The 461,373-nt window shown below is 31.5% G+C and carries 406 protein-coding genes, 5 tRNA genes, 1 pseudogene and 1 riboswitch (2 of these 413 running past the window's edge); of the genes and pseudogenes, 210 read left to right on the top strand and 202 right to left on the bottom strand.

The genetic code is table 11. The features are described from left to right. The 11 genes from C7H52_RS09340 to C7H52_RS09290 form a co-directional block, all read right to left on the bottom strand. Window positions 1–136 carry the 5' portion of a sulfatase family protein gene (locus tag C7H52_RS09340; protein ID WP_106463634.1) on the bottom strand. It extends 1,562 nt beyond the left edge of the window, so the window shows 136 of its 1,698 coding nt (coding positions 1–136); it begins with the start codon at window positions 134–136; its stop codon lies off the left edge, out of view. Between the two features lie 7 nt (window positions 137–143). Next, window positions 144–1,892, bottom strand: coding sequence for an endo-1,4-beta-xylanase (locus tag C7H52_RS09335; protein WP_106463633.1), 1,749 nt, complete (start codon window positions 1,890–1,892; stop codon window positions 144–146). Window positions 1,893–1,910: 18 nt separating this feature from the next. Continuing rightward, entirely contained in the window at window positions 1,911–3,338 is a 1,428-nt protein-coding gene (locus C7H52_RS09330) for a sulfatase (protein WP_106463632.1), read from the bottom strand. 26 nt (window positions 3,339–3,364) lie between these two features. After that, entirely contained in the window at window positions 3,365–4,471 is a 1,107-nt protein-coding gene (locus C7H52_RS09325) for an endo-1,4-beta-xylanase (protein ID WP_106463631.1), read from the bottom strand. A gap of 4 nt (window positions 4,472–4,475) precedes the next feature. Then, window positions 4,476–5,915: a sulfatase gene (locus C7H52_RS09320; protein WP_106463630.1), complete on the bottom strand. Its 1,440-nt coding sequence runs from the start codon at window positions 5,913–5,915 to the stop codon at window positions 4,476–4,478. Window positions 5,916–6,019: 104 nt separating this feature from the next. Beyond that, on the bottom strand, window positions 6,020–7,603 hold the full coding sequence (locus C7H52_RS09315) for a sulfatase (RefSeq protein WP_106463629.1): 1,584 nt from the start codon (window positions 7,601–7,603) through the stop codon (window positions 6,020–6,022). A 3-nt stretch (window positions 7,604–7,606) separates the two neighbouring features. Next, window positions 7,607–9,247 (bottom strand): sulfatase family protein, encoded by a 1,641-nt coding sequence (locus tag C7H52_RS09310; protein WP_106463628.1) that lies wholly within the window; start codon window positions 9,245–9,247, stop codon window positions 7,607–7,609. A gap of 1 nt (window position 9,248) precedes the next feature. Next, window positions 9,249–11,627, bottom strand: a complete 2,379-nt coding sequence (locus C7H52_RS09305) for a glycoside hydrolase family 3 N-terminal domain-containing protein (RefSeq protein WP_221405034.1) — start codon at window positions 11,625–11,627, stop codon at window positions 9,249–9,251. 26 nt (window positions 11,628–11,653) lie between these two features. After that, entirely contained in the window at window positions 11,654–13,189 is a 1,536-nt protein-coding gene (locus tag C7H52_RS09300) for a RagB/SusD family nutrient uptake outer membrane protein (protein WP_146130030.1), read from the bottom strand. 11 nt (window positions 13,190–13,200) lie between these two features. Then, entirely contained in the window at window positions 13,201–16,365 is a 3,165-nt protein-coding gene (locus tag C7H52_RS09295; protein ID WP_106463626.1) for a SusC/RagA family TonB-linked outer membrane protein, read from the bottom strand. Between the two features lie 212 nt (window positions 16,366–16,577). Continuing rightward, entirely contained in the window at window positions 16,578–20,477 is a 3,900-nt protein-coding gene (locus C7H52_RS09290; protein ID WP_146130029.1) for a hybrid sensor histidine kinase/response regulator transcription factor, read from the bottom strand. A 75-nt stretch (window positions 20,478–20,552) separates the two neighbouring features. On the opposite strand from C7H52_RS09290, the gene C7H52_RS09285 reads away from it, so the two are divergent. After that, window positions 20,553–21,641, top strand: a complete 1,089-nt coding sequence (locus C7H52_RS09285; protein ID WP_106463624.1) for a formylglycine-generating enzyme family protein — start codon at window positions 20,553–20,555, stop codon at window positions 21,639–21,641. A gap of 5 nt (window positions 21,642–21,646) precedes the next feature. On the opposite strand, the gene C7H52_RS09280 is transcribed toward C7H52_RS09285, so the two are convergent. From C7H52_RS09280 to C7H52_RS09265, 4 genes are read right to left on the bottom strand one after another with little or no spacing between them, the layout of a single operon-like run. Continuing rightward, on the bottom strand, window positions 21,647–23,074 hold the full coding sequence (locus tag C7H52_RS09280; protein ID WP_146130028.1) for a sulfatase: 1,428 nt from the start codon (window positions 23,072–23,074) through the stop codon (window positions 21,647–21,649). Beyond that, the gene (locus tag C7H52_RS09275; protein WP_106463622.1) at window positions 23,074–24,660 is read right to left on the bottom strand and encodes a sulfatase family protein; all 1,587 of its coding nucleotides are present in this window, start codon (window positions 24,658–24,660) and stop codon (window positions 23,074–23,076) included. Before C7H52_RS09275 ends, C7H52_RS09280 begins: the two co-directional genes overlap by 1 nt. 2 nt (window positions 24,661–24,662) lie before the next feature. Continuing rightward, window positions 24,663–25,958, bottom strand: a complete 1,296-nt coding sequence (locus tag C7H52_RS09270; protein ID WP_106463621.1) for a purple acid phosphatase family protein — start codon at window positions 25,956–25,958, stop codon at window positions 24,663–24,665. Continuing rightward, a complete protein-coding gene (locus C7H52_RS09265) occupies window positions 25,951–27,741 on the bottom strand; it encodes an alpha-L-fucosidase (protein ID WP_106463620.1) in 1,791 nt (596 codons plus the stop codon). The genes C7H52_RS09270 and C7H52_RS09265 overlap by 8 nt, the downstream gene beginning before the upstream one ends. A gap of 209 nt (window positions 27,742–27,950) precedes the next feature. Here C7H52_RS09265 and C7H52_RS09260 point away from each other — a divergent pair, with 209 nt between their 5' ends. Next, window positions 27,951–28,685, top strand: coding sequence for a heavy-metal-associated domain-containing protein (locus C7H52_RS09260; protein WP_106463619.1), 735 nt, complete (start codon window positions 27,951–27,953; stop codon window positions 28,683–28,685). An 18-nt stretch (window positions 28,686–28,703) separates the two neighbouring features. On the opposite strand, the gene C7H52_RS09255 is transcribed toward C7H52_RS09260, so the two are convergent. The 3 genes from C7H52_RS09255 to C7H52_RS09245 all read right to left on the bottom strand — a co-directional run bounded on the left by C7H52_RS09255 (window position 28,704) and on the right by C7H52_RS09245 (window position 31,228). Continuing rightward, window positions 28,704–30,032 (bottom strand): exonuclease domain-containing protein, encoded by a 1,329-nt coding sequence (locus C7H52_RS09255; protein WP_106463618.1) that lies wholly within the window; start codon window positions 30,030–30,032, stop codon window positions 28,704–28,706. An 8-nt stretch (window positions 30,033–30,040) separates the two neighbouring features. Then, window positions 30,041–31,042, bottom strand: coding sequence for a LacI family DNA-binding transcriptional regulator (locus C7H52_RS09250; protein ID WP_106463617.1), 1,002 nt, complete (start codon window positions 31,040–31,042; stop codon window positions 30,041–30,043). 101 nt (window positions 31,043–31,143) lie between these two features. Continuing rightward, a tRNA-Ser gene (locus C7H52_RS09245) sits at window positions 31,144–31,228 on the bottom strand. Between the two features lie 166 nt (window positions 31,229–31,394). Here C7H52_RS09245 and C7H52_RS09240 point away from each other — a divergent pair. Beyond that, entirely contained in the window at window positions 31,395–32,027 is a 633-nt protein-coding gene (locus C7H52_RS09240; RefSeq protein WP_106463616.1) for an NAD(P)H-dependent oxidoreductase, read from the top strand. A 6-nt stretch (window positions 32,028–32,033) separates the two neighbouring features. After that, complete coding sequence (locus C7H52_RS09235) at window positions 32,034–33,224, top strand: DegT/DnrJ/EryC1/StrS family aminotransferase (protein ID WP_106463615.1); 1,191 nt, start codon at window positions 32,034–32,036, stop codon at window positions 33,222–33,224. 75 nt (window positions 33,225–33,299) lie between these two features. On the opposite strand, the gene ribB is transcribed toward C7H52_RS09235, so the two are convergent. The 6 genes from ribB to tpx form a co-directional block, all read right to left on the bottom strand. Next, window positions 33,300–34,445, bottom strand: coding sequence for a 3,4-dihydroxy-2-butanone-4-phosphate synthase (gene ribB, locus C7H52_RS09230; protein ID WP_106463614.1), 1,146 nt, complete (start codon window positions 34,443–34,445; stop codon window positions 33,300–33,302). A 19-nt stretch (window positions 34,446–34,464) separates the two neighbouring features. Next, complete coding sequence (locus tag C7H52_RS13570) at window positions 34,465–36,657, bottom strand: LptF/LptG family permease (protein WP_106463613.1); 2,193 nt, start codon at window positions 36,655–36,657, stop codon at window positions 34,465–34,467. A 7-nt stretch (window positions 36,658–36,664) separates the two neighbouring features. After that, entirely contained in the window at window positions 36,665–37,309 is a 645-nt protein-coding gene (locus tag C7H52_RS09220) for a LolA family protein (RefSeq protein WP_106463612.1), read from the bottom strand. 8 nt (window positions 37,310–37,317) lie between these two features. Further along, window positions 37,318–39,765: a DNA translocase FtsK gene (locus C7H52_RS09215; protein WP_106463611.1), complete on the bottom strand. Its 2,448-nt coding sequence runs from the start codon at window positions 39,763–39,765 to the stop codon at window positions 37,318–37,320. Window positions 39,766–39,836: 71 nt separating this feature from the next. Then, window positions 39,837–40,208: a diacylglycerol kinase family protein gene (locus C7H52_RS09210; RefSeq protein WP_106463610.1), complete on the bottom strand. Its 372-nt coding sequence runs from the start codon at window positions 40,206–40,208 to the stop codon at window positions 39,837–39,839. A 141-nt stretch (window positions 40,209–40,349) separates the two neighbouring features. After that, window positions 40,350–40,856: a thiol peroxidase gene (gene tpx / locus C7H52_RS09205; protein ID WP_106463609.1), complete on the bottom strand. Its 507-nt coding sequence runs from the start codon at window positions 40,854–40,856 to the stop codon at window positions 40,350–40,352. A gap of 258 nt (window positions 40,857–41,114) precedes the next feature. On the opposite strand from tpx, the gene C7H52_RS09200 reads away from it, so the two are divergent. From C7H52_RS09200 to C7H52_RS09190, 3 genes are all read left to right on the top strand, one after another. Further along, complete coding sequence (locus tag C7H52_RS09200; protein ID WP_106463921.1) at window positions 41,115–41,612, top strand: fasciclin domain-containing protein; 498 nt, start codon at window positions 41,115–41,117, stop codon at window positions 41,610–41,612. Between the two features lie 184 nt (window positions 41,613–41,796). Further along, a complete protein-coding gene (katG, locus tag C7H52_RS09195) occupies window positions 41,797–44,022 on the top strand; it encodes a catalase/peroxidase HPI (protein ID WP_106463608.1) in 2,226 nt (741 codons plus the stop codon). A gap of 71 nt (window positions 44,023–44,093) precedes the next feature. Continuing rightward, the gene (locus tag C7H52_RS09190) at window positions 44,094–44,564 is read left to right on the top strand and encodes an ankyrin repeat domain-containing protein (protein ID WP_106463607.1); all 471 of its coding nucleotides are present in this window, start codon (window positions 44,094–44,096) and stop codon (window positions 44,562–44,564) included. Between the two features lie 49 nt (window positions 44,565–44,613). Here the strand turns inward: C7H52_RS09190 and C7H52_RS09185 are convergent, their stop codons facing one another. The 5 genes from C7H52_RS09185 to C7H52_RS09165 form a co-directional block, all read right to left on the bottom strand. Continuing rightward, a complete protein-coding gene (locus C7H52_RS09185) occupies window positions 44,614–44,871 on the bottom strand; it encodes a DUF6952 family protein (protein ID WP_106463606.1) in 258 nt (85 codons plus the stop codon). 19 nt (window positions 44,872–44,890) lie between these two features. Next, window positions 44,891–45,199 (bottom strand): thioredoxin family protein, encoded by a 309-nt coding sequence (locus C7H52_RS09180; protein ID WP_106463605.1) that lies wholly within the window; start codon window positions 45,197–45,199, stop codon window positions 44,891–44,893. 73 nt (window positions 45,200–45,272) lie between these two features. Beyond that, window positions 45,273–45,917 (bottom strand): peroxiredoxin, encoded by a 645-nt coding sequence (locus C7H52_RS09175; RefSeq protein WP_106463604.1) that lies wholly within the window; start codon window positions 45,915–45,917, stop codon window positions 45,273–45,275. A gap of 118 nt (window positions 45,918–46,035) precedes the next feature. Beyond that, window positions 46,036–47,517 carry a Na+/H+ antiporter NhaC gene (gene nhaC, locus C7H52_RS09170; protein WP_106463603.1) on the bottom strand — a complete coding sequence of 494 codons (1,482 nt, stop codon included), beginning with the start codon at window positions 47,515–47,517 and terminating at the stop codon, window positions 46,036–46,038. 104 nt (window positions 47,518–47,621) lie between these two features. Next, window positions 47,622–48,821, bottom strand: a complete 1,200-nt coding sequence (locus C7H52_RS09165; RefSeq protein WP_106463602.1) for an aminotransferase class I/II-fold pyridoxal phosphate-dependent enzyme — start codon at window positions 48,819–48,821, stop codon at window positions 47,622–47,624. A 160-nt stretch (window positions 48,822–48,981) separates the two neighbouring features. Between C7H52_RS09165 and C7H52_RS09160 the strand changes: the two genes are divergently transcribed. The 3 genes from C7H52_RS09160 (at window position 48,982) to C7H52_RS09150 (ending at window position 51,398) form a co-directional block, all read left to right on the top strand. After that, a complete protein-coding gene (locus C7H52_RS09160) occupies window positions 48,982–49,443 on the top strand; it encodes an Lrp/AsnC family transcriptional regulator (protein ID WP_106463601.1) in 462 nt (153 codons plus the stop codon). Window positions 49,444–49,524: 81 nt separating this feature from the next. Then, window positions 49,525–50,925 (top strand): dihydrolipoyl dehydrogenase, encoded by a 1,401-nt coding sequence (gene lpdA, locus C7H52_RS09155; RefSeq protein ID WP_106463600.1) that lies wholly within the window; start codon window positions 49,525–49,527, stop codon window positions 50,923–50,925. A 65-nt stretch (window positions 50,926–50,990) separates the two neighbouring features. Continuing rightward, window positions 50,991–51,398, top strand: coding sequence for a DUF2721 domain-containing protein (locus tag C7H52_RS09150; protein ID WP_106463599.1), 408 nt, complete (start codon window positions 50,991–50,993; stop codon window positions 51,396–51,398). Window positions 51,399–51,593: 195 nt separating this feature from the next. Here C7H52_RS09150 and C7H52_RS09145 read toward each other — a convergent pair whose 3' ends face one another. The 5 genes from C7H52_RS09145 to C7H52_RS09125 are packed head-to-tail and all read right to left on the bottom strand — an operon-like array spanning window position 51,594 to window position 55,161. Beyond that, window positions 51,594–52,208: an IMPACT family protein gene (locus tag C7H52_RS09145; RefSeq protein WP_106463598.1), complete on the bottom strand. Its 615-nt coding sequence runs from the start codon at window positions 52,206–52,208 to the stop codon at window positions 51,594–51,596. A 1-nt stretch (window position 52,209) separates the two neighbouring features. Next, entirely contained in the window at window positions 52,210–53,073 is an 864-nt protein-coding gene (locus tag C7H52_RS09140; protein ID WP_106463597.1) for a hypothetical protein, read from the bottom strand. Further along, window positions 53,073–53,684: an HAD family hydrolase gene (locus C7H52_RS09135; RefSeq protein ID WP_106463596.1), complete on the bottom strand. Its 612-nt coding sequence runs from the start codon at window positions 53,682–53,684 to the stop codon at window positions 53,073–53,075. Before C7H52_RS09135 ends, C7H52_RS09140 begins: the two co-directional genes overlap by 1 nt. 2 nt (window positions 53,685–53,686) lie before the next feature. Beyond that, window positions 53,687–54,703 (bottom strand): bifunctional diaminohydroxyphosphoribosylaminopyrimidine deaminase/5-amino-6-(5-phosphoribosylamino)uracil reductase RibD, encoded by a 1,017-nt coding sequence (gene ribD / locus C7H52_RS09130; RefSeq protein ID WP_106463595.1) that lies wholly within the window; start codon window positions 54,701–54,703, stop codon window positions 53,687–53,689. A gap of 2 nt (window positions 54,704–54,705) precedes the next feature. After that, entirely contained in the window at window positions 54,706–55,161 is a 456-nt protein-coding gene (locus C7H52_RS09125) for an LEA type 2 family protein (RefSeq protein ID WP_106463594.1), read from the bottom strand. Window positions 55,162–55,213: 52 nt separating this feature from the next. Here C7H52_RS09125 and C7H52_RS09120 point away from each other — a divergent pair, with 52 nt between their 5' ends. The 14 genes from C7H52_RS09120 to C7H52_RS09055 all read left to right on the top strand — a co-directional run bounded on the left by C7H52_RS09120 (window position 55,214) and on the right by C7H52_RS09055 (window position 68,711). Next, on the top strand, window positions 55,214–55,702 hold the full coding sequence (locus C7H52_RS09120; RefSeq protein WP_106463593.1) for a GNAT family N-acetyltransferase: 489 nt from the start codon (window positions 55,214–55,216) through the stop codon (window positions 55,700–55,702). Between the two features lie 5 nt (window positions 55,703–55,707). Continuing rightward, window positions 55,708–56,595, top strand: coding sequence for a peptide chain release factor N(5)-glutamine methyltransferase (gene prmC / locus C7H52_RS09115; RefSeq protein WP_106463592.1), 888 nt, complete (start codon window positions 55,708–55,710; stop codon window positions 56,593–56,595). A gap of 240 nt (window positions 56,596–56,835) precedes the next feature. Beyond that, on the top strand, window positions 56,836–57,417 hold the full coding sequence (locus C7H52_RS09110; RefSeq protein WP_106463591.1) for an LOG family protein: 582 nt from the start codon (window positions 56,836–56,838) through the stop codon (window positions 57,415–57,417). A 34-nt stretch (window positions 57,418–57,451) separates the two neighbouring features. Beyond that, window positions 57,452–59,446, top strand: a complete 1,995-nt coding sequence (gene ligA / locus C7H52_RS09105; protein ID WP_106463590.1) for an NAD-dependent DNA ligase LigA — start codon at window positions 57,452–57,454, stop codon at window positions 59,444–59,446. 27 nt (window positions 59,447–59,473) lie between these two features. Further along, complete coding sequence (locus tag C7H52_RS09100) at window positions 59,474–60,190, top strand: hypothetical protein (protein ID WP_106463589.1); 717 nt, start codon at window positions 59,474–59,476, stop codon at window positions 60,188–60,190. A gap of 53 nt (window positions 60,191–60,243) precedes the next feature. Then, window positions 60,244–60,339, top strand: a riboswitch (TPP riboswitch). A gap of 81 nt (window positions 60,340–60,420) precedes the next feature. Further along, window positions 60,421–60,624, top strand: a complete 204-nt coding sequence (gene thiS, locus C7H52_RS09095; RefSeq protein WP_106463588.1) for a sulfur carrier protein ThiS — start codon at window positions 60,421–60,423, stop codon at window positions 60,622–60,624. Between the two features lie 85 nt (window positions 60,625–60,709). Further along, a complete protein-coding gene (gene thiC, locus C7H52_RS09090; protein ID WP_106463587.1) occupies window positions 60,710–62,572 on the top strand; it encodes a phosphomethylpyrimidine synthase ThiC in 1,863 nt (620 codons plus the stop codon). 327 nt (window positions 62,573–62,899) lie between these two features. Further along, entirely contained in the window at window positions 62,900–63,178 is a 279-nt protein-coding gene (locus tag C7H52_RS09085) for a GIY-YIG nuclease family protein (RefSeq protein WP_106463586.1), read from the top strand. A gap of 227 nt (window positions 63,179–63,405) precedes the next feature. Next, entirely contained in the window at window positions 63,406–64,005 is a 600-nt protein-coding gene (locus tag C7H52_RS09080; RefSeq protein ID WP_106463585.1) for a thiamine phosphate synthase, read from the top strand. 147 nt (window positions 64,006–64,152) lie between these two features. Further along, complete coding sequence (locus C7H52_RS09075) at window positions 64,153–64,935, top strand: hydroxymethylpyrimidine/phosphomethylpyrimidine kinase (RefSeq protein WP_106463584.1); 783 nt, start codon at window positions 64,153–64,155, stop codon at window positions 64,933–64,935. Window positions 64,936–64,953: 18 nt separating this feature from the next. Further along, window positions 64,954–65,604, top strand: a complete 651-nt coding sequence (gene thiE, locus C7H52_RS09070; RefSeq protein ID WP_106463583.1) for a thiamine phosphate synthase — start codon at window positions 64,954–64,956, stop codon at window positions 65,602–65,604. Between the two features lie 45 nt (window positions 65,605–65,649). Beyond that, complete coding sequence (locus C7H52_RS09065) at window positions 65,650–66,426, top strand: thiazole synthase (protein WP_106463582.1); 777 nt, start codon at window positions 65,650–65,652, stop codon at window positions 66,424–66,426. 86 nt (window positions 66,427–66,512) lie between these two features. Continuing rightward, complete coding sequence (gene thiH, locus C7H52_RS09060; RefSeq protein WP_394336018.1) at window positions 66,513–67,625, top strand: 2-iminoacetate synthase ThiH; 1,113 nt, start codon at window positions 66,513–66,515, stop codon at window positions 67,623–67,625. Between the two features lie 18 nt (window positions 67,626–67,643). Beyond that, the gene (locus tag C7H52_RS09055) at window positions 67,644–68,711 is read left to right on the top strand and encodes a ThiF family adenylyltransferase (RefSeq protein ID WP_106463580.1); all 1,068 of its coding nucleotides are present in this window, start codon (window positions 67,644–67,646) and stop codon (window positions 68,709–68,711) included. A gap of 1 nt (window position 68,712) precedes the next feature. Here the strand turns inward: C7H52_RS09055 and C7H52_RS09050 are convergent, their stop codons facing one another. Both C7H52_RS09050 and C7H52_RS09045 read right to left on the bottom strand, forming a co-directional pair. Then, window positions 68,713–69,633: a bifunctional metallophosphatase/5'-nucleotidase gene (locus tag C7H52_RS09050; protein WP_106463579.1), complete on the bottom strand. Its 921-nt coding sequence runs from the start codon at window positions 69,631–69,633 to the stop codon at window positions 68,713–68,715. Between the two features lie 2 nt (window positions 69,634–69,635). Beyond that, window positions 69,636–70,388, bottom strand: coding sequence for a 5'-nucleotidase C-terminal domain-containing protein (locus tag C7H52_RS09045; RefSeq protein WP_106463578.1), 753 nt, complete (start codon window positions 70,386–70,388; stop codon window positions 69,636–69,638). Window positions 70,389–70,452: 64 nt separating this feature from the next. Here C7H52_RS09045 and C7H52_RS09040 point away from each other — a divergent pair, with 64 nt between their 5' ends. The 9 genes from C7H52_RS09040 (at window position 70,453) to C7H52_RS09000 (ending at window position 78,678) form a co-directional block, all read left to right on the top strand. Next, window positions 70,453–70,962: a DUF6913 domain-containing protein gene (locus C7H52_RS09040; RefSeq protein WP_106463577.1), complete on the top strand. Its 510-nt coding sequence runs from the start codon at window positions 70,453–70,455 to the stop codon at window positions 70,960–70,962. Window positions 70,963–70,965: 3 nt separating this feature from the next. Beyond that, the gene (gene dapA / locus C7H52_RS09035; protein ID WP_106463576.1) at window positions 70,966–71,844 is read left to right on the top strand and encodes a 4-hydroxy-tetrahydrodipicolinate synthase; all 879 of its coding nucleotides are present in this window, start codon (window positions 70,966–70,968) and stop codon (window positions 71,842–71,844) included. Between the two features lie 2 nt (window positions 71,845–71,846). After that, window positions 71,847–72,773, top strand: coding sequence for an ion channel (locus C7H52_RS09030; protein WP_106463575.1), 927 nt, complete (start codon window positions 71,847–71,849; stop codon window positions 72,771–72,773). Window positions 72,774–72,877: 104 nt separating this feature from the next. Then, window positions 72,878–73,684: an outer membrane protein assembly factor BamD gene (locus C7H52_RS09025; RefSeq protein ID WP_106463574.1), complete on the top strand. Its 807-nt coding sequence runs from the start codon at window positions 72,878–72,880 to the stop codon at window positions 73,682–73,684. Window positions 73,685–73,689: 5 nt separating this feature from the next. Further along, on the top strand, window positions 73,690–74,016 hold the full coding sequence (locus C7H52_RS09020) for a DNA-directed RNA polymerase subunit omega (RefSeq protein WP_106463573.1): 327 nt from the start codon (window positions 73,690–73,692) through the stop codon (window positions 74,014–74,016). Between the two features lie 3 nt (window positions 74,017–74,019). Beyond that, the gene (gene coaBC / locus C7H52_RS09015) at window positions 74,020–75,231 is read left to right on the top strand and encodes a bifunctional phosphopantothenoylcysteine decarboxylase/phosphopantothenate--cysteine ligase CoaBC (RefSeq protein ID WP_106463572.1); all 1,212 of its coding nucleotides are present in this window, start codon (window positions 74,020–74,022) and stop codon (window positions 75,229–75,231) included. Then, window positions 75,224–76,120 (top strand): type IX secretion system protein PorD, encoded by an 897-nt coding sequence (porD, locus tag C7H52_RS09010; RefSeq protein ID WP_106463571.1) that lies wholly within the window; start codon window positions 75,224–75,226, stop codon window positions 76,118–76,120. The genes coaBC and porD overlap by 8 nt, the downstream gene beginning before the upstream one ends. A 9-nt stretch (window positions 76,121–76,129) precedes the next feature. Continuing rightward, window positions 76,130–77,782, top strand: a complete 1,653-nt coding sequence (gene recN, locus C7H52_RS09005; protein WP_106463570.1) for a DNA repair protein RecN — start codon at window positions 76,130–76,132, stop codon at window positions 77,780–77,782. Between the two features lie 68 nt (window positions 77,783–77,850). Next, complete coding sequence (locus tag C7H52_RS09000) at window positions 77,851–78,678, top strand: enoyl-ACP reductase FabI (RefSeq protein WP_106463569.1); 828 nt, start codon at window positions 77,851–77,853, stop codon at window positions 78,676–78,678. Window positions 78,679–78,843: 165 nt separating this feature from the next. On the opposite strand, the gene C7H52_RS08995 is transcribed toward C7H52_RS09000, so the two are convergent. The 8 genes from C7H52_RS08995 to C7H52_RS08960 form a co-directional block, all read right to left on the bottom strand. Beyond that, complete coding sequence (locus C7H52_RS08995; protein WP_106463568.1) at window positions 78,844–81,285, bottom strand: outer membrane beta-barrel family protein; 2,442 nt, start codon at window positions 81,283–81,285, stop codon at window positions 78,844–78,846. 77 nt (window positions 81,286–81,362) lie between these two features. Continuing rightward, on the bottom strand, window positions 81,363–81,704 hold the full coding sequence (gene arsC, locus C7H52_RS08990) for an arsenate reductase (glutaredoxin) (protein ID WP_106463567.1): 342 nt from the start codon (window positions 81,702–81,704) through the stop codon (window positions 81,363–81,365). Window positions 81,705–81,708: 4 nt separating this feature from the next. Next, window positions 81,709–83,958 (bottom strand): transglycosylase domain-containing protein, encoded by a 2,250-nt coding sequence (locus tag C7H52_RS08985; RefSeq protein ID WP_106463566.1) that lies wholly within the window; start codon window positions 83,956–83,958, stop codon window positions 81,709–81,711. Between the two features lie 70 nt (window positions 83,959–84,028). After that, a complete protein-coding gene (locus C7H52_RS08980) occupies window positions 84,029–84,619 on the bottom strand; it encodes a hypothetical protein (RefSeq protein ID WP_106463565.1) in 591 nt (196 codons plus the stop codon). Window positions 84,620–84,742: 123 nt separating this feature from the next. Continuing rightward, window positions 84,743–85,615: an aldo/keto reductase gene (locus C7H52_RS08975; RefSeq protein WP_106463564.1), complete on the bottom strand. Its 873-nt coding sequence runs from the start codon at window positions 85,613–85,615 to the stop codon at window positions 84,743–84,745. A gap of 126 nt (window positions 85,616–85,741) precedes the next feature. Further along, window positions 85,742–87,106 (bottom strand): DEAD/DEAH box helicase, encoded by a 1,365-nt coding sequence (locus tag C7H52_RS08970; RefSeq protein WP_106463563.1) that lies wholly within the window; start codon window positions 87,104–87,106, stop codon window positions 85,742–85,744. 42 nt (window positions 87,107–87,148) lie between these two features. Continuing rightward, window positions 87,149–88,039, bottom strand: coding sequence for an aldose 1-epimerase family protein (locus C7H52_RS08965; RefSeq protein WP_106463562.1), 891 nt, complete (start codon window positions 88,037–88,039; stop codon window positions 87,149–87,151). Next, window positions 88,032–91,550 (bottom strand): TraB/GumN family protein, encoded by a 3,519-nt coding sequence (locus C7H52_RS08960; RefSeq protein WP_106463561.1) that lies wholly within the window; start codon window positions 91,548–91,550, stop codon window positions 88,032–88,034. Before C7H52_RS08960 ends, C7H52_RS08965 begins: the two co-directional genes overlap by 8 nt. An 80-nt stretch (window positions 91,551–91,630) precedes the next feature. On the opposite strand from C7H52_RS08960, the gene pabB reads away from it, so the two are divergent. From pabB to C7H52_RS08945, 3 genes are read left to right on the top strand one after another with little or no spacing between them, the layout of a single operon-like run. After that, entirely contained in the window at window positions 91,631–92,926 is a 1,296-nt protein-coding gene (gene pabB, locus C7H52_RS08955; RefSeq protein WP_106463560.1) for an aminodeoxychorismate synthase component I, read from the top strand. A gap of 3 nt (window positions 92,927–92,929) precedes the next feature. After that, a complete protein-coding gene (gene tilS / locus C7H52_RS08950; protein WP_106463559.1) occupies window positions 92,930–94,255 on the top strand; it encodes a tRNA lysidine(34) synthetase TilS in 1,326 nt (441 codons plus the stop codon). Next, entirely contained in the window at window positions 94,252–96,255 is a 2,004-nt protein-coding gene (locus C7H52_RS08945; RefSeq protein ID WP_106463558.1) for a protein-disulfide reductase DsbD family protein, read from the top strand. The genes tilS and C7H52_RS08945 overlap by 4 nt, the downstream gene beginning before the upstream one ends. Before the next feature lie 36 nt (window positions 96,256–96,291). On the opposite strand, the gene C7H52_RS08940 is transcribed toward C7H52_RS08945, so the two are convergent. Next, a complete protein-coding gene (locus tag C7H52_RS08940; protein ID WP_106463557.1) occupies window positions 96,292–98,073 on the bottom strand; it encodes a tetratricopeptide repeat protein in 1,782 nt (593 codons plus the stop codon). A gap of 152 nt (window positions 98,074–98,225) precedes the next feature. Between C7H52_RS08940 and C7H52_RS08935 the strand changes: the two genes are divergently transcribed. Both C7H52_RS08935 and C7H52_RS08930 read left to right on the top strand, forming a co-directional pair. Beyond that, window positions 98,226–101,252 (top strand): beta strand repeat-containing protein, encoded by a 3,027-nt coding sequence (locus C7H52_RS08935; protein WP_106463556.1) that lies wholly within the window; start codon window positions 98,226–98,228, stop codon window positions 101,250–101,252. A gap of 105 nt (window positions 101,253–101,357) precedes the next feature. Beyond that, window positions 101,358–102,893 (top strand): YifB family Mg chelatase-like AAA ATPase, encoded by a 1,536-nt coding sequence (locus tag C7H52_RS08930; protein ID WP_106463555.1) that lies wholly within the window; start codon window positions 101,358–101,360, stop codon window positions 102,891–102,893. A 70-nt stretch (window positions 102,894–102,963) separates the two neighbouring features. Here C7H52_RS08930 and C7H52_RS08925 read toward each other — a convergent pair whose 3' ends face one another. The 4 genes from C7H52_RS08925 to panB all read right to left on the bottom strand — a co-directional run bounded on the left by C7H52_RS08925 (window position 102,964) and on the right by panB (window position 106,621). Next, window positions 102,964–104,334 (bottom strand): aldehyde dehydrogenase, encoded by a 1,371-nt coding sequence (locus tag C7H52_RS08925; protein ID WP_106463554.1) that lies wholly within the window; start codon window positions 104,332–104,334, stop codon window positions 102,964–102,966. 71 nt (window positions 104,335–104,405) lie between these two features. Next, window positions 104,406–104,987, bottom strand: a complete 582-nt coding sequence (locus tag C7H52_RS08920; protein WP_106463553.1) for a DUF1287 domain-containing protein — start codon at window positions 104,985–104,987, stop codon at window positions 104,406–104,408. A gap of 51 nt (window positions 104,988–105,038) precedes the next feature. After that, on the bottom strand, window positions 105,039–105,740 hold the full coding sequence (locus C7H52_RS08915) for an RluA family pseudouridine synthase (protein WP_106463552.1): 702 nt from the start codon (window positions 105,738–105,740) through the stop codon (window positions 105,039–105,041). Window positions 105,741–105,802: 62 nt separating this feature from the next. Further along, on the bottom strand, window positions 105,803–106,621 hold the full coding sequence (gene panB / locus C7H52_RS08910) for a 3-methyl-2-oxobutanoate hydroxymethyltransferase (RefSeq protein ID WP_106463551.1): 819 nt from the start codon (window positions 106,619–106,621) through the stop codon (window positions 105,803–105,805). Between the two features lie 117 nt (window positions 106,622–106,738). Here panB and C7H52_RS08905 point away from each other — a divergent pair, with 117 nt between their 5' ends. Next, window positions 106,739–107,197 carry a nuclear transport factor 2 family protein gene (locus tag C7H52_RS08905; RefSeq protein WP_106463550.1) on the top strand — a complete coding sequence of 153 codons (459 nt, stop codon included), beginning with the start codon at window positions 106,739–106,741 and terminating at the stop codon, window positions 107,195–107,197. Here the strand turns inward: C7H52_RS08905 and C7H52_RS08900 are convergent. The 4 genes from C7H52_RS08900 to C7H52_RS08885 all read right to left on the bottom strand — a co-directional run bounded on the left by C7H52_RS08900 (window position 107,194) and on the right by C7H52_RS08885 (window position 113,142). Further along, window positions 107,194–108,852, bottom strand: a complete 1,659-nt coding sequence (locus tag C7H52_RS08900; protein WP_106463549.1) for an MBOAT family O-acyltransferase — start codon at window positions 108,850–108,852, stop codon at window positions 107,194–107,196. The two genes, C7H52_RS08905 and C7H52_RS08900, sit on opposite strands and share 4 nt — an antisense overlap. Continuing rightward, complete coding sequence (locus C7H52_RS08895) at window positions 108,845–110,143, bottom strand: GDSL-type esterase/lipase family protein (RefSeq protein WP_106463548.1); 1,299 nt, start codon at window positions 110,141–110,143, stop codon at window positions 108,845–108,847. The genes C7H52_RS08900 and C7H52_RS08895 overlap by 8 nt, the downstream gene beginning before the upstream one ends. Next, complete coding sequence (locus C7H52_RS08890) at window positions 110,143–111,630, bottom strand: SGNH/GDSL hydrolase family protein (RefSeq protein ID WP_106463547.1); 1,488 nt, start codon at window positions 111,628–111,630, stop codon at window positions 110,143–110,145. Before C7H52_RS08890 ends, C7H52_RS08895 begins: the two co-directional genes overlap by 1 nt. A gap of 87 nt (window positions 111,631–111,717) precedes the next feature. Further along, complete coding sequence (locus C7H52_RS08885) at window positions 111,718–113,142, bottom strand: L-serine ammonia-lyase (protein ID WP_106463546.1); 1,425 nt, start codon at window positions 113,140–113,142, stop codon at window positions 111,718–111,720. A gap of 190 nt (window positions 113,143–113,332) precedes the next feature. Here C7H52_RS08885 and dnaK point away from each other — a divergent pair, with 190 nt between their 5' ends. Next, a complete protein-coding gene (gene dnaK / locus C7H52_RS08880; RefSeq protein WP_106463545.1) occupies window positions 113,333–115,246 on the top strand; it encodes a molecular chaperone DnaK in 1,914 nt (637 codons plus the stop codon). Window positions 115,247–115,360: 114 nt separating this feature from the next. Here the strand turns inward: dnaK and C7H52_RS08875 are convergent, their stop codons facing one another. After that, complete coding sequence (locus C7H52_RS08875; protein WP_106463544.1) at window positions 115,361–116,059, bottom strand: hypothetical protein; 699 nt, start codon at window positions 116,057–116,059, stop codon at window positions 115,361–115,363. Between the two features lie 90 nt (window positions 116,060–116,149). Between C7H52_RS08875 and C7H52_RS08870 the strand changes: the two genes are divergently transcribed. The 3 genes from C7H52_RS08870 to C7H52_RS08860 all read left to right on the top strand — a co-directional run bounded on the left by C7H52_RS08870 (window position 116,150) and on the right by C7H52_RS08860 (window position 119,404). Beyond that, entirely contained in the window at window positions 116,150–117,379 is a 1,230-nt protein-coding gene (locus C7H52_RS08870) for a class I SAM-dependent rRNA methyltransferase (RefSeq protein WP_106463543.1), read from the top strand. A 191-nt stretch (window positions 117,380–117,570) separates the two neighbouring features. Further along, window positions 117,571–118,407 (top strand): hypothetical protein, encoded by an 837-nt coding sequence (locus C7H52_RS08865; RefSeq protein WP_106463542.1) that lies wholly within the window; start codon window positions 117,571–117,573, stop codon window positions 118,405–118,407. 49 nt (window positions 118,408–118,456) lie between these two features. Then, entirely contained in the window at window positions 118,457–119,404 is a 948-nt protein-coding gene (locus C7H52_RS08860; protein WP_106463541.1) for an NAD(P)H-dependent flavin oxidoreductase, read from the top strand. Between the two features lie 3 nt (window positions 119,405–119,407). Here C7H52_RS08860 and C7H52_RS08855 read toward each other — a convergent pair whose 3' ends face one another. Beyond that, window positions 119,408–120,052: an alpha/beta hydrolase gene (locus tag C7H52_RS08855; RefSeq protein ID WP_106463540.1), complete on the bottom strand. Its 645-nt coding sequence runs from the start codon at window positions 120,050–120,052 to the stop codon at window positions 119,408–119,410. Window positions 120,053–120,095: 43 nt separating this feature from the next. On the opposite strand from C7H52_RS08855, the gene C7H52_RS08850 reads away from it, so the two are divergent. Together C7H52_RS08850 and C7H52_RS08845 are read left to right on the top strand one after the other, a co-directional pair. After that, window positions 120,096–120,521: a PaaI family thioesterase gene (locus tag C7H52_RS08850; RefSeq protein ID WP_106463539.1), complete on the top strand. Its 426-nt coding sequence runs from the start codon at window positions 120,096–120,098 to the stop codon at window positions 120,519–120,521. Next, window positions 120,522–121,634 (top strand): chorismate-binding protein, encoded by a 1,113-nt coding sequence (locus C7H52_RS08845; RefSeq protein ID WP_106463538.1) that lies wholly within the window; start codon window positions 120,522–120,524, stop codon window positions 121,632–121,634. Window positions 121,635–121,701: 67 nt separating this feature from the next. Here C7H52_RS08845 and C7H52_RS08840 read toward each other — a convergent pair whose 3' ends face one another. The 3 genes from C7H52_RS08840 to C7H52_RS08830 form a co-directional block, all read right to left on the bottom strand. Beyond that, the gene (locus tag C7H52_RS08840) at window positions 121,702–122,778 is read right to left on the bottom strand and encodes a hypothetical protein (RefSeq protein ID WP_106463537.1); all 1,077 of its coding nucleotides are present in this window, start codon (window positions 122,776–122,778) and stop codon (window positions 121,702–121,704) included. A gap of 253 nt (window positions 122,779–123,031) precedes the next feature. Then, window positions 123,032–123,472, bottom strand: coding sequence for a hypothetical protein (locus C7H52_RS08835; RefSeq protein WP_106463536.1), 441 nt, complete (start codon window positions 123,470–123,472; stop codon window positions 123,032–123,034). Between the two features lie 153 nt (window positions 123,473–123,625). After that, window positions 123,626–124,438 carry a hypothetical protein gene (locus C7H52_RS08830; RefSeq protein ID WP_146130027.1) on the bottom strand — a complete coding sequence of 271 codons (813 nt, stop codon included), beginning with the start codon at window positions 124,436–124,438 and terminating at the stop codon, window positions 123,626–123,628. Window positions 124,439–124,673: 235 nt separating this feature from the next. Here C7H52_RS08830 and menD point away from each other — a divergent pair, with 235 nt between their 5' ends. The 3 genes from menD to C7H52_RS08815 all read left to right on the top strand — a co-directional run bounded on the left by menD (window position 124,674) and on the right by C7H52_RS08815 (window position 127,779). After that, window positions 124,674–126,428 (top strand): 2-succinyl-5-enolpyruvyl-6-hydroxy-3-cyclohexene-1-carboxylate synthase, encoded by a 1,755-nt coding sequence (gene menD / locus C7H52_RS08825; protein WP_106463534.1) that lies wholly within the window; start codon window positions 124,674–124,676, stop codon window positions 126,426–126,428. Between the two features lie 83 nt (window positions 126,429–126,511). Further along, entirely contained in the window at window positions 126,512–126,853 is a 342-nt protein-coding gene (locus C7H52_RS08820) for a DUF2853 family protein (RefSeq protein ID WP_106463533.1), read from the top strand. An 89-nt stretch (window positions 126,854–126,942) separates the two neighbouring features. Then, the gene (locus tag C7H52_RS08815) at window positions 126,943–127,779 is read left to right on the top strand and encodes a CvfB family protein (RefSeq protein ID WP_106463532.1); all 837 of its coding nucleotides are present in this window, start codon (window positions 126,943–126,945) and stop codon (window positions 127,777–127,779) included. Here the strand turns inward: C7H52_RS08815 and C7H52_RS08810 are convergent. After that, window positions 127,776–128,189 carry a hypothetical protein gene (locus C7H52_RS08810; RefSeq protein WP_106463531.1) on the bottom strand — a complete coding sequence of 138 codons (414 nt, stop codon included), beginning with the start codon at window positions 128,187–128,189 and terminating at the stop codon, window positions 127,776–127,778. The genes C7H52_RS08815 and C7H52_RS08810 overlap by 4 nt on opposite strands. A gap of 129 nt (window positions 128,190–128,318) precedes the next feature. Continuing rightward, on the bottom strand, window positions 128,319–129,413 hold the full coding sequence (locus C7H52_RS08805) for a C1 family peptidase (protein WP_106463530.1): 1,095 nt from the start codon (window positions 129,411–129,413) through the stop codon (window positions 128,319–128,321). Between the two features lie 52 nt (window positions 129,414–129,465). Between C7H52_RS08805 and C7H52_RS08800 the strand changes: the two genes are divergently transcribed. The 6 genes from C7H52_RS08800 to C7H52_RS08775 all read left to right on the top strand — a co-directional run bounded on the left by C7H52_RS08800 (window position 129,466) and on the right by C7H52_RS08775 (window position 136,014). Further along, window positions 129,466–130,308, top strand: coding sequence for a 1,4-dihydroxy-2-naphthoyl-CoA synthase (locus C7H52_RS08800; protein ID WP_106463529.1), 843 nt, complete (start codon window positions 129,466–129,468; stop codon window positions 130,306–130,308). A 196-nt stretch (window positions 130,309–130,504) separates the two neighbouring features. Next, window positions 130,505–131,410, top strand: a complete 906-nt coding sequence (gene menA, locus C7H52_RS08795) for a 1,4-dihydroxy-2-naphthoate octaprenyltransferase (RefSeq protein WP_106463528.1) — start codon at window positions 130,505–130,507, stop codon at window positions 131,408–131,410. Between the two features lie 5 nt (window positions 131,411–131,415). After that, the gene (locus C7H52_RS08790; RefSeq protein WP_106463920.1) at window positions 131,416–132,453 is read left to right on the top strand and encodes an o-succinylbenzoate synthase; all 1,038 of its coding nucleotides are present in this window, start codon (window positions 131,416–131,418) and stop codon (window positions 132,451–132,453) included. Between the two features lie 3 nt (window positions 132,454–132,456). Then, window positions 132,457–133,410, top strand: a complete 954-nt coding sequence (locus tag C7H52_RS08785; protein WP_106463527.1) for a CPBP family intramembrane glutamic endopeptidase — start codon at window positions 132,457–132,459, stop codon at window positions 133,408–133,410. A gap of 4 nt (window positions 133,411–133,414) precedes the next feature. Continuing rightward, on the top strand, window positions 133,415–134,464 hold the full coding sequence (locus C7H52_RS08780) for an AMP-binding protein (protein ID WP_106463526.1): 1,050 nt from the start codon (window positions 133,415–133,417) through the stop codon (window positions 134,462–134,464). 95 nt (window positions 134,465–134,559) lie between these two features. Beyond that, window positions 134,560–136,014: a vWA domain-containing protein gene (locus C7H52_RS08775; protein WP_106463525.1), complete on the top strand. Its 1,455-nt coding sequence runs from the start codon at window positions 134,560–134,562 to the stop codon at window positions 136,012–136,014. Between the two features lie 2 nt (window positions 136,015–136,016). Here the strand turns inward: C7H52_RS08775 and hutI are convergent, their stop codons facing one another. After that, on the bottom strand, window positions 136,017–137,255 hold the full coding sequence (gene hutI / locus C7H52_RS08770; protein ID WP_106463524.1) for an imidazolonepropionase: 1,239 nt from the start codon (window positions 137,253–137,255) through the stop codon (window positions 136,017–136,019). Window positions 137,256–137,332: 77 nt separating this feature from the next. Continuing rightward, window positions 137,333–138,730 carry a class II fumarate hydratase gene (fumC, locus tag C7H52_RS08765; protein ID WP_106463523.1) on the bottom strand — a complete coding sequence of 466 codons (1,398 nt, stop codon included), beginning with the start codon at window positions 138,728–138,730 and terminating at the stop codon, window positions 137,333–137,335. A gap of 155 nt (window positions 138,731–138,885) precedes the next feature. Between fumC and C7H52_RS08760 the strand changes: the two genes are divergently transcribed. Then, entirely contained in the window at window positions 138,886–139,902 is a 1,017-nt protein-coding gene (locus C7H52_RS08760) for a helix-turn-helix domain-containing protein (RefSeq protein WP_106463522.1), read from the top strand. Here C7H52_RS08760 and C7H52_RS08755 read toward each other — a convergent pair. Further along, window positions 139,899–140,345 (bottom strand): hypothetical protein, encoded by a 447-nt coding sequence (locus C7H52_RS08755; protein ID WP_106463521.1) that lies wholly within the window; start codon window positions 140,343–140,345, stop codon window positions 139,899–139,901. The genes C7H52_RS08760 and C7H52_RS08755 overlap by 4 nt on opposite strands. A 192-nt stretch (window positions 140,346–140,537) precedes the next feature. Between C7H52_RS08755 and C7H52_RS08750 the strand changes: the two genes are divergently transcribed. The 4 genes from C7H52_RS08750 to C7H52_RS13455 all read left to right on the top strand — a co-directional run bounded on the left by C7H52_RS08750 (window position 140,538) and on the right by C7H52_RS13455 (window position 144,414). Beyond that, on the top strand, window positions 140,538–141,983 hold the full coding sequence (locus C7H52_RS08750; RefSeq protein WP_106463520.1) for a BLUF domain-containing protein: 1,446 nt from the start codon (window positions 140,538–140,540) through the stop codon (window positions 141,981–141,983). A 134-nt stretch (window positions 141,984–142,117) separates the two neighbouring features. Next, a complete protein-coding gene (gene proC, locus C7H52_RS08745) occupies window positions 142,118–142,921 on the top strand; it encodes a pyrroline-5-carboxylate reductase (RefSeq protein ID WP_106463519.1) in 804 nt (267 codons plus the stop codon). Window positions 142,922–142,983: 62 nt separating this feature from the next. Further along, window positions 142,984–144,168, top strand: a complete 1,185-nt coding sequence (locus C7H52_RS08740; RefSeq protein WP_106463518.1) for a porin family protein — start codon at window positions 142,984–142,986, stop codon at window positions 144,166–144,168. Window positions 144,169–144,237: 69 nt separating this feature from the next. Beyond that, window positions 144,238–144,414 (top strand): hypothetical protein, encoded by a 177-nt coding sequence (locus tag C7H52_RS13455; protein WP_181256226.1) that lies wholly within the window; start codon window positions 144,238–144,240, stop codon window positions 144,412–144,414. A 109-nt stretch (window positions 144,415–144,523) separates the two neighbouring features. Here C7H52_RS13455 and C7H52_RS08735 read toward each other — a convergent pair whose 3' ends face one another. The 7 genes from C7H52_RS08735 to gcvT all read right to left on the bottom strand — a co-directional run bounded on the left by C7H52_RS08735 (window position 144,524) and on the right by gcvT (window position 151,518). After that, the gene (locus C7H52_RS08735; protein WP_106463517.1) at window positions 144,524–145,234 is read right to left on the bottom strand and encodes a YebC/PmpR family DNA-binding transcriptional regulator; all 711 of its coding nucleotides are present in this window, start codon (window positions 145,232–145,234) and stop codon (window positions 144,524–144,526) included. A gap of 77 nt (window positions 145,235–145,311) precedes the next feature. Continuing rightward, complete coding sequence (locus tag C7H52_RS08730) at window positions 145,312–146,346, bottom strand: LIC11966 family surface protein (protein ID WP_106463516.1); 1,035 nt, start codon at window positions 146,344–146,346, stop codon at window positions 145,312–145,314. 2 nt (window positions 146,347–146,348) lie between these two features. Next, window positions 146,349–148,388, bottom strand: coding sequence for a carboxy terminal-processing peptidase (locus tag C7H52_RS08725; protein ID WP_106463515.1), 2,040 nt, complete (start codon window positions 148,386–148,388; stop codon window positions 146,349–146,351). A gap of 9 nt (window positions 148,389–148,397) precedes the next feature. Further along, complete coding sequence (locus tag C7H52_RS08720) at window positions 148,398–148,685, bottom strand: 4a-hydroxytetrahydrobiopterin dehydratase (RefSeq protein ID WP_106463514.1); 288 nt, start codon at window positions 148,683–148,685, stop codon at window positions 148,398–148,400. After that, the gene (locus C7H52_RS08715) at window positions 148,682–149,515 is read right to left on the bottom strand and encodes a sugar nucleotide-binding protein (protein WP_106463513.1); all 834 of its coding nucleotides are present in this window, start codon (window positions 149,513–149,515) and stop codon (window positions 148,682–148,684) included. The genes C7H52_RS08720 and C7H52_RS08715 overlap by 4 nt, the downstream gene beginning before the upstream one ends. Before the next feature lie 14 nt (window positions 149,516–149,529). Beyond that, window positions 149,530–150,444 carry a glutaminase gene (locus C7H52_RS08710; RefSeq protein WP_106463512.1) on the bottom strand — a complete coding sequence of 305 codons (915 nt, stop codon included), beginning with the start codon at window positions 150,442–150,444 and terminating at the stop codon, window positions 149,530–149,532. 3 nt (window positions 150,445–150,447) lie between these two features. Then, window positions 150,448–151,518 (bottom strand): glycine cleavage system aminomethyltransferase GcvT, encoded by a 1,071-nt coding sequence (gcvT, locus tag C7H52_RS08705; protein ID WP_106463511.1) that lies wholly within the window; start codon window positions 151,516–151,518, stop codon window positions 150,448–150,450. Window positions 151,519–151,630: 112 nt separating this feature from the next. Between gcvT and C7H52_RS08700 the strand changes: the two genes are divergently transcribed. The 3 genes from C7H52_RS08700 (at window position 151,631) to C7H52_RS08690 (ending at window position 156,742) form a co-directional block, all read left to right on the top strand. After that, window positions 151,631–153,247, top strand: coding sequence for an aminopeptidase P N-terminal domain-containing protein (locus C7H52_RS08700; RefSeq protein ID WP_106463510.1), 1,617 nt, complete (start codon window positions 151,631–151,633; stop codon window positions 153,245–153,247). Window positions 153,248–153,477: 230 nt separating this feature from the next. Then, window positions 153,478–154,953 (top strand): alkaline phosphatase PhoX, encoded by a 1,476-nt coding sequence (locus tag C7H52_RS08695; RefSeq protein WP_106463509.1) that lies wholly within the window; start codon window positions 153,478–153,480, stop codon window positions 154,951–154,953. A gap of 1 nt (window position 154,954) precedes the next feature. After that, window positions 154,955–156,742, top strand: coding sequence for a cytochrome-c peroxidase (locus C7H52_RS08690; protein ID WP_106463508.1), 1,788 nt, complete (start codon window positions 154,955–154,957; stop codon window positions 156,740–156,742). Window positions 156,743–156,779: 37 nt separating this feature from the next. Here the strand turns inward: C7H52_RS08690 and C7H52_RS08685 are convergent, their stop codons facing one another. From C7H52_RS08685 to C7H52_RS08645, 8 genes are all read right to left on the bottom strand, one after another. Continuing rightward, entirely contained in the window at window positions 156,780–157,529 is a 750-nt protein-coding gene (locus C7H52_RS08685) for a hypothetical protein (RefSeq protein WP_106463507.1), read from the bottom strand. A 1-nt stretch (window position 157,530) separates the two neighbouring features. Beyond that, complete coding sequence (locus tag C7H52_RS08680) at window positions 157,531–159,282, bottom strand: sodium:solute symporter (protein WP_106463506.1); 1,752 nt, start codon at window positions 159,280–159,282, stop codon at window positions 157,531–157,533. A gap of 251 nt (window positions 159,283–159,533) precedes the next feature. Beyond that, entirely contained in the window at window positions 159,534–162,026 is a 2,493-nt protein-coding gene (locus tag C7H52_RS08675) for a PIG-L family deacetylase (RefSeq protein ID WP_106463505.1), read from the bottom strand. 272 nt (window positions 162,027–162,298) lie between these two features. Beyond that, the gene (gene trmD, locus C7H52_RS08670; RefSeq protein WP_106463504.1) at window positions 162,299–162,976 is read right to left on the bottom strand and encodes a tRNA (guanosine(37)-N1)-methyltransferase TrmD; all 678 of its coding nucleotides are present in this window, start codon (window positions 162,974–162,976) and stop codon (window positions 162,299–162,301) included. A gap of 221 nt (window positions 162,977–163,197) precedes the next feature. Further along, window positions 163,198–164,031: an alpha/beta hydrolase gene (locus C7H52_RS08665; RefSeq protein WP_106463503.1), complete on the bottom strand. Its 834-nt coding sequence runs from the start codon at window positions 164,029–164,031 to the stop codon at window positions 163,198–163,200. Between the two features lie 63 nt (window positions 164,032–164,094). Continuing rightward, complete coding sequence (locus C7H52_RS08660) at window positions 164,095–164,346, bottom strand: peptide methionine sulfoxide reductase (RefSeq protein WP_106463502.1); 252 nt, start codon at window positions 164,344–164,346, stop codon at window positions 164,095–164,097. Window positions 164,347–164,362: 16 nt separating this feature from the next. Further along, window positions 164,363–164,851 (bottom strand): peptide-methionine (S)-S-oxide reductase, encoded by a 489-nt coding sequence (locus tag C7H52_RS08655; RefSeq protein ID WP_106463501.1) that lies wholly within the window; start codon window positions 164,849–164,851, stop codon window positions 164,363–164,365. 535 nt (window positions 164,852–165,386) lie between these two features. Beyond that, window positions 165,387–165,460, bottom strand: a tRNA-Met gene (locus C7H52_RS08645). Between the two features lie 126 nt (window positions 165,461–165,586). Between C7H52_RS08645 and C7H52_RS08640 the strand changes: the two genes are divergently transcribed. Further along, a complete protein-coding gene (locus tag C7H52_RS08640) occupies window positions 165,587–165,973 on the top strand; it encodes an START-like domain-containing protein (protein WP_106463499.1) in 387 nt (128 codons plus the stop codon). 52 nt (window positions 165,974–166,025) lie between these two features. Further along, entirely contained in the window at window positions 166,026–166,868 is an 843-nt protein-coding gene (locus tag C7H52_RS08635; RefSeq protein WP_106463498.1) for an aminotransferase class IV, read from the top strand. Here the strand turns inward: C7H52_RS08635 and C7H52_RS08630 are convergent. From C7H52_RS08630 to C7H52_RS08610, 5 genes are all read right to left on the bottom strand, one after another. Beyond that, window positions 166,865–167,425: a YqgE/AlgH family protein gene (locus C7H52_RS08630; protein ID WP_106463497.1), complete on the bottom strand. Its 561-nt coding sequence runs from the start codon at window positions 167,423–167,425 to the stop codon at window positions 166,865–166,867. The two genes, C7H52_RS08635 and C7H52_RS08630, sit on opposite strands and share 4 nt — an antisense overlap. A 128-nt stretch (window positions 167,426–167,553) precedes the next feature. After that, entirely contained in the window at window positions 167,554–167,826 is a 273-nt protein-coding gene (locus C7H52_RS08625; protein ID WP_106463496.1) for an HU family DNA-binding protein, read from the bottom strand. Between the two features lie 191 nt (window positions 167,827–168,017). After that, on the bottom strand, window positions 168,018–168,965 hold the full coding sequence (gene fmt, locus C7H52_RS08620; protein ID WP_106463495.1) for a methionyl-tRNA formyltransferase: 948 nt from the start codon (window positions 168,963–168,965) through the stop codon (window positions 168,018–168,020). Continuing rightward, window positions 168,962–170,860, bottom strand: a complete 1,899-nt coding sequence (locus C7H52_RS08615) for a RecQ family ATP-dependent DNA helicase (protein ID WP_106463494.1) — start codon at window positions 170,858–170,860, stop codon at window positions 168,962–168,964. Before C7H52_RS08615 ends, fmt begins: the two co-directional genes overlap by 4 nt. Then, window positions 170,861–171,403: an AAA family ATPase gene (locus tag C7H52_RS08610; RefSeq protein WP_106463493.1), complete on the bottom strand. Its 543-nt coding sequence runs from the start codon at window positions 171,401–171,403 to the stop codon at window positions 170,861–170,863. Between the two features lie 103 nt (window positions 171,404–171,506). On the opposite strand from C7H52_RS08610, the gene C7H52_RS08605 reads away from it, so the two are divergent. The 3 genes from C7H52_RS08605 (at window position 171,507) to murA (ending at window position 173,859) form a co-directional block, all read left to right on the top strand. Continuing rightward, window positions 171,507–171,800: a DUF493 family protein gene (locus C7H52_RS08605; protein WP_106463492.1), complete on the top strand. Its 294-nt coding sequence runs from the start codon at window positions 171,507–171,509 to the stop codon at window positions 171,798–171,800. Window positions 171,801–171,867: 67 nt separating this feature from the next. Further along, a complete protein-coding gene (locus C7H52_RS08600) occupies window positions 171,868–172,536 on the top strand; it encodes a DUF4290 domain-containing protein (protein ID WP_106463491.1) in 669 nt (222 codons plus the stop codon). A 6-nt stretch (window positions 172,537–172,542) separates the two neighbouring features. After that, window positions 172,543–173,859 carry a UDP-N-acetylglucosamine 1-carboxyvinyltransferase gene (gene murA, locus C7H52_RS08595; protein ID WP_106463490.1) on the top strand — a complete coding sequence of 439 codons (1,317 nt, stop codon included), beginning with the start codon at window positions 172,543–172,545 and terminating at the stop codon, window positions 173,857–173,859. 97 nt (window positions 173,860–173,956) lie between these two features. Here the strand turns inward: murA and C7H52_RS08590 are convergent, their stop codons facing one another. From C7H52_RS08590 to C7H52_RS08485, 22 genes are all read right to left on the bottom strand, one after another. Beyond that, a complete protein-coding gene (locus C7H52_RS08590) occupies window positions 173,957–174,319 on the bottom strand; it encodes a nuclear transport factor 2 family protein (protein ID WP_106463489.1) in 363 nt (120 codons plus the stop codon). Between the two features lie 69 nt (window positions 174,320–174,388). After that, window positions 174,389–175,693 (bottom strand): cryptochrome/photolyase family protein, encoded by a 1,305-nt coding sequence (locus C7H52_RS08585; RefSeq protein WP_106463488.1) that lies wholly within the window; start codon window positions 175,691–175,693, stop codon window positions 174,389–174,391. A gap of 39 nt (window positions 175,694–175,732) precedes the next feature. After that, a complete protein-coding gene (locus C7H52_RS08580) occupies window positions 175,733–176,194 on the bottom strand; it encodes an SRPBCC family protein (protein ID WP_106463487.1) in 462 nt (153 codons plus the stop codon). An 11-nt stretch (window positions 176,195–176,205) separates the two neighbouring features. Next, window positions 176,206–176,667, bottom strand: a complete 462-nt coding sequence (locus tag C7H52_RS08575) for a TspO/MBR family protein (protein WP_106463486.1) — start codon at window positions 176,665–176,667, stop codon at window positions 176,206–176,208. Continuing rightward, the gene (locus C7H52_RS08570; protein ID WP_106463485.1) at window positions 176,664–177,200 is read right to left on the bottom strand and encodes a glutathione peroxidase; all 537 of its coding nucleotides are present in this window, start codon (window positions 177,198–177,200) and stop codon (window positions 176,664–176,666) included. The genes C7H52_RS08575 and C7H52_RS08570 overlap by 4 nt, the downstream gene beginning before the upstream one ends. A gap of 4 nt (window positions 177,201–177,204) precedes the next feature. Further along, complete coding sequence (locus tag C7H52_RS08565; RefSeq protein ID WP_106463484.1) at window positions 177,205–177,888, bottom strand: SDR family NAD(P)-dependent oxidoreductase; 684 nt, start codon at window positions 177,886–177,888, stop codon at window positions 177,205–177,207. Between the two features lie 44 nt (window positions 177,889–177,932). Continuing rightward, window positions 177,933–178,169: a hypothetical protein gene (locus tag C7H52_RS08560; protein WP_106463483.1), complete on the bottom strand. Its 237-nt coding sequence runs from the start codon at window positions 178,167–178,169 to the stop codon at window positions 177,933–177,935. Next, complete coding sequence (folE, locus tag C7H52_RS08555) at window positions 178,162–178,851, bottom strand: GTP cyclohydrolase I FolE (protein WP_106463482.1); 690 nt, start codon at window positions 178,849–178,851, stop codon at window positions 178,162–178,164. Before folE ends, C7H52_RS08560 begins: the two co-directional genes overlap by 8 nt. A 56-nt stretch (window positions 178,852–178,907) precedes the next feature. Further along, the gene (locus tag C7H52_RS08550) at window positions 178,908–179,213 is read right to left on the bottom strand and encodes a TIGR03643 family protein (protein WP_262494504.1); all 306 of its coding nucleotides are present in this window, start codon (window positions 179,211–179,213) and stop codon (window positions 178,908–178,910) included. Then, window positions 179,179–179,610 (bottom strand): hypothetical protein, encoded by a 432-nt coding sequence (locus C7H52_RS08545; protein WP_106463480.1) that lies wholly within the window; start codon window positions 179,608–179,610, stop codon window positions 179,179–179,181. Before C7H52_RS08545 ends, C7H52_RS08550 begins: the two co-directional genes overlap by 35 nt. Window positions 179,611–179,730: 120 nt before the next feature. After that, window positions 179,731–181,188, bottom strand: coding sequence for a cryptochrome/deoxyribodipyrimidine photo-lyase family protein (locus tag C7H52_RS08540; protein WP_317045574.1), 1,458 nt, complete (start codon window positions 181,186–181,188; stop codon window positions 179,731–179,733). Window positions 181,189–181,232: 44 nt separating this feature from the next. Further along, window positions 181,233–182,765, bottom strand: coding sequence for a cryptochrome/photolyase family protein (locus C7H52_RS08535; protein WP_106463478.1), 1,533 nt, complete (start codon window positions 182,763–182,765; stop codon window positions 181,233–181,235). Between the two features lie 28 nt (window positions 182,766–182,793). Next, window positions 182,794–184,107 (bottom strand): DASH family cryptochrome, encoded by a 1,314-nt coding sequence (locus C7H52_RS08530; protein ID WP_106463477.1) that lies wholly within the window; start codon window positions 184,105–184,107, stop codon window positions 182,794–182,796. Beyond that, window positions 184,083–184,217: a DUF2256 domain-containing protein gene (locus C7H52_RS08525; RefSeq protein ID WP_221405036.1), complete on the bottom strand. Its 135-nt coding sequence runs from the start codon at window positions 184,215–184,217 to the stop codon at window positions 184,083–184,085. Before C7H52_RS08525 ends, C7H52_RS08530 begins: the two co-directional genes overlap by 25 nt. Window position 184,218: 1 nt before the next feature. Further along, a complete protein-coding gene (locus tag C7H52_RS08520) occupies window positions 184,219–185,646 on the bottom strand; it encodes an SDR family oxidoreductase (RefSeq protein WP_106463475.1) in 1,428 nt (475 codons plus the stop codon). A 6-nt stretch (window positions 185,647–185,652) separates the two neighbouring features. Next, window positions 185,653–186,270, bottom strand: a complete 618-nt coding sequence (locus C7H52_RS08515; protein ID WP_106463474.1) for a flavin reductase family protein — start codon at window positions 186,268–186,270, stop codon at window positions 185,653–185,655. Then, the gene (locus C7H52_RS08510; protein ID WP_106463473.1) at window positions 186,270–187,580 is read right to left on the bottom strand and encodes an ABC1 kinase family protein; all 1,311 of its coding nucleotides are present in this window, start codon (window positions 187,578–187,580) and stop codon (window positions 186,270–186,272) included. Before C7H52_RS08510 ends, C7H52_RS08515 begins: the two co-directional genes overlap by 1 nt. Window positions 187,581–187,667: 87 nt before the next feature. Next, window positions 187,668–188,324, bottom strand: a complete 657-nt coding sequence (locus C7H52_RS08505) for a TetR family transcriptional regulator C-terminal domain-containing protein (RefSeq protein WP_106463472.1) — start codon at window positions 188,322–188,324, stop codon at window positions 187,668–187,670. A gap of 141 nt (window positions 188,325–188,465) precedes the next feature. Continuing rightward, window positions 188,466–189,140, bottom strand: coding sequence for an MIP/aquaporin family protein (locus C7H52_RS08500; RefSeq protein ID WP_181256225.1), 675 nt, complete (start codon window positions 189,138–189,140; stop codon window positions 188,466–188,468). 6 nt (window positions 189,141–189,146) lie between these two features. Next, a complete protein-coding gene (locus tag C7H52_RS08495) occupies window positions 189,147–189,758 on the bottom strand; it encodes an arsenate-mycothiol transferase ArsC (protein ID WP_106463470.1) in 612 nt (203 codons plus the stop codon). Window positions 189,759–189,770: 12 nt separating this feature from the next. Next, window positions 189,771–190,238 carry a DUF6428 family protein gene (locus C7H52_RS08490; RefSeq protein WP_106463469.1) on the bottom strand — a complete coding sequence of 156 codons (468 nt, stop codon included), beginning with the start codon at window positions 190,236–190,238 and terminating at the stop codon, window positions 189,771–189,773. Window positions 190,239–190,248: 10 nt separating this feature from the next. Further along, entirely contained in the window at window positions 190,249–190,578 is a 330-nt protein-coding gene (locus tag C7H52_RS08485; protein ID WP_106463468.1) for an ArsR/SmtB family transcription factor, read from the bottom strand. 126 nt (window positions 190,579–190,704) lie between these two features. Here C7H52_RS08485 and C7H52_RS08480 point away from each other — a divergent pair, with 126 nt between their 5' ends. Both C7H52_RS08480 and C7H52_RS08475 read left to right on the top strand, forming a co-directional pair. Then, a complete protein-coding gene (locus C7H52_RS08480) occupies window positions 190,705–191,556 on the top strand; it encodes a DUF2911 domain-containing protein (RefSeq protein ID WP_106463467.1) in 852 nt (283 codons plus the stop codon). Between the two features lie 108 nt (window positions 191,557–191,664). Next, complete coding sequence (locus C7H52_RS08475; RefSeq protein ID WP_106463466.1) at window positions 191,665–193,215, top strand: NAD(P)H-hydrate dehydratase; 1,551 nt, start codon at window positions 191,665–191,667, stop codon at window positions 193,213–193,215. 57 nt (window positions 193,216–193,272) lie between these two features. On the opposite strand, the gene C7H52_RS08470 is transcribed toward C7H52_RS08475, so the two are convergent. Further along, entirely contained in the window at window positions 193,273–194,325 is a 1,053-nt protein-coding gene (locus C7H52_RS08470; protein WP_106463465.1) for a TlpA family protein disulfide reductase, read from the bottom strand. Window positions 194,326–194,460: 135 nt separating this feature from the next. On the opposite strand from C7H52_RS08470, the gene hutH reads away from it, so the two are divergent. Next, entirely contained in the window at window positions 194,461–195,951 is a 1,491-nt protein-coding gene (hutH, locus tag C7H52_RS08465) for a histidine ammonia-lyase (RefSeq protein WP_106463464.1), read from the top strand. A gap of 42 nt (window positions 195,952–195,993) precedes the next feature. Here hutH and C7H52_RS08460 read toward each other — a convergent pair whose 3' ends face one another. Then, entirely contained in the window at window positions 195,994–198,552 is a 2,559-nt protein-coding gene (locus C7H52_RS08460) for an ATP-dependent Clp protease ATP-binding subunit (RefSeq protein ID WP_106463463.1), read from the bottom strand. Between the two features lie 259 nt (window positions 198,553–198,811). Between C7H52_RS08460 and gyrA the strand changes: the two genes are divergently transcribed. Continuing rightward, window positions 198,812–201,364: a DNA gyrase subunit A gene (gene gyrA / locus C7H52_RS08455; protein WP_106463462.1), complete on the top strand. Its 2,553-nt coding sequence runs from the start codon at window positions 198,812–198,814 to the stop codon at window positions 201,362–201,364. A gap of 27 nt (window positions 201,365–201,391) precedes the next feature. Further along, window positions 201,392–202,648, top strand: coding sequence for a tetratricopeptide repeat protein (locus C7H52_RS08450; protein WP_106463461.1), 1,257 nt, complete (start codon window positions 201,392–201,394; stop codon window positions 202,646–202,648). A gap of 53 nt (window positions 202,649–202,701) precedes the next feature. Here the strand turns inward: C7H52_RS08450 and C7H52_RS08445 are convergent, their stop codons facing one another. After that, complete coding sequence (locus C7H52_RS08445) at window positions 202,702–203,451, bottom strand: C40 family peptidase (protein ID WP_106463460.1); 750 nt, start codon at window positions 203,449–203,451, stop codon at window positions 202,702–202,704. 94 nt (window positions 203,452–203,545) lie between these two features. Continuing rightward, entirely contained in the window at window positions 203,546–204,724 is a 1,179-nt protein-coding gene (locus C7H52_RS08440) for an acetyl-CoA C-acyltransferase (RefSeq protein ID WP_106463459.1), read from the bottom strand. Between the two features lie 125 nt (window positions 204,725–204,849). Here C7H52_RS08440 and C7H52_RS08435 point away from each other — a divergent pair, with 125 nt between their 5' ends. The 9 genes from C7H52_RS08435 (at window position 204,850) to C7H52_RS08400 (ending at window position 213,763) form a co-directional block, all read left to right on the top strand. After that, on the top strand, window positions 204,850–206,898 hold the full coding sequence (locus C7H52_RS08435) for an HD family phosphohydrolase (protein ID WP_106463458.1): 2,049 nt from the start codon (window positions 204,850–204,852) through the stop codon (window positions 206,896–206,898). Window positions 206,899–206,988: 90 nt separating this feature from the next. Continuing rightward, window positions 206,989–207,072: transfer RNA gene (locus C7H52_RS08430), tRNA-Ser, on the top strand. A 23-nt stretch (window positions 207,073–207,095) separates the two neighbouring features. After that, a tRNA-Pro gene (locus C7H52_RS08425) sits at window positions 207,096–207,170 on the top strand. Between the two features lie 15 nt (window positions 207,171–207,185). Next, a tRNA-Arg gene (locus C7H52_RS08420) sits at window positions 207,186–207,259 on the top strand. Window positions 207,260–207,448: 189 nt separating this feature from the next. Continuing rightward, entirely contained in the window at window positions 207,449–207,871 is a 423-nt protein-coding gene (locus C7H52_RS08415) for an Arm DNA-binding domain-containing protein (protein ID WP_106463457.1), read from the top strand. Between the two features lie 86 nt (window positions 207,872–207,957). Then, window positions 207,958–208,200 carry a hypothetical protein gene (locus tag C7H52_RS13590; RefSeq protein WP_394336014.1) on the top strand — a complete coding sequence of 81 codons (243 nt, stop codon included), beginning with the start codon at window positions 207,958–207,960 and terminating at the stop codon, window positions 208,198–208,200. 322 nt (window positions 208,201–208,522) lie between these two features. Then, on the top strand, window positions 208,523–209,422 hold the full coding sequence (locus C7H52_RS08410) for a DUF4007 family protein (RefSeq protein WP_106463456.1): 900 nt from the start codon (window positions 208,523–208,525) through the stop codon (window positions 209,420–209,422). Then, entirely contained in the window at window positions 209,409–212,633 is a 3,225-nt protein-coding gene (locus tag C7H52_RS08405) for a P-loop NTPase family protein (protein ID WP_106463455.1), read from the top strand. The genes C7H52_RS08410 and C7H52_RS08405 overlap by 14 nt, the downstream gene beginning before the upstream one ends. Before the next feature lie 2 nt (window positions 212,634–212,635). Beyond that, on the top strand, window positions 212,636–213,763 hold the full coding sequence (locus C7H52_RS08400) for a phosphoadenosine phosphosulfate reductase domain-containing protein (RefSeq protein WP_106463454.1): 1,128 nt from the start codon (window positions 212,636–212,638) through the stop codon (window positions 213,761–213,763). Between the two features lie 185 nt (window positions 213,764–213,948). Here the strand turns inward: C7H52_RS08400 and C7H52_RS08395 are convergent, their stop codons facing one another. From C7H52_RS08395 to C7H52_RS08380, 4 genes are read right to left on the bottom strand one after another with little or no spacing between them, the layout of a single operon-like run. After that, window positions 213,949–214,899, bottom strand: a complete 951-nt coding sequence (locus tag C7H52_RS08395) for a phospholipase D-like domain-containing protein (protein WP_106463453.1) — start codon at window positions 214,897–214,899, stop codon at window positions 213,949–213,951. 13 nt (window positions 214,900–214,912) lie between these two features. Continuing rightward, window positions 214,913–216,748, bottom strand: coding sequence for an ATP-binding protein (locus C7H52_RS08390; protein ID WP_106463452.1), 1,836 nt, complete (start codon window positions 216,746–216,748; stop codon window positions 214,913–214,915). Window positions 216,749–216,767: 19 nt separating this feature from the next. After that, window positions 216,768–218,384: a DEAD/DEAH box helicase gene (locus tag C7H52_RS08385; protein ID WP_106463451.1), complete on the bottom strand. Its 1,617-nt coding sequence runs from the start codon at window positions 218,382–218,384 to the stop codon at window positions 216,768–216,770. A 13-nt stretch (window positions 218,385–218,397) separates the two neighbouring features. After that, complete coding sequence (locus C7H52_RS08380) at window positions 218,398–219,459, bottom strand: cysteine desulfurase family protein (protein ID WP_106463450.1); 1,062 nt, start codon at window positions 219,457–219,459, stop codon at window positions 218,398–218,400. Window positions 219,460–219,772: 313 nt separating this feature from the next. On the opposite strand from C7H52_RS08380, the gene C7H52_RS08375 reads away from it, so the two are divergent. The 6 genes from C7H52_RS08375 (at window position 219,773) to pdeM (ending at window position 227,383) form a co-directional block, all read left to right on the top strand. Then, window positions 219,773–220,180, top strand: a complete 408-nt coding sequence (locus C7H52_RS08375; RefSeq protein ID WP_106463449.1) for an RHS repeat domain-containing protein — start codon at window positions 219,773–219,775, stop codon at window positions 220,178–220,180. Between the two features lie 142 nt (window positions 220,181–220,322). Next, entirely contained in the window at window positions 220,323–220,994 is a 672-nt protein-coding gene (locus tag C7H52_RS08370) for a hypothetical protein (protein WP_106463448.1), read from the top strand. A 399-nt stretch (window positions 220,995–221,393) separates the two neighbouring features. Next, window positions 221,394–222,425 (top strand): ligase-associated DNA damage response exonuclease, encoded by a 1,032-nt coding sequence (locus tag C7H52_RS08365; RefSeq protein WP_106463447.1) that lies wholly within the window; start codon window positions 221,394–221,396, stop codon window positions 222,423–222,425. Next, window positions 222,422–224,023 carry an ATP-dependent DNA ligase gene (locus C7H52_RS08360; protein ID WP_106463446.1) on the top strand — a complete coding sequence of 534 codons (1,602 nt, stop codon included), beginning with the start codon at window positions 222,422–222,424 and terminating at the stop codon, window positions 224,021–224,023. Before C7H52_RS08365 ends, C7H52_RS08360 begins: the two co-directional genes overlap by 4 nt. 250 nt (window positions 224,024–224,273) lie before the next feature. After that, window positions 224,274–226,733, top strand: coding sequence for a ligase-associated DNA damage response DEXH box helicase (locus C7H52_RS08355; protein ID WP_106463445.1), 2,460 nt, complete (start codon window positions 224,274–224,276; stop codon window positions 226,731–226,733). Then, entirely contained in the window at window positions 226,730–227,383 is a 654-nt protein-coding gene (gene pdeM / locus C7H52_RS08350; protein WP_106463444.1) for a ligase-associated DNA damage response endonuclease PdeM, read from the top strand. The genes C7H52_RS08355 and pdeM overlap by 4 nt, the downstream gene beginning before the upstream one ends. Here the strand turns inward: pdeM and C7H52_RS08345 are convergent, their stop codons facing one another. Then, window positions 227,384–228,115 carry a hypothetical protein gene (locus C7H52_RS08345; protein WP_106463443.1) on the bottom strand — a complete coding sequence of 244 codons (732 nt, stop codon included), beginning with the start codon at window positions 228,113–228,115 and terminating at the stop codon, window positions 227,384–227,386. Continuing rightward, a complete protein-coding gene (locus C7H52_RS08340; RefSeq protein ID WP_106463442.1) occupies window positions 228,112–228,633 on the bottom strand; it encodes a DUF421 domain-containing protein in 522 nt (173 codons plus the stop codon). The genes C7H52_RS08345 and C7H52_RS08340 overlap by 4 nt, the downstream gene beginning before the upstream one ends. Window positions 228,634–228,749: 116 nt before the next feature. On the opposite strand from C7H52_RS08340, the gene C7H52_RS13450 reads away from it, so the two are divergent. After that, a complete protein-coding gene (locus tag C7H52_RS13450; RefSeq protein WP_181256224.1) occupies window positions 228,750–228,887 on the top strand; it encodes a hypothetical protein in 138 nt (45 codons plus the stop codon). On the opposite strand, the gene C7H52_RS08335 is transcribed toward C7H52_RS13450, so the two are convergent. The 4 genes from C7H52_RS08335 to C7H52_RS08320 form a co-directional block, all read right to left on the bottom strand. Further along, window positions 228,884–230,083 (bottom strand): THUMP-like domain-containing protein, encoded by a 1,200-nt coding sequence (locus C7H52_RS08335; protein ID WP_106463441.1) that lies wholly within the window; start codon window positions 230,081–230,083, stop codon window positions 228,884–228,886. The two genes, C7H52_RS13450 and C7H52_RS08335, sit on opposite strands and share 4 nt — an antisense overlap. Continuing rightward, entirely contained in the window at window positions 230,076–231,170 is a 1,095-nt protein-coding gene (locus C7H52_RS08330) for an AI-2E family transporter (RefSeq protein WP_106463440.1), read from the bottom strand. Before C7H52_RS08330 ends, C7H52_RS08335 begins: the two co-directional genes overlap by 8 nt. Window positions 231,171–231,246: 76 nt before the next feature. Beyond that, window positions 231,247–231,744: a TrmH family RNA methyltransferase gene (locus C7H52_RS08325; RefSeq protein ID WP_106463439.1), complete on the bottom strand. Its 498-nt coding sequence runs from the start codon at window positions 231,742–231,744 to the stop codon at window positions 231,247–231,249. A 188-nt stretch (window positions 231,745–231,932) separates the two neighbouring features. Next, complete coding sequence (locus C7H52_RS08320; RefSeq protein ID WP_106463919.1) at window positions 231,933–232,598, bottom strand: DUF4159 domain-containing protein; 666 nt, start codon at window positions 232,596–232,598, stop codon at window positions 231,933–231,935. A gap of 19 nt (window positions 232,599–232,617) precedes the next feature. Between C7H52_RS08320 and C7H52_RS08315 the strand changes: the two genes are divergently transcribed. Beyond that, a complete protein-coding gene (locus tag C7H52_RS08315) occupies window positions 232,618–233,349 on the top strand; it encodes a DUF1223 domain-containing protein (RefSeq protein ID WP_106463438.1) in 732 nt (243 codons plus the stop codon). On the opposite strand, the gene C7H52_RS08310 is transcribed toward C7H52_RS08315, so the two are convergent. From C7H52_RS08310 to tsaD, 3 genes are read right to left on the bottom strand one after another with little or no spacing between them, the layout of a single operon-like run. After that, on the bottom strand, window positions 233,344–234,051 hold the full coding sequence (locus C7H52_RS08310) for a 16S rRNA (uracil(1498)-N(3))-methyltransferase (protein ID WP_106463437.1): 708 nt from the start codon (window positions 234,049–234,051) through the stop codon (window positions 233,344–233,346). The two genes, C7H52_RS08315 and C7H52_RS08310, sit on opposite strands and share 6 nt — an antisense overlap. After that, on the bottom strand, window positions 234,051–234,683 hold the full coding sequence (locus C7H52_RS08305) for a peptidylprolyl isomerase (RefSeq protein WP_106463436.1): 633 nt from the start codon (window positions 234,681–234,683) through the stop codon (window positions 234,051–234,053). The genes C7H52_RS08310 and C7H52_RS08305 overlap by 1 nt, the downstream gene beginning before the upstream one ends. Window positions 234,684–234,693: 10 nt before the next feature. Next, the gene (gene tsaD / locus C7H52_RS08300; RefSeq protein WP_106463435.1) at window positions 234,694–235,716 is read right to left on the bottom strand and encodes a tRNA (adenosine(37)-N6)-threonylcarbamoyltransferase complex transferase subunit TsaD; all 1,023 of its coding nucleotides are present in this window, start codon (window positions 235,714–235,716) and stop codon (window positions 234,694–234,696) included. A gap of 154 nt (window positions 235,717–235,870) precedes the next feature. Here tsaD and C7H52_RS08295 point away from each other — a divergent pair, with 154 nt between their 5' ends. The 4 genes from C7H52_RS08295 (at window position 235,871) to C7H52_RS08280 (ending at window position 243,388) form a co-directional block, all read left to right on the top strand. Continuing rightward, window positions 235,871–240,271, top strand: coding sequence for a translocation/assembly module TamB domain-containing protein (locus C7H52_RS08295; protein ID WP_245918586.1), 4,401 nt, complete (start codon window positions 235,871–235,873; stop codon window positions 240,269–240,271). 167 nt (window positions 240,272–240,438) lie between these two features. Further along, window positions 240,439–241,425 carry a 6-phosphofructokinase gene (gene pfkA / locus C7H52_RS08290; protein ID WP_106463434.1) on the top strand — a complete coding sequence of 329 codons (987 nt, stop codon included), beginning with the start codon at window positions 240,439–240,441 and terminating at the stop codon, window positions 241,423–241,425. Window positions 241,426–241,455: 30 nt separating this feature from the next. Continuing rightward, entirely contained in the window at window positions 241,456–242,460 is a 1,005-nt protein-coding gene (gene gap, locus C7H52_RS08285; protein WP_106463433.1) for a type I glyceraldehyde-3-phosphate dehydrogenase, read from the top strand. Window positions 242,461–242,524: 64 nt separating this feature from the next. Next, window positions 242,525–243,388: an N-acetylglucosamine kinase gene (locus C7H52_RS08280; RefSeq protein WP_106463432.1), complete on the top strand. Its 864-nt coding sequence runs from the start codon at window positions 242,525–242,527 to the stop codon at window positions 243,386–243,388. Between the two features lie 76 nt (window positions 243,389–243,464). Here the strand turns inward: C7H52_RS08280 and C7H52_RS08275 are convergent, their stop codons facing one another. After that, complete coding sequence (locus tag C7H52_RS08275; protein ID WP_106463431.1) at window positions 243,465–243,848, bottom strand: Rid family detoxifying hydrolase; 384 nt, start codon at window positions 243,846–243,848, stop codon at window positions 243,465–243,467. 20 nt (window positions 243,849–243,868) lie between these two features. Then, window positions 243,869–246,658, bottom strand: coding sequence for a putative LPS assembly protein LptD (locus C7H52_RS08270; RefSeq protein WP_106463430.1), 2,790 nt, complete (start codon window positions 246,656–246,658; stop codon window positions 243,869–243,871). A gap of 85 nt (window positions 246,659–246,743) precedes the next feature. On the opposite strand from C7H52_RS08270, the gene C7H52_RS08265 reads away from it, so the two are divergent. From C7H52_RS08265 to bshA, 9 genes are all read left to right on the top strand, one after another. Further along, entirely contained in the window at window positions 246,744–247,856 is a 1,113-nt protein-coding gene (locus tag C7H52_RS08265) for an N-acetylmuramoyl-L-alanine amidase family protein (protein ID WP_106463429.1), read from the top strand. A 61-nt stretch (window positions 247,857–247,917) separates the two neighbouring features. Then, window positions 247,918–248,871, top strand: a complete 954-nt coding sequence (locus C7H52_RS08260; RefSeq protein WP_106463428.1) for an MlaD family protein — start codon at window positions 247,918–247,920, stop codon at window positions 248,869–248,871. An 11-nt stretch (window positions 248,872–248,882) separates the two neighbouring features. After that, a complete protein-coding gene (locus C7H52_RS08255) occupies window positions 248,883–250,199 on the top strand; it encodes a 4Fe-4S dicluster domain-containing protein (RefSeq protein WP_106463427.1) in 1,317 nt (438 codons plus the stop codon). A 209-nt stretch (window positions 250,200–250,408) separates the two neighbouring features. Further along, window positions 250,409–251,194 (top strand): (Fe-S)-binding protein, encoded by a 786-nt coding sequence (locus C7H52_RS08250; protein ID WP_106463426.1) that lies wholly within the window; start codon window positions 250,409–250,411, stop codon window positions 251,192–251,194. A gap of 22 nt (window positions 251,195–251,216) precedes the next feature. After that, entirely contained in the window at window positions 251,217–251,423 is a 207-nt protein-coding gene (locus C7H52_RS08245; protein WP_106463425.1) for a hypothetical protein, read from the top strand. A gap of 6 nt (window positions 251,424–251,429) precedes the next feature. Continuing rightward, complete coding sequence (locus tag C7H52_RS08240; protein WP_106463424.1) at window positions 251,430–251,912, top strand: ABC transporter ATPase; 483 nt, start codon at window positions 251,430–251,432, stop codon at window positions 251,910–251,912. Window positions 251,913–251,991: 79 nt separating this feature from the next. Beyond that, window positions 251,992–253,215 (top strand): phosphoserine phosphatase SerB, encoded by a 1,224-nt coding sequence (gene serB / locus C7H52_RS08235; RefSeq protein WP_106463423.1) that lies wholly within the window; start codon window positions 251,992–251,994, stop codon window positions 253,213–253,215. A gap of 158 nt (window positions 253,216–253,373) precedes the next feature. Continuing rightward, window positions 253,374–256,289, top strand: coding sequence for a glycoside hydrolase family 3 N-terminal domain-containing protein (locus C7H52_RS08230; RefSeq protein WP_106463422.1), 2,916 nt, complete (start codon window positions 253,374–253,376; stop codon window positions 256,287–256,289). 57 nt (window positions 256,290–256,346) lie between these two features. Then, entirely contained in the window at window positions 256,347–257,471 is a 1,125-nt protein-coding gene (gene bshA, locus C7H52_RS08225; RefSeq protein WP_106463421.1) for an N-acetyl-alpha-D-glucosaminyl L-malate synthase BshA, read from the top strand. On the opposite strand, the gene C7H52_RS08220 is transcribed toward bshA, so the two are convergent. Further along, on the bottom strand, window positions 257,468–258,526 hold the full coding sequence (locus C7H52_RS08220; protein WP_106463420.1) for an endonuclease/exonuclease/phosphatase family protein: 1,059 nt from the start codon (window positions 258,524–258,526) through the stop codon (window positions 257,468–257,470). The genes bshA and C7H52_RS08220 overlap by 4 nt on opposite strands. 143 nt (window positions 258,527–258,669) lie before the next feature. Here C7H52_RS08220 and C7H52_RS08215 point away from each other — a divergent pair, with 143 nt between their 5' ends. Next, the gene (locus C7H52_RS08215; RefSeq protein ID WP_106463419.1) at window positions 258,670–260,202 is read left to right on the top strand and encodes a GH3 family domain-containing protein; all 1,533 of its coding nucleotides are present in this window, start codon (window positions 258,670–258,672) and stop codon (window positions 260,200–260,202) included. Here the strand turns inward: C7H52_RS08215 and C7H52_RS08210 are convergent. Beyond that, a complete protein-coding gene (locus C7H52_RS08210) occupies window positions 260,195–260,797 on the bottom strand; it encodes a hypothetical protein (protein ID WP_106463418.1) in 603 nt (200 codons plus the stop codon). The genes C7H52_RS08215 and C7H52_RS08210 overlap by 8 nt on opposite strands. A 148-nt stretch (window positions 260,798–260,945) precedes the next feature. On the opposite strand from C7H52_RS08210, the gene C7H52_RS08205 reads away from it, so the two are divergent. Then, complete coding sequence (locus tag C7H52_RS08205; protein ID WP_106463417.1) at window positions 260,946–262,205, top strand: putative DNA modification/repair radical SAM protein; 1,260 nt, start codon at window positions 260,946–260,948, stop codon at window positions 262,203–262,205. After that, a complete protein-coding gene (locus C7H52_RS08200; RefSeq protein WP_106463416.1) occupies window positions 262,206–262,976 on the top strand; it encodes a TIGR03915 family putative DNA repair protein in 771 nt (256 codons plus the stop codon). Window positions 262,977–263,050: 74 nt separating this feature from the next. Here C7H52_RS08200 and C7H52_RS08195 read toward each other — a convergent pair whose 3' ends face one another. Continuing rightward, complete coding sequence (locus C7H52_RS08195; RefSeq protein ID WP_106463415.1) at window positions 263,051–263,548, bottom strand: hypothetical protein; 498 nt, start codon at window positions 263,546–263,548, stop codon at window positions 263,051–263,053. 135 nt (window positions 263,549–263,683) lie between these two features. On the opposite strand from C7H52_RS08195, the gene C7H52_RS08190 reads away from it, so the two are divergent. Beyond that, window positions 263,684–266,599, top strand: coding sequence for an FAD-binding and (Fe-S)-binding domain-containing protein (locus C7H52_RS08190; RefSeq protein ID WP_106463917.1), 2,916 nt, complete (start codon window positions 263,684–263,686; stop codon window positions 266,597–266,599). On the opposite strand, the gene C7H52_RS08185 is transcribed toward C7H52_RS08190, so the two are convergent. Together C7H52_RS08185 and C7H52_RS08180 are read right to left on the bottom strand one after the other, a co-directional pair. After that, window positions 266,600–267,457, bottom strand: coding sequence for a hypothetical protein (locus C7H52_RS08185; RefSeq protein ID WP_106463414.1), 858 nt, complete (start codon window positions 267,455–267,457; stop codon window positions 266,600–266,602). A gap of 67 nt (window positions 267,458–267,524) precedes the next feature. Continuing rightward, complete coding sequence (locus C7H52_RS08180; protein WP_106463916.1) at window positions 267,525–268,373, bottom strand: UDP-2,3-diacylglucosamine diphosphatase; 849 nt, start codon at window positions 268,371–268,373, stop codon at window positions 267,525–267,527. A gap of 175 nt (window positions 268,374–268,548) precedes the next feature. Between C7H52_RS08180 and aroC the strand changes: the two genes are divergently transcribed. The 7 genes from aroC (at window position 268,549) to C7H52_RS08145 (ending at window position 276,168) form a co-directional block, all read left to right on the top strand. After that, a complete protein-coding gene (gene aroC / locus C7H52_RS08175) occupies window positions 268,549–269,610 on the top strand; it encodes a chorismate synthase (protein WP_106463413.1) in 1,062 nt (353 codons plus the stop codon). A gap of 129 nt (window positions 269,611–269,739) precedes the next feature. Further along, entirely contained in the window at window positions 269,740–271,059 is a 1,320-nt protein-coding gene (locus C7H52_RS08170; protein WP_106463412.1) for a dicarboxylate/amino acid:cation symporter, read from the top strand. Window positions 271,060–271,109: 50 nt separating this feature from the next. Continuing rightward, complete coding sequence (locus C7H52_RS08165; RefSeq protein ID WP_106463411.1) at window positions 271,110–271,925, top strand: sulfurtransferase; 816 nt, start codon at window positions 271,110–271,112, stop codon at window positions 271,923–271,925. Between the two features lie 226 nt (window positions 271,926–272,151). Beyond that, window positions 272,152–273,171 carry a T9SS type A sorting domain-containing protein gene (locus C7H52_RS08160; protein ID WP_106463410.1) on the top strand — a complete coding sequence of 340 codons (1,020 nt, stop codon included), beginning with the start codon at window positions 272,152–272,154 and terminating at the stop codon, window positions 273,169–273,171. A gap of 215 nt (window positions 273,172–273,386) precedes the next feature. Next, window positions 273,387–274,541 carry an ergothioneine biosynthesis protein EgtB gene (egtB, locus tag C7H52_RS08155; protein ID WP_106463409.1) on the top strand — a complete coding sequence of 385 codons (1,155 nt, stop codon included), beginning with the start codon at window positions 273,387–273,389 and terminating at the stop codon, window positions 274,539–274,541. Next, window positions 274,542–275,492: an L-histidine N(alpha)-methyltransferase gene (egtD, locus tag C7H52_RS08150; protein WP_106463408.1), complete on the top strand. Its 951-nt coding sequence runs from the start codon at window positions 274,542–274,544 to the stop codon at window positions 275,490–275,492. It abuts the gene before it with no gap. Window positions 275,493–275,499: 7 nt separating this feature from the next. Then, the gene (locus C7H52_RS08145; protein WP_106463407.1) at window positions 275,500–276,168 is read left to right on the top strand and encodes an aspartate/glutamate racemase family protein; all 669 of its coding nucleotides are present in this window, start codon (window positions 275,500–275,502) and stop codon (window positions 276,166–276,168) included. On the opposite strand, the gene C7H52_RS08140 is transcribed toward C7H52_RS08145, so the two are convergent. Then, window positions 276,165–276,581, bottom strand: a complete 417-nt coding sequence (locus C7H52_RS08140) for a thiol-disulfide oxidoreductase DCC family protein (RefSeq protein WP_106463406.1) — start codon at window positions 276,579–276,581, stop codon at window positions 276,165–276,167. The two genes, C7H52_RS08145 and C7H52_RS08140, sit on opposite strands and share 4 nt — an antisense overlap. A gap of 43 nt (window positions 276,582–276,624) precedes the next feature. Between C7H52_RS08140 and C7H52_RS08135 the strand changes: the two genes are divergently transcribed. Continuing rightward, window positions 276,625–277,080, top strand: a complete 456-nt coding sequence (locus C7H52_RS08135) for an Mpo1 family 2-hydroxy fatty acid dioxygenase (protein ID WP_106463405.1) — start codon at window positions 276,625–276,627, stop codon at window positions 277,078–277,080. 10 nt (window positions 277,081–277,090) lie between these two features. On the opposite strand, the gene C7H52_RS08130 is transcribed toward C7H52_RS08135, so the two are convergent. From C7H52_RS08130 to C7H52_RS08115, 4 genes are read right to left on the bottom strand one after another with little or no spacing between them, the layout of a single operon-like run. Then, window positions 277,091–279,256: an endonuclease MutS2 gene (locus C7H52_RS08130; RefSeq protein WP_106463404.1), complete on the bottom strand. Its 2,166-nt coding sequence runs from the start codon at window positions 279,254–279,256 to the stop codon at window positions 277,091–277,093. 27 nt (window positions 279,257–279,283) lie between these two features. Beyond that, entirely contained in the window at window positions 279,284–280,174 is an 891-nt protein-coding gene (locus tag C7H52_RS08125) for a bestrophin family protein (RefSeq protein WP_106463403.1), read from the bottom strand. A 1-nt stretch (window position 280,175) separates the two neighbouring features. Then, window positions 280,176–281,306: an FAD-dependent monooxygenase gene (locus tag C7H52_RS08120; protein ID WP_106463402.1), complete on the bottom strand. Its 1,131-nt coding sequence runs from the start codon at window positions 281,304–281,306 to the stop codon at window positions 280,176–280,178. A gap of 9 nt (window positions 281,307–281,315) precedes the next feature. Further along, a complete protein-coding gene (locus C7H52_RS08115) occupies window positions 281,316–282,809 on the bottom strand; it encodes a YfcC family protein (RefSeq protein ID WP_106463401.1) in 1,494 nt (497 codons plus the stop codon). Between the two features lie 96 nt (window positions 282,810–282,905). Here C7H52_RS08115 and ung point away from each other — a divergent pair, with 96 nt between their 5' ends. After that, entirely contained in the window at window positions 282,906–283,571 is a 666-nt protein-coding gene (gene ung, locus C7H52_RS08110; protein ID WP_106463915.1) for a uracil-DNA glycosylase, read from the top strand. A gap of 111 nt (window positions 283,572–283,682) precedes the next feature. On the opposite strand, the gene C7H52_RS08105 is transcribed toward ung, so the two are convergent. The 6 genes from C7H52_RS08105 to C7H52_RS08080 form a co-directional block, all read right to left on the bottom strand. Beyond that, window positions 283,683–284,663 (bottom strand): hypothetical protein, encoded by a 981-nt coding sequence (locus tag C7H52_RS08105; RefSeq protein ID WP_106463400.1) that lies wholly within the window; start codon window positions 284,661–284,663, stop codon window positions 283,683–283,685. Window positions 284,664–284,812: 149 nt separating this feature from the next. Continuing rightward, window positions 284,813–285,667 carry a substrate-binding domain-containing protein gene (locus C7H52_RS08100; RefSeq protein WP_106463399.1) on the bottom strand — a complete coding sequence of 285 codons (855 nt, stop codon included), beginning with the start codon at window positions 285,665–285,667 and terminating at the stop codon, window positions 284,813–284,815. A 9-nt stretch (window positions 285,668–285,676) separates the two neighbouring features. Continuing rightward, complete coding sequence (locus C7H52_RS08095; protein WP_106463398.1) at window positions 285,677–286,543, bottom strand: nucleoside phosphorylase; 867 nt, start codon at window positions 286,541–286,543, stop codon at window positions 285,677–285,679. Continuing rightward, window positions 286,544–287,473 carry a DUF1835 domain-containing protein gene (locus tag C7H52_RS08090; protein ID WP_106463397.1) on the bottom strand — a complete coding sequence of 310 codons (930 nt, stop codon included), beginning with the start codon at window positions 287,471–287,473 and terminating at the stop codon, window positions 286,544–286,546. Then, window positions 287,474–287,797: a translation initiation factor gene (locus C7H52_RS08085; protein ID WP_106463396.1), complete on the bottom strand. Its 324-nt coding sequence runs from the start codon at window positions 287,795–287,797 to the stop codon at window positions 287,474–287,476. 142 nt (window positions 287,798–287,939) lie between these two features. Then, the gene (locus C7H52_RS08080; RefSeq protein ID WP_106463395.1) at window positions 287,940–288,887 is read right to left on the bottom strand and encodes an isopenicillin N synthase family dioxygenase; all 948 of its coding nucleotides are present in this window, start codon (window positions 288,885–288,887) and stop codon (window positions 287,940–287,942) included. A gap of 206 nt (window positions 288,888–289,093) precedes the next feature. Between C7H52_RS08080 and C7H52_RS08075 the strand changes: the two genes are divergently transcribed. The 3 genes from C7H52_RS08075 (at window position 289,094) to C7H52_RS08065 (ending at window position 292,376) form a co-directional block, all read left to right on the top strand. Further along, on the top strand, window positions 289,094–291,013 hold the full coding sequence (locus C7H52_RS08075; protein WP_106463914.1) for an alpha-ketoacid dehydrogenase subunit alpha/beta: 1,920 nt from the start codon (window positions 289,094–289,096) through the stop codon (window positions 291,011–291,013). 116 nt (window positions 291,014–291,129) lie between these two features. Continuing rightward, complete coding sequence (locus C7H52_RS08070; protein WP_106463394.1) at window positions 291,130–291,837, top strand: hypothetical protein; 708 nt, start codon at window positions 291,130–291,132, stop codon at window positions 291,835–291,837. A gap of 89 nt (window positions 291,838–291,926) precedes the next feature. After that, the gene (locus C7H52_RS08065; protein WP_106463393.1) at window positions 291,927–292,376 is read left to right on the top strand and encodes a cold-shock protein; all 450 of its coding nucleotides are present in this window, start codon (window positions 291,927–291,929) and stop codon (window positions 292,374–292,376) included. Here C7H52_RS08065 and C7H52_RS08060 read toward each other — a convergent pair. Genes C7H52_RS08060 through porX form a run of 4 tightly spaced genes read right to left on the bottom strand, consistent with a single transcriptional unit; the run spans window position 292,373 to window position 295,974 of the window. Further along, on the bottom strand, window positions 292,373–292,747 hold the full coding sequence (locus C7H52_RS08060; protein WP_106463392.1) for a hypothetical protein: 375 nt from the start codon (window positions 292,745–292,747) through the stop codon (window positions 292,373–292,375). The two genes, C7H52_RS08065 and C7H52_RS08060, sit on opposite strands and share 4 nt — an antisense overlap. Before the next feature lie 22 nt (window positions 292,748–292,769). Beyond that, complete coding sequence (locus C7H52_RS08055) at window positions 292,770–293,969, bottom strand: alanine dehydrogenase (protein ID WP_106463391.1); 1,200 nt, start codon at window positions 293,967–293,969, stop codon at window positions 292,770–292,772. Between the two features lie 39 nt (window positions 293,970–294,008). Continuing rightward, window positions 294,009–294,419 (bottom strand): tRNA (adenosine(37)-N6)-threonylcarbamoyltransferase complex ATPase subunit type 1 TsaE, encoded by a 411-nt coding sequence (gene tsaE, locus C7H52_RS08050; RefSeq protein ID WP_106463390.1) that lies wholly within the window; start codon window positions 294,417–294,419, stop codon window positions 294,009–294,011. 1 nt (window position 294,420) lies between these two features. Next, the gene (gene porX, locus C7H52_RS08045) at window positions 294,421–295,974 is read right to left on the bottom strand and encodes a T9SS response regulator signal transducer PorX (RefSeq protein WP_106463389.1); all 1,554 of its coding nucleotides are present in this window, start codon (window positions 295,972–295,974) and stop codon (window positions 294,421–294,423) included. 35 nt (window positions 295,975–296,009) lie between these two features. Between porX and C7H52_RS08040 the strand changes: the two genes are divergently transcribed. From C7H52_RS08040 to hisIE, 24 genes are all read left to right on the top strand, one after another. Beyond that, window positions 296,010–297,239, top strand: coding sequence for an HD domain-containing protein (locus C7H52_RS08040; RefSeq protein WP_106463388.1), 1,230 nt, complete (start codon window positions 296,010–296,012; stop codon window positions 297,237–297,239). A gap of 24 nt (window positions 297,240–297,263) precedes the next feature. Continuing rightward, a complete protein-coding gene (lpxD, locus tag C7H52_RS08035) occupies window positions 297,264–298,292 on the top strand; it encodes a UDP-3-O-(3-hydroxymyristoyl)glucosamine N-acyltransferase (protein ID WP_106463387.1) in 1,029 nt (342 codons plus the stop codon). Beyond that, window positions 298,279–299,685, top strand: a complete 1,407-nt coding sequence (locus C7H52_RS08030; RefSeq protein ID WP_106463386.1) for a bifunctional UDP-3-O-[3-hydroxymyristoyl] N-acetylglucosamine deacetylase/3-hydroxyacyl-ACP dehydratase — start codon at window positions 298,279–298,281, stop codon at window positions 299,683–299,685. Before lpxD ends, C7H52_RS08030 begins: the two co-directional genes overlap by 14 nt. A gap of 41 nt (window positions 299,686–299,726) precedes the next feature. Then, entirely contained in the window at window positions 299,727–300,512 is a 786-nt protein-coding gene (gene lpxA / locus C7H52_RS08025; protein WP_106463385.1) for an acyl-ACP--UDP-N-acetylglucosamine O-acyltransferase, read from the top strand. Between the two features lie 28 nt (window positions 300,513–300,540). After that, window positions 300,541–301,107, top strand: a complete 567-nt coding sequence (efp, locus tag C7H52_RS08020; protein ID WP_106463384.1) for an elongation factor P — start codon at window positions 300,541–300,543, stop codon at window positions 301,105–301,107. Window positions 301,108–301,179: 72 nt separating this feature from the next. Further along, window positions 301,180–302,115 (top strand): UDP-3-O-(3-hydroxymyristoyl)glucosamine N-acyltransferase, encoded by a 936-nt coding sequence (locus tag C7H52_RS08015; protein WP_106463383.1) that lies wholly within the window; start codon window positions 301,180–301,182, stop codon window positions 302,113–302,115. Next, window positions 302,116–302,481: a nuclear transport factor 2 family protein gene (locus tag C7H52_RS08010; RefSeq protein ID WP_106463382.1), complete on the top strand. Its 366-nt coding sequence runs from the start codon at window positions 302,116–302,118 to the stop codon at window positions 302,479–302,481. Between the two features lie 100 nt (window positions 302,482–302,581). Continuing rightward, on the top strand, window positions 302,582–303,454 hold the full coding sequence (gene sucD, locus C7H52_RS08005) for a succinate--CoA ligase subunit alpha (RefSeq protein WP_106463381.1): 873 nt from the start codon (window positions 302,582–302,584) through the stop codon (window positions 303,452–303,454). An 86-nt stretch (window positions 303,455–303,540) separates the two neighbouring features. Next, the gene (locus C7H52_RS08000; RefSeq protein WP_106463380.1) at window positions 303,541–306,519 is read left to right on the top strand and encodes a M16 family metallopeptidase; all 2,979 of its coding nucleotides are present in this window, start codon (window positions 303,541–303,543) and stop codon (window positions 306,517–306,519) included. Between the two features lie 143 nt (window positions 306,520–306,662). Further along, complete coding sequence (gene fabG, locus C7H52_RS07995; protein ID WP_106463379.1) at window positions 306,663–307,409, top strand: 3-oxoacyl-[acyl-carrier-protein] reductase; 747 nt, start codon at window positions 306,663–306,665, stop codon at window positions 307,407–307,409. 28 nt (window positions 307,410–307,437) lie between these two features. After that, window positions 307,438–307,503: a lipoprotein gene (locus C7H52_RS13585; RefSeq protein WP_181256236.1), complete on the top strand. Its 66-nt coding sequence runs from the start codon at window positions 307,438–307,440 to the stop codon at window positions 307,501–307,503. Between the two features lie 44 nt (window positions 307,504–307,547). Next, window positions 307,548–308,561 (top strand): hypothetical protein, encoded by a 1,014-nt coding sequence (locus C7H52_RS07990; RefSeq protein ID WP_106463378.1) that lies wholly within the window; start codon window positions 307,548–307,550, stop codon window positions 308,559–308,561. Then, on the top strand, window positions 308,562–310,595 hold the full coding sequence (locus C7H52_RS07985) for a hypothetical protein (protein WP_106463377.1): 2,034 nt from the start codon (window positions 308,562–308,564) through the stop codon (window positions 310,593–310,595). 15 nt (window positions 310,596–310,610) lie between these two features. After that, window positions 310,611–311,426 carry a prohibitin family protein gene (locus tag C7H52_RS07980; protein ID WP_106463376.1) on the top strand — a complete coding sequence of 272 codons (816 nt, stop codon included), beginning with the start codon at window positions 310,611–310,613 and terminating at the stop codon, window positions 311,424–311,426. A 126-nt stretch (window positions 311,427–311,552) separates the two neighbouring features. Then, window positions 311,553–313,322, top strand: coding sequence for a T9SS type A sorting domain-containing protein (locus tag C7H52_RS07975; protein WP_146130026.1), 1,770 nt, complete (start codon window positions 311,553–311,555; stop codon window positions 313,320–313,322). Between the two features lie 298 nt (window positions 313,323–313,620). After that, window positions 313,621–314,478, top strand: coding sequence for an ATP phosphoribosyltransferase (hisG, locus tag C7H52_RS07970; RefSeq protein ID WP_106463374.1), 858 nt, complete (start codon window positions 313,621–313,623; stop codon window positions 314,476–314,478). 49 nt (window positions 314,479–314,527) lie between these two features. Beyond that, the gene (gene hisD / locus C7H52_RS07965; protein WP_106463373.1) at window positions 314,528–315,811 is read left to right on the top strand and encodes a histidinol dehydrogenase; all 1,284 of its coding nucleotides are present in this window, start codon (window positions 314,528–314,530) and stop codon (window positions 315,809–315,811) included. Between the two features lie 27 nt (window positions 315,812–315,838). Continuing rightward, entirely contained in the window at window positions 315,839–316,885 is a 1,047-nt protein-coding gene (gene hisC / locus C7H52_RS07960) for a histidinol-phosphate transaminase (RefSeq protein WP_106463372.1), read from the top strand. A 1-nt stretch (window position 316,886) separates the two neighbouring features. After that, window positions 316,887–318,026, top strand: coding sequence for a bifunctional histidinol-phosphatase/imidazoleglycerol-phosphate dehydratase HisB (hisB, locus tag C7H52_RS07955; protein ID WP_106463371.1), 1,140 nt, complete (start codon window positions 316,887–316,889; stop codon window positions 318,024–318,026). Between the two features lie 53 nt (window positions 318,027–318,079). After that, window positions 318,080–318,661 carry an imidazole glycerol phosphate synthase subunit HisH gene (gene hisH, locus C7H52_RS07950; protein WP_106463370.1) on the top strand — a complete coding sequence of 194 codons (582 nt, stop codon included), beginning with the start codon at window positions 318,080–318,082 and terminating at the stop codon, window positions 318,659–318,661. A 1-nt stretch (window position 318,662) separates the two neighbouring features. Then, the gene (locus tag C7H52_RS07945; RefSeq protein ID WP_106463369.1) at window positions 318,663–318,926 is read left to right on the top strand and encodes a hypothetical protein; all 264 of its coding nucleotides are present in this window, start codon (window positions 318,663–318,665) and stop codon (window positions 318,924–318,926) included. A 108-nt stretch (window positions 318,927–319,034) separates the two neighbouring features. Next, window positions 319,035–319,760 carry a 1-(5-phosphoribosyl)-5-[(5-phosphoribosylamino)methylideneamino]imidazole-4-carboxamide isomerase gene (gene hisA, locus C7H52_RS07940; protein ID WP_106463913.1) on the top strand — a complete coding sequence of 242 codons (726 nt, stop codon included), beginning with the start codon at window positions 319,035–319,037 and terminating at the stop codon, window positions 319,758–319,760. Window positions 319,761–319,841: 81 nt separating this feature from the next. Next, window positions 319,842–320,597 (top strand): imidazole glycerol phosphate synthase subunit HisF, encoded by a 756-nt coding sequence (hisF, locus tag C7H52_RS07935; RefSeq protein ID WP_106463368.1) that lies wholly within the window; start codon window positions 319,842–319,844, stop codon window positions 320,595–320,597. A gap of 105 nt (window positions 320,598–320,702) precedes the next feature. Next, window positions 320,703–321,305 (top strand): bifunctional phosphoribosyl-AMP cyclohydrolase/phosphoribosyl-ATP diphosphatase HisIE, encoded by a 603-nt coding sequence (gene hisIE / locus C7H52_RS07930; protein WP_106463367.1) that lies wholly within the window; start codon window positions 320,703–320,705, stop codon window positions 321,303–321,305. An 8-nt stretch (window positions 321,306–321,313) separates the two neighbouring features. Here the strand turns inward: hisIE and C7H52_RS07925 are convergent, their stop codons facing one another. Genes C7H52_RS07925 through C7H52_RS07915 form a run of 3 tightly spaced genes read right to left on the bottom strand, consistent with a single transcriptional unit; the run spans window position 321,314 to window position 324,018 of the window. Then, window positions 321,314–321,802, bottom strand: a complete 489-nt coding sequence (locus C7H52_RS07925) for a hypothetical protein (RefSeq protein WP_106463366.1) — start codon at window positions 321,800–321,802, stop codon at window positions 321,314–321,316. Window positions 321,803–321,819: 17 nt separating this feature from the next. Next, the gene (locus tag C7H52_RS07920) at window positions 321,820–323,538 is read right to left on the bottom strand and encodes a sodium:solute symporter family protein (protein ID WP_106463365.1); all 1,719 of its coding nucleotides are present in this window, start codon (window positions 323,536–323,538) and stop codon (window positions 321,820–321,822) included. A 39-nt stretch (window positions 323,539–323,577) separates the two neighbouring features. After that, the gene (locus C7H52_RS07915) at window positions 323,578–324,018 is read right to left on the bottom strand and encodes a hypothetical protein (RefSeq protein ID WP_106463364.1); all 441 of its coding nucleotides are present in this window, start codon (window positions 324,016–324,018) and stop codon (window positions 323,578–323,580) included. Window positions 324,019–324,103: 85 nt separating this feature from the next. Here C7H52_RS07915 and C7H52_RS07910 point away from each other — a divergent pair, with 85 nt between their 5' ends. The 4 genes from C7H52_RS07910 (at window position 324,104) to C7H52_RS07895 (ending at window position 326,842) form a co-directional block, all read left to right on the top strand. Beyond that, window positions 324,104–324,889, top strand: coding sequence for a tRNA pseudouridine synthase A (locus tag C7H52_RS07910; protein ID WP_106463363.1), 786 nt, complete (start codon window positions 324,104–324,106; stop codon window positions 324,887–324,889). Between the two features lie 124 nt (window positions 324,890–325,013). Further along, entirely contained in the window at window positions 325,014–325,520 is a 507-nt protein-coding gene (locus tag C7H52_RS07905; RefSeq protein WP_106463362.1) for a Dps family protein, read from the top strand. 31 nt (window positions 325,521–325,551) lie between these two features. Further along, entirely contained in the window at window positions 325,552–326,109 is a 558-nt protein-coding gene (locus C7H52_RS07900) for a hypothetical protein (protein WP_106463361.1), read from the top strand. Window positions 326,110–326,179: 70 nt separating this feature from the next. Continuing rightward, window positions 326,180–326,842 carry a DUF2461 domain-containing protein gene (locus C7H52_RS07895; protein ID WP_106463360.1) on the top strand — a complete coding sequence of 221 codons (663 nt, stop codon included), beginning with the start codon at window positions 326,180–326,182 and terminating at the stop codon, window positions 326,840–326,842. A 39-nt stretch (window positions 326,843–326,881) separates the two neighbouring features. Here C7H52_RS07895 and C7H52_RS07890 read toward each other — a convergent pair whose 3' ends face one another. Both C7H52_RS07890 and C7H52_RS07885 read right to left on the bottom strand, forming a co-directional pair. Next, the gene (locus C7H52_RS07890) at window positions 326,882–327,628 is read right to left on the bottom strand and encodes an SDR family NAD(P)-dependent oxidoreductase (RefSeq protein WP_106463359.1); all 747 of its coding nucleotides are present in this window, start codon (window positions 327,626–327,628) and stop codon (window positions 326,882–326,884) included. A gap of 50 nt (window positions 327,629–327,678) precedes the next feature. Then, complete coding sequence (locus tag C7H52_RS07885) at window positions 327,679–328,284, bottom strand: TetR/AcrR family transcriptional regulator (protein WP_146130025.1); 606 nt, start codon at window positions 328,282–328,284, stop codon at window positions 327,679–327,681. 182 nt (window positions 328,285–328,466) lie between these two features. Between C7H52_RS07885 and C7H52_RS07880 the strand changes: the two genes are divergently transcribed. Next, window positions 328,467–331,232, top strand: coding sequence for a M16 family metallopeptidase (locus C7H52_RS07880; protein WP_245918583.1), 2,766 nt, complete (start codon window positions 328,467–328,469; stop codon window positions 331,230–331,232). Between the two features lie 52 nt (window positions 331,233–331,284). On the opposite strand, the gene C7H52_RS07875 is transcribed toward C7H52_RS07880, so the two are convergent. Next, a complete protein-coding gene (locus C7H52_RS07875; protein ID WP_106463356.1) occupies window positions 331,285–331,695 on the bottom strand; it encodes a glyoxalase in 411 nt (136 codons plus the stop codon). Window positions 331,696–331,816: 121 nt separating this feature from the next. Here C7H52_RS07875 and C7H52_RS07870 point away from each other — a divergent pair, with 121 nt between their 5' ends. Then, window positions 331,817–332,212, top strand: coding sequence for an acyl-CoA thioesterase (locus C7H52_RS07870; RefSeq protein WP_106463355.1), 396 nt, complete (start codon window positions 331,817–331,819; stop codon window positions 332,210–332,212). A 142-nt stretch (window positions 332,213–332,354) separates the two neighbouring features. On the opposite strand, the gene C7H52_RS07865 is transcribed toward C7H52_RS07870, so the two are convergent. Beyond that, window positions 332,355–332,621, bottom strand: a complete 267-nt coding sequence (locus C7H52_RS07865; protein ID WP_106463354.1) for a DUF3817 domain-containing protein — start codon at window positions 332,619–332,621, stop codon at window positions 332,355–332,357. A gap of 40 nt (window positions 332,622–332,661) precedes the next feature. Between C7H52_RS07865 and C7H52_RS07860 the strand changes: the two genes are divergently transcribed. Both C7H52_RS07860 and C7H52_RS07855 read left to right on the top strand, forming a co-directional pair. Beyond that, complete coding sequence (locus C7H52_RS07860; protein ID WP_106463353.1) at window positions 332,662–333,576, top strand: serine hydrolase; 915 nt, start codon at window positions 332,662–332,664, stop codon at window positions 333,574–333,576. A gap of 15 nt (window positions 333,577–333,591) precedes the next feature. Then, on the top strand, window positions 333,592–336,429 hold the full coding sequence (locus C7H52_RS07855; protein ID WP_106463352.1) for an NTP/NDP exchange transporter: 2,838 nt from the start codon (window positions 333,592–333,594) through the stop codon (window positions 336,427–336,429). On the opposite strand, the gene C7H52_RS07850 is transcribed toward C7H52_RS07855, so the two are convergent. Then, on the bottom strand, window positions 336,426–337,736 hold the full coding sequence (locus C7H52_RS07850; protein WP_106463351.1) for a serine hydrolase: 1,311 nt from the start codon (window positions 337,734–337,736) through the stop codon (window positions 336,426–336,428). The two genes, C7H52_RS07855 and C7H52_RS07850, sit on opposite strands and share 4 nt — an antisense overlap. After that, window positions 337,736–340,624, bottom strand: a complete 2,889-nt coding sequence (locus tag C7H52_RS07845; RefSeq protein WP_106463350.1) for a PEP/pyruvate-binding domain-containing protein — start codon at window positions 340,622–340,624, stop codon at window positions 337,736–337,738. Before C7H52_RS07845 ends, C7H52_RS07850 begins: the two co-directional genes overlap by 1 nt. A 177-nt stretch (window positions 340,625–340,801) precedes the next feature. On the opposite strand from C7H52_RS07845, the gene C7H52_RS07840 reads away from it, so the two are divergent. Both C7H52_RS07840 and C7H52_RS07835 read left to right on the top strand, forming a co-directional pair. Then, on the top strand, window positions 340,802–341,905 hold the full coding sequence (locus C7H52_RS07840; RefSeq protein WP_106463349.1) for an alkene reductase: 1,104 nt from the start codon (window positions 340,802–340,804) through the stop codon (window positions 341,903–341,905). Next, window positions 341,892–342,320: a PepSY-like domain-containing protein gene (locus C7H52_RS07835; protein ID WP_106463348.1), complete on the top strand. Its 429-nt coding sequence runs from the start codon at window positions 341,892–341,894 to the stop codon at window positions 342,318–342,320. The genes C7H52_RS07840 and C7H52_RS07835 overlap by 14 nt, the downstream gene beginning before the upstream one ends. A gap of 64 nt (window positions 342,321–342,384) precedes the next feature. On the opposite strand, the gene C7H52_RS07830 is transcribed toward C7H52_RS07835, so the two are convergent. The 3 genes from C7H52_RS07830 to C7H52_RS07820 all read right to left on the bottom strand — a co-directional run bounded on the left by C7H52_RS07830 (window position 342,385) and on the right by C7H52_RS07820 (window position 347,980). Continuing rightward, window positions 342,385–346,782, bottom strand: coding sequence for a fibronectin type III domain-containing protein (locus C7H52_RS07830; RefSeq protein WP_106463347.1), 4,398 nt, complete (start codon window positions 346,780–346,782; stop codon window positions 342,385–342,387). 7 nt (window positions 346,783–346,789) lie between these two features. After that, a complete protein-coding gene (locus C7H52_RS07825; RefSeq protein WP_106463346.1) occupies window positions 346,790–347,233 on the bottom strand; it encodes a hypothetical protein in 444 nt (147 codons plus the stop codon). A 117-nt stretch (window positions 347,234–347,350) separates the two neighbouring features. Continuing rightward, window positions 347,351–347,980 carry a hypothetical protein gene (locus C7H52_RS07820; RefSeq protein ID WP_106463345.1) on the bottom strand — a complete coding sequence of 210 codons (630 nt, stop codon included), beginning with the start codon at window positions 347,978–347,980 and terminating at the stop codon, window positions 347,351–347,353. Between the two features lie 121 nt (window positions 347,981–348,101). Between C7H52_RS07820 and C7H52_RS07815 the strand changes: the two genes are divergently transcribed. Further along, a complete protein-coding gene (locus C7H52_RS07815; protein WP_106463344.1) occupies window positions 348,102–349,904 on the top strand; it encodes an SLC13 family permease in 1,803 nt (600 codons plus the stop codon). A 7-nt stretch (window positions 349,905–349,911) separates the two neighbouring features. Continuing rightward, entirely contained in the window at window positions 349,912–350,805 is an 894-nt protein-coding gene (locus tag C7H52_RS07810; protein WP_106463343.1) for a mechanosensitive ion channel family protein, read from the top strand. 58 nt (window positions 350,806–350,863) lie between these two features. On the opposite strand, the gene C7H52_RS07805 is transcribed toward C7H52_RS07810, so the two are convergent. The 15 genes and pseudogenes from C7H52_RS07805 to C7H52_RS07750 form a co-directional block, all read right to left on the bottom strand. After that, a complete protein-coding gene (locus C7H52_RS07805) occupies window positions 350,864–354,895 on the bottom strand; it encodes a DUF2194 domain-containing protein (protein WP_106463342.1) in 4,032 nt (1,343 codons plus the stop codon). A gap of 3 nt (window positions 354,896–354,898) precedes the next feature. Then, on the bottom strand, window positions 354,899–356,893 hold the full coding sequence (locus C7H52_RS07800) for a hypothetical protein (protein ID WP_146130024.1): 1,995 nt from the start codon (window positions 356,891–356,893) through the stop codon (window positions 354,899–354,901). Continuing rightward, window positions 356,890–357,666: an endo alpha-1,4 polygalactosaminidase gene (locus tag C7H52_RS07795; RefSeq protein WP_181256223.1), complete on the bottom strand. Its 777-nt coding sequence runs from the start codon at window positions 357,664–357,666 to the stop codon at window positions 356,890–356,892. Before C7H52_RS07795 ends, C7H52_RS07800 begins: the two co-directional genes overlap by 4 nt. Before the next feature lie 16 nt (window positions 357,667–357,682). Further along, a complete protein-coding gene (gene pelG / locus C7H52_RS07790; RefSeq protein ID WP_106463339.1) occupies window positions 357,683–359,296 on the bottom strand; it encodes an exopolysaccharide Pel transporter PelG in 1,614 nt (537 codons plus the stop codon). Then, window positions 359,296–360,825: a GT4 family glycosyltransferase PelF gene (gene pelF, locus C7H52_RS07785; protein WP_106463338.1), complete on the bottom strand. Its 1,530-nt coding sequence runs from the start codon at window positions 360,823–360,825 to the stop codon at window positions 359,296–359,298. Before pelF ends, pelG begins: the two co-directional genes overlap by 1 nt. Before the next feature lie 1,072 nt (window positions 360,826–361,897). Further along, window positions 361,898–362,308 carry a hypothetical protein gene (locus C7H52_RS07780; RefSeq protein WP_106463337.1) on the bottom strand — a complete coding sequence of 137 codons (411 nt, stop codon included), beginning with the start codon at window positions 362,306–362,308 and terminating at the stop codon, window positions 361,898–361,900. Between the two features lie 2 nt (window positions 362,309–362,310). Then, window positions 362,311–363,828: a nucleotidyltransferase domain-containing protein gene (locus C7H52_RS07775; RefSeq protein ID WP_106463336.1), complete on the bottom strand. Its 1,518-nt coding sequence runs from the start codon at window positions 363,826–363,828 to the stop codon at window positions 362,311–362,313. A 14-nt stretch (window positions 363,829–363,842) separates the two neighbouring features. Further along, complete coding sequence (locus C7H52_RS07770; RefSeq protein WP_106463335.1) at window positions 363,843–364,859, bottom strand: CBASS cGAMP-activated phospholipase; 1,017 nt, start codon at window positions 364,857–364,859, stop codon at window positions 363,843–363,845. Then, window positions 364,860–364,991 (bottom strand): hypothetical protein, encoded by a 132-nt coding sequence (locus C7H52_RS13555; protein ID WP_262494503.1) that lies wholly within the window; start codon window positions 364,989–364,991, stop codon window positions 364,860–364,862. Between the two features lie 11 nt (window positions 364,992–365,002). Beyond that, window positions 365,003–365,485, bottom strand: a complete 483-nt coding sequence (lexA, locus tag C7H52_RS07765; RefSeq protein WP_245918606.1) for a transcriptional repressor LexA — start codon at window positions 365,483–365,485, stop codon at window positions 365,003–365,005. Then, a pseudogene (locus C7H52_RS13540) lies at window positions 365,468–365,656 on the bottom strand (helix-turn-helix domain-containing protein); the annotation flags it as partial. The pseudogene C7H52_RS13540 and the gene lexA, both read right to left, overlap by 18 nt. Window positions 365,657–366,595: 939 nt before the next feature. Then, on the bottom strand, window positions 366,596–366,736 hold the full coding sequence (locus C7H52_RS13440) for a hypothetical protein (RefSeq protein WP_181256222.1): 141 nt from the start codon (window positions 366,734–366,736) through the stop codon (window positions 366,596–366,598). Window positions 366,737–366,749: 13 nt separating this feature from the next. Further along, window positions 366,750–367,160, bottom strand: coding sequence for a DUF6527 family protein (locus C7H52_RS07760; RefSeq protein ID WP_106463333.1), 411 nt, complete (start codon window positions 367,158–367,160; stop codon window positions 366,750–366,752). Further along, window positions 367,153–368,322, bottom strand: coding sequence for a ThiF family adenylyltransferase (locus tag C7H52_RS07755; protein ID WP_106463332.1), 1,170 nt, complete (start codon window positions 368,320–368,322; stop codon window positions 367,153–367,155). The genes C7H52_RS07760 and C7H52_RS07755 overlap by 8 nt, the downstream gene beginning before the upstream one ends. A 6-nt stretch (window positions 368,323–368,328) precedes the next feature. After that, window positions 368,329–368,589 (bottom strand): multiubiquitin domain-containing protein, encoded by a 261-nt coding sequence (locus C7H52_RS07750; protein WP_106463331.1) that lies wholly within the window; start codon window positions 368,587–368,589, stop codon window positions 368,329–368,331. Between the two features lie 135 nt (window positions 368,590–368,724). Here C7H52_RS07750 and C7H52_RS07745 point away from each other — a divergent pair, with 135 nt between their 5' ends. The 3 genes from C7H52_RS07745 to C7H52_RS07735 are packed head-to-tail and all read left to right on the top strand — an operon-like array spanning window position 368,725 to window position 370,881. After that, on the top strand, window positions 368,725–369,060 hold the full coding sequence (locus C7H52_RS07745; protein WP_106463330.1) for a helix-turn-helix domain-containing protein: 336 nt from the start codon (window positions 368,725–368,727) through the stop codon (window positions 369,058–369,060). Between the two features lies 1 nt (window position 369,061). Further along, window positions 369,062–369,649 carry an ImmA/IrrE family metallo-endopeptidase gene (locus tag C7H52_RS07740; protein ID WP_106463329.1) on the top strand — a complete coding sequence of 196 codons (588 nt, stop codon included), beginning with the start codon at window positions 369,062–369,064 and terminating at the stop codon, window positions 369,647–369,649. A gap of 2 nt (window positions 369,650–369,651) precedes the next feature. Then, a complete protein-coding gene (locus C7H52_RS07735; protein ID WP_106463328.1) occupies window positions 369,652–370,881 on the top strand; it encodes a reverse transcriptase domain-containing protein in 1,230 nt (409 codons plus the stop codon). A gap of 311 nt (window positions 370,882–371,192) precedes the next feature. Here C7H52_RS07735 and C7H52_RS07730 read toward each other — a convergent pair whose 3' ends face one another. Then, window positions 371,193–372,350: a BamA/TamA family outer membrane protein gene (locus C7H52_RS07730; RefSeq protein ID WP_106463327.1), complete on the bottom strand. Its 1,158-nt coding sequence runs from the start codon at window positions 372,348–372,350 to the stop codon at window positions 371,193–371,195. A gap of 160 nt (window positions 372,351–372,510) precedes the next feature. On the opposite strand from C7H52_RS07730, the gene C7H52_RS07725 reads away from it, so the two are divergent. From C7H52_RS07725 to C7H52_RS07695, 7 genes are all read left to right on the top strand, one after another. Then, window positions 372,511–373,416, top strand: a complete 906-nt coding sequence (locus tag C7H52_RS07725; protein ID WP_106463326.1) for an EamA family transporter — start codon at window positions 372,511–372,513, stop codon at window positions 373,414–373,416. A gap of 103 nt (window positions 373,417–373,519) precedes the next feature. Next, entirely contained in the window at window positions 373,520–374,101 is a 582-nt protein-coding gene (locus C7H52_RS07720; RefSeq protein ID WP_106463325.1) for a TetR/AcrR family transcriptional regulator, read from the top strand. 4 nt (window positions 374,102–374,105) lie between these two features. Beyond that, on the top strand, window positions 374,106–374,774 hold the full coding sequence (locus tag C7H52_RS07715) for an NAD(P)H-binding protein (protein WP_106463324.1): 669 nt from the start codon (window positions 374,106–374,108) through the stop codon (window positions 374,772–374,774). 4 nt (window positions 374,775–374,778) lie between these two features. Continuing rightward, window positions 374,779–375,411 carry a nitroreductase family protein gene (locus tag C7H52_RS07710; protein ID WP_106463323.1) on the top strand — a complete coding sequence of 211 codons (633 nt, stop codon included), beginning with the start codon at window positions 374,779–374,781 and terminating at the stop codon, window positions 375,409–375,411. Between the two features lie 12 nt (window positions 375,412–375,423). Then, window positions 375,424–376,224: a type 1 glutamine amidotransferase domain-containing protein gene (locus tag C7H52_RS07705; protein WP_106463322.1), complete on the top strand. Its 801-nt coding sequence runs from the start codon at window positions 375,424–375,426 to the stop codon at window positions 376,222–376,224. A gap of 213 nt (window positions 376,225–376,437) precedes the next feature. Then, on the top strand, window positions 376,438–377,016 hold the full coding sequence (locus C7H52_RS07700) for a Crp/Fnr family transcriptional regulator (protein ID WP_106463321.1): 579 nt from the start codon (window positions 376,438–376,440) through the stop codon (window positions 377,014–377,016). 49 nt (window positions 377,017–377,065) lie between these two features. Then, window positions 377,066–377,791, top strand: a complete 726-nt coding sequence (locus tag C7H52_RS07695; RefSeq protein WP_106463320.1) for an acyl-CoA desaturase — start codon at window positions 377,066–377,068, stop codon at window positions 377,789–377,791. Between the two features lie 174 nt (window positions 377,792–377,965). On the opposite strand, the gene C7H52_RS07690 is transcribed toward C7H52_RS07695, so the two are convergent. From C7H52_RS07690 to C7H52_RS07670, 5 genes are all read right to left on the bottom strand, one after another. Then, window positions 377,966–378,157 (bottom strand): cold-shock protein, encoded by a 192-nt coding sequence (locus C7H52_RS07690; RefSeq protein WP_106463912.1) that lies wholly within the window; start codon window positions 378,155–378,157, stop codon window positions 377,966–377,968. 74 nt (window positions 378,158–378,231) lie between these two features. Further along, the gene (locus tag C7H52_RS07685) at window positions 378,232–379,662 is read right to left on the bottom strand and encodes a hypothetical protein (RefSeq protein ID WP_106463319.1); all 1,431 of its coding nucleotides are present in this window, start codon (window positions 379,660–379,662) and stop codon (window positions 378,232–378,234) included. A gap of 13 nt (window positions 379,663–379,675) precedes the next feature. Beyond that, complete coding sequence (locus C7H52_RS07680; RefSeq protein WP_106463318.1) at window positions 379,676–380,986, bottom strand: DEAD/DEAH box helicase; 1,311 nt, start codon at window positions 380,984–380,986, stop codon at window positions 379,676–379,678. Window positions 380,987–380,998: 12 nt separating this feature from the next. Beyond that, complete coding sequence (locus C7H52_RS07675) at window positions 380,999–382,312, bottom strand: DEAD/DEAH box helicase (RefSeq protein WP_106463317.1); 1,314 nt, start codon at window positions 382,310–382,312, stop codon at window positions 380,999–381,001. Window positions 382,313–382,327: 15 nt separating this feature from the next. Further along, window positions 382,328–383,242, bottom strand: a complete 915-nt coding sequence (locus C7H52_RS07670; RefSeq protein WP_106463316.1) for an EamA family transporter — start codon at window positions 383,240–383,242, stop codon at window positions 382,328–382,330. A gap of 167 nt (window positions 383,243–383,409) precedes the next feature. Between C7H52_RS07670 and C7H52_RS07665 the strand changes: the two genes are divergently transcribed. Continuing rightward, window positions 383,410–383,838: a hypothetical protein gene (locus tag C7H52_RS07665; RefSeq protein ID WP_245918604.1), complete on the top strand. Its 429-nt coding sequence runs from the start codon at window positions 383,410–383,412 to the stop codon at window positions 383,836–383,838. 71 nt (window positions 383,839–383,909) lie between these two features. On the opposite strand, the gene C7H52_RS07660 is transcribed toward C7H52_RS07665, so the two are convergent. From C7H52_RS07660 to C7H52_RS07640, 5 genes are all read right to left on the bottom strand, one after another. After that, window positions 383,910–384,956 (bottom strand): NAD(P)-dependent alcohol dehydrogenase, encoded by a 1,047-nt coding sequence (locus tag C7H52_RS07660; RefSeq protein WP_106463314.1) that lies wholly within the window; start codon window positions 384,954–384,956, stop codon window positions 383,910–383,912. A gap of 100 nt (window positions 384,957–385,056) precedes the next feature. Next, complete coding sequence (locus C7H52_RS07655) at window positions 385,057–386,631, bottom strand: protein adenylyltransferase SelO (RefSeq protein WP_106463313.1); 1,575 nt, start codon at window positions 386,629–386,631, stop codon at window positions 385,057–385,059. A gap of 23 nt (window positions 386,632–386,654) precedes the next feature. Further along, window positions 386,655–387,161: a peroxiredoxin-like family protein gene (locus tag C7H52_RS07650; protein ID WP_106463312.1), complete on the bottom strand. Its 507-nt coding sequence runs from the start codon at window positions 387,159–387,161 to the stop codon at window positions 386,655–386,657. A 101-nt stretch (window positions 387,162–387,262) separates the two neighbouring features. Then, the gene (locus tag C7H52_RS07645; protein ID WP_106463311.1) at window positions 387,263–388,180 is read right to left on the bottom strand and encodes a YihY/virulence factor BrkB family protein; all 918 of its coding nucleotides are present in this window, start codon (window positions 388,178–388,180) and stop codon (window positions 387,263–387,265) included. Between the two features lie 72 nt (window positions 388,181–388,252). Then, on the bottom strand, window positions 388,253–388,615 hold the full coding sequence (locus tag C7H52_RS07640) for a hypothetical protein (protein ID WP_106463310.1): 363 nt from the start codon (window positions 388,613–388,615) through the stop codon (window positions 388,253–388,255). Between the two features lie 203 nt (window positions 388,616–388,818). On the opposite strand from C7H52_RS07640, the gene hpf reads away from it, so the two are divergent. Continuing rightward, window positions 388,819–389,124, top strand: coding sequence for a ribosome hibernation-promoting factor, HPF/YfiA family (hpf, locus tag C7H52_RS07635; protein ID WP_106463309.1), 306 nt, complete (start codon window positions 388,819–388,821; stop codon window positions 389,122–389,124). Between the two features lie 58 nt (window positions 389,125–389,182). On the opposite strand, the gene C7H52_RS07630 is transcribed toward hpf, so the two are convergent. Both C7H52_RS07630 and C7H52_RS07625 read right to left on the bottom strand, forming a co-directional pair. Further along, window positions 389,183–390,301, bottom strand: coding sequence for a DEAD/DEAH box helicase (locus C7H52_RS07630; protein WP_106463308.1), 1,119 nt, complete (start codon window positions 390,299–390,301; stop codon window positions 389,183–389,185). Window positions 390,302–390,321: 20 nt separating this feature from the next. Beyond that, window positions 390,322–391,875, bottom strand: a complete 1,554-nt coding sequence (locus C7H52_RS07625) for a DEAD/DEAH box helicase (protein ID WP_106463307.1) — start codon at window positions 391,873–391,875, stop codon at window positions 390,322–390,324. A 109-nt stretch (window positions 391,876–391,984) separates the two neighbouring features. Between C7H52_RS07625 and C7H52_RS07620 the strand changes: the two genes are divergently transcribed. From C7H52_RS07620 to C7H52_RS07580, 9 genes are all read left to right on the top strand, one after another. After that, on the top strand, window positions 391,985–392,788 hold the full coding sequence (locus C7H52_RS07620; RefSeq protein WP_106463306.1) for a DUF1853 family protein: 804 nt from the start codon (window positions 391,985–391,987) through the stop codon (window positions 392,786–392,788). Between the two features lie 65 nt (window positions 392,789–392,853). After that, complete coding sequence (recQ, locus tag C7H52_RS07615) at window positions 392,854–394,971, top strand: DNA helicase RecQ (RefSeq protein WP_106463305.1); 2,118 nt, start codon at window positions 392,854–392,856, stop codon at window positions 394,969–394,971. Between the two features lie 82 nt (window positions 394,972–395,053). Then, window positions 395,054–397,372 carry a type IA DNA topoisomerase gene (locus C7H52_RS07610; RefSeq protein ID WP_106463304.1) on the top strand — a complete coding sequence of 773 codons (2,319 nt, stop codon included), beginning with the start codon at window positions 395,054–395,056 and terminating at the stop codon, window positions 397,370–397,372. Between the two features lie 51 nt (window positions 397,373–397,423). Further along, window positions 397,424–397,966, top strand: a complete 543-nt coding sequence (locus C7H52_RS07605) for a pseudouridine synthase (RefSeq protein ID WP_106463303.1) — start codon at window positions 397,424–397,426, stop codon at window positions 397,964–397,966. A gap of 69 nt (window positions 397,967–398,035) precedes the next feature. Beyond that, window positions 398,036–399,280, top strand: coding sequence for a mechanosensitive ion channel family protein (locus C7H52_RS07600; protein ID WP_106463302.1), 1,245 nt, complete (start codon window positions 398,036–398,038; stop codon window positions 399,278–399,280). Window positions 399,281–399,361: 81 nt separating this feature from the next. Beyond that, a complete protein-coding gene (locus C7H52_RS07595) occupies window positions 399,362–400,039 on the top strand; it encodes a TetR/AcrR family transcriptional regulator (protein WP_106463301.1) in 678 nt (225 codons plus the stop codon). A 4-nt stretch (window positions 400,040–400,043) separates the two neighbouring features. Then, window positions 400,044–401,696 carry a peptidase domain-containing ABC transporter gene (locus tag C7H52_RS07590; protein ID WP_106463300.1) on the top strand — a complete coding sequence of 551 codons (1,653 nt, stop codon included), beginning with the start codon at window positions 400,044–400,046 and terminating at the stop codon, window positions 401,694–401,696. A gap of 4 nt (window positions 401,697–401,700) precedes the next feature. Further along, window positions 401,701–403,008: an HlyD family secretion protein gene (locus C7H52_RS07585; protein WP_106463299.1), complete on the top strand. Its 1,308-nt coding sequence runs from the start codon at window positions 401,701–401,703 to the stop codon at window positions 403,006–403,008. Between the two features lies 1 nt (window position 403,009). Beyond that, window positions 403,010–404,398 carry a TolC family protein gene (locus tag C7H52_RS07580; protein ID WP_106463298.1) on the top strand — a complete coding sequence of 463 codons (1,389 nt, stop codon included), beginning with the start codon at window positions 403,010–403,012 and terminating at the stop codon, window positions 404,396–404,398. Window positions 404,399–404,403: 5 nt separating this feature from the next. Here the strand turns inward: C7H52_RS07580 and C7H52_RS07575 are convergent, their stop codons facing one another. The 7 genes from C7H52_RS07575 to C7H52_RS07545 all read right to left on the bottom strand — a co-directional run bounded on the left by C7H52_RS07575 (window position 404,404) and on the right by C7H52_RS07545 (window position 413,476). Continuing rightward, complete coding sequence (locus tag C7H52_RS07575; protein WP_106463297.1) at window positions 404,404–404,799, bottom strand: lysozyme inhibitor LprI family protein; 396 nt, start codon at window positions 404,797–404,799, stop codon at window positions 404,404–404,406. Beyond that, the gene (locus C7H52_RS07570) at window positions 404,796–405,458 is read right to left on the bottom strand and encodes a hypothetical protein (protein ID WP_106463296.1); all 663 of its coding nucleotides are present in this window, start codon (window positions 405,456–405,458) and stop codon (window positions 404,796–404,798) included. Before C7H52_RS07570 ends, C7H52_RS07575 begins: the two co-directional genes overlap by 4 nt. Before the next feature lie 27 nt (window positions 405,459–405,485). After that, window positions 405,486–406,163, bottom strand: coding sequence for a hypothetical protein (locus C7H52_RS07565; protein WP_146130023.1), 678 nt, complete (start codon window positions 406,161–406,163; stop codon window positions 405,486–405,488). A 154-nt stretch (window positions 406,164–406,317) separates the two neighbouring features. After that, window positions 406,318–407,811 (bottom strand): alpha/beta hydrolase family protein, encoded by a 1,494-nt coding sequence (locus C7H52_RS07560; RefSeq protein WP_106463294.1) that lies wholly within the window; start codon window positions 407,809–407,811, stop codon window positions 406,318–406,320. A gap of 196 nt (window positions 407,812–408,007) precedes the next feature. Further along, on the bottom strand, window positions 408,008–408,475 hold the full coding sequence (locus C7H52_RS07555) for a DUF6584 family protein (RefSeq protein ID WP_317045573.1): 468 nt from the start codon (window positions 408,473–408,475) through the stop codon (window positions 408,008–408,010). Between the two features lie 105 nt (window positions 408,476–408,580). Further along, window positions 408,581–411,256 (bottom strand): DNA gyrase/topoisomerase IV subunit A, encoded by a 2,676-nt coding sequence (locus C7H52_RS07550; RefSeq protein WP_106463292.1) that lies wholly within the window; start codon window positions 411,254–411,256, stop codon window positions 408,581–408,583. Window positions 411,257–411,616: 360 nt separating this feature from the next. After that, window positions 411,617–413,476: a DNA topoisomerase IV subunit B gene (locus C7H52_RS07545; protein WP_106463291.1), complete on the bottom strand. Its 1,860-nt coding sequence runs from the start codon at window positions 413,474–413,476 to the stop codon at window positions 411,617–411,619. A gap of 156 nt (window positions 413,477–413,632) precedes the next feature. Here C7H52_RS07545 and C7H52_RS07540 point away from each other — a divergent pair, with 156 nt between their 5' ends. Beyond that, window positions 413,633–414,457: a phosphatase PAP2 family protein gene (locus tag C7H52_RS07540; protein WP_106463290.1), complete on the top strand. Its 825-nt coding sequence runs from the start codon at window positions 413,633–413,635 to the stop codon at window positions 414,455–414,457. 111 nt (window positions 414,458–414,568) lie between these two features. On the opposite strand, the gene ychF is transcribed toward C7H52_RS07540, so the two are convergent. Together ychF and C7H52_RS07530 are read right to left on the bottom strand one after the other, a co-directional pair. Beyond that, the gene (ychF, locus tag C7H52_RS07535) at window positions 414,569–415,663 is read right to left on the bottom strand and encodes a redox-regulated ATPase YchF (RefSeq protein WP_106463289.1); all 1,095 of its coding nucleotides are present in this window, start codon (window positions 415,661–415,663) and stop codon (window positions 414,569–414,571) included. Window positions 415,664–415,799: 136 nt separating this feature from the next. After that, window positions 415,800–416,153 (bottom strand): 4Fe-4S dicluster domain-containing protein, encoded by a 354-nt coding sequence (locus tag C7H52_RS07530; protein WP_106463288.1) that lies wholly within the window; start codon window positions 416,151–416,153, stop codon window positions 415,800–415,802. Between the two features lie 140 nt (window positions 416,154–416,293). On the opposite strand from C7H52_RS07530, the gene C7H52_RS07525 reads away from it, so the two are divergent. The 12 genes from C7H52_RS07525 to C7H52_RS07470 all read left to right on the top strand — a co-directional run bounded on the left by C7H52_RS07525 (window position 416,294) and on the right by C7H52_RS07470 (window position 427,134). After that, entirely contained in the window at window positions 416,294–417,352 is a 1,059-nt protein-coding gene (locus tag C7H52_RS07525; RefSeq protein WP_106463287.1) for an acyl-CoA reductase, read from the top strand. A 74-nt stretch (window positions 417,353–417,426) separates the two neighbouring features. Next, window positions 417,427–418,491, top strand: a complete 1,065-nt coding sequence (serC, locus tag C7H52_RS07520; protein ID WP_106463286.1) for a 3-phosphoserine/phosphohydroxythreonine transaminase — start codon at window positions 417,427–417,429, stop codon at window positions 418,489–418,491. A 63-nt stretch (window positions 418,492–418,554) separates the two neighbouring features. Beyond that, window positions 418,555–419,517: a D-2-hydroxyacid dehydrogenase gene (locus C7H52_RS07515; RefSeq protein ID WP_106463285.1), complete on the top strand. Its 963-nt coding sequence runs from the start codon at window positions 418,555–418,557 to the stop codon at window positions 419,515–419,517. Between the two features lie 98 nt (window positions 419,518–419,615). Beyond that, on the top strand, window positions 419,616–420,251 hold the full coding sequence (locus tag C7H52_RS07510; RefSeq protein WP_106463284.1) for a DUF937 domain-containing protein: 636 nt from the start codon (window positions 419,616–419,618) through the stop codon (window positions 420,249–420,251). A 79-nt stretch (window positions 420,252–420,330) separates the two neighbouring features. Beyond that, window positions 420,331–420,777, top strand: a complete 447-nt coding sequence (locus C7H52_RS07505; RefSeq protein WP_106463283.1) for a DUF6146 family protein — start codon at window positions 420,331–420,333, stop codon at window positions 420,775–420,777. A 33-nt stretch (window positions 420,778–420,810) separates the two neighbouring features. Next, on the top strand, window positions 420,811–421,305 hold the full coding sequence (locus tag C7H52_RS07500) for a DUF6787 family protein (protein WP_106463282.1): 495 nt from the start codon (window positions 420,811–420,813) through the stop codon (window positions 421,303–421,305). Further along, window positions 421,306–421,647, top strand: a complete 342-nt coding sequence (locus C7H52_RS07495; protein WP_106463281.1) for a hypothetical protein — start codon at window positions 421,306–421,308, stop codon at window positions 421,645–421,647. 33 nt (window positions 421,648–421,680) lie between these two features. After that, entirely contained in the window at window positions 421,681–424,083 is a 2,403-nt protein-coding gene (locus tag C7H52_RS07490) for a TonB-dependent receptor (protein ID WP_106463280.1), read from the top strand. Between the two features lie 12 nt (window positions 424,084–424,095). Continuing rightward, complete coding sequence (locus C7H52_RS07485; protein WP_106463279.1) at window positions 424,096–424,665, top strand: type 1 periplasmic binding fold superfamily protein; 570 nt, start codon at window positions 424,096–424,098, stop codon at window positions 424,663–424,665. Window positions 424,666–424,780: 115 nt separating this feature from the next. Continuing rightward, a complete protein-coding gene (locus tag C7H52_RS07480) occupies window positions 424,781–425,779 on the top strand; it encodes a metal-dependent hydrolase (protein ID WP_106463278.1) in 999 nt (332 codons plus the stop codon). A gap of 1 nt (window position 425,780) precedes the next feature. Further along, window positions 425,781–426,248 (top strand): DMP19 family protein, encoded by a 468-nt coding sequence (locus C7H52_RS07475; protein WP_106463277.1) that lies wholly within the window; start codon window positions 425,781–425,783, stop codon window positions 426,246–426,248. 112 nt (window positions 426,249–426,360) lie between these two features. Continuing rightward, window positions 426,361–427,134 carry a CDP-alcohol phosphatidyltransferase family protein gene (locus C7H52_RS07470; RefSeq protein ID WP_106463276.1) on the top strand — a complete coding sequence of 258 codons (774 nt, stop codon included), beginning with the start codon at window positions 426,361–426,363 and terminating at the stop codon, window positions 427,132–427,134. 20 nt (window positions 427,135–427,154) lie between these two features. Here C7H52_RS07470 and C7H52_RS07465 read toward each other — a convergent pair whose 3' ends face one another. Both C7H52_RS07465 and msrA read right to left on the bottom strand, forming a co-directional pair. After that, window positions 427,155–427,454 carry a hypothetical protein gene (locus tag C7H52_RS07465; RefSeq protein WP_106463275.1) on the bottom strand — a complete coding sequence of 100 codons (300 nt, stop codon included), beginning with the start codon at window positions 427,452–427,454 and terminating at the stop codon, window positions 427,155–427,157. Between the two features lie 52 nt (window positions 427,455–427,506). Then, window positions 427,507–428,052, bottom strand: a complete 546-nt coding sequence (gene msrA / locus C7H52_RS07460; protein ID WP_106463274.1) for a peptide-methionine (S)-S-oxide reductase MsrA — start codon at window positions 428,050–428,052, stop codon at window positions 427,507–427,509. 122 nt (window positions 428,053–428,174) lie between these two features. Here msrA and C7H52_RS07455 point away from each other — a divergent pair, with 122 nt between their 5' ends. From C7H52_RS07455 to C7H52_RS07435, 5 genes are all read left to right on the top strand, one after another. Then, window positions 428,175–430,664, top strand: coding sequence for a DUF5916 domain-containing protein (locus C7H52_RS07455; protein WP_106463273.1), 2,490 nt, complete (start codon window positions 428,175–428,177; stop codon window positions 430,662–430,664). Between the two features lie 26 nt (window positions 430,665–430,690). Beyond that, window positions 430,691–431,353, top strand: coding sequence for an ABC transporter ATP-binding protein (locus C7H52_RS07450; protein ID WP_106463272.1), 663 nt, complete (start codon window positions 430,691–430,693; stop codon window positions 431,351–431,353). A gap of 104 nt (window positions 431,354–431,457) precedes the next feature. Further along, window positions 431,458–432,660, top strand: coding sequence for a sensor histidine kinase (locus C7H52_RS07445; protein WP_106463271.1), 1,203 nt, complete (start codon window positions 431,458–431,460; stop codon window positions 432,658–432,660). Window positions 432,661–432,666: 6 nt separating this feature from the next. Then, on the top strand, window positions 432,667–433,872 hold the full coding sequence (locus C7H52_RS07440) for a GAF domain-containing sensor histidine kinase (RefSeq protein ID WP_106463270.1): 1,206 nt from the start codon (window positions 432,667–432,669) through the stop codon (window positions 433,870–433,872). Window positions 433,873–433,882: 10 nt separating this feature from the next. Continuing rightward, window positions 433,883–434,647, top strand: coding sequence for a TIGR02757 family protein (locus C7H52_RS07435; RefSeq protein WP_106463911.1), 765 nt, complete (start codon window positions 433,883–433,885; stop codon window positions 434,645–434,647). A gap of 57 nt (window positions 434,648–434,704) precedes the next feature. On the opposite strand, the gene glyA is transcribed toward C7H52_RS07435, so the two are convergent. Then, entirely contained in the window at window positions 434,705–435,979 is a 1,275-nt protein-coding gene (gene glyA, locus C7H52_RS07430) for a serine hydroxymethyltransferase (protein ID WP_106463269.1), read from the bottom strand. Window positions 435,980–436,177: 198 nt separating this feature from the next. Between glyA and fahA the strand changes: the two genes are divergently transcribed. The 3 genes from fahA to C7H52_RS07415 all read left to right on the top strand — a co-directional run bounded on the left by fahA (window position 436,178) and on the right by C7H52_RS07415 (window position 441,115). After that, on the top strand, window positions 436,178–437,467 hold the full coding sequence (gene fahA / locus C7H52_RS07425; protein WP_106463268.1) for a fumarylacetoacetase: 1,290 nt from the start codon (window positions 436,178–436,180) through the stop codon (window positions 437,465–437,467). A 5-nt stretch (window positions 437,468–437,472) separates the two neighbouring features. Then, window positions 437,473–439,863 carry a hypothetical protein gene (locus C7H52_RS07420; RefSeq protein ID WP_106463267.1) on the top strand — a complete coding sequence of 797 codons (2,391 nt, stop codon included), beginning with the start codon at window positions 437,473–437,475 and terminating at the stop codon, window positions 439,861–439,863. A gap of 82 nt (window positions 439,864–439,945) precedes the next feature. Further along, the gene (locus C7H52_RS07415; RefSeq protein ID WP_106463266.1) at window positions 439,946–441,115 is read left to right on the top strand and encodes a hypothetical protein; all 1,170 of its coding nucleotides are present in this window, start codon (window positions 439,946–439,948) and stop codon (window positions 441,113–441,115) included. A 31-nt stretch (window positions 441,116–441,146) separates the two neighbouring features. Here C7H52_RS07415 and C7H52_RS07410 read toward each other — a convergent pair whose 3' ends face one another. Next, the gene (locus C7H52_RS07410; protein WP_106463265.1) at window positions 441,147–442,325 is read right to left on the bottom strand and encodes a proline dehydrogenase family protein; all 1,179 of its coding nucleotides are present in this window, start codon (window positions 442,323–442,325) and stop codon (window positions 441,147–441,149) included. Between the two features lie 85 nt (window positions 442,326–442,410). Here C7H52_RS07410 and aroB point away from each other — a divergent pair, with 85 nt between their 5' ends. After that, window positions 442,411–443,478, top strand: coding sequence for a 3-dehydroquinate synthase (aroB, locus tag C7H52_RS07405; protein WP_106463264.1), 1,068 nt, complete (start codon window positions 442,411–442,413; stop codon window positions 443,476–443,478). Window positions 443,479–443,482: 4 nt separating this feature from the next. On the opposite strand, the gene C7H52_RS07400 is transcribed toward aroB, so the two are convergent. The 3 genes from C7H52_RS07400 to C7H52_RS07390 all read right to left on the bottom strand — a co-directional run bounded on the left by C7H52_RS07400 (window position 443,483) and on the right by C7H52_RS07390 (window position 445,754). Then, the gene (locus C7H52_RS07400) at window positions 443,483–444,001 is read right to left on the bottom strand and encodes a DinB family protein (RefSeq protein WP_106463263.1); all 519 of its coding nucleotides are present in this window, start codon (window positions 443,999–444,001) and stop codon (window positions 443,483–443,485) included. A 71-nt stretch (window positions 444,002–444,072) separates the two neighbouring features. Then, window positions 444,073–444,552, bottom strand: a complete 480-nt coding sequence (locus C7H52_RS07395) for an Lrp/AsnC family transcriptional regulator (protein WP_106463262.1) — start codon at window positions 444,550–444,552, stop codon at window positions 444,073–444,075. 71 nt (window positions 444,553–444,623) lie between these two features. Then, window positions 444,624–445,754 (bottom strand): M14 family zinc carboxypeptidase, encoded by a 1,131-nt coding sequence (locus tag C7H52_RS07390; RefSeq protein ID WP_106463261.1) that lies wholly within the window; start codon window positions 445,752–445,754, stop codon window positions 444,624–444,626. Between the two features lie 305 nt (window positions 445,755–446,059). Between C7H52_RS07390 and C7H52_RS07385 the strand changes: the two genes are divergently transcribed. The 3 genes from C7H52_RS07385 (at window position 446,060) to C7H52_RS07375 (ending at window position 447,812) form a co-directional block, all read left to right on the top strand. Further along, window positions 446,060–446,518, top strand: coding sequence for a helix-turn-helix domain-containing protein (locus C7H52_RS07385; protein ID WP_106463260.1), 459 nt, complete (start codon window positions 446,060–446,062; stop codon window positions 446,516–446,518). A 120-nt stretch (window positions 446,519–446,638) separates the two neighbouring features. Beyond that, window positions 446,639–447,013, top strand: a complete 375-nt coding sequence (locus C7H52_RS07380; protein ID WP_106463259.1) for a DNA topoisomerase IV — start codon at window positions 446,639–446,641, stop codon at window positions 447,011–447,013. A 1-nt stretch (window position 447,014) separates the two neighbouring features. Continuing rightward, window positions 447,015–447,812, top strand: coding sequence for a TerC family protein (locus C7H52_RS07375; protein WP_106463258.1), 798 nt, complete (start codon window positions 447,015–447,017; stop codon window positions 447,810–447,812). On the opposite strand, the gene ytxJ is transcribed toward C7H52_RS07375, so the two are convergent. Further along, a complete protein-coding gene (ytxJ, locus tag C7H52_RS07370; protein WP_106463257.1) occupies window positions 447,809–448,195 on the bottom strand; it encodes a bacillithiol system redox-active protein YtxJ in 387 nt (128 codons plus the stop codon). The genes C7H52_RS07375 and ytxJ overlap by 4 nt on opposite strands. A gap of 192 nt (window positions 448,196–448,387) precedes the next feature. On the opposite strand from ytxJ, the gene clpB reads away from it, so the two are divergent. From clpB to C7H52_RS07345, 5 genes are all read left to right on the top strand, one after another. Then, the gene (gene clpB / locus C7H52_RS07365; RefSeq protein WP_106463256.1) at window positions 448,388–450,994 is read left to right on the top strand and encodes an ATP-dependent chaperone ClpB; all 2,607 of its coding nucleotides are present in this window, start codon (window positions 448,388–448,390) and stop codon (window positions 450,992–450,994) included. 331 nt (window positions 450,995–451,325) lie between these two features. Beyond that, window positions 451,326–451,859: a phosphoglycerate mutase family protein gene (locus tag C7H52_RS07360; RefSeq protein ID WP_106463255.1), complete on the top strand. Its 534-nt coding sequence runs from the start codon at window positions 451,326–451,328 to the stop codon at window positions 451,857–451,859. Window positions 451,860–451,892: 33 nt separating this feature from the next. Continuing rightward, on the top strand, window positions 451,893–452,351 hold the full coding sequence (gene smpB / locus C7H52_RS07355) for an SsrA-binding protein SmpB (protein WP_106463254.1): 459 nt from the start codon (window positions 451,893–451,895) through the stop codon (window positions 452,349–452,351). 56 nt (window positions 452,352–452,407) lie between these two features. Then, entirely contained in the window at window positions 452,408–454,873 is a 2,466-nt protein-coding gene (locus tag C7H52_RS07350) for a DUF5686 and carboxypeptidase regulatory-like domain-containing protein (RefSeq protein ID WP_106463253.1), read from the top strand. Between the two features lie 13 nt (window positions 454,874–454,886). Further along, a complete protein-coding gene (locus C7H52_RS07345) occupies window positions 454,887–455,393 on the top strand; it encodes a DUF1648 domain-containing protein (protein ID WP_106463252.1) in 507 nt (168 codons plus the stop codon). On the opposite strand, the gene C7H52_RS07340 is transcribed toward C7H52_RS07345, so the two are convergent. Next, on the bottom strand, window positions 455,390–456,031 hold the full coding sequence (locus C7H52_RS07340; protein ID WP_106463251.1) for a protein-L-isoaspartate(D-aspartate) O-methyltransferase: 642 nt from the start codon (window positions 456,029–456,031) through the stop codon (window positions 455,390–455,392). The genes C7H52_RS07345 and C7H52_RS07340 overlap by 4 nt on opposite strands. Before the next feature lie 149 nt (window positions 456,032–456,180). On the opposite strand from C7H52_RS07340, the gene C7H52_RS07335 reads away from it, so the two are divergent. The 5 genes from C7H52_RS07335 to C7H52_RS07315 all read left to right on the top strand — a co-directional run. Next, the gene (locus C7H52_RS07335; protein ID WP_106463250.1) at window positions 456,181–457,140 is read left to right on the top strand and encodes a Gfo/Idh/MocA family protein; all 960 of its coding nucleotides are present in this window, start codon (window positions 456,181–456,183) and stop codon (window positions 457,138–457,140) included. 79 nt (window positions 457,141–457,219) lie between these two features. Further along, a complete protein-coding gene (locus C7H52_RS07330; RefSeq protein WP_106463249.1) occupies window positions 457,220–458,107 on the top strand; it encodes a 3-hydroxyacyl-CoA dehydrogenase family protein in 888 nt (295 codons plus the stop codon). Window positions 458,108–458,204: 97 nt separating this feature from the next. Next, window positions 458,205–459,443, top strand: coding sequence for a DUF1015 domain-containing protein (locus C7H52_RS07325; RefSeq protein WP_106463248.1), 1,239 nt, complete (start codon window positions 458,205–458,207; stop codon window positions 459,441–459,443). A 64-nt stretch (window positions 459,444–459,507) separates the two neighbouring features. Beyond that, window positions 459,508–460,167, top strand: coding sequence for a YggS family pyridoxal phosphate-dependent enzyme (locus tag C7H52_RS07320; protein ID WP_106463247.1), 660 nt, complete (start codon window positions 459,508–459,510; stop codon window positions 460,165–460,167). 47 nt (window positions 460,168–460,214) lie between these two features. Beyond that, window positions 460,215–461,373, top strand: partial view of an exonuclease domain-containing protein gene (locus C7H52_RS07315; RefSeq protein WP_106463246.1) — the 5' portion only. It continues 215 nt past the right edge of the window; only the first 1,159 of its 1,374 coding nucleotides appear in the window; the start codon lies at window positions 460,215–460,217; its stop codon lies beyond the right edge, outside the window.

Here is a 461,373-nt window from a genome sequence, read left to right as displayed (position 1 = left end):
TAATATCTTCTGTAACAATCCAAACAATGTTAGGTTGTTCCGATGGTTTATTTATATTTTGATTTTTAGAGGTATTCTGAGCATTACAGCCAAATAGTAGAATTGCTAATAAAGTTATAAGACCTAAGTGTTTCATTGTAAACTTATTTTTTTAATTCGATTTTTATAATGCCTCGTTGTCTTGGTTTTAAATTGAATTGACCTTTTACAAGCTCACCATTATGCACGAAAGAATATTCATAATCGCCATAAAAACCTGCACCTTTAGCAAAACCTTCAGCATCTGTTTGACCGTTTAAATTGGTTTTCCATTCGCCATGAACCAAATCGAAATAGGCTTTGCCCATAACACCTAGCTCTCCATTAGGTTTAAAAATATCGACTTTCTTTTTTTCATTTTCAGTATAACCCCAAAATAGGAATTCAACCACACTCGGGTGACTAAAGGCTGCAATTAAAAAATCTCGAGTATATTGCTCACGAATTTCTGGGTCTTGTATGTCCATTGTAAACTCAGAAATACTAATTTGTTTACCCAAGGTGGCGTAGAAAGCTAAAATTTCTAGCACACGCTCTGGAGAGGTTAAATCGCTACCTATATGGCTCTGTATACCAATCCCTTGAACCAATCCTCCAGTGTTTTCATCTATACGCTTTATAAAATCATAATACCATTGTTGTTTTTTGGTATCTAGACCGCCTTTACTTATTATTCCATATTCGTTAATAAATCTATAGGTGTTTGGCTGCATTTCTTTAGCCATTCTAAACCCTTCATATAAAATATCTTCCGAGCCAGTTATATTTTGAAGGTCTTTATTGGTATAACATTCATTCACGACATCCCAATGAGAGACTTTTCCTTTAGTAGCATCTAAAATACCTGAAACATGCGATTTTACAAGTTCTTTGACTTTTTCCGGATTATCTTGATTGGCTTTAACTTCTGCTGTTAAATATCTAAAACCTGGCCAAATAAGAACATGACCTTTGGTTTGAATGTTGTCCTTTTTTAGAATATCCATTGCCTCCAAAGTACGTTGCCTATTTTTTTCACGACTCCAAGATTTTATTTTTAAATCATTTTCAAATACAGCAAGACTAAAGGCTTTTTTAAAGTTTTTATACTTAAAATTATCTTCCACAACATCATCTGCGTTAACGGCAGCACCAAAAGGAAATAAATGTTTATTAAGTTTTATATTAATCTCTTTATTTGCTACGGGTTTCCCATTTTCAGTAAGTTGAATAATAAAATTTCCTTTTCTAATGGTTTCGATACGCTTTTTGGCTTCCTGGCGCCATAAGGCATCAGGTTCCATACCTTGATAGGTTATTTTTGTTTTTGGTAAGTCTGAAGTGTTTGTGCTCTCTGGAAAAACCTCGAAAGCAATGTCTTTTATTAAGAACGATTGTTCTCTAAAACCAAATTGCATCACTAAGGCTAAATCATCTTTTTTAATATATTGGTTGGCTTCAAAAGGAATATAATAGGTTTGCCACTCTGATGAGATACTTTGTGTGGATTCTATATTTCCTTTATAATCTTCTGTTTGTTTTAGTATCCACAGCATTTTTGCTTCTCCTGTTTCTAAACTTGCAGTTTCCGTTTTCGCCTTATAAGAGAGTAAAAACACAGTGCCTTTTCTGTAATTAGATTTTAGCAAAGGAATGTTTGCTGATAAGTTATAAATGAATTTTGGTTCTTGTTTAGTTTCAAATAAAAATTGAAACTCATTATTTTCTAACTCTATTTTTGAAACTTCGCCATCTTCTTTTTTTAGACTTAAATAACCAATTTTATTGGTATTGATTATATTTTCTCCAACAGGCCTATTTTGAGCTTGACTATAACTGTAACTAAATAATATAAGGTAAATAAGGTATTTCATTTTTTTAATAAGGTGCTTTTAAAATTTAGCTTTCCAAGCGTTTAAAGATTTTAATAGTGTTGCGGTTTTTTCTGGTAATTGTGTGGCTAAATTATTAGTTTCTGAAGGATCTTCAGTTATGTTATAAAGTTCCACACGATTTTCTTTATACCAATGAATAAGTTTAAAATCGCCTTCCCGAATGGCAGAAGATTTGGTGTCTCCTGTATTTGTTGGTCTTGCTTTGCTTGAATGCCAATAAACAGTACGGTCGTTCCAGTTTTCTTTATTATTTAATACAGGTAAGAAACTTTTACCATTAGTATCTAAATTTTTATTAGCAGTAATGTCAAGTAGAGTAGGGAACACATCCATAAGCATGACTAATGATTTTTTCTCTTCTCTTGGAGCAAAATGTTTATTCCATTTAACTAGTAAGGGTACTTTTATACCACCATCGTATAACCAGCCTTTTCCAGCACGTAGTGGATAATTTGAGGTGGCTAGATGACGCTGATTAGTTCCGTCATTAGATAATCCGCCATGATCGGAAGAAAATATAACAATGGTGTTGTCTTCAATCTCTAAATCCTTTAATAGCTGCATCAGTTTCCCTACATTTTCGTCCATAGTTTCCACCATTGCAGCATAAGTAGCATTATCTTGACGCATTTTGGTTCTACCTGTACCTTCTTCAATATATTCAGGCTGATTCCCAAAATCAAAATTTTTAATTTCAGATTTATTACGGGCTATATCTTCGTCTTTGGCTTCTAACGGTTGGTGTACGGCATAAAATGAAAACATAGCCATAAAAGGTTTGTTTTTATCTGTGTTTTTAATGTATTTAGCCACATTATCGGTCATGACATCCATTAAATAATCACCTTCCTTACTCACATTATCGACATCTGGAACGTCTTCTTTTTTATTTTCTCCATTGCCTTTCTTTTCATTAAAAGGATATAAAAAACTTATTGGAGAACCTGCATGTCCTGCGGCGAAACTAAAATCATACCCAAAATCTTTTAGACTTTGCTCGTTTCCTAAATGCCATTTTCCAAAGTAAGCGGTTTGGTAGCCTGAAGCTTTAATGTTTTTTACAAAGTTTTTATTATCTGTAACGTTGTTCATTTCAAAACCATCATCTGGAACATCGCCATTTTGTACTGGATAATTTCCTGTCATCATAGCGTAACGTGACGGGACACAGCGCGGATAATTGGCATAAGCATTTTGAAATACAACAGATTCTTTTGCAAGATTATCAATATTAGGGGTTTGATAAATTTTAGAACCATTCATACTTAAATCATGATAACCTAAATCGTCCACATGAATAATTAAAATGTTTGGTTTTTTTGTTTCATCATTATTTTGAGATGAAGAAAGTGCAGATTTTTGTTGATTACAAGAACCAAGGAATATACTTAATGCGAAAAGAGGTAGTAGACTATTTAATTTCATAATAACATTTAAACGTTCTGAAAAAATTAATGTAATAGTGACTTGATGACTTCGTAAGCAGGTGTAGGGTTCATTTTAGCATCGTAAATAGAATGAAACATACCAGTTCCTTTTTTATAACGTTCGCCAACATCCCAAAGATTTAAGGTTACTTCACCGTTTTTACTTTTTTCAATTAAAACATCAGTGATAGCTTTATACACCCGTTTTTGTATTTGAAGTTCTGCTTCTGTTTGGTCTTTTAAGTTATCTTTTACCAGATAATCTAATTCTGTTACATGAAAAGCCAAGTCGTTGTTGTGAGCCCAATCTATTAAATGGGCTAATTTTTGCATGGTTTGCTCTGTGTTTTCAACAAAATCTTCTCGTTTTGCTCCTAAAAGTAAATGAGCTTGCCAACCAATACCATCTACACGGTAGCCTTTAGATCTTAGGTAAAGAACAGTTTCCTTTAATTTGTCCCACAGCACATCGTCTAATCCTGAATTCTGATTATAAACCAGTTTAATATTTGTGGCGTGTTGTGTAGCAACTTCAAAAGCTTTTAAAATATAAAGCGGATAACCATTTTTGTCTAAACCCATTTTTAACCATGGGTTTTCCCATTGGTCGGTTCCGGGTTTAGGACCAAACCATTCGCCATTTGCTAAAATGGTTTCATTTACGACATCCATCCAGACTACACTAGGCTCGTTATTAAATCGTTTAGCGAATGCAGTTGTAAATTCTATAAGATTTTTTTCTAGTTCTTGAGCTGTTCTTTTATCTGTTTTAGCCCATTTTGAAGCTTGTGGACTTATAGGTCCGTGTAATCTTAAAACTAGATTGTTTGTATTTGCAAAATTTATAAAATCATCTATTTCATCCCAGTTCCAGCTATTTGGTTTTGGATGAATTCGGCTTTGTTTAGCCGCATTTGCAGGTGTTAAGTATTTGAAATTTTGTAGAAATTTAGCTTCTTTATCGGTATTTAGCTCATGATGATTTAAAGTAGCTCCAACTAGAACACCATTAGTGATATAAGGTTTAAAATCTCTTTTTTCTTTAGCAACAGTAGTGTTGTAAACTTCCTTCTTGGATGTACAAGACGTACATGCTATAAGTCCAATAAAAAAAAGAGATTTTAAACGCATAGAATTATTTTTTTGATTTTTTATTAGTTTTCCCTTTATCCTTTGGCTTAAATATTTTAGTTTTTTCTGGAACTAAATATTCCTTTTTCCAGTCTTTTAATAACTGTAACAGTTGCGCTGTTTTAGCAGGTTCTTTTTCCGCAAGATTATTTTCTTCACCAACATCTTCTTTTAAGTTGTAAAGTTCTATTGCTTTAGTTTCTAAAAATTGGATTAATTTATAATCACCAGAACGTACCACAGCAGCTTTACTATCTCCTGTACTATGTGGTCTTGCCTTTTTAGAAATCCAAAATACGGTTCTGTCTCCCCAAGTTTCTTTACCCTTTAAAACTTGAGCATAACTTTTACCATCTACACCGGTTACATTTTGACCGGTAGTTAAATCTAAAAGTGTAGGGAAGATGTCCATACCTAGTACAATAGAAGAATTATCTACATGCGGTTTTAGGTGTTTATTCCATTTAATAAATAAAGGAACCCTTATTCCTCCTTCATATAAATGTCCTTTACCTGCTTTTAGCGGTAGATTTGTAGTTGCTAAATGTCTTTCTCCCTTATGACCATCGTTAGATAATCCTCCATGATCTGAAGAAAATACAATAATGGTATTATCATCTATATTCATTGATTTTAGTAAGTCTAAAAGGCGACCAACGTTTTCATCGACATTTTCTACCATTCCTGCGTAAGCAGCATCATCTTGACGCATTTTGCGGCGACCTTCACCTTCTTTAATGTATTCAGGTGTATTACCAAAGTCAATCTTTTTTAGCTGCTCTTTATTTCTCGCTTCATCTTCTGGTTTCGCTTCAATTGGAGTATGTACAGCATAATAGGCTAAAATGGCTAAAAAAGGTTCGTTTTTTGGATTATTTTTAATGAAATCCATAGTTGCGTTGGTAAGTAAATCCGATGCATAATCACCTTCTTTTCCGTCTTGTTCTAAATCTTCAACAGGTTCTTTAGCGGGTTTGCCGTTAGCTTGAGTGTTAAATGGGAAAAATCTTGAACCAATACCTCCAGATCTTCCTGCAGCATATGAATGCTTAAATCCGAATTTTTTAGGAGCACTATCACCTTCACCTAAATGCCATTTACCAACATACGACGTGTTGTAACCTGCAATGTTAAATTGTTTGATAAAGTTCTTCTCTTCCGGAATGCCACCGAGCCAACCTTTGTTTTCATTTACAGGGTAAGTACCAGTCATCATACCGTAACGTGATGGTGTACAGCGAGGATAACTACTGTAAGCATTTGTAAAATCTACAGACTCCTTAGCAAGCTGATCGATATTATTGGTGTTATACAACTGAGAACCTTTAATACTTAAATCATGATACCCTAAATCATCGGTATGAATAATTAAAATATTCGGTTTGGTTTGTGCATATAAATTTATAGCAAGCAAAAACAAGGTAAAAACAAATACTTTTTTCATAATTATAGTGTGTAAAATATTTTTTATTTAGACTCTTAATTGAGTTAAACGTTTAAGTTTATAAAAAAGAAAAGCGATAATTATTATTATCGCTTTTAATTATTTTATTGGGTTAAATGCGATTTTAATTTGGCTTTTAACTCATTTAAAACCTTTGTATATTTAGGGTCCTTGTTAAAATTTTTGGTTTCTAAAGGATCATTAACATAATCGTAAAGTTCTGTACCAACAATATTAGAACTGTTATAAGCTTGTGTGCTTCTGTATTCATTATCATGCCATTCTGTATAGCGGTAGTTTTCCGTTCTTACAGAATACCCCATACGTTTACCACGTGCGTATTGGTGATAAGCATAATCCATATTTACAGTTGTGTTTTTATCATTATCTAATAACGCAACTAAAGATTTTCCATCGGTTTGTGTACTTTGTTTTACACCTGCTAATTCAAAAACAGTAGGGAACAGGTCTACCAGATTAACTGGGTGACTACTTTTCTGATTCTTTTCAACACCAGGTCCAGCAAACATGAATGGAATACGTGTAGCTTGTTCAAAATTTGAATGTTTACACCATTCTGTATGATCTCCTAAATGGAATCCATGATCTCCCCATAATACAATTACAGTATTTTCTAAACTATTCGTTTTTTCCAGCTGATCTAATAATTTACCTAATTGTGCATCTATGTAAGATACACAAGCCATATAACCATGAATTAATTCTCTTTGTTTCGCTTCTGGTAACTTATCTCCAATGTTTAATTTATTATCGATATCACTAAAAGCTCTTAACTCACCAAACGAATGGTATGCAAATTCAGGAGTACCGTCTCCTAATTGTTGAAATTTAGCTAAATCGATTTTATCTCGGTCGTATAAATCCCAGTATTTCTTTGGAGCAACAAACGGTAAATGAGGTTTTTGGTAACCAACACCTAAAAACCAAGGTTTAGAACCTTTTTGTAATTGAGCTAATTTTTTCAAAGCGGTTTGTGTATATAAACCATCTTGGTAAGCTTCATCGCTCACATCTGTATTTTCAGTACTTGGCTTTAATCTTTTAAAAGCATAAGCTCTAAGTTTTCCGTTTTTATCAATACCTTTTTTCTTAGCTTCTTCTAATAATTCATCAAATTTAGCTTTAGTTTGCGGGTTTTGATAATATGAAAAAGCAGGTTCTCCGTATTTAGGATCATAATTGTCAGGTAATTTATGTGGGATACTCCAGCTTTTTCCATCATGTCCAGGAGCAGAAGAGCCTTTATGGTAAATTTTACCAACAGCAGTAGTCTCATATCCCTGAGAAATTAAATATTCTGGCATAGATACTAGGTCTGGAGCAGATTCTCTAAAGTCCGTATGTAAGTCCCAAACTTTGGTTTTATCGGGATTAGTTCCTGTCATTACACTTGCTCTAGATGGACCACAAACTGCATATTGTACATGTGCATTTGTAAACGTCATTCCCATTTTTGCTAAACGATCAAAATTAGGTGTCACCATTTGGGTTTCTCCATAATTTGATAATAATGGCTTTAAATCGTCAATTGCAATAAATAAAATATTCTTTTGAGATGTTGTTGAAGTCATTTTAACTTCTTCACTTGCATTTGAGGTTTTTTGGGCGTTACAGCTTATAAAAATACTTAATGCTAAGAGTGCTACTATTTGATTTATTCTTTTCATAGTTTATTCTTGTGTTAATACATCTCTTACCGATGTTTCATCATCTTTTTGATCAACAATAGAGCCAAAGTCTTTATCGGTAATCATTCTAAAATCTGCTAACGATTTATCGTTACCATTTTTAGCCATTAATGCCTTTAATTCATTTTTAAGTCTTGCAACCGTTTGCGCATAAGCTGGGTCTGCATAAACATTATGTAATTGCTCTGGGTCTTTATTTAAATCATATAATTCCCAAACATCAATATTATAGTAAAAATGAGCTAAAGTAAAGTCCTGAGTTCTAATCCCGTAATGTGGTTGTACGTGGTGCCAATAAGGAAATTCATAATAATGGTAATACATTCCTGTTTGCCAATCTGCAGGAGTCTCACCTTTTAAAACAGATTTAAAACTCTGACCATGCATTTTCTGGTCTGTTTTAATACCAGCAACATCTAATAGAGTAGGAGCAAAGTCTACATTAGTAATAATATCATTATTTACAGAACCTGGCTTAACCATTTTTGGATATTGAACTATAAATGGCATACGGATAGATTCTTCATAGATAAAACGCTTATCGAAAAAACCATGATCTCCAAGGTAGAAACCTTGATCTGACGTTAATACAATTATAGTATTATCTGTTAAATCGTTATCATCTAAATATTTAAGAACTCGACCAATATTATCGTCTACAGACTTAACACAAGCTAAATAATCTTTAATATAATTCTGGTAACGCCATTTTTTACCTTCTTCAGCAGTCATGCCATCAGGCTGAACAATTTCTCCAGGTTTAGCACCGTAGAAAGCCCATTTAATTCTATCAACACCTTTTAATCCTTCTGGTTCTTCTAGTTTCATATCTCTGCGCGAGAAATAATCCATAGTCATTTCAGTATCACCAGCAGTTAATTCACGACCTTTATAATCATCATTAAAAGTAGATGGATAAGGCATTTCGATATCATCCCAAAGCTTTTCATATTTTGTATCTGGTTCCCAAGGTCTGTGTGGAGCCTTATATTGTAACACCATTAAAAATGGGTCATTCTGCTTACGTCCGTTTTGTAGCCAGTCCATAGCAAAATCTGTACTTAAATTGGTAGAGTATCCTTTTTCTTTAACATCTTTACCATTTTCATTAAATACGGGATCCCAGTAGTGACCTTGTTGTCCTGCAGAATTATGATATTTAAATACATCAAAACCTTGAGGCTCGGTTCCTAAATGCCATTTCCCAAATAAACTAGTCTGATAGCCATTTTTTTGAAACTCTTGTGGAAAGGTCCATTTGGTTTCATCAAATTTCCCGCCACCTTCATTTTTATAGTAGCCATTTTCATTACTGTAATTTCCAGTAAGAATTGCAGCTCTAGAAGGTCCGCAAATAGCATTTGTACAAAGCACGTCGTTAAATAACATACCTTGTTTAGCCAAACGATCTATATTTGGAGTAGGAGCAATGTCTTTGTAAATTCCACCATAAGCACTAATGGCCTGCGTGGTTAAATCGTCTGCCATAATATAAATAATATTTGGCTTCTGCTGTGTTGTTACAGTCTCTTTTATTTCTTGCTTTTGAGCATCTACTTTTGCCTGCCCGCAAGCAGTTAAAAGTGTGGCGCTCAATATTAAAGCACTTATGTGTTTAATCATATTATTTTGCTTTTTCTAACATTAATAATGAAGGTGCAGAAATGGTGATTTTCTTTAAATCCTTATCTGCAGAAGAACTTCCAGTCATTATGGTAAAGTCTCCAGGTTCCACAACAAAGTTGTAATCTTTATCGTAAAAGGCTAAACTTTCAGCATTAATGGTAATAGTTACCGCTTTAGTCTCACCAGCTTTAATAGCGACTCTCTTATAACCTTTTAATTCTTTAACTGGTCTTGTGTATGAACTGATTTGATCATTAATGTATAATTGAACCACTTCTTCACCATCTACATTACTCTTATTAGTTACATTAACAGTAACATCTACCGTATCTTCTAAATTACTCAACGTATTTTTAGAAACTTTAGGCGCACTGTATTCAAATTTTGAAAAACTTAAACCGTATCCAAAAGGATGTAATGGTGTTTTTTTCTCGGTATTGTATTTATGAATGTATGCAGTAGGTTTGTGGTTATAGACCATTTGTAATTGGCCAACACTTCTAGGAATAGTTAATGGTAATTTTCCAGAAGGATTTGTTAATCCAAACATAATTTCTGCATTAGCCTGTCCTGCAAAAGCTCCACTTTCCCAAGTATTAATTACTGCAGCTGCGCGCTGCTCTAACCAAGGCTCTGCAATTGGACTACCAGAAACATAAACTACTATAACAGGTTTATTTAATTCAAACATTTTATCGGCAAGTTTCATCTGGTTTCCAGATAACTTAAGTGTTGCTCTATCAATATTTTCTCCAGTTGTTTTACGCTTCCAATCATGTCTGAAAGAGTTTTCTCCTAAAACCAATACAACCATGTCAGATGCTTGTGCTTTAGTGTAGGCTGCATCAATCTGCTCATCTGTAATTTCTTTAGAACGATCTCCAGAGTCGAAATAGTTAATTTTGTAGCCATTAGCTTCTCCTATAGACTTTAAACCTTCCACCATAGTGATTACATTTTCTTCAGGTTGAGGCGAAACCCAGTCACCTAAAGTGGTTTGATTATCACTATTAGGACCAGTAACAAATATGGTTTTACCTGTACCACTTTTAGATAACGGTAAGATATTTTTATCATTTTTTAATAGAACGATAGAACGTCTTGCTTGTTCTAATGCGTTTTGCTGGTGCGTTTTACTAAAATTAACTTTTTGAGCTTCTTTTTCTTTAACGAAAGGATTTTCGAATAAACCTAAACGAAACTTTGTTTCTAAAATCTTCGCACAAGCATAGTTAACACGTTCTTCACTTACTTTTCCTTCTTTAACCAATTCGATTAAGTGGTTGTCAAAAATAGGACCATGCATATTCATATCCATCCCTGCGTTTATAGAAAACTCGATAGATTGTTTAAAATCTTTAGCAACATGGTGCCAGATATCTATTCTAGAAATATCGTTCCAGTCACTTACATAAAACCCTTCAAAACCCCAACGATCTCTCATTAAGTCATTCATCATAAATTTATCCATGTGTCCTGGTAAACCAGCAACTTCATTGTGAGCAGCCATGATAGAAAATACATTAGCTTCTTTTACTGCACGACGATATGGTGGTAAGAATATTTCAAATAGAGTACGTTTAGAAACGTCTGTTGGCGATGCATTTAAGCCATTAATAGAAGAACTTCCTGCAATTAAGTGTTTAGCACAAGCAATAACTGTTTCATTACCACCAAAGTTTTTAGATTGCAAACCTAAAATGGTAGCAACACCCATATTACCAACTAAGAAAGGATCTTCTCCATAAGTTTCTCCGGTACGCCCCCAACGCGGGTCACGTAAAACATCAATATTTGGTGTAAAACTCCAGTGCATTCCATTAGCACGCATTTCTAAAGCAGTTTGACGAGAACCTTCTTTAATTAAATCGTCTGCAAATGTTGCTGCTTGAGAAATAGGGGATGGGTAAATAGTAGAACCACTAACCAATCCATTACCATGAATAGCATCAATACCTATTAATAACGGGATTTTTAATCTTGATTTTTGTGCTAAATGCTGTAGCTCGTTTGCCTCTTTAGCAGTAACAACATGTAAAAATGAACCCACTTTACCTTGTTCAGCTAATTTTCCAATATCACCAGAACGCATACCAGGATAAAAACCTAAAGCATCGTTTTTCTCTAATTCTTCTGGAGAAATTTTTGCTTCAGCCTCTTTCATGTGTTCCAAGCCTACGTATTGGCACATTTGATAGACCTTTTCTTCCAAAGTCATGCGAGACATTAAATCTTTTACACGATTATCAATACTTGCAGTAGGGTCTAAATAAGTTATAACTTCATTAGACGCTTTTTTTTGATTTAATCCGTTATTAGTTGTTCCACACATTAAAACAAGTGCGAAAAAAACAGCGGTAGTGATGTATTTTATCATTTAATTTCTTTTTTTATACGTTCTAATTAGTAGCCAGGGTTTTGATCTGCTTGAGATATTTGTGTGTTATTTGACAATTCTGTTGAAGGAATTGGCATTAACATATTTTTTACAGAAACCGGATAGATGTAGTCTTTACTATTATTTCCTCCAACATCTAACGTTGGATGGTTATTATGAGTATAGATTACTTCCTCCAAGAAATATTGGTATCCTCTACGTCTGGTATCAAACCATTCGTGATTTTCACCTAACATTTCATATTGTCTTTCTCTTAAAATACGAGTTCTGAATTCACTTTGTGTTAATCCTGCAAAGTCTGCTGGTTCTGCAGAAACTCCAGTAGCTGTAGTTCTTGCTCTGGCCAGTACTTCATTAACATAACCATAAGCTTCAGTTGTTGGCCCATTTAACTCATTTGTAATTTCAGCTAACATCAATAAGACATCAGCATAACGAAGCTTATAAAAGTTTCTTGATGTTGTAGATCCATTAAAATTAGGATCTAAATATTTTTTTAAAGCGGTAAAAGCATTTCCTCCTCCAGATTGTGTAGGGTAGATGTTTTGATTAGCACCATTAAATTTTGTATACGAATTAGCAAAAAATGTAGCCTCAATTCTAGGATCGTTAGGATATTGATTTACATGTTGATCGTAAACTTCCTTATTTGGACGAATTCTTCCAAAAGTATCATAGTCGTATAAATCTTTTAAAGTATAAGCTCTTATGACATCTGAATTTCTTTCTGCACCATTAGGACCATATTGGATTTCAAATATAGATTCTGAGTTATTCTCATTGCTTAAGTCAAATAATTCTGCATAAGTAGTGGTAAGTGAATACTCTCCAACTACCTGAATAGCTTCGTCGTAAGCTTGTTGCCATAATGCTAAGTCTCCAGATTCACTAGCTAAAGTTAAATATACTTTAGCTAAAAATGCATTCGCAGCAGTTTTTACTGGACGACCTTCTAAATATTCCCCAGGTCCTGGTAATAATGTTTTCGCTTTTTCAAAATCAGCAATTATTAACTCATACACTTCTTCTTTAGGACTTCTTGGAGTATTTAAATTATTAATATCCGAAGGAATCGTTTTTATAGGAACATCTCCGAAGTAACGAACCAAATCAAAATAGGTTGCAGCACGAATTAAATAAGCTTGTCCAAGAGCGAAATCTCGGTTAGGAAGCGTAGACGTTTCCATGTTTAAAATAATCGTATTTGCAACGTTAACGGTAGCATACATTTGTGGCCACATACGAGTTAACCAAGTATTGTTTGGTAAACAGTTTAGACTTGTAGCATCTTCACTTGCACCTTGATTGGAATAAAATTTTCCAGAAAGTGTAGTCGCAAGGTGATGTATAGAAGAACCATGGTAACCAGGAGCTGCAAAACTTTGATATAATCCTGTAACTGCAGTTTCTAAACCAGCTTCTGTAGCAAAAATTTGATCTTCTGTGTAAAATGTCTCTATGTCTTCATCTAAAAAATCGCTACAGCTTACTATAAATGAAGTTATTGTACATAAACCTAAAACTAATAAATATTTTTTCATAATCTTTTTTTTTAGAAACCAATGTTTAATGATACTGAAAATGATTTTTGATTTGGAAATGAATTCCAATCTAAACCAACTCTTCCTGGATCGAAAGCAAAACTATTTACTTCAGGATCAAATCCGCTGTAATCTGTAAAAAGTAATAAATTTTGTCCCGTTACAGAAACGTAAGCACTGTTGATAAATGATTTTTTATCTACTGGAATATTGTAACCTAAAGTCACATTAGATAGTCTTAAAAAACTACCATCTTCAATTAAACGATCTGTAAAACCTGTCTCATCAGCTAAATCGTAACCAACTCTTGGATATGATCCTTCTGGATTTGAAGGCGACCACGCATCATAATACGCTTCTCTTCTAACATTTGCAGATGAATTATCTGCATATGCTTCTCTAAGCAAGTTACCATTAGCTATATCATTTCCTTTAATACCATTAAATAGGGCACTTAGTGAGAAATTTTTATATTCAAAACTTGTACCAAAACCATAGTTATAGTCTGGGTTTGGATCTCCTATAATTGTTAAATCTGAATTATTTATTAAGCCATCACCATTTTGATCTATTAAATTAACGTCTCCTAATTGAGGTGCGTTTCCATTAAAACTACCTGCAGCAGCTAACTGTTCTGGAGTAGTAATAATTCCATCTGTTTCAAATCCGTAAAATAATCCAGGTGCTTCACCTTCAATAAATATGTTAGCTTCAGTTTTAAAATAGTTGCCACCAGAGACTTGAGAACCTAAGTAAGCACTATAGGTTTCAGTTCCAAAAGTTGATGGGTCAAAACCAATGTCACCTACTTTATTTCTATTAAATGAAATATTACCGTAGACATTCCATTTAAAATTATCGTTACTAATAATATCAGCATTTAAAGAAATTTCAATACCTCTATTGGTGATATCACCACGATTTACAAAGTAGTTTTCGTAACCGTTAGATGGTGCAATTTGTGCATTTAATAATAAATCTGAAATTTCTTTGTAATATACGTCTACAGTTCCCGTAATTCTATCGTTTGCTAATCCAAAATCAATTCCTGCATTATATTGACTCGTTGTTTCCCACGTTAGCGTTGGATTTTTAAGATTTTGAGGTACAATAGCTATTTGCGGATTATTCTCATCATCTGAATATGGTGTTTGTGTTAAATTAAATCGCGTAAGAGTACTGTACGGATCAATAGCTTGATTTCCTGTAAGTCCCCAACCTAATCTTAGTTTAGCATCAGAAATGAAGTTAGAGTTTTTTAAGAAACTTTCTTGTTTAGCCTTCCAAGCAAATGCAAATGCTGGAAAATAACCCCATTTATTTCCATCTGTAAATTTAGAACTTCCATCGGCTCTAAAAGTTGCGGTGAATAAATAGCGATTTTTAAATGTATAGTTAAATCGACCTAGGTAAGATAATAAAGACTCAGGCTCTGTATAATAAAATACTGGTTGTTGCACTTGTCCGGTTGTGATACCATCTGCTCTTAAGTCAGTTAACGGAAAGTCTGTAGCAGATGCAGTTGTAAATGTAGATTTACGTTGGTCTATAACAAAACCTACTGTACCATCAATTCTATGATTTCTATTAAAGCGGTGCTTAAACATTAATGTATTATCAATATTATATCTAAAACGATCTAAAGTACTTAAACCTGCTTCACCATTACTTAAAGATCCACGTCTTAATGCTGTACCATACCATATTTGTCTTTCTTTATGTCTGTAATCTGTACCTAAAGTAAATTTATAGGTAAATATTTTTGAAAGTTTATAGTTTAATTTTAAAGCTCCAAGTAAACGAGATTCTTTAGAAATATCGTCGTAATCGCTAATCCATGCTCTTGGGCCATCTAAACTGATATCGAAAAGGTCACCTTCAAAATTATCTACTTGACCTAAAAAAGGTGCTCCAGAAACTACCTGACGAATTAAGTTGTTATTAGTACCTCCTAAATTTTCTGTTCCTTTAGAAGAAGAGTTTTTTGTGTGAGCAGCAGAAACTTTTGCAGAAAGTGTCAATTTGCTAGTTAAATCATTATTAAAATTAGCATTAAAATCGGCTGCGTTAGAGAATGCGTTAGGCACGATACCCTCATTATTTAAGTATCCTGCGGCTATATAGTAATTTCCATTATCAGTTCCTCCAGATGCAGAGATTCTAAAATTTCTAGTAATTGCAGTTTTATAGGTGTCTTCAGACCAATCTACTTCCTCTAATCTTTCAATAGAATCTGCATTGTCAATCATAAACTGTTCACTATTTTCAAATCTTGCGATACTGCCATCAGGATATGTATAATATGAAGGAGAAAAACCTTGATTTGCTCGACCATCATTTTGATAATTAACATAACCATCTAAATCTAATACATCAATGTTATTTGTAATGTAACCTAATGTTGTTGTGTGTGAAAAATTAAATTTAGTTTCTCCCGCTTTTCCTTTTTTCGTCGTTATTAATACGACACCATTAGCACCTCTAGAACCATAAATTGCAGTTGCAGATGCATCTTTTAAGATCTCTATACTTTCAACATCTCTTGGGTTAATACCAGTAATACCACCTTGTGGTGCTAAATAACTATTTCCGCCAGATAATGGGTCTAAAGTGTCTTCTGTAGCAGAATCTACAATAATACCATCAATTACATATAAAGGTTCTGTATTTCCTGTTAAACTGTTTAAACCTCTAATTTTTATACTTGTAGGAGATCCAGGAGCTGTGTTTTGTTGAACTAACACACCTGCAGCTCTACCTTGTAATAAGGTTTCTACATTTTGAGAGGTTGCAACAATATCTTGTTTAGGTTTTACACTCGTAACGGCACCAGTTAAGTCACCTTTTTCTACTTGTCCGTATCCAATTACTACTATTTCATTTAATTGTTCTTCGTTAGGAGCTAAAACAATATTTAATTGTGTTTGTTTATCTACAACGATTTCTTGATTTTTGAAACCTAAGTAGCTTACAACAATAGTGCTAGGTCTATTTGACAATTCCAGTTCAAATTCCCCATCAATATTAGTAACTACGCCTTTAGTAGTCCCTTTAATAATTACTGAAGCTCCTGGTAATGGAAAGTTTGTGTCGTCAACCACTTTACCTTTTAAAGCTTGCTGAGAAAATATTACCATTGGAGCAATTAGTAATAACAGACAAATGTATTTTTTCATGTTGAGTTTATTAATTTATGCTAAACTATGTTTTTAGCACTATATAGTAGTTTTGAAAAGCATCAAAAAAGGTTTATTTATTGTCATAATTTATGAAATCATTAACAAAACACTATGATATTAACGACTTTAAGATTTTTAAAGACCTAAATATTAAGAATCCTAAAAAGGATTTATATTTTTAACAAAAGAAGTTTATCTTAAAGTTAAGCTTATTTTTTTAAACTACTTATGTATTGACTAGGAGTAATATTGTAGATTTTTTTAAAAGAAGTACTAAAGTATTTTGGATTTGAAAAACCAGATCTGTAGGCAACTTCCTTAATACTTAAATCGCCCTGAATTAATAAACTTTTAGCGTGTTTAAGTTTTGTGTGTATAATAAAGTCTTGAGGCGATAAATTAACTAAGTTTTTAAGCTTCATATATAATGAAGTTCTACTCATTCCAAAACTTTTAGATAAGTCGTGAACTGAAAATGAATTATTTTCGATATTGTCTAAAACAGTTTTTTCTAAGTTGTCTAAAAATTCCTTGTCTTGGTCGTTTTTAAATAACTCTGCATTATTAGATTCGTTATCATGAACATATTTTTGACGCAGTGTTTGCTGCCATTTGAATGTGTTTACAATTTTAAATAGTAAGAAATTTAAATCAATTGGCTTTTCTATGTATTCTGAAATTCCTGTTTTAATACTTTCTATCTTTTGAGATGAATTTTGCAAAACAGTTAACATGAATACAGGAATGTGGTTTAAATTGATGTCATCCTTTATATGTTTAGACATTTGCATACCATCCATTTCTGGCATAATTAAATCGGTAAGAATAAGATTAGGGAAAATAACAGATGCTTTTTCTAAACCTTCTTTACCATTTTTTGCTTCGTGTACTTGGAAATATTCACCAAGCGTATTGACTAAAAGTTCTCTTAATTCATCATTATCTTCTACAATCAATATCTGGTTATCACTAAAAGAATCAATACCATCTATATCTGCATGATTGCTTACAAAGGTTTGGATGGTTTGCGATTTAATATCTTCCTTATGTTTTAATTCTTGTTTTAAGTTTTTTAAAGTGATGTTAAAGACAGTTCCTTTATTTTCTTCACTTTTAAATTTAATACTACCTCCAGATTTTTCTAAAATACGCTTAACCATAACCAGACCCAAACCAGTTCCAGGTCTTTGGCTATTTATGACATTTCGGGCACGGTAATAGCGTTTTAAAATATATTTTTGCTGATCTTTAGGGATACCAATACCATCGTCGGATATTTCCAATTCAAGTTCATCTTGTTTATTTTTAAAAGAATGGATGGTAATCTGACCGTTTTCGTTACTGTATTTTATTGCATTAGAGATAATGTTAAGCAGGACTTTGTCTAACAGGTCTTTATCGTTGATAAAAAAGCCATCTTTCCAATCATTAGTGTAACTAATTTTAATATTTTTTTCCTTCGTAAGTGGTTCAAAATCATTAATAACCTGATCTATATGACTTTTTATATCAATCTCACTAATATGGTTGGATATATTCTCTTGAGAGGTAATTTTATGAAAATTAAGTAACTGCTCGAATAAAGAATTAATACGTTTAACGGTTGTTTTTACTCGTGTTTTTGATTCTTCGTTAGAATTTGACTGGTCTGTTATATTGTCTAAAGAAGATATTAAAATGGTAAGAGGTGTTTTTATTTCGTGGGTAATGTTGTTAAAAAACTCAATTTGCTCCTCGGCATTACGTTTATTAATTAAAAAACGTGCCAGATAAAAAGCAAGAATCACTAAAAGAATAAATGTAATAGTGTAAATGGCATAAGCTAAATTAGATTTCCAAAATGGAGTGGATATAATAATCTCTATGCGTCGTTCTTTTCCAAAATTACCATATTTGTTAACCGTTTTAACCTTAAACGTATAAGTTCCAGAGTTAAGATTAGTGTAAGTTGCTAAATTCGCTTCACTTGGAGCAGACCATTGGTTATTAAAGCCTTCTAATTTATAAGTGTATTTTAATTTGGAATTAATGCTGTGTGATACGCCTGTAAATTCAAATTGTATGGAATTTTCTTTGTGATTCAGATTAATTTTTTCGGTCTCGTTAATATGCTGATCTAAAATTCCAGATTTCGGATCTAAATTTTTATTAAATAATTTCAGATTTGTAAAAACAATATCTGGTGTATAATTAAATTCTTTTATTTTTTTAGGGTTAAAAATACTTACACCATCAATACCACCAAACGCAAATTTATTTGGCGCCAGTTTATTAAAACTTCCATAATTATATTCTGTACTGGCTAAACCATCATTTTTATCGTAAGTAGTTACTAAGGTGTCTTTGGTGCTAAGTTTTATATTTGCAAGACCTTTTGTAGTACTAATCCAATAGTTATTATAATTTTCTGCTAAAAAACCTTGTACAATGTCAGACGGTAAACCATCTTTCATTTTTAATTTTTTAAACGTTTTGTTGTCGGGTTTATAAAAAATTAAACCTTCACCGTTAGTTCCTAAAAGTAAATTGTTATTTTGATCTTCATAGACCACATTAATTGTAGAGTAGGCGAGTGTAGAGTTATTTGGAGCTATTTCAGAAATTCTGCTAATTTCACTTTTTTCATCATTTATAGCAAATAAACCTAGACGTCCGGCTACATAAATGAGTCCGTTTTTAGTCTGGGTAATATATCTAACTGCTCCTGTACTGTATTTCTTTAAGCTATTATCTGCTCTTATTACTGTTAAGTCTCCTTCAATACCACCAAACCAGAGGTTATTGTTGTCGTCTTTAAAAACCGCATAAACTTTTTTAAGAATGTTCTCGTTAGGGTATTTAGAATTTATGCTTTCACTGGATAAGCTGTTGATGTTTATTTTAAATACACCACTATTATATGTACCCACATACATATCGTCTTGGTCTGGCTGAATGGCCAATACAATATCGCTTAATGTCGTATTTTGATACTTAAAATTTGTAATATGTTTCCAGTTCTTAGTTTCTGGATAATAGATACTTATCCCTTGTTTAGTTCCAAACCATATATTTTTATTACGGTCTGTTGCAATTGCTCTGGTGAAATTAGAAGCAATGCTGTTAGGATTGTTTATTTTATGGGTAATTTGCTCGAATTGGCGTTGCTTTAAGTCGATGTAATTTAAGCCACCACCATAGGTTGCAATCCAAATAATATTTTCCTTACCAAGTTCAATATCATATACACCATTACTGTTAAGGGCTTTTGGATTATTGACATCTTCCACTAAATGATTAATTAATTCATTCCTTCTGTTAAGATGAATAATACCATTCCCGTCTGTTGCAATGTAGATGTTTTTACTGTCGTCTTCTATAATATCATAAATAGGATAAGAATTAGGAATTGGCAGATTAACTTTTTTAAGTTCGGCATTCTTTAGCTTAAATAAATCTCCGTTTTTAAAGCCCACATAAATTTGTTTTTTAAGCTCTTTAATAAAAAACACAGGAGACTTATAATCCTCAGATAAATTTTTAATGTTATTATTGGTTGTAGAATATCTTATTAATCCTTGATCTGTACCTAAATAAACCAAGTCGTTTTTTATAAAAACAGCATTTATATTATAGTTGTCTACAAGCTTTTTACTGGTATATGTGTCTTTATTTTTAATGAGCTGAAACAAACCGTTATAAGCACCAACCCAAATGCGATGTTCAGAATCTTCAGTAATAGACTTAACACTACCTATAGTATTTATACCTGTTGTGGTTAAACTTTCAAAAACATCTGTTTTCTTATTGTACAAACCAATTCCATTTTCATGACCAATCCACACATTTTGTTTAGAGTCCACAATAATTTTTGTGATTCGGTTTTTAGAAAAATTTACTAAACCATTATAAGTATTGTATTTTTGGTAGTTAGAAGAGTTATTTTTTAATACGCCTTCTTCAGTCGCCATCCATAAGTTACCTACGCTGTCTTGGGCAATACTGTAAATAATACTTTGGGAGTTGTTATAATCGTTTTCTAGTTGAAGAACATCAAACGAATTTTGGGCAAAACAAGTCATTGCGTTAATGCAAAAGAATAAAAGAATAAAATGTTTAATTGAACTCAAAATAATATCTTTGACTTATTCGTTTTTATATAAAGCGGAAAATTAATTAAATTAAAACAATCAAACCAATTGTTTATGAAAAATCCCCAAATAAAAATTAGTGTTCTATTTTTTTTAATTTTTTTTAGTAGTTGTAAAAATGAAGAAAACACTAACAAAGCTATTGATAACAATACGATTACAGAAACAGATGTTAAGTTAGATACACCTGAAGGCATGGTTTGGGTTGAAGCAAAATCTTTTTTAAGAGGCGCAAAAACAGGCGATAAATATGCTATGCCTAGAGAAAAACCTGCTCATCAAGTGACTGTGGATGGTTTTTTTATAGATATTACAGAAGTTACTAATGCAGAATACAAAAAATTTGTAAATGAAACGGGTTACGTTACAGTTGCAGAACGTGATATTGATTGGGAGGAGATGAAAAAAGAATTACCTCCAAACACACCAAAACCACATGATTCTATTTTGCAGCCTGGTAGTTTAATTTTTAATAAAAATGTAAAAGCTGTTGTTAGTATGGCTAACTTTTGGCAATGGTGGACTTGGAAAATAGGAGCCAACTGGAAACATCCATCTGGGCCCGATAGTTCTATTGAAGGAAAAGATAATTACCCAGTAGTTCATATTGCTTATGAAGATGCTATGGCGTACTGTAAATGGGCAAATAGACGTTTGCCAACCGAAGCAGAGTGGGAAAGTGCCGCACAAGGTTTAAATACCAATGCGATATTTACTTGGGGTAACAATCCGCAATTATTAAACGCTAATGCAAATACTTGGCAAGGTAAATTTCCAACTCAAAATATTAATGCAGATGGTTTTGAATACATTGCGCCAGTTAAAAGTTATCCGCCAAATAGTATTGGACTATATGATATGGCAGGAAATGTGTGGGAATTGACTAGTGATTATTTTAATGTCAATTATTATAACACGATAACTAATACGTCTAATATAAAGAACCCAAAAGGTGCAGAAAAATCTTTTTCGCCAGATAACCCTTATCAAACTGAATATGTTATGAAAGGTGGTTCTTTTTTATGTCACGACTCTTATTGTGCAAGTTTTAGAATTTCTGCACGTATGGGTAATGCGGTAGATTCTGGTTCAGACCATTTAGGGTTTAGAACCGTTGCTACACCAGAAATGTTAAAAAAATAAATAGGTTATTTTTTATAATCGGGATTAGGCTTTGGGGCTTCGTAACCTGTTTCAGTTTTCCACAATTCTAATCTTGATTTTAATTTGTTTACTATTTCTTGATTTTCTTTTGAAATCTCTTTGGTTTCATAAGGATCTTCATTTAGGTTATATAAAATGTATGTAGACGTTTCAACATCTTCAGTCATTTTATAACCATCCATTTGAATGACATTCACCCATTTTGAAGTAAATTCTTCACGTTTAATATTATAATTAGCATAATTGGTATATTCCCAAATTAAAGCGTCACGTTTAGTTTGAGAAGCTGTATTTAGTAGAATAGGAGTTAGGTCCTCGCCATCTAAAATATAATCTTCAGGCTTTACGGTTTGAGTTAAACCTAAAAGTGTAGGATAAATATCTACATGAATTATGGGTTCTTTAGATACTGATCCGGCTTTAATCTTATTTTTCCACTTAAAAATGTAAGGCACTCTAATGCCTCCTTCTAATGTTTGCCCTTTTACACCTTGATAGGGCTTATTAAATAAATTACTTTCGGTTTTATAATGTCCATTATCACTAGTAAATACAATAATGGTATCATCATCCAAATTTAAGTCGGTTAAGGTTTTTAGAAGCTGCCCAACACTGTCATCCAAACTTTTTATCATGGCTAATACCTTGATTTCATCCTTTCCAACCTCTGGATTTCCTTTTAATTTTTGTTTAAAGTGTGTCAAATATTCTGCTTTAGGCTCTAAAGGTTTATGTACTAAATAATAGGGTACATAAGCAAAAAATGGTTTGTTTTCGAAAGCTGATTTTTTTATGAAATTAATGGTGTTTTCTGTAATCACATCTGCCGAATACTGTGAGTTGTCTACATCATTTTGCTGTGGTGAGGTTTTAAAATTATAATGTCCAGTAATCTCATAACCTTCATCAAAACCTTGATTTTGAATTTGTAATTCATTTTTTCCTAAATGCCATTTTCCATAGGCTGCAGTGGTGTAATTATTGGCTTTTAGAGCTTCAGCAATAGTAATTTTATCTAAATTTAATCCAGCACCAGAGCCTTTAACTTTATTAATTTCTGGTGGTAAAAAGCGCATGGCTTCCAATGTTTTTTTATCGCTCTTGTAGCGGTCTGTTACTCTGTAAACTCTATGTCTTGGTACATATTGACCAGATAGTATTGAAGCTCGAGATGGCGCACAAGTAGGATCGTTAGAATAGCCATTTGTAAAATGCATGCCTTCACGATATAGTTGATCTATATGTGGTGACTCTACTAATGGGTTGCCATAACAGTTCAAAGCGTTTATGCCTAAATCGTCAGCCAGAATAAACAATACATTAGGTTGTTTTTGACTGGTTTTAACTAATTTTTGTTGTGCTTTACAATTAAACACCGCAAAGCATATAAAAAGACACAGTAAATTTCTCATTATTTTTTGTTTTTTAACCAAAATAGATTGTTCCAGATTTTAGGACCTTTATTTTTTAATGGTTCGCCTGGCGTGCTTCTGCCATCAAGAATCACTTTATTTAATGCAGTTGTTAATTCTTGAACTTTAGCCGAATAAGCTTCATTGTAAAACAGATTATTTTTTTCTGATGGGTCTTCGGCAATATTGATAAGATAACTGCTTCCTTTTTTAGGATTTAAATCCATTTTCCAGTCACCTTTTCTAATAGAAAAACGTCCTGCAAAATTGCTATATACTGAAGATTCTCTATTATATTTATTATTTCCTTTTAATAGAGGTAATATACTGTAACTATCTACACCTTGGTTTTTGTCAGTTTCAGCATGTAGTAAATCGGCGCAAGTAGCATATAAATCGCCCAATGAAATGGTCGTGTTATTTTTTGAATTAGGTTTTACGACGTTTTTCCATTGTACAATAAATGGTACTGTGTGTCCACCTTGGTGTAGCGATGCTTTTCTTCCTTTCAAATGTGCACTTGGTCTATGCTTATAAGTGTCTTCAAACTCCTCTGGAAAAGATGTTTTAGAAGCACCATTATCGGCTGTAAAAATAATTATAGTATTCTCTTCAATCCCTTTTTCCTTTAGAGCGGAAACAATTTGTCCAACAGTCCAATCTAATTCCTGTATAAAATCGCCATAAATACCTGCTTTACTTGTTCCAACAAACTCTTCTCTTGGGTAGACAGGTGTATGTGGTGCAGTTAAAGGTAGGTATAAAAAGAAGGGTTTTTCTTCTTTATAATTAGCAATATAATCAACCGATTTGTTGGTTAGATCCAACATAACTTGTTCTGCTTTAAAGTCTGGTGCTTTATCGCCTTTTCGTTTTAGTTTTTGTCCTCCAACCAAATCTTTTTTTCGTCCTCCAGGAAAATTTTTATCTTTTCCATCTGGTTTCATGGTTGCTGTAGGAATTGTGATAAGTTTATTATTTTCTGAATACACATAAGGCGGAAAATCGAGAGATGCATTTAATCCGAAAAAATAATCGAAACCACAATCTGTTGGTCCACCAGTAAATGGTTTGCTGTAATCTACTTTATCGCTAATGTCCTCTTTAAACTGGTAAGGATTTTTTGGATCCATTTCAAAAGTTTCTTCTGTTTTAAACTGCCAGTTCCAGCCTAAATGCCATTTACCAATCATAGCGGTTTCATAACCATTACGTTGTAATAATTTAGGTGCGGTATCTTTATCTTCTTCAATTAAAGCTTTAGAATAACCATCCAAAACTCGTCCTTTTAACTTGGTGCGCCAAGAATATTCTCCGGTCATAATACTATATCTGGAAGGCGTACATACTGAAGACGTTGTATGTGCATCTGTAAAAGTCATTCCATTATGGATTAACTTTTCTATATTTGGTGTATTCACTTTTGCTTCCGGATTTAAGCCAGAAACATCACCAATACCTAAGTCATCAGCAAGAATATAAACAATGTTTGGTTTTATGACGTGAGAGTTGGAGAGTGGCATATTTTCCTGTGCCATGCTTATAGAGCAGGATAAACTAAGCAGTAAAATTATAAATCCCTTCATATTTATTTTTTAATTATAAATTCATCAAATGCATCACCTGTAAAAGAGTTAATTCCTTTAAAAGACAAAGTTTTTTTATCTATAGAAATTAATCCAAAACTAGCCACATGTTCTGAATGAGCTACTATTGTACCATCATCACAATTTTTATTATTATTTGGATTAGGCTCCCATTTTTTATTAATTTTTCCACCAGCACCAATTGTAATAGAAATAAATTGGTTTTCTAAGTTTTCATAAATAGAATGATTATTTTGAGAGCTATCAATATTTCCATTAGCATCGTAAGGTTTTAAACGCTCATAGGTATGAGCATGACCATTTAATACCAAATCTACATTGTAAGAAGCAAAGACATCATAAAGACTAATAACATGCTCATAGTCCTGTTTATAAGTGCAGCTTTTACCGTTATGATGTAAATACACCACAATCCAATCGAATTTTCCTTTATTTTCAGACAGTGTTTTTTTTAACCAGACGGTTTGATGTTCATAATCATAAAAATTCCCATCTCGAGAATCTAAGCCTATAAATAAAGTATTAGCATAAGAGAACGTATAATAATATTCTTTGTTTGGTAAATTCCATTCCTTTTTAAAATTTTCGTCATGATTTACACTCAGCCAATCATGATTTCCTGCTACTGGATAAAAAGGAATGTTTTTAAATACGTCTTTGAAAGGTTTAAATAAATGGTTGTCATAATTTTTACTTTCTCCTTTGGGATACACAATATCACCTAAACCTAATCCAAAATCTGGTTTAATAGCTAACTCGGTAATTCTGTTAGCAGGTTCCATAGCAAAACTACCTTGTTCTTTAGCGCCAATATCTCCTAAGGCATAAAAACTAAAAGGAGAATTTTTGTCTTTAGGAGCAGTTTTAAAGTAATAATCTGTTCCACCAGCTAAAAGATGTCCGTTAGAATAAATAGAATAATTATAAATGGTATTTGGTTTTAAACCTGAAATAGCTACTTCATTAAACATAAACCCCTCATGAGGCGTTAAATAGCCTTTTATAATTGAATTGCTTTTTGTTGCTCTCTCGGTAATAGAAACATAACAGTTTTTTGCAATACCATTAGTTTTCCATGTAATGATGGTAGAATCTTTTCTTACTTTTTGCAAATAAGGCTCTCGTATCAAATCTGGCTTAATACCAATTACTTCTGTTATTGTAGTTTTTTCGGAATTTTTTTTTAATTGATTTGTAGAGTTGCAAGCCAAAAACAGAAGCGATAGAGTTCCAATAGAAATGGCAAATCTTTTTAAAATTGTAATATTGTTATTCATAAGCGTTAAATGCCGTGATTTGGATGTTTTTAGTCTTCTTTGTGGGGTTTAATCTCATTCCATAAATAGGTGTTCCGTTTAATTTAATTCTTAAACCTTCACCAATAGTTTCTCCTTGAAAAGCTGTACTCCATTGTCCTTTTGCATTTTTAGTTTCAATGGTAAACTCTCGTACACAATGAGATCGCATATTTTCACTCAATAGGATGGTTTTAACTTTTTTTGGAGATTTAAAGTCTAATGTTAAACTAGGTTCTTTATCGTCTCTTGCAGGTTCCCACCATTTTTTAAGATGAATTCCTTCGCTAAATACATTTCCTTTAGCATCGTAAATAACATCTCCTTTTTTATTTTCGTTAGAAAATGAAGATTCAGACACATTAAATTCTGTGTTTTCTAAAGGAATAGCTTTCCAAGTTTCGATACGCTCAAAATTTGATGGATCTTCAGCTAAAGTTAATTCAACAATATTATCCAAATTATTATTGAATTGAGTTTTATCAAAATGAAGGATTAATTTCCCATTTTTTATTTCATGATTTTTGAATCCATTTGTAATTCCTTTTGCAGTTAAGATTTTTGTAGGGAGAACAGGTAATTCAATAGCTGCTTCTGTAGTATTTCCTAATTTTTGTAAAACGTGAATATATAATTTGTTACCAATTTGAGTTGAAGAACCATAGTCGCCACCAATATAAATGCCTCGACGTGTATTTTTAATGGTATGGCCGTATGTTTTTATCCACTCACCAACTTTAAGAGCTTGCTTAGCTTCTTTTTCTACGAACTCACCTTTAGCATCTGGACCTAAATTCAATAATAAATTCCCACCATTTCCAGCAACTTGAATTAACATACTTAATACAGTTTCGTATGGTTTTACAGGTCCGTTTTTATGATATAACCATTTGTCTGTCATGGTTAAACAAGCTTCCCAATATCTGTGATGATCTACTGGACCTAAACTTTGTTCAGGAGTGTCATAATCACCTCGATCTTCTAGAGGCCATCCAAAACCAACACGTGCATTGCTTATAATACCGGGCTGCCATTTTTTTAAATCTTTTAAAATGTGGTATGAATCCCATTGCCAATATTTAGTAGCTAAATGGTCCCAAAACACGCCATCAATTCGACCATAATCTGTAAATAATTGCTTAACATGTTGTTTCATGTAAGGTAAATAATTCTCGTAATGCTTTTCACGAAGATTATCTGGGTGAACCCAATCGGGTTGAGAATAATACCAAAAAAGCTTTACATTTGCTTTATACGCAGCTTCTGCCAACTCTTTGCAAATATCTCTTGCAAAAGGTGTATTCATTATAGTATAATCGGAATTTTTAGCATCAAAAAAAGCGAAACCATCATGATGTTTTGCTGTAAATACAATATACTCTGCACCCCAATCTTTGACCTGCTGCATCCATTTATCGGCATCAAAATTTACAGGATCAAACTTTTTATATAAATTATCATAAACTTCTGGATTAACACCTTTGGTTGCTGGTTTTCCAGCTCCAGGACGTTCTCCATTTCGACCCCAACTTAATGCATCAGTCTCAAATAGAGCAGGACCCCAGTGTACAAAAACACCTAATTTAGCATCTTTAAACCACTGCATTTCTGCTTCCGTTGCATATAATTCTTTTTGCTGTTCTGCGGTAACATACATTGTAGAATCTTTAGCTGGAAATTCCCATTGTTTTTTATAGTTTTTATTTTGGGCAAATAGGCCTGTAGTTATTAGAATAATTGCTACTTTAAGAATTATGTGTTTCATTTAAACTTTTTTCTGTAGATATGACTTAAAAATAACTTAAAGGTTTATTACTCTAAGATTTTTTTTTGAAATTTGGATATAAAAGTAAACCTACTAATTTATTTGATTTGATGGGTTTGATTAGAGTTAAAAAAAGTAGATTTTAAGTGATAATTGTTTCATCTAGGGTTTAAATCGAATGCAAATAAATTTATTTTTAATTAGATTTTATGACACATACATATAAAGTAACCGGAATGACATGTAATGGATGTAAAGCTTCTGTGATAAAACATTTGAATGAACTTGAACAAGTCACTAGTGTTGACGTTAATTTAAAAGCCCAAGAAGCTAAAATAACCATGTCCTCACATATACCAACTAAAACACTTAAACAAGCATTACCAGAAAAATATACACTTTCAGAAAATCCTTCCGAAGAAAAAAATGTATTAAACAAAAGCGCATCACCTGTAGACATTTCCGAAGAAAAGTCGAAATTAGAACAGCTAAAACCTTTGTTACTTATCTTATTTTATATTGCAACAGCAAGTAATCTTATGCATTATAAAGCGTGGAATTTAAGCGATGTCATGCTGGATTTTATGGGGTTATTCTTTATCGTATTCAGTTTTTTTAAACTTTTAGATTTAAAAGGTTTTCCAGAATCTTTTAAAATGTACGATCCCTTAGCTAAAAAAATACCGGTATATGGTTGGATTTATCCGTTTCTAGAAACCGCTTTAGGAATCATGTTTTTAATGCGATTTCAAATAGATATAGCGCTTATAATTACATTAATCATATTAAGTATTACTACTATAGGCGTAACAAAAACACTATTAAACAAAAAATATATTCAATGTGCTTGTCTTGGAACTGCGCTAAAATTACCCATGACAGAAGCTACTTTTATAGAAAACGCCATTATGATAATTATGGCAATTATGATGTTAGTTTTTTAAATTGAATTGTTTCTAAATTTATGCCAAATATGGTCTTAAAATATTTTTAATATCTGAATTGTCGTTTTGTTTAATCAGGTAATCTTCAAGCTCATCTTCATGGTTAATTTGGCAGTCATTAGGAATAAAGCCATAACCTAAATAAACATTTTTTTTAATCCACACAAAAGCAGTTTCATCTGGATGACGTCCTTTTTCTTTAATGACTAGATCTTTAGTGCTGGTGGTTAATTCACAAATGGCATTAGAGACTTTATCATTGTAAGATTTTATGGACTCATTGTTTCTACAAATACCTTCACATGTAATTGCAAAATGAGAACACTGCGTAACATTTTCTTGTAAATGACAAAATTTTGGACATAATTTAAAACTACTACAAATCTTTTCTAATTCTAGTCTGGCTTCAGTTAAATTCTGAAATTTCAGAATGGGATTTGCAAACAGTTTACTATTATTTAATGCTAAATGAATGACACCATTTCTATCTACATAATTAAATAACGAAATTGTCTGTAATCTTTTTTTTGCAACGACATTAAATTTTGGAAAGTGTTTTTTAATAGCAAAATCTTCCATTAAAGAAGCAATTAATTCACTTCCAGAAGTTTCAAAATCTATAGCACCAGTATCACGACACATATCTAAACTTTTTTGTGCTTTACTGTAAAAATGACTAGTGACGCGTTTTTTTATATCTTTAGATTTACCAATATAGATTATTTCATTCTTTTTATTTCTGAAATAATAAATGCCTGGGGCATTAGGTAATTTATCATAATCTGTTTTAGGTAGATAAGATGGTAATGTTGCTTCCTTGGAGTTTTTATTTAAAAATTTAGTAAAAACTTCTTGAGCATTTTTTTGAATAAGTAATTTTTTAAATAAAATTACAGTCGCTTCGGCATCGCCACGAGCTCGATGTCTGTCCACTAAATTTATATCTAAAGATTTACATAATTTACCTAAACTGTAGGATTGAAAACCAGGCAGTAAAGTACGTGATAAACGCACGGTACAAAGTTTTTTCTTATTGAAAGGAATATTTAAAATATCAAACTCCTTCTTAATAACATTATAATCGAAATTTACATTATGCGCCACGAAGATACTGTCTTCTGTAATGTCTAGTATGTTTTGTGCAATGTCTTCAAAAATAGGCGCATCTGCTACAAGTTCATTATCTATACCTGTTAGCGCCGTAATATGATCTGGAATAAAAGTTAGAGGATTTACTAAAGAGGTAAATTCATCGACAATCTCTTCGCCATTAAATTTAAAAATTGAAATTTCTGTTATTTTATTACTTCTACCAGTAGTTTCAACATCAATAATGGTATAATTCATGTAACTTATTAATTTGTTGTCGCTTTTTTATTTATTGTAGATTTAATAATAATTTCCTGCGGTTCTAAAGCTTTATTTTCTAATCTATCTATAAGCGTTTTTGCAGCAATTTCTCCAATTTGAACTCCATTTTGGTCTATTGTAGAAAATTCTGGAGTAAGATAAGTCGCAACTTTCTCATCCATATATCCAATTAATGCAATTTCAGACGGAATAGAAAAATTGTTTTGTTTTACGGTTTTCAAAACTGCTAAAGAAGCAAATTCGTCTAAAGAGATAATAGCATCTATTTTTTTTGCTTTAAGGATGTTTGTTAGTTTATCGCTAATTAGATGTAATGGCTCCTCAACTATTAAGTCAAATTCTACTTGATTTAAGTGCGCTGAAAGTGCTTTTTTATAACCTTCAATTCTGTGTTTTATGACACTTAGATTGTTAATAGTAGTGGCAATAGCAATGTTTTTACGGTTGTTTTTAATTAAATCTACAGTAGCTTCATAGACGGAATCAAAATCGTTAACCATGACTTTGTCGCAAGTCATATTTTTAACAACACGATCAAACATTACAATAGGCTTATTAGTGTTTTTGAAGTGATTAAACTCTTGCTTTATTTGTGTTTCTTCAGCAACAGATAAAATAAATCCATCGACAATTCCATTAGACAATTTTTGTAAATTCTCTTTTTCATCTTCATAAGACTCATTTGTAATTCCAATAATAATATTATAAGGAGATTTAGCCACAACACTTTCAATTCCTAACAGTACTTTGGCAAAAAAATAGTTTTGTATGCTTGGTATTAAAACTGCAATTGTTTTTGTTTTTCCAGATTTTAAGTTAATGGCCAATTTATTAGGTTGGTAATTATGAAGTTTGGCTAATTCCTTAATTTTTGTTTTAGTAGCTTCACTAATCTCATGACTATCATTTAAGGCTTTAGAAATGGTAGAAATAGATACATCTAATATTTTAGCTAATTCTTTTAAGGTAATGTTGTTTTGACTCATAGGTTATAAGACTAAAATATAAATTTGAATTATAAAAATAAGGAAATTTTAAAGAAGTTGAGTTAAAAAAAAACCTCGAAAAGTAAATTTCGAGGTTTTAGCGGAGAAAGAGGGATTCGAACCCCCGGAGGTGTGACCCTCAACAGTTTTCAAGACTGCCGCATTCGACCACTCTGCCATTTCTCCTTGAGTGTCTCATTAGGTATTCCCTAAATGCGAGTGCAAATATAATATCCTTTTTTGATGTAATCAAACAAAAAATAGATTTTTTTAAAAATAATAATTTCTCAATTTTATGTGAATGCTTATGTTTAATCTATAGCGTTCATTATTTTTACAAAAAAAATAAATAATGAGTATCATTGATGCATTAAAAGTTAGATACGCTACTAAAAAGTTTAATTCTAGTAAAATTATTTCAGAAGAATTAATTTATCAACTTAAGGAAGCGTTTAATTTAACAGCAACTTCTTATGGATTACAACCTGTTAAGATGTTGGTTATAAAAAACAAGATTATTCAGGATCAGTTGGTTGCAGATTCAATGAATCAGTTGCAAGTTTCTCAAGCATCGCATGTTTTGGTCTTTTGTATAGAGACTAAAATTGATAAAGACTATATTAAAAATTATTTTGAACGTGTAAAATTAATTAGAGATACGCCAGATAGCATATTAAAAGGTTTTAGGGATTTTTTGATTGCAGACTTTAATACAAAGACACAAGAAGATATAGAGCAGTGGGCAACCAAGCAAGCCTATATTGCAATGGGAAATCTATTAACGGTTTGTGCAAGTTTAGGAATAGATGCTTGTCCTATGGAAGGTTTTTCCGCAGAAGCTTATGATAAACGATTTAACTTAGCTCAGAAAAATTTAAAATCGGTACTAGTTATGCCTATAGGTTTTAGAGCAGAAGATGATATGTTTGCTCATTTTAAGAAAGTGAGAAAGTCATTAAACGAAGTAATTATAGATATTAAATAATGTACAATGCCAGGATTTGAAAAGTTTAGCGATTTAGAGCGTAAGGAAGTAAATGATGTACTGGAAACAGGTATATTAATGCGTTATGGTTTTGATGGTATGCGTAATAATGTATTTAAAGCTAGAGACTTAGAAGCTGAAATACAAGAAAAATTTAATGTACAACACGCACAATTGGTTTCTAGTGGTACTGCAGCAGTTTCTGTAGCTATGGCATTGGCTGGCGTAGGAGCAGGAGACGAGGTTATTATGCCAACATTTACTTTTGTTGCTAGTTTTGAAGCTGTTTTGATGTTAGGAGCAACACCAGTTTTAGTGGATATAGACGATACATTAACACTTTGCCCCGATGCTGTTAAGAAGGCTATTACATCTAAAACTAAAGCAATTATGCCTGTGCATATGTGTGGTAGTATGGCTAATTTAAATGTATTACAAGAAATTTGTGAGTCAAATAATTTAACTCTAATTGAAGACGCATGTCAGGCAATTGGCGGCACCTACAATGGTAAGTATTTGGGCACTATTGGTGATGTTGGCTGTTTTTCATTTGACTTTGTGAAGACCGTAACTTGCGGAGAAGGCGGAGCAATTATTACAAATACTAAGGACTTAGCTATTAAAGCAGATTTATATCAGGACCATGGTCATGACCATATAGGAAATGATAGAGGCGCAGAAACACATCCCTATTTAGGCTATAATTTTAGAATTTCCGAATTGAATGCTGCGGTAGGTTTAGCTCAGTTTAAGCGTTTAGATGAATTTTTAGCACTTCAAAAGAAACATTATACTGTTTTAAGAGAGGAACTTAAACCCTTAAGTAACGTTCAATTTAGAACAGTTCCTGAAGGAGGCGAAGAAAGTTATGCTTTTTTAAACTTTTTTTTACCAACCTTAGATATCGCAAGAAGCGTAATGTCCGATTTTAAAGCTGAAGGTATTGATGCGTGTTTTCATTATTACGATAACAACTGGCATTATGTGCGTAAATGGGAACATTTAAAAGAAGCAAAAAGTTTATTTCCTTTATCAGATGCTGTAACAGAAGGATTATCTAAAATTTCGACTCAAGATTTTTCTAAATCCGACCACTTTATTGGTAGAAATATCTCCTGTTTAATAAAAATTGGTTGGACAGAAGAAGAAGTGAAGCTAAGAGCTCAGAAAATGAAAGCTATTATTGAAAAATTTTAATGATATATTTAAAGCAAATAATTTTTAATAAAAAAGGCAGATATTTAACTGCCTTTTTTATTCATCTATAACATCTTAATAGCCAACGTACTCTACAATTTCTAAACCATAGCCAATCATGCCAACACGTTTGGTTTGTTGTGAATTTGAGATAAGTTTTAATTTATGAATGTTCAAATCGTGTAAAATTTGAGCACCAATACCAAAATCTTTAGCATCCATAATAATTTCTGGCGCCTTCACGACTTCATTTGGTTTTTGTAATGCTTTAAGCTCTGTAATGCGTTGTAGTAAATTTATATTTTGAGATTCTTGGTTGATAAATAAAATAGCTCCTTTGCCAGCTTCATTAATAACCTTAAACATACTGTCTAATTTTTTATCGGCATTATTGGTTAAGGTTCCTAGAATGTCGTTATTAATTAAATTAGAATTTACTCGGGTTAAAATAGTTTCATTTGCCGTCCATTCGCCTTTAGTTAAAGCAATATGAACTTGATTATTAGTGGTTTGTTGGTAGGCACGAAGTCTAAATTGGCCAAATCGTGTTTCAATATTAAAGTCTTCCTTTTTTGTAATTAAAGAATCATGGTCCATTCTATAAGCTACTAAATCTTCGATAGAAACTATTTTTAAATCAAAGCGTTTGGCAACTTCCAGAAGTTGTGGTAAACGTGCCATAGTACCATCTTCATTCATGATTTCCACAATTACTCCAGCGGGTTGTAAACCAGCAAGACGCGCAAAATCTATAGCTGCTTCAGTGTGTCCTGTACGTCTTAAAACACCACCTTCTTTGGCTATTAATGGAAAAATATGTCCCGGACGTGCTAAATCAAAAGGTTTTGTCTCTGGATTAATTAAAGATTGAATAGTTAATGCTCTATCTCCAGCCGAAATACCTGTGGTTACTCCTTTACCTTTTAAATCTACAGAAACCGTAAAAGCCGTCTCCATATGATCGGTATTGTTGGTTACCATGGCATGTAAATCTAATTCTTTACAGCGTTTTTCTGTAAGCGGCGTGCAAATTAAACCTCGACCATGAGTTGCCATAAAGTTCACCATCTCTGGAGTCACCATTTCTGCAGCAGCTAAAAAATCGCCTTCATTTTCTCTATCTTCATCATCCACCACAATAATCACTTTACCTGCCTTAATGTCGTTTATAGCTTCTTGTATAGTATTTAATTGTGTTTTTTTCTCTGTAATTGTACTCATGATTTTCATATTTGTTGAACTATTTCTGAGAATTTTCAACGATTTTATTATTTACTTTATAAAAATAAGGATATGCTATTAAAGCTAAAATAATTTCAAAACTTGTTATTTCTTTTAATCCAATATATTTAAAATACTTATTTATATATTGAATCGATTTTAATGCAAAAATAATATAGACTATTAATGCGAAGAGGCTTAGCTGTAATCCCGAAAACCCTAAGGCTTCCAATTTGTTATTTTTTAAAATAAAATATGCCGGAACAACTATTATCGGGATAAAATAACTTACTAATGCTATCGTAGCGCTTATATTGTAGGCTTTAAATAATTTTATTGCCTTAGTAGTCTTTATCAATTCTTTATTAAATACTAATGTTTCTTTGTGTTCTCGCAACTCACTAATTTGATACTTTGTGTATCTAAGTTTTAAATAGGCTAATGGAAAAATTAAATATCCAAATAGTAGTGTAATAATTGATATAGAGGTTTCCTTTGATAGTTTTACATATTGATTTCTAAAAACTAAACTTTTTACAAAAGTTATAGTGTATATAATGAATGTAAGAGCGCTTAATTGTATACTAGATAGTGATAAAGCAGGTAATTCATTATTCTTAAATATAAAATAAAGAAGTAATAAAATAAGACTAGAACTATAACTAATAAGAGCAATTTTACAATTTACAGTGCTGTTACTATATTTTGATTTTGCCTTTATATAGGCCTCTTTGTCTAATTCATTTTTTAATAATGGCTTAGAGATATTATTTTTTTTAAATGAAATACCGAGCTTTTTCTTAATAGGCTCTATAATATGATCAAACTCAAAAATACCTCTATCTGCTGTTGCTCTTCGAGTTAAGAAAATACTTAAAGGAAACATAATTAATGTAGAAAACCACGCAGCAAGAACAGGATTTAAAGAGCCAGATTTAGCACTGTTTTCGGCAAATAGACCTATAAAATGATAGGTTAAAAATAAAACTATAGCAATTACAAGTGGCAAACCCATGCCGCCTTTTCTAATTAATGCGCCTAATGGAGCGCCAACAAAAAATAAAATGATACAAGCTGCAGCCAAAGCAAATTTTTTGTGCAAAGCAAGACCATGTTTATTTAAGTAATTCTGTTCTCCGGTATTAAATAATTTTTTATTTTCAATTATAGATGTTGTACTAGTTAAGGTGTTTATTGCATAATCTAAAATTTGAACTTGTTTTTTTGGTTCAAATACAGACAAGAGGTTTGAGGGCTTTTTTATGTTTAGATTATTAAGACTATCAATAGAAATATTTTGATTTAGACTTTCAACATTTGTACGTTTAAATACTGTTTGAGAAAATTCTTCATTATGCTTAATACGTTGTTTTTTTAATGAATCTATAGCATAATTTAAATCTAAAATATTAAGCATACTATATTTATCTGTAGTTTGTTTATCATCTAAATCAATATTATTTAGCTGTGATAAATCGATATTAGTAACGTACTTTTTAAAATAGGTTTTTGTAAATGGATATTTTCTTCGCTCCATTGGATTTTTTGGAGGTGTGTCGTCATAATAGTAACCATCAAAAAGAACTAGTTTTAGAATATTGGAATCTTCTGCACTTAATAATTCACCATTTTTAGCAATGGTGGTTTTATGGTTTGTAGAGCGATTAGAAGTTTTTTGATGGATAATAATATTTTTTAAAAACTGTCCGTTTTCTCCAGATTTCTCTTCAACCTTTATATTGAAATCATCTCCAATATTATTAAATTGACCTTCTGCAATAACCATTGCAGGTTTTAATTTGGCTATATTTTTTCTAAGATTATAACTTTCATACTCAGCCCAAGGAATTACATTATTACTAAAAAAGAATGTAATTAACGCCAGAAACCCTATAAATATACTTAAACTCATCATGGCTCTTTGCAACGAAATCCCTGTCGATTTCATAGCAGCAAACTCATAGTTTTCTGCAAAAGAACCAAACACCATTATAGATGATAATAGAATGGTAAGTGGTAAAATAAGTGGTATTAGAGTAGGAGTAATGTAAAACAAGAATTTTAGAACAGTTGCGATGTCTAAATCTTTTCCAGCCAACTCTTTAATATAAAGCCAAATAGCTTGTAATACAAAAATCAGCATGAGAATTACAAACACGCTGATAAAAGTTTTTAAGAAGGTTTTTAATATGTACCTGTCTAATATTTTCACTTAATGGTTAATCCAATTTATTAATATAGTAATCTGTGTACTTTGAACTGTCAAAGGTAAATAAGGATTTTGATAAAGCTTCGTTAGTTTTAAAAGAATTTACGGTTAAAGTGGTTTTTGTTCCATTTTTTCCAACTTCAATTAAATTATAGATGTGTTTTGTTTCATTATCTATTCCTAAAAGCACATATTTTATTTCTGATGAAGATTTTATTGGAGTTAATTTTACGTATTGGACCTTACGACCTTTGATATTTTGAATAATATCCATTTTATAAGTAAATCCTTTTTCGTAGAAAGAAAGCATTTTACTTGGGGTTATTGTATTTTCATCACTACTGTCTTCTGTAGAAATGGTAATTTCTTCATCTTCGGGAGAAATAGTGTATAATTTTTTTCCATCAAATATTCTGGTAATCCCTAAGATATTTAATTTGTACTTATTGCCTTCCATAACAACATCCCCACGGGTTTCCTGGTTTATGTTTTCTTTCAGGTTTTCAAGAACGTATTTAAAGTCTATACTAATATTTTTATAGCTTTTTGCTTTATTAGACACCTCGGTTAATAGTCCTTTTGCTTTGGCATCATTCTGTGCAAATAAAGCGGTTGTACTTAATAAGACTGTTAAAATTAAAATGATTTTTTTCATCTTTAAACTTAATTTTTTTCGTTTTCTAATAATTGATCTAATGCGACTAAATCCGGAACTAATACTTGTCTTGCTTTACTACCTTCAAATCCACCAACAATACCTGCTGCTTCTAGCTGGTCTATAATTCGTCCAGCTCTATTATAACCTAATTTTAATTTACGTTGTAATAAAGAGGCCGAACCTTGTTGTGCGGTTACAATAATTTCGCAAGCTTCTCTAAATAGTTTGTCTCGGTCTTCTATATCTATATCAATACCTGTGCCACTTTCTTCTCCAACATATTCTGGAAGTAGGTATGCATCCGGATAGGCTTTTTGATTACCAATGTAATCTACAATACTTTCAACTTCAGGAGTATCTACAAATGCACACTGTATACGAATCATATCATTACCTTGCGTATATAGCATATCTCCACGACCAATTAATTGGTCGGCACCACCAGCATCTAAAATAGTTCTAGAATCTATCTTACTGGATACTCTAAAGGCAATACGAGCTGGGAAATTGGCTTTTATAATACCTGTTATTACGTTTACAGACGGACGTTGGGTTGCAATAATTAAGTGTATACCAATAGCACGAGCTAATTGTGCTAAACGGGCAACAGGAGTTTCTACTTCTTTACCAGCAGTCATAATTAAATCAGCAAACTCATCGACTACCAACACTATGTATGGTAAATACTGATGACCTTCATTTGGATTTAATTTACGGTCTTTAAATTTCTTATTATACTCTGTTATGTTCCGACATAATGCATTTTTAAGCATTTCGTAACGGTTATCCATTTCTATACAAAGCGAATTAAGTGTATGGATCACTTTAGTGTTATCTGTAATAATTGCTTCGGCTTCATCTGGAAGTTTAGCTAAATAATGACGCTCAATTTTATTAAATAAGGTAAGCTCTACTTTTTTAGGATCTACCAGAACAAACTTTACTTCCGCGGGATGTTTTTTATAAAGTAATGAGGTTAAGACCGCATTTAAACCAACCGATTTACCTTGTCCTGTAGCTCCTGCCATTAGTAAGTGAGGCATTTTAGCTAAATCTATAACAAGAGTTTCATTACTAATGGTTTTACCAATAGCAATAGGTAATTGCATATCACTTTTTTGAAATTTTTGTGATGCAATTACAGATCGCATAGAAACTATTGTAGCATTTTTATTAGGCACTTCAATACCTATGGTCCCTTTTCCTGGAATTGGTGCTATAATTCGTATTCCTAAAGCTGATAGTGATAAGGCAATATCATCCTCCAGATTTTTTATTTTTGAAATTCTAATACCAGCTTCAGGTACAATTTCATAAAGAGTAACTGTAGGACCAATGGTAGCTTTAATGCTTGAAATCCCGATTTTATAGTTGTTTAAGGTTTCTACAATTCGGTTTTTATTATCTTCTAATTCTTCCTGATTAATTGTAACACCTTCATTATCATATTTTTTTAATAAGTCGAGTGGTGGAAATTTAAAATTACTTAATTCTAATTTCGGATCAAATTCGCCAAAATCGGCTACTAGTTTATCAGCAAGATTATTTGTTTCAGATTTCTCCTCCTGAATTTTTTCAACTTCTATATCTAATAAAGCTTCTTCATCTTCATTTTTAGGAATTTCTATTTCAAATTCGTCGGTAGAAGTGATGACTTGTTCAACTTTTGGACTTTCTTCAGATATCTGCTCTTCTTCAATTTGAAGTTTTTCAGCATCTTCAAGTTTACTTTCTAATATTTCATTTTCTTTAATATTGAAAGCCTCTTTTATCGCATCAGCTTCGTCTGTTAAAGTATTATCTACAGGAATAATATCGTCTTTTGCAGCGTCAAATTCTGAAGAGATATTGCTTTTAGCACGTTTAAATAAAGCAGCAATACTTTGTGGAGTTACTTTAAATCGAATGGCTAGATATGTAATTAATGCAAAAACTAGAAGCAATATGATGCCAACTTTGCCAATGTAAATTTGGAGATAATCGTTAATTTCATAACCAACAATACCACTCAAAATATCTTTTTTTGAGGTAAAAAAACCAAATAATATAGAAAACCAAAAAACAATGATAGTACCCCAGAACCATTGGTTTACGATACGTTGTTTTGGTGCATTAGTAAGTACAAAAACACCAGTTAAAAACATAAGCCAACAAAACATAAAAGAAGCTATACCAAACCCTTTAGCAATAAACAAATCACTTAACCAAGCGCCAGATTTGCTTAGCCAATTTTGTGATTCAATAGTTTTATTTCCAAATTCGTTAATAGTACTTTGATCTGCCTGACCTGTAAATAGAAAAGACACAAACGCTATAAAAAACAACAGACCTAAAATAACAAACAAACTACCTAAAATAAGTCTTTGCTGATTGTTTAATTTTAAACTTGGACGCTTAAATTTAAACTTAGGTGTTTTAGCCACTTTTGGTTTTTTTGTGCTTTTTTTAGGCATTAATGAAGTTTATTTTTTGATGAGTTGAAAATACTAAATAATAATTTAATTTTTTTTGATGGGTTTTTAAGTTAGATAATTTTAGGCAGGTATATAATTAAACCAATTATTACAGCAAAAACAGAAGCTATAAAAACGGCACCTGCAGCGACATCTTTTATTAAACCAATAGAGATATTAAAATTTGGATGTATAAAGTCTGCTATTTTCTCAATAGCCGTGTTTATGCCTTCAATACTTATAACTAAACTAATGGTTAATAATTGCAAAATCCATTCTGTAGAAGAGATATTAAAATAAAATCCTAAGCCACACATTACTATAGCTATTATAACTTGAACCTGTATGCTAGGCTCAAATCTTACTAATAAATACGCACCTTTTAAGGCATATTTAACACTTTTAATTCTATTTATTATAAAATTTCCTTCTCTGTTTTGCATGAGATATATTAATCTGGTAAAAATATAAATTTTAACTTGGCTTTACTTAAGTTTGCTGTCTAAATTTTAATGTTTATTTGGAATAAAACATAAAAAAAAGACCAAAATTGGTCTTTTTTTAAAACTTTAGACTCCAGTAAACTATAAGTTCGCAACAGCTTCTAAAGCAGCTTTATAGTTTGGTTCTTGAGCAATTTCTGGAACTTGTTCAGTATATACCACGTTTCCATCTTTATTAATTACCACAACAGCCCTAGATAATAATTCAGAAAAAGGAGTGTCTGCCATAGTAACGCCATAGTCTTTACCAAATTGTCCAGTTTTAAAATCTGATAAGGTTTCAACGTTATTTAAACCTTCTGCAGCACAGAAACGTGAAAATGCAAAAGGTAAATCTTTAGAAACACACAATACTTTTGTGTTTTCTAATTCACTAGCCTCTTTATTAAAATTTCTTACCGAAGTTGCACAAATGCCAGTATCTACACTCGGGAAAATATTTAGAATAACATGTTGTCCTTTATAATCTTTCAAACTTTTTTCAGATAAATCTGAATTGACCAATTTAAAGTCTGGTGCTTTAGAATTGTTTTTTGGTAATTCTCCAACTGTGTGTGCTGGTTCTCCTTTAAATGTTATAGTCGCCATAGATATATGAGTATTAAAATTCAAAGTAAAGTTAAGTCTAAAACCACCATTAAATCAAAAGTAAATCTTAAAAAAAATGTTGTTCGTGTTAATATCGTGTTAAAGAACGTATTAAAAAAAACCAACAGTCAAGCGTAAACGTTTATAGGGCATATTAACAACTTAAAATAAACTATTATGAACACATTAAAAGTATTAAAACAAGGATTATTAGTAGTGGCATTATCTACAGCAACTTTCGGTTTTGCACAAGATAAAATGATGGAAGAAAAAACTGTTATGGTTGGTGGAGCAGCCATGTATCCTTCTAAAAACATCGTTGAAAATGCTGTAAATTCTAAAGATCACACCACTTTAGTAGCAGCAGTTAAGGCAGCAGACTTAGTAGAGGTTTTATCAAGTAAAGGACCTTTTACTGTATTTGCTCCTACAAATGATGCCTTTGCAAAACTACCTGAAGGAACCGTAGAAACATTATTAAAGCCAGAGAACAAGACAACATTACAAGCTGTCTTAAAATATCATGTTGTTGCAGGAGATTATAAAGCTGCAGATTTAGTAAAAATGATTAAGAAAATGGATGGTAAAGCTGAATTGAAAACAGTTGCCGGAGGAACTTTAACGGCTTGGATGAAAGGTAAAGACGTTTATATTAATGATGAAAACGGAAATACTGCGAAAGTAACTATAGCGAATGTAAACCAGTCTAATGGTGTTATACATGTTATTGATAAGGTTGTTTTGCCGAAATCATAAATCTTAAAGAGTAACAATAGATATAGAAACACATGCTTTTTAGTATGTGTTTTTTTTATGAATAAATGTTATAGTATTAGTTCTATTGATAGTTTGATAATAATTTTCAATCTTTTTAAAAATATACAAGATGTGAAATGTGATAATTTTATATCTTATAAAATCTTACTAAAAATCAATTAAAATGGAAAATACATCTAATTCTAACACACCACACGGAAAAAACTTTGACATCAACGAAAGTTCAAAATGTCCCTTTTTAAGTGGAACCACAAATCAAACTGCTGGTGGAGGAACAAGTAATCGAGACTGGTGGCCAAATGAGTTAAAACTAAATACACTTAGACAGCATGCCTCAAAATCTAATCCTATGGGCGAAGATTTCAATTATGCTGAAGCCTTTAAGAGTTTAGATTATGAAGCTTTGAAAAAGGATTTAGTAGATTTTATGACAAATTCTCAAGAGTGGTGGCCTGCAGATTATGGACATTACGGGGGACTTATGATTCGTATGGCTTGGCATAGTGCTGGTACGTATAGAGTTGGAGATGGTAGAGGTGGAGCAGGTTCTGGAAACCAAAGATTTGCTCCTATTAATTCATGGCCAGATAATGGAAATTTAGATAAAGCAAGATTATTATTATGGCCAATTAAACAAAAATATGGTAATAAAATTTCATGGGCAGATTTAATGATTTTAGCAGGAAATTGCGCGTTAGAATCTATGGGCTTTCCAACATTTGGTTTTGCCGGAGGTCGTGAAGACGTTTGGGAACCTGAACAAGATATATATTGGGGTAGTGAAACAGAATGGGGCGCTAACGATAAAAGATATGAAAATGGAGATTTAGAAGATCCTTTAGCAGCCGTAATGATGGGATGGATTTATGTAAATCCAGAAGGTCCAAATGGTGTTCCAGATCCTATGGGTTCTGCTAAAAACGTAAGAGAAACTTTTGGTAGAATGGCAATGAACGACGAAGAAACCGTAGCACTTGTAGCAGGAGGACATACGTTTGGTAAAGCGCATGGTGCGGCAGATCCAAATAAATATGTAGGTAAAGAACCTCATGGAGCTTCTATTGAAGAAATGAGTACAGGTTGGAAAAATTCATTCCAAACCGGTAAATTAGAAGATACAATTACTAGTGGTATAGAAGGTGCATGGACACCAAACCCAACACAATGGGATGCCGATTATTTTGATGTGCTCTTAAACTACGATTGGGAATTAACTAAGAGTCCAGCAGGTGCGCACCAGTGGAAACCTACAGCTGCATCTAATGCCAAAATGGCTCCACGAGCAGGAAATCCAAATGCAACCCAGGAATTAATGATGACTACTGCAGATATTGCTTTAAAAACAGATCCGGCGTATTTAGAAATTTCAAAACGTTTTCATAAAGATCATAAAGCATTTGAAGACGCGTTTGCACGTGCTTGGTATAAATTAACTCATAGAGATTTAGGACCAATTTCTAGATATTTAGGACCAGAAGTCCCAAATGAAGAGCTGTTATGGCAAGATCCTATTCCTACAATGCATTATGCGTTAAGTGATGCGGAATTAGAATCACTTAAAGAGCGTATCTCAAATTCAGGTTTAAGTATTTCTCAGCTGGTTACTACGGCTTGGGCTTCTGCTTCAACATTTAGAGGTTCGGACAACAGAGGTGGAGCTAATGGTGCAAGAATTAGATTAGAGCCAGAACGAAGCTGGGAAGTTAACAATCCCAAGGAGTTAGATAAAGTTTTAAAAACTTTAGAAGAGATTAGAAGCGAATTTGAAGCTCGAATAACTATGGCAGATCTTATTGTGTTAGCGGGAAATGTAGGTGTAGAAAAAGCTTTAAAAAATAGTGGTTACCATATTGATGTTACATTTACACCAGGTAGAGGAGACGCTACACAAGAACAAACCGATGTGGAAGGTTTTGGCTATTTAGAACCTCTTGCAGATGGGTTTAGAAATTATATAAAACCTAATATGTCTATTGCTGCGGAAGAATTATTAATAGATAAAGCAAATTTACTAACACTTTCTATTCCAGAAATGACTGTTTTAGTTGGAGGTTTACGTGTGTTAGGGGCTAATTATGATGGTTCAAATCACGGAGTTTTTACAGACAACGTAGGTTATTTAACTAATGATTTCTTTAAGAATATTTTAGATTTCACTTATACATGGAAATCAACCTCTGATGATGATCATTATTTTGAAGGTAAAAACCGAAATACTGGAGAAGTTAAATTTAAAGGTACTCGTGCCGATTTAATATTTGGTTCTAATACTGAATTAAGAGCAGTAGCGGAAGTATATGGTGCTAACGATGGACAAGACCGTTTTGTAAAAGATTTTGTAGCGGCTTGGACTAAAGTAATGCATCTGGATCGATTCGATTTAAAATAATAAATTATTAAATGTTAAAATGGAACTTATAAGTTATATTATAGTTCCTTTTTTTATTTAAATGAAAGTTTATGAATACTGTTGAAAATTTATTTGAACGTATAAAAATAGGAAACACAACGCAATTAGAAGCGTTATTAGTAGCAAATACTGAATTAGTCAATGCTAAAGATGCAAGGGGTTTTACTCCTTTAATTTTTGCGACTTATTTTGATAATTTGGATGCTACGCAATGCTTGTTAAGGTTTAATGCGCCTATAAATGAAAGGGATGCCTCAGGGAATACCGCATTAATTGGAGTAAGTTTTAAGGGGAATTTAGAACTTGTAAAATTATTGCTTCAACACAATGCAGAAGTAAACCAAATAAACAACAATGGAACAACTGCCTTATCTTTTGCCGCACAGTATAATCAAATTGAAGTGGTGAAAACCTTATTAAATCATAAGGCAGATCAATCCATAAAAGACCATAATCATAAAACGGCTTTAGATTACGCCAGAGAAAAGAAATTTGAAGCTTTAGTTAATTTATTAAACTAAAAAAAAGTCACTTTGTAAAAAGTGACTTTTTTATTTATATTCAGGTTTACTATTTATCGATAGAGCCTAACACACGCTTCATAAAAGTGTTTAAGGCTTCTTTTTGCGGCGTACCTTCTTTAGTCATTTTTCTAACTTCTAAAGCACCATACATATTAGAAATTAATTCACCTATTACATCTAACTCTTCATCTTTTAAAGAAGATACTTCGGTTAAAGCTTCTAAGGTTTCAATGGTTTCTACAACATAATCTTCGTCATTATCTTCAATAAATTGCGTCAAATGTTTTATAACAGGTAATTTCATAGGTTTGTAACTTAAAAAATTAAATAACTTCGTTTACAAGGTCTTTTAAAACGTCAAATTTGTTGGTTTGTGTCTGATTTACAAATGCTCCATTTTTAAATGTAGCAAATGTAGGTAGATTGTCTACGTTAGCTAATTTTCTTGACTCAGGAAATTTTTCAGCATCAGCAATTACGAATGCAACAGATTCATTTTCCGTAGCTAATTTTTTAAACTTTGGTTTCATGATACGGCAGTTTCCACACCAAGTAGCAGAGTATTGAACCACTACAGTTTCGTTATCTTTAATAATTTGATCAAGGTGATCATTTTCTAATTCTTGTAACATAATAAATGGGTTTAAATTATAAATCCTCCCAAAAAGGAAAATTTGGAAGGATTTAAAACTATATATTAGTTATTTAGTTTAAGTGTTTTGCTAAATACTCAGCAGTACCTTTTGCGTTAGCTTGCATAGCCTCTTTTCCTTCTTCCCAGTTAGCAGGACATACTTCTCCTTTTTCCTGTACGTGAGTTAAAGCATCTACTATTCTTAAGTATTCGTTTACATTTCTACCTAAAGGCATGTTGTTAATACTTTCATGCTGAACAGTACCTTCTTCATCTATAATATAAGTCGCTCTGAAAGTTACATTGTCACCATCTACAGTTACAACACCAGTTTCTTCGTTATACTGCTCATTAGAAATATCTAAAATACCTAATGTAGAAGCTAAGTTACGGTTAGAATCTGCTAATAAAGGGTAAGTTATACCTTCAATACCTCCATTATCTTTTGATGCGCTTAACCACGCGAAGTGTACTTCAGCAGTATCACAAGATGCGCCAATTACAATAGTATTTCTTTTTTCAAATTCAGGTAAAGCTGCTTGGAAAGCATGTAATTCAGTTGGACAAACAAATGTAAAATCTTTAGGATACCAGAATAAAACTACTTTCTTCTTATTATTAATTGCTTCTTCAAGAACGTTTACTTTAAAAGTATCGCCCATTTCATTCATTGCGTTAACGCTTAAATTCGGGAATTTTTTTCCTACAAATGCCATAAATATGTGTTTAAATAATTAAAATTAAATTCAGTGCAAATATACAGTCCTTTTGGGGCTTTGCCTGTTAATAAAATTTTAAATATTTATGCAAGAATAAGTTTTGTTTATAGCAAATTTAGACCGCTACTTTTTTTGTGGTTAACTGTCTGATTTTGATGTTTAAAGCAGCAAATAGTAAGGTTGTAAATGGGCTTAACCAATTAAATACAGCATACACAAAATAGTCTGCTACACTTACACCTAAAACACCACTTTGATAGGCTCCACAAGTGTTCCATGGGATTAATACAGAAGTTACAGTACCAGAATCTTCTAATGTTCTACTTAAGTTCTCTGGAGCTAGGCCTTTATCTTGATAGGCTTTTTTAAACATTTTACCAGGAATTACAATAGCTAAGTACTGGTCACTAGCTATAGCGTTTAAACCTAAACAACTAATAACTGTACTTGCAAATAAACCGAATACAGAAGATGCTAATTTAAGCAACTCTTTAGTGATTTTGGCTAATGCACCAATTGCATCCATAATACCTCCAAAAACCATTGCACACAAAATAAGGTAAATGGTCCAAAGCATTCCATTCATCCCACCAGAACTAAAAAGTTCATTTAACTTTTCATTTTCTGTAGTAATATTTGTGTCTGTTAATATCGCATTAGAGATAGCAGTAAATTGACTATCAGCTAACTGTTCTAATACATCTGCCTGGAAAATCACACTAAATACTGCCGCTAAAACTACACCAGATAATAATGCTATAAGAGGTTTAGTTTTAAACAGAATTAAAATAATTACTACAGCAGGGACAATAAAAAGATAAGGACTAATATTAAAAGTAGTATCTATGGTTTGTAACAAACCAGTTATATCTGCATTACCTGTAGTGTCTATAGTCGCACTTAAAACAGAAAATACAATAAGAGTAACTATTAAAGTAGGCACCGTTGTAAAAGTCATGTATTTAATATGCGTAAACAAATCCGTTCCAGCCATAGCAGGAGCAAGATTTGTAGTATCACTTAAAGGAGACATTTTATCTCCAAAATAAGCTCCAGAAATAACTGCTCCAGCAATCATCCCAGGTGAAATCCCTAAAGCTGTACCTATTCCTATTAAGGCAATACCAACTGTTGCAGATGTAGTCCAAGAACTACCGGTAGCAATAGAGATGATGGCGGCTATAATAACTGATGCTGGTAAAAATATATCTGGATTTAAAACTTGTAAGCCATAATACACCATTGCAGGAATAATACCACTTATTAACCAGGTTCCAGCCAATGCACCAACTAAAAATAAAATCATGATGGGTACAAAAACACTGCGTAAATTTTCCCACACTTCTTTTAGCATATTTACAACAGTCACTTTATTAAAGAAGCCAACAGTTGCAGCTACTAAACCGCCTACTAATAATATAATTTGATTGGTATAATCTCCAAACCATAACTGATCTTCTACAAAGAAAATATTATAAGCTAATAAGCCCATTAAAATAACAACAGGAATTAAAGCTTCTAATAGATTTAATTCTTTATTGTTTATAATTTTCTGGTCTTGAATTTCTGTTTCAGAAAGGTTAGATTGGTCTTGCATGTAGTTAATTAATTGAAATGTAATGTTACGATTTTAAGCTAAGTTTTGCAAATAGAAAAGCCAGAATACAATTCTGGCATTTCTAACTCTTTTCTAATCAGTGTTTATAAAACACCAACAGATTTCATACACTCTTGCATCATCTTAAAGGTACGTTCAATATCGGCATCTAAACCAATACTAAAACGAATTAACCCATCACTTAAGCCCATTTCTTTTTGTTCGTTTTCAGGAATTTCAGAACTGGTAGAACTTCCTGGTGCGCTAAATAAAGTTTTATAAAATCCTAAACTAACTGCTAAGTAACCTAGATTTTTTTCTTGCATTAACTCCATTAAAGCATTGGCTTTGTCCAAAGAACCTACATCTATAGTTAGCATCCCGCCAAAGCCATACTTATCATTCATCATACTTTTAAACTGGTTATGTGATGGGTGCGATTTTAAACCAGGATAAACCGTTTTTAATCCTAAACCTTCAAATTTTTCAGCTAAAAAATGCGCATTTAGACTATGTTGCTGCATTCTAATATGTAATGTTCTTAAGTTTTTTAAAATTGAAGCAGCTCTAAGACTATCCATTGTAGAGCCTAAAAGCATACACGCGCCATCATTTACACTTCTTAATGCATTAATAAAGTCCTGTGTACCACAAATAACACCACCAACAGTATCACTAGATCCATTAATAAACTTTGTAAGGCTGTGTATAACCACATCTGCTCCTAATTTTGCAGGAGAAATACTTAATGGTGAAAAGGTATTATCTACAATTAATTTAAGATTGTGTTTTTTTGCTAATTCCGCTAATGCTTTAATATCTGCAACTTCTAACAATGGATTACTTACACTTTCGCAGTATAAAACTTTGGTGTTTTTAGTAATTGCAGCTTCTACAGCATCTAATTTAGTAATATCCACAAAAGAAGTCGATACATTAAAGCGTGGCATAAAGTTTTTAAGATAAGCATAGGTTCCACCATAAATCGTTCTGCTGGATACAATATGGTCTCCAGAACCGCATAATTGCATTAATACAGGTGTAATTGCACCCATACCAGAAGCGGTGACATTTGCAGTTTCTGTACCTTCCATAGCAGCTAAAGCTTCACCTAAATAAAGGTTAGAAGGTGTAGAATGTCTGGAATATAAATAACAACCATCTGCGTTCCCTTCAAAGGTATCGAACATGGTTTTAGCCGATAAAAAGGTATAGGTAGAGGAGTCTGAAATAGATGGGTTAACACCACCAAATTCTCCAAAGTATTGTAAATCTTGTATTTCGTTTGCAGGTTTAAATGCCATAATTAAAAAACTTTTAAGTATCAAATATCTGTTTTTGCAGAAGTATTTACAATGGTATATGTGAATTTTAGTTTTTATATCTATTAATATAATGTATATTAGATTAAAATTTAAACAATGAATAATAATTACGTTTTATTAACGAAAAATTTTCATACACATGGTATTGGATGCAATAGATAAAAATATTTTAAATCTGCTTCAGGAAGATAGCAAGCAAACCACGAAAGCACTTTCTAATCAGCTCAACCTTTCGGTTACTGCGGTATATGAGAGAATTCGAAAATTAGAATCAAATGGCTTTATCACAAATTATGTGGCGCTCATTTCAAAAGAAAAAATTAATAGGGGTTTTGTTACATTTTGTCATGTTAAATTAATTCAGCATACGCAGGATTATGTTATGAAATTTGAAAAGGAAATTGCTCAATTACCTGAAATTTTAGAATGTTATCATGTTAGTGGCGATTATGATTATTTAATTAAAGTCATTGTAAAAGATATGAAAGCTTTTAGAAAATTTATGGTTGAAAAATTAACCACTATTAACCACATAGGTAGTACACATAGTATGTTTGTTATAAATGAAGTAAAACAAACCCATGCCATTAATCTGGATTAAATTTTACAAATCTTTATATGCTATCAAATTACAAAATCGTACTTTTGTAATCGTTTAAAAAATTCAACAAAACACAATTTTATGAATTCATACGATGTTGCCATTATTGGCTCGGGACCTGGAGGATATGTAGCAGCTATTCGTTGCGCACAATTAGGCATGAAAACTGCCATTATAGAGAAATACAATACCCTTGGTGGTACTTGCCTTAATGTTGGTTGTATTCCTAGTAAAGCCTTACTAAGTTCTTCGCACCATTATGAAGAAGCAACAAAGCATTTTGAAGAGCATGGTATTGAAATACCAGGTGATGTTAAAGTGAACCTAGAAAAAATGATTGGTCGTAAACAAGCTGTAGTAGATCAAACTACAGGTGGGATTGATTATTTAATGAAAAAAAATAATATAGACGTTTATCAAGGATTAGGTAGCTTTAAAGACGCTACTCATATTACAATTAAGGGCGAAGATACTACAGAAATTGAAGCTAAAAAAACCATTATAGCAACAGGTTCTAAGCCTTCAAACTTACCATTTATCAATTTAGATAAAGAGCGTATTATTACCTCTACAGAAGCCTTAAAATTAAAAGAAATTCCAAAACATTTAATCATTATTGGTGGTGGTGTTATTGGTTTAGAATTAGGACAGGTTTACAGACGTTTAGGAGCAGAAGTTACTGTGGTAGAGTACATGGATCGTATTATCCCTACAATGGATGCAGGCTTATCTAAAGAGCTTAATAAAGTATTTAAGAAAGCAAAATGCACTATGAATGTGTCACATAAAGTGAAATCTGTAGAGCGTCAAGGTGATAAGGTTATAGTAAAAGCCGATAACAAAAAGGGTGAAGAAGTCGTTATGGAAGGTGATTATTGCCTAGTATCTGTTGGTCGTCGTCCTTACACAGATGGTTTAAATGCTGAAGCTGCTGGCGTTAAAATTAACGATCGCGGACAAATTGAAGTAAACGACCATTTACAAACTTCGGCTTCTAACATTTACGCTATTGGAGATGTGATTAAAGGAGCTATGTTAGCGCATAAAGCTGAGGAAGAAGGTGTATTTGTAGCCGAAACTATGGCGGGACAAAAACCACATATCGATTACAACTTAATTCCAGGTGTGGTTTACACATGGCCGGAAGTAGCAGCTGTTGGTAAAACCGAAGAAGAATTAAAAGAAAATAAAGTAGAGTATAAAGTAGGGCAGTTTCCATTTAGAGCTTTAGGACGCGCAAGAGCATCTGGAGATATTGATGGATTTGTTAAGATTTTAGCCGACAAGAAAACCGATGAGGTTTTAGGAGTGCATATGATTGGTGCACGTTGTGCCGATTTAATTGCTGAAGCTGTTGTTGCGATGGAGTACAAAGCATCTGCTGAAGATATTTCTAGAATGTCCCATGCACATCCAACATTTGCAGAAGCTGTTAAAGAAGCTGCTTTAGCGGCTACAGAAGATAGAGCATTACACGTTTAAACAAGATATTTACTATAGGTTAAAAGCGAGCTCTAAGGAGTTCGCTTTTTTTTATTTTTGCAGTTATGGAACAACTTACACTTACCACTCCAGCTTTATTATTTTCTGCTATTTCATTAATTATGCTGGCTTATACCAATCGCTTTTTGGCTTATGCAGCGATAGTTAGAGGCTTAAGAGATAAATATATAGAAAGTAAGGACGAGTCGCTTATTTTTCAAATTAAAAACATCAAGCAACGTTTAAATTTAACGCGTTGGATGCAAATTTTTGGAATTACAAGTTTATTGTTTTGTGTGTTAACCATGTTTTTAATTTACATAGAATTAAAGCTACTTGCAGTCTGGTGTTTTGGTTTTGGACTCGTGTTATTAATTGTGTCTCTGGCAATTTTAATTAAGGAAATTCAAATTTCTACACATGCTTTAAATGTACATTTAAGCGATATTGAAGCCTATCTTAAAAATAAATAAACTTAATTTAAGTTTACCTATTTTTCTATTTGCTATTAAATGTAAAATATAAAAACAACATTACTTAATAGGCCATGTAGATGTACTAATCAAAACATCTGTAAATGCACCCGATTATTTTTTGGAGGTTTTGGAAAACTGGAAAAATTTAGAAGATTAATTAATATGAAGTAGAGGAGATAAAAAGTCTAGAGCTTATAAGTCAACCTGATTAATTTCTACTTCATAGATTGAATTGAAAGCTTCAAAAACAGTTTCGGCCTCTTTTTTCCTAACAGATATATATACTTTACAATCCAATTCCAAAACTTGATTGGTGATATTAAGATTTCTTTCTTTAATAACCCGCATTACTTTATTCATGTTCTTGTAATCAAAAGCAATTTCGTAATCTACGTTTATGGTTTTTTTTACAATTTTTGAAGCATCTAAAGCCATTTGAGCGCCGGTTTTGTAGGCATTAATTAATCCGCCAACACCTAATTTAGTGCCTCCAAAATAACGAACTACGACAACCAAAATATTAGTAACCTCGTAAGATTGTATTTGTCCATAAATAGGCATTCCTGCAGAGTTGTTAGGCTCGCCATCATCATTAGCACGATAAGAAATATCTTCAGTACCTATCTGGTAAGCATAACAAAAGTGTCCGGCATTTTTATGCTGAAGTTTTAACTCTTCAAGATGAAGTTTAACTTCTTCTTCATTAGAAACGGGAAAAGCATAATTAAAAAATTTTGAACTTCGATCTTTAAAAAGTGTTTCTTCCGAAGCTTTTACAATAGTTTTATATACATCGCTTTCTTCCATACTAAGCAAAAGTAACTAATATGATAGACACTATAGCAACAGCAATACCAATCCAATTTTTAATTAAAAGTTTTTCTTTAAATAAAAGTAAGCCTACAAGTGTAGAGAGCATAACAATTGCTACATTATTAACGGTAAATATAGTCGAGCTTTCAAAGTTCTCAACATTTAAAGCTTTTAATACTGTGTAGATAGAGTAGTAGTTAACTATTCCTAAAATAATACCACCAATAACAGGTTTATAACTTAGTTCTATTTTATTGTTAAAAGATTTATAAGCTAAAAGTAATATACCAGTTATAGCTGCATATACAAACACAGTTGCCGAGAATACAGGAATCCCATTATCGGCTAAATAGGTGGTTTCTACATAACTAATGGACGTATCTATAACCCCAGATCCTAAAAATAAAATAAGTGGTAAAGTCAAATTTTTTAGCTGAAAATCCTCTTTATCTTTTGCTTTTACCGAAGCTAAAAATACGGCAACTAATGCCAGTATAATTCCAGCTCCTTTTTGGAAGTTTAAAGTTTCATTATACACAAAAAGTCCAAATACGACAGGGATAATGACACTCATTTTACTGGCAACAGAAGCTACCGACAGACCGTTTTTTTGAGCAGTAAGCGCCATAACATTAAAAATGCTAATAAATAAAACGCCTAAAATAATGGCGCCAATAAACCATTTACTAGACGTAATTTCTGTTACAGAAATAGGTTCCGAATAATTTAAAAAGCCAAAAATGCTAGCGGTAATATAATTAACTACAAGTGCTTGTAGCGTATTGATCTTAAAAAGCCCAAAACATTTAAAGATGATAAAAATAACTGTAGAGCATAAAATGCTAAGAAGTAAAAACATTAAAACAAATGAGTTTTAAGTTCAAATAAATTAATGACATCCTGGGTTTTTGGATCATTATTCCAAGTGAAAAAACCAAGATCTGCAGCTGCAGTAGTATTTTCTAGAGTATCATCTATAAATACACATTCTTCGGGATTTAAATTGTTTTCGGCTAAAACAAACTCAAAAATAGTAGCTTCAGGTTTTCTTAAATTTATTTCATGAGATAAATAAAAGTTATCAAAACATGATTTGAATTCTTCATAAAAAGACACATGCTCTTTTATAAAGTTAATATGAAGTTCGTTGGTATTGCTTAATAAAATAAGTTTGTACTTACCTTCAGCTTTAAGTTGTTTTATAAAGTCCAATCGGTATTTCGGAAAATCTTGAATCATAATATTCCAAGCATCGATAATTTGTTGTCTAGTGACGCCTTCAAAATTATCTTCGTAGAAATCGATAAACTCTTCAGTTTCAATAAGTCCTTGTTCGTAAAGTGTGTTTATAGCAATTAATTCTTCAGGAAATTCATCTAAACCAAACAACTGTAAAGCATGTTGGTTTGCGCCTACTTTATCTAAATTGATAAATACATCGCCAAAATCGAATATGATGGTTTTAATCATTTCTATAAGTTTTTATTGTTATAAATTTCTAAAGTGTCTTCTAAAATAACTTCTTTTGAAGCAATTTCTTCGTTAAAAACTGGTGCTTTTGTTCCTTTTTTAAAAGTAATAGTTCCCTTAAAAATGCGCGCTTCATCCCAAAGATTTTCATCTATAAAGGTTTGCAAGGTTTTTGTGCCACCTTCTATAATGATAGATGTTATATTTTTTTGATGTAACACCTCACAGATTTGTTGTGCAATAGCATTGGTTTTTGTCCAATCTATAGTATGTTTCGAAATGACAAGTGTTTCCGCTTCAGCATTAAAAACCGCTAAAGAGAGATCTAATTTTAAGTATTTATCTATTACCACACGAATGGGGTTTTGACCCGCATAATTTCTTGTGGTTAAACTAGGATTGTCTTGTAAAACTGTATTTGTACCAACTAAAATAGCTTGCTCTTCTCCGCGCCACTTATGTACTAAAGCTCGCGAGGTTTTATTTGTAATCCAAACGGGTTTTTGATCATCCTTGGTTTCGGGACTTAAAAATCCGTCACTACTTTGTGCCCATTTTAATATAATAAACGGTCGTTTTTTATTATGAAAGGTAAAAAAACGTTTGTGGTGTACTTTACATTCAGATTCTAAAATACCAACGGTTACCTTACAATTGGCTTCCAATAATTTTTTTATACCTTTTCCTGCCACTTGAGGATTATCGTCTACACAACCAATCACCACATTTTTAATGCCTTTAGCGATAATTAAATCGCTGCATGGTGGCGTTTTTCCGTAATGACTGCACGGTTCTAGAGTAACATATATGGTGCTTTCTGCTAATAAATCGTGGTTTTTAACACTGTTAATAGCGTTAACTTCAGCGTGATTGCCTCCATAAGTACTTGTAAATCCTTCACCTATAATCTTGTTTTGGTGTACAATAACAGCACCAACCATAGGATTTGGTCTGGTAAAGCCCAATCCATTCTTTGCGATTTGTAACGCACGGTTCATATAGGTTTGGTGAGTATTCATACTTAGAAATCTATTGTGATTTGTTCAGATTTATCGATAGTATAGGAATGCGAAAAACCAAAAACTTTATAATAAATGTCACCTTTATACTGTACTTTAATTTTTTTAGTAAGTAAACTACCTAAAAGACCACTTAAGTTTTTGTCACTATATAAACTGTCGGTAGGTATTTTTGCAGTAAGTGGAATAGAAAATTCTTGATTGGCAGGAACTTTAAAAGATTTTGAGGAAACGTGAGCTAATTCGTTATCGTTTACAAAAACCACCAAATCGTCAGTTTTAAGTTCGCCTTTTATATCGTTTGGGTTATTAAATCTGGCATTGGCAACTACGGTAATTTGTTTAGAGGTTGACTCGGTCACCCTAACATTTTCAATAGCAATAAATTGAGGTTTTTCATTAACGCTACAGCTTAGTATCGTTAAAAAGAGTGTTAATAATAAACCGATGTGTTTCATTTTAAAGCTGCTTAATAAGTGTATCTTCACGCTGTAAAATTAGTATTTATAAGTGAAGAATACCACCATAATAAGAGAAATTACAGCAGAAGACAATACTCAAATTGAAAAAGTGATTAGAGATTGTTTTCCAGAATTTGGTTTGCCTTTAGAGGGAACCGCTTATGCCGATCCTGAAACAAAGCAAATGTTTGAAAGTTACAGTGGAGCAAATGAAACCTATTTTGTAGTGGTTAAAGATGAAGATGTTTTAGGTGGAGCAGGGATAAAACCATTGGCAGGTTTAGAAGAATCGGTATGCGAATTACAAAAAATGTATTTCTCGCCAAAAGTGAGAGGTTTAGGTTTTGGTAAGTTGTTATTTCAAAAATGTTTGGATGAAGCAAAACGTTTAGGATATAAACAGGTTTATATAGAAACCATTCCGCAATTAGAAGCAGCCATTCATGTGTATAAGTCTTTCGGATTTAAACATTTAGAAGGACCAATGGGAAATACTGGTCATTACTCTTGTGGTATCTGGATGCTAAAAACACTTTAAACTCCATGAAGGTAAAAGAAATTGAACAACTGTTTCATAAAGAATTGGATGCTATTTATGGTAAAGATGAAGTACACCAGTTTTTCTACATGTGTATAGAATCGTTTTATAATTTATCGCGATTAGATTTAGCTTTAGACACAAATTTATCCATAACGACAGAAGAGCAACCACAAATAATGGAGGCATTAAATCATTTAAAAGCGGAAAAACCAATTCAGTATTTATTAGGTGAAACCGAGTTTTATGGGTTAACATTTAAGGTGACTGAAGATACTCTAATCCCAAGACCAGAAACCGAAGAATTAGTCGAGCTAATTTTAAACACCGCGAATTCTGAGTTTTCAAATCTAGATAAATTAAACTTTTTAGATATTGGAACAGGAACTGGCTGTGTAGCCATTTCATTAGCAAAACATATAGCTAAAGCTAAAGTTAATGCAATTGATGTATCTGAAGAAGCATTAAAAATTGCAAAATTAAACGCTATAAAGAATGAAGTTGAAGTCAACTTTATTCAGCAAAATATTTTAGATCACGTTGAAGCGTTATCTCACATAAATAAGCTTGGGAAATTAGATGTTATAGTTTCTAATCCGCCTTATGTACGTGAATTAGAAAAACAAGAAATTAAACCAAATGTTTTGGAAAACGAACCACATTTAGCCTTGTTTGTTTCTGATGAAGATCCGTTAGTTTTCTATAAAACCATTACAGAAATAGCCGAAAAACAATTAAAGCCAAATGGATTTTTGTTTTTTGAAATCAATCAATATCTTGGAAAAGAAATGAAGGCTTTAGTAGAAAGCTACGCTTTTAAAAATGTTGAGATTATTAAAGATGGCTTTGGAAATGATCGTATGCTGAAAGCTCAAAAAATAGATAAAACATAAATTTTAAAATTTTAAAAAAAATAGATTTATTGTTTCGTTTAAGTTTAAATCTAATTAATACAGTTAATTGTTTTTTTTGAAATTTAAATAAAAATTTAGAATTTTTCATAGCTTTTAATTATAAATTAAATATTATTAATAGATAATAACTATACAAATATAATATTAATCTATGATTATTTGATTAGTAATAGTTAAAATTTATAAACATTTTGTTGATAACTAAATTTTATTGAAAAAATGAAAAACATCGCCGTATTTTGTGGTTCAAGTTTAGGAACCGACAAAACCCTTATAGAAAACACCTATAATTTGGGTAAAACCTTAGCTAAAAACGATTATACCTTAGTTTATGGTGGTGCCAAAATTGGCTTAATGGGAACCGTAGCGCAAGCTTGTTTAGATCATAAAGGTAAAGTGATTGGTGTTATTCCTGAATTTTTACAAACCAGGGAAATTGTATCTCATGATTTAACCGAACTTATCACAACCAAAAACATGCACGATAGAAAAGTGATCATGTACGAAAAAAGCGATGGTTTTATTATCATTCCTGGCGGATTTGGTACCATGGATGAGTTTTTCGAGATTTCTACATGGGGGCAATTAGGCCTACATTCTAAACCCATTGGCATTTTAAACACCAATGGTTTTTACGATGATTTATTAAATCAAGGTCAGAAAATGGCAGATAAAGGTTTTTTAGCTCAAGCTAATTTTGATGCCATTTTGGTAAGTGATAATATTAGTGATTTACTTCAAAAAATGACTAATTTTAAGCCACTACCAAAACCAGAATGGTTAAATTTAGAACGATTATAAAAAAAATAATTTAAGAGTATCACAATATATTATAATGAAACCACAACAACAGATACAATCACTTCGCGAAGAATTACGTCAACATAACTACAATTATTACGTTTTAGATAATCCTACAATTGAAGATTATGAGTTTGATATAAAACTAAAACAACTTCAAGAATTGGAAGCGAAGCATCCAGAATTTTATGATGCACAATCGCCAACGTTACGTGTTGGAGGAGAAGTGACCAAAAATTTTGAAACCGTAATTCATGAGCATAGAATGTATTCCTTAGATAATTCGTATTCTTTAGAAGATTTACAAGATTGGGAAACACGAATTAGGAAAATGGTAGATGGAGACATTAGCTATACCTGCGAGCTTAAATATGATGGAGCTTCAATAAGTTTAACTTATGAAGATGGAAAGCTATTAAAAGCAGTAACGCGTGGCGATGGATTTCAAGGCGATAATGTAACCACTAATATAAAAACCATAAGATCTGTACCACTTAAACTTAAAGGCAATTATCCGCCAAAGTTTGATATTCGTGGCGAAATTGTATTGCCTTTCGATGGATTTCATAAAATGAATGAGGAACGCTTAGAAGCTGGCGAAGAACCGTACAGAAACCCTAGAAATACAGCTTCTGGAAGCTTAAAACTGCAAGATAGTGCAGAAGTAGCAAAACGTCCTTTAGAATGTTTATTATATAATCTTACAGGAAATAATTTAGGAATATCCACACAATTTGAAAGTTTAGAATTGGCAAGACAAATGGGTTTTAAAGTACCAGAAGCTTCAATTTTGGTAAACTCTATAGATGAGGTGTTTCAATTTATTTCAAAATGGGATAAAGAACGACATAACTTACCCTACGAAACCGATGGTGTTGTGGTTAAAGTGAATAGTCTTCAGCAACAAGAAGAATTAGGCTTTACAGCAAAAGCACCGCGCTGGGCTATGGCTTATAAGTTTAAAGCCGAGCAGGTGTCTACTAAATTAGAAAGTATATCATATCAAGTAGGAAGAACTGGTGCTATTACGCCAGTCGCTAATTTGCAACCTGTAGAATTAGCAGGAACTACGGTTAAACGTGCCAGTTTACATAATGCCGATCAAATTGAAAAATTAGATATTAGAGTAAACGACGAAGTTTTTGTAGAAAAAGGAGGCGAAATTATTCCAAAAATTATTGCAGTAGATTTGTCTCAAAGACCCCAAGACTCTCAACCAACACAATATATTTCACATTGCCCAGAATGTAATACCGAATTAGTAAGAATAGAAGGTGAAGCCAAACATTTTTGCCCTAATACCAATGGTTGTAACCCACAAATAATTGGTCGCATTCAACATTTTATTTCCAGAAAAGCAATGGATATAGATGGCTTAGGTGGCGAAACGGTAGCGTTATTGGTAAATAAAGGTTTAATTACAAGTTATGCCGACTTATACGATTTAAACGTAGAACATGTATTGCCTTTAGAGCGTATGGCTGAAAAAAGTGCAGAAAACTTAATAAATGGTATAGAAGCGTCAAAACAAATTCCGTTTGAGCGTGTCTTATTTGCTATAGGTATTCGTTATGTAGGTGAAACGGTCGCTAAAAAATTAGCAAAACATTATAAAACAATAAGTGCTATTAGTAATGCAAGTTTAGAAGATTTAGTTGCTGTAGATGAAATTGGTGTTAAAATAGCCGAAAGTGTTAAGTTGTTTTTTGAAGATTATGCTAATAAAGACATCATATCACGATTAATTTTATCTGGTGTGCAATTAGAAGTTTCAGCCGATGTGTTGGCCAATCAAACCGAAAAATTAAAAGGTGATATTGTAGTGGTTTCAGGTGTGTTTACACAAGTAACTAGAACAGAACTTAAAAAACTGATTGAAGATAATGGCGGCAAAGTATCGTCCTCAATTTCAGCTAAAACAAGTTATATCGTGGCAGGAGATAAAATGGGTCCAAGTAAATTAGAAAAAGCAGAAAAATTAGGTGTATTAGTCTTAAGTGAACAAGACTTTTTAGATAAATTAAAATAAGCTATTTTCGCAGTCGTATTATTGATTATGAAAAATAGAAGCTTAATAGCGTATAAATACATCATTCTCCTTTTAGGTTTAGCTTATGCGATAGGTTTTTATATGAAATGGGATTATATGGAAGCTTGTGCGAAAGCAACCTGTATCTTAGTATTTGCCTTATTTTATTTTAAACACTCTAAGCGTAAGCATATATTATTTGGTGGCGCCTTAGCCTTTTTTTCTATAACTGAAGTTCTTAAAATTTATTTTAAGTTTGATTATATTAAATTTTCAGTTTATACTAATATCACTGCAATTTTAGGCTACACTATGCTTATTTCTTATATATTTAGTCATCTAGAAGTTTATAAACTAATTAAAAAGTTTTGGCTTCATACTTTATTTCTAAGCATTATTAGTATATACATTATCTATAATTTAAATAGTATTATTTTTAATGGTCAGCAAATCTCTAAATTTAGTATTCATTATATTTCAGAAACAGTTTATAATGTTTGTATTCTAACTTTAATGAGCTTGTCTTTTTTAAACTTTTTATATCATGATAATAAGCGAAGTTTTTTGCTATTTATAATAAGTGTTTTCTTTTGTTTAGCAGAAATTATTCAGGTACCATTTCTGTTTTTGGCAGACCAATCTGCTTTACGTTTTGCTTATACACTATTTTATGTGGCAGGTTATTATTTTGTCTATTTATATATTACAACACGTTACAACAAACAGTTTAAAGTATTACATTAAAAGTTTAGGACTTCAAACCGAGAATTGTAAAAAGATTTCCGTAAATTTGAGACTTAGAACTTTAGGAGTAACTAATTGATTTAGTTTGAGAAACATCCTTAGAACCTGATAAAGTTAACACTTTCGTAGGGAAAAGTTATTTTTATGGAAATTATCCCATAAACCCATCTTTTCAGACTTAAATGGTTATCTCTTAAACTTAAAGTTCTTTATAAGTTTAAATTTTTGAAATGATAACAGTAACAGTCAACAATCAAAAAAAGGAAATTGATACAAATCACACACTAAATTCACTTTTAGAGTTGCTAAATCACGACTATAATGGTATTGCGGTTGCGATTAATCAATCTATAATTTCTAAACCAAATTGGGGAACTCATCAGGTTTTAGATGGCGACGACATACTTATTATTCAAGCAACACAAGGCGGATAATTAACACCATGTTTTTTATTCAATTTAAAATATAATTATAACATAACTGCTGTAAGCCAAGAGCGAATAGCCAATAGCAATTTATATGAAGAGCAAAGACACTGCACCAAAACAAGACGGAATTACGAGACAGCCGTTTCCTAATTCAAAAAAGATTTATGTAGAAGGTAAAATTCACCCACAAATTAAAGTGGCCATGCGTGAAATTTCTTTAAGTGACACGATAGATTCGATGACGAAAAAGAAAACACCTAACGAACCTGTAACTGTTTACGATACTTCAGGACCTTATACAGATCCTAATAAAAAAATCGATATTCACGCAGGAATTGAAAGAATTCGTGAACAATGGATTTTAGATCGTGGCGATGTAGAAGAATTAGATAGTTTTTCATCTAAATACTGTAACGAACGTTTAAACGATTCTAGTTTAGACCATATGCGTTTTAACTTAAAGCACAAACCTAAACGTGCCAAAAAAGGTCAAAATGTAACGCAATTACATTACGCTAAAAAAGGAATTATTACTCCAGAAATGGAATATATTGCGATTCGAGAAAATCAGCGAATCGACGAAATGACCGAGATTAGAAAGCAACACAAAGGAGAACACTTTGGAGCAGCTATTCCAGAAAAAATTACGGCAGAATTTGTCCGTTCGGAAGTTGCCAGAGGTCGCGCTGTTATCCCTTCTAATATTAATCACCCAGAAGCAGAACCTATGATTTTAGGTCGTAACTTCTTAGTAAAGATTAACGCAAATATTGGAAACTCTGCAGTAACTTCTTCAATAGAAGAAGAGGTAGAGAAAGCTGTATGGGCTTGTCGTTGGGGAGCCGATAATATTATGGACTTATCTACGGGAGAAAATATTCACGAAACACGTGAATGGATTATCCGTAACTCACCAGTACCAATTGGAACTGTGCCAATTTACCAAGCTTTAGAAAAAGTAAATGGAGTTGCAGAAGATTTAACTTGGGAAATTTTCCGTGATACATTAATAGAACAAGCCGAACAAGGTGTAGATTATTTTACTATTCACGCAGGAGTTTTACTGCGTTACGTGCCAATGACGGCTAACCGTGTCACAGGAATTGTATCTCGTGGAGGATCAATCATGGCTAAATGGTGTTTAGCACATCATAAAGAAAGTTTCTTATACACGCATTTCGAAGAAATCTGTGAGATTTTAAAATCTTACGACGTTGCGTTCTCTTTAGGAGATGGTTTACGTCCAGGATCTATTGCAGATGCAAACGATGAAGCGCAATTTGCCGAATTAGAGACGTTAGGAGAATTAACTCAAATTGCTCGTAAGCACGAAGTGCAATGTTTTATTGAAGGTCCAGGTCACGTGCCAATGCACATGATTAAAGAAAATATGGAAAAGCAAATTGAAGTTTGTGACGAAGCGCCATTTTACACATTAGGTCCTTTAACAACAGATATCGCACCAGGATACGACCATATTACTTCAGGAATTGGAGCAGCCATGATTGGTTGGTTTGGTTGTGCTATGCTTTGTTATGTTACACCAAAAGAACATTTAGGATTACCTAATAAAGAAGATGTACGTGTAGGAGTTGTGACTTATAAATTAGCGGCACATGCTGCTGATTTAGCCAAAGGTCATCCAGGAGCACAACATAGAGATAACGCCTTAAGTATGGCGCGTTTCGAATTTAGATGGTACGACCAGTTTAACTTAGGATTAGATCCAGAACGCGCGTTAGAATATCATGATGAAACATTACCAGCAGATGGCGCTAAAATTGCCCACTTCTGTTCAATGTGCGGACCAAAATTCTGTTCAATGAAAATTTCACAAGAAGTTCGTGATTTTGCAGCGGATAATAAAATTTCAGATGATAACGAAGTTCTTAAAAAAGGAATGGAAGAGAAGTCTGAAGAGTTTAAGAAAAAAGGTTCAGAAATTTATCTTTAAAATAATTTGGGAGTTCCCACGCTTTTCTTAGGAAAAGCGTGGTCGGGCTTTCCGTTACAATCTTTTGCGTATTCTCGATACAAATTTATATCGTTACCACGGCATGAATTTACTCGAATTGACAGCAAAAGGATTTTCACTGCAATCCCTAACTCAAACAACCAATCGTCATGCTGAATTCATTTCAGTATCATATAAAGAGAGTAAAGAAAAGGAAAGGTTAGTGAGAATCTGAAACAAGTTCAGATTGACGAAAGGAAGAAAAATTTCATAACCAATTGTCATGCTGAATTTATTTCAGCATCACATCCAAAAGTTTAATAGATTATGCAGTTAAGTTATATCTATATTTTAACAAATAAGTACAGAACTACATTTTATGTTGGTGTAACTTCTAATTTATTAAATAGAATAACAGAGCATCAAAATGGAACAGGTTCAGTTTTTACTAAGAAGTATAATTTAAAAGACTTAATTTATTTTGAAGAGTTTACAGATATTAATCAGGCAATTGCAAGAGAAAAACAAATTAAGAACTGGCGAAAAGACTGGAAATTTAATTTAATTAAGGAAACAAATCCAAAATTAGAGACTATAATCTTGTAGAATAGTGAGAATCTGAAACAAGTTCAGGTTGACGTAAGGAAGATAAATTTTACAATTAATCGTCATGCTGAATTTATTTCAGCATCACATAAAGAGAGGAAGTAATAATTATGAGTAATGAGAACCTGAAACAAGTTCAGGTTGACGTAAGGAAGGTAAATTTTACAATCAATCGTCATGCTGAATTTATTTCAGCATCGCATAAAGTAAAGGAAATAAAACGATAAATGATAGTACTAATATCACCAGAAACCGATATCCCAAACGAAATTGAAATACTTACAAAGTTATTTCAGGAAGGCTTGGACTATTATCATTTAAGAAAACCACAAAAAGATATTGTGGCTTATCGTACCTATTTAGATTCAATTGAAGCTTGTTATCATAATCGAATTGTCCTGCATCAGCATCACGAATTAATAAATGAATACAATTTAAAAGGCATCCATTTTCAAGAACAAAAGCGAATAGATCATATCGATAATCCTGGTCAGTATTTTAAAGGATTAAATATGTTTGGAAAAACAATTAGCTCTTCATTCCATGAAGCTAAAGATATAGAAGATTGCGAATTTGAGTTTGATTATCATTTGTTAAGTCCGGTATTTACATCAATCTCAAAACAATGCTATGAAGGACGCGGATTTAATGTTAATCACATCGATAAAACCATCATAGGAATGGGTGGAGTTACAGCGTTTAATCTAAACAAAATTGAACACCTTGGATTTAAAGGTGCAGGTATTTTAGGAGGAATTTGGAATAATGAACATCCAGTTGCTGTTTTTAAAAAAATGAAAGCATTTTACAACCAACCGTCATGCTGAATTTATTTCAGCATCGCATAAAGAGAATAAATAAGAGTTAAGAATATTGAGAATTTGAAACAAGTTTAGATTGACCTAAAGAAGATAAATTTTATAAACAATCGTCATGCTGAATTTATTTCAGCATCACACTTAAAAAAATATTAATTGAAGAAACATCAATACATACTATCTGTTGCAGGGTTCGATCCATCTAGTGGAGCTGGAATAACTTCAGACATAAAAACCTTTGAGGCGCATGGGCTTTATGGCTTATCGGTATGTACTGCGGTGACTGTTCAAAATGATATTCAATTTACAGAGTGTAAATGGATTGAGGCAGACTTCATTTTAAAACAAATCACTTCACTTTTCGAACGTTTTGAGATACCTACCGTAAAAATAGGTATTGTTCAATCCTGGAAGGTGTTAAAACAAATTGTATTCCTTTTAAAAGAATTGAATCCTAAAATAACTATTGTATTGGATCCAATAATTAAAGCAAGTGCAGGTTATGGTTTTCATACCAAAGAATCTCAAAGCGAGTTAGATGATATTTGGAGGTTTTGTACGGTAATTACACCAAATTACGATGAAATACAGCAGTTATATCCAGAAAAATCTGTAGAAAAAACAGTACAGCATATTTCTCGTTTAACCAACGTTTATTTAAAAGGTGGACATAGACCCGATAAAAAAGGTTTTGACGAATTATTTACAAATCAAGAGGTGTTTGAAATTCCACCAATTGCCGACAGTATTTTTGAAAAACACGGAAGCGGTTGTGTGTTATCTTCAACATTAGCCTTATATCTCGCAAAAGGAGAAACGTTAGTTAATGCTTCAATTAAAACAAAAACTTATGTGGAAGATTTTTTAAATAGTAACAAATCCCTATTAGGAACCCATAGTCTTCTAGCAGACCTAAATTCATTAAAGTCGAATACCTAGAAACTAACAACTTATAAAATGATACCAAAATTACATTACATATCACAAGGTAGTTCACCAAAAGCCCACATTGAGCATATTCAAAAGGCTTGTCAGAGTGGGGCAGAGTTAGTGCAATTGCGATTAAAAGATATTTCAGAAAAGAAAATTTTAAAAATAGCAGAAGAAGTTAGAGAAATTACGTCGCATTTTCAAACACGTCTAATTATAAACGATCACTATAAAATAGCAGTAAAAGTTAAAGCTGATGGTGTACATTTGGGTAAAACAGATACATGTCCGCTAATTGTTAGAAAGGCATTAACATCTTGGCAAATTATAGGAGGAACTGCTAACACTTTAGAAGATTGTCATACACTTTTAGATAAGCAAGTAAATTATATTGGTTTAGGTCCTTTAAGATATACAAGTACCAAACAAAACTTAAGTCCCGTATTAGGATTTGAAGGTTTTAAAAACATTTTTGAAAATTTAGTAACACCAACTCCAATTATAGCTATAGGAGGTATTGTTTTAGAAGATGTAAAACCACTGTTAGAAATAGGCTTAAGTGGTATTGCAGTTTCTGGCGAGATTACTAAAGATTTTAATAGTATAGCACAATTTCATAAAGCGTTAAATACAGGGAGCAATCATGCACAACGTTATGAATTTAAAACAGAAGAATAATTATAAAAAACAATACGTGTTTTTTAATACATAGTTTATAAAAAAATGAATATAAAAGATCATTTACAAATAGCAGATAAAACATTTACCTCACGTTTATTTACAGGTACAGGTAAGTTTAGCTCTAACGATGTCATGGCAGAAGCTATTTTAGCTTCTAAAAGTGAATTGGTTACTGTAGCATTAAAACGTGTAGATGTAGACAATGAGCAAGATAAAATGTTACAAAGCATAAAGCAGCCTCATATTAATTTGTTACCAAATACGTCAGGAGTTCGTGATGCTAAAGAAGCCATTTTTGCAGCTCAATTAGCTAGAGAAGCTTTAGAAACTAATTGGATTAAATTAGAAATTCATCCAGACCCTAAATATTTGTTACCAGATCCTATAGAAACTTTAAAAGCAGCGGAAGAATTAGTAAAATTAGGTTTTGTAGTAATGCCATATATACATGCAGATCCTGTTTTATGTAAACGTTTAGAAGATGTAGGAACGCAATGTGTTATGCCATTAGGAGCTCCAATAGGAACAAATAAAGGTTTAAAAACAGCAGACTTTTTAGAAATTATTATAGAGCAGAGTAACGTGCCTGTTATTGTAGATGCTGGTATTGGAAGTCCATCGCATGCGGCTTACGCAATGGAACTAGGAGCCGATGCTGTTTTAGTAAATACTGCAATAGCCGTATCGCAAAATCCAGTACAAATGGCACAAGCTTTTAAAATGGCTGTAGAAGCAGGAAGAATGGCTTTTAACGCCAAGTTAGGTTCGGTTAAAAAACATGCCGAAGCAAGTAGTCCGTTAACTTCTTTTTTAAATTAAAGAATCAACGGTTTAAAATTAATTAGTAATGAAATCGTTTAAATTAAAATAATTTAAATGATAGTAATTACGGAATAAGACATATGATGAATCATACTTTTCAAGATGTATTCGATACTTATAATTGGGACGAAACTTTAGCGAGTATTCAAAACAAAACAGCACAAGATGTTGAGCATGCTTTAGGTAAATCTAAACGAGATTTAGAAGATTTTAAAGCATTACTATCGCCAGCAGCTCAACCTTATTTAGAGCAAATGGCAGGTTTAAGTCAGGCAGCGACTAAAAAACGTTTTGGAAATACCATACAAATGTATGCGCCAATGTATTTGTCTAATGAGTGTCAGAATATTTGTACCTATTGCGGATTTAGTATGACCAATAAAATTCCACGTCGAACACTTAATGATGAAGAAATATTAAAAGAAGTTGCTTTTTTAAAAGCAAAAGGATTCGATCATATATTGTTAGTCACAGGTGAAGCTAATAGAACTGTTGGTGTTTCCTATTTAAAGAATGCTATCAAACTTATTAAGCAACATTTCTCTAATGTTACAATAGAGGTGCAACCTTTAGATCAAGAGGAATACGAATTGTTAATTGAAGAAGGTTTGTATGCGGTATTGGTATATCAGGAGACCTACCATAGAGACGAGTATAAAAAACATCATCCCAAAGGAAAAAAATCGAATTTTAATTACCGATTAGATACTGCCGATCGCTTAGGGAAAGCAGGGATTCATAAAATTGGTATTGGTGCTTTATTCGGGCTAGAAGACTGGAGAGCAGATGCTTTTTTTACAGCTTTACATTTACGTTATCTAGAAAAAAAGTATTGGAAAACTAAATATTCCATTTCATTTCCTCGTTTACGACCATTTAGCGGTGGTTTAGAGCCTAAAGTAGAAATGACCGATAAAGACTTGGTGCAAACCATTTGTGCATTTCGTTTATTAGACGAAGATGTCGAGTTATCTTTATCTACTAGAGAAAGCGAAGTGTTTAGAAACAATATTGTACACTTAGGCATAACGTCTATGAGTTCGGAATCTAAGACCAATCCTGGCGGTTATACTGTAGATCCTCAAACATTGGAACAATTTGAAACTTCTGATGAACGTTCGACCGAACAAGTGACCGATATGCTTAAAACTAACGGACTAGAGCCTGTGTGGAAAGATTGGGAAAGTTTTTCATAACCATATAGCCATTTATTGATGTCTCAATTATCTCAATTAGAAAAAGAATATTATAACCGACATATCATTTTAGATAACATTGGTTTAAAAGGTCAGGAGCAGTTAAAGCAAGCTAAAGTATTAGTAGTTGGAGCTGGTGGTTTAGGTTGTCCTGTCTTGCAGTATTTAGCAGCTGCGGGCATAGGAACAATTGGTATATTAGATGGAGATACAGTTTCGGTATCTAATTTACATCGTCAGATTTTATATACCATAAAAGATGTTGGCCAATCTAAAGCCGAAACTTCAGCAAAAAGATTACGGGAATTAAATCCTTACATAAAAATAAATGTTGAACATCAGTTTTTAGCTCCTAAAAATGCGATTGACTTATTTCAGCACTACGATATTATTGTCGATGGAACCGATAACTTCCAAACGCGATATTTAGCAAATGATGCTTCAGTAATAACTCGTAAACCCTTAGTGCTTGGTTCAATTTTTAAATTTGAAGGACAAGTAACTGTCTTTAACTACAACAATGGACCTACGTATAGATGTTTATATCCTAATCCACCAAAACCAGATGCTGTACCCAATTGTTCTCAAATTGGTGTTTTAGGTGTTTTACCTGGAATTATAGGCACTTATATGGCAAATGAAGTGTTAAAAATAGTATTAGGATTAGATGGTATTTTATCAGGAAAATTAATGTTATTTCATGCCGAACATTTAGGAACTCAAATTCTAGGTTATACTAAAACGGAAGCTTCTCAAGTCAACAGTTTATTAAATAATTATGATGCTTTTTGTGGGATTGAAACTGATAGCGCTGAGGTTCAAGTAAAGACATTGTCTTATGAAGAGATTCAAAAGTTACCTGAAGAGGTATTTTTTTTAGATGTAAAAACCGAAGAAGAACACAAATTAGAAACCATTTCTTCCATAAATATACCTCTACAAGATTTAGAACAGCATTTTGAAGGTTTACCAAAGGATAAAACTATTGTTGTATTCTGCAAATCTGGTATTAGGAGCAAGGAAGCTATTTCTAAATTAAAATCGCTTGGTTTAACTAATTCGTTTATTCGCTTAAAACAAGATTAAATTAAGTAACCCTAATGGTTTTTTGTTCTTTAATTACTTTCTTGTTATTAGAAAATACGAAATCAACTCGACCAACATTAACACCATAACAACCAACTTGGTTCACTAAAGTTTCTGTTCCGCCTGCATTTAAAACTTTAGTAGGTTCATCTAAAAACGTGTGGGTATGTCCTCCAATAATTAAATCGATATCTTTTGTTTTTTCTGCTAGAGTAATGTCACAAATTTTCTCGGGATTTTTAGAGTATTTATAACCTAAGTGAGATAAACAAATAATTAAATCACACTTTAAATCGTCTTTTAAAATGCGGGTTTGTTCCTGAGCAACTTCAACAGGATCTAAATACACAGTTTCTTTATAAAGTGTTTTATCAACCAAACCATCTAATTCAACACCAAGCCCAAAAACACCAATTTTAATATCATTTTTAATAAATACTTTATGCGGAAGTGTTTTACCATCCATAATGGTATTTTTAAAATCGTAGTTGGCCGAAATAAAATCGAAACTTGCATGTGGTAATTGAGCAAATAAGCCATCTATACCATTATCAAAATCATGATTGCCTATAGTTGCAGCATCATATTTAAGTTTACTCATTAATTTAAATTCCAATTCGCCACCATAATAATTAAAATATGGGGTACCTTGAAAAATATCTCCAGCATCTAATAATAAAGTATTCGGGTTTTCTTTTCTAATTTCGTCAATTAAAGTTGCACGTCTGGCAACACCACCAAGATTTGGATATTTTCCATCATCTGCAGGAAACGTATCGATATGACTATGAGTATCGTTGGTATGTAAAATGGTAATCTTTTTTTCTGAAACTGTATTAACGCAAGATTGTAATCCAAAACTACCAAAGGTAAGTAGGGAAGATGCGACTGCGGATTGTTTTATAAATTGTCTGCGTTTCATACTTAATTTATTTTAATAAATCGGTTATCAATTTTAGGTGAAATGGTATCGACTTTATTAAAATAGTCTATAAGTGCATTTCGTATTTTATAATCTGTGTTGTAAATAGTATCTGCTTTTTTAAAGAAATCCATTCGGTCTCCGCCCGAAGCCAGATAATCGCTAGTAGCTATGTAATACACTCTGTTTTCTAAAGGCTTTTTATTTATGAAAAGACTTTTTATTTTATTTGATTGATCTAATTGAATTTCAAAGTTTGATACAGGATGCGGCGTTTGTTCTGTTTTTAAATAATTTATTAAGGCATCCATTTGTGTTTTGTTAAGAGCTGCAACTACAATACTATTTTCAAAAGGCATCACTTCAAAAGCAGTTCTTGCCGATATGTTTCCTTTGGAAATGACAGACCTAATACCTCCATGGTTTAGTAAAACGCCGTCAATATTTTTTCCGGTTCTTGCTTTAAAAATAGGGTTACCTTCACTTAAGACCACGTCTGCCATAAAGTTACCTATGGCGGTATTCAGCTCACCATCTTTTTTAGAATAGGTTTCTGGAGCATAAGCTAAAGTACTATCCAGCGTTGTGTTTAAATGTGTTCTATAAGGTAAAATAAATGCTTCAATAGAATCGTTTTTTACTATAGAATCATTTATTGAAATGATTTCATAAGTTGCTTCGGTTTTCTCAAAAGCTTCTTTTTTGCAAGAAGTGTTAAATAATACACATAATAATAGAATATAGTTAAGTTTCATTAGTATAATTTAGGCTTTAATTAATGATGGTTTTATTACATTTGTGTTTAAGCACTAAAGGTAAATGATTTTAAAAGGTTTAAAAACTAAATCTATAGAAAAAGCAACTAAAAAAAGCATTTCAGATCGACAATTTCAGTCAGATTCTGGTGTTATTAAATCGGTTGGTGTAATTATTTCACAAAATGAATTTCAACTTACTGAAGTTGAGGTAAAAGCTTTATTTTCCTATTTACAAGTTCGAGATTTTAACCTTGTAAGCTATTCAAAAAAGGTAGAGAAAAACTCTAGAAATTCTTTAGTATCTCCAAAAAACTTTGGTTGGAATGGAGTTTTAAAAACCAAAGAATTAAAATCATTTTCAACTACTAATTTCGATGTTTTACTTGCTTTAACAGAAACAGTAGATCCTTTTTTTAAAGCTTTATTTGCTTTAACTGAAGCAAAATTTAAAATTTCTAATACAAATAAGCTAGAAGCAGTTGCCGATTTAACTATACAAACAACTGCGCAAAATCTAAACGTTTTAAAAACGGAATTACATAAATACTTAACTATTTTAAATAAAATATAGATCATGACAACACCATTTTTAGGAACAGGAATTGCAATAGTAACGCCATTTAACAAAGATAAATCGGTCGATTTTAAGGCGTTAGAACGTGTGGTTGAATTTAATATTAAGAATGGTGTAAATTATATAGTTATTTCTGGTACTACGGGAGAAAGTGGCACGATTACAGCTGCCGAGAAAAAAGATATAACAGCCTGCATAGTAAAAGCTACCAGTGGTCGTGTACCTTTAGTTTTGGGCATAGGCGGAAATAACACTACAAACGTAATAGAAGAAATAAAATCGACAGATTTTACTGGTATTAGCGCTATTTTATCTGTAGCTCCATATTACTCAAAGCCTACTCAGGAAGGTTTTTATCAGCATTTTAAGGCTATTTCAGATGTATCTCCAGTCGATATTATTCTTTATAATGTTCCAGGTAGAACTGCTAAAAATATGGACGCTCAAACCACTTTACGATTGGCAAGAGACTTTAAAAATGTGGTTGCAGTTAAGGAAGCTGGAAATAATATGGCTCAATATTATGAGTTGTTAAGAGATAAACCAGAAGATTTTGCTATAATTTCTGGGGACGACGATCTAGCTTTAGGTGTAACTCTGGCTGGTGGAGCAGGAGTGATATCTGTTATAGGTCAGGCTATGACTAAAGATTTTTGTGATATGATACAATTGGGTTTACAAGGAAAATCTAAAGAAGCCTACCAGTTACATTATAATTTAATGGAAATTATAAGTTTAATTTTTGCCGAGAACAATCCGTCTGGTATTAAAGCAGTATTAGAAGCAATGGATTTATGTAGTGATGAGGTTAGACTACCATTAGTTCCTGCAACTTCAAGTCTTAAAACACAAATAAATCAATTTTTAGAGAATTACTAATTTTGGGCAAAGTAGTAAAAGATCCAGGTTTTGGAAACAATTCAACCAGCTTTGCTGGTCGGATGATTAATAATGACGGAACGTTTAATATTAAAAGAGTAGGAACCAAAACCAGTATTTTACAAACCTATCATTATTTAATTCAAATTAAATGGACCTGGTTTTTTGTTCTGGCATTTTCAATGTTTATAGCAATAAATTTGGTTTTTGCTGCTATCTACCTACTTATTGGTGTAGAAAGTATAAGTGTAGCTCCAAGTAGTTTTTTCAGAAACTTAGCAAATGCTTTCTTTTTTTCAGTACAAACCTTTACCTCTTTAGGTTATGGTGCTTTTGCTCCTAATACTATTTCTAGTGGTTTTGTTTCTTCTTTAGAAGCTTTTGTTGGTTTAGCCATGTTTGCATTTTTAACAGGATTAATATATGGTCGGTTTTCAAAGCCTACACCAAATATTAGATTTTCAAAAAACATTGTGTTAAGAGAATTTAATCACACCAAAGCCATAATGTTTAGAGTCGTTAACAATCGAGCGTCGGTTATGATTAAGCCCAAAGTTACGGTAACATTGGCTTTAACTCGTTTAGATAATAATGCTCATTTTAAACGTGAATTTTTCGCTTTAAATTTAGAACGAGACGAAATTAGTTACTTACCTACAACATGGACTATTGTACATGAAATTAACGCTGAAAGTCCATTAAGTAAATTCTCATCTAAAGAACTGTTAGATCAAGATGGTGAGTTATTGGTTCTTATGACTTATTACGATGAATCTTTTAATCAGGAACTTCATCAAATGTATTCATACCAGTTGGAAGAGCTCTTATTAGACCATAAATTTACACAAGCTTATTATTATGATGATGATGGAAAAATGGTTTTAGATTTTAACTTATTTGATGAAGTAGAAAATTTAAACGTTAAATAAAATCTAATCCTTTATGAAGTTAGACCGTTTCGATTAGATTAGCACGAAATATTTATTTTTAAAATCCATAATAAAGGTGTATTTTTGCACCTTGTATTTTTTTTATGAAAAACATTTTTTACATAGCCTGTCTATTTTTAGTTTTAAGTTCTTGTAGCCAATACCAAAAAGCTCTAAAGTCTGAAGATGCTTCGGTTAAATACGATTTAGGAGTTAAGCTTTATGAAGAAGGAAAATATAAAAAAGCCAATAGACTTTTTGAACAAATTATTCCTAAGTATAGAGGGAAACCTCAAGCAGAAAAGTTAATGTATTTACATGCTAGTGCTTTTTATGAATTAGAGGATCACTATTTGGCGGCTTATCAATTTGAAACTTTTGCAACTGCTTATCCAAACAGTGAAAAGGCAGAAGAAGCTTCATATAAATCTGCAGAAAGCTATTATCAATTATCTCCAGTATTTTCTAAGGATCAAACAGAAACTTATAACGCTTTAGAAAAACTACAGTTGTTTGCAAATATATATCCAGAGTCTCAATATTTACCAAAAGTAAATGAATTGGTAAAAGAGTTGGATTTTAAATTAGAAAAAAAGGCGTTTGAGATTGCTAAGCAATACAATCATATATCAGACTACAAAGCCTCTATAAAGTCGTTTAATAATTTTTTAACGGATTTCCCAGGATCATCATTTAGAAATGATGCTATGCGTATAAGAGCAGAAGCAGCTTTTAGTCTTGCTGAAAAAAGTGTAGTTTGGAAACAGGAAGAACGTTTTATAGACGCACAGAAATATTACAATTTATATAAAAGTGCATATCCAAAATCTGAAAGTTCAGAAGAAACAGATATGAAACTGACTATAATAGAAGAGAATTTACAACAAATTAATAGCAATAAGCTAAAATAATAATTATGGATTTAAAGAAAATAGACGCGCCATTATCTACGACTACTTACGATAGAAATAAAGTAGACGCTAAAACAGATAATATTTACGAAGCTATATCTATAATTGCAAAGCGTTCTGAGCAAATTAATTCTGAAATAAAAAAGGAATTAATTGAAAAATTAGAAGAGTTTGCAACTTATAACGATAGCTTAGAAGAAGTTTTCGAAAATAAGGAACAAATTGAAGTTTCTAAATTTTATGAAAAATTACCTAAACCACATGCATTAGCTGTGCAAGAATGGTTAGATGGTAAAATTTACTACAGAAACACAGAAGAAAACCAAGACTAATCTATGTCAATTTTAAGCGGCAAAAATATATTACTTGGCGTAAGTGCTGGTATAGCTGCTTATAAATCGGCTTTTTTAGTTAGAGAACTTATAAAAGCAGGCGCAAACGTAAAAGTTGTTATGACGCCTGCTTCTAAAGATTTTGTTACACCTCTAACATTATCTACCTTATCAAAACATCCTGTAGAATCTCACTTCTACGAAAAAGAAAACGACAACGAACTTTGGAATAATCATGTCGAGCTTGGGCTTTGGGCAGATTTATTTGTAATAGCTCCTGCTACAGCAAACACCATGTCTAAAATGGCAAACGGTACTTGCGACAATTTGTTATTAGCCACCTACCTTTCTGCTAAATGTCCAGTTTATATTGCACCAGCAATGGATTTGGATATGTATAAACACCAAAGTACAACACAAACATTTAATACCTTAAAATCTTTTGGTAACACCATAATTGACTCAACATCTGGTGAGTTGGCAAGTGGTTTAGTAGGTAAAGGTCGTATGGCAGAGCCCGAAGATATTGTAGCGTTTATAGAGCAAGATATTTTAGCCCAATTACCATTAAAAGGAAAGGAAGTTTTAATAACAGCGGGTCCAACTTACGAGGCTATAGATCCAGTACGATTTATAGGAAACCATTCTAGTGGTAAAATGGGATTTGAGTTGGCTATTGCTGCTGCAAATTTAGGAGCAAACGTTACTCTGGTTACTGGACCAACCCATTTGACTATAGACCACAGTTTAATTAATGTTGTACCTGTCGTTTCAGCCCAAGATATGTTTGAAGCGGCTCATAGTTATTTTAAAACATCTCACATTGTTATTTGCGCTGCAGCAGTAGCCGACTATAAACCAAAATATGTTGCAGAAAATAAAATAAAAAAGAACGATGCGACGTTAACTTTAGAACTGGAGAAAACCAAAGATGTTTTAGCTTCATTAGGAGAAATTAAACAGCAACAATTTTTAGTAGGATTTGCTTTAGAAACTAATAATGAAGTTGAAAATGCAAAATCTAAATTAAAGCGAAAGAATTTAGACTTAATTGTATTAAATTCGTTAAACGATAAAGGTGCAGGATTTAAATTGGAAACTAATAAAATAAGTCTCATATTTAAAAATGAACGACTTAAAAATTTTCCTCTAAAATCTAAAACTGAAGTCGCAATAGATATTTTAAACGAAATAATTCCTTTTATTCATGCGTAATTTATGTCTTGTTATAATGTATTGTTTAGCATTTACTGTTGTTAAAGCACAAGATTTAAATGCCAACGTGGTTGTAAACGCACAACTTACGGGAAATGAAAATTTTCAAGTCTTTAAAACATTAGAAAAGCAGCTTACCGAATTTATAAATAATTCTAATTGGACAAGTAGAGAAACTAAACCTAATGAGCGTGTCAATTGTAATTTTGTAATTAATATTACAGAATACAGTAATAACTTTTATACAGCAACTTTACAAGTGCAATCCTCTCGACCTGTTTTTGGATCTACTTATACAACGTCATTATATAATGTAAATGATAAAGATTTTGCTTTTAGTTATAACGAATTTCAACAACTTATTTTTACACCAAACCAATACCAGTCTAATTTAGTCTCTGTTTTAGCTTTTCATATATATATGGTATTAGGTTTAGATGCCGATTCTTTTGCATCAAATGGAGGAGAGCCATACTTTAAGCAGGCACAAACTATTGTTAACTATTCTCAACAAGAAAATTTTGCAGGTTGGAAGCTGTCCGATGGATTACAAAGTCGTTTTATTCTTATAGACCATTTGTTGTCTCCTGCATTTTCAGACTTTAGAACAATTAATTACAACTATCACCGCTTAGGTTTGGACTTAATGAATGAAAACGTAAAAGAAGGTAAAGCACAAATAGCTAAAGCTCTTTTAGGTTTTAATTCTATAGCCAAAAACAGACCAAATTCATATTTAACCCGTGTGTTTTTCGATACGAAAGCAGAAGAAATTCAGCAGGTATTTAGTGAAGGTCCGACTGTAGAAATCGATGAGTTAACTACGGTTTTAAATCGCATTGCGCCAATGTATGCTAACAAATGGCGAAACATTCAATTTCAAAAATAAACAACGTTAATGTTACAAGCGCTAAGTATTAAAAATTACGCGTTAATTGAAACTTTACAGGTTAATTTTAATAGCGGTTTCACAACAATAACAGGAGAAACAGGAGCAGGTAAATCTATTTTACTTGGAGGTTTGTCTTTAATTTTAGGTAAACGAGCAGATTTAAGCAGTTTACGTGATAAAGAAAAGAAATGCGTCATAGAGGCCACTTTTAATATAGAAAACTACAATCTAAATCAATTTTTTAAAAAGGAAGATTTAGACTACGAATCCCAAACCATTATTAGACGAGAAATTTTACCATCGGGTAAAAGTCGTGCGTTTGTAAACGATTCTCCCGTTAATCTTTCAGTTTTACAAGAATTAGGAGATTTTTTAATAGATATACATTCGCAAAATGAAACACGTCAGCTTATTGACGAGTCTTTTCAATTTGGTGTTATTGATGCGTTAGCTAAAAATGCTTCAGAATTATTAAATTATAAATCGCTTCTAAAAAGCTATAAATCTCAGACCAATAGTCTTAAAGCATTAGAAGATAAAAAAGCTCAAGCCCTTAAGGATTACGATTATAATTTGTTTTTATTCAATGAATTAAATGAAATTAAATTAGAACACCTCAATCTTGAAGATTTAGAAGCTGAGTATGAAATGTTGAACAACGTAGAAGTTTTATTAGAGAAAGCTAAAGAGGTTAATGATTTAATTTCAGAAGATCAAATTGGCATTCAAAATAGTTTAACCCAATTAAAAAATGCGGTTAATAAGATAGCACAATTATCTACAAACTATAATACTGTATCTAAGCGAGTGGAAAGTGTTTTTATAGAATTTGATGATATTGTAAAAGAATTAGACCAGCTGCACGAAACTCTGGAAGTAGATCCAGAACGTTTAGATGTTATTAATAACCAACTTACTATAATTAATAATTTATTAAAAAAACATCAAGTAAATACCATTCAGGAACTTATAGAGATAAGAAATACTTTAGATGATAAAGTAGTTGAAACAGATGGACTAGAGCAAGAAATCAATAAACTTCAAAGTGCTATAGAAACTAATAAGGCTGAATTAAAAAGTAGTGCTAAAGTAGTTCATAACAATAGACAGAAAGCTATTCCTGTATTAGAGGAAAAATTAGTGAAAATTTTAGCAGACTTAGGAATGCCAAATGCCTCTTTTAATATTAAAGTTGCAGCTACAGAGCAATTTTACGCGAATGGGACAGATGAGTTACAATTTTTATTTTCTGCCAATAAAGGGATGGATTATAATGAGCTTAAAAAAGCAGCATCAGGTGGAGAATTAAGCCGTATTATGTTGGCAATAAAGGCTATAATGTCTCAGTATATAAAATTGCCTACCATTATGTTTGATGAGATTGATACCGGTGTTTCCGGAGAAATAGCTCATAAAATGGGAGATATTATGACTAAAATGAGTATTAATATGCAGGTATTTAGTATTACACATTTACCTCAAATAGCTTCCAAAGGAAAAGCGCATTTTAAAGTGTATAAAGAAACTGTTAGCGATACAACCATTACGAATTTAGTAGCTCTAAATCAAGAGCAGCGTGTAAATGAAATAGCTTTAATGTTAGGCGGAAATGATTTACAGGCTTCTGCAATTGCACATGCTAAGCAGTTATTAAATTAGAATTGCTTTACAATTCTTTATTAAATACTATATTTGTGATATTATCCAATTAAACTAAAAAATACTATATGTCTTATAACTTACTTAAAGGAAAAAAAGGAATCATTTTTGGCGCTTTAGATGCGAATTCTATAGCTTGGAAAACTGCAGAACGTGTGCATGAAGAAGGTGGAGAATTTGTATTAACTAATGCACCTATAGCAATGCGAATGGGACAAATTGATGAATTGGCTAAGAAAACTGGTTCTCAAATTATACCTGCGGATGCAACTTCATTAGAAGATTTAGAAAAGTTAGTCACAGAATCTATGGAAATCTTAGGCGGAAAAATAGATTTCGTTCTTCATTCTATCGGTATGTCTGTTAACGTAAGAAAAGGAAAAGCATATACAGATCAAAATTACGACTGGACACAAAAAGGAACCGATGTTTCTGCCATGTCTTTTCATAAAGTAATGCAAACCTTATATAAGCATGATGCTATGAACGAATGGGGAAGTATTGTTGCTTTATCTTATATGGCTGCACAACGTGTTTTTCCAGACTATAATGATATGGCCGATAATAAAGCGTATTTGGAGAGTATTGCTCGTAGTTTTGGATATTTTATGGGTAGAGATAAAAAAGTGAGAGTAAACACTATTTCTCAATCTCCTACACCAACTACAGCAGGGCAAGGCGTTAAGGGTTTTGACGGATTTATAGCTTATGCAGATAAAATGAGCCCATTAGGGAATGCAACTGCTTTAGATTGTGCTAATTATACGGTAAGTATGTTTAGTGATTTAACCAAGCGTGTGACCTTACAAAACTTATATAATGACGGCGGATTTAGTAATATGGGCGTAAGTGACTATATTATGGAGTCATTTATTGAAAATGAAGAGAAAAAATAAGGTTTAATAAATTTATACTAAAATGCCAAAACAACAGTTTTGGCATTTTTTTTGTATTTATAGGTATACCTGCTTCATTGAAACATAAAGTAAACAAGTAATTGTCCCTAAAAAGAAACAATAAGCAAAAAAAATCCGATTTAAATAAAATCGGATTTTTCTTGTTTAGCCTTCAAAACCATCATCGTCATCACGATTATTAGTTCTGGTTTGTTTTTTCTTCTGATTAAATCTGTAGGTAAAAGCTAAATTAAAACTTCGTTCTCTCCATTGGAACTCACTATCGCTTTCAAAAGTGGGTGTCGTTGTAAATTGTCTTCTAATTCGGCTATTAAAAACATCATTTATATTAAATGTTAATGATGCTTTCTCATTAAATAAATCCTTGCTAAAAGCTAAAGTTGCACTCAATAAACCTTCCGTTTTAGTTTGAGCATCTTCTCGTGGTCCACTATAAAAAACATTCGTTTGCCAATCTATACCATATGGTAACGTATATTTATTGTTTAAACGTGCAAACCAACTGTTATTTGTGTTTCCTAAGTTTAGTCCATTAGGTGTAATTCCTTCAGTTTTAGATTGAAAATAATTATAGTTTCCATTAATACGCCATTTTTTAGATGGACTATACGTTAACGTAAATTCAAATCCTAAACGATCTTCTGTAGCTAAGTTTATTGGAGTTCTTTGTATAACGGGTAAATCTTGCCCATTAACATTTACAACTTCGCCACTGTCAAAGCTCACAAATTCAAATCCATCGGTAGCGCGAGAGAAGTAAGTTGATCCATTTAAAGTAAATTTACCTAGTCGTTTTAAAAATCCTAAATCGAATTGACCAGAATAACTTGGATCTAAATCTGGATTACCTAAAAATACATTAGTAACACTGGAACGCGATGGAAATGGATTTATAAATCGGGATCTTGGACGTCTCAAACGTCTAGCATAACCTAAGGTTAGATTTGCTGTGTCATCAAACTCATAACTTAAATTTACGGTAGGGAATAATCCCGTATAATTCTTTTTTGCAAAATCGCCACTTGTCTTTTGGTCTATAGTAAACTGCGTGTTTTCTACTCTTAAACCTAAAAGGTAAGAGAATTTACCTAATTTACTTCCAAATTGCGTATATGCAGCATATAAATACTCTCTAAAATCTAAAATATTAGTAAGATTAGTTTGTAATTCGAAATTATTGGTGTCTTCATCTAAAAAACGGACTTGATAATCGGTTAAGGTGTTATTAAAATCGAATCTAAATCCTGCTTCAAACTGATGGTTGTCACCAATAGGTAAAACATAATCACTTTGTAGCAATATTTCAGTAGCGTCTTCGAACGTATTAACCTTTTCTTGTAAAATGTTGTTGACTAATACTTGAGAATCTTCATCTTCTGTATTGTCTTCATATTGAAAATCGAATGTTAACTTATGTCCAGACGTGTTAAAATCTTTAGTAAAATTTACACTGTATTGTATCAATTCATCATCCTCAAATTCTGGATCAAAACGTGTTGTTGTGTTTGTAAGAACGTTATTGCTATCAAATAGATTTAATACGTTAGTGTTATTGTCGTTACTGTTATTGTCTCTATAGAAAATTGATGTTGTTAAAGAGGCAGAATCTGTAATATACCACTCCACACCAAAATTAGCATTAATGCCTTTTCTAACGCGATCAAATGTTTCACGCTCTTTTAGAAAAGTATCTGGATTATCGGCTATTAAAACACCATTATCATCAAAATCCTGATTAAAATATCGGGTATCTGCACTGGTATTACCAGGACTTTCTCTGTAACTATATCCAGAATTAGTGAAAATATTAACATCACCAGTTCGGTAATTTAAATTTCCTGAAATACCTGCACTTGGGTTGTATCCAACATTTGTATTTATAGCACCATTTAAACCTTGTAGCTTGCTACGACGTAAAATAATATTTAAAATGCCTCCAGTGCCTTCAGAATTATATCTTGCAGAAGGTGATGTAATTACTTCAACACGCTCTATAGATTCTGCAGGTAATTGTCTTAAAGCATCTGTAGAGTTTAAACCAACTAAGCCTGAAGGTTTTCCGTTTATTAAAATAGTAACGTTCTCATTTCCTCTTAGTGCCACATTACCTTCAACATCTACTGAAACAGATGGGACATTATCTAAAACATCACTAACAGTTCCGCCTTTTACGGCTAAGTCTTTACCAACATTATAGATTTTTTTGTCTAATTTAATTTCAACAGTTGTTTTTTCGGCAATAATGCTTACTTCTTCTAAGCTTTCAAAATCTTCAGACAGTGTTTGATTTGGAAGTGTCTTAGACTCATTTAGAACTACATTATTAAGCGTTACGGTTTTGAAACCTATATATTCATACCTAATGTTATAAGTTCCGCTTTTTAAATCTATAGAATACTCACCATTTTCATTGGTTATACCTCCATTTATTTTAGAGGTATCTGAGGCATCTGTAAATACAATGGTTGCATATTCAAGAGGTGTTTTAGTATCCTTTTCTAGAATCTGACCTTTAATGGTGATGGTTTGAGCGCTAACAATAGCAGTAAATAAGAGTATTGCTACAGTAATAAATGTTTTAATCATGAGTTTTATTTTGCCTTAAGACGGCAAAACTAACCTATGGTTTAAGCGAAAGTCGTTAAAGCTTTGTTAATTAACTATTAAAGAATTTCATCAATTCGCTCAGTAGGTCTAGCAACCACAGCTTTACTACCATTAACAACAATAGGACGCTCTATAAGCTTAGGATTTTTTACCATAGCCTCGATAAGTTCTGCATCAGATAACGTTTTACTCTTAAAGTCGCTTTTCCAAATGGCTTCATTTTTACGAATGACTTCAATAGGTGCTATGTTTAATTTTGATAATACGTTTGTCAATTCATCAATTGTAAATGGATTGTCTAAGTATTTTATAATTTCAAATTCTGCATTTTTATCTTCTAAATAAGCAACGCCTAAACGGGACTTACTGCATCGGGGATTGTGGTATATTTTTATCATTTTTTTAATCATTATCTCTTCTTGCTTTTCTCCGTTCTTTGCGTTCTGCTTTTCTTTGAATGCGCTCTTGTTGTTTTTCAAAAGAGGTTTCTTTCTTTTTGAAAAAATCTAGAATTTTATCAAATCCGGTATCTTCTTTAAAATCTTCACAAGCTAATAAAAGCTCTTCGTTTTCAGTTAATTCTAAAAATTGTTCAGAATACAATTTTTTTAGAGTTTGGTCTTGTTCTAAAAAACGAAGTGTCCTCGCGATTAATGGTAATGCTAAGCTGCTACCAGCACCTAAACCCGAAGTAAAATGAAGTTTGGGAGAATCACATCCTACACGACTTACCATCACTAAACTAGGATTGTAGCCTACAAACCACGCATCTGTATAATCTTGTGATGTTCCTGTTTTGCCGGCTAAAGGCATTGTTACTTGATATTTGGTTCTTAAACTAGTACCTGTACCACGATTTATTGCATTTTGTAAAATTTCGTTTATCTGTTTCGCGGTGGTTTCATTTAAAACCGTTTTTGGTTCAACTTCTTTATGTTCGTATATAATTTCACCTTTAGCGGTTTCAATTTTTGTTATAGCGTAAGGAGTAACACTTTTACCATAATTTGCAAAACTACTGTAAGCACGAGCCACTTCGTAAATACTGGCATTGGCAGTTCCTAAAGCTAAGGATGGCTTATTCTCTAATTTCGAATTAAATTGAAGTCGGTTCCAAATGGTATCCAGCTGTACAAAACTAGTTTGCATAAATAAGTTTACGGTTGGTACATTTTTAGAATTTAGTAAAGCGCCTTGAAGAGAATATTTCCCTCCAAAAGTATTATCGGCGTTGGTTGGGCTCCAATTTTTATAATCTGATAGGGTTATTTTATCATTATCTAAATAATCGCAAGGTTGTTTTCCGTATTCTAAAGCTGTGGCATATAAAATAGGTTTAAAAGTTGAAGCGAGTTGGCGCTGAGCAAAAATCTGGTCGTATGCGTAGCGCTGGTGATTTATGCCACCCAAATACGTTTTTATAGCTCCTGTTTTTGGAGATAAAGCAATAAGTCCCGCATGTAATAATTTGTTTTCTAACAACAAGCTATCCTTAACAGAAATAGAATCTTGTTCTAGGCCACTCCATTTAAATATGGTTTGCTTGTGTTTTATCTGAGCAGAATCTAATGAAATCTTCATTTTCTTTAAATGTTGTTCTGCTATGTTATTTGATTGGTTTTGAAGAGTTCTACTGTTAGCCATTTGCTTATCAAACAGCTCCTGCATTATACTTAAATGCTCATAAAATGAGGTGTTGGCGTGCTCTTGTAACTTACTGTTTAAAGTTGTGGTTATTACAAGACCATCTTTTAACACATCATATGCTGTATTATTTGCAGTGTTTAAAGAATCTAAAATCTGTTTACTTTCTTTTTCTACAAATGCTATAAAGTGCCCGGACTTATTGTTGCTCTTTAAATTATTATAATTTAATTTTAATGGAAGTTTTATAAGAGAATCCGATTCTTTACGGGTTAGGTAACCATAATTAGCCATTTGATTTAAAATAACTCGACGTCTGCTTAAAGAATGATCTGGATTGAGATGCGGATTGTAATAGGTATTCGCTTTTAGAATACCAACTAAAGTTGCCGATTCTTCTACCGTTAAATCTTTGGTTTTTTTATTAAAATAACGAAGTGCAGCACTTTCAATGCCATAAATATTTTCTCCAAAAGAAACCGTATTTAAATATAGGGTTAAAATATCTTCTTTACTATAAATGCTTTCAATACGTTGCGCGATAATAATTTCCTTCGTTTTATTAACTGGCATACTCATAAAACCATATTCACTTCTGCCGGTCATATTTTTAGCCAACTGTTGCGAAATAGTACTTCCGCCACCAGAACGTTTGTTACCTAATAAAATAGATTTTATAAAAACACGAAACATACTTCTGGAATCTACACCAGAATGTTCAAAAAAACGGGCATCTTCGGTAGCTACTAAAGCATTAATTAAATGTTTAGGTAACTCCTTGTAAGTTGTGTTAGTTCGGTTTTTATTAAAAAATTTACCAATAATAACATCGTCCTCAGACTTTATAATGGAAGCAGTTTCATTTTTATAATTTAATAAATCCTGAGTGGTATATACTGGGCCAAACACATTATTTTTTACAGAAAAGTAAAAACCAGTAATCCCAATTACTACCAATAATAAAAGAATTGACGCGTATTTTAAGAATTTTATAAGCTTGGTTTTCATAATAAAAGTAAAGGCACAAAACTATATAAATTAAAAGTATAATTTATAAGCTTAACAAAGGTTTAGCATGTCAAAACGCCTTTAGTAAATCGCGGATGCGAAGTTTTTTAGAATAGTCGTATTCGTTAACATCTCTAACAAAACAATGTTCGCTTATGCTTTTATTTTTTACTTTCTCAGCTAAAATTTCAACTTTAAATGGACCGTATTCTTTGGCTTTTTTTATGTAGTAAAATTCGTGCTCATAAATTAGTTCTGTAGCTTTTTGAGCATATTTTTGATGAAGAAATTTTTGTACATCGTCGAAACTATTTAATTCATCAGAATAACTATTTTCATTAATAAAAAAAGCGCAATTATTGGTGTTATGATGATTTAATACTAAAATGTCATCATCTTTAAAATAGGCTTTTACAGTAATTATGCCATCTTCAGTAGTTATGGAAAATGTATTTTCGGTATCTATTTGCCATGAAGTTTTGCTGACGGCTTCATTTTCTGTAATAGTTAAAGTGTTTTCATCTTTAAAAACATAAACGGCTTTTTTATTAGCAATACCATTTACTAAAACCCACTGCTGATTTAAAAAAAGTTGATCATAATGCAATTGATAATCGAACGCTTGTAAATCTGGAAAAATGTCGAAAATGTATGACTGCATATTAATTTTTACAACTGTTTTTATTAGTAACGGTTTTTATTTTAAAATGTTATGATTATTTTTTATTAAAAATTTAAAATAGATTTTAAAGAACAACAGAAACAATATATAATTTAAATTAATTTATGGCACCTTATGACCTTGACATTCTACTAAAAGTGAAAACCAATCTTCTAATTCTAATGGTGTTTTTAGTGCGTCCTTTGCATTTAAAATACGCTGTTTATTTGTCGTGCCAATAACGGGAGAAACATTTGCTGGGTGCTTTAAAATCCATTTTAAAAGAATGCTATCTTCAGAGCTGTTATACTTATGAGTTAATTGTTTTAAAACAAGCTTTATTCGCTGAGTTTGTTCATTATCTTCTTTAAAAACAAATCCTAACGGACTCCAGCTCATTACATTAATGTTTTTTTGTAACATGTAATCTAATGTACCATCATGCATGGCTGTATGCTGCGTTAGAGAGAATTCAATCTGGTTAGATTCTAATGTAATTCTATTAGATAATAATTCCATTTGAGATGTAGTAAAATTGGAAACTCCAAACGCCTTAATTTTACCAGAATTTTTTAGAGCTGTTACTGCTTCGGCAATTTCATCGGGATGCATTAAAGGACTAGGTCTATGCAATAAAAAAGTATCTAAGTAATCTGTTTTTAAATTTTTTAGAGTTTGCTCTGCACTCCAAACGATATAATCTTTTGAATAGTTGTAATGTTTTATTGTATTATTTCTTGTTTGACCAACATATTGAATCCCACATTTTGAAATAAGGTGAAGTTTTTCACGAGGGATACCAGAAACAGCTAGAGCGCTTCCAAAACCTGCTTCTGTGGTGTAATCTCCATATATATCGGCGTGATCAAAGGTAGTTAGGTCGTTATCTACACAAAACTGTATGAGGTTACTTTGTTCCTTTAAAGAGAATTTTTTACCCCAATCTCCCCAAGACATGCAGCCTATAATTATTTTACTTGTTTCTTTAAAACTCATTGTTAATTTAGATTTAAACCAAAATAAGTTTATTTATCGAAACTATCAAACGTAATCTTAAACAAAAAAAAATCGTCCAATCATGTTTATAATTGAACGATTAAGTAAAAAATTAAAGCTAAACTATTAACGCTTTTTATTTTTATTTTTTTTGTTATAGTTTTTATCGCCTCGTGTTTTTGGTTTTTTATACTTGGCGGCAATTTTAAATTTGTAAGAACCTCCTAAGTTTTCTTTAGAGTTTTTAGCTTTCTTCTCATGGAAAGCAGGACCTGGAGCATCTTCATCTTTTTTTCTTTTGGTTGGATTATTATGTTCTTTTATTTGTGGTCGTTCTTCCTCAATTAATTCTGTAGAAATAGTTACTTCTTCAGGTATTTGAAGTTCGGGAATAACCATATTCATAAGGGTTTCAATTTTTTCTAAATGTTCCTGTTCTTTTTCAGTAGAAAAAATAATGGCTTCTCCTTTACGCTCTGCACGACCTGTACGACCAATTCTGTGCGTATAATTTTCTGGATAATCTGGTGTGTCAAAATTAATTACATGGCTCACATTATCAATATCTAAACCACGAGCCATTACATCTGTTGCTATTAAAACACGATTAAAACCTTCTCTAAATTGTTCTATACTTCTTAATCTATAATTTTGAGTTTTATTAGAATGGATTACACAAATTTCATCATTTAAAGTTTCTGCTAAATGATCAAATAAGCGATCTGCCATTTTTTTATGAGCTACAAAAACCAGTACTTTATTAAACACTTCTGTATCATTAAGTAAATGTTTTAATAGATTAAATTTGGTGTAATAATTAGGAACACTATACTTCGTTTGAGAAATATTTTCAAGAGGCGTTCCAGAAACAGCAATAGATATTTTTTCTGGGTTAATAAAGAAATCAGTAATTAGTGCATCCACATCTTCCGTCATGGTAGCCGAAAACATAATGTTTTGTCGACGTTCTGGAAGTATATCAAATATATTTAATAATTGATGTCTAAAACCAAGGTCAAGCATAACATCAACTTCATCTATAACTAATTTTTGTAAAGATTTTAATTGAAGTACGCGGCTTACAGCCAAATCGTACAATCGTCCTGGTGTGGCCACAATAATATCTTGTCCTTGTGCAACTGCCTGTTTTTGGGTATTTATATTTGTGCCTCCATAGACTCCTAATACACGAACATTTATGTACGCAGCCAATTTTTCAATTTCATTTACAACCTGAACTACTAATTCTCTAGTTGGTACTAAAATTAAAACTCGAGGGTTTTCTTGAGTAGAAAACTTTAAGTTTTTTAAAATAGGTAACATGTAGGCAAACGTTTTACCGGTACCAGTTTGTGCAATACCAACCATATCTTTACCGGAAGCTATAACACTAAAGGCTTCTGATTGTATAGGTGTTGGTGTATTGAAACCTAAATCGGATAAAGCGTTGTATAATGGGGTATTTAAATTTAAATCTAGAAAACTATTCACGTTGTAACGGTTTAAGCCACAAAATTACTATTATTAATTGGTTTAGACTAAATGGTTCATGTCTATTTCTATAACGTAACTTGCTGAGAAACTTTTATTTGATTCTAAAGTTAAAATACCTTCTTTAGTTTTAAACTCTTGATTAGTATTTACGCCATCTGCAATACCTAACCAAGGTTCAAGACATACATAGTTGGCTCCTGGTTTTGCCCAAATACCAAAATAATTAAAATCTGGAAAACTCATACTTAATACGTTTCCGTTCTTATGGTGTTTTAAACTTATTTTTTTTGAATTCAAGTTTTTAAATATTAAGGCATCTTTATTAAATAGAGCTTTGTTTAACTGTATAGTTTGTGGTGTTGTTAAAACAGCTTCAGTTTTTGTACTTACAAGTCCGTTAGTTAAATCTAGTAGATGAGTTTCTTCGGTTTCTGGTTGTTCAAATTCTAGAGAATAGTCTTCGTAAGTTTCATTTTTGTATAAGGGACATTTAAACGCTGGATGTCCACCAAGCGAAAAATAGAGTTGTTTTGAGTCTGAATTTTCAACCGTATAAGTTACCTTAAGTTGATTCTCATTTAGTGTATAAATAACTCGGTATTTAAAATGAAAAGGAAAGTGTTCTAAAGTCTTTGGATTGGACACAAGTTCATAAGTCAATTCATGTTCACTTTGTTGCGCCAGTTTTATATCTGAACTATGACGGATAAATCCATGTTTAGGAAGTGTATATTTTTTTCCTTCTAGAATATAGGTGTCATTTTTTAAGGCACCAACAATAGGGAAAAGGTTAGGGGCAAAATTTGGCCAAACCTTTGGGTTGGCATCCCACATAAACTCGGTGTTTTTATGTGTAGAACGTATACTACATAATTCTGCACCAATGGGATTAACTGTTATATTTAAAAGATTGTTTTTTAGATTATTCAAAATTCTCACTGTTTTTTACAAGATTTAAACTTTTCTCTTTATAAGTCTCATCAAATGTATCCCAAATGGTATCACATGGAAAAGCTTCAATTTTTCCTTCTTTATTATATATAGAATCTTTTAGTTGGACTATTAAAATATATTTTTCATCATAATTAGGGTAAGTCAAGATAACTGGTTGGTACATTTGGTTTTTAAATTGAAATGGTGTTTCAAAAATATAATCATCAGTAAACTCATCATTATCATATAAATATTGTTTGACTGATAGTTTTGTAAACTCAGTAGTTAAATAAGCTTCCGGAATTTCGTTAATTTCATTTCTGCTTTCGTACAGTTTTAGTATGCTTAATGGATTAGAAACACTATCTAATACTGCTTTTTTAATTGTATCCGAAACTTCTAAATTATGATTAATTTTTAACTTAAGCGCTGCTGATTTTATCCATGGATACGATTTTGAATTCAAAATTTTATTAAAAAAAGAATCAAATTCAGTGAGATTTACTTTTGTTGGTGGTAGTGCGGAAAAATAATTTAAATAAGTAGATGTTAGTTCTGTTTCTGGATAATCACTCTTATTAAGTTCTTCAAAATAGTTTTGAGCATCTTCTTCAAGGAATTTCAGTGGATTTTTATGATTTTGGGATATCACATTGTTTTTTAAACTATCGGTATTTAATGCTTCGGTAAATAAATCAAGGACGCTTGACCTATAAGGCTTGTGGTTTGCTAATTCCACTAATTTATCAAAATTTAAAAAAATTAATTTTGTAGAATCTCTGTATGGTGTTAATAGAGCGTAACTATAGGTCTCTTCAGAAATTGGAGTATGATTAAATAATAAATTATTATAGGTTTCTATATATTTATCTGGCTTATAGGATTGTATAGTATATAATATGTCCTGCTTATTCATAGCAGATGTAGTTTTATGTAAATACGTTTGATTTAGGTTTAATAAAGTTTCTTTATTATTAATTGTACTAAACTCATTGTTAACTTTACTTATTACTTCATTTTGAAATAGGGAATCTTTGTAGTTATATTTTAAAATTTTATGAAGTGTTTGAATTTCACTTTTATCGAAATAATAATAATCAAAAGCATTTAAAGCACTATATCTTTTTAAAGAGTCTTTATGTTTTAAATTTTTAAATATCTTTTTAGCTTTTAGATCATAAATAGAGTTGTGTTTTAATTTTTTTAAAGGTTTGTAACCACTTAAGAAATTATTGATGTTTTTATTTTCAATGGTTTCTTCACTGGGGTATACGGAGGCTAAAAAGTAGTAACCTTGGTCCAACCATAAGCGATGTTTACTCATTATACTGTCTTTAACAGTTGTTAATTCAAAATCTATAGCATTAATACCTTTAAATTTTGTGTGTTTTTTATGAGTTATTATTTCATCTGTAGACTCATATTCTTTTATTGTTTTCTCATAAAATACAGATAAAGTATCTGTTTTAAAATAAGGTTTTAGTTTTGAGTAATTTAAGAAATAAGCATTTCCTGTTAGTGTATCTATTGATGCGATTTCATTAGAACTTGATAAATACGAGTCTACAGCAGTTTCAGAGCTCTCTTTTTTAAATTTAGTGTAATTCTTATATTCAAAAAAATCTTCTTTTAAAGTTGTTAATTCTGCATTTTCAAAAGGAAGAAATTTAAAACTATTGAAAAACTTATGGTTAGCATCTGCTTTTTGATTGGAGTCAAGTTTTTGATGCATTAACAAGTACATTCGGTTTCCTCTAAAAACTACTTTAACTATGGCATGATATTTTTCTTTAATTAATAATTCGTATTCCTTTCCTGGTAAACCATTTATAAGTACATTTTTTGGCACAGATAAATGCGAGGCAGTTTGCAATAAAGTATTTTCCATTTCGTCATAGGCTACATTTAAATTTTCTAATCGGTACCCTAGGGGCAAATCATTATAGCGAAATAAAAAATTATCGTTACTCTCTTTGTCCGTAGACATAAATAATTTTAAATCATACACAAGAATTTCACCATCTTGGTTGAGTTCAGATTTTCTAGAAAAATCGGTATAATCACCAGGAACATTAACTGTAAAAGCACCTTCTTTACTAATAAATTTTTTCCAGTTATTATAATTGTCACGTTTTATTAAAGGATATGTTTTTAAAATATTAAATGAGTCGAAAAACTTTTTTGTATTAACATCTTCTAGAATAGATTCTTTGCCAAAAGCCCCGTAGAAATAAGTAATACCATTATTTGTTAGTATTCTTAAGATATAATATTCATGAGTTTCATTTTGTTCTGGTAATGTTTTTAATTGTAGCTTATAACCTTTAAGGTCTTTGTATTTAAAATCTATAATGGTATCATGAACAACATTATGTTTAGATTTAAAATTTTTTAAATAGTTAGTATAGAATTTTTCTTTATTTTCTGGGTCATAATTTTCACGGTCATCTACCGCAAAAAACATATATGAATGTCCACTTGCAATATTAATAGCGTAATTATAATCTAAACCTTTGGAAGTAGACGCTAAGTATCCAGGTACTTTAATGCTAAAAGCTAATGAGTCGTTTTTATAACTATTCCAATTAGCTAAGTTTTTATCTACTTTATAAGTTTTTGCTACACCTGTGAATTCTGCATTGACTTTAGTGACTTTATAGCCCATGTCACTTAATAATTTAATAATTCCTGTTTTACCAGGAAGATGCGCAACACCAACAGCAGCAAATAAAGTACTGTTTTTACTTATTAAAGCTATATTATTAGCCATCTCAGTATTACGTCTTGTAAGCTCTTTATTATAGCCTTTATTTTTTTCTAAATAGTTATTTACAGCTTCTAGATCTCCAGAAATATAGATTTTTTTTAATTTTTCTAAATATTCGTTATAAGATTTGGTATCATATTTTAAGTAGCTAAGAATATATTTTCGCTGTTTTTTAGCAGATAAACTGTCAAAACTCAAGTAATTGTTTTGATTCTCTAATCCTACAATAGTTTTTGACATTGTCCTTGCTTGAGACAATAAATGTAAATCTACAAAAACCTGATTATCATCTTTTTTTTTGTTCTCTTTTAATAATTGACTAATTAATGTTTCAACATCTGTAATATTAGAGTTTTCTATAGAGTCATTATTAACTTCAAAATATCTTTTTGCAACTTTTTTATATTCTTTGTCTTTTAAGACCGATTTAATTTTTAAATACCCAGGCGTTTTTCCATTTGTCATAGTTTTCACAAAACTCATTATTGAGTCTGGATGAATTTCTAATGCAAATTTCTCGCTTTGCTCTATTGCAGGAAGGACTTGATCACTAAAGTTAAATGCGCGTTTGTCTTCCACATGCATAGTACCAAAAAGATAGGAAGGCTCAGTTAGTCCATTTCCTTCTATTTTCCAAAGTAAAGAATAATCGTTAGTGTTTTGACTAAAAATAAGTTGAGCAAAAAATAAAATAAATAAGCTTGTATTTATAAAAAATTTTGAAGAAGAATTAGATGACATTTAAAATGGAATAAAAGTGAATTATTTGGCTAAAATAGTTAGATTCTTAATAAATTTGATGAAATAATTATTTCAGTTTATTGAGAACCCAAAAAACATATCAATTAAATAGTGTAAAAAACTTTAAAACTAGTTTACTAGCTTGGGCTCAACAATTTGAAACTGCACTTTGGTTAGATTCTAATCAATACCATCAAAAATATTCAAGTTTTGACGCTGTTTTGGCGGTAGAGGAGTTTACTAGTTTAAAAACCGATTACACTAATTCATTTGAGCAGTTAAAAGAGTATCAAAGCATTACAAATGATTGGATTTTTGGATATTTAAGTTACGATTTAAAAAATGATGTGGAATCATTACAATCTAAAAATACATCGGTTTTAGATTTTGCTGATTTATATTTTTTTCAACCCCAGAAACTTTTTTTAATTAAAGAAGACCTAGTCGAATTACATTATTTAAAAATGGTTGATGATGAGATTGATTCCGATTTTGAGGCTATCTTAAATTTTAACACAGATATTAAATCTTCTTTTGAAACCGATACGGTAAAAATTAAATTAACTTTAAGTAAAGACGATTATTTACAGCGGGTACAACAAATATTAAATCATATTCATCGAGGAGATATTTACGAAGCTAACTTTTGTCAGGAATTTTTTGCTGAAGACGTGCGAATTAACCCTTACGAAGTTTATAAAAAGTTAAATGCCATTTCAAATCCGCCATTTGCAGCTTTTTTTAAGCATCAGGATCAGTATGCGTTATGTGCATCTCCAGAGCGGTACTTAAAAAAAGATGGCGAAAAGTTAATATCTCAACCCATAAAAGGAACCGCAAAACGATCTAAAGACAAAACTAAAGACGACGCATTAAAACAACATTTAGAGGAAGATGTAAAAGAGCGAAGTGAAAATATTATGATTGTAGATTTGGTTCGTAACGACTTGTCATTAACCGCTCAAAAAAATAGTGTGCAGGTGGAAGAGTTATGTAAAATTTACACGTTTGACCAAGTCCACCAAATGGTTTCCACCGTGGTGTCAAAATTAAAACCAGATATTCACCCTATAGATGCTATAAAAACGACTTTTCCTATGGGAAGTATGACGGGTGCACCAAAAATATCTGCCATGCAAATTATAGAAGATCAAGAAGTGTCAAAACGTGGTTTGTATAGTGGCGCAATAGGTTATATTACACCAGAAAATAACTTCGATTTTAATGTCGTAATTCGCTCAATACTTTATAAGGCTTCAAAGCAGTATGTGTCCTATTCTGTAGGAAGTGCCATAACCGCAAAAAGTAATCCTGTTAAAGAATATGAGGAGTGTTTACTAAAGGCAAAAGCGATGCGACAAGCTTTAGAAAATTAATATATGTTTCAAGATTTTAAAACACATCTGTCTGAAAATTTTCCAATGGTATTTGGAAAACAGCTTTTAATTGCCATTTCTGGCGGTTTGGACAGTGTGGTGCTGGCAAAACTTTGCAAACAAGCAGATTTAAATTTTAGTTTGGTGCATTGTAATTTTTTATTACGTGGTGAAGAAAGCGATATGGACGAAGAATTTGTCAAACAATTAGCAGCCAATTTAAATGTCGAGATATTTACAAAAACATTTCATACCGATGTCTATGCGAAAAAACATAGAACTTCTATTCAGTTAGCAGCTAGAACTTTGCGTTACGATTGGTTTAAAGACTTATTGGCTGAAAAAAAATATGATTATGTGTTAACCGCTCATCATGCAGACGATAATTTAGAAACCCTGCTAATTAATTTATCCAGAGGTACTGGAATAGAAGGTTTAACAGGTATTCCGCCAGTTAATGACCAAATATTAAGACCATTACTACCATTTTCAAGACATCTTATTAAAAATTATGCAGAACAGCATTTCATTTCTTGGAGAGAAGATAGCAGTAATGCATCTAAAAAATATTTAAGAAATAAATTTCGACACGATGTTGTACCATTACTAAAGGAAATTAATCCAGATATACTTTACAGCTTAAACACTACCATTTCACATTTAAACGAAACTAAATCCATTGTAGAAGAAAGTGTAAAGGCGGTTTTAAAACGTGCTATTATTTCTGAAACAATCCACGAAACAGTTTACGCTATTTCAGAATTTAAAAAATTAGAGAACCCAAAAGCTTATCTATATGAAATTTTTAAAGCGTATGGATTTACAACAGTTACAGACATTCTAAATTTACTTGACACCATTTCTGGTAAAGTGGTTTACTCTAAGACGCATCAACTTTTAAAACATAAAGACACCTTAATTCTAAGTAAAATTGAAAAGCACTATTTTGAAACAGTTGAAGCTTCAGTAGATGCAGATAAAATCGCTACTCAACAAGGACTATTTAAATTAGAGTTGGTAAAAAATATTCCTGAAAATTTAGCTGAAATTCCTAATCATTCAATCTTTGTAGACAAAGACAAAATTGGGACAACATTAACTGTAAGGAAAAAAATAGAGGGCGACTACTTTTATCCTGCAGGAATGTTGGGTAAGAAAAAAGTAAGTAAATATTTTAAAGACCAAAAACTATCTTTGATAGACAAAGAAAAAACCTTAATATTGTGCAGTGACGATAAAATAGTCTGGGTTGTATGCCATAGATTAGACGACCGATTTAAGGTTTCAAAAGAAACAAAACACATTTTAAAAATAACCTATACACCATGAAGCAATTTATAGCTTTAATTATATTATTACTCGCTTTTACTTTTAGTAATGCCCAAGTTTTAAACCCTGTAAAGTGGAGTAGTAGTGTCGAAAAAATTTCAGAAACCGAGTATAACTTAGTATTTAAAGCCGATATAAAGGAACATTGGCATTTATACACGCAAAAAGAAATTGAAGGTGGTAATTTACCAACAGAATTTGTTTACGACTCTCTAGCCTCTATAAAAGATTTTAAACTTATTGGCAAAGCAACGGAAAGTGAATCTATTACCAGTTTTGATAAAGTTTTTGCTTTAGACTTGAATTTCTTTGAAGATAAAGCGGTTTTTAAACAAAAAATTGAAGTTTTAAACCAAGATTTAAAAACCATTGAAGCTGAAATTTTATACCAAGCGTGCGATGATGTAAGTTGTATTTATCCTTCAAAGCAATTTACCTTCACTCTTTCAGAAGCGACTGCGGTTAAAGAAGATGCTTCTCAGGCAGAAGTTTCAGAAGAAAAGGTAAAAGAGGACAAAACAAGTTTTGAAAACCAAACCACTACCGATGGTAGAAGTTTATGGAGTACCTTTTTTATAGCCTTTATTTTAGGGTTTGGAGTTTTATTAACACCTTGTGTTTTTCCTATGATTCCTATGACGGTTAGCTTTTTTACCAAGCAAAGTAAAGACAGATCTACAGGTATTAAAAATGCATTTTTATATGGTTTTTTCATTATTGTTATATACACGGCTTTAGGAACTATTGTATCAACTGTGTTTGGTAGTAATGCTATGTACGAATTTAGTACAGGCGTTATATTTAATACCATTATGTTTATAGTTTTGGTGCTATTTGCGTTCTCTTTTATGGGGGCTTTCGAAATTATGCTACCTAATAGTTTTATGAATAAAGTAGATTCTCAATCTAATCGTGGTGGTATTATAGGCATCTTTTTTATGGCATTAGCCTTAGCGGTAGTATCTTTTTCTTGTACATTTCCTATTGCAGGAACAGCATTGTTAGAAGCTGTTACGGTTGGTGGTATTGCTCCAATAATTAGTATGTTAGGTTTTTCTACAGCTATAGCCATTCCATTTGTTTTATTTGCTGTTTTTCCAGGATGGTTAAATGGATTGCCAAAATCTGGAGGTTGGTTAAATACGGTTAAAGTGGTTTTAGGTTTTCTAGAATTAGCTTTTGCATTCAAATTTTTATCCATGATAGATTTGGTTTTGGACTGGCACTTCTTAGAAAGAGAAGTATTTATAGCCATATGGATTGCCATTTTTGGAACTTTAGGTTTGTATTTATTAGGTAAAATAAAATTACCACACGATTCGCCTCTTGCCCATATTTCGGTAGGAAGATTAAGTTTAGCAATAATCGTTTTAGCATTCACGTTTTACATGATTCCTGGTCTTTGGGGAGCACCATTAAAATTAATCAGCGGATTTCCACCACCAATGAGCACTCATAGTGAATCGCCTTATGGAGTAGGCTTTACTAAAAAACAATTAGGTGTACCATTAACGACTACTAATACAAATTCTAAAACTTTACCAGAGCATGCTCATTATGGTCCAAACGATATTGTAGCTTTTCATGATTATGATAAAGGTATGGCTTACGCTAAAGAAATTGGTAAACCAGTCATGTTAGATTTTACAGGTTTAACCTGTGTAAATTGTCGTAAAATGGAAGAGCAAGTTTGGGTTGACGATAAAATTTTTAATATTTTAAATAATGATATTGTATTAATTTCCTTGTATGTGGACGATAGAACAAAGTTACCTCAATCGGAACAATATGAATCTGATTTAACAGGTAATACGATTAAAACTTACGGTCAAAAATGGTTAGAATATCAGCAGAAACGCTATAATACTAATGCTCAGCCTTTATATATTATTCAGGATTTGGAAGGAAACGACCTAAATGATCCAGTAGGCTATACACCAGATGCCAACCAATATCTAAAGTGGCTGGAAAGTGGTATTAATGCGTTTCAAAAAGACTAAAAATTTAAAAAAGCGAAACATAATAATTTCATTTTTTTAAATACTATTTAAAAATTCTTCAAGCTGAGTATTTTTATTTAAGCTACATTTTTTTCTAATATTGTAGCGGTAATTATGGATAGAATGTTCAGCTATCCCTAGTTGACTGGCTATTTGTTTCGTATTATAATTTAAACGAATTAATGTACAAACTTTAATTTCTTTCTCACTTAAATTTGGATAATTCTGTTTTAAATGAAGTAAAAACTGCTCAGAAGATTCGTTAACATCTGTATTTAGTTGAATTTTCTCATTGTTAAGAGAAATTTTAGAGTTGATATCAAAAGACAAGTCTTTAATTTCTTGGCTAATATCTTTTGAAATATCATTGTTATTACTGTTAAGTATAGAATTTAGACTATTTTTTAGTTTCATAAGTACAGTATTTTGATCTTGTATCTGAATAGCAAAATCAGTAACCTGACGACTTTTAAACTCTACTTCTTTTTTTAACTGGTCTTCCTTTAAAACATTTATTTCCCGCTCAAATGACTCGTTTTTTTTCTTCAATTTTAAAGTGTTGTATTGTCTTAAAGCCAAGAGAAGTAACAAGAGAATAGAAATGCCTAATAGCACAAACACAAAGGTCGATTTCTCAGATTGTAATTCTAGGAAATCAATTTTCTGATTTTGTAACTGTAAATCTTTTTTATATTGAGAAATGTCTAGCTTAGCTTGTAATGCAATTAAATCGTTACTTTTTATACGTTTCCCAATAGAGTCACTTAATTGTTTGTAGTCTTTATAATGTGTTAAGGCGAGGTCATGCTTATTCAACTTCTCGTAAACCTCAGAAAGCCTTAAATTGATTTCAGAAGACAGATCTTCATTTTTAGTAGCTATACTTTCTCTTAAAGCTTTTTTTAAAAATTGAACACTTTCTGGATAGTTGTTTTTTTTATCATAAATTTCTGCTATGGCCACTAAACAATAAGGGTAGAGGCGTGGCTGATTTGTTTCTTGAGTAAAAATAATAATCTCCTCCAATATGGTTTGTGCAATATCCAAATTATTTAATGCTATGTGCACACTGGCAATATTATAGTCTACAGATTTTCTGGTAAGCTCATCGGTATTAGTTTTTGTTATAAGCGCTTTACTTTCTAAAAGTTTGGCAAGAGCACTTTCATAATCTTCGTTTTGTATTTCTATAGTGGTAATATTATTATAAGCCGCACTTATAGCTCGATAGCTATTTGTTTTTTTACTATAGTCAAGAGAAGTATTGTAATACTCCAAAGCTTTGTTATAGTTTTTTAATTTGTTACTTAAATCACCTAGATTAAGATACACTGTAATAAGCGCAGTGCTGTCATTTTTCTTTAGACCACCTTCTAAAGCAGCATTATAATATTTTAAGGCATTTTCATAATCGTTAATGTCACTATATAATTCTCCAATTTTATTGTAATTGCTAATGCTAATCTCATTGTAGTCTATATTTTCTAAATATTTATAGGTTTCTTTAAAATCGTTTTTATTTAAATACAATTCCGCAAGTTGTATGTTTATAACAGTTTTTAGATTTGAATTTTTAGTTGTATTTAAAATCCTAATAGAATATTGAATTGCGGCATCAGTTTTATTTAGTTGTAAATAGTTAGAAACTTGTTTTTGATAGGACTCAATATTAATTTCATTTTGCAATAAGGTATTTGGGGTTATCACAATAGAGCATATTAAACTGTAATTTGCAACTGTACCTTCACTTTTTGAAAAAGCAAATACAATATTTAAAGTTACAACACTCAATATTGAGAACAAGAATCTTAAATTCATTTAAATACTAATTTTACCGATGAAATGCTAAAATAGGAATAAAAAAGGAGTTTTTTTATTGTAAATAGGATATAAAAAGGATTTGTAAATTGTATTTTTTTTAACAAATAAGATAGTTTTGGTTCATCCTAACTTAAACACATTATTGAAAGATGAAAAAAATTACTTACATCCTTTGTTTTTTAGGATTTGTTACTTCTTATGCTCAAGTAGGTATAGGTACGACAGATCCAAAAGCAACCTTAGATATTGTAGCTTCAGATCAAGCCAATCCAGCATCAGATGATGGTATTCTTGTTCCTCGAATCGATGCATTTCCTGCTACCAATCCAATTGTAGATCAAGATGCTATGATTGTTTACCTAACAACTTTGGATGGTACTAATACACCTGGATTTTACTACTGGAATAATGCAACAACAACTTGGTTACCATTTGGAGGCTCTAAAGATGCATGGGAGTTATTAGGTAATGCTGGAACAGACGACACTGTTAATTTTTTAGGGACAATTGATAATGAAGAATTAGTCTTTAAAACAAATAATACGGAGTTTGCTAGGTTAACCACTAAAGGTCAGTTTGAATTATCGGACGCCAATTCTAATATTTTTATTGGAAAACAAGCAGGTGAAAATGTAACTATTGGGAGAAGAAATATTTATTTAGGTAATAATGCAGGACTTTCAAGCGTATTTAATAGAGACAATATTGCAATAGGAGATGGTGCTGCCTCCACAAATATTTTAGGAAATAACTCTATCGCTATTGGTACAGATGCTCTTGAAAATTCTGATGAAAGTGATTTTTCTATTGCTATTGGTAGTGGTGCTTTAAATAACAGGTCTAAATCTTTTTATAATGTAGGAGTAGGACATAGAACACTAAGCTTAAGAGCTACAGGTGATAGAAATACAGCGATAGGTGCGGATGCAGGAAGAACGACTTCAGGAAGTAATAGTGTTTTTATTGGTTATTCTGCAGACGAAGAAAATGATGGAGGAAATAACGTAGTTATTGGAGCAGAAGCTGGTATACAAAGCCTTACAGCTTTTGAGCCAACAGGTAGAGTTTTAATTGGGCATCAAGTTTGGCAAAGCCAACCAGGTAATAATGTTTTGGCAATTGAAAATTCATCGAGTATAACACCTTTACTTTACGGAGAGTTTGATAATGATATTTTAAGAATTGGTGGTCAATTACAAATTGGTTCAAGTGATGATACAACACCAGGTTCAGTTTACGCATTCCCTACAACAGATGGAACAAGTGGACAAGTTCTTACAACAGATGGTGCTGGCGCTGTAACATGGCAAAATGGAGGAGCAGCATCTGCAGATGCGGACTGGTATGAAGAAGGTACTACCACAGCTCCAGATGATATAAATGATAATATGTTTACCCAAGGTAATGTAGGTATTGGTAATGTAACTCCAACAACAAATTTACACGTAACGGGAACAACAGTCCCAGCTGTAACAGGTGGAGTATTTACATTAGTCTCTCAAAATTTTGAAGCTTCAGCTGTAGGTGATGTAAGTGACACTTCTGGAAGTTTCCCTTATGAAAATAATGCAAGTTCTGGATGTTTAAGTGAAGATGGTTGGAGAATTAGTACTACAGACGCAAGTACTGCTGTGGCTAATTCTTGTACAACGTGTTCAGGAAATAGAGCTATTATAGATTTTTCAACTACTAATACAACTGGATGTCAGCAAGATAATACACTAGTAGTAGGTGTGTTTTCACCTACACAAACGGCTGTAGATGTTCAATTTAATTATGGTTACGATCAATTTAGAGCTGGTGACATTTTTAATGTGACACTTTATAATACGAGTAACCCTGCAAATTCAGTACAAGTGCTAAATTTAGCTCCTGGTGCAGATACTTTCAATGCAACATCTTCAACTACACAAACGGTTATTCCTGGTGATAATTACGAAATTAGAGTACGTTATAGAGCTAATTACAGTTATGGAGTAAGTGTTGATAATTTTTTAATTACTGAAACAGTTACTGCATCAGCAGGAAGTTATGTGTTTAGATTAGAAGATGGACAACAGCAAGATGGTTACGTATTGACTTCAGATGCAAATGGAAATGCGACTTGGGAAGCTCCAACTGGTTCAGGAGGAGGCACAGATGATCAAAATTTAACTTTAACCGGAAATACGTTATCAATCGAAAATGGTAATTCTGTAACCCTATCGGATGATTGGAAAACAACAGGTAATACAGGAACAAATTCAGCTACTAATTTTTTAGGAACAAACGATAATCAACCATTAGTCATAAGAACAAATAATATTGAAAGAACACGTATTACAACTAAAGGTCAAATAGAAGTTTTAAATACAGGTAAAAACACTTTTATAGGTCAAAATGCTGGTAATTTAACTCCGATAGCTACAAATCAATTTTCTGTATTCATAGGAGATAATGCCGGACAAAACCATACAGGTGGTAGCTTTAATAATTTTAATACTGCTGTAGGTAGTGAGGCTATGAGTACTAGTACAAATGGAGGTTTTAATACGGCACTAGGAGCTAGAACATTACAGCGAACAACTACAGGAAGTTATAATACTGTAGTAGGACAAATTGCAGGTCAAGCTATTACAACTGGATTTAACAACACAGCGATAGGACAAAGATCATTATATATAAATACAACTGGTAACGATAATACTGCAGTTGGTCAAGATGCTTTGGCTATTTTAAATGGTGGAAATGGAAATGTTGGATTAGGTCAAGCTGCTTTAGCTCAATTATCAGGTGGAAGTAATAATGTCGCTATTGGATTTGAAGCAGGGAATTCAACAACAGGTGTAAATAACAGTAGTAACTCGATTTACTTAGGAACTAATGCTGGTTATGATGTAAGATTAAGTAATGCATTATTTATAAATAATTCGAATTTACAAACTGCTCCAGATACCGAAACACCTTTAATTGGTGGAGATTTTACGGCTAAAAGAGTTGGTATAAATGTAGATATTTCTCCATTAACTAATTTAACTCATACACTTACCGTTAATGGTAGTGTTAAAGTTGAGACATTAATGAATTTAAAACCTAGTAATGAGCCAGCAGCTCCAGAAGAAGGAGATGTATATTATGACTCCGCTTTAAAGAAAGTTAGAGTTTGGACCGGTGCTACTTGGGAAAATTTAAATTAACCAAAACCCCTACTTACTTAGTTAATTTAAAAAGCGAGAATTTTGTTCTCGCTTTTTTTTGTGTCTATTTTTTAGTTACATTTAATCTACACTAATTCATATTTAATGCTTAAAAAAGTTTTTGGAAGTGCTGTGTTTGGAGTAGAAGCTACCACCATAATGGTCGAAGTTAATGTGGACAAAGGTATAGGCTATCATTTAGTCGGTTTACCCGATAATGCCATAAAAGAAAGTAATTTTAGAATAGCAGCAGCATTTCAAAATAATGGATATAAAATTCCAGGGAAAAAACTAATCATTAATATGTCTCCTGCCGATTTACGTAAAGAAGGCTCAGCATACGACCTAACCCTGGCATTGGGAATTTTAGCAGCATCAGACCAAATAAAATCTGAAGAGCTAGATAAGTATATTATTATGGGCGAGTTGTCTTTAGATGGTACATTGCAGCCCATAAAAGGAGCATTACCCATAGCAATTAAAGCAAAAGAAGAAGGATTTAAAGGTTTTATTTTACCAAGTCAAAATGCTAAGGAAGCAGCAATAGTGGATGGCTTGGAAGTTTATGGGATTGATAACATTAAACAGGTCATTGATTTTTTTAATACTGGTGATGTTTTAGAACAAACTATTATTAATACGAAAGAAGAATTTGAAAAAAACCTGAATTTTCCTGAATTCGATTTTAGCGATGTAAAAGGACAGGAAAGTATTAAACGCTGTATGGAAATTGCAGCAGCAGGCGGACATAATATTATTTTAATTGGTCCTCCAGGAGCAGGAAAAACCATGTTGGCAAAACGTTTACCAAGTATTTTGCCTCCTATGACTTTAAACGAAGCTTTAGAAACTACAAAAATACATTCCGTTGTTGGTCGTGTTAAAAACTCTGGATTATTATCTCAAAGACCTTTTAGGAGCCCACATCATACGATATCTAACGTCGCATTAGTTGGTGGCGGAAGTTATCCGCAGCCCGGTGAAATTTCCTTATCTCATAATGGTGTTTTGTTTTTAGATGAATTGCCTGAGTTTAAACGTGAAGTTTTGGAAGTTATGCGTCAACCTTTGGAAGACAGAGAAGTCACAATTTCCCGTGCAAAATTTACTGTAACCTATCCAAGTAGTTTTATGCTGGTAGCTAGTATGAATCCTAGTCCAAGTGGTTATTTTAACGATCCAGATGCGCCCGTAACTTCAAGTCCTGCTGAAATGCAGCGCTATTTAAGTAAAGTTTCTGGTCCCTTATTAGATCGAATTGATATTCATATCGAAGTAACGCCTGTACCTTTTGAAAAATTATCAAGTGAGCAAAAAGCAGAATCTTCTGTAGAAATTAGAAAACGGGTTACTAAAGCTAGAATGATTCAAACAAAACGTTTTGAAACTTCAGAACATGTGCATTATAATGCTCAAATGAGTGTAAAACAAATACGAGAATATTGTAAGTTAGACGATACGTCTCTAAATTTACTTAAAACCGCAATGGAACGTTTAAATCTTTCCGCAAGAGCTTACGACCGTATTTTAAAAGTTTCTAGAACTATTGCCGATTTAGATGAAAGTGAATCTATAACTGGAGCTCACATTAGTGAAGCTATTCAATATAGAAGTTTAGATAGAGAAGGTTGGTTGGGGTAAATTCATTTATCACTTAACAATAGTCAATTATAGGAATAAATAATTCTCCTTTTAAGAATCTAATAATCCATTATAACCACTTCAAAACTTTCTTCAACGTTTTTAACTTATCACCATAAGGTGCGTATCTAAAAGGTAAATCTAGCCAGGTTGCTTTTTTCACTACCGCTTTTTGATGCGAAAACGTGGTAAAGGAATGTTTCCCATGGTATGCGCCAATCCCACTTTCTCCAACGCCACCAAAAGGTAATCTATGGTTGGTAAATTGAATAATGGTATCGTTAATTACACCACCACCAAAAGAAAATTCATCCATCAGTTTTTTAGCTTTATCCATATTGCTTGAAAACACATAAAAAGCTAAAGGTTTGGCATAGGAATTTATAATTGATTGTAACTCATTTTCAGAAGTGTAAGAAATAACAGGTAAAATAGGACCAAAAATTTCATCTTGCATCACATCACTTTCTAAACTGCATTCGTCTAAAACCGTTGGTGCCAAATAATTGTCATTAATATTTTGTTGTCCACCAGTAATAATAGTTTCATTTTTTATTAAACCCGTAAGTCTTTCATAATGATCTTTATTAATAATTCGTGTATAATCTGGTGAGGTTTCAGGAGTTATTCCAAACGCAGCTTCAATTTCAGTTTTTATGGCTTTATAAAAAGCCTCTTTTTTACTGTGATGAATTAAGATATAATCTGGTGCAATACAAGTTTGTCCTGCATTTAAAAATTTACCCCAAACAATGCGTTTTGCAGTAAGTTGAATTTTTGCAGATTCGTCAATAATACAAGGGTTTTTTCCACCTAATTCTAAAGTCACTGGTGTTAAATGTGGTGCTGCTGCTTTTGCTACAATTTTGCCCACTTTTACACTACCCGTAAAAAAGATATAATCCCATTTCAAATCGAGTAGTTTTGAAGCTACATCTGCGTCACCTTCAACCACTATGGCATGTTCAGGTTGAAATACTTCAGAGACAATTCGTTTTAATAGAGCACTTGTTTTTGGGGTTAATTCACTTGGCTTTAAAATAACGGTATTTCCTGTAGCAATAGCATCAATTAGTGGAGCCATAGCCAATTGAAATGGATAATTCCACGGTGCTATAATTAGACAATTCCCATAGGGTTCGTTATAAATATATTCCGTAGATGGAAAATTCATAAGTGCAGGACGTATTTTTTCGGGTTTGCTCCATGATGCGATGTTTTTAATCATCAAATCCAGTTCCGATAGGACTACAGAAATTTCCGTAATATAAGTTTCAAAAACAGGCTTTTTAAAATCTTCTAATAAAGCAGTGGTAATTTCATTTTCGTTATTTAAAATGACTTCTTTTAGTTTTTTTAATGAAGTCAGCCTAAAATCGATATGTTTAGTTTGATGCGATTTAAAAAACTCCTTTTGATTTTGTAGTAATTCTTGAAACATAACTTTTTTTAATAAAGTTATGTAATTGAAATGAAAGCTTTACAGATTTAATATAAGTTTAGCTTTATAAATCAATAACTGTAATGCCCACTTATTTGAAAGTCGAAAAGACAGTCTTCTAAAACCTGACCCGCGCCAATATTATGCACAATTAGATAGCGTTTATTGTCTTTAGATTTTACAGGACTTACAATCCCAATGTGGGTTAAACCATTTCCAAGATTCCAGGATACGACATCTCCTGGTTGATAATCGGCTCCATTATTAGTTATAGATTTAGTAATTCCTTTTCTGGAAAAGAAGGTCATTAAATTTGGAACACGTCTATGGTCTATATTTTTATCTGTGCTTTTTAAGCCCCATAGTTTTGGGTAAAGTTTAAAATTTGCTTTCATGTCTTCATGAACTTCTTTTTGCAAATCTATACCAGTTTTTCTATATGCTCTAATAACCACATCGGTGCAAACGCCTTTATTTTCTGGAACATCGCCATTTGGATATGGAATAGAAAAATAACTTGGGTCGTAAACTACTTTTTGATGGGTTAATTCTAAAGCACAATTTGCTAAATCTAATTTACTTGAATCTTCTTGAGAAATACAATAATTAAAAATGAATAAAGCAGAAAATAGGACTAAAAAATTTTTCAAAATGACTAGGTGTTAAATGAATATAACTTACTAACGTATTATTACATATAAAAATTATAAACAAGCATTCCAGGTTGGGTCATTGGGTAAATCGGCAGTTATTTTAATAGCTTCGTTAGAAACTGGATGTATAAACTCTATATATCTGGCATGTAAACTAATGCTGGCATCTTTATTACTGCGGTCAAAACCATATTTTAAATCGCCTTTTATGGGACAGCCAATGTTAGATAATTGAACGCGAATTTGGTGGTGACGACCAGTTTCTAAATTAATTTCTAATAGAAAATAATTATCTAATTTTTTTAATATTTCGTAATGTAAAATAGCTTTTTTACTTTGAGAAACTTCTTTTGGGTAAGCGGCAGATTTATTGTTCTTCGGATTTTTTTTTAGCCAGTTTACAAGCGTGTCTTTTGTTTTTGGTGGTTGTTCTTTAACTAGTGCCCAATAGGTTTTTGAAATGTCTTTAGTTAAAAATAACTTATTTAGCCTAGGTAAAACTTTACTGGTCTTTGCAAAAATGACTAAACCAGTAGTTGGTCTGTCTAAGCGGTGTACAGTGCCCAAATACACATTACCAGGTTTGTTGTATTTATCTTTAATGTAATCTTTTACGACATCACTAAGTGGTTTATCACCGGTTTTATCACCTTGAACAATATCTCCTGCACGTTTGTTAACGGCAATAATGTGATTGTCTTCGTATATAACTTGAAGATTATCTTTAGTTGATAAGGTTTTTGAAGTCTTGATACTAGTATTTTATTTTTGCTTACTGCTTACTGCTTACTGCTTACTGCTTACTGCTTACTGCTTTAATACTGTTCCTCATCATTTGGAAAATCAACCGCTTTTACGTCGCTCACGTAATTTGAAATAGCATTGGTCATATCTTCATATAAATTCATATAACGTCTTAAAAAACGAGGATTAAATTCATGTGTCATACCAACCATATCATGTAATACTAAAACCTGACCATCAACTCCTGCACCTGCACCAATACCAATTACAGGAATAGATACACTTTGCGCCACTTCTTCAGCTAACTTTGCAGGAATTTTTTCAACAACTATAGCAAAACAACCCGCACGTTCTAGCATTAAAGCATCTTCCTTTAATTTCTCGGCTTCTTCATCTTCTTTTGCTCTTACGGTATAAGTTCCAAATTTATAGATGGATTGAGGCGTTAAACCTAAATGTCCCATAACAGGAATTCCAGCATTTAAAATACGTTTTATACTTTCTTTAATTTCTTTTCCGCCTTCTAATTTTACAGCGTGGCCACCAGATTCTTTCATTATACGAATGGCACTTCGTAATGCTTCTTTAGGATCACTTTGATAACTACCAAATGGTAGATCTACCACAACCAACGCACGTTCTACAGCTCTTACTACAGAAGCCGCATGGTAAATCATTTGATCCAGCGTTATAGGTAAGGTGGTTTCATGTCCCGCCATCACATTACTGGCAGAATCACCCACAAGAATGACATCTGTACCTGCGCCATCTACAATTTTTGCCATAGTATAGTCATAAGCGGTTAACATCGAAATTTTTTCGTTGTTTGCTTTCATATCGACTAAAGATTTGACAGTGATTCTTTTATATTGTTTTTTTGCTACAGACATGTATGGAGGTTTAATGATTTGATGTAAAAGTAACAAAACTTCAATAATACTTAAAAATATTTAGGCTTTTCACGTCATATTTTAAATTTCTGTTAACTTTGAGTAAATTCTATACCGATGAAATCACTTATTACCGTCTTTTTTTTAATGCTGAGTTTAGCAGGGTTTTCTCAAAACACTGAAGAAACTGAAATTAAACAAACCATCACTGCTTTTTTTGAAGCCTTTCATAAACAGGACTCTGTCGCTTTAAAAAAGTATGTAAGTAAAGAGATGACGCTGCAAAGTGTAATTAGTGATGCCCAAGGAGATGCAAAAATTAAAACGACCGAATTTTCGGCATTTTTAAAGTCTATTGTCGCAATACCAAAAGAAGTAAAATTTGATGAGCGCATTTTATCTGTAGCCGTTCAATCCGATGGATTAATGGCTAATGCTTGGACAGATTACGAGTTCTATATAAATGATAAGTTTTCTCATTGTGGCGTAAATTCATTTCAACTTGTAAAGGAAAACAAGGTTTGGAAAATATTTTACATCGTAGACACCAGACGCGCCGATTGTAAAAAATCTTAAAACTGAAAATAAATAAATGCTTGAAAGTCGCTAGAGTAGGACTGGTAACACACTACACTTACTATAACTGCATACGCTATTTTTAAATATACAGGACTTTTAAAATAGAATTGCTCTATACGTTCTTTTGTCTGTTCTGGTAGCCAATGTGCCAAATAACCTAAGCCCATTACAATAAAAACCAGTTTATAATGTACTAGTATAGCCCAAGCGTTCTGTAGATCCATATTTGTGGCGACTTGATTATACCAACGCTCAATATGGCTCATACTTTCGCCTCTAAAATAGATGCGTGTAAAGGTGATAAATATAAAGGTGACTAAAATTTTCCACCAGTCAAAATACCAAGCTTTTTTCTGTTCGTAAGGGCTAATTTTTCGCCATAATTTATAAACTACAATTCCCATTCCGTTTAAACCACCCCAGATTACAAATTTCCAAGATGCACCATGCCATAAACCACCAATTAGCATAGTTAAAAGTAAGTTGATATTTGTGTTGATGTAATTTTTAAAAGTTGAAATGTACTGACTTAAAATAAAAATTATAAGTACAATACTAGTTATAGTAATAAGTACAACAAAATTTTTAAATGCAATAACAACACCTATTAATATGATGCTTAAAATGATGTAAGACGCCATGCTTCCTCTTTTATTTCCTCCTAAAGGAATATATAAGTAGTCTTTTAACCAGGTAGATAATGAAATGTGCCAACGTTTCCAGAAATCGGCAGCGTTTATAGCTTTATAAGGTGAATTAAAGTTTTTAGGTAAGGTAAAGCCCATTAACAAAGCAAGTCCAATAGCAATGTCTGTATAGCCTGAAAAATCACCATAAATTTGAAGCGAATAACCAATCATTGCCATAACGTTTTCAAAGCCCGAATGCATTTCGGGAGCATCAAACACACGATCTAAAAATTGTCGGGCAATATAATCGGCAAAAATCATTTTTTTGACCAAACCTTTTAAAATTAGTAAGGTGCCCATATTAAAATGTGTGGCAGTTACGGCTCTTACTTTAGAAATTTGTGGCACAAAATGTTCTGCTCTTACAATAGGCCCAGCCACTAATTGCGGGAAGAAACTTACAAAAAAACCAAAGTCTAAAATAGACTTTAATGGTTTTAGTTTACCTCTATAAATATCTACACTATAGCTTATAGTTTGAAAGGTATAAAATGATATTCCTACCGGTAATATAATTTTATCTACGGTAAAATAATTTTGCTGGGAATAGGTGTTAGACCATTGTGCCAACCAGTTAATAACCTGATAATCGGTTTGAAATAGGTAATTAAAACTATCTGTAAAGAAGTAAGCATATTTAAAGTAACATAACACACTTAAATTAATAATGACACTGGTAGTTACCAATGCCAGCCTGATGTTCTTTTTAGTTTGTTTGTAAATAAGTCCACCTATTGCATAATCTACACAGGTACTAAATATTAAAATGCCAACAAATGCTCCACTGGTTTTATAATAGAATAACAGAGATATTAAAAGTAAATAGACATTTCTTAGCGCTATTTTTTTATAAATAAATGCGAAGATGAGATAGACACAAACAAAGAAAATCCAAAAATTGGCTTGTGTGAAAATTAACGGCGAATCTTCAGCAAATCTAAATATGTCGTAAATTCTATTCATTTAAAGTTTTAAAATGATGAAGTAGATCTTCAGGATTTCTATTAACCGATTTTGCCCAAGCATTCACTATAGCCGAAAATAATAAATCGGCTTTAATATAATAACCTTCATAAGTAAAATGCACTTTGTCACGTTGCATTAATTTTTGTCTGTACCATTTGTAAGAAGAACCGTAGCCACCCATAATATCATACAAATCCCAAACTGCCATATTATACTTTTTTGCTAAGTCTTTTATGACTTCTTGCTGTAATGCGGTATTAGGATTTTTATAGCGACGTTTGTAATAATCGTCATTAGGTACCGTTAACAAAATGGCACAATCCGGATTAACGCGTTGTATCATTTTAATAAAAGATTCAAAATAATAGCGGTAATCTTCTGAATCGAATTGGTCTTTAGGCATATAGGCATCATTTGTGCCAACTGAAATAATAAATAAGTCCGGACAATAAAGTTCTAATTGTTGTTCAAAATAATTTCCGCGGTCGTACAATTTGAAGCTTGCACCGTTTACACCAATAGAGGTGTATTCTATTCCCGAATTATCATTTAAAAACTCCATTCCCATCAGTAAAAATTCAGGATTTACAATGCTGGTATCTTTAATTTGAAGTTTTAATTCGGTTTCTGTTAAGGGTTTTTTAAATCGGAATTCCTTATACATCGCAACCGTGTTATAAGCTTCAGATAATAAAGATGAGGAGTCAACAACTTTAAGATTATAATCGTCTTTACTACAGTCGTAAAAAACTCTTAATTTATTAAACGTATATGGTTTTTTAGTTAAATTTCTATAGTTAGCTTTTACGCTAATCGTATCTGTAAAACTTCTAAAAGCAGCACTTATACCAGATAAACCCCAAGTAACGGTATCTTTTTTTATGGCGCAGCGGTAGCCTTGCCATTTTTCTTTATCTCGAGACTCAATCCTATAATTACTAGGGTTATTCGTATGTGCGATATGATATGGAAAAACAAATCCGCGTTGTCCCATAGACACTTCATTCATATTATGGAAATAGGTTCGGATTTTATTAGAATAAATATCAGCCTGAATATGCGAACCACCAATATGGAAAATATGTAATTTTTGTTTTTCGCCTTTATATACTCGATCTAACTTTTCGAAAAATTTATGAAAGGTTTTAGAGCTGTCGGCGTATTGTAGCGTATTGGCTTCAAAATTGATGAGACTTTTTTGCTTAGAGGTTAAGCTATCTAAAAGATAAGTCTGGCTAAAGGCAAAACTTGAGATAAATAAAAATATATAGTGTAGGTTAAATTTCATTAATTAGATTTTAAATCCATATACAAGGCCATAAAAAATAATTCTGAGATGACTTTTGTACCAGAATGAGTAAAATGGGTATAATCGCTACCTGCCAGTTTTTGGTCTACCCAGTGTTGCATAGAATTTTCCCCACCCATAGCATCAAACATGCTCCAATAAGCTATATTATTTTCATGACAGGTGCTTTCTAAAACAATGTTAAGATAGGGTAAGAGGTCGTAGGTTTTCATCTCACCATTTTCCATAGTGGTCATGTCCGACGGACCAATAAAAATTACAGAGGCATTATTGGTTTTACGTTTTACCCAATTGATATGATTTTTTAAATAACGGGCATAATTGGTAACAGACAATGAATCTTTTAAATAAGGAACCGTATTACCGCCATATTGAAAAATTAAAACTTTTGGATCCAAAGTTTTATACATTGCTGAAAAGTTTTCACTGTTAGCACTTGCAAATATAGTTCCCGAAGAACCTCTCATAGCTACGTTGTCTAACTGTATACCGCTTGTTCCATCTAAAGTAATCCCATAAACGTCAGGACTAATTTTTCCTTTAAATACAATGTTTAAATCATTTGGTGTAGTTCCAAATTTCAGTTTTAATTGGTGATATTTTCCGTCTTTGATTAAAGAGTCTTTTTTTATTAGAGCACCATCACTATAAACATCTACACCAACAGAAGTCAATAAATTACCATAATGTAGTGTTACGTAGGAATATGCTTTTAGCAATCGATAAGATTTACTACTTGGTTTAATCTTTATAGTTGCCGTACTTACACTCAAACTATCCAAGCTTTCTTTGTCGGTTGCATAATCTGGTGTAAAACGAGCCAAAGATGTAAATGCACCATATTTTTTATGATCAAATTTTTTCTTTATAGGGTCAAAACTAGCAAAACGCTCCCAATTTTCTGATGGTGTAATATCTACACTAATTTGTTGATAGGTTTGCACTACAGGAATAAATCCTAAGCCAGACCCACCATATAATTGTTGTAATCGGTTTCTAAGATATCCAGAAATACGGTCGCCTTCCAACTGCGAATCTCCATAATGTATAATTCGGCAATTTTCGCTTGTAAGTTGTGATTTTAAATTGCTAATAAACTCCTGCTTATTGGATGGATAGCTTATACGCCTCACTTTAGAGGTGTCAATCTTGGAAAAGTCGGGAATTATTGGTTTGAAATTTTCTTTTGAATCCTTCGGAATGGTATCTATGTCTACTACAACATCTCCAACATCGACTACAATAGATTCTATATTATTTACAATACTATCTATAGATTTTTTAGTTTCTTTAGAATTATTTTCTTCAGAAAAAAAGGACTGTGCTGTAGGATATTTAAGAGTATAGCTAAATACTTGAAAACCTTCTTTTTTAGAATCATTAGCATTACTCAAGAATAATAATCCTAAAAGGATTAATAGCGTAATGATAAAGTAAACACTAATTTTTAGTGGGTTAATATTCATTTTTTAGATGAAGGAATTTATATTCAAAAATAACTTTTTTAATTAATTAAAATAGAAATTTTATAAGTATTTCAAAGGGAAATTGATTTAACAATCCGACATAAATACGCCAATAGCCAAGCCACCTTCACTGGTTTCTTTGTATTTATTACTCATGTCTTTAGCGGTCTCCCACATAGTGGAAACGACTTTGTCTAAAGGCACTTTTACATTGTTATGATCTGTATCTAGAGCAAGCTCTGCAGCATTAATAGCTTTTATGGCTCCCATAGAGTTACGTTCTATACAAGGTATTTGTACCAAACCACCAATAGGGTCGCAGGTCATTCCTAAATGGTGTTCCATAGCAATTTCTGCAGCAATCATAACCTGTTCCGGTGTTCCACCTAAAAGTTCACATAAAGCTCCTGCTGCCATAGCAGAGGACACACCAATTTCTGCTTGGCAACCGCCCATAGCAGCACTAATAGTTGCTCCTTTTTTAAATATAGAGCCAATTTCACTTGCTACTAATAAAAACTGTTTGATATGTTTAAAATCGGCTTGATGATTTTCAATGGTTAAATAATACATTAGTACTGCAGGAATAACCCCAGCACTACCATTTGTAGGAGCGGTAACCACGCGTCCTAATGAAGCATTAACTTCATTAACACTTAGAGCATAGCAGCTAACCCATTTTAAAATTTGTCTAAACTTGACTTCTGTTTTTCTAATGGCAAATAACCATTCCTCTGGTGTATTATATGAAATACGATCTATTAATTTAGCGTGTGTATCAAATGCACGTCTACGAACATTGAGTCCGCCTGGTAAAAAACCTTCAGTATGACAACCTAAATACATGCATTCCAGCATAGTTTGCCAAATACGGTTAAGTTCAAAATCTATGGTGTCATCATCTCTTAAAGAACGTTCATTTTCAAGGACAATTTCCGAAATCAGTTTGTTTTCAGCATTACAAAAGGCCAAAAGTTCGGTTGCTTTATTTACAGGATAAGGGAATTCTTTTTTTAGCTCTACATTTTCTTTGTGTACAATACGTTCTTCTTTAACCACAAAACCACCACCAATAGAATAGAACGTAGAGTCATGAATTATACAATCATCTTTATAGGCTGTAAATTGAATTCCGTTAGAGTGAAAGTCCAAAAAGGTTTTATTAAATATAATGTCATTATCAAAACTGAATTTTATACGTTTTTCATTATTTAAAACCAGTTCATTATTGTTTTTTATGGCACTAATAGTTATGTCTATAATATCTGTTGGGATAGTCTCTGGGTTTTCTCCACATAAGCCAAGCACAGTGGCAATATCTGTAGCATGACCTTTACCAGTAAGCGACAACGAGCCGTATAAATTTACTTTAATCCGATCTACTTTTTTAAAGATATTTTCGGATTTAAGTTCGTGTAGCCAACGTTCGGCAGCACGCCAAGGTCCCAAAGTGTGAGAACTCGATGGGCCAACACCAATTTTAAGCATATCAAAAACAGAAATACATTCCATAATTTAAGAAAACGTTTTAGTAGGGCAAATATAACTTTTTTGATTGCATTAAACCGATTTTAAAGTTAAACTAAAAGTGACAAGGTGTCATACTTTTTTGAGTGGCATAATGATTGACAAATAGATAAGTGTAAAAATATTAATAACATCAATAATCTGTGAAAGCAGATTTTTTAAAACAAATAAAATTATGAGTAAGATTATTGGAATCGATTTAGGGACCACAAACTCTTGCGTTTCTGTAATGGAAGGTAACGAGCCAGTTGTAATCCCAAATGCAGAAGGTAAACGTACAACACCTTCAGTAATCGCTTTTGTAGAAGGCGGAGAAATTAAGGTTGGAGATCCTGCAAAGCGTCAGGCTGTAACTAACCCTACAAAAACAGTTTATTCTATTAAACGTTTTATGGGTAACAAATATTCTGAGTCTAAAAATGAAGCAGAACGCGTACCTTATAAAGTAGTTAAGGGAGATAATGATACACCTCGTGTAGATATTGATGGTCGTTTATATACGCCACAAGAGCTAAGTGCTATGATTCTTCAAAAAATGAAGAAAACAGCAGAGGATTACTTAGGACAAGATGTATCTGAAGCTGTAATTACAGTACCAGCATACTTTAACGATGCACAACGTCAAGCAACTAAAGAAGCTGGAGAAATTGCAGGTTTAAAAGTACGTCGTATTATTAATGAGCCAACAGCAGCAGCTTTAGCTTATGGTATGGACAAAAAAGGAACAGACCAAAAAATTGTTGTTTTTGACTTTGGAGGTGGAACACATGACGTGTCTATCTTAGAGTTAGGAGATGGTGTTTTTGAAGTATTAGCTACAGATGGAGACACGCACTTAGGAGGTGATGATGTAGATGATAAAATCATTAACTGGTTAGCAGACGAGTTTAAGGCTGAAGAGTCTATGGATTTACGTCAGGACCCAATGTCTTTACAACGTTTAAAGGAAGCTGCAGAGAAAGCGAAGATTGAATTATCATCATCTGAATCTACAGAAATTAATTTACCATATATTACGGCTACTGCAAGTGGGCCAAAACACTTGGTAAGAACTTTAACACGTTCTAAGTTTGAGCAGTTAATAGACGACTTAGTAAAACGTACTATCGAGCCTTGCCAATCGGCATTAAAAGCAGCAGGATTAACAAAGTCGGATATTGACCAAGTTATTTTAGTAGGTGGATCTACACGTATCCCAGCGGTACAAAAAGCAGTAGAGGCATTTTTTGGAAAAGCACCAAGTAAAGGTGTTAACCCAGACGAGGTAGTGTCTTTAGGAGCAGGAATTCAAGGTGGTGTATTAACAGGAGATGTTAAGGATGTATTATTATTAGACGTAACGCCATTATCTTTAGGTATTGAAACTATGGGTAATGTTATGACGAAGCTAATTGAAGCAAATACCACGATTCCTACTAAGAAATCTCAGGTATTCTCTACAGCAGCAGACAACCAACCATCGGTAGAGATTCACGTATTACAAGGTGAACGTGCTATGGCGGGAGATAATAAAACCATTGGTCGTTTCCATTTAGATGGATTACCACCAGCACAAAGAGGCGTACCTCAAATTGAAGTTACTTTCGATATTGATGCGAATGGTATTATTAAAGTATCGGCTACAGATAAAGCAACAGGAAAATCTCAAGATATTCGTATTGAAGCATCTTCAGGATTAACAGAAGAAGAAATCCAAAGGATGAAAGCTGATGCGGAAGCTAATGCTGAAGCAGATGCTAAAGCAGCAGAAAACGCTAAGAAATTAAATGAAGCAGATTCTATGATTTTCCAAACTGAAAATCAGTTAAAAGAATTTGGTGATAAATTATCTGAAGATAAGAAAGCGCCAATTGAAGAAGCTTTAGCAGAATTAAAAGCAGCTTACGAAACTAGAGATGTAGCGACTATAGAGCCAGCTTTAGAGAAAATTAATGAAGCTTGGAAAGTAGCTAGCGAGGAAATGTACAAAGCGCAAGCAGAAGCTCAAGGAGCAGGACAAGCTGGACCAACAGATGCTGGTGCAGGAGCTAAAGGTCAAGCAGCAAGCGATAGCGATGTTGAAGACGTAGATTTCGAAGAAGTGAAGTAAGCAGAGAACCAAAATTTCTTTAGAAGTTTTGTGTGAATCTCTCATGCTCACGCATGTGAGTATCATTTAAATATAAATTAAAAAACGCCATCAAGTAATTTGATGGCGTTTTTTTTAGTCAAATTGATAATGAACATGATTAAAAATAAATGTTTTTGTCAAACTATCAAATTGACTATCACTGTGCTTGAAATAAAGATTTCCTTCAAGTAATTTTTTATTTTCTTTTTTTAAATGCTCATACCTTTCTGTTGTCTTAAATTTTTTAAAATAGTTAGATTTTGCAGATAGATATTTTTTACGGCTAATTATTTTAAAACGACAAAGAATACCATCTTTAATCTCAAAAGCAGCATAAAAAGGATAGATATAATCTCCTAATTGTCTATCATAATTTAGTCTTTTTCCTTTAGGCAGAAGTTGTGTTATTGTTAAGTTTTCAATAAATTGAGGCTCACAAGTATTAAATACATCATTAAAAACAGATAAATAAATTATAGGCGCTTTACTATTATCTTTATAATCGAAAAATGATTCTATAAATATATCTATAACAAAAACTTTGCTATTTATAATTTCAAATTTTGCTAAATAACCTCTCCAAAGCGCTGTAGATGTAAATTCCGATTTAGGACGTAATTCAGGTTGTCTTAAAAATAAATCTTCTAAAGGATTCGTTTCTATTCGATATTCTACATTGTTATATATTAGTATATCTTTGGTTTGAATAGTATATATACTTGCATTTGAACTAATTGCAAATGAATTTCCTATTAGCACAAATAATATGATTTTAAAAGTTGTTGTTTTCAAAATTACTTTCTTGCGTTTAAATTAATTTTTCGGTTTGTAATTAGTTTGTCAAATGTAAAATAAATTATATTAGCCAACTAACAACTTTTTATGCCTTTTTCCATTTCCATTAAACCTAATTACCAACCCAAACGTTTAGCCGTAAAACTAAATGCAAAAGGCGAACAATTTGTAGTAAAAGGACATCCTTGGGTATTTTCGGACAATATTGTAAAAATTAATGACAATGCGCAGTCGGGAGATTTAGCGATTATTTTCGGGAAGAATAAAAACAGAGTCATTGGTTTAGGGTTGTACGATGCAAATTCTCCTATCCGTATAAAAATGCTTCATAGCAGCACGGAAAAAGCAGAGATAAATGCAGATTTTTTTCAACAAAAAATAGAGATTGCTTTTAAAAAGCGAGCAGATTTATTAAAAACGAATACCAATAGTTACCGCTTATTATTTGGAGAAAATGATGGTTTTCCGGGTTTAATCGCCGATGTGTATGCTGAGGTTTTGGTGGTTAAAATTTATTCTGAAATCTGGCTGCCTTATTTGCAATCTATCCTGCCAAGTTTACAAACGACATCAAATGTTAAAACAGTAGTTATTAGACTAAGCCGAAGTTTAGAGCAATCGAAAGCTCACGACTTAAAAAATGGTGAAGTAGTTTTTGGAACACTTGAGAATGAAGTGGTTAATTTTGTGGAACATGATGTCAACTTTTCTGCTAATGTGATTAAAGGTCATAAAACAGGCTATTTTTTAGACCATAGAGCTAATAGAAAGCAGGTAGGCGAGTGGAGTAAAGGCAAGACGGTTTTAGATGTCTTTTCATATGCTGGCGGATTTTCAGTACACGCCTTGTATAATGATGCTAAAGAAGTGACGAGCTTAGATATAAGCAAGCAAGCCTTAGAAATTGCGGTTGAAAACGGAAAGTTAAATACTTATAAAGGGATACATAAAACTATAGCAGGCGATGCGTTTGAAGAACTTAAAAAATTGATTAAAAACAAGGTGACTTTTGACGTGGTTGTGATAGATCCGCCAAGTTTTGCTAAGCAAGCTAGTGAAATTGATTTAGCAAAAAAGAAATATGCTCAATTAGCTGAGTTAGGTGAAAAATTAACCGCTAAAAATGGACTTTTAGTTTTAGCATCATGTTCGTCGCGAGTATTAAGTCAGGCATTTTTAGATATTAATAGTCAAACCTTAGCTAAAGTAAACAGACCTTATAAAGTAGAATTAAAAACACAACATGATTTAGATCATCCTATAGGTTTCCCAGAAGGAGCTTATCTTAAATGTGCTTATTACAGATTTCTGAATTAATTTTTTCCTTTTTACAGTAAAATACCAATCATTTTCCTATTTATCATATTAGCAAATTAAACGTTAAAATATTGAGAATTTAATTTTGCTATATTGTTTTAACGAGTAAATATGTTATTTATCGGCTTTTTTATTATGAATATTGTTTTATTGAGTGCATTTAGATGTATTCATTGTAAAACATATAAATTATGAAAAAAATTATTTTAATTGCTTTTATATTTGGTCTTTATAATGTAAAAGCGCAGGTAGGTATTGGAACTGTAGATATTCACGAATCTGCAATATTAGAAATTGTTTCTAACAATTCTGGTGTCTTATTCCCCAAAGTAGAATTAGCGTCTAAAGATGATATTTCAACAATACCTAATCCGGCAAACGGTTTAATGGTATATAATATGCAAAATAGCGGAACAGGTAAAATGACCGTTTTAAAAAACTGCATGTATATTTTTAATGGAGACACACAACTGTGGGAAGGATTTAATAATATGTCGGCTCATGAAATAGGCGATTTAAAACATAGTTTAGTAGTAAGTGATCATAATGGTTGGGTAAAACTAGATGGCAGAAGTTTGTCTGGATTATCTGCACAACAAATAACAGCAGCAAATTCCTTAGGCTTTACTACAAATCTACCAGACTTAACAGATAAACTTTTAAAGCAGAAAGGAGCTTTAGCTTCTACGGGAGGATCTAATACTACTGCAATTACTATTTCTCAAGCTAATTTACCAAACGTAAATTTTACGGGTGCCACAACAGATAATGGTATTCACAATCACGAAATTGCAGATATGGAAATAAGAACCTTAGATGTTGTTACAGGACTTTTAAGTGGATTGGGATTAACTTTTACAAATTTTAGTTTTTTTGGATATGACCCTAGTGAGACTATGTTTACTGAAGATGCAGGTTTGCATAACCACGCTGTTACTGTAAATTCTGGCGGTATAAATGAAGCTATTAATGTTAATACTGAAAATGCTTATTTCTCGGCAAATACTTTTGTTTATTTAGGTGAATAATTGTTATGCGTGCATAATATTTTTTATATTTGAATAAATAAAGAGTAGTATGCAAACCAGATTAACCCAACTATTAGACATTACTTATCCAGTCATTATGGCTCCTATGTTTTTGGTGTCTAATGTCGCTATGGTAAAAGAAGCTATGCAAGCAGGTATTGCAGGCTGTATCCCTGCCTTAAACTATAGAACTATAGATGAATTAAAGCTTGCTATAAAAGATCTTAAGGCAGCTAAGGTTAAAGGTGGTTCTTTTGGGTTTAATCTTATTGTAAATAAATCTAACATAAAATATAAAGAACAACTTCGCGTGTTGTGTGAAGAAGGTTGTGACTTTATTATTACTTCATTAGGTAGTCCAGAAGAAACTATTAAGCAGGCGCATAAAGCAGGAATAAAGGTTTTTTGTGATGTTACTGATTTACGTTTTGCTAAAAAGGTAGAACAACTTGGTGCGGACGCTGCTATTGCTGTAAATAACGAAGCTGGTGGGCATAGAGGTAATTTATCTCCACAAGAATTAACCAATCAATTGAGCGAAGCCTTAAGTATCCCTGTAATTTCTGCAGGCGGTGTAGGTTGTAAAGCAGATATTGATAAAATGATAAGTTATGGAGCAGAAGGTGCCTCAGTAGGAAGTCCATTTATTGCTTCAGTAGAAGCTAATGTAACCAATGAGTATAAACAAGCTTGTGTAGATTATGGTGCAAAAGATATTATCATGACAGAGCGTATTTCTGGAACACCTTGTACAGTTATTAATACACCTTACGTACAAAAAATTGGTACTAAAGCGACTTGGATAGAAAACCTTTTAAATAAAAGTAAAACTTTAAAAAAATGGGTTAAAATGATTCGTTTTTCTATAGGTATGAAAGCCACAGAAAACGCAGCAAAAAAAGCTACTTATAAAACAGTTTGGGTTGCAGGACCAAGTATTGAGCATACCAAAGCCATTTTACCTGTAAAAGAGATTGTAAAACATTTGGTAGATTAATTACTACAAGCTAAGTGCTATTTCTCTAATAAAACTAGTGTTTACCACATGCTTTCCTTCAAAAGCTGTAATTTTTAAGTGTTTACCAAAAAGCATTTCAGCTCTGTCTTTTTCGTAAGCAATACGCTCATCATTTAAATACTCGTCTTGTTTACCATACAAATGATGCACTGTCGCATCTAAAAAATTAAAATCATCTGGAACTAATTCTTTGGGTATGCCTCCAGATTGAATGATAACTTTCTTACATTTTAATTGCGCATATGCTAAATAACGCAATGCCACACTAACACCTTGTGAATACCCGAAAAGTACTAAGTTCTTATCTCTTGGTATGTTTTCTTCAGCTAAAACCGCATCGATATAGCTACACACATTATTAATTTCTGTATGTGTGTTGTTTTTAGTAAACCAACAAGCTCCAACATGTTTAAACGTTTTGTCTTGATAATATTTGTTTGGAGCTTGAAATGCAATGATGTAATTTTCTGTAGTATTTAAGTTTTTAAAATAATTTATAAAATACTGACTTAAATAGCCTAAACCATGACAAACCAGCCATACATTTTTAGTCTCTTTTGTTAATTTATTTAAATTCGTATACGAGTTGGTAGAAGTATAGGAGATTTCTTTTTCAGTAGAATTCATTTATGGTTTGTGTTTCGTATTTTTGTTTAAAAGTCAAAGATAAATGAAGTACAGCAAAGAAGAAACCCTTGCTATAGCAAATAAAGCTAGTAAAAATACCTTAATGGAAACTTTACAGATAGAAATGATTGATTATGGTGAAGATTTTTTATTAGCACGTATGCCTGTAACTCCAAGAGTACATCAACCTGATGGAGTTTTACATGGAGGTGCTACTGCAGCTCTGGCGGAAAGTGTTGGTAGTTTTGCGTCTCATATTTTTTTAGACTCAGAAAATTTAATGATTCGTGGTTTGGAAATAACAGCTAACCATCTTAAAAGTGTTCGTGAAGGATATATTTATGCTAAAGCAACTTTTATTCATAAAGGTAGAACTACCCAACTGTTAGATATTCGTGTAACTAATGATAAGGAAGAATTAATTTCAGTGTGTAAATTGTCAACCATTTCTTTACCAAAGCGTTCTTAAATGAGCACAGACGATTTTTTTAAAGTTGCAGAGAATCAATTTAAGGTTGCATTACCATTTGTAATCTATAGAACACCTTATACTAATACTATAAAAGGAATTTTTCAGGAAAATGATTTAGTCTACAATTCACAACATTTAGAGGAAAGTGGCTTTGTTTTTTCGCCTTTTAATTCTGAAAACAATACGGTCTTATTGCCTTTAGAACATTCAGAAATCCTTACTCTTGAAAATCCGGAAATTGTTTCACGCGTTACGACACCTAATAATAAAAAAGATACGTTTACAACAGAAGCAAAAACAGCACATATTAATTTGGTGTCAAAAGCACTTGAGGCTATTAAAAAAGATACTTTTAAAAAGGTTGTACTTTCTAGGAAAGAAACGGTTAGTCTAACGGAAACAAATCCTATCGTATTATTTCAGCGTTTATTAGCAAATTATTCATCTGCATTTGTGTATTGCTGGTATCACCCAAAAATAGGCTTATGGTTAGGAGCAACCCCAGAAACCTTGTTAAATGTTACTGGCAATAGATTTACAACCATGTCTTTAGCCGGTACTCAATCTTTTACAGAACAACCTGTATGGAAAGGCAAAGAAACTGAAGAACAACAGTTAGTTACCGATTTTATTATAGATAGTTTACAACCTCATGTGGAATCATTATCTGTAGGAAATACTGAAACGTTGCGAGCAGGACATTTGCTGCACTTGAGAACTAAAATTTCAGGAATACTTAAAACTAAACTTTCAACCATAGTTAAAGCATTACATCCAACTCCAGCGGTTTGTGGTTTGCCAAAGGAAATTACCAAACAGTTTATTTTAAATCATGAAAATTATAAACGGGAATTTTATACAGGTTTTTTGGGTGAATTAAATATTAAAGAAGATAAAAAACGGAATCCTAATCGTAGGAATGTTGAAAATAATGCGTACCACACTATAAAATCTATAACTCGTCTATATGTAAATTTAAGATGTATGCAATTAACAGATACTAAGGCTCATTTGTACGTTGGTGGTGGTATAACTAAAGATTCTAATCCAGAACATGAATTCCAGGAAACAGTTACAAAAGCAGAGACGATGAAAAAAGTTATTTTTTAAAGACTACTTATTTCCATAACTAAGTTTTGAGTTTACAGCAATAAATCTATAATTTTAAATGGAAAAGTTAGTAAGGACCATCATTACATTTTTCAGTGATGGTATCAAACAAACCTGTAAATATTTCGTATCTGGACGTAAAGGTTTTATAAAGTGTTTTCTCTATATGTTCCTGAAATATTATTTTTTTCATTGAAGATATAGAGTTTGACTTATTTTTGTTTTTAAAAGACTTTAAAAAATAAGCTTTAATATTTATATCATTACTATTTAATACTTCGGCAGCTGTTTTTACAAATCTATATAATTCAGAATCTAATAAATATTTAGGGTTGTTATAGGATTTTATTAGCGTCTTTTGGACATTTAATTTCATATCTATAGAGGTTAAGTTATCTCTAATAAATCGCTTCCAGTTTTCGCTTTTGTTGCTTAACTCCAACTTTAGATAGTTGTTTTTTAAATTTAAGTAATAGAATTCTAATTGCTCTATAAACTCTTGAGTTGTTTTGTTTTTGTTAATATGATTTTGATACGAAAATACCTTTTGCCTTTCAGATTCATAAATGTCAATAAGTTCTAAAACTTCTTCTAATTGATCTGTTTTTAATTCTGAATTTTTAAACAGGCCAGTAAAATCACAAGTTCCGATATTCCATGAGAAGGCTTTATTTTGTTGATAATAATTTTTTGAAAAATATGCAGCATTTTTGGTTAATGGTACTTTTTCACCATTTCCGAGGTAAAAGAATTTTGGAGATGTATGAGATACTCTTGTAAAAGTACGATTTAAATGCGCTGCTCCACAAGGTGTATTTTCAAAAGTTGTGACTTTATTGTCTTGAAATTGAAATACTATTGAACATTCATTTAGTTTTTCAGAAAGATATTTAGAAGTGAGGTCTGCAAGCTTAAGTTCTGTTAACAAACTTGTAATACTGTAAGATGGAGCAGCTTTACTAACACTAATATAAATAAGTAAAGAATCTATTGACTTTTGAATAATTAAAAGCTCTCCAACATCATGATTTTCTAAATCATTTCCAAAAACATACCTACCTGAAAGATCTAAAGATTTTTGAGCATTACTAATTTGTGTACTAAAAAATAGTAAAATAGCAGCAAAAAATAGTTTAAACTTCATTTGTTTTATAGGTTTATTATATCATCTAAGATGGAGTCAAATGTAGTTAATACAAACCAAATTGAAAATCCGCGAGGATTTTAGTAAGCAAGCTTGTACGAGCCATTAATTATACACGAAGTTACCACACGTTTTTTTAATTACATTCACTTTAGTAAGGACTAAAATTATCGTTATTACAATTACGAGTGGATTCGGACGTAGTCGAATCCGCCGTAATTGCGGTTATACATTGTTGTCCGCTGGCTTTTTTTCATTCCGCTACTAATTTCGTTTTGTTATTTTCCTTTTTAATTAAATATAATATTCTGCCGAAATATATTAAAAATGGAATTCCGCTTCCCAGTGTAATTGCAAATAGGAAATTATCATATTCCCAAGCTCCATAACAAACAAAAAGGAATGAAATAAGCATTAAAGACAGTCCGATATAAATCCAGTTCTTTTTGTTCAAAATATTCTTTGAAAACAATAGTGAAATTAAAATCAGTTTTCCAATTAAGGTAACCAAAGCAATTAAAATCAGACTGCTTTCAAAAGGGTATTCTTTCTGAAAATCAAATCCGTTTTTAATCAGAGTCGGAATACTTATAAATTCAAACATTACCATTATTCCATAACCGTGACCAGCAGGAACACTAATCAGAATTATTGAGTTCAGAATTATGGTTATTATTATTGCTCTTTTTATCAATTATAGTTCGGTTTTCAGCTTGCGTACAACGTGTTCGTGTATGATTAGTTGCGTTGGATAGAACTAAATTAGTAAAAGAAAACGAACTAAGGGTTAATCATTAATTTTCATAGTAAGTGATTGGTTAGCAATTAATTACACACGTTGTTATACCTAGTTTTGGTATTTAATTGTTCTATAGGTTTTATGAAATGGTTTTAAAGTGCCATCAGGACTTTTAACATTAACAATCAATTTTATCCAATTGCCTTTGTCATCATACGTATATTCAAATTCATGTATGAAAGGTTCTTTTTTATCTGTCAAAATCCAATACATCTTTGCGATATCTCCATTTTTATTTTTTGCAATTATATAATCTCTATTAAAGTTACCATTGACCTCTTCTTCAAGTTTGCCTTGATAATTAAAGTCCATTAAAATGAATTTACTGTTTGCATAATCATAGTTCACAGTTTGAAGTTTAGTGTAATCAGGTCCGACAATAGTATGCTCAATTGCTAATGGATTTTTTAAACTATCATATTTCACAATGTATCTCATATATGTTTCTCCAGATCCATTTATTTTTTCCTTTATCTTTTTAAAGTCTTCGTATGTATATTTTACTTTTGTTACATACCATTTTCCTCCATTATATTTTAAATTCCCTTCATAGTTAAGAATTCTATTCATTGAATCTAATTCGATAATTTCGTCAGCAATCAATTCACTATTTCTGTGTTTTTTCACAAGCATTTGATGATTAGCTTTAAATGTGAAAATACTTTTTTCAATCCATGTTTCTGAATCTGCGTAGGTTATGGTATCGTTTACAATTATTTCAGTTGGAGTTCCAAATTTTACATCATAAAGATTTCTATTTAAAACTCGTTCGTTTATTTCTGAATAGAATGTTGGTTCAGATTCTTGATGTTGTGAATATCCTATCGTGGAAATCAAAAGTAAGATTAGGAATTTGTTCATTTCTTAAATTAGGTACAACTCGTTACATCATAACTTTTATTAACGATATCCCGTAAATAGATCAGGATATCGTAATATTATTTTTACTGTTATCCCGTAAAGATAATTTTTTATTTCAGTAATAATTGTAGTCATAATTAATTTTATAATAAGTTGTAAAAACAAAAATTAAAATCATTAAACTTATTTTAAAAATTAATTAATAATGTAAAGGTTTTGTATTTTTACAACAGCTATGATATACTCTAAAATTCCTTTAGCACAAACAGTGGTGCAACTTTGTAAAGCCAAACAGATACAGCATATTGTATTGTCGCCAGGTAGCCGTAATGCACCATTAACTATTGGTTTTACACATGACCCTTACTTTAAATGTTATAGTATTGTAGACGAGCGCTGTGCTGCTTTTTTTGCACTTGGTATTGCCCAGCAACTGCAAGCACCTGTAGCGGTCGTTTGTACTTCAGGTAGTGCTCTTTTAAATTATTTTCCAGCTGTAGCAGAAGCTTTTTATAGTAACATCCCTTTAATAGTTTTAAGTGCAGATCGCCCAAAATACAAAGTAGGTATTGGTGATGGTCAAACCATTAACCAGAAAGATGTTTATGGCACTCATGTAGCTTATGCAGCGAATTTGAAAGACGACATCTCAACTAACAAAACATTTATAGAAGCAGAAAAAGAGCTTCCACTATATAAAAACTTAGAGCATAAATTAGAAAAAGCCCTGGGCTTACAGCAATCGGTTCAAGATTATAATGAACAGGAAATTAACAAGGCATTAAATACTGCTTTGATAGAAAAATTACCCATTCATATTAATTGTCCTTTTAACGAACCCTTATATGAAAGAGTACATAGCTTATCTTTAAAGGTTAATACTTTACAAACTCCAATTATAAATCCAGACTTCTCCCATTTTGATCAATTTAAAACGGATTGGCAGCTGTCATCAAAAAAAATAGTTCTGGTAGGTGTACTAGAACCTAATAGCATAGAAGAAGAGTATTTAAATGTTTTGGCAAACGACCCAAGTGTTCTTATTTTAACCGAAAGTACATCTAATATTTATCATGAAAAGACCATTCCTAGTATAGATAAATTAATTGGTGCTTTAACAGAGGCAGAATTTAAAATCTTACAGCCCGATTTACTAATTACATTTGGTGGATTAGTGGTTTCTAAAAAGATAAAACAATTTTTAAGAAGCTTCCCACCAAAGCAACATTACCATTTAGGTTTACATCAGGCTAATAACACGTTTTATATTTTAAACCACTGGTTTAAAATGCCGCTTTCGACGTTTTTTTCAACATGGAAACCTGATTATAAACCTTTAGAAAGCAATTACCAATCCTTTTGGCTTGAACAAATGGCTTCTAGACGCAAACACCATGCAGCTTACATGGCTAAAATTCCATTTACAGATTTTAAAGTTTTTAATAGCATTTTAAAAGCTCTGCCAAAAAATATTCAAATCCAATCTGCTAACAGTAGTATTATTAGATATTTACAACTTTTCGACTTTAAAAAAACACAACATATTTATTGTAATCGTGGTACAAGTGGTATAGATGGAAGTACCAGTACCGCTATTGGTGCGGCAATAACCACAAAAACGCCTACGCTTTGTATAACAGGAGATTTAAGTTTTTTATACGACAGCAATGCTTTATGGAATAATTACATCCCTAAAAATTTTAAAATTATTATAATAAATAATGGTGGTGGCGGAATTTTCAGAATTTTACCAGGTCATAAAAACACCGAAAATTTCGATACATATTTTGAAACCAAACATCAATTAGATGCACAACATCTGGCTAAAATGTTTCATTTTAATTATAATAAAGTAAGTAATGAAAACGAGTTAGAACAAAAATTGACTGTTTTTTTTAAGACTAATAATGAGCCTCAACTATTAGAAATATTTACACCAAGCCATTTAAATGATGATGTATTATTAAATTATTTTAAAGCTATCAAATAAAATTTTTTACACAAATCTTAAAGCCTTCAACTAAATAAATTTGTATCTTTAAGTTTCAATAATTAAAATAAAAAACAACTATTATGAGTAAACGCGACGAATTAATCACTAAATACGCTGCAGATTTAAAAGAAAAATGTGGCGTAAATCCAGACATGGACTTTTTAACTAAAGTGACAGTAGGATGTGGGCCATCTATTTACAATAAAGATTCTTCAACAGTTTCTGGGTCTGATGAAAAAGAATTGGCTACTGTAAAGAATAATTTTTTAATTAAGAAATTAGGACTTAAAGATAGTGCCGACTTAGATAAGGCGATTGATTCTGTAATGGAAACTTATGGACGTTCTAATAAGAATAAATACAGAGCTGTAGTTTATTATTTATTAGCAAAACACTTTAAAAAAGAAGCAGTTTACAAATAAAATAAACTGTTTAAACATATTTACTTTTAAGCGTTACATTTATGTAGCGCTTTTTTAGTTTAAAAATTTTAATGTAGTATTTTTGCATTATGATAAAAATAGGCGAATTCCAGAAGTTAGAAATATTAAGAGATACCGAGCCAGGTTTATACCTTGGTAATGGAGAAGGCGATGAAGTATTGTTACCTAACCGCTATGTGCCTGAAACCTTTAATATTGGTGACCTTATAGAGGTGTTTATCTATTTAGATAATGAAGAACGTTTAGTTGCAACGACCGATGAACCTTACATTATAAAGGGAGAGTTTGAAATGTTACGTTGTAATGAAGTAACTAAACATGGGGCTTTTTTAGATATGGGATTAGTTAAGGAATTGTTCTGCCCCTTTAAAGAACAAGCTTTTCCTATGAAAAAAGGCGGCTGGTATTTAGTGTATTGCTATTTAGATGAACAAAGTGAACGTTTAGTAGCTTCTAGTAAAACCAAAAGATTTTTAAATAATGTTGAGCTTACGGTTGAAGAATTTGAAGAAGTCGAAATTTTAGTATCTCACCCAAGTGATTTGGGAATGAATGTTATTATAAACGATAAACATTCTGGACTAATTTTTAAGGACGATTTATTCAAAGAAGTTCATGTTGGAGACCGATTAAAAGGTATTGTTAAGAAAATTAGACCAGGAAATAAAATAGATATCTCTTTAGATCAAATAGGTTATAGAAAAATTGAGCCTAATGCCCAAAAGGTATTAGATTATTTAAATGATAACTCTGGTTTTTCTCCTTTAAACGATAAATCTTCTCCTGAAGCTATAAAAGATGCTTTAGAAATGAGTAAAAAAACATTTAAAAAGGCAATTGGAGCTTTATATAAGGATAAAAAGATTTCGATTGACGAGAAAGGAATTAAACTAATAACGGTTTAATTCGCCTTCTTTAAAATATAACTTTTGGTATAATTATATGCGTCAATTAAACTTGTAAAACTAGGTATAGGATTATTTAAAAATCGTTTTTCTAATTCTAAATTATAAGCAGCTTTTAAACTATAATAGCATACCGTAAATATCATAATATTTGGTAAAGCTTGAGCAAATTTTGGATAATCTATCGCTTCTATAGAATAGGTATTAATCCGATTAGAGATAAACCCAATTTTTCGGTCTCCATAGAACGAATTAATTTTATTAATGATAACCTTTAGTTTTTTATAGGTAACATGCACGCCTTCTAATACTTCAAGAATCACTAAATCATTATAGAGATAGAGCTTTCCTATTTGCGAAGGATATACTTCCAAAACATCGTCTAATATATGTAGTTCTCGTAGTTTCATAAAAAAAGTCCTTACAAACATAAGTAAGGACTTTTCTAAGACTCTTGTAAAAATGTTAAATCTTAAAATTTTTCGATTACAGGTAGGTTTCTTCGGCTAAACTGAAGATTACTTGTAATTTTTCTTAATTTATTTCATATTAAGCTTTTTTGCAACTGTTTTAGGAATACCATCTTTGTGCAATAAAATAGAGATAGTTTTCATTCTAAAATAAGCTTCACTCATATAAATATAACCATTGTTTCCTGCATAGGTTGTTCCCCAAGAGTTTTTTACTTTAAAAAACAGTTGACCGTTCTGGTCTTTTAAAAACCCAGTAATATGCATTAAATGGTCGTCTGTTGTATTGTAATTTTCAAACTCTTGCTGTCTTAAATCTTGTGTAACATTAATCTCGGTTGTTAATGTCATTAGATCTTTTGTTGGCTCTGTTGGTAAAATAGCAATACCATCTTTAGAAGAGAAGGTTTTTTCGCTTACGTCGCAATCCAATTCTATAGTATAGCCATTTTTTAAGGCTTCAAGAGTAGTTTCAACTAACTCGTCTAAAGTGACGTTATAAAAACTACCATTAGAAAAATTATCAGGAATATTAAGTACAAAACTAGTGTAGTAGGGCGCATGATTAAAAGAGGTTAAACTTACATAGTGTTCTGGCTGTATTTTAAGTGAAGCCATAAAACTTTGCGGGGTATAAGTTTTGCCTTCATATAAGAAACTGGTTGTAGGCTCTCCTAATTTATCATTTAAAACTTTAGTTACAGGAGTTTTCCAATCTTTAATGTCTTTAGCAATATATTGGTCTAATATAGGTTTTAAAGAATCAACTAAATCGGCATGATTATGCTTAAATTCATTTTCCTTTAGTCCGGTATAAAATGTATTTGGAACAAAACCATTTTTGGCAACACTATTAATAACATCATGTCCTAATCCACCTTGACTAAACTGTAACTTGCCTTGTCTCATTACATAATTCCAGGCTTTATCGTCATAAGTGTGGCGTACATTAAACATTTCAGATAAATCTACCTTTTTTTTATTAATTCTCATAATTTCACTTTCTAAAAAAGATGATGCAGAGAAACTCCAGCAGGTACCAGTATTACCTTGACTAATAACGTCTGTAGTTTCTAAATCTACTATTGGTGTAAAAGTTCTTGTCTGTGAGAATGCAAACACTGTAACAAGACTAAAGGCAACAATTAAGCTATATTTTTTCATATTGAAAGAGCTATTTATTTAAAATGATTTATTTTTGATAAAAATACTAAAAATGGAACAACCAGACTGGAAAACAGCAAAAGAATACAAAGATATTACCTATAAAAAATCTAATGGAGTGGCTAGAATTGCATTTAATAGACCAGAAGTTAGAAATGCTTTTAGACCTCAAACCACTTCAGAAATTATTGACGCATTACAAGATGCTACTGTAGATGTTAGTATTGGAGTGGTATTAATTTCTGCAGAAGGACCAAGCCCAAAAGATGGTGTGTACAGTTTCTGTTCTGGTGGCGACCAGAATGCTCGTGGAGAGAAAGGTTATGTAGGAAATGATGGTTACCATAGATTAAATATTTTAGAGGCTCAACGATTAATTCGTTTTATGCCAAAAGCTGTTATTGCAGTAGTTCCAGGTTGGGCAGTTGGAGGCGGACATAGCTTGCATGTGGTTTGCGATTTAACCTTGGCGAGTAAAGAACACGCTATTTTTAAGCAAACGGATGCTGATGTTACCAGTTTTGACGGTGGTTATGGCTCGGCTTATTTAGCAAAAATGGTTGGGCAAAAGAAGGCACGAGAAATCTTTTTCTTAGGAAGAAACTATTCGGCACAAGAAGCTTTTGATATGGGTATGGTTAATGCGGTTATACCTCATGAAGAGTTAGAACAAACGGCTTATGAGTGGGCTCAGGAAATTTTAGCCAAATCGCCAACAAGTATAAAAATGTTAAAATATGCCATGAACTTAACAGATGATGGTATGGTAGGACAACAGGTTTTTGCTGGTGAAGCCACACGCTTAGCTTACATGACCGATGAAGCTAAAGAAGGACGAAATGCCTTTTTAGAAAAAAGAGCTCCTAATTTCGAAAAAAAATGGATTCCTAATTAGTGGTTAGTTTTTAGTGTTTAGGCTTTAACTTATGGGGGTTTTTCTCAGTTCAAGCCTTTTCAAAAACTAATTATTTATTTTAAAGAACCCAGAACCCAGAACCCAGAACCCAGAACCCAGAACCCAGAACCCAGAACCCAGAACCAAGAGCCAAAAGCCAAAAGCCAAAAGCCAAAAGCCAAAAGCATTAAAACAAATGACCAGAACCCAAACTTATATTAAAGCCGCAAGACCGCGAACCTTACCATTGTCGGTATCCGGGATTATTTTAGGAAGTTTTCTAGCGCACTTTATGGTCGATGGAGAAAAAAACTATCTTATTTTTATTTTGGCATTTTTAACTACGGTTGCCTTCCAAATTTTATCAAATTTTGCAAACGATTATGGAGATGGTATTAAGGGTACCGATGCCAACAGGATAGGAGAGCAGCGTATGGTTAGTTCTGGTTTAATTTCGTACAAGAACATGAAATTAGCCGTAATTATAACTAGTATTATTAGTTTAGTATTAGCTAGCATATTAATTTATGTCGCTTTTGGCGCAAGTAATTTTATATACTCGTTTTTCTTTTTCAGTTTAGGAATTTTAGCGGTATTAGCCGCTATTAAATACACAGTAGGTCGCAATGCCTATGGTTATTCTGGTTTTGGAGATGTATTTGTGTTTATTTTTTTTGGACTTGTAAGTGTTTGCGGCACGTATTTTCTATATACAAAATCTTTAAACTGGTTAATATTATTACCCGCAATTTCTATTGGCTTATTAAGTACAGCGGTTTTAAACTTAAATAACATGAGAGATATAAGGACCGATGCTGCAACCCATAAAAATACTTTAGCGCTTAAGTTGGGAGCTAAAAAGTCAAAACGTTATCACTATGCGTTAATAAGTATAGCACTTAAAACGGCTCTATTATTTATGGTAATTAGTTTTAACTCGTGGTATAGTCTATTAGGCTTGGTAGCTTTCATACCTTTAGTACTTCATCTTAAAACCGTTAAAACAATACTACAGCCTGAACATTTTGATCCAGAATTAAAAAAACTGGCCTTATCTACGGTGTTATTAGCACTATTAATTGGAGTAGGATATATATTGTAAAAATGATTAAAGCCAGCTATAAAAAACATATTCTAGAATTTAAACAACCAAGCGGGACTTCTCGCGGGGTTCTAAAAACAAAAGAAACCTGGTTTATCATTTTAGAAGATGAATCTGGACAAAAAGGTATTGGAGAATGTGGAATTTTAAGAGGCTTAAGTGTAGATGATAGACCAGATTTTGAACATCAGTTAAAACAAACTTGCGAAGCCATTAATAAAGGTTTTGAGGTATTATATAATGAAAACGAAGAATTTCCAAGTATACAAATAGGATTGGAAACTGCTTTTAAATCTTTACATAGCAAAAATCCATTTGAAATTTTTCCATCCAAATTTTCTCGTGGAGAGGCTCATATTCCTATAAATGGTTTAATATGGATGGGAACCGAAGCCTTCATGAAGCAACAAGTTCAGGATAAAATTGAAGCAGGTTTTAAGTGCATAAAAATGAAAATTGGAGCTATAGATTTTCATACAGAATTAAATTTACTTCAATCTATACGTAAAAACTTCAGCAAAAAAGATATTGAATTAAGGGTTGATGCGAATGGCGCATTTTTACCAAAAGACGCTTTGGAAAAACTTAAACGTTTATCAGACTTAGAGTTACATTCTATAGAACAACCCATAAAACAAGGTCAAATAGAAGATATGGCAAAATTGTGCGAGCAAACGCCATTACCAATAGCTTTAGATGAAGAATTAATTGGGGTTTTTGGTGTAACAAATCAGCAAAAACTACTACAAACCATTAAACCACAATATATTATTTTAAAACCAAGTTTTATAGGTGGTTTTAAAGGTAGCGACCAGTGGATTGATTTAGCAAAGGATAATAATTGCGGGTGGTGGATTACTAGTGCATTAGAGAGCAACGTTGGGCTAAATGCGATTTCGCAATATACCTTTACCAAAAATGTAAGCATGCCACAAGGTTTAGGCACTGGAAGTTTGTATACTAATAATATTACTTCACCTTTAGAAATTGTAAAAGGTGATATAACTTATGACCCTAAAATAAAATGGGATTTTAATTTTTAAAAAATGAATTACATTCAACAAGCTTATAAAGGTGATAATACATGGTGGAAAGTTTGGTTTACAACCTTACTAACCACAGGTATTTTTATATTAAATTTTGTGTTTTATCTTTTTACAACTGCAGAAGATTTAGAAGAAGCATATGATTTAATGAAACAAATGCCCACAAATATTTCTTTAATTGTAAACTTATTACCTTTTGCGGTTTTACTAGCATTGTTGTTTTTATGCGTTAAATTTTTACATGAACGTAGTCTGTTATCTTTAACCACAGTACGTAAAAAAGTAGATGTGAAGCGGATTTTAGTCTCTTTCTCGCTTATTGTTGTGTTTACTTTAGTAACCTTTTTAATTTCTTACAGTATAGATTCTTCAGAAATTGTATTTCAATTTCAACCAGTTAAATTTCTTATATTATTTATTATAAGTGTTTTGCTTTTTCCATTTCAAATTGGATTTGAAGAATATGTGTTTAGAGGTTACCTAATGCAGCAAATCGGGATTTTTGTAAAAAATAAATGGATGCCTTTAATTATAACCTCAGTACTTTTTGGTTTAGCACATAGCGCAAATCCAGAAGTTGCAGAGCTAGGGTTTGTGACAATGATTTTTTATATAGGTACAGGGTTACTTTTAGGTATTATGACTTTAATGGACGATGGTTTAGAACTTGCGTTAGGTTTTCATTTAGGAAATAATTTAATGGCTGCTTTACTTGTAACATCAGACTGGTCTGCTTTACAAACCGATGCAGTTTTTAGATATACTAGTGAGCAAGCCACTCAAACGTTAATGGAAATTTTAATACCAATTTTAGTATTTTATCCTGTGTTTTTAATCATTTTAGGTAAAATATATAAATGGTCGAACTGGAAAGAACGTTTATTTGGTAAGGTCACTAAACCACTCGTTTTAGAAGAAGATATACCTTTACAAGACCATACAAAAGAACTTTAAATTAGTGAAAGCAAATAGCTTACATAAGGCTTTTAAATTAGATAACGTTTCTTATACCAAGCAAAGTCTATTACAAAAAGCACAAAGCTTTATAGATAAATCTAACGATTTTGAAGCTGAAATTGGCCGATTTTTAATTGACTGGCTAGATGATAATGATACTCTAAAAGTGCAGACTTCTGGTTCTACCGGAGACCCCAAGAGCATTCATTTAAGCAAAGAAGCCATGAAAGCTTCTGCATTAGCAACCGGTACATATTTTAATTTAATTCCAGGACAAACAGCGTTGTTATGTTTGCCAGTTAGCTACATAGCTGGAAAAATGATGCTGGTTCGTGCGATGGTTTTAGGTTTGGAAATAGATACCATATTACCTAAAATAGATTTAGATTTAAGTTCTAAAGGATATGATTTTGTAGCAATGATTCCTTCTCAGGTCGATAAAAATAAAGATATTTTAAATCAGTTTTCTATCGTAATTGTTGGCGGTGGAAGTATTCCCCATAGCTTAAAACACGAATTACAGCAAATTAAAGCTTCTGTTTATGAAACATATGGAATGACAGAAACCATTACCCATATTGCTATTAAACCTTTAAATAAAGTAGATTACAAACCTTATTTTAAAATTTTACCAGACATAACCATTTCTCAAGATGAAAGAAATTGTTTGGTAATAGATGCTCCTAACATATCCAAGGAAACTATTATTACTAATGACGTTGTAAATTTATATTCTGACACCGAATTTGAATGGTTAGGTCGAGTAGATCATGTTATTAATTCTGGCGGTTTAAAACTTTTTCCTGAAAATATTGAAGCAAAATTAGAGCCTTATTTAGACGTGCCTTTTTTTATAGCCTCACAACCTAATTCTACTTTTGGAGAAGAAGTTATTTTAATTATAGAAGGAGAAACATTTCCAATAGATTCTCATGTATATAAAGACCTTAATAAAGCAGAAATTCCAAAACACGTTTATTTTGTACCAGGATTTGTAGAAACTGCTTCCGGTAAAATTCAACGCCAACAAACCTTAAACTTATTGTCTTAGATCGTTTACTTGCCATTTAAGCAGCTACACTCATTTCTTATTTTATAACAACAGCTTTGGTTATAGTTTTACCGTAAACTTAAAAACCAAAGCATATGAAAACACTAGCATTACTTACAATAATATCTCTTTTTGGGATTTCAACTTCTTTAGCTCAAGAAATTACAGTTAATGGTATCGTTTCAGATGAAAGAAATATTCCATTACCATCTGCAACCATTATTATTAAAGGAACTACAATTGGTATAAGTACTGATTTTGATGGTGTTTTTGAAATTAAAGCTTCCGTAGGTGATACACTTCAATTTAATTATGTGGGTTATAAAAGTGTAGAAAAAATAGTGACTTCTAATCCTCAAATGAATGTCTCTTTACATCCCGATGTGCATTTAGAGGAAGTTGTTGTAACAGCATTAGGTATTAAGCGTAGTAAAACTTCCGTAGTAGAAGCGCTATCTGGTAAAGCTTCAGGGTTGGCAGTTTCGAGTGATGATACCTTTAAAAAAATAAGTAAATCTGTTTATAATGCTCAAATAAATCATAGTCAGTTAACTGCAGGAGAAATAAATGATTTAAAAAAATGGAATGAATGGAAAGACCTACTTAAAGAAGAACAGTTTTTTAATTTAAAAACTAAATGGGGTTTTGGTTTAACTGATAAGATTGAAGTACATGTTTTAAATGAAATAAAACAACCAGTATCTAATGTTTTAGTTAAGTTATTTAATGACGATTTACAGCTTATAATGGCAGCACGAACAGATATAAATGGTAAAACAGTCCTGTTTAAAGATGTATTTGAAGAAGAAGCTAACACCTGTTATACCATACAAATGATAGAAAACGGACGTGTTATAGGCAAACGATTACTAGGAGACGAAACTAAAATAGAGTTTACCAGTAAAACTCAAAACAATGCCAATGCAGTAGATATTATGTTTACAATTGACGCTACAGGTTCTATGGGAGATGAAATAAATTATTTAAAAGCAGAATTAGCAAATATTATAAATAGAGTAGATGCTTCAATTAAACAAAAACGATTGGCACTTACATTTTATAGAGATTTTGGAGATGCTTATGTAACTAAAGCTTTTAATTTTTCTGTAGATATCTCAAAAATCCAAAAGAATTTAATGATGCAGAATGCAGGTGGAGGCGGAGATTATGAAGAAGCGGTAGAGGAAGCTTTAAAAGTTTCTTTAAATCAGGATTGGAATACAAACTCTAATGCTAAACTTCTTTTTTTATTGCTGGACGCACCACCACATTTTACACAAGAAAATGTCGTGTTAATAAAAAAAGAAATTCAATTGGCTCAAGAAAAAGGTATTAAAATTATACCTATTGTAGCTAGTGGAGCTAATAAAGATGTTGAGTTTTTAATGCGTTTCTTTAGCGTTTCAACCAATGGAACGTATGTATTTCTAACAGATGATAGCGGGATTGGAAACAAGCACTTAAAAGCTAGTACAAAAGACTTTAAAGTTGAAAAGTTAAATGATTTAATTGTACGACTTATTGAAACCTATAGTGTCGTAAAAGTTTAATTTTAACTAATAAACTCACCATTTATCATCACCTTATCAATACAGTTTTCACCAAAAGCGTAAGGTAAATAATGGAAACTCGGGATGGCTTTGGTAAGTATAATGTTGGCTTTTTTTCCAATTGTTATACTTCCTAAGTCATTACTATAGTCCATAGCATACGCCCCATTTAATGTTGCGGCATTAATAGCTTCTTCAGGTGTTAATTTCATTTTTATGCAAGCTGTACTAACTACAAAATTCATATTTCCACTTGGTGTTGAGCCGGGATTAAAGTCGGTAGCCAAAGCTAATGGTAAACCAGCATCAATTAGTGCTCTTCCAGGTGTGTATGGAATACTTAAAAAATAAGAGCATGAAGGCAAAGCAACAGGCATGGTATTAGAATTTTTTAAAGCTTCAATATCATTTTCATTTAATTCTTCTAAATGATCGACACTTAAAGCCTTGTGTTTTACTGCTAATGCAACGCCACCAAACGCATTAAATTGATTAACATGTATTTTTGGTGTTAATCCGTATTTTTTTCCTTCAGTTAAAATGAAGTCGGTATCGTCCAAATCAAAATAGCCTTTTTCACAAAAAATATCGATATAATCTGCAAGTTGTTCATCTTTAATTTTTGGAAGCATTTTAGTAGCGATTTCATTTAAATAGCCTTGTTTATTGTCTTTAAAGTGTTTTGGTACCGCATGCGCCCCAAGAAACGTGGCTTTAATAGCTATTTTTAAATCGGTTTTTAGTCGCTTAATTACACGAAGCATTTTCAGTTCGGCGTTTACCGTTAAGCCATAACCAGACTTTATTTCTATAGCACCCGTACCTAAAGCCATCAATTGTTTAACACGTGCCAAAGATTGTTTGTATAAATCGTCTTCCGTCGTATTTTGAAGTTGTTCCGCAGAATTTAAAATACCACCACCACGATTAGCAATTTCCTCATAACTTAAGCCATTTATGCGATCTACAAATTCTTGTACGCGATTACCAGCATATACCACATGAGTATGAGAATCGCACCAAGTAGGCATAACTATTTTTCCTGTGGCATCTATAATAGTATCGGCTTTTGTAGAGCGACAGTCTGCCATAGGCCCAAAATCTTTTATACTATCATTTTCAATGAGTAAATAGGCATTTTCTATAAATGGTAAGGTTTTCATGTCCTTACCAGAAACTTTTAAAAGTCCTTTTTCTCTTACTTGTATAAGTTGTTTGATATGTATAAATAGTGTTGTCATAGTTTCAAAAATACAGAAAAAATCCTGTAAGGTTAAGTGAACTTTACAGGATTTTTTAGTTGATATTATTGGTTAGGTTAGTTTAAACTTCCAACCATGTCTTCAGGTTTCACCCATTCATCATAGTCTTCAGCTGTAACATAGCCTAAGTTTATAGCTTCTTCTTTAAGAGTAGTGCCATTAGCGTGAGCTGTATTTGCTATTTCAGCAGCTTTATAATAACCTATTTTAGTATTTAGAGCAGTAACAAGCATTAAAGAATTGTTTAATAATTGTTTAATGACTTGATGGTTTGGTTCGATACCTGCAGCACAGTGCTCCTCAAAGCTTAAACAAGCATCACCAATAAGTTGAGCCGATTGTAAAATATTAGCTGCCATCATAGGTTTAAATACATTTAACTCATAATGTCCTTGGGTTCCACCAACAGTAATGGCTACATCGTTACCCATAACCTGAGCACAAACCATAGTTAAAGCTTCACATTGCGTTGGGTTTACTTTTCCTGGCATAATAGAACTTCCTGGCTCGTTTGCAGGAATAATAATTTCTCCAATACCACTTCTAGGTCCAGAAGCCATCATTCTAATATCGTTAGCTATTTTATTTAAAGAAACAGCCAGTTGTTTTAATGCACCATGAGATTCTACAATAGCATCATGAGCAGCTAAAGCTTCAAATTTATTAGGAGCTGTTATAAATGGTAAATTTGTAAATTTCGCTATATATTCTGCAACTAAAACATCGTATCCTTTAGGCGTGTTTAATCCTGTTCCAACCGCAGTTCCGCCTAAAGCCAATTCACTTAAATGACTTAAGGTATTTTCTAAAGCTTTAAGTCCGTGATCCAATTGGGACACATATCCAGAAAACTCTTGTCCTAAAGTAAGTGGAGTAGCATCCATTAAGTGAGTCCTTCCAATTTTTACTACATTCTTAAATTCTTGTGCTTTATCATTAAGCGTATTTCTTAATTTTATAACGCCAGGAATCGTAGTTTCTACTATTTTTTTATAAGCTGCAATATGCATTCCTGTAGGAAAGGTATCGTTAGACGATTGTGATTTGTTCACATCATCATTTGGAGCAATTACTTTTTCTCCTTCACCAACCACACGTCCTGCTAATTGCTGCGCTCTGTTGGCAATGACTTCGTTTACATTCATGTTACTTTGTGTACCAGAACCGGTTTGCCAAATCACTAAAGGAAATTCGTTATCATGTTTGCCATCTAAAATTTCGTCACAAGCTTTCGATATTAAATCTCTTTTTTCTTCATCTAAAACACCTAATTCACAATTGGTATACGCTGCTGCTTTTTTTAAATAAGCAAAGCCATAAACCACTTCTAATGGCATAGAAGCTGCTCCGCCAATTTTAAAATTATTTCTTGAGCGTTCAGTTTGTGCGCCCCAAAGCTTATCTGCAGGTACTTTTACATCACCCATTGTATCTTTTTCAATTCTAAATGCCATAGTATTATTTGTGTATATTTATAGCTACGAATTTAAGAAATTTAGATAAATTGACACCTAAATATTAACTTAATTGTTATATATCCTTACAGTTTACTTGAATGAGGTAAAGTGTTGAAAAATTATTGATTAAGTTCGCAAAATAAACTAACCACATGAGTTCAAATCAAGAAATTGTTAAGGTAAGTTCGTTACCATTTAAAGACGTTATAAAAGATTTTTCTGAAGCATTTAATGTAGAATTAAAACAGGTTTGTAGTGAATATTACATTAACCTACCAGATTCTGTTGGAGAGGGCGAAATTAGAGGGATAAATTTTAGCAATGGTTTAGGATTAATTATTTATAGATGCACGTTTAATAAGGATTGTGAAATTCGTTTTACAAAAGATGATATTCACCCAATAAAATATTTATATACAGTTGATGGTCCTATAGAGCACGAGTTTTCATCAGAAAGCAATACTCATATTTTAAAGAAAAACAAATGTGCTATGGTTGCCAGTAGTAATAATGGCGGACATGTATTAAGGTTTAAAAAAGATGAACCTTCTTATTTGGTGAGCTTAGAAATAGACAGAAAGAAATTTATTGAAAGTAGTTTATGTGAATTGGAAGACCTATCTCCAATGCTAAAAGATTTAATTATAGACCAGAAAGCCTTAAAATCGTTTTATCATGAAGGTTATTATGGATTGGCTTTTTTAAATCTTTTTAATTCTATTGATTTATTTACCGATAAAAAACTGGTTAGAAAACTATTTTTAGAAAGTAAAGCTTTAGATATTTTTGTAAATCAGATTGAATTATTTGAAGACGATTTTTTATCTAATGAACAAAGTAGAATATTTAGAACCAACGAAATTGAAATTATTGAGAAAACAGGAGAATATATTATAAATAATCTTTCTGAAGATTTAAAAGTTAGTGATCTTGCTCAAAAATTTGGCTTAAACAAAAATAAGCTTCAGCAAGGATTTAGATATTTTTATAGTATGTCTGTAAAAGAATATGTCATTCACCACAGGTTGGTAGAAGCATCTAAATTGATAAGAAAAACGGAATTATCTATCTCTGAAATAGCAGATAAAGTAGGCTTCTCTAATAAAAGCCACTTTAGTAAATCGTTTAAAAACTTTTTTAAACTATCACCAAACGAACTTCGTGACTAAGCAGATTGGTTAACCAAATGAAAGTTTAAACGATTTGAACTTGTCATAAGGTTATTTTTTTGTAGCAGCAGTAAATTAAATAACTCTTGGTTTTGATTAGATTGAGAAATTAACTCATCGTAATCTTTAATAGCTTTAGCATATGAGTTATTAATATATGTTATAGTGTCTCCTAGAGTACTTTTATTATGTAAATCCGTTAGATTAATCCAGAAAATTGGCTCTATAGAAATTTTTTCTTCTTCAAAAGTTAGATGAGAAATTTTTAAATTTAAATAGGCGTCTTCAAGTTCTGTTATAGCAGCAATTTTCCCTTGAATTTGCTCTCTTAAATCATTCTTTAAAATAGGATATTTATCGCCTTCAGCAAAAGCACTTATAACATCTTTAAAATTAATATTCTGTAAAATTAAATTTTCTAGTAATTCGCTATTAGACTTCATAAGACTCAACTTTTTTTCAAAGTTATTTTAATACTTAGCATTTTTTGAGCTCAATCGGGTATATAATTAACACAAAATATTTGATGAGAATAATAGTTAATTATTCAAAAGTGTTAAATTAATTTTTGAAATTGTTATACACTTTCATAAAAAGTAGATAATTTTATCCTTCGATAAGTATGAAACTAATTGATGCAGACAACAGATACCTTTAATATTCTTAGAACATTATCCCTTCAATTTAATTCTCCTTTAAGCGAAACTAAAGAGGGATGTTTTTTAAACGTTGATAATCAGGAGCTTAACGGAAGTTTTAAAGCAGTAAAGCTTTTTCCTGGTTTAGAAATTTTAACTATTGATGCGCACATCAAAAATGGATTTAAAATTGATAATTTTTTTAATTTAACAGAAGCATTACATTTTGTGTTTTGTTTTGAAGGAAGTATTTCTCATAAATTTTCATCAGAAAATGAAAAGAAGGAAATTCATAGATTACAAAATGTTATTTTAGGTGGTAATGACTACTATTCAAGTCAATTTTACTTTAAGGATCAATCCATGGTTAGAATGAGTATTATCTCAATTACCAGTCAAATTATTGACTATACCAATTTTGTAAAAACAAGCCGTTTATCTCATTTACTTAAAGATTTAATTGCTAATGTAGACCGTAGTAAAAGCTATGCTTATTTTGGAGAAATTAGTTTAGATTGTAGTAAGTATTTTAAGCAAATTATAAATAACGATTTAATAGGTCTGGCAAACAGACTTGTATTTGAAGCTTCTGTTTTTAAAATGCTATCTGCTCAATTTAAAAGTTATAATTCTAGCGAATTTAATACTGATTCTAAAGAGTCTAAGCTTAATCAAACGGAACGTTCAAAAATTATAGCTTTAAGTGAATATATTACCAACAATTTATCATCAACATTAACTATATCAGAGTTAGAAAAAGTAAGTGGTTTAAATCAAAAGAAAATACAATTAGGATTTAGATTGTTTTTTGATGAAAGTGTAAATAAATTTATAACCAATTTAAGAATATTAAAATCCAAAGAACTTATTGAAACGACCGACTTATCAATGTCCGAAATTGTTTACAATATTGGTTTTAATAGTCGCAGTTATTTTTCAAAGATTTTTGCCAAGCGGTATGGTTTATTGCCCACAGAATACAAGAAACACCACCATTTAACACATCCAACGTTTGAATATTGTTATTATTCTAAAGCAAGTTCAAAAATTAATGCAGAAGATATTTCTGATATTATTGAAGTATCTCGTATTAATAATTTAAAAAAGGGAATTAATGGCTGTTTAATTTATCATGATTCTTATTTCTTTCAAATATTAGAGGGACCAAAAGATGATATTTTAAAATTAATGAAAAAAATTTCTAAAGATGACAGGCATAAAAATGTGATAAAACTTTATGAAGGTGTTAAGGCTGGCCGATATTTTAAAGAATGGAGTATGGCACTTATAGATAATAGTCCTTCATTTTTTAAAGACCAAAAAGCAATTAAATTTTTAAATCCAGAAATTTCTTTAGACTTATTAAAACACAAAGGATTGAGTGCCTCTCATTTTTGGGAGAAAACAAGAAATCATTTGTTGGTTGAGCAAGTCAATAAATAGCAACAATCTCTAGTATAATAAAACCGTCTAAAACATATTGTTTTAGACGGTTTTGCATTATAACAATATTATAACATCCTATTTTTGATAAAAACCAACAATAGACATAGTTTTGCAGTAAATAAAAATATATTATGAAAGTTTTAGTAATTGGCGGAGGAAACATGGGATATACTTATGCCAAAGGTATGAGTAAATCTAGTTTAATTGATGGAGAAATTTTAATTTATGATGCATCTGAAGTGCAAACCATTAAATTAAAAAAGAAAAAATTATTTAAGGTTTGTAACAATTTACAAAAAGCAGTAGAAGAAGTAGACGTTATTTTTTTAGTGGTTAAACCTTATCATGCAATGGATTTGTTTGACACTATGAAAAGTTCTGTAAACCAAAGCCAGATTGTTGTGTCATTAATGGCAGGTGTATCTATAGAAGCTATCCAAAGCGGTTTAGGAATAAATAAAGTGGTAAGAGCAATGCCTAATTTACCAGCAAAAGTAGGTTTGGGAATGACGTCTTATACTCCAAGTGAAGAGGTAAGCCGAATAGAACTATTAACCATCTCTAAGTTATTAGATACGACTGGTGAAGCTATTTATGTTGAAAATGAAATGTTTATAGATAAAAGCACAGGAATTAGCGGTAGTGGACCAGCTTATGTATTTTATTTTATGGAAAGCATGATGCAAGCCGCTTTAAAAATGGGGTTTTCACAAAATGACAGTAAAGTCCTAGTTACTCAAACTTTTGAAGGAGCGGTAAAATTATTTAAAGAAAGCGATTTAAGCCCAACGGGTTGGATGAATCGTGTGGCGAGTAAAGGAGGAACAACAAGAGCAGCTTTGGACTCTATGAAAGAAAACAAAGTGGAAGAGTTAATTAAAGATGCTGCATTTGCTGCTTTTGATAGAGCAGTAGAGATGAGTGGGAAATATTAAAATAAAAAATCGTTGGAACTTTTACCAATATTATATATTTGCTGGAAAATTAAAAACCAATCATGAAGCAACTATTATTCTTTTTATTTTTTCCGATAATTCTAATATCTCAAAATACTTTTGAACCAGGATACTTTATTAATGCAGAAGGTGTTAAAAATGTAGGTTTAATTAAAAATTTAGATTGGAAATATAACCCAACCGAAATTAGATTTAAATCTGATTTAAATTCAGATAATGAGATAATTAGCTTTGAAAATATTCAATCGTTCACTATAGGTAATTTAACTTTTAAAAAAGCGGAAGTGCTCATAGACCATTCATCTGAGCTAGTCAATAATCTAACCAAAAATAAGGAGCCTAATTTTAAAAAAGAGACTGTTTTATTAAAATTAATTTCTAAGGGCAATATAAACTTGTATCAATTTAAAGATTCTAAAAAAAATAGATTTTTTTATGATAAAAATGACTCTATAGAACAGTTAGTTTTTAAACCTTATTTAAATGCTGAAAATCAAATTTTAAAAAATGATTACTACAAATCACAATTGCTAACTCTTTTAAATTGTGACAAAATTAAGACAGAAGATATCCAAACTTTAAAATATGAATTATACAGTTTTAAAAAAATATTTAATACGTATAATAACTGTGACAATGAGAATTTTGTAGATGTAGAAAAAGAGTCTAACAAAGGAAAAATATCATTATCTCCAAAAATCGCTTTAAACAAATCAAACTTTTCTATTTCTACAGAAGAAGTTTCAATTTTAAATTTAGACACTGATAATGAAATTTATCTAAGTTATGGAATTGAATTTGAATATGTTTTTGGTTTTAATAATGATAAATGGTCGTTTTATATCTTTCCATATTATGAGAAACTTGAAGAAAATGTAAGCAATGAAAGATTTGAGAATATAAAAATAAATTACAGTGCTATTGTTTCAAGAATTGGGTTTAAACATTATATGTTTTTAAATGTTAATTCAAAAATATCGCTTAATGCCGCACTAAATTTTACTTTTACCAATAATTCTGATTCTAAAATAATTTATTCCGAATCACTAACACAACAATTATTTATTGATCCAGGAAATTTTTATAGTCTTGGTGCAGGATATACATTTAATAATAAGTTTACGGTTGAGCTAAACTATGAACTTGGTAAAAAATTAATTCAAGCTAGAAGTGTTAATTCAAAATTTAATAATCTATCTCTAGGATTAAGTTATAATTTATTTTAGTAGAATATTGTATTAAAAAAAGCAATGTTTTATATTTGCAGAGTTATCAATTAATAAGACACACGAATTATGTTCGAATTTGACCAATATTTAGGATTTTTAGCATTTTTAACCATTTTAACCATTGGTTTTTGGTTATTAATCTTTTTAGCAACTTTTGTAGTGCCATATTGGATTGGCGGTTCTTTAATTGAACGTGTAAAAGAAATCATGGAAGAACGTAAGGCTAAGCAGAATAAAGCTTAATACGTCACTAATAATAAATTTAAAAGGAATGCATAAGCATTCCTTTTTTTATGTGTAAAAAAACGCTTCAGGTAATTTGAAGCGTTTTTGTGTTTTATAGCGAAGAAAATTATTCTTTCATATTATGGTAAACGTTTTGTACATCATCATCTTCTTCCAATCGTTCTAATAATTTTTCAACATCTGCTTGTTGCTCTTCAGTTAACTCGGTTAAAACTTGTGGAATACGTTCAAAACCGGAAGATAAAATTTCTATTTCACGACGCTCTAATTCAGATTGTAATGCTCCAAAACTTTCGAAAGGTGCATAAATAATAATGCCATCTTCATCGTTAAAGACTTCTTCAGCACCAAAATCTATAAGTTCTAATTCTAATTCTTCAGGATCTAAGCCTTCAGCATTTACTCTAAAATTACAGGTATGATCAAACATGAAAACCACAGAACCCGAAGTTCCAAGACTTCCATCACATTTATTAAAACAAGCTCTTACATTAGCTACAGTTCTGGTATTATTATCTGTTGCTGTTTCTACAAGTATGGCTATTCCATGAGGTGCATAACCTTCAAAAATTACTTCTTTATAATCACCCTGACCTTTTTCGCTAGCTTTCTTAATAGCACGTTCTACATTGTCTTTAGGCATATTTACAGCCTTAGCATTTTGTATAACCGCTCTTAATCTGGAGTTAGAATCTGGATCTGGTCCACCTTCTTTAACAGCCATAACAATATCTTTTCCAATACGAGTAAATGCTTTACTCATAGCAGACCAACGTTTCATTTTACGTGCTTTTCTAAACTCAAAAGCTCTTCCCATAGTGATGTGTTTTATCGCCTAAGCGTGTGTTTTCTTATTACTAGTTCAAAATTATGTTTTTTTGTTTAAATAGCAAATTAATCGTTAGGGATATGGCGACTTAAAAAAGATTGTTTAGAGTCCTCGTAATCGTTAAAAATACGTTGCTTATTATTATTTAAGTTCTGATTGGTTTTATTAAAGGTGGCAACTCCATTATTAAATGCTTTCACTTTTTTATTATAAGTATCTATTTGCTCTTTTGTTCTTTTCTTTGCAGGCGTTTGTTCTATCGAATTTGTTAAGGTTTTAAACTCTTCTTCCAAAATATGAAAATCAATAAGCTTAGGTATATCGTTAGTGGTCATAGAAACATAAAAGTCAAAAACCTCTTTTGTAGCTATTAATAAAGCTTTATCAGATCCATAGGCTTCCATAGTTTCCAATTGTTCTAAACCATTTTTTGCAGCTATATTTAAAGCATTTGAATTTTGTTGAATACCACTTAAATCTTTAGTGTTTATGGCTTCATTTAAATAGACATCGTTTATATAAACTTTAAAAAATAGTAGGTAAAGTTTGTTATTATAGCTAAATACTTCATTGGATTTTGCCATTTTTTTAGATAAATCGCTATCGTTTTCTACGATATTTATCTTGTGTTTACCAGCAAATTCTAATAATTGTTTTTCATAAGTGGCTTGAGATTCTTCCATTTTTTTGTCTGCAAGTTCTTGTGCTAAAATATAAGCCTCCATTAAATCATAAGATTGCTCTGCAACTTCTTTCATGTCTATAATTTGAGCATAGTCTTGTTTTAAGATACTTTCGTTTACTCTTATAAGTTCTAATACATTATTTTTAAAATCATTACCATCAAAACCGTTAGCTTTAGTTATATTTTTTTTTGAAGTTGCAATTTGATCTAATAATTGTTCTCGTCTTTTACTAATTTTAGAATCTCTTTTGCTGTGTGCAACTGCTTTGGTGTATTTCCACATACTTTTGGTAACTTCGGTTTGTTCTTTACCTATAAAATTTAAATAATCTATAGCACTGTCAAAAGTTTGTGCATAGCTTAGTGGTACAAAAAATAAAAGTGTAATTAATGAAAGGAAATGGTTAGTCTTCATGGTTATAAGTTTAAATAATCTAATAAAATATTAAAGGTTTCGTTTATATAAATGTCTTTAGATAAATTGTTTATTATAAAATCATTTTCATTTTTGTCGTCGGTATTATATATAATAAATTCTTCTGTAGCTTTTGTATTTGTAACTGGAGTTAGTACAATGTCATTTTCTGAAAATATAGTGTCATAAGCTTTTTTACGTTTTTCTATACGTTCGTTAATACCATTAATACTTAAAGCATATTTTGCTGTGGGTACATTTACAAGTTTATAAAGCATTTCACCTTTATTTTCAATACTATTAAAATAGGAGTTATTTGAGGTTCTCTTAGAACTATTTTCTTTAAGTTCCTTTAAATTTTTGATTATAAAAGCTTTGTAATATTCTCTATTATCTAGACGATCATTTGGAATTACAAATGCTTTTGATGCTTCACTAACATTCATTTTTTTATATAATGAAGGTAGCTCAATGTCTGGTGTAATTCCAATCGCTTGATGACTATTTCCACTAACTCTAAAAAACATTTCAACCGTAATTTTACAAAAGCCTAAATCGCTTCCTTCTTTTAAAGGTACGATGTTTTGTGCCGTACTTTTTCCAAATGTTTTAGAGCCTACTACTAAAGCTCTATTATAATCCTGCATGGCAGCTGTAAAAAATTCGGATGCAGATGCCGAATAATCGTTGACTAAAATAGCTATTGGTTTATTAAAAAAAGTTCCTCTTCTAGGATCTCTAATGGTATAAGTGCTTTGGTCTTTAAATTTTAAAATGGCTAATGGCCCTTTATCGATAAACATCCCAGATAAGTTTATAGCTTCCTGCATAGAACCTCCGCCATTAAATTGTAGGTCTAAAACTAAAGCTTCAATACCTTCTTTTTGAAGTTTATAGAGTTCTTTTGCTATATCTGCAGAAACACCTCGTCCATTTTTTGAATCGAAGTCTGTATAAAATGAAGGGATTTTGATATAACCTATTTTAGTTTTATCTCCTAAAATAAAACCTCTAACGGCATTCTCTGTGACTTTAATTTCAGATTTTGTTAAAGTAACTTCTTTGATGTTGTTGTTCTTATCTTTTATTAAGAATTGAGTCGTGGTATGATTTTCTTTATTTAGAAAAACAGATAATTCTTCTAAAGATAGACAGGTCACAACTAATTGGTCTTCATCACTTGTTAGTTCTAAAATGATATCATCTTCATTTAAAGTCCCATTTTTATAAGCTGAACTACCTGGTATTATATAATCTATGGCAATTTCACCATTTTTTGTTTTCTTAGGAATGATGCCAAATGATTCTTGATTGGTTGAAAGACTTCCTTCATAATCTTCTTTTTCATTAGCACTAAAATATTCTGAATTCGGATCCTGATAATTAAAATATGCGCTTAGAAATTGGTTGTTTACAAAATTTATAACACCATTAGATTGATTTAAAAAAGTATTAAGTTGACACAATTCTCTGTTTATAACGATATGTCTGGCTTTTATTTCTAAGTCAGTAAAATTTTTATCTTGAGTTGAAATAGAGTCGTTTTGAGAAAGTAACTCTCTTAGTGTATTGTAAGCTATTTTTTTTGAAAGATAAGATGTGAATTTTTTTTCTGAAGAAAAATATTTGTAATCTTTCTTTGCAACAGGAGTTAAGGTTACTTTACCAGAATAGTCGAAAATAGTATCTTTTAATTTTTCAAGAATATGATAGGCTTGACGGTATCTATTTTCTAATATTTTTGCATATACAGCCGAAAAACTGCAATTATTTTCATTAATATAATTGTCTAACTCAAATTCATCTGCTTTGAATACATCGATGTCTTCTTGAAAAAAAAAGTCTTTTTCCTCATCTAACTTGTTTAAAAACAAATAAAATACACCTTTAGATAAGCTATCATCTATAGCTTTTGAAGCGTAATGTTGTGTTAAAATGACATCTTTAGAAGCCTGAAGCTGCTGACAAAATACAGGCTGATCTTGCGCAAAATGACTTATACACCAGAATAGTGTAATTGCGCAGGTTATAAAATGCTTCATTAAAATTGTTTAGTCTTCTTCTACAATATTTTCTATAGCTTGAGCTAAATCGAAATCTTTTTGTGTAACGCCACCAGCATCATGAGTAGATAATGAAATAGATAACACATTGTAGGTGTTAGACCAATCTGGATGATGGTTTAATGCTTCACACTCAAAAGCAATACGGCTCATAGCGCTAAAACAATCTTTAAAATTGCCAAATTCAATTTCGGTATGAATGGCATCATCATAAAATTCCCATTCTGGAAAATTTTTAAGTTTTTCGGTAATTTCTTTTTCAGTAAATGCTTTCATAAGTTTGGTTTTAATTCGTCTAAAATATATTGACTTGTAAATTGTAAATGTTTAGGTAAGATATTGTCTTTTGGTAACACAGCCAAATACCTATCGTTATTTGTTGTATAAACACGCTTAAAAATAGGATTTTCGAATCCTAAAAGCTTAGTGATTTCTTTTATAAAGTCCTCGTGATGCACTAAATCTGTACTACCAATATGATAGATACCGGTTTTATTTCGGTTAATCATATAATGTATTTGTTGGGTTATTTTACTATCGGTAGCCACATTCATGATTAAGTTAGGAAAAGTTTCAATAGGAAGCTTTTCCTTATAAAATGTTTTAATTTCCTTTATTCTTGGAGATTGTTTTCCAAATACCATGGGTAACCTAATAATTACATACTTTTTTTTAGGTAGTCGTAATAGTTTATTTTCAATTTTAATTTTGAAATAGCCGTATTTACTTAAACTTAAAGTTTTATCGTTTTCATGACTAGGAAACTGGCTGTAAGCATCAAACACATTGGCAGAAGACAGGAATATAAGTTTACAATCATTCTCTTTTACATAATCTATCATATGTAAATGGGCTACAATTTGAGCTCCAAATTCACCACGCATAGCGGAAATAATAATACTCGGTTTTACCACTTCAATAATTTCTAGCGCATCATCTTCTTCAACATTAAAATGAAATAAATGCTGGTTTTTTTGAAGTGCACGGGTTTCCATACGATAGGTTCCAAACGTTTTATAATAGGCGTTTAATTCCTTGTAAATGGCATCGCCTAAAAAACCTGTGGCACCAAATATTAAGATGCGATGTTTAGTATTGTTTTGCATTATAACCGAAACGCTTAAAAAATAGAAAGATTGGTTTTGGTTGTAAAAAGTTCTAAAGCAGACATGCCAATTTTAGAGTTTCCTTTAGGATTTAAACCTGGAGACCACACAGAAATAATAAATTTGTTAGGCAACAATGCTACAATACCGCCGCCAACACCACTTTTTCCAGGTAATCCCACTTCAAAAGCAAATTCTCCGGCTTCATCATAAAATCCGCAGGTTAACATAATGGCATTAATACGTTTAGCTTGACTTGCTGATATATGCAACTTATTAGACAAGCATCTACCATGATTAGCAAATAAGAAAAAAGCGTTTGTTAATTGCTCACAAGACATGTAAAGCGAACATTGGTGAAAGTAGAAGTCTAATACAACATCTACATCATTATTTAGATTATCAAAAGACTTTAGCAGGTTCGCAATTGCATAATTTTTAAAACCTGTATTTTTTTCAGATTGAGCAACTTTTGTGTCGTAATGAATGTCATTATCATTAGCCAGAAGTCTTACAAATTCTAAAAAGTCTTGTTTAGGATTTTTTAAAGAAGACACCAAAATATCCGCAATAACTATAGCTCCAGAATTTATAAACGGGTTTCTAGGAAAACCGTTTTCTACTTCTAAAAGTGAAATATGATTAAAAGGGTTCCCAGAAGGTTCTACATCGACACGTTTCCAGACTTCATCGGCATTTTTAGATACAGCCAAAGCTAATGAAAGTACTTTAGTAATACTTTGAGCAGAAAATTTAGTTTGGGATTGACCAATTTCAAAATCTTCGCTGCCAATAACATTTAAATAGATTCCAAAAGCGTTTTTATCGACATGCTGTAACTCTGGGATATAGTTAGCGACTTCGCCTTTATCTTCAATTTGAGTTACAGTATGTTGTATGTCTTTTAAAACGCTTTTAAAATCTATCATTCATTATTTTTTATAAAAAGGTAACTTAATTACCGTTGCTGGAACAGCATTTTTTCTAATTTGAATATGTATTTTGCTTCCTATGCTAGATAATACGGTTGGAACATAGCCTAAACCAATGCCTTTTCCTAAACTAGGCGACATAGTTCCAGATGTAACTACCCCAATTTTTTTTCCATTTCCATCTACAATATCATAGTCGTGACGTGGGATTCCACGTTCATCTAACTCAAAAGCAACTAATTTGCGATCTACACCTTGTTCTTTTTGTTTTTTAAATACATCTGAACTTGTAAAATCTTTTGTGAATTTTGTAATCCAGCCTAAACCAGCTTCAATAGGAGATGTTTCATCATTAATATCATTTCCATATAAGCAGTACCCCATTTCTAAACGTAACGTATCTCTTGCTGCTAGACCAATTGGTTTTGCACCAGCTTTAGTTACAGCATCCCAAATTTGTTTGACTTCACTGTTTTTACAATAAATTTCAAATCCGCCACTACCAGTATAACCAGTTGCAGAAATAATGACATGCTCAATACCTGCAAAATCGCCAATAATAAAATTATAAAATTCAATTTGAGATAAATCGTGAGAGCTTAAACTTTGCATGGCACTTACCGCTTGAGGACCTTGTATGGCTAAAAGTGAATAATTTTCACTTAAATCACGCATTTCAGCATCAACATCATTTTTAGATTGCAACCAATTCCAGTCCTTTTCAATATTACTAGCATTAACTACAAGAAGGTAAGTTTCTTCTTTTATTCTGTAAATAATTAAATCGTCTACAATACCACCATTATCATTAGGCATACAGCTATACTGAGCTTTACCAATAGTTAATTTTGAAGCATCATTAGTACAGGTTTTTTGTATTAAAGCTAATGCATTCGGACCTTCCACTAAAAATTCTCCCATGTGAGAAACATCAAAAACACCAACACTATTTCTAACGGCTTCATGTTCTACCGTAACACCATCATATTGTACGGGCATATTGTAACCTGCAAAAGGCACCATTTTTGCACCAAGTGCTTCGTGAGTGGCAGTAAGAGCTGTATTTTTCATTTTTTAAATTTATGGTTTCAACAAAAGTATTGAAAAATAATGTGAATTCAGCCTATTTAATAAGTCACATTTAATAAAAAAATACTAATTTTCACACTTAAAATGACCTCTTATGAAAATATACTGTTTTACTTTATTATTTATTTTATCGACGTTTGTAAAGGCACAAAATTTGCCAAAGGATTATTTGTCTAAAGAGTTTCATAAAGAACGAAGAGAAGCTTTAAGAGCTAAAATGCCTGCTAATACTGTGGCTGTTTTCTTTTCTAATCCCGTAAGAAACAGAGCTAATGATGTAGATTATGTGTATCATCAAGATCCGGATTTTTATTACTTAACGGGTTTAAAAGAACCAAATTCGGTATTAGTCATTTTTTCTGAAAAACAAACCAATGCAAAAGGTTTGTCTTATAATGATATTTTATATGTACAAGAAAAAGATCCTAGAGCAGAAATGTGGAATGGAAGTCGTTTAGGTGAAGAAAAAGCAAAAACTGAATTAGGATTTGATTATGTTCTTAATACTGGAGCATTTATAACGTCTGATGTAAACTATAATTCTTTTAACACAATTCTATTTCATAATTTTAAAGATGATTATAGAGATGGCAGAAGCAGTACAGACCTATATAATTTAATTTCTACATTTAAAAAGAAAGTTGGATTTTCTAAAAGTGACGTCTCTCCAATAGAAGAGCAAGTTTACAAAGTTATTAAAGCGACACCAATAGAGAATAGCGCAAACGTAGCACAAAATATAGGAAGTTATACAGTAACGTATCCAGAGTTAAATAACAACGACCAAATAAAAAAATATATAAATGCTAAAGACGACAGTGAGCGTAGTGATGTAAAAACCTACATCTTAAATTTAGAAGCAGAACAACCAAAATATAACACTAAAATGTTAGGCGGTTTTATGGCAGAACTTAGAGAGATTAAAACGGCTGAAGAATTAAAGTTATTAACCAAAGCTGTGAAAATTTCGGCTCAAGGTCAAATAGAAATTATGAAAGCTATGCATCCGGGAATGTCGGAAACGGAAATACAAGGTGTACATGAGTTTGTTTACAAAAAATATGGTGTAGAATATGAAGGTTACCCAAGTATTGTTGGAGCTGGTGCTAATGGTTGTGTCTTGCATTACACAGAAAATAATAAAACTAAAGTAGATAATGATTTGGTATTAATGGATTTAGGCGCAGAGTATCATGGGTATACGGCAGACGTAACTAGAACTATTCCTGCAAATGGCACATTTACCAAAGAGCAACGTGCTATATATGATATTGTGTATAAAGCTCAGGAAGCTGGAATAGCTGCTTGTAAAGTTGGTGCAGCATTTTGGGAAAGTAATGCGGCTTGCCAAGCCGAAATTAATAAAGGCTTGTTAGAACTTGGGATAATTAAATCTTTAAATGAAAAACACAATTATTTACCCCATGGTGTTTCGCATTACATAGGTTTAGATGTTCACGACACAGGAACTTATGGGCCATTAAAAGCCAATAGTGTAATTACTGTAGAACCAGGAATTTATATTCCCGAAGGTAGTCCTTGCGACGAAAAATGGTGGACTATTGCCGTGCGTATAGAAGACGATATATTAATTACTAAAAACGGTCCGGTAAACTTAAGTGCAGATGCACCTCGTAAAGCCGATGAGATTGAAGCCTTAATGAAAAAATCGAGTCCGTTAGATAAGTTTGTGTTACCTAAAATAGATTAATAATAGCTTATAAAAAAGTTGTTATAAGCCTCTAAAAATTAAATTTTTAGAGGCTTTTTTTATAGCTATAAATTATAGAAATAAAGCTTAAACCTTCTTATTTAGATTAATTATAAGTATTAAACATTTGGTAATATTCATAACAATTTATTCATAAGTTCTTAAGTTTTAGATAATATTCTACTCATATTTTGATTGTTACTTAGCAAAAAAATTAATAATCAAAAATTATGAAACCAAATTATCGTATCGCATTAATAGCATTACCACTATTAAGTATTTTGGCTTGTAAGTCCGACGACGACAACGCTGTAACAAATCAACCTGTAGGAGAGCAAAATTTAGTAAAATTTGAAGCTTTATCAACCACACCTAACTTTTTAAAAACTACATCGGAGTTTTCTAATGTTAATGTGTATCCTTTAATATCTTCAGAAGACGTTCTAGAACAAACCCCAAATTTTGTTTATGGTTCTATGGCAGATGGAGCTGGATTACTAAAAAATTCAGATAATACCTTTACTTTAATTAATAATATTGAAGCTGATTATTCTATAGCAAGAATCACTTTAGATCAAACGTTTAAGCCTGTTGCGGGAGAATATATCTTAAATGCTCAAGCAACTGGATTTACGGCACAATGTTCTGGTTCTTTAGTAACTCCAGAAGAACATGGTTTTGGACCAGTTTATTTATCTGGAGGCGAATGGGGCGGTGCTTCTAAAGGTGTTTTTGCAACTTATCCAGATAAAGATCCAAGTTCTGCGTCGTTTGCACAAATGTTACCTGCTTTCGGACAATGGTCTACAGAAAATGCAGTAGTGATTGGAAAAGATGCTTATCCTACAAAAACGGTAGCCTTCATAGGAGACGACCATTCAGATAATTCTGTACCTTCAGGACAATTAGGAATGTATGTAGGCAATAGAGGAGACTTGTTTAATGGACAATTATTTGGTTTACGTGTTACCGATGCTTCAATTACTTTTGAAGTAGATATGCAAGAAGGTCAAACCTATCCAATCGATTTTGTAGCCTTACAAGAAACAGAAATTAACTTATTAGATGCTGAAGCTAAAGCTAAAGGCGTTATGGGTTTTTCTAGATTAGAAGATATTGACTGGAGAAGAGGTTCTGCAAGCAATAACAGAGAGATTTATTTTGCAGTAACAGGACGTAAAAAACCAGATTTAGTTGGAAAAGGGACCATATATGGGCGTATTTATAAAGTGACTTTAAATGCGAATGATCCTTCTGGAGCAGGAACCATTACTTGTGTGTTAGATGGCGATTTAACCAATGGAAAAGCAAAAATGTTTCATAGTCCAGATAATGTTTTAGTTACTGAAAACTATGTTTATATTCAAGAAGATCCTAATGGGTATTTTGATAATGCCGACAAAACTCACTATGCAAGTTTATACCAGTATAATATTAATACAGGAGAACTTAAAAAAGTATTAGAATGTGACCAGGTTGCTGCAGCAGCTCAAGGTTATGGTTCAGAAAATAGCATTTGGGAAATTACTGGGATGATAGACATTTCTGCTCAAACTGGAAAACCAGGATCGTTTATAGTAATTACACAAAATCATGGTTGGGAACCAGCAGATGGTAGTGCGTTTACAGATCCTAATGCAAATCCTGATCTTAATAGTAGAAAAGAAGGTAGTGTTTTATACGTTATTGAAGGTTTAGAACAATAAAATGAACTATTATTTAAACATTAAAAAGACACACTTTTATTTAGTGTGTCTTTTCCTTTGTAGTTTTTCTTGTAAAAAAGATGCTAGTAAGGATTATGAAGCATTAAGTGCCTTAGAGCTATTAAATCAAACCTACAAATCTCATTTAAATTTATCTACGGTTTATCTGGATTCGTTAATGAATGCAAACTCTAAATCTGATGTTTTAAAATTTTACAAAGCCAGCAGAACTCAATTTAAGTATGCAGAACCCATTTTAGGGTTTTCAGATAAGGATAATTACAAAGCATTAAATGCACCCAATATTCTTAAAGTTGAAGAAGAAGATGCAACCGATATTAAAATTAATCAACCCTTTGGATATCAGGTATTAGAAGAAACTATTTTTGAAGCGCCTTTTTCTATTGAGGCAGTTAAACTTCAGGCTAAAAAAACCAAAATCAGATTAGGTTTTGTGCATCAAAACACTCAACTTAAATTACAGGATTACCATATTCTTTGGATTTTACGTGAAGCAATTGCTCGTGTGGCATTTACTGGAATAACAGGTTTCGATTCTCCTGTTTTAGAAGCATCTTTAGAGGAATCTGCTGTGGTGTATAAAAGTTTAAAACACCTTTTAGAAATTTATAAATCTAACTTTAAATCCTTGGACTTGTACGAAGCATTTCAAAACGAACTGGATCAAAGTATTTCTAATCTAGAAAGTTCAAATTTTGAAGGGTTTAATAGATACGATTTTATTAAAAAGCATTCGCATAAACAGTTAGAATTAATTAATGCCTCAAAAAAAGATTGGAATGTTAATTTTCCTTATAATCTGGCATTTAATGGTTCTATAACGTCATTTTTTTCTGAAGAGACGTTCAATATGGACTTTTTTTCAGACTATAAACAAGAAGATTCAGTTAAAACTGCAACGATTGCTTTAGGAAAAATGCTGTTTAATGATAAAAATTTATCATCCAATGGTACAATGAGCTGTGCAACCTGTCATATCAACGAAAAATCGTTTACAGATGGTAGGGTTGTTTTTAAAAACCAGAAAAGAAATACGCCTACTTTAACCTATGCAGCTTTGCAACAACGTTTTTTTTATGATGGTAGAACAGGAAATTTAGAAGGGCAAATTGTAGATGTGGTTAATAATACCAATGAATTTCATAGCAATTTAAAAGATTTGGTTAGTGTTGTTAAAAAGGATGTGAATTACAACAAATTATTTGACAGCATTTATAATGGAACAGTGACCGACTATAACATTAGACAATCTATTGCACAATATGTTAGAAGTTTAAATACGTTCAATTCTAAATTCGACAACAATATAAATAATAAACAAAACGACCTTAGCAAATCTGAAATTAATGGTTTTAACTTATTTATGGGCAAAGCTAAATGTGCTACATGCCATTTTGCTCCGGTATTTAATGGTACTGTGCCACCAGATTTTACTGAAACCGAATTTGAATTATTAGGTGTTCCCAAAGACACTTTAGCACTAACCGAGATAGATTCAGACTTAGGTCGTTACGATGTATTTAATACAGAAGAGCGCAAGTATTTTTTTAAAACTCCAACGGTTAGAAATGTGAGTAAAACAAGTCCTTATATGCACAATGGAGTTTACACAACTTTAGAACAGGTTATGACTTTTTATAATAATGGTGGCGGTGCAGGATTAGGTTTAAATTTAGAATACCAAACCTTGCCAGGCGATAGTTTAAACCTGACAGATAAAGAGGTAAAAGATGTGATTACTTTTATGAAAAGTTTAGAAGATGACTAATGGTTTTGAATAAGTGATTTACGAACTGTTTAATCACTTATTCTAAATCGTAAGCTTTTAGTATCAAGTAAATGTTTTCAATAGTATAGAAATCGTCAAAAATTAAATCGGATAATTTAGAATTATCAATAAAAAGATCGACTAAATCTTGCTTGCTATTGCTGTTAGAAATAAGGTGTAGCTTATTGTTTTTTTCAATTATATAAAATGTTTTAGGTTCAACGGTTCCTACATCACTTCTTAAAATTTTGTAGGCGTATAAGTTAGCTTTTCCTTTATATAATCGTTTTAAAAAGACTTCTTTTTCTGTAGATAGAATAGGAGAACTTATAGTTTTTAAGTCATACGCTACATTATCTTTTCGGTAAGACTTACTATCGTCTGTACAAATTTTAAATTTTTCAGATTCAGTTTTAATAAATTTTGGTCCAAAAAGTGGTGATTTTATGTTTCCAAAAACCGTATCGTTCTCTTTGTTTACAATAAAGTCTGATTTGTAATTATTTTCAGACACAAAATTATCGGTATAAAATTTAGTGTCTTTTGTTTTGTCTGCTTTAAAATTTTCGCTGATTTGATTATAAACGACATCATTTTTAAGAATGCTTTTTGCTTCTGAAATATCAGATTTCATTAGAGTTTTATTATTACTATAATGAATAATTTGAGTTTTTTGAATGCTTCCAAAAATCGTATCATTTTTTGGTGTAACCATATAATCTAAAGCTTCATTTTGAGCATTTAAAGAACTTATAGAAATCAATAGAAGTAGAGCTAATCTTTTCATTTTAAATAGAATTTAAATAAATTAAATAACCAAAAACACATAAGATGGTTGTAAACAAAACTAATAATCCTTTGCTTTTAGTATTAGAATCTTTTAAGGATAAAATTAAAGCAATAATGATAGCTAAGAAACAACCCACAAAATTCAGCCATAAAAAAGGCAAATTAATATACTCGTAAGCATTTAATAAAAATAGCCCAATGATGATAAGCTGAGTAATTAAAGCGGATATAAATACCGCATTGGCTTTAACATGTTTAAAGAAAAACGCCAGTAAAAAGATTCCTAAAACATTACCATAAAAAATAGAACCAATAATATTAACCAACTGGATTAAATTTTCGGCTAAATTGGCAACACAGGCGACTCCTATAGCTAATATACCCCAAAGTAAAGTAAATTTACGTGAGGCACTTAACATACGTTGATCTTCTTTTTTGTTTTTGTCATTTTGATATAAATCTATAGTGGTGGTACTGGCTAAAGCATTCAATTCGCTCGCCGTACTAGACATAGCCGCACTTAAAATAACGGCAAGTAGTAAACCAATAAGACCTTTTGGAAGATTGTTTAGTATAAAGTGAATAAATACATAATCTTTATCATTACTTTCTACCTTAATATTTTTATCGGCTCCAGCTTTATCTATTAACTCACGAGCTTTTTCTCTATTACGTTCTACACGTTCGTTTATAGCTAAAACATCTAAAGAATTATCTGTCGCATTATTTGTCAATACCTTTTTTTTACGTTCAAATAACACGTTTTGTTCATCTATTATAGTTCGGTATTCTCTTGCATAATCAGAGTCTAAAACCACTTCTGTAGCGGTTGGATTAAAATTTAAAGGCGCTTCATTAAATTGATAAAACACAAATACCATAACACCAACCAAAAGAATAAAAAACTGCATAGGGACTTTTAATAAACCATTAAAAATTAAACCCAGTTGCATTTCTTTAACCGATTTACCAGATAAATAACGTTGTACCTGACTTTGGTCTGTCCCAAAATAAGATAACATTAAAAACGTACCGCCAATAAGTCCACTCCATACTGTGTAGCGATTATTTAAATCGAAAGAAAAATCTAAGACTTCCATTTTACCGCTTGCTCCGGCAATTTCTATGGCTTTTCCAAAGGTGATGTTATCTGGTAATTTTAAAACAATTAAAACAAAAGCAATAACCATTCCTGTAAAAATTACTACCATTTGATGTTTCTGTGTCACATTTACGGCTTTGGTACCACCGGAAACCGTGTAAATAATGACTAGAATACCAATAATTACGTTAAGCAACAGTAAATTCCAGCCTAAAACAGCCGATAAAATAATGGCAGGTGCAAAAATGGTAATTCCAGCAGCTAGTCCACGTTGTATCAAAAATAACACCGCAGTTAATGTTCTTGTTTTTTTATCGAAACGTTTTTCTAAAAACTCGTAAGCTGTGTAAACTTTTAATCGGTGATACAATGGAATAAACACCATACAAATAATCACCATCGCAATAGGAAGCCCAAAATAAAACTGTACGAAGCCCATACCATCGTTAAATGCTTGTCCTGGCGTAGATAAAAAAGTAATCGCACTTGCTTGAGTAGCCATAACCGATAAGCCAATGGTCCACCACGGACTTGTGTTGCCACCTTTTAAATAATCCTGTACATTTTTACTACCACGGGTTTGGTAAGTCCCATATATGACTATGGTTAGTAAAGTCCCTATAAGAACAATCCAGTCTACTGTTTGCATGTTAAAAGGCTTTTGTTATAATGTAAAAAGCGACGAGATATAATGCATTTGCCACCAGTACTATGGTGTATAAGGGTTTCCATTTATAGTCTTTCATATGTTTTGGTGTTAGCCTTTAGCCTCTAGCTTTTTGCTTTTTGCTGTTAGTGTTTAAATGATTTTATAGTGCTAATAAACCATTATCAAATCATCACATCTTCAAATTACTCCATTAATAAATTGCTACATTAGTAAATTGTTACATTAAATACCTATTTCCCAATACTTAACAAGTTAGCGAATAATTTATAAGCTCCCGAAACGCCTTCTGGGAATTCTCTAAAAAAGCTCAATCCGGTATAGATATAATAACCTTTTCCGTAAGGAGCAACTAATAAACTACCTGTTTTTGGTGTTTCATCTTTGTCATGCATAGATAAAATAGGGGTAAATTCTTTAGCCCATTCATCTGGAAAATACAAACCTCGTTCTTGTGTCCAACCTTCAAAATCTTTAGAAGTTATTTTGTTTGGATTATTTAAAACGGGATGATTTTTTTCTAAAAATGTTACCTCTGCAAACTCGTCTGTAACGCGATCTCGGGATAATTTTAAGTCGTATGGTGCTAATTGGTCTACTTTTAAACGATGACTCGTATTGTACTGTACAATCATGTTACCGCCATTTTTTACAAACTCGAATAAGATGTCTTGTTTAAACTTTAAGACATCAACAGTATTATACGCTCTAATACCAATTACAACTGCATCAAAACCTTTTAAGTTTTCAGTAGAAATACTTTCTGGATCCATTACAGTAACCGAATAACCAATTTGACCTAAACTTTCAGGAACTACATCTCCAGCACCTTCAATATAAGCAATATTAGCACCTCGTTTTTCAATATTCAATTTTACTACTTTACTCTCGCTAGGCAAAAGCACGGTTTGATACGGAATATGGTCATAATCCATTTCAATTAATTCTTTAGAGTATGTTTTAGTACCAACCTTAATTTCTGGAGAAATATATCCTTCAGAATTTGTTAAAGGAGGCAGAACTGTAAAAACTACAACTTTTTCTTGACCTTTATTAGTAATTTCTATTTCATGTTGTCTAGGTGATACTTTCCAGTTTTCCGGAGCATTTAGTGAAACTGTTCCTTTAAGCTGATTTTTTCCTGCTTTTATAGTTACAGGAATTAATTTAGTATCGTTGGTATTAAAAATAAAAACTTTATCGCTTAGTTTAATAGCTGCTTCAGGTATAATTTCAAAAGGTTTATACACTTCACCTTTTACGGGATCATTCAACTTAAAAACCACTGGTTTTTTATAGCTTATCGTCGTGTTTTCAATATGTAATTCAAATGCATAAAAGAATTCGCGAGGTGTTTCAGCTAAACCAATTAAAGACTTATCGGTTACTTTGTACATCCCTAAACTACCAGTTTCGTTAAGCCAATAAGGAGTAGTAGGTTGCTGGTTTTCTGGAATTTGTAGTATTTCTTTGAAATTGAAATTAGTGTTAGCTGTTAGGTTTATATTTTTTTCTACGGAAGTGTTGTCTGGTAAAATGATGTTTTTCAACACAACTTTAGAACTATTTCTATTGATAATTTCTAGATTGACGTTTACCGATGAAGCAGGTGTGGCATGATTGGTATCTGCAACTGCCTCAATATACAAGCCAGAACATGCATAAATGATTGCTTTTAATTCTTCCGTTTTTATTATTCTCCAATGTTTATCCTCTAATTTAGAAACTAATTGATAGGCTTTAACCAAATTTGGTAAAGAGGCAGACGGGTTTTTAAAATCATAATTATTTTCTACTTTAGATAATAATTCTCCAATAGCTTTTCCACCTTTAACTCGCGTCCAAGTAGTATTGATTCCATCAAATAAGTTAGACTTGTCTTTGGGTAAATCGCCTTTAAGTAATTCAATATATTCCAATTCGGAACCTCTGGTTCCTGTATTTCCAAATCCTTGAGATTTATGTTGGCTTCTACTGAAAGACGCAATTTCGGTATTACTAAGTCCGGAAGATGGATAAAATACCCCAACATCTACACTTAAAAGATTGGTTTTATCGGCTGCATCAAACTTTTCTTGGCTGCCATAAAACCACCACGATGTATTAAAAAAAGCACGTTTGGGTTGCCAAGTACCATAGGTTTTAACTTGTTCCGGATATTTATTAGCTTCTCCAGAAGCTTCAAAAGCTTCTAAACTTAATAGGGCAGAACTGGTATGATGTCCGTGTGTAGATCCAGGACTTCTATGGTCAAAACGGTTAATAATAATGTCTGGTTTAAACTGTCTAATGGCTAAAACTACATCGCTTAGCACTTCGGTTTTATTCCAAATATCTAAGGTTTCATCGGGATGTTTTGAATAGCCAAAATCGTTAGCTCTAGTAAAACGCTGCGAGCCACCATCGGTTCTTCGTGCAGCCAATAATTCTTGAGTACGAATAACACCTAATAATTCTCTAATTTCTGGACCAATTAAATTTTGTCCGCCATCACCTCGGGTTAAGGATAAATAAGCGGTTCTGGCATGAACATTATTTGCCAAATAGGAAATAAGTCGCGTGTTTTCATCATCGGGATGTGCCGCAACATATAAAACGGATCCTAAAAAATTGAGTTTTTTTATAGACTCAAAAATTTCGGAAGAATTAGGTTTTTTAGGTTGTTGGGCGTTTAGAGCTATTGAAAATAATATAGTGAATAGAAAAAAAGCAATAGTTTTTTGCATGAAAAAAGGAATCAATTTGATGAATACTCAAATATAAGGATTCCCACTATTGTAAGTAGGCTTTATAATTTCTTTAACTTTTTTAGAAATATTAGATTGTTGGAATGCAAGTGGAATAACAACACTAATAATATTCAGGTTTTAAATGTGAAAAAATTCCGCGTCGTTGCCTAATAAGGGCAGTTTATCCAATAAAAAAAAAGATTTAAGATTAAAAAACTTAAACTTAAACTTAAACTGATAAATGATAAATGATAACTGATAATTGAACATTAATCTTCCAACAAATCTGGACGACGTGCTTTTGTACGTTCGTAAGCTTGGTCTTCACGCCATTTTTCAATTTTAGGAAAGTTTCCAGTGAATAATATTTCAGGAACATCATGGCCTTTATAGCTTCTTGGTCTGGTATAAATAGGTGGTGCCAATAAATTATCCTGGAAAGAATCGGTTAGGGCAGAGGTTTCATTGCCTAAAACTCCTGGAATTAATCTAATAATACTATCGCAAAGTACTGCAGCACCTAACTCTCCGCCAGAAAGTACATAGTCGCCAATCGAAATCTCTTTTGTTACAAACATATCTCGAACACGTTGGTCTACACCTTTATAATGTCCGCAAAGAATGATGATGTTTTCTTTTAAAGATAGTGTGTTAGCGATGCCTTGATTTAGGGTTGCTCCATCTGGTGTCATATAGATGACTTCATCATAATGTCTTTCAGCCTTTAAATCCGAAATACATTTATCAATCGGTTCCACAAGCATCACCATACCTGCGCCACCACCAAATTGGTAATCGTCTACCGATTTATGTTTGTCGGTCGTGTAATCTCTTAAGTTATGAAAATGAACTTCGACTAAATTAGCTTCAATAGCGCGTTTTAAAATAGAAGCTTCAAACGGACTTTTTAATAATTCTGGTAAAACGGTAATGATGTCTATGCGCATAACAAACTCTTAATTCTGCAAATGTAACTTTTAAAACTAAAAAAAACGATTAAGACGAAATCAAAACCCTATCAAATGTAGTATTAAAAGCGTGATTTGGTGAAAATTTATATTACAAAATGTGTGATTAAAACTCTTAATTATGGATTTACACAAGCCAAAGTAGAAACTTAATTTGATTATTAATTAGTTCTCGACTCCGCTCGAACTGACAACAGAGCTTATTTTGTTTTTTTTATAAAGGCTAAAATTTCATCATATCTATTTACCCAAGGAAAGAAATAATGTGACATCATTGGGACATGTTTTTTATCTAAACGAATAGCTTCAACACTGGGTTGAAACTCTTTCAATTCTTCAATAAATGCGTCATTTTGAGTAATAATGGAAGGATAAGTTTTTTCGCCAACATAAATTAAGAATGGTGGCGCAGCTTCATCTAAAAAATAAATAGGCGAAGCATCTTTCCAGTTTTTTGAATCTTTAGTCCATGTGGTAATGTAATTATATTCGGTAGTTGGTGGATTTTTTTCCAAATAACTTTTCATATCTAAACCTGCAGCATCATTTAAAATAACACCTTTTATAAGGGATTTATCATTCAAATATTTAGGATTGGTACTTACCAAAGCAATTAAATGTCCCCCAGCGCTATGTCCCATTAAATAAATCTGCTCTGGGTCGCCTTTATATTGGTCAATATTGGTTTGAGTCCACTGTATGGCATCTACAATATCTTTAGCCATAGTATCGTAAGAACCCTTGGGGCTTAAAGTATAATTTGGGATCACAGTTACCACATCATTTTTTGCAAAATTACGACCTAAAAAGCCATAAATATCTTTGTGACCTTCTGTCCAGTAACCGCCATGCACAAAAATAACTACAGGGTTTTTATCAGTTTTAGTGCGATTGGGCTCAAAGACGTTTAGGTTTAAGTTACTATTTAAAGTACGCTCAGTTTTACTTTTATAGCTAATGTCTTTTATTTTTTTAGAGGCACAATTGCATAATAGAAATGCTGTTAATGTTATGGTAATCAGTTTCAAATTCATATCGTTTTTGTTACGAAAGTAAAAGTTTTCGAATTTGTTATGCGTTAATGGAATGGTAAAGATTTAAATACTTTTGTAGTATTTTAAAAAGTGAATAACCTCTTCTGCAGACATTTCGCAAGGTTTTAAAAGTTGAGATGTAGAGGTAAGATAGTAATTAAAACTAATAAAATGAGATCCACCTAAAGCTTTCGCATACACTTTAATACTTTTTCCGCCATTAAAATCTTCTCGCGTAACACCATATTTTTCGCCTTTATAAAAAACTTCAGAATATCCAAGTGCTATCGATTTTATGTGTTTAAGGAGCTTCATTAATATTTAAACTAAATTACTTAATAGGTTTAAAATAGTTAAGGTATTCCTTCTCAATCCATTGTAATTTTGGCGAGATGTACTTTTGGCAAAAGTGACCTTCTTTATGTTTTTTAAAGTAATTCTGCTGTTTTTCGCTATTCTTTTTAAAGGCTTTGAATGGTAATACTTGTGTGATTATTAGTTCTTTAAAATCCTTTTGTTGTGCTGCAATAATATCTTTAGTGGCTTCAATGGTTGAGTCAAATATATAAACTGCAGAACGGTATTTTTCTCTAAAACTATGGTTTTTAGTTGAAGCATGCGTATGCAAATGGATACTGATTAAGATATCTAAAGCAATTACATGTTCATTATAATGTACAATAACAGCTTCCGAAAAGGCTTCGTTTGGAGTTACAGCACTAATCCAACCTTGTTCTACTTTTTCCACGCCTTTTAATGACTGAAAATAGGCTTCTGTACACCAGTGACAGCCACCACCAAAACCAATTTTTTTAGTCATGATTTAAATAAAATAAAGAAAAGCAATATTTAGTTGCTTTTTGCCTTGTACACCGCGTAGATAATAGGAACAATTATAATTAAAACCGAAATGATTAGTGAAGTAATAAAAACAAACTTAAGAACGTAGAAAAAAAGAATAAAAAAAATAACTGCTATTATAATACCTATAACGATTCCTTTCATGATTTTATGTTTTTAATTTCTAAGGTATGAATTTAATAAATAGTAAAAGTGGAATTTTTTATATGTTTTGATAGTTTTCTTAAGATGAAGATATCAAGTAGAAAAGTCTACCATTTTGTCAAATTATAAATAAATCTGTAAAGTAATAGACGTAATAAAAATCTTTTGTTCTGTGAAAATCTTATAAAGTTGCATTTTCTTTTAGCAGCAATTAAAACCTCTATAAAATAAATAAAAACAAAATTGTTTTTAAATAAATCGTTTACAAAATTAACAATCTCTTTAAAAGTACGCATAAAAAAAACGGTTTAGAAAGACTAAACCGCTTATTTGCAATAATTTAAATTTTGTAGCGAGAACGAGATTTGAACTCGTGACCTCCGGGTTATGAATCCGACGCTCTAACCAACTGAGCTACCTCGCCATGATTTTGAGTTTGCAAATATAATAACATTATGAGATTTGGCAACTAAATTTTAATTAAAAAATTAAAAAAAAATGGGCGTGTTTTATTTAATAATATATATATTGACCAAATAAAATTGATTACATGGACGATAAAGTTAAATTTGAATTAGAATATCCTATTCACGCATCACCTGCATTACTATATACCTATATTTCTACACCTTCAGGACTTTCTGAATGGTTTGCCGATAACGTAAATTCTAGAGGCGAATTGTTTAAGTTTATTTGGGATGAGTCTGAAGAACACGCTAAACTATTAGTAAAAAAATCTGGAGAACGTGTAAAATTTAGATGGGTTGCCGATGAAGGAGAGGATTATTTTTTTGAAATTAAAATTCAGGTTGACGAAATTACTAAAGACGTTTCTATTATTGTTGTAGATTTTGCTGAAGATGATGAAATTGACGAAGCAAAAATGTTATGGGATAACCAAATCTCGAGTTTAAAACAAGTGATTGGTTCCGTTTAAAAAACGTTTTATTTAAAGTATATTTGTCCCAAAGAAATTTGGGACTTTTTTTATGATTAATTGTAACGGTAATTTAAGCGAAAACACATCTTGTATAAGCATTTCTAATAGAGGTTTTAATTATGGCGATGCTGTTTTTGAGACTTTAAAAGTAAGCCACTCCAAAGTGCTTTTCTTGGAAGATCATTATTTCCGGTTAATGGCAAGTATGCGTATTTTGCGTATGGAAATTCCTATGAATTTTACCATGGAATTTTTAGAAGAAGAAATCATTAAGACTTTAAAAGCGAATAATTTACATGAACGTACGGCACGTGTAAAAATTATTGTTAATAGAGTAGAAGGTGGACTTTATACACCTTTAAACCATAATGTAAATTATTTTATTACTGTAAATTCTTTAGATCAGGAATTTTACAGTATAGTAGAAGAGGAATGTGTTGTAGATTTATTTAAAGATTTTTATATCTCACCAAGTTTACTTTCGACTTTAAAAACAAGTAATAAAGCAACAAACATAGTAGCTAGCATTTATGCTAAAGAAAATGACTTGGATAATTGTTTATTATTAAATACTGAAAAATCTGTTATTGAAGCTACAAATGGTAATATCTTTTTAGTAAAAGGCAATGAAATAAAAACGCCACCACTTAGTGATGGTTGTTTAAAAGGTATCTTTAGAAGTCAAATTATTGAAGCTATAAAGAAGCTGCCTGACTATACACTAGTTGAAACCTCTATTTCTCCATTTGAATTACAAAAAGCAGATGAGTTATTTATAACTAATGTTATACAAGGTATAAGACCTATTACACGGTATAGAAAGAAAACATTTAAGCATGCTGTAGCAGCAGAGTTGCTAAATAAGATAAATATTAAATTAAGATTGAGTTAGTTGTAACTTGGGTGTTCTGGCGCATTAGACCAGATTGAATATTCGCCACCAAGTTCTAACATTTTTTCCTTCCAGAAAAATTCGTAATCTTTATTTATAATTTTGTTTTTGTAAGGATTTTTAGAAACAATCCAGGCATTATTTTTTAACTCGACTTCTAACTGATTAAAATCCCATCCGGAATACCCTAAAAAAAACTTAATATCATTACTGTCTAGTTTCTTATCTTTTATTAGCTGCAGTGCCACATCAAAATTTCCACCCCAGTATATTTCGTTGTTTATTTCAATACTATCTGGAATTAAGTCTGGTTTTTTATGGATAAAGTAAAGGTTGTCTTGTTCTACAGGGCCACCATTATATACTTTAAATTCTTGTTCAATTTCAGGAATTAAATCGCTTAATAGAAAGTTAAGTGGTTTATTTAAAATAAAACCTATAGAACCATCTTTAGAATGATTGGTAAGCAAAATAACAGATCTATTAAATGAAATGTCCCCGAGAATTGTAGGTTCAGCAAATAATAAATCGCCTTTTTTTGGTTTAATTGCAATCATTTTTGTTGAGTTAGATACATCAATTTAAAATATATTTTTAAATAAATAGATTTTTTATTTATTTTTTTCCAAAAAAAAACGTCTAAAACTATGTTTTAGACGTTTCTATAAGTTTTTTTAACCAAATACTAGTTAACGGCATTTGCTAAATCAGAACCAGCTTTAAATTTCACTACGTTTTTAGCAGCGATTTTAATAGTTTTTCCTGTTTGAGGATTTCTTCCTTCTCTTGCAGCTCTTTTAGAAACTGACCAAGAACCAAATCCTACTAAAGAAACTCTATCTCCTTTTTGTAAAGCTCCTTCGATTTCGATTAACGCACACTCTAATGCTTTCTTTGATGCAGCTTTAGTAATTCCAGCGTGTTCCGCCATAGCGTCGATTAAATCTGTTTTGTTCATAATTTTAATTTTTTAGTTATTAATTAAATAGTTGGTTATAATATTATAATCCGTTTACAAATTTAAACGGAAAATCCTACCATGCAAGTCATAGCAAGGGAATTACCCTTTTTTGTTAATAACTTAGGCTATTTGTTAATAAAGAAGTGACTTTTTTATGAATTTTTAAGTTTATTAGTAAAATAAGGGCTTTAGAGAAGTTTTGCGTTTTCCTCAAATTGATAGCCATTTAATAAATCTTTTGCACTCATTTTTCTCTTACCAGATAATTTTAAACTTAATACATTTATAAAACCGTCTTCTACAGCTACTTTAAGATCTTTTTTAGTTGTAACTATGGTTCCAGCATCAAGCTCGTGAGACTCATTTATTAATTCTGTCTCATGAATTTTAACTTCTATTTTTTCATTACCATTAACTAAATAGCAATATGCAGCTGGATAAGGATCTAAACCTCTTATAAGATTATAAATATCCTCTTTTGAAGCATTAAAATTTATCTTACAATTATCTCGATTAAGTTTATAGGCGGTTTTAAGAGATTTATTTTCTGGCTGTGGCTTTGTCTCTACAGTACCTTTTTCAATTAAGTTCACAGTTTCCAATACAAGCTTTGCACCTACATGCATTAATTTGTCATGAAGACTTCCTGCATTTTCATTTTTATCAATTGAGATACCTTCTTGAAGAATCATAGCACCAGTATCAATTTTTTCATCTATAAAAAAGGTTGAAACACCTGTTGTTTCTTCTCCATTTATAATTGCCCAATTTATAGGTGCTGCTCCACGATATTGTGGTAATAAGGAGGCATGTAAATTAAAAGTACCAAACTCAGGCATTTGCCAAACACTTTTTGGTAGCATTCTAAAAGCAACTACAATTTGTAAGTTAGCTTTTAATGCCTTTAATTCTTCAGTAAAAGCTTCACTCTTTAAATTTGTAGGTTGAAGTACATTTAAATTTTGTTCTAATGCATAAGTTTTTACAGCAGATTGTTGCAGTTTTCTACCTCGACCCGCTGGTTTATCTGGTGCTGTAATTACACCAACTACATTGTATTTGTGTGCTATTAACTGTCTCAAAATAGTTACCGCAAATTCTGGGGTACCCATAAATACAATTCTTAAATCTCTCATGGTAATAGTGTATAGGTGTTTGATTTGGTAATAGTAATTCGTTTATGTTCTAGTAATTGTTTTAAAACTGATAATAATGCCGATTCTGAAAGCTTTAATTTTATACTTAAAGTTCTGGAGTCTGCAGATTGAGTTTCTAAATAACTTAGAATTTTAGAGGCTATAAGTTTTTGGTCATCTGTTTTAACTATTTTCTTTGTAATACAAACAGAACAAATACCACAACTTTCCTTTATGGTCTCACCAAAATAAGATACCAACTGTTTGCTTTTACAAACTGTATCATTTTCTATATAATTAATAACAGCATTTACTTGATTAAATTTTACTTTATTTTGCTGCTTAATTATTTTGGCAATAGTGTTTATAGTCTGATCATCTTCTCTTGGTACTAAAAAAACTAAGCTAGCGTCTGTTCTAGTTTGTTGTAAAGTAATAATCTCATCTTTTTCCAACTGAAGAAGTGCAGCATCAATTTGAGAAACCGTTAAACCAACTTTATTTGAAATGAGTTCTAAGTTTATATTAGTTATATGGTCAAAAATTCCTCCATAAGTTCTTAAAATAGCTTTAATAATAAGTGCTAATTTTTTTTGCCTGTCTAAATAATCAAATAATTGTTGATTACTAACTATAAACTGCACAAAATTATTTTTGTTAAACTGTTTACTTAAACTTATAATACTTGTACGGTCTAAAATTTTAAGCGCATTGTAGGTTAGCGTATAATTAAGCTGGTAATGATTACAAAAGTGGGCAAAATCAAAATCAAAAACCTCTTCAGGCTTTTCTCCATAAGCCACTTGGAAAAAACTATTTATTTTCTTGTATACGGTTTTTACATCTTCAACTTTGGGTAAAACAGATAAAAATTGCTTTTTTAATAGGTTCTCATCATTTGTGTTACATAATACTACAGCAAACGCTTTGTTATTATTTCTACCTGCTCGGCCTGCCTCTTGAAAATAACTTTCTAAACTGTCTGGTAAATTTAAATGTATAACGCTCTTAACATTTGGTTTGTCAATTCCCATACCAAACGCATTAGTGGCTACCATAACTTGTACTTTATCCTGCATCCAAAGTTCGTAATGTTCAGTTTTTTTAGAAACGTCCAATCCACCATGGTAAAAAGTACTAGAGATACCTTGTTGTTTAAGATATTCTGAAATTTCTACAGTAGATCGTCTGTTTCTTACATATACAATTGAAGATGCTTTGTGTTTTATAAGAATGGTTTTTAAACGAAATAATTTATCTTCAACATTAAACACCATATAAGCCAAGTTTTTTCGGCTAAAAGAAGTTTTATAAACTCTTGGTTTTATAAAATCTAATTCTTTAACTATGTCTTCTACAACATCATTGGTGGCAGAAGCAGTAAGCGCTATGACGTTTACAGTAGGCAATAAGGTTCTTAGAAAAGTAATATTTTTATAAGAAGGTCTAAAATCGTTTCCCCATTGGCTAATACAGTGAGCTTCGTCTACAGCTATAAGATTAACGTTCATTTTTTTTAAGCGTTCTTGTACAATGTCTTGCTGTAAACGCTCTGGAGACAAGTATAAAAACTTATAGTTACCATAAATGCAATTATCCAATTTTATGCTTAGTTCTTCAAAACTTAACCCGCTGGTTAGTGCCATAGCCTTAATGCCTTTACTTGTTAAAGCATCTACCTGATCTTTCATTAAAGCTACTAACGGAGAAATAACTAAACAAATTCCAGGTTTAACTAATGCTGGAATTTGAAAACATAAGGATTTTCCTCCACCTGTAGGCATTAATACCAAACAATCCTCACCATTTATAACCTCATTAATAACCTCTTCTTGTAAGGGTCTAAAAGAAGTGTGATTAAAATAAGTTTCAAGAACAGTTACCGGATGATCCATTTATAAGGATTTAACAGCATTTAAAATATAATCTACTCTGGCTTCAATACTATCAAAAGGTACATTATTTAGTTCATAACCATAGTTTTGATAGGTTTTTACTAAGTGTTTATGTATTTCTTTTGCTTGATCAAAAGATTCGTAACGTTCGTTATCTTGTTGGTAAATAGCTTCCCATGGTTCCAAAACATAAACTAAATCATAACGGTTGTTTTTACAAGTATTTACAAAACTTTCTGGGTAGGTCTCGTTGACATAATCCATATAAGCAACAACATCGTGTAAACCTCTATCTAAAAAAACCACAGCTTTGTGACTTTTTTCTGCGTCTTTAAATTGTTTTAATCTACCTTCTAACAATAATTCGCTAAAAAGTAGGGGCTTAGTTAAAAACAATTGGTCATCACCATTTTTACGAGCGTCTAAGATAACCTGACGAGAGACCTCTTCAAAACAGGTAAACCCTCTTTTAGAAAGTTCATTAATTATGGAAGATTTTCCGGTTCCTGGTCCGCCGGTTATAACAATTTTTTTTGCTTTCAAACTGAAAATTTTAATGGAAAAGTGATTTGGTAAAATTCGGGATTATATTCATTAAAAAAAAATCCTTTCTAAACCTTATATTTGTAGCATATTAAACAAATTTATGAATCCACAAGAAAATCCAGAAGCCTTTTATAAAAAATTAAAAGCACAACTTAAAGATACGTCTATTTGGCCATCTGAATATTTATATAAATTTATTGTAAAGTCATCGCCTGAAAAAATTAAAACTGTAGAAGATATTTTTGATAATTTAGGAGCAGTAATAACAACCAAAGCGTCTTCTAATGGTAAGTATACCAGTATTTCGATAAATGTTCGTTTAAAGAATCCAGATGCGGTAATTGCAAAGTATAAAGAAGTTTCAGAAAAAGTAGAAGGTGTTATAAGTCTTTAATTTTTTTTTGTATTTTGCACAAGCATAATTACTACATGCAACATTAATTTTCTACACTTTTTTTATTTTGATAGACGACATAGAGTATAACACCGAACGTGAACATTTAATTATTCCTGAATATGGCAGACATATTCAAAAAATGATTAACCACGTTAAAGAGCAAGAATCTAAGGAAGAACGTAATAAATTGGCCAAAGCTATTATCTCGGTTATGGGCAATATGCAGCCGCATTTACGTGATGTGCCAGATTTTCAACATAAATTATGGGATCAACTTTTTATTATGTCCAATTTTGAATTGGACGTAGACTCTCCATACGATAAGCCTTCTAAAGAAGAACTTACCGAAAGACCTAAGCCTTTAAAATACCCGCAAAATTTTCCGAAATACCGTTTTTACGGTAATAATATTAAAACCATGATTGATGTGGCAAACACATGGGAAGAAGGCGATTTAAAAGAAGCTTTAGTCTACACGATTGCCAATCACATGAAAAAAAGTTTTTTAAACTGGAATAAAGATACAGTTGAAGATGATGTGATTTTTCAGCATTTATACGAATTATCTGAAGGGAAAATTAATTTAAAATCTACTGAAGAAGATTTAACAGATGCTGCTCGTTTATTAAAATCGAATAAAAAATTCTCGTCAAGTAATAATTCTAATTCGAGTAACAAGAAAACCTATCATAAAAAAAATAACAACTCCAATAGAGGAAGAAAACGCTATTAAACATTTATGGGAACATTTAAAATTGAAGGTGGACATCAGCTAAAAGGCGATATACAACCACAAGGAGCTAAAAATGAAGCCTTACAAATTCTTTGCGCAGTTTTATTAACGCCAGAGCAAGTCACCATTAATAATATTCCTGATATTATTGATATTAACAAGTTAATAGCCTTATTAAGTAATTTAGGGGTTAAAGTGAATAGAGTTTCGGACTACTCTTATACGTTTCAGGCTGATGATATTAACTTGGATTACATGCAGTCTGCCGAATTTAAAAAGGAAGGAAGCGGTTTAAGAGGTTCTATTATGATGGTTGGACCATTATTAGCGCGTTTTGGAAAAGGTTATATTCCAAAACCTGGAGGCGATAAAATTGGAAGACGACGTTTAGATACACACTTTGAAGGTTTTATTAATTTAGGTGCTAAATTTAGATATAATCGTGAAGAATATTTTTATGGTGTTGAATCCGATGAGTTAATAGGAACCGATATGCTTTTAGATGAGGCATCGGTAACTGGTACAGCAAATATTGTTATGGCTGCTGTTCTAGCTAAAGGAACAACCACTATTTATAATGCGGCTTGTGAACCTTATTTACAACAGCTTTGTAAGATGTTAAACCGCATGGGAGCTAAAATTTCTGGTGTTGGTTCTAACTTATTAACTATTGAAGGTGTTGACCAATTAGGTGGTACAGAGCATACCATGTTGCCAGATATGATTGAGATTGGTTCATGGATTGGTTTAGCAGCCATGACTAAAAGTGAATTAACCATTAAAAACGTGAGCTGGGACGATTTAGGACAAATCCCTAATGTATTTGCTAAATTAGGTATTACTTTAGAGCGTAGAGGAGATGATATTTATATACCAGAACATAAAGATGGTTATGAGATACAAAACTATATTGATGGTTCTATATTAACTATTGCAGATGCTCCTTGGCCTGGTTTTACGCCAGACTTATTAAGTATTGTTTTAGTTGTAGCCACTCAAGCTAGAGGTGAAGTATTAATCCACCAAAAAATGTTTGAAAGTCGCTTGTTTTTTACAGATAAGTTGATAGATATGGGTGCTAAAATTATCTTATGTGATCCTCATAGAGCAACCGTTATAGGTCATGATTTTAAATCGCAATTAAAAGCGACTACAATGGTATCTCCAGATATTAGAGCAGGAATTTCTTTATTAATTGCAGCTTTATCTGCTAAAGGAACGTCTACCATCCATAATATTGAACAAATAGATAGAGGTTACCAGCATATAGTAAAACGTTTACAGCGTATTGGTGCTAAAATTGAACGTTTTGAAGGCAATTAAAATTTAAAATAACATTACAAAAAAAACCGCTAAATACTATTTAGCGGTTTTTTTTGTATAATTTGTAATAATAGAAAGGAATCTATTTTAAAAAATATTAGTCCATATCATAGAAAAATTGTTCACTTACAATTTTACCGTTTTCGACTTTATAAACCGCAACTTCTTCCATTTGCATACGACCATGGTTTTTAAACGTGACATCCATAGTCATTTTACTTGTAAAATGGTTACCAGCAACTAAAGGTTCGCTTACTTCTCCAGAATGGTATTCTTCCACACTATCATACCATTGCTTGCCTTTATTCCATACATTTTGTTTGCCTTTAACTAATGGGTTAGGAGCATTTGGCATTTCTTGGCTAACTACATTCTCGGCGTAAAGCTCGTTTACGCAATCCATATTTTTTCCTTCTTGGCACATTTGGTGCCACTTTTTTGCAACGTCTTGTGTGGTCATTTTATCTAAGTTTTAAAGTTCTTTTAAAGTTAACAAATTATAGTTATCAGATAAAATATTTTCTCTTTATTAAGAAACGGCTTCTTTGTAAACTTTTAGACAACGTTCTCGTGCTTCTTTATGGTCTACAATTTGATCGGGATAAGATTCTTCCCCATAATCTAGTACATATTTTTTAATGTATTTATAGTCTTTATCAAACTTGTCTATTTGCGTGGTGGGATTGAATATTCTGAAGTAAGGAGAAGCATCTACGCCAGAACCAGCTACCCATTGCCAATTACCAACATTGCTTGACATTTCATAATCATGTAATTTTTCAGCAAAATAGGCCTCGCCCCAGCGCCAGTCGATTAATAAATGTTTACATAAAAAACTTCCTACCAGCATTCGCACTCGGTTATGCATAAAACCTGTTTTATTAAGTTGTCGCATTCCAGCATCTACAAATGGATAACCTGTTTTACCTTCGCACCAAGCTTTAAATTCATCTTTATTATTTCTCCATTTAATATTATCATACTTACTTTTAAAAGCGTCTTTATGTGTATCTGGATAATGCCATAAAATTTGCATAAAAAATTCTCTCCAGATTAATTCCTGCCAGAATATTTCATTTTTTTCGGCAATAGCTTTCTTTACCATTTTACGAACACTTACTGTTCCGAACCTTAAATGTGGTCCTAACTTAGACGTGCTATCTTTGGCAGGATAATTTCGGGTATCTTCATACTCCTGAATGAGTGTTGGTGTAACTGTAAAATCCTCTACACTTTGAGATGCTTTTTTAAAACCAATATCTCCCAAATCTAAATTTGGCAACCTGCTATTTTTAATCACATTACTAATAACATCGTTAGTATAATAGATTTTTAATTGGTCTTCTTTAAAATTCTCTTTCCAGGTTTTCATATATGGCGTATAAACCACATAAGGATCTCCATCTTTTTTTACAACTTCGCTTTTTTCAAAAATGACTTGATCTTTATAAGTTTTAAATTCAATATCATTTTTTTCTAAGAGTTTTTGGATGGATTCATCTCTATCTCTAGCGTAGGGCTCATAATCGTGATTGGTATAAACCGTATCTATTTTATAGTTTTTAATAAGTTCTTTAAACACTTGTTCAGGTTTACCGTGGTACATTGCAATCCCACTATCGTGATCATCACGAAGTGTTTTACGCATGTCTTGTAGTGTATTATAAATAAATTCTACACGTGCATCATCTTCTGGTAAATCGTCTAATATTTCAGAATCAAAAATAAAAATAGGTAAAACTGGTAGGTCTTGTTTTAATGCATTGTAAAAACCAATGTTATCATCTAGTCTTAGGTCCCGACGAAACCAAAATATATTAAGTGTTTGTGTCATTATAATGTAATTCTATGAAAATTAAAAGCTATTTAAGATTTAGTAGGTGCCAAATAACGCTTCAAGCTTTTGTTTTCTGTAATTAAAAATTTCGGTTAGTTTAGGTTTTACTAGTATAGGATGAACCAACTGGCCAAGAAAACCTAAAGGCACTTTATAGTCTATAATATCTTCCATTTCTACGCCACCATCAATTTCTTTTATAAAATGTTTATGATGCCATAACGCATAAGGTCCAAAACGTTGCTCGTCTACAAAATATTCACCATCTTTTACATGAGTAATTTCTGTAACCCATTTGGTCTTTATTCCTAATATTGGAGTTACAATATACTGAATAATTTGTCCAGCAAACATAGGTCTATCTGCTCCAGAAAGAATATCAAATCCCATATAGTCTGGTGTAATTGTTTTTAAATTTTCTGGACTAGATAAAAATTCCCATGCTTTCTCTTTAGAAATTGGTAATTTTTGTATTTCGTGTAAACGGTATATTTTCATTTGTTACAGTCTTAATTATAGATTAAAATATAAGCATTTAAAGAACTTGCAATAACAAGCCAAACCATACAAGGAAGAAGTAAGCCTTTAGTAAATTTATTATAGTGTTTAAACGCGAAAAACATATAAAATAGTAGAACGGTTAATAAAATAATAGTAATTAAACCTAAAGAGATAAGATGTTGATTAAAAAAGATGTAATTCCAAATAATATTTAAAAACACCTGTATAGTAAATACTATTTTTAGCTTTTTAGTTGGATGGTAAGAAAATATCTGAGCGAGGTAGATTGAAAAAAAAAGCATAATTGTAGTCCATGCTGCTCCAAAAACCCAACCTGGAGGTGTCCAAGGCGCTTTATTTAATTCTAAATACCAAGAACTTGTTGCACCAGAGCCCATAAGCCATGAGCCTAAAGCTAAACCTCCAAAATTTATAAGTAGAAAAAAAATAAAAAGTTTCAGTTTTTTCATTTGAAATATGTTACAATTCTTCGGCTATTGGGTTTGGTTATAGAGTAGAAGTAGTCTACGAGTTGCCCATTTGGATTAACAAGATATTTTTGAAAGTTCCACTTGACTTTTGTGTTTTTAAATCCGTTTTTTCTGGCTTGTGTAAGCCATTTATATAGTGGATGCTGATTTGATCCTTTAACATCAAGTTTCTCGGTTATTGTAAAAGTAACTCCATAATTAACCTCACAAAACTCAGCAATTTCTGATGCGTCACCGGGTTCCTGATGGCCAAATTGATTGCATGGAACACCAATTACTTCTAATTGGTCTTTATAAGTGTCATATAAGGTTTGTAGCTCTTTGTATTGCGATGTAAAACCACATTTAGAAGCCACATTAACAATAAGTATATATTTTCCTTTAAAATGCACCCAATCAAGCTTTTTACCTTGTAATGTATGTAATTCAATATCATACAACGAAGTTTTTTGGCGTTTATCAATAAGTTCAGAAGTACTAAATGTTGCAAAAAAAGCTTTTAAAGGGTTCATAGATTTAAATTTTAAAACTTACAATTCCGCAATCCATTTCAAATACTTGCCCAGAAAGTGAGGCTGCTTTGTCTGAAATTAAAAAGGCAGCCATATCGGCAACTTCTTCTGGTTGTAAAAATTTTTTAAGAGGATGACGGTCAACCATATTCTCTATTTGTTTTTCATTTCGAAGTAATTTTGAAGCTAGTTCCGTATCTGTCACCGTCGGAGCAATTGCGTTAACTCTAATGCTTGGTGCCAATTCTGCTCCTAAAGACTTGGTTAAACCTTCTACAGCCGATTTTGATGCGGCAACACTTGCGTGAAATGGCATCCCTAATTTTGCTGCAACCGTACTAAACAATAAAATTGATGGTTTGTCTCCTTTACGTAAGACATCTAAATACTGCTGAATAACTTTTACGGCACCAATAACATTAATATTAAAGTCTTCTTTAAAATCTTCAACCTTTAAACGTTTTATTGGTTTTAAGTTGATACTTCCAGGACAATAAATAATAGTATCTAAAAGTTCAATTTCTGGTAGGTCTTCGCTTAAAACATCTAAACTATGATGAGTTAGATTGTCATGTTTAAAATCTGGTTTAGAGCGACTTATGTTAATTATGTGATGAGAGTCGGCTAAATTTTTAAGTATAGCATTCCCTATACCTTTACTACCGCCAACGATAAGTATGGTTTTCATATTAAAATATAATTTAAAAAATGAGATCTTTAAATCCTGAAGACTTAGCTTTTGTTTGGTCTACCTTTTAAGCGTTTTTCTATTTTTTGCTTAATTGCAGTTAGACGCTTCATTAAATCCATTAATTCAGGATCGTTTTCTTCTTTATAAATTTCGTTAACACTTAAAATAAGGTCTTTAACTTCTCTTGAGGCTAAAATTCTGTCACTTGTAGTTTTAAAAGAATGGTTACGCTCTTCAAACTCTTTGGCGTGCTCTAGTATGTCAACTTTTTTAGTCATTTAAATAATTTTGTAGTTCAACAATTTTAGATGTTTGTTTAAAAGCACCGCTATAATAAGCTGTTACAGTACTTGAAGTATCATCTTTAACTCCTCTTGAAGATACACATAAATGTTTAGCGTCTATAATAACGGCAACATCTTCTGTTTGCAAAATTGCTTTTAAATCTTCTGCAATTTGATTTGTTAAACGTTCTTGTACCTGCGGACGTTTAGCGTAATACTGTACAATTCTATTCAATTTTGATAAACCAATAACTTTTCCAGATGAAATATAAGCTATATGTGCTTTACCAATAATGGGTACAAAATGATGTTCGCAATTAGAGTAAAATGTAATATTTTTCTCCACCAACATTTGGTTGTACTTATACTTATTGTCAAATAAAGCAATTTTTGGCTTATTTTTAGGGTTTAGACCAGAAAATATTTCATCTATATACATTTTAGCGACACGCTGCGGTGTCCCTTTTAAAGAATCGTCTGTCAAGTCTAATCCCATTACATCCATAATTTCCTCAAAAAGTATGGCTATTTTCTGTTTTTTTTCTTCGTCTGAAATTTTGAAAGCATTAGCTTTCAAAGGTGTTTCCAAACCAGTGTAAAGGTGATCATCTCCAATATCGTCAATATTAAAATCTTTTAGATTGTGATCATTTACCAATGTTTGATTATTTTTCATTCTATCTTTTTTAATTGCTGTCTTTAAAAACTTAAAGCAAAGCACGTTAGAAATATCTATCGTTTAGATATTTTATTATGTGTAATTTGCTTTTGTCGGCTACATTTAAAGCGTCCTTTTTCAAATTCACGTTTTTTACTATGTTTTGTCGTACGACCTTGCACACGCTTACGCCAAAGTCTAAAACTACTCGGTTTCATTTCTTTACGCATCAACTCAATGACTTCCTGTTCCTTTATTCCAAACTGAAACGTGATGGCATCAAAAGGTGTTCGGTCTTCCCAAGCCATTTCTATAATGCGGTCTATTTGTCTTATGTTAAAGTCATTATCCAACACTTGTAAAATTATATTGCTCGTCAAATTTGACTTTTATGTCTAATAATTTGTCGAAAAACTTTTTATTTTCTTTAAAGGTTTTATTATTTCTAAAATGCACAAATTTTCCTTGAGCATGAATACTTGATCCATTTATTTTATAAATAACTAATTGGTAGTAAGGAATTGCCCATGTGAAATTTTTATGACCTTTAGTAATATGAATTAAAATACCTTGAGGTCTAAGCTCAATATTTCCATAATTAATATCATCTACCGCATTTATAACACTTTTTAGGTTAGGGCTAACTTCATCAACAATCATTCGTTTGGATCCCGTACCTTTCAGTTTTAACGACTCAAAGAAACCGTAAGGTTTACCAACCATCTGGTCAATAGCTCTTACAGTTTCTTTATTTGTATGTGTCGTGTTATATAGCAATTATTTCCCTTTTGACTCAAAGTTACAAAATGTTTAAGGTTTATTTAAAATAGTTAAACAAAAATTAACATTTATTTATGTATCTAATTAGTGGTCAATAATGATGCCTAAATTTCAATATTACATAAGACGTTTTCTGTCTTGTAAAGTGTGTCGAGCTAATATCCTTAAAGCGTCCTGTTTTACTAATGTTTGGTCTTTTAACTGCCACAATATATCACTTGCTTTTTTACGTGACAGATTTTCGTCTACAATAGGACATGGATAATCTTTTCCCAATTGAAATCCAGTAAGTTGCTGGTCGAAATATGTCATTTTTGAAGGTTCGTGAATAAAAGGTAATTCTAAATGTGCAAGTTCTGGTACCCATTTTTTTATAAATAAACCTTCAGGATCGTGTTCTAAACTGTTTTTTATAGGATTGTATATGCGTAGCATGTTTATGCCTGTTTCACCAGCCTGCATTTGTAGTTGCGGATAATGTATGCCGGGCTCAAAATCTAAAAATAAACTGGCTAAGTATTCGCTGCAATCTTGCCAAGGCTGCCATAAATTATGCGTAAAAAAGGAAACAACCAGCGCACGCATTCTAAAATTTAAATAGCCGGTTTCTTTTAAACAACGCATACAAGCATCTACTAACGGGAATCCAGTTAACCCATTTTTCCAAGCATTTTGATACACTAAATTAATTGATTTTTGTAAACCATGATAACCTTTGTTAATACTTTTAAACTCCATAAGATGCTCCATTTCAAACTTTTGTATAAAATGAGCCTGCCACCGTAAACGTGACGTAAAAGCATCTATAGGTTTTTTAAATGTTGAAGTTTCTCTTAGTTGATAGGCTTTATTTATTACTTCTTTTATACTTAAGTTACCCCAAGCAATGTAAGGCGATATGCGACTGCAGCTTTTTCTGGCTTTTAGTGGTTTACTAATATTTTTACTGTAATTTTTATAGCGCTCATCTAAAAAACTGTTAAGGTATTTTAGTCCTGTTGTTCTTCCGCCATTTTGAAAATTTTGATTTGGTTTTGTGGAAATATCACATCCATTTAAATGCTTTTCAATTTTTTCTAACTCAGCAATTGATAGTAGTTGATTTTCTTTTGGTAAAAACTCGAACTCTTTAGAGTTCATAAAAAATTCCCAATGTTCTACCCAATTAATTCTGTTTTTAAGACCTCGTTGTATGGCATTGTTTTCATTTTCAATCCATTGAATGTGATTGGTTTTACAAAATTTTGAAAAAGAAAGATCTCTTTTAAATGTAGTTAAAAGTCCTGTTTCCTGATGGGAATATATATGCGAGATATAATAATTTTCTAGTAAACTGTAAATGACAGTTTCTAAGTTGTTATTAACCACTAAAACTTTACTGGAATAGGGCAGTAGTTGTTGGTTTAGATCTTCCAAAGACTGTTTTACAAAATCCCAATGTCTTTTACTGTAATGCTTATCTTTAAGTAAAAAATCTTCAAAAGTATATAAGAATAACACGGATTCTTTAGATTTAAGCGCATTAAAAACAGCTTCGTTATCATGTAAACGTAGGTCTCTTTTAAACCAGACAATATGTAGTTTCTTTTTAATAATGGAATACTTATGTAGTAACTTGGTTAGTAGTTTTCTGGATGTTCAATAATGTCTTTTGCTTTTTCTTTAAGCGTGGAAATTTTATCGGTAGACATTTTATTTAAAAGACTATACATCATCTTCATTCGATAATTATCTTCTAAATAAGCCCTTTTATCATCTAAAAAATTCCAGTACAAACTGTTAAATGGACAAGCGTCTTCTGTAGTCTTTTCCTTTACATTATATACACAATCACTACAGTAATTACTCATTTTATTAATATAGCTCCCGCTGGAGACATAAGGCTTTGTCGCAATTTTGCCTCCATCTGCAAACTGGCTCATACCTCGAGTGTTGGGTAATTGTACCCATTCTATTGCATCTACATAAATACCTAAATACCAAGCATCGACTTCATCTGGATTAATTTGAGTAAGTAGGGCATAATTTCCAGTAATCATTAATCGTTGAATATGATGTGCATAACCATTATCTAAACTATTATGAATGGATGTGCTTAAACAGTTCATTTTTGTTTTCCCTGTCCAGTAAAATTCAGGTAATGTATTTTTGTTTTCTAAAAAGTTATCTGTTTTAAATTCTGGCATTTGCGACCAGTACATGCCACGCATGTATTCGCGCCAACCAATAATCTGTCTAATAAAGCCTTCTATTTGTGAAATTTGAATGTCTTCACCATGTTTTCTCCAATAATTTAAAACCGTTGTAATAATATCTTTTGGACTTATAATCTTACAGTTCATTGCAAAAGACAATCTGGAATGAAATAAATAAGCTTCATCGGTATGCATGGCATCCTGATAATCTCCAAAATGAATTAATAATTCTTCACAAAAATATTTGAGTTGCTCTAGAGCTTGTTTACGATTTATAGGATATGGAAAAGTTTTGGTTTCAAAGGAACCTATGGTTTTAAGGTTTTGATCTTTAATAAGTTTTACAATGTCCTCTACATTGTTTAAAAAATATTTAAATCTTGGGATTTCATCTTTTTCATTCCATTTATTACGATTACTCTTATCGTAATTCCATTTGCCACCTTCGGGTTGATCTCCAACAATTAAAATATCATGTTTTTTACGCATATCCCGATAAAAACTTTCCATTAAAAACTGCTTTTTTCCTTTAAAAAAATCTTTTAAGTCGTTTCTTTTGGTGTAAAAATGTTCGGTATCGTAGGTTTTAGAAGAAATTTTTAAAGATTTACAGAAGTTAATAAGTTGTTGGTCTAGTCTGTATTCATCTGGAAGCTGATACTCAAAATGTTCGATTTTATGTTCTATAATTAAAAATTGAAGGTTTTCAGCTAAATCCTGTTTATTTTTTTTATCATCTAAAGTGAAATAAATAAGCTCATTATTATTCGCTTTTATTTGCTCTGAAAAATCTCGCATTGCCGCAAAAAATCCAATTATTTTTTGAATATGATGCGTCACATAATCGGTTTCTTGACGCATTTCAAACATGCAATAAATCACTTCTTTCGATTGCTCTTTGAACCATGAATGTTTTGAGTTTAATTGGTCGCCAAGGATGAGTCTTAGAGTTTTCAATTTAATTTTTTTTCAGTTGATATATCGTTTAAAATAAGGTGTTTTGAAGCCATAAACGCTGGTAATTACCTTGACTATCATAACGTTCAGCTTGTAACTTTACGTTAAATTTACGATCTCTTGGATCGTTACCAACACCAGAAACATATAACCAGTTGCCATAATTGCTATGCACATCGTAATCTATAAGATAGCTTTCAAAATAGCTTGCGCCAATACGCCAGTCCAATTCTAAAGATTTTGCAAAATAACTGGCTACATTTTGTCGGCCTCGATTACTCATAAATCCAGTTTTATTCAGCTCTATCATATTAGCATTTACGAAAGTCTCTTTTGTTTCTCCGTTAATCCATTTATTAATGTCTTTCTCTTGAGTTCTCCACGTATAGTCTTTTTGTAAAATGCCACCTAATTTAAATAGGTTATTACCATGTTTTAAGGAGATGTATTTAAAATAATCGCGCCACAAAAGTTCAAAAATAAGCCAGTAAGTCGATTCGTTTTTAAACTCTTTAGACTCAAACTCTTTTACTTTCCAGTAAATGGTTCGCGCTGAAATACTTCCGTTAGCCAGCCAAGCTGAAAATTTAGAACTGTAATTTTCTCCAATTAGTCCATTTCTGGTCTTTTTATAAACCCCTAATTGTTTTGTTTTAAAAAAGTAGGATTCCAATCTTTTAAGCGCTTCATTTTCGCCTCCTTTAAAAGAAAACGCCGTATTTGGATGTGTTGTAAATGATTCTAGACCTAAATCTGTTAAAGTAGGGACTGTAAAATTGTTTTCAACTAAATTAGTAGGATTTAGAGGTTTAAGAGTTTTTATCTCAGACTTTACCTCACATTGTTTTTCAACGTGTTTTCTAAAATGAGTGAATATTTTTGGGATTTCCGATACTTCTAAGGAGATATCTTCTGGATGATATAAAAACTGATCGTAATATGAATTAAAGCTAACAGAATCTGGTAAATTATCTTTAACTAATTGTAAAATATCTTGTTCTTCTTGTGTCCATTCTTTTTGGAAGTAGATAGAGGTAAATTGAAAGCTCTCTTGTAATTCCAAAAGAAATTCTTCAGTAGGTTTTTGAGCAACATATAATGAAATATTGAGTTTTTCTAAGTTTTCTTTAAGTTCTTTAACGGTTTCAATTAAAAATTGAGCTCTGTAGCGTTCTGTTTTTTTAAATCCATAATTATTTAGAGCATAATGTTTTGGGTCGAAACAATAGGCTGCAATAACTTTATCGCTATTTGCTATGGCTTCACTTAATACTTTATTGTCTTGTGTTCTTAGGTTTGTTGTAAACCACACTAAGCTTATTTTTTCTTTTGTCTTCTGCATTTTTCGCTACAATATTTAACATCTTCCCAGGTTTTCTCCCATTTTTTGCGCCAGTTAAAGTCTAACCCGCAGGTAGTACATGTTTTACTAGGTAAATGCTGTTTCTTTATTTTATTCGGCATTTGCAAGTTTGTTAATCATCCCATTAAAAATAAATCCATGAAATGGTAAAACGCTATACCAATATAAACGTCCGGCTAATCCTTTTGGTCTAAAGGTAGCGCGTTGGTATATTTTACCTTTTGAGACTTCAAACTCCAACCAAGCTTCTCCAGGTAAGCGCATTTCTGCAAATAAGATTAAACGTTGTTCTTCTTTATCGGCAAGAAGTACACGCCAAAAATCTAAAGCATCTCCAGTTCTTAGACTGTTAGAATTGGTTCGGCCTCTACGCAAGCCAATACCACCAAATAATTTATCGATATAACCTCTAATTTTCCATAAAAATGTACCGTAATACCAGCCATTTTGTCCGCCAATTGCCCATATTTTTTCTACGGTTTTTTCTTCATTTTTAACCAAGCGCTCTTTAATATCTTTAAAACATCCATGTTTTGGTACCGACAAGTATTTGCTAGAGGCTTGTTTTTTATTGCGACTGCTTATAAAAGCATCTTTCCAGCTTGAAACAATAGCATTGTCTTCAATCTTAACAAAAGCAAATTTTATAGCTTGTTTGTAACTCATAGGTTTCACATCAAGCAAGGAATTAATATTACTTTCTTCTCCAATTATTTCTATTCCCATACTATTTACTAATGAAGAGGCCAGTTTATAAGAGGTTGATGTTACAAAATATAACCAGTAGCTGGATAATTTTGGAGTCATAACAGGGACCGTAATAATGTATCGTTTTAGACCTCTGCTGTCGGCAAATTGAAGTAACATTTCTTTATAAGTCAATATTTCCGGACCAAATATATCGTGAGAAGTATTATACAAATCTTCTTTTCCCAAACCCTTGGTTAAAAAAGTAAGAACATCTCGAACTCCAATAGGCTGGGTTTTTGTATTCAGCCATTTTGGAGCAATCATAACGGGTAATTTTTCAACTAAATCTCTAATAATTTCAAAACTTGCACTACCAGAACCTACAATAATTCCTGCTTTAAAAACAGTCAAACCATAATGATTGGATTTTAAAGTATGTTCTACATTTTTTCTAGACAATAAATGTTTAGATAATTTGGTGTCGTTAGTAATACCGCTTAGATAAATGACTTGTTTAACATTAGTTTGCTCTATATAAGCTTTAAAATTTGAAGCACAATTTTCCTCCATTTCATGAAATTTGTCTACAGAATTAGACATGGAATGAATAAGGTAGTAAGCAGCATCAATATCTTTAGGAATATTTTTTAAAGTTTCTGGATTTAGAAAATCGGCCTCAACCACATGTACGTTTGCTTCGTCGGAATATTTTTTTTGTGTTCTTAGAGTTCCTCTAACCGCACAAATTACGGTATGACCTTGTTCCAAAAGAATAGGAATAATTCTTTTGCCAATATAACCTGTGGCACCGGTAACAAGAACTCTCATAATTTATTATTTTTTGGGTCTTTGGTATTCTAATCTTTGTTTTAATACAGTTGTGTTGTAGGCATCAAGTCCATTTATAGCGACTACATTACCTTTAGATAAATTAATAAAACCATCTTCCTCTAAAAGTGCTTCGTTGATATAAAGTTGTTTAATTTCTGCAATAACCAATATCGTGTCATTAGCTTTTATAGGATATTCTTCCTTAAATTCCATTTCTATTTGAACTGGACAATCTTTAACAAATGGAGCAATACAATTTTCTTTATATTCTGATGTTAAGCTTGTCATATCGAACTCAGAAATTTCTCTATCATATTTTGCCGAGGTGTGATGCGCAGCTTCTATAATGGATGTATGAATATGATTTAAAGTAAATACACCAGTTTTCTTAATATTTTCATAAGTATGTCTTGTAACTGTGGTTGGTCTGCAAAAAAATCCTAATAAAGGCGGATGACTACCAATATGTGTAACAGAACTAAACACAGCAACATTTTCTTCCCCTTTTTTAGATATACTACCAATAAGATTGGCGCTTTTAAAACCAGAGCAACTGTTTATTAAATTTATACGATATAGTTTCTCTAAAGCATCGATATCTTTAAGGCTAAATTGTTTCATTATAAATTTTTAAAATTATTTATTTTAATATCCTGCGCTTTTAGGTCGAACATTAAATTATAGAGTCCAAAAAAGGTTCTATTTATGTAAATGAAATGTTTTGAACCTCTATTTCCATTCATTTTTCTAAGTTCTGTACTTTTACTATAACGTTGGCCTAATTCTGTAATAGCATCAAAAAACTCCGGATTGGAAAAATCGAATGTGTCATTATGAAATGGTTGCGTAAATAAGCTTAACATCTCGTGAAACAAAGCTGTGAAAAAAGCAGTTTCTTCTTCGGTGTCTTCCTGTTTTAAAATCTCTAACTGGTACATTTTTTCATTGAAGAATTCTAGGTTTTCAATATTTTGTTTAACTGCTAAATCAAAATACGGCGTGTAGAAATCTTGAGGAATTTCTTTCATACACCCAAAATCTAAAGCAATTAATTCATCTTGCTTAGAGACTAAAAAATTTCCAGGATGCGGATCGGCATGTACCTTTTTTAAAACATGCATCTGGTACATATAAAAATCCCATAATGCTTGTCCAAGTTTATTGGCATTATCCTGATTTGTATTATACGCAGTAAATTCCGAAAGATGTTCGCCTTCCATCCAATCCATTGTAATAATACGTTCGGAAGACAAATCTTCGTAATATTCAGGAAATTTAAGATGCGGGATATGTTTACAAGCAGCTACAATCTCTTTAGATTGTTTGACTTCAAGGATATAATTTGTTTCTTCAATAAGTTTATCTTCAACTTCTTTAAAATATTTGTCGCTATCTTTTCCTTTAATGTTGAACATTTTTATAGCAATAGGCTTAACCATTGCCAGGTCTGAAGAAATACTATCTGCCACACCAGGATATTGAATTTTAACTGCTAATTTTTTTCCATCTTTTTCGGCTAAATGAACTTGACCAATACTTGCTGCATTGACCGAATTAAGGTTAAATGAATCAAAAATATCGTTTGGTGTTTTACCAAAATAGGTTTTAAAAGTTTTACTTACTAAAGGTGCGGATAGTGGTGGGACAGAAAATTGTGCCAAAGAAAATTTCTCTACATAAGCTTGTGGTAAAATACTTTTCTCCATACTTAGCATTTGTGCAACTTTTAATGCACTGCCTTTAAGAGTCTTTAAACCATCATAAATGTCTTCAGCATTATTTTTATTTAAGCGATCCTTTGCTTCAAGTTCTGTTTTGGTGATTTTATCACCGTAATATTTTAAGTAATTAACTCCAACTTTGGCGCCTGTAGATACTAATTTTGAGGCACGCTGTATTTTTGAAGTAGGAATTTTATCTATTGTTTTCATAACTGTATGTATTGGAAATATAAAGATGAGACTAAGGTTTAGCTAATGGTATATACTAACCAAAACATTACCATAATTACACTAAACCTATCTCATCTTAGATTTTTCTTTGAAAATAAATTTTCCAAAGTCAATCAAGCTTTTAAGAGGAGCGATATTTAACACGTCAAAACTAGTGTTAACAGATTTTTCAATAAAAATATCGGTTTTTTCAAAAGAAGGAGACGTGTCGTCCATCCAGAATTTTATGGTTAGAAGTAATTGCAACCAAGCAGTTTCTTTAAGACCTCTGTTTTGAATTTTTTCTAACTGATCTTGTTTGACATCTAATAATTCTATGCCTAAATGTTCAATATAATGTGTGAAACTTGATTTTAAATCGGCTAACACACGTAATGACTTCATACTGTTTTTGTGTTGATGAAGTGCATGTAGAACATAACTACGATTAGCAGTTAGATTTTCGAAAAATGTAAAGTAAAAACTCAGTAATTTGTTTCGAGGTTCAAAATTTTGATAATCTTCGTTTTTTTCTAAAACAATAATGGTATGATCAAAAAATGCTTTAAAAATATTTTTTTCTACAGCATCAAAAGAACCATAAAACTCGTAAAATTTAGATTCCTCAAAATTGTTGTGTTTTGCAAAAGCATAAACTGTTTTAGGTTGTTCGTTGTGCTCTAGAACATAATCCATATAAAATGAAATGATGTCTTGAGAAGTAATATTTTTCTTTTTAGCCATTTGTAGTGTATTTAACAGCTTAAAGATATGAATGTTTAACTAAAATAAATAAAAGTTAAACAAAAATTAACAGAAGATTTTGATAAACGACTTATTCTTGACCTTTAATCCATTTATTCCAATATTAATACTACTGTGAGATTAGCAATTATTTGATGTACAACACGCATCATCTTTAACCCATTTACAACTTATAACAGCAGTTACAGCTCCTAGAACTGGAGCTAAAATATAAAGCCATAAAAATTGAAAATTTCCAGTAAATAGAGCAGGAGCAATAGAACGAATAGGGTTCATAGACGCTTTAGTTATAGGACCAGCAAACATGGCTTCCAGCAAAATAATACCACCAACAGCTATGGCTGCCATAGTACCAGTTTCTTTACTTCCTGTAGAAACATTAATAATAGTAAGCATTAAAAAAAATGTTAGCAAAAATTCTAAAACCGCAGCTTTATAAGCAGGAAAATTTTCCCGAGGTGTAGTTTCTCCTAAAAACTCACTCTCGGGAAATAAAAACCATAGAATAAAAATAGCGCTTATAGCACCAATAGCTTGAGCAATTACATAAAACGGGACCTTTTGCCAGCTAAATTTTTTTGCTGCTGCAAATCCAATAGTTACTGCTGGGTTAAAATGTGCTCCAGATGTTTCTCCAAAAGCATAAATCATAGACATTACAATTAAACCCCACACTATAGCAACGCCTATATGACCAATACTACCATTTGTAATTTCATTAATGGTCATTGCACCACAGCCACAAAATATCATGGCAAACGTTCCTAAAGTTTCTGCTACAAGCTTTTTTTTCATTATAATTTATTTAATTTCAGAAAACACGTATTTTAATTCTGTAGCAATTTGAATACTGCGCTCTAAGTATTTTTCATCTTGTTGAGGCGTATGATCAAACAATTTTGGATCGTCAAAGGTTAAAGGAATTCGCTTTGAAGCACCAGCAATAAAAGGACATCCAACATCTGCAGAAGAGCAGGTCATTATAGCCGCAAATCCGTTTTCAGGATTAAAAGCATCGTCAAAGGTTTTAGAAAATCCAATTATTGGTAAGCTATTCTTTCCAAATTTTATGCTATATATAGGATTTTGTGTTTGGCTTAAATTTTGAATTTTAAATCCTTGATTTTCTAAGGTCTCTGCTACTTTAGGAAATAAAGCTGTAGCTTCTGTACCACCAGAATAACAAGTAATATTATTTACTTTATAAAATGCAGCTAGAGTCTGTGCCCAAATTTGTGACAAATGACTTCGTCTGGAGTTATGCGTACATATAAAATTTATAGTTATGGCTTCGTCATTATTTTTTCTTTGCTGAATAAATTCAGTTAGATTAAGTAAAAGACTTTTTCTTTCTTCAGAAATAGTTGAAATATCTAAAGAAGATATCGTTTGGTTAATGGTCTCGTAAATCATAACTATATAAATTTAGCAACATCCAGAATTTGGATCGCAAGATTGGTTTTGTAAGGTAGATAGTTGCTTTTTTTCTTTAGTTTGTGGGATGCCACAAGCATCTTGAGCTAAACAGTCGGTTAACTTAGTAGTTAAGTAAAAGGAATTAGTTTTAAATTCTAGGCCAAATTTTTCAATGGTCTGTTCGCCTTGAAATTCTACTTCTATATCTAAATCGTCTAAATTAAAAGTGTCTTCTGCCATTTCAATAATTTTAATAAGTTTTTCTGGATGAAGTCTGTGGTCATAATCGTTCGCATTCCATAATTGAAATGTAACCTTTTTTTCTTGTCTTAAAGTTCCGCCACAATCAATAAAAGATTTAGAGGATTTTCCAATTTCGGTAACGTGAAAATGAGCTGGTACTTTTTCGCCATTAGGCAATGTGAATGAAATTGATTCTTGTTCTTTTAAATACTGTTTAATTTCTGTAAGTGTCATAATTTATAATTTAACAGCAATCTGCTGAATTAGAATTTTGGTTAAAAAAGCTATTTATAAGTTCTCGGGCTATATTCCAGTTTTGTTCATCTATACAATAACATACGCTAGTTCCTTCTATAGTACCTTTAATTAAGCCTGAATTTTTCAACTCTTTTAAATGCTGTGATATGGTAGGTTGTGCAAGACCAATTTCAGTAACTAAATCTCCGCATATACAGGTGTTCGATTGTATAATATGTTGTAAAATTGCAATGCGTGCGGGATGTGCAAGTGCTTTTAGTAAAGATGCTAGTTTATTTTGTTCTGTTGTAAACAATTCAGTTTTTGCTAAACCCATAATGTAGTATTTATATATTGCAATATTACGATTAAATAATAAAAAGGTCAAATTGTTTTAAGGTTTTCTTAACATTTAACCTTGTACTTATCATTAATTTTACATGACTAATAAAAATCGATATTTATGAAAAAATTATTTATGCTAGCATTTTTGGCATGTACAAGCTTAGCTTTAAATGCGCAAATAGAAACACCTCAACCAAGTCCATTTCAAAAAATGGAGCAAAAGGTTGGATTAACAGATGTTTCTGTAGAATATTCAAGACCTTCTATGAGAGGTAGAACTATTTTTGGAGATTTGGTACCTTTTAACCAACTATGGAGAACAGGAGCTAATAATAATACTATGGTTACTTTTTCTACACCTGTTATGATAGGAGGAAAAGAATTAAAAGCAGGATCTTATGCTATTTTTACAAAACCAGGAAAAGACAATTGGGAAGTTATTTTTTACTCAGATACAAATAATTGGGGAACGCCACAAAAATGGGATGACTCAAAAGTAGCTGCTACAGTAAATGCTGAAGTATATGAATTACCAATGGACATTGAAACGTTTACTATGTCTTTTGATGATTTGACTAACGACTCTGCTATGTTAGGGTTAATGTGGGAAAAAGCCTATGTAGCGGTTAAAATTGAAGTTCCTACAGATAAAGCCGTAACAGCAGCAATTACTAAAGCTATGAGTGGACCAAGTGCAGACGACTATTATGCTGCAGCACGTTATTACTTAGAAGCAGATAAAGACATTAAGCAGGCTAACGTTTGGATGGATAAAGCTGTTGAAATGACTAAAGACAAGCCTAAATTTTGGTGGTTACGTCAGCAATCTCTAATTAAAGCTAAAGCAGGCGATAAAAAAGGAGCAATTACTGCAGCAAAAGCGTCTTTAGAAGGTGCAGAAAAAGCTGGAAATGCAGATTATGTAAAAATGAATAAAGATTCTTTAAAAGAATGGGGCGCTAAAATGTAAATCATTTTTTAAAACAATTTTTTTAAAGCCTTAAGAGGAATTTCCTTTTAAGGCTTTTCTTTTAAAGTGTATTTTAAAATCTTATCTTCGTTTATATAAAACAATAGCATGAAATTATTTTCAAAAGAACAAATATATCAAGGTGATGCCTTTACTGTGAAAGCACAAAACATAACTTCCACAGAGCTTATGGAACGTGTAGGAATACAAATTTTCAATTGGTTACATATACGTATGCAAGGTGCACAGGTACCTATTCATATCTTTTGTGGTATAGGAAATAATGGTGGAGATGGACTTGTAGTGGCAAGACATTTGGTAGAGCACGGATATAATGTAAAAACCTATATTATTAATTACAGCAAAACCCGAAGTAAAGATTTTTTAATTAATTATGAAGCTTTAAAAAATACCACTAAGGAATGGCCAACTATGTTGGATAATTCGGATCATTTACCAGAAATTCATCCTAACGATATTATTATAGATGCTGTGTTTGGGATTGGATTAAACAGGGAAGTAGATGCATGGGTTATTGATATATTTAATCATTTTAGAGCTAGTAAAGCGTTTGTTTTTTCTGTAGACATTCCTTCGGGACTAGATACCGATAAGGTTCCAGAAAATCCAGAATCTGTGGTAAATGCAGGTTACACCTTAAGTTTTCAAACACCGAAATTGGTTTTTTTCTTACCAGATACTGAAAAATATACTGTACAGTGGGAAGCAATAAATATAGGTATAGATGAAGCTTATATAAAATCTACAGAAACCCAAGTAGAACTTATTGGAAAAAATGAAGTTTTACCAATGTATCAACCCAGAGGGAAATTTTCTCATAAAGGTAATTTTGGTCATGCTTTAATATTAGGTGGTAGCTATGGTAAAATAGGAGCAGTTACTTTAGCTAGTAAAGCTGCCTTGTCTGCTGGAGCAGGTAAAGTAAGTTGCTATGTGCCACAATGTGGATATATTCCTTTGCAAACGTCTTTTCCAGAAGCTATGGTTGTTACCGATCACTCTGAAATTCAAATTACCGACGTACAATTAGATTTTACACCTACCGTTGTTGGCTTAGGTCCGGGCATGGGAACGCATGAAAATACAAAAGCAGCGTTAAAATCTTTTTTAGCGACTAATAAATCGCCCTTAGTGGTAGATGCGGATGCACTGAATATTTTAGCAGGGGACGATTCTTTATTAAAGCTTTTACCTGAATTGTCGGTTTTGACACCACATCCTAAAGAATTGGAACGATTAATTGGTAAATGGACTGATGATTTCGATAAATTGAAAAAAGCAAAAAACTTTGCCAAGCTTTATAAAGTTATTTTAATTATTAAAGGCGCACATACCATAACGGTTTTTAACGATAAGCTTTATGTAAACACAACGGGTAATCCTGGACTGGCAACTGCAGGTTCCGGAGATGTTTTAACAGGTGTAATTACTGGTTTAATAGCGCAGGGATTTGATGCAGTCCAAGCCTCTTTATTTGGTGTGTATCTACATGGCAAGTCTGCCGACTTAAAAGTCGAAGAAACTGGTTACCAAAGTTTAATTGCATCTCATGTAATTGAAGGTATTGCTCTAGCATATTTAGATTTATTTAAAGAACCTGAACGACCAGAAATAGAAGAAGTAGAAGACAAGAAATAAAATTAACTATAAAAAAAGGCGACCAATTGGTCGCCTTTTTATTTAATATTTGTGTGCTTAAATTCCTAAAGAACCAAATAATTCTTTTAATTTAGGACTTGAAGGTCTAGGTGCATCTGCTGTTACAATTTTTCCTTCTGGATCAAGTAAGATAAATCTTGGGATTCCGTTTATTTGATAATCTCTAATAAATTGACTTTCCCAACCTTTAGGAGCCATTAATTGAACACCTGTTAATTCTTTATCTTTTACCATTGCCATCCATGCTTCATGAGCTTTTTCCATCGATCCTTTGTGAGCTCTTTCATCGTCAATAGAAATACTTACAAATTGTATATTTTTATCTTTATATGCCTCATCTAATTCTTTTAAAGCAGGAATTTCTGCTTTACATGGTCCACACCAAGTTGCCCAAATATCTAAGTAAGCATATTTTCCTTTTAAATCATTTAGGGACATTTTTCCACCAGCATAATTTTCATAATCTTTAAATGAAGGTGATTCTGAACCTTTAGGTAATGCTTTTTTCAGAGCAATTTTCTGATTTATATACTGCGAAAATGATTTTACCATAGGTTCAAGACTTTCGTTAGATTTAGCAATAACGATACTATCTACTTCTTTGTTAGAATTGTAAAAGTTATTTAAATCAGACTTTATGACTGCTATTTTAGAAACAAAAGCAGTAGAATCTAAATCACTTAACGCATCCACATCAAAGATTTTTTCTTCAAAACGAGACTTTTCAGCCAGAAAGTTATTACTTACTGCACCTTCTCCTGTATATGCTATAGTTTCATCAAACTCTTCAGTATTTAATGTTAGATTTAAATCGTAGCCATTTTTTAAAAATAGTGAAGAAGACTCGCTTCCATCATAAAACCCATACATATTTGGTTCTGCAATTTTAAAAGTATCTTTAAAAGTACCATCAGGTGCAACTTTTATAGTTTTAGACCAATCACGACCTAGATATACAAATAATGAATCAGAATTTGGGTTTTCTATTTTTCCAGCAAAAGTCACATAGTCTTTAGCAGGTTCTTCTTTTGGATCTTCTTTACAGCCAAATAGTGCAACTGCGCAAAGACATAATAATAATTTCTTCATTTAATATTTTATTTTATAGTTGATATACCAAATTTAACATTATTTAATTAACTCGTTGCTGATTTAAATATTATTAACAATAATGTTGCATAAAATTAATAGTATTCTCATTTTTGACACCTATTCTATAAAATTATGAATCAGACCTATAGTATAAATACAAATACACTAACTATTCGTGAAATTTCCGAATTAATTCAGTCCAAAAATGAGGTTGTTTTATCAGATACCTCTAAAGAGGCTATCTCAAGATGTCGTCAATTTCTAGACGAGAAATTAAAAACGAATAGAAAACCTATATACGGAATTAATACTGGGTTTGGTTCGTTATATAATGTTTCTATTTCTAAAAACAATTTAAGCAAATTACAGGAGAATTTAGTCATGTCTCACGCATGTGGTACAGGAAATAAATTGCCGGGTGCAATTGTAAAGTTAATGTTGTTGCTTAAAATTAAGGCTTTAAGTTTTGGTAATTCAGGCGTTCAACTTTTAACTGTAGAGCGCTTAGTAGACTTTTATAATAATGATATTTTACCAGTAATTTATACACAAGGCTCTTTAGGAGCGTCGGGAGATTTAAGTCCATTAGCACATTTGTCTCTACCACTTATTGGTAAAGGAAAAGTAAACTATAAAGGAAAAGAAATCTCCGGAGAAGCTATTTTAAAACAGTTTAACTGGGAACCCATTACATTACAAGCCAAAGAAGGTCTTGCACTTTTAAATGGTACTCAATTTATGAGTGCTTATGGCGTTTATAATTTAATAAAGGCTGAAAAATTAAGTTATTTGGCCGATAAAATTGGAAGTGTTTCCCTAGATGCTTTTGATGGAAGAATTGAGCCTTTTAATGATTTAATTCATCAAATACGTCCACATAAAGGGCAAATCGCTACAGCCGAAGCTATCCGTGGATTTTTGAAAGGCAGCCAGATTATAAAACAGAAAAAATTACATGTTCAAGATCCGTATTCGTTTAGATGTATGCCACAAGTACATGGTGCTACAAAAGATACAATTGATTTTGTAAAGAATACTTTTGAAACGGAAATCAATTCGGTTACAGATAACCCGAATGTATTTGTAGATGAAGATAAAATTATTTCAGGAGGAAACTTTCACGGTCAGACCTTAGCTTTAGCATTGGATTATTTAAAAATAGCTATGGCTGAATTAGGTAGTATTTCTGAGCGTCGTATTTATAAATTAATTTCTGGTGAACGACAACTTCCGGCATTTTTAGTAAATAATCCAGGCTTAAATTCTGGATTTATGATTCCGCAATATACCGCTGCAAGTATTGTAAGTGCTAATAAGCAGTTAGCAACTCCTGCAAGTGTGGATAGTATTGTATCTAGTAATGGGCAAGAAGACCATGTAAGTATGGGAGCTAATGCGGCAACTCAGGCTTACGATTTGGTTGAAAATGTAGAACGTGTTCTGGCTATAGAGCTTATGAATGCCTCACAAGCTCTAGAGTTTAGAAGACCTTTAAAATCGTCTAAAACTTTAGAAACCTTTATTTCAGAATATAGAAAAGTTGTGCCATTTATTAATGAAGATGAAGTGTTGCATGATGACATTGAAGCTTCCATAGATTTTTTAAAGTATTACAAGTCATAAAATAAAAAAACCTCCAAAACAATTACGTTTTGGAGGTTTTTATTAATCTTCTTTAGGTTCTTCTGACGGTTTTCCCTTTTCTATAGAAATTACAATCTCATCTGTAGATTCATTTAGGTCTAAAATAATTTTATCGCCTTCATGAATTTTAGACGTAATAATCTCTTCAGCTAAAGCATCTTCAACATATTTTTGAATTGCTCTTTTTAAAGGTCTTGCACCATATTCCTTATCAAAACCTTTTAAAGCAACATAATCTTTTGCCTTATCGGTTAATTCAATATGATACCCTAAATCGTCTATACGCTTGTAAAGTTTAGCTAATTCTATATCAATTATCTTATTGATATCTTCTTTTTCTAAAGGGTTAAATACCACAACATCGTCTATACGATTTAAAAACTCTGGAGCAAACGACTTTTTAAGAGCATTTTGTATAACGGCTCTTGCATTTGCATTTTCCTGAGATTTTTGTGAAGCTGTGCTAAAACCAACACCAGAACCAAAATCTTTTAATTTTCGAGCTCCAATATTAGACGTCATTATAATAATGGTGTTTCTAAAATCAATCTTTCTTCCTAAAGAATCGGTTAAAAAACCATCATCTAAAACTTGTAGTAACATATTAAATACATCTGGATGCGCTTTTTCAATTTCATCCAATAATACTACAGCATAAGGCTTGCGTCTTACTTTTTCAGTTAATTGTCCGCCTTCTTCATAACCAACATACCCTGGAGGTGCACCAACTAATCTTGAAATAGCAAATTTCTCCATGTATTCACTCATGTCTATTCGAATCATAGCTTCTTCGCTATCAAATAATTCTTTAGATAACACTTTGGCTAACTGCGTTTTACCAACACCAGTTTGTCCTAAAAATATAAATGAACCAATAGGCTTGTTAGGATCTTTAAGTCCAGCACGGTTACGCTGGATAGCTTTAACTACTTTTTCAACCGCTTCTTTTTGACCTATAACTTTATTACCTATTAAACTTGGTAATTCTGCTAATTTATTACTCTCAGTTTGAGCAATACGGTTAACAGGAATTCCAGACATCATAGAAATTACATCTGCTACATTATCTTCAGTTACTGTAATTCTATTTAGTTTAGTTTCTTCTTCCCATTTTTCTTGGGCAACTGCCAATTCTTTTTCCAGACGTTTTTCATCATCACGTAATCGAGCGGCTTCTTCATACTTTTGTTTTTTAACAACAGTATTTTTCAGTTCTTTTACGTCTTCAAGCTTTTTCTCAAGCTCAATAATTTGTTTAGGCACATCAATATTGGTTATGTGCACACGAGATCCTGCTTCATCCAAAGCATCTATAGCTTTATCTGGTAAAAAACGTTCAGTCATATAACGATTGGTTAACTTCACACAAGCTTCAATAGCTTCATCAGTATACGTTACATTATGGTGTTCTTCGTATTTTAACTTGATATTATTTAAAATTTCAATAGTTTCTTCCACGCTTGTAGGTTCAACAATAACTTTCTGAAAACGACGCTCTAAAGCACCATCTTTTTCTATATATTGTCTATATTCATCTAAAGTGGTTGCACCAATACATTGTATTTCGCCTCTAGCTAATGCAGGCTTAAACATATTAGACGCATCTAAACTTCCAGTTGCGCCACCAGCGCCAACAATGGTATGAATTTCATCTATAAAAAGAATCACATCGTCATTCTTTTCAAGTTCATTCATTACCGCTTTCATACGTTCTTCAAATTGACCGCGATATTTTGTACCAGCCACTAAACTGGCTAGATCTAAGGTAACTACTCTTTTACCAAAAAGGATACGAGAAACTTTTCGCTTAACAATCATAATAGCTAAACCTTCTGCTATGGCAGATTTACCAACACCAGGTTCACCAATTAATAATGGATTATTTTTTTTACGACGTGATAAGATTTGAGATACACGTTCTATTTCTTTTTCTCTTCCAACTACAGGGTCTAATTTATTTTCTTCTGCCATAGCAGTTAAATCCCTACCAAAATTATCTAGGACAGGTGTTTTAGACTTTTTATTACCTTTTTGAGTAGGTGAGTTAAAAGGATCGTTAGAGCTGCTTTCTGCAGTAGAGCCATCATCGTCTTGGAAAGACTCTGCTTTTGGGTCAGATATATAATCGTCGTCGTTAGTTATCATGAGCTTAAATTGTTCTTTTACATTATCATAATCTACCTTAAGCTTATTTAAAAGTTTTGTGGTAGGGTCATTTTCATTTCTTAATACACACAATAACAAATGAGCGGTGTTAATAGAAGTACTTTGAAAGAGTTTAGCTTCTAAAAAAGTTGTTTTTAAGGCACGCTCGGCCTGTCTTGTTAAGTGTAAGTTTTTTTTATCGTTATTACCAACAGTAATATTTGGATTTGCCGGGCTAAGTATTTCAACTTTACGTCTTAAGTGATTTAAATCTATATCTAAAGCATTTAAAATTGTAATAGCCTTACCGCTGCCATCTCTTAGAAGACCTAACATTAAATGTTCGGTACCTATAAAATCGTGCCCTAAACGAAGGGCTTCCTCTTTACTGTATGCAATGACGTCTTTTACTCTTGGTGAAAAATTGTCGTCCATATTGCTTGTTTATTACTTTAAAATTAAGGATTGAATTGTTCTAATTCAAAAATCATACCTTATTTTAATAAGATATTAACTAATAGACAACTTTTAAATGAATTGCTCAAATTTTAAGACTTGAACTTATTAACGAAAAAGGATACATTTATTGTTAATAAAAAGTAGTTAAAAAAGCTATTAAAAAACCAGTCTGGTAGCGACGAAATGGTTATATTAGCACGTTTTGTAATAACTAGAATTAAATAAATTTTATCAAATGGCAGAAGGAGAGAAACTCATTCCAATTAATATAGAAGATGAAATGAAATCGGCTTACATTGATTATTCAATGTCAGTCATTGTGTCACGAGCACTACCAGACGTAAGAGATGGTTTAAAGCCTGTACACAGACGTGTACTTTACGGAATGCATGAACTAGGTGTTAGATCTAACACCGCACATAAAAAATCTGCAAGAATTGTCGGGGAAGTTTTAGGTAAGTATCACCCACATGGAGATACTTCTGTTTACGATACTATGGTGCGTATGGCTCAAGAATGGAGTTTACGTTATATGTTGGTAGATGGGCAAGGTAACTTTGGGTCTGTTGATGGCGATAGTCCAGCAGCAATGCGTTATACGGAAGCTAGAATGCGTAAGATATCTGAGGATATGCTTGCCGATATAGATAAAGAAACTGTAGACCATAAATTAAACTTTGACGATACTTTAGAAGAACCAACTGTACTTCCAACACGTATCCCAGGACTATTAGTTAATGGTGCTTCTGGTATTGCGGTAGGTATGGCAACAAACATGCCTCCTCATAATTTAACGGAAGTGGTTGATGGTATTGTTGCATACATAGACAATCCAGAGATTGAAATTAGCGAGTTAATAACTCATGTAAAAGCTCCAGACTTTCCTACCGGTGGAATAATTTACGGCTATGATGGTGTTAAGGAAGCTTTTGAAACAGGTAGAGGACGAATCGTAATTCGTGCTAAAGCTAATATTGAAGAAGTACAAGGACGTGAATGTATTATTGTTTCTGAAATTCCTTATCAGGTCAATAAAGCAGACATGATTAAGAAAACGGCAGATTTAATAAACGATAAGAAACTTGAAGGTATTTCTACCATTCGAGATGAATCGGATAGAAACGGAATGCGTATTGTGTACGTTTTAAAAAGAGATGCCATTCCAAATATTGTTTTAAATAAACTTTATAAATATACTGCGTTACAATCGTCATTTAGTGTAAATAATATTGCACTGGTGAATGGTAAACCAGAAATGTTAAATCTTAAAGATTTAATTCATCATTTTGTAGAGCATAGACATGATGTTGTGGTAAGACGTACAACCTACGAATTACGCAAAGCAGAAGAACGTGCTCATATTTTAGAAGGTTTAATTATTGCTTCAGATAATATTGATGAAGTAATTAAAATTATTCGAGCGTCTTCAAATGCAGACGAAGCGCGAAATAATTTAATTGAACGCTTTAAGTTATCTGAAATTCAAGCCAAAGCAATCGTAGAAATGCGATTAAGACAATTAACTGGTCTTGAACAAGATAAGTTAAGAAGTGAGTATGAAGAAATACTTAAAACTATTGAAGATTTAAAAGACGTTTTAGCAAGAAAAGAACGTCGTATGGAAATTATTAAAGAGGAGTTAGTAGTAGTTAAAGAGAAGTACGGTGATGATAGACGTTCGACTATTGAATATGCTGGTGGCGATTTAAGTATTGAAGATATGATTCCAGATGAGCAGGTAGTAATTACTATTTCTCATGCTGGCTATATTAAACGTACATCTTTAAACGAATATAAAACTCAAAATAGAGGTGGAGTAGGACAAAAAGCTTCTACCACGCGTAATGAAGATTTCTTAGAACATTTATTTGTTGGTACAAATCACCAATACATGTTATTCTTTACTCAGAAAGGAAAGTGTTTCTGGATGCGTGTATATGAAATACCTGAAGGCTCTAAAACTTCTAAAGGTAGAGCCATACAAAACCTTATAAATATAGAGCAGGACGATAAAGTCATGGCATTTATATGTACTCAAGATCTTAAGGATGAAGATTACATTAATAGCCACTATGTAATTATGGCAACCAAAAACGGTCAGGTTAAGAAAACTGCTTTAGAGCAATACTCTAGACCAAGAACTAATGGTATTAACGCGATAACCATTAAGGAAGACGATGAGTTATTAGAGGCAAAATTAACCACAGGTAACAGCCAGGTTATGATAGCTCTTAAATCTGGTAAAGCAATCCGATTTGAAGAAGCTAAGACAAGACCAATGGGAAGAAATGCTTCTGGAGTTCGAGGAATTACTTTAGCTCATGATAAAGATGAAGTTATAGGTATGGTTACTATTGAAAACCCTCAGGAAGAAACCGTATTAGTAGTTTCTGAAAATGGTTATGGTAAACGTACTTTTATTGATGACCCTGAAGATGGAGAAGCGGTTTATAGAATTACCAATAGAGGTGGAAAAGGAGTTAAAACCATTTCTATTTCTGAAAAAACAGGTGGTTTAGTGTCTATAAAATCTGTAACAGATACCGATGATTTAATGATTATTAATAAATCTGGTGTTGCAATTCGTTTAGCAGTAGAAAATCTAAGAACTATGGGAAGAGCAACTCAAGGAGTTCGATTAATCAATCTTAAAGGAAAAGATTCTATTGCGGCTGTAGCGAAAGTTATGCGTGATGAAGATGAAGAAGTTGAAATGGATGAAAACATTTTAAATGTTACAGAAAATGAAGATGGCACAAGTATTGATAATTCATCTGAAGAAGAATAATAAACATTAAAATTTAATTTTTTTAAAATGAAAAAACAGATTATAGTAGCACTAGCATTAAGTCTTTCGCTTTATACTTTTGCTCAAAAAAAAGAGGTTAAAGAATTTGAAAAAGCTGTAAGTAAGGAAAATTATAGCGAAGCTAAAGCTATGATACCAAGTCTAGAGCCCATGTTAGGCACAATGGACGATAAGCTTAAAGCGAAATATTATTTTAATAAGGCACAAGCTCTTTATGCAGGAGGAAAAATACAACCAAAGGATATTGATGCAGCTATTGAAAGCTTAAATAAAGCTGAAGGCGAGTATAAAGCTGAGGTTACTCAAATGCGAAAAATGGCAGAAAACACACTTTTGCAGGCTGCTAACAATGCCTACATAGGAGGAAACTACGATGTTGCCGCTAAAGGTTTTGAAACTTTATATAAAATTAACACTTCAGACCAAGCTTACTTATATTATGCTTCTCAGTCTTCTCTTTTAGCAAAAGATTATGATGGTGCGTTAAATTATTTTATTCAATTAAGAGACTTGGGGTACACTGGAGAAGAGATGCAGTATTTTGCAGTAAGCAAGTTAAGTAATGAAAAGGAATTAATGGATAAAGCAGCTAGAGATAAAGCTGTTAAAATTGGAACTCACATTCAGCCAACAGAGAAAATGTCTGAATCTAAAGAAGCGGAGATTGTAAAAAATATTGCTTTAATTTATATCCAAAAGGGAGAAAATGAAAAGGCTTTATCAGCAATTAAAGATGCAAGAGAAAAAAATCCGGATGATGCAAATTTAGTCATAAGTGAGGCAAATATCAATCTGCAATTAGGGAATACAGACAAAGCATCAGAGTTATTTAAATTAGCTATTTCTAAAGACCCAAATAATCCAGATTTGATTTATAATGTAGGTGTTCTGGCTATGAATGAAAATAAGACAGAAGAAGCAGCTGGTTTTTTTAAAAAAGCTTTAGAAGTAGATTCTAATTATGCTAATGCAGCACTTAATTTATCTACTATAAAGATTAATGAAGGTAATGCTTTAAATGAAAAAATGAATGCATTAGGATCTTCTTCAGCAGATTTTAAAAAGTATGATGTACTTAAAGCACAAAAAAATGAGTTATTTAAATCTGGAGCAAAGGTTTTAGAAGATTTTATTGCAAAGAACCCAAATACAAAAAACTTAGATGTTTTAACACAATTAAAAAATATCTATAGTGCCTTAGGAGAATCTGCAAAAGCAAATGATTTGAAAGCTAAAATAGCTTCAATAGAAGAAGGTAAATAAAAAACAAATACATTCTTAAAAAAAAACCTTTAGTGATAAACTAAAGGTTTTTTTTATACAATCTTTTTAATAACTCGAAGCTTGTGGGTATGTTGTCTTTTTTCGGCGTTGTAAATCCCGGAATGGTCTAAACGATCTATTCTAACTTTTCCGTGGGCATGGATGATATAATTGTCTTCCATTATTATACCAACATGTATTATGTGACCTTCGTTATTATCAAAAAAAGCTAAATCTCCAGGTTCACTTTCTTCAATAAAACTTAAAGCTTCACCTTGCGTTGCTTGTTGTGAAGCATCTCTTAATAATTTATATCCATTTAGTTTATAAACCATTTGTGTAAATCCGGAGCAATCAATTCCAAAAGGCGTTTTGCCACCCCATAAATAAGGTGCATTTAAATAATTTAAAGCAGTAGAAATTAATTGTGACTTTGGTTTTTGTTCTTCAATAATATGTCCTTCAAAAGAATGGTTTAGCAATTTTAAACCATTTAACGTAGACCCTAAACTTATTGTGTATAATTGGGTATGTTCATCTTGAACAAAATCTACTAAATCTGAAGACAGTTTAGACGTTTCATTAGTTAATATTTTGTAATCTTCTTCTTTAATTAAAATATATTGTTTGGTATCTATCCAACCTTCATATTTATCGAATGCTAACCTAACTTTAGTCCAATTTTTTCTAATTTCTAACACTTTAAAATGTTCACCATAAAGAATTTGTGAGACCATTTCACTGGTATCTGCTGGTTCAATTCGTAAAGGAATAATGCTTAAATTACAAATTCCGTATTGCATTTCTTAGGTTATTGATTAAAAAAAGTCGCTTAAAGTAGATCTTACTATTAAGCGACTAAAATACGTTGAATAAAATAAAATTTAAACTATTTTTTTAAAAACGTTCTATAACCATTGCAGAAGCACCACCACCACCATTACAAATAGCAGCTGCACCAATTTTGGCATTATTTTGTTCTAAAACACTTAAAAGTGTAATTAGAATTCTTACTCCAGAACATCCAAGTGGGTGACCCAAAGAAACAGCCCCACCATTTACATTGACATTAGAGCTATTTAAACCTAAAATTTTCATATTGGCTAAACCTACAACCGAAAAAGCTTCATTAAACTCGAAAAAATCTACTTTATCTAAAGAAACTCCAGCTTTATCTAAAGCTTTTGGTAAAGCTTTGGCAGGAGCAGTTGTAAACCATTTTGGCTCATGTGCAGCATCTGCATAACCAGTTATTTTGGCCAATGGTTTTAAACCTAATTCTTTAGCTTTTTCTGCACTCATTAATACCATTGCTCCAGCACCATCATTTATAGTAGAAGCATTTGCAGCAGTTACAGTACCATCTTTTGTAAATGCGGGTCTTAATACAGGTATTTTTTCAATATTAACATTAGAGAATTCTTCATCTCTTTTTACTTCTATAGGGTCACCTTTACGTTGTGGCACTTGAACAGGAACTACTTCTTTGTCAAATTTTCCTGCTTGCCATGCTGCAGCAGATCTAGTGTATGACTCTATTGCAAATGCATCTTGGTCTTCTCTAGAAAAGTTATATTCCTTAGCACAAGCATCAGCACAAACACCCATAGCATTTTGATCGTAAACATCTACTAATCCATCTTTTTGCATTCCATCAATTAAAGTAGCAGGTCCAAATTTTGTAGCAGATCTTGCATGCATATAATGAGGTATTAAACTCATATTTTCCATACCACCAGCAACAATAATTTCAGCATCTCCTAAAGCGATGCTTTGAGCGGCTTGCATAACAGCTTTCATACCTGATGCACAAACTTTATTTAATGTTGTACAAGGTACTGTGTCTGGTATACCAGCAAAAATAGCAGCCTGTCTTGCAGGAGCTTGTCCAGTTCCAGCTTGTACCACGTGTCCCATTAAGACCTCATTTACAAGAGCAGGATCTAAATTGATTTTTTCTAAAGCACCTTTTATAGCTATAGCTCCTAATTTTGGAGCTGGAATTGTAGAAAGTGAACCTAAAAAACTACCAATTGGTGTTCTGGCAGCCGATACGATAACAACTTCTTTATGCATAATATGTCGTTTTTTTAAATGATTTTTACGAAATTAATAATTTTATATCAGATAAAACTTATTCTCATGCATTTTACTAAAATTTAGCCTTAAATATTTATTACATTTGAAGTATATTATTACTTATGACTCAGTTTTTTAATAAATTTTACAAAAATCAATCTCAGCTTTATAAAATTATACTTCTGGCGTTTACGACTATATTTATAGTTTTTATCTTTCCTAAGAGTGGACGATTTAAGTATGATTTTGAAAAAGGAAAACCTTGGCAATCTGAAAATTTATATGCGCCATTTAATTTTGCTATAGAAAAATCCTCTGAAGAAATATTAAAAGAGGAAAATAATATAAAATCTAATGCTACGTATTATTTCAATTTAAATGACTCTGTAAAAAAACAAGTTGAAAAAAAACTGGCTACAGAGTTAGATTTAGTAATCTCAGATACTTTAGAGTATCCTAAAAGAAGATTAATTCGAAATTCATCTAAAGAACTGCTAGAACAGATTTATAAAGTTGGTTTTTTAGATCAAGACATTAATTTGCCAAACTCTACAAAATCTGTTTTATTAATTTCAAATGAAGAAGTACTAAATACTAATTATGGAAGCTTATTTGTTCAGGATAGTTTAAATAATACCATTTCTAATTTCATTAACACAACTAATGTAAAAGAGTTTAAATCTGAAATAAGTAATGTTATATATAACTCAATACTTCCAAACCTCACCTATAATGAGTCTTTAACAAATAAAGTTATTGAAGAAAACTTAGACAAAATTTCTCCAACCAGAGGTAGTGTAGAAAAACAAACACTTATAATATCTAAAGGAGAAGTCGTAGAAGGCGAGAAATATAAAGTTTTAAAATCTTTAGAAGCTCAATATGAATCTCAAATCTGGACTACTTATAATTATTACTGGATTGTATTTGCGTATACCTTATTAGTAGCCCTAGCTTTATTAATGCTGTTATTGTTTTTGAAAAAATACAGATATGATATTTATCTAAACAATACTAAAGTCACTTTTATTTTCTTTAATATTTTTATAATGGTGTTGTTAACCACCTTAATTATTAATTATAATTCAAAGTATATTTATGTAATTCCTATTACAATACTTCCATTAGTTATAAAAGCATTTTTTGATGCTCGTTTAGGGCTTTTTACTCATGTGATTACAATTTTACTCTTAGGAAGTATTGTGCCTAACAGTTATGAGTATATGTTTTTACAAATTATTGCGGGTATTGTAACTATTCTTACAGTATCAGAACTGTATAAACGCGCCAATTTATTTATTTCTGTAGGACAAATTACTTTGGTTTATGTTATTGCTTATTTTGCTTTTTATGTGATACATGAAGGTAGTATCGAGAATTTAGAATTTGAGAATTTTGTGCTATTTGTATTATGTGGTTTAGCTACGTTATTTGTACAACCAATAATTTATATCTATGAAAAATTATTTGGTTTAGTTTCCGATGTATCTCTTTTAGAACTTTCAGATACCAACACAAAATTATTAAAGCGCTTGTCTAATGAAGCTCCAGGAACTTTTCACCATTCTTTAAACGTAGCTAATTTAGCCGAAGCCTGTGCAAATGAAATAGGCGCAAATGCCATGTTGGTTAGAGTAGGAGCTTTATATCATGACATTGGTAAAATTAATAATCCCACATATTTTACGGAGAATCAATCTTCAGGTTTAAATCCGCATGACGAATTAAGCCCTAAAGAAAGTGCTAAAATTATAATAGACCATACGTTAAAAGGTATTGAAATAGCCAAAAAATATAACTTACCAGAACGTGTTATAGACTTTATTAGAACACATCACGGGACCAGTGTAGTTTATTACTTTTATAGTAAAGAAAAAGTATCTGATCCTGAAGTAGATATTAATTTATTTAGATATCCGGGACCAATCCCATTTAGTAAGGAAACCGCTATTTTAATGATGTGTGATAGTGTAGAAGCAGCTTCGAAAAGTTTATCTAACCCAACCACTCCTAAGTTTAATGAGTTTGTAGAAAAAATTGTTGAAAAACAGTTGAGTGAAGGGCAGTTTTTAAATTCTAATATTACTTTAAAGGAAATTCAATTAATTAAAAAAGTGCTAAAAGCCAAGTTAGCAAACATTTACCATTTAAGAATTGAATATCCGGAATAAATTAGAAAAAAAACTTTGTAAATCTTTGCATTACTTAATACTAAATATTAGATTTGCACCCGCAATAAATTTGCAAGTTCATAATTAAAAGGAGAGGTGCCAGAGTGGTAATGGAGCAGATTGCTAATCTGTCGACGGGTAACTGTCGCCAGGGTTCGAGTCCCTGTCTCTCCGCAATTTTTTTGATAACCACAATTCGGGGTGTAGCGTAGCCCGGTTATCGCGCCGCGTTTGGGACGCGGAGGTCGCAGGTTCGAATCCTGCCACCCCGACAATTTTAGAGTTACGGGCTCGTAGCTCAGCTGGATAGAGCACCTCCCTTCTAAGGAGGCGGTCACAGGTTCGAATCCTGTCGGGCTCACTTAAAGACTTACTGGAAACAGTAGGTCTTTTTTGTTTTATAGCATTTTCAATACTTCACAAGCTTTTTGCTTTATTTCTACCACTCACAGTTAATTAACTTTTATTAAAAATCTTATCATTTTAGGTGCACATATAGGTACTCCATTTTTTTAGCGAGGTACACCATTTAATTAAAATTTAAAATATTATGAATAATTATAAAATTTCAATTTTATTCTTATTGAATAAAGTAAGAATAAACAAAAAGGGTTTTTGTCCTATTAGATGTAGAATAACTTATCAAAAAAAACGTAAAATATTCTCTACAGGACTCTTTATAAAGCCTAATAGCTGGGATAATGGTCTACAATTAGCAAAGCCACCTAACCCAGAAAATAACATCATAAATACACAGTTAAGCCTTATTAGTCAAAAGATTAATGAGGCTTTTTTAATGCTACAAGTATTATCAGACAGCTTTGACATTGATGATATCTACATAAAATATAAAGGAGAAGAGCCAAAGGCAGAAATAACAATATTAGGAGCTTATGATTTACACAATGAAAAAACTAAAAAGCTAATTGGTAAAGACTTTAACAAATTGTCTTGGAGTAGTATAGTACTATAGATGGTTCTTTTGTAAAATCTTATACTAGCTTACAAAACGCAAGTAATGCAATAAATGTAACCAAACAGCTTTTATCTAGAATATGTTTGGGCTCAAGAAATGAGCTTAAAGGCTATTATTGGATCTATAACTATACAAAACTATTTATTCCACAAACGGATTCAAGAACAAAATCAGTAGTTCAATGTAGCTTAAATGGGAATGAATTGGAGCGTTTTAAGTCCATTAGTAATGCTAGTTCAACCACAGGCATAAATAAGTCTTGCATTGCTAAAGTATGCAGAGGAGAAAGAAATACAGCAGGTGGTTACTGTTGGAGATATGTCTAAAGACTGTCAAATTCTAAAAATAATTAAGCAATAGGTTATAATTTTTTTGTTAGTTTCTTAAGAAATAAGTGTTTGTATATTTTTTAGTTACAAATTAAACTCAAGTATTTTGATTAAATAGAATAAATTTTTATAATCATTAAATAATTGTCAATTGGGTATTCGTTTAAGTTATTTTTGATTCTAATTTAATGATTATTAGCTTCTTATATTTTTTTTAATTATGTTAATTAAATTTGTTTATAAAAAACAAAGACTAAATGGAGGAGTTTCTCCATAAAGGATTAAATTGCATTATTATTTATAATTTACATTAAAATTAATGATTTCAAATCAAGAGTCTTATAGATTTTCAGGACATGACACTTTTCATTGTAAAGAGCAGTGGATATTAAAAGGAGTACAACTTGTTGACAGCCAAGGTTCTGTGGGTATTTTTAAAGAGAATGAGGCAATTCCTTTATTGGGTGTTGGTAAAAACATGGTTAGATCTATTCATCATTGGTTAAGAGCTTTTGGTGTGTTAAATAAAGAAAATGAGATAAGCGAGTTTGCTAATTTGCTTGTTGTTAGAGAGAGCTTAGATTCATATTTAGAAAATGATGGATCTTTATGGTTGTTACAATATTTTTTGTGTAAAACTAATCACTCGTCTATTTTTCAGTTAATATTTTCAAGCTATTTTTCAGATAAAGCTACTTTGGATTTTTCAGAATATCAGATTTTGAATTTTGTCAATAGACTACTTGTAGATAATGATCAAAAAGAGGTTGCTGAAAAAACTTTTAATTCAGATTTTAAAGTTTTTATAAGAACTTATGTCTCTCCTGCTAAAAATGAGAAGACAGTAGAAGATGATTTTAACGCTCCATTACTTAGTTTGAATTTGGTGTCGGATACAGGAAGAAAAAATACATCAAATCAGACAGTTTATAGTTTAAACAGAGGGGTTCAAGACAGCGTTTCTAGTCATATTTTTGGATACTGTTTGTTAAATGAGTTTGAAGGAGAGATCTCTGTTAGTTATGATAAAATAAGAAAAACTGTTGGTTCATATCTGTGTTTGTCTAATGAGGGGCTAGAAATTCTTATAGATAAGCTTTGCGAAGAAAATAATGAGTTTGTTTATAAAGATGATGCTGGAGTTAGACAATTGCAATTTAAGAACAATTCAGAAGAGTTTAAAAATAAAATGTTGAAAAAGCACTATGGAGTACAGTAATAATATTTCAACCAATATACTTAGAGATGAATCTAAGAAAATAGAATATGTAGTCACACCAAATACTAAAGAGATATTTGATAGAATTTTTGTTAATAATTATGGCGCTAATAAATCATTTAATTTAATTGGAAATTACGGAACAGGTAAATCAACATTTCTTTGGGCACTTGAAAAGAATTTAAATAAAGAAAAAATATTCTTTAGTGATCTAAATTTTGAACAAGATAGTTTTGTTGATTATGAATTTATAAAAATTATTGGAGAAAATGATTCTCTTTTAAACGTATTAAGCAAAGAACTTAAGCTCAAAGGTGTTGTTGACAACTCAAAAATAATAGCCGCTTTAGAGAAAAGGAGAATAAAAGCATCAAATAGTAAAAAAGGTGTTGTTCTTGTTATAGATGAGTTTGGTAAGTTTTTAGAATATGCATCAAAGAATAAATCTGCTGATGAACTTTTTTTAATTCAGCAAATTTCTGAATGGGCAAATGATGATTTAAACGAGACTTACTTTATTATAACATTACATCAAAATTTTTCTAGTTATGGTAATAGCTTGTCTAATCAGGATAAGTTAGAATGGGAAAAGGTAAAAGGTAGGTTTGTAGATTTAGTATTTAATGAACCTGTAGAGCAGCTTATTTATTTTGCTAGTAAAAAGTTAAAAGAATTTTTAATTCCCAAAAAGATTGAATCAGACTTTAAAAGTCTTTTGAAGTTAATTCAAGATTCAAAACTAGTAAGTCATAATAAATTGGTTAATGAAGAGTTAAGTGATTCGTTATATCCATTAGATTGGCTTTCATCAAATGTATTGGTTAATTCTCTTCAGCGTTATGGTCAGAATGAGAGATCATTATTTTCTTTTTTGAATGATGACACAGACTATTCTGTTAAGAATTTAAAAGAAAATTTTTATTCAGTATCTAATGTCTATGACTATTTAGTCAACACTTTGTCATCTGAAATTAATAGCTCAGATAATCCACATAGAGCTCAATGGTTAACTACATTTAGAGTTTTAGAAAGAGTAGAATTAGTTTTTGGAGATGATTATCTGCAAGCCTCTGAGGTAATAAAAACTATAGGATTGGTTAATATTTTTTCTAAAGTAGGAGGGCTATTTGATAAAGACTTTATAGCTAGTTATTTTAAGTTAACTAGGAGTTTTAATGTTCTACCTATTTTAGATAAACTTGAAAAGGCAGGAATAATAAGGTTTTATAAGCATAGTAATAAAATAAACTTCCTAGAAGGTACAGATTTAGATCTAGAGCAAGAACTTATTACTATAAGTAAAGAAATTAACCCTGATTTTTCAGTTGCTAATGAGATTAAAGCTCTTGTAGATTTACCTGTTTTACTTGTTAAAAGGTATTCTTTTGAAACAGGTACAAGACGGTTTTTTGAATACAGAGTATTTGATTCTTATCAAGAACTTACAGAAGCTGAAGGTGTTATAGATGGGTATATCAATTTAGTTTTTGATGACATAAAGGTCTCTAGTATAAAAAAGAAATCAAAAGATTTTACTTCAAATATCTTTGTTCTTTATAAAAACTCTACTCAGATTAGAAATGAGGTTTTAACAATTCTTAAATTTGGTCGATTAATAGAAAAACATTCAGAGGACACAAATGCAAAAAAACTTTTAGATTCAGAGAGGCAATTTCATTTACAACAACTAGAAAACCTTGTAATAAATAAACTATTTAATAATGATAAAAATATTTGGATTAATAATGGCAAGATAGAGCCTGTAGTAAGTAAGCATAGACTGTATGAGTGGTTGACAGAAATCTGTTATAAGATTTATAAAAACACACCAGTATTTAATAATGAACTTATAAATAAACAGTTTTTAAGTGCTCCAATTAATACTGCTAGAAAATATTTGATAAGAAGTATTTTAGAGAATGATCATCTAGAAAATTTAGATTTTCCAGAAGAAAAATTTCCTCCTCAAAAAGCTATATATATTAGCTTGTTAAAGGAAGCTGGGATACACAAAAAAAACAGTAAGTTAGGTTATTATGAATTAACTAAGCCTTCTAGTGACTCTAACCTTTATGGTCTTTGGAACGAATCTGAAGCTTTTCTAAACAGCTCTTTGTCTAATAAAAGGAATTTGTTAGAATTTTATGAGCTTTTACAAGCAAGCCCTTATAAGCTTAAGAAGGGGTTTGTTGATTTTTGGATTCCAATTTTTTTAATAGCAAAAAAAGAAGACTATGCGTTGTTTCATACTAATGGAGGGTTTGTTCCATTTTTAACAGAAGATATAATTGATTTAATTCATAAGAAACCTCAAGATTTTTTAATTAAAAGTTATGATGTTTCAGGATTAAAAGTTAATCTGCTAGAAAGTTATAAAGAATTAGTACAAATTGGTGATTCAAAATCAAAAGGAACACAATCCACTTTTTTATCTATTTTTGGAAATTTTCTAAGATTTCAAAGAGGGTTAAATAACTACACTCTTAAAACAGATAAATTATCTAGTAAAGCGACTAAGTTAAGAGATGCAATTATGGTCTCTAAGGACCCTGAAGACGCTTTATTTAATTTATTTCCAACAGCATTAGGTTTTCACACTTTAGCAATAAAAGAAGATCAAGAAGTACTTAATTCGTTTACAAATCATATACAAAATGCAATTCGAGAAATACGTAATGCTTATGATGAATTACTAAATAGAGTAGAAAAGGTTATTATTGATTCATTCTATTGCACATCAGCAGATTTTGAAGTTTATAAAAATGAAATTCAATCAAAGATTAGTGAAATTAGTCCTTCCACTTTAGGTAAAGTACAAAGTGTTTTTTATCAACGATTAATATCTCCTTTAGATGATCGGGTTAGTTGGATTAAATCTGTTGCAGATGTAGCATTAGGAAAAGGTTTAGAAGAATTGTTAGATGAAGAAGAACCCTTGTTAATTAGCACAATAAAAGATTTGTCTTTAGGTTTAATAAAAGCTTCTGAAATTCGTAATTTTAATAGCAATTCCAAACAAGGAACTTTATATTCCATTAGGTTTTTTGGCGAGACAGGAGAGTTTGTTGATGATAAACTGGTTGTGAATACAAATATTTCAAAAGAATTTAAGTCAATTAAGAAAACTATAAGTGAAACAATTAGCAAGTTAGATGAGGCTACAAGAAAAGAGCTGTTAGTTGAATTGCTTTCAAAAGAAATGCATATTTAGTAATGAGTAAAGTAAAACACTTATTGGGTATTTCAGGTGGAAAAGATAGTGCTGCGCTATCTATTTACATGAGCAAAAAATACCCAACACTTGATATAGAGTATTACACTTGTGATACAGGAAAAGAATTAAAAGAAACCTATGACTTAATAGGGCGATTGAATTCTGTTTTAGGGAGAGATATAGAGTTGTATAAGTCTATGGAAGAAGATAATTCTCCAATGAAAAACCCTTTTGATCACTTTCTTGCAATTTATGGAGGTTACTTGCCTTCAGCAACAGCTAGATGGTGTACTAATAAGATGAAACTAGAGCCTTTTGAGTCTTATGTAGGAGACGTACCTACTATTTCATATGTCGGAATTAGAGGCGATGAAAACAGGGAAGGTTACATATCTAAAAAAGAAAATATCCAAACAATATTTCCTTTCAGAAAAAATATCTGGAGTGAAGATGTTATAAAAAAGCTATTATCAAATTCAAACATAGAAAATGTTAAAGCCTATTATTTAGAGTTTTCAGATAAAAATATATTAGATACCGCGTTGCAGTATGTTGAACAACCTATTTCTCCTAAATTTACGCAAACACAAAAGCTAAATGCTTTAATGGATGTGGATTTAAGATTATTCAATAAAATTGTTTTTGAATTCCTAAAAACTACAGACTACCCAATAGGTAAATTAGATGTGTTTCCTTTAATTGATAATGATGAAATTATAGGAATTGATGATGTCTTTCAAATTCTTGAAGAATCAGGAGTAGGTATTCCTGCTTATTACAAACCAATAGAATATCAAGTAGAGATTGATGGTGAAATTAAAAAAGGAACCTATTCTAGAAGTAGATCTGGTTGCTTCTTTTGCTTCTATCAGCAAAAAATTGAATGGGTTTGGCTATTAGAACAGCATCCAGAATTATATGCAAAAGCAATAACGTATGAAAAAGAAGGCTATAGCTGGATGGAAGAGCGTTTGGAAGATTTAGAAAAACCAGAACGTGTAGCTGCTATAAAAAAAGAGCACTATTTAAGAATGAACAGACAAAAGAAAAAATATAGAACAGGACAGTCTTGGCAAGATGAAATATTGGATGCTGAAGGAGAAGGCTGTGCTAGTTGTTTTATTTAGAAAATTATGGGAGATACTATTTAGTCACTAAGAGAATTTGAATTTGATATTATAGGATATCTAATTCCAGGATTTACTTTTTTAACTTTCTTTATTTTTTTGTAAAACCTAATATTGGTGTCGATAATGATTTTCTATTTGGCTGGGTTGTCTTTAGTTATTATTTAATTATAATAATTTTATTATTATATGGGCTTGTAATAGATTACTTGACTTCTTGAACCTGGTATGTCCCATTTAAAATTATCATCGAGAGCACATATCCAAGTGTATAATATATTTACGATAATATCTTGTTTAATCTCCCAAGCTCTTGGAGTAGGAACTGTTGTTGTATTGTCTTGAATCCACCTCAAAACTCCTCCATAATTTAAAGATTGTCTGGGAGAGCTCTTAATATGATTTTTAAGCTTTATAATAAAAGGATGTGAATTAAAAGTTTCTTTTAGATAATTATGAAATCTAGATTCATCTAATTCTTTTGGTATATTATATAAAGCGATATCATGTGATACGTAATTAATCTCATTAACGCCTAAATTGTCTAGATTGCAATAAGCTTCATAAAGTTCTTCCACAGATTCTGTCATAGGCAAATTTGATAGTAAGAAGTAATCTGCTATATTCCTTTTTGTTTCAATTTGCGGGTATTCTATAGTTGGTAATTCAGTTTGATTTACTAAGGTTTTAATTTTTTCAAAAAGGGTAGTTGTAACATATTCTGAATTGATAATTATTTCATTAAAATATGCAATATCTTCATACCCTAAATTATTAGTGGTGCCATTTAATTCATAGTTAAATTTGCCCTTTTCTCCAAGACCTCTTCCTGTTACATTAGCAGAACCAAAAAAAACATCTAGAGAATTATTCCAAAATGCTTTTAGATGAATACGAGTGTTCCTGTATAGAGTTATATTATTATCTAGACAGTAATTATATAACTCTATATCAGAAACTTTTAGGCAAAGATCTCTTATTTCCCATCTAACAATAATTCTATTTATTTTTTTAGATTGATTTATAGATTTTAGCTCTGCTAGCTTTAAATAAGCAGAAAATAATGTAATAGTTTTATTTTTTTCTATGAATTGAATAGAGCTAGATTCAAGGTCAATACCGCTTTTGTGTAGCATTATTTAAATTTAGTTAGTCATCAATTCTCATAAATTCGGATGCCATTTTACCCCAATCCATTCTAGCATCTTTTACATTATCTTTTAATTTACCATCAGGCTGTTCATCTTCATATCTTGCCCAAGCCATTAGTAAAAGTTTCATGCCATCTTTTGCTTTTACTAATCTATTTACTAGTTCATCTTGATTAGTTTCAGAATCGATATCATCACTTAAAATTTCTACAAATTGATTATACGCAGGATGATTAGTATTTAATTTTATAATTATTTTTCCACCAACAGGACTAACAGAAAAGAATGCTCTTGATTCAAAATTTGAATTTACAAATTGATATTTTAAATCAGATTTAAATATTTCTTTAGCATATTCAGTAGCTTCAGGTACATTGTCACCTGTCAATTCGTTTTCAATTTCTTGTTGCTTTTCTTCTTCAGATTTTCCTTCCGCTTTTGTTTCACTTTCTCCTGTATGACCATCTTCAGATCTTGTTTTTGTTATTTCAGTAGCATGTTTTTCTGCTTCTTTTGGATTGGAGTCATGTCTGCCGGGAGAATCATCTTTTTCAAGTCTTTTTGCTTGTGCAGAAATCGTATTCATTAACAACTTGATTTGATTTTTTATATCTATGGCAATTTCTATAAGATGTACTTTTGGATCATTGTCTTGAATTAATTCTTCTTTAAACTCATGGATGGTCTGTCCTCTTTCTTTTAAAGTAGCTTCGATATCAAAGTCACCTAATTCTCTAAAATTATTAGCATATTGTTTGTTGTTTGTAACCCCAAAGACATCATCTAAACTAGGTGGAAAATCTATTTCAACTCCCCACCATCTATCTCTTGGATCATATCCAGAAGTCCAATTTGAATCTAAATAAAGCTCTCTATGAGCTCTTAAGACTGAAACACCTATATTGTCTTTTGCATGTTTTCCATGGGGTAATCCACCAGCATTTCTGCCCTTTCTAGTTGTTTCTGATGCCACAGAATATCTAACGTAAACTTCATGTTCCTTATTATTATAACTTATTATATATTTACGTTCAAATCCATCACTACCGCCATGTTTTACAAACATTGGATCATTTAAGCCAAGATCTTTTAAAGCTTTAGAAACGCTTGTGTTTTTCATTAAGTATAATGGATCATTTGGAAGAAAGCTTTTTACTATTTCAGGAATTTCGTATTTATCTTCTTTTACAACAATTGCATTTATTTTACATTTTCTAGAATCAAGAAATTTTCTATACATTCTTCCTACTACATATTCAGAATGGTCAATTATAGTTTTACCTGTTTTCCATAGGCACCTATCTAATTGAGACCATACCACCAAAGTTCCAGATTTTCCAAAATTTCCAACTAAATTCAAAAATTCAGCCGGAATTTCATTGTTAGTTGGTTCAGGTACTTCTGACATTTCTCCTTTAGTTATTTTCTTAACATCTAAATAAGAATAAATAGCATTATCTGCACCTTTTTGCCATGTCCAAACATCTACTCTTAATGCTTGTGAAATAGATGATGAAGGAAGCCCCATTCCAAACTTTCCTATTCCAGTTTGCGCACTTTCCTCTAAATTTGTTCCATTTCCAAATTGTAAAGAACTCCAAAGGGTTTCTTTATCCATACCATTTCCATTATCCAATACGGCTATTCTATCTATTCTTGAAACAGTTCTAGAGCCAAGAATCACTTCTTTTTCCAAACAAATTAAATCAACATTAGTAGCTCCATGCTGAATCGAATTATCAATTAATTCAGCTACTGCATAAGCTGTATTTTTATATCCATTATCGCGCATTGATTTTACAACTAAATGGACAGGTACTATAGAATTACTCATATATTTATATTTAATTTTTTTAATAGTTTACATCATTCCAAACATCATCCCAATTTGTAAAAGCATCTGCAACAGCTCCAAAACCTGTTAAGTTTTCATCAATAACTGTTACAATTTCTGCTTCATCATTTCCTCCTGATAATGTTCCTCTGATTGCCCTTCCAACCATTTGACTATAAAGGACTAGTGAGTCAGTTGGTCTCGCGATAACAGCACAGCTAGTTTCAGGAGCATCAAAGCCTGTTGTCAAAATACCATAATTACATAAAACCATTGGATTTGGGTTTTGCTTTCTTGATATTTTGAAGTCATTGATTATTTTACTTCTTTCATTTGGATTAGTTTCTGAAGTGAGTACTTTTGAATTTATCGCTAAAGCTGTCAATAGACTGTTCAGAACTATTGCGTGTTTTTTTGTGATTGCAAAAAGAATTATTCTTTGATGCTTTTCGATTAATTGTTGAACTTTAGTAATAATAGCAATATTTCTCAATGAATTTTCTGATATTTTTTTTAAAACCTTATCAGAAAGAACATAATTTTTCTTTAGGTCTTCCAAATCAGTTTTGCTCAATTTAATTCCTGATTCGTGTAATAATGTTGTATTAATAGTTTTAGCGAGATAACCCTTTTCGATGAGGTAATCTACAGGGTTTTCATAACCTTCAATTTCTATTTTTGCCTTTTGTCTATAAAAGAAATCAGAAAGCTTTTTATCTTCTTCTGGTTCATTCCAAGATCTTCCAGGTGTTGCAGATAAACCAATAAAAGATGATTTGTTTGTAGTAATCATCGATTCAATTAATAATTTGTAAGTAGGAGCTATTGCTTGATGTGCTTCATCCATAATAACCAATGATGTTTCGTTTGCAAATGCACTCATCTTTCCAATATCCTTCATTAATGCATTATATGTTTTGTCTAAACCAGCCACAATAAATGTTCCTTTAAGATTTGATAAATCAATATTAGATTTATCCCAGTATTTAATAGCTTTAATTTCTCTATCTCCAAGATTAGACCAAGCTTTTAAGAATTCATTATACGCCTGATCTAATAATTCTTTTGTATTTGCAAACCAAATCACATTCGTATCTTCATTTTCAACAAAATACCTGCATACATAACTTATTGTAGTTCTAGTTTTACCAGATCCCGTTGGCATATGTAATAATATTCTGTTCTTTTCAGATGACAACGTTTTCTTTACTTTTCTAAGAACACTTCTTTGATAAGAATACAGGGGATAATTAGCGTTGGCATTAATTTCTTGTATCCACTCAATATCTTCTTTAGTGTAAATTTCTAAATCAAAAAAAAGTAGCAATTTATTAATTAATGCTTCATTAAAACTAGTATTCTTGAGACCTTCCCAAAGATCATTTTCTATTAATAAACTAAGATTTTCAATAATAGTAAATATTTCATCTTTTCTTAAAACATCAATAATATGATCTCTAGTGTTTTTGTTAATTAATAACTCTTGTAAAGTAAAAGTGTTTTTAAGGATGTTGTTAAGCCCTTCTGAATATAGATATTTTGGACCAAGATGTTTTAACGTGCCTATTACCTCCTTACCCAGAATTTTTTGTAAGACATCAGAATCAAGTCTGCTTAAGATATTATTTAAATTCATTTAAATTTTATTTTTAGATACTGATTCTTATGATTTTTTTTGGAAAATCAATATTCATTGCTCTTAGAACATGGGATATCTCAATGACCTCAGAGTTACAAGCACTTCCTGTTGATGCATAAAACTCGTTTGATTTAATTATTAGATATTCTTCAGCTTCGTAATCATTAAGAGTAATACTAATAATATGCGGTGCCTTTTTAACATATTTAAAATTTACTTTTCCTATATTATTAACTTCGTAATACTCTTCAATTTCTTTTTTCTTAAGTAGTAATTTTTTAATGTTTTTCTCTAGCTCAATATTGGCTATTTCACAAGCTTTACCAAGACCAACAATTAGTGGAGTGTTATAGGTTCCACTTCTTAGATTATATTCCTGTCCGCCTCCATGGATTAAAGGAGTTAATTCTATATTCTTTTTTTTGTATAATACTCCAATTCCTTTAGGACCATTAATTTTATGTCCAGAAAAACAAAGCATGTCAATATTATCGTTTACAACATCTACAGGTAACTTGCCTATAGTTTGGGTTGCGTCACAAAAAAAAGCAATATCTAATTCACTAGCTACTTTACCTATTTCATTAATTGGCTGTATGACTCCAGTTTCATTATTAACATACATAACAATAACTAAAATAGTATTGTCTTTTACTGAACTCTTTAATTGATCAATTGATATTAGACCATTGTTGTCTACATCTAGATAAGTAACTTCAAAGCCTTTAGTTTCTAAATACTCACAGGTGGCTAAAACTGCTTTGTGTTCAGTTTTTACTGTTATTACATGATTACCTTTATCAACATTTGATTCTGTAAATCCTTTAATAGCTAAGTTGATAGATTCAGTAGCTCCTGATGTAAAGATTATTTCTTTACTATCACAGTTGATAATATTTGATACTTGAGATCTAGCTTTTTCAATTGCCTCTTTGGATTTTTTTCCTAGAAGATGATAACTTGATGCATTTCCAAAATATTCAAGAAAATATGGGAGCATTTCATCTAATACTCTAGAATCAACTTTAGAAGTAGATGCAGAGTCTAAATAAATAGGACTGATTTTTTTCAATTTAGCAGTTAATTTTAAATCTAAATAAAAGTATGAAAATTAAATTAAAGGCAAACTTTTAGGAGCTCCTAATTTAAAACAATAAAATAAAGTACTGTAAACACTAACAAAATTAAAAAAGGTTCGAATCCTGTCGGGCTCACTTAAAGACTTACTGGAAACAGTAGGTCTTTTTTGTTTTATACAGGTTAATTATAAATTAGACATATTATTTCAAAATATAACTAATGTGTATTTTATTCAAGAAGAGCTTTAAGTTTAAAAATTTTCTAATGCTAATACGTCCAAAGGAAATAAAATATAACCACTATAAATATGCAGTTCTTCGTATATTGCAAACCGTAAAGGGTTAATATCACAACACATAGAGTATTTACCATTTGGAGAATTGTTAGTAGACGAGCATTTAAACAGTTACAACACACCATATAAGTTTAATGCTAAAGAGTTAGATGCTGAAACGGGCAAATATTATTATGGTGCTAGATATTGCAACCCTAAATGGAGTATGTGGTTAAGTGTGGATCCTTTAGCAGAGCAAATGCCAGAGTGGTCAAGTTATAATTATGCGTTTAGTAATCCTGTTAAGTTTACTGATACTACTGGTATGGCGTCAGAAATAAACCACCTACAGAACATAGTTATGATGACGGGACTTTTTGGTATGATAGTGACGGTATATGGCAATGGAATCAAGATTCTAGTAGATGGGAAGAAGTAGGTGGAACACTTGATTGTGCTGATGGGTATTATAATGTTTGTTTACCTGTAAATTATAATGACGGATCAGGTAGTAAATATGGACAAGTATTTTCCATTAAATAAAACTAGTTTTGGAACGATAAATTATACAATAAGAAGATATGTTGGAGATCAATAAATATAATATCTGTGTTTTGTTATTATTAATTTTTGGATGTGGTAAAGAAGCGAAAAAACTAGAGATTATTGATAATACTTTCAGAAATGATTCTTTAGCAGATAAACCTGTAATACAAAAGGAAAATTTACTAGAATTAGTAAATCCTTTCGCCGATTCATTAATAAAGTATAAAGATGATGAATATATTAAGTATATAACCCAAACAGATTTTGAAGGTGTATTTTTTAAAATATATGATTTGGTAGAGTTTGATAATAAGTTTGTAAAGTTTTACAAGAACTCTTCACAAAATCTTGAAAAGGCAAAATGGTTATTAGCATCTGATTTACCTGAATTAAATGAGCAAGTTATTTGTTTTTCAATGAGCTATTTGTCTTTAGAAGAAAAATTAGAATTTATAGATTATGTTTTTGGTCTTTTTAAAGAGGGTAAAGTTAGTGATTATTCACTTTTTAGTTCTATATCATCAGTGCCAATTGAAAAAAAACCAATCCTTTACATTGAATATAGAAATCCGTTAGTTATTAATAAATTAACAGAAATTTCTAAATATGAAGATACTGATGAATATATTAAAAGATATATTAATAAAATTTTAAATGGTAAACTTTATAAATTAGGAGTGAAAAATAATTGGAATTGGGATAGGTAGCACTTCCGGGGTACATACAGAACAACCCGATAGCGCGGACTTGTAGTCCGTGAAATACAACAAACAATATATAGAGCCTTTACACCAGTTTGTAGAGGCTTTTGCTTGTTTATCTACTAATTTTTTAATAGCTGCTTCTTTAAAATTTAGGTTTACCATATAATGCTAATTTTTAGCTCGTGCTTTATAATAATTTAAAAAACTCACTTTTAGGTGCACCTTATAATTCTAAACTATATAAAACATTGCAGATACTAGGATAGTGTAAAAATGTTCGAATCCTGTCGTGCTCACTTAAAGACTTACTGGTAACAGTAGGTCTTTTTTGTTTTCAGGTTAAAGATTAGTTAAGCCTTATTCTGGACTAAAGTTTCAGTTGTATTTTGTAGTAAAAAAAGCTTGAAACTTATAAAATTTACCAAAAAAGGTATTTACTGCATTCCAGGAAAATTTTATCTGGATCCTTGGTATCCGGTTGATTACGCTATTATTTCTCACGGTCATGCCGACCATTCCCGCTGGGGTAACAAACATTATTTGTGTCATACCGACTCTAAATATATTTTATTACATCGTTTAGGTAAAGACATAAGCTTGGAAACTATGGATTATAATAGCCCAAAAATGATTAATGGAGTAAAAGTGTCTTTTTTTCCTGCTGGACATATAATTGGTTCTGCTCAAATTAGATTGGAGTATAAAGGTAAAGTAGTTGTTTTTTCGGGTGATTATAAAACGCAACCCGATTTTATAACCACTGCTTTTGAGCCAGTAAAATGCCATGAGTTTATTACCGAAAGTACGTTTGGTTTGCCCATTTATAATTGGAAAAAAGAAGAAGATTTACAACAAGAACTTCAAAACTGGGTCATAAATAATCAAGCTAATAATCGTACCAGTGTATTTTTAGGCTATTCTTTAGGTAAAGCACAGCGTATCATGTCTTTAATACAAGGTATGGACGATATTTTCGTACATACAGCTATTCATAATTTAAATGAAGCCATTAGCAATTCAGGAATTAGTTTGCCAAAGACCATTAAATTGGAAGCCGATTTTAAAAAAGAAACTCTTCAAAATAAAATAGTTATCATGCCTCCAGGTTTATTAGGTTCTCGTCTATTAAAACGCATACCAAATGCGGCAACTGCAATTTGCTCTGGTTGGATGCAAATTCGAGGTAACAGACGCTGGAAAGGGGTTGATGCTGGTTTTGCCGTTAGTGACCATGCCGATTGGAATGGATTGTTAGATGCTGTGAAAGCTACCGAAGCCGAAAAAGTTTATGTGACTCATGGTTCTCAAGCTACGTTTTCAAAATATTTAAATGAAATAGGCATTTCTTCCGCAGAAGTGAAAACCGAATATGGAAACGAAGAAGATACCGAAGATGCATTAGAAAAAGAACCTTTAAAAACTTCAGCCAAATGAAACAGTTTTCAGAACTAATAAGTGCTGTAGAGATTACTAATAAAACCAATGCAAAAATTGAGGCTTTAGTAAATTACTTCAGCACAGCTCATAATAAAGACAAACTTTGGCTCATCGCTTTGTTTACAGGAAAACGCCCAAAACGTCCTGTTAAAACCACTTTGTTGAAAGATTGGTGTATGGAAATTGCACAACTTCCAGAGTGGTTGTTCCTTGAAAGTTATAGTACAGTTGGCGATTTGGGAGAAACCATCTCCTTGCTACTTCCAGAACCAGAATACCAACAAGATAAAGCACTTCATGAATTTATGGAGGAATTGCACGAGCTTAAAAGCACATCTGATGAAGACAAAAAAAACTATATTTTAAAAACCTGGAATAGCTTAGAAGCACAGGAACGCTTTATTTTTAATAAACTTATTGGTGGTAGCTTTCGTATAGGAGTTTCAAAAAAAACCTTAGTTAATGCTTTAGCTAAATTTTCGGGTATAGATTCCAACCAGCTCATGCATAGTATTATAGGAAATTGGACACCAGATTCGATTACTTTTGACGATTTATTATCTGGTGAACATATTAATTATGATAACTCAAAACCTTATCCCTTTTGTCTAGCTTATAGCCTTGAGAAAAATTTAGAAGATTTAGGTCCTCTTGAAGATTGGCAGGTTGAATATAAATGGGATGGTATTCGCGGACAAATAGTTAAACGAAATAAGGAAGTTTTTATTTGGTCAAGAGGAGAAGAGTTGGTTACAGAGCAGTTTCCAGAATTGGTAGAGATAGTTTCGCAGTTTAAAGATGATTTTGTTTTAGATGGTGAAATATTAGCGATTAAAGATCAGGCAGTGTTGTTGTTTAATGATTTGCAAAAGCGTTTAAACCGTAAAAATGTGACCAAACAACTTATGGAAGAAGTTCCTGTAGGGTTTTATGTATATGATATTTTGGAATTTAACGGAAAGGATATTCGAGAAACCGCTTTGAGGGAACGACGACAGACTTTAGAAGACCTTTTTAAAACTGAAGCCATTAATTCCGATTATTTTAAATTATCCCAACGTATTTCGTTTAAACATTGGAAAGAGTTAGATGCTATTAGAAATGAAGCCCGTCAATTTAATAGTGAAGGCTTAATGTTAAAGCAAAAAGCGTCGCCTTATCATGTGGGACGGAAAAAAGGCGATTGGTGGAAATGGAAAGTAGACCCACTAACTATAGACGCGGTGATGATTTATGCCCAGAAAGGAAGTGGTCGTAGAAGTAGTAAATACACAGACTATACGTTTGCTGTTAAAAAAGACGACCAGCTTGTCACGGTTGCTAAAGCCTATTCCGGATTAACCAATGAGGAGATTACAGAAATTTCTCGATGGGTAAATAAAAATGCTATTGAAAAGTTTGGTCCAGTCCGTACGGTTAAACCAGAACTGGTTTTTGAAATAGCTTTTGAAGGCATCGCATTAAGTAATCGACATAAAAGTGGTGTTGCCCTACGTTTTCCGCGTATCAAACGTTGGCGTAAAGACAAGCCCGCAAGCGAAATAGATACGATTGAAAGTGTTAAGGCTTTAATTGGAAGTTATTTTTTAATGTAAACTGTTTTGTTATGTTGAAACCAGTTCAAGTTAACGCTATACATAGAAAATAAATTTATAAAAGAAACAAAAACATAGTCAATATCGTCATGCTGAATTCATTTCAGCATCACATTAAGAGAATAAAGAAGTGAGCTTAAAAAAGCACTAAATATGAACCTGAAACAAATTCAGGTTGACGTTACAAATAATCCACAACTTTAAATTAAAAAAAGCCAAGAGCAAACAGCTAAAGGCTAATAGCAAATATATGAGTACATTCAAAACCACCGAAGGTTACCAGATTATAGAAAACTGGATGCATTCCAAAAATCAGGAACCTTTTAGTTTTCAATATAAAACCTGGCAGAAATATCATTCAGGGTATTCCGGATTGGTAGTTGCGCCAACAGGTTTTGGTAAAACATTTTCGGTGTTTATAGCTGTGGTAATCGATTATTTAAATCAACCAGAACAATACAAAAAAGGTTTAAAATTAATATGGATTAGCCCATTACGCTCGCTTGCTAAAGACTTAGCTAAAGCCATGAATGAAGCAGTTGATGAGATTGGTTTGGATTGGCAAATTGAAGTACGAAATGGAGATACACCAACCAAAGACCGTAGACGTCAGGAACGATTAATGCCAGATGTGTTACTAACCACTCCAGAGACCTTACATTTATTATTTTCCCAAAAGAAAAACTCACGATGGTTTAAAAACGTTAAATGTGTGGCGGTAGACGAGTGGCACGAACTTTTAGGTTCTAAGCGAGGCGTGCTAACAGAACTAGCAATAGCAAGAATTAAAAACTTAACTAAACAGCTTCAAATTTGGGGGATTTCAGCTACGATAGGCAATTTACAGGAAGCGCAAGAGGTTTTAATTCCATATAAAGATTTAAAAACTATTCAGATTAAAGCTAAGGAAAAAAAGAAAATTAAAATAGTTTCTATTTTACCTGATGATGTCGAAACTTTACCTTGGGCAGGCCATTTAGGACGTTCTTTAAGTTCTAAAATAGTTCCTGTAATTTATGAAAATAATACCACACTTATTTTTACCAATACCAGAAACCAAAGTGAATTGTGGTACCAGATTATTTTAGAAGAAGAACCAGATTTAATTGGGCAAATTGCTATCCATCACGGATCTATTGCTCGCGACCAGCGTAATTGGATTGAAGAGGCTATTTCTAACGGACAGCTAAAAGCGGTTATTTGTACCTCTAGTTTAGATTTAGGTGTCGATTTTAAACCTGTGGATAGTGTTATTCAAATTGGCTCTGCAAAAGGAATTGCACGTTTTTTACAACGAGCTGGTCGTAGTGGTCATTCGCCTTTTGAAATTTCAAAAATTTATGCAGTTCCTACGCATTTACTCGAATTAATAGAAGTTTCCGCAGTAAAAGAAGCGGTCAAACAAAATGAAATAGAAGCGAAGCCGCCAATGGTGTTAACTTATGATGTTATGGTGCAGTTTCTGGTCACATTAGCGGTTGGCGAAGGTTTTGATCGAGACAAGATTTATAAGCTATTAAAAGAGACTTTTGTATTTTCTTATTTGACTTTAGAAGAATTTAATTGGGCTATTCATTTTATCACACAAGGCGGCACAACATTAAATGCTTATGAAGAATTTCATAAAGTAGTTTTAGATGAAAAAGATGGATTATATAAAGTAAAAAGCAGACGCATAAGTATGTTGCACCGTATGAATATTGGTGTAATTTTTAGTGAAGCAATGCTTATGGTAAAATTTAAATCTGGCGGCTATATCGGTATGGTGGAGGAATATTTTATTTCAAAATTAAAACCCGGACAAAGTTTTATTTTATCGGGCAGAGTATTAGAACTGTCTACGGTAAAAGATATGCAGGTTCTAGTTAAAAGCAGTAAAGCTAAAAAAGCAATTACACCAAGTTGGAATGGCGGACGATTGCCTTTAACCTCTTATTTAACCCATTTTTTAAGATTAAAGTTGAATGATGCCTTACAGGCAAATAATCGTGAACCGGAATTGAAGTTTTTGCATCCTATGTTAATTCGGCAGGCTAAAACCTCTCATATTCCTAAATCTGATGAATTTTTAGTAGAACTTATGCAAACCAAAGATGGCTTTCATTTGTTTATGTATCCGTTTGAAGGTCGTTTGGTTAACGAAATTATGGCGTCTTTAATGGCGTACCGCATCTCTAAAATTAAGCCACTCACATTTACCATTGCCATGAACGATTATGGTTTTGAGTTACTAAGCGATCAGGAAATGCCTTTAAATGAAGATATTATTCATAGCATTTTAAGTATTGAAAATCTTATGGAAGATGTTACAGCAAGTATTAATGCATCTGAAATGGCATCTCGTAAGTTTCGTGATATTGCGGTGGTTGCAGGTTTGGTCGTGCAAAGTCAGCCTGGAACCCGTAAAAATAATAAAAGTTTACAGTCGTCTAGCGGATTAATATTTAGAGTTTTGGAGGAGTACGAACCTAATAATTTATTACTTAAACAGGCGTATACCGAAGTATTTAATCAGCAACTAGAAGAAGTACGATTAAGAGCCGCATTTGAGCGAATTTCAAAAAGTAAAATTGTGGTAAAACAAACTAAAGGATTTACGCCTTTAAGTTTTCCTTTAAAAGTAGATAGTTTAAGAAATTCTATGAGTAATGAAGATTTAAGCAAACGTATTGAGCGTATCAAAAAACAGATGTTTAAATTTGAAGAATGATTACAATTGCCGAATTTAAATGCGTTTGCCAGACTGAAACTTTTATTTTAACCAACCAGCGTGCGCTATACTGGGACAAGGAAAAAGCTTTGGTGCTAAGCGATTTGCATGTAGGCAAAGCAGCAACCTTTAGAAAGCATGGCATCCCAATTTCTAAAGCGGTTCTGGAAGATGATTTAAAGCGTTTAAACCAGCTAATTCTTCATTTTAATGCTGAAAAACTTATCATTGTGGGCGATTTGTTTCATGCAGAACATAATTCGGATATCGACTATTTTGAAGACTGGCTTGCTTCATTTGAAAATTTAAAAGTAGAATTAATTTTAGGGAATCACGATAAACTTCAAACCGAATTATATACAAGAATGCACTTAGGCGTTTTTCAGCCAAAAAAAGATACTGATAACTTAAGTTTTATTCACGATGCTGTGGCTAAAAACACCAAACAGTTTACAGTGTCTGGACACACACATCCTGGGGTACTTATAAAAGGTAAAGCAAAACAGCGTTTTAAATTGCCATGTTATCAAATTACAGAGCAGCAACTTATTTTACCTGCATTTAGTTTGTTTACAGGTTTAAATGTGGCAAATGCGCCAAAAAACTGTAAACAAATTGCGTTTACAGATAATTTAATTTTTGAAGTTTAATTATAACTTGGTATAAATAATACCATTACGCATTACGGTAGTCCTGTTTTTTAAAGTAGTTATAAATTCAGTCACCTGTGTAATGACATTTTCTTTTAAAAATTTTTTCTGATACGTTTTTAAATTGTTAGCGTCTTGTTTCAGTAATCCGTTTTCTAAAACAAAAGCCATTTTAGACACTTCCATAGTCATATCATAATAGTAATTATGGTAAATAACTACTGAATTTGCACCATTTAAATTTACAGTTGTGCTTATATAATCCTTATCTAAGTACTTATAACCTAAACTTAGTAGTGTGTTTGATGAGGAAGATATATCTAAAGAAACCAAGGTTTTATCGGTATCAAATTCTGGAAAATCATACCGTTGGTCTTTTATAATGGCGTATAATTGTTCTGTTTTTTGTTCATAAGGTTTTTCATATTCTAGATGAATAGTTTCTGAAAGCTTTTCAGAGGTGTAACCATACACGTAAAATTCCTTTTTTAGCTCATCTGCAATCTTGAAACTCAATTTGTTATTGTCTGAAATAGAGTAGGTGCCATATAGTTTTAAATCCACATTGCCAAAGGTTGAAAAAAAGAAAAACGTCTTGTCTTTCAATAAATATAAACCTGAAGCGACCTCAAATTCCGATAAATTATAGTAACCTTCAGCTTTTTCGTAAGCATTTTGTGAAAATGAAAAACTGTAGAAAAGTAAACAAACAAACATTAGTGTACGTTTCATCTTCTAACATTTTTTAGAAGAAAATCCTCTAGTTCTATAGCATCGTCATCGCAATGCAACACAGCAATATCTCCGGTAGCTTCCATAACAACAGCGCGAACTTGAGATAGTTTAATGACATTAGCTTCTCTTAATTTCGAGCGTAAATCGTCTTCGGTGACTCTTACTTTTTTTAAGTTTTCATGAAGAATTTCTGTTTTATCCATTAATAATAATGGCTGATTATCTACCAAATTTTCTACCATTTTAAAACGTCTTAAGTAAGCCATACCAAGCTGTAACGCGTATGTAATTACAATACTGGCAATTCCATCTTGCAAACTCACAGATTTAGAAACTATAGTTGTGGCAATTATGGAACCAATAGCAACCGTCATGGCAAAATCGAAGCTAGACATTTTGCTAAAACTACGTTTTCCTGCAATTCTAGTGCAAACAATAGTAGCAATATAAATACCAATAGCGGTAAGAACTATAGCTTTTAAACCAACTTCGCTAAACTTAAACCATTCTGTCATAATTATAATTTTTTTCTAATTTACACACATGTATTTGTTAGTGTGGTTAATGTCTCGTTAAATATTTAAAATAGGAAAGATATTTTAGTAAACTTGTATACTAATCAATGTAACCTATGAAAAATTTAATTAGAGCACTAATAGCCGGCTATGGCGCAAAAAAAATTGGAGGCGGAAAATGTGGCTGCTTCGGAACTATTTTCGTTTTTATTATTTTGTATTGGCTGTTAGGCTATGTATTTAAAGTGTTTTAGAGATTTTCCATTTTTTTACAATGAATTACTATTTTTTCGTTTTTCATATTGGTTGAAAAAAATAAATAGTCTGTCCCACCATCTTTTAATTGTAATTTCTTTCTAATACTGGCTACAGATTCTGGAAAATTCCGTGTGGTCACATTGGCACTGCTTTTTGTATAATATTTTTTAAAAGATTTTCTGTTATAAGGCAATACCGAAACAATTTTAAATACTCGTCCAGGAAAATCCATTAGATTTTCACTGGTATATAAATGAGAGTGTTTATGGAGTTTAGAAAGGTTATACTTTACAGCTACTTGATTAAAAGCTCCAGCCTTTAAAATAGCCGAGTTAGGCTCGTATAAATAATTTTTTGGTAAACTATATTCTGCTTCAGTTAAAGTTTCGTCCTCTAAATTGAAAGTAAATGTTTTAAATGACGTTTTTTTAATATTTACACATTCAACAGTTACAGCATTCTGATAATCTTTTTCAAGAACCCATAAAAGCTCTTTAACTTCGTTCTTTACAGCAACACTATAAATGTGTTTAACATGAGTTAATTCATTTAAACCTGAAGAAATATCTAATAGTGGCGATGTTTTTATAAGGATGTGGTTTGAATAATTAAAGAGTACTTCAGAATTTTCGACTATATTCGGCTCACAGTCATTCAATAAAAACACTTTTCCTTTACTGTCATGGCGTCTTGACGGATCGACATAAATCCAGTCGAAAGTTTGATTTAAGTCCTTTAAAACGTCTAATCCGTTATAATTATAACAGGTAATATTTTTTACCTCTAATTGTTTGTAATTATGCTGAACAATTTCTGAAAGCTCCTTATTAATTTCGCAATGTATAACATTTTGAAATGTTTTTGAAAAATAGAAATCGTCTACACCAAATCCGCCTGTTAAATCAATTAATCGATCTCCGGAAATTAGATTAGATTTAAATTGAGCAGTAGCTTCTGAAGACGTTTGTTCTATATTTAATTTGTTTGGATAGTAAATATTTTTCGTTTTAAACCACGTTGGAAGCTTCTTTTCAGAACGGTTTTTGGCTTCAATCTGGTTTATTATTTCGGTAGTAAGAGTTTCTTGAAACGGAATTCCTTTCAGAATTAAATCGGAAATATTAGAGCTTAAATTATTTTTTATAAACTCTTGAATTTTAAAAGATAAAATGTCTTTATTGAAACTAATCATCTAAACTTCTGGTCAATTTTTGAACCACGCGATATTCACTTAAAAACTCTTTAGCAATTACCTTTAAAGCAGTATAGAATGGTATAGCCACAATTAAACCAGCAATACCAAATAAAAGACCAGCAATAATTATAATTAAGAAAATTTCTAAAGGATGTGATTTAACGCTTTTAGAAAAAATGATGGGCTGACTAAAGAAATTATCTACCAGTTGAGCGATGATAAAACCAATCATAACATATATGGTTTTAGGTAAGATAATATCACTAAAGCTTTCACCTAAATTACTAGACATGGTAAGTAATAAAAGTAAAATAGCACTAATTAAAGGACCAACATAAGGGATCACATTTAAAACAGCACAAAGCGTTGCTATTATTAAAGCGTTTTTAACTCCAAAAATGAATAAAACAATAGAGTAGATGGTAAATAAAATTAATAACTGAAGTATTAATCCAATAAAATATCTTGAAAGCAGGTCTCTTATGCTCTTGAAAGCTCTTTTAATACGCGCTTCTTCTCGTTTTGGTAATATGGTTAAAATACCATTACTAAATAATTTACTGTCTTTTAAAAAGAAAAAAGAAATAAATAAAACAGAAAATAAACCTATACTAAACTCTCCAAAGCCATTTAATAGCGCATTTAAAAATTCTGGAACGAAACCAAAATTTATTCTGGACATAAATTGGGAATCTTTAAAAGAAGCTTCGACATCGGTATGATTAAAACCAAAATGGTTAATACTGTCTTTATAGATATTTTCTAAGTTTTGTTGTAGTAAATTAATATCCAATAACGCTAAATTTCTACTTTGTTCTATAATTAAAGGAATAAAAAGACTTAAAATCCCTAGGAAAACACCCACTATAAGTATCATTGTAATAACTACTGCTATAGTGTCGTTAAAACGAAGTTTGTTTTTTAAAAAAGCTATTATTGGTCTGCCCACAAGTGAAATAATCCCAGCTATAATAAGGTAAACTATAACCGATTGGATTTCATATAAAAATAATAAAAGCAAACATACACCAGCTAATACTGCTACTGCTCTTAATATTCCGTTGGCTATAATTTTTGAATTCAAAAAAATTGGTGTTTAGTCTTGTAAATCTACTATAATAAACTTAAATGAGATTTATTAAACCATTAAAAATTACAATTTAAAGTTGCTTTGTAAACTCATAAAGCGCAATATTGGTGGCTTGTACCACATTCATACTGCTGTTTTGCCCAAACATTGTGATGTGTACAACTGAGTCGCTTAGAGCTAAAATATCTTCATGAACTCCAAAGTTTTCGTCTCCCACTATAAGAGCTATTGGAGCGTTTTTAGGAAGTTGAAAGCTATCTAAAGCTTGACTGTTATTGGTTATTTCCAAAGAAACTATTTTATAATTTTCGGCTTTAAGTTGAAGGATTTTTGTTTTTAAATCGGAAACCACTTCATAATTAACCGCTTTTTCGGTTGCACGAGACGTTTTGGTCATTTTTCGTCCTAACGGAATATGTTCCCCACAAAACACCAATTGCTGCACTCCAAAAGCATCACAAACTCTAAATAAACTACCAATATTTGGAGCATTCGTCACATTATCGCACACAACTGTAATAGGAAATGTCTTAGGTGTAAATGTTGTGGTGTAGTGGTTAAGCTGCATGTTTTTTAGAGGTTAGTTAATAGTTTGTAGTGGTTAGTGGTTAGTTTTTAGTCAATAAATTTTAAGAAAACTGTATGTTTTTTACTTGAATTGTAAGATAAAGAAATAATTTTGCATACTGCATACTGCATACTGCATACTGCATACTGCATACTGCATACTGCATACTGCATACTGCATACTGCTTACTAATTACTAAACACGTATGTAATAATATTAGCACCCATTTGCAAAGCTTTTAACCTCACATCTTCAGGATCATTATGAACTTCTGGATCTTCCCAGCCATCTCCCAAGTCGCTTTCTACAGTTAATAAAACCACAAGGCGTCCTTCAAAATATAAACCTAAGGCTTGAGGACGTTTCCCGTCATGCTCATGTATTTTTGGAAGTCCTTTAGGAAAATTAAAAGCAGAAGAAAATAGTGGGTGATTAGCAGGTAATTCTACAAATTCTTCATTAGGATATATTGTTTTAAATGCTTTTAATACGTAGGGTTGCATCCCATAATTATCGTCAATATGTAAAAAACCACCAGAATTAAGGTAGTTTCTCATATTGGTAGCTTCATCGGTATTAAATACAACATTTCCATGTCCCGTCATGTGTATGAAAGGATATTGAAATACATCAATACTTCCTGCTTCTACTACGGCTGTTTTTGTGTTTAATTGAGTATTAATTGTTGCATTGCAAAATTTTGCAAGATTGGGTAATGAGGTAGGATTACTATACCAATCGCCACCACCATTATACTTTAAAACAGCAATATCCTGAGAAAGTCCAGTAAAGGAATAGCTTATAAACAGAACTAAAACTGTAAGTTTCTTTAATAAATTCGAACTAATACTCATACTGTAAAAATACAAAACTATGTTTGCTTTAAAACGAAACTTATTTCTTTTTATTCTATTTATTTCTCTTACCATTACGGCTCAAAATAAGAAGTCGGTAGTGGTTTTAGAGCTTTTTACGTCTCAAGGTTGTAGTAGTTGCCCTAGTGCAGACAAAGCTTTAAATAAAGTGAAACAAACACAAAGTAATGTGATTGTATTAAGTTATCATGTGGATTATTGGAATTACATCGGCTGGAAAGATCCCTTCAGCAAAAAAACTTATGCAGATAAACAACGTAGATATGCGCAAAAATTTAATTCCGAAACCATTTATACCCCACAAACTGTTGTAAATGGCGATTCTCATTTTGTAGGTTCTGATACATCTATTCTAAACGAAAAACTAAAAACGTATGGTAAAATTGCTAACTCAAATACCATTAAAATTTCTAATGTAGAACGTTTAAACGACGCTTATAGCTTTGATTATACTATTTCTGGAGTTGTCACAGAAAAACAATTGAGAATTGTTTTAGTCATAAACGAACGTAAGACTGAAGTAAGTAGAGGCGAAAACCGAAATAAAAACCTAATAAATACAAATATTGTAGTTAACGAAATTTATAAACCTATCCAAAAAGACTTCAAAACCGAGAAATCTACTATAAAAATTCCTGATACTGTGAGCGTAAAAGACACCTTATCACTAATTGTTTTAGTTGAAAATAATGATAAAGATATTTTGGGAGGCGTAGAGCAAAACTTATAATTCATTAACAAAAGCCACACTATGAGCGGCTACTATGGCAGCAGTTTCAGTCCGTAGTCTGGTTTCTCCAAGACTTACAGGTGTGAAATTCTTTTCCAAAGCCATTTTAATTTCTTTAGAACTAAAATCGCCTTCAGGTCCAATTAAAATTAAATAGTCTGTTTCTGGTTTAATGGTTTGTTTTAAGCTGTTTTTTTTATCGTCTTCACAATGTGCAATAAGTTTAAATTCTTCAGAAGTTTCCTCTACAAATGTTTTAAATGTTTTTGGTTCATTTAAAATAGGGAAGTATGCACTTAAAGATTGTTTTAGAGCGGATTCAATTATTTTATTGAATCGTTCCAGTTTAACCACTTTACGTTCACTATGGTCGCAAATAATTGGAGTAATTTCAGATACGCCAATTTCTGTTGCTTTTTCTAAAAACCACTCGTAGCGATCGTTCATTTTAGTAGGAGCAACAGCTAAGTGTAAATTGTATTTAGGTTTGGGTTGAACTGTCTTTTCTAGAATGTTAACTACACAATTTTTATCGTTAGCAAGAGCTATTTCACACGAGTAAATTACACCTTTACCATCGGTAACATATAAAGGTTTCCCTTCTTTTTTTCGCAACACGCGAACAATATGTTTACTTTCATCTTTATTAAAAGTAAACTGTTGTTCGTTAAAATTAATATGTTTGGAATAAAAGAGCTGCATTATTTTCGCTCTTCAACTCTAATTACTTTAACCTCTTCAATTTCTTGAGCAGGAAATGTTTTCTTTACAATATAAAATTCATTAGTGTCTAAATTACTAACCGTATAAACTTCATCTAAACTATGTGATAAAAGTTCGTCTACATTTGCTAAAACATTTGGTAAATCTTCTAATTTTACCCAATTAGTATCTCCACCTTGAAACTTGTTTTTAGCCATAGAATATTTACGGGCTAAATTAGAAAATGATTCTAACTGAGTTTCATGCTGTTTAAAAATAAGCTTTCTTAATTTATCAATTTCTTTTGAAGGCATTTCGTTACCATCAAAAAAGATATAACTAAGTCTGTAGTGTGGCTCATTGGATTTTTCTACCACCTTATAATAGGTTTTACTAAATTCATTTTCAGAAACTTTAGTAGCACCAACACCAGTAGAAATTAATTCTTTTGCTAGACTGGTATTATGTTTAACCGCATTAAAAGTAATTAACTTATGTGTTTTTTTTTGTTTATCTTGAATATACGCTTCTGCTTGATCTGCAGTTTCTATAGTATTTAAATCTTTTTCTACATTTTGTGCGATACTTACACTTGAAGCAAGAATACTAAGGGCAAAAATAATGTGTTTCATTTTATGGTTTTTATAATTTTAAACGAGATGAAGCCATGACGTTTTGAAACGTGAAATCTTCTTTTAAATATTTTAAATAGCCAACAATTGCAATCATTGCAGCATTGTCTGTCGTAAATTCAAATTTAGGAACATAAGTGGTCCAGCCAAACTTTTGTTCGCCAAGTTTTAAGGCTTCTCTTATACCACTATTGGCCGATACACCTCCACCAATAGCAATATGTTTTATATCTGTTTCTTTACTTGCTTTTTTTAATTTATCAATTAATATGCCAATTATGGTATATTGGATAGAGGCACAGATATCATTTAAATTTTCATTAATAAATTCCGGATTTTTTTTGATCTCTTTTTGTACAAAATATAAAATGCCTGTTTTTAACCCAGAAAAGCTAAAATTTAAGCCCTCTACTTTTGGTTTAGTAAATTGAAATGCTTTTGGATTTCCTAATTTTGCGCGTCTGTCTATTTCTGGTCCAGCCGGATAACCTAAACCTAAAATTTTCCCACTTTTATCGAAAGCTTCTCCTACAGCATCATCTATAGTTTCTCCAATAACAGTCATATCAAAATAGTTATCGACTCTAACAATTTGTGTATGTCCACCAGATATGGTTAAGGCTAAAAAAGGAAACTTTGGTTTGCTTTGGCTTTCTTCATCTATAAAATGTGCCAAAATATGCGCCTGCATATGGTTAACGCTTATAAGGGGAATTTGTAAACCGAAAGCCAAAGATTTTGCAAACGATGTACCCACAAGTAAAGAACCCATTAATCCCGGACCTTGGGTAAAAGCAATTGCGCTTAATTGTTCTTTTGTAATCTGAGCCTTTTCTAAAGCCTGTTGTACTACAGGAACTATATTTTGTTGATGTGCTCTGGAGGCTAGTTCTGGAACGACACCGCCATAAGCTTCATGAATAGCCTGACCAGCAATACAGTTGCTTAAAACTTTACCATTGCATAAAACTGAAGCACCGGTATCATCACATGAACTTTCAATTCCTAGAATATAAATATTTTCTGAGCTCATTAGTCTTTTTTAGGCACAATAATTGTTAATTTTGAAACAAAATAAACAAATCGCACGAAGCTTTACAATAATATTGTAAACTTTATGCAAATATACATTAAGCATCATTAAAAAAGCACTTAAAATACTGAGTAAGATAGTAGCAATTATACTTTTGCTTTTCATTATATTGGTGCTATTACTATCAGTTCCAGCTGTACAAACAAAAATTGGTGCTTACGTTACTAATCGTATAAATAAGGATTATAAAACTAAAATTTTTGTAAATAAAGTTGGGCTTCAATTTAATGGTGATGTAGAGCTTAAGGGGATTTTAATTAAAGATTATAAAAATAATACTTTAATGTCTGCTAAAGAAATTAATACCTCCATCATCAATATAAAAAACTTGTACGCAGGAACGCTAAATTTTGGAGATATAGACATTGAAAGTTTCTTACTGCACGTTATGACTTATAAAGGAGAAACTGACACTAATCTGGATGTGTTTGTAGCTCGTTTTGATGAAGATAACCCAAGAACAAAGAGCAGTTTCTTGTTGTCGAGTAGTGATGTGACTTTAACAAACTCAAATTTTAAATTTTCAAATCAGAACCTAGAAACCGTTCATTTTTTAGATTTTTCTAAAATTAATATTAATGCCACTAATTTTCTTATAAATGGAGCAAATGTAAGTGCTCGTATTAATACTCTTAATTTTAAAGACTCCAGAGGATTAGATGTTGAAAATTTAACGACTAATTTCTCTTATACTCTGGAAGAGCTTGCTTTTAATAATTTAAACATTAAAACTGCAAAATCTGAATTAGATGGAAATGTAATATTTAATTACAATAGGAAGGATTTTGTAGACTTTGTCAATAAAGTAAATGTAAATGCCACATTTAAAAATTCTAAAGTAGATTTAGAAGAACTAAATGTTTTTTATAATGAGTTTGGGCAAAATAAGGTAGCTAATTTTAATGCCAATTTATCGGGTACATTAAATGATTTAACGGTAACAAACCTTCAACTTAACACGAATGCATCTACTAAAATTGATGGTAATATTAATTTTAAAAATTTGTTTAGTAAAGATGAAAATGATTTCTCTATGCAGGGAGATTTTACAGAGCTGTCCTCAAATTATAATAAGTTAACCACATTATTGCCAAATGTTTTAGGAGAATCTATTCCTAAAATATTCAAAGAATTAGGAAATTTTAAAATTATAGGTTCTACGCACATCACTGCAAATACTATTGATGCGAAACTACAAATGGCTACGGATATAGGCTTTGTAAAGTCCGACCTAGCTATACAAAACGTTAATTCTATTGAAAATGCTTCATATAAAGGAAATGTAGTTTTAACTTCATTTAATTTGGGAGCTCTTTTGGGAGAAAAAGATTTAGGGAATACCACATTAGATTTAGATATTAATGGTAGAGGATTTAACAAAAACAATCTAAATTCAAACTTAAAAGGTAATGTAAAAACCATTACTTATAATAAATATACGTATAAGGATATTATTGTAAATGGTACTTATGCTCAAAATAAATTTAATGGTAATCTAATTAGTAACGATAAAAATCTCCAATTAGAATTTAATGGTTTGGCAGACTTATCTAAAAAGCAAAATAAGTTCGACTTTAAAGCAGATGTGAAGTATGCCGACTTAAAAGCCTTAAATTTTTATAAAAAAGATGATTTTTCACTTTTTAAAGGTTTTATCGAAATAGATATGGTAGGTACAACTATAGATGACGCTGTTGGTACTATATCATTTGTAAATACCATTTATAACAATCAAAACGATACTTACGTTTTTAAAGACTTTCAAATTAAAAGCGAACAAATCAATAACGAGCGGTTAATTTCTATTAACTCTCCAGATATTATTGAGGGAGAAATGAAAGGTCAATTTAAAATAGCCGACCTACCAAAACTTTTTGAAAACTCGTTAAAAAGTATCTATACCGATTATGAACCGCTAAAGATTAAAGGAAATCAATATTTAGATTTTAATTTTACCATCTATAATAAAATTGTCGAAGTTTTTGTACCTGAACTAGAACTTGGTCCAAATACCTTTATAAGAGGTAAAGTGGAAAATAACGCTAAAGCTTTTAAGCTTACATTTAAATCTCCAAAAATTAAAGTTTTAGAGTATTTTGCAAATCGAGTAGAAGTCCAAGTAGATAATAGTAACCCTTTATTTAATACATACATAGAATTAGACAGTTTAAATACAAAATATTATAATGTCTCTAAGTTTAATTTGATTAATGTTACAGTTAAGGATACTTTATATGTAAGAACAGAATTTAGTGGTGGCAAGCAAAATAAAGATCAATTCGATTTAAGTTTGTACTATACTTTAGCAGAAGATAAGCAGTCTGTTGTAGGTTTTAAAAGAAGTCATATTTTTTATAATGATACCAAATGGTTAATTAATAAAAATTCTAACGCTTTAAATAAAATTATCTTCGACAGGGATTTTAAGAATTTTGATATCAGAGATTTTTTAATTAATAATGAGAATCAAGAAATAAATCTTGCCGGAATTGTTAAAGATTCTACCTACAAAGATTTAAAACTTAATTTTAAGCAAGTTGAATTAGGTAACTTATTACCGCAGATAGATTCTGTTACTTTTGCAGGTACCATAAATGGTAAATTAGATTGGTTTCAAGATAAAAACATTTATAAACCTAACGCCGATTTAACCATAAACCGTTTAACTATAAGTGATCAATTACTTGGCGATTTTGAAGCTAAAATTAAAGGAAATAATAGTTTAAGTAGTTATAATGTTAATGTTAAAATTAAGGACGATATAAAAAACACGTTCTTAGCAAAAGGTGATGTGGATATTTCTGACAATACTTCAAACATCAATCTGGATCTCTTTTTCAACAAGTTTAGTTTACAACCTTTAAATCCATTTCTTAAAGATATTTTAGAGGATATTAGAGGAGAAGCAGATGGTGTTATAAAAGTTTCAGGTTTAGCAAACAAACCTAGCTTTAATGGTACTTTAAATCTTCAAAATGCAGGTTTAGGAGTACCTTATCTAAATGTAGATTATGCATTTCAAAAAGATGCTACGGTTACCTTAAAAGACCAATCGTTTATCTTTAATGCTATTAATATTACTGACTCTAAAGAACAAACTACTGGAGTTTTAAATGGTGAAATTAGTCATACAAATTTTTCCAAATGGGCTTTAGACTTAGGTGTAACGACAGATAGGTTGTTGATTTTAAATACCGGTTATACCGATGATGCCATTTATTATGGAACTGGATTTATAGGAGGAAATGCCTCTATAAAAGGACCAACAGAGGCGCTAAAAATTACTGTTAATGCTCAAACTAAAGAAGGAACCGTATTTAAAATACCACTAAATGATAACGAAACTTTCGGAGATAATTCATTTATTCACTTTTTAACGCCGGAGGAAAAAATTGCCAAACTTAGTGGTAAGGAGTTGCAAATAGAGAATTCGCAAGGTCTAGAAATGGAATTTGATTTAGATATCACTCAAGATGCAGAAATTGAGATTGTTATAGATAAAAATTCTGGAAGTACTATTAAAGGTAGAGGAGTTGGTTCTTTATTATTTGATATTAATACTAACGGAAAGTTTAACATGTATGGAGATTTCGTTATTTACGAAGGAACCTATAACTTCTTCTATGCGGGCTTAGTTCAAAAAAGATTTACAGTACAACCATACGTAAGTAGTTTAGCTTGGAATGGTGAACCATTTGAGGCTTTAATAAACATTAAAGCAATATATAAAACCCGTGTAAATCCATCACCACTATTAGATAATCCTATTAACAGGACGATTCCTGTAGAATTAGAACTTAATTTGTCCGAGCAGCTGGAGAAACCAACAATAGATTATAGTTTTAATTTTCCAAATGTGGAGTCTACCGTAAAATCGGAATTAAACTATCGTCTGGATTCTAGAGAAGAGCGAGAAAATCAAGCTTTATTTTTACTGGCAACCGGTTCCTTTAATCGTGGGTTTTCCGATGTTAACTTTTCGGGTACCATAACAGAACGTTTAAATGGTTTAATTAATGGTTTTTTTAGTAACGGAGACAATAAACTTAATATTGGTATTAATTATGAAGCTGGTCAAAACCGTCCAGATTACCAGACCGATGACCGTTTTGGTTTAACACTTCAAACCAAATTATCAGACCGTATTCTTATTAATGGTAAGGTAGGAGTGCCAGTTGGCGGTGCAACAGAGTCGGTTATTGCTGGAGATGTTCAAATCGATTTTCTTTTAAATGAAGAAGGTACATTAAGTGCTAAAGTATTTAATAGAGAAAACAGTATTCGAAACTTTGGAGAAGAAATTGGCTATACTCAAGGTTTAGGTTTAACTTACACGGTAGATTTTGATACGTTTGGAGAATTACTTCGAAAAATCTTCAACCCTAAAAAAGATGAAGAAGAAGAAAATAAGGACAATAAAGAAAGTTCTACAATACAACAAGACAAAAAAGATAATCCACTTCCAGACGATGTAGGTTTTAAAAAAAAGAAATAATCTTCTAATTTCTTACGATTTAAATTCCCTTTTTTTCATTTTTCACCGATTAAAAATTATAATTTATTAACTAAAACGTTTGAGTTGCTTCTGTCATCTTAAATTTTAACAAAACAGCTATTAATTATTCAATTTGTTTTATAGCTTAGCTAAAAATAGATGAAATAATGGCATCCAAAATAAAAAAAATAGCAGTTTTAACTTCCGGAGGAGATTCTCCAGGAATGAATGCCGCTATTCGTTCTGTTGCAAGAACATGTGCTTATTACAATATAGAATGTATTGGTATTTATCGTGGCTATCAAGGAATGATAGAAGGCGATTTCTTACCTCTTAATGCAAGAAGTGTAAAAGGAATTATAAATAAAGGTGGTACCGTTTTAAAATCTGCACGTTCGCAAGAGTTTAGAACCCCAGAAGGCCGAAAGAAAGCTCATGAAAACCTTTTAAAAGAAGGTATTGAGGCGTTTGTGGTTATTGGTGGAGACGGTTCATTTACCGGAGCTTTAATTTTTAATGAAGAGTTTAATTTTCCGGTTATGGGTATTCCTGGGACTATAGATAATGACATCTACGGAACCTCACATACATTAGGATACGATACGGCTTTAAATACGGTAGTGGAGGTTATCGATAAAATTAGAGATACAGCAAGTTCACATAATCGTCTATTCTTCGTAGAAGTTATGGGACGAGATGTTGGACACATTGCTTTAAATGTTGGTGTTGGAGCAGGAGCTGAAGAAATTTTAATTCCTGAAGAAGATTTAGGTTTAGAACGTTTATTACAATCTTTAAAAAGAAGTAAACTTTCAGGAAAGTCTTCTAGTATCGTGGTTGTAGCTGAAGGTGATAAGATTGGTAAAAATGTATTCGAATTAAAAGAATATGTTGAAGAAAATATGACAGAATACGAAGTAAGAGTTTCTGTTTTAGGCCACATGCAACGTGGTGGTTCTCCTTCTTGTTTCGATAGAGTTTTAGCTAGTAGAATGGGCGTAAAAGCAGTAGAAACAATTTTAGAAGGTAAATCTAGCTACATGGTTGGATTGTTAAGCGATAAAATTGAAATCACGCCTTTAAACGAAGCGATTAAAGGAAAATCAAAAATAAATAAAGAATTAATGCGAGTAGCCGATATTATGTCGGTTTAATTAAGAATATTATAAACTAAAAATAAGAAAATGTCAAAATTAAAATTAGGAATTAACGGATTTGGAAGAATAGGTCGTATTGTATTTAGAGCGACAGTAAAACGTGATAACGTAGATGTTGTAGCAATTAATGATTTATTAGATGTTGAACATTTAGCTTATTTATTAAAATATGATTCAGTTCATGGTCATTTTGATGGAACTGTAGAAGTAAAAGACGGTAATTTAGTTGTAAACGGAAAAACCGTTAGAGTTACTGCAGAAAGAGATCCTAAAAACTTAAAGTGGGATGAAGTTGGTGCAGATATCGTTGCAGAATGTACAGGTATTTTTACCACTTTAGAAAAAGCAGATTACCATATTCAAGGTGGTGCTAAAAAAGTGGTTATCTCTGCGCCAAGTGCAGATGCTCCAATGTATGTTATGGGCGTAAATGACCATAAATTAACAGCAGATCAAAAAATTGTGTCTAATGCGTCTTGTACCACTAACTGTTTAGCTCCATTAGCTAAAGTTTTAGAAGATAACTTTGGGATTGCTGAAGCTTTAATGACAACTGTTCACGCTACAACTGCAACACAATTAACAGTAGATGGTCCTTCTAAAAAAGACTGGAGAGGTGGACGTAGTGCATTATTAAATGTTATTCCTGCATCAACCGGAGCAGCAAAAGCAGTAGGAAAAGTTATTCCAGAATTAGATGGAAAACTAACGGGTATGGCTTTTAGAGTACCAACTGCAAACGTATCTGTAGTAGATTTAACAGTTAAAACTAAGAAAGAAACATCTTTAGAAGAAATTAAAGCAGTATTCAAAAAAGCTTCAAAAGAAGGTTCTATGAAAGGTGTTTTAGGTTACACAGAAGAGTTATTAGCATCTCAGGATTTTGTAGGTGATGATAGAACAAGTATTTTTGATGCTGAAGCTGCAATAGAATTAAATTCTACATTCTTCAAGTTAGTATCTTGGTATGATAATGAGTTTGGATACTCTAATAAATTAGTAGATTTAGCTGAAAAAGTAAACAGCTTATAACATAAAGTTTAAAGCCAAATTTAATTCTAAATTTGGCTTTTTTGTATGATTTAATTTTATAGATATGATTTTTATAGTTGATAGTGGCTCTACAAAATGTGACTGGATTGCGGTAGATGACAACGGTAACCAGTTACTGGAAAAGATTAGAACTAAAGGGATGAATCCAGCCATTCTATCAGAAAAAAAATTAAGGAAAACCTTGAAAAAGGCCAAAGACCTTAAAAATAATGCAGAAAAAGCCACTAAAATATATTTTTATGGTGCAGGTTGCGGTACAGAAAATCCAAGATTAGCTTTAAAAGTTGTATTACAGGAATTTTTCGTTAATGCAGATGTTTTTGTAGCCGAAGATACTATGGCGGCTGTTTACAGTACAATAAATACTAAAACAGAAGCAGCAGTGGTGTGTATTTTAGGGACTGGTTCTAATTGTAGTTATTACGATGGTAAACAACTTCACCAAAGAGTGAAGTCTTTGGGTTATACTATTATGGATGATGCTTCTGGGAATTATTATGGTAAACAACTTTTACGTGATTACTATTTTAATCATATGCCAGAAGATATTAAAATTGCTTTTGGAGATAAATACAATTTAGAGGCAGATTATATAAAGTATAATTTATATAAACAACCTAATCCAAATGCCTATTTAGCACAATTTGCAGAGTTTATGATTTTAAACAAGGATTCTGCATACGTTAAAGAAGTTATTAAAAACGGAATTAGAGTTTTTGCTAAAAACATGATATTGCAATTTAAAGAAGAACTAAAAACAGTTCCTGTACATTTTGCGGGTTCTATAGCGTTTTTCTGTCAAAATGAAATTAGAGAAGTTGCAGAAGAGTTAAACTTTAGAGTAGGAAATTTTGAACGTAGACCAATTGAAGGTTTAGTGAGTTTTCATACCAATAAAAAAGCTTAAACAAAGCAGTTTATTCTAAAATAAAAAAAGCACTTAATATAAAAAATTAAGTGCTTTTTTTATAGTTGTAATTGTCTTATGACTTACTAGCAATCATACTAATTTCAACATTTACATATTTCGGTAAGTTTGCCACTTCAACAGTTTCTCTTGCAGGAGCAGTAGCCTCATCAAAATAAGTGCTATAAACTTCGTTAATCTTTCCAAAATTCTCCATATCACTAATAAATATAGAGCTTTTAATAACGTGAGAAAAATCCATACCTGCAGCTTCTAAAACAGCACTTAAATTTTTCATGACTTGAGTGGTTTCAACTTCAATAGAATCTAAAACTAATTCATTTGTAACAGGGTTAATTGCAATTTGTCCAGAGGTGTATAACATACCGCTATGCAATATAGCTTGATTATATGGGCCTATAGGAGCAGGAGCTTTTTCTGTTTGTATAATTTTTTTCATGACACATTCATTTTAAATAATTATAATCTTTCGTCTGGTTTACGGCGTTGTTCGTATTTTAAATCTTTTAATAAGTTAGACTTAATTCCTATAAAGAAATTCCAGCTGTTATACGTTCCAAATGGTACCCAGCTAAAATTCATTTTCCAGCTTAATAAATCTCGACTAAAGCGTAATTGGGTTAAACCAAAACCATTATTTTTAAAATCGTAACTAGAAGATCCTCCAATGCTCCAACGAGGAGCAATTTCTATATCACCAGAAAACATTAAGGAGTGAGATGATATCTCATCTTGGCGTTGTGTATTATTATAATTTACGGCATAAGCTAAACGCAAACTCCACGGGATTTTAAAATTATAAAGTTCACTTAATACATCTTCATCTTCTTCCTCGTCTTCATCTCCAAATTGATTGTCGGAAAAATCCTGAGACTCACCGAACAAATCATCTTCACGACCACCACTTAAAATACGATCTCTTGATCCTTTATCTCTATTTGAAGATTTACTTTCGTTTCCTTTACTATTTAAACTATAGCTCACAGTCATATTTGCGGTAGTTAGTCTAAATAAACTACCATTGTTGTTAATATTATACGTGTCGATACGTCTATTGTTATTATCTAAAGCGTATGGGTCTAAAGTAGCCCCGAAATTTACAGCCATTTTATCTTTAAATAATTGAGTACCTCCAGTCATTCTTAACGGGCTCCATTTTAATGAATCTCCTGCAACATTATAACCTGTAGAGAAGTTTAGATTATTTAGCAGAATAATTTTTTTAGGTTCTGTAGCAGTCGTATCTCTGTCTTTTACTTTTGCTTCAAAATTATTAGATAAACTTAAACCAATTGAGCTAGAGAAGGTTTGATTTGGTGCTCCAAACACGCCTCCTTCAAATCTTGTATATTCTTGCCTAGCTATATCAGAAGCTGTATCTCCATCTGCATTTACTACCTCTACAGTATCATAATAATTATCAAAAGCTGGGTTAATATTATAACTTATTGAAGGGCGCATTACATGTCTTATGGCTTGAATTTTCTTGCCTTCATTATTTTTATCAAAATTAAATAAACCATATAATGTGGTTCCTAAACTAGTACTAAAATTATAAGTTCTAAAAGCATCAAATCCTGTAAGGTCTGTAGTTATAGTTTCATTTGTTTCTGCATCAAAAACTCTATCAATTGTATTTAAAGTCCAAGTTTCATCAAAATTAGCATTTGCACTAACACTAAAAAACTTAAAAATTTTAAAGTTAGTAGTTACTGGTATGCTATGTCTAGCGCCAATTCGGGCGTCATCAAACATTTGGGGTTTGAAAAACAGAGAATCTGTAGTGCTAATTCTATTTTCAGCTCGAAGATTATATTGTACATTAATATTTTGAATTAATCCCTTTTTAACGCCTTCTTTAGGAGCTAAGGGATAAATTCTACCAATACTACCTTGAAATGTAGGTAGCGTCATATTAATTTGCTGTGTTTGGGTGTTTTGTGAATGCGTTGCTGTTATACTATAATTTATTTGTGGTTCAACATCAAATGTTTTGGAATAAGATATAGAAGAGGATAAGGTGTTATTTTGAGTGTTTGGTAAATTAATTTGATTAATAGATTGCTGGTAATACGTACTACTACCTAAGTTAACCGAAGCAGAAAATCGTGAACTTGGATTAGCTTTTTGATCTTGGTTATGAGCCCACCTAAGATTGTAAATGGTTGATTTTGAATAATCTGGAAAGCCTCGTTCACTAGTTACTAAGTTTTCATATCTAAATCCGAAATTTCCATTAAACTTATAGCGCACATTGTATTTAGATTCAAAGCGTAAACCATAACTACTATTGGTATAATAGTCTCCTAAAATAGCTAAATCAAAGTAATCGCTTAGAGCCAAATAATAACCTCCATTTTGTATAAAATAACCTCTACGATTATCTTCTCCAAAACTAGGGAATATAATACCAGAAGTACGTTTCTCACTCATAGGGAAAAAAGCAAATGGTAAGCCTATTGGAGTAGGGACATCGTAAATAAATAAATTGGTAAGACCAGTAACTACTTTTTTATTGTTTTCACCGCTCATAAATTTACCTTTTCTTACTAAAAAGTAATATTCAGGATCGTCTAAATTTTCAGAAGTAGTTAGTTTTGCTCGGTTCATATAATAAACCGTATCATTTATTCTTTTAGTTTTCTCCGCTATGATATTCATACCATTTTGCTCGGTACGTGAATTAAAAATTAAGGCTTTTTTGGTATCATAGTTAAAGCGAATACTATCAGGTTCTACCACATTTTCACCTTGTTTAAATATGGGTAATTGTGTATAAACTCCTGCAGTATCTTTTATACGACCAGCATAAACCTCTTGCTTATTATAGTCAATAACTATAATACCAGCTTTAATCTCCATATCTTCATAATAAACCTCGGCTTCATTATATAAATATAATTTTTGTTCTTTACGATTAAAGGTCTGGTAATCTTTAGCTTTATATTTTACTTTAGACTTTAAAAATTTAGGTTTCGGTTTTATAGAATCGTTTATAGAACTATCTTGGACTTTGGTAGTTCCCTTAATTAAAGGTTTTAAATTAATGGTAGTGTCTTTCTGAATATTGGTCTCTTCCTTTTTTGGTTCTACAGGAATTTCACCACCAGAATTTGGGAGTTCTTGGGCGTAGCTAAACATGTTAATAAACACTGTAAAACTTAGGGCGAAAAGTATATTAAAACGGTTTGTATGCAACGCTTTTAAATGTATTTTTGTAAAAGTATGGCTCGGTTTTTGAAAACCCAAAATTACATATATTTTTTTGTGATTAATTTATAAATCATTAAAATTTAAAAAACTTAATAAAATCAAGCTTTTAGAACTTACCATTATGCAAACGAAACATATCTATCATTTAGTATTTACCTTAGTATTATGTCTATTTATAAATGTGACAAAAGTAAATGCTCAAAAAAACAAATTTGTAGTTGTTTTAGACGCTGGACATGGTGGTCATGATCCTGGAAACTTAGGTAATGGTTATAAAGAAAAAGATATTGCTTTAAATATTGTTTTAAAAGTAGGCGAGGAGTTAGAGAAAAATGATAGTTTCAAAGTTATTTATACCCGTAAAAAAGATGAATTTATAGAACTAAGAGATCGTGCAAAAGTTGCAAATAAGGCAGATGCCGATTTGTTTGTATCGGTACATTGTAATTCTCACAGCTCTCAGGCAAAAGGAACAGAAACTTTTGTTTTAGGAGTAGCAAATACACAGCGTAACTTCGAAATTGCTAAAAAGGAAAACGAGGTGATTTTCTTAGAAAAGGATTACAAAGAAAAATATGATGGCTACGACCCAAATAAACCAGAATCTTTAATCGGGTTAAAATTGGTACAGGAGGAATATGTAGATCAAAGTATTTTATTAGCAAGTTTAATAGAAAAAAACTTTGTGGATGATGCTAAACGTTCAAGTCGAGGCATCAAACAAGCTAGCTTATGGGTGTTACACAACACATATATGCCAAGTGTTTTGGTTGAAGTTGGTTTTTTAACGAATAATGAAGAAGGTAAATACTTAAATCAGAAATCGGGTCAAGAAAAAATGGCAGAATCTATTACTGAAGCCATTAAAAAATACAAAAGTGCCCTTACCATTAATACAGGAACCGACTTTAAGGTAGATAATAAAGAAGCTTCAAGTAAAGAAGATGAAATTGTCAATCAAGATAAACCGCTTATTGATATTGTTTTTAAAGTGCAATTAGCGGCAAGTAAAAACAAATTAGAGCCTAAATCGTATAACTTTAATGGCTTAGATCAAATATCTAGAGAGCAATTTGGTAATCTTTACAAGTATTATTATGGTTACACATCCAACTATGCACTTATTAATAAAATGAAGCAAGAAGCCATAGATAAAGGGTTTTCATCATGCTATGTGGTTGCATTTAAAGGAGGAAAACAAATAAACTTAACAGAAGCTTTAAAAACTCGTTAATATTTAAGTAATGTTTATTTTTTATTTCTAATTTTGTTAGCAATCGTAAACACTATATATTTTGAAGCTTTCATTAGAAGTCAAAACCGCCATACTAGTTATTTTAGGAATTTTATTTTTCATTTTTGGATATAACTATCTAAAAGGAAAAAACCTATTAGAAATTGATAATACGTACTACACTAGTTTTGACTTTAACGGTCTTAAACCTTCTTCTCCAGTAACTATTAAAGGTAATAATATTGGTAAAATAACAGAAATTAAATACGATTTCTCAACAGGAGAAACGCGTGTGGCATTTACTGTAGATCCACAATTAAAATTCTCTAAAAACTCTACTGTGCGTTTATACCAAGAAGGATTAATGGGCGGAAACGCTTTAGCCATAATTCCTGCAGAAGGTGGACCTTTGGCAGAACCTGGAGATTTTATAAAATCTGATGTCGAAAAAAGTTTGGTAGAATCGCTTTCCAGCAATTTTTCAGGTTTAAGTTCAGACTTAGACAGTACCATAAAAACAGCCGATTCATTATTATTAGGTCTAAATAGAATCGTTTACGACGAGTCTCATAAAGGTTTAAAAAATGGTATCTTCGAGCTTAACAAAACCCTTATTGCTTTTAAAGAATTATCTTATAACATCAACGGGTTAGTGGCAAATAATGATAAAAAAATAGCTGCTCTATTAACTAATTTTGAAACAACCAGTAAAAATCTGGCAACAATTAGTGAAGATTTAGAAAAAACTAATCTTGATGAAACTGTTGCTAAATTGGACAGTGCGTTAACTAGTTTAAATACTATTATGGCAGGTGTAGAGAATGGAAAAGGTTCAATAGGAAAGTTGTTAAACGATGACAAATTGTATAATAACTTAGAAGGTGCTTCAAAACAATTAGAACAATTACTTCAGGACTTTAAACTTAATCCAAAACGTTACGTACATTTTTCTGTATTTGGTAAAAAAGCCAAACGTTATGATGCAGACGGTAACGAAATTAAAGATAAAAACTAAACAACCAAACTATGGATTTTATACCAAACATACTTTTTGCAATAGCATTAATTATTGGCGGTGGATACTTCGCTAAAAACGTAAAATCACTAATACGTAACATTAAACTTGGTCGCGATCAGGAAATTAAAGACAACAAGTCCGAACGATGGAAAAATACCATAAATATTGCTTTAGGACAAAGTAAAATGGTTAAACGTCCTATTGCAGGATTTTTACATATTGTGGTTTACGTAGGTTTTATTATAATTAACATAGAAGTTTTAGAAATTATAATAGACGGACTTTTTGGAACTCATAGAATAGGACTTAGCATTTTACCGGTATCTGTATATGGGTTTTTAATTGCAAGTTTCGAGATTTTGGCTGTGGGAGTTTTAGTGTCTGTAATTGCATTTTGGATTCGTCGTAATATCATAAAACTCAAACGTTTTCTTAGTGCCGAAATGAAAGGTTGGCCAAAAAGCGACGGAAATATTATTTTATATTTCGAAGTTGTTTTAATGTGCTTATTTTTAATAATGAATGCAACAGACTCAAGTTTTCAGGCTTTAGATTCTGGAAATGTCATTAGTCAATTTATAGCACCACTATTTTCTGGACTTTCGGAAGCGACATTACACGTGGTAGAACGTACCGCTTGGTGGCTTCATATTTTAGGAATTTTAGTATTCTTAAACTATTTATACTTTTCAAAACATTTACATATTTTATTAGCATTCCCGAACGTTTATTATGGCAAATTAACGCCGCAAGGTCAATTTACCAATAACGAAGCGGTAACTAAAGAAGTTAAGTTAATGATGGATCCAACTGCCGATCCTTTTGCTGCTCCAGCAGAAGCAGATGCTAACGCAGTACCAGAAAAATTTGGAGCAAGTGATGTACAGGATTTATCGTGGTTAAACCTATTAAATGCTTATACGTGTACGGAATGTGGGCGTTGTACTAGCGAGTGTCCTGCAAATCAGACCGGTAAAAAATTATCGCCTCGTAAAATCATGATGGACACGCGTGACCGATTAACAGAGGTTGGTAATAATATAGATGCAAACAAAGGAACTTTTGTACCAGACGGGAAACAATTATTAAACGACTATATTACAAAAGAAGAGCTTTGGGCATGTACCAGCTGTAATGCCTGTGTAGAGGCTTGTCCTGTAAGTATCGACCCATTAAATATTATTATGGAAATGCGTCGTTACCTAGTTATGGAAGAAAGCGCAGCGCCAACAGAGCTAAATTACATGATGTCTAATATAGAAAACAACGGTGCACCTTGGCCTTATAACCAACAAGACCGTTTAAATTGGGCACAGGAAAATTAAATTAATTTTGGCGTTACCCTGGCGGGTCAGGCTTTCGGCAGTCGCTTTTTAATAGAAAAAACGGCTATTAAAAGAGCTTCAACAAAGCCTCAATCCTTAACGCAAACCCTACTTAAATTAATACTAAGTAGGTTAACAAATAGAAAAGCTTAAAATAAAGAGCTAAATTTTAATCAAGTTTAACTCTTAAACTTTTAAAACTTACAATCATGAGCGAGCAATTAAAAGTGCCAACTATGGCAGAATTTATGGCAGAAGGCAAACAACCAGAAATATTATTTTGGGTAGGTTCTGCTGGAAGTTACGACGATAGAGCAAAAAAAATCACCAAAGCCTTTGTAAAATTATTACATGAAGCTAAAGTAGATTTTGCCGTTTTAGGAACCGAAGAAAGTGCTACAGGAGACATTGCAAAACGTGTAGGAAACGAGTTTCTGTTTCAAATGCAAGCCGTAATGAATATAGAAATTTTAAACGGTTATGGTATTAAACGTATCGTAACCTGCGATCCGCACTCGTTCAACTGTATAAAAAACGAATATCCAGGACTTGGTGGTACGTATGATGTAATTCACCATACACAATACATTAAAGAGTTATTTGAAACCGGCCGTTTAACGCTTAAAGAAGATAAATTTAAAGGTAAGCGCATTACGTTTCATGACCCTTGTTATTTAGGTAGAGCTAATAAAGAGTACGACGCACCAAGAGATGTTTTGGGTAAAACCAGCGCTACACTTACAGAAATGAAACGTCATAAAAGTACGGCTTTATGTTGTGGTGCTGGCGGCGGACAAATGTTTAAAGAACCAGAACCAGGAACAATGGATATTAATGTTCTAAGAACTGAAGATGCTCTAAAAACCAACCCGGATATTATTGCGACAGGTTGCCCGTATTGCAATACCATGATGACAGATGGTGTAAAATATAAAGAAAAAGAAGGTAGCATTGTAGTTAAAGATGTTGCTGAAATTATTGCAGAAGGGTTATAAATTTAAACACTATTAGTTAAATATGAATTTTTATACTAGAAATAGAGCTTTTGTAAATGCCGGATTATTATCAGGTATTGTATTTGCACTTATTATGGCAGGTTTCGACTATTTTAGAGACCAACCATTTTCATTACTAAAATTTGCTTTACATTTTGTGTTATTTGGAGCTTTTAACGGGTATATGGCATATAGAAAACATAAAAAAGAAAATACCAATAATAAGTAAACCTATATGTTAGTAGACTTTAATACATTACCCGAAGAATCTAAAGTTTGGATTTACCAAGCCAATCGTTCGTTTTCAGAAGAAGAAATAAAAGAAATTTCAGAAAAATTAGCTGTATTTGTAGAAAATTGGGCTGCTCACGGTACGGGCTTAGAAGCAGGTTTTACTATTAAATATAAGCGCTTTATTGTTTTAGCTGTAAATCAAGCAGGACAGTCTGCAACTGGTTGTTCTATAGATGCTTCTGTTCATTTTATTCAACAACTAGAAAAAGATTATAATGTCGACCTAATGGATAAAATGAATGTGTCTTATAAACAAGGAGAATTTATAGCTCATAAAAGTTTAGTCGATTTTAAGAAAATGGCAAAAGACAGAGCTGTGACAGAAAAAACCATTGTTTTTAACAATTTGGTAAATAATCTGGCCGAATTTAACGAATCTTGGGAAGTTCCTGCTTCAGAATCATGGCATAATCGTTTTTTCTGAAAAACGAATCATTTCTACTAAAATCCCTTTCATTTTAAAAATAGATTAATCATTTTTACACTCCCAAATTTTTGTAAAAATGGCTAACGATATTTTCTTATTAAACATTTCAGGACAAGATAAGCCTGGTTTAACTTCAACTCTTACGGGTGTTTTAGCGCATTACGATGCTAAGGTGTTAGATATTGGCCAAGCCAACATACATAATACCTTGTCTTTAGGTATTTTATTCGAGATTCAGTCTGGTGTTAATTCGTCTAACGTATTAAAAGATTTATTATTCAAATCTTACGAATTAGGTATTAAGGCAAAATTTACACCTATCTCATCAAATGATTATGAGGATTGGGTAAATCTTCAAGGTAAAAACAGGTATATTGTAACCTTACTGGGTAAAAAATTATCCGCAGAACAATTGTCTAGAGTAACTCAAATTATTTCAGATAAAAACCTAAATATAGATGCTATTAAGCGTCTTACAGGAAGAACTTCATTAGTTAAAACAACCAATTATCAAAGAGCATCCATTCAATTATCTATTCGTGGAGAAATAAAAGATAAATCAGATTTTACATCTAAAATCATGCAGGTTTCTAAAGATTTGGATATAGATATTGCTTTTCAGGAGGACAATATGTACCGTCGTAATAAACGCTTGGTTTGTTTCGATATGGACTCTACTTTAATCCAAACCGAAGTGATAGATGAATTGGCGGAATTGGCAGGAGTTGGAGCAGAAGTAAAAGCCATTACAGAATCTGCCATGCAAGGCGAAATAGATTTTAATGAAAGTTTTATAAAACGCATGAAACTTTTAAAAGGTCTTAAAGAAGAAGTACTTCAAGAAGTTGCAGTGCGACTTCCAATAACAGAAGGTGCTCGAAGACTTATAGGTACATTAAAAAAATACGGTTATAAAACGGCTATTCTTTCTGGCGGATTTACCTATTTTGGTCATTATCTTCAAAAAGAGTTAGATATAGATTATGTGTATGCAAACCAGTTGGAAATCATTAACGGAGAACTTACCGGGCATTATTTAGGAGACATTGTAGATGGCAATAAGAAAGCCGAATATTTACAAGAAATTGCCAATAAAGAGCAAATTCATATCAACCAAACTATTGCAATTGGAGATGGAGCAAACGATTTGCCTATGCTTAATCTTGCTGGTTTAGGCATTGCATTTCATGCGAAACCTAAAGTAAAGGATGAAGCGCAAAGTGCTATTTCAAGCATTGGCTTAGATGGCGTTTTATATTTATTAGGCTACCAAGATAAACATATAGATATGATAGATTAGAACCTGTTTTTATCGGGTAAGTAATTCAGTTGATGTATTTGCTTAAAATCGTTAACAACTATCTTTATAAAATACCCGTAAAACATTTTATTTAATACCACCAATACACTAATTTGGCATAGATTTAGTTCTTAATAAAAAGAATCAAACTTTATTTTATGCGATATTATGTTTCACTACTTTTTATAGTAGCTTCTATATATAACTCTTTTTCTCAAAACACTCCAAATCCTTTACTTGCCACTAATGAAAAGGCACAGAAAAAATGGGTAGATAGTGTGTACAATTCTTTAGATTTAAGAGAACGCATAGGGCAGTTGTACATGGTTCAGGTGTTTAGTAATCAGGATGATGCTACAAAAAATAAAGTTATAGCAGACATAAGAGACAACAAAATTGGAGGTATCATTTATTCAAAAGGTGGACCCGTATTACAAGCAAAATTAAATAACGAGTTACAGTCACTTTCTAAAATCCCAATGTTAATTGGTATGGATGCAGAGTGGGGCTTAAGCATGCGTTTAGACTCTACATTTTCATTTCCGTGGAACATGGCACTTGGAGCTATTAAAGATTTAAAATTAATTGAGCGTACCGGTAGACAGTTAGGAGAACATTGTAAGCGCTTAGGTGTTCATTTTAATTTTGCGCCGGTTGTAGACATAAATACCAATCCGGAAAATCCTATTATAGGTAACCGTTCTTTTGGAGAAGATCGAGATAACGTAACCAATAAAGCATTAGCGTTTATGAATGGGATGCAAAGTGTTGGAGTTCTAGCTAACGCAAAACATTTCCCAGGTCATGGAGATACCTCTACAGATTCTCATAAGACGCTACCAACTATAGATTTTAATGCCAAACGTATAGATTCAGTCGAGTTATATCCATATAAAAAATTAATACAAAAAGGGTTATCCAGTGTTATGGTAGCCCATTTAAATATTCCGGCATTAGAATCTAGAGACGGATATCCATCTTCCATTTCTGAAAACATCGTAACTGGTATTTTAAAACAAAAGCTTCGTTTTAAAGGGTTAATTTTTACAGATGCGCTTGGAATGAAAGGAGCGTCAAATTTTAAATCGCCTGGAGAAATAGATTTAGCAGCTTTTTTAGCTGGAAACGACGTGATGCTTATGAGTGAAGATGTAAGCATTGGTATTGAAAAAATGCTGGAAGCCTATAATTCTGGCTTAATTTCAGAAAATAGATTGGCACTTTCTGTAAAAAAAGTGTTGATGGCAAAATATAAAGTTGGTTTAAATAATTATATTCCAATAGGCACATCACAACTTATAGAAGATTTAAACAGAACAAAGGATTATATTTTATATGAAGAGTTAATGGAAAATGCTATAACAGTTGTTAAGGATACTGTTAGTCAACTACCATTTAAAACCTTAGAAAACAAACAATTTGCTTATGTAAATTTAGGAGATGATGATTATTTACCCTTTCTAAACACTTTAAATAAGTATGCAAAAGTAACACACGTTCAGGATGAAAATCTGGATGGATTAATTACACAACTTAAAGCATATAATACAGTTATTGTAGGCTTTCATAAATCTAATGAAAGCCCATGGAAGCCTCATAAATTCACAAACAAGGAACTAGTGTGGCTTTATGAAATAGCTAGAAGCAATTGTGTAATTTTAAATGTATTTACCAAACCTTATGCGTTGTTGGATTTAGAAACTATAACGAATATGGAAAGTATTGTGGTGAGTTATCAAAACAGTCCGGTTGCTCAGGAGAAATCGGCACAACTATTATTTGGTGCAATAGATGCTAAAGGAACTTTGCCGGTTTCAGTAGGTAATGGTATAAAAGTAGGCACAGGTAAAACGTTTAATAAAATAAGTAGACTAGCTTATACATTTCCAGAACGTGTAGGCATGTCTTCAGCAACATTAAAACAAATAGACTCTATTGCAAATTATGCTATTTCAAAACAAATGACACCTGGTATTCAGGTTTTGGTAGCACGAAAAGGTCAAGTAGTTTATAATAAAAATTACGGCTATCATACCTACAATAAAGAACAACCGGTAACCGATGGAGATGTGTATGATGTGGCTTCTTTAACTAAAATTGTAGCTTCTTTACCATTAATCATGGAGTTAAAAGACGATGGTATTATAAGTTTAGATAGTAAATTAAAAGATTTAATTCCAGAGTTTGAAAAATCGAATAAAGCTAATATTTCTCTTAGAAAAATGTTATCGCATTATGCCAGATTAAAACCATGGATTCCTTTTTATGCAGCTACTTTAGATCCGGTAACAAAAAAACCATCTTCAGAATGGCACAGTACAACAAAATCTGAAACTTATAATTATCAGGTAGCAGAAAATTTATTTATTAAATCGACTTATAATGATACTATTTTAAAAATCATTAAGGATACCGATTTGCTACCGAGATTGACCTATAAGTATAGTGATTTCCCTTATTTTATTACTAAAAAATTTATTGAGACCCATTATGAAAAAGGTTTAGATGAATTGGTTCAGGATCATTTTTATAAGTCCATGGGGTTAAATAATACCACTTACAATCCTATCGGAAAAATAGATTATGAACATATTGTGCCTAGTGAAATAGACAGCTATTACAGGCATCAGGAAATTAGAGGTTATGTCCACGATATGGGTGCTGCTATGCAAGGTGGAATAGGTGGACACGCAGGAATATTTAGTAATGCAAACGATTTGGCAAAAATTATGCAAATGTATCTACAAAAAGGGTTTTATGGTGGTAAACGTTATATAAAACCAGAAACGGTAGACGAGTTTAATACCTGTTATTACTGCACGGCTAATAACCGAAGAGGTATAGGTTTTGATAAACCACAACTTGGGAAAGCCGGACCAACCTGCGGTTGTGTGTCTAAAAAGAGTTTTGGGCATTCTGGATTTACAGGAACATTTGCATGGGCAGACCCAGAAAAAGAAATTGTTTATATTTTCTTAGCGAATAGGACTTTTCCAAATGCCGATACTAATGTATTATCAAGAGAAGATATTCGTGCAAAAATACAGCAGGTTATTTATAATTCTATTCAATAAAACTTTAGGTTAGTTTTAATTTTTTATACGACTAAGCTTTTAACCAAAACCAAAAAAATGAGAATTGCAATTGTGTGTTACCCAACATTTGGAGGAAGTGGCGTTGTAGCTACCGAGTTAGGATTAGAATTATCAAAACGTGGACATCAAATACATTTTATAACGTATAACCAACCTGTTAGGTTGGATTTATTAAATGAGAACGTGCATTTTCATGAGGTAAATGTACCAGAATATCCTTTATTTCATTATCAGCCATACGAGTTAGCCTTATCTAGCAAATTGGTAGATATGGTGAAACTACATAAAATTGAAGTCTTACACGTGCATTATGCAATTCCACATGCTTATGCGGCTTATATGGCTCAAAAAATGTTGTTGGAAGAAGATATTTTTGTCCCTATTGTTACAACACTACATGGTACAGATATTACACTGGTTGGAAATCATCCATTTTATAAACCGGCAGTAACCTTCAGCATAAATAAATCTAACGCTGTTACAACAGTTTCTCAAAGTTTAAAAGACGATACTTTAAGATTATTTGATATTAAGCAAGAAATTAATGTGGTAACAAATTTTATCGATTTAAATAAATACGAACATAATTTTACTGATTGCCAAAGAGGTGTAATGGCTCAAGATCACGAAAAAATAATTACTCATATTAGTAATTTGCGCCAAGTGAAGCGTATCCCAGATGTGATTAAAATCTTTTACAACATTCAAAAAGAAATACCTTCTAAATTAATTATGGTTGGTGAAGGTCCAGAGCGAAAAAAAGCTGAAGCATTGTGTCGCGAACTAAATATATCTCATAAAGTAGTTTTTGTTGGAAATAGTAATGAAATTGACCGTATTTTATGTTTTAGTGATTTATTTCTACTACCAAGTGAAACCGAAAGTTTTGGTTTATCCGCTTTAGAAGCTATGGCTTCTGGTGTGCCCGTAATATCAAGTGATGCTGGAGGAATTCCTGAAGTTAATTTAAATGGATTTTCTGGATATTTAAGTCCGGTTGGAGGTGTTGAGAATATGAGTAAAAATGCTATTTCAATTTTACAAAATGAAGAAACGTTAAGATTGTTTAAGGCAAATGCTAAGAAGCAAGCCTCTAATTTTGGTATTTCACAAATTGTACCTCAATATGAAGCAGTGTATCAAAAAGCACTAAAGTCTTAATTTTTTAATTTTTCAATTTGTTTTTGGGCACGTTCAATGATGCTTTTAGAAGCTTGTTTTGGTTTTTGCTCGTGAGCATTTTCTGGACTAAACACCAGTTTAGAATATAAAGGAAAATGATCTGATTTTATAGACGTACAATTTTTATATTCAATAAGTCTAAACTCTTCACTTACAAAGATATGATCAAGTGGCCATCTTAATAATTTACTTTTTGTACTAAAGGTATTATAAAAACCTCTTCCAATTCTTGGATCTAACAATTCACTATACGCTTTAAAAAGTTTCATAGTTCCAGACCAAGGAACATCATTAAAATCCCCCAAAACTAGCACAGGAAGTCTGTTATTGCGTTTTAAATCGGCAATAATCATAAATTCCGCATCTCGCTGTGTAGATTTAGGATTGTGTTGTGGCATTGGTGGAGTGGGATGTAATCCATAAAATTGAATAAGTTGTTGATTATCTAATTTTATTTTGGTGTGTATCGATGGAATACTATCTCCAACTAAATATTTAATTTCTGGATTAATTAATTCATTTTTGGAACATAATAACATCCCATAAGTATTATCTAAAGGAACACCTATCATATAGGCATGAGAACCTCTAAGCTGTTTTTTAATATAGTTACTCCATTTTTCATTGACTTCGGTAAAAAGCATAATATCTGCATCTGTAGAATCTATTACGTTTTTTAATAAATCATAATTATCATTAGACTGCAATACATTAGAAGTTAAAAAACTAATAGATTTTGATGTGTCAGTAAGCTTTTCAGATTTTACTTCACTTTCGTAAAATGGCATGAACATTCGTACCTTATAGACTTGAAAAGCAAAACAGGTAATTAATATACTGATTATAGCTAAGTCTCCGTAAGATTTAAAGCTGAACTTTATATAATAGATTAATATAGCCAGTAAGGTAATAACGGTAAGTTGTACGTGAGGAAAATCGAACATTCTGATCCACCAAAAGTCAAAAGCAAAAATGGGGATTAGAGTTAAAGTTATTGCAATAAATGCAATGACTTTAAGTATTTTTTTAAGCATAGTAATGGTTTGGTTAGTTTAGTTATCTGAGTTAAAGATAGCGTATTTAATAGGTTTACTTAAAAAATTAAGATAAGTTTAGTTGTAGATTAGTAATTATTTAAGAGATAAATACTCATATTTACAACTTTAAAATTCAAAATATGGCAATTTTAGGTTCAATTATAAAAGGTGTGATTTTATTAAAAGATGCAGTTACACCAGAAGTCAATCATATCGAAGCGCAAAAAGATATGTTAGTAAAGCTTTTGGAAACAGCTAAAGATACTCAGTTTGGTAAATATTATCAATTTGATTCTCTTTTAGAATCCGACCAAATAGTTAAAGAATTTTCAAATAGAATACCATATTTCGATTATAATAAAATTAATGATGAGTGGTGGTATAAGTTTCATGAAGGAGAAGAAGATGTAACATGGCCAGGTCAACCTGATTATTATGCATTAAGCTCTGGAACTACTGGTAAAACAAGTAAACGAATTCCGGTTACTAATGACATGATTGAAGCCATTAGACAGTCTGGAATTAAACAGGTATTTGCCTTAAATAATTTCGATTTACCAGCCGATTTTTTTGAAAAAGAAATGATGATGTTGGGAAGCTCTACCGATTTACAAGAAAAAGATGATCATTTAGAAGGTGAAATAAGTGGAATTTCTGCCAGTAATATCCCAACTTGGTTTAGAAGTTATTACAAACCAGGTGAAGAGATTGCTAAAATTGATGATTGGGATGAGCGTGTAAAGGAAATTGCAAAGAATGCAAAACAATGGGATATTGGGGCTTTAAGTGGAATTCCATCTTGGATTGAATTAATGCTTCAAGAGGTAATAAAAACACATCAGCTTAATCATATTCACGAGATTTGGCCTAATTTACAGGTGTATACTTCTGGCGGTGTAGCGTTTGGACCTTACGAAAAAAGTTTTAATGCACTTTTAGGTCATCCTATTACTGTTATAGACACGTATTTGGCATCAGAAGGTTATGTTGCTACTCAAATTAGACCAGAAACCGATGCTATGCAATTGAATACCGAGAATGGTATTTATTTTGAATTTGTTCCGTTTAAACCCGAATATATTAATGAAGATGGATCTTTAAAGCAAGATGCTCCATGCTTAACTTTAGATAATGTAGAATTAGACCAGGATTATGTGCTTATTATGAGCACTGTAAGTGGTGCTTGGCGTTATATAATTGGAGATACTATTGCTTTTACAGATATAGAACGTGCGGAAATTAAAATTACAGGAAGAACTAAATTCTTTTTGAATACCGTAGGATCTCAATTGTCTGTTAATAAAATGGATGATGCTATAAAAGATTTAGAGGAAACTTATAATACAACAATTTCAGAATACACTATATGTGCTAAACGTGCAGAAGACGGAGAGTTTTATCATTTCTGGTATTTAGGAAGTGACTTTAACGGAGCAACTCAAGAAGAAATTTCAGAGACTCTTGATAATCACTTAAAGGAAGCAAATAAAAATTATAAGGTAGCACGAAGTAAAGCCTTAAAAGGTGTGAAAGTGAAAGTAATTCCTGCCGACTATTTTTATGAATGGAGTGCTGCCAATAAGAAAAAAGGCGGACAGGTAAAAATGGAACGTGTTATGAATGAAGAGAAGTTTAGAGATTTTGAAGCTTTAGTAAATAAATTAGCTAATTAGCTAATAAAGCATCACGCTCTTTAACCATTTCCATAATTTCTTCAGGAGAAAGGTAATAACGTTTAATCCGGTCTTTATAGGTCGGTGTTATTTTAGCATGGTTTAGTATGAAATCTTTTGTTTTTAATATATAATCTTCCATACCATGCTTAACGGCAAAACCATCTGCCGCACGTTCTGCTTCTACAATGTGATTGTCTGATAATAAATACTTTATCCCAAACCATATCAAATTTAATTTATCTCGATTCTGGTAATCCATAATATGCCCTAATTCATGACCAATCCAGCCAATTAAAATGTCACTTGGGATATCTTTTGTTAAAAAGGTAGTATCAGAAATTTTAAAGGTTTCACTAATTAATATAAGATAGGATCTATTTTTTCTGCTTCTAAAAAAACTAGCAAAACTTGGTCTTGCTTGCATAGTCGATTTTTTAATGTTTTTTTTAAATCTTAACTCAATTTTAGTGTCTTTTAATTCAGGATAATAGGATAGTGCTTTTAAAGTTTCTTTTTCTATAATTTCAGGAATGGTATGTTGGGCATGCATAAAGGTAAAGCTCATTAAAATAAAAGCGATTAAGCATTTCATTTGGTTAGTTTTAAAGCATAATATAAAAATTAGCGCTTAGGTTTTAATTAAGTTTTTGTTAATACTTTTAAATAAAAACATAACTGTTAATATTAGGGTCAAAGTTGTCAAAAACTCTACATAAGAAATGGTATTTTTAAAATAAAAAATGACATTTAAAAGAACTTTGGAAAAATTAGAAATACTTGCAGATGCAGCAAAGTATGACGTTTCTTGTTCGTCGAGTGGTAGCAATAGACAAAACAAATCTAAAGGTTTGGGAGATGCTTCAAGCTCTGGTATTTGCCATAGTTACACCGAAGACGGCAGATGTGTATCTCTTTTAAAAATTTTACTTACAAATTACTGTATTTTCGACTGTGCATATTGTGTTACACGAAAAAGTAACGATGTGCAACGAGCTGCTTTTAAAGTTGAAGAAGTTGTGGATCTAACCATGAATTTTTACAGAAGAAATTATATTGAAGGATTATTTTTAAGTTCAGGAATTTTTAAATCTGCAGACTATACTATGGAACGTTTGGTGGCAGTCGCTAAAAAACTACGTCTGGAACATAATTTTAATGGATATATTCACTTAAAATCTATTCCTGGAGCTTCAGATGAATTAATGCGTGAAGCTGGACTTTATGCAGACAGATTGAGTGTCAATATTGAAATTCCTACAGAAAATGGTTTAAAGCTTTTAGCACCCGATAAAAATAGAGCGGACTTCATAAAACCTATGCAAAAGGTAAAGGATGAGATTATTCAATATAAATCCGAAAAGAAACAAATTAAATCAACTCCTATTTATGCGCCAGCAGGTCAAAGTACTCAAATGATTATTGGGGCTAGTGGAGAAAATGATTTTCAAATTATGCAAACCTCAAATTATTTTTATAAAAATTTTAATTTGAAACGTGTGTATTATTCTGGTTACGTACCTATTAGTTACGATAGCCGTTTACCTCAAATTGGATCTCAGGTTCCTATGTTAAGAGAAAACAGGTTATATCAAACCGATTGGCTTATGAGGTTTTATGGATTTGATGTCAATGAAATTTTGAATCCGTTACACCAGAATTTAGATTTAGATATTGACCCAAAGTTAGGCTGGGCTTTAAGAAATTTGCATGAGTTTCCTATAGATGTCAATAAAGCAAGTAAACGTATGTTGGCTCGTATACCTGGAGTTGGCATGCAGTCGGTACATAAAATTATTCAAGCTAGGCAGTATAGATTATTAAACTGGGAACATTTAAAGAAAATTGGTATAGCTTATAATAGAGCAAAATATTTTATAGTTTGTAATTCAAATCAATTTGAAAAAAGAGATTTAACAGCAGATAAAATAAAAGGTCTAATTCTTCAAAATTCTAAAAGCAAGTACACCAACATGCTTAGTAATCAATTAAGTTTATTTTAAATGTTAGAAGCAAAACATTTTTATTATGATGCAACTTTTGAAGGTTTATTAACTGCTGTCTTTAAGGTTTTTGAATATAAGCTAAGTACCGTAATACTATCAAAAAGCACTGCAGCCCAAGAGCATTTATTTTTAGAGGCTGAAACTGTAATAACAGACTTAGAGCAAAGTAGTAGAGTATGGGATGGATTATGTAAAAAGCTGTCTAAAAATGGAACTCAAATGTTGTATCATGTTTTTTTGAGTGAGATAGAATATTCAGACCAATTGATTTTAGAGTTTTGTATAGCTATTTTTCAAGGAAAAGCTATTGAGTTTGATGTTGCTCATCCCATTACCAGTCAATTACTTAAAATTAAAAAGAAAGTAAGTCGGGAGCGACATAGAATGACTGCTTTTGTTCGGTTTAGATTAACTAAGGATCATATCTATTTTGCCAGTATCGAGCCAGATTTTAATGTACTTCCACTAATAAGTTCTCATTTTAAAAAAAGGTATGCAGACCAAGAATGGTTAATTTATGATGTAAAAAGGCATTACGGTATCTCTTACAATTTAAAAGAAGTCTCTGTGGTGGATTTTGAGTTTCATAATCAACTAGATGTTTTTAAAACAAGCACAGATTTTTTTGCTTTGGAAGAAATTGAATTTCAAACATTATGGCAAAGTTATTTTAAATCGGTTACTATTGCTTCACGTAAAAACTTAAAACTACACACGCAACATGTACCTAAACGGTATTGGAAATATCTTAGTGAAAAGCAGCAATAAAAAAGTCCGTTTTGAAATGTTCAAAACGGACTTTTTACTTAACAACTGTTTTATGGCATTAAAACAGTATATTTTTAGAATTGGTATCTTATACCCAAAGCAATATCTAAATCTAAATCATCATTAAAGTCTCCAAAACCAAGCTCTGGGCGTACATCTAAAGAAATTAATAATGGAATATCAAAGTTATATTCTATACCAATATCTCCAGCTGCATAAACAAAAGTTTCGTTATAATCATCATTAAAGCGACCGTTATTAAAATCATTGTCATAACTGTACGACGCAACACCACCACCAACACCGGCATACCAGTTAAATCCTCCATCGATATTCCAAACCCACTGGTAAAGTCCAGTTAATCTAAAACCATCAAAGTTTTTCCCATCTCTAATACCTAAATCAAATTCTAAACGGTTGTCGTCTCCTACAGCTCTCTGGTAAGACACTTCAGCACCAAAACCATCACTATCACCTAGTCTTAACCCTATAGCGTTTTTAGAAATTTCTTGTGCATTCATCATAGCGAATCCTCCTAGAGCAATAGCTACAGTTAATAATATTTTTTTCATAATTTCGATTGATTTTTTGTTCAATACAAATCTATGTGCATTAGTCTTAACAAAATCACAATGTCACCATAAAAATGTGTTAATATTACCTATATATATTAAATTAGTAAATCTTTAGAATAACTGTAGTTTATGATGCAAAAAGCTTTAAACCTTTTAAAAAACAAAATAAAAGGAGATGTGTATTTTGACGAGTTGCATACTCAGATTTATGCTACAGACGCATCAGTTTATAGTATTAAACCATTAGCTGTAGTTTGCCCAAAATCCATTGAGGATATTCAAATTTTAATTGCTTTTGCGACACAACATAAAACAAGTTTAATACCTCGAGCAGCCGGAACATCCTTAGCGGGACAATGTGTGGGTTCTGGGATTGTGGTAGATATTTCTAAACATTTTACTAAAATTGTAAACTTTAATAAACAAGATAAAACCGTAACGGTCCAGCCTGGTGTTGTTAGAGACGAATTAAACTTGTTTTTAAAACCACACGGTTTATTTTTTAGTCCAAATACCTCTACCTCAAACCGATGTATGTTAGGTGGTATGGTAGGAAACAATTCATCAGGCACAACATCTATAAAATATGGTGTGACCAGAGATAAGGTAGTGTCATTACAAACGGTATTAAGTGATGCGTCTTTAGTGAGTTTTAGAAAGTTAACTAAGGAGCAATTTGAACAAAAAGCGTCACTGCAAACATTGGAAGGTGCAATTTACAGAGAGATTCAGCAAAATCTTCAGGATAAGCACACACAATCTCAAATTGATACAGAGTTTCCAAAACCTGAAATCCATCGAAGAAACACGGGTTATGCACTAGACGAGCTATTATATACCAGCTATTTTAATCGTGGTAATAAGGACTTTAATTTGTGCAAGCTTTTAGTTGGAAGCGAAGGTACTTTAGCGTTTACTACGCAAATTACGTTAAAGCTAGACCAGTTACCGCCAGAACACACAGCATTGGTAGCTTTACATTTTAACAGCATTTCCGACTGTATGGATACGGTTAAGTATACTATGGTGCACGATTTATTTTCGTGCGAGATGATGGATAAAACCATTTTAGATTGCACAAAACGAAATAAAGCTCAATTAGAAAACAGAAAATTTATTTCTGGAGATCCTGTAGCTATTTTAATGTGTGAATTTAAAGCAGAAACAGAACTGGAATTAAATAACCAGATACAGATATTTCTAAATGATCAGATGGTTGTGAAGCAAAGTTATCACAATGCTATACTGTATCATGAAGACGTTAATAAAGCTTATGAGTTAAGAAAAGCTGGTTTAGGTTTGTTAGGAAATATTATTGGAGACTACAAAGCGGTTGCTTGTATAGAAGATACTGCGGTTACTTTAGATGATTTATCTAATTATATTTCAGATTTCTCCAAGCTAATGGAGCAATTTGAGCAAAAACCTGTTTACTATGCTCATGCAGGTGCAGGTGAAATTCATTTAAGACCGATTTTAAATTTAAAAAAATCTGAAGATGTTGCACGGTTTGAAGCCATTACAAGTGCAGTTGCAAAATTGGTTAAAAGTTATGGAGGCTCTTTTAGTGGCGAGCATGGCGATGGGATTGTAAGAGCATCATACATTCCTGAAATGCTTGGAGAACATAATTACAAGGTTATTAAAAAGATTAAAACAGTTTTTGATCCACATCATATTTTTAATCCAGGCAAGATTGTAGATGCTTTACCTATAACCGAAAATTTACGATATCTTCCAGATCGAAAAGAACTTGAAATAGAAACTTTTATGGACTTTTCTGCTTCTGAAGGCATTTTAAAAGAGGCTGAAAAATGTAATGGGTCTGGAGATTGTCGTAAATCTGAAGTATTTGGCGGTGTGATGTGCCCAAGTTATCGCGCTACAAGAGACGAGAAAGATACCACTAGAGCAAGAGCAAATGCCCTTAGGTCTTTTTTAACCCAATCTGAAAAAAAGAACCCGTTTAACCATAATGAATTAAAAGAGGTATTCAGTTTGTGTTTAAGTTGTAAGGCTTGCGCTACAGAATGTCCAAGTAGTGTAGATGTAGCAGCTTTAAAAGCTGAATTTCAATACCAATATAAAAAAGAAAATGGTGCATCATTTAGAACCAAATTACTAGCAAACAATTATAAACTTAATAAAAAAGCAGAAGCGTTTACGAAGTGGTCTAACAGCTTATTATCTTTTCCAATAACTGGTTATATTATAAAAAAAACATTCAGATTTTCTTCTAAAAGAAGCTTGCCGTTATATTCAAATATAACTTTAAATAAATATTATCAAATAAAAGTAAATGAGTTAGTTAGTGATAAATATATTAAGCAAATATATTTATTTAATGATGAGTTTACCAATTATTACGATTCAAAAATTGGGCAAGATGCTATACATTTATTAACTCGATTAAATTATCAGGTTATCATATTAAAAAATGACGAATCGGGTAGAGCATTAATTTCAAAAGGATTTTTAGAAGAAGCTAAAGTTTGTGCAGATTATAACATTTCACTTTACCGAACTAAAGTAAATTCAAATGCACCTTTAATCGGTATAGAACCCTCAGCGATATTGACTTTTAGAGATGAATATTTAAAATTAGCCACTAACAAAGAAGAAGCTAAAGAATTGGCCACTCATACTTTTATGATTGAAGAGTTTTTAGCTCAAGAAATTGCTTGTGGAAATATAAATTCAAATCAATTTACCCAAGATTCTAAAACCATTAAATTTCATGGGCATTGCTATCAAAAAGCCTTAAGCAGCCAGATACATTCGTTTCATCTTTTAAATTTACCTAAAAACTACGAGGTTACTATAATTCCTTCGGGCTGTTGTGGTATGGCAGGAAGTTTTGGTTATGAAAAAGAACATTATTCTATTAGTATGCAAATAGGAGAGCAAACCCTTTTTCCGGCTGTAAGAAAAGCAAAAAAAGAAGTCATTATCGCTGCCAATGGTACCAGCTGTAGGCATCAAATAAAAGATGGAACACAGCGCACTGCATTCCATCCTATAAGTATTTTAAAAGAAGCTTTAAAGTAATTAGTTCACTGTATAAGTATCAATAGTTTGCGTATTTGTAATAGATACATTAGTTGGAATTCCTCCTAAATCTATACCAGCTTGCTGTAATAAGGCTACAGTTTGAGCATTCATTGTAAACCCAGAATCAGCTTCTGCATAAACTAATCCAATGCCATCTGCATAATAAGCATCAATAGATAATACATTTTGTTCATCTATAATGGCTAAAGTTGTTGGCACTACAACAGTTATTGTGGTAGAAACAGCCATTCTTAAATCTAATCTAGCCGATGTAACATTACTGTAAGTAACTCCATTAGAACTATAAGTGGCTAAATTTTCTAACTGAGTTGTTTTAAGACTGTAATTAATGTTTAAAGGTATATTTTGTACAGTTTGGCTAATAGTACCTGTTTTAGTATAAATTTCTTGCTCTATACTAGCAGTGGTATCATAAAACTTAGCATCTACAAAATCAATTACTATGTCATTTGCACCTCCTAAAGGAAAAACAAAACTTCCAGTGTTTGTTAATTGTGTGTCTGTAGCAGTTAATTCACCCGACACTAAAAAAGTATTTAAAGTACCGTTTGCAGTGGTATTATTATTAACACTCAAGGTGTATGCGTTACCATTTTGGCTTTCTACTTTTAAAGCATCTGTGCTGTTAGTGTTATTATTTGCATCATTATTATCTCTATTCTCAACATCATAATTCCATTCATTACCAGAACTTAAAGGAAAAAAATCACCAGTTGCGGTTTGTTGCGATGTTGAAGGGTCATTAGGCTCTGGTGTTGTGCTGTTGTCATCATCAGATGAGCAAGATGAAAAAATAAATACAGTTGCAAATAATAGTTTTAAAATCGATTTCATGATATAAGTCCTCTTAAATTAAGTTCTTCAAATTTAAGATTTTAAACGGAATACTAAAATAAAATGTTTAATTGGCTTTTTTAACGTTGTTACCAAAAATAGTTATAGCAGCTATTAAATCTTTTTCACTCATCTGAACTAAATCTTCATCGACAATAAAAGGGGCAAGCTTATCAGAATCAAAAGTATATAACTTCCAACGTTTAAACTGATATTCTAAAGCGGTAAGATTCTCAACCCAATCTCCTGAATTTAGATATAAAGTTTTTCCTTTAGATGTTTCAACAAGTTCTTTTTTAGGTTGGTGTATATGTCCGCAAACAACAACATCATATTGGTTTTCAATAGCTAGATCTGTTGCTGTTTTTTCAAAATTACTAATGTGTTTAATAGCACCTTTGACACTTTGTTTTATTCGTTTAGATAATGAAAAACGTTCTTTTCCTATTTTGTTTAAAAACCAGTTAACCACACTATTAATAACAATCAAAGTATCGTAACCATAACCACCTAATTTAGCTAACCATTTGGTGTGCTGTATAGAAGCATCAAAAACATCGCCATGAAAGAACCACATTTTTTTTCCATCTATTTTCAATAAAAGTTTATCTACTACAGAGATATTTCCAAATGTAACGTCGCTAAATTTTCTTAGCATATCATCATGGTTTCCAGTAATATAGGTTATTTTAGTACCTTTAGTGGCTAAACTTAAAAGCTTTTTAATGATTTTTAAATGAGATTTCGGAAAGTAATTTTTGTTAAACTGCCAGATATCTATAATATCACCATTTAAAATGAGATGTTTTGGCTCTATAGAGTTAAGGTATGTTAACAGCGCTTTGGCTTGACAGCCATAAGTTCCCAAATGCACGTCTGAAATAACAACAATATCTAATTTACGCTTAAACTTCAATTCAATTTTATTTACAGAGCAAATATGCCACTCTAATAACAACTAAACGTTAAGCCATAATTATCTTATTATGAGTAAATTGTTAAGTTAACATTAAGAAATCGAATGAATCGTCAATAAAAAATACGATGGTCTATATTTGATTTCTTATTTTTACCACGATAAACCTAAAATTATGGCAGGAAATACCATTGGAACCCTTTTTAAATTAACTACTTTTGGAGAATCACATGGTACCGCTATTGGTGGTATAATAGACGGTTGTCCTCCAAATATTAGTTTGGACTTAGAAGATATTCAAAAAGATTTAGATAGACGAAAACCTGGTCAGTCTGCTATAGTTACCCAGCGTAAGGAAAGTGATACTGTAAAGTTTCTTTCTGGTATTTTTGAAGGTAAAACTACTGGCACTCCAATTGGATTTGTTATTGAAAATGAAAATCAGAAATCTAAAGATTACTCGCACATAAAAGATAGTTTTAGACCTAGCCATGCAGACTATGTATACCAACAAAAGTACGGTATTAGAGATTACAGAGGTGGCGGGCGCAGTTCTGCTCGCGAAACCGCTAGTAGAGTGGTGGCTGGAGCGGTAGCAAAACAAGTTATTGCTAGTATTAAAATTAATGCATTTACATCATCCGTAGGCGATTTATTTATAGATAAACCTTATCAAGATTTAGATTTTTCAAAGATAGATGCTAACGATGTGCGTTGTCCAGACAGCACTTCAGCAGAAAAAATGATTGAAAAAATTAAAATCATAAAAAAACAAGGCGACACCATTGGAGGAACCATAACTTGTGTGGCTCAAAATGTACCTGTAGGTTTAGGAGAACCCGTTTTCGATAAATTACATGCAGAACTAGGTAAAGCCATGCTAAGTATTAATGCAGTTAAAGGATTTGAATACGGAAGTGGCTTTTGTGGTGCAAAAATGAAAGGTAGCGAGCATAATGACTTATATAACCCAGATGGAACTACCAAAACTAACCTATCTGGTGGTATTCAAGGCGGAATTAGTAATGGCATGGATATTTATTTTCGTGTGGCATTTAAACCCGTAGCAACTTTAATACAAAAACAAGATACATTAACAAAAACTGGAGAAATTATAGAATCTCAAGGAAAAGGTAGGCACGACCCATGTGTGGTACCAAGAGCAGTACCAATCGTAGAAGCAATGACCGCATTAGTTTTAGCCGATTTTTATTTGCAAAACAAAATGTATCTTTAGCTTTTACATAAGGAGCTATTTCTTGCTTTACGCTAAATCTTTTTTTGCCATTTATCAAAGCAAAAAAAGGATACCGCTGCAATCAAGGCTAAAAAGTAGATTATATTTTAAAACAGAGGACATCATTATATGAAAAAATTAGCATTACACTGGAAGATATTAATAGGAATGGCGTTAGGTATCCTTTTTGGGTTCTTAATGAATAATGTAGATGGCGGAAAAGATATTGTATCCGACTGGATAGCGCCTTTCGGTACAATTTTTATTAACCTTTTAAAGCTTATTGCCGTTCCATTAATTTTAGCATCCTTAATTAAAGGTGTTGCCGATTTAAAAGATATTTCCAAAATAAAACAAATGGGTTTGCGTACTATTGGTATTTATATCGCAACAACCTTAGTCGCAATAGTTATAGGGCTAGCCATAGTAAATCTAGTAAAACCTGGAGCTGGTATGGATCCAGATACTATAGAAAATATAAAATTATCATTTGAAACTTCTGGTAGCGATATGGTTACCAAAGCAAAAACCACACAAGATGCAGGACCACTACAAGCATTAATTGATATTTTTCCTCAAAACATTTTTGTTGCCTTAGGAGATGCCAGCATGTTACAAATTATATTTTTCGCCTTATTTGTCGGGATATGTTTGTTATTAATTGAAGAGAAAAAAGCAAAACCATTAATTAAATTTTTCGACTCCTTAAATGAAGTGGTAATGAAAATGGTAGATTTAATCATGCTATTTGCGCCTTATGCAGTTTTTGCATTATTAGCTAACGTTATTATAGCGTTCGATGATCCAGAGATTTTAATTAAACTAGTAGCTTACGCAGCTTGTGTAGTTGGTGGTTTAATTTTAATGATTGGTTTTTATTTAGTTCTGGTAAAAGTAATTGGAAAAAAATCGCCTTTATGGTTTTTAAAACAAATTAGTCCTGCTCAATTATTAGCATTCTCAACCAGTAGTAGTGCTGCCACCTTACCGGTAACTATGGAACGAGTAGAGGAGCATGTAGGTGTAGATAAGGAAGTAGCGGGATTTGTGTTACCAGTTGGTGCAACCATAAATATGGACGGTACTAGTCTATACCAAGGTATTGCGGCTGTTTTTATTATGCAGGTCATTTGGCCAGAAGGGTTAACTTTTGGTAACCAGATGGTTATTATTTTTACAGCATTATTAGCATCTATAGGTAGCGCAGCAGTACCAAGTGCTGGTATGGTGATGTTGGTAATTGTCTTAGAATCTATAGGTTTCCCGGCAGAATTATTACCAATTGGTTTAGCCTTAATTTTTGCAGTAGACAGACCATTGGATATGTGTAGAACAACCGTAAATGTTACTGGAGATGCTACTGTTTCTTTATTAGTAGCAAAATCCCTAGGAAAATTAAGAGAACCTAAAGTTAAAAATTGGGATGATAATTATGATAAAGTTAAATAGGATATAGGTGAAATAAAACGTAATTGGTAAGACTATTTAAACTATAATATATGAATTCTCATCTTGTTTCTGTAGATTGGCTAAATAAGCATCTTGACGATAGTGACCTTATAGTTTTAGATGCTACTATGCCTAAAGTAACTTCTGAAAATCGTAGTGATACAGATTTAGAAGTCATACCAAATGCGGTTTTTTTTGATATAAAAAATACTTTTAGCGATAGTAATTCGCCATTCCCAAACACTATTTCAGGAGAACAACAGTTTGAAAAAGAAGTACAAGCTTTAGGAATAAACCAAAATTCCATAATTGTTGTGTATGATAATTTAGGAATTTACAGCAGTCCTAGAGTATGGTGGTTGTTTAAAACATTTGGTTTTAATAGAGTTTATGTTTTAAATGGTGGTTTACCGCAATGGAAGAAAAAACAATTTAAAACGGCTTCAAACTATTCTAAAGTTAAAACTAATGGAAATTTTAAAGCATTATATCAACCAAATAAAATTGTTTATTTTGAGTCGTTGCCTTCAATAATAGAAGATCCTAACATTACAATTATAGATGCGCGTTCTTCAGAGAGGTTTCAATGTATAATTCCGGAACCAAGAGCAGGTTTACGTAGTGGTACAATTCCTAACTCTATAAATTTGCCCTATGAGCAAGTGCTAGAAAATGGTTGTCTAAAATCTAAGGAGCAGTTACAACAGCTATTTAGATCTTTATTAACCACAGACCAATTAATTTTTACTTGTGGTTCTGGTATAACAGCCTCAATTTTAGATTTAGCAGCTAGTGAAGCTGGCTATCAAAATACTTCTGTATATGATGGTTCTTGGACAGAGTACGGAACTCTAAAATCTGATTAATTTTTTTTCATTTTTGAGGATTTCTAGAAGAAAAATCTTAAGCTTAATTTTTAAAATTCTTAAAATATTCTTAAAAAAATAAAGGTTTAGGTCTCTGTAAATGAGTAAACTAGGCGTAAATGCTCATAAATTTTATTTTTAAAAAATTACATTTATTTTTTTCATCGTTTTATTTTCATATTTAAAAATAATCTACATTAGATTATTAATTTAAACTTAAAAAAACATGAAAAAAACTTTACTTTTTATAGTTGTCCTTTTAGGATATTTTTCATTAAACGCTCAAGATTTAATGACACAGAATTTTAATGCTTTAACGGTTGGCAACGTTGGAACATCTATTACTGGTGCTACACCAGGACAAGGTGGACTGTTTACATACACTCCAGCTGGTGCAAATACCAACTTTCAAATTTATAGTGAAGGTGGAGCTTATGGAAACGCTCTACAAATAGCAGGACCAACTAATGCAACAGATGTTAGATACGTTTGGCAAGATGGTTTAGATGCTGCTTGGGCAACTCGTACAGTAGGAAATAATATCTTAATTGTAGAATATGATTTTTATACGGGTCCAAGTACAACCAGTGCAGGAACTACTGGAATGAGATTATTTAATGCAGCTGGGCAAACCATAGCAGGTTTTAGATTTGTGCCTTCTACAAAAGTGATTACTGGACTAGCTAGATATAATAATAATGGCACGATTGGAACCTATTTCTTTAATCTAGGAGCTGCTAATGCTGCAATTACTCTAGCTGCAGATACTTGGTACCGCATAGGTTTCGCATTTAATAAAACAACAGGAGAAGTAACTTGGAAAGGAACTAATTTTAATGCTTCTATTATTGGTACAGAAATTGGTATTGATCCTGATGAAGCTGATTTTTTAGTAGTACCTAGTACTGGGAATACGGTATCTGTAGTTGCTAAATTTGATAACTTATTGGTTAGAGCTTCTGCTACAGAAAATGTATTAAGTGTTTCAAGCTTTGTTGCGCCTATGGCAAATACACTTTCAATATATCCTAATCCAGTTAAAGATTATTTTACTGTGTCCACTAAAACAAGTTTAAAAATTTCTAATATTTCAATTACAGATTTAAATGGCCGAATAGTTAAAACGGTTTCTTCACAATTTATTAAAGAAGGACAAGTAGACATATCGGACTTAAGAACTGGAATGTATGTTTTAAGTTTGCAGACTAATGAAGGTGTAATCGCTAAAAAAATTATTAAAAATTAAAGATTAATAATAAAGGTTAAATTCAAAAAGGGAGAAATTATTTTCTCCCTTTTTTTTATTTACAGAAATTTAAATTTTTTTAATCTATAAATTCGAGTTTGCTTAAAAATTATAGTGCTGAATAAAACATTATTTATAAATGTTAAAACTCTTATAATTGTAAAGAGGTCTGTAAAGCTATTTTGTAATTTGTTTGAGATATTTAGATTTTTTAAATGACAGTACTTGAACACTACAAAAATACAAGAGCCTATACTAACCAAATTTGCAAACCTTTAGAGATTGAAGATTACACACCACAATCTGCAGAATTTGCTAGTCCACCAAAGTGGCACTTGGCACATACATCTTGGTTTTTTGAGGAAATTATACTAAAAAAATACATTAAAAATTATCAAGTTTTTAATTCCGATTTTTCTTTTTTGTTCAATAGTTATTACAACAGTTTAGGTGAACGTTTGGACCGCAGTAAACGTGGCCTAATAACTAGGCCAAGTATTACAACAATATTTAAATATCGGGACCATGTAGACCATTTCATGATAGCATTACTTGAACAAGAAAATTTAAAAGCTGACATTGTAGAATTGGCCATTTTAGGACTTAACCATGAACAGCAACACCAAGAACTTCTAATTACAGATATAAAATATACGCTATCCTGTAATCCAACATATCCAAAGCTATATGACATTAATTATGTAAATGAAGTAGAGTCTGTAAATAAACCAGCATATATTTCTATACAAGAAGGCATATATAATATAGGTCATAACAAAAAAACTTTTAGTTATGATAACGAATCTGGATACCACCGCGTGTTTCTAGAACCATTTCAAATCGCTCAAAACTTAGTTACTAACGAAGAATATATGCGATTTATAAATGCTGGAGGATATAAAAATCCTAATTATTGGTTGGATGATGGCTGGCAATTTATAAAGGAAAATGCAATTACAGCACCATTATATTGGAAGCAAAAAGAGAGTAGTTGGATGTCTTATACATTATCTGGATTAGAACCTATAAATTTAGCAGCGCCCGTATGTCACGTATCTTACTACGAAGCTCAGGCATTTGCCGCATGGTCTAAAAAAAGATTACCTACAGAGTTTGAGTGGGAAGTTGCCAACTCTAAATTTAAATGGAATCAACGTTGGGAATGGACTAATTCCGCATACTTACCTTATCCCAATTATAAAAAACCAGACGGTGCAGTAGGCGAGTATAATGGTAAATTCATGATTAATCTCATGGTTTTAAGAGGAAAATCTTTAGCAACATCACCAAACCATAGTAGAGCTACTTACAGAAACTTTTTTTCACCAGAAACCAGATGGCAATTTTCTGGAATTAGATTAGCAGAATAAATGAAAACAAACCAATTTAAAAACGAAGTTCTTGAGGGATTACAAAGCTCTCCAAAAACCTTACCTTCAAAATATTTTTATAATAAAAAGGGCGATGCGCTTTTTGTGGAAATCATGAATTTGCCAGAGTATTATCTTACTAGAGCAGAATTTGAGATTTTTAAAACAAAATCTGAAGCTATTATAAAACGTATCGATTTAGATAAAATCCCATATTTTGAATTAATAGAGTTAGGTGCTGGCGACGGAAAAAAAACGAAAGAGTTTTTGAAAGCTTTATTACAGTTAAATTTAGAGTTTTCTTATGTGCCTATAGATATTTCTCAACATGCCTTAGACAACTTAGAGCAGCATTTAAAAACGGAATTTAATTCACTTAAAGTAAAACCCAAACAAGGGAAATATTTTGAAGTTTTGCAGGATATTAAATTAAATAAGGCTCCTAAGGTAATTATGTTTTTAGGGTCTAACTTAGGGAATATGCCAGATGAGGAAGCTAAACGATTTATGAAGAATCTTAATGATGCGTTGCAAGAGAATGACAAGGTTATTTTAGGCTTGGATTTAATTAAATCTGAAGATATTGTTCTTCCAGCTTATAACGACGCACAAGGCGTTACAAAAGCATTTAATATGAATTTATTAAGCCGAATAAATGAAGAACTTTATGCAGATTTTAATCTAGAACAATTTGACCATCAACCAGAATATTCTGAAGAAACAGGTGTAGCAAAAAGTTTTTTAGTGAGTAAGAGCGATCAAAACGTTAGTTTTAACGGAGCAGGAGTTACTATACCATTTAAAAAAGGAGAAAAAATTCATACCGAAATATCCAGAAAATATAACGAAAGCATCTTAAAGGACATTTTAGACCAGACTCAATTTAAAATTATAGATCAGTTTTTAGATTCTAAATCCTATTTTTCAAGTTATATTTTAGAAAAACATTAATTTGTGTATGACAGCTCCAAAAGTTACCATTTTAGGATTAGGTGTTAAGAGTACACAATACTATATTGAAGAATTACACAAAAAATATCATGAAAGATATCAGGAATATGCAACGTGTCCTCATTATGTATATCAAACCGATTTTAATGAGATTAATCCATTTTTACCAAATCAATTTGATACATTAATTCCTAATTTAAAAGCCATACTTTCTAATCTATATCAACTTCCAACTCAACAGGTTTTAGTGCCAAATATTACTTTACATGAGACTTTAGACCAAATTGAAACCGATTTAAAATTTATTCATCCAATAAAATTAACCGCAAACTATTTAAAATCTCGAAATTTAAAACATGTTGTTATTTTTGGAACGTCTTACACGATGAATTCCAATTATATAAAAAATGCGTTTAAAGCTGAAGGTATTCAGGTTTCCGAAATAGATAAAGAACATCAAAACGACATAAATCACTTAAGACAGCATTTGTATGCTCATGATGTCACTGAAATTGAATTGGCAGAATATATAGATTTAGTGCATTATTATGCACATAAAACCATCGTTATTGCATGTACAGAGCTATCTATAGTAAACGCGCATTTAAAACCAAAAAATAGTGTAGATATGGCAGAGCTTCAAATCAACGAAGCATTAAAATTATATCATATTTAATCTATAAATTTTGCTTTTAATTCTGGAGTAGGAATCCAACAACTCTCTTTTTTTCCATACCATTTATAACGATTTTTAGCCACATAATCATACACCATATTTCTAATAAAAGCAGGAACAATTAAAAAAACATAAAGCAAGTTAGTAGGAAATCCAAGATGTTTTGCAATAAGCAAAGCTGCGGTAGATTTGCTAACTACGCCTTTATCTTTTCTATATAATAAAATGGAGTCTGTTTTAGAGGAATCAATTTTATATTTTTCAATAATTTCCTTTCCAATATCGCTTTGTAATGCGGCAAATACATACTTGTTTTTATGATCACGCTCAATAACATATTGCACAGAACTGCTGCAAAGATTGCAAACACCATCAAAAAGAATCAAGTCTTTATTTTCAGGAATATCCATCATAGTTTACAAAAATAATTCATTATTTTTAAAGAAATTACTAATTATGAAAAGTTTACAACAATGGTTTGATGAGTATGCAGTAAGTCATCAAAATGAAACCAATATTAAAATACATTTTATTTGTGTGCCGGCAATATTCTTTTCTGTAGTTGGTTTATTTATGTGTATTCCAGATTATGGACTCTTGTCGTTTTTAGGACATCCAGCAGTTTCTAATTGGGCTTTTGTATTGTTAATTATATTTTTAATAGGATTCTACTTTAGATTATCTATAAAAATAGGCTTGCAAATGCTTTTATTTTCTGTGTTTTGTTTAATAGGAAACTATTACATCTCTATTTATTTTCCGTTACTATTTGTGTCCTTATTACTATTTATTGTCGCTTGGATTGGACAGTTTTACGGACATAAAGTAGAAGGGAAGAAGCCTAGTTTTATAAAAGACTTACAGTTTTTGTTGGTTGGTCCAGCCTGGGTAATGTATAAGATATTTAAATAGTTGTATAATTTTATTTCGCACGTTCCACAAGCTCCAGTTGGTCTATATTTACATTAGACGTAAACATGCCATAATTAACGGTAGCTTTATTTTTTTCAATTTTATCTATAGTTCCAACCGCTCGACCGTCGTGCATTCTTACTTTATCATTTAATTTCAAAACTGGTTTTGGTTTTTCTTCAACTACGGGCTTTTTCTTGGCTTCTTTTTTCTTTTCCCGAATCACTTCAACTTTTTTCTCAGCCTCTTTTTTAACTTGAATTTCTTTAGCTTTTTCGGCTTTACGTTGTTTAGCGCTTTGTTTTTTTCGTTTAGAATTTTCTATTTGTACCAGTTTAAACAATTCTGCCATAAGCTCACGCTTTTTCTTATCGGTAAAGAATTTTTCGGCAACATCATTTACTTTCTGTCCTAAATAAATTAAACGCTGATTAGAATCGTATAATTCCTGATAGCTTTCTAATTTTTTCTGAATTTTAGTATTGATTTCTTCCAGTTTATCGGCTTCACTTTGTTTTTTACGTTCGTTAAGCTTTAAAGACTGCTCGGTTTTCTCCAGTTTAGAGCGTTCTTTTTGAAGTTTTGCTATAGTAGCATCAAAACGTACTTTACTACGCTCAATCTTCTTTTTAGCACGATTAATAAGGCTGTAAGGTATCCCGTTTTTCTGAGCCACTTCAAATGTAAAACTACTACCTGCTTGTCCCAATGCCAGTTTGTACATAGGTTCTAAGGTTTTCTCGTTAAACATCATATTAGCATTAATCATTTCATCTTTCTCGCTAGCTAACATTTTTAAATTGGCGTAATGCGTAGTAATTATACCAAAAGCATCGCGGCTGTAGAATTCTTCTAAAAAGGTTTCAGCTAAAGCACCACCAAGTTCCGGGTCGGAACCTGTACCAAATTCATCTATTAAAAAAAGCGTGTTTTTATTACACTTTCTTAAGAAGTAATTCATCTGTTTTAAGCGGTAACTATAAGTAGAGAGATGATTTTCAATTGATTGGTTATCTCCAATATCACTTAAAATTCTATCAAAAATAGTCACTTTACTACGTTCATGAACTGGAATTAGAAATCCGCTCTGCAGCATAAGTTGTAATAAACCAACTGTTTTTAAAGTGATACTTTTTCCACCAGCATTTGGTCCGGAAATAACGATAATACGACTATTCTGGTTTAATTCAATAGTTTGTGGAAAAGTGGTTTCACCTTTTTCTTTATTGTTTAAATAGAGTAGCGGATGGTAGGCATCTCGCAGATAAATTTCTCTTTCCGATGAGATTTCTGGTAAAATAGCGTCCATAGATTTAGCATACTTAGCTTTTGCTGAAATCACATCCACATCGGTTAAAAATTCCTGATAATTTTTAATTAGCGGTAAAAATAAACGCAGATAATTAGTCAATTCTTTTAAAATACGAATTTCCTCTTCGTGCTCTTCGTACTCTAAATTATTTAATTCACGACTATGGTTAAGCGTCGTTTCTGGTTCAATATAAACAATACTTCCTGTTTTACTGCCACCCATAATGGCGCCTTTAACTTTACGTCTGTACATAGCTTTTACTGCCAATACACGACGATTATCTACGACAGACTCACGAATATCATCTAAATAATCTAAATTGTGATAAGTGTTTAAGGCTGAAGCAAAACTGGAATTAATCTTACCTTTTAATTTATTAATTTGCTGTCGTAACTCTTGTAATAAAGGCGAAGCATCGTCTTTGACTTCATTAAAACGATTAATAACAGCGTCAATTTGTTCTATAATTTGCTTAGTAACTTCTATACGTTTACTAAATTGCTCCAGTGTTGGATAATATTCTTTAAATTTTTGTAAAAAAGTAACTAAGTCATTAGCAGTTAATGAAATAGAAACAATTTTTTTTAAGCTTAATGGCTCTAAATAAGTATTTTCAATTTTTAAAAGCTGAAGTTCTTTCGTAATGGCATCAAAACCATGGTTAGGTATACGATTATCATTATAAAAAGAAGAGACATAATCGTTAGTAAGTTGAAGCTCATAAATTAAAGTGTCCTTATCCTTAAAAGGAAGAATTTTAAAAGCTTTTTCTTTTCCTAATGTGGTAATACAATGGTCACTAACCTGATTTAAAACCGTTTGGAATTCTAAATCTTGTATCGTTTTTTCGTGAATGTTTATCATTCTAAATTATAATTCTTTTTAGCAAATTTACATGATATAAAACCAATCCTCATCATGTTCTTTTTCTTCGTAATCCTCTTGTCCGGTGACATCTTTTAAATTGGCTTTTATAGTATGCGCAATTGCAGTTACAGCCACATCTGTAGGTTTATTTTCAAAAGGATCTTGTATGGTAAATGCGACCTTTTCTAACAAGAAAAAAGGTAAGGATATAAGCATAAGTAAAGGAATCTTTACATAACTAAACAAATCACTTAAAGCAAAAGACAAACAAATTAAGAAAATATAGATAAACAAATGCAAAGCTAAACGATAATGTCTCGGAAACACTGTGTTTTTAATGCGTTCTGCTTTACCCATAGACTCCACCAGCCTAACTAAAGTGGCATCGAGTTGTATGAATTGAAAATCGTTAATTTTTTTATCTTCCAAGAGTTTTGAAAAATCGGCACTATGTTGATCAATTAATGCCAACGGAATATTACTGTGCTGCTTTAAGGCATCCGTACTTTCTTTAGGAAGATATTTTTCCAAAGTTTTAATATGGTCCAAGTCTCGTAATTTTTGTCCAAGTACAAAACACCAAGCAATTTGTCTATTTGCAATAGTTTGTAGTTCTTCTGGTGTTATATGTTTAGCAAAATTTTTAGTTTGTACAACTAAACTTCTAGAGTCGTTTACAATAGCTCCCCATATTTTGCGAGCCTCCCACCATCGATCGTAAGACTGACTTAATTTAAAAGATAATACGAGTGCTATGGCTGTTCCTAAAAAAGCACCTATGGAAACCGGAACATTAAACGTAGGCAGGAAAATAGATAATAAATAAACTATGATAGAAAAACAGAATACAATAATCATATCCCATTTTATAATATCAAACCAATACCGTAAGGGTATTTTTTTTTCTAAAATCATACTATAAATCTTTTAACTGGTAAACCGAGTGCATATTTTTATCTACTAATGCTTTTGGTAATTGTTTAAACACAAAATTTCTAAGTGATGCTAAAGTACTAAAATGTGCAATTTTTCCTGTAAACCAAGACTGTTTTACAATATTATTAACACGTTTATATCTTTTATTCTGAAAAACACTAAATGCATGTTCAGGATTACTTTTAATATAATGCCCAAGATAGTAGGCGTCTTCTATAGCTTGAGCACCACCTTGTCCCATATTAGGCGTAGTGGCGTGAGCCGCATCTCCCATAAGTAATACCTTATCTTGAAACCAATTTTGTAAAGGTTTTAAGTCGGTAATATCATTTCTTAAAATGGCTTCAATAGGTGTTTCTGAAATTAATTCCTTTGGTATATCATGAAACTCTTTATAAAGTTCTAAAAGTTCTTTTTTTAATGTTAGAGGCTCATCCACACCAAAACCTTCAGCTTTTTTAACAGCAAACCAGGAGGTTTCAGCATCATTAAGCTGGGAAAATCCAAAACGAATACCTTTTCCCCAAAGTTCGCAACCTCTATGTTTAAATGCTTCAGGAAGTGGATTAGGGCTTACACCACGCCAACAGGTTTGTCCGGAATACCTTATTTGACTTTCCGGAAATAACTGTTGTCTTACTTTGGAGTTAATCCCATCTGCAGCAATTAGAAAGTCTGTATGATGAGTGCTTTTATCTTCAAAATGAATAGTTAATCCGGATTCATTCTTTGTATAGTGTGAAAAGCCTTTATTCCAGATCATTTTTTCTTTTGGTAAAGCTTTGACTAATACATGCTGCAGTCGTGCTCTATGAATTGCAACTGTAGTGAATCCGTATTTTTTTTTTGCTGGAATCTGGCTACTATCTGCTAAAGCTTCCAATTTTTCGTTGGTTAATGTAATACGGTCAACTTCATTTCCAGCTTCAAAAACAGCATCTAAAACGCCGCAAAATTCTAATACTTTTAAAGCATTTGGCGCTAACCAAATTCCGGCACCTATAGCGTTGGGTTGTTTTGCCTTTTCGTATAACTGATAAGGAATGTTTAATTTTTCAAACATCAAAGCAGTTGTTAAACCTCCAATACCAGCACCAATTATACTAAACATAAAAATAACTTAAAGATAAACAGATACGGTTAACACCATCATAGTAAAAACTAATAAAATGACAAGTAAAGGCGTTACAAATTTTAACCACTTATCGAAACCCACATTTACTACAGCTAAAGAAGCTAAAATTAATCCGGTTGGATTTATAAAAGCAAATAAACCCATACCATATTGATAACAATTTACTATTATTTCACGACCAATACCAACCGTATCGGCTAAGGGAGACATAATAGGCATAGTTAATACTGCCATACCAGAACTACTTGGAATAAAAAAGGATAATCCACTATAAATTAATAACATGGCATTAGTAAACACACCTTTATTAGCACCTTCTGTAACTGTACTGGCATAATATAACAGTGTATCACTAATTAATCCATCTTCCATAATTACAGAAACCCCTCTAGCAATACCAATAATTAAAGCAACACCTAACAAATCGCTAGCACCTTTTACAAAAGTATCTACAAACTCAGATTCTTTTACACGAGCTAACAAACCAATTAGAATACTTCCTACTAAAAACGTTGCTGTCATTTCTATAAACCACCAGTCTAGCATAGAAACACCTATTATCATAATAACAAAACAACTGGCAAATACAAGTAATATAAGCCTTAGTCTGGTGTTTAATAGCTGAGTTGTGGTGTTTAGACTTTTAAAACGCTGTTCTATTTCGGTTTTTTGAGAATAGATAATAGATTTACGTTCGTCGTTTTTAACCCGTTTTGCATAACGTAAAATATAAGCAATACAAATAGCAGCACTTAGTCCTAACATAATTAAACGACCTGTTAGACCTGTGGTCCAATTAATTCCTGCGGCGTTACTGGCTATTATAGTACTAAATGGATTAACTGTAGAGCACATAGTACCTACACAAGACCCAATATAAATTGAAGCTAAAGCCACCATAGCATCATATTTTGCAGCTAAAAACACAGGAATCAAAATAGGGTAGAAGGCAATAGTTTCTTCGGCTAGACCAAATGTCGTGCCTCCAATAGCTACTAAAATTGTCACTATTACAATTAAAACGAACTCGTAACCTTTTAAGGTTTTTGCTAACCAGGCTATACCAGAATCGAATGCGCCACTTTTATTCATAATACCAATTAATCCACCTAAAATTAAAACCAGAAAAATAATATCTGCAGCCTCAATAATGCCTTTTATAGGAGCTTTTATAAATTCGAAAAAACCTTGTGGTTGGGACTCTAACTTTGTATATGTGTTTGGAATATTTATAGGTTTATAAATTGCTCCAGAAGTAAATTTTTGCAAAGGAATTTTTATTTGTAAATCACTTAAAGTGGCTTGTGTTGCTGGTAAACTTAAAGAGCCATCTACTTTATTTTGAATAAAAGTCTGGGTCGATTTATCATAACTTAAGGTATTATATTTACCAGAAGGAATAACCCAAGTTAATAGCGTTACCATAGCAGCAATAAGTAGTAAAATACTTTGTGCGGATGGAAATTTTAAATGTTTCATAAATGTAATGATCTAGAACACGATTATGGTTTTTGGCCTTAAAAGTTTTAAAAGCTTAAAGATAATATTAATTTTATGGAATACTTAACTATGCTTATGAATGTAACTATTGAACAGAGCTGGAAAGATGCTTTAGCCGAAGAATTTAAGAAACCTTATTTTGAAGAACTTATCGGTTTTGTAAAGCAAGAATATGCGAGTCATACTTGTTTTCCACCTGCAAAATTAATATTCAATGCGTTTGATTCTTGTCCGTTACCTGAAGTTAAGGTGGTTATTATAGGGCAGGATCCGTATCATAATTACAATCAGGCCAACGGGTTATGTTTTAGTATTAATGATGGTGTGGCTTTTCCGCCATCATTAGTAAATATTTTTAAGGAACTACAAGAGGATTTAAAAATTGAAGTTCCAGAATCTGGTAACTTAGAGCATTGGGCAAAACAAGGTGTGTTTTTATTAAACGCAACCTTAACCGTTAGAGCTCACGAAGCAGGAAGTCACCAAAAAAAAGGTTGGGAAATTTTTACTGATGAAGTGATTAAAACTATAAGTGATAAAAATGAAGATGTTGTGTTTTTACTTTGGGGCGGATATGCAAAAAAGAAATCGAAGTTAATAGATAAAACAAAACACCATATTTTAGAATCTGGTCATCCATCACCATTAAGCGCCAATCGCGGATATTGGTTTGGTAATAAGCATTTTAGCAAAACTAATGAGCTTTTAAAAGCTAATGGTTTTAATGAAATAAAGTGGTAGGTTGGTTTACGGTTTTTGTATATGGTGTCATGATTGAAGCAAGCATGCTATGAATTATATATTTTGTTAGTCTATTAAAATTTTTATTTTTCAACAATATAGAAGTTTAATCTATTGCTGGACTTGTTTTTGGAGTTTTTTTAAATCTTTTGATTTGATGTTGTATGATACGGGTGAATATTTTGAATATATTATCTCTCCGGTTGTCGAATTAATAACATTAATATATTTATCTGTGCTGCTTTTGATGTAAATTAAGTAATAAAATGGAGTATTGTCTACGAGAATTTTTTCGCTTAATTCGTCTTTAGATAATAATTGGTACTTAAATTTATAGTCCTTAAATATACTTTTTTCATTGTGTTTTTTTGTTTCGTCTCCAGTGAATTTATTGAATTTCATTAATACATATTCTGGAACATATAAAATTTCATTCTTAAGATTTTTAATTTCCTTTTCATTAATTGTTTCTGAAAATAATGTACGATTTTTACTTTTATTTAAATAGTTCATTAGTGATTGGAGATAATTTTTTAAAATTCCAGGTCTCCAATTGCGAATATGACCGTCTCCATCGTAGTCTGATTGGAAAATTTTATCAGGGTCGGCAAGGGTTTCAAAATCAGTAAAAAGCTCTATTCTTGCTACTTGAATTTTATCTTTATTTTCAAAAGATTTTTTATCTTTTTTGTTTTCAAAGTAATTGTCAGCGCATGTCCATAATTCAAGATATAAATGTGTGTTAGAGTAGTTTATACCATTTTTTGACCTACCGTTTTGATATAGTTTGATAAATTGAACATTTGTTTCATAACCACCTATTGTTAAGAATGAACTATTTGGAGATAGGTAATCTTCAATTTCAGAATATTTAATGAATTCAAATTTTGAGATTGTCCAATTATTCTTAAATACTTCTATAAACTTTTTTGCCTTTTCAGTACTTGGATCTTTCATGGCAATGTAGGTTGTTCCTCCTTTTATTTTTGCAAGCTCAGAAGTATTAGAAATTGCAATCTGGCTTTTTGCATAAAATATAGTTATTACAGTAAACAAAAAAGTTAACAAATAATGGTTGGCTTTCAATGTCATTTTTTTTTAATTAAATTAATTCTGCTTATTCAATCTAATTTTTATATCGGGGTAACATATTGGAATATGAAATCCTTTTTAATGTTTTAAATCATATACTAAACAATGTTAGTTTAATATAATGAGAATACCTACTAATAAAATTTGTACTATAATTCAAACACCAAATTTTCATAATCCCATTTTTCAGGAATAATGTTTAAGGCAAATAATTCGTTTTGAACTTTAGTAATGGTTTCTTTAGTAATATTTTTTTGTGACCATTCGGTTAAACTTAACCATTCTTGGACATCTTCAATCTCCTGTTCGTAACGGTTAGCAATCATGCGGTCAATACTTGGGATATCTTTAAATTCTTCGGTAGTCGTATTTACAATATTTAGAATCGTCTTAACATCTTCTAAATTTGTTTTTAAAAACTCTTCACGCACAGCAATAACAAAACAAGGCCAAGGAGAAGGTAGGTTTCCTATACGTCTAAACGTGCCATTATCTACTAAAGGTTTTGTGGTGAATTTTTCCCACATGAAATAATCGGCTTTGTCTTCGGTGAGACCTTCAACCGCACCTTCTAGATTTTTAATGACTTCAAATTTTAAATCTTTTTCAAGATCCCAATTATTATTTTCAGCATTTACATAAGACATTAAATGAGATCCGGAACCATATCTGCTAATGGCAGCACGAGTTCCTTTAATATCATCTATAGTTTTAAATTTGGAATGATTAGCCACGTGAATACCCCAGTTTAAAGGCGATTTCACAAACACTTGTACAATTTTGGATGGGTTTCCTGCAATAATATCTTTAACTATACCTTCGGTTAAAATCACAGCCATATCAATATCGCCATTACGCAAACCTTTACACATTTCGCCAGTACCACCAAAATAATCGTGCCAACGTAAATTTATATTTTCGGCTTTAAAATCGCCATTTTTTAAACCTAAATACCAGGCTAAATTAAAATGTTCTGGGACACCGCCAATATTTACTAAATTCATAAAATCTCTCTAAACTAACTTATCTAAAGTATATCTAATTAATTGATCTACTATTTCTGACGGATTATCGCTAAATTCTCCCGTAGAACGATTTGCTAAAATTGCATTCAAAGATAATGCATTGTGCCCTAATAATTTCGATAAGCCATAAATTCCTGCAGTTTCCATCTCAAGATTTGTTATTTTAAGCTCATTAAACTCAAAAGCAGAAAGCTTATCATTTAACTCATCGTCTTGAGTTTTTAATCTTAAAATACGTCCTTGAGGGCCATAAAATCCAACATTAGTTGCTGTAAAACCACTCACTGTTTTTGAAGATGAGAATTGGTCTATCAGTTCTTTTGAACCTTTCACAACATAAGGCTCAGATTTTTTTTCGAACCAATTCGTCTGCTCAATTATAGCCTGAGAAATTTCTTGATGTTGAATTGATTCACTATCATAAAAATGAAGTAAACTGTCAAAACCGACTGCTAATTCACTAATTAAAAAAGAATTAATTGGAATATTTGCTTGAATAGCTCCAGAAGTCCCAATTCTAATAATATCTAAAGCCGTTATATCTGTTTTAATTTCTCTTGTTTTAAAGTCGATATTTACTAAGGCATCTAGTTCATTAAAGACAATATCTATATTATCTGTACCAATTCCGGTAGAAATTACGGTAATACGCTTTCCTTTATAGATTCCTGTGTGAGTGCAAAATTCACGTTTCTGTTTTTTAACCTCAATAGTATCAAAGTATTGAGATACAGATGCTACACGATCCGGATCTCCTACAGTTATAATCGAATTTGCAACCTCAGAGGGTTTTAAATTTAAATGGTAAATACTTCCGTCTGGATTAATAATTAATTCGGATTCTTTTAAAGGCATTTAAACGGTTTTTATTAATTTATTTTCTTTTTTATTGAAGTAGTAGTCGTATTTATTTACAGCACCAAAAATTAAATCATTTTCTAATTGGTCATGTACATTTTTAAGATGATTTAAAACCAAGTTTCCTTCACGATTTACAGTAACTTGTTCTTCTGTAATCGTGAAAAAAGGACTAAGTTTATCTATAATTCGTTTTAACTGAATATCTCCAAACCCATAAAATCCTTGATAATGCAATGCATAACCTAATAAATGATGTAAACTTTTAATATTATTGTTTTTTACCAGTTTAATAATATTAAACTCCAAAGTACTCAAACCACTTCTGGAGTCTGGAAAACGACGTAAGTGTGCTTTTAAACAATTAGTTAAATATTCAAAACTGGAAGATGTAACAATTAATGGCTTGAATTTGTTATGATCTTTAGAATTATAAATTTCCCAACAGGTTTTGGCCAATTCTAAGTCTGAATCATATAAAATAACACGATTTTTATAATGATTTTTTAATTGAAACGACTTTAATTCTCCTATAGCTTTTAATCCTTTTTCATTTTCAACTCTTCCGCTACAAACTAAAGACACTGGAGTAGTATTATTTTTAGCTAATAGCTGATATATAATAGCAATAAGGTTAATATGGCAAAACAAATCATATTCAAACCAAAGTACGATTTCATCATAATCGTCTAAATGATTTAGTTTATCTATTTCAGACTTAAATTCATTTCGCTTATACTCCAAATTGTAATAGGAACTAAGAAATTGTTCTCTTTTTTCAATAAACGCATCGGTATCTACAAGTAAATCTGTAGGACCTTCACAAAGCATTTCGTGCCAAGTTAAAAAAACTCCAGAAAACTGGAGCACTTTTAAACGTTCAGTTAAAACAGAACCGTTAGTAATATGTAAGGTATTAGAAGTCAATTAGCCTCCAACTCGTTTAACATTAAAACCTTTATCTTTTAGTATCTCCATAATTTTATCTCTGTAATCGCCTTGAATGATAATTTTATCGTCTTTAAAACTACCACCAACACTTAAAGTTTGCTTAATTTCTTTGGCTAATGTTTTAAAATCGCTTGTAGCGCCAGTATAACCATCTATAATAGTGATAGGTTTTCCTTTTCGCTTTTCGTACTTACAAAGTAAAGGATCGTCTTGTAACCAAATGTTTGAAGCTTCTTCCTTTATTTCAGGAGTTTCTTCATGTTCAGGAAACAAGTTTTTTAGTTGATCTTTTAAATCCATCTTTTATTTTTAGTATTCAGTTCTCAGTCTACAGTCCTCAGTACTTAATATTCGGTATTACAAAATATAATAATTATTAGTCTAAACCTTCTATAGCCAACAAACAACTGCTTACTGAAGACTGCCTACTGAGGACTGATTACTACTTAATTAACCCTAATTCTCTTAAACGCTCATTTAAAAATTCACCAGCAGTAATATCTTCAAATTGTTTTGGGTTTGTTTCACTAATACAATTATCTAACACATCCAGTTTCATTTCACTTACAGGATGCATAAAGAAAGGGATAGAATAACGCGAAGTGCCCCAAGATTCTTTTGGCGGATTCACCACACGATGTATAGTAGATTTTAACTTGTTGTTGGTGTGACGTGACAACATATCGCCCACATTAATCATTAATTCATCAGGTTCTGCTATGGCATCAATCCATTCACCTTTGTGGTTTTGAACCTGTAAACCTTTACCTTGGGCACCCATAAGTAGGGTAATCAAGTTAATATCTCCATGAGCTGCAGCACGAACCGCATCTTTTGGCTCCTGCGTAATTGGTGGATAATGAATTGGTCTTAATATAGAATTACCATTATGGATATAATTATCAAAATACGTTTCTTCTAAATCTAAATATAAAGCTAAAGCACGTAACACGTATTTAGCAGTTTTTTCCAACATTTGGTAAGCTTCCTTACCAACTTTATTAAATTCTGGTAATTCTTTTACTTCAACATTATCTGGGTATTCTTCAGCTAAAGCTGGATTATCATCCACATATTGTCCAAAATGCCAAAATTCTTTTAAATCGCCTTCCTTTTTACCTTTGGCACTTTCTTTACCAAAAGACACATAGCCACGTTGTCCACCAATACCTTCAATTTCGTATTTATGTTTGGTTTCAAGAGGCAGTTCGAAAAAATTCTTTATTTCATTATAAAGGTTATCAACTAATTGATCGTCTAAAAAATGGCCTTTTAACGCCACAAAACCAATTTCTTCATAGGCTTTACCAATTTGATCAACAAATTGTTGCTTTTTTACGGGGTCGTTAGATATAAAATCCTTTAAATTAACACTTGGGATATGATTCATATGTCTTAAAATTACAGTCTATACTACAAATGTAACGAAAACGATTGAAAATTTATAATAAGATGACGCCCTAATTAAATGAATTATGCCATTTAATATTATATATTTGATTTGTTAAATTAAAACACATTCTTTTGGATTATAATGCAATTACGTACAATAAGACAGAGTTAACTTCTGATGTACTATTAAATCTCTACAAAAGCATGCTAAAGCCTCGATTAATAGAGGAAAAGATGCTTATTTTATTACGACAAGGAAAAGTAAGTAAATGGTTTTCTGGCATTGGGCAGGAAGCAATTTCTGTTGGTGTTACCTTAGCTTTACATAGCGATGAGTATATTTTACCAATGCATAGAAATTTAGGTGTTTTTACTACTCGAAAAATTCCTTTACATCGCTTATTCTCACAATGGCAGGGTAAAGCAAACGGATTTACAAAAGGTAGAGACCGTAGTTTTCACTTTGGTACTCAAGAGTTTAATATCGTTGGGATGATTTCGCACTTAGGTCCTCAATTTGGAGTAGCCGATGGAATTGCTTTAGCTAGCAAACTTAAAAATTTAAACCAGGTTACCGCGGTATTTACAGGAGAAGGTGGAACCAGTGAAGGTGATATTCATGAAGCCTTAAACGTAGCATCGGTTTGGAGTTTGCCTGTTATTTTCTGTATTGAAAACAATGGTTATGGGTTATCGACACCTACTAATGAACAGTATAATTGTGAGCATTTAGCCGATCGTGCTAAGGGTTATGGTATGGAATCTCATATTATTGATGGGAATAATATTATTGAAGTATTTACCAAGTTAGATGCTATTGCTAAAGATTTAAGACAGAACACTCGTCCTGTTTTAATAGAATTTAAAACCTTTAGAATGCGTGGACATGAAGAGGCGAGTGGTACAAAATATGTTCCGCAAGACCTTATGGACCAATGGGAGAAAAAAGATCCTATAGAAAACTTTAAACGCTATTTAATTGCTGAAAAAATATTAACAGATGGTATAGACGATTTAATTAAAGAAGAATTTAAAGCTGAAATTAATGAGCATTTAGATATCGCATATGCTGAAGAAGTAATTACACCATCTGTTGAAAATGAATTAAATGATGTCTACAAACCTTTTGAATATGAGGCATTTGATGCAGAAAGTGACACAGAAGAATTACGTTTAATTGATGCCATTTCGGAAGGTTTAAAACAAAGCATGGAAAAACATGATGATTTAGTCATCATGGGACAAGATGTTGCAGAATATGGAGGTGTTTTTAAAATTACAGACGGTTTTGTAGACCAATTTGGTAAAGATCGCGTAAGAAACACACCAATTTGCGAGTCGGCTATTATAGAAACCGCAATGGGTTTATCCATTTGTGGTATTAAAAGTGTGGTAGAGCTTCAATTTGCCGATTTTGTGACGTCTGGTTTTAATCCTGTTGTTAATTATTTGGCAAAATCCCATTACCGCTGGAACCAGAATGCCGATGTGGTTTTAAGAATGCCATGTGGAGCAGGAGTTGCAGCTGGTCCATTTCATAGCCAAACCAACGAAGCCTGGTTTACAAAAACACCAGGATTAAAAGTGGTTTACCCTGCATTTCCTAAAGATGCTAAAGGTCTTTTGGCAACTGCAATTAACGATCCAAATCCGGTGTTGTTTTTTGAGCATAAAGCGTTATACAGAAGTATTCGTCAGGACGTTCCATCTAATTATTTTACCATCCCATTTGGAGAAGCGGCTACTTTAAAAACCGGAGAAACTATTTCCATTATTACCTATGGAGCAGGAGTGCACTGGGCTATAGAAGTTTTAGAAAAGCACCCAGAAATTTCTGCAGATTTAATCGATTTACGCTCACTTCAACCTTTAGATACAGACTCTATTTATGCTTCTGTTAAAAAAACAGGTAAAGCAATAATTTTGCAAGAGGATTCTTTATTTGGTGGTATTGCAAGTGATATTTCTGCATTAATTATGGAAGAATGTTTTGAGCATTTGGACGCACCAGTTAAGCGTGTGGCAAGTTTAGACACACCAATCCCTTTTATTAATCAATTGGAAGAGCAATATTTGGCTAAAGGTCGTTTTGAAGATGAACTTCTTCAACTCGTGGCTTATTAAGTCTTAATATTTTTATAACTATTTAATTTTAAAGCGAAAGTTTCTTAACTTTCGCTTTATCTGTTTATTAGGTATGGTTTTTGATTTACCTAATATGTTTAATATAAGTATCATTCATGAAGTACCTTATTTTCCTTATTTGCTTTAGTGTTTTTACAATTTCAAACGCTCAAATTGATAGCAGAGATAACTCTTTTGCTATCCCTGCGGAAGACACTGAAGACCCAAAAGCAGATAATAAAGCCAATTTTAAACCAGATGATAAAAACAGTATTAATCCTGATGAAGCGGCTGAAAATGAAACTTTAGAACCAATAACCAAACCATCGGTAGAAAAAAAGGTGAAAGAGTTTACTATGTTTGATAAGGAGAATTATAAGAATCCTGCGGAACAATTTACAGGAAAATTAAAAAATGCTCTAAAATTTGAAGAAGATAGAGAACGTAAAAATAATGGAAGTACCGTTAACCAGTTTCTTGGTCAGTTTAAAACAACTGCTAAAATAGTTAATATCATCTACCGAGATCATCAATATCCAGATGGAGATATGATTCGAGTATATGTAAATGAAGAAATAGCGGTAAATAGAGTTACGTTAACTAGTCAGGTAAATGGTTTAAACCTAGTTTTAGAAGATGGTATTAATAAAATAGATTTTTACGCATTAAATCAAGGAACTTCTGGACCAAATACTGCAGAATTTAGAATTTTAGACGAAAATGGTGTAGTTATTTCTTCAAATCAATGGAATTTAGCTACTGGTGTAAAAGCAACTATTATTCTCTTAAAAGAAGATGGACAACTAAAATTGAGTGAAAAATAAAATATTGTAAAGTTTTAATTATCTTTACACGACTTCAAGAAAGCAAAAAGCTTTCAAATTAATAACTTAAATCATATATAAAATAAATAATGGCAAAGTCGCAACAGACCTTTAACAAATTAGAAAAAGAAAAAAAGCGTTTAAAAAAACGCGAAGACAAGATTAAGAAAAAAAATGCACGTAAGGCAGAAGCGGCTGAAAACCCACAAGGAATTCAATTTGCATATGTAGACTACAATGGAAACTTAGTAGATACGCCTCCAAACCCAGAAGATAAAATAAAAGTTGAAGCCGACAATATAGTTTTAGGAGTTCCTAAAAAAGAAGAAGGTGAAGCTGAAGATCCAGTAAGAGAAGGAAAAGTATCTTTCTTTGATTCTTCTAAAGGATTCGGGTTTATTATTGATACAGAGAACAACGAAAAATACTTCTGTCACGTTTCTGGATTAATTGATACTATTGTTGAGAACGACAAAGTGTCTTTTGAACTTGAAAAAGGAGCTAAAGGTTTAAATGCAGTTCGAGTTAAGAAGATTTAATCTTCTAACTCTGCTTTTAACAAGGTTGCTTTAGCATTACAATTTTCAATAGTAAGTAAGTAGTCATTTTTATCTAATGAAGATTCTAATACATAAATAGCGCAAGGTTTTTTTCTCGCTTCACTTTTAGAAAAATTAATATCTGCTTTTTTTATAAGTAGGTCTATTTTAGCACTATCTAATTGTAATCGTCTAGTTTCTTCTGTTGAACTTTCCGAATAAGTTAAAGGTTTTAATCTTATATTTTTAATCACACGAGCATCTGGGCTGTAATCGCAAGATGCTTTTTTTCCGTTTAAAAAGAAGGCTAGCAATACTAAACCTATTGCAAATCCGCCAAAATAGTAGCCAAAACGTTTTAATAAATCCATAATTTGGTTTTAGTGGGCAAATTTAAAACAATAATAAGTTTATATCACTATAATTAAGACCAAACCATTCCCCAACAGACGCATTGGTTAAAATACCTTTATAGGCATACAAACCATGTCTTAAACCGTGGTCATATCTCATGGCTTGTTCAACTCCACCATTATCTGCAATATTTAATAAATAAGGCGTAAATATGTTACTTATTGCTGCAGATGCTGTTCTGGAATATCTTGCTGGAATATTTGGTACACAATAGTGTATCACACCATGCTTTGTAAAAAATGGTCTTTTATGACTCGTAATTTCACTGGTTTCTATACAGCCACCCATATCGATACTTACATCAATAATAACCGAACCGTTTTTCATACTTTCAACCATATCTTCTGTCACTAGAATAGGAGAGCGGTCTTTGCCACGTACAGCACCAATTAACACATCACAGCGTTTTAAGGCTTTGCTTAAATATTTAGGTTGCAAAGTAGAAGTGTAAAAGGTTTGACTTAAATTAGACTGAATACAACGTAGCTTAGTTATAGAGCTATCAAATACTTTAATACTTGCGCCTAAACCCAGAGCACTTCTGGCGGCAAATTCTCCTACAGTTCCTGCGCCAATAATAACAACTTCTAAAGGTGGAACACCACTAATATTACCAAATAAAAGTCCGTTACCTTCACTAGAACTGCTTAGTAATTCCGAAGCTATTAAAACCGATGCTGTTCCTGCAATTTCACTTAACGCTCTAACCGCTGGATAAGTACCTTCCTGATCTTTAATGTACTCAAACGCTAGTGCTGTTATTTTCTTTTTTGTAATAACTTCAAAATACGCTTTGCTTTGCATTTTGATTTGTAAAGCCGAAATTAAAATAGTTTGAGGTTTAATTAACTCTAATTCTTCTAAAGTTGGCGGCTCTACTTTTAAAATCATTGGGCAACCATAAACTTTAGCGGTATCGTTAGTAATTTCCGCACCTGCTTCACTGTAGTTACGATCGCTAAATTTAGCACCAAGTCCCGCACCAGATTCTATTAAAACCCTATGTCCATTATTAACCAGAGCAGAAACTGCATCTGGCGTTAAACATACCCGTTTTTCCTGAAAAGAGTTTTCTTTAGGAATTCCAATAAACAAATCACTTTTCTTCCTTGAAATTTCTAAGGTTTCCTCTTGCGGCATAAGTTGCGCTTTAGAGAAAGGGGTTTTTGGTTGAGACATAGTGGTGGTTTTATTTATCTAAAGATTTTATGGTATAATTTAATTAGAATTTTTCAATTGTAAAACTCTATCTTGATTTTCATTGGTGTAAATTGAAACTTCAGTGTAGTTATCTAACAAAGGCTCTAGTAATTCGGGCCATTCTACAAATATATAGGCATCAGAATCTAAATAGGTTTCAATACCAAAATCATAAAGTTCGGTTTCTTCTTCTATTCGATATAAATCAAAATGATATATTGTAGAGGTAAGACCTTCATATTCATTAACAATTGAAAATGTAGGACTACTTACTTCATCTTCACAACCTAAAGCTTTAACTAGTTGTTTGATTAAAGTAGTTTTACCGGTACCCATTTCTGCTTTAAAAATGAGCGTTTTAAACTTTGCCTGTTCTAAAACAAAATTTACTGCTTTATCAATTTGTTTCAGGTTATATACTATTTCCACTTTATTTTGGTTCTAAAACAACAAAAGGAATAATCATTTCTTCTAATGAAACTCCACCATGTTGATAGGTGTTTCTAAAATAACTTACATAGTGATTGTAATTATTTGGATAAGCAAAAAACAAATCACTTTTCGCAAATATAAACGAACTACTCATGTTTATAGAAGGTAAATGTATGGTTTTTGGATCTTTTGCCACTAAGACATCTTTATCTTCATAACTTAAACTACGTCCGGTTTTATATCTTAAATTTAAACTGGTATCACGGTCGCCAATAACTTTACTAGGATTTTTAACATTTATAGTCCCATGATCTGTAGTTAAAATTAATTTAAACCCCATTTGTTGCGCTTGCTGTATCATTTCTAACAATGGAGAGTTTTTAAACCAGCTTTGTGTTAAAGAACGATACGCTTTATCGTTAGAAGCCAATTCTTTAACCACATCCATATCGGTTTTAGAATGCGAAAGCATATCTACGAAATTATAAACCACAACAGTTAAGTCGTTGTTTTTTAAACCATTAAAATTTTCAGCTAATTTTTTACCAGACTTAAGGTTAGTGATTTTATAATATTCTGTGGTTAAATTACTCAAACCTAATCGCTTTAATTGTGCGCGTAAGAAATCTTCTTCATGTAAGTTTTTTCCACCTTCATCGGTATCATTTTTCCAGAATTCTGGATGAAGTTTCTCCATATCGCTTGGCATAAGTCCAGAAAATATCGCGTTTCTGGCATATTGTGTTGCTGTTGGGAGAATACTAAAAAATGGCTGTTCTTCTGTTTTTTTGTAATGATTAGCTACAATAGGCTCAAAAGCTTTCCATTGGTCGTAACGTAAATTGTCTATAACGACCATTAATGTTGGTTGTTCTTTACTTAATAAAGGTGCAACTTTTTCTTTAAATAAAACATGAGATAACAACGGAGCATCTGTGTTTGGTGTAAACCAGTCTGGATAATTTTTATCTATAAATTTACCAAATTGGATATTGGCTTCTACTTTTTGAGACTCAAGAATTTCAACCATACTGGCATCTTCAATATCTTCCAATTGTAATTCCCAGTAAATAAGTTTTTGGTATAATGCAATCCATTCATCATAGGAATTTACCATAGACAAGTCCATTGCAATTTTTCTAAACTCTTGCTGATAATTAATGGTGGTTCGTTCAGAAACCAGTCGAGAATGGTCCAGATTTTTCTTTAGACTTAGTAAAATCTGATTTGGATTTACAGGTTTAATTAAGTAATCGGCTATTTTGTTACCAATAGCTTCTTCCATAATATATTCTTCTTCACTTTTGGTAATCATCACCACAGGGACATCGCTATGCTTTTCTTTAATCTCATTTAGGGTTTCTAAACCTGTTAAACCAGGCATATTTTCATCTAAAAAAACAATATCAAAATTATCTTCATCAACTAATTCTATAGCTTCAGAGCCACTTGTACATGTGGTTACTTTATAATTTTTTTTCTCTAAAAATAAAATATGTGGCTTAAGTAAATCGATTTCATCATCAACCCAAAGAATATGTATATTGTTCATTATATTTGTTTAAATTTTTAATTAATTCTAGACGTTTGCAAACAAGTAACAAACTTAAAATATTTAACGACCCAATTTACGGTTTTATTACTATACCAAATTCGACCATATTCGATTTAATTGCACATAAATATTTTCAAAGACTCCGCAGAATTTCTCAAATGGGTTTATCTTATTTGGTGTATCCTGGAGCACATCATACCAGATTTCATCATGCCATAGGTTGTATGCATTTAATGCAAAAAGCCGTGAATGTACTTCGTTTTAAAGGAGTTAGCATTAGCGAAGATGAAGAAAATGCATTATATATAGCCATATTATTACATGATATAGGACATGGACCATTTAGTCACGCAATGGAACATAGTATTGTAAATGGTATTTCTCATGAGCAAATTTCGCTCTTATTTATGGAGCATTTAAATAATGAATTTAACCAAACTTTAACTTTAGCCATCTCTATTTTTAAGCAGGAATATCCTCGAAAGTTTTTATGCGAGCTTATTTCTAGTCAATTTGATATGGATAGAGCCGATTATTTAAAGCGTGATAGTTTTTATACAGGTGTTTCTGAAGGAAATATTAATAGTGAAAGACTTATAACGATGATGAATGTTAAAAACGACAATCTGGTTATAGAGTATAAAGGCATTTACAGTTTAGAAAAATTCTTATTGGCTCGTCGTTTAATGTACTGGCAGGTTTATTTACATAAAACTAGTCTGGTTGCAGAACAGTTAATTATAAGGGTTTTAAAAAGAGCAAAACAGCTTAGTAAAGTAGGAGAGCAGTTAAATGCTAGTAAGCCACTAAGTTATTTTCTAAATAATGAAATTAGTTTAGATAATTTTAATGATACTGCATTGTCCTATTTTGCTCAGTTGGATGACTATGATATTATTTCGGCATTAAAAGAATGGCAGCATCATTCAGATTTTGTCTTGAGTAATTTGTGTCAAATGATTATAAATAGAAACTTACTTAAAATCAAACTGAAAAAGAAACCTATTAAAAAGGAATTATTTGAAAAACATTTAAATAAATTAATAAAAAAACATAATGTTTCTAAAGAAGAAGCGGCTTTTTTTGTGTTTACAGGTCAGGTGAGTAACCAAGCGTATCACGAAAAAAAACAAAATATTTCAATTTTGTATAAAACTGGTAAAACCGAAGATATTGTTAAGGCTTCAGACCAATTGAATTTAAAAGCACTCTCAAAACCGGTAACAAAATATTATATCTGTTATCCTAAAGAGCAATTGTAACTTTTTTTTATATTTTTGTGATTAATGAAATTTACAGCAGAACAAATCGCCGGTATATTAAATGGTGAAGTAGCAGGTAATCCTGAAACTGAGGTTTCTAAATTATCTAAAATTGAAGAAGGTAGTCCGGAATCGTTGACATTTTTGGCAAATCCGAAATACACTCCTTTTATTTATACCTCAAAAGCTTCTATAATTATAGTTAATAAAAGCTTTGTGCCAGATCAACATATAAGTGCCACTTTAATAAAAGTTGACGATGCCTACAAAGCATTTTCAACACTTTTAAATTATTATAATCAAATAAGACAAAATAAAACAGGAATTGAAACACCTCATTTTATATCAGACTCTGCAACTTATGGCGAAAATATCTATATTGGAGCATTTACCTATATAGGAAATGATGTTAAAATAGGTAATGATGTTAAAATATTTCCTAATTGTTATATAGGTGATAATGTTGTAATTTCTGACCATACTGTTATTCATCCAGGTTCAAAAATATATTTTGATTGTATTATTGGAGAACACTGTGTTGTTAATTCTGGTGTTATTATTGGAGCAGATGGTTTCGGTTTTGCACCAAATGAAAATGGAGAATATGAAAAGGTGCCACAAATTGGTAATGTGATATTAGAAGATCATGTTGATGTTGGTGCTAATTCAACAATCGATAGAGCAACTTTAGGGTCTACTGTTATTAGAAAAGGCGTAAAATTGGATAATCATATCCAAATTGCTCATAATGTAGAAATAGGTAGAAATACTGTTATTGCTGCTCAAACAGGAATTGCAGGATCGACTAAAGTAGGAGAAAATTGCCAAATTGGAGGTCAGGTTGGTATTGCTGGTCATTTAAAAATTGGAAATAATGTAAAAATACAAGCACAATCTGGCATTGGTCGTAATATAAAAGATAATGAAGTTATTCAAGGTTCTCCCGCTTTAAATTATGGAGACTTTAATAAATCTTACGTATACTTTAAAAACTTACCTAAATTAGTAAAAACAATCAATCAATTAGATAAAAAAATAAATGGGAATAGTTAAAACCGAACAGAAACAACAAACTATTAAGCAAGAAGTATCGCTTAATGGTGTTGGATTACATACAGGTCAGGATGTTACCCTAACTTTCAAACCTGCTCCAGCAAATTCAGGATATACTTTTAAAAGAATCGATTTAGAAGGTCACCCAGAAATTGCTGCAGATGCCAATTATGTTACAAATACTCAGCGAGGAACTTGTTTAGAAAAAAATGGTGTTATTATTCAGACTTGCGAGCATGTTTTAGCAGCTTGTGTTGGTTTGGATATCGATAATATCACTATTGAATTAAATGCAGCAGAGCCACCAATTCTTGATGGTTCTTCAAAATATTTTATTGAAGCTTTAGAAAAGGCAGAAATTGAAATACAAGACGATTGTAGAGAAGAGTATGTTATAACAGATGTTATATCTTATGTTGATGATGAAACTGGTAGTGAAATTTTAATAATGCCAGCTAAGGAATACCAGGTAACCACTATGGTAGATTTTGGGACTAAAGTACTTGGGACTCAAAACGCGACACTAAACACAATGTCCGATTTTAAAACTGAAATTTCTGATTCTAGAACATTTAGTTTTTTACATGAATTAGAGGCATTGCTAGAACATGGTTTAATAAAAGGAGGCGATTTAAATAACGCCATAGTATATGTGGATAAAGAATTGTCTGAAAGTACTATGTCTAAGCTTAAAAAAGCTTTTGGTAAAGATAATATCGCAGTAAAGTCTAATGGAATTTTAGATAATTTAACTTTACATCACCCTAACGAAGCTGCTAGACATAAACTACTGGATGTTATTGGAGATTTAGCTTTAACGGGTATTCGTTTAAGAGGTAAAGTTATTGCAAATAAACCAGGACATTTTGTTAACACACAATTTGCAAAAAAATTATCTAAATTAATAAAAAACGATAGACGTAATTTTGTTCCTAACATAGACATTAATCAGCCACCTCTTATGGATGTGAATCAGATTATGGAAATGTTACCGCACAGACAACCATTTTTATTAATTGATAAAATATTTGAGTTAACAGAATCTGGAGTAATTGGTCTAAAAAACGTAACCATGAATGAGGAGTTTTTTAAAGGTCATTTCCCAGGTTCTCCAGTAATGCCAGGTGTTTTAATCGTTGAAGCTATGGCGCAAACTGGAGGTATTTTAGTCTTAAATACAGTACCAGACCCAGAAAATTACTTGACATTTTTCATGAAAATAGATAAGGTGAAATTTAAACAAAAAGTAGTTCCTGGAGATACTTTAATATTTAAATGTGATTTAATTACGCCTATCAGAAGAGGTATTTGTCATATGCAAGGTTACGCTTATGCCAATGGAAAACTTTGTGCAGAAGCAGAATTAATGGCTCAAATTTCTAAAGTGAAATAAAACCTTATCTTCGTTAAAAGAAGTACTTAAAAAAGTAATAAATGAATCAACCCTTAGCATATATACATCCAGGCGCAAAAATAGCCAAAAATGTGGTTATCGAACCTTTTGTAACCATAAGCAACAATGTTGTAATTGGAGAAGGTACTTGGATTGGAAGTAATGTCACTATTATGGAAGGTGCAAGAATTGGGAAAAATTGTAATATTTTTCCAGGTGCAGTAATATCAGGAGTGCCACAAGATTTAAAATACAATGATGAAGATACATTAACCATTATTGGCGATAATGTTACCATACGTGAGTGCGTTACTATTAACCGTGGTACTTCAGACAGAATGAAGACTGTAATTGGTAACAATTGTCTTATTATGGCTTATTGTCATATTGCTCATGACTGTATTGTTGGCGATAATTGTATTTTTTCAAATAACAGTACACTAGCCGGACATATTAATGTTGGAGATAATGTTGTATTAGCTGGGATGACCGCTGTACATCAATTTTGTTCAGTTGGAAACCATGCGTTTGTAACCGGTGGTACTTTAGTACGTAAAGATGTACCTCCTTATGTTAAGGCCGGTCGAGAGCCTATTTCTTATGTAGGGATAAATTCTGTAGGTTTAAGACGTCGTGGATTTACCACAGAAAAAATTAGAGAAATTCAGGATATTTACCGTATCCTTTATCAAAAACACTATAATAACTCTCAAGCCTCTCAAATTATTGAAGCTGAAATGGAAGCAACTCCAGAGCGTGATGAAATTCTTCAGTTTATAAAGAATTCTCATAGAGGAATTATGAAAGGTTATTTCAAATCAAACTAAACATTAATTTAATTTATATACCATAATAATGGCAACAACTTCAGATATTAGAAACGGATTATGTATAAGATATAATAACGATATCTATAAAATAGTAGAATTTCTTCACGTAAAACCTGGTAAAGGACCAGCATTTGTTAGAACAAAAATGAAAAGTGTTACCAATGGTAAAGTACTTGATAATACTTTTTCGGCAGGTCATAAAATTGATGAAGTTCGTGTTGAAACACATAAGTTTCAGTTTTTATATCATGATGGGGAATTTTATCATTTTATGAATCAGGAAGACTATACACAAATAAGACTTTTAGAGTCTGCTTTAGATCGTCCAGATTTAATGAAAGAAGGAGAAGTGGTTACTATTCAGATAAATACTGAAGACAATATGCCATTATCTGTAGACATGCCTGCAACTGTTATTTTAGAAGTTACGGCTACAGAACCAGGAGTAAAAGGGAATACAGCAACCAATGCCACAAAACCGGCAACTGTTGAAACTGGTGCTGAAGTAAACGTACCATTATTTATAAATGAAGGTGATAAAATAAAGGTTGAAACGGAAAAAGGAACTTACAAAGAACGCGTTAAAGAATAATTTAAAGCTTTTAAGTGAAACAGAATTTAAGTTTATCTTAAATCTGAAGCACTTAGTAGCACTTTAAAAATTATGAAGTTCCCTAAAACATATAGTTTAAAAGATATAGCTGCAATAATTAATTGTAGTTATGTTGGTGATGATAATTTTCCTGTAGATGGGATGAATGAAATTCATGTTGTAGAAGCAGGAGATATTGTTTTTGTTGATCATCCAAAATACTATGATAAAGCACTAAATAGTGCTGCAACTATAGTTTTAATAAATAAGGAAGTGACCTGTCCAGATGGTAAGGCCTTACTTATCAGTAATGATCCCTTTAGAGATTTTAATAAATTAACTTCATATTTCAAACCATTTCAAGCATCAAATTTCTCTATCTCAGATTCGGCAATAATTGGAAAGGACACAGTTATTCAACCTAATTGTTTTATTGGTCACAACGTTTCAATTGGTAAAAACTGTATTATCCATGCTAACGTTAGCATTTATGATGATTGTGTTATAGGTGACGATGTAGTAATAAATGCAGGAACAGTAATTGGAGGAAATGCTTTTTATTACAAGACTAGACCTGAAGGATTTGATCAATTACTATCAGGTGGTCGTGTAATCATAGAAAACAACGTTCATATAGGTGCAGCTTGTACTATAGACAAAGGGGTTACCGGAGATACAACAATAGGTGAAGGCACAAAATTGGATAATCAAATTCAAGTTGGACACGATACTATTATTGGTAAGAAGTGTTTAATAGCATCTCAAACTGGCATTGCAGGTTGTTGTGTTATTGAAGATGAAGTAACTATCTGGGGTCAAGTTGGTACTAATAGCGGGATTAAAATAGGTAAAAAGGCAGTTATATTAGGTCAAACAGGCGTTACCAAATCAGTAGAAGGTTACAAAACTTATTTTGGAACACCAATTGAAGAATCGAGAGTTAAACTTAAGGAGTTAGCTTTATTAAGAAGGTTGCCTGCTCTTTTAGAACAATTTAAAATTAAGTAAATGTCTGCAAAAGAAATTATATCCAAATTTTATACTTTAGACTTTGTTAAGGATGCAAATGTAATGTCTTATTTTCATGATGATTTTGAAATGACATGGAACAGTTCTAAAGGTACTTTACATTACAACTTAGAGGATGTCAAAAATCTATTCAGCGAGTTAAAAAGAAATTTCCATTCGTATCAAGCTCAAATTCATCAATTACACGAAGAAAGCAACTTTGTTACCGTAAGGTTTACCGTATATGTTACAGCAATAGAACGTCCAGAAAAGGAAGACGCTTTGGCTAATTTCATTTCTATAGTAGAAGTTAAGGACTCTAAAGTTTACAAAATTAATCAAATTAGTCAATTGGCAGACCATTAATAAAACGACTATAATTAAATTAAAATTAAACCAAAAATACTTTTTTAAATACCTTCATAAAACTTACTTTTGTGAAGGTTAAAAAATCAAAAAATTAAACATGAGCGTATTAGTTAATAAAGATTCAAAAATTATAGTTCAAGGTTTTACTGGTAGTGAAGGTTCTTTTCACGCTAGTCAAATGATAGAGTACGGAACTAATGTTGTTGGAGGTGTTACTCCAGGTAAAGGTGGTCAAACACACTTAGATCGTCCGGTATTTAATACAGTAGAAGAAGCTGTACAAAAAGCAGGAGCAGATACAACTATTATTTTTGTTCCGCCAGCATTTGCTGCAGATGCTATTATGGAAGCTGCAGACGCTGGGATAAAAGTGATTATTACCATTACTGAAGGTATTCCTGTAGCAGACATGATTAAAGCTGCAGATTATATAAAAGGAAAAAACTGTCGCTTAATTGGTCCTAACTGCCCAGGTGTTATAACTCCAGGTGAAGCTAAAGTTGGTATCATGCCAGGTTTCGTTTTCAAAAAAGGAAATGTTGGAATTGTATCTAAATCTGGAACTTTAACTTACGAAGCTGCAGACCAAGTTGTAAAACAAGGTTTAGGTATTACTACTGCTATTGGTATTGGTGGAGATCCAATTATTGGTACAACTACCAAAGAAGCGGTAGAGTTATTAATAAACGACCCAGAAACCGAATGTGTTGTAATGATTGGTGAAATAGGTGGTCAATTAGAAGCAGATGCAGCTAACTGGTACAAAGCTAGTGGATCAAAAAAACCAGTAGTTGGTTTTATAGCAGGCGAAACTGCTCCAGCTGGTCGTACAATGGGTCACGCAGGTGCTATTGTAGGTGGATCGGATGATACAGCTCAGGCTAAAAAAGCTATTATGAAAGCTTGTGGAATCCACGTTGTGGATTCTCCAGCAGAAATTGGTAAAAAAGTAGCTGAAGTTTTAGGATAATATATTTAGTATAAAAATAAATTAATTTAAAGTTCGTTAGGCTATTATAGTCTAACGAACTTTTTTTATAAACCAAAATTAAACTTATGAAGTATTTTAAACTCTTGCCTGTTTTGGCATTACTAGTCGTTTCTTTTAGCTGTAAAAAAGATAACAATAAATCCAAGGATACAGCTATGGCAGTTGTACAAACCCAAAAAGATGCTAATGGGTTTAGTTACGAAACAGTTAAAAACGATCCTACCGGGTTACGTTTGTACACTTTAGATAACGGACTTAAAGTCTATCTGAGCAAAAATGAGGAAGAACCAACCATTCAAACTTACATTGCCGTTCGTGCTGGATCTAATTACGATCCTAAAGAATCTACAGGTTTAGCGCACTATTTAGAACACATGGTATTTAAAGGAACAGATGAAATAGGTACAGAAAATTGGGAAGAAGAGAAAAAATATTTAGATCAGATTTCAAATCTATACGAGTTACATCGTGCAGAAACCAATCCAGATAAAAAAAGTATTCTATATAAGAAAATAGATTCTGTTTCTTTAATTGCATCTAATTATTCTATTGCTAATGAGTATGATAAGATGTTAACATCTCTTGGAGCAACAGGTACCAATGCTCATACTTGGTTTGAAGAAACGGTCTATAAAAATAAAATTCCAGCAAACGAACTAGATAAATGGCTTACTGTGGAGACAGAACGTTTTAGCCAATTAGTATTACGCTTATTTCATACCGAATTAGAAGCGGTGTTTGAAGAGTTTAACAGAGGACAGGATAATGACGGACGTAAGCAATATGCAGCTATGTTAGAAGGTTTATTTCCAAACCATCCTTACGGACAACAAACCACTATTGGTACGGCAGAGCATTTAAAAAATCCTTCAATGGTAGATATTAATAATTATTTCGATAAATATTATGTGCCTAATAACATGGCAGTAGTTTTAGTGGGAGATTTAGATTTTGATGCTACTATAAAAAAGGTAAATGATAACTTTGGAAAATTTGAGAAAAAAGAAGTAGTTCATCCAGAATTACCAAAAGAAACACCACTTACAGCTCCTGTTGTAAAAGAAGTGTTTGGTCCAACTGCAGAAAGTGTTTCTATTGCGTTCAGATCTAAAGGAGTTAACACTAAGGAAGAAAAGTTAGTGACCTTATGTGATATGATTTTAGCTAATGGAAACGCTGGAATTATCGATTTAAATCTAAATCAGAAACAATTAGTTCAATATGCTGGTTGTTCTACTCAATTTTTAAATGATTATGGCTATCATAATTTTTCTGGTAGACCAAAAGACGGACAAACTTTAGATGAAGTTAAGTCTCTAATCTTAACTCAAATTAATGAGTTAAAAGCTGGTAATTTTGAAGAGTGGATGATTGAGGCTGTTGTAAACGATTTAAAAAAATCGCAAATGCGTCGATACGAAAACGCTACAGCTGTAGCAACAGCCTATTATGATGCTTTTATTCATCATGAAGAATGGAAAGATAAAGTTTCGTTTTTAGACGATTTAAAAATGATTTCTAAAAAGGAATTAGTCGATTTTGCTAATTCGTTTTACAAAGACAATTATGTGGTAACTTATAAGCGTCAAGGAGAAGACAAATCTATTGCTAAAGTTCAAAATCCAGGTATTACTCAAATTAATTTAAATAGAGGTAAGTCTTCAGATTTTATTCAGAAATTTAATAAAATGGAGTCTCAGCCTTTAGAGCCTAAATATATAGATTATAAAACCGCAATTAAAGAGACTAAAACCGATAGTGGTATTAATGTATCTTATGTAGAAAATGAAACGAATGATTTATTCGATTTAAATCTTATTTTCGATATGGGCTATGATAGCGATCAAAAATTAGGTTTAGCAGTAAACTATCTTGAATATTTAGGAACCGACAAATACACGGCTGAAGAATTAAAGAAAGAGTTTTATAAATTAGGTATAGATTACAGAGTAAATGCAGGAGCAGAAAAAAGTTATATCACGCTGTCTGGTCTTAAGGAAAATTTGCCAAAAGGTTTAGAATTATTGGAAGACTTACTTACTAATGCAAAGTCTAATCCTGAAGCTTACGATAAGTTAGTAGAATCCATAGCTAAATCAAGACAAGATACCAAAACGAATAAAGGTGCTATTTTAAGAAACGGTCTTACAAACTATGCTAAGTATGGAGAGAATTCTCGATTGAGAAATATAATGACAATTAGCGAGTTAAAAGCTATTAATCCTGAAGAATTAGTTGCTATTGCTACAGATTTAAAAAATTATAAACACCGCATTTTTTATTACGGAAAAGATGTTGAAGATGCTGTTTCTGCTTTAAACAACCATCATAAAGTTTCAGTACAATTAAAAGACTATCCTGAAGCTGTGGTTTACGATGAACAAGAAACTGGAGGAAATGTTTATTTTGTAGATTTCGATATGGTACAAGCAGAAATGATGTTTTTAGCAAAAGGAGAACCTTTTAAACCAGAAAACATGGCTGCTTCAACGTTGTTTAATACGTATTTCGGTAGCGGATTATCTTCTATTGTATTCCAAGAAATTAGAGAATCTAAAGCTTTAGCGTATTCAGCCTATGCTTACTATGCAGATGCATCAGATAAAGAAGATTCTAATTATGTTATGGCGTATATGGGAACTCAGGCTAATAAAATGCCACAGGCTGTAGACGCCATGATGACGTTAATGAATGACATGCCAGAATCTGAAGAACAATTTCAATCGGCTAAAGAATCTGTTTTAAAAGAATTAGCTTCTCAACGTATTACAAAATCTAGTATTTTCTGGAATTATGAGAGCTTAAAGAAACGTGGTATAGAAAACGATAACCGTAAAGAAATGTACGAAGCTATTAAGAATATGGAGTTAAAAGACCTTCGTGAATTCTTTAACAAAAACATTAAAGGCGAAAACTATAATGTTATGGTTATTGGTAACAAGAAAGACATCGACTTTAAAGAATTAAAGCGTTTAGGTAAAGTTCAGGAAATGGATATCGATTATCTGTTTAATTATGAAAAACCTAAAGAAGTTAAGTTGTAAACCTAAAGTTAGTTAACTGTAAAGCATTTTGCTTAAAAAATAAATCCCTTCAATACTAAAAATTGAAGGGATTTTTAGTTTTTAAAAGTCGGCTTTATTAGTATATTTGAACTTATTAATAAATAAAACTAAACCATTTATATATGAAGCTTTTAGAAGGTAAAACAGCTATAATAACAGGAGCAAGTAGAGGTATAGGTAAAGGAATTGCAGAAGTTTTTGCAAAAAACGGTGCTAACGTAGCATTTACTTACAGCTCTTCTGTGGAAGCGGCAAACGAGTTAGAAAAAGAATTAACCGCTTTAGGCGTAAAAGCTAAAGGCTATAAAAGTAACGCAGCAAGCTTTACAGAATCTCAGGAACTAGCAGATGCAGTTGTAGCAGAATTTGGTAGTATTGATGTATTAATTAATAATGCTGGAATTACAAAGGATAATTTATTAATGCGTATTTCAGAAGAAGATTTTGATACGGTTATAGAAGTTAATTTAAAATCGGTATTTAACATGACTAAAGCTGTACAACGTACCATGCTTAAGCAACGTAAAGGCTCAATTATTAACATGAGTTCTGTAGTTGGTGTTAAAGGTAATGCAGGGCAAACTAACTATGCGGCAAGTAAAGCTGGTATTATTGGCTTTTCTAAATCTGTGGCTTTAGAGTTAGGCTCAAGAAACATTAGAAGTAATGTGATTGCTCCAGGTTTTATAGAAACCGAAATGACAGCTAAGTTAGACGAAAAAACCGTTCAAGGTTGGAGAGATTCTATTCCTTTAAAACGTGGTGGTTCTCCAGAAGATGTAGCTAATGTTTGTGTATTCTTAGCAAGCGATATGTCTGCTTACGTTACAGGACAAACGCTTAATGTAGATGGCGGAATGTTAACTTAATTTAAAGTATAAACTTCATAAATAAATAATGAAAAAAATAATTATTGTTCTAGTAGTATTAATTTTAGTAACTGCTTGCAGATCTGCTATTTAAATTTACTTTTCCAAGGTTATAAATTTTAAAATAAAAAATATAAAATGATTAAAAATTTATTATCAATTTTAATTGTAATAATTGGATTTACAACTCTTAATGCACAAGTATATGTTGGAGAAATAAAGCACAGTAAATCAATTTACACCAACAAACCAGATGAGTTAAAACAGGAAGATTTTGATAAAATTAAAAATGCAAAAATCTTTTTTGTATATAATGAAGATGTATATCAATCGAGTTTTAATTTAGAACAATTTAAAACTATGGTTAAAAACTCATGGGATGTTAGTGAGTATGAGGTTATATCTGAAAGCGAAATAATTTCTAAAGTTAAAATTGGAGATGCAATAGTATACTTTACAACTAGTGAATATAGGTCTTCAAATATGGCTTTTAATGCAGATAAATCTTATGAAAATACAAGAATTGAGTTTAGTATTTTAAAAGAATATAAAGTTAAGAAAAAGGAAACATTATTAGATACTTTTATCTTTGCAGATATTTTTATAAGTATTGGTTCAAGAACTTCAGTAGGTATGGTTCAAACAAGTGTTAAAAAAGAAAATCAATTAAAGTTACATACTGGAAAATTTCAAATTGAAAATTATTTCAGATTTATTAATAATAAAATTAAAAACAATGAATCTTTTATTTCTTGGGGAGATTTTTCAACCAGTGAAATATCAGATTTGAAAAATAATGATTTATTAATTAGTTATTTAAGTATAATGGGGTATACCATTAAAGAATACATTGGTAATGGTTATACTTTAGAGCAAATTGAATCTCATCATAAAAATAAAACTTTAAAAAAATATGACTATTCTTTTGTTTTAAAACAAGAAGATGAAATTTCTGAGTTATTATATGAAAAAACAAAAAATAATGAATTAGCTTATTATTTAGTTATGAATCCATCAAGGCATTTTAAAGTGGTAAATATATTTGATAATAAAGGTAATATGGTTTTTCAAAATTATCAGGGAGCTTCTTGGATGATAAATAATAAAGATTTAAAAAACTTAAACAAAGCTATAGAAACAGGTTCATTTTAAATGACAATCCAAACTTATATATATCTAATTATAGCAGTAATTGTGGCACTTTTAGCTTCATTATTTCTATATCATTATAAATCTAAAAGCGCATTTAAACATAATGCGCTTTTTGCTATACTTAGGTTTTGTACTATTTTTTTAATTTTAATATTACTTATAAATCCTAAAATTAAAAACACTACGGTTTATAATGAAAAACCAAACTTATTAGTAGTTGCAGATAATTCTAACTCTCTAGACTTTTTAAAACAAAAAGAAACTATTGTAAGCCTTGTAGAGGCTTACAACAATAATTCTCGTTTAAAGAAGAAATTTAATATTATAAACTATCAATTTAGTGATCAATTAACTACATCAGATACGTTAAACTTTAAAAGCAAACAAACCAATATTAGCAAAGCTTTAGAGGAATTAAACCGTATTTATAAAAGCACAGTAGCGCCAACCGTATTAATAACCGATGGAAACCAAACGATAGGAAACGATTACGAATTTAGTGCTAAAGCCTATAACAATTCTATATATCCAATAATTGTAGGAGATACTACTGTTTATGACGATTTAAGTATAAAAACCTTAAACGTTAACAAATACGCTTATTTAAAGAATAAGTTTCCTGTAGAACTTATTTTAATGTATCAAGGTGAAGCTTCAGTACAACAAACACTAAGTATTTCAAATAATGGTAGTATAGTCTTTTCAAAAACTATTGATTTTTCAAAAGAAAATAACAGCCAAGTGTTGAATATTGAGTTACCAACCAGTCGTGTTGGTGTACAAACTTATGTGGCATCCATTTCAACTTTAGATAACGAAAAAAATACGGTAAACAATACTAAAAACTTTGCAATAGAAGTCGTGGACGAGTCCACTAAAGTCGCTATTGTTAGTACCTTGATGCATCCAGATTTAGGTGTACTTAAAAAAAGTATTGAAACTAATAAACAAAGACAGGCTAAAATATTAGAACCAAAAGAATTAAAAAATCAGATTAATGATTTTCAATTAGTTATACTATATCAACCAAATAGTTTGTTTAAGGATTTATATTCAGATTTAATCGCAAATGCAGTACATACATGGACCATTACAGGCACAAAAACAGATTGGGGATTTTTAAACAAACAAAATGCATATTTCAATTTCGAACCAACTATGCAAACTGAAGATTATCAACCAGAGCTAAACACAGGGTTTAATGCATTTATAATTCCAGATTTAGATTTTGAAGATTATCCTCCATTACAATCCACTTTTGGAACTACTAAATTCAATAACGCTTATCAAACCTTACTTTATAAAACGGTTAATGGTATTAAAACAAAAGAATCTCTATTTGCAACTTTAGAAGATGGTTCTCAAAGACATGCGTTTTTATTTGGTGAAAATATATGGAAGTGGAGAGCTCAAAGTTTTTTGAACCAGCAAAATTTTATGGCTTTTGATGAGTTCATTGGAAAAACAATTCAATACATAGCTTCAAAACAACGTAAAGAGCGATTAAGTTTAGACTATCTTTCGTTTTACGATGGAACAGAAGCTCAAATACTAAAAGCTCAGGTCTTTAATAAAAATTACGAATTTACAGCTAATCAAGAAGTCTTAATTACTTTGAAAAATACCGAAACAAACGAAACTAAAACCTTACCTTTGGTATTAAATAATAATTATTACAGTGTTAATCTAAGTCAGTTATCTGCGGGAGATTATACATTCACAGTCAATGTACCTCAAGAAAATTTAAGTAGGTCTGGTGCTTTCAAAATCTTAGATTATAATATTGAAACTCAATTTTCTAGTGCTAATTTTACTAAACTAAATATAATAGCACAAGAAAAAAATACTAAGGTCGTAACAGCAAGTAGTATTGAAGAAAACATTAGTGTTTTACTTAATGATAAGCGTTATTTACCTATACAAAAAAGTCAAACCACAACCGAAGAACTTATAAACTGGTACTATTTACTATTTATAATTATTTTATTAATAGCAGTAGAATGGTTTATTAGAAAATATAAAGGATTAATTTAAAACTATAAATAGAAAATGGAAAAACTACCAAAAGCAGGCATACCAGTAATTATTGGGATCATAATTATTTTAATTATATTATTTAAATCGGCTATTACCATAAAATCTGGACAAGCAGGCGTATTATACAAAACCTTTGATGGTGGTGTAGTTGTAGATGAACCTGCATTAGGCGAAGGATTTCATGTAATAGCTCCATGGAACGATGTTTTTGTATATGAAGTAAGACAGCAAGAATTATTTGAAAAAATGAAAGTATTATCTTCTAACGGACTAGAAATTCAAATTGATGCATCTGCTTGGTATGAGCCAGTATATTCACAATTAGGAAAATTACACAAATCTATTGGAGAAAACTATTTGGACCGCGTCATTAAACCAGCTATAAGAAGTGCAGCCCGAAGTGTTGTAGGTCGTTATACGCCAGAGCAATTGTATTCTAGTAAGCGTGACGCTATTCAAGATGAAATTTTTGATGAAACTAAAAAGATTTTAAATAAGCAAAACGTACAATTAAATGAAGTTTTAGTGCGTGATGTAACTTTACCAAATACTATTAAAGACGCAATTGAACGTAAGTTAAAACAAGAACAAGAATCTTTAGAATACGAATTTAGATTAGTTACAGCTCAAAAAGAAGCCGAAAAGGTACGTATTGAAGCTCAAGGTAAAGCAGATGCTAATAAAATTTTAAGTGCTTCGTTAAATGATCAAATTTTAAAGGATAAAGGAATAGAAGCAACTATGAAATTGAGTAATTCACCAAACAGTAAAGTCATTGTTATTGGTTCTGGAGATTCCGGATTACCAATTATTTTAGGAAATCAATAAATTTTTGACTAAAAATTTAAATATTTCATAATTATTTTCAATTTAAAACTTATATTTAAAATCCATTTGAGGAATCAAGTGGATTTTTTCATTTTAAAATATTTTCAAACTAAAAAACCTAATCTATTGAAATCAATTTTTACACTCTTTTTATGTTTCAGCCTTTCATACGCGTATGCTCAAACTTGTACGCCAGAACCTAAAGTCTTAATCGCAGGAGATTCTTGGGCTCAATACATGTATGATGATGGAACACACAATGAAATTTTTAATAAGTTTGGTCATCCAGATTACGATTTACTTGGTCAATCTCTAGGCTCTAATCCTGGTGCAGGTTATGGAGGAAGTGAATATGCCATTAGTGGTTCTGAAGCCAGAGAATGGGCGGATATGGTAAATTATCCTTGGATAGACAATGTCATAAACGAAATTACTAACAACCCAACCATTGAAACTGTTATTTTAAGTATTGGCGGTAACGATATCTTAGCCGCTAAATCTGGTGGAGGCTGGTATAAAGACATGGATTTAGATGTTCCAGGCTCTGAAGCGGCTTTATTTGCAACTATACGAGCTAATACCTTTACAATTATTAACCAAATTATTGCAGCGCACCCTAATGTAGATATTTTACTTTCTAGTTACGATTATCCAAATTTTAATACGGGGTTTTTATGTTTTGCTTATGCATGTCCAAAACGAAGGGATTTAAGTAGAGATCCTAATAACGATTTAATTACAGATGCAGAATTAAATCAAATGATGGTTACTATAGAGGACGAGCGAATTTCTTGGCTTGGTTTAGAACCAAAGTTATTTTTTGATAATGCAATTGGCTTATCTCATTATTACTATGGTGATGGTGTGAGTGCTCCAGGAACTTTGTCATTACCAGAGCAACAAGCTCCTTTTTCTGCTAATTTTTATGGCGGAAATATAAACAGACCTAGTATTCGTCCTAATTTCAGAAATGCAGCAGATCCCATTCATTTAAGTGCTAATGCATACAGATATAAAATTACACATCAGGCTCTTAATTATTTTATGCCAAAAATTAGAAATGACGTTACAACAACTTTTTTCTCAAATGGAGGTTCAGAAGATGGCTGGACTAATGGGAATACTATAGGTACTGGACAAGTTAGAGTAGGAGATGATGGTACTAATAGCTATAAAGGCATTTTAAGCTTTGATACCAGCGCATTACCTAGTGATGCTGTAGTAGAAAAAGCAAGTATTTATTTAATACGAAATGCAAGCAATACTACCAATCCTTTTACTTCTGGAGCTTTAGGCACACCGCTTTTGGAAATTAAATCAGGAAGTTTTGGGGCAATTGGTCTTGAAAATTCAGATTTCACAGAGGTTGCAGATGTTGTAGATGCGGGATGTTTCCATGGAACTGTTTCAACCAACGGTTATGCGCTTCGTATAGATTTAAACGCGAATGGTATGGCAGCGGTTAACTTAAATGGAACAACTCAGTTTAGATTATCCTTTCCAAACGTTAATGCTAATGCGGATTATATAGATTTTAACACGGGTGATGCTGTTTTAGACAATGACTTCTCTACAGTAGGCCTTGCAGAGTATATGAATAATGCTAAACCATTTTTAGATGTCGAGTATTCTCAACCATTAAGTGTTGAGCAATTTAATACAAATAACTTTACATTATATCCAAACCCGGTTAAGGATAATTTTCATATTAAAGGTTTAGACCATTTGAAGTATAATTTACAAATAATTACGGTAGATGGTAGAGTTGTTAAACAAATATCTCAAATTTCGGACAACCAGTCAATATCTACTGCAGGTTTGGCTAATGGTTTCTATTTGGTCAAATTAACAACAGGAACTCAGCCTACAACAATTAAGTTTTTAAAATCAAATTAAAATTAAATAAAAGAGATTTTCAATTAGTTAATCGGCTTAAACTTAACGCTAATGTGTGAATACCGAATAAATATTCAAAAAGTTTCTAATAAAGTTTTTTCTTTAATATTTTTTTCTCAAATTTGCACTTTAAGAATTAACTATGTATAACAATAACTTACATCACCATCATTTTTTAACTGGCTATCAAGCGAGGTAAAATGTATTGATGTAAATTCATATATAACTAAACCCGTTTGAGAAATCGAATGGGTTTTTTGTTTTCATTCGTTTTCCTTAGACACCAAAAAAATAAAACATGAAAAAATTAAAAATTGCAGTTCAAAAATCAGGTCGTCTTAACGAAGATTCTATGAAACTTTTAAAGGATATTGGAATTTCTGTGGACAATGGAAAAGATCAACTTAAAGCATCTGCCAGAAACTTTCCTTTAGAAGTATTTTACTTAAGAAATGGAGATATACCTCAATACCTTCGAGATGGAGTAGTCGATGCCGCTATTATTGGAGAAAATGTTTTAGTTGAAAAAGGTCAAGACTTAACTATTGTAGAGAAGTTAGGTTTTTCTAAATGTAAAGTTTCTATAGCGGTACCCAAAAGTGTAAAATATACATCTATCAAAGAATTAGAAGGTAAACGTATTGCGACATCTTATCCTAATACGGTAAACGAGTTTTTAGATAAAAATGGAGTTAAGGCAAATATTCACATCATTAATGGTTCTGTAGAAATTGCACCTAATATTGGTTTAGCAGATGCAATTGTAGATATTGTATCAAGTGGAAGCACTTTGTTTAAAAATAATTTAAAAGAAGCAGAAGTACTTTTAACTTCTGAAGCAGTTTTAGCTTCATCTCCAAACTTGGACACAGAAGCCAAAGCCATTTTAAATAAAATTCAATTTAGAATTCAATCTGTTTTAAAAGGAACAAGTAATAAATATGTATTATTAAACGCTCCAAATAACAAAATAGATGCCATCATAAATATTTTACCAGGAATGAAGAGTCCGACCATTTTACCCTTGGCACAAGAAGGTTGGAGTTCTATACATTCAGTTATAAATAAGAATGATTTTTGGGAAGTTATAGATCGGTTGAAAGAACAAGGAGCTGAAGGAATTTTAGTATGTCCAATTGAAAATATGGTATTATAAATTTAAATTTTCAGGTTTAAAAAACCTCGATACTAAATAAAGACTTAGAATGAAAACAATTATAAATCCAGATAAACCAGATTGGGTTAATGTTTTAAAAAGACCTACTCAAACTGTAGACGATATTGAAGCTACTGTAAATCAAATTTTTGATGATGTGGCTCGTAATGGAGATCAAGCTATTTCAAAATATACCGAAATGTTTGATGGTTGTACTTTAAATTCAATTGAAGTTACTACTGAAGAAACTCAAAAAGCTTCAGCATTGGTTTCAGAAGAACTAAAAAAAGCCATACAACTGGCAAAATCTAATATTGAATCCTTCCATAAAGCTCAGAAAACTGAAAGAGTTTTTGTAGAAACGGTTAAAGGTGTAAAATGTTGGCAAGAAAAAAGAGCTATACAAAAAGTGGGGTTATATATTCCTGGAGGAACAGCTCCTTTATTTTCAACCATATTAATGTTAGTAGTACCCGCACAAATTGCAGGTTGTAAAGAAATTGTACTTTGTACGCCTCCAAATGCTAAAGGAAATATAGCTAACGAAATTTTGTATACAGCACAACTGTGTGGCGTTACAAAAATTATAAAAGTTGGAGGAATCCAAGCTATTGCAGGAATGACATTTGGAACAGAAACCATTCCTCAGGTTTATAAAATATTTGGTCCAGGAAATCAATTCGTAACAGTTGCTAAGCAAATTTCTACCAAATTTGGTGTTGCAATTGATATGCCTGCAGGTCCTAGTGAACTTTTAGTAGTGGCAGATACTTCGGCTCATCCCGCTTATGTCGCATCAGACTTATTAAGTCAGGCAGAACATGGAGCAGATAGTCAGGTTATTCTAGTGACCGATACTTTAGAATTTATCACTAATGTTCAAAATGAAATTGAGAAACAATTAGAGCAACTTCCAAGAAAAGATATTGCACAAAATGCCTTGAAAAACTCTAAAGCATTCATGATAGAGTCGGCTGAAGATGCACTGCAACTTATTAATAGCTATGCACCAGAACATTTAATTATTGCCACTAGAAACGATGATTTTTTTGTGAATAACATTCAAAACGCAGGATCTGTATTTATAGGCAATTTCACTCCTGAAAGTGCAGGAGATTATGCGTCTGGTACTAATCATACTTTGCCAACTAACGGATTTAGTAGAGCATATTCTGGAGTAAATCTAGATAGTTTTACCAAAGCTATTACTTTTCAAAAAATTTCAGAAGAAGGCATGTTACAAATTGGCAAAACAATAGAATTAATGGCTGAAGCTGAAGGTTTACAAGCACATAAAAATGCCGTAACCCTTCGATTAAACGATTTAAAATAATATTGTAATTGTCTTAACACACCAATCATGACAGAAATATTTAATATTAATGCGCTCACAAGAGAAAATATAAAAAAATTAGAGGCTTACTCTTCAGCAAGAAATGAGTTTAAAGGTTTAGTTGATAATGTTATTTTTTTAGATGCTAATGAAAATCCTTTCGAAAATGGAATAAATCGTTATCCGGATCCTTTACAAAATCAGGTTAAACAAATATTAACCGAAATACATAAAATTTCTCAAGAACAAATGCTCTTAGGAAATGGAAGTGATGAAGTTTTAGACCTTATTTTTAGAGCTTTCTGCGAACCAAACATTGATAACATCATTACTTTGCCGCCAACATATGGCATGTATCAGGTTTTAGCTGAAGTTAATGCTATAGAAGTAAAAGAAGTTCTGTTAAATAAAAATTTTCAGCCAGATGTTGATACTATTTTAAGCGCAGTAAATGCCAATACAAAATTATTGTTTTTATGCTCTCCAAATAATCCCACAGGAAATTCTTTTTCAGAAGAAGCCGTTTTGACACTTTTAGATAAATTTAAGGGGCTTATTGTTATTGATGAAGCTTATATCGATTTTTCAAAACAACAAAGTTGGTTAAAACGTTTAGAAGAATTCCCCAATTTAATTATTACACAAACACTTTCTAAGGCTTATGGTATGGCTGGTATTAGATTAGGTATTTGCTATGCGTCTAAAGAAATTATTTCCATTTTAAATCGCATTAAACCACCATATAACGTAAATCAACTTACACAGCAAAAGGCAATTTCACGATTATCTGATTTAAAACAAATTCGTCATCAAATTGCCGATATATTAGTAGAAAGAGAACGTCTTTCTGATGCTTTAAAGGACATTAGTTGTGTAAAAACTATTTATCCATCAGATGCTAATTTCATTTTAATTAAAGTAGATGATGCCACGAAACGTTATAATCAACTTCTAGAACAAAATATCGTTATTAGAAATCGAAGCAAGCAACATTTATGTGAAAATTGTTTACGATTGACCATTGGAACACCTATAGAAAACAAAAAATTAATTGAAGCTTTCAAATCTTTATAAAATGAAAAAAGTATTATTTATAGATAGAGATGGCACATTGGTGTTAGAGCCACCAGTAGATTATCAACTAGACAGTTTAGAGAAGTTGGAATTTTATCCAAAAGTGTTTCAATATATGGCTAAAATAGCTTCAGAATTGGATTACGAATTGGTTATGGTTACTAATCAGGATGGTTTAGGAACCGATTCATTTCCAGAAGACACCTTTTGGCCAGCTCAAAATAAAGTCATTTCAGCTTTTGAAAAAGAAGGCGTGGTTTTTTCTGAAGTTTTTATAGATAAAACTTTTCCGCATGAAAATGCAGATACCCGAAAACCAAGAACAGGTTTGTTAACGCAATATTTTGATAAAGATGTTTACGATTTAGAAAATTCTTTTGTTTTAGGTGATAGAATTACCGATATGGAATTGGCTAAAAACTTAGGAGCAAAAGGTATTTATTTATCTGAAGATCCAGAACTTGGCGCAGATGAAATTGAATCTAATAAAAAAGAAATTAATGACTGTATAGCGCTAACTAGTACAGACTGGAAAGCAATTTACGAGTTTTTAAAATTAGAAGATCGTGTTTCTGAAATCACTCGTAATACCAACGAAACTAAAATTTACATTAAGTTGAATTTAGATGGTTCTGGGAAAAATAATATCGATACAGGTTTAAACTTTTTCGACCACATGTTAGACCAAATTGGTCGTCATGGTGCTATGGATTTAACCATAAAAGTGGATGGCGATTTAGAAGTGGATGAACACCATACCATAGAAGACACCATGATTGCTTTAGGTGAACTATTTAATAAAGCATTAGGAAATAAATTAGGTATTGAACGCTACGGATTTTGCCTACCAATGGACGACTGTTTAGCGCAAGTTGCAGTAGATTTTGGAGGAAGAAACTGGTTAGAATGGGATGCAGAATTTAAACGTGAAAAAATAGGAGATATGCCAACTGAAATGTTTTTTCACCTGTTTAAATCGTTTACAGACGGTGCAAAATGTAACCTAAATATTAAAGCTGAAGGTGATAATGAACATCACAAAATTGAAGGCATTTTTAAAGCATTTGCAAAAGCCATGAAAATGGCAGTAAAAAGAGATTCAAACAAAATGTTTTTACCATCTACAAAAGGAATGTTATAAATAGCCTTTTGTTGTTAGCTGTTAGCTAATAGCCAAAAGCCAAAAGCTAAGAAATGAAATTAGTTATAATAAATTACGGTGCAGGAAACATTAAAAGCATACAGTTTGCTTTTAAACGTTTAGGTGTCGATGCGGTGTTATCAAATAATACAGAAGAAATTAAAGCTGCGGACAAAGTCATTTTTCCTGGTGTAGGCGAAGCTAAATCTGCCATGCTAATGCTAAAATCTACAGGTTTAGATACGCTAATCCCTAATTTAACTCAGCCAGTTTTAGGCATTTGTTTGGGTATGCAACTTATGTGTAAATCATCAGAAGAAGGTAACACAAAAGGTTTAGGTATTTTTAATGTAGATGTAAAACGTTTTTCAAACCAAGTCAAAGTCCCACAAATGGGTTGGAATACCATTTCGGAGTTAAAAAGTCCTTTATTTAAAGGAATTAAAGAAGATGAATTTATGTATTTGGTACATAGCTTTTATGCAGAATCTTGTAATGAACAAATTGCAACAACCAATTATGAGTTACATTACGCTTCAGCATTACAAAAAGACAATTTTTATGGCGTTCAATTTCACCCAGAAAAGAGTAGTGTAGCAGGAGAACAAATTTTGAAGAATTTTTTAGAACTGTGAAATGAATAAAAAGGTGTTAATTGAGAAAATCGACATAATTTTATATGAAGATTGGGATCCGATAGGTATATATACGACGAATTTTCTGAATGAATATTCAGGATATGTGCCAACTATTTATAAGAAAATGATTTCAGGAGGAGATAAAAAAGGTTTATCCGATTTACTCTTAAAATTTGAAGTTTCAAGTATGGGGCTTTCGGGAAATAGAGATAGATGTGATTTGGTAGCTTCAAAAATTTTGAAATTAAAAAATGACAGATGATACTATTTAGTAATCATACTTACTATAGATAAAATGTCCCCTCGAGCGCAGTCGAGAGGTCTAATTGAGGTCTCGACTGCGCTCGACCTGACAGAAGAAAATAAAAAAATGAGAATAATACCAGCAATAGACATCATCGACGGAAAATGTGTACGTCTAAGTAAAGGCGATTACAACACCAAAAAAATATATAATGAAAGTCCTCTGGAAGTCGCTAAAGAATTTCAGGATGCAGGCATCGAGTATTTACATGTGGTCGATTTAGATGGCGCGAAAGCCAAACATATTGTAAATCATAAAGTGTTAGAGCAAATTGCTTCTAAAACGAATTTAAAAATAGATTTTGGTGGTGGACTAAAAACTAACGAAGATTTAAATATAGCATTTAACTCTGGAGCTTCGCAAATTACTGGCGGAAGTATTGCAGTTAAAAACCCAGAAATTTTTCAGGAATGGCTTACTAAATTTGGTAGCGATAAAATTATCCTTGGAGCCGATTGCAACAACGAAAATATTGCGATTAGTGGTTGGTTAGAAGAAAGCGATTTAAAAGTAATTCCGTTTATACAAAATTATCAATCAAAAGGTGTGAGTTACGTGATTTGTACCGACATTTCTAAAGATGGAATGCTTGAAGGTCCTAGTTTTGATTTATACCAACGTATTCTTAATGAAACAAAAGGCATTAAATTAATAGCTTCAGGAGGCATTTCAACCTTTGATGAATTACCAAAATTAGCAGAATTAGGTTGCGAAGGTATTATTATTGGAAAAGCTATTTACGAAAATCGCATTAGCTTAAAACAATTGGAAAATTTTATATTAAATAAATAATTTGTCTGTTCGAGCGCAGTCAAGAACTAATAACCTTTCGACTACGCTCAAGGAGACACTATAAGCCAAAAGCTATAAAGTATGCTTACAAAACGAATTATACCTTGCTTAGATATTAAAAATGGACGTACTGTAAAAGGTGTCAACTTTGTCGATTTACGAGATGCAGGAGATCCAGTAGAATTGGCTAAGCAATATGCTTTAAAAGGTGCAGATGAATTGGTGTTTTTAGACATTTCAGCAACATTAGAAGGCAGAAAAACCAGGATAGAAATGGTTCTTAAAGTAGCAGAACAGGTAAATATTCCGTTTACAGTTGGTGGAGGTATTTCAAGCATTGCAGATGTTGATGTACTTTTACAATCTGGAGCAGATAAAGTGTCTATAAATTCTTCCGCAGTAAAACGACCAGAATTAATTAACGAATTGGCTAATAAGTTTGGTAGTCAGTGTGTGGTGGTGGCTATAGATGCTAAAAACATCAATGGAAATTGGATGGTGCATTTAGCAGGAGGAACTATTCCAACAGAACTTAATTTATTCGATTGGGCAAAAGAAGTAGAGCAACGTGGCGCAGGAGAAATTCTGTTTACCTCTATGGATAACGATGGAACTAAAGATGGTTTTGCAAACGAAGCTTTAGCTAAACTTTCGGAAGAACTTAATATTCCTATCATTGCGTCTGGTGGCGCAGGAACCATTCAGCATTTTATAGATACATTTAAAATTGGAAAAAGTGACGCTGCTTTGGCTGCAAGTGTATTTCATTTTGGTGAAATACCGATTTTAGATTTAAAAGAAGCTTTAAAAAAGGAGAATATTCCGGTGCGTTTGTAAATATAAATGTCTTCTCAAACGCAGTCGAGAGGTTTACATTAGTAAAATAGCTCTCGACCAAACAAAAACAGTCTAACGACTATAAACTAAAGACTAATAACTATTATGAACATAGATTTTAATAAAAATAGCGACGGATTAGTACCAGTAATCATTCAAGACACTACAACTAAAAACGTGTTGATGTTAGGTTACATGAACGAAGAAGCTTTAAAAGTCACAAAAGACACTAAAAAAGTAACCTTTTACAGCCGAACTAAAAACAGATTGTGGACTAAAGGTGAAGAAAGTGGTAACTTTTTAAATCTTGTAGATATAAAATTAGATTGCGATAATGATACGCTTTTAATACAAGTAAATCCTGTAGGACCAACCTGTCATAAAGGAACTGACACCTGTTGGGCAGAAGCTAACGCTGAAAATTTTGGTTTTATTTCTAAATTAGAACATACGATTGAAAGTCGTGTAAAAGCAGGAAATGCTGAAAAATCTTATGTGGCTTCACTATTTGCTTCAGGCATAAATAAAGTGGCTCAAAAAGTAGGAGAGGAAGCAGTAGAAGTGGTTATTGAAGCTATGGATAATGACGACGAATTATTTTTAAATGAAAGTGCCGATTTATTGTTTCATTATCTAATGCTACTTCAAGCTAAAGGATTTAAGTTGGAAAATGTCGTTAATATTTTAAAAGGAAGAGAGAAAAAATAGGTTTTAATTTAAAGATATATAAAAAAGGCAATACTTATAAATAGTATGCCCACTATGTAAAAGATATGATAAAATGTAAATGACTTATTTTTCTTATCTACTGTAATCTCATAATGGTCACCTCTTTTCAGATAAATGATTTTTATAAATTGATTCATATATTCCTGGGAAATATGATATTCTAATTTTTTAGTAATCTCTATTTGATTTTTGTTTTTGAATTTTATGATTGGATAATAACAAATCTCCATTCTCCCTTTTCTTGTAACATAAAAATCTTTAATAAAATTGACGACTTGCGCTTTAGTTTTTATCCCATGTTTTATAACGTCATCATTATCTTTTTGAAGTCTTAAACCTAAAAAAATAAATAAACTACCAATAGTAAATAAAATGGTACTTTCTAAATGTGCTTCGTTAGATAGTTTTATGAAGTATAAAAACACACCAAAACCTAGCACAAATAGAACTGTTTTTTTTAATAAATTTATCTGCATGCTAAATTAATCAGTAATTATTTCAAAATTCTTGAAATAACATATCCGCAAATAGCAGAAAATAGAAGTAAAGCTGAAGCGATAAGATGTTCGCCATAAATAAATTTTCCTATACTAAAAAGTAAACTATATACACCAAAAACGCCACAGAAGAAACCTATTATTTTGCTACCAAAACCTTTAAATTTTGAGTCTTCTCCAAATATTAACTGGTTAAAAGTTTCTAAAGTATTTTTATCGGACGGCTGAGTTAGTAAAGTCACAATAATCCAGCTAAATGTGGTAATTATAACGCCTGAAACTAACTGCCAATGTCCGGCAAGTTCTATAATAGGCGTGTCTAATTTCCCGTTAACAAAAAAGAACACAGCAATTATAAAAGAGACTACCATAGCAGTAATCTCACTCCAAGGATTTATTCTGTGCCAAAACCATCTTAAAATGTATAATAAACCTGTTCCTGCACCAATTTGAAGTAATAAATTTAAAACTTCTCCAGCCGATTGTAACGTAAAAGACAATAAAGCAGCTAGAACCATTAAAACGATAGTAGAAATCCGACCCACTAAAACCTGATCCTTATCTGATGCTTCTGGTTTTAAAAAGCGTTTATAAAAATCGTTTACAATGTAAGAACTTCCCCAGTTTAATTGCGTAGAAATTGTACTCATAAATGCAGCTATAAGCGAGAGTAACACAATACCCAACAAACCAGATGGTAAATAAGTCATCATAGCAGCATAAGCCACATCTTCGCCCTGCATAGTTGCAGTTAAATTTGGGAATGTTTGATTTATACTTTCTAAATTCGGAAAAATAATTAAAGAGGCTAAACCAACTAAAATCCAAGGAAATGGACGAATAGCGTAGTGTGCTACATTAAAAAACAACGTTGCCCAAGTAGCGTGCTTTTCATCTTTTGCAGCTAACATACGTTGCGCTATGTAACCACCACCACCAGGTTCTGCTCCTGGATACCAAGTACTCCACCATTGTACCGCTAGAGGAATTATTAATAATGTAATTAATGCTTGAGTATTACTAAAATCTGGAAAAAAGGCTAATTTATCAGCTACATTTACATGAGCTAATAAGTTAGTGGTTCCTCCAATTTCTGGAAGATTTATAATGTAAATGGTTGCCCAAACACTTCCTATCATAGCGATAGTAAATTGTATAAAATCGGTAATTAAAACACCTTTTAACCCACCAAAAGCTGAATAAAATACAACTATTATAGAGGAATAAATAAGCATTTCAGTTTGAGAAATTCCTAAAAGAATGTTTGCTATTTTTGCACCTGCTAAACAAACACCTGCCATAGTTATTACATTAAAGATGACTCCTAGATAAATGGCACGAAACCCGCGTAAATAACCAGCTAGTTTACCACTATAGCGTAGCTCATAGAATTCTAAATCGGTTGTAATACCACTTTTACGCCACAATTTAGCATAGAAGAATACGGTTAACATACCCGTTAATAACATAGCCCACCAAACCCAGTTTCCAGAAACACCATTTTGTCTTACTAATTGAGTTACTAGTCCAGGTGTATCGGCAGCAAATGTTGTAGCAACCATACTTACACCTAATAACCACCAAGGCATATTTCGTCCAGATAGAAAAAACGATTTACTATCGGTTCCTGCTTGTTTTGATACATAAACACCAATAAAGGCAAACAATGCTAAAAAAAAGATAATTATTGCCCAATCAAGAGTTGTTAATGCCATAAAGAGTAGTGTCTTTTGTAATTTAAATAAATTTAAAGCTTAGTTTAACCAACGATGTTTAATTCCTTTTCTAGCCAAACGTACTAATGCAAAACTAATAAGAATAACTGTTACGGGTAATATTAAACCTAAAGGTCCATAATACTCAATAGAGCCGCTAAAGAAGATTTGATACGTCATTTGTACTAACACTGCAACAAAAGAAATTAGGAGTAAGATTTTTGAAAACTTCTTTCGTGCTAATAATAAAATGGTTCCTAATAATCCAAAAAAAACAGAAACAGCAAATGCAGCCATAACCCAGTTTGGCGTATTGTAAACCATTTCTAAAATAGTTGGGTCCGGATACATTTCTTTTAAATACTCGGTTTTAAAGGCCTGTTGTAAATATTGGTTAACACCTAAAAGGTTCCAAGCCAATCCGATAACTGCAAAAATCCAGTACCAAAATGGTGGTTTTTGCTTAGAAAATCCTGTCATAATTTTATAAAATATATACTGTTTATTAGCGATACAAGGTATAAAATTTTGTTTAAACTAATAAATTAAGTTAATTGCCTTTTATATGGTATTCGAAAAAAAATATTTCTACGTAATCAGGCTTCAATATTTGGGGTATAGGTTTCATGGTTGGCAAAAACAACCTAATGTTAAAACCTTGCACCTTATGGTTGACAGGACTTTTAATTACATCTTAGAAGGAAAGAAATTTAAAACTTTAATTTCTGGTAGAACCGATGCTATGGTGAGTGCCGAAGAAACGGCAATGGAATTATTTATTTACGAACCCATTAATGATATTGAAGCTTTTTTAGCACTCTTCAATTTAAACTTGCCTCAGGATATTAGAGCTTTAAGTATGTATCAGGTTGATGCTGATTTTAATATTATTCAAAACTCTAAAGTAAAAGAATATAATTATCTGTTTACATATGGAGAAAAATGCCATCCATTTTGCGCTCCTATAATGACAACCATTTTAGGCGATTTGGATATAGATGTAATGATAAAAGGCGCACAGTTATTTACTGGAGACCATTATTTTAAAGCCTATTGTTATAAACCAAAGGAAAATGGTGTGTATCAAAGAGAGATTATGTCTTCTGAAATAGTATTAAATACAGATTATACTGCTAGTTTTTTCCCTGAAAAATCTTACATCTTCAAAGTTAAAGGTCAGGGATTTATGAGAAATCAAATACGGCTAATGATGGGGACATTATTAGAATTAGGACAAGGTAAAAGAACTTTAGCTGAAATAGAAGAAAGTTTGAATGAATCTTATCCATACAATATGCAATATATAGCTCCTGCATCTGGGCTAATTTTAAAGTCTATTACATTTGATTAGCCATTTTTAACTTAATTTAACTTAATTTTTTTTTGTTTTGGTTAAAGGTTGTTAATCTTATCAACCATAGGGTTTTATAGTTGTAATTTTAGTTTATAAATAACTAAAAAACAACTTTAAATATATGAGTTACCTTAACATTAAAGACGAAAAATTATTACCAACAATTACTGAATTAAATACACTTTTAGCAGATTACAGTGTATACTACCAAAAGCTTAGAAGTTTTCATTGGAATGTTTTAGGTCATAATTTTTTCGATTTACATGAACTTTTTGAAAACATGTATAATGATGCTAAAATTAAAATTGATGAAATCGCCGAACGTATATTAACACTTAGACATCATCCCGTAAGTAATTTTTCAGATTATCTAAAAATGTCATCGGTTAAAGAATCTTCTCCTTTAATTTCTGATGCAGATATGATTACCACGTTAATGGATGATCACAAAAAAATATTACAACAAATGTCTAACGTTGTTAAAAAGGCAGATAGTTGTGGAGATGAAGGAACTATCGATTTAATTGGAGCTTATATTAGAGAATTAGAGAAGTCAAGTTGGATGTTAAATGCTTGGTCTAAAAAAACAAGCGAACAATTGAGTCTTAAAGGCTCAAAACTTAAATAAAAATTATTACTAACCTTAAATTAAATAAATTATGAAAACGTTAAAAATTAGTGTATTAGCTATTATGCTTACAAGTCTTGCAGTAGCTCAAGAGAAAAAGGCTGCAAATGTAGATGTGGAAGAAACTGAAACCGTTACAACCTCTTACGTTAAGAAAGATGGAAAAGTAATGAAAGAAGAAGTCAAAACAAAAGTAAAAAAAGAAACTCCAATTACTTTTGAGAAGAAAACAGGAAAATTAAATAGAGAAAAAAATCCTACAAAAGTGACTAAAACAGTTTCAATTAATAATGATTGGGATCCGTTTTATGACGAAGAAAATACAGTTGTGTATTATTCTTATGATAATCATTACTATAACTTCACCAATGATGATAAAGGATTTACTGTAAGTAATATGGATGATAAAAACAATGTTTTTAGATCTGGTAGAGCTATACAGTTAAATAATTCTAACAATTATCTAATAACTACAGATAATTATTCAGGAGTTGGATATTTTAATGCTGAAGGAAATTTTGTTGTAAAGTATTATGATAAAACAAATGATGATGTTGTGGAAATTGAGTACGTAACTTCAGTAAAATAATTAATCTAATTAATTACTTTAAAAAGCTTCACTTTGTGGAGCTTTTTTTATTTTTATAAAAATATATTGCATGAAAGACGTTTTAGAGTTTCTAATTAAACTAGAAAATAATAATGATAGAGATTGGTTTGAAAAAAACAAACCTGAATTTAAGAAAGTACAACTTCAATTTAAAGAACGTTTTCAATATTTAGAAAGTTTAATGAAAACGCACGATGACCTTGATAATTCTAAAATTTTCAGAATTTATAGAGATGTACGTTTTTCTAAAAACAAATTACCATATAAAACTCACTTTTCTGGTAGTTTCCATCGCAGGAAGCCGCAATTACGTGGCGGATATTATGTTCATATTCAACCAAAAAACAAATCATTTATTGCTGCAGGATTTTGGGATCCAAACAAAGAAGACTTATTGCGTATACGTAAAGAATTTGAAATGGATGACCAAGAAATTCGCGATATTTTAAATATCAATGCGTTTAAATCTGTTTGGGGTGAAATGGAAGGTGATGAGCTTAAAACCGCACCAAGAGATTTTGATAAACAACATAAAGCAATTGACTTAATCCGCAAGAAACAGTTCATTTTTACAAAAAAGCTTACAGATAAAGAAGTCTTATCTAAAAATTTTGAAACTCAAGTGAGTCAGAATTTTAAAACCATACGTCCATTTTTCGATTATATGAGCGATGTATTAACCACTAATTTAAATGGAGAAATTTTAATATAAAAAAAAGGGTTGTTTAATTACAACCCTTTTTTTATAGCATTAAACTTGGCTTAAACCACCATCAATTTCTATTTCTACGCCATTTATATATGAGGCATCTTCAGAGCTTAAAAATAATGCTGTTTTAGCAACTTCTTCAGAGGTTCCAAAGCGTTTTAAAGGCACTTGCGCAGCAAATCCTTTACCCATTTCTTCAACTTGCTCTTCTGGTAATCCCATTTTACCATACAATGGTGTATCAATTGGACCAGGAGCTAAAGAATTTACACGTATTTTTCGATCCTTTACTTCCGAAGTTAATACACGTGCATAAGCTCTTAATGCGCCTTTACTAGCGGAATAAACCCCTAAATTATCAAATCCTTTTTGGTGAACAATAGAATTTGTAAATAATATTGAGCCGCCATCATTTAAATGAGGTAATGCTTTTTGTACGGTTAAAATTGGTCCTTTTACATTAATATCGAATATCTCATTATAATGACTCTCGTCAATATCGGTTGTTGATGTTGGTGGAGCAATTCCAGCATTTAAAAATAAAACATCAATTTTTCCGTATTTATTCACGGTCTCAATTATAATTTTATGATTGTCTTCGGTGTTTGCTACATCTCCCAAAACAGTAATAAAATCGCCTTTTAAATCTTTTGCTGCGTCGTCTAGTGCTTTTTGTCTTCTACCTGTTATGACAACTTTTGCGCCTTCTTTTAAAAATAATTTAGCAGTTGCTAAACCAATACCGCTATTTGCGCCTGTAATAACGGCTACTTTGTTTTGTAATTTCATACATCTTGTTTTTTATTTGAAACAATCGTTTCAAATGTCGTTAAAAAAAATTATTTTAATGTGTCTAGAGTTATGTGCACTAACTCCATTAATTCGTGTTCATTTTGATTTAAAATACCAGTCATTCTAAGTCCTTGAATACTAGAAAATAAATACATGCCATAAGCTTTTGGATGCTTATTAGTATTTATAAGCTGTTCTTCTTGTCCCTTTTTTACCAAATCTTCAAACAAGGCTAAAGTCTCTTTCTGGTTGTTATGTAAAAAATAATTTACTGTTACATCTTGATTAGCCATTTCCGACTTACAATTTGTTATTAAACAACCTTTCCTGTCTTTGTCAGCTATAATTTCTTCTACATATTTTTTAAAAATTAAAGCTATAGCATTAAATGGGTTTTCAGCCTTAATAAGAATACTATGCATTATATTTTGATACTTAGTCTGGTAACTGTTTAAACATTCTAAATATAACTTTAGTTTACTGTCAAAAGAATTATAAATGCTCGATCTATTTAAACCAGTTGCATCTACTAAGTCCTGCATAGACGTTGCATTGTATCCTTTATGATGGAATACATTACTAGCCTGCTGCAATACTAACTCTCTATTAAAAACTTCTTGTTTTGGCATTTTTATTTGAAATGAACGTTTCAAATGTATGGTTTATTTGTGTAATCGTGAGTAAAACAGATGTTAAAAATTATATAATGTTAATTATTAAATCTTAAAATGATAACTTTATAACACTAAAATAAATTTATATGATGTATAAAAAAATATCGACTGCACTAGTATTTTTGGCCATTTTATCATGTACAAATAACCAAAACAAAACTATGAGCGAAACAACCGCAGAAACTGAAACAGAGTTTAAAATAGATTATGAAAAATTTACCTTAGATAACGGTCTAGAAGTCATCCTTCATGTGGATAAAAGTGATCCTATTGTAGCTGTAGCCACTTTAATGCATGTAGGTTCTAATCGAGAAGAACCTGGAAAAACTGGCTTTGCTCACTTTTTTGAGCATATGAGTTTTAATGATTCTGAAAATACACCTGTTGGAGCTAACAGAAAAATGATTCCAGAGTGGGGTGGAAGCAGAAACGGTGGAACGTCTAATGACTATACCGTATATTATGAAGTTGTACCTAAGGATGCGTTCGAGAAAATTTTATGGATTGATTCAGATCGTTTTGGATATATGTTAAATACGGTAACTGAAGCTGCTTTAGAACGTGAAAAACAAGTGGTGAAAAATGAAAAACGTCAACGTGTAGATAACGCAGCTTATGGTTATACCGATGAAATTATAAGAAAAAACCTATATCCAGAAGGTCATCCATACAGTTGGACGGTTATTGGATCTTTGCCAGATTTACAGGCAGCTACATTGGAAGATGTCAAAACATTTTATAAGCAATATTATGGTGCAAGTAATGCTTCGTTAGTTATTGCAGGAGATATTGATATTGCCGAAACAAAAAAATTAGTAAAAAAGTGGTTTGGGGAAATTCCAAGTGGTCCAGCAGTAAAACCTCTAAACCCTAAGCCTGTAACACTTATAAATAACAAATCTCTGTACTTTGAAGATAATTTTGCTAAACTTCCAGAGTTAAGAATGGTGTATCCAACAGTAGAAAACTATCATAAAGACAGTTATGCTTTAAGTATTCTAGGTCAATTATTGTCTGGTAGTAAAAAAGCTCCTTTATATAATGTTATTGTAGAAGAAGAAAAATTAGCTCCTAATATTAGTAGTTATAACAATAGTAGTGAACTTGCAGGTGAATTTGTCTTTAGAGTTCGTGCCAATGAAAATGTAGATTTAGATAGTGTAAAAGTAGCTATCAATAAAGGTCTAGAGCGTTTTGAAAATAATGGGGTTAATGAAAAAGATTTAAAACGTATAAAGGCGGAACAAGAAACAAATTTATATCGTGGCGTTAGTACTGTGCTAAATAAAGCGTTTCAATTGGTTCAGGATAATGAATTTATTGGAGAACCAAGTTACATTACACAAAAAGCAAAGTTTACAAATGATGTGACTGCGGAAGATGTGATGCGCGTTTATAATAAGTATTTAAAAAATAAAAAATACGTCATGACAAGCGTGGTGCCTAAAGGACAACTTGATTTAGCAATAACAGATGCTAAAGAGGCAAGTGTTTGGATTGAAGAAGTTAAAAAAGATGTTGCTAATGAAGAAGTGAGTCAGGGAGAAGAAGCGGTATATGAAAAAACACCTAGCAAGTTTGATAGGAGTGAGCCAGATTTTGGAGAATTACCACTATTTAATACTCCAGAACTTTGGAAGGGTCAGTTAGATAACGGAATTAAAGTTGTTGGTATAGAAAATAATGAAGTTCCATTAGTGCAATTTGATATTACAATTCCTGGTGGTCAATTTATGGAGCCATTAGATAAATCTGGAGTTTCTAGCTTATTAAGCGATTTATTAATGCAAGGTACCAAAACTAAAAGCCCAGCGGATTTAGAAGAGGCTATAGGTTTATTAGGAGCATCTATAGGAATGTACACCACAAATGAAGATTTTCATATTACGGGATCTTGTTTGACTAAGAACTTTAAAGAAACTATGGCGCTGGTTAAAGAAATTATTTTAGAGCCACGCTGGGATGAAAAAGAATACTCACGTTTAAAATTAGCTTTAGAAACTAGTATTAAAGGTAGAGAAGCCAACCCTAGTTTTATTGCAGCTTCAAATTTCAATACGTTATTATACGGAACAAATCATCCTTTTGGGATTCCTTCTTCAGGAACTTTGGAAACTACTGGACGTATTAATATGGAGGACTTAAAAACCTATTACACACAGTTATCTCCTAAAAATGCTCACTTTCATGTGGCAGGAGCAATTGGCAAATCTCAAACTTTAGATGCCATTTCTGTATTAAATGATTGGAAAAATCCAGTTAAAGACATCCAAAACTTTAAAGTGCCTGAACAAGACAAAGCAAACACTTTATATTTTATAGATGTTCCAGATGCTAAACAATCGGTTTTATATATTGGTAAGTTAGCTTTGTCTGAGACTAATGAAGATGCTAATAAATTAGGTTTTGCTAATGAAATTATTGGTGGCGGGTCTAGCGGTCAATTATTTCAGACTCTAAGAATTGGTAAAGGATATACCTATGGTGCTTATTCTTCAATTGGAACGACTAAAGAAGTTGCAACATTTACTGTAAGAACCAGTGTAAGAGCTAATGCAACGTTAAAATCATTAGAAATTATTAAAGACATGCTGTCTAATTATGCTGAAAATTTTTCTGATACAGAAGTAGAATTAACTAAAAACAAAGTTTTAAAAAGTCAAACCCGAGCTTATGAAAGTCTTGGAGCTAAGATTGGAATGTTACAAGAAATTACCAAGTATAATAAGCCAGATGATTTTTTAGTTAAAAAGCAAAATGAGTTAGTTAATATGAGTTTATCAGATTATAAAAACGTAATTAATAAGTATCTAAATGAAAAAGATATGATTTATGTGGTCGTTGGAGATAAAGCGACTCAATTTGAAGACATTAAAAAATTAGGCAAAAATGTTATTGAATTAGATATTTTTGGCAATAAAAAATAATTAAACACAAATAAAAAAAGCCTCAATGTTATGTATTGAGGCTTTTTTTTATTTATAAATCCACTAAGGGCATTTCTAATAATTGAATTTGATCTTGTAAACGTTGCTTAACCAAATTCATCATGCGTTTATTTAAGGCTGAAGAATTTTTTATATACTCCTTATATTCACTTAATGTAAAGTGGCCTATAACCATACCTTTTAACGCATTTCTAAACTTGATATCTTTAGTTATTGCTGTATCGATATATTTCAGTCTATTCTCAAGCGTTTTTTCATAAAATACATTTTTGTGTTTTTTTACATAATTTCGAAACACTTCAAGAATTAAATCATTTTGAAATTTAATAATTGGTCGTAATGTAGCATTTTGGAATTGTTCTTCCGCTTTCATTTGGTCATTAACTTTTGCATTTAAAATTAATGGTCGTAAACTCAAAATTTTAGGGTTTCTATTTTCCATAACAATATGTTTTTACTAAAATTAAATATAAAAATGGTCTATTTTGTTATAGATAAATTATCTTTTAATAGAGTTATAAACAAGTTATGAAAACGTATTTTTGTTACAAATACTAATAAATATGAGATTTCATACCAGAAAATGGGTAAAACCAGAAGATTTAAATCCAAGTGGTACTTTATTTGGTGGCCGACTTTTAGCTTGGATAGATGAGGAAGCTGCGCTTTATACTATAATTCAATTTGATCATTCTAGAGTGGTCACAAAATTTATGTCCGAAATTAATTTTATGAGTTCGGCTAAACAAGGTGACATTGTAGAAATTGGGATAGAAGTAATTAAATTTGGAAAAACCTCTTTAACATTAAAGTGTGAGGTTAGAAATAAAATGACCCGAGAAACTATAATTACTGTAGACCAAATAATTATGGTTAATGTAGATGAAAATGGTGTTCCAAAACCACACGGAAAAACCAGAGTTGAATTTGTAAAAGATCGATTAGAATCAAAACTATAAATCTAAAAGCTTAACCTTCTAAGGTGCAAATAGTTAAATTTATTCAAAAAATGTTTTTGTATTGTTTTTTAAATTAAATTTGCTCAGTTATTTTGTAAGGTAAATCCTTTTGTTACGACTAAATTAGTAAAGAAATTAAGTGTTACAGATACTTTTTTTCTATATAAAACGTTCCAAATGGTAATACTGATGCAATTAGAACAATACCTAAAGTTTTTGAATCCCATTTATAGTGAGGTTTTAGAACAATTGCAAATATAATGTATAAAACAAATAAAATACCATGCGGCATACCTAACAGTTTTACAAAATATTCATTACCATGAGTACGTTTATATATTGCTGCCGCAACCAATAACAGATAGGATAATCCTTCTAAAAAAGCTATTAATCTAAAAAATAAAACCATTATCAAAACAAATAAATTAATTTTTTCCGAAATCAAATTTATGACCTTCAAACTTAATGTATTTAGCCTACTATTTGCTACTTTATTGTTCTCAAATATTACAAATAGTCAAAACGAACTACCATGTGTAAATTCTGTTTCGCCAATTCCAATTTCGGATCTGCAAGATAGAGGTTTACAAGCATTATTAGACCAAGAAATTTATAAAAATCCAGTTTGGAAAGCTTTAATTTCTAGAAAAAAATTGTCTCTTGGTATAGTTGATTTAAGTAATGAAAACGATATTAAGTATGCTGGTATTAATGATGAACATATGATGTATGCTGCAAGTTTACCTAAAATCGCAGTGTTATTAGCAGCTATGGATGCTATTGACAAAGGTGAACTGAAAGACACTAAAAACATTAGACAAGACATGCGTTTAATGATTAGTAAATCTAACAATCAGGCAACTACACGTATGATTGATCGAGTTGGTTATAAAAAAATAGAATCTGTACTTAGAGCTCCTAAACATAAGCTTTATGATGAAGAAGTTGGAGGAGGACTTTGGGTTGGAAAGCGCTATGCAGCAAGCGGAGCACGTTATCCAGATCCAATGAAAGGATTAAGTCATGCAGCCACAACCAAACAGGTTTGTAGTTTTTATTATCAGTTAGCTATTGGAAACTTAATTAATGATAAGCGTTCTAAAGAAATGCTTAAAATTATGAAGGACCCTGATTTACACCACAAATTTGTAAATACTTTAGACCAAATTGCACCAGCTGCAGATGTTTATAGAAAATCTGGTTCTTGGAAAAACTATCATTCAGACTCTGCATTAGTTTGGGGTCCAGACAGAAAATATGTTATTGTTGCTTTAGTAGATGATGCTAATGGTGAACAAATTATAAGAAATTTAGTAAAACCTTTAGATAGAGTCTTAAAAAAATCTCGTATTTTGATAAAATAATTATCACTTCTAGATTTGTTAAAAAACATTCTTTATAAAACATTTGGATTAAGAGATGGCGAAATCGCCATCTCTTTTTTAATGCAGTTATATATTTTTATTATCATTACTGTTTTGTTAATTGTTAAACCTACAGTTAACGCTTTGTTTTTAAACCAATTAGGGGCAGATAATTTGCCCTATGCATATTTGCTTGTTGCACTAGTTGCTGTGCTTACAACCTATTTTTATAATAAAATTTTAAAAAATAATACACTTGTTAAGGTTGCTATTTATGCACTTCTCATTTTTAGTTTGATATTTTTAGTATTAAGCGTTTTACTTCAATTTAATATTATAAACCATTTTGTATTATATTTTTATTACTTATTTGTATCTCTATTTGCTGTAATTGCCACCTCTCAATTTTGGATGTTTGCCAATATGGTATTTAATACCAGAGAAGCTAAGCGTTTATTTGGATTTATAGGTGCAGGTGCTATAGCTGGTGGTATTTTTGGAGGGTATTTAACTAGTATTATCGCCGCAAGCTATGGTAATAAAGCCGTTATGTTATTGGCGTCTGTTTTAATTTTAATTAATATTCCTATCCTTCGTAAAATATATAAACTAAGATTAAGGAAGCTAAGTATTTACGATAGGAAAACTCATAAAAGTAACGCTTCAAATGTTAGTGACTCTGCACTTCATCTTATCTTAAAGTCTAAACATTTAACGTATTTAGCATTAATTACAGGAATTAGTGTAATTGTTGCCAAATTAGTAGATTTTCAGTTTAGTGATTTTGCTAACAGATCTTTTAGAGACTCCGATAGTTTAGCGTCGTTTTTTGGGTTTTGGTTTTCGACCTTTAATGTTATTGCATTAAGTATACAACTTTTGCTAACCAATAGAGTACTTACCAAATTTGGAGTTTCTACAACTTTACTGTTTCTACCTATAGGTATTGCTTTGGGGAGTTTACTTTTTTTAACATTTCCAGAGCTTTGGGTTTTAGTTATTATAAAGGGGTTGGATGGTAGTTTTAAACAATCCTTAAATAAAGCCGCTTTTGAGCTTTCTATTATGCCTATTTCATTGGCGGTTAAAAATCAAGCAAAATCATTTATAGATGTAGCAGTAGATAGTGTAGCGACCGGAATTGCAGGTTTTCTTTTAATATTTTTAATTAGAAAATTGAATTTACCAACCAGTTACATTACTGTAATTATCTTATTATTTGTATTAATATGGATAGTTTTAATTTTTAAACTTCGTGAAGCTTATTATAACTCATTCAGAGAGAATATTAAGCAAACATTAATTAAATCAGATTCTGATAAACGATTTAAAATAAAAAAAGAAACCACCATCCTAACAGCCCAAAACATTATAAATTCTGGTGATGAAGAGGATATATTGGTGTTATTGAATCGTATTAATACAGTTAAATTAAAAGCTCTAAAGACTTCCATTATAAGTCTACTTAAGCATCCTTCAAATCGGGTTAAAAAAGCAGCAATTCATCAACTTTATAATTACGAAAAGAATACAGCTCTCAAAGAAGTAGAGGCGCTGTTGCAAATTAATGATGATGCACTAATTTATTCCGTTTTAGAATACTTATTACATCATACTTATAAAGATGATAAGAATATTTTTAATCGTTACTTAAATCATGAAAATGATTATTTAGCAAATGCAATTTTACTCTGTTTAGCAAAAGATGCTAAAAATAATTATTCTTTAGCCAACTACTATAATTTAGAAAAAAGAATAGGAGAAAAGGTTAAAGAATTATCTACACCAGAAGGATTTACTAGAAAAGAATCTATTGCAGAACTTTTAATTACGATTTCCTACTCTGGAATTACAAAATTTTACTCTTTTATTTCTGTTCACTTTAATAACAAGGACCCTTATATTGTTAATCATGCCATAAAAGCAGCTGGTATAACAAAGGATGAACAATTTATTTCAAGTTTACTACAATTTTTAAAAGAAAAACCACACCGAAAAATAGCTATTAAAGCTTTAAAAAACTATGGCCTTGCTATTGCTGAAAATCTTTTAATGATTAAAGAGATTGAAAATCTGGATGATGATATTAAGAAGAATATTCCAAAATTAATACAATCCTTTAAGAGTCAAAGTTCTATCAAATTACTTTATAAGTTATTAAAACAGAAAGATGTAAGTATAAGAGTTCAAACTGTTGTTGCGCTTAGTAAATTGAGAGAAAAAGCACCAGATTTGTATATTAATAAACGTGTTATAAAATCTGCACTACTAAGAGAATGTCAATTTTATAAAAACACCTTAAGTATTATTGCTGCTTTGCAGCTTACATTAGAGCAAAGTAATACCGATGCTAATACTACGGACGTTTCTACTGAAATATTAATTGCGCGCCAGGGTATTTTAGATATTTTAAAAGAACAGGAATTACATAGTTTAAAGTGCATTTTTAAATTGCTAAGTATTTTATATAATTCATCGGATATTGAAATGAGTTATCACGGAATTTTAAGCGATATTAAAGAAGCTAAAATTAATGCTTTAGAGTTTTTAGATAATCTTTTACAAAATCAATTAAAAACTAATATTTTTCCGCTTTTAGAATATTATGTTGTTAAAGATGAAGAGGATAAAACAAACTTAAAATTAAGAACACTTTCAGAAAAAGCCTACCTAAAATTATTGGTGAAGAGTAGAGGTAAACGATTAAAATTAGAGGTCATAAATTTAGTGTATTATTTAAATGAAAAAAAATACGCCACTATTATTAAGCCTTTATTAAAGCATAAAAATAGTGACGTAAAATATTTAGCCTTTCAAGCTTTAAATAAAATTACAGGAACTACAAGAACTTAATCATCGCCTTCATCATCTGCATCCTTATAATTCTCGTCTAATTTAACTTCTTCTTTAGGTTTATTATCTGCATTAATTAAATCGTCTATTTTACTGGCCATATACATATGTGCACCTGCAGAATTTTTATTTAAAACATTAGACATTAAACATACTATATATTTAGTGTTGTTGGGATGTTCTACGATAATTACAGAATTCATATAATTAAAGACATTACCAGCATAACTTTTACAGTTTGGATTTTTCTTACGGTCGCACTTATAGAAACTACCTGACTTAAAGTAAACTGCTGCACTATCTAATCGAGGTGAAGCCGCATAACGTATTCTACGGTCTGTAATATATAATAAACGTTTCATCTCTAAGCTCGACTTTTCGTCTACAACTTTACCTTGTTCTAATTTTACTAACCATTTCATTAAACCTTTAGGAGTACCAATACTTCCGCCTTTACGACCAACATATTTCCCTGCAGGTCTTGTAAACAAGCCTCCTAAACGCCATTCATCTTCAGTAATTCCTAATTTTCGTAGAGGCTCATTAACCACGATATTTGCTAAATTGGTTAAAGAATCTCTTTTGGTATTCTTAAAAAAAGCTTCTGCTTTCTCTTCATTTAAATTAAAATAATCAGCACCAAATGCTCGCATTAACATAGCTTCTCTATACATTACACTAGCTGCACCATTATTACTAACAGACACCATGTGGTCTAACCATTCATATAAAGAAAACACATCAGACGCCACCACTTGACGTTTAACTAATTTATCTTTTTCAATATCATATACAGGGATTGTGTGGTGATCTCCGGTTCCCCAATATCTTGAAGACACTTTAATATCTCTTAAATACATAGTACGCTCATCCCAATCCGGACAAATTTTTTCTAGCTCGGTAAAAACAGCATTTAGAACTGCAATTTTACCAACACTACCAGGTTGGTAACCTACATTTTCTCTTGAAGCTGCATAACGCAATTTATCGGGATTTGTAATATCCATTACAGATACTGAATATCCTGAGTTTGGAACTAATTGGTTAATTTGTCTAACAAACTCTTTATCTTCTTTTAATAAATCTTCAATACTATCTGTTTTTACATTTAAAAGATTAAGCTTTATATCCTCTAACTTTTTATAAGCTCCAAAAGGGATACGGGTATATTTTTTACCTTCATCCTGCATTTTTTTAATTTGATATAATCGTTTTATCCCAGTAGTTTCGTAACCGTCTATAGGGTAGAACAGACTTAAAGATAGACTTGTTAATAGGGCTATTGTGGTATATAATACTGTTTTCATTAGTTTAATTTTGTTTTAAGGTTGATTTGTTTGTTTGAATCAATTTTAGGAGTAATTGAGCTTAAGTATTCCGAGCTTTTTGCTTGTTTGTTTTCTACAAAAGGTCTAATTTGAAATAACCATAATTTATCATTTTTAAATCCAAATTCAACATCATAAGCTTGCTCATCACTCATATTTTTTCTTATGGTAGAAGCTAGTTCTCTAATAGAGTTTATATTCTTTTCATTTAAAATTGGAGCATTAAAGGTTGTAGCATAGGTTTGAGTTCCTCCAGAATTTGGTAGTCGGATATAGTCTGCTTGACGTGCAGGTGCTAATAATATGTTATTATCTTCTGTAATTAATCTGGTTTCTGCACTTTGACCATCTACAGCACCACCAGCCCCAAGACTAAAAGCAACTGTTAAATCATCGTCATTTCCAGAATTGATACCTTTGGTAATCATTACACCAGAATAATCTACATCTACACTTGGGATAATTAAAATAGACGGAAACACATTTTCAGGGTTACTTAAATATTTCTGTCTCCATTTAAAACTACGCTCTGTATAAGGAGACGCCCAAACACGTTTAATACCTCTTAAAATTTCTTTTTTATCTAAAATATTAAATAAGGTTAAATTTAAACCAGCTCCTGTAAATTCTTTTAAATCTTCCATATTGGTATCACTTCTTAAAAAAACTGGTGTATTACCTAAATCGCTTTTAAAAACTGATTTGAATTGAGACGTCATTTGGTTTACAAATTCCTCGTCTAAAGGCATATTAATAATAGCATCTTTTAAATAGGATAAAGCTTCTAATTGATAGGCTTCAATTTCATAATCTGATGTATCATTCTTTTTCATTCGATTTGCAGTAGCAAATACATTGCTTAAATAATCCCAATAGCTAACACTATTTTCAGCATCTAAACATTGATTCATATGATCTCTGAATATCCCAAAAGGAATAATTAAACCTTCCACAACTTTCTCTGGAAACATTTGTTTTAATGCTCCTAAGTTGGCTGCCTTAGGTCCACAAAGTTTACCAGAATCGGACGCGTTAACCTCTCGCATATTAATTACTTTATTAACATCTAAACGAATTTTATCTACAGGAACTTCTATAACATTTTTTGAACGTTCTGTTTTATTAAAAAGATCTTCCTCTGAAGAAGACATATCATCTGCTTCTTTTAAAATAACACTACCTTTATTAGATACTGCATAAAATATTGTTTCACCATCTAGTTTTTTTAACGATTTTAAATCGTTGTAGGATAATGCAGCATTAGGTATTCCTAAATTTCTAGCCAAAAGTTGAACATGAGACACCAAATTTCCTTCAGAAACAGTCATAATACCAGCTACAGGTTTTAAATCGCCAGGTGGACGCTCAAAAATATAAATGTGACTAGAATTTACTTCTACATCGTCCGGATTGCCATCTACAACCACTAATTTCCCCATAGCATATCCAGGGTTTAAACCTCTAACGCTACTCTGATTGTCTAAAGCCTCTATATTGTTGTTTATATTACTTTCTTTAGCTACAAAGTTTCCAAGAGTGCTTACCGCATCTCCTAAACTAAGAGCAATACTGCTTCGTACCTTATCGTCTATAAATCCATAAGCTAAAGGCTCAAACTCATTATAAGTGTTTACGACATCCAAATAATTTGCTTTTGGCATCGCACTTGACCATTCAACAATACTTCTTGTCGTATTTAAGAAATCATTTAAAGAGGCTACAGATAAATCTTTCTCGAAGATGGGTTCAACTATCTTATTTTGAATTTCTGAAAATTCCCAGTTTTCCAAAAGACCGGTTCCAACACTAGCACAACTTAAATAATTAATTTTATAAACTAAATCGAGTAGGTTAGTAGTTTTTAAATTTTGAGCCTCTATTAACAAGGTTTTTTCTAATTGATTGCTAATATCAAGTATAAGTAAACGATCGCTACTAGAATTAAACGTTGTGATATTTTGTTTGATTTGATATAGTAAATTAGAAATTTCTGAAACTAAATAATCTGTAGTCATCTCAGTCTCTGAATTACTAAAAAACTTATTTAAAAGATGATAGGTTTCATTTTTTGACTTGACCTGATTTAAATCACTTTTTAAACGGGCTAAATCAATAGGCGCAAAAAAAGTATTCATTGTTTTTATTAACTCATTAAAATCTCTTTGAGACGCTGCATCTAAATCGCTTTTATTTTTAGCAACATAATTCTCAACTAAAGTAATGTCCGATTTTGAAGGTTGCCCATGAATTTTAATTCTAATATCCATAAATTTCGGAAATTCTTCCGATAATTGTTTGGATTGGCTTCGCATTAACTGCGCTGTATTATCGTCTCCATTATGAGGAATATCCTTTAAAGCCTGACGTATTAAATAAAATTTGGTATTTAACAATACATCATCCTTTAAAATATCTAAGAAAAAGTCTTTTCCCCATTCTTCTTCATCTTCACTTTGTATTGCACCACGATAATATTGCGCGCGACGTAAAACCCAACCATCGTCTACACTAAAAAGGTATTTATTAAGTTGATATTGTTTTAAGTGACTAAAATTATGGCTCTTATCTAAAAAGGATGTTACACTTTCTGCCGCCAATATATCACCAAAAAAGAGGTGATTATGGTTTCTTAAATCTAACAAAGAAGTTTTGTAATCGGCATGCTGAATGCCTCCAATTTTATCAGGACAAGGATCTTTTGGTTCTCGCTCTGTACCATCATCACAAAACCATTTAATACGATTGTAAGGACCTCTAGGATCTTTTTTATAAGAGTTAATTAGGGATTTGATAGTTGTATTATCTTTTTTTTGAGCAGAAGCAAAAAAACAAGATGTCATAAAAATGACAATAAGATACTTATTCATTTTCGGGTTAGCTTTTTATTATAACTCAAAACTAAACTTTAGTTTATTAAATATACGCTAATTAAAGATATCTTAACAGATTTTACTATTCTTAAAAGTATCTTAATAGAAAGCTAATGTTAGTTAAATTGGTTTTAAAAAGAATTTAAAAATGATAGATTTAAAAGAAAAACTAACATGAAAATTCTAGAAACTTATAATCTTAACGGAATTCATTTAAAAAACCGAATTGTTATGGCACCTATGACACGAAGTCGTGCCCTGAATAATATTCCTAATGATTTGATGAAAACTTACTATGCGCAAAGAAGCGATGCTGGTTTAATTATTTCTGAAGGTACTTCGCCTTCTGTAAATGGTTTGGGCTATCCACGAATACCTGGGGCTTTTACACCAATTCAAATTGAGGGTTGGAAACAAATAATTTCTGAAGTCCATCAAAACGACGGTAAATTCTTCGTTCAATTAATGCATTGCGGAAGAATAACTGCAAAAGAAAATCTTCCAAAAGCTGGTGTAACATTATCTGCGAGTGCTGTTCGTGCCGATGGAGAAATGTATACAGATACAAAGGGCTTACAACCACATGAAACACCTCAAGAAATGAGCCTAATAGATATTGTGGTTGCGCAACGAGAATTTGTAAATGCATCAAAACAATTAATTTTTGAAGCCGGTGCAGATGGAGTAGAGTTGCATGCTGCAAATGGTTATTTACTAGATCAATTTTTAAATCCAAAATCGAATATAAGAGAAGATATTTATGGAGGGAATTTTGAAAATAGAGCTCGTTTTGTACTAGAAACGGTTAAAAAAGTTGTTGCTGTTGTTGGTGCTAATAAAGTAGGTATTCGCGTCTCACCTTATGGTGAAATGAATGATTTACAATCTGATTATAAAGACATTGTAGAATTATATACTTATTTAGCTTTAGAACTGAAAAAAATTGGAATTTCTTACATTCATATTGTAGATCATAGACGCTCTATGGGTGCACCAGAGTTTAAAACCGAAATTAGAAAAACTATTAAAGGGACTTTTACAGGTACAGTTATAACTGGAGGAGATATTGATAGTTTAGAAAAAGCAGAAAATGTCTTAACCGATGGTTTTGATTTGGCATATATTGGAAGACCTTTTATATCAAATGCAGATTTAATTCAAAAATTAATACATAAAGATCCTCTTACACCACCGAAACAAGATTTGTTTTATAGTGCAGGAGCAGAAGGATATACAGATTACGAACCAAAATATAAATCTCATTATGAAACATCTTAAATATTTATTTTTTATAGGAATTTTAATCGTTTTATTTAATTGCAATCAAGCTAAAGGTCAAGCACCTCAAGCCGTACAAGAAGCGTTTAAAGCTAAATATCCGAATGAAAATGATCCTGACTTTGAATTAGATGCCAATGGAAACTATGAAGCACACTTCAAAAAAAAAGGAGAAAAATACAGAGCCGATTTTAGCCCTGAAGGCAAATGGATTGAAACAGAAAACTCTATAAAAAACAAGGAGTTACCTAAAGCAATTAAAAAAGTAATTAAAGAAAAATATGATAGTGAAGAAATTACAGAAATAGAACATGTAACCAGTGCATCCAAAGGAGAATTTTACGATGTAGAATTTAAACAAAAAGGTAAAAATATGGATGTAGAATTTAGGGCAAATGGTGATATAATAAATTAATAGTTTATTCAAAAAAAAGGGCTTTCAGAATTGAAAGCCCTTTTTAAGTATAGTATAATATAATCTATCTATTTATATAAACCCATCCTGATACAGGATCTTTTCCGTTCATAGTAATTACATAAAAATATGTTCCGGTAGGAAGATCATTATCATTCATATCCTTACCATTCCATTCTTTTTTATAATTAGCTTTGATATAAACCTCATTTCCAAATCTATTATATATTGAGATTTTATCTACATCCATCCATGATAAGTCGAAGTAATCATTCAACCCATCATTATTAGGAGATATACCTTGAGGAATTACGCAATTTGAATCTGTAGTAAACGTTTCGTAGCTTACATTAGAACAGTTTTGGTTTGTTGTAAAACTAATAGTATATGTGGTATTAGCCTCAAGATTAGTCATTTCTCCAGTTGAAGGATTAATTATTGCTGAAGAATTTACAGGACTATCTATAGCAAATATACCATTACTATTAGAAAGTATATTTATACTTGCAGACTCACACGAAACAGATGCGTCATCAACTTCAAAAGATGCATCATCTAAATCTAATAAAGTCAATGTTACTGTGTTTGAAGATTGACAAGGGTTAGATGGCGTTGTGTAAGTTACAGCATAAGAATTTCCTTCAGTTCCGTTTGAAACAACTCCTGTGTTCATATCAATTACAGCGTTATCACTAGGGGCAACGTCAAAACTGAATGTACCACCAGAAGTTCCTGTTATTGTAGGAGTAGCAGTTGTACAATCTATAGTTGTATAAGAAAAACTTGCATCTCCATCATATTGTTCTACAGTTACAGAAAATACTTGACTACAAGTTCCTAAATCAACAGTAACTTCATAATCTCCAGACTGATTTACATTAGATAATGTATTAGAAGTCTCAGATAAAACAGTTGCATCTCTAGTCCAAGTATAAGTTTCTGTACCATCAAAGTTTCCTCCAGATAAGGTAAGATTAGCTGTATCTTGATTACATAAGGTAATAAGGTTAGCAACAATAGGTTGATTAGAAGTCAACTGTAATCCTGCAAAAGGATCATTTACTGTAACATTAAATGAACAGGTTATTGTTGTCCCAGCACTATTTGTAGCTTCATATTCAACTAAAGTCGTTCCAATTGGAAATTGTCCATCTGGTGCAAAACCAGAAACTAAATTAACTGTAGTATTAGTGTTATCACAATTATCTAAAATTGTTGGTAATGTATAGTTTGGTGTTCCAAAACATGCATTAGCATCTGTATCAATAGTAACATCGGTTGGACAAAATGTAAAACTAATATCATCACAAGGTATAAAAGTACTTCCTGTTACTGGTCCTGAAGTATCACTAGTAGCTGTTACACTACAAGATGCTGTAACATAAAAATCATAAGTTTCATTTGGACTCAACCCATCAAAAGTATATGGATTATCTGTTACTGCAAAACTAGCACCAAGTGGTGGTGTTCCTGTTGGTACTGCTTCTACCAACCATTCGGTAGCTGTACCTACTTCTGTCCAAGAAATATCTATACTTGTAGCTGTTTCATTAGAAACCATAAGGTTTATAGGTTGAGGACATAAGTTACCTGTAATTTCTATTTCGTCTATTGCCATATCAGAAGTAAAACTAGTTCCTCTAATACCTCTAAAACGAACCATAAAGTTATTTACTGACTGATAAGCATTTAGATCTAAATCTTCTAAAACCCAAGCAGCACCATTACTAGTTTGTTGTTGCCCAATAATAACATAGAAGTCATTTACCCAGTTGGTTCCATCAAACACATCAACGTGTAATTCTCCCATTGCAGTACCAAACATATGGTAGTAGAATTTCAATCTCAAATCTGTTAAAGTGGTTAAATCGAATACTGGAGAATATAATTCAGCAATATTCCCTGTAGAACCACTACTTGCTTCTGTATAAAAATAATGTGTTCCTACAGCTGCACCGCTAGGTCCAGTTCCGGTTGAAGTTGTCCCACCTGTATTTGCTCGCCATGAAAATGGATTATCTGTAGCACTCCAACAATCAGCAATTGCAGCTGCAGAGCCAGTTGTTTGACTTTCTACCCCATGTAAATAAGGAACAGGGAAAGTAGCACATAAGGTTGTTGCTGGTACTGGACCAACCCAACTACTTGAATCTGTTGCACTACATTCAGTTCTAATATAAAAATCATATTCTGTATTAGGGTTTAAACCTGTATAAGTATATGGATTTGTAGTTACAGGAATTCCTGTCCCAGTAGGAGGTGTTCCAGCTGGTACAGCTTCAATTTCCCATTGTGTAATAGCAGGATCATCTGTCCAAGACAGTAACACATTATTACCATCTATAGCTGTTGCTGTGAACATTGTTGGAGCAGGACAGGTGATACTTTCAATTACAAATTGATCAATAGCAATGTCTGATGTAAATGATGAACCTCTTTCTGCTCTAAAACGTACTCTAAAATTGTTGACCGTTTCATAGGCAGCAATATCTAAAAATTGCTGTAACCAAGGTTCTGAACTTGAAGTCTGTTGTTGCCCTGTTATTACAAAAAAGTCATTATCCCAAGTTGTACCATTAAATACGTCAACATGAAGAGTACCCATAGCTCCTCCAAACATATGATAATAAAAATGCATAAATGTATTAGAAGACGTTGTTAAATCGAATACTGGAGAAAGTAATACAGCTTCATCTCCAGTTGCTGCACCAGTTGCTTCAGCATAAAAATAATTATTCCCAAATGCTGCTCCATCAGGTCCTGTTCCTGTAGATGTTGTTCCTCCAGAATTTACAAACCACTCATAATTTGTAGGATCTGCACTCCAACAATTCGTTATTCCATTAGCTCCACCTATAGGTTGTGTCTCTACAGTTTCAGTATATGGAACTCCAATAGTGACACAAGGCGTAGAGAAACGTATAGGACCTACAGTTCCTGGACATGGAAAAGTTGAACTTGGTGTAATATATACATCATACGTAGTATTTGGAGATAAACCTGTTTGTACAAAAGGAATAGTACTTGTAACTGTACCTGTTCCTGTAGGTGGTGTAAAAGCTGGAACTACTTCAACAGTCCATGCCGTTTCACCAGTTACTGGTGTCCAGTCAATTGTAGCTGTGTCTGTACTAGTTGTAACCACAGTAACGTTAGTAGGTGCTTGATATAAAGGAAGTACATTAACAGTTGCATTACATGAAGACACATTATTTGCAGTATCTGTTACTGTTAATGTAACTGTATTATTACCTAAGTCATTACAACTAAAGTTTGTTTGAGATAAACTGTAAGTTTGGATGCCACAATTATCTGTACTACCATTATCGATGTCAGAAACTTGTAATACGCCATTACCATTGATGTCTAAAACTAAATCAAAGTTTTGACAAACTACATTTGGTAATTCTGTATCTGCAACAGTAATAGTAATTGTATCTGAACTGTTACAGTTAGGAGAACCTAAAGTTAATGACACGGTATAATCTCCTGGAGTAGCATATGTATGACATGGAGAAGCATCCATAGAACTTGTACCATCGCCTAAATCCCAATTATAACTAGCACTAGTATTTGCAGACACTAATATATTATCTAATCCCCAGTTATCGAATTGATCACCTGAGTTAGATTCTTGATACCATCTAAAAATCGTATTATTTGATTGTGCAGCTACAGGTATTGGCTCAGTATATTGATTCCAAGCGTATAATGGAGACGCTGTACCCGGTGATGGTTGCCAGTAATTCATATTAATCCAGTTAACACCACCATCTAACGAATATTGTAAAGTTACACCTTCTTCTGGTAAATCTACCTCTTCACAACCTGGGTCTGGATCATCATTACCAAAACGCATATAAAATTGTAATATACCTCCTAAAGAAACATCTAAAGGATTTGTAGCAACTTGTCTAACTCCATTAGCATCTGTAGTACTCGCCCAAAAATATGGAGAGTTATCAACCATATCTACAAGACAAGGTGTACCAACCGTAAATGGAGAAGCACTCCAACCGGTAGGTAAAGTGTTTGAATTAAAATCGAAAAATGTACCAAATTGTCCTCCAGTTGCATAAAAACAGTATTCTAAACAACTATCCTGTTGAGGAACACCTTGTATACTGATGACACAATCTAAAGTTGTAAAATTGAATGGTCCAACCCAGTTTGAAACTCCTGTTCCACAATCAGACTGTACATAAACATCATACGAAGTTCCAGATAAAAGGTTTGTAAAATCGTATGAGTTTGTTATAGCTTGTGCCGTAGGCGCAGTTTGAGGGTCTCCAGCAAGTACAATTTCTACATTCCATAAGGTTGCTGTACCATTTTCTTGCCACATAATATCTGCTGTAGTCTCAGTAATTGCTGAAAGTGAGATATTACTAGGGTCGACACATTGAGCGTTAAGTTTAACTATCGAAAATATAAATAGTAATAAGTATGTAAAGTTTCTCATGGCTATTTTATAGTATTTTGATGGTTAAATTATCTAATCTGCAAGATTCAAGTTTTGCATCACTTTTGTTATTTAAAAACGATTTAAAAACGAAAAATAACTTTTCATTACTTGAAAAATAATCTGGAATAAAATTTTGGTTTTTCGCAAGATAAAGTGCTCTATAATTTTCTTCACCAGGCACGGTCTCTGTTGCTATATTAGAATACTTCATTGTAAAATTCCAATTAATAAAGACATCTGAATTTGAATTATTTTCAAATCGATATTGCTCATACAGATTATTGGAATCGTTTTTTTGATCTGTTTTTTTAACATCTCGTTTGTAAATAGTCACATCTGTGGCATCTGTAGTCACCACAGTCCAGTCTGATACTGGAGTTAGGGTAGATTGACTGTAAGTTTGATAGCTTAAAAACAATACTACCGTAAGCAGAATAAATTTTCTCATATTCTATATAATATAATATTTTGTTAAAAAAATAAATATACTACATTAACCGAGGAAAATGATTTTTTTTACCAAATAATAGATGTAAGTCCACATTTTAAAGATGAACGGCCTTTTTTATTGACTTTTAAAAAAATCATTCAATTTAATAAGTGCAAAAATTTTAGGTTGAATTTTATTAATTTCAACTTTATCCATATCAGAAATTTTTGCTGAAATATTTTTTTTTCGATGATCTAAAGCATCATAGATAATATGAACTCTTCTCCAATCCGCTTTAGAAAGAGACTTAGAGTATTCATCTAAAAAATTCTCAAAATTTACAAACGATTGTAAAATATTACTTTGAGTGATTTTCTCATAACGTAAATCAACACTAGGTAAATTAAAAATTCTCTTTTGTAATAGTTGAATAGAATCATTAGAATTTAGTTGTTTAAAAGCATTAATACTAGATATTTTAAATGTATCAAAGGTTTTAGAATTGTTTTTAATAAGTTCATTAATGGCATTATCTTTTTTTAAATCTTTTGAAACTAAAACGACTTCATTTTTTAGCGAATCATGTTTTTTAGTCATTTGTTTCCAATTGGAAAAAGACTTTACCGGAGCTAACTTAGTTACAGAATCTACATAGGCATCATAATATTCTGATTTTTGTTGGATTTCAATAACGTTTCCATAATCACAAGCTATAATAAAACAGCATGCAACACATACTTTTATAAATCTACCTAAACTTCTCATTGGAGCTAAAATTTTATCTAAAATAGATATTTTAAGATATTATACTGATAAGATTATTATTAAGTTAACATAATTTTAAATGGATTCAAATATATTAGCTTAAACCATAAGCCAGCCTAAAATGACAGTGTCTATTGCTTTAGTTTTTTTAATTTTAGCCATTTCGGTTTTATTATTTGTTACCGAAATTCTTGACATAGATAAAATTGCTTTTTTAATTATTGTAGCTTTAGTGATAACTGGTTTAACAAACCCTGAAGAGGCAATAAGTGGCTTCTCTAGTCCAGCAACCATAACTATTTTAATGTTAATGATTATTGCAATAGGACTCGAGGACAATGGAGTCATTAATTTACTAACTCAGTCTATAAAAAAACTAAGTATTTTACCACTCATATTTTTAGTTCCTGTATTTATGCTAGTTTCTGCAGGAATTTCTTCATTTATTAGCACCACAGCTGTAGTAGTCATATTTATAAAAATAATCTCGCAATTATCAGAAAAGTATAACTTTTCATCTTCCAAGCTTTTAATGCCAATTTCATTTGCTGGTATTTTTGGGGGAAGTTGTACTTTAATGGGAACTTCTACTAATTTACTTGTTAATGCTACTGCTTCAAAACTTGGTGTAGAGAGATTTTCTTTCTTTGAATTTTCACTATACGGATTGGTATTTCTTGCTATTGGAGTGGTATTTATGACTTTTGCGAGTAGGTTTTTACCAAAAACAAATAAAGATTCGCTTCGCGGTTTTAATGAAAACAATAGCTTTTTATTTACCATTACAGTTCCTGAACATTCTAAATTTATTGGTAAGCCACTTTTTGAAATTCCATTTTATGATAACCCAGAAGTAAAATTCTTAAAATTGATTAGAGAAAATATGGTAAATACAAAACCTGGAAAAAATACCACTTTAAGATTTTGTGATACTATTATTCTCATGAGTACCATCGAAAATTTCAATTTAATAAAATCTGAAGATTTTGAATTAAAAATAGAATTAGAGGACAAAGCAATCGATAAAGAGAATTCTGAAAAAAAAATATATTCGTATATAGAAGTCTTAGTTCTTCCAGGTTCTGAGTTTATAGGAAAAAAACTGGCTCAAATAAAAGACCTACTTTCAAATATAGGTGTGCCATTAGGTATTCAAAAAAAGAAAATGTTATCTAACGCTCCAAAATCGTTTCTACCAAAAGCTATTAAAAACATGGCTATAACAGCCGGAGACAGGGTTTTAATTAAAATAGAAGATTCAGGACTAAATAAACTATATCAAAAAGAAAACATAGTAGTATTAAGGCAACACGACGATGCATTAGCTTATAGTAAAGCTAAACAAATTTTAAGTTTAAGTATTTTAATAGGTGTTGTATTACTTGCTGCTTTACAAATTTTAACTATATTATCAAGTACTCTTATTGGTGTAGGTGCACTCTTACTTACAAATTGTATAAGTCTGAATAATATATATAAAAGGGTTAATTGGCAAATTATTTTTTTATTGGCTGGAATGATTCCATTAGGGATTGCTATTTCTAATTCTAAAACGGACACTTATATAGCTTCACACTTAATTAATTTATTAAGCGGACAGGAAAATTATATTGCTTTAGGAGCTTTATTTGGTATAACCATGATTTTGAGTGGTTTTATTTCTAATAATGCTACTGCTGTAATTATTACTCCAATAGCTGTAACTTTAGCTGCTGGATTAAATCTTCCAGTAAAACCTTTTATTTTGGCGGTACTTTTTGGAGCCAATTTTAGCTTTTTTACACCAATGGGTTATCAAACCAATACTTTAATTTATGGTACTGGACTCTATAAATTCAAACATTTTTTAATAATAGGAGGCCTATTATCTGTCTTAGTTCTTATTGTTGGGACATTTATGCTTTCTATGCTCTTAAATACTTAAAATAATTATGATGAATAACTTTATTTACGCAGGAACTTCTGCAGCGATTGACAAATTATGGGAAAAATTAATTGGATGGTATGAAGCTATAATACTAAAATTACCAAATATGATTGTATCTGTTTTGGTACTAATTTTTTTCTATATCATAGCCAAATACGGTTCTAAATTTTTACATAAGTTACTAAGTAAACGAATTAAAAGCAGCTCCATAGTAGATATGATTACTAAACTATTTTATGCTGTAGTTATTATGATTGGTTTCTTTATAGCGCTTGGTATTTTAGAACTTGACAAAGCTTTAACCTCGATATTAGCTGGTGCAGGAGTAGTAGCCTTAGCAATTGGTTTAGCTTTACAAGGTACATTAAACAACACCTTTAGTGGTGTTCTATTATCCTTTTTACCAAGAATTAGAATTGACGATTATATTGAAACTGCAGACCATAGCGGTTTTGTACAAGAAATAAGTCTACGAAATGTAATTTTACGACGACCAGATAACCATATTGTTGTTATGCCTAACAGTTTGTTTATAGATGAGCCTTTTGTGAATTATTCTTTAACTCCAAGAAGCCGTATTACTGTAAGCTGTGGTGTAGGCTATGAGAGTAACTTGCGTGAGGTAAAAGAAATGGTTTTAAATGTTATTAAAGAAAATTTTCCTCAAAATGAAGGTGAAGGTATTGAGTTTTACTGGCTTGAATTTGGAGATTCTTCCATTAATTTTATGACGAGATTTTACGTAGATTATATTAAGAAAAGTCAAATGTATTCTCAGCAAAGCGAAGCTATTATGCTTATTAAAGAAGTATTTGATGCCAATGATATCAACATTCCGTTCCCGATACGAACTTTGCAAATGGACACTCCTGTTTCTGTTCAGAACAAAACAGAATAATGTAAGGTTTTAACTATAAAAAGCAGCCAAATCGTTTTTATTGATTTGGCTGCTTTCTTTATTTTAGATAATAGGTTAAACCAACATTAAAGTTATTACTGTAAAAGTTTTTTAAAGTATAAAACTCGGCGTTAGCATTCAATTTAAAATAGTCCGAAATTGGATAATTTACCTGACCGCCATATCGTAAAAATTGATCTGAAAACGTATCTAAAAATCCACCAACATTAACACCATACTCTAATTTTGTGCTAGGATTGTTGTGAAGGTAATTTATTCCTATACCACCATAGAAGCGCTCCTTTATTGTCCAATACGGAAAACCATTAACACGATTTGTATTACCTAACATTCCTGCAATTTCTGTATAAGGATTTAAACTATCAAAAGATTTAAATTTATATGAATAAATGAATTTTGAAACTACAAGACCGTCTATCACCTTATCAGTATAACAGTTACCTTCAAGTGCTAAAACCCCAGAGATTTTTGAGTTAAATTGATATTCTTCATAAACCTCCAATTGTGAACGGTAAATATTTAAACTGTAAGCAGGACCTGTTATAGCTGGTCTTATTGATAAGCCTATACTACTATATAAAGAATCTTTAGACTTTGTCGCCCTTAAACTTAAATTATAAAACAACTTATTTTCAGAATTTCTTTCTATGAGTGCTTTAGTACTAAAGTTAAACTTATTGGTACGCTCTTTAAAGGCATAACCATAATGTACACCATACAAATTGTGATCTCTGTTTGCTATATCATTTTCATTGGTGTTTATAGCATAGGCGTTGTATTGATTAATACCAAAACTATGTTTAGCCAACTTAGTGTTATAAAAATGATAGCTTAGCTGGTTACCGAAAGCAGTTGGATTTAAACGATCGGTAACTAAAGTCGATTGACTTTCTAAATAATGTCCGGTCTGTAGTCTTAGCTCTTTTTTAATCAATGCCAAAGTACTGTCCAAAATTAAATCTGGGTAAGTTTTTATAATAAAGCGCTTATCTTCTAAGCTTGCATAATTTAAAGCTTCATTTAAGTCAGGAATCACTAAACGTTTTGAATCTTTAGTACTTAAAGTTTCAGCTATTGCAAAAGCATCTTTTTGAGAACTTTGTCCTAAATAAAATGCAGTCATATACAATTTAACACTATCATCATCTGGATGGTTTAAACTATAATTTTGATACATTTTTATTAAACTGTCATAGTCTTGCAACTCTGCTAACCACTGTAATTGGTCTATTACAGGAAACTCTTTATTACATTTAGCCCAAGATAAAGCTCTACGGTAATAATTGGCGTTTCCGTAAGCGTAGGCTACATCATCCGTATTTAAATTTTCTAAATTACAAGGTGAGAGATTTTCTAGAGTTTTTAACGCCTGTGCTGAATCTGTAACTAACAAATAATTTAAATAAGCTGCAAGATCTAAAGTTTTTAAGCTTTCTAAATCTTTGGCGTTAATATACCAATCTACAAGGGTTTCTTTTGTAATATTTTTAGCACACTTTGACCATAAAATGGCGTCATTATAAAAAGATTGTTCTGCTAAAAATTGTGCGATTTCTCCTGAAATTTCATTGGCATATAACACATCGCAAGGTTGAAGCTTTTGAATATAGACTAATGCATTAAGTATATCTTTCTCCATTAGTTCTAACAATAATTGAGACTTGGACGTAGGGCTTGTAGATTTCTCAAGTTGCTCCCATAATTCCTCGGGACTTAAAACAGACCCTGTTTCAGTTTCAAAATAATCGTTATAAGCAATTTTTAAAGACGTTTGGTTAGGATACATAGTAATTTGTCTTAAAAGCCATTTTTTACGGGTTTGCAAATCTGGATAATCGTTAGATTTTGATAGATTTATAGAGTAGTCTATAATAAATTTAGATCTTGATTTTGAATAAAGTTGATCTAAAAACGTCCATGTTTCTTGAGGTTTTTCTTCCCAATTATAATAGGTATCTAATGTGTTAAAATCTTTTAAATTTGGTGTTTTTTGAGTTAAGATTTTATCTTTTAATAGAGCAATTGCTTTTGAAATGTTATTATTTTTAATTGCAAAGTCTATTTCTTCATCTAGCGTTTCAAAAACAGGAAAACCACTAGTGTAAATCTCATAGTTCTTAACAGAATTTACAATAATATCTTCATTATTGTTATCTGTATTTTCTATCATTTTCTTACCTGTACCCAGTTGTAATTGTGCTGCATTAGTTTCAATCATTACTAAAACACCATTTAAAACAGGTGTTGTTGAAAATTTTAACTTTTGATTTTTTAAATTTAATTGAGTCGATTCCCAATTTGATGATTTAACATACATCATCCAATACGTTTTAGTTTTTGGATTAAGTGCTTCACTTAAACTAAAGTTTAGCTTTTCTAAGTCAATATTATAGGATGCCTTGCGCCAAGATTTTGTCCGCTTAACTGCTTCTATCGTTGATAACGATGGTGTTAATGGATATTGTTTTTGAAAATTCTTAATATAATTTTCAAAACGTGGTAATAATCCTAAACTTTTATCTTTTGAAACACGCCATCCATAAGTATTCGGGTTTCTGTATGCAAAATTTCCTTTACTATCTGTTGTGTTCTCCGCTGGAATTTGATACACATCATCTGGATGAACAAAATGACTCCATATTCCAGTATATAAAAATAGAGATTGATGATCAAATTGAGCTTGTATAGACATGTCATAACCACTCGTGTTTCTAGGGAAATCAAATATTTCAGAGTTATAAGGTTCTAAATCAAATTCTCTATCGCCACCTTCATAAAAATCTCCTAAATACAGACTACTAATTGTTGTTATACTAGGCATACCTTCAACTAAAGCATTTACACCTGTTTTATCAATAAAATTTGAAGGCGGCACATAAGTTTGTGGCAATGCTCCATAATTTAGAGAATTCCATCGTTTGTTAGCTGCATTTAAAGAAGTTATCATAAAGTCTGGATTTTCCCAGTCTTTTATTACTAAAGATTCATGATTATATCCGTGAAAACCCATTTCAAATCCGTTAGCATAGACTTGTTGCATTAACCAATCTGAATTGTTAATTGATTTGCCTTTTACCATTTCGGTAGAGCCATCCCATTCCGGAAATAAAAATGGAGGTTCTGTTTTATCTCTATAGTCAAAGCAAGGAATTGCGGTATACGTTAAGTGATAGGTTTTTGCCAGTTTTACCATATCTGGCCACCAGATTTTTTTATAAAACTGTGCCTGATTTATATGATATTCACTTTTAATAGGTTCTTGTATTCCCATGTATAAAGGTGCAGGGAAATCATCTAAAAAAATCGTACTCACATTTGCAACAGGATAGGGCACATTTGATAAACCTGATAAAACCCCAGCAAACAATAAACCTCTATCTTGCTTTTGTGCATATTGAGTAGTATTGAAAGCAATAGCAAAACCTTTCCCCAATCGATTTTTAATAATTGTTGGGTAATTGGATTCATTTTCAGCAGTAGCAAGAACTTCTATTTTAGAAGAAAAATTCTCTTTCGCTAAGCCATAATGAACAATATTAGTAAAATAACTTTTATTTTTAAACTCTGGTATAAATGGTGTTTTAAAAGTAAATCCTTTAGCAGTAGTATTAACGATATAGTCGGAATTAGGTTTAACTCCCATAAAGAAACCAAATTTCTCATCTTCTGAAGCATTAGGAAAAAACAAAGCGTTTCCCGAATTAACAAATGCTATTAAAGCGGTCATAGCTATTTTAGAAAGAACCTTGGTGTCTCTTATCACAACAACTTTTGTGGTTGGTGCTAATAAGCCATACTCGTTAAATTCTGATACATCTAATTGCTGATAAGGAATTTTTGTATAGTTTATGGTTTTACGTAATTCGTTATTATAATTTTTACTTTCAACATCCTTGTAGTCTACTAAAAAAACAACCATTGGGTTAGAGCTATCTGCATCATAAACCGTTTTTATAAGTTCAATAGCTTCAGTTTTTTTGTCGTCATCTTGACAACCTATAAGCGCAACTAATCCTATAATTGTAATTGCGAATAAAATAAATTGATTAAAAAAAGATTTAGAACTCATGATTTAAAAAAATAAATCGTCTATATGTGACGCTTTGGGTTCATTAATAATTTCGTATACTTTTAACTCTTTAGAATCGTAAAAAACATTTATTTTACGACCTTTTTGTAATAGTAAATCTATTTGAGATTGAGCTTTTTCCTGTTCTATTATGTCCAATCCGTTTTTGGTATTTAAAACCACGTCTTTATCATAAATAAAAACAAAAACACTCTGAGGAAGCACTATTTCAGGATGGTATTTTAAATAGTTAGTATTGTTTTTAAACTTGTAGTAAATTTCATCTTGATCCATATAAGACGCATCAAACTCTTGATAATTTATAAAATAATGTTTGTCTTCGCCTATTCTAGAGTTTACTTCACGATTAACAATAGCATAAGAAAAGGGTAGAAGGGTTTGATCCATTAAATCATAAACCTTCAAAATATGAGCATTAATTGGATTTCTAACTGGATAATTTTTAAGTTTTTGTGACTCAAAACCATAAAGCACAGCTAAAACCGATATAGTAATGACAAAAAGTTGCAACGGAATTTTAATTGTATTGCGCAAGGTCACAAAAGACAATAACTCAGTACAATAAAAAACAATTAAACCAAAACCCAATGGAATAGAAGCCACTAGAATAAGATTTAAAATGTCCAGATCCATAAACGTTAATTGCAATTGGTACATAGAAAATAACGCCACTAAAAAAACACTTAACATAGCGACTGCTTTATACTTAAAAGTATTTTTAAAATAAAGCACGACACTTAATACCCCTAAAACCACTGAAGATATATAGTAATACGAATACAGCTGTTTTATAGGTAAAATAAGCTGTGGGGCGTAAGTGTAATAATTAAATGAAAATAGATTGGTAGATAAATAGAAACTTATCTCTTTGCTTTGCAAATAACCAATAATACAATAACATAGTATTAATACTAAAATGGATAACGCATAATACCCAATTATAGTCAGTACTTGCTTGGTTTGCTTTTTAACATTAAATATAAAATAAACAAAAAGCATAACAGGAATTATAACCATTGCAACAAACCAATTAATTAAAGCTATTGCCAAAACAAATAATACAAATAAGGCTTTAGCTCTTTTTTGCTGAAGTTTTTTGGAGTCATTAACAAATAAGTAGGTAAGGAGTGGAAAAGCCAATGTAAGAGCAAGAAAAACAGATTTTGGCTGAGTCATTAAATTAACATTTAAAGGCAAAAAACAATACCAATATATAAATACCATTGCTGCTGTAAAGCCAGGCACCATAATACTTCTTGTAATTCTATTAAGCATCCAGAAAAGCACCAAAGCCAATAAACTTGTAGTAATTAAAGCAAAAGACGAAAGTGCAACTGCATCACTAATTCCGGTAATAAGTGCATAAAAGTTAATTAAAGCCATTTCACCAAGACTATTACCATTTGCAATAAACCAGTGTTGCTTAGTAATTTCCTTAATGCTAGATAGGTCTTGGTACCAGAAATCAGATAACGTATAATTATCGTATTTAAAAAAGTAAAAACGAGATGCAAAACATAAAATAACAATAATTACTCCAACACTTATTTGCCACAACTTGATAACTCTTTTTTCCTGATCTAAGCTATTTTTTGACTTTTTGAAATTTTTCTCACCTAAAAGTGGTGTTTTAAATTCTATACTTTTAACGACATAAAGTATAAATCGGGTTCTAATATGTTTTAATTGTGGTCTTAAATCTTTTTTGAAATCGAGATCTAAAAATGTAAATACCGCTATTAAGAGTAGTATAAAACCTACTACGATAAAGTCGTAACTATTTAATTGAGTAAGAATTAGAATTAGTATAATTAAAAAACTTACAAAAAATGCATAGCTTGAAATAAACAAATCTAAACCATACTTCTTTTTACTAGGTTTGATTACTAAGAGATTAATGGCGTAAATAAATGCAATAAATAATAGAAGCCTAAATGGACCCAACACCAAATTATAGGCAAATAAAAAGTTCATCATTTGAAATACCAATTAGGGATTTTTTGCAGATCAATTTGTCCTATAAACAAACTAAGTTTAGAGGTTTTTAATCTCTTTTCAATTTTTGTTTTTAATACCTTAGAATTGGCATATTCTATTGCAATAATAGGTAGTTGATATGTTTTTGCACTAGACTTTACTAAGTTTAATCGAGATTTAAACGTTTTTTTGTCTCGTAGACGATAGTTATTTTTATCAAAATCATAATCGCTTGCAATACTTTCTACAGCTACTGCATCAATAAAGTGATAAGTTTCTTCTAAAATTTCTAATCCTGCATTTTGCATAACTTTAAGTTCTGGATATAGCGTTTTTAAAGCTTTTAAAAAGGAAATTAAAGCTTCTTTTTTTTGTGGCGTAGGACCATAAATAGTATAATTATCTATATTATCTATAAACAAGCCATCAAACCGCTTATTCACTACAATTTTTTCAATTTCCTGTAGTAAAACTTCTTGTGTTTTTACAGCTTCAATATCTAAAACATGGCTATCCCAAATAGTATTTTTTCCTAAGGTTTCAGATGAAATTGTTGCGTAAAAAGCTGCTGTTTCACTTACTTCACCTAAACTAATGTAGGCTAGAACATTTTTATTTTCATTTTTAAAAAATAAAACTTCTTCAGAAGTAAACCATGCCGATTCCAAAACCACATAATCAAATCCAGTAACCTGTGCAGGTACGATATCACCATAGCAAAACAAGCTCTTTACAGAGGTGTTTTGTGCCATCAATCCATTAAAAAATAGCATAAGTATTAATGTTAATTTAGTAAGACGCATAGTAATAATAATCAAGTTTTTTAAAGAATTTTAAAGTAAACCTAGTGGTTAAAACGGCAAATACTAAAGAGCCAATTAACATGCCCAATACGGCATATTCATAAGACACCATTCGGCTAAAAAATAAACCAATTATAATATTTGTTAGCAAGGCAATAATTAAAATACGTAAAGCTGCTTTTTGAACATTTAAAGTATATAAATACAGGACGTTAAGCATACCAAAGGTTAAAAATAAATACCCAAAACCACCTAAAATACTCACTTTTATACTTAAGTCGCTCAACTGTTCGTCAAATCCAGCTTCATAACCCCAAGGTTTAACAATAACTAAATAGAGTAGAAGCGCTATAACTAAAGTACTACCTGCAAATAGTTTAACATGGCTCATATAAGAATCCCTCATTTTTGCATTAAACAATTTGCGGTCGCTGTAACGCTCTTTGTATTGGTGAAACTCCATAAATCTTGAAAAAGCAGCAACACTGTATTCTAAAACTCCAGCTAGCAAAAAGAACACCAAAATGGCTAAATCCATACCAATTTCATAATCTTTTTCATAATACACCACATAAGGTAAGTCTCTATTTAAAGAGGTAGACCAAGCTAAAATACGATCGGTAAAAATGAAGACATAGTACAACAAACCATAAAAGAAGTAATCCAAATTTCGGTAAATGGCTAACATAATTTTTGGAGTACCGTTATTAATACCTTGTTTTGTTTTTAAAATACGTTTAAAAAACCACTGTAAATATATAATAGGTATTATAGCACTTATTAAAATACCTAACCAATGCACTAAGTAAATTGGAGTTTTAGTAAAAAAGTGTAACCCCAAAGCAACCAAAGTACCAACAGTTACTGAAATACTAATAATATAACGCTGTTTTATGGTATATAAAGGGGCAAGTGTAAGTAATAGTAAACCTATTAAAAAGGCATAAATAAAAGTGATTACTATAAATTGAAAGGGATATAAAAAGATAAAGCAATTAATTGCACCAATAACCAAAAATAATACTGCAATACTCTTTAATCCAATTCCAATAATCTGATAAATAGCTTTTTTAGCCATTAAAAAATCTTCATTGTACCAATAAAAAGACACTTGTTTCCCAATAACCTGGACAAATCCTCCGGTGACCACTAAGCCAATAACTACTCCTAAAACTACAGATGTAGATTGTAATTTATTAAAGCCTACAAATGCCCATAACGAGAACCCAAAAATAATAATAGACAAAATTTGAACTGCTACAGGAAGCAAATGAAATAAACCTGTACTATAGTCTTTTACAAATAGTTGAGAACGACCACTTAAATAGTTACTTAACCTAATAGTTTGTCTTTTTTTATGATCTGAAATTAATTGAGCTTCATTTTGTAAACCTCGAAACTCAGGAGTATTAAGTAGATTGAATATATGTAAACCTAGTTCTGGGATAGAGGTAAAGCCATAGTCTTCTTTAATATCAACATCTCTAATACCTAAAGACTCAATAGTAGCTGAAACCACTCGGGCATTTACAGGCTTTCCATTTCTTAATTTTACGGCTTCAATTAATTGATACAGCCGTTCTTGTTGATGCTTGCTCATTAATTAATTGAAAAAATTTCAGTTTTTAATAAATTCGAAGCTCTTTTTAATGGTTTAATGGTTTTATAAGCATCCTCGTAAGCTTTAATAAATTTATCTAAAGTAAAATAATCTATTACGCGTTGTCTCGCGTTAATACTCATAGTTTCCTTCATTTCACGATTCTCGAGTAAACTTATTAAAGCTGTTCCAATAGCTTCAGGGTCTTTAGGTTTACATAGAAAACCACAAGTCTCATCCAAACCTTCTTTAACACCTCCAACATCTGTTGCAACAACAGGAATCCCACAAGACATAGATTCTATAACTGTATAAGGGAAACCTTCAGAAATAGAGGTTAAAACAGACGCATCTCCTTCACAAAATAAAGTATGCGGATTAGGTTTTGGTCCCATAAATTTAAAATTAGATTCAATTTGTAGTTCTTTAATAAGTGCCAGACATTCTGCGGTATATTCTGGTACTGCTTGATCATCACCATATACGAGAAATTGAACCTCTGGGATTTTATTAGCAACCACTTTACAGGACCTAATCATGGTTAGGACATCTTTAAGCTCGAATATACGCGCTAATGCTACCACAGTAGGTATATTTTTTAAATGTTCTGGTTTTTCTAAAGGTTTAAACAAATTATGATCTACACCATTATAAATCACCTGAATCTTATCTGGATTAGCACCATACAAAACTTCCCATTTTTTATTGAAGGCGTTAACAGAGATAATACGATCCGATTTATAATAGGAGAGACGTGCTATAGCTTCAGAAAAACGAATGAGAAGATTTTTAAGAAAAAACGGGTATTCTGAACTATTAATAGCCAATAAACGCTCTCTAATAAATACACCATGTTCTGTTAAAATAATAGGAGTTCCAAATTTATAATTGGCAATTAATGCTGGAATAATAGGAAAACCACTTATAGTAACATGAGAAATATCACATTCTGGCACATCTGTAATGGCAAGTGGGATTAAAAAACGGTATATCCAACGCATTCCAATAGTTAAATCTAATAGGGAAGCGGTTGGGTTGTTTTCGCTAACTACATAAGACGATACAATAGTACAGTAAGCTTCCCAAACAGGCTCACTACGCATGGTTTCTTTATAATCGTAATCTTCAAAATACAGCCATAATTTATAAAAGGTAGCGTCTAAGTTTTTAATCTCATTTTGCTCACCATAAATAAAGTGAAGTAATTCTGAAAAAAGAGGTATAAAATCCTGATTTATAGTCTGTTTAGATGTCCATTCTTTACGACCTATAGTTTTATAATAAGCATAGCCATAACTCATATAATCATAAGGCTCATCTGGTGTCCATAAAGGCACCTGAATAATCTGTTTTACATTATCGGATAAATGGTATTTAGGTTTTTGCTCAAAATTGGCATTTATAGCGTAAAGTTTAAATTCTGCATTAGAAACCTCATTACATAAGGTTTGTGCCCATGTAGAAACTCCGCCGCCATTATAGGGGAAAGTTCCTTCAGTAATAAGCATTACTTTAATTTTAGTAGACATGGTTCATATCAATATCTTTTTAAAAAACCAATCAAATGTATTTTAAAAATAAAATTTGATAATAAATTTAACATATTATTTTAAAATAGAACTATAACGAATTCTAATGGTGAATTACAGACACAATATTAGAGTAGATGATTTAAATATTCTGTTCATAAAATGTCCAGAAACTTTTAAAATACTTTATGAGAATACTGTTTAAAACTTTTATCTATAGTTTATTTAATTAAACATCAATAACTAAGTAGAAGCAGTCTTAAAATATTCTATTTTACATAATATTAATTATAGGACAAATGCTATTGTTGGTTATTTGCTTAGAACATACCATTAGTCAACTATAATGATATTATGTAAAATACCTAGAAACATAAGTTTTCATTACGATAGACAGAACTTGGGTCATTAAGCTTTATCCCTTTATTATATTTTAGAATTTAGGAAACTTAGAACATTAGATCCTATAATTTGACGTTATGTAAAATGTCCGCTGTCAAACGCTCGATTGTTTATATAAATCAAATTGTTATTACAATTTATTTATAACTCAATTTTCCAACGCTTGCCAGCCGCACAATAAAAGCTACGTTTTAGATATAATTAAAATTTTGTCGCACATGGATATTTGTGCTACATATTTTTTTCTACGCGATTCTCATGGCATTCCATAAGAGCTAAAATTTTAAGAAAAATAAAATTCTTAGCACTTATTATATTGTTAGTTCAAATTTGTCTTTTTTAATTGTAACTACTAATATTATGTAAAATACAATTTGAAACTTTAGAACTCACCAAGTTTTAATTATATATCTTTTGTCTTGAAACAAAAGAAACAAAAATTCAAGACTGCATATAATTTTGGAAACAATTACGGCTCTCTACGCTACATTTTAAGAAACTTCTGAACTCCTTAAGATTTCTAAGAAATCCAATTGAAATTTAGAACTCTTAAGAATGTGTATTACTAGCTCCTTAAAATATTACGCTTCATTCACCTATTGTTTTACCAAAATATTATGAGGTCGTTTTGCCAACACATCATCTGGGTTAAAACTCGTTTTGCGTAAAACTAAGTTTTTAGTTTATGAGCCATGTTTTCTATAGAATACTTTGCTAGTTTTGGTATTGTATGAATAGAAATTCTAATCTCCCAATTAGATAAACTAGGCATTAAACTGACATCATTACTTATAAAAATGTCACTATCTGATTGATATAAATCCTTTGAAGGAATTAGATAAACCATTCTTGGCTCTTCTTCAATTATTAAAACTAGAATAATAAATAAGTTGTCTCTTAAATCTCCTAAATCTTTTTTTACAATTTTAGCACTACGATCAATAGTGTCTAAATCTAATGATTGAAAAAACAATTCATTAGTTCCTAATATAAAATCTACTCCTTCCCTTCCACTCTCTTTTGGGATTATTTCTAAATTAAATTTTAGAAATTCAGAATTAAGGAAGCTTAAAGTGCACATAATTAAACTGTTACATTTCGCTTCAAAACAAAGGGATGGTTATACAATCTCAGTATTGGCCATTCTAAAATATTTTCATAATTAAATTCAGCCATACAATTTTTTATCATTTCTTGAGTAGCAGAACCTAATAGAAGATTACAGCAAAGAACGAACGAAGCAGAATTGTTATTTCTTCTTAAAACATCTTCTATATCTTTTCTTGCTTCTATTGAAAATGTACGTCCTCTATGTTTGGTAATTTGATAATAATTAACTTTTGCTACATCTTTACTTTCGCCTTCATCTGCTTTAAAGTAATAACTTTTAGCTAATTCTAATATTGGTTCCCATTCTGTTTTGCCTTCAATACCAAGATGAATTAAATCCAGTAATTCTCTATTATTAGAAGAAAACATACTAACTCCATTTTCTAATCTCTCCTTGGTTTCTTTTATCAAAATTTTATCTATCCTATCACCTGTTCCAAATGATTTAGTTTTTAAATTTAAATTATCGGATAACCCACTTTTCTCAAAACTATTTATATCCCTTTTTAATTGTTGCACCCATTCAAAAAAAGAATTTGCTAATTCAGGTTGTAAATTCCAACGGTCAGCAAAATTTTCTCTTTCATTTTCTGGTCTAGAGTAGTCAACTGGATTTGGTATGGACCATTTGCCATTTGAATAATCTAATATGTTATCTTTATTTAAATATCCATTTTTAATTAAAGATTCGTTTCTACTTAAAGAATAATTGACAAACTCATTAATTATCTCAATTATATTACTTTGTCTATATACTTGCGTTGTAATAGTTGTAATAATTATTGATATTGGCTTAAAATCTTTGTTTACAAAATGGACATCTCTATGTCTTTTCATAATTTGAATTGCACGCTGTAATGATGTTCTGAAGAGCTGCTTAGGAACATCTTGCTCACTTTCATACAATCCTTTATTCGCATTAAAGATTGAACTCCTTTGAGATTCAATAAAACTAGTTGAATAATTGTTTTTTGATTTAAACCATAAATAATACCCTTTAGGATTACTAGTAGACCAGGAATAGATGTTATTTTCTTTGTGTGTAATATCAATATTATGCAATGTTCCTTCATCAGATTTTAAAGCTGGCAGAACATCAATATGAAAACCTGGTCGGTTATTTTCAGTAGCATATTCTATCGTCCAACACCTTTTCCCTTCAGTATCTAACATTCTTTCATAATCACTATTTTCTTTTAATCTATCGCCAATATCATTTTTTAAAATTTTAGAAGATTTTGATTCACTATATTTTGTCAATTCACATACTTGGTCAATATCAAAATTTCCATCTTTATCATTATGATATGGTCTCACGACTGTTCCAAGTCTAAATGAACCTTGTAAATATACATCAGGTAAATAACCAGATTTATAGAACCCATTGTCAAGCCAATTTTTAACTGCACTAAATCTCTCTTGTGCAATTTTATAATCTGATGGCGATATATCTAAATACTGCGCTATTTGTAATAATATTTGATTACTCATAATTTTGTTTATAATTAGTAAAAATGTCTTTTTAAAATATCTGTTCTTTTGTATTGATATTCAATTGCAGCTAATTCTGCAAAATTTGAAATTAACTGTTTATCACATTCATCCATTTCCAAGTGACTACCTTCTGTTAATTCAACATCTAACCTATCATAAACAAAATTCTCACTTTCTCTTCTATCTATTCCTTTGTGCAATAAGCTAATGTAATTAGCAACTAATTGAGATTGACTTTGCATAAATAATTCAATTAGTCTTTTCCTTTTGTTTTTCCTCATCCAATAGTATAATCCCCATTTTCTTCTAGAATTAATATCTGTGAAATTCTTATGACCAGTCCCAATAGAAAATATTTCCAAATCAGAAATATCAACTTTAAAAGCCTTAATTGCCTCTAAAAAAGCAACTAAAGTCGGGTTATTTGCCATGACACCTCCATCAACTTTATTTATAAATGATTTTTTTATATCATTTAAATCAACATACTCATTTGAATATGGATTAAAGTAAGTGGGTGCAGCAGCTGTCGCCATAGCAGCTTGATAAGCTGGAATGTGAAAATCTCTAATGAATGCTTCGTGATACGGTGTTTTTAAAACACTTGGATTCCCTCTAACTAAATCATAAATAGGTATACAAACATCAGTTTTACAATCTTTTAATCTAGGGTCAACACCATTGTTATACTCTTTAAATTTATTTTGGATTAGATTTTCTAAAAAATCGCTTTTATGGGAAGCAAAAAATAATTGACTAAAAAAACTTTTTTTGTTACCAAAAATGCTTTTAGCATTATTTAAGTATAACTCATAAATCTCTTTTGCTGGTATTCCAAAAGATAGAGCTAATGCAATTATTCCTCCTGTCGATGTCCCAGTTATTAAATCAAAATGTTGATATATTTTTGTTTTTTCATCTTTCCTTTTTTCAAGCTCAGATTCAATTAACATTAGTAAATAAGCAGGAAAAACACCTTTAATTCCACCTCCATCGATAGATAATATTTTGAATTTTTTGTTATTCAATTATTTCCTCTTTTTCGTTCTTCCAACCTTTATAGTTTCAATAACCGTAGTTTTTGGTCTTCGTTTTGCCTCTTTGATAGTAATAAACTGTCCGGTACCAGCGTCTCTACCTCTCTTACTTTGCCTTGCCATAATATTTTATTTTACATTTTTATAATTTCTTCTACTATTCCCTGAATTTTAAAATCAGTTGTAAGTATAATTGGTTGATGAATTTTATTTGTAGATTTTGGTTTTAATACAATCATATTGCCTTGTTTCCAAAATTCTTTTATAGTTGCTTCATCATCAATTAATGCCACAACTTTATCTCTGTTTTCAGCTACTTGTTCTTGTCTAATCAAAACTAAATCACCATCATTTATATTTGCCTCATCCATTGAATCCCCAGAAGCTCGTAATATAAAATAGTTTTTATCCTTTTTTATTAATTCGACAGATACTGGAATTTCACTTTCAATATTTTCTTCAGCAAAAAGAGGATGTCCACAAGCGACATTGCCTAAAAGCGGAATATTAGTAGTTAGTTGATATTCAGATTCTGATTCAGCTAAAGTTAAAAGATCAGATTGCCGATATTTATATGGTTTGCTTCTTCCTTCTGTACTTTTATTATTATCTAACAATTCGGTTACTGCAACATCTAAGATATTTGCTATTTTAAATAAATCTTCAAGACTTGGTTGTCTCCTATTTTGAACATACGAATTGACCATATTGTAGCTTTTCTCCATCTTATCAGCAAGCCATTTTTGCTTTATTCCTTTATCTTCAAGAATTTCTTTAATTCGATTCATTGTAAAACTTTGATTATCAAGTACAAAATTAAATAAACTTATGATTTATCTCATAATATGAGATATTATATATTAACATTATGAGTATATTTATTAACAAATCCATTCCACACACATTTTACTACGCTCCTATCGTCACTTCGTAAAAAGAGTGTTTCATTAACTGAGAAGAGAAATATTAGAGAAGAAAAAAATAAAGAAACTGTAGTTTAAAGATGCGCTTTTAACCAAAGCCCATCTTTACATAACGCAAGTACATTATAGTGCAAATTTTCATTTATGTTGTTTAGCTCATTAAAACATTTGTATCTATAATTAGCCGTTATGTAAAATAGTCGCTACCAAGCGCTCGATTGTTTTATAAAATCAAATTTCTCTGGCAATTTATTTTTCACACAATTATCCAACGCTTGCCAACGCCAAAATAAAAGCTATTCTTTTTACACTCATTAAAAATCGTGTATTCGATAAATTGTACGTAATAAAAAAATTTAGACGATTCTCGTGGATTGCCACAAGAGCATAAATTTTATGAAATCGACTTTTTAGGAGATTCACGAACACATTTGAAGTTTATGCAAATAATTAAATATGTGAGTAAAAATAAAATTCTATGCACTTGTTATATTTAGAACTTCAATTAATCCTTTTTTTAATGTTTCATTATCTTTTTTCTTGAAACAAAAGAAACAAAAATTCAAGGCTGCATATAATTTTGGAAACAATTAACGGCTCATTCGCTATATTTTAGGAAACATTGTAACTCGTTAACATTGCTTTGAAATCTCTTTTATAATTGAAACTCTTAAGAATTTGTATTACTTAACCCCTAAAATATAGACGCTCATTTCTCATATTGTTTTAACCAAAATTTTATGAGGCCAAGATTAACATCGAGATTCTATTTTACATAATGTTATAGAATTTAATTATTAGTGATTAATCACCCTTTGTATGTTTATGCTTTTTTAATGGAGGGTAATCTTTCTTCTTGTCAGGAGAAACTCTTCTTCTTTTGTCTAATGACCCATCATCCTTTTTAGGTTTTGGGCCAGGTTTAATTGCTTCAATTGTAATCATAATTTTCTTTTTATTAATTTGATAATAGTTTTAAAAACCAATCTAATATTCTTCTTAAAATTGTTTTTTTAGTTTGTTTTGCTTCTAAATCGTCATAATATTCTTTTCTTTTTCTTGCCTCTGCTTCTCGACCAGCAATGATTTCATCTTCGCTCCAGTCATATGACCATTCAATATTCCCGCCAGTAATCCAGTAGTGTGACCTACAAGGTAATTGCCAATTACCAATTGATGGATATAAAGTTGGCTTATTGTTTAATTCCTTAAAAGACCATTCAGATGGGTCTAATGGAGTCATTATTTTATTTTCACAACCGCATGGACACAAATGACCAGCGATACCAAATTCTTGCGAAACATACAGAATTCCTTGTTCTAGGTCTTTTGGCAAATATTCAACCTTTAATAATTTAATTTTATCCATTCTCCCCTACTAAATTTACTCCATCAACATTAAACAACATGTGGAAATAGGAATTTTCATCCAAATAAAAACCTCTAATCTGTTTATATTTTATAACCGCTAAACAGGCATTTAAAGCGTTAAGCTCTGAAATTTGAATATTACTTTTATAAACGTCATCGGGAATATCACTTAACGGAGCTAGCCTTTTATCTATAATACTTTGTGCAGATTCAGCAGAGAAATAAGTAGTGCGAAGTGTTCCACTTATTAACCCAGTATCTTTATCTAAACCCATGCCCACATCTATAAATGGAATTTTCATTTTCACTAGTAAATCAAATATTTCGACTCGAGAATCGCCACTATCCACACACACAAAAGCAAAAGTAACTCCAGTTAAATCATCTTCAGAATCACAAGTAATATAATTTGGGTAAATATTTACATTGCTACGAAAATTTTGATAACGATTTTTATAGACCTCTGTTTTTCTTTTACCTAGCTCCTCTTCATTTAATTTCCCTGGAGAGCGGAATGCGTTATGAACATGATACCAATCTCCATCAAATGCTTTAATTTCTTTAACTGGAGTTTTAACCAAAAAATCTAAAAGGTATGAACCTGTTCCGCCAAGACCAATAATAACAATTGTATCCTCTTCAAGTTTAGCACTTAATTCTCCTATTTCAGACCTACTTGTTAGAGTATCTCTGAATTTAAATACAGATTTAGAATTTTCATCAGCAACTCTAAAAGTATAAGGATTAGCATCGAATTTATCCATAGCTGGTCCAGAAATTATGGTAACATAATTTTCAATTTTCTCGAACCAATCTTTAAACTTTCCACTTGGAGGCTTGTTAGAAAAAGACCTTTGTACAACTAAATCTTTAGAAGTCAAATGAACTGATGTTGCACCTCCACCTAGATTCCTAATTTGTTTTCCGTTCAATTCATAAGGAGCACTACCACAAAAAAATATTTGATGGTCTTTCATGCTCATTTTATTCTGGTTAATAAAATTAACTATTGAGACTATTGCACCTATTTGAAGGTTTCCATTATTATCTAGATAAGGGATATCTCTTACAACAAGATGATTGTTATCTATTGATAATGCATATCCCTTTTTTAATAATCTCTCAATATCCTCATTATTTTCTGCTAAACTTACTATCATTTCTATTTAAGATTGTCCAGTATGTTTCACTTTAAAAATCATTCCTTCTTTTACTCTAACTTTTCCACCTGGAGATAAAATTCCAGTTGGTTTATTTCCTTGTCCTCTTTCATAAGTAACTGAATAAGTTCTTTCAGGATGTTGAGGGAAATCAGGGAATGCTAAAGTGACAACTTCATCATAAGTGATATCATTCTTTTCTTCTTCATGTGGTGTCCCATTAACTATAATAGTTACCAGCTTTTTTTTGTTTTCTTCTTTAATCATTTTTTTTAAATTTAAATTACTATATTTGTTTCACACATAAAATTATGTTGCATCAAAGATACGCTATGTTTTACTGTCTCACAAGTGAAACAATGTTTTACTTATTAACAACTTTTTAATTTTATTAACATTTAAATGAATTCTGAACTAAATACAAGTCTTTTAGCGGGTATGCTCAAAGCAAAAAGGGGAAGTACTGGATTAAGAGTTACTGCTTCCGAAATTGGTGATATCAGTTCTGCTACACTCTCACGAATAGAACAAGGAAAACTTCCTGACGTTGAAACTTTTATTAAAATATGCAAATGGCTGGAAGTTACCACTGAAACATTTATTGTTTCTAACAGTGAATCAAAAAGCGTTTCATCAAAAGATAAAATTTTAGCACATCTGCGAGCAGACAGAGAATTGGATCCAGATACTATGAATATGCTAACCAAAGTTATCGATATGGCTTATAACAGAAAATGATTTGGCAAAAAAGAGTTATTTGCAAAGAGGGTTTAAGGCTAAAGCTGAAAGAATTTCAAATCAATTCAGGACTGAATTAGGTTTGGAGTACCATGAACCTTTATGTGGTTTCAAATTAGCAAACCATTTAGAAATAGAAGTAATTTCTCCAGAGATATTGGGACTGAATAATAAGGAACTTGATGTTTTATTAGGAAATAATTCTACTAGTTCAGGTTGGTCTGCCCTAACAATGACAGACTGTAATAATCAAAAACTAATTATTCATAATACTAGGACTAGTATTGCAAGGCAGCAAAGTGATATAATGCATGAGTTAGCTCATATTATTTGTGAACATAAAATAGTTGTTCCTGAAGGAGTTATATTACCTAGCTACATGCGATATTATGATAAGTTTCAAGAGTCAGAAGCCGAATATCTTGGTTCATGTCTTCAATTACCCAGGGAATGCTTGGTTTGGGCCATAACTATTGGTAATATGTCCAAAAGGGAAATTGCAACTAATTATTCTGCTAGTTTGCAAATGGTTAACTATCGCATTAATACTACTGGCATTAGTAGACAATTAAAATATATTAAGGCTTAACATTGACACTACTAGAAGAATTATCAAATAAAGACTTCTTATTTGAAGCATGGAACCAATTAAAGAAAGAGAATGAAGAATCTCATGGATTATCTGGGCGTACTATAAAAGAGTTTCAACAAAATCTTACTAATAATATTTTCAACATAAGGCGCTTTCTAATTAAGGGAAACTATAGCTTTTCTCCTAATAGAGCTGCGGTTATTAAAAAAGAAAACGGAAAGTATAGACCGCTACAAATTCCTGAAATTAGGGATAGAGTTGTTCTTAAAGCACTTGCTATTCTACTTGAAGAAAAACTCAAGGATTTACTTAAAGATAGCGAAGGTATTAGCTATGCTTATCAAAAAGGCAAAGGTGTAAAACAGGCTGTACTTCAGATGAAAAGTATTTTTGACCAAGGAAAACAAATAGTACTTAAAGCTGATATTGTAAATTTTTTTGAAGAAGTTGATAAAGATTCACTTTTAAAAAATAAAATATTTCCAAATCTAAAAGATAAAACAATAAATTTTTTGTTAATAAATGCTCTTAATCAAAAACTTGGAGGATTAAAACGCTTGGGTAAAAAGCATAAAGAATTGTTTAAAAATGCTGGAAAAGGTATTCCTCAAGGAAATCCACTTTCACCATTGCTTTCTAATGTTTTTTTGGCAGATTTTGATAGTTATATGAAAAGTGAAAATCATCCAATGGTCAGATATGCTGATGATTTTATTGTTTTATTTGATAATATCGAAAATGCTAAAGATGGTCATAATAATATTTCAGCATACTTAACTAACGAACTTGGTTTAGAAATCCATGAGTTAAACGAGAAAGAAATAGGAAAAACCACTATCATAAACCCATTTAAACAAACCTTATCTTTTCTTTCCATTCGTTTTGATGGAAAAAATTTATTGCCTCCAACTAATTCTATTCCATATCTAAAAAGTAAAATTGCAAAAGAAGTTAAGAATGGAGAATTTAATGAAGATACTTTTAATGCAGTTTATACAATAATTACAAGTTGGATTGCCCTATATTCATATTTAGAAATAGATAAATATTTTGATGCTATTAATAATTATTTGGAATCAACATTTAAGAAGAAATTTGGCAAGGAAAAGATTAAAATTACTACTTGTGAAAAATTAAAAAGTAGATATTTTAAAGAAAGGAACAAAAAAAATAAAGCACCTTTTTGGAAAAAAATAATACCTGCATTTAATAAATCAAAAAGTATGTAATAATTAAATAAGATTGCCATTCCACACACATTCCACTTCTCTCCTATCGTCGTTACGTAAAAAGAGTGTTCCATTAACATTGTAGAAGAAACTTTTAAAAATAAATTTTTTCAAGAAACTATAGTAACAACTTTCGCTTTTAGTCAAAGCTCAAGTTACATAACGCAGAACATTATAGCGCATTTTTAATATTTGATAATTCCGTGGATGATTCATATATTAAAACATAGCTTAATAAAACTTTAAATAAGGGATTCTCATGTGTTCAATAACCCTAAAAAAAGCTAAATAATTCTATCCGTTTATATAATCTAAAACGCTTCAGCAATGCTTAAGTAAAAGCCGCTAGTGTTTTTTCCAAAGCCATAATCTAACCTCAAATTAAGGTTTTCTTTTTTGTCTATGCTAAAACGAGCACCAACGCCATAATTTGGTTTTAAATTTTTAAACTGAAATTGATCTATATTGTGATAAACATCGCCTGCACCAATAAATCCAACTAGACCAAGTCTTGAGTCTTTAAAGTTTTTTCTATATTCCATTTGTGTTGCAAACATATCTCTGTCCACAAAGCGACCTTCTTTGTAACCTCTCATAATATCACTGCCTCCAAAAAAAGAATATTCAGAAAACGGTAAATTTCCACGAGAGGTTTGTCCAGCAATATGTAGCCCTAAAATATCGTCATTCTCTTTAGAGACATCTATATAATGTCTTAAATCGATACGTGTTAAATTAAATTTTTGAGTACCTCCAAGAACTTTATCATATAAACCATGCGTAAACTCTAAGTACCAACCATCTTGAGCGTTTAAAATATTGCTTCGGCTATCAAACAACACAGCAAATTCTGCACCTACAGATGTAGATCCGTCAAAACCTTCTGGTCTATTTGTAGCTATTAGTCCGTTAGGTTCTATTTCTGTTTTAAAAATAGAATTATATCTAAATCCTGCACCAATAAAAAGATAACGATGAAATAGTTGCTTTAAGAAAATAGGTTCTATTAAAAACTGATAATAATCGTACTGCTCTTCGGCTTCTTTTTTGGTGTCCGAGCCTATGCCATAATATAATCTTGGATAATTTTGAAACAATAAGTTACCCTCTATAACCCATTCTTCTTGGTTGGTAAATACTTCAAATCCGCTGTAAAGAAAAAATTGATTATTTAAAGTATATTGTAAGGTCATTGGCATGTTAGACACTCGTGTCTCCTCTCCACTACCATTAAATTTAAATAAATATTTTGCACCTGTCCCAAAAGCAAAATTAGTTTCTGGAGCATAACTCATTACTGGTGCTGCAATAAATTTTTGCAGGTATAATGTAGAATCTTTTTCTACTGCTTTTTTGTTTGGATAAAATGTAAAAAACTCTTTAAGTTTATCTATATTTTGAGCATTGACCGAAGTAAAACTGCTTATAACTAATAGTAAAAAGAGACTTTTATAGAGTTTATAACTCATATTTATATAAATAATTGGTGTTAGATAAATTTTAAAAAAGCAAATGTAAGACCTATAATTAGTTATGCATTGGTTTTACAAAACAAAATGCTTTCAAAAAATGTAAAATTTCACTTACCCATAATAATTAACACTTTAAACAATAGTATATTCGCCAACTATGTGGATTTATCTTGGTCTTTTAGCAGCTTTATTTATTGGTTTACATAATTTATGTAAAAAACATGCAGTACAAGGAAACGAAGTGTTTCCTGTGCTTTTAGGCACTGTATCTAGCGGATTTATTTTTATAGCAGGATTTTATATTATGTCTAAATTTTATCCAAACTATGCTGCTGCCAATGGATATCAATTTCAAAGCATATCTTGGCAAACACATGGGTTTATTTTTATAAAGTCAGCAATTATGGCGTCCTCTTGGATTTTGGCCTATCAAGCACTAAAACATTTGCCTATTACTATTGTAACACCTATACGAAGTGCTGGACCTTTTTTTACGTTTATAGGTGCAATTCTTATTTATAATGAAAATCCTAATGCACTACAATGGATTGGCTTTTTTCTTATTATTTTTTCTATGCTTTTATATTCTCGCGTAGGAAAAAAAGAAGGTATTCACTTTAAACGCAACAAATATATATTCGCTATTATAGCAGCTACTTTTTTGGGTGCCAGTAGTGGTTTATACGATAAGTTTTTAATACAAAGTCTGGAGCTTAACCCACAAACGTTACAGTTTTGGTTTTGTTTTTATACTATTTTAATCCTATTAGTTATTTTAGGTTTTACTTGGTTTCCTTACAAACATAAACGCAAAGCATTTAAAATGAAATGGTCTATTCCCATGGTTGGTATTTTGCTTCAAGCTGCAGATTATTTCTATTTTAAAGCCTTACAAGATCCTGAAGCATTAATTATGTTATTATCTGCTATTAAACGTAGCCAAATTATAATTGCTGTCGTTATTGGTGGTTTGGTGTTTAAAGAAAAAAATAAACGTCAAAAATTAGTGCCTTTAACTGGTGTTTTAATTGGTGTCTTCCTTATTTTAATGTCTTCCGACTAATTGAATATTATATTTTAGTTTACTAACCTATCGAAATTAAATCTTTGTTAAAAAAAAGAATGAACATTCATTTTTAAGTAAATTTGTGTCATAATTTTTTAAAATGGCAACACTTCAAAAAAGTATAGATAAACGAAATGCTTTAATTAAAGCCACTATAGATCTCGTTAATAATAACGGATTTCACGCTACTCCTATGAGTAAAATCGCAAAAATGGCAAAAGTATCTCCAGCAACCATTTACTTGTATTTTGAAAACAAACAAGACTTACTAAATAAAACGTATATGGAAGTTAAAAGCAATTATACCAATTATGCTTTTGAAACTTATAACGAAAATAAGCCTGTTAAAGAAGGTTTTGAATTAATATGGAAACGAATTGCCCACTTTAAATTAAAAGAAAGTGAGTATGCTTTGTTTTTAGCCCAATGCGATAATACACCAATTATAGAAGAGTCTTGCCGCCAAGAAGGCATTAAACACTTACAACCCCTACTCGATTTATGGGAGCGCGGCAAACAAGAAGGGGTTATAAAACCCATATCAGATTATTTATTATATGCCTATACCATTAATCCGATATCATTTTTAATGACCATGCAACAACGTGGCGCTTTTATTTTAGATGATGTTCATTTAGAAGACGCTTTTCAAGCCGCATGGAATAGCATAAAAACATCTTAAACTCATGAGTAAAACAGCTATAATTTTAGGAGCTTCTGGGTTAACTGGCGGAATTTTACTCGACCAAATAATAAAAGACAATTACTATACGCGTATTAAACTATTTTCTAGATCTAAAATTGAAGGTTTACCAAATAAGGTCTTTCAATTTATTGGAGATTTATTTGAAATAGAATCTTTTGCTGAAGATTTTACAGGTGATGTGGTGTTTTGTTGTATTGGAACAACAAAATCAAAAACATCAGATAAAAACCTTTACAAGAAAATTGATTGTGGCATCCCCGCAAACACTGCTAAATTGGCAAAAGTAAATGGTATAGAAACGTTTATAGTTATTTCTGCTATGGGAGCCAACAAAAATAGTCGTGTGTTTTATAATAAAACCAAAGGTGAAATGGAACAAGCCATTTTTAAACAAAATATAAAAAATACCTACGTTTTAAGACCTTCACTAATTAATGGCGAAAGAAACGAATCTCGTTTTTTAGAACATTTAGGCATAAAAGTCTTTAATTTTTTAAATCCTTTACTATTTGGTCCACTAGAAAAATACCAAAGTATAAAAGCTGAAACTATTGCTAAAGCTATGCTTTATATAGCAAAACAACCACCACAAATAAACCCTATAATACTTTCAAATAACATCAAAGAACTTTTAAACAACAAAAAATAAAATTATGGAATTACAAGAAAAATTAAACTGGCGTTACGCTACAAAAGCAATGAATGGTGACGTTGTCCCAGAAGAAAAAATAGAACGTATTCTAGAAGCAGCTCGTTTAGCAGCAACGTCTAGCGGACTACAACCTTTTGAAATAATGGTAGTAAAAAACAAAAAACTTAAAGAAAAAATTAAAGCGGTAGGTTGGAATCAATCGGTTATAACAGAATGTTCTCACTTATTAGTTTTTGCTGCTTGGGATACTTACACGGAAGATCGAATTAATTATATGTTCGATTTAACCAATGAAATTCGCGGATTTAAAAATGAAGGTTGGGAAAATTATCGTCAGCAATTATTAAACTCTTACCCACAAAAAGAGGCTGAAGAAAACTTTAACCATGCTGCAAAACAAGCGTATATAGCTTTAGGACATGCACTTATTGCTGCTGCTTTTGAAAAAGTAGACAGCACACCTATGGAAGGTTTTGATGCTAATGCTGTAGATGAAATTTTAGGATTACGTCAAAAAGGATTAAGAAGTACTGTACTATTACCTTTAGGTTATAGAAAACCAGAAGAAGATTGGCTTTCCGACTTAGAAAAGGTTAGAAAACCTATGGATCATTTAGTTACGGTAATCGATTAAACTAACTAAAACATGAAACCATTAAAATTAATAGTCGTAACCCTTATCACTTTAGCAGCTTATAGTTGCAAAGAAAACAAAAAGGCTTCCGAAAAGGTTTCGGAAACACCAACAGAACAAAAAACAAAGAAAGAAATGAACGTATTATTTGTATTAACCTCTCACGACCAACTTGGAGATACTGGAGAAAAAACAGGATTTTGGGTTGAAGAATTTGCAAGTCCTTATTACACGCTTTTAGATCAAGGTGTTTATATTACTGTAGCTACGCCAAATGGTGGTGCTGCACCAATAGATCCAAGAAGTAATGAAGAAAGCGCAGCTACTGAAGCAACTGAACGTTTTAATGCCGATAAAGAAGCTCAAAACATTATTGCAAATACAAAACAACTATCTGAAATGAATGCTTCTAATTTTGATGCGGTATTTTATCCTGGTGGACACGGACCTTTATGGGATTTAGCAAATGACAAAACCTCTATACAACTTATAGAAACATTTAATAAACAAAATAAGCCTATAGCATTTGTATGTCATGCTCCAGCTGCTTTAAAAAATGTTAATGCTGAAGATGGTTCTCCTCTAGTAAAAGGAAAAAAAGTAACAGGATTTACTAATAGTGAAGAAAACGCGGTTGGTTTAACTAATGTTGTTCCTTTTTTAGTTGAAGATATGCTATCTAGTAATGGCGGAATCTATTCTAAAAAAGAAGATTGGGCTGCTTACGCCATAAAAGATGGTAATTTAATTACAGGACAAAATCCAGCTTCCTCAAAATTAGTAGCTGAAAAATTATTAGAAAGTTTAAAATAAAATTTAAAAAAGGTTGCTAACATAGCACCTTTTTTTTCTTCAATTAAATATAAAAAGCATAAATTCTTTTACGGTTTTAAACCTATTTTCTGGGACTTGTTTTATATTTTATGGTTTCAGCTATATCTATTCTAAGCATAACCTACTAAAGTTTCCTTAAAACCATAAAGCTCATGTAGCTTTAAGTATATTTGTTTTATAATTGAATTCGTTTTGCAACAAATAAAAAATTACTTAGATCAAATAGCCGAAATATCTCAGCAAGATTGGTTATTTTTTACGTCTAAATTACAACGTAAGGTTATTCCTAAAAAAAAAGTATTTTTAAAATTAAACGACGTTGAAGATTCTATTTCCTTTATTGAATCTGGTGTGGTAAGATTATATATTCCAAAAGAAAATCCTGAAAAAGAAATTACTTTTGGTTTTAGTTTTAAAAACCAGTTTGTTAGTGCATACGATTCTTTTCTTACTCAAAAACCTTCTGCATACCAACTACAAGCACTTACAGAGACCACTTTATTAAGTATTAGCTATAGCGACCTGCAAGATGTTTACCAAACCACACAAATAGGTAATTTAATTGGTCGTTTAACAGCAGAGCGTTTATTTTTAATTAAATCTACAAGAGAACAAAACCTCTTAAACTTATCGGCAGAAGAACGATATATTAAGCTTTTTAAGGAAAGACCAGAGCTTTTAAAAGTCATTCCCTTAAAATATATAAGCTCTTACATAGGTGTGACAGCACAAGCTTTAAGTCGTATTAGAAAACGTATTTTATTAGCCTAAGTTCATTGTTTGACTCAAAGCTTGAATTTATCTTTGCAAAAAAACGTACATGATAATTATTCTTTTTGTCCTATTGCTTTGGTATGGCGGGTTATTTTTCCAATCCTTCTTTTTGCATCGTTATGCTGCGCACCAAGTATTTACAATGTCCAAGACAATGGAACGCTTAACATTTATACTAACTTGGCTTTTTCAAGGCCCAAGTTATTTAAGTGCTTATGGTTACGGAATTATGCATCGTATGCATCATGCGTTTACAGATACTGAAGAAGATCCACACTCGCCATCTTATGACGCTAATTTGTTTGCAATGATGTGGAAAACAAAAAACATTTATCAAGATATAAATAAACAGCGTGTACACATTGACGCTCGATTTACCAAAAATGTACCGCAATGGAGTACTTTTGATGCTTTTGCAAGTTCACGCTTTTCGAGATTATTATGGGGGTCTTTATACATCTTATTTTTTATAGTTTTTGCCACCACTTGGTGGGAATGGCTTTTGTTACCCATAACACTTTTAATGGCGCCTCTTCATGGTGTTATTATTAACTGGTTTGCACATATTTATGGCTATGTCAATTTTAAGGTGAAAGACACAAGTAAAAACTTATTTCGTTTTGATTTTTTAATGATGGGCGAAGGTTACCATAACAACCACCACAAGCATGCAAGCCGTGCAAATTTTGGTTATAAATGGTATGAAATAGATGTGACTTATTTGATTATAAGAGTTTTAAATGCTGTTGGATTAATTCAATTAAAGCATTAGTTTTTAAAACGAAACTTTATTTACAAAAGTCCATTACAAATTTTATGATGGGCTTTTCTTTTTGGCGAACCCTAAATTACTATGATTTTATTACGTTTTAAACTAACGTTTAACTAAAAACAAAAAAAGCCCATCAGTTTTAGATGGGCTTTCAGTTTTAATAAAGAGAAAATATTATATAACAGTAACGTTTATAGCGTTTAATCCTTTTTTTCCTTCTGTTAGTTCAAATTGAACGTCATCGCCTTCACGAATTTCGTCAATTATACCTGAAATGTGAACAAAATGTTCTTTGTTAGTAGATTCTTCTGTGATGAATCCGAATCCTTTATCATCGTTGAAAAATTTTACTGTACCTTTAATCATTGTAATTGTATTTATATTAATTACCATAAGCAGTTCAATTAGTGTGCCACAAAAGTATATCTGGTAAAATGAAATTACTTTCTAATAACTCTGCCCTGCCAACTGTTAAATCCTACTTTTAAACTAATATTATTGTAAGAGTTAAAATTTATACGATTGTATTCGTAACCTACCGAAAATCTTTTAGTTCGTTTTCTATTATTGTCTCTTCCTAAGTTAAAAGCAACATCAAATCCTGTTAGTAAATGTGGCTGTTTATCGTTTTTGTAAAATGGCGTTATACTAAAACCTAATCTGGGCTCAAATACTAAGTTACGTAAAGGCAAATAAATTCCTAATTTACCCAAACACTTAAATTGAAGTGTCCTTAATATTTTGTTTTCATTAAAAATGTTTCTATTCTCGTTAACACCAATTACAAATCCGTATGGAATACGTTGAAAAAATGAAGTTGAAGAAAAGGCAGCTCTTGGAGTAACATGATATGCCATTTCATAACCTAAAGCACTGTTATTCTCTAAACCAGCTGTTCTTTGAAAATAAAGCATATGCGAAAACAATGGATAGCGATCTAGTTTCAAAACATTATAATTATTTAAATAACCTTCAGCATAACTTAGTGGAATTTTTACAGTGTCTAATTCGAAATAATCCTTAAAAACTTGAGCGTTTTTTGGTTTAAAATGAATTTTTAAATAAGCTTTAATAAGTTCCTCTTCCTGTTCTTTATGAAGGATCGCACTATATATAGCCACTAAAAGATCTTTTACCGCTTTAGCAGCTTGAGAAGCTTCTTTATTTAATATACCAGTTTCGTCTTCCCATTCTTTATCGCCTAATCCTGCATTTGTATGCAAGAACACTAAGGTTTGAGCTTTACCAGATTGTTTTTTATCTTTAATTTTTGTCCCTTTTGGCCAATACAATCTCGATAATTGCCAGCTCTTAATAGTTTCTAATTCAAAAGTATTAGCCGTTCTAATCGTGTGCTCTCGGGAATAAGAATCCATTATAGCATGCATTAGTACATAAATACCTCGTCCGGCTTTATTTGCGGCTTCTGGATTATCTACAACTTCTCGAAATAAGGTGTAAATCATATTTAATCCATCTGGCAAAGCTTTTTGTAAGACATACTGTTTCTGAGTTTCTAAGGACTCAAATTTTCTTAAGGCTTCTACCACATACCGGTTATCTGCCATAAAATGAAAAATTTGTCGGTCTGACAGAAACTGCCTTCCCAAATCTAAATCGGGATATGCACTGTTGGCATTATCATCGTTTTTTATAATGCCATGTTGTACTAAAAAATTAAATATTTCTAGTCCATCTGGTAAGTTACCAGAAGACAATTGAGCTTTTAATAGTTTATAAGCTTCTTTTTCAATGCGCTCATGACCTTCAGAGACGTGAGAAAACACCAACTGACTTACACCAATACACATCCAAAAAATTATGGTTTTTATGCTCTTATTTTTTAATATTTCGTTTAAAACAACATTCATTTATTATGCTCTTTTAAATTAGGGTAACTCTAACCTTTTTCTTTTTAAGTCTTGTATTATTGGTTAGCGCAATAACTTCTTCTACTTTATCCTTAATAACCGCAACAAATGCACAGTCTTGTTTCAATTCAATTTGGCCTAACTCGTCTTTTTGCAATTGACCTTGTTTAAAAAATAAGCCTGCTATGTCTCCTTTAGAGATTTTATCTTTACGTCCACCAGAGATAAATAGTGTTTGCCATTGGTTTTCTATAGCGCTTTCTCTTGCTGGTAAATCCTTTAAAATTGGAGCATCAATAAATTCAGGTAAAATCTCTTTTTCCCATTGTAGTACATAGGCTGTACCTTTAGCATTCATTCGTGCAGTTCTACCATTACGATGCGTAAACTCTTCAGCTTTTAAGGGTAACTGATAATGAATAATATATTGAAGTTCTGGAATGTCTAAACCTCTTGCAGCTAAATCGGTAGCAATAATAATTTGATGGGTTCCGTTTCTAAATTTTATTAAACTACGCTCCCGCTCCATTTGTTCCATATCGCCATTAAAAGTACCATGCGGAATATGATTGGATTCTAAAAACTGACTCACATAATTTATAGTATCTTTAAAATTACAAAATATAATCCCTGAACTATTGCCTAAATAATAGAGCAATTCTAACAATGTTTGTAGTTTATTTTTCTCTGGAGCTATTACTCTTTTAATATCTAAAGCACTTATTTTTGTATGAAGATAATCTATAACTATTTCATCTTTTAAGCCCACAAAACGAGGCACTTCCATATCTTTTGTAGCCGAAGTAAGTACGCGACGCTTAATATGTGGTAAGCTTGAAATAATTTCTTTCATTTCTTGTTCAAAACCAACTTCTAAAGATTTATCAAACTCGTCTAACACCAAAGTTTCTATAGCAATTACAGAAAAAGTTTCTCTTCTTAAGTGGTCTGCAACACGTCCTGGTGTTCCAATAATGATGCTTGGTGTGTGTGCTAACTCAACTTTATCCTTACTAAAGTTTTTACCACCATAAACCGCATTAGCTTTAAAACCAGTACCCATTTCTCTAATAACCTGCTCAATTTGAATAGCCAACTCTCTGGACGGCACCAATATTAGAAGCTGTACATCTGGGTTATTTATATCTAAAGTCTCTAAAACCGGTAACAGAAATGCTAGTGTTTTACCTGTTCCTGTAGGCGAAAGTAAAATGGTGTTTTCAACCGAAGTAATGGACAATAAGGCTTCTTCCTGCATTGGATTTAATGCTTCTATACCTAACTTATGAAGGATTTCTTTATGCGACTTTATTCTAGTTGACATGATTAAAACCTTTTATTTTTTACTTTGCTTTGATTGATTTTCTTTAATATAATGCGCCAAAATTTTATCCACTAATTCTTCCTTGGTTAAGTGATGAAAAATAGTTTTTATCTGAGACTTTAAATCTTCTGAAACCTCACGGTTAGGCTTGGTTTTAAAAATTTTTTTAGCCCATAATAAAGTATTATTGGCTTCAATACTTGCGGCATCTGCTTTAATATATTGTTTAAATGTAATACCTAATTCTTCTTCAAACTCAGGGATTTCAAATACTTCTTCTTGTTGTAAAACAGTTAAAGCCAAACCATTTGCTCCTGCTCTGGCGGTTCTTCCTGTTCTATGCACATAATTATCGTAAGTATCTGGCAAATGGTAATTAACTACATAATCTAAATCTTTAATGTCTAAACCACGTGCAGCTAAATCTGTAGCTACCAAAATTTTAAGATGACCATCTCTAAACTGTCCAGTAATACGATCTCGAATGCCTTGAGACAAACTTCCATGTAAAGCTCCGGAAGAAAATTTATGCTTAGCCAAGTTTTTGGCCAGTTTATTTACTGCTGCTTTTGTTTTACAAAATATTATACCTTGAACGTTTTCTTTGGAATTTAAAAAATGCATAAGCACCTCTAATTTTTCTATAGGTTCTACAACTACAAATTGATGATTGATACCTGAAGCTGACTTTTCAACCTCTGCAATCTCTATAGTTTCTACTGTTTTAGATAAATAATCATTAACGATTTGTTTAACTTGACTAGACCAAGTTGCTGTAAACAATAACATACGTTTTTGCTTAGAACTTTGTTTGATAATCTCAATAATAGCATCTTTAAAACTATTCAGCATCTCATCTGCTTCATCTAAAACCAAAAAGGTAATCTCATTTAAACGCATCGCTTTTTTATCCAATAAATCTAATAAACGACCTGGCGTTGCTACTACAACTTGTGGATGTTGTGCCAAAGCTTCTTTTTGAGATTTTATCGTTGCTCCACCAAAAAGTGAGGCAATTTTGATATTTGAGTTATGAGAAGCAAATGATGTAAGGTCATTAGAAATTTGTTGACCTAGTTCTCTTGTTGGTGCAAGTATTAATGCTTGAATATGTGTTTTTTCAATAGCTATTTTTTGTAAAATAGGTAACCCAAAAGCCAAAGTTTTTCCTGTTCCTGTTTGAGCCAAAGCCACCAAGTCGGCTTCTTTGTTCAATAAGAAGGGTATACTTTGTTGTTGTATTTTAGTTGGATTGTTAATATTTAGTTGAGACAGCTTATTTATAAAGTCTGTCTTAATTCCTAAATCTTTAAAATTATTAATCATTTTAAAATGTTTTATCTAAATTTTGGGTTTAACTGGTCGTTTCTCTTTTCTTGAAGTGATAAAATAAACGCCCAATAATAAAATAGCTGAAGCTATAATAGATTGTGTACTTAAACTTTCGTCTAAAATAGTATAACCTAATAGCATTGCAATAACAGGATTAACATATGATGAAGACGCTACCTTGTCTGTAGAAACTTGTTTTAATAAATAATTAAATGCCGTAAAAGCAACAATACCTCCAAACACAATTAAAAATAACATTGCGCCTTTTACCTTTATACTCCAATCTAAAGGTGATATCCATTGTTCTTTAAACAGTAAACTTCCAATACCCAAAATAACACTAGCAGTAAGCATTTGATAACCTGTAGCCACAAAGAAATTTTTAGGTAAATCGGCTTTTGAAACAAACACACTGCCATAACTCCAACTAAATACACAGGTAAATACCATAAAAATACCTAGTACAGTTCCTGTTTTTGTAGTAATATCATTTTGACTAACCAATAAATACATACCTAATAAACCTAAGGTAACTCCAATAATTGATTTCTTTTTAATTGGTTTTCTATCAATTATACGCATTAAAATTAAGACAAATAAAGGTTGTGTAGAAGCTAATAATGCTGCAAAACCACTATCTAAATAATTTAAAGCCCATACAAATACACCATTTCCATATACCAAAAATAAAAACCCAGCAATAATAGAGTTGATAAATTGTTTTTTGCTAATTTTTAAATTCATTTTGAACAGCTTTGCTAGAACTATAATTAATAGACCTGCAAAACAAAATCTAATTGCCGCTAAATACAGTGCTGGTAACTCTGTTACTGCAATTTTATTGAACAAATAGGTAGAACCCCAAATAATATAAATTGAAAAAAAGGCGAGTACAATTAGAATTTTTGAGCTTGGTGCTTTCAATGGTGTTCTTTAAGGTTATAATTAACGAAATTAATCTAAAAAAACGTCATTACTTCATTTTACCGATAATTCATTACTTAATATTTCTAGTTATATTAGTGCTAACTAATTTTTAAACCTTTTAAAATGAAATCTTTATTTTTTAGCAGTGTATTTTTCTATTATTAATTACTCAGGTTTCTGCACAAACAGAAACTACTTCTCCTAAATTTGAAATTAAAGTTATTACGAGCGTTGAGTCTATTGTTCCTAATGGATTAGGTAGATCTCGTATTATATCTTATGAAGAAGATCGTAATTACAAGGAGTTTACTTCAGAACAAACGGAAGACGATAACACAAGAAACAAATCTAAGCGTGGAGATATTAGAGTAAAAGATTTTGAAGAAACTAAACTTTTAAATTTTTATAATATTGGCGGTATCAGGTTTCAAAATATTGCAGCCAATGATGCCGTAATTTCATCAAAATTAACTGCTATGTTAGCAGAAGGTTGGGATTTAGCATTTGTAAGTAGTGCTGTGGAAAGTGATGCTGGAAAAGATGATGGAAAAGGAATTTTTATTACGCGCTATATATTTAAAAGAGCACTATAATAGGAATGATTAACAAAAAAAGAGCGCATTCAAAATTTTGAATGCGCACTTTTTTTATATTTAAGTATAGCCTATTTTAAGCTATCCATATCAATTACAAAGCGGTATTTTACATCGCTATCTGTAACTCTTTCAAATGCTGTGTTAATATCCTGCATATCAATCATTTCAATATCTGAAGTAATATTATGTTCTCCACAGAAATCTAACATTTCTTGAGTTTCTTTAATTCCACCAATTAAAGATCCTGCTACTCTTTTTCGTCCCATAATTAGATTTCCACCATTCATAGGTTCTAAAGGCTCAATTGCACCAACCATACACATAGTAGCATCAATTTTTAATAAATTTAAATACGGATTAATATCGTGCTTTACAGGAACTGTATTCAGAATAAAATCGAAAGAGTTTTTGTGTTTTTTCATTTCATCTTCATTCTTAGAAATAATCACATCATCTGCCCCTAAACGTTTTGCATCTTTAGCTTTATCTGGACTTGTGGTAATCATAATAGTTTCTGCACCCATTGCATGCGCAAATTTAATTCCCATATGTCCAAGACCTCCTAAACCAACAACACCAACTTTATCTCCTTTTTTCACGTTCCAGTGATTAAGCGGTGAATATGTTGTTATTCCTGCACATAATAATGGGGCTACAGCTTTTGTATCTAAATTAGTTGGAACTTTTAATACAAATTCTTCACGTACAGTAACTGTTGTAGAATATCCACCAAAAGTTTGTTTTCCGGTATGTTTATTTTTACCGTTGTAAGTACCTACCATACCTTTTTCACAAAATTGTTCTAAATCATTTTCACAAGGTTGGCATTCTTGACAAGAATCGACCATACAGCCCACTCCAACAATATCACCTTCTTTATAGTCTTTAACTGCAGAACCAACTTCTACTACTTTACCTACAATTTCGTGTCCAGGAACTAATGGATACTTAGAATTTCCCCAATCGTTTTTGGCTGCGTGAATATCACTATGGCAAACACCACAGTATAATATATCTATTTTGACATCATTTTCTAAAACGTCGCGACGTTCAATGGTCATTTCTTTTAAATCGTCTTTATGACTTTCTGTTCCGTAAGCTTTTATCTTATTCATTTTTGCTGATTTTTTATCGAAGATACACTTCAACTAAGACTTTAGCTTCCTATTTAAAATAGGTTTAACACAACTTAACAAGAATTAACTAAGTACACTCTTAAGAGCTACACGATAACATAGAGCAACCTACTTTATTTCTAGCCCAATCTGGTCTTTTGGCAAACCATTTTTCATACTGTGGTTGCTCACTGTAAGGTTTTTTTAAAAGTTCATGAATGTCATTCAACAAATCATAATTACCTTTTTCAGCATCTTCTATAACCAGTTGCGCCATATAATTTCTAAGTACATATTTAGGGTTTACAGCATTCATGTGCTTTTTCCTTTCTTCAATTGAAAAATTATTTTCTAGTAAGCGTGATTTATATGTGGTTAACCACTGAAACCATTCTGATTTGTGTGAAACAGTTAATGCATCAAAATTATAAAATGCAGGTTTAATTAGGTCTAAAAATGCATCATCAGCTTTAATAAGTTCCTGTTTAGCATCAAAATTTGAGAGTAGTCTGAAAAAAATGGTCATATCTGTTTCAGCCAACATTAAAACCTGTTCTAAATCTAGAACCAGCTCCTTATCGCCTTCTTTTACTTGAGATAAACCTAGTTTTGTAGTCATCATTTGAATATACTTTTTTAAATAAGTCGTATGATACTGATCTAAAATAGCTTCCAAATCTTCAGTTTCTTTTGTTAAAAGCACTAAAGCATTGGCTAGTTGAATTAAATTCCAAAATGCAACTTGCGGTTGATTTCCAAACCGATAGCGTTTATGCTGTAAGTCTGTTGTATTTGGCGTCCATCCTAAATTGTAATCTTCTAACCAGCCATAAGGTCCATAATCTATAGTTAAACCATGGATGGACATATTATCGGTATTCATGACGCCATGCACAAAGCCAACACGTTGCCAATGAATAATCATATCCAAAGTCTGGTTGACTACATACTCAAAAAAAGAAGTATATTTTTTTTCATCATTTTTAATTTCTAGAAAATAATTGGCAATCGTAAAATCGGTAAGCTGTTTTAAGGTTTTTTCATCATTTCTACTTGCTAAAATTTCAAAATTACCAAACCTAATAAAACTCGGCGCTACTCTGCATACTATTGCGCCTTTCTCGTAAGCTGCATTACCGTTATACATCACGTCTCTTAAAACCTGTTCTCCTGAAAGAGCTAAAGACAAGGAACGTGTACTTGGCACCCCAAGAGCAAACATGGCTTCACTACACAAATGTTCTCTAATAGAAGATCTTAAAACCGCATAACCGTCTGCAGACCTAGAATATGGCGTCGCTCCTGCTCCTTTAAGTTGCAGGGTTTGAATTTTACGATCTGCAAGGACATCGGTTAAATTAATGGCTCTTCCATCGCCTAACTGTCCTGCCCAATGTCCAAATTGATGTCCGCCATAACACATGGCATAAGGTTTAAACGCTTCAGGTAATTTCTTGCCTGTTACCATATGCTTAAATGCTTCTGAATTAGCATCGTTTTTATCTAATCCTATCAATTTTAAAACATCTTCACTCACGTGAACAACTTCTGGAGTTTTAAATTGTTCTGGAGTTACCAACGAAAAACAGGCGTCAAAAACCTGACGCCTGTAATTTTCAGAAATATGATCTTCTGGTAAATTGGTTGTAAATAAATTTTGTGCGTTTAATTCCATAAACACAAAATTAAGATATTTAATTAAGCTTCTCCTCTAGCAGGATAATCTTCTTTCAATACAAATGAAATAGCACTTAATACATCCTTAAAGTCTGGTCTAGCAAAAGGCATCGTTTGAACTGAAGAAAAATAAAGTGTTTGGTCTGGTTTTATAAGAAACAAGCCAGGTTCAATAAAGTTATCAGGCTCTTTTTTAATACCTTTAGATATATATAATCCCCATTTTCTAGCTTCTTCAATTGGAAAATTATAACCTAAAGGAATGTCTCCCATATCCCACTTATCAAAAGCTTCATTGGCTTTTTCTTCGGTGTCTGAACTTAGTGCAAGTACATTGACACCTTTATCTATAAATTTTGAAATATTTTTTTGTAATTCTTCTAAGTAGGTTTTACAAATTGGACAGTGTAAACCTCTGTAAAATACAATTAATGTAAAGTTTTCAGGAGACTGCTCAGTTAATCTCCATAAACTACCGTTAATTAAATTAACTTCTAAATTTGGTGTTTTTGTTCTTGGTTTAATCATTTTTATAGCTTTTTGTTAGTTTAAATTGAATATAACTAACTAAAATCCCAATAGAAAATATTTAAGTTAAGCTTAAGTGAAGTTTAAGATTTATTAACATACTAAGAGGTCTTTACATTTTTTTCTTCAGCTGCATCAAGCCTTTTTTCTTCTTCTTCAATTTTATAAAAATCAAAAAACACCTTTGTAAACTGTGCTCCAAAAAATAATATTAAGCTCGAGTAGGAAACCCATAGCATTATTAAAATAATAGATCCCGCAGCGCCATAAGTAGAACCTGGCTCTAAAGCACCAAAATAAATGGCTAAAAGATATTTTCCTATTAGAAATAAAACAGCAGTAACTGCTGCTCCTATTTTAACAGATCTCCATGGAATAGAAGCATTAGGCAAGAACTTAAACATAGCTGCAAATAAGACATAAATAATACCTAGAGAAATTAAACCATCAAAAATAAAAATAAAGTCTATTAAATAATCAGGAAGAAATCGTTCTAATCTATTACTGAATGTGCTCAATAAAGAGGTTAATATAAAACTTACTAATAGTAAAAATCCTATAATTAATATAAAACCAAAACTTTTAATTCTATTAAAAACCGTAGCTATCACACCACTCTTAAATCTTGGTGATGCATTCCAAAGTTTATCTAAAGCCGATTGTAATTGAAAAAACACCCCAGTTGCTCCATACAATAGTGTTGCTATACCAACAACAGTTGTAAATACAGACGTTTCTTTATCTCCTTTATCTACAATCATTACTCTAATACTTTCCGCTGTTTCAGCTCCCAAAGCACCACTAATTTCACCCAACAGCTCACCTTGTACAATATCTCTTCCCCAAATACCGCCAACAACATTTAAAATTATAATTATAAATGCCGGTAAAGATAATATGGCATAGTAAGCCACAATAGCGCTTAATTGAAAAGGCTCACTGTCGTACCATTTAGCGGCAGAAAGTTTTAATAATTTTGGTAAATGCGCTAATTTAAATGGCGTTCTACGTATTTTCATATAATGAAATTAGTTCTAAAAATAAAAAACTGACTTTAAACAAGTCAGTTTTATTAATTAAATTTTATATAATTATTCAACAACCTCTAAAGGCTGATATTTTGGTTTAATTTCCTCATAAAGTCGAAATTGAGGTTGAGTTAAAATGTTTCTCATTTCTCCAGTTTCTTGTGCCTGAAGCTTATATAACATATCTAATTTTTCTTTTCCTTTATATTGCTTTTCAATTTTTTCCCGCTTTATTTTAAATTCTTCAATTTTTTTTTGAAATAAATTAAATTGCTTTCCAGAAAGTACAAGTTTTTTATTATACTCTTTTGCTAATTTATAAGCTTCTTTTTCAAAACGATCATTTCCATTTTGATAGATTGGGTCTTGTGCCATACACACATTCATTGCAAAGAATGTAATGGCTAATAAAATTAATTTTTTCATAATATGTGTTTTAAGTTGTTTTTATTGAATATAAAACATAACTTTAAATTAAGTTATCTTTTTAAGAGTTCTTAACACCGAAAACCCTTGAATTTAACAGCATTTTAAAGTTTTAAATAATAATCTTAAACTTATATTAAAGCTGCTTAATTTGATTAACTTTAAACTAATTTTATACTATTAATAATAAAAACCTAACAATTATGGATGTGAATTTTGAATACAATGATGTAAAAGCAAGTGATGAACTAGAACAATTTGCAACTGAAAGATTAAATAAATTAGCAGACAAATATGAATTTATTGTTAGAGCAGAAGTTTATTTTAAAATAGAAAATACACCAACTAACGAAACCGGTAAAATTTCTGAAATAAAAATAAGTGTTCCTGGCTCTAATATTTTTGCAGATTCTAGTAAAGAAAATTTTAAAATGAGTTTTGCAGATGCTATAGATAAGGTTAAACGTCAATTAGAAAAACGTAAAGATAAAATGCAAGCACATCATTAGTATAGTGCTCCTATTTATCTAAAAAAAGGTCTGAATTAATATTTCAGACCTTTTTTAATTATAAGCGTATGGCTTTAAATTTTATATTGAGTTTTTCTTCAATATCTTTTAACTTCAAAAATTCATTATCCAAAATCAAAGCTATAGATTCTCCTTTTTTTCCAGCTCTTGCAGTTCTACCACTTCTATGCGTATAATATTCTATATGTTCTGGTAATTGGTAATGTATTACAAAGCCTAAATTATCTACATCTATGCCTCTTGCAGAAACATCGGTTGAAATTAAAATTTGCAAACTGGTATTTTTAAAAGCCCTCATAACCTTGTCGCGATCTTTCTGAGTCATATCGCCTTCCAAAGCACCTACATTAAAACCTAAATCTGTTAGTTGCTGGGTTAAGGCTTGAGTTCCTGCTTTGGTACGACAAAAAATAATACCACGCTCCTCGCCTCTTAGATCTAAAATTGCAGCTAAAGTATCTACTTTAACCGGTAAATTAGTTTCGACATAAAAATGAGAAATATTCGCATTTGTTTTAAGATTACGATCTACTTCTAATCTTACCGCATTAGGCTTAATATAACGGTCTACAATAACCTTTAAATCTTTTGGCATAGTTGCCGAAAATAACCAGGTTTGTTTGGTTTTAGGTGTGGTATTTAAAATGGTTGTTAAATCATTTTTAAAACCCATACTTAGCATCTCATCGGCTTCATCAAATACTACGGTTTTAATGTTTTCTAAATCTATGGCATTTCGGTTGATTAAATCGACCAAACGACCAGGAGTTGCCACTATAATATGTGTAGGTCTTTGAAGGTTTTTAAGTTGAATATCTATCTTTTCTCCTCCATAAACACCTTCAGCAAAAATTGGGTGCTCATTATACTTTGTAAATTTAAAAAGTTGTTTTTTTATTTGCTGAACCAGTTCGCGGGTTGGCGCCAAAATTAGGGCTTGAACCTGCTTTTTTTGAGGTTCTATGTGGTGCAAAATAGGTAATCCGAAAGCAGCAGTTTTTCCTGTTCCTGTTTGAGCTAATCCTACTAAATCTGTTTTAGAAGTAAGTAAGATTGGAATGGCCTGTTGCTGAATTTCAGTTGGAGTAACAATTCCTAATTCTTTTAAAGATTTAAGATAATTTTTATGTACGCCTAAGGCTTTAAAAGTACTCATAGTTATTAATAAGTTAATTGCTAGTCTTCTGGAGGAAATCCATGTATATCTTCAAAAACTTCATCAAAATTTGACCTAATATAAGCGTTTAGTTTCTTACGGTAGTCTTCTTTCAACCAGTCTACAAAGTTATAGGTGCTTTTACTAATACACTTGGTATAACGACCAATTCTATAATCTATATCGTCTCCAAGAAGTTTGGCAAGTGCTAAAGCATCCCACATGTCTTCACTATTTTCTATACAAATTCTGGCATGCTGGGCAATGGAACGTTCTAAAACCACTTTACTAGATTCTCCATTTCTTACAGAACTAATGTAGGTTTTATTAATGTCAAAGTAAACTTCTTCAGATTTTGCAAATTCCGCACGTAAATCATCCGGCATTTCATACCTGAAATTCTGTTCAATATCTTCATCACTTAAGATACCATCTAAATAGTAGTTAGGAGACCTAAAAATACGTTGCCAGTCTAAATCGCTACCCCAAGGTCCAAATCGATGAAGGTTATTTCCTAAATCTATTACAGTAAAGGTGTTTTTATTCTTTAAAATACGAGAACCACGACCAATCATTTGGTAATACAACGTTAACGATTTTGTAGCACGATTTAACATGATACAATCTACAGTTGGTTCATCAAAACCTGTGGTTAATATAGATACCGATGTTAATATAGCGTCGGGAGTTTCTTTAAACCATTTTAAGATGGCTTTACGCTCTTTTTTAGTATTATTATTATCTAAGTGAGCTATAGGATAGCCGGCACGTCTAAAGGTGTCATACACATGTAGTGAGGTGTTGATACCATTATTAAAAATTAAAGTTTTTTTACCTTTTGCACGTTCTTCATAAGCCTGAATTAACTTAGTTAACATATCTGTATTAGTATACAAATCTTCCGAAGACTTAACCGTATAATCACCATTAGCTCCAACTACCAGAGAGGTTAAACCTACGTTATATGAATAAATATTTGCACGTGCTAAAAATTCATTTTCTATAAGAGAGCCAATAGTCTCACCAACAATTAATTCGTTGTAATTATCCTTCATAGGAAGGTTAATATTACTACTTAAAGGTGTTGCAGTCACTCCTAAAACAAAAACATTATCGAAAAACTTAAATAGTTTGGTGAATGAATTGTAATGTGCTTCATCAATAATAACCAATCCAATGTCAGAAATATCTAACTTATCATCGTTTAAACGATTGTTAAGCGTTTCTACCATGGCTACAAAACACTTAAAATCATCTTGGTCAGATAAATCGGCTTTACTATCTATAATCTTGTTTGTAACACCAAACTCATCCAGCATTCTAGAAGTTTGTTTACACAACTCTATTCTATGCGTCATAATTAATACGCGCTTTTCATGGTGTTTTAAATATTGTCGTACAATTTCAGAGAAAATAACTGTTTTTCCTCCACCTGTAGGTAACTGGTATAACAAATGGTAATTTTCCGGAGCTTCTTCAAAACACTTAAATATTTTGTTAATGGCGCCTTTTTGGTAGCTATATAAACTCTTTCCTTCGGTACGTTCTTGTAGGTCTAAAGTTTTAACTGACATGAAATGAATTTTGGGATTTTAAGATGTGCAAAAATACAATGTTTTAAAGGGTTTTTTAGACTAATCTGAAAAAAATTTTAAAATTGATTTATTTGGGCTAGATTCGTGCATGCTTGAAGACGATTTACAAACACAATTTAACGGGTTTTACCATACACCACATTTATTTTCTGAAGAAATTATGGGTATGTCGCCACTAATAACTCAGGTAAATCAAACTCCTAAATTTCAATTTGAATCTATTAAAAACTTACGCTTAGGACAACGTGTGGAACGCTTTGTTAGTCAGGAATTGTTATTAGTTGAATCTATTAAAGTTTTAGCTGAAAACTGTCAGATTCAAAATGAAAAAATAACGATTGGAGAGCTTGATGGGTTATATATAATTGATGGTACTCCAACACATCTCGAAATTCAGTTTAAATTTTATTTATATGATGAAAGTCTGGGCGAAACAGAAATTGAGCGTTGTATTGGACCTATGAGAAAAGATAGCTTAGTAGAAAAATTAACTAAGTTGAAGGAAAAGCAATTGCCTTTATTATATTCCCAATATACAGAACCACTACTCCAAAAACTTCAATTAGATACAGAGCAAATCAAACAAAAGATATACTTTAAAGCTCAGATTTTTAAACCATTAAATAATAATAATTTATTTAAAACTTTAAATAATAATTGCGTGTATGGATTTTATTTTAACTATAAAGATTTAGGGAAATTTAGAGATTGTAAGTTTTATAAACCTATAAAAGTTGACTGGCTGGCAAATGTAAATTGTAATACAGAATGGCAAACTTTTGAGCAGATTCTTCCGCAATTAAAAATATATGAAACTGAAAAATACGCGCCACTTTTATGGTTAAAAAAACCAAATGGCGAATTACATAAATGTTTTGTAGTTCCTTGGTAAATAAAATTTAATATTTCTTCAGCATTCAGACAGATAATAATACCTTTGGTTTTCATTTTATTTTCATGACCGACATATTAGAACACCAACTTCTAAAATCTCTTAAATCTCATTTTGGTTACGACTCGTTTCGTGGCCAACAACAGACTATTATTGAAAATGTTTTAAATAAAAAAGACACGCTGGTTATTATGCCTACAGGAGGCGGAAAATCGATTTGTTTCCAACTACCAGCTACAATTTTTAATGGTTTAACTTTAGTTATTTCGCCACTTATAGCTTTAATGAAAGATCAGGTGGATGGATTAAATGCTAATGGTATTAAGGCTGCATTTTATAACAGTAGTCAACAATCTTCAGAACAGCAACATATTATAGAACAAGTTTTAAATAAAGAATTAAAATTACTTTACGTTGCGCCAGAGAGTTTATCTGGATTAGAAAATATTCTAAAAGAATCTCAAATTAGCTGTGTTGCCATAGATGAAGCGCATTGTATTTCCAGTTGGGGTCACGATTTTAGACCAAGTTACCAGCAGTTAGGTTTTTTAAAACAACAGTTACCAAATACACCTATTATAGCACTGACAGCAACAGCAGACAAAGCGACAAGACAAGATATTGTTGACCAGTTAAAAATCCCAAATGCTGATCAATACATTTCTTCTTTTGACCGTAAAAACATAGAATTAGAAGTTCGACCAGCAGACGGCAGAGCAAAGCAAATTATCCGTTTTATTGAGAAAAATCCAGGAGAATCTGGTATTGTTTATTGTTTAAGTAGAAAAAACACCGAACAAATTGCTAAAAAACTTAATGAAAACGGCATAAATGCAGATGCATATCATGCCGGATTAAGTTTTGATGATCGTTCTCGCGTTCAAGAAGATTTTATATATGATAAAACCCAAGTGGTCTGTGCTACAGTTGCTTTTGGTATGGGGATAGACAAATCTAATGTACGCTGGGTTATACATCATAACATGCCTAAAAACATTGAAGGTTACTACCAAGAAATTGGTCGTGCTGGTCGTGATGGATTAGAGGCTAAAGCTTTGTTGTTTCATAGTTATGCCGATGTTATTCAACTTCAAAAATTTGCTCAAGGCGCTAGTAATGAAGCTGTCCAAATGGCAAAACTGGACCGGATGAAGCAATTTAGCGAAGCAACTACCTGCAGACGTAAAATCTTATTAAGTTATTTTGGAGAGTTGTTAGGTGATAATTGCGGGAATTGCGATGTGTGTAAAAATCCGCCCAAGTTTTTTGACGGCACTGTTTTAGCTCAAAAGATATTATCTACCATATATCGCATTAATCAAACCGAAGCTATTGGTACTATTATAGATATTTTACGTGGAGCCAACAATGCTAATATTTTAGATAAGCAACTAAATGGTGTAAAAACGTATGGCATTGGAAAAGACACCTCTTGGAACCACTGGCAACACTATATAATTCAATTAATTAATCAAGGTGTTTGTGAAATTGCTTTTCATAAAAACAACGCGCTTCAACTAACCGACTTTTCGCATAAAGTATTGTTTGATGGTCAAAAAGTTTTTGTGACAACACCTGTAGAGTTTAAGAAAGAAAGCAAAGCTACAGCAGTTAAAACAAAAGAAAAACGAACGGCTACCAATAGCCTATTTGAACGCTTACGCAAATTGCGTTATAAAATTTCTTTGGAAGAAAACATTCCGGCATACCTTATTTTTAGTGATGCGACTTTAAAAGAAATGGAGAAATTAAGACCAATGAGTGAAAGCGAATTTTTAACTATTTCTGGTGTGGGACAACGTAAAATGGAAGTTTATGGTGATGAATTTATTGCTGAAATTATGGATTTTATGGGTTCAAAAATTAAAAAAACCAAAAAAACCGATACACACCTAATTACTTACGACTTATATAAAAAAGGTTTAAGTATTGAAGAAATTTCGGAACAACGTCAATTAAAAACACCTACTATATATTCTCATATTGCGAAATTATATAGCGACGGAAAAGACATTAATATTTACGATTTTATAAGTAAAAGCGACGTTGAAGCCATTCATCAGGCAAAAATAGAATTAGACAGTCCTAATTCACTAAAAGCTTATTATGATTATTACAATGAACAAATGGATTATTTTAAAATCCGTTTAGCTTTAAGTGTCATAGAAAAAGAAGCTATTTAGATCTCGTTAATAACTCCTTACAACTCCACTATTCTATTTCTTATAAAAAAGCTATTTTGCAGCTTTAAATAATTGTATTTAAGTGAAAGTCTGTATTGCCGAAAAACCAAGTGTAGCAAGAGAAATTGCACAAGTTTTAGGAGCTAACACCAAGCGTGATGGCTACTATGAAGGTAATGGTTATGCAGTAACGTACACCTTTGGGCATTTATGTACTTTAAAAGAGCCTAACGACTACAAACCTTACTGGAAAAGTTGGGACTTAAACAATCTTCCTATGTTACCCGATAAATTTGAAACCAAAGTTTCTAACGATTCTGGTATTAAAAAGCAATTTAAAATTGTAAAAAGTCTTTTTGATAAAGCCGAAGTAGTTATAAATTGTGGGGATGCTGGGCAAGAAGGTGAATTAATCCAACGATGGGTTATAGATCAGGCTAAATATAAAGGAGAAGTTCAACGTTTATGGATTTCATCTTTAACAACCGAAGCTATTAAAGATGGTTTTGAAAATTTACAATCCAGTAAAAAATATGACAATTTATATTATGCGGGATTTTCTAGAGCAATTGGCGACTGGTTATTAGGTATGAACGCCACACGCTTATATACTGTAAAGCATGGTGGCTACAAACAGGTATTAAGTGTTGGTCGCGTACAAACTCCAACCTTAGCTATGGTAGTAAATCGGTTTTTAGAGATTGAAAATTTTAAGCCTCAACCCTATTGGGAATTGCAAACTATGTATCGTGACACCTTATTTAGTTATGAAGAAGGACGGTTTACAAATGTTGAAGAAGGTCAAGTTTTAGCCAATAAAGTGAAGGAACACGACTTTGAAATTGTTTCTATTACTAAAAAAAGTGGAAACGATTATGCCCCAAAATTATTCGACTTAACAGGACTGCAAGTGTATTGCAATAATAAATTTGGGTTTTCTGCAGATGAAACGCTTAAAATTGTTCAGAAATTATATGAACAAAAAGTAGTGACTTACCCAAGAGTTGACACGACTTTTTTACCAAACGATATTTATCCAAAAGTCCCAGGGATATTAAAAAATCTAACTAATTATAATACGTTAACAGCGCCATTACTTACTAAAAAAATTAAAAAATCTAAACGTGTTTTCGACGATAGCAAGGTAACCGATCACCACGCCATTATTCCTACTGGTGTGCAAATGAATTTGCAATACAATCAGCAACAAGTTTACGACATCATTACCAAACGTTTTATTGCGGTATTTTATGACGATTGTAAGGTGTCTAACACCACCGTTATTGGGAAAGCGGATACGGTAAATTTTAAAACAACAGGTAAAGAAATTTTAAGTAAAGGCTGGCGTGTAGTTTTTGACACTTCGACTACGCTCAGTGTGACAGATAAAACTAAAGCGAAAACTAAAGATACAGGGTTATTACCAAACTTTACAAAAGGCGAAAAAGGTCCGCACGAACCGTCGTTTTTAGAAAAGGAAACCAAACCACCAAACCAATTTACGGAAGCGTCTTTACTTAGAGCTATGGAAACCGCAGGTAAACAGGTAGATGATGATGAATTGCGGGATTTAATGAAGGAAAATGGTATTGGAAGACCATCAACACGTGCCAATATTATAGAAACATTGTTTCGTAGAAAATATATAAAACGAAATAAAAAACAAGTTTTACCAACTGTTACTGGTATTCAGCTTATTGATGTAATTCAAAACGATATGCTAAAGTCTGCCGAATTAACTGGGCTTTGGGAAAAACAATTGAAAGACATAGAAAAAGGCGAATATAGTGCAGGATTATTTATAAAAAACATGAAGCGCATGGTGGACCAATTGGTTTACGACGTGCGAAGTGAAACTACAATTGCAAAAATTAGTTATACCAATAATAAAACAACAACATCTGCCAAGAAAAAAACATCAAGTAAAACCAAAGTCGTTGGTGCTAATTGCCCAAAATGTCAATCTGGTCAACTAGTAAAAGGTAAAAATGCATATGGTTGCAGCCTATATAGTAAAAGCTGTGACTTTTTACTACCATTTGAGTTTGGCGGCAAGAAAGTATCTGAAAATCAATTTAAACGTCTGCTAGAAAAAGGATCTACAGTTAATTTAAAAGGATTTAAAGTAAACGGAACACCTACAGATGGTTTACTAAGGTTTGATGACCATTTTAAATTAAAATTGGAACCTAAAAAGACTTCAGCTAAAAAAGAAGTTACTCCGGAAAATGCCTGTCCTAAATGTAAAAAAGGTACAATTATAAAAGGTAAAACTGCCTATGGCTGCAGCGCTTATAAAACGGGTTGTGATTTTAGATATTCTTATGGCGATATACGTGCGAAAGCAAATGGACAAACTTTAACTAAAGCATTGGTATTTAAAATTTTAAACAATCATTAATTTTTGGATTCAGAGCATCATTTTCATTTTAAAATTTTTAAACCCTACGGCATGTTAAGCCAGTTTAATAGCAATGCTGCTAAAGAACAAAAAAAAGTCTTTCTAAAAGCTTTAGGCGACTTTCCAGAAGGTATTATGCCTATTGGTCGTTTGGATGAAAAAAGTGAAGGTCTGCTCCTACTTACTACTGACGGTAAACTCTCTCATGAAATTAATAGTTCTGGTATTGAAAAGGAATATTATGCGCTTGTAGATGGCGCAATTACAGATGATGATATTTTAAAACTTCAAAATGGTGTGGAAATTGGCTTTAACGGTAAAAAATACATGACCAAACCTTGTAAAGTCTTCAAATTAACTGATACACCTTCGTTTCCAGACCGTAAAAAGAAAATTAGAGATGCACGACACGGTCCAACCACCTGGATTTCCATTACACTTACTGAAGGTAAGTTTAGACAAGTTCGTAAAATGACTTCCGCTGTAAATTGTCCAACTCTTAGATTAGTTAGAGTTCGTATTGGTAACATTCATTTAGACGATATGCTTATTAGTGATGTGGTTAAGCTTGAAAATATAAAACCTCTTATTTAATAAATTAAGATTTCTTAAAGCTTTAGATATTTCTAATCCTTTACCTTTGCAAAGCAATATATTTGGTTTATGAATAAAATACAATGCTTTTTCTTCGATGTATTTATCAGTATAGGTTTATCTGATTCTACTGCGAAATTTTTAAACATGCTTACCTTACTTATTATTACGGTATTTATTTTCTTTACTGTAGATATTTTGGTGAGGAAATTATTGCGATTATTTTTTGCCAAACTTGCCCGAAGAACCAGAACAAAATTTGATGACTTATTAATTCGTAATAAAGTCCCAAGAAATATTGCTCACATTATTCCAATTATTGTTGCTATTGAGCTTATTCCTTTAGTTTTTAAGGATTATGAATTTATAAAGTATCCAGTTCAAAAATTGTTACATGTTTTAGCCATTATTATTTCGTTATGGATTGTACGAAGTTTATTAAATACTATAAAAGATTATTTAAAATCTCTTAAAAACTTTAAAGACAAACCTATAGATAGCTACATACAGGTGTTTATGATTTTTGCTTGGTTAGCAGGAGTTCTTTTTGCTATTGCTTACATAAGCGGCATTGAAGTAAAGACCTTTTTAACAGGCTTAGGAGCAGTTTCTGCAGTAATCATATTAATTTTTAAGGATACTATAATGGGCTTTGTGGCCAGTATACAAGTCTCTATTAATGATATGGTTCGTATAGGAGATTGGGTTACGTTTGAAAAATTTGGAGCCGATGGAGATGTTATTGAAATAAATCTGGCAACAGTTAAAGTTCAAAACTTTGATATGACTATTACCACGATTCCAACTTATGCTCTTATTTCCGACTCCTTTAAAAACTGGCGTGGGATGCAAAAATCTGGTGGAAGACGTATTAAGCGTTCTATTTTTGTTAATATGACTAGTATTAAATACTTAAGTGATGAACAAGTCGAGGAATTAAAAAAAATTCAGCTTATCTCTGAGTATTTAAACACAAAACAAACAGAGCTAAATAGCTTTAATAAAGACCATAATATTAACAAGGAATTACTTTTAAACGGTAGAAACTTAACCAACATTGGTGTTTTTAGGAAATACATAGATACTTATATTAATAAACACAGCGCAATAAATAAAGACATGTTTATTATGACGCGCCACTTGCAACCTACCACACAAGGCTTACCAATAGAAATTTATGCCTTTAGTAGAGACAAGCGCTGGGAAAATTACGAGTACATTATGGCCGATATTTTTGACCATATACTAGCTGCTGTACCTTACTTTGATTTGGAGGTTTTTGAACTTCCTAATTCACATTCATTTAAAATTTAAAAAAAAGATTGTTAACATATAGTTAACTTGATTTCATTTATAATAGTATTACTATTATATTTGCACATATAATTTTTGAATATGGAAAGATTACTGTCAAATATTAAAATTTCAATCAACGAAAAATGCTACTTAAAAGATCCTGAGTCTTCAGATTTAGGGAAACGCATAGTAGAAAACAGTATTATATTAATAGATGAAATTGGTTTTGATAATTTCACCTTTAAAAAACTAGGTGTAAAAATTGGTTCCAATGAAAGTTCTATTTATAGGTATTTTGAAAGTAAACATAAACTCCTGCTCTATTTAACTTCATGGTATTGGAGCTGGATGGAATACCAACTGGTATTTTCAACACATAGTATTCCAAGTCCTAAACTAAAATTGGAAATTGCAATATCTATCTTGACACAAACCACGGTTTTGGATAGTAATTTCTCGCATATTAATGAAGTGGTTTTAAAACGTATTGTTATAAATGAATATTCTAAATCTTATCTTACTAAAGAAGTAGATCTAGAAAATAAAGAAGGCTACTTCTCTACTTATAAACGCTTAGTTACACGTTTAAAAGATTTTATTTTAGAACTTAACAACTCTTACGAGTTTGCTTTTAGTCTGGCAAGTACTGTTATAGATGGTGCTTTACATATGCAATTTATTAAAGACCATTTTCAATCTATTTCAGATAAAAAAATGGAAAAAGAACCAACAGAATTTTATAAAGAATTAGTGTTTAAAACGCTAAATATTGCATAAGACTATGAAAAATAACTTAACCCCATTTCAGCGTTTTTTAAGGCTTTTACAGCTTGACCGCAAAGACATTAGACAAATTATATTTTATGCCATTTTTGCCGGAGTTGTAAATTTATCGCTTCCACTTGGTATTCAAGCTATTATAAACATGATACAAGGTGCTCAAATTAGTTCGTCTTATGTTGTACTAGTTATTTTGGTGACCATTGGAGTTGCATTTGCAGGTATATTACAACTTATGCAGATTAGAATTTCAGAAAATATTCAGCAAAAAATATTTACCCGAGCATCTTTTGAGTTTGCCTATCGTTTTCCAAAGATGAAAATGAGTGAATTACGTCAGTACTATCCGCCAGAATTAGCTAATCGTTTTTTTGATACACTTAATGTTCAAAAAGGACTATCTAAGGTAATAATTGACTTTCCATCTGCCTTATTACAAATACTTTTTGGTTTAGCTATATTATCTTTTTATCATCCCTTTTTTATCATTTACGGGTTATTGTTGTTGGTTTTAATTTATGTGGTATTTAAATACACGGCGAAAAAAGGTCTAGATACCAGTTTGATAGAGTCAAAATACAAATATAAAGTAGCACACTGGTTACAAGAAATCGCACGATCTGTAATAAGCTTTAAGCTATCGGGCAGAACCAGTTTAGCTATGCAAAAAAATGACGATTTGGTAAGCGGTTATTTAAAGGCTAGAGAGAGCCACTTTAAAGTACTAGTATTACAATTTACACAACTTATTGGCTTTAAAGTCCTAGTAACAGCCGGTTTATTGTTAATTGGTGGACTATTAGTTTTAAATCAGCAAATGAATATTGGGCAATTTGTTGCGGCAGAAATCATTATTCTATTAGTAATTAGTTCTGTTGAAAAGTTATTATTAGGTCTAGAGACTTTTTATGATGTTTTAACTTCTTTGGAGAAAATTGGCCAAGTATCTGATAAAGATTTAGAAAATTTAACTGGTACCGTTTTAAGTGACCAAGAGCCTTTAAAAGTTGAACTGTCACAATTTACATACGCTGTCCCAGATAGACCAGATCCTATTTTAAACAATATTAATGTTTTAGTAGAATCTAAAGACGTTGTTTTAGTTGAAGGCAATAACAACTCTGGGAAATCTACTTTACTTAAAGCATTAGCAGCTATTTTAGAACCTACTTCTGGACAGCTTTATATTAACGATTTAGCCTTTTCTGGTATAAAAATTAGTAGTTACCGAGCAATGGTAGGGCAAGTTTTGTCTGACGAAACGCCTTTTGAAGGATCCATCTTGCACAACCTTACTTTTGGAGACCCAAACATCCCGCTAACTAAAGTTAACGAAGTAGTTAAAGTATTAGGGCTTACCAACTTTATTAAAGAGCAACCTGCAGGATTATATACTATTATTTATCCTGAAGGTAAACGAATCTCTAATACCAATATTAAAAAATTGTTATTAGCTCGAGCTATTTTAAAACGACCAAGACTATTATTATTAAAAGATCCTCTAGAGTATTTTAATACAACAGAAGCACAGCAAATTATAGATTATTTAGTCCAGCCAAACCATACTTGGGCAATTGTAATTGTGAGCCAGAATAATATTTGGAAAAAACATTGCAATAAAATAATTACTTTATCTAACGGTCACATTATATAATATTATGCTTAATATATCTGAAAATTCGGTAAATAAAAACGTAAGCCTAAGCGGTTATAAGGCTTATAAAAAAGCATTTAATAAGTCTCATTATAAAATGTTTAATCGGTTACTTAAAATCTTTGCAGTTATTTGTGTCGTGGTATTATTTTTACCTTGGACACAAAATATCACAAGTTCCGGAACGGTAACTACCTTAAAACCAGACCACAGACCACAAACCATTCAGTCGGTTATACCAGGACGTATTGAAAAATGGTATGTTCAAGAAGGCGATTTTGTAAAAAAAGGAGACACTATTCTTCATATTTCGGAAATTAAAAATGAATACTTAGACCCGAGATTGGTAGAACGTACTAATGAGCAGATAAAAGCGAAATCTTCTTCTGTTACATCATACCAATCTAAAATTTCAGCTTTAAATAATCAGGTTGAAGCATTACTGGCTGAAAAAAATCTAAAAATTCAACAAGGAAAATTAAAAGTTATTAGTGACAGTACAGATTTAGTTGCCGAGAGAAATAATTTAATTATTGCAAAAACACAGCTTGAACGTGTTGAAACGCTTGCAAACGAAGGTTTAAAAGCCACAAAAGATGTCGAAGAGAAACGATTAAAATTACAAGAAGTACAGGCTAAAGTAATTGCGCAGGAAAATAAATATTTAAATTCTAAAGTTGAATTAAATCGTATTGAAGCCGAATATGCCGATAAGATTTCAAAATCTCAAAGTGATAAATTTTCTGCACAATCAAATCAGTTTGATACAGAAGCTCAGGTCTCTAAGTTAGAAAACGCTAACTCCAATTATCAACTACGTAATGCCATGTATTACGTTACAGCACCGCAAAGTGGTTATATTAATAAAGCTATAAAAGCTGGTATTGGTGAAACATTTAAAGAAGGCGAACAATTGGTTGGTATTATGCCATCTGACTATGAAGTTGCTTTAGAAACCTACGTGGACCCTATAGATTTACCATTAGTGCATTTAGGTGAAACTTTTAGAGTACAGTTTGACGGTTGGCCCGCAATTGTATTTAGTGGATGGCCCAATGTGTCTTATGGAACGTATGGTGCTAAAGTGGTGGCAATAGAAAATTTTATTAGCCCAAATGGTAAATTTAGAGTATTATTGGCACCAGACAAAGACGATCATGATTGGCCTGAAGCTATACGTGTAGGTTCTGGAGCAAGAACTATAGGTTTATTAGACGATGTGCCTATTTGGTTTGAATTATGGAGACAACTAAACAGTTTCCCACCAAATTACTATCAGCCGGAAGGTTCAACTTCAAAAGAAAAAAAATAATATGAAGCTACTACTCTATTTTATAGTATTTGCTCCATTTGTTTTAGGAGCTCAAACTTTAGACTCTTTAAGTTTAAATTTTGAAGAATACATCAGCTATGTAAAAACCAATCACCCTATTGCTAAGCAAGGTTTTTTAAAAATTGAAGAAGGCGATGCTAATGTAACAAAAGCACGTGGTGGTTTTGACCCTAAGCTAGAAGGCGACTTTAATTATAAAGATTATAAAGACAAAAATTATTACGATAAACTAAATGCAAAATTTAAAATACCAACCTGGTATGGTATAGATGTTCTAGCAGGGTACGAGTCTAATGAAGGTTTGTTTTTAAATCCTGAAAATACTGTGCCAGACGATGGTTTATTTGCTGCTGGTGTAAAAGTATCTTTAGGAGAAGGTTTATTTATAAATAAGCGTATGGCAGATTTAAAAAAAGCTAAAGCCTACAGAAACCAAACCAAAGCAGAACAAGAACTTATTTTAAATGATGTAATTTACAATGCCTCGATTGCTTATTTTAACTGGTTGCTTAATTATAAAAATTTAAATGTATATAAGCGCTTTTTAACCAATGCAGAATTACGTTTTAATGGTATACAAAAGCAAGTAGAAGCTGGTGAAAATGCTCAGATCGATGCGGTTGAAGCGGAAGTAAATTTAAACAACCGAAAATTACAACTTCTTGAAGCAGAATTACTTTACAATAAAGCCATACTTGAACTTTCTACATTTTTATGGACTGCTAACAATCTACCTTTAGAAGTACAATCAAATGTATATCCCGAATCTATTTCTAGCCCTGTAATAGATACTGTCTTAAATATTGAATCTATTAATAGCCAGAATTTAGATGCACATCCAAAAATTAGAGCTTTAAACTTTAAAACCGAAAGCTTGCTAATAGACCAAAAACTTAAAGCCAATAAGTTATTACCTAAGTTAGATGTACAGTATCAATTTATATCGGACAGTTATAATGAATTTAACACGTATAATAACCAGAATTATAAAGCGAAAGTTAATTTGGCATTTCCATTATTTTTAAGAAAAGAGCGTGGCGAATTGAGATTGGCTGAAATAAAATTAGAGCAAATAAATTATGAAACTCAAAATACCTCGTTAATTTTAAAGAATAAAATTGCTGCAGTCATTTTTGAAACCGATAGTTATGCAAACCAATTACAGTTAATTGAACAGGTTAATACAAATTATGAAGCTTTATTAACAGCTGAAGAACGCAAGTTTTTTTTAGGAGAAAGTTCTATATTTTTAGTGAATTCCAGAGAGAAAAGTTTAATAGATGCACAAACCAAATATAATGCTGTAGAATTTAAGTTGTACAACAGTAAAGCCAAATTATTTAACAGTCTGGGTGTGCTACCAAATTAACTTTTTTATTTCATTTTTATAGATCCTAAACACATTTCACCTTCTTCAATACCATCTAACCACACCATTAATTTTTTGGTACGTTCTTCTGTCATTTCTTTTAAAATAAGTGAGACGCACATCGGGTAAACACTGCCATAATAGTAACCTTTATCAGTTTTTGGAAATCTCATATCTAGCTCTGCATCACGAAAATTTATCCAAAGTCTTTGTGCTACTTTTAATCGTTCAATAAATAAAGGCTCAGACTTATACTCGGTTAAAATGGCTTGGTAAACTCTATTAAGTTCTTTATCGGCTTTTTGATATTCCAAATGTGCGTCCTGATTCATTTCCATTTGGGTTTGCGAGAAGCTAACAAGACTAAAACTTAGGCTGATTATAAATATAAGTTGTTTCATTTTTTTAGAAAATCTTCGTAATTAATATTATGTGCATTTGAGAATAAAATATCATAATCTACTTCAATTGATTTGTTTACTTCAAGAGATAAAATACCAACTTGTAATTGATTACCCATTAAGTTTAAATTAATCTCTATAGGTTCAGAATTTAACACGTTTGATGCTAATGGAAAATGATCTGGTAAATTAGGAATGGAATCGCTAACAAACATCGTAATACTAGAGTTGTCATTTTTTTCGTCTCCTAAAACAACTTTATAACATTTCATTTCAGCAATAATTTTAGTTGAGTCTCTATAAATTGTATACATCTCTTTCAATTGATCCTGTTGTTCTTGAGTAATCTCGCTAAGATTTTCATCTTTGTACTTATAATTGGAAACTTTATATAATGTTCCATTTTCTATAAAATAAAAATTAGCAAATGATTTATCAGAATGATATTCAATTATTTCTATAATGCTAGTTTTATCTTTTACCGCAAAAATATTAGATGCATTTTTATAAATTGTTCTATTATATTTATTTCCAATAATTGATTTTAAGGGCGTATCATTTAATATTCCTAATTCAATTCGCGTATAATTGGTGTTTTGACTTATCAATAAATTTAAATTAAAGATGCAAAAACCTATTAACAATAAAGATTTATTCATATTTAGTTATTAATTATAGTTTAGTATTTAATTTTTCAAATTTATTAATAAATATGCGAAATCACTTTTAATTTGAATAATACTGCCTGAACTAATTTTCAATCCAATAAAGTCATTACCGTTTCCATATCCTGTTAAATTTCCCGATCCAAAAGCATAAAAAATGGTGGGCTGACCTTCACTCCATTGGTGGAAAACAGTCATACCTGCAAAACCTCCTTTATTAATTTTAACCTCTTTGTTTTTAGGCAATTCAAATTGATAAATTTCATTGGGTTGCAATTCAATTTTTTTATTATCAATTTTAAATTTTTGAGTTTTTTTATCGTTACCAAAAAAATAAATGATATTAGTAGAATTATTGTTTTTGTTGTGTTCTATAAGTTCCTGATTTGCGGCATATAAATCAATAATTATAGAAGTTCTGTTCTCTAAATTTTCTTTTTCAATGTATTTAAAAGCATTTGCCGATAACTTGTTTGCAGATTTTTGAAGTCCTGTTAATAATTCATTAAAATCGTTAGATGTTATTTTTAGTTTAGCAATAAAATGAAAATCAGTTAAATCTGTTTTTTCATTTATATATACTAATCCTTTTTCTTTTATAATAGGAATACTATCTGATTTTTTAAGAATTTCTATTTCTTGTGCAATAACTGGAGAGAAATTCAAAAAAAGAATTATAAATATTATTAGATTTTTCATAATAGAAATTACATGATTTTTCGTTTTTTTTTAATAGAAAGCAAGATTTCAAACTAATGATTATTTATAAAAAATTGATTTTTAGTAATTCCAAATGCATTTGGACGTAATCGAAGCCAACATAATTATGGTTATAAATTCTTGAACGTAGGTTTTACTCTAAGTTTTGTTCATTAATATATTTCGCTGTAATGTTTTCAACTTCTGTTGAATGTTTTCCATACCAAATAAAATGTTCTGCTTTAGGAATCTTATGTATTTCAACATCATTATTTAAAGACTTCATTTTATTGTAGAACGTTTCAGCTGTTGAGTAAGGACAATTTCTGTCATTTTCTCCGTGTATTAATAGGAACTTTGTATTGGTTTTTTTTATCAATTCATTAGGTGAAATTTCATTGACTAAATTTGTGTCTTGGTTATATTCTCTAATCCAGTTACTGCTACGTGTTGTTAAATCGTAAACAGCTGCATTCGCAATGACAAAATTTGGAGCAGCATTAGTCTTTAAATCATCTGAAATCTCATTCCAATCATCAGCTAGGACGGTTGCAATGCTTAAATGTCCACCTGCTGAATTTCCTGTTGCCAAAATTTTGTTTTGGTCTATGTTTAATCTATCTGAATTTTCTCGTAACCATCTAATGGCAGATTTGGCATCTTTAACAGCATCAAATGGGTAAGTCCCGTGTCTACCCTTAATTCTATATTCAACCGCTGTGGCAACCCATCCCATTTGGGCATATCGTTTTGCTGTTTCAAAAAACCAATCTGGTTTTCCCTGAGACCAACTTCCGCCGTGAAAATATACTATTGTTGGTCGCTTTCCTTTAAAGGTCGTTGTGTCAGGTTGAAATATATGCATTTCGAGATTAAAACCATCTACCTTCTTATAAAATTCGATTGTATGTGATGCTCTGTTTCTAATATGTAAATTATAAATTTCATTAATATCATTTGCAATTCCTGATGTCTTGCAAGAGATTTTGAAATCATTATAAATAGAATCAATACTCTTAACACCCATATTATCTATATGGTTATAGATATATTCTCCTTTCCACAAACACTTGACGTCTTGATTTGAAAATATAGAGTCAACCGTATTTAAATCTGCTAATAATTGCTGGTTATCTTTTCCAGTGTATAGACCACTTTCCATATTTTTTTTGGAGTGAATAGCTAAAAATGATTTAATATAGTTCTTAAAGTATTTGTTTTCATAAGCCTTTCTGTCATTTATCTTCCTAAGATTATGATTAATTCTTAATTGGTTAGTTTTAGATGTTTTAATCTTTTCACCAGTAAATTCATAGTGCAGCTGTGGATATTCGAGAAGATATTTATCAAACAAATAGTTAATATTTATAACTTCTTCATTAAGTGTTAACTTATCAAGATTACTCTGATATTTTTTTAAATGAGATGTAAAAATATTTTTTAATGAATCAATTTTTGACGTGAATTCTGATTCGTCCAACACGTAAAGTTTGTAAAAATTGTTTCGTATGTATTTGATAGCTGGTGTTCCTATTTCTTCTTGTTCTTTAAAAAAGGTTTCTTTTACCGATTCAGTATTTTGTACATTTTGAGTTTTACAACTTTGGATTGAAATTAATAATAAAATAAAGAAATAGTTTAATCTCATTGTTTTTTATTTAATAAAAGAATTTGTTTTAATTTAAATATTACAGGAAATTACGGAGAACGGACTTGTATTACCGTCAGTTACGAATTAAACTAGCGATTATTTTCTGTTTAGCAACGACGTGAGCAATTCCGAGTGGATTCATACTTAATCAAATCCGCGATAATCGCTTTTATACATCATTGTGGTATCTTTTTTATATAAATATCCAATTAAACACTGTGTAAATTCCAATTAGAAATAAAATAATTCCAACTCCAATTACAAAATAAGCCCAAAAATCAGCCATTTTATCTTCAAATGTCCTTTTATATTTAATATAAGGTACTTTTGGTTTTTGAAAGTTATTTTCAATATGTGGAATGTAGCCTGTTTTAATTTCACTATCAGATTCTAATTCAGCTATTTTTGCTTGAGCATATTCATCTAGCTGGGTTTTATCTCCATTGAATTTTATTTCTCTCAATATTTGATGTCCAGAATAGCTTACAGACTTTTGGTAGAGTTCCACACATTTTTTGATTCTGTTATCAACTGGTTCTGTCAAAATCCAATATTTTCCAGCAGAGTCTAAAAATCCACTTTCATAATATACTTCAGCTAGTTTACTTCTTAATTCAATTATATTAGGGTTCTGTTTAATCAAATTTCCTAATCTGTCAATCGCTTTTTATTTCAAACCGATTTTAATTTCAGAATCTATTTTATCTAACTTTTCTTTTAACTTCACAGTGTTTTTTTAAGTGCACAAACGGTCTAATAGAACAAATTAAAACAACTTCGCTTGTCCAGACTCGTCCGTTTCTGGACTATCGGAGTCATCATTATTAGTTTCGGTAGTATTGGTTTGCGATTTGTTTTCTGAAGTATCAACTAAAACCTCAGCTTTTTCAATCTTTTCTTCTATAGCTTCTTCGTAAGGTAAGGGATCCAATAAATTAATTTGGTTAACCTTATCCTTAGTTAACTGGTTTCCAATTGCTGTAATACCTTTAACTGAGATAAATTCTTCTAAAAGTATAGTTTCATTATCTTTTCGGTCTTTACCACGTTCTTTGGTAAATTCTAATTCTGCTACAGGTTTCCAATCGGTAGAAACTATTTCTAAATAAGATTTTTCATGATCTGAAATAAATAAATCTTCGCGGTCTTCGGTTTCAATTAAAAATCGTTTCACATAGTACAAATCCTTTTCACCATTAAAATAAATAGCCGAAATTGGTTTCTTAGGGTTCCATTTTTCTAAAACCACCATATCACTATCAAAATGTAAAGTCACTTCTGGTGTTACGGTTTTGGCGATACCTTTCTGGTTGATAATAAGTAATTTATCGTCTCCTCTAAATTCTCCCAACAACTCACCTCTTCCATCTACATTAAGACGTTGTACAGTCTCATCAAACCAGATTTTACGTGGTTTTAAGGTAGAAACGCCTTTCTCTTTTAAATCAATCGATTTTATAGCGTGTTTAGTAACTACATTACCTTTACTGGCACGACCTTTAATAAGAACATCGGCAAAATCTAAATCCCATTTCAGTTTTTTAATACTACCAACTTGTCGCAAAATAATAGATACCACTTCTGCTTCACCATTAGGGTTTGCAGAAAAATACCATACCTTAGAACCTTTATTACCATTGGTTAAATCGTACTCTTTATCCCTGGTAGTAGAGGTTACATTAAAACGTTTAACATAAGATGCCCCTTTGGTTCCATCACGATAAATCATATTATAAATGGTGCGCTTATCCTTTTTCTTGAACACTGCAACGTGTATAATGTTTTTACCAATAAAGGTTTTGCTATCTACTTTAGTTACCATCATTAAGCCATCTGCAGTAAACGCAATAATATCGTCTATATCACTACAATCGCAAACATATTCGTCACGTTTTAAAGATGTTCCTATAAAGCCTTCTTCTCGGTTTACATAAAGTTTTGTATTACGAATAACAACTTTAGTAGCATCGACATCTTCAAACGTTCTTAATTCGGTTTTACGCTCTCTTCCTTTACCATATTCTGCCTTAAGTCTTGTAAAATAAGCAATAGCATAATCTATTAAATGTGCTAAGTGGTGCTTAACTTCGGCAATTTGATCCTCAAGCGCATCAATTTTTTGTTGAGCTTTATCAATATCGAATTTAGAAATACGCTTAATTCTAATTTCAGTTAAACGTGTAATATCTTCAACTGTAATAGCACGTTTTAGATGTTTAATATGTGGCTGTAAACCTTTATCGATAGCATCTATTACGCCTTCCCAAGTTTCTTCTTCCTCGATATCACGATAAATTCTATTTTCTATAAAAATACGCTCAAGACTCGCAAAATGCCACTGTTCTTCAAATTCGCCCAGTTTAATTTCCAACTCTTGTTTTAAAAGCTGCACCGTGTGGTCGGTACTGCGTTTTAGCATCTCCGTAACCCCAATAAATAACGGTTTGTTATCTTCAATAACACAACCTAATGGTGATATGGACGACTCACAACTTGTAAAGGCATATAAAGCGTCTATGGTCTTGTCTGGTGATAAGCCTGGCGGTAAATGAATTTGAATTTCTACTTCCGCAGCGGTATTATCTTCAATTTTTTTAACTTTTATCTTGCCTTTTTCATTAGCCTTTAAAATAGAATCAATTAAGGATTGAGTGGTGTTCCCAAATGGTACTTCGGTAATAACCAGAGTGTTTTTATCGAGTTGAGAAATTTTAGCTCTAACGCGTACTTTACCACCACGTAATCCATCGTTATAGCCAGAAATATCTGCAATACCACCGGTTGGGAAGTCTGGATAAATAGTAAAACGCTTACCTTGTAAATGTTTTACGGAAGCGTCTATAAGCTCTATAAAGTTATGAGGTAAAATTTTAGTCGATAAACCTACTGCAATACCTTCGCCACCTTGAGCTAACAAAAGTGGGAACATAACTGGTAAATTTACAGGCTCTTTACGACGACCATCGTAACTCGCTTGCCATTCTGTAATTTTCGGATTATAAACGACATCCAACCCAAATTTAGAAATACGTGCTTCAATATATCTTGAAGCTGCAGCACTGTCTCCTGTTAAAATATTTCCCCAGTTTCCTTGTGTGTCAATTAACAAATCTTTCTGACCAATTTGCACCATAGCATCTGCAATACTAGCATCTCCATGCGGGTGATATTGCATGGTGTGACCAACAATGTTTGCTACTTTATTATAGCGTCCATCGTCCAAATCTTTCATGGAATGCATAATACGACGTTGCACTGGTTTAAAACCGTCTTCTATAGCAGGAACCGCTCGCTCTAAGATTACATAAGAGGCGTAATCCAGAAACCAGTCTTTATACATTCCTGTAACACGAGTAATGCTTTCTTGTGGTTCTAAACTTTCACCATTGGTATTAAGTTCTAAATTATCGTTTGTTAAGTCGTCGTTTTGGTGTTCTGTCATGTCTACTATTCCTGCGTAGGCAGGAATCTTATTATTTTTATATTAATAAATAAAATTCAATAGTTATAAATGTGATTGAATTAGAAAAATAATGAATAGGGTCAAAATTGATAAGCTAATGATTTTAAAAATTTTGTGTATTCTTTTCTCTATTCCAACAAAAACTAATGCTAAAATATTTAATAAGCCTAAAGTGATATCTAAAGTCATTATATCATCAAATAAAATTGAATTTTCAATAAAATATGAACGTCTATCTAATTGATTATCAAAAGTATTAAATACATATGTCCATAATAAAATGTAGTAAACATCAATTAGACACACGACACTAATAAAATACTTTTTCATTCTGATAATCTAGTTCTCTTCAGAAATAATATCCAGCTCCACTTTTAAATTATCTATTATAAACTCCTGTCTTGTTGGTGTGTTTTTACCCATATAAAACGACAATAACTCTTCAATAGACATATTATCATCTAACATTACTGGGTCTAAACGAATATCTTCACCTATAAAATGTTTGAATTCGTTTGGAGATATTTCACCTAATCCTTTAAATCGTGTAATTTCCGGCTTAGGCTTTAACTCTTCTAAAGCAGCCCTACGTTCTTCTTCAGAATAGCAATAAATAGTTTTCTTTTTATTACGTACTCTAAACAATGGAGTTTGCAAAATGTATAAGTGTCCTTCTTTAATCACTTCAGGAAAAAACTGAAGAAAAAACGTAATAAGTAGCAAGCGGATGTGCATTCCATCTACATCGGCATCGGTTGCGATGACCACATTATTATATCGAAGGTCTTCTAAAGATTCTTCGATATTTAAAGCCGCTTGTAACAAATTAAATTCTTCATTCTCGTACACAATCTTCTTTGTTAAACCGTAACAATTTAAAGGCTTTCCTTTTAAACTAAACACCGCTTGTGTATTTACATCACGTGATTTAGTAATACTTCCAGATGCCGAATCTCCCTCGGTAATAAACAAAGTAGATTCTAAATTACGCTCGTTTTTGGTGTCTCCAAAGTGAATACGACAATCACGTAATTTTTTATTGTGTAAACTCGCTTTCTTGGCGCGGTCTTTAGCTATTTTTCGAATTCCAGACAGCTCCTTACGTTCACGCTCGGCTTGTAATATCTTACGTTGCAGTTTATCGGCAGTTTCTGGGTTTTTATGTAAATAATTATCTAAATAGGTCTTTACAAAGTCGTTAATGTACGTTCTAACTGTTGGAAGATTGCCTCCCATATCTGTAGATCCTAGCTTCGTTTTAGTCTGACTTTCAAAAACCGGCTCCATAACTTTTATGGCTATGGCAGATACAACAGACTTTCTAATATCTGATGCATCATAAGATTTACCATAAAACTCACGTATGGTTTTTACCAAAGCCTCACGAAACGCTGCTAAATGCGTACCACCTTGAGTGGTATTTTGTCCGTTAACAAAACTGTTATATTCTTCGCTATATAAGGTTTTACTGTGGGTTAATGCAATTTCTATATCATCTCCTTTTAAGTGGATGATGGGATATAGCATATCGCCCGGATTAATCTTTTCAGCTAAAAGGTCTTTTAGTCCATTTTCACTGTAGTATTTTTCACCGTTAAAAACGATGGTTAAACCTGGATTAAGATACACGTAATTTTTAAGCATCTTAACCACATATTCATTACGATACTTATAGTTCTTGAAAATAGTTTCATCTGGAATAAATGAGACTTTAGTTCCTTTACGACGTGTTGTTTCTTCTAAAAACTCTTCATTTTCAAGATTACCAGCTGAAAATTCTGCAGAAGCCGATTTGCCATCTCGAGACGATTCTACTCTAAAATACGATGATAAGGCATTTACGGCTTTGGTACCTACTCCATTTAAACCTACCGATTTTTTAAAGGCTTTAGAGTCGTACTTACCACCGGTATTCATTTTAGAAACCACATCGACCACTTTTCCTAAAGGAATTCCACGCCCGTAATCGCGCACAATCACTTTATCACCTTGTATAGATATTTCTATGGTTTTACCAGCTCCCATAACATATTCGTCAATGGAATTATCTAAGACTTCTTTTAGTAAAATATAAATTCCATCGTCTGCTGAAGAGCCATCACCCAATTTACCAATATACATCCCGGGACGCATACGGATATGCTCTTTCCAATCGAGTGAACGTATATTATCTTCGGTATATTTAGTTTCTTGAGACATGTATTGTAATATAGGAGTTTGTTGCTAATATACTACTTCATAAGAAAAAATAAAACAGGATTTGTTTTAATTAATTAACAATTATTTTTGTTAAACTAATAATAAATGAATACTTAGAATTGGTTCCATTCCTTAGATTCGTAAAAAAACTAAACCATGAAAAAGATATTTATACTTGTACTCATTTTTACCTACTTTACATCTCAAGCACAAACCCAAACCTCTCCTTACGAATGGAATTGGACTAGAGATGGAATATGGACTGGTACTGCTTTAGGTGTTAGTGCTGGAGGATTGTTAATTATTTCTGGAAAAGAGCCTTTTTCTGAAGCTGAAATAGCTGATTTTAAAACAAAAATTGATGACATAAACGGCATAGACCGATGGGCTGCAGGCAATTACTCTGAAAATGCCAGTAAAATAAGTGATATTCCTTTTTATCTATCTTTTGCCGCGCCATTTACACTGTTATTTGATGATGAAATGAATGACCATGCTGGACAATTATTTGGAATTTATATACAAAGTTTAGCTACAACAAGTGCTTTATTTACAGTAACTGCAGGATTAACAAATCGTGCAAGACCTTATGTGTATTCTAATGACCCTGATTCTTTTGAAAGACAACGAAGCACATCTGCGACCAGATCTTTTTATTCTGGACATGTAGCTGCAACAACAACAGCAACATTTTTTGCTGCAAAAGCTTACCAAGATTTTAACCCGGATTCTCCTGCAGTACCTTACATATGGGCTGGAGCTGCAGCTTTACCTGCTGCTGTAGGTTATTTTAGAATGGAAGCTGGTCAACACTTTTTAACCGATGTTTTATTAGGTTACGGTTTAGGTGCTTTAGCTGGATACTATATTCCTGAATTACATAAACGCAAGGAAGATTCCAATATTGGTTTTACACCAATTATGGGACGTGACGATTTTGGAGGCGATTTTCAAGGTTTTAGCTTGAGCTATTCTTTTTAAATAGATTATTGTATTATTAAAATAGAACTAAAAAAAGTCCCAAAACATCTGTTTTGGGACTTTTTTTTGGATTATAATATATGATTGTATCTAAATGCTAACAGCTAATAATTAGACATTAAATAAGAAATGCATCACATCGCCATCTTTAACAATGTACTGCTTTCCTTCTACTCTCATTTTTCCAGCTTCTTTAACTTTAGCTTCACTACCGTACGTCACATAATCTTCATAAGCAATTACTTCAGCTCTAATAAATCCTTTTTCAAAATCGGTATGAATAACACCCGCAGCTTGTGGACCTGTAGCACCAACATCTACCGTCCATGCTCTAACTTCTTTAACACCTGCTGTAAAATAGGTTTGCTGGTTTAACAGTTTATAAGCAGAACGAATTAATTTTGCAGCGCCAGCTTCTTCTAAACCAATATCTGCTAAAAACATTTGGCGTTCTTCATAATCGTCTAACTCATTAATATCGGCTTCGGTACCAACAGCCAAAACTAAAACTTCGGCATTTTCGTCTTTAACCGCTTCTCTAACCTTTTCTACGTATGCATTTCCAGATACAGCAGCACCTTCATCTACATTACACACATACATAACAGGTTTATCTGTTATTAATTGAGAAGGCTTTACAAAATCTTCATAATCATCTTCAGAAAATTCTATAGCTCTTACAGAAACACCTGCTTCAAGATTTTTCTTGATTTCCATAAGTACTGCTTCTTCTTTTTGAGCTTCCTTATTTCCTGTACGTGAAGCACGTTTAACCTTTTCTAATTTTTTATCGACTGTTTCTAAGTCTTTAAGTTGTAGTTCCATATCGATAGTTTCTTTATCTCTAATAGGATCTACACTACCATCTACATGGACAATATTATCATTATTAAAACAACGTAAAACATGTAAAATAGCATCGGTTTCACGAATATTAGCTAAAAACTGGTTTCCTAAACCTTCGCCTTTACTAGCACCTTTAACCAATCCTGCAATATCAACAATTTCTACAGTTGCCGGGACCACACGCTCTGGTTTTACTAATGATTCCAGTTTTTCCAAACGTGGATCTGGTACGTTAACCACACCAATATTAGGTTCTATGGTACAAAATGGAAAATTGGCACTTTGTGCTTTGGCATTTGACAAACAATTAAAAAGGGTCGATTTACCTACGTTTGGTAAACCTACTATTCCTGCTTTCATAAATTACATATTTAAACTATCGCAAATGCGAAATTTATCTTTTATTGGGTGCAAATGTAAGTAATTATTAATGTTTTTAAATAAAAAAATCCTAAGCATATACTTAGGATTTTGATATTGTATTTCTAAGAAGAGTTTAATCTTCTGGATGCATAAATTTTTGTTTCCCTAATAAAACTTCTTCAGATTCTACATGATCATCATCCGGCACACAACAATCTACTGGACAAACCGCAGCACATTGTGGTTCTTCATGAAACCCAACACATTCTGTACATTTATCTGGAACGATGTAATACACTTCATCACTAATTGGTTCTTGTGCTTCATCTGCATCTACTTCCTTACCATTTGGTAAAACTAATTTTCCATCCAGACTTGTACCATCTTTATATCTCCAATCGTCTGCGCCTTCATAAATTGCTGTATTTGGACATTCCGGTTCGCAAGCCCCGCAATTGATACATTCATCTGTTATTATAATTGCCATAGTATATTTTTAATTTAATTTGAGCATGTCATGTTTAAAAACAACATGTACGGTTATATTAACCTTTTAATTGCTCGTTTACTTTACTTAACTTTGCAAAGCAAAAATAAAGCCAATTCATTTTATAACCAAACGATCTTATGCAATTACAACAAAGAATTAACGCTTTTCATGAATTAGGACGGTTTCTTCAACAGTTTTCTACAAAAGAGTTTAAAAAAGATGATTCTGTTTTAAATAACGACCTGTTTTTTGAAGGCTTTAAACATCAAATTAAATTAGCAAAAGAGCATAATGGATGGTTTGATTTAGACAATTTAGTTTATAGTTTTAAATCTTGGTCTAAGGCGCTTAAAAAAGAAAATTTAGAAGAATTTCTAAGTTCTTATAGCATCACTGAATCTTCAAATAAAACAGTAGCCATTATTATGGCTGGTAATATTCCTTTAGTAGGCTTTCATGATTTTTTGTGCGTCTTACTTACAAGTCATAAGGTTTTAGTAAAACAATCTTCTAACGATAAACAATTATTACCTTTTTTAGCAAAATATTTAGAATACAGTTGTCCTGAATTTAAAGGAAAAATAAGCTTTACAGAAAATAAACTTGAACGTTTTGATGCAGTAATTGCTACGGGAAGCAACAATACATCCCGTTATTTTGAATATTATTTTAAAGGCAAACCTTCTATAATTCGTAAAAACCGAAACTCTGTCGCTATTCTCGATGGTTCAGAAACTGAAGAAGATTTAAAAGCGCTTTCCGAAGATATTTTTAGATATTATGGTTTAGGTTGCCGAAATGTTTCTAAACTTTTTTTACCAAAAGACTATAATTTTGATGCCTTTTTTAAAGGTATTTACCATTGGCAGGATTTAGTAAATAGCGCTAAGTATGCCAATAATTATGATTATAATAAAGCCGTTTATTTAATGAGTGAATTTGATATGCTTGAAAATGGTTTTTTTATGATAAAAGAAGATGAAAGCTACAGTTCTCCAATTGCAACTCTGTTTTATGAGTATTATGATTCTGTATCAGATCTTACAACTAAACTTGATAAAGATGCCGATTTAATACAATGTATGGTATCAAAATTAGATTTTAAACATACCATTGATTTTGGACAAACCCAGCAACCCAATTTATCAGATTTTGCAGATGATGTGGATACTATTGAATTCTTGTTAAAAATTTAATGGAATATTTATCATTTTATTATCACTATTTAATACATTATTTAAGACCTTTGTTAACCTAAAACACAACTAAAATGCAAAAACACAACTTTAGCGCAGGTCCATGCGTATTGCCAAAAGAGGTTTTACAGAAAGCTTCAGAATCTGTATTAAATTTCAATAATGATAATCTTTCTCTTTTAGAAATCTCTCACAGAAGCAAGCCTTTTGTAGATGTTATGGAAAATGCAAGAGCCTTAGCTTTAGAGCTTTTAGGATTAGAAGGTAAAGGTTATAAAGCATTATTTTTACAAGGAGGAGCTAGTATGCAATTTTTAATGGTAGCTCAAAACTTATTAGAAAAAAGAGCAGCTTATTTAAATACTGGAACCTGGGCTAACAATGCCGTTAAGGAAGCGCGTATTTTTGATGATATTTTAGAAGTTGCTTCTTCTAAAGATGCTAATTACAACTATATTCCAAAAGGTTACGATATTCCTGAGGATCATGATTATTTTCACTGTACCTCTAATAATACCATATTTGGAACCCAAATGAAAACATTCCCTAACTCACCTATCCCAATGGTTTGTGATATGAGTAGTGATATATTTTCAAGAAGTCTAGATTTTTCACAGTTTGATTTAATTTATGCTGGTGCTCAAAAAAATATGGGACCTGCAGGAACAACACTAGTTGTTGTTAAAGAAGATATTCTAGGAAAAGTATCAAGAAAAATACCAAGTATGTTAGACTATAAAGTTCATATTGGTAAAGGCAGTATGTTTAATACACCTCCGGTTTTCCCTATTTATGTATCTATGTTAACTATGCAATGGTTAAAAGACTTAGGTGGTATTGCTGCTATTGAAAAGGAAAATGAGAAGAAAGCACGTTTAATCTATTCTGAAATTGATTTAAATCCGTTATTTAAAGGATTTGCAGCTAAAGAAGACAGATCGGATATGAATGCTACCTTTAGCTTAATAAATGATGACCTAAAAGAAACCTTTGAAACTATGGTCCAAGAAGCTGGAATTAACGGCTTAAATGGTCATAGAAGTGTTGGTGGATACAGAGCAAGTATGTACAATGCATTAACATTGGATAGCGTAAAAGTTCTTGTAGAAGTAATGAGCGAATTAGAACATAAAGCATAATTCAGTTATCAGTTTATAATTAAGTATTAGAACTTTTAATCAATTTAATCTAAAATTAGAACAATGAAAGTATTAGCAAATGACGGTGTTTCAAAAAGTGGAATTGACGCTTTAGAAGCTGCTGGTTTTGAAGTATTAACCACTACTGTTGCGCAAGAGCAATTAGTAGACTACATAAACAAACAACACATCACAGTTTTATTAGTTAGAAGTGCTACAACTGTAAGAAAAGATTTAATAGACGCCTGCCCTAGCCTTAAAATAATTGGTCGTGGTGGTGTTGGTATGGATAATATCGATGTTACCTATGCAAGAGAAAAAGGTTTACACGTTATTAATACACCTGCAGCTTCATCTCAGTCTGTTGCAGAATTAGTGTTTGCTCATTTATTTACAGGAGTTCGTTTTTTACACGATTCTAACCGTAATATGCCATTAGATGGAGATACAAGATTTAAAGAGTTAAAGAAAAACTATGCTAAAGGTATAGAATTAAGAGGTAAAACTCTTGGTATTATTGGATTTGGACGTATAGGTCGTGAGGTTGCTAAAATTGCTTTAGGTGTTGGTATGAAAGTCATTGCAAGTGATAAATTTGTAGGTAAGGCAGATATTAAAGTGGATTTTTATAACGGTCAATTTATTAATGTTGAAATTGAAACAGAATCTGTTGAAGATGTTTTAAAACATTCAGATTTTGTAACCTTACATGTTCCAGCTCAAAAGGAATACGTAATCGATAAAAAAGATATTGAATTAATGAAAGATGGTGCTGCTTTAATTAATGCTGCTCGTGGCGGTGTGGTTAATGAGGTAGCTCTGGTTGAAGCATTAAATTCTAGAAAATTAAGTTTTGCTGGTTTAGATACCTTTCAAGACGAACCAAAACCTGCGGTACAAATACTAATGAATGAGTATATTTCGCTAACTCCACATATTGGTGCTGCAACTAATGAAGCTCAAGATCGTATTGGTACAGAATTGGCAGAGCAAATTAAAAGCTTGCTACTTACCAGTCAAAATTAATAATTGTCTTAAATTATATTTTATATTTTAAAGTCTTAACCTTGCGTTAAGACTTTTTTTATGTAATTTGTTTGCTTAAATAATTAAACAATCAAAACATGTCGGGAATATTAGATTTATTAAATAGTGACTTAGGAAAACAAATTATTGGTGGAGTTGCCGGTTCAACCGGAACAGACCAAGATAAAACAAGTAGTGTACTAACTATGGCTTTGCCTGTATTAATGAAGGCTATGGAGCGTAACGCCTCTACTCCACAAGGAGCAGAAGGATTAATGGGTGCTCTTGGAAGTAAACATAATGGAAGTATTTTAGACAATTTAGGTGGTCTTTTTGGCGGAGGTGTTGATGAAGAGGTTAAAAATGATGGAGACAAGATTTTAGGTCATGTTTTAGGAGCTAAGCGACCTGGTGTAGAGTCTATTATAGGACAAAAAGCAGGATTAGATGCTGGTTCAGTTTCTCAAATCTTGAAAGTAGCTGCTCCAATTCTTATGGGAGTTTTAGGTAAGCAAGCACAACAAAACAATGTAAGTTCACAAGGTGGTTTAACCGATTTATTAGGTGGTTTACTTGGAGGAAGTAGTGCTCAAAACGAGCAAAGTTTCTTAGAAAAAATTCTTGATGCCGATGGCGATGGTAGTGTTATTGACGATGTTGCAGGAATGGTATTAGGTGGCTCTAAGAAAAAAGGAGGACTTGGTGGTCTTTTGGGAGGACTTTTTGGAAAATAATTTTACTTTAATATCTTAAATACAAGCCAAACTTTTGTTTGGCTTTTTTAATTTAATTAAATTAAACAAAAAAAAGAAGATGAAAAATGCTATTCTCGCACTAATGCTCTTAGTTTTTGTAGTTGGATGTAATTCTTCAAAAACAAATCCAAATAAAAATACTTCAGCTACAGAAAAAAACAAGCAAGTACAAAATGATACTGTCCGTATAGTTAACGAAGAAGCTGAATATGAAGTCATTATTATTGAGCCTGGGTTTAATACTTGGTTAGCTTCCAGAGCACGTCCAAGAGAATTTTATACACAAAGCTTTTTGGAAGCTAGAAATATAAGATATGTTACAGAATGGAACAACAGAGTATTACAGCCTCAACGTTATAACCCCAATTTATACGAATTACAAATTAATTATTATAACGGCATAGATTACGGTTATGAAGTAAATTATTTAATGTATAACTACTTTATTTATTTTCAAAACACATATAAACAAAACCTCTTAGGTGGGCGAGTTCCTGTAAATTAACCTATATTTGCAAACGCAAAATAAAATGTTTGAATGGAAGATTTTAAAAAGCGTTGGGAAATTACTAAAAACTGGCAATTACTATTTCCATTGCTTGGTATTATAGGTTTGCTCTTTAGTAGTTTTCGCTTAGTTAACCTTTTTATAAATGATGTAAATATATATATCAAATTTGTCCTAAGCTTAGTTCTAACAGTGCTTTTAATCAAGCTTTGTTTAATTATATTTAAAAAATTAGAACATAAGTGGGTTGTAAACCAAAGATGGGAAATTATAAGAATTTTCATCGTGTTTGCTATTACTGGTTCTTCTAGCCTATTTGTAGGCAGACCAATTATTAAAGCTTTAGGAATTACTAAAGAAAACTTAAATATTGTGGTGTATTATATACTTTTCACTATCATTGCATTAATTTTTTATCAAATTTTACTAGTAACTTTTGGCTGGATTTTTGGACAGTTTAAGTTTTTCTGGGAATTTGAGAAAAAAATGCTGAGACGTTTTGGCTTAGGAAGATTATTAGATTAAATGCAAAACTTTAAGGAACATATAATTTTAAAACTTGCTGTTATATTTTTAACGGCAATTCTTGTGTTTCCTAGCATTGTTAAACTATCTCACAGTTTTGAAAACCATAAACACGAAGTGTGTAATGGTGAAAAGCAAACTCATATTCACACTAAAGATATAGACTGTAGTTTATGTGATTTTAATACAACTAATTTTAATTATGATATTGTAAAATATCCCGAATTTCACAAAATTATTCATCCATCTAAGCCACTAAACACCTTTGTGGCTAGTTTTATAACGCTTTCAGATACTCACCCAAAACAATTAAGAGCTCCACCTCTATTCTATATTATTTAAAAAATCTTTTTTTTTAATTTTTAATTATAGAATATGCCACGTTTTTGTGCGCTGTTGCTATTACTTTTTTGTAATACAATAGTTTATAGCCAAACATGTACCAATACATTTACTGGTACTGTTATAGATTTACATGATAATTCCTTATTAGCTGGTGCTACAGTTATTCTTGCTGGAAGCGAGACGGCTGTACAAACGGATATTAATGGTGAATTCACCTTTAATAACCTATGTAATAGCACCTACTCATTTCAGGTTTCTCATCCATTTTGCGCGACTAAAGGATACACTGTTTTAATTGACGGTGATACTAATAAAACGTTTAAGTTAGAACACCATTTAGAGGAGCTTAATCAGGTGATTATTGAAGGAAATGCTTTTGCTAGCAAAACCCAAACCTCTAATGAACAAACTCTAAATACAAAAGACTTAGAAGCTTTTAGTAGCGGAAGCTTTGGAGACGCCTTAAATAGTTTAAGTGGTGTTTCTACCTTAAGTACCGGAAATGTTATTGTAAAACCTGTAGTTAATGGTTTACATAGTAGTCGTGTACTTATCATTAATAATGGGGTAAGAATGGAAGATCAGGAATGGGGATCTGAACATGCACCTAATGTTGACATTAACTCCTCTGGACGTGTTACCTTAATTAAAGGCGCAAATGCCTTACAATTTGGTGGTGATGCAGTTGGTGGCGTTATTGTTACTGAAGCTTCTAAAATCCCAGTTAAAGATACTCTTTATGGTAAAACATTAAGTACACTATCTTCTAACGGACGTGGAGGCGTAATTAGTAGCAAACTTACAAAAAGCTTCGAGAGTGGTTGGTTTACAAGCTTACAAGGAACATTTAAAAAATATGGCGATTTTGAATCTCCAGATTACATTTTAAGTAATACAGGAATTTTGGAGAGAAATTTCTCTGTCAATGCCGGACTTAATCGGTTTGATTATGGTTTTGATGTGTATTATTCCTTGTTTAAAAATGAAATCGGCATTCTTAGAGCTTCACATTTAGGTGGCGCACAAGACCAGGTTAGAGCTATACAAAGCAACGAGCCTTTAATAATAAACGATTTTACTTATGATATCAATTCGCCAAAACAAGATGTTACACATCACTTGTTCCGTGCGAAAGCATTTAAAAAATTTACCAATTTAGGTAAGTTGAGCTTACAATATGACTATCAATTTAATAATCGTTTAGAGTTTGATGTTCGTCGTGGAGACGACAAGGATAATGCTTCATTAGATTTAGATTTAAAAACTCATACCATAAAATTAGATTTTGAATCCAGTTCAATTCCAGATTTTAACATAAAAGCTGGTATTTCAGGAAGGCATCAAAATAATTTTGCCAATCCAGATACTGGTGTTAGACGTTTAATTCCAGATTATGATGCATATAATTTGGGGGTTTATGGTACTGGTAGTTACAATTTAAATTCTAAATGGCTTATAGATGCAGGTGTAAGATTTGATTACACCTATATGGATGTTTTTAAATATTACAGACAATCCTTATGGGAATCTAGAGGCTATGATATTTTATTTCCAGAATTAGTCATTCAAACCGTAGGAAATCAAATTCTAGTAAATCCTGAACTGCATTTTAACAATATGTCGGCTACAGTAGGGACTTTATATGAATTTAATGAGGATTATAACGCTTCATTTAACTATGCTTTAGCGTCTAGAGCACCAAATCCTTCTGAGTTATTTAGTGAGGGCTTACACCACTCTGCTTCTCGTATTGAGTTAGGAGATTTACGCTTTACTTCAGAAATTTCTCAGAAAATAGGATTAAACTTTAGTAAGACTAAAGGTATTTTCAGATACACTATTAATCCTTTTTTAAACCATATAAAAGACTTTATTGTTATTGAACCTACTGGAGTCCAACAAACTGTAAGAGGTAGTTTTCAGGTGTGGGAATATAGACAAGCCAGAGCACAATTACTTGGTTTAGACCTAGATGCAACTTTGGACTTATCAGATAAGTGGCAATTTAAACATCAATTTTCTTTAGTTAAGGGTTACGATTTAACTCGGGAAGATGCTTTAATAAATATGCCTCCTGTTAATACCCAAAATGCTATAACCTATACCAATTCTAAAATTAAAAATTTAAAATTAGAGCTTCAATCTGATTATAATTTTCGTCAGAATGAATTCCCAAACACAAATTTTGACGTGTTTGTTGCTGAGACGCAAACCTCAGAAAAAGTAGATGTGAGTACGCCTCCAGCTGCTTATCATTTACTAAATTTTAAGTCTAGTATAGACTTTAACATTAAAAACAATTCAATTATAACGGTTGGCTTAGGTGTAGATAACCTATTCAATACCAGTTATAGAAATTACTTAAATCGCTTAAGATATTATGCAGACGATTTGGGTAGAAACTTTTTATTAAACCTTAAAATAAACTATTAAATCATAACACTTATGAAAAATTTAAAACACATTTACGCATTAATCATTTTGTCTATCGTATTCACATCTTGTTCTAACGACGATGATAATTCATCTACAACGCTTCCAGCAGTTGTTAATGAAGAAGAAGTTATCACAACTCTAAATGTTAGATTAGAACCTGTTGGTGGCGGAACCGTTATTACATTACAAACCAGAGATCTAGATGGAGATGGTCCAAACCCACCAGCTGTGACAGTTTCTGGCAACTTACAAAATGGAATTACTTATAATGGATCTATAGAGCTTTTAAATGAAACGGTTGATCCTGCAGACGACATAACTGTTGAAGTTGAAGAAGAAGCAGATGAGCATCAATTTTTCTTTACTACGGGAAATAATTTAGATGTCACTACCACATATGAAAATTTTGATAACAATGGAAATAATTTAGGAACAGAGTTTTCTTTAACGGCAAATACTATAAGCACAGGAACCTTGACTTTTACTTTAAGACATGAGCCAACAAAACCAAATACTGGATTAGCGGATGCTGGTGGAGAAACAGATATTTCTGCAACTTTTAACTTAGAGATTCAATAAGAATTTCGTTTAATAGAAACTTAAAATCCCTTAACTTTATAGTTTAAGGGATTTTTTAGTTTATGTAGGATTTAACTCCTACAAACTATATTAATTCAAATTATCTGTTTATATATTGGATTCACTAACACAAATTGTATTAGGCGCGGCAGTTGGAGAGGCTGTCTTAGGTAGAAAAATTGGAAATAAAGCCATTTTATATGGTGCTATTGCTGGAACAATTCCAGATTTGGATGTTATAGCTCAATTTTTAACAGATACTGTTACAGCTTTAGAAATACATCGAGGATTTACACATTCTATCCTATTCTCACTACTCTTTGCTCCAATTTTTGCCTGGCTTGTTACCAAATATGAAACCTATAAAGAGTTTAAGGAATGGACCTTATTTTTCTTTTTAACATTAGTAACACATCCCATTCTAGACGCTCATACCACTTGGGGCACACAATTGTTCTGGCCTTTTGAAATACGTCTTCAATTTAAAAATATCTTTGTTGTAGATCCGCTCTATACCATTCCTTTTTTAGCTTGCTTAGTTTTAGCAATGTGTTATAAACGAACATCTAAAAAAAGACGTTATTTTAATCTATTAGGTTTAAGTATAAGCTCTTTTTACCTGATATTGACACTTATATTTAAAGGATTTGCAACGCAAGAGTTTACCAATCAATTAAAAGCACAGAATATTAAATTTAATACATTCGATACCAAACCGGCTCCACTAACAAGTATTTTATGGGCTGCCAATGTAGAAACTGATGATGCGTTTTTAATTGGATATTATTCTTTTTTTGACTCAAAACCTGTCCATTTTACAAGCTATCCTAAAAACCATGATTTATTAGGACACTTAGCACAAAATGAAAAGGTTAAGCGTATGATTACTATTTCTCAAGGTTGGTATACTATCAATTTGATAGATAATGAGATGTATTTCAATGATTTACGCTTTGGTTTATTAAGTTTAGATCCTCAGTCAAAAGATTTTGTCTTTTCCTATAAAATACAAGTTGAAGCCAACAATACCGTAAATTTTATTGAAGCCCCAAAACAGACTGAAGATGCAAAAAAATTACTTCCAGAGCTTTGGGATAGAATAAAGGGGAATTAAAATGACTGAAATAGATTTTGCCCTACAACAATCCAATCCTATCGACCAGATAGAACTGGTAGGTACAGTATTATGGAATAAAGCCGATAAGTTAGGCTCATTTACAAAATTAAGTCTTCCTGAAAGACATTTTATATACATAGATATTTTTGAGAGTGAATTAAATTATGGCGGCTTATTTCATTTTTTTTACAACACTTCTGGTGAATATACTCACGAGGTTTTAGAGGCATTTGAAGCTATTCAAGCAAAAGAATCAGCTTCACTTTTAAATTTAGCTATTCGAAAATTTCCTGAATTACCCGTTCCAAATGAAATTATAAAAAGACGTTTTTATATGAATAACCTTGATGACTCCATACAAACTTACTGGCAAAACCTAGAACTTCAATTTGTTGATTGTAAAGAAGATATCATTCATCTCTTAGTGTTATACATTAAGAAACATAAGACTAATTTTGAGTATTAATTTCGTAATCGTTTTACAGTAATTATTCGTAACTTTACACCACTTTAGATTTTGAAATGGCGATTTAAAGACTTTGGTATATTCCTAAAATATGTATTAAGCCATAACTTTCATGTCCAAACTTCCTAAAGAGTTTCAGTTTACCGATCTATCAGATTATGGTCGACCAATTGCTATTAAAATTGCTTCAGTATTTGTAAAAACAAGCTTTACGCCTATCCATATGACTTTGTTGTTTGTGGTGTCGGGCTTAATAGCTGTGTATTGTATTTCTCAAGCTTACTTTCTTGCTGCCGCCTTTTTTTTAGTATTAAAATCCATTTTAGACGCTGCAGATGGCGAATTAGCTCGTCTAAAGAAAACCCCAAGTTATACCGGTAGATATCTAGACTCTATAGCAGACATTGTTTTAAATGCTATTATTATTTATACCATTTGGAGTATTACTGGAGCTTCTGCATGGTACGCTATAATCGCATTTTTAGGGCTTCAACTACAAGGCACTTTATATAATTATTATTATGTTATACTAAGAAACAAACATCTTGGTGGAGATACCACTAGTCGCGTGTTTGAGGTTAAAACTCCTTCTGCTTTAAAAGGTGAATCTCAAAAGCATGTAGATACTTTATTCAAAATTTATAGACTATTGTATGGTGGATTTGACAAAGCTATTTATATATTAGATCACAATGCGCACAAAGCCAAAGCTTTACCTACCTGGTTTATGAGCGCTTTATCTATTTATGGCTTAGGGTTTCAATTATTATTAATTGGAGTACTTCTAATTTTTGGCTTGAAATCATTTATAATTCCAATATTTATAAGCTTAACAGGCTTTATTATTGTATTTATTGGTATTAGAAAAGTTTTTTTAAACGAATAAATTTTATGGTGTATTCACATTTAAGGTTTCAGGGTTTCAGGGTTTTCCTGTTTACCTTTAATAAGATACGTATAAACCCACATTAGGGTAAATGTTGGTATAATATCCATAAATGGCAATGCTTCCTCTATAAAAGAAATAACTGCACCTACCTTACCTGCCTTGCCTCTATATAATTTTGTCATTAAGTATGCAGATGCTGGAGCCCAAACAATATCAGAGAATTCCCCAATTCCAGGTATTAAAAAACTCACATATCCTAAGGCATCAAAAAGTAGACTCAGAAGAAGCATGATGAATTTATTGTTTTGTAATTTCATTAAAATATAGTTTAATTCATTTAAAGATAACAAATAGTATTCCTTATTTTACTTAAGCTTTTAACTTATCACTATAAAACCTTTTAATTTTATCTAATTTTGGCTCAATAACTAATTGGCAGTATCTATACTCCGAGTTATTTTTATAAAAATCTTGGTGCTCTTCTTCTGCTCTATAAAAAGCATCTAAGGGCGATATTTTGGTTACTATATTTTCATTAAAGACCTCTTCCCGCTCTAATAAAGAGATAAACTCTATAGTTTGCTCTCTTTGTAAATCGGTATTATAAAAGACCTCACTTCTATATTGTGTACCTACATCGTAACCTTGTCTATTTAAAGTGGTTGGATCATGTGTCGCAAAAAAAACTTCTAGAAGGGTTACAAAAGAGACTTCTTCTTCATTATAAAAAATTTGAACAGCTTCTGCATGTCCAGTCCTACCTGAAGTTATTTCACGATACGCAGGATTTTTTATATGCCCTCCTGTATAACCAGAAATAACTTTATTTACACCTTTAATAGCATCAAAAACAGCTTCGGTACACCAAAAACAACCTCCGGCAAAAGTTGCTACTTGTAAATTCTCTTTTTCCATAAGTAAATTTAATAATAGTTGTTTAAATTAAACCTTTAAATACTTAAACAATATTGTTATTTAACGTTTTCTTAAGAGCTTAAACATATAGTAAAAGTAATTTTGCGACACAACGTATTTTCATGAAATATACCTTATATATTTTGCTTAATTTATTCATAATTAGCAATATAAACGCACAAGACAAAAAGACTTATTACATCAATCGGACGGAAATTGCACCAAAAATAGATGCGATACTTGATGATAATGCATGGAAAGATGTACAAGTTGCCACAAATTTTATTGAATTTAGGCCAAATCCTGGTACTGTTAATGCTGAAGAAAAGCGTACTGAAGTAAAAATGAGTTATGATAACGATGCTATTTATATTTCGGCTTATTTATATGATAATCCGGAAGATATTATGACTCAATTTACCCAACGAGACGATTTTGGTCAAAGCGATTTTTTCGGAATTATTTTTAATCCAAATAATGATGCTCAAAACAACACAGAGTTTTTCGTATTTAGTTCTGGAACACAAGCAGACGCTGTTGAAAGCCCTAGTAATGGAGAAGATTTTGGTTGGAATGCCGTTTGGGAAAGTAGTGTTAAAATGCAGGATAATGGTTGGATTGTAGAAGTAAAAATACCTTATCAGGCCTTAAGATTTACCCAACAAGAAAATCCTACTTGGGGTATACAATTTCACAGACATTTTAGAAAAACCAGATCTCAAAGCACATGGAATCCCATAGACGTTACTAAAGGTAATGTCGGTTTATATAATGCAGAATTAAAAGGTTTGACCAACATAAAACCACCTGTAAGATTAAGTTTTTATCCATACGCATCTTATTTAGTAAGTGATTTTGATAATGAAACTGAAAGTGATTTTGCGGCTGGACTTGATGTAAAATATGGAATTACTGAAAGTTTTACTCTGGACGCTACTTTAATACCAGATTTTAGTCAGGCGGGATTTGATAACGTCATATTAAACTTAGGTCCTTTTGAACAACAATTTGCAGAGCAAAGACAGTTTTTTACTGAAGGTATCGATTTGTTCAATAAAGGTAATTTGTTTTATTCTAGACGTGTTGGAGATAGCCCTTCAACGTATCCAAATATTACAGAAAACGAAGAAGTAATAGATTACCCTGATAAAGTACAACTACTTAATGCGGTTAAAGTTTCAGGACGTACAAAAAAAGGTTTAGGTATTGGTTTTTTTAATGCAATTACAGAAAAAACCGAGGTCAATATTCTTAAAACCGAAGATTTATTTGATGCAAACACAAATACTACTGAAACTTTAATAAGTAAGAGAAAAGAAACTGTAGAGCCTCTAGCTAATTATAATATTATGGTCTTGGACCAGCAGTTTAATAAAAACTCTTCTGTAACCCTTATAAATACAAATGTTACAAGAAATAATAATTTTAGAGATGCTAATGTAACAGGTTTATTAGTAGATCTAGTTAATAAGCAAAATACGTATGGCTTAACAGCAGAAGCAAAAATGTCTACATTTAATGATGAGCTTGGTAGAGAAAGCGGTTACAGTACACAAATAGGTGGCGGAAAAATTGGAGGAAATTTTAGATATAATGCCAGTTATAGTTTTGCCGATAAAAATTATGATATTAATGATTTAGGTATTTTATTTAGAAATAACTATCAAAATATAAATACTAATTTTTCGTACCGAAGTTTTAAACCAACAAAGACTTTAAATAATTACTACACAGGATTATACTTTCAATATAATAGAATTTACGATCCTAATGAGTTTTCTTCTTTTACTATAAATGGAGAGTTTAATGCAACAAACAAAAAACTGCATTCTTTTGGTACTAATTTTGAAATTAATCCTGGAGAACAGTACGATTATTTTGAGCCGAGAAATAATTTTAATAGTTTTTTTACTACAAAAAATTACTACCGCCATAACATGTGGATTTCAAGTAACTATAATAACTTTTTCGCTTTAGATGCCAATTTAGGTTATGCTACACTTTTTGATGATTCTAGAAATTTTAATAATATTTATTTTAGTGTTTCTCCAAGATTTAAATTTAATGAAAGATTCTTACTAGTTTTAGAGTTTGAAAGAGATGAACAGCGTGGAGATATTGGCTATGTTAACGGTCAAAATATAGATGGTGAAATTGTTTTTGGAGATAGAGATCGTACAGATATTGAATCTAGCATTTCTGCAAGTTATAACTTTAACTCTTACCATGGTTTAAATCTTACGTTTCGAAATTATCTAAGTCGGGTAACCTATAAGAATAAATTATTTACGCTTCAAGAAGATGGTAGCTTAAACCAAAGTGAAACTATTACTAAAAGCAATGTAAACAATGACCCTAATTTTTCTCCAGATGCAAATTTTAATACTTGGAATTTAGATTTAGGCTACACTTGGCAATTTGCTCCCGGAAGTCAACTAACAGCACTATACAGAAACCAGATTTTTAATTTTAGTAACGCATCTCAAGATAGTTTTTTTGATAGCCTGGATGATTTATTAAAAGAAGAACAAAGAAATACACTATCGCTTAGGTTAGTATATTTTATTGATTACGTTTCAATAAAAAAATTACTTCAAAGAAAAAATAGCTAATTTAGCACAGATTAAAACTAGGTTAAATGATTAAGGCTCGAAATATAAATAAGCATTACGGAGATCTTCAAGTGCTTAAGAATGTAGATTTAGACGTTGAAAAAAGTGAAGTGATTTCTATAGTTGGAGCATCCGGAGCAGGTAAAACGACTTTACTTCAAATTTTAGGTACATTAGACCATTTAGATTCTAAAGGTACATCAGAGCTAATTATTAATAATCAAGATATTACAAAGCTCTCTGAAAAGGAATTGGCTAAATTTAGAAATAATCATATTGGATTTATATTTCAATTTCATCAGTTATTACCTGAGTTTACAGCATTAGAAAATGTTTGTATTCCTGCCTTTATTAATAAAACACCAAAGCAAGATGCAGAAAAACGCGCTAAAGAACTTCTTGATTTTTTAGGTTTATCTCACAGATATCATCATAAACCTAATGAAATGTCTGGTGGAGAACAGCAGCGCGTTGCCGTAGCCAGAGCTTTAATAAATAATCCTGAACTTATTTTTGCAGATGAACCTTCTGGAAATTTAGATTCTGAAAGTGCAGAAAATTTACACAATTTGTTCTTTAAATTGAGGGACCGATTTGGTCAAACTTTTATTATTGTAACTCATAATGAAGAATTAGCAAATCTTGCAGATCGAAAAATTATTATGCAAGATGGTCACATTAAGGTATAATTTTAACACTATTATGAAAAAATGCCTTTTCTGTTAATGAATTGTTAAAAAAGAACATCTTTTTTAACAAAATTGTTTTATTTTTATAAATAAAACTTAAACATATGTTAAGTCCAACTACTCCGACGATAGACAAGCCAAGAATAAATGCTTTAAGGAACTACGAATTAAGTCGTAAAAAAAGTAAAAAATTTGATGATATTACTGAGTTGGCTACTCTTGTTACTGGTTTTCCAATTAGTTTGATTTCATTTGTTGAAGAAGATGAGGTTTGGTTTAAATCTACTAAAGGCATGGACATTTGCAGTAGCGACAGAGATTTATCTTTTTGCAGCTATGCAGTAGGTTCTAAAAATGATATTTACGTTGTAGAAAACACTAAAGCAGATGAACGTTTTTTTGATCATCCCTATGCTAATTTAGGTGAGCAATCTGTTATTTTTTATGCTGGTATTTGCCTTATTGACAAAAAAGGATTTAGAATTGGAACTCTTTGTGTCATAGATCATAAGCCTAATATTTTAAGCGAAAAGAACAAAAAAACTTTACAACTTCTTGCTAGTCAAGTAATGAAATTGGTAGAATCTAATAAACTAAATAAAGAATTTAAAAAAAATCAGAAAAATTTAAAAATTCAAAACAAAAATTTAAAAGACTTTGCTGGTCATGTTTCTCATGATATGAAAATGCCATTAGCAAATATGATTGTAACGTCAGATATCTTAAAAATGCGTTACAGTAAAAATTTGGATGAAAAAGGTAATGAGTATTTAAATTATTTAAAACAATCCTCACTTACTCTTAGTTCCTATATTTCTGGTCTACTAGAACATTACGAAAGTGAGTCCTTATCTTCTCATAACAACGAAACATTTTCTTTAAATCATTTATTAGAAGAAATTATAGATTTATTAAATATTAATGTGGACTGTACCATTAATTTCCCTGAGAAAGATCTTAAAATGACTACTAATAGAGCTATACTAGAACAAATTTTACTTAATCTAATAGGAAATAGCATAAAGTACAGCGATAAGAAAAAAACAAAAATCACTTTATCCTACAAGCATAAAAATGATAAAACTTTTATTAAAATTGAAGATAACGGTGCTGGAATTCCAAAAAATAATTTAAAAGATATTTTTAATTTATTTACTACTGTAGGGCAATTAGACCGTTACGGCAACAAAGGACATGGAATTGGTTTAAGTACTGTTAAAAAATTAGTAACAGAATTAGGTGGTAAAATAAAAGTAAAGAGTAAATTAGACGTTGGAACAACATTTATATTTTCAATTAAAGACTAAACCCGTTTGATTGCACCACAGAAACCTCTAGACGAAAATAAACGTCTTAAAGCTGTAAAAAGCTACGACATACTTGATACTTTACCTGAAAGTGATTACGATAATATTACAGAAATAATTGCTTCTGTATTGGATGTCCCCATTTCTTTAGTAACCTTATTAGATGATCATAGAAATTTTTTAAAATCGCATCATGGAGTACCTTTTAATGAGTCTCCAAGAGACATTTCATTTTGTGGCCATGCTATATTAGAAAAAGATCCTATTTTTATAATTGAAGACGCTAGAAAAGATGAGCGTTTTACTGGAAACCCTTTGGTTACAGAATATAATGCCATTTTTTATGCTGGAGTACCTCTAATAAACCCAGATGGATTTGCTTTGGGGACTTTATGTGCTTTTGGACATGAACCAAAAAATCTTACCGAATTTCAAAAAGACATCTTAATAAATCTAGGAAAACAAGTTGTTCATTTATTTGAATTGAGAAAAAGAAATAACGAGTTAACTAAGGCTAAACTTCAACTAAAAGTTCAAAATAATAATTTAAAACAATTTACAGGTCATGTCTCTCATGATATGAAAATGCCTTTAGCCAACATGATTATATCTTCGGATATATTAAAGCAGAAATTTAGCGGTCAAATTGGAGAAAAAGGAACAGAATATCTTGATTACATTAAAAATTCGGCTCTAAAATTAAGTGATTATATCAACAGACTTTTAGAGCATTATGAAAGTGACCATATAAAAGGTTTCGAAACTCAAGAAAGCTATTCTGTAAATCATATTTTAGAAGATTTAATAGATTTATTAAATATAGATAGTAGTTGTGAAATTAGGATACCAGATCAAGATTTTGAGATAACATGTAATAGAACAGCGATTGAACAAATTTTTTTAAACTTAATAGCTAATAGTATTAAATATTGTGACAAACAAGTTGCCATAATAGAAATTACAAGCCAATTAAAAGATGATTTTATTTATTTTGAAGTTAAAGATAATGGTGTTGGCATACCAAAAGATAAATTGAACTCTATTTTTGATTTATTCTCAACTGCCGGACATTTAGATAAGTTTGGAGAAAAGGGACATGGCATTGGGTTAAGCACAGTAAAAAAATTGGTAGAAAGTCTCGATGGAGAAATAACTGTAAACTCTGAAGTAAATAAGGGTACCACTATCCTATTTTCTGCAGCATTAGACTAATATTATTTTGATTTCCAATATAGACCTTAAAGAATTTTTAGACAGTAAAGTTTTACAATACAATAATTTAAATTTTATTGAATCAGATCCCATACAAATTCCACATTTATTTACTCAAAAGGAGGATATTGAAATTGCAGGTTTTTTAGCTGCCACTATTTCTTGGGGAAATAGAAAAAGTATTATAAAAAATAGCCATCAAATGATGGATCTATTAGAGCAATCGCCTTACGATTTTGTAATGAATCATTCTAAAAATGATTTAAAACCATTAGAATCTTTTGTTCATAGAACATTTAATGGCCTTGACTTTATAACATTTATAAAAGCTTTGAAGCATATCTATGGTAAACACAACGGATTGGAAGCTGTATTTAAAAAACATGCAGAACCTAAATCTTTACAAAAAAGCATTCACCACTTTAAAAAAACTTTTTTTGAAGTTGAGCATCTTCAACGCACACAAAAGCATATAAGTGATCCTTTAAAAAATTCGGCAGCAAAACGAATTAATATGTTTTTAAGATGGATGGTACGGAACGATCAAACCGGTGTAGATTTTGGACTATGGAAGAGTATTTTACCACAACAATTGTCTTGTCCGCTAGATGTACACTCTGGAAATGTCGCTAGAAAGCTTGGATTATTAGTTCGGAAACAGAATGATGCTAAAGCTTTATTAGAATTAGACACATCGTTACGTGAATTAGACTCGAAAGACCCCGTGAAATATGATTTTGCTTTATTTGGCTTAGGTGTTTTTGATAAATTTTAATAAATAAAAAAGATCGCATTTGCGGTCTTTTTTATTTATTTATTATTTATCTATCATTTAGGCTTTAAATAAAGGCAAATCTTTCATAAGCCCGTTTACTTTAGATTTAACAGCCTCCAAAGTAGCTTCATCTTCAAAATTTGTAATGACTTCATCTATTAAGTCTACGACAACTTTCATATCTGCTTCTTTAAGACCTCTTGTAGTAACAGCTGCAGAACCAATACGAATTCCCGAAGTTATAAATGGACTTTTATCGTCAAAAGGAACCATATTTTTATTTACAGTAATATCGGCTTTAACTAAGGCTTGTTCAGCATCCTTACCAGAAATATTCTTATTACGTAAGTCTATTAGCATCATATGGTTATCTGTACCACCTGATATTAATTTATAATTTTTTGCCACAAATGCTTCAGCTAAAGCATTTGCATTTTTCTTTACCCGTAGCATATAGTGCAGAAACTCATCTGTTAAAGCTTCACCAAATGCAATTGCTTTTGCAGCAATAATATGCTCCAATGGACCTCCTTGATTACCAGGGAAAACAGCCGAATCTAATAAAGAAGACATTTTACGAAGACTTCCATTTTTTAAAGTAATTCCAAATGGATTATCAAAATCCTCACCCATCAAAATCATTCCGCCTCTTGGTCCACGTAATGTTTTATGGGTTGTAGTGGTAACAATATGACAATGCGGAATTGGGTCATTTAATATTCCTTTTGCAATCATTCCTGCAGGATGTGATATATCTGCTAGTAAAATTGCATTTACACTATCTGCAATTTCACGAAAACGTTTAAAATCAATATCACGCGAGTATGCTGAAGCTCCAGCGATAATAAGCTTTGGTTGTTCTTTGGTAGCAATCTCTTGGATTTTGTCATAATTTAATAAGCCTGTCTCCTCTTCTACTCCATAAAATGACGGATTATATAAACGTCCAGAAAAATTAACCGGAGAACCGTGAGTTAAATGTCCTCCATGAGATAAATCGAATCCTAATATCTTATCTCCTGGTTTAATACAAGCATGAAAAACTGCTGTGTTTGCTTGACTACCAGAATGCGGTTGTACATTAACATAAGCTGCCCCAAATAATGCTTTTGCTCTGTCTATTGCTATTTGTTCAACTTCATCTACAACTTCGCAACCACCATAATAACGTTTTCCAGGATAACCTTCTGCATATTTATTAGTTAATACAGAACCTGCAGCTTCCATCACTTGGTTACTTACAAAATTCTCCGATGCGATAAGTTCTAAACCATGTAATTGGCGTTCCTTTTCAGCTTCAATTAGTTCAAATATTTGTTCGTCGCGTTGCATAAAAATTGATTTTTTAATAAGTGGCAAAAATAAGAAATAGAAAAGTTTTAAACTTCAAATAATAGAAATTGTTTCTTAAAAGCTTCAATTTTTGAAATATTCAAATTTTAACTCATATTTAAATCCTATTATTAGTATTAAAATCAAAAATTATGTACGTTTGATACAAATTCAAGAATCGTAAAAAAACAAAATCATATGCCAATTACAGCTAATAATCCAGATAGAAAATCATGGTTACATGTCGATAAAAATTCAGATTTCCCAATACAAAATATACCATTTGGTGTATTTTTAACAAGAGATGATATTATCACTATTGGGACAAGAATTGGAGATACTGCAATAGACTTAGGTGCTTTACACCAATTAGGCTATTTTGAAGGCATCCCACTAACTGATGATATTTTTTTACAAGATACTTTAAACGATTTTATTGCAGATGGTAGACAAACCTGGAGAGCTGTTAGAAATCGAATTGCAGAAATTTTTGATGCTGAAAACGATAGTTTAAAAAATAATTTAAAACATAAAGAAATTGTACTATTTAGATTAGATGAAATTGAAATGCAACTTCCAGTTCAAGTTGGAGATTATACCGATTTCTATTCTAGTATAGAACATGCCACTAATGTAGGTACTATGTTTAGAGATCCGGATAATGCTTTATTACCAAACTGGCTGCATATTCCAGTAGGTTATCATGGTCGTAGCAGTTCGATAATCCCATCGGGGATTCCTGTTCATCGTCCGCAAGGTCAAACCTTGCCTGCTGGTGCTGACGAGCCTGTTTTTGGCCCAAGTAAATTAGTAGATTTTGAATTAGAAATGGCATTTATAACCACAGATGCTAACGATTTAGGAGAGCCAATCCCAGTAGATGAAGCAGAAGAATATATTTTTGGTATGGTATTATTTAACGATTGGTCTGCTAGAGACATTCAAAAATGGGAATATGTACCTTTAGGTCCATTTTTAGCTAAAAACTTTGCTTCTTCAGTGTCTCCATGGATTGTTACCTTAGATGCTTTACAACCCTATAAAGTAAAAAGTCCGGAACCACTAAAAAAACAATTACCTTATTTGCAACAAACTGGCAAAAAGAGTTACGATATCAATTTAGAGGTTGCTATACAACCTGAAAAGTCTAAAGAAACTGTGGTATCAAAATCCAATTTTAAGTACATGTACTGGACTATGTCTCAACAACTTGCACACCATACCGTTAATGGATGCCCTGTAAACTCTGGTGACTTAATGGGAAGTGGTACCATTTCTGGTCCAACACCGGACTCTTACGGATCTATGCTTGAGTTATCTTGGCGTGGTGAAAAACCTGTAAAAATGGATGATGGTTCAGAACGTAAGTTTATACAAGATAATGATACCGTAATTATGCGGGGGTTTTGTGAGAAAAATGGTGTACGTATTGGTTTTGGTGAAGTAAGCACAAAGTTATTACCTGTTTTTAAAGGAAAGAAGAAGTAAATAGAATGGAATATTTTATTAGAATAGTATTTTTTATTTTTATAGGAAATACTTTTGCTCAAAATAGTGCTGATGAGTTAATTAATAGTGGTTATTTCCATGACTTAACTGTAGAGAAGTTTTTTATTCATACAAACAAAAATACATATTTTAATGGAGAAAAAATTTGGTTTAAAACATATATAGCTACCGAAAATTCCAATTTACCATTTAATAACACCACAAATCTTTACCTTTCACTTTACAATAATGACGGAGAATTAATTCAATCAAAACTATATTTTGCTGAAAATGGATTAGCTCACGGTGAATTTTATATAAGTGACAAAATCATATCGGGTGACTATTACCTACAAGCAAGCACCAATTATAACAGAAATTTTAACAAAAACAATTATAATAAAGTTAATATTGTAAATATTTCAAATAATACCAAGCCAATTGTCAATAAAGTACGATCTAGAGAAAACACAAATATTTCTAATGAATTAGATTTAAAATTTTATCCTGAAAGCAATAAACAAATAAAAAATACTTCTAATAAGATTATATTTAAATTTAATTTAAAAAAATCTATTACCGGAAATGTAATTGATGTTAAGACAAATAAAATTGTAGGTAATATAAAATCAGATTCTGAAGGTATGGGTTATTTATTTTTATACTCTAAGTCTCAATATCAAGTTAAGTTAATCTATAATGATAAAGAATATAGTTTTAATGTACCAAAAGCTAAAGATTTAGGCTTTACCATATTTAAAAATAGAACATTAAATAATAATACAACCACAGACTTTATTCTAAAAACAAATACTGAGACTTTAAATAATTTAAGTTCTAATGAATTATTCGCTGTTCTTCATAGAAACGGTGCATTAAAGACCATTGCGGTAATTAATCTAGAAAAGGAGAAAAAGGATTATATTTTGAAATTAGACAATTCAATTCTTTTTAGCGGACTAAACACAATAAGTTTGTTTAATAATGAAAATCAAATTATTGCTGAAAGAAATTTTTATAACACTACTCCTCAGGGCAAATTATTTTTTTTAAAAAATAATTTAGAATTAGATTCTCTTAGTCTTTCTATAAAACCTACTCCAGAGTTTGAAAATGCAAATATTAGTATTTCTGTTCATGATATAGACTATGAAAACACCTATAAAAATTCAATAGTATCACAATTTAATATTGATCATTATTTAGATACCAATTTTTCATTTTCTAAACTAATTGATAACGGAAATGAAAGGAAAATAGATGATTATCTTCAAATTTTAAGTGATGAACAAAACAATTTTCCCTATAAAAAAATGCGTAATGATGAGTTACTGTATAAAAATGAAGGTGGAGTTAAAATTTCTGGAGCTTTAAACACAGAAATCAAAGATATTAATCAATATAAAGTTCTATTGGTATCTAAGGACAATGATGTGTTTTTAGTAACTGATTTTATTGAAAAGAAAAAGTTTATTTTTGATAATGTTTATATAAAAGAGTCAAGTAGTTTTCAAATAGCATTATTGGATAAAAATGGCAAAATAAAAAACTCAAACTTTGTATTATACAAAAATCACAGTCTTTTTAACCCAAATCTAAATATAAAATCAAAAAGTGATTTTAATGATATTATAGAGCTTGAAGGAAATCAAACAGAAAATTCAAATTTTGATTTTATTGACTACAAAGGAATCACAGAATTAGATGAGGTCACCATTAATGCTGAAAAAATAGACGAAGAGCTAAACTTAAAAGACAACCTTAAATCTAAGGGGATTATGGGGTTAGCATTCTCTGATGTTTATAGCACTGATGATCCAATTTTAGAAAACGCTACATTAGCAGAATTTATAGAAGGCTTACCTGGGGTAAGTATTATTTATAATTTTGATAATACAACCGCTTTAAAAAACGAAAGGTTCCCCAAAACAATTTCAGATTTTTCAGAGCCAATATTTACAATTTCTGAGAACGGAATACCTATTGGAACAGATTTTACAATATACCAGTATAGAAGATTAAAAGATTTTGAATATGTACTTGTAAACTCAAGAAGTATGGGTTTTGGTTTACAAGGCGGGAAAGGTGTTATTACCTTAATTACGAAAGACGATACAAGTAACCTTAGATATCAAAATCAAGAAAATATTAAATATTTCGAAGCTGAGCTAGGATTTAATATTTCTCAAAATAGATTTGAAAACAATCTTATCAATTATGGTTTAGAGTCAAATGAAAATAAACTAAGTTGTTTGGATTGGTTTCCAAGTATCCAATTTAAAAATCAAGAAATACAAAATCTTAAAGTTTTTACTAAAGGTAAAGAAAAAATAAAACTTATTGTAAATGGTTTTAATGATTCTGGTCAACTCATACATCAAATCATTAAACTTTAATTTATTAAAAAATAGCCCTTACTTTTAAGGGTTATTTTTATTTTTGGCATTAAGTTTGAAAAGAATCTAAAACAAAATGTTTATGAAAAAAATTTTACTTTTTACTTTTACCATATTAATTGTTGCATGTTCTGCCTCACGTAGAATTGGCAAACAATTAAATTATGGTAATTACGATAGCGCTATAACAGATGCCATTCGTAAACTTAGTACAAATAAAACTCGAAAAGGTAAAGAAGATATTGTTTTGCTTTTAAAAGAAGCTTACGTAAAAGCAGCAGATAGAGATGTTAATCAAATAAAGTATTTAGCAAGTAATAATAATCCTGCCCTAAGCGAACAAATTTATAATTTATACCTTGGTTTAAGAAACAGGCAAGAACAAATAAAACCTCTTTTACCACTTTATGCAAATGGTAAGCAGATAAACTTTAATTTTTTTAATTACAATAATCAAATAGTAAATTACAGAAATAAAACTTCAGAATATTTATACAATCAAGCAAATACACTGTTAAATGGCTCTAAATTAGACGCCCGATCTGCTTACAATGATTTTATATATATTGATAAAATAAACCCTAATTATAAAGATGTTAGGATAAAAATTAATGAAGCCTTACAGAAAGGACGCGATTTTATTCTACTACAATTAAAAAACGAAACACAACAAATTATTCCTGAGCGCCTAGAAAATGATTTATTAAACATAAGCACCTATGGCTTAAACAATCTGTGGACAGTTTATCATAATAATAAATTACCTAATCTTAAATATGACTATCAATTTGATTTAAAATTTAAATCTATTTTTATTTCACCAGAACAAGTTGTAGAAAGACAAATAAGCAAGGAGCGCCAAATTAAAGATGGAAAAAAGAATTTACTTGATTCCAACGGGAATGTCGTTAAAGATAGTTTAGGAAATAATATACAGGTTGATAAATTTATAACTGTAAGTTGTAATTATTTTGAAACAAAACAACTTAAACAAACTGAAATTAATGCATCTGCTGAAGTAACAGACTTATCAAATCAACAATTAGTAGACGCTTTTCCAATAAACAGTAATTTTATTTTTGAGCATATCTATGCTAATTTACAAGGTGACCGTAGAGCATTAGATGAGAACTTAATTTTATACTTAAACAATCGTCAGGTTCCATTTCCTAGTAATGAACAAATGATATTTGATACCGGAGAAGATCTTAAAGCTCAACTCAAAGCTATCATAACAAATCAGCGTTATTAAAAAAAGCAGCCATCTGGCTGCTTTTTTTAATCTATTTTTCGTCTTTCCTTCGTTGTCGTTCTTTAGTTAACAAAGTCAATTCCCTACCAGTTTGCCCTGCAACACTTGTGTTTTCCTGAGCACGTCGTATTAAATAAGGCATAACATCTTTTACTGGTCCAAAAGGCAGATATTTAGCAACATTATAACCCATTTCCGATAGATTAAAGCTAATATGGTCACTCATTCCGTAAAGCTGTCCAAACCATACTCTGTTATCGTCTTTAGCAATATTAAACTGACTCATAATTTCCATAGCCAAATAATTACTTTGTTCATTATGAGAACCTATAAAAATTGAGATGTCATCTAAATTATTTAAACAATAGGTCATTGCAGTATTAAAACATTCGTCTGTAGCTTTTTTTGTTTCACAAATTGGAGAGGCATAATTTTTTTCTATAGCTCTTTCTCGCTCTTTCTCCATATAAGCGCCTCTAACCACTTTAAAACCTAACTTATAATTTCCAGCTTTAGCTTTTTCGTGTTGACGCTTTAGATAATCTACGCGATCCCATCGGTACGTTTGCAGTGTATTATATACTATTGGCGTTTCGTTATTGTAAATAGACATCATTTGTTCTGCCAAATCATCTGCAGCATCCTGCATCCAACTTTCTTCACCATCAATTAATACTTCAATATCACGTTCTTTAGCTAACTTACAGACTTCATTGTACCTACCTACTACTCTATTCCATTCATTCTGTTCTGCTTCACTTAACTGTTTATGTTCTCCAATTTTCTGAAACAATGCAAATCTACCAAACCCTGTTGGTTTAAAAACCACGATAGGCATTGCCTCTTTTTCGTCTGCAAATTTTATAATTTTTAAAATTTTATCCTTAGCATCATCAAATTGGTCTTCACTCTCTTTTCCCTCAACAGAATAGTCCAAAACTGAACATACACGCTTTGTGTATAATTTATCAATAACAGGCAGACAATCGTCTTCATTTACACCACCGCAAAAATGATTAAAAACCGTTTTTTTTATTAAACCTTTAACTGGTAAATTTAATTTTAAAGCAAAATGAGTTAATGACGACCCCACATTAACCAAAGATTGATAGGATAACATTTTAAATAAATAATAAGCACGATTGAGTTCAAAGTTGTTTTTTAAAGCAAAAGCTACTTTTGTATTATCAAAATGATGATTTTCGGGCATAAAAAAATTTTTTTTTCAAATATAACATGTATTAAGTACATTTTTTTTCAAAATGTTTAATTTCGTACAAATTTAAGATGAATTTATGTTAAAAATTAAAACTCAAGATTATTCAATTGTTTTTAATGCTGATGGCTTTGAATCCATAAACGAAATTTTAAACACTAATAATTATTCAAAAATCTTTGTAATAGTAGACCAAATAACACATGAGGTTTGTTTAAATACATTTTTAACCCAAATTCAAACTAACACTACTATTGAAATTATTGAGATTGAAGCTGGAGAACAACATAAAACTATTGAAACCTGTCTTGGCGTTTGGAATGCATTAAGCGAGTTAAATGCTGACAGAAGAAGTATTATTCTTAATCTTGGTGGTGGTGTTGTAACAGATTTAGGTGGTTTTATAGCCTGTACTTACCAAAGAGGTATCGATTTTATAAATATACCCACAACTCTACTTGCAATGGTAGACGCATCGGTTGGAGGTAAAAATGGTGTTGACTTAGGCCACTTAAAAAATCAGGTAGGTATTATAAAAACACCTTTATTAGTACATATAAATACAACATTTTTAGAAACACTAAGTCCTAAAGAGTTACGTTCGGGATTAGCAGAAATGCTAAAACACGGCTTAATACATAGTACAACTCATTGGGATAAATTAACGCGTTTAAAGGACTTTACCACTTCAGATTTTGAAGCGCTTATTTTTGAGTCAGTTTCAATAAAAAAAGATATTGTTGAGAAAGACCCGTATGAAAAGAAAGAAAGAAAAACCTTAAATTTTGGTCATACCTTAGGTCACGCAATAGAATCTTATTTTTTAACTTCTAAAGACAAAACACGCATTCTTCACGGTGACTGTGTGGCTATAGGAATGATTTTAGCCTGTTTTATCTCTCATAAACTATTAAATTTTGACCTTGATGACTGTAATTTTATAAAGGGTTATTTAAAACAATTGTATGGAGAAGTAAGCTTTACAACAAAAGATATAAACGCTATTATTGAGTTATTAAAATATGACAAGAAAAATGAACACGGTAATATTAATTTTGTCTTATTAGAAGCTATTGCACAACCCAAAATAAACTGCCTAGTAGACAACCAAATAATCTTTGAAGCTTTTGATTATTATAAAAATTAAAACTTTATAAATAACGCTCCTTGATTATTTTTATATGATGCAGCTCATGACCAGAAATTAAAAATCCAAGTGCTCTACAAGACACGTTTCCAGAACCAGCAACACTTATTTCTTTAAGCATATCATCTGTAAAATTCCTAAACAGCAAAATACTTGCTTGTCTTACTGCAGTATATTCAGCTAACAAACCTGCTTTGCTCCTATGACTTGCTTGGCTATTTACTACAAATTTATTCTCATCAAAACCTGCTAATGGCGTTTTGTCTTTTCTAGCAATTCTAAGCGCCCTATAATTAAATATACGCTCACTATCAATAATATGATTTATAAGCTCCTTAATGTCCCATTTTCCTTCGGCATAACGGTAACTTAATTGAGATTCAGACAAAGATTCCAGTAACATTAAAACTTCCTTATGACTCTCAGTTAAAGCTTCTAAAATATTAAAATGTTCTGGAACATTTAAAATATAGCCTTTAAAATAATCTAAATACTCTTCCTTGGTTAAATCTTTTACGGTCATAATTACAGTGTTAAAAAAAAGCTTCAAAAATAATTTTGAAGCTTTTAAAATATTAAAAAATATAATGACAACTACATTCTATTAAAAATATCATGCATTAATCGTTTTTTATCGTTTAAGCTTTCTTCTAGAGAAATCATAGTCTCAGTTCTATAAACACCATCAATATCATCTATTTTAAAGATAACCTCTTTAGCGTGTTGTGTGTTTTTAGCTCTAAGCTTACAGAAAATATTAAATTTTCCTGTGGTAATATGAGCTACAGTAACATAAGGAATTGTATTCAAGCGCTCTAAAACAAATTTTGTCTGAGATGTGTTCTGCAAAAATATCCCAACGTAGGCTATAAATGAATAACCTAGTTTATTATAATCTAATTTTAACGAAGATCCCTTAATAATACCAGCATCTTCCATTTTTTTAACACGTACATGTACTGTACCTGCAGATATTAATAGTTTTTTTGCAATATCTGTAAATGGAATTCTTGTATTGTCTATTAACATATCAAGAATTTGGTGATCTATTTCGTCTAACTTAAATTTTGCCATTTTTAAACAATTATAATTATTTCAGCAAAATTAACACATAATTCGTAAATTAAACACAAAATTATATGTTTTTATTTAGCTAATTTTAGTATTTCGTTATTTTTCCATATTACGAAATCGGTTTCGTAACCTTCATAAATATCGATATGATTAGTGGTTAAAACCTTGCTACCATTAGCATTATATGATTTATGAGCGTATAAATTTGTGAATTTCGAAATTTTTTCAATTTTTGCTAAAAAATGTATCGAATTCTCAACTAATTTCTCAATAAATTGAATTTCTACCGTCATATTTTGACCATTTACATCCACATTTGATATGATAATGTCACAAAACAACTTATTATTTTCAGGAATATTAAAATATTTTAAATGATTATCATCAATTTGATTTTTATCCCTTATAGCTTTTAAACATACCCAAAGCGCCGTAAACGTATAAGCTCTTACTTCTTCTCTATCATAATCATCCTTATAATGACCCGATTCAAATAATATCGTAGGTACTCCCGCCATAGTAAAAGCGTCTCCAACACAATTTGCATTAAAACCATCATCATATCTACCTATTTGGTTTGGTATGAGCTGCTGTAATTCTGTATTCATATAGGAAATAATACGCATCGCTTTTTTACGAGTTTCAGTAATATCACGTTCTTCATTTTCTGCTGGCACTAAAAAGGATAAAGTTGCGGGGTAATTAGTGTCTCCTGCACTAAAAATGGTACGTTGCCCATGTAAATTAAGACAAAAATGTGGTTTAAAGGTTTTAAAAAGTTTATTTAAAGTAACAGATTCAGGTTGCGAAAGCTCTTGAGCATCTCTATTTAAATCTACATTATTTGCATTAACCCGAGTATATGCATTAGATCCATCAGGATTCAACATAGGTATAATAAGTAACGAAAAAGCATCTATAAAAGATGGATTAGACTTAATATAATTTAACAAATCAAATAATGCTTTTGTAGATGTCGATTCATTTCCATGCATCTGTGACCACATAAAAATTTTTATTGGTCCTGAACCTAATTGAATAGAATAGATGTTTTGATTTAAAACAGATATACCTTCAACTTTAATTTTAAAATCATTTTCTAAAGATTTTAATATTGGCTCGATATGTTTTAAAGAAATATATCGTCCAAATAGAGAGGTATTTTTATGTTGTTTATAAGTGTTAAAAACAGATTCAATCATGCTATTGATTTTTATGTTTTACAAATGTAAACATTATATAATTTACAAATGTAAACAGGATATTTAGGTTTAGTTGTGTATAATTGTAAACAACATTTTAATTTGTAAACAGGATATTTGTTTACAACACTACAAACTACACATTACTTTAACAAAAATATCGTAACTATATGTAATTCAGTTATTTAAATTATCATACTTAAACTTTTTAATTAATTATATATAGCATTTTGTAACTATATTTTTTTTGTAAACATTTTTGTTTTACATTTGTAACACTAGAACAACACACTAATCTGTTTACAATGATAAACACCGAAGAATTTTCAAAAAGATTACAAAAAGTGATTGATTTTTACAGTGAAAGCGCCTCTAGTTTTGCTCAAAAAATTGAAGTGCAACGCTCTAGTATTTCACATATATTATCTGGCAGAAACAAACCAAGTTTAGATTTTGTTTTAAAAATTTTGGACGCCTACCCAGAAGTTGAATTGTATTGGTTGTTAAATGGAAAAGGTCAATTTCCAAAATCTTCTGATGTAGAAAAAAATAATTCGACCTTACCTACTTCAAAAAATGAATCTGATTTATTTTCTTCAACCCAAGAAGAAAAAAAAATAGTTTCTCCACAAAATTTAAATTCAACATCTACTTCATCAGAAATTGAAAATTTTAAACACTTAAGAAATTCTTCAGGAAAACAAATTGAACGAATTGTAATTTTTTATAAAGATGGTAGTTTTTCAAATTTTGAGAATTCCTGAGTATTGTCCGGAATTTTTCAAATACGCCATTTATAAGCACCCTTATTTTTTCATAATGCTTTGCTAAAAATTAAGTTTAATCATTACTTATTATTAATTTTGATTAGATATTTTTTAAATATGAAACTACTACTACCTCTATTATTTCTTTTTATACTTACAGGATGTTATGAATCTTCCAGAAATTGTACAGATTTTAATACGGGACAATTTAAAAGTACAGTAACAATAAATGAGAAAACGTATTTGTCAACTTTTAGCAGATCTCAAAATTTACAGGTAGAAACTTATGATGGAAAAACAGACTCATCAAAAGTAAGATGGATAAACGATTGTGAAGCTGTATTTACAACCATTCGACCTAAAAATCGTACAGAACGAAAGGATATTCACTTAAAAATATTAACCACAACAGATAGTTCTTACACTTTTGAATATTCTTATGTTGGAGAAGTTAATAAGCAAAAAGGTGTAGCTATAAAAATTACAGAATAGTATGATGGAATTCTTTTTAAGTAGTGATGCTATTTTAGCCTTACTTACTTTAACACTATTGGAGATTATTCTTGGTATAGATAATATTGTATTTATATCAATTGCTGCAAATAAGCTACCTATAGAACAACGCAAACGTGTTACCAACATTGGCTTGCTTTTAGCAATGGTGCAACGTATCATTTTATTGTTTTTTGTATCGTTTTTAATTGGACTTTCAAAACCATTTTATAGTATTGAATTTAGCTGGCTAAATATAGATCTTAGCGGTCAGGCACTAATTTTATTTTTTGGTGGATTATTTTTAATTTATAAAAGTACTTCCGAAATAAGAGAAAAGGTCAACATGCCAATGCATGATGAGAATGAAGTTAAAAACAAAAAAATTAAATCTTTCCAACAAGCCATTTTTCAAATTTTAATAATCGACTTTATATTTTCTATAGATTCCATTTTAACTGCTGTTGGTATGACTAACGGATTATCTGAAAATTCTAATTACAATCTGATTTTAATGATTATAGCTGTAGTTATCTCTATTGCCATTATGATATTGTTTGCTAATAAAATTAGAGAATTTATAGACAAAAATCCCAGTATACAAATACTAGGGTTATCATTTCTTATTCTTATAGGATTTATGCTTATTACTGAAGCTGCGCATTTATCGGAAACTCAGTTTCTAGGAAAAACTGTTGGAGCAATACCTAAAGGCTATTTGTATTTTGCTATTACGTTTTCATTATTTATTGAGTTTTTAAATCAAAAAATTTCAAAAAAGCAAAATCAAAAAAATTAAATATACTTTTCTAAATTTATGTCATTTATAGCGCCGTGACTAGCATGTGCGACCGCTACTCCATTTTTAATTATTAATAATTGTGGACTTTGATGCATGACCTGAAATTTATATCCAACTTCATTAGAAACATCGCGAAAGTTTAATAAATCTAGATAATATAAATCAGCATTTAAATCTAAATTATATTGAGCTACAAACTGATTTAAGGCCATCCTACTTATACCACATCTAGTAGAGTGCTTAAAAATAAGCTGCGTTTTAGTCTTTGACTTTTCAGCAATTACATCTAAGCTTTTTATATGCTCTAAATTAATCCACGGTAATATTTTTTCCTCTTTTTTCTCTTCGCTTCCACCAAATAGTTTATTAATCAAGCCCATACTTTTATTATAATTAAGTTTTATATTTATTACTTATAGTATCTTTTATACAATTTCATTAGTCTTTTAAAATAGATAAAACTTACAGTGTCAAAAAGTCATGTAAAATCGAATTTAAACAGACATTTTGTCGCTATTTACTGATTGGTTTTAAAATTGAAATAGGATACTTAAAATAAAAAAATTAGAAAAATGAATTTTAACAATTATACAATAAAATCTCAAGAGGCCATACAAAATGCACAACAATTAGTGCAAAGCAATGGTCAACAACAAATTGAAAACGAACATATTTTTAAAGGCATTTTAAATGTTGATGAAAATGTGCTTCCTTTCTTATTAAAAAAGTTAAATGTAAATATAAATTTACTTCAGCAATTATTAGATAAGCAAATACAATGCTATGCAAAAGTTTCAGGAGGCGATTTAAGTATCTCAAGAGAAGCCAGTAAAACTTTAAACGAAGCGTCAAATATTGCGAAAAAAATGAACGATGAGTATGTCTCTATCGAGCATTTAATTTTAGCTATTTTCTCTTCAAACAGTAAAATTTCGCAGATGCTAAAAGATCAAGGTGTCAACGAAAAAAGTTTAAAATTAGCAATTGAAGAATTACGTCAAGGCGATAGAGTAACATCTCAAAACCAAGAGGAAACCTATAATTCTTTAAATAAATATGCTAAAAACCTAAATCAGTTAGCACGAGACGGAAAATTAGATCCGGTTATTGGTAGAGATGAAGAAATAAGACGTATTCTTCAAATTTTATCTAGAAGAACTAAGAATAATCCTATACTAATAGGAGAACCAGGAACAGGTAAAACCGCTATTGCCGAAGGTTTGGCACATCGAATTGTAGATGGAGATATCCCTGAAAACTTAATAGACAAGCAAATTTATGCTCTAGATATGGGTGCTTTAATTGCTGGTGCAAAGTTTAAAGGTGAATTTGAAGAGCGTTTAAAAGCAGTTATTAAAGAAGTAACTACAAGTAATGGAGACATCGTTTTATTTATTGATGAAATTCATACTTTAGTTGGTGCTGGTGGCGGTCAAGGTGCTATGGACGCAGCAAACATTTTAAAACCTGCTTTAGCACGTGGCGAATTAAGAGCAATTGGAGCTACAACTTTAGATGAATATCAGAAATATTTTGAAAAAGATAAAGCTCTAGAGCGTCGTTTTCAAAAAGTAACTGTAAACGAGCCAGACACTGAAAGTGCCATTTCCATTTTACGTGGTATTAAAGAAAAGTATGAAACTCACCATAAAGTACGTATTAAAGACAATGCTATTATTGGTGCTGTAGAACTTTCTCAACGTTATATAACCAATCGTTTTCTACCAGATAAGGCAATTGATTTAATGGATGAAGCAGCCTCTAAATTACGTATGGAAATTAACTCTAAACCAGAAGAGTTAGATGTTTTGGATCGTAAAATTATGCAAATTGAAATTGAGATTGAGGCCATTAAGCGTGAAAAAGATGAGGTTAAACTAAAATCTTTACAATCGGATTTGGCAAATTTAAAAGAAGAACGTAATGAAATTAATGCTAAGTGGAAAAGTGAAAAAGAAGTTGTAGACAACATTCAAAATACAAAGCAAAATATAGAGAACTTTAAAATAGAAGCTGAAAAAGCAGAACGTGAAGGGAACTATGGAAAAGTTGCTGAATTACGTTACGGTAAAATTAAAGAAGCACAAGAACAACTTGAAGGATTACAGAAAAAATTACAAGAACAGTCAGAACATTCTTTAATTAAGGAAGAAGTAACGTATGATGATATTGCTGAAGTTGTAGCAAAATGGACTGGAATTCCAGTAACTAAAATGCTTCAAAGTGAGCGTGAAAAGCTACTTAAATTAGAAGATCAACTTCACAAACGTGTGGTAGGTCAAGAGGAAGCAATTGAAGCAGTTAGTGATGCCGTTAGACGAAGTCGTGCCGGGTTGCAAAACCCTAAAAAGCCTATAGGAACTTTCTTATTTTTAGGAACTACAGGTGTTGGTAAGACAGAGTTGGCAAAAGCTTTGGCAGAATATTTATTTGACGATGAAGCTGCTATGACCAGAATCGATATGAGTGAATATCAAGAACGTCACGCAGTAAGTCGTTTGGTTGGTGCGCCTCCAGGATATGTTGGTTATGATGAAGGCGGACAATTAACCGAAGCGGTACGTCGCAAACCTTATTCTGTTGTTTTGCTAGATGAAATTGAAAAAGCACATCCGGATACCTTTAATATTTTATTACAGGTTTTAGATGAAGGTCATTTAACAGACAACAAAGGTCGAATTGCCGATTTTAAAAACACCATCATTATAATGACTTCCAATTTAGGTAGTAGCGCTATACAACAACATTTTGAAAATGTGAAAGATATAGACTCTGCTATGGAAGCTGCAAAAATTGATGTTTTAGCTTTATTAAAACAAAGTGTTCGTCCAGAGTTTTTAAATAGAATTGATGACACAGTAATGTTCACACCATTAACAAAGGATAACATTAAAGCTATTGTTGGATTACAAATAAAAAGCATTAAGAAAATGATAAGTCAACAAGGCATTACGTTTGATGCTACTCCTGAAGCTGTAGAGTATTTAGCAGATAAAGGATACAATCCAGAGTATGGTGCACGTCCGGTAAAACGAGTGATTCAGAAAGAAGTTTTAAATGCATTAAGTAAAGAAATTCTTTCAGGTAAAGTCACTACAGATAGTATCATTTTATTAGATGCATTTAACGACGAGTTAGTGTTTAGAAATGAGAGCGAATTATCACCTAAAAAACTTTAACATAAAAGAAATGTTAAAGATTATAATACCTCTTAAATAACTCCGTTATTGTAAGTGGTTGGTTAGTTTGAAAAGCAACGCAACACTTTTAATTAAGTAAGCGTTGCTTTTTTTTGTGTAATAATGCGAAATTACTCAACAACATATTTATAGTTTCATTTTATTTTTCATATTCAATCTTCATTAGTTCTATACACTTTCTAAATTGAGCATTTTATTAGAAATAAACCAAAGAATACGCCTTATTATAAAATCCATATATTAAAATTTTATATCTATTTTAAATAAAAATTAAATTTAATGTTCGAAATTGGTGACTTATAAATATACTATGAAACATACAAGTTTACTATTTTTTGCCATTATATTATTTAATTGTAATAATAACACTTCAAAACAAACTGCCGAGGTTACTCCTATTCAAGATTCAGAATCTTTAACCACGACTATTTTTTTAATTAGACATGCTGAAAAAGATTTAAGCACTTCCAATAATCCAGATTTAACAAAAGAAGGCGAAATAAGAGCTCAAAACTGGTCAGACTATTTTAGCACTATTAAATTTGATGCTATATACACTTCAAATTTTACAAGAACAAAAAAAACAGCACAGCCAACTGCGAGCAAAAATAATCTGGAACCCGAAATTTACAATCCAGAGCGCATTTCAGCGCAATCATTTTTAGAACAGAACAAAGGAAAAACAGTTTTAATGGTAGGCCATTCTAATACTATTCCATTTTTTGTAAATGATATTATAGGTAAAAAAGTCTATGAAGAAATTGACGAAACAGTTTATAATCACCTTTATAAAATTACTATTTCTAAAGGGCAAATAAATCATAACTTAACTACAGTAGACTAATCTAATTATTTAAAGAATTTCTACATTTGTACTATGCAGAAGAAAATTAATATACTTAATAAAAAGGCTAAATTTCAATATGAAATTTTAGATAAATATACTGCTGGCATTGTTTTGTCGGGCACAGAAATTAAATCTATTAGAAATAGTAAAGCCTCTATTGCAGAGAGTTTTTGTGAGTTTAATGATAAAGGTGAATTGTTTGTAGTTAATATGACTATAGAAGAATATTTATACGGTAATTACTACAACCACAAACCCAAAGCGACCAGAAAACTATTACTAAATCGTAAAGAATTAAAAGGTTTAGAACGCGATATGCAAAATGCAGGTTTAACTATAATTCCTTTACGTTTATTTCTAAACGAGCGAGGCTTAGCAAAGTTAGATATAGCCCTTTGTAAAGGTAAAAAGCTCTACGACAAAAGGGAAACTATTAAAGACAGAGACAACAAGAGAAATTTAGACCGAATTAAAAAAATCTATAAGTAGGCAACCCTATTGCGCTATTTTTCGTCTTTATAATAAACACTGACCTTTCAACTCTTATGAAAAATATATTTTTTGTTATTTTTTGCTTTACCTATAGCATCATTTCAATTGCTCAAGTTAATGGTAAAATTACTTCTACATTAGACGAAGCATTACCTGGTGTAAACATTTTTATTGAAGACACATATATTGGTACAACTACAAATAACGATGGTTTATACACTTTAGATATTACAAAAAAGGGCAATTATACTATTGTTTTTCAGTATTTAGGCTTTAAAACGGTTAAAAAAAACATAGATATTGACCGTTTTCCGTTTACACTAGATATGCAATTGCAGGAAGAAGAAATTTCTTTAGGTGAAGTCTTATTAAATAGTACCGAAAACCCTGCAAATGCAATTATTAGAGCAGCAATAGCAAAACGTAAGGAAAATTTACAACGCCAAAATACCTTTACTGCAAATTTCTATTCTCGCGGAATGATTAAACTTTTAAATGCTCCTGAAAAAATTTTAGGTCAGGAAGTGGGCGATTTAGAAGGTAATTTGGACTCTACACGTCAAGGTATTGTATATTTAAGTGAAACAGTATCCAAATTAGAGTACCTTCACCCGAAGCCTCTTAAAGAAACCATTGTAGCTTCAAAAGTTAGCGGTAATAACAATGGGTTCAGCTTTAATAGTGCAAGTGACACAAATTTCAATTTTTATAAAAATACGTTTGAGTTAGGTGAACAAGTGGTTTCCCCAATTGCAGATAACGCCTTCAGTTTTTATGATTATAAATTGATTGGTGGTTTTTATGATGAAGAAGGCCATCTGATTAATAAAATTGAAATCTCACCAAAAAGAGAAAATGACAAAACCTTTTCTGGGATTATATATATTGTAGAAAACGACTGGAGTATTTATGGTGTAGATTTGGTTATTAGTGGCAAAAGAACTGGTATTACACCTGTAGAAACTTTTAAATTGAAACAAACTTACTCTTACTCTAAAAAAGATGACATTTGGGCTAAAATATCTCAAACCTTTGATTTTAATTTTAGTTTTTTTGGTTTTAAAGGCGAAGGAAAATACACAGTGGTATTTAGTGACTACAATTTTTCACCTCAATTTGAAGCTAAAAATTTTACCCGCGAAGTGCTTTCTTTTGAAGAAAACGCCAATAAAAAGGATTCTTTATACTGGGATAATAAACGTCCAATTCCCCTAACTAGTGAAGAAGCAACGGATTATGTAAAAAAAGATAGCATTGAAGTTCTAAGAAACTCTAAGCCTTACTTAGATTCTTTAGACCAAAAAAGTAATACATTTAAATTTGGAGATATCATTGGTGGTTACACTTATAAAAATTCATTTAAAAAATGGAGTGTTGGATTTTCTTCACCTTTAGAAAAATTAAATTTTAATACTGTACAAGGCTGGAATTCATCTTTAGACTTTAACTACACCAAACGGTTGGATGACTATAACCGTTATTTTAGTGTAAATAGTTCTGTTAATTATGGCGAGGCAGATGATCGACTAAGAGCTACAGGAAGTGTTCTTTTCAAGTTTAATAACATTAAAAAACCAGTTTTAAGTTTTTCGGGAGGTATTAAAACAGAGCAATTTAACGACTCAGATCCTATTTCAAAATTAGAAAATACGGTTAGCTCACTTTTTTTCGAAGACAATTATATGAAACTTTATGACAAAACTTTTGCTCAAGTTTTTTATAGTCAAGAAGTTGTTAATGGCTTAAACCTATATGGAAACTTAGCTTATGAGCGCAGGAAAGCTTTAGTAAATAATAGCGATTATGTTACTGTTAATGAAGATGATGATATTTATACCAGTAATAATCCACTTAACGAAACGGCTTTTCAAATACCTTCATTTGACACACATCATTTGCTAAAATTTACATTAACTGCTCGTATCAATTTTGCTCAAAACTATTTAAGTTATCCGGATGGTAAGTACAATATCAATTCTGGTAACTATCCTACGTTATATTTAGCTATGGAAAATGGTTTTAATGGAAATGAAGATATCTATAATTATAACGAGTTTAAAGCCTTGTTAAGACATAAGGTAACTATTGGGGCGAAAGGCGAATTTCAATACAACCTTAAAGCGGGATTGTTTAATAATGCAGACAATATCGCTTTCATAGACTACAAACATTTTAACGGCAATCAAACCCACGTAACCACGGATGGAAATTATATTAATAGTTTTAAAAATTTACCATATTACAGTCTAAGCACCAATGCCAATTATGCCGAAGCACATCTTGAACATAATTTTAAAGGTTATATTTTAAATAAAATTCCGTTATTAAGTAAACTAAATTTTAATTTAGTCGCTGGTGCAAAACTTGCAGCTTCGGAAGATTTTAAACCTTATAATGAATTTTCTTTAGGTTTAGATAATATTGGATTTGGTAAATATCGCTTTTTAAGAGTCGATTATGTCCGTTCATACCAAAGCGGATTTCTAAACGATGCTGTAATGTTTGGAATTAGTTTTTAAAATTTAATTATAAATGGAAAATCGTCCCATAATTAAAATTAAAAGGGATAAAATGGATGTTATTATAGAAACCGTAACTATACTAGCACTTTTAATAACTTTTTTATATCCAGCGTTTTACTACTCCTATTTACCAAAAAATATTCCTGCTCATTTTAATTTTAGTGGAGAGGTAGATCGTTATGACCATAAAAGCTGGGTTTGGCTCTTGCCTATCATTAGTTTAGTACTAAATACAGCTTTATATTTTCTAAATAAAAAGCCACATTTATTTAATTATGTAAATAAAATCACTGCAGAAAATGCGGAAGAAAACTATCGAAGTAGCATTAAAATAATGCGTTTTACGGGTTTAGTTATTTCTATATTATTTTTAATAATAACTTATCAAACCGTTACGTTGGGCTTAAGTGGTGCTGGAAAAACACCAGTATGGTCAGAATATTTAATCTATTACCTATTATTTATATTAACTTTTGGAACCTTAGGTTATGCAATATATAAAAGTAGAAAAAATTAATTTTTGTTTTCTAGTAAAGGCACAAATTTAAATTCTCCAAACTCTGTTTTCTCAAAATCTTTAGGTCCTTTACGTTCAAAAAGTGTCATAATTTGAACCTTTTCTCCTACAGGAATAACCAGTCGGCCACCAATATCTAGTTGTGCCAATAACGGGTTAGGTACAAAAGGCGCTCCTGCAGTTACAATAATAGATTTAAAAGGTGCTTCTTCTACCAAACCTTTATAGCCATCTCCAAAAATGAGTTTTTTAGGTCTATATCCAAGTTTAGGTAAAAACTTACTGGTAAGTTTAAATAATTCTCGCTGTCTTTCAATACTATAAACTTTAGCTCCAAGCTCACACAAAACGGCTGTTTGATAACCACTACCCGTTCCTATTTCTAAAACTTTATCGCCTTTTTCAACCTTCATCAGTTCTGTTTGAAAAGCAACTGTGTAAGGTTGAGAAATGGTTTGATCTGCTGCAATAGGAAATGCTTTGTCTTGATAAGCATGATCTAAAAAGCTAGAATCCATAAACAAATGTCTAGGCACTGTATTTATAGCTTCAAGTACCGCTTTATCTGTAATGCCTTTTCGTTCTAAAACTTTAACTAGTTTTTGTCTTAATCCTTTATGTTTCGTATTGTCTATCAAAATGAAATGTAAAATTCAAAAATATATAAAAAACATGACTCTTTTAGCTTATTTTCAATTTAGAATTCTTTAAAATATTACACATAATATTGCAACATTCATTTAAAAAAACGATTAAAAATACTTAGTTTTGTTAAAAACGCAATTCTATGTTAAACGTTGGTGTATTAGGTGCTGGACACTTAGGGAAAATACATTTGAGATTATTAAATGAATCTTCAAAATACAACTTAGTCGGATTTTACGATGCCAATCCTGAACACGGTAAAAGTGTTCAAGAAGAATTTGGTTATACCTATTTCGACTCTATTCATAATTTAATTGATGCCATAGATGTTGTTGATATTGTAACACCTACACTTTCGCATTTCGATTGCGCTAAGCAAGCCATAAAAAAAGGCAAACATATTTTTATCGAAAAACCTATAACAAATACCGTTGAAGAAGCAGAAAATCTTCGTGCTTTGGTTGCGGAATATAAAGTTAAAGGGCAAGTTGGACATGTAGAGCGTTTTAACCCAGCATTTAAAGCCGTAAAACATCAATTAGACCAACCTATGTTTATAGAATGTCATAGATTGGCAGAATTTAATCCTCGTGGAACAGACGTTCCAGTGGTTTTGGATTTAATGATTCACGACATTGATATTATTTTAAGCGTTGTAAAATCTAAAGTTAAAAATGTTTCTGCTAGTGGTGTTTCTGTTATAAGTGATACACCAGACATTGCTAATGCGAGAATAGAATTTGTAAATGGTTGTGTTGCCAATCTTACTGCTAGTCGAATTTCTTTAAAGAACATGCGTAAAACACGGTTTTTTCAAAAAGATGCTTACATCTCTGTAGATTTTTTAGAAAAAGCTTGTGAAGTAGTTAAAATGAAAAATGCTCCCGAAAATCCAGGAGATTTTGATATGATACTTCAAAATGCAGAAGGCATAAAAAAACAAATCTATTTTGAAAATCCAGATGTTCCATCAAACAACGCTATTTTAGATGAGTTAGAAACGTTTGCAGATGCTATAAACAACAACACGACGCCTATCGTAACGCTTCATGATGGCACAGAAGCTTTACGGGTTGCAAGTATGATTATAGATCAATTTTAAAAGTTCAAAAAACGAAATTAAAGTTATAATTCTGGTTAGCCTTTTAAATTTTAATGGCAGCCTTTACAAATCATAAAAAATGAAACAAATTGCAGTAATTGGTGCAGGAACAATGGGTAATGGTATTGCTCATACGTTTGCACAATCAGGTTTTAAAGTACAATTAATAGATATTAGCGAAACGTCTTTAGAACGTGGAATGTCTACCATATCTAAAAACTTAGATCGTATGATTGCTAAGAAGAAAATTTCCGAAGCAGACAAAAAACAAACACTTGATCAAATTACAACCTTCACTTCTATTACGGATGGTGTGAAAAATGTAGATTTAGTTGTAGAAGCTGCAACTGAAAACAAAGAATTAAAGCTTAAAATCTTTAAGCAATTAGACGCCGATTGTCCTGAAAAGACCATATTAGCAACAAACACTTCTTCTATATCTATAACAGAAATAGCTTCTGTTACTAAAAGGCCTCAAATGGTTATTGGTATGCACTTCATGAATCCAGTACCAATTATGAAACTGGTAGAAATTATCCGCGGTTATAGCACCAGTAATGAAGTGACTGAAACCATCATGGAACTTTCTAAAACTTTAGGAAAAATACCAACAGAAGTAAATGATTATCCAGGTTTTGTTGCCAATCGTATTTTAATGCCAATGATTAATGAATCTATTGAGACTTTATATAATGGTGTTGCGGGCGTTGAAGAAATTGATACCGTAATGAAATTAGGAATGGCACATCCCATGGGTCCATTACAATTGGCAGATTTTATTGGTTTAGACGTGTGTTTATCTATTTTAAATGTGATGTACGACGGATTTAAAAACCCGAAATATGCACCATGTCCACTTTTAGTAAATATGGTTATGGCTGGGAAATTAGGCGTTAAATCTGGTGAAGGGTTTTATGATTATTCTGAAAGTAGAAAAGCAGAACAAGTTTCTAAACGATTCTCATAAACAAGTAAGCAGTTAACAGTTTCCAGTAAGCAGTAAAAAAACATAAACTACTTACTGGAAACTGCCTACTGAAGACTGCTTACTGAATACTAAATACATGGCAAAAATAATCCCTTTTAAAGCAGTTAGACCTACAAGAGACAAAGTAAGTTTAGTCGCATCGCGTTCTTACCAAAGTTATACTCACGAACAATTAGAATCACGATTAAGGGATAATCCGTTTTCATTTTTACACATTATAAATCCTGGTTATAAATTTGATAAAATCATTTCTGGTAAAGAGCGTTACCAATTGGTAAAAAACAGATATCTGGAGTTTAAAGAAGCTTCTATATTTAAACAAGACCAGAAACCATGTTATTATGTTTACAAAATTATTGATCGTGAAGGTCAAGAATTTAATGGACTTATTGCTGCTGCAAGTGTTTTAGATTATAAAAATAATGTGATTAAAAAACATGAAGACACCATTTCTTCTAAAGAAATTACTTTTAAAAACTATTTAAAAACAGTTGGTTTTAATGCAGAACCTGTTCTATTAACTTATCCAAAAAATAAATCCATAGAGCAAATTATCTCAAAAGCACAAAAGGAGCGCGCTGAATTTGAGTTTACCACAACTTACAGAGACACACACTACTTATGGTTAATTAATGAAAGTGAAGATTTAAATGAAATTGAAATAGCATTTAAAAATATAGACACCTTGTATATAGCCGATGGACATCACAGGAGTGCTTCTTCACAACTGCTTTGTGAAGATTTAAAACAAGAAAATAAAAACCATCAAGGAGACGAAAATTATAACTATTTCATGAGCTTTTTAATTTGTGAAGATGAATTAAAAATTCACGAATTTAATCGTTTAGTTAAGGAATTAAATGGCTTAAGTAAAGAAGAGTTTCTAATTAAATTAGATACTGTTTTCCGAATAGAAAATCGTGGAGAATTACCATATAAACCTTCTAAACAACATCATTTTAGTATGTATTTAGATGGCGAATTTTACTCTTTATACTTAAGAAGAACAGATTTTGAGTTTAAAACCGCGTTAGATACTTTGGATGCTCAAATTTTATATAAAACTATTTTAAAACCAATTTTAGGGATTATAGACTTAAGAAATGATGACCGAATAGATTATTTAAGCGGTAAAAAAGATATGGTTTATTTAAAATCTAAAGTAGACTCAAATGAATTTAAAGTTGGTTTTGGTATGCTACCGGCAACTATAGAGCAAATGAAACAAATAGCAGACGAAGGTTTAAAAATGCCTCCTAAAAGCACTTATATAGAACCAAAATTACGAAGTGGTGTGGCTATTTATGAGTTTTGATGTAATTAATGTACGATATAACATTTTTAAATAAAAATTTTAAAGTATTATAAACACAATCTAAATGTCTATAACTCAAAATCTACAACAAATAAGACAAAACTTACCAGAGCACATTACACTTGTTGCGGTGAGTAAAACAAAACCTATTACCGCCTTACAAGAAGCTTACGATGCTGGACAACGTGTTTTTGGTGAAAATAAAATACAAGAAATGGAAGATAAGTTTGAAGCACTTCCTAAAGACATCAAATGGCACATGATTGGTCATGTACAAAGCAACAAAGTCAAATATATGGCAGAGTTTGTAGATTTAATTCATGGTTGCGACAGCTTAAAGCTTCTAAAAGAAGTTAACAAACAAGCTAAAAAACATGACCGAGTTATAAATTGCCTGCTTCAAATAAAAATTGCTGAAGAAGATAGTAAATTTGGAATGACTCCTGAAGATGCAGAAAAGTTATTAAAATCAGAACAGTTTGCTAAATTTAATCACGTTTGTGTTACCGGAGTTATGGGTATGGCTACCTTCACAGATAATGAACAACAAATTTCTTCGGAATTTAAACTATTAAAAAGCACATTTGAACAGCTCAAATCTATTGAAACAGAGAATTGCAAATTAAAAACTATAAGTATGGGTATGAGTGGTGACTATAAAATAGCTATTGAAGAAGGCAGTACAATGGTTCGTCTGGGAAGTAGTATATTTGGAGCCAGATAAACAACTACTACTCTATTTTAAAATACACTAACACTAAAAACACAAATTTGTACGCAATACTGGACATTGAAACAACTGGTGGAAAATTTAATGAAGAAGGCATTACGGAAATTGCTATTTACAAATTTAATGGTCATGAAATAACAGATCAATTTATAAGTTTAGTAAATCCAGAACGAGACATACAACCATTTGTAGTAAAACTTACTGGTATTAATAGCAATATGCTTAAAAATGCCCCAAAATTCTACGAGGTTGCAAAGCGTATTGTAGAAATTACCGAAGACTGTATTTTAGTTGCACACAACTCGTCATTCGATTACCGTATTTTACAAACCGAATTTAACCGCTTAGGCTTCGATTACAAAAAGAAAACACTCTGCACGGTAGAATTATCTCAAAAACTTATACCAGATTTACCATCTTACAGCTTAGGTAAACTTGTACGTTCTTTAGGAATACCTGTTACAGATAGACATCGTGCTTCTGGAGACGCCTTAGCTACGGTTAAGCTATTCAAACTGTTATTAGATAAAGATTCTAATAAAACTATTGTTCGCGATACAGTAAAAAAAGAACAACCAGAGACCATAAAGCCAAAACATTTAGATTTAATAAGAGATTTACCAAATATTACTGGGGTTTACTATTTACATAATGCCAATGGTGATATTATTTATGTGGGAAAAAGTAAAAACATAAAAAATAGGGTTAATCAACATTTTACAGGCACTTCAAAAAAAGCAAAACACCTACAAAAACAGGTTTCTAGCGTAACTTTTGAAGCTTGCGGGAACGAAATGATTGCTTTGTTAAAAGAAAGTGATGAAATTAAGAGTATAAAACCTTATTTTAATAGAGCTTTAACCCGAAATGTTTTTACTTATGCGCTCTATAAATTTACTGATGAAAATGGATATATTAACTTAAGTCTAGATAAAGCAGACGGTCGAAAAAAGAGTATTACAACATTTACAAATAAACAAAGTGGTACCCATTTTTTAGAAAAAATGGTTGAAGATTATAATTTATGTTTAAAGTTGGTAGGTCTAGAACGCACCAACAAAGCATGTTTTAATCAAAGTATTAAAAAGTGTATAGGTGCTTGTATAGAAGAAGAATCAGCAGAAACTTACAATAAACGCATCCAAGAATTAATTAAAAAATATAGTTACGAACATCAAAATATGATTATTGTAGATCGTG

This window comes from Aurantibacter aestuarii (genome assembly GCF_003008425.1).
Lineage (GTDB): Bacteria > Bacteroidota > Bacteroidia > Flavobacteriales > Flavobacteriaceae > Aurantibacter > Aurantibacter aestuarii.
The sequence above is the reverse complement of the archived record's forward strand: the minus strand, read 5'-3'. Positions and strand labels throughout refer to the sequence as shown.

Coding starts and splice junctions, on each gene's coding strand:
- C7H52_RS09335 (WP_106463633.1), bottom strand. CDS start 1,892: ATGAAATACCTTATTTACCTTATATTATTTAGTTACAGTTATAGTCAA.
- C7H52_RS09330 (WP_106463632.1), bottom strand. CDS start 3,338: ATGAAATTAAATAGTCTACTACCTCTTTTCGCATTAAGTATATTCCTT.
- C7H52_RS09325 (WP_106463631.1), bottom strand. CDS start 4,471: ATGCGTTTAAAATCTCTTTTTTTTATTGGACTTATAGCATGTACGTCT.
- C7H52_RS09320 (WP_106463630.1), bottom strand. CDS start 5,915: ATGAAAAAAGTATTTGTTTTTACCTTGTTTTTGCTTGCTATAAATTTA.
- C7H52_RS09315 (WP_106463629.1), bottom strand. CDS start 7,603: ATGAAAAGAATAAATCAAATAGTAGCACTCTTAGCATTAAGTATTTTT.
- C7H52_RS09310 (WP_106463628.1), bottom strand. CDS start 9,247: ATGATTAAACACATAAGTGCTTTAATATTGAGCGCCACACTTTTAACT.
- C7H52_RS09305 (WP_221405034.1), bottom strand. CDS start 11,627: ATGATAAAATACATCACTACCGCTGTTTTTTTCGCACTTGTTTTAATG.
- C7H52_RS09300 (WP_146130030.1), bottom strand. CDS start 13,189: ATGAAAAAATATTTATTAGTTTTAGGTTTATGTACAATAACTTCATTT.
- C7H52_RS09295 (WP_106463626.1), bottom strand. CDS start 16,365: ATGAAAAAATACATTTGTCTGTTATTACTAATTGCTCCAATGGTAATA.
- C7H52_RS09285 (WP_106463624.1), top strand. CDS start 20,553: ATGAAAAATCCCCAAATAAAAATTAGTGTTCTATTTTTTTTAATTTTT.
- C7H52_RS09280 (WP_146130028.1), bottom strand. CDS start 23,074: ATGAGAAATTTACTGTGTCTTTTTATATGCTTTGCGGTGTTTAATTGT.
- C7H52_RS09275 (WP_106463622.1), bottom strand. CDS start 24,660: ATGAAGGGATTTATAATTTTACTGCTTAGTTTATCCTGCTCTATAAGC.
- C7H52_RS09270 (WP_106463621.1), bottom strand. CDS start 25,958: ATGAATAACAATATTACAATTTTAAAAAGATTTGCCATTTCTATTGGA.
- C7H52_RS09265 (WP_106463620.1), bottom strand. CDS start 27,741: ATGAAACACATAATTCTTAAAGTAGCAATTATTCTAATAACTACAGGC.
- C7H52_RS09260 (WP_106463619.1), top strand. CDS start 27,951: ATGACACATACATATAAAGTAACCGGAATGACATGTAATGGATGTAAA.
- C7H52_RS09255 (WP_106463618.1), bottom strand. CDS start 30,032: ATGAATTATACCATTATTGATGTTGAAACTACTGGTAGAAGTAATAAA.
- C7H52_RS09250 (WP_106463617.1), bottom strand. CDS start 31,042: ATGAGTCAAAACAACATTACCTTAAAAGAATTAGCTAAAATATTAGAT.
- C7H52_RS09240 (WP_106463616.1), top strand. CDS start 31,395: ATGAGTATCATTGATGCATTAAAAGTTAGATACGCTACTAAAAAGTTT.
- C7H52_RS09235 (WP_106463615.1), top strand. CDS start 32,034: ATGCCAGGATTTGAAAAGTTTAGCGATTTAGAGCGTAAGGAAGTAAAT.
- ribB (WP_106463614.1), bottom strand. CDS start 34,445: ATGAGTACAATTACAGAGAAAAAAACACAATTAAATACTATACAAGAA.
- C7H52_RS09220 (WP_106463612.1), bottom strand. CDS start 37,309: ATGAAAAAAATCATTTTAATTTTAACAGTCTTATTAAGTACAACCGCT.
- C7H52_RS09215 (WP_106463611.1), bottom strand. CDS start 39,765: ATGCCTAAAAAAAGCACAAAAAAACCAAAAGTGGCTAAAACACCTAAG.
- C7H52_RS09210 (WP_106463610.1), bottom strand. CDS start 40,208: ATGCAAAACAGAGAAGGAAATTTTATAATAAATAGAATTAAAAGTGTT.
- tpx (WP_106463609.1), bottom strand. CDS start 40,856: ATGGCGACTATAACATTTAAAGGAGAACCAGCACACACAGTTGGAGAA.
- C7H52_RS09200 (WP_106463921.1), top strand. CDS start 41,115: ATGATGGAAGAAAAAACTGTTATGGTTGGTGGAGCAGCCATGTATCCT.
- katG (WP_106463608.1), top strand. CDS start 41,797: ATGGAAAATACATCTAATTCTAACACACCACACGGAAAAAACTTTGAC.
- C7H52_RS09190 (WP_106463607.1), top strand. CDS start 44,094: ATGAATACTGTTGAAAATTTATTTGAACGTATAAAAATAGGAAACACA.
- C7H52_RS09185 (WP_106463606.1), bottom strand. CDS start 44,871: ATGAAATTACCTGTTATAAAACATTTGACGCAATTTATTGAAGATAAT.
- C7H52_RS09180 (WP_106463605.1), bottom strand. CDS start 45,199: ATGTTACAAGAATTAGAAAATGATCACCTTGATCAAATTATTAAAGAT.
- C7H52_RS09175 (WP_106463604.1), bottom strand. CDS start 45,917: ATGGCATTTGTAGGAAAAAAATTCCCGAATTTAAGCGTTAACGCAATG.
- nhaC (WP_106463603.1), bottom strand. CDS start 47,517: ATGCAAGACCAATCTAACCTTTCTGAAACAGAAATTCAAGACCAGAAA.
- C7H52_RS09165 (WP_106463602.1), bottom strand. CDS start 48,821: ATGGCATTTAAACCTGCAAACGAAATACAAGATTTACAATACTTTGGA.
- C7H52_RS09160 (WP_106463601.1), top strand. CDS start 48,982: ATGGTATTGGATGCAATAGATAAAAATATTTTAAATCTGCTTCAGGAA.
- lpdA (WP_106463600.1), top strand. CDS start 49,525: ATGAATTCATACGATGTTGCCATTATTGGCTCGGGACCTGGAGGATAT.
- C7H52_RS09150 (WP_106463599.1), top strand. CDS start 50,991: ATGGAACAACTTACACTTACCACTCCAGCTTTATTATTTTCTGCTATT.
- C7H52_RS09145 (WP_106463598.1), bottom strand. CDS start 52,208: ATGGAAGAAAGCGATGTATATAAAACTATTGTAAAAGCTTCGGAAGAA.
- C7H52_RS09140 (WP_106463597.1), bottom strand. CDS start 53,073: ATGTTTTTACTTCTTAGCATTTTATGCTCTACAGTTATTTTTATCATC.
- C7H52_RS09135 (WP_106463596.1), bottom strand. CDS start 53,684: ATGATTAAAACCATCATATTCGATTTTGGCGATGTATTTATCAATTTA.
- ribD (WP_106463595.1), bottom strand. CDS start 54,703: ATGAATACTCACCAAACCTATATGAACCGTGCGTTACAAATCGCAAAG.
- C7H52_RS09125 (WP_106463594.1), bottom strand. CDS start 55,161: ATGAAACACATCGGTTTATTATTAACACTCTTTTTAACGATACTAAGC.
- prmC (WP_106463592.1), top strand. CDS start 55,708: ATGAAGGTAAAAGAAATTGAACAACTGTTTCATAAAGAATTGGATGCT.
- C7H52_RS09110 (WP_106463591.1), top strand. CDS start 56,836: ATGAAAAACATCGCCGTATTTTGTGGTTCAAGTTTAGGAACCGACAAA.
- ligA (WP_106463590.1), top strand. CDS start 57,452: ATGAAACCACAACAACAGATACAATCACTTCGCGAAGAATTACGTCAA.
- C7H52_RS09100 (WP_106463589.1), top strand. CDS start 59,474: ATGAAAAATAGAAGCTTAATAGCGTATAAATACATCATTCTCCTTTTA.
- thiS (WP_106463588.1), top strand. CDS start 60,421: ATGATAACAGTAACAGTCAACAATCAAAAAAAGGAAATTGATACAAAT.
- thiC (WP_106463587.1), top strand. CDS start 60,710: ATGAAGAGCAAAGACACTGCACCAAAACAAGACGGAATTACGAGACAG.
- C7H52_RS09085 (WP_106463586.1), top strand. CDS start 62,900: ATGCAGTTAAGTTATATCTATATTTTAACAAATAAGTACAGAACTACA.
- C7H52_RS09080 (WP_106463585.1), top strand. CDS start 63,406: ATGATAGTACTAATATCACCAGAAACCGATATCCCAAACGAAATTGAA.
- thiE (WP_106463583.1), top strand. CDS start 64,954: ATGATACCAAAATTACATTACATATCACAAGGTAGTTCACCAAAAGCC.
- C7H52_RS09065 (WP_106463582.1), top strand. CDS start 65,650: ATGAATATAAAAGATCATTTACAAATAGCAGATAAAACATTTACCTCA.
- thiH (WP_394336018.1), top strand. CDS start 66,513: ATGAATCATACTTTTCAAGATGTATTCGATACTTATAATTGGGACGAA.
- C7H52_RS09055 (WP_106463580.1), top strand. CDS start 67,644: ATGTCTCAATTATCTCAATTAGAAAAAGAATATTATAACCGACATATC.
- C7H52_RS09050 (WP_106463579.1), bottom strand. CDS start 69,633: ATGAAACGCAGACAATTTATAAAACAATCCGCAGTCGCATCTTCCCTA.
- C7H52_RS09045 (WP_106463578.1), bottom strand. CDS start 70,388: ATGAAACTTAACTATATTCTATTATTATGTGTATTATTTAACACTTCT.
- C7H52_RS09040 (WP_106463577.1), top strand. CDS start 70,453: ATGATTTTAAAAGGTTTAAAAACTAAATCTATAGAAAAAGCAACTAAA.
- dapA (WP_106463576.1), top strand. CDS start 70,966: ATGACAACACCATTTTTAGGAACAGGAATTGCAATAGTAACGCCATTT.
- C7H52_RS09025 (WP_106463574.1), top strand. CDS start 72,878: ATGAAAAACATTTTTTACATAGCCTGTCTATTTTTAGTTTTAAGTTCT.
- C7H52_RS09020 (WP_106463573.1), top strand. CDS start 73,690: ATGGATTTAAAGAAAATAGACGCGCCATTATCTACGACTACTTACGAT.
- coaBC (WP_106463572.1), top strand. CDS start 74,020: ATGTCAATTTTAAGCGGCAAAAATATATTACTTGGCGTAAGTGCTGGT.
- porD (WP_106463571.1), top strand. CDS start 75,224: ATGCGTAATTTATGTCTTGTTATAATGTATTGTTTAGCATTTACTGTT.
- recN (WP_106463570.1), top strand. CDS start 76,130: ATGTTACAAGCGCTAAGTATTAAAAATTACGCGTTAATTGAAACTTTA.
- C7H52_RS09000 (WP_106463569.1), top strand. CDS start 77,851: ATGTCTTATAACTTACTTAAAGGAAAAAAAGGAATCATTTTTGGCGCT.
- C7H52_RS08995 (WP_106463568.1), bottom strand. CDS start 81,285: ATGATTAAAACATTTATTACTGTAGCAATACTCTTATTTACTGCTATT.
- arsC (WP_106463567.1), bottom strand. CDS start 81,704: ATGATAAAAATATACCACAATCCCCGATGCAGTAAGTCCCGTTTAGGC.
- C7H52_RS08985 (WP_106463566.1), bottom strand. CDS start 83,958: ATGAAAACCAAGCTTATAAAATTCTTAAAATACGCGTCAATTCTTTTA.
- C7H52_RS08980 (WP_106463565.1), bottom strand. CDS start 84,619: ATGCAGTCATACATTTTCGACATTTTTCCAGATTTACAAGCGTTCGAT.
- C7H52_RS08975 (WP_106463564.1), bottom strand. CDS start 85,615: ATGAGTTTTAAAGAAACAAGTAAAATAATTATAGGCTGCATGTCTTGG.
- C7H52_RS08960 (WP_106463561.1), bottom strand. CDS start 91,550: ATGTCATCTAATTCTTCTTCAAAATTTTTTATAAATACAAGCTTATTT.
- tilS (WP_106463559.1), top strand. CDS start 92,930: ATGTTTCAAGATTTTAAAACACATCTGTCTGAAAATTTTCCAATGGTA.
- C7H52_RS08945 (WP_106463558.1), top strand. CDS start 94,252: ATGAAGCAATTTATAGCTTTAATTATATTATTACTCGCTTTTACTTTT.
- C7H52_RS08940 (WP_106463557.1), bottom strand. CDS start 98,073: ATGAATTTAAGATTCTTGTTCTCAATATTGAGTGTTGTAACTTTAAAT.
- C7H52_RS08935 (WP_106463556.1), top strand. CDS start 98,226: ATGAAAAAAATTACTTACATCCTTTGTTTTTTAGGATTTGTTACTTCT.
- C7H52_RS08930 (WP_106463555.1), top strand. CDS start 101,358: ATGCTTAAAAAAGTTTTTGGAAGTGCTGTGTTTGGAGTAGAAGCTACC.
- C7H52_RS08925 (WP_106463554.1), bottom strand. CDS start 104,334: ATGTTTCAAGAATTACTACAAAATCAAAAGGAGTTTTTTAAATCGCAT.
- panB (WP_106463551.1), bottom strand. CDS start 106,621: ATGTCTGTAGCAAAAAAACAATATAAAAGAATCACTGTCAAATCTTTA.
- C7H52_RS08905 (WP_106463550.1), top strand. CDS start 106,739: ATGAAATCACTTATTACCGTCTTTTTTTTAATGCTGAGTTTAGCAGGG.
- C7H52_RS08900 (WP_106463549.1), bottom strand. CDS start 108,852: ATGAATAGAATTTACGACATATTTAGATTTGCTGAAGATTCGCCGTTA.
- C7H52_RS08895 (WP_106463548.1), bottom strand. CDS start 110,143: ATGAAATTTAACCTACACTATATATTTTTATTTATCTCAAGTTTTGCC.
- C7H52_RS08890 (WP_106463547.1), bottom strand. CDS start 111,630: ATGAATATTAACCCACTAAAAATTAGTGTTTACTTTATCATTACGCTA.
- C7H52_RS08885 (WP_106463546.1), bottom strand. CDS start 113,142: ATGGAATGTATTTCTGTTTTTGATATGCTTAAAATTGGTGTTGGCCCA.
- dnaK (WP_106463545.1), top strand. CDS start 113,333: ATGAGTAAGATTATTGGAATCGATTTAGGGACCACAAACTCTTGCGTT.
- C7H52_RS08870 (WP_106463543.1), top strand. CDS start 116,150: ATGCCTTTTTCCATTTCCATTAAACCTAATTACCAACCCAAACGTTTA.
- C7H52_RS08865 (WP_106463542.1), top strand. CDS start 117,571: ATGAAAAAAATTATTTTAATTGCTTTTATATTTGGTCTTTATAATGTA.
- C7H52_RS08860 (WP_106463541.1), top strand. CDS start 118,457: ATGCAAACCAGATTAACCCAACTATTAGACATTACTTATCCAGTCATT.
- C7H52_RS08855 (WP_106463540.1), bottom strand. CDS start 120,052: ATGAATTCTACTGAAAAAGAAATCTCCTATACTTCTACCAACTCGTAT.
- C7H52_RS08850 (WP_106463539.1), top strand. CDS start 120,096: ATGAAGTACAGCAAAGAAGAAACCCTTGCTATAGCAAATAAAGCTAGT.
- C7H52_RS08845 (WP_106463538.1), top strand. CDS start 120,522: ATGAGCACAGACGATTTTTTTAAAGTTGCAGAGAATCAATTTAAGGTT.
- C7H52_RS08840 (WP_106463537.1), bottom strand. CDS start 122,778: ATGAAGTTTAAACTATTTTTTGCTGCTATTTTACTATTTTTTAGTACA.
- C7H52_RS08830 (WP_146130027.1), bottom strand. CDS start 124,438: ATGAACAAATTCCTAATCTTACTTTTGATTTCCACGATAGGATATTCA.
- menD (WP_106463534.1), top strand. CDS start 124,674: ATGATATACTCTAAAATTCCTTTAGCACAAACAGTGGTGCAACTTTGT.
- C7H52_RS08820 (WP_106463533.1), top strand. CDS start 126,512: ATGAGTAAACGCGACGAATTAATCACTAAATACGCTGCAGATTTAAAA.
- C7H52_RS08815 (WP_106463532.1), top strand. CDS start 126,943: ATGATAAAAATAGGCGAATTCCAGAAGTTAGAAATATTAAGAGATACC.
- C7H52_RS08810 (WP_106463531.1), bottom strand. CDS start 128,189: ATGAAACTACGAGAACTACATATATTAGACGATGTTTTGGAAGTATAT.
- C7H52_RS08805 (WP_106463530.1), bottom strand. CDS start 129,413: ATGAAAAAATATAGCTTAATTGTTGCCTTTAGTCTTGTTACAGTGTTT.
- C7H52_RS08800 (WP_106463529.1), top strand. CDS start 129,466: ATGGAACAACCAGACTGGAAAACAGCAAAAGAATACAAAGATATTACC.
- menA (WP_106463528.1), top strand. CDS start 130,505: ATGACCAGAACCCAAACTTATATTAAAGCCGCAAGACCGCGAACCTTA.
- C7H52_RS08785 (WP_106463527.1), top strand. CDS start 132,457: ATGAATTACATTCAACAAGCTTATAAAGGTGATAATACATGGTGGAAA.
- C7H52_RS08775 (WP_106463525.1), top strand. CDS start 134,560: ATGAAAACACTAGCATTACTTACAATAATATCTCTTTTTGGGATTTCA.
- hutI (WP_106463524.1), bottom strand. CDS start 137,255: ATGACAACACTATTTATACATATCAAACAACTTATACAAGTAAGAGAA.
- fumC (WP_106463523.1), bottom strand. CDS start 138,730: ATGGCATTTAGAATTGAAAAAGATACAATGGGTGATGTAAAAGTACCT.
- C7H52_RS08760 (WP_106463522.1), top strand. CDS start 138,886: ATGAGTTCAAATCAAGAAATTGTTAAGGTAAGTTCGTTACCATTTAAA.
- C7H52_RS08755 (WP_106463521.1), bottom strand. CDS start 140,345: ATGAAGTCTAATAGCGAATTACTAGAAAATTTAATTTTACAGAATATT.
- C7H52_RS08750 (WP_106463520.1), top strand. CDS start 140,538: ATGCAGACAACAGATACCTTTAATATTCTTAGAACATTATCCCTTCAA.
- proC (WP_106463519.1), top strand. CDS start 142,118: ATGAAAGTTTTAGTAATTGGCGGAGGAAACATGGGATATACTTATGCC.
- C7H52_RS08740 (WP_106463518.1), top strand. CDS start 142,984: ATGAAGCAACTATTATTCTTTTTATTTTTTCCGATAATTCTAATATCT.
- C7H52_RS13455 (WP_181256226.1), top strand. CDS start 144,238: ATGTTCGAATTTGACCAATATTTAGGATTTTTAGCATTTTTAACCATT.
- C7H52_RS08735 (WP_106463517.1), bottom strand. CDS start 145,234: ATGGGAAGAGCTTTTGAGTTTAGAAAAGCACGTAAAATGAAACGTTGG.
- C7H52_RS08730 (WP_106463516.1), bottom strand. CDS start 146,346: ATGAAGACTAACCATTTCCTTTCATTAATTACACTTTTATTTTTTGTA.
- C7H52_RS08725 (WP_106463515.1), bottom strand. CDS start 148,388: ATGAAGCATTTTATAACCTGCGCAATTACACTATTCTGGTGTATAAGT.
- C7H52_RS08720 (WP_106463514.1), bottom strand. CDS start 148,685: ATGAAAGCATTTACTGAAAAAGAAATTACCGAAAAACTTAAAAATTTT.
- C7H52_RS08715 (WP_106463513.1), bottom strand. CDS start 149,515: ATGCAAAACAATACTAAACATCGCATCTTAATATTTGGTGCCACAGGT.
- C7H52_RS08710 (WP_106463512.1), bottom strand. CDS start 150,444: ATGATAGATTTTAAAAGCGTTTTAAAAGACATACAACATACTGTAACT.
- gcvT (WP_106463511.1), bottom strand. CDS start 151,518: ATGAAAAATACAGCTCTTACTGCCACTCACGAAGCACTTGGTGCAAAA.
- C7H52_RS08700 (WP_106463510.1), top strand. CDS start 151,631: ATGAAAATATACTGTTTTACTTTATTATTTATTTTATCGACGTTTGTA.
- C7H52_RS08695 (WP_106463509.1), top strand. CDS start 153,478: ATGAAACCAAATTATCGTATCGCATTAATAGCATTACCACTATTAAGT.
- C7H52_RS08690 (WP_106463508.1), top strand. CDS start 154,955: ATGAACTATTATTTAAACATTAAAAAGACACACTTTTATTTAGTGTGT.
- C7H52_RS08685 (WP_106463507.1), bottom strand. CDS start 157,529: ATGAAAAGATTAGCTCTACTTCTATTGATTTCTATAAGTTCTTTAAAT.
- C7H52_RS08680 (WP_106463506.1), bottom strand. CDS start 159,282: ATGCAAACAGTAGACTGGATTGTTCTTATAGGGACTTTACTAACCATA.
- C7H52_RS08675 (WP_106463505.1), bottom strand. CDS start 162,026: ATGCAAAAAACTATTGCTTTTTTTCTATTCACTATATTATTTTCAATA.
- trmD (WP_106463504.1), bottom strand. CDS start 162,976: ATGCGCATAGACATCATTACCGTTTTACCAGAATTATTAAAAAGTCCG.
- C7H52_RS08665 (WP_106463503.1), bottom strand. CDS start 164,031: ATGAATTTGAAACTGATTACCATAACATTAACAGCATTTCTATTATGC.
- C7H52_RS08660 (WP_106463502.1), bottom strand. CDS start 164,346: ATGAAGCTCCTTAAACACATAAAATCGATAGCACTTGGATATTCTGAA.
- C7H52_RS08655 (WP_106463501.1), bottom strand. CDS start 164,851: ATGACTAAAAAAATTGGTTTTGGTGGTGGCTGTCACTGGTGTACAGAA.
- C7H52_RS08640 (WP_106463499.1), top strand. CDS start 165,587: ATGGACGATAAAGTTAAATTTGAATTAGAATATCCTATTCACGCATCA.
- C7H52_RS08635 (WP_106463498.1), top strand. CDS start 166,026: ATGATTAATTGTAACGGTAATTTAAGCGAAAACACATCTTGTATAAGC.
- C7H52_RS08630 (WP_106463497.1), bottom strand. CDS start 167,425: ATGATTGCAATTAAACCAAAAAAAGGCGATTTATTATTTGCTGAACCT.
- C7H52_RS08625 (WP_106463496.1), bottom strand. CDS start 167,826: ATGAACAAAACAGATTTAATCGACGCTATGGCGGAACACGCTGGAATT.
- fmt (WP_106463495.1), bottom strand. CDS start 168,965: ATGAGAGATTTAAGAATTGTATTTATGGGTACCCCAGAATTTGCGGTA.
- C7H52_RS08615 (WP_106463494.1), bottom strand. CDS start 170,860: ATGGATCATCCGGTAACTGTTCTTGAAACTTATTTTAATCACACTTCT.
- C7H52_RS08605 (WP_106463492.1), top strand. CDS start 171,507: ATGAATCCACAAGAAAATCCAGAAGCCTTTTATAAAAAATTAAAAGCA.
- murA (WP_106463490.1), top strand. CDS start 172,543: ATGGGAACATTTAAAATTGAAGGTGGACATCAGCTAAAAGGCGATATA.
- C7H52_RS08590 (WP_106463489.1), bottom strand. CDS start 174,319: ATGACCACACAAGACGTTGCAAAAAAGTGGCACCAAATGTGCCAAGAA.
- C7H52_RS08585 (WP_106463488.1), bottom strand. CDS start 175,693: ATGACACAAACACTTAATATATTTTGGTTTCGTCGGGACCTAAGACTA.
- C7H52_RS08580 (WP_106463487.1), bottom strand. CDS start 176,194: ATGAAAATATACCGTTTACACGAAATACAAAAATTACCAATTTCTAAA.
- C7H52_RS08575 (WP_106463486.1), bottom strand. CDS start 176,667: ATGAAAAAACTGAAACTTTTTATTTTTTTTCTACTTATAAATTTTGGA.
- C7H52_RS08570 (WP_106463485.1), bottom strand. CDS start 177,200: ATGAACCCTTTAAAAGCTTTTTTTGCAACATTTAGTACTTCTGAACTT.
- C7H52_RS08565 (WP_106463484.1), bottom strand. CDS start 177,888: ATGAAAACCATACTTATCGTTGGCGGTAGTAAAGGTATAGGGAATGCT.
- C7H52_RS08560 (WP_106463483.1), bottom strand. CDS start 178,169: ATGACTAAAAAAGTTGACATACTAGAGCACGCCAAAGAGTTTGAAGAG.
- folE (WP_106463482.1), bottom strand. CDS start 178,851: ATGAAAAATAATCAAACATTGGTAAATGATCACAATCTAAAAGATTTT.
- C7H52_RS08530 (WP_106463477.1), bottom strand. CDS start 184,107: ATGCAGAAGACAAAAGAAAAAATAAGCTTAGTGTGGTTTACAACAAAC.
- C7H52_RS08520 (WP_106463475.1), bottom strand. CDS start 185,646: ATGAGAGTTCTTGTTACCGGTGCCACAGGTTATATTGGCAAAAGAATT.
- C7H52_RS08515 (WP_106463474.1), bottom strand. CDS start 186,270: ATGAAACAATTTAGCCTTAAAGATATCGATGCTTTAGAGAAACTATAT.
- C7H52_RS08510 (WP_106463473.1), bottom strand. CDS start 187,580: ATGAAAACAATAGATAAAATTCCTACTTCAAAAATACAGCGTGCCTCA.
- C7H52_RS08505 (WP_106463472.1), bottom strand. CDS start 188,324: ATGGCTAAAAAGAAAAATATTACTTCTCAAGACATCATTTCATTTTAT.
- C7H52_RS08500 (WP_181256225.1), bottom strand. CDS start 189,140: ATGAAAAAAAAGCTTGTAGCAGAAACTTTAGGAACGTTTGCCATGATA.
- C7H52_RS08495 (WP_106463470.1), bottom strand. CDS start 189,758: ATGATTTACGAGACCATTAACCAAACGATATCTTCTTTAGATATTTCA.
- C7H52_RS08490 (WP_106463469.1), bottom strand. CDS start 190,238: ATGACACTTACAGAAATTAAACAGTATTTAAAAGAACAAGAATCAATT.
- C7H52_RS08485 (WP_106463468.1), bottom strand. CDS start 190,578: ATGGGTTTAGCAAAAACTGAATTGTTTACAACAGAACAAAATAAACTA.
- C7H52_RS08480 (WP_106463467.1), top strand. CDS start 190,705: ATGAAAAAATTATTTATGCTAGCATTTTTGGCATGTACAAGCTTAGCT.
- C7H52_RS08475 (WP_106463466.1), top strand. CDS start 191,665: ATGAAATTATTTTCAAAAGAACAAATATATCAAGGTGATGCCTTTACT.
- C7H52_RS08470 (WP_106463465.1), bottom strand. CDS start 194,325: ATGAAGAAATTATTATTATGTCTTTGCGCAGTTGCACTATTTGGCTGT.
- hutH (WP_106463464.1), top strand. CDS start 194,461: ATGAATCAGACCTATAGTATAAATACAAATACACTAACTATTCGTGAA.
- C7H52_RS08460 (WP_106463463.1), bottom strand. CDS start 198,552: ATGGACGACAATTTTTCACCAAGAGTAAAAGACGTCATTGCATACAGT.
- gyrA (WP_106463462.1), top strand. CDS start 198,812: ATGGCAGAAGGAGAGAAACTCATTCCAATTAATATAGAAGATGAAATG.
- C7H52_RS08450 (WP_106463461.1), top strand. CDS start 201,392: ATGAAAAAACAGATTATAGTAGCACTAGCATTAAGTCTTTCGCTTTAT.
- C7H52_RS08445 (WP_106463460.1), bottom strand. CDS start 203,451: ATGCAATACGGAATTTGTAATTTAAGCATTATTCCTTTACGAATTGAA.
- C7H52_RS08440 (WP_106463459.1), bottom strand. CDS start 204,724: ATGCATAAAGAAGTTGTTATCGTATCGGCTGCCAGAACACCAATTGGT.
- C7H52_RS08435 (WP_106463458.1), top strand. CDS start 204,850: ATGACTCAGTTTTTTAATAAATTTTACAAAAATCAATCTCAGCTTTAT.
- C7H52_RS08415 (WP_106463457.1), top strand. CDS start 207,449: ATGAATAATTATAAAATTTCAATTTTATTCTTATTGAATAAAGTAAGA.
- C7H52_RS08410 (WP_106463456.1), top strand. CDS start 208,523: ATGATTTCAAATCAAGAGTCTTATAGATTTTCAGGACATGACACTTTT.
- C7H52_RS08405 (WP_106463455.1), top strand. CDS start 209,409: ATGGAGTACAGTAATAATATTTCAACCAATATACTTAGAGATGAATCT.
- C7H52_RS08400 (WP_106463454.1), top strand. CDS start 212,636: ATGAGTAAAGTAAAACACTTATTGGGTATTTCAGGTGGAAAAGATAGT.
- C7H52_RS08395 (WP_106463453.1), bottom strand. CDS start 214,899: ATGCTACACAAAAGCGGTATTGACCTTGAATCTAGCTCTATTCAATTC.
- C7H52_RS08390 (WP_106463452.1), bottom strand. CDS start 216,748: ATGAGTAATTCTATAGTACCTGTCCATTTAGTTGTAAAATCAATGCGC.
- C7H52_RS08385 (WP_106463451.1), bottom strand. CDS start 218,384: ATGAATTTAAATAATATCTTAAGCAGACTTGATTCTGATGTCTTACAA.
- C7H52_RS08370 (WP_106463448.1), top strand. CDS start 220,323: ATGTTGGAGATCAATAAATATAATATCTGTGTTTTGTTATTATTAATT.
- C7H52_RS08360 (WP_106463446.1), top strand. CDS start 222,422: ATGAAACAGTTTTCAGAACTAATAAGTGCTGTAGAGATTACTAATAAA.
- C7H52_RS08355 (WP_106463445.1), top strand. CDS start 224,274: ATGAGTACATTCAAAACCACCGAAGGTTACCAGATTATAGAAAACTGG.
- pdeM (WP_106463444.1), top strand. CDS start 226,730: ATGATTACAATTGCCGAATTTAAATGCGTTTGCCAGACTGAAACTTTT.
- C7H52_RS08345 (WP_106463443.1), bottom strand. CDS start 228,115: ATGAAACGTACACTAATGTTTGTTTGTTTACTTTTCTACAGTTTTTCA.
- C7H52_RS08340 (WP_106463442.1), bottom strand. CDS start 228,633: ATGACAGAATGGTTTAAGTTTAGCGAAGTTGGTTTAAAAGCTATAGTT.
- C7H52_RS13450 (WP_181256224.1), top strand. CDS start 228,750: ATGAAAAATTTAATTAGAGCACTAATAGCCGGCTATGGCGCAAAAAAA.
- C7H52_RS08335 (WP_106463441.1), bottom strand. CDS start 230,083: ATGATTAGTTTCAATAAAGACATTTTATCTTTTAAAATTCAAGAGTTT.
- C7H52_RS08325 (WP_106463439.1), bottom strand. CDS start 231,744: ATGCAGCTTAACCACTACACCACAACATTTACACCTAAGACATTTCCT.
- C7H52_RS08320 (WP_106463919.1), bottom strand. CDS start 232,598: ATGAGTATTAGTTCGAATTTATTAAAGAAACTTACAGTTTTAGTTCTG.
- C7H52_RS08315 (WP_106463438.1), top strand. CDS start 232,618: ATGTTTGCTTTAAAACGAAACTTATTTCTTTTTATTCTATTTATTTCT.
- C7H52_RS08310 (WP_106463437.1), bottom strand. CDS start 234,051: ATGCAGCTCTTTTATTCCAAACATATTAATTTTAACGAACAACAGTTT.
- C7H52_RS08305 (WP_106463436.1), bottom strand. CDS start 234,683: ATGAAACACATTATTTTTGCCCTTAGTATTCTTGCTTCAAGTGTAAGT.
- tsaD (WP_106463435.1), bottom strand. CDS start 235,716: ATGAGCTCAGAAAATATTTATATTCTAGGAATTGAAAGTTCATGTGAT.
- pfkA (WP_106463434.1), top strand. CDS start 240,439: ATGGCATCCAAAATAAAAAAAATAGCAGTTTTAACTTCCGGAGGAGAT.
- gap (WP_106463433.1), top strand. CDS start 241,456: ATGTCAAAATTAAAATTAGGAATTAACGGATTTGGAAGAATAGGTCGT.
- C7H52_RS08280 (WP_106463432.1), top strand. CDS start 242,525: ATGATTTTTATAGTTGATAGTGGCTCTACAAAATGTGACTGGATTGCG.
- C7H52_RS08275 (WP_106463431.1), bottom strand. CDS start 243,848: ATGAAAAAAATTATACAAACAGAAAAAGCTCCTGCTCCTATAGGCCCA.
- C7H52_RS08265 (WP_106463429.1), top strand. CDS start 246,744: ATGCAAACGAAACATATCTATCATTTAGTATTTACCTTAGTATTATGT.
- C7H52_RS08255 (WP_106463427.1), top strand. CDS start 248,883: ATGGATTTTATACCAAACATACTTTTTGCAATAGCATTAATTATTGGC.
- C7H52_RS08250 (WP_106463426.1), top strand. CDS start 250,409: ATGAGCGAGCAATTAAAAGTGCCAACTATGGCAGAATTTATGGCAGAA.
- C7H52_RS08245 (WP_106463425.1), top strand. CDS start 251,217: ATGAATTTTTATACTAGAAATAGAGCTTTTGTAAATGCCGGATTATTA.
- C7H52_RS08240 (WP_106463424.1), top strand. CDS start 251,430: ATGTTAGTAGACTTTAATACATTACCCGAAGAATCTAAAGTTTGGATT.
- serB (WP_106463423.1), top strand. CDS start 251,992: ATGGCTAACGATATTTTCTTATTAAACATTTCAGGACAAGATAAGCCT.
- C7H52_RS08230 (WP_106463422.1), top strand. CDS start 253,374: ATGCGATATTATGTTTCACTACTTTTTATAGTAGCTTCTATATATAAC.
- bshA (WP_106463421.1), top strand. CDS start 256,347: ATGAGAATTGCAATTGTGTGTTACCCAACATTTGGAGGAAGTGGCGTT.
- C7H52_RS08220 (WP_106463420.1), bottom strand. CDS start 258,526: ATGCTTAAAAAAATACTTAAAGTCATTGCATTTATTGCAATAACTTTA.
- C7H52_RS08215 (WP_106463419.1), top strand. CDS start 258,670: ATGGCAATTTTAGGTTCAATTATAAAAGGTGTGATTTTATTAAAAGAT.
- C7H52_RS08210 (WP_106463418.1), bottom strand. CDS start 260,797: ATGAAATGCTTAATCGCTTTTATTTTAATGAGCTTTACCTTTATGCAT.
- C7H52_RS08205 (WP_106463417.1), top strand. CDS start 260,946: ATGACATTTAAAAGAACTTTGGAAAAATTAGAAATACTTGCAGATGCA.
- C7H52_RS08200 (WP_106463416.1), top strand. CDS start 262,206: ATGTTAGAAGCAAAACATTTTTATTATGATGCAACTTTTGAAGGTTTA.
- C7H52_RS08195 (WP_106463415.1), bottom strand. CDS start 263,548: ATGAAAAAAATATTATTAACTGTAGCTATTGCTCTAGGAGGATTCGCT.
- C7H52_RS08190 (WP_106463917.1), top strand. CDS start 263,684: ATGCAAAAAGCTTTAAACCTTTTAAAAAACAAAATAAAAGGAGATGTG.
- C7H52_RS08185 (WP_106463414.1), bottom strand. CDS start 267,457: ATGAAATCGATTTTAAAACTATTATTTGCAACTGTATTTATTTTTTCA.
- aroC (WP_106463413.1), top strand. CDS start 268,549: ATGGCAGGAAATACCATTGGAACCCTTTTTAAATTAACTACTTTTGGA.
- C7H52_RS08170 (WP_106463412.1), top strand. CDS start 269,740: ATGAAAAAATTAGCATTACACTGGAAGATATTAATAGGAATGGCGTTA.
- C7H52_RS08165 (WP_106463411.1), top strand. CDS start 271,110: ATGAATTCTCATCTTGTTTCTGTAGATTGGCTAAATAAGCATCTTGAC.
- C7H52_RS08160 (WP_106463410.1), top strand. CDS start 272,152: ATGAAAAAAACTTTACTTTTTATAGTTGTCCTTTTAGGATATTTTTCA.
- egtB (WP_106463409.1), top strand. CDS start 273,387: ATGACAGTACTTGAACACTACAAAAATACAAGAGCCTATACTAACCAA.
- egtD (WP_106463408.1), top strand. CDS start 274,542: ATGAAAACAAACCAATTTAAAAACGAAGTTCTTGAGGGATTACAAAGC.
- C7H52_RS08145 (WP_106463407.1), top strand. CDS start 275,500: ATGACAGCTCCAAAAGTTACCATTTTAGGATTAGGTGTTAAGAGTACA.
- C7H52_RS08140 (WP_106463406.1), bottom strand. CDS start 276,581: ATGATGGATATTCCTGAAAATAAAGACTTGATTCTTTTTGATGGTGTT.
- C7H52_RS08135 (WP_106463405.1), top strand. CDS start 276,625: ATGAAAAGTTTACAACAATGGTTTGATGAGTATGCAGTAAGTCATCAA.
- C7H52_RS08130 (WP_106463404.1), bottom strand. CDS start 279,256: ATGATAAACATTCACGAAAAAACGATACAAGATTTAGAATTCCAAACG.
- C7H52_RS08125 (WP_106463403.1), bottom strand. CDS start 280,174: ATGATTTTAGAAAAAAAAATACCCTTACGGTATTGGTTTGATATTATA.
- C7H52_RS08120 (WP_106463402.1), bottom strand. CDS start 281,306: ATGTTTAGTATAATTGGTGCTGGTATTGGAGGTTTAACAACTGCTTTG.
- C7H52_RS08115 (WP_106463401.1), bottom strand. CDS start 282,809: ATGAAACATTTAAAATTTCCATCCGCACAAAGTATTTTACTACTTATT.
- ung (WP_106463915.1), top strand. CDS start 282,906: ATGAATGTAACTATTGAACAGAGCTGGAAAGATGCTTTAGCCGAAGAA.
- C7H52_RS08105 (WP_106463400.1), bottom strand. CDS start 284,663: ATGACATTGAAAGCCAACCATTATTTGTTAACTTTTTTGTTTACTGTA.
- C7H52_RS08100 (WP_106463399.1), bottom strand. CDS start 285,667: ATGAATTTAGTAAATATTGGCGGTGTCCCAGAACATTTTAATTTAGCC.
- C7H52_RS08095 (WP_106463398.1), bottom strand. CDS start 286,543: ATGCCTTTAAAAGAATCCGAATTAATTATTAATCCAGACGGAAGTATT.
- C7H52_RS08085 (WP_106463396.1), bottom strand. CDS start 287,797: ATGGATTTAAAAGATCAACTAAAAAACTTGTTTCCTGAACATGAAGAA.
- C7H52_RS08080 (WP_106463395.1), bottom strand. CDS start 288,887: ATGAATCATATCCCAAGTGTTAATTTAAAGGATTTTATATCTAACGAC.
- C7H52_RS08075 (WP_106463914.1), top strand. CDS start 289,094: ATGCTAAAGCCTCGATTAATAGAGGAAAAGATGCTTATTTTATTACGA.
- C7H52_RS08070 (WP_106463394.1), top strand. CDS start 291,130: ATGAAGTACCTTATTTTCCTTATTTGCTTTAGTGTTTTTACAATTTCA.
- C7H52_RS08065 (WP_106463393.1), top strand. CDS start 291,927: ATGGCAAAGTCGCAACAGACCTTTAACAAATTAGAAAAAGAAAAAAAG.
- C7H52_RS08060 (WP_106463392.1), bottom strand. CDS start 292,747: ATGGATTTATTAAAACGTTTTGGCTACTATTTTGGCGGATTTGCAATA.
- C7H52_RS08055 (WP_106463391.1), bottom strand. CDS start 293,969: ATGTCTCAACCAAAAACCCCTTTCTCTAAAGCGCAACTTATGCCGCAA.
- porX (WP_106463389.1), bottom strand. CDS start 295,974: ATGAACAATATACATATTCTTTGGGTTGATGATGAAATCGATTTACTT.
- lpxD (WP_106463387.1), top strand. CDS start 297,264: ATGAAATTTACAGCAGAACAAATCGCCGGTATATTAAATGGTGAAGTA.
- C7H52_RS08030 (WP_106463386.1), top strand. CDS start 298,279: ATGGGAATAGTTAAAACCGAACAGAAACAACAAACTATTAAGCAAGAA.
- lpxA (WP_106463385.1), top strand. CDS start 299,727: ATGAATCAACCCTTAGCATATATACATCCAGGCGCAAAAATAGCCAAA.
- efp (WP_106463384.1), top strand. CDS start 300,541: ATGGCAACAACTTCAGATATTAGAAACGGATTATGTATAAGATATAAT.
- C7H52_RS08015 (WP_106463383.1), top strand. CDS start 301,180: ATGAAGTTCCCTAAAACATATAGTTTAAAAGATATAGCTGCAATAATT.
- C7H52_RS08010 (WP_106463382.1), top strand. CDS start 302,116: ATGTCTGCAAAAGAAATTATATCCAAATTTTATACTTTAGACTTTGTT.
- sucD (WP_106463381.1), top strand. CDS start 302,582: ATGAGCGTATTAGTTAATAAAGATTCAAAAATTATAGTTCAAGGTTTT.
- C7H52_RS08000 (WP_106463380.1), top strand. CDS start 303,541: ATGAAGTATTTTAAACTCTTGCCTGTTTTGGCATTACTAGTCGTTTCT.
- fabG (WP_106463379.1), top strand. CDS start 306,663: ATGAAGCTTTTAGAAGGTAAAACAGCTATAATAACAGGAGCAAGTAGA.
- C7H52_RS07990 (WP_106463378.1), top strand. CDS start 307,548: ATGATTAAAAATTTATTATCAATTTTAATTGTAATAATTGGATTTACA.
- C7H52_RS07985 (WP_106463377.1), top strand. CDS start 308,562: ATGACAATCCAAACTTATATATATCTAATTATAGCAGTAATTGTGGCA.
- C7H52_RS07980 (WP_106463376.1), top strand. CDS start 310,611: ATGGAAAAACTACCAAAAGCAGGCATACCAGTAATTATTGGGATCATA.
- hisG (WP_106463374.1), top strand. CDS start 313,621: ATGAAAAAATTAAAAATTGCAGTTCAAAAATCAGGTCGTCTTAACGAA.
- hisD (WP_106463373.1), top strand. CDS start 314,528: ATGAAAACAATTATAAATCCAGATAAACCAGATTGGGTTAATGTTTTA.
- hisC (WP_106463372.1), top strand. CDS start 315,839: ATGACAGAAATATTTAATATTAATGCGCTCACAAGAGAAAATATAAAA.
- hisB (WP_106463371.1), top strand. CDS start 316,887: ATGAAAAAAGTATTATTTATAGATAGAGATGGCACATTGGTGTTAGAG.
- hisH (WP_106463370.1), top strand. CDS start 318,080: ATGAAATTAGTTATAATAAATTACGGTGCAGGAAACATTAAAAGCATA.
- C7H52_RS07945 (WP_106463369.1), top strand. CDS start 318,663: ATGAATAAAAAGGTGTTAATTGAGAAAATCGACATAATTTTATATGAA.
- hisA (WP_106463913.1), top strand. CDS start 319,035: ATGAGAATAATACCAGCAATAGACATCATCGACGGAAAATGTGTACGT.
- hisF (WP_106463368.1), top strand. CDS start 319,842: ATGCTTACAAAACGAATTATACCTTGCTTAGATATTAAAAATGGACGT.
- hisIE (WP_106463367.1), top strand. CDS start 320,703: ATGAACATAGATTTTAATAAAAATAGCGACGGATTAGTACCAGTAATC.
- C7H52_RS07925 (WP_106463366.1), bottom strand. CDS start 321,802: ATGCAGATAAATTTATTAAAAAAAACAGTTCTATTTGTGCTAGGTTTT.
- C7H52_RS07920 (WP_106463365.1), bottom strand. CDS start 323,538: ATGGCATTAACAACTCTTGATTGGGCAATAATTATCTTTTTTTTAGCA.
- C7H52_RS07915 (WP_106463364.1), bottom strand. CDS start 324,018: ATGACAGGATTTTCTAAGCAAAAACCACCATTTTGGTACTGGATTTTT.
- C7H52_RS07910 (WP_106463363.1), top strand. CDS start 324,104: ATGGTATTCGAAAAAAAATATTTCTACGTAATCAGGCTTCAATATTTG.
- C7H52_RS07905 (WP_106463362.1), top strand. CDS start 325,014: ATGAGTTACCTTAACATTAAAGACGAAAAATTATTACCAACAATTACT.
- C7H52_RS07900 (WP_106463361.1), top strand. CDS start 325,552: ATGAAAACGTTAAAAATTAGTGTATTAGCTATTATGCTTACAAGTCTT.
- C7H52_RS07895 (WP_106463360.1), top strand. CDS start 326,180: ATGAAAGACGTTTTAGAGTTTCTAATTAAACTAGAAAATAATAATGAT.
- C7H52_RS07890 (WP_106463359.1), bottom strand. CDS start 327,628: ATGAAATTACAAAACAAAGTAGCCGTTATTACAGGCGCAAATAGCGGT.
- C7H52_RS07880 (WP_245918583.1), top strand. CDS start 328,467: ATGAGCGAAACAACCGCAGAAACTGAAACAGAGTTTAAAATAGATTAT.
- C7H52_RS07875 (WP_106463356.1), bottom strand. CDS start 331,695: ATGGAAAATAGAAACCCTAAAATTTTGAGTTTACGACCATTAATTTTA.
- C7H52_RS07870 (WP_106463355.1), top strand. CDS start 331,817: ATGAGATTTCATACCAGAAAATGGGTAAAACCAGAAGATTTAAATCCA.
- C7H52_RS07865 (WP_106463354.1), bottom strand. CDS start 332,621: ATGGTTTTATTTTTTAGATTAATAGCTTTTTTAGAAGGATTATCCTAT.
- C7H52_RS07860 (WP_106463353.1), top strand. CDS start 332,662: ATGACCTTCAAACTTAATGTATTTAGCCTACTATTTGCTACTTTATTG.
- C7H52_RS07850 (WP_106463351.1), bottom strand. CDS start 337,736: ATGAAAACAGTATTATATACCACAATAGCCCTATTAACAAGTCTATCT.
- C7H52_RS07845 (WP_106463350.1), bottom strand. CDS start 340,624: ATGAATAAGTATCTTATTGTCATTTTTATGACATCTTGTTTTTTTGCT.
- C7H52_RS07840 (WP_106463349.1), top strand. CDS start 340,802: ATGAAAATTCTAGAAACTTATAATCTTAACGGAATTCATTTAAAAAAC.
- C7H52_RS07835 (WP_106463348.1), top strand. CDS start 341,892: ATGAAACATCTTAAATATTTATTTTTTATAGGAATTTTAATCGTTTTA.
- C7H52_RS07830 (WP_106463347.1), bottom strand. CDS start 346,782: ATGAGAAACTTTACATACTTATTACTATTTATATTTTCGATAGTTAAA.
- C7H52_RS07825 (WP_106463346.1), bottom strand. CDS start 347,233: ATGAGAAAATTTATTCTGCTTACGGTAGTATTGTTTTTAAGCTATCAA.
- C7H52_RS07820 (WP_106463345.1), bottom strand. CDS start 347,980: ATGAGAAGTTTAGGTAGATTTATAAAAGTATGTGTTGCATGCTGTTTT.
- C7H52_RS07815 (WP_106463344.1), top strand. CDS start 348,102: ATGACAGTGTCTATTGCTTTAGTTTTTTTAATTTTAGCCATTTCGGTT.
- C7H52_RS07810 (WP_106463343.1), top strand. CDS start 349,912: ATGATGAATAACTTTATTTACGCAGGAACTTCTGCAGCGATTGACAAA.
- C7H52_RS07805 (WP_106463342.1), bottom strand. CDS start 354,895: ATGAGTTCTAAATCTTTTTTTAATCAATTTATTTTATTCGCAATTACA.
- C7H52_RS07800 (WP_146130024.1), bottom strand. CDS start 356,893: ATGATGAACTTTTTATTTGCCTATAATTTGGTGTTGGGTCCATTTAGG.
- C7H52_RS07795 (WP_181256223.1), bottom strand. CDS start 357,666: ATGCTATTTTTTAATGGATTGATGGCACAAAACACCTCTGTAAAGAGC.
- pelG (WP_106463339.1), bottom strand. CDS start 359,296: ATGAGCAAGCATCAACAAGAACGGCTGTATCAATTAATTGAAGCCGTA.
- pelF (WP_106463338.1), bottom strand. CDS start 360,825: ATGTCTACTAAAATTAAAGTAATGCTTATTACTGAAGGAACTTTCCCC.
- C7H52_RS07780 (WP_106463337.1), bottom strand. CDS start 362,308: ATGTGCACTTTAAGCTTCCTTAATTCTGAATTTCTAAAATTTAATTTA.
- C7H52_RS07775 (WP_106463336.1), bottom strand. CDS start 363,828: ATGAGTAATCAAATATTATTACAAATAGCGCAGTATTTAGATATATCG.
- C7H52_RS13555 (WP_262494503.1), bottom strand. CDS start 364,991: ATGGCAAGGCAAAGTAAGAGAGGTAGAGACGCTGGTACCGGACAGTTT.
- C7H52_RS13440 (WP_181256222.1), bottom strand. CDS start 366,736: ATGATTACAATTGAAGCAATTAAACCTGGCCCAAAACCTAAAAAGGAT.
- C7H52_RS07760 (WP_106463333.1), bottom strand. CDS start 367,160: ATGGATAAAATTAAATTATTAAAGGTTGAATATTTGCCAAAAGACCTA.
- C7H52_RS07755 (WP_106463332.1), bottom strand. CDS start 368,322: ATGATAGTAAGTTTAGCAGAAAATAATGAGGATATTGAGAGATTATTA.
- C7H52_RS07750 (WP_106463331.1), bottom strand. CDS start 368,589: ATGATTAAAGAAGAAAACAAAAAAAAGCTGGTAACTATTATAGTTAAT.
- C7H52_RS07745 (WP_106463330.1), top strand. CDS start 368,725: ATGAATTCTGAACTAAATACAAGTCTTTTAGCGGGTATGCTCAAAGCA.
- C7H52_RS07730 (WP_106463327.1), bottom strand. CDS start 372,350: ATGAGTTATAAACTCTATAAAAGTCTCTTTTTACTATTAGTTATAAGC.
- C7H52_RS07725 (WP_106463326.1), top strand. CDS start 372,511: ATGTGGATTTATCTTGGTCTTTTAGCAGCTTTATTTATTGGTTTACAT.
- C7H52_RS07720 (WP_106463325.1), top strand. CDS start 373,520: ATGGCAACACTTCAAAAAAGTATAGATAAACGAAATGCTTTAATTAAA.
- C7H52_RS07715 (WP_106463324.1), top strand. CDS start 374,106: ATGAGTAAAACAGCTATAATTTTAGGAGCTTCTGGGTTAACTGGCGGA.
- C7H52_RS07710 (WP_106463323.1), top strand. CDS start 374,779: ATGGAATTACAAGAAAAATTAAACTGGCGTTACGCTACAAAAGCAATG.
- C7H52_RS07705 (WP_106463322.1), top strand. CDS start 375,424: ATGAAACCATTAAAATTAATAGTCGTAACCCTTATCACTTTAGCAGCT.
- C7H52_RS07695 (WP_106463320.1), top strand. CDS start 377,066: ATGATAATTATTCTTTTTGTCCTATTGCTTTGGTATGGCGGGTTATTT.
- C7H52_RS07690 (WP_106463912.1), bottom strand. CDS start 378,157: ATGATTAAAGGTACAGTAAAATTTTTCAACGATGATAAAGGATTCGGA.
- C7H52_RS07685 (WP_106463319.1), bottom strand. CDS start 379,662: ATGAATGTTGTTTTAAACGAAATATTAAAAAATAAGAGCATAAAAACC.
- C7H52_RS07680 (WP_106463318.1), bottom strand. CDS start 380,986: ATGTCAACTAGAATAAAGTCGCATAAAGAAATCCTTCATAAGTTAGGT.
- C7H52_RS07675 (WP_106463317.1), bottom strand. CDS start 382,312: ATGATTAATAATTTTAAAGATTTAGGAATTAAGACAGACTTTATAAAT.
- C7H52_RS07660 (WP_106463314.1), bottom strand. CDS start 384,956: ATGAATAAGATAAAAGCTTACGGAACAGAAAGTCATAAAGACGATTTA.
- C7H52_RS07655 (WP_106463313.1), bottom strand. CDS start 386,631: ATGGAATTAAACGCACAAAATTTATTTACAACCAATTTACCAGAAGAT.
- C7H52_RS07650 (WP_106463312.1), bottom strand. CDS start 387,161: ATGATTAAACCAAGAACAAAAACACCAAATTTAGAAGTTAATTTAATT.
- C7H52_RS07645 (WP_106463311.1), bottom strand. CDS start 388,180: ATGAAAATACGTAGAACGCCATTTAAATTAGCGCATTTACCAAAATTA.
- C7H52_RS07640 (WP_106463310.1), bottom strand. CDS start 388,615: ATGAAAAAATTAATTTTATTAGCCATTACATTCTTTGCAATGAATGTG.
- hpf (WP_106463309.1), top strand. CDS start 388,819: ATGGATGTGAATTTTGAATACAATGATGTAAAAGCAAGTGATGAACTA.
- C7H52_RS07630 (WP_106463308.1), bottom strand. CDS start 390,301: ATGAGTACTTTTAAAGCCTTAGGCGTACATAAAAATTATCTTAAATCT.
- C7H52_RS07625 (WP_106463307.1), bottom strand. CDS start 391,875: ATGTCAGTTAAAACTTTAGACCTACAAGAACGTACCGAAGGAAAGAGT.
- C7H52_RS07620 (WP_106463306.1), top strand. CDS start 391,985: ATGCTTGAAGACGATTTACAAACACAATTTAACGGGTTTTACCATACA.
- recQ (WP_106463305.1), top strand. CDS start 392,854: ATGACCGACATATTAGAACACCAACTTCTAAAATCTCTTAAATCTCAT.
- C7H52_RS07605 (WP_106463303.1), top strand. CDS start 397,424: ATGTTAAGCCAGTTTAATAGCAATGCTGCTAAAGAACAAAAAAAAGTC.
- C7H52_RS07600 (WP_106463302.1), top strand. CDS start 398,036: ATGAATAAAATACAATGCTTTTTCTTCGATGTATTTATCAGTATAGGT.
- C7H52_RS07595 (WP_106463301.1), top strand. CDS start 399,362: ATGGAAAGATTACTGTCAAATATTAAAATTTCAATCAACGAAAAATGC.
- C7H52_RS07590 (WP_106463300.1), top strand. CDS start 400,044: ATGAAAAATAACTTAACCCCATTTCAGCGTTTTTTAAGGCTTTTACAG.
- C7H52_RS07585 (WP_106463299.1), top strand. CDS start 401,701: ATGCTTAATATATCTGAAAATTCGGTAAATAAAAACGTAAGCCTAAGC.
- C7H52_RS07580 (WP_106463298.1), top strand. CDS start 403,010: ATGAAGCTACTACTCTATTTTATAGTATTTGCTCCATTTGTTTTAGGA.
- C7H52_RS07575 (WP_106463297.1), bottom strand. CDS start 404,799: ATGAAACAACTTATATTTATAATCAGCCTAAGTTTTAGTCTTGTTAGC.
- C7H52_RS07570 (WP_106463296.1), bottom strand. CDS start 405,458: ATGAATAAATCTTTATTGTTAATAGGTTTTTGCATCTTTAATTTAAAT.
- C7H52_RS07565 (WP_146130023.1), bottom strand. CDS start 406,163: ATGAAAAATCTAATAATATTTATAATTCTTTTTTTGAATTTCTCTCCA.
- C7H52_RS07560 (WP_106463294.1), bottom strand. CDS start 407,811: ATGAGATTAAACTATTTCTTTATTTTATTATTAATTTCAATCCAAAGT.
- C7H52_RS07550 (WP_106463292.1), bottom strand. CDS start 411,256: ATGACAGAACACCAAAACGACGACTTAACAAACGATAATTTAGAACTT.
- C7H52_RS07545 (WP_106463291.1), bottom strand. CDS start 413,476: ATGTCTCAAGAAACTAAATATACCGAAGATAATATACGTTCACTCGAT.
- C7H52_RS07540 (WP_106463290.1), top strand. CDS start 413,633: ATGAAAAAGATATTTATACTTGTACTCATTTTTACCTACTTTACATCT.
- ychF (WP_106463289.1), bottom strand. CDS start 415,663: ATGAAAGCAGGAATAGTAGGTTTACCAAACGTAGGTAAATCGACCCTT.
- C7H52_RS07530 (WP_106463288.1), bottom strand. CDS start 416,153: ATGGCAATTATAATAACAGATGAATGTATCAATTGCGGGGCTTGCGAA.
- C7H52_RS07525 (WP_106463287.1), top strand. CDS start 416,294: ATGCAATTACAACAAAGAATTAACGCTTTTCATGAATTAGGACGGTTT.
- serC (WP_106463286.1), top strand. CDS start 417,427: ATGCAAAAACACAACTTTAGCGCAGGTCCATGCGTATTGCCAAAAGAG.
- C7H52_RS07515 (WP_106463285.1), top strand. CDS start 418,555: ATGAAAGTATTAGCAAATGACGGTGTTTCAAAAAGTGGAATTGACGCT.
- C7H52_RS07510 (WP_106463284.1), top strand. CDS start 419,616: ATGTCGGGAATATTAGATTTATTAAATAGTGACTTAGGAAAACAAATT.
- C7H52_RS07505 (WP_106463283.1), top strand. CDS start 420,331: ATGAAAAATGCTATTCTCGCACTAATGCTCTTAGTTTTTGTAGTTGGA.
- C7H52_RS07500 (WP_106463282.1), top strand. CDS start 420,811: ATGGAAGATTTTAAAAAGCGTTGGGAAATTACTAAAAACTGGCAATTA.
- C7H52_RS07495 (WP_106463281.1), top strand. CDS start 421,306: ATGCAAAACTTTAAGGAACATATAATTTTAAAACTTGCTGTTATATTT.
- C7H52_RS07490 (WP_106463280.1), top strand. CDS start 421,681: ATGCCACGTTTTTGTGCGCTGTTGCTATTACTTTTTTGTAATACAATA.
- C7H52_RS07485 (WP_106463279.1), top strand. CDS start 424,096: ATGAAAAATTTAAAACACATTTACGCATTAATCATTTTGTCTATCGTA.
- C7H52_RS07475 (WP_106463277.1), top strand. CDS start 425,781: ATGACTGAAATAGATTTTGCCCTACAACAATCCAATCCTATCGACCAG.
- C7H52_RS07470 (WP_106463276.1), top strand. CDS start 426,361: ATGTCCAAACTTCCTAAAGAGTTTCAGTTTACCGATCTATCAGATTAT.
- C7H52_RS07465 (WP_106463275.1), bottom strand. CDS start 427,454: ATGAAATTACAAAACAATAAATTCATCATGCTTCTTCTGAGTCTACTT.
- msrA (WP_106463274.1), bottom strand. CDS start 428,052: ATGGAAAAAGAGAATTTACAAGTAGCAACTTTTGCCGGAGGTTGTTTT.
- C7H52_RS07455 (WP_106463273.1), top strand. CDS start 428,175: ATGAAATATACCTTATATATTTTGCTTAATTTATTCATAATTAGCAAT.
- C7H52_RS07450 (WP_106463272.1), top strand. CDS start 430,691: ATGATTAAGGCTCGAAATATAAATAAGCATTACGGAGATCTTCAAGTG.
- C7H52_RS07445 (WP_106463271.1), top strand. CDS start 431,458: ATGTTAAGTCCAACTACTCCGACGATAGACAAGCCAAGAATAAATGCT.
- glyA (WP_106463269.1), bottom strand. CDS start 435,979: ATGCAACGCGACGAACAAATATTTGAACTAATTGAAGCTGAAAAGGAA.
- fahA (WP_106463268.1), top strand. CDS start 436,178: ATGCCAATTACAGCTAATAATCCAGATAGAAAATCATGGTTACATGTC.
- C7H52_RS07420 (WP_106463267.1), top strand. CDS start 437,473: ATGGAATATTTTATTAGAATAGTATTTTTTATTTTTATAGGAAATACT.
- C7H52_RS07415 (WP_106463266.1), top strand. CDS start 439,946: ATGAAAAAAATTTTACTTTTTACTTTTACCATATTAATTGTTGCATGT.
- C7H52_RS07410 (WP_106463265.1), bottom strand. CDS start 442,325: ATGCCCGAAAATCATCATTTTGATAATACAAAAGTAGCTTTTGCTTTA.
- aroB (WP_106463264.1), top strand. CDS start 442,411: ATGTTAAAAATTAAAACTCAAGATTATTCAATTGTTTTTAATGCTGAT.
- C7H52_RS07400 (WP_106463263.1), bottom strand. CDS start 444,001: ATGACCGTAAAAGATTTAACCAAGGAAGAGTATTTAGATTATTTTAAA.
- C7H52_RS07395 (WP_106463262.1), bottom strand. CDS start 444,552: ATGGCAAAATTTAAGTTAGACGAAATAGATCACCAAATTCTTGATATG.
- C7H52_RS07390 (WP_106463261.1), bottom strand. CDS start 445,754: ATGATTGAATCTGTTTTTAACACTTATAAACAACATAAAAATACCTCT.
- C7H52_RS07385 (WP_106463260.1), top strand. CDS start 446,060: ATGATAAACACCGAAGAATTTTCAAAAAGATTACAAAAAGTGATTGAT.
- C7H52_RS07380 (WP_106463259.1), top strand. CDS start 446,639: ATGAAACTACTACTACCTCTATTATTTCTTTTTATACTTACAGGATGT.
- C7H52_RS07375 (WP_106463258.1), top strand. CDS start 447,015: ATGATGGAATTCTTTTTAAGTAGTGATGCTATTTTAGCCTTACTTACT.
- ytxJ (WP_106463257.1), bottom strand. CDS start 448,195: ATGGGCTTGATTAATAAACTATTTGGTGGAAGCGAAGAGAAAAAAGAG.
- clpB (WP_106463256.1), top strand. CDS start 448,388: ATGAATTTTAACAATTATACAATAAAATCTCAAGAGGCCATACAAAAT.
- C7H52_RS07360 (WP_106463255.1), top strand. CDS start 451,326: ATGAAACATACAAGTTTACTATTTTTTGCCATTATATTATTTAATTGT.
- smpB (WP_106463254.1), top strand. CDS start 451,893: ATGCAGAAGAAAATTAATATACTTAATAAAAAGGCTAAATTTCAATAT.
- C7H52_RS07350 (WP_106463253.1), top strand. CDS start 452,408: ATGAAAAATATATTTTTTGTTATTTTTTGCTTTACCTATAGCATCATT.
- C7H52_RS07345 (WP_106463252.1), top strand. CDS start 454,887: ATGGAAAATCGTCCCATAATTAAAATTAAAAGGGATAAAATGGATGTT.
- C7H52_RS07335 (WP_106463250.1), top strand. CDS start 456,181: ATGTTAAACGTTGGTGTATTAGGTGCTGGACACTTAGGGAAAATACAT.
- C7H52_RS07330 (WP_106463249.1), top strand. CDS start 457,220: ATGAAACAAATTGCAGTAATTGGTGCAGGAACAATGGGTAATGGTATT.
- C7H52_RS07325 (WP_106463248.1), top strand. CDS start 458,205: ATGGCAAAAATAATCCCTTTTAAAGCAGTTAGACCTACAAGAGACAAA.
- C7H52_RS07320 (WP_106463247.1), top strand. CDS start 459,508: ATGTCTATAACTCAAAATCTACAACAAATAAGACAAAACTTACCAGAG.